This is a genomic window from Pontibacter ramchanderi (assembly GCF_002846395.1).
GTDB lineage: Bacteria > Bacteroidota > Bacteroidia > Cytophagales > Hymenobacteraceae > Pontibacter > Pontibacter ramchanderi.
The window spans coordinates 461,372-922,744 of sequence record NZ_PJMU01000001.1; the positions used below are offsets into that span (position 1 = coordinate 461,372).

General features: G+C 49.5%; 391 protein-coding genes and 4 tRNA genes (2 of these 395 only partly in view). 208 read left to right on the forward strand and 187 right to left on the reverse strand.

Features of this window, described 5'->3' with window-relative positions; genetic code table 11:
* The 10 genes from ccoN to BD749_RS02035 all read left to right on the forward strand — a co-directional run.
* Window positions 1-1,059: the 3' portion of a cytochrome-c oxidase, cbb3-type subunit I gene (gene ccoN, locus BD749_RS01985; protein WP_101442697.1), read on the forward strand. Its footprint begins 1,125 nt before the window's first position; only the last 1,059 of its 2,184 coding nucleotides appear in the window; its start codon lies off the left edge, out of view; the stop codon is at window positions 1,057-1,059.
* 299 nt (window positions 1,060-1,358) lie between these two features.
* The gene (locus BD749_RS01995) at window positions 1,359-2,543 is read left to right on the forward strand and encodes a c-type cytochrome (RefSeq protein ID WP_245868635.1); all 1,185 of its coding nucleotides are present in this window, start codon (window positions 1,359-1,361) and stop codon (window positions 2,541-2,543) included.
* Between the two features lie 220 nt (window positions 2,544-2,763).
* The gene (gene ccoG, locus BD749_RS02000; RefSeq protein ID WP_101442700.1) at window positions 2,764-4,170 is read left to right on the forward strand and encodes a cytochrome c oxidase accessory protein CcoG; all 1,407 of its coding nucleotides are present in this window, start codon (window positions 2,764-2,766) and stop codon (window positions 4,168-4,170) included.
* Between the two features lie 41 nt (window positions 4,171-4,211).
* Window positions 4,212-4,679 carry a FixH family protein gene (locus BD749_RS02005; RefSeq protein WP_101442701.1) on the forward strand — a complete coding sequence of 156 codons (468 nt, stop codon included), beginning with the start codon at window positions 4,212-4,214 and terminating at the stop codon, window positions 4,677-4,679.
* Between the two features lie 4 nt (window positions 4,680-4,683).
* Window positions 4,684-5,400, forward strand: coding sequence for a sulfite exporter TauE/SafE family protein (locus BD749_RS02010; RefSeq protein WP_101442702.1), 717 nt, complete (start codon window positions 4,684-4,686; stop codon window positions 5,398-5,400).
* A gap of 92 nt (window positions 5,401-5,492) precedes the next feature.
* Complete coding sequence (locus tag BD749_RS02015) at window positions 5,493-6,410, forward strand: universal stress protein (RefSeq protein ID WP_101442703.1); 918 nt, start codon at window positions 5,493-5,495, stop codon at window positions 6,408-6,410.
* A gap of 12 nt (window positions 6,411-6,422) precedes the next feature.
* Window positions 6,423-6,797 carry a Crp/Fnr family transcriptional regulator gene (locus tag BD749_RS02020; protein ID WP_101442704.1) on the forward strand — a complete coding sequence of 125 codons (375 nt, stop codon included), beginning with the start codon at window positions 6,423-6,425 and terminating at the stop codon, window positions 6,795-6,797.
* Window positions 6,798-6,905: 108 nt separating this feature from the next.
* Window positions 6,906-8,237: a DUF2254 domain-containing protein gene (locus tag BD749_RS02025; protein ID WP_101442705.1), complete on the forward strand. Its 1,332-nt coding sequence runs from the start codon at window positions 6,906-6,908 to the stop codon at window positions 8,235-8,237.
* Window positions 8,238-8,294: 57 nt separating this feature from the next.
* Window positions 8,295-9,683 (forward strand): TIGR00341 family protein, encoded by a 1,389-nt coding sequence (locus tag BD749_RS02030; protein WP_101442706.1) that lies wholly within the window; start codon window positions 8,295-8,297, stop codon window positions 9,681-9,683.
* 7 nt (window positions 9,684-9,690) lie between these two features.
* Complete coding sequence (locus tag BD749_RS02035) at window positions 9,691-10,545, forward strand: ion transporter (RefSeq protein WP_101442707.1); 855 nt, start codon at window positions 9,691-9,693, stop codon at window positions 10,543-10,545.
* Here BD749_RS02035 and alr read toward each other — a convergent pair.
* The 3 genes from alr to BD749_RS02050 form a co-directional block, all read right to left on the reverse strand.
* Entirely contained in the window at window positions 10,535-11,686 is a 1,152-nt protein-coding gene (gene alr, locus BD749_RS02040) for an alanine racemase (protein WP_101442708.1), read from the reverse strand. The two genes, BD749_RS02035 and alr, sit on opposite strands and share 11 nt — an antisense overlap.
* A gap of 7 nt (window positions 11,687-11,693) precedes the next feature.
* A complete protein-coding gene (locus tag BD749_RS02045; protein ID WP_101442709.1) occupies window positions 11,694-12,866 on the reverse strand; it encodes an amidohydrolase in 1,173 nt (390 codons plus the stop codon).
* Between the two features lie 122 nt (window positions 12,867-12,988).
* Window positions 12,989-16,951, reverse strand: a complete 3,963-nt coding sequence (locus BD749_RS02050) for a PAS domain S-box protein (RefSeq protein ID WP_101442710.1) — start codon at window positions 16,949-16,951, stop codon at window positions 12,989-12,991.
* Window positions 16,952-17,513: 562 nt separating this feature from the next.
* Between BD749_RS02050 and BD749_RS02055 the strand changes: the two genes are divergently transcribed.
* Window positions 17,514-18,617: a sensor histidine kinase gene (locus tag BD749_RS02055; RefSeq protein ID WP_101442711.1), complete on the forward strand. Its 1,104-nt coding sequence runs from the start codon at window positions 17,514-17,516 to the stop codon at window positions 18,615-18,617.
* 39 nt (window positions 18,618-18,656) lie between these two features.
* On the opposite strand, the gene BD749_RS02060 is transcribed toward BD749_RS02055, so the two are convergent.
* The 3 genes from BD749_RS02060 to BD749_RS02070 form a co-directional block, all read right to left on the reverse strand.
* Entirely contained in the window at window positions 18,657-20,015 is a 1,359-nt protein-coding gene (locus BD749_RS02060) for a sigma-54-dependent transcriptional regulator (protein ID WP_101443584.1), read from the reverse strand.
* Window positions 20,016-20,413: 398 nt separating this feature from the next.
* Window positions 20,414-21,259 (reverse strand): DUF1206 domain-containing protein, encoded by an 846-nt coding sequence (locus tag BD749_RS02065; RefSeq protein ID WP_101442712.1) that lies wholly within the window; start codon window positions 21,257-21,259, stop codon window positions 20,414-20,416.
* Window positions 21,260-21,318: 59 nt separating this feature from the next.
* Window positions 21,319-22,608: an acetyl-CoA hydrolase/transferase family protein gene (locus tag BD749_RS02070; RefSeq protein ID WP_101443585.1), complete on the reverse strand. Its 1,290-nt coding sequence runs from the start codon at window positions 22,606-22,608 to the stop codon at window positions 21,319-21,321.
* A gap of 228 nt (window positions 22,609-22,836) precedes the next feature.
* On the opposite strand from BD749_RS02070, the gene BD749_RS02075 reads away from it, so the two are divergent.
* Together BD749_RS02075 and BD749_RS02080 are read left to right on the forward strand one after the other, a co-directional pair.
* Complete coding sequence (locus BD749_RS02075; RefSeq protein WP_180336294.1) at window positions 22,837-23,436, forward strand: DUF4136 domain-containing protein; 600 nt, start codon at window positions 22,837-22,839, stop codon at window positions 23,434-23,436.
* A 127-nt stretch (window positions 23,437-23,563) separates the two neighbouring features.
* Window positions 23,564-24,358, forward strand: coding sequence for a thymidylate synthase (locus tag BD749_RS02080; RefSeq protein WP_101442714.1), 795 nt, complete (start codon window positions 23,564-23,566; stop codon window positions 24,356-24,358).
* Between the two features lie 62 nt (window positions 24,359-24,420).
* Here the strand turns inward: BD749_RS02080 and BD749_RS02085 are convergent, their stop codons facing one another.
* Together BD749_RS02085 and BD749_RS02090 are read right to left on the reverse strand one after the other, a co-directional pair.
* Window positions 24,421-25,137: a 3-ketoacyl-ACP reductase gene (locus BD749_RS02085; RefSeq protein WP_101442715.1), complete on the reverse strand. Its 717-nt coding sequence runs from the start codon at window positions 25,135-25,137 to the stop codon at window positions 24,421-24,423.
* A gap of 88 nt (window positions 25,138-25,225) precedes the next feature.
* The gene (locus tag BD749_RS02090; protein ID WP_101442716.1) at window positions 25,226-26,293 is read right to left on the reverse strand and encodes an oxidoreductase; all 1,068 of its coding nucleotides are present in this window, start codon (window positions 26,291-26,293) and stop codon (window positions 25,226-25,228) included.
* 391 nt (window positions 26,294-26,684) lie between these two features.
* Between BD749_RS02090 and BD749_RS02095 the strand changes: the two genes are divergently transcribed.
* Window positions 26,685-29,222 carry a SusC/RagA family TonB-linked outer membrane protein gene (locus BD749_RS02095; RefSeq protein WP_180336295.1) on the forward strand — a complete coding sequence of 846 codons (2,538 nt, stop codon included), beginning with the start codon at window positions 26,685-26,687 and terminating at the stop codon, window positions 29,220-29,222.
* A 59-nt stretch (window positions 29,223-29,281) separates the two neighbouring features.
* On the opposite strand, the gene BD749_RS02100 is transcribed toward BD749_RS02095, so the two are convergent.
* The 3 genes from BD749_RS02100 to BD749_RS02110 form a co-directional block, all read right to left on the reverse strand.
* Complete coding sequence (locus BD749_RS02100; RefSeq protein ID WP_101442718.1) at window positions 29,282-30,097, reverse strand: aminotransferase class IV; 816 nt, start codon at window positions 30,095-30,097, stop codon at window positions 29,282-29,284.
* Between the two features lie 153 nt (window positions 30,098-30,250).
* Complete coding sequence (gene dprA, locus BD749_RS02105; RefSeq protein WP_101442719.1) at window positions 30,251-31,372, reverse strand: DNA-processing protein DprA; 1,122 nt, start codon at window positions 31,370-31,372, stop codon at window positions 30,251-30,253.
* An 18-nt stretch (window positions 31,373-31,390) separates the two neighbouring features.
* Window positions 31,391-31,738, reverse strand: coding sequence for a MerR family transcriptional regulator (locus tag BD749_RS02110; protein WP_101442720.1), 348 nt, complete (start codon window positions 31,736-31,738; stop codon window positions 31,391-31,393).
* Window positions 31,739-31,941: 203 nt separating this feature from the next.
* Here BD749_RS02110 and alaS point away from each other — a divergent pair, with 203 nt between their 5' ends.
* The 3 genes from alaS (at window position 31,942) to BD749_RS02130 (ending at window position 37,677) form a co-directional block, all read left to right on the forward strand.
* Entirely contained in the window at window positions 31,942-34,575 is a 2,634-nt protein-coding gene (alaS, locus tag BD749_RS02115) for an alanine--tRNA ligase (RefSeq protein WP_101442721.1), read from the forward strand.
* Window positions 34,576-34,966: 391 nt separating this feature from the next.
* Window positions 34,967-36,424, forward strand: a complete 1,458-nt coding sequence (gene gatB / locus BD749_RS02125) for an Asp-tRNA(Asn)/Glu-tRNA(Gln) amidotransferase subunit GatB (protein ID WP_180336296.1) — start codon at window positions 34,967-34,969, stop codon at window positions 36,422-36,424.
* Window positions 36,425-36,567: 143 nt separating this feature from the next.
* Window positions 36,568-37,677, forward strand: a complete 1,110-nt coding sequence (locus BD749_RS02130; RefSeq protein ID WP_101442724.1) for a TlpA disulfide reductase family protein — start codon at window positions 36,568-36,570, stop codon at window positions 37,675-37,677.
* Between the two features lie 142 nt (window positions 37,678-37,819).
* On the opposite strand, the gene BD749_RS02135 is transcribed toward BD749_RS02130, so the two are convergent.
* The 3 genes from BD749_RS02135 to BD749_RS02145 form a co-directional block, all read right to left on the reverse strand.
* Complete coding sequence (locus BD749_RS02135; RefSeq protein WP_101442725.1) at window positions 37,820-38,464, reverse strand: hypothetical protein; 645 nt, start codon at window positions 38,462-38,464, stop codon at window positions 37,820-37,822.
* A 14-nt stretch (window positions 38,465-38,478) separates the two neighbouring features.
* Window positions 38,479-39,009 (reverse strand): acyl-CoA thioesterase, encoded by a 531-nt coding sequence (locus tag BD749_RS02140; protein WP_101442726.1) that lies wholly within the window; start codon window positions 39,007-39,009, stop codon window positions 38,479-38,481.
* Window positions 39,010-39,095: 86 nt separating this feature from the next.
* Entirely contained in the window at window positions 39,096-39,758 is a 663-nt protein-coding gene (locus BD749_RS02145) for a protein-L-isoaspartate(D-aspartate) O-methyltransferase (protein WP_101442727.1), read from the reverse strand.
* 229 nt (window positions 39,759-39,987) lie between these two features.
* Here BD749_RS02145 and BD749_RS02150 point away from each other — a divergent pair, with 229 nt between their 5' ends.
* Window positions 39,988-40,575 carry a riboflavin synthase gene (locus tag BD749_RS02150; RefSeq protein WP_101442728.1) on the forward strand — a complete coding sequence of 196 codons (588 nt, stop codon included), beginning with the start codon at window positions 39,988-39,990 and terminating at the stop codon, window positions 40,573-40,575.
* A 3-nt stretch (window positions 40,576-40,578) separates the two neighbouring features.
* Here the strand turns inward: BD749_RS02150 and BD749_RS02155 are convergent, their stop codons facing one another.
* From BD749_RS02155 to hemF, 4 genes are read right to left on the reverse strand one after another with little or no spacing between them, the layout of a single operon-like run.
* Window positions 40,579-41,511 (reverse strand): DUF4249 family protein, encoded by a 933-nt coding sequence (locus BD749_RS02155; RefSeq protein ID WP_101442729.1) that lies wholly within the window; start codon window positions 41,509-41,511, stop codon window positions 40,579-40,581.
* 4 nt (window positions 41,512-41,515) lie between these two features.
* Window positions 41,516-43,888 carry a TonB-dependent receptor gene (locus BD749_RS02160; protein ID WP_101442730.1) on the reverse strand — a complete coding sequence of 791 codons (2,373 nt, stop codon included), beginning with the start codon at window positions 43,886-43,888 and terminating at the stop codon, window positions 41,516-41,518.
* Between the two features lie 43 nt (window positions 43,889-43,931).
* Entirely contained in the window at window positions 43,932-44,519 is a 588-nt protein-coding gene (locus tag BD749_RS02165) for a phosphatase PAP2 family protein (protein ID WP_101442731.1), read from the reverse strand.
* 2 nt (window positions 44,520-44,521) lie between these two features.
* Window positions 44,522-45,421, reverse strand: coding sequence for an oxygen-dependent coproporphyrinogen oxidase (hemF, locus tag BD749_RS02170; protein WP_101442732.1), 900 nt, complete (start codon window positions 45,419-45,421; stop codon window positions 44,522-44,524).
* 360 nt (window positions 45,422-45,781) lie between these two features.
* Here hemF and BD749_RS02175 point away from each other — a divergent pair, with 360 nt between their 5' ends.
* Window positions 45,782-47,860, forward strand: a complete 2,079-nt coding sequence (locus BD749_RS02175; RefSeq protein ID WP_218972537.1) for an alpha-ketoacid dehydrogenase subunit alpha/beta — start codon at window positions 45,782-45,784, stop codon at window positions 47,858-47,860.
* A 73-nt stretch (window positions 47,861-47,933) separates the two neighbouring features.
* Here the strand turns inward: BD749_RS02175 and tamL are convergent, their stop codons facing one another.
* Window positions 47,934-50,423, reverse strand: coding sequence for a translocation and assembly module lipoprotein TamL (tamL, locus tag BD749_RS02180; RefSeq protein ID WP_449577688.1), 2,490 nt, complete (start codon window positions 50,421-50,423; stop codon window positions 47,934-47,936).
* On the opposite strand from tamL, the gene BD749_RS02185 reads away from it, so the two are divergent.
* A complete protein-coding gene (locus BD749_RS02185) occupies window positions 50,382-51,134 on the forward strand; it encodes a TrmH family RNA methyltransferase (protein WP_101442734.1) in 753 nt (250 codons plus the stop codon). The two genes, tamL and BD749_RS02185, sit on opposite strands and share 42 nt — an antisense overlap.
* A 60-nt stretch (window positions 51,135-51,194) precedes the next feature.
* On the opposite strand, the gene BD749_RS02190 is transcribed toward BD749_RS02185, so the two are convergent.
* The 7 genes from BD749_RS02190 to BD749_RS19730 form a co-directional block, all read right to left on the reverse strand.
* On the reverse strand, window positions 51,195-52,310 hold the full coding sequence (locus BD749_RS02190) for an outer membrane beta-barrel protein (RefSeq protein WP_101442735.1): 1,116 nt from the start codon (window positions 52,308-52,310) through the stop codon (window positions 51,195-51,197).
* Window positions 52,311-52,321: 11 nt separating this feature from the next.
* Complete coding sequence (locus BD749_RS02195; RefSeq protein ID WP_101442736.1) at window positions 52,322-53,191, reverse strand: hypothetical protein; 870 nt, start codon at window positions 53,189-53,191, stop codon at window positions 52,322-52,324.
* An 18-nt stretch (window positions 53,192-53,209) separates the two neighbouring features.
* The gene (locus BD749_RS02200; RefSeq protein WP_101442737.1) at window positions 53,210-53,743 is read right to left on the reverse strand and encodes an RNA polymerase sigma factor; all 534 of its coding nucleotides are present in this window, start codon (window positions 53,741-53,743) and stop codon (window positions 53,210-53,212) included.
* A 593-nt stretch (window positions 53,744-54,336) separates the two neighbouring features.
* On the reverse strand, window positions 54,337-55,728 hold the full coding sequence (locus BD749_RS02205; RefSeq protein ID WP_101442738.1) for an undecaprenyl-phosphate glucose phosphotransferase: 1,392 nt from the start codon (window positions 55,726-55,728) through the stop codon (window positions 54,337-54,339).
* Window positions 55,729-56,037: 309 nt separating this feature from the next.
* On the reverse strand, window positions 56,038-56,526 hold the full coding sequence (locus BD749_RS19725) for an XrtX-associated membrane protein (RefSeq protein WP_101442739.1): 489 nt from the start codon (window positions 56,524-56,526) through the stop codon (window positions 56,038-56,040).
* On the reverse strand, window positions 56,498-57,019 hold the full coding sequence (gene xrtX / locus BD749_RS02215; RefSeq protein WP_101442740.1) for an exosortase X: 522 nt from the start codon (window positions 57,017-57,019) through the stop codon (window positions 56,498-56,500). Before xrtX ends, BD749_RS19725 begins: the two co-directional genes overlap by 29 nt.
* 57 nt (window positions 57,020-57,076) lie before the next feature.
* Entirely contained in the window at window positions 57,077-57,322 is a 246-nt protein-coding gene (locus BD749_RS19730; RefSeq protein ID WP_101442741.1) for a PID-CTERM protein-sorting domain-containing protein, read from the reverse strand.
* 528 nt (window positions 57,323-57,850) lie between these two features.
* On the opposite strand from BD749_RS19730, the gene BD749_RS02225 reads away from it, so the two are divergent.
* The 33 genes from BD749_RS02225 (at window position 57,851) to BD749_RS02385 (ending at window position 109,505) form a co-directional block, all read left to right on the forward strand.
* Window positions 57,851-58,903: a Gfo/Idh/MocA family protein gene (locus tag BD749_RS02225; protein WP_101443587.1), complete on the forward strand. Its 1,053-nt coding sequence runs from the start codon at window positions 57,851-57,853 to the stop codon at window positions 58,901-58,903.
* Between the two features lie 8 nt (window positions 58,904-58,911).
* Entirely contained in the window at window positions 58,912-59,415 is a 504-nt protein-coding gene (locus tag BD749_RS02230) for an acyltransferase (RefSeq protein ID WP_101442742.1), read from the forward strand.
* Between the two features lies 1 nt (window position 59,416).
* Entirely contained in the window at window positions 59,417-60,541 is a 1,125-nt protein-coding gene (locus tag BD749_RS02235) for a DegT/DnrJ/EryC1/StrS family aminotransferase (RefSeq protein WP_180336297.1), read from the forward strand.
* Window positions 60,534-61,178, forward strand: a complete 645-nt coding sequence (locus tag BD749_RS02240; RefSeq protein ID WP_101442743.1) for a NeuD/PglB/VioB family sugar acetyltransferase — start codon at window positions 60,534-60,536, stop codon at window positions 61,176-61,178. The genes BD749_RS02235 and BD749_RS02240 overlap by 8 nt, the downstream gene beginning before the upstream one ends.
* 68 nt (window positions 61,179-61,246) lie before the next feature.
* Window positions 61,247-62,227: an NAD-dependent epimerase/dehydratase family protein gene (locus BD749_RS02245; protein WP_218972538.1), complete on the forward strand. Its 981-nt coding sequence runs from the start codon at window positions 61,247-61,249 to the stop codon at window positions 62,225-62,227.
* Window positions 62,224-63,369, forward strand: a complete 1,146-nt coding sequence (locus BD749_RS02250; protein WP_101442744.1) for a DegT/DnrJ/EryC1/StrS family aminotransferase — start codon at window positions 62,224-62,226, stop codon at window positions 63,367-63,369. Before BD749_RS02245 ends, BD749_RS02250 begins: the two co-directional genes overlap by 4 nt.
* A gap of 369 nt (window positions 63,370-63,738) precedes the next feature.
* Window positions 63,739-64,515 (forward strand): polysaccharide biosynthesis/export family protein, encoded by a 777-nt coding sequence (locus BD749_RS02255; protein WP_101442745.1) that lies wholly within the window; start codon window positions 63,739-63,741, stop codon window positions 64,513-64,515.
* Between the two features lie 9 nt (window positions 64,516-64,524).
* Window positions 64,525-66,873 carry a GumC family protein gene (locus BD749_RS02260; RefSeq protein ID WP_101442746.1) on the forward strand — a complete coding sequence of 783 codons (2,349 nt, stop codon included), beginning with the start codon at window positions 64,525-64,527 and terminating at the stop codon, window positions 66,871-66,873.
* A 43-nt stretch (window positions 66,874-66,916) separates the two neighbouring features.
* Window positions 66,917-68,395 carry an O-antigen translocase gene (locus tag BD749_RS02265; RefSeq protein ID WP_101442747.1) on the forward strand — a complete coding sequence of 493 codons (1,479 nt, stop codon included), beginning with the start codon at window positions 66,917-66,919 and terminating at the stop codon, window positions 68,393-68,395.
* A gap of 116 nt (window positions 68,396-68,511) precedes the next feature.
* On the forward strand, window positions 68,512-70,401 hold the full coding sequence (locus BD749_RS02270) for a glycosyltransferase (protein WP_101442748.1): 1,890 nt from the start codon (window positions 68,512-68,514) through the stop codon (window positions 70,399-70,401).
* A gap of 128 nt (window positions 70,402-70,529) precedes the next feature.
* Window positions 70,530-71,474, forward strand: coding sequence for a glycosyltransferase family 8 protein (locus BD749_RS02275; protein ID WP_101442749.1), 945 nt, complete (start codon window positions 70,530-70,532; stop codon window positions 71,472-71,474).
* Between the two features lie 369 nt (window positions 71,475-71,843).
* Window positions 71,844-72,917, forward strand: a complete 1,074-nt coding sequence (locus BD749_RS02280) for an NAD-dependent epimerase/dehydratase family protein (RefSeq protein WP_101442750.1) — start codon at window positions 71,844-71,846, stop codon at window positions 72,915-72,917.
* Window positions 72,918-73,045: 128 nt separating this feature from the next.
* Window positions 73,046-74,218, forward strand: coding sequence for a glycosyltransferase (locus BD749_RS02285; RefSeq protein WP_101442751.1), 1,173 nt, complete (start codon window positions 73,046-73,048; stop codon window positions 74,216-74,218).
* Window positions 74,219-74,321: 103 nt separating this feature from the next.
* Complete coding sequence (locus BD749_RS02290) at window positions 74,322-75,242, forward strand: glycosyltransferase (protein WP_101442752.1); 921 nt, start codon at window positions 74,322-74,324, stop codon at window positions 75,240-75,242.
* Between the two features lie 598 nt (window positions 75,243-75,840).
* Entirely contained in the window at window positions 75,841-77,019 is a 1,179-nt protein-coding gene (locus BD749_RS02295; protein ID WP_143741212.1) for a glycosyltransferase family protein, read from the forward strand.
* A gap of 72 nt (window positions 77,020-77,091) precedes the next feature.
* Window positions 77,092-78,129, forward strand: a complete 1,038-nt coding sequence (locus tag BD749_RS02300; RefSeq protein WP_101442754.1) for a glycosyltransferase family 4 protein — start codon at window positions 77,092-77,094, stop codon at window positions 78,127-78,129.
* A 97-nt stretch (window positions 78,130-78,226) separates the two neighbouring features.
* Window positions 78,227-79,390 (forward strand): glycosyltransferase family 4 protein, encoded by a 1,164-nt coding sequence (locus tag BD749_RS02305; protein WP_101442755.1) that lies wholly within the window; start codon window positions 78,227-78,229, stop codon window positions 79,388-79,390.
* An 11-nt stretch (window positions 79,391-79,401) separates the two neighbouring features.
* A complete protein-coding gene (locus BD749_RS02310) occupies window positions 79,402-80,799 on the forward strand; it encodes a hypothetical protein (protein WP_143741213.1) in 1,398 nt (465 codons plus the stop codon).
* Window positions 80,800-80,886: 87 nt separating this feature from the next.
* Window positions 80,887-82,059, forward strand: coding sequence for a glycosyltransferase family 4 protein (locus BD749_RS02315; protein ID WP_101442757.1), 1,173 nt, complete (start codon window positions 80,887-80,889; stop codon window positions 82,057-82,059).
* A 65-nt stretch (window positions 82,060-82,124) separates the two neighbouring features.
* Complete coding sequence (locus tag BD749_RS02320) at window positions 82,125-83,294, forward strand: glycosyltransferase (protein WP_101442758.1); 1,170 nt, start codon at window positions 82,125-82,127, stop codon at window positions 83,292-83,294.
* Window positions 83,295-83,919: 625 nt separating this feature from the next.
* The gene (asnB, locus tag BD749_RS02325; protein WP_143741214.1) at window positions 83,920-85,764 is read left to right on the forward strand and encodes an asparagine synthase (glutamine-hydrolyzing); all 1,845 of its coding nucleotides are present in this window, start codon (window positions 83,920-83,922) and stop codon (window positions 85,762-85,764) included.
* A gap of 43 nt (window positions 85,765-85,807) precedes the next feature.
* Window positions 85,808-87,085, forward strand: a complete 1,278-nt coding sequence (locus BD749_RS02330) for a glycosyltransferase (protein ID WP_101442760.1) — start codon at window positions 85,808-85,810, stop codon at window positions 87,083-87,085.
* Between the two features lie 57 nt (window positions 87,086-87,142).
* Window positions 87,143-88,255 (forward strand): glycosyltransferase family 4 protein, encoded by a 1,113-nt coding sequence (locus BD749_RS02335; protein ID WP_143741215.1) that lies wholly within the window; start codon window positions 87,143-87,145, stop codon window positions 88,253-88,255.
* 7 nt (window positions 88,256-88,262) lie between these two features.
* Window positions 88,263-88,814, forward strand: a complete 552-nt coding sequence (locus tag BD749_RS02340) for an LbetaH domain-containing protein (protein WP_101442762.1) — start codon at window positions 88,263-88,265, stop codon at window positions 88,812-88,814.
* A 56-nt stretch (window positions 88,815-88,870) separates the two neighbouring features.
* On the forward strand, window positions 88,871-89,731 hold the full coding sequence (locus tag BD749_RS02345; protein ID WP_101442763.1) for a glycosyltransferase family 2 protein: 861 nt from the start codon (window positions 88,871-88,873) through the stop codon (window positions 89,729-89,731).
* 452 nt (window positions 89,732-90,183) lie between these two features.
* The gene (locus BD749_RS02350) at window positions 90,184-91,467 is read left to right on the forward strand and encodes a WcaI family glycosyltransferase (protein WP_101442764.1); all 1,284 of its coding nucleotides are present in this window, start codon (window positions 90,184-90,186) and stop codon (window positions 91,465-91,467) included.
* A gap of 32 nt (window positions 91,468-91,499) precedes the next feature.
* Entirely contained in the window at window positions 91,500-92,192 is a 693-nt protein-coding gene (locus BD749_RS02355; RefSeq protein ID WP_101442765.1) for a porin family protein, read from the forward strand.
* A 2,299-nt stretch (window positions 92,193-94,491) separates the two neighbouring features.
* Window positions 94,492-98,790: a DUF4082 domain-containing protein gene (locus BD749_RS02360; RefSeq protein ID WP_143741216.1), complete on the forward strand. Its 4,299-nt coding sequence runs from the start codon at window positions 94,492-94,494 to the stop codon at window positions 98,788-98,790.
* Window positions 98,791-98,858: 68 nt separating this feature from the next.
* Entirely contained in the window at window positions 98,859-99,200 is a 342-nt protein-coding gene (locus tag BD749_RS02365) for a hypothetical protein (RefSeq protein WP_101442767.1), read from the forward strand.
* Between the two features lie 75 nt (window positions 99,201-99,275).
* Complete coding sequence (locus BD749_RS19300) at window positions 99,276-103,157, forward strand: N,N-dimethylformamidase beta subunit family domain-containing protein (protein ID WP_180336298.1); 3,882 nt, start codon at window positions 99,276-99,278, stop codon at window positions 103,155-103,157.
* Between the two features lie 346 nt (window positions 103,158-103,503).
* Window positions 103,504-103,827 (forward strand): DUF6660 family protein, encoded by a 324-nt coding sequence (locus BD749_RS19185; RefSeq protein ID WP_143741217.1) that lies wholly within the window; start codon window positions 103,504-103,506, stop codon window positions 103,825-103,827.
* 103 nt (window positions 103,828-103,930) lie between these two features.
* Window positions 103,931-108,328, forward strand: a complete 4,398-nt coding sequence (locus BD749_RS02380) for a CusA/CzcA family heavy metal efflux RND transporter (protein ID WP_101442769.1) — start codon at window positions 103,931-103,933, stop codon at window positions 108,326-108,328.
* Window position 108,329: 1 nt separating this feature from the next.
* Window positions 108,330-109,505 (forward strand): efflux RND transporter periplasmic adaptor subunit, encoded by a 1,176-nt coding sequence (locus tag BD749_RS02385; RefSeq protein ID WP_101442770.1) that lies wholly within the window; start codon window positions 108,330-108,332, stop codon window positions 109,503-109,505.
* A 203-nt stretch (window positions 109,506-109,708) separates the two neighbouring features.
* Here BD749_RS02385 and BD749_RS02390 read toward each other — a convergent pair whose 3' ends face one another.
* Window positions 109,709-110,428: an arylesterase gene (locus tag BD749_RS02390; protein WP_101442771.1), complete on the reverse strand. Its 720-nt coding sequence runs from the start codon at window positions 110,426-110,428 to the stop codon at window positions 109,709-109,711.
* A gap of 146 nt (window positions 110,429-110,574) precedes the next feature.
* Here BD749_RS02390 and BD749_RS02395 point away from each other — a divergent pair, with 146 nt between their 5' ends.
* Complete coding sequence (locus BD749_RS02395; RefSeq protein ID WP_101442772.1) at window positions 110,575-111,270, forward strand: ABC transporter ATP-binding protein; 696 nt, start codon at window positions 110,575-110,577, stop codon at window positions 111,268-111,270.
* Between the two features lie 133 nt (window positions 111,271-111,403).
* Window positions 111,404-113,914, forward strand: coding sequence for an ABC transporter permease (locus BD749_RS02400; protein WP_245868839.1), 2,511 nt, complete (start codon window positions 111,404-111,406; stop codon window positions 113,912-113,914).
* Window positions 113,915-114,054: 140 nt separating this feature from the next.
* Here BD749_RS02400 and BD749_RS02405 read toward each other — a convergent pair whose 3' ends face one another.
* The 3 genes from BD749_RS02405 to BD749_RS02415 form a co-directional block, all read right to left on the reverse strand.
* The gene (locus tag BD749_RS02405; protein WP_101442774.1) at window positions 114,055-114,417 is read right to left on the reverse strand and encodes a CoA-binding protein; all 363 of its coding nucleotides are present in this window, start codon (window positions 114,415-114,417) and stop codon (window positions 114,055-114,057) included.
* A 96-nt stretch (window positions 114,418-114,513) separates the two neighbouring features.
* A complete protein-coding gene (locus tag BD749_RS02410; protein WP_101442775.1) occupies window positions 114,514-116,085 on the reverse strand; it encodes an NAD(P)/FAD-dependent oxidoreductase in 1,572 nt (523 codons plus the stop codon).
* Between the two features lie 203 nt (window positions 116,086-116,288).
* Window positions 116,289-117,257 (reverse strand): tryptophan 2,3-dioxygenase family protein, encoded by a 969-nt coding sequence (locus BD749_RS02415; RefSeq protein WP_101442776.1) that lies wholly within the window; start codon window positions 117,255-117,257, stop codon window positions 116,289-116,291.
* Window positions 117,258-117,601: 344 nt separating this feature from the next.
* Here BD749_RS02415 and sdaAB point away from each other — a divergent pair, with 344 nt between their 5' ends.
* From sdaAB to BD749_RS02450, 7 genes are all read left to right on the forward strand, one after another.
* Window positions 117,602-118,279 carry an L-serine ammonia-lyase, iron-sulfur-dependent subunit beta gene (sdaAB, locus tag BD749_RS02420; protein ID WP_101442777.1) on the forward strand — a complete coding sequence of 226 codons (678 nt, stop codon included), beginning with the start codon at window positions 117,602-117,604 and terminating at the stop codon, window positions 118,277-118,279.
* A 14-nt stretch (window positions 118,280-118,293) separates the two neighbouring features.
* Window positions 118,294-119,772, forward strand: coding sequence for a TolC family protein (locus BD749_RS02425; protein WP_101442778.1), 1,479 nt, complete (start codon window positions 118,294-118,296; stop codon window positions 119,770-119,772).
* Between the two features lie 9 nt (window positions 119,773-119,781).
* Window positions 119,782-121,167 (forward strand): efflux RND transporter periplasmic adaptor subunit, encoded by a 1,386-nt coding sequence (locus BD749_RS02430; RefSeq protein WP_101442779.1) that lies wholly within the window; start codon window positions 119,782-119,784, stop codon window positions 121,165-121,167.
* A gap of 16 nt (window positions 121,168-121,183) precedes the next feature.
* Window positions 121,184-122,173, forward strand: coding sequence for an NAD(P)H-dependent glycerol-3-phosphate dehydrogenase (locus BD749_RS02435; protein WP_394341654.1), 990 nt, complete (start codon window positions 121,184-121,186; stop codon window positions 122,171-122,173).
* 85 nt (window positions 122,174-122,258) lie between these two features.
* The gene (locus tag BD749_RS02440) at window positions 122,259-123,248 is read left to right on the forward strand and encodes an acyltransferase family protein (protein ID WP_101442781.1); all 990 of its coding nucleotides are present in this window, start codon (window positions 122,259-122,261) and stop codon (window positions 123,246-123,248) included.
* Window positions 123,249-123,285: 37 nt separating this feature from the next.
* Window positions 123,286-123,696 (forward strand): (deoxy)nucleoside triphosphate pyrophosphohydrolase, encoded by a 411-nt coding sequence (locus BD749_RS02445; RefSeq protein WP_180336299.1) that lies wholly within the window; start codon window positions 123,286-123,288, stop codon window positions 123,694-123,696.
* Between the two features lie 42 nt (window positions 123,697-123,738).
* A complete protein-coding gene (locus tag BD749_RS02450; RefSeq protein ID WP_101442782.1) occupies window positions 123,739-125,130 on the forward strand; it encodes a methyltransferase RsmF C-terminal domain-like protein in 1,392 nt (463 codons plus the stop codon).
* A 178-nt stretch (window positions 125,131-125,308) separates the two neighbouring features.
* Here the strand turns inward: BD749_RS02450 and BD749_RS02455 are convergent, their stop codons facing one another.
* From BD749_RS02455 to pdxH, 4 genes are all read right to left on the reverse strand, one after another.
* Entirely contained in the window at window positions 125,309-126,496 is a 1,188-nt protein-coding gene (locus BD749_RS02455; RefSeq protein ID WP_101442783.1) for a class I SAM-dependent rRNA methyltransferase, read from the reverse strand.
* Window positions 126,497-126,666: 170 nt separating this feature from the next.
* Entirely contained in the window at window positions 126,667-127,248 is a 582-nt protein-coding gene (locus BD749_RS02460; RefSeq protein ID WP_101442784.1) for a Maf family nucleotide pyrophosphatase, read from the reverse strand.
* On the reverse strand, window positions 127,214-128,512 hold the full coding sequence (locus BD749_RS02465) for a DUF1015 domain-containing protein (RefSeq protein ID WP_101442785.1): 1,299 nt from the start codon (window positions 128,510-128,512) through the stop codon (window positions 127,214-127,216). The genes BD749_RS02460 and BD749_RS02465 overlap by 35 nt, the downstream gene beginning before the upstream one ends.
* 29 nt (window positions 128,513-128,541) lie before the next feature.
* Complete coding sequence (gene pdxH / locus BD749_RS02470) at window positions 128,542-129,192, reverse strand: pyridoxamine 5'-phosphate oxidase (RefSeq protein ID WP_101442786.1); 651 nt, start codon at window positions 129,190-129,192, stop codon at window positions 128,542-128,544.
* A 276-nt stretch (window positions 129,193-129,468) separates the two neighbouring features.
* Here pdxH and BD749_RS02475 point away from each other — a divergent pair, with 276 nt between their 5' ends.
* From BD749_RS02475 to BD749_RS02515, 10 genes are all read left to right on the forward strand, one after another.
* The gene (locus BD749_RS02475) at window positions 129,469-130,038 is read left to right on the forward strand and encodes a YqgE/AlgH family protein (protein WP_101442787.1); all 570 of its coding nucleotides are present in this window, start codon (window positions 129,469-129,471) and stop codon (window positions 130,036-130,038) included.
* A 26-nt stretch (window positions 130,039-130,064) separates the two neighbouring features.
* On the forward strand, window positions 130,065-132,215 hold the full coding sequence (locus BD749_RS02480; RefSeq protein ID WP_101442788.1) for a DUF349 domain-containing protein: 2,151 nt from the start codon (window positions 130,065-130,067) through the stop codon (window positions 132,213-132,215).
* A 130-nt stretch (window positions 132,216-132,345) separates the two neighbouring features.
* A tRNA-Thr gene (locus BD749_RS02485) sits at window positions 132,346-132,418 on the forward strand.
* Window positions 132,419-132,440: 22 nt separating this feature from the next.
* Window positions 132,441-132,513, forward strand: a tRNA-Thr gene (locus tag BD749_RS02490).
* Between the two features lie 162 nt (window positions 132,514-132,675).
* Window positions 132,676-133,842, forward strand: coding sequence for a hypothetical protein (locus tag BD749_RS02495; RefSeq protein ID WP_101442789.1), 1,167 nt, complete (start codon window positions 132,676-132,678; stop codon window positions 133,840-133,842).
* Window positions 133,843-133,850: 8 nt separating this feature from the next.
* A complete protein-coding gene (locus BD749_RS02500; RefSeq protein WP_101442790.1) occupies window positions 133,851-134,876 on the forward strand; it encodes a metal-dependent hydrolase in 1,026 nt (341 codons plus the stop codon).
* Window positions 134,877-134,886: 10 nt separating this feature from the next.
* On the forward strand, window positions 134,887-135,657 hold the full coding sequence (locus BD749_RS02505; RefSeq protein WP_101442791.1) for an SDR family oxidoreductase: 771 nt from the start codon (window positions 134,887-134,889) through the stop codon (window positions 135,655-135,657).
* A gap of 147 nt (window positions 135,658-135,804) precedes the next feature.
* Window positions 135,805-136,047 (forward strand): hypothetical protein, encoded by a 243-nt coding sequence (locus BD749_RS19190; RefSeq protein ID WP_143741218.1) that lies wholly within the window; start codon window positions 135,805-135,807, stop codon window positions 136,045-136,047.
* A gap of 67 nt (window positions 136,048-136,114) precedes the next feature.
* Entirely contained in the window at window positions 136,115-138,667 is a 2,553-nt protein-coding gene (gene gyrA, locus BD749_RS02510) for a DNA gyrase subunit A (protein ID WP_101442792.1), read from the forward strand.
* A gap of 69 nt (window positions 138,668-138,736) precedes the next feature.
* Window positions 138,737-139,870, forward strand: coding sequence for a tetratricopeptide repeat protein (locus tag BD749_RS02515; protein WP_101442793.1), 1,134 nt, complete (start codon window positions 138,737-138,739; stop codon window positions 139,868-139,870).
* A gap of 316 nt (window positions 139,871-140,186) precedes the next feature.
* Here BD749_RS02515 and BD749_RS02520 read toward each other — a convergent pair whose 3' ends face one another.
* From BD749_RS02520 to BD749_RS02545, 6 genes are all read right to left on the reverse strand, one after another.
* A complete protein-coding gene (locus BD749_RS02520) occupies window positions 140,187-141,575 on the reverse strand; it encodes a hypothetical protein (RefSeq protein WP_101442794.1) in 1,389 nt (462 codons plus the stop codon).
* A gap of 143 nt (window positions 141,576-141,718) precedes the next feature.
* Window positions 141,719-142,153, reverse strand: coding sequence for a phage holin family protein (locus BD749_RS02525; RefSeq protein ID WP_101442795.1), 435 nt, complete (start codon window positions 142,151-142,153; stop codon window positions 141,719-141,721).
* Window positions 142,154-142,243: 90 nt separating this feature from the next.
* A complete protein-coding gene (gene msrA / locus BD749_RS02530; protein WP_101442796.1) occupies window positions 142,244-142,927 on the reverse strand; it encodes a peptide-methionine (S)-S-oxide reductase MsrA in 684 nt (227 codons plus the stop codon).
* 91 nt (window positions 142,928-143,018) lie between these two features.
* A complete protein-coding gene (locus BD749_RS02535; protein ID WP_101442797.1) occupies window positions 143,019-144,032 on the reverse strand; it encodes a cation diffusion facilitator family transporter in 1,014 nt (337 codons plus the stop codon).
* Between the two features lie 116 nt (window positions 144,033-144,148).
* The gene (locus BD749_RS02540) at window positions 144,149-144,430 is read right to left on the reverse strand and encodes a GIY-YIG nuclease family protein (RefSeq protein WP_101442798.1); all 282 of its coding nucleotides are present in this window, start codon (window positions 144,428-144,430) and stop codon (window positions 144,149-144,151) included.
* A gap of 48 nt (window positions 144,431-144,478) precedes the next feature.
* Complete coding sequence (locus BD749_RS02545) at window positions 144,479-144,889, reverse strand: hypothetical protein (RefSeq protein ID WP_101442799.1); 411 nt, start codon at window positions 144,887-144,889, stop codon at window positions 144,479-144,481.
* A gap of 181 nt (window positions 144,890-145,070) precedes the next feature.
* Here BD749_RS02545 and BD749_RS02550 point away from each other — a divergent pair, with 181 nt between their 5' ends.
* Together BD749_RS02550 and BD749_RS02555 are read left to right on the forward strand one after the other, a co-directional pair.
* Window positions 145,071-145,493, forward strand: coding sequence for a hypothetical protein (locus tag BD749_RS02550; protein ID WP_101442800.1), 423 nt, complete (start codon window positions 145,071-145,073; stop codon window positions 145,491-145,493).
* 33 nt (window positions 145,494-145,526) lie between these two features.
* On the forward strand, window positions 145,527-145,790 hold the full coding sequence (locus BD749_RS02555; protein ID WP_101442801.1) for a hypothetical protein: 264 nt from the start codon (window positions 145,527-145,529) through the stop codon (window positions 145,788-145,790).
* A gap of 3 nt (window positions 145,791-145,793) precedes the next feature.
* On the opposite strand, the gene BD749_RS02560 is transcribed toward BD749_RS02555, so the two are convergent.
* Window positions 145,794-145,994 carry a hypothetical protein gene (locus BD749_RS02560; protein WP_101442802.1) on the reverse strand — a complete coding sequence of 67 codons (201 nt, stop codon included), beginning with the start codon at window positions 145,992-145,994 and terminating at the stop codon, window positions 145,794-145,796.
* Window positions 145,995-146,083: 89 nt separating this feature from the next.
* Here BD749_RS02560 and BD749_RS02565 point away from each other — a divergent pair, with 89 nt between their 5' ends.
* On the forward strand, window positions 146,084-146,833 hold the full coding sequence (locus tag BD749_RS02565) for a pseudouridine synthase (RefSeq protein WP_101442803.1): 750 nt from the start codon (window positions 146,084-146,086) through the stop codon (window positions 146,831-146,833).
* On the opposite strand, the gene BD749_RS02570 is transcribed toward BD749_RS02565, so the two are convergent.
* The 7 genes from BD749_RS02570 to BD749_RS02600 form a co-directional block, all read right to left on the reverse strand.
* Complete coding sequence (locus BD749_RS02570; RefSeq protein ID WP_245868643.1) at window positions 146,819-147,175, reverse strand: hypothetical protein; 357 nt, start codon at window positions 147,173-147,175, stop codon at window positions 146,819-146,821. The two genes, BD749_RS02565 and BD749_RS02570, sit on opposite strands and share 15 nt — an antisense overlap.
* 29 nt (window positions 147,176-147,204) lie before the next feature.
* Complete coding sequence (locus BD749_RS02575) at window positions 147,205-148,128, reverse strand: DnaJ C-terminal domain-containing protein (protein ID WP_101442805.1); 924 nt, start codon at window positions 148,126-148,128, stop codon at window positions 147,205-147,207.
* A 126-nt stretch (window positions 148,129-148,254) separates the two neighbouring features.
* Window positions 148,255-148,848, reverse strand: coding sequence for a YqaE/Pmp3 family membrane protein (locus BD749_RS19545; protein ID WP_245868647.1), 594 nt, complete (start codon window positions 148,846-148,848; stop codon window positions 148,255-148,257).
* 137 nt (window positions 148,849-148,985) lie between these two features.
* Window positions 148,986-149,711 (reverse strand): N-formylglutamate amidohydrolase, encoded by a 726-nt coding sequence (locus tag BD749_RS02585; RefSeq protein ID WP_101442806.1) that lies wholly within the window; start codon window positions 149,709-149,711, stop codon window positions 148,986-148,988.
* On the reverse strand, window positions 149,705-150,961 hold the full coding sequence (locus BD749_RS02590; protein WP_101442807.1) for a carboxylate-amine ligase: 1,257 nt from the start codon (window positions 150,959-150,961) through the stop codon (window positions 149,705-149,707). Before BD749_RS02590 ends, BD749_RS02585 begins: the two co-directional genes overlap by 7 nt.
* Window positions 150,951-152,426 (reverse strand): RimK family protein, encoded by a 1,476-nt coding sequence (locus tag BD749_RS02595; RefSeq protein WP_101442808.1) that lies wholly within the window; start codon window positions 152,424-152,426, stop codon window positions 150,951-150,953. The genes BD749_RS02590 and BD749_RS02595 overlap by 11 nt, the downstream gene beginning before the upstream one ends.
* Before the next feature lie 3 nt (window positions 152,427-152,429).
* Entirely contained in the window at window positions 152,430-153,152 is a 723-nt protein-coding gene (locus tag BD749_RS02600) for a C39 family peptidase (protein WP_101442809.1), read from the reverse strand.
* 197 nt (window positions 153,153-153,349) lie between these two features.
* On the opposite strand from BD749_RS02600, the gene BD749_RS02605 reads away from it, so the two are divergent.
* Entirely contained in the window at window positions 153,350-154,036 is a 687-nt protein-coding gene (locus BD749_RS02605) for an MCP four helix bundle domain-containing protein (RefSeq protein WP_101442810.1), read from the forward strand.
* Between the two features lie 193 nt (window positions 154,037-154,229).
* Here the strand turns inward: BD749_RS02605 and argH are convergent, their stop codons facing one another.
* From argH to BD749_RS02645, 8 genes are all read right to left on the reverse strand, one after another.
* A complete protein-coding gene (gene argH / locus BD749_RS02610; protein ID WP_101442811.1) occupies window positions 154,230-155,561 on the reverse strand; it encodes an argininosuccinate lyase in 1,332 nt (443 codons plus the stop codon).
* Window positions 155,562-155,713: 152 nt separating this feature from the next.
* A complete protein-coding gene (locus tag BD749_RS02615; RefSeq protein ID WP_101442812.1) occupies window positions 155,714-156,778 on the reverse strand; it encodes a M20 family metallo-hydrolase in 1,065 nt (354 codons plus the stop codon).
* Window positions 156,771-157,568, reverse strand: a complete 798-nt coding sequence (gene argB, locus BD749_RS02620) for an acetylglutamate kinase (protein ID WP_101442813.1) — start codon at window positions 157,566-157,568, stop codon at window positions 156,771-156,773. The genes BD749_RS02615 and argB overlap by 8 nt, the downstream gene beginning before the upstream one ends.
* 196 nt (window positions 157,569-157,764) lie before the next feature.
* Entirely contained in the window at window positions 157,765-158,715 is a 951-nt protein-coding gene (locus BD749_RS02625; RefSeq protein ID WP_101442814.1) for a Rossmann-fold NAD(P)-binding domain-containing protein, read from the reverse strand.
* Entirely contained in the window at window positions 158,712-159,863 is a 1,152-nt protein-coding gene (locus BD749_RS02630) for an aspartate aminotransferase family protein (protein ID WP_101442815.1), read from the reverse strand. The genes BD749_RS02625 and BD749_RS02630 overlap by 4 nt, the downstream gene beginning before the upstream one ends.
* Window positions 159,864-160,035: 172 nt before the next feature.
* Window positions 160,036-161,037 carry an N-acetyl-gamma-glutamyl-phosphate reductase gene (argC, locus tag BD749_RS02635; protein ID WP_101442816.1) on the reverse strand — a complete coding sequence of 334 codons (1,002 nt, stop codon included), beginning with the start codon at window positions 161,035-161,037 and terminating at the stop codon, window positions 160,036-160,038.
* A complete protein-coding gene (locus tag BD749_RS02640; protein ID WP_101442817.1) occupies window positions 161,037-162,233 on the reverse strand; it encodes an argininosuccinate synthase in 1,197 nt (398 codons plus the stop codon). Before BD749_RS02640 ends, argC begins: the two co-directional genes overlap by 1 nt.
* Before the next feature lie 7 nt (window positions 162,234-162,240).
* Window positions 162,241-162,909 (reverse strand): N-acetyltransferase, encoded by a 669-nt coding sequence (locus BD749_RS02645; protein ID WP_101442818.1) that lies wholly within the window; start codon window positions 162,907-162,909, stop codon window positions 162,241-162,243.
* 552 nt (window positions 162,910-163,461) lie between these two features.
* On the opposite strand from BD749_RS02645, the gene BD749_RS02650 reads away from it, so the two are divergent.
* Window positions 163,462-163,740, forward strand: a complete 279-nt coding sequence (locus BD749_RS02650; protein ID WP_101442819.1) for a hypothetical protein — start codon at window positions 163,462-163,464, stop codon at window positions 163,738-163,740.
* A gap of 1 nt (window position 163,741) precedes the next feature.
* Here the strand turns inward: BD749_RS02650 and BD749_RS02655 are convergent, their stop codons facing one another.
* The 5 genes from BD749_RS02655 to BD749_RS02675 all read right to left on the reverse strand — a co-directional run bounded on the left by BD749_RS02655 (window position 163,742) and on the right by BD749_RS02675 (window position 170,187).
* A complete protein-coding gene (locus BD749_RS02655; protein ID WP_101442820.1) occupies window positions 163,742-164,989 on the reverse strand; it encodes an aspartyl protease family protein in 1,248 nt (415 codons plus the stop codon).
* A 315-nt stretch (window positions 164,990-165,304) separates the two neighbouring features.
* Window positions 165,305-167,926, reverse strand: coding sequence for a DUF5686 and carboxypeptidase regulatory-like domain-containing protein (locus BD749_RS02660; RefSeq protein ID WP_101442821.1), 2,622 nt, complete (start codon window positions 167,924-167,926; stop codon window positions 165,305-165,307).
* 520 nt (window positions 167,927-168,446) lie between these two features.
* On the reverse strand, window positions 168,447-169,196 hold the full coding sequence (locus BD749_RS02665; protein WP_218972539.1) for an acetolactate decarboxylase: 750 nt from the start codon (window positions 169,194-169,196) through the stop codon (window positions 168,447-168,449).
* 39 nt (window positions 169,197-169,235) lie between these two features.
* Window positions 169,236-169,799 (reverse strand): DUF4256 domain-containing protein, encoded by a 564-nt coding sequence (locus BD749_RS02670; RefSeq protein WP_101442822.1) that lies wholly within the window; start codon window positions 169,797-169,799, stop codon window positions 169,236-169,238.
* Between the two features lie 28 nt (window positions 169,800-169,827).
* Complete coding sequence (locus tag BD749_RS02675) at window positions 169,828-170,187, reverse strand: DUF4180 domain-containing protein (RefSeq protein WP_101442823.1); 360 nt, start codon at window positions 170,185-170,187, stop codon at window positions 169,828-169,830.
* Between the two features lie 469 nt (window positions 170,188-170,656).
* Here BD749_RS02675 and BD749_RS02680 point away from each other — a divergent pair, with 469 nt between their 5' ends.
* The 4 genes from BD749_RS02680 (at window position 170,657) to BD749_RS02695 (ending at window position 175,206) form a co-directional block, all read left to right on the forward strand.
* Complete coding sequence (locus tag BD749_RS02680) at window positions 170,657-172,261, forward strand: sodium:solute symporter family protein (protein ID WP_101442824.1); 1,605 nt, start codon at window positions 170,657-170,659, stop codon at window positions 172,259-172,261.
* Complete coding sequence (locus BD749_RS02685; RefSeq protein WP_101442825.1) at window positions 172,201-172,653, forward strand: GNAT family N-acetyltransferase; 453 nt, start codon at window positions 172,201-172,203, stop codon at window positions 172,651-172,653. Before BD749_RS02680 ends, BD749_RS02685 begins: the two co-directional genes overlap by 61 nt.
* Window positions 172,654-172,656: 3 nt before the next feature.
* Entirely contained in the window at window positions 172,657-173,730 is a 1,074-nt protein-coding gene (locus BD749_RS02690) for an alanine racemase (RefSeq protein ID WP_101442826.1), read from the forward strand.
* A 129-nt stretch (window positions 173,731-173,859) separates the two neighbouring features.
* Window positions 173,860-175,206, forward strand: a complete 1,347-nt coding sequence (locus BD749_RS02695) for a Na+/H+ antiporter NhaA (RefSeq protein WP_245868650.1) — start codon at window positions 173,860-173,862, stop codon at window positions 175,204-175,206.
* A 72-nt stretch (window positions 175,207-175,278) separates the two neighbouring features.
* On the opposite strand, the gene BD749_RS02700 is transcribed toward BD749_RS02695, so the two are convergent.
* Window positions 175,279-176,202 carry a universal stress protein gene (locus tag BD749_RS02700; protein WP_101442828.1) on the reverse strand — a complete coding sequence of 308 codons (924 nt, stop codon included), beginning with the start codon at window positions 176,200-176,202 and terminating at the stop codon, window positions 175,279-175,281.
* Between the two features lie 161 nt (window positions 176,203-176,363).
* On the opposite strand from BD749_RS02700, the gene BD749_RS02705 reads away from it, so the two are divergent.
* Genes BD749_RS02705 through mnhG form a run of 7 tightly spaced genes read left to right on the forward strand, consistent with a single transcriptional unit; the run spans window position 176,364 to window position 182,273 of the window.
* Window positions 176,364-178,679, forward strand: a complete 2,316-nt coding sequence (locus BD749_RS02705) for a putative monovalent cation/H+ antiporter subunit A (RefSeq protein ID WP_101442829.1) — start codon at window positions 176,364-176,366, stop codon at window positions 178,677-178,679.
* A complete protein-coding gene (locus BD749_RS02710) occupies window positions 178,676-179,218 on the forward strand; it encodes an MnhB domain-containing protein (RefSeq protein WP_101442830.1) in 543 nt (180 codons plus the stop codon). The genes BD749_RS02705 and BD749_RS02710 overlap by 4 nt, the downstream gene beginning before the upstream one ends.
* Window positions 179,219-179,222: 4 nt before the next feature.
* Entirely contained in the window at window positions 179,223-179,585 is a 363-nt protein-coding gene (locus BD749_RS02715; protein ID WP_101442831.1) for a Na+/H+ antiporter subunit C, read from the forward strand.
* Between the two features lie 9 nt (window positions 179,586-179,594).
* On the forward strand, window positions 179,595-181,103 hold the full coding sequence (locus BD749_RS02720; RefSeq protein WP_101442832.1) for a proton-conducting transporter transmembrane domain-containing protein: 1,509 nt from the start codon (window positions 179,595-179,597) through the stop codon (window positions 181,101-181,103).
* Window position 181,104: 1 nt separating this feature from the next.
* Window positions 181,105-181,602: a Na+/H+ antiporter subunit E gene (locus BD749_RS02725; protein WP_101442833.1), complete on the forward strand. Its 498-nt coding sequence runs from the start codon at window positions 181,105-181,107 to the stop codon at window positions 181,600-181,602.
* Window positions 181,599-181,868 (forward strand): monovalent cation/H+ antiporter complex subunit F, encoded by a 270-nt coding sequence (locus BD749_RS02730; RefSeq protein ID WP_101442834.1) that lies wholly within the window; start codon window positions 181,599-181,601, stop codon window positions 181,866-181,868. Before BD749_RS02725 ends, BD749_RS02730 begins: the two co-directional genes overlap by 4 nt.
* A 3-nt stretch (window positions 181,869-181,871) precedes the next feature.
* Window positions 181,872-182,273: a monovalent cation/H(+) antiporter subunit G gene (gene mnhG / locus BD749_RS02735; protein ID WP_101442835.1), complete on the forward strand. Its 402-nt coding sequence runs from the start codon at window positions 181,872-181,874 to the stop codon at window positions 182,271-182,273.
* Between the two features lie 27 nt (window positions 182,274-182,300).
* On the opposite strand, the gene BD749_RS02740 is transcribed toward mnhG, so the two are convergent.
* Both BD749_RS02740 and BD749_RS02745 read right to left on the reverse strand, forming a co-directional pair.
* Window positions 182,301-183,107 carry a metallophosphoesterase gene (locus BD749_RS02740; protein ID WP_101442836.1) on the reverse strand — a complete coding sequence of 269 codons (807 nt, stop codon included), beginning with the start codon at window positions 183,105-183,107 and terminating at the stop codon, window positions 182,301-182,303.
* Between the two features lie 183 nt (window positions 183,108-183,290).
* On the reverse strand, window positions 183,291-184,994 hold the full coding sequence (locus tag BD749_RS02745) for a hypothetical protein (protein ID WP_143741219.1): 1,704 nt from the start codon (window positions 184,992-184,994) through the stop codon (window positions 183,291-183,293).
* Window positions 184,995-185,225: 231 nt separating this feature from the next.
* Between BD749_RS02745 and BD749_RS02750 the strand changes: the two genes are divergently transcribed.
* From BD749_RS02750 to BD749_RS02760, 3 genes are all read left to right on the forward strand, one after another.
* The gene (locus tag BD749_RS02750) at window positions 185,226-185,783 is read left to right on the forward strand and encodes a TetR/AcrR family transcriptional regulator (RefSeq protein WP_101442838.1); all 558 of its coding nucleotides are present in this window, start codon (window positions 185,226-185,228) and stop codon (window positions 185,781-185,783) included.
* A 13-nt stretch (window positions 185,784-185,796) separates the two neighbouring features.
* Window positions 185,797-186,654: an alpha/beta fold hydrolase gene (locus BD749_RS02755; RefSeq protein WP_101442839.1), complete on the forward strand. Its 858-nt coding sequence runs from the start codon at window positions 185,797-185,799 to the stop codon at window positions 186,652-186,654.
* Window positions 186,655-186,719: 65 nt separating this feature from the next.
* Window positions 186,720-187,316 carry a hypothetical protein gene (locus BD749_RS02760; RefSeq protein WP_101442840.1) on the forward strand — a complete coding sequence of 199 codons (597 nt, stop codon included), beginning with the start codon at window positions 186,720-186,722 and terminating at the stop codon, window positions 187,314-187,316.
* 52 nt (window positions 187,317-187,368) lie between these two features.
* On the opposite strand, the gene hisIE is transcribed toward BD749_RS02760, so the two are convergent.
* The 4 genes from hisIE to hisH form a co-directional block, all read right to left on the reverse strand.
* Window positions 187,369-187,956, reverse strand: a complete 588-nt coding sequence (hisIE, locus tag BD749_RS02765) for a bifunctional phosphoribosyl-AMP cyclohydrolase/phosphoribosyl-ATP diphosphatase HisIE (RefSeq protein WP_101442841.1) — start codon at window positions 187,954-187,956, stop codon at window positions 187,369-187,371.
* Window positions 187,957-188,191: 235 nt separating this feature from the next.
* Entirely contained in the window at window positions 188,192-188,950 is a 759-nt protein-coding gene (gene hisF / locus BD749_RS02770) for an imidazole glycerol phosphate synthase subunit HisF (RefSeq protein ID WP_101442842.1), read from the reverse strand.
* Window positions 188,944-189,666, reverse strand: a complete 723-nt coding sequence (gene hisA, locus BD749_RS02775) for a 1-(5-phosphoribosyl)-5-[(5-phosphoribosylamino)methylideneamino]imidazole-4-carboxamide isomerase (protein WP_101442843.1) — start codon at window positions 189,664-189,666, stop codon at window positions 188,944-188,946. The genes hisF and hisA overlap by 7 nt, the downstream gene beginning before the upstream one ends.
* Window positions 189,663-190,244, reverse strand: coding sequence for an imidazole glycerol phosphate synthase subunit HisH (gene hisH, locus BD749_RS02780; RefSeq protein WP_101442844.1), 582 nt, complete (start codon window positions 190,242-190,244; stop codon window positions 189,663-189,665). Before hisH ends, hisA begins: the two co-directional genes overlap by 4 nt.
* Before the next feature lie 333 nt (window positions 190,245-190,577).
* On the opposite strand from hisH, the gene BD749_RS02785 reads away from it, so the two are divergent.
* The gene (locus BD749_RS02785) at window positions 190,578-192,629 is read left to right on the forward strand and encodes a S9 family peptidase (protein ID WP_101442845.1); all 2,052 of its coding nucleotides are present in this window, start codon (window positions 190,578-190,580) and stop codon (window positions 192,627-192,629) included.
* A gap of 604 nt (window positions 192,630-193,233) precedes the next feature.
* On the opposite strand, the gene BD749_RS02790 is transcribed toward BD749_RS02785, so the two are convergent.
* From BD749_RS02790 to BD749_RS02825, 8 genes are all read right to left on the reverse strand, one after another.
* Window positions 193,234-194,244: a bifunctional 3-deoxy-7-phosphoheptulonate synthase/chorismate mutase gene (locus BD749_RS02790; protein WP_101442846.1), complete on the reverse strand. Its 1,011-nt coding sequence runs from the start codon at window positions 194,242-194,244 to the stop codon at window positions 193,234-193,236.
* Complete coding sequence (gene trpA, locus BD749_RS02795) at window positions 194,241-195,029, reverse strand: tryptophan synthase subunit alpha (protein ID WP_101442847.1); 789 nt, start codon at window positions 195,027-195,029, stop codon at window positions 194,241-194,243. Before trpA ends, BD749_RS02790 begins: the two co-directional genes overlap by 4 nt.
* Window positions 195,019-196,209 (reverse strand): tryptophan synthase subunit beta, encoded by a 1,191-nt coding sequence (trpB, locus tag BD749_RS02800; protein WP_101443593.1) that lies wholly within the window; start codon window positions 196,207-196,209, stop codon window positions 195,019-195,021. The genes trpA and trpB overlap by 11 nt, the downstream gene beginning before the upstream one ends.
* 100 nt (window positions 196,210-196,309) lie before the next feature.
* Window positions 196,310-196,951: a phosphoribosylanthranilate isomerase gene (locus tag BD749_RS02805; RefSeq protein WP_245868652.1), complete on the reverse strand. Its 642-nt coding sequence runs from the start codon at window positions 196,949-196,951 to the stop codon at window positions 196,310-196,312.
* A 30-nt stretch (window positions 196,952-196,981) separates the two neighbouring features.
* A complete protein-coding gene (gene trpC / locus BD749_RS02810; RefSeq protein WP_101442848.1) occupies window positions 196,982-197,818 on the reverse strand; it encodes an indole-3-glycerol phosphate synthase TrpC in 837 nt (278 codons plus the stop codon).
* Window positions 197,819-197,862: 44 nt separating this feature from the next.
* Window positions 197,863-198,873: an anthranilate phosphoribosyltransferase gene (gene trpD, locus BD749_RS02815; RefSeq protein ID WP_101442849.1), complete on the reverse strand. Its 1,011-nt coding sequence runs from the start codon at window positions 198,871-198,873 to the stop codon at window positions 197,863-197,865.
* 81 nt (window positions 198,874-198,954) lie between these two features.
* Window positions 198,955-199,518 carry an anthranilate synthase component II gene (locus tag BD749_RS02820; protein WP_101442850.1) on the reverse strand — a complete coding sequence of 188 codons (564 nt, stop codon included), beginning with the start codon at window positions 199,516-199,518 and terminating at the stop codon, window positions 198,955-198,957.
* A 1-nt stretch (window position 199,519) separates the two neighbouring features.
* Window positions 199,520-200,929, reverse strand: coding sequence for an anthranilate synthase component I family protein (locus BD749_RS02825; RefSeq protein ID WP_101442851.1), 1,410 nt, complete (start codon window positions 200,927-200,929; stop codon window positions 199,520-199,522).
* A gap of 565 nt (window positions 200,930-201,494) precedes the next feature.
* On the opposite strand from BD749_RS02825, the gene BD749_RS02830 reads away from it, so the two are divergent.
* The gene (locus BD749_RS02830; protein WP_101442852.1) at window positions 201,495-201,902 is read left to right on the forward strand and encodes a hypothetical protein; all 408 of its coding nucleotides are present in this window, start codon (window positions 201,495-201,497) and stop codon (window positions 201,900-201,902) included.
* Window positions 201,903-201,986: 84 nt separating this feature from the next.
* On the opposite strand, the gene hisB is transcribed toward BD749_RS02830, so the two are convergent.
* The 5 genes from hisB to BD749_RS02855 all read right to left on the reverse strand — a co-directional run bounded on the left by hisB (window position 201,987) and on the right by BD749_RS02855 (window position 211,097).
* Complete coding sequence (gene hisB / locus BD749_RS02835) at window positions 201,987-203,081, reverse strand: bifunctional histidinol-phosphatase/imidazoleglycerol-phosphate dehydratase HisB (protein WP_101442853.1); 1,095 nt, start codon at window positions 203,079-203,081, stop codon at window positions 201,987-201,989.
* A 67-nt stretch (window positions 203,082-203,148) separates the two neighbouring features.
* The gene (gene hisC / locus BD749_RS02840; protein WP_101442854.1) at window positions 203,149-204,195 is read right to left on the reverse strand and encodes a histidinol-phosphate transaminase; all 1,047 of its coding nucleotides are present in this window, start codon (window positions 204,193-204,195) and stop codon (window positions 203,149-203,151) included.
* On the reverse strand, window positions 204,188-205,477 hold the full coding sequence (hisD, locus tag BD749_RS02845; protein WP_101443595.1) for a histidinol dehydrogenase: 1,290 nt from the start codon (window positions 205,475-205,477) through the stop codon (window positions 204,188-204,190). The genes hisC and hisD overlap by 8 nt, the downstream gene beginning before the upstream one ends.
* On the reverse strand, window positions 205,477-206,328 hold the full coding sequence (gene hisG, locus BD749_RS02850; RefSeq protein ID WP_101443596.1) for an ATP phosphoribosyltransferase: 852 nt from the start codon (window positions 206,326-206,328) through the stop codon (window positions 205,477-205,479). The genes hisD and hisG overlap by 1 nt, the downstream gene beginning before the upstream one ends.
* A gap of 362 nt (window positions 206,329-206,690) precedes the next feature.
* Window positions 206,691-211,097, reverse strand: coding sequence for an MBG domain-containing protein (locus BD749_RS02855; protein ID WP_101442855.1), 4,407 nt, complete (start codon window positions 211,095-211,097; stop codon window positions 206,691-206,693).
* Window positions 211,098-211,596: 499 nt separating this feature from the next.
* Here BD749_RS02855 and BD749_RS02860 point away from each other — a divergent pair, with 499 nt between their 5' ends.
* Window positions 211,597-212,463: a DUF2911 domain-containing protein gene (locus tag BD749_RS02860; protein ID WP_101442856.1), complete on the forward strand. Its 867-nt coding sequence runs from the start codon at window positions 211,597-211,599 to the stop codon at window positions 212,461-212,463.
* A gap of 63 nt (window positions 212,464-212,526) precedes the next feature.
* Here the strand turns inward: BD749_RS02860 and BD749_RS02865 are convergent, their stop codons facing one another.
* The 5 genes from BD749_RS02865 to mnmA are packed head-to-tail and all read right to left on the reverse strand — an operon-like array spanning window position 212,527 to window position 219,189.
* Window positions 212,527-214,956: a TonB-dependent receptor gene (locus BD749_RS02865; RefSeq protein ID WP_101442857.1), complete on the reverse strand. Its 2,430-nt coding sequence runs from the start codon at window positions 214,954-214,956 to the stop codon at window positions 212,527-212,529.
* A gap of 21 nt (window positions 214,957-214,977) precedes the next feature.
* The gene (gene rpe, locus BD749_RS02870) at window positions 214,978-215,631 is read right to left on the reverse strand and encodes a ribulose-phosphate 3-epimerase (RefSeq protein WP_101442858.1); all 654 of its coding nucleotides are present in this window, start codon (window positions 215,629-215,631) and stop codon (window positions 214,978-214,980) included.
* 56 nt (window positions 215,632-215,687) lie between these two features.
* Entirely contained in the window at window positions 215,688-217,322 is a 1,635-nt protein-coding gene (locus tag BD749_RS02875; RefSeq protein ID WP_101442859.1) for a S8 family serine peptidase, read from the reverse strand.
* Between the two features lie 5 nt (window positions 217,323-217,327).
* Window positions 217,328-218,062: a hypothetical protein gene (locus BD749_RS02880; RefSeq protein WP_101442860.1), complete on the reverse strand. Its 735-nt coding sequence runs from the start codon at window positions 218,060-218,062 to the stop codon at window positions 217,328-217,330.
* Window positions 218,062-219,189: a tRNA 2-thiouridine(34) synthase MnmA gene (gene mnmA, locus BD749_RS02885; RefSeq protein WP_101442861.1), complete on the reverse strand. Its 1,128-nt coding sequence runs from the start codon at window positions 219,187-219,189 to the stop codon at window positions 218,062-218,064. The genes BD749_RS02880 and mnmA overlap by 1 nt, the downstream gene beginning before the upstream one ends.
* 229 nt (window positions 219,190-219,418) lie before the next feature.
* On the opposite strand from mnmA, the gene trpF reads away from it, so the two are divergent.
* Window positions 219,419-220,042 (forward strand): phosphoribosylanthranilate isomerase, encoded by a 624-nt coding sequence (trpF, locus tag BD749_RS02890; protein WP_101442862.1) that lies wholly within the window; start codon window positions 219,419-219,421, stop codon window positions 220,040-220,042.
* 258 nt (window positions 220,043-220,300) lie between these two features.
* On the opposite strand, the gene trmB is transcribed toward trpF, so the two are convergent.
* The 9 genes from trmB to holA all read right to left on the reverse strand — a co-directional run bounded on the left by trmB (window position 220,301) and on the right by holA (window position 231,476).
* A complete protein-coding gene (trmB, locus tag BD749_RS02895) occupies window positions 220,301-220,954 on the reverse strand; it encodes a tRNA (guanosine(46)-N7)-methyltransferase TrmB (protein ID WP_101442863.1) in 654 nt (217 codons plus the stop codon).
* A 3-nt stretch (window positions 220,955-220,957) separates the two neighbouring features.
* Entirely contained in the window at window positions 220,958-222,205 is a 1,248-nt protein-coding gene (locus tag BD749_RS02900) for a bifunctional folylpolyglutamate synthase/dihydrofolate synthase (protein ID WP_218972540.1), read from the reverse strand.
* A 59-nt stretch (window positions 222,206-222,264) separates the two neighbouring features.
* Complete coding sequence (locus BD749_RS02905; protein WP_101442865.1) at window positions 222,265-223,185, reverse strand: hypothetical protein; 921 nt, start codon at window positions 223,183-223,185, stop codon at window positions 222,265-222,267.
* A gap of 12 nt (window positions 223,186-223,197) precedes the next feature.
* Window positions 223,198-223,593 (reverse strand): ExbD/TolR family protein, encoded by a 396-nt coding sequence (locus BD749_RS02910; protein WP_101442866.1) that lies wholly within the window; start codon window positions 223,591-223,593, stop codon window positions 223,198-223,200.
* 2 nt (window positions 223,594-223,595) lie between these two features.
* On the reverse strand, window positions 223,596-224,249 hold the full coding sequence (locus tag BD749_RS02915) for a MotA/TolQ/ExbB proton channel family protein (protein ID WP_101442867.1): 654 nt from the start codon (window positions 224,247-224,249) through the stop codon (window positions 223,596-223,598).
* Window positions 224,250-224,301: 52 nt separating this feature from the next.
* Complete coding sequence (locus tag BD749_RS02920; protein ID WP_180336300.1) at window positions 224,302-225,423, reverse strand: HU domain-containing protein; 1,122 nt, start codon at window positions 225,421-225,423, stop codon at window positions 224,302-224,304.
* 6 nt (window positions 225,424-225,429) lie between these two features.
* Window positions 225,430-227,121, reverse strand: coding sequence for a TonB-dependent receptor (locus tag BD749_RS02925; RefSeq protein ID WP_245868655.1), 1,692 nt, complete (start codon window positions 227,119-227,121; stop codon window positions 225,430-225,432).
* Window positions 227,122-227,145: 24 nt separating this feature from the next.
* A complete protein-coding gene (locus BD749_RS02930) occupies window positions 227,146-230,196 on the reverse strand; it encodes a tetratricopeptide repeat protein (protein ID WP_101442870.1) in 3,051 nt (1,016 codons plus the stop codon).
* 230 nt (window positions 230,197-230,426) lie between these two features.
* Complete coding sequence (holA, locus tag BD749_RS02935; RefSeq protein ID WP_101442871.1) at window positions 230,427-231,476, reverse strand: DNA polymerase III subunit delta; 1,050 nt, start codon at window positions 231,474-231,476, stop codon at window positions 230,427-230,429.
* Between the two features lie 582 nt (window positions 231,477-232,058).
* Here holA and tyrS point away from each other — a divergent pair.
* Complete coding sequence (tyrS, locus tag BD749_RS02940) at window positions 232,059-233,363, forward strand: tyrosine--tRNA ligase (RefSeq protein ID WP_101442872.1); 1,305 nt, start codon at window positions 232,059-232,061, stop codon at window positions 233,361-233,363.
* 78 nt (window positions 233,364-233,441) lie between these two features.
* On the opposite strand, the gene BD749_RS02945 is transcribed toward tyrS, so the two are convergent.
* Window positions 233,442-233,633 (reverse strand): histone H1, encoded by a 192-nt coding sequence (locus BD749_RS02945; RefSeq protein ID WP_101442873.1) that lies wholly within the window; start codon window positions 233,631-233,633, stop codon window positions 233,442-233,444.
* Window positions 233,634-233,739: 106 nt separating this feature from the next.
* A complete protein-coding gene (locus BD749_RS02950) occupies window positions 233,740-234,978 on the reverse strand; it encodes an aminotransferase class I/II-fold pyridoxal phosphate-dependent enzyme (RefSeq protein WP_101442874.1) in 1,239 nt (412 codons plus the stop codon).
* Between the two features lie 208 nt (window positions 234,979-235,186).
* Here BD749_RS02950 and accC (BD749_RS02955) point away from each other — a divergent pair, with 208 nt between their 5' ends.
* A complete protein-coding gene (gene accC, locus BD749_RS02955; protein ID WP_101442875.1) occupies window positions 235,187-236,689 on the forward strand; it encodes an acetyl-CoA carboxylase biotin carboxylase subunit in 1,503 nt (500 codons plus the stop codon).
* Window positions 236,690-236,764: 75 nt separating this feature from the next.
* On the opposite strand, the gene bshB1 is transcribed toward accC (BD749_RS02955), so the two are convergent.
* The 8 genes from bshB1 to BD749_RS02995 all read right to left on the reverse strand — a co-directional run bounded on the left by bshB1 (window position 236,765) and on the right by BD749_RS02995 (window position 245,464).
* Complete coding sequence (gene bshB1 / locus BD749_RS02960) at window positions 236,765-237,487, reverse strand: bacillithiol biosynthesis deacetylase BshB1 (protein WP_101442876.1); 723 nt, start codon at window positions 237,485-237,487, stop codon at window positions 236,765-236,767.
* Between the two features lie 11 nt (window positions 237,488-237,498).
* Window positions 237,499-238,548 carry a M23 family metallopeptidase gene (locus BD749_RS02965; protein ID WP_245868658.1) on the reverse strand — a complete coding sequence of 350 codons (1,050 nt, stop codon included), beginning with the start codon at window positions 238,546-238,548 and terminating at the stop codon, window positions 237,499-237,501.
* A 135-nt stretch (window positions 238,549-238,683) separates the two neighbouring features.
* Window positions 238,684-239,622, reverse strand: a complete 939-nt coding sequence (gene trxB, locus BD749_RS02970) for a thioredoxin-disulfide reductase (RefSeq protein WP_101442877.1) — start codon at window positions 239,620-239,622, stop codon at window positions 238,684-238,686.
* Window positions 239,623-239,793: 171 nt separating this feature from the next.
* Window positions 239,794-240,657 carry a sigma-70 family RNA polymerase sigma factor gene (locus BD749_RS02975; RefSeq protein WP_007656436.1) on the reverse strand — a complete coding sequence of 288 codons (864 nt, stop codon included), beginning with the start codon at window positions 240,655-240,657 and terminating at the stop codon, window positions 239,794-239,796.
* Window positions 240,658-240,849: 192 nt separating this feature from the next.
* Entirely contained in the window at window positions 240,850-242,988 is a 2,139-nt protein-coding gene (gene pnp, locus BD749_RS02980; RefSeq protein WP_101442878.1) for a polyribonucleotide nucleotidyltransferase, read from the reverse strand.
* A 153-nt stretch (window positions 242,989-243,141) separates the two neighbouring features.
* A complete protein-coding gene (gene rpsO / locus BD749_RS02985) occupies window positions 243,142-243,417 on the reverse strand; it encodes a 30S ribosomal protein S15 (protein ID WP_101442879.1) in 276 nt (91 codons plus the stop codon).
* A 117-nt stretch (window positions 243,418-243,534) separates the two neighbouring features.
* Complete coding sequence (locus BD749_RS02990) at window positions 243,535-244,962, reverse strand: LptF/LptG family permease (protein ID WP_101442880.1); 1,428 nt, start codon at window positions 244,960-244,962, stop codon at window positions 243,535-243,537.
* A 100-nt stretch (window positions 244,963-245,062) separates the two neighbouring features.
* Window positions 245,063-245,464, reverse strand: coding sequence for an START-like domain-containing protein (locus BD749_RS02995; RefSeq protein WP_101442881.1), 402 nt, complete (start codon window positions 245,462-245,464; stop codon window positions 245,063-245,065).
* Between the two features lie 135 nt (window positions 245,465-245,599).
* On the opposite strand from BD749_RS02995, the gene BD749_RS03000 reads away from it, so the two are divergent.
* Window positions 245,600-245,673 (forward strand) — tRNA-Met (locus BD749_RS03000).
* Between the two features lie 44 nt (window positions 245,674-245,717).
* Here the strand turns inward: BD749_RS03000 and BD749_RS03005 are convergent.
* From BD749_RS03005 to BD749_RS03045, 9 genes are all read right to left on the reverse strand, one after another.
* Window positions 245,718-246,989: an alginate export family protein gene (locus BD749_RS03005; protein ID WP_101442882.1), complete on the reverse strand. Its 1,272-nt coding sequence runs from the start codon at window positions 246,987-246,989 to the stop codon at window positions 245,718-245,720.
* 225 nt (window positions 246,990-247,214) lie between these two features.
* The gene (gene rplT / locus BD749_RS03010; RefSeq protein ID WP_007656428.1) at window positions 247,215-247,559 is read right to left on the reverse strand and encodes a 50S ribosomal protein L20; all 345 of its coding nucleotides are present in this window, start codon (window positions 247,557-247,559) and stop codon (window positions 247,215-247,217) included.
* Window positions 247,560-247,656: 97 nt separating this feature from the next.
* A complete protein-coding gene (gene rpmI, locus BD749_RS03015; protein WP_018478083.1) occupies window positions 247,657-247,851 on the reverse strand; it encodes a 50S ribosomal protein L35 in 195 nt (64 codons plus the stop codon).
* A 23-nt stretch (window positions 247,852-247,874) separates the two neighbouring features.
* A complete protein-coding gene (infC, locus tag BD749_RS03020) occupies window positions 247,875-248,399 on the reverse strand; it encodes a translation initiation factor IF-3 (RefSeq protein WP_101442883.1) in 525 nt (174 codons plus the stop codon).
* A gap of 119 nt (window positions 248,400-248,518) precedes the next feature.
* Complete coding sequence (gene thrS, locus BD749_RS03025) at window positions 248,519-250,459, reverse strand: threonine--tRNA ligase (protein ID WP_101442884.1); 1,941 nt, start codon at window positions 250,457-250,459, stop codon at window positions 248,519-248,521.
* A gap of 21 nt (window positions 250,460-250,480) precedes the next feature.
* On the reverse strand, window positions 250,481-251,560 hold the full coding sequence (locus BD749_RS03030) for a tetratricopeptide repeat protein (RefSeq protein ID WP_101442885.1): 1,080 nt from the start codon (window positions 251,558-251,560) through the stop codon (window positions 250,481-250,483).
* A gap of 148 nt (window positions 251,561-251,708) precedes the next feature.
* On the reverse strand, window positions 251,709-252,461 hold the full coding sequence (locus BD749_RS03035; RefSeq protein WP_245868660.1) for a tetratricopeptide repeat protein: 753 nt from the start codon (window positions 252,459-252,461) through the stop codon (window positions 251,709-251,711).
* A gap of 100 nt (window positions 252,462-252,561) precedes the next feature.
* Complete coding sequence (locus BD749_RS03040) at window positions 252,562-255,309, reverse strand: DNA gyrase/topoisomerase IV subunit A (RefSeq protein WP_101442887.1); 2,748 nt, start codon at window positions 255,307-255,309, stop codon at window positions 252,562-252,564.
* Window positions 255,302-257,164, reverse strand: coding sequence for a DNA topoisomerase IV subunit B (locus tag BD749_RS03045; RefSeq protein WP_101442888.1), 1,863 nt, complete (start codon window positions 257,162-257,164; stop codon window positions 255,302-255,304). The genes BD749_RS03040 and BD749_RS03045 overlap by 8 nt, the downstream gene beginning before the upstream one ends.
* A gap of 349 nt (window positions 257,165-257,513) precedes the next feature.
* Between BD749_RS03045 and BD749_RS03050 the strand changes: the two genes are divergently transcribed.
* The 3 genes from BD749_RS03050 (at window position 257,514) to fbaA (ending at window position 261,388) form a co-directional block, all read left to right on the forward strand.
* Window positions 257,514-258,662: an AI-2E family transporter gene (locus BD749_RS03050; protein ID WP_101442889.1), complete on the forward strand. Its 1,149-nt coding sequence runs from the start codon at window positions 257,514-257,516 to the stop codon at window positions 258,660-258,662.
* A 139-nt stretch (window positions 258,663-258,801) separates the two neighbouring features.
* On the forward strand, window positions 258,802-260,211 hold the full coding sequence (locus tag BD749_RS03055) for an exonuclease domain-containing protein (protein WP_101442890.1): 1,410 nt from the start codon (window positions 258,802-258,804) through the stop codon (window positions 260,209-260,211).
* 106 nt (window positions 260,212-260,317) lie between these two features.
* The gene (gene fbaA, locus BD749_RS03060; RefSeq protein ID WP_101442891.1) at window positions 260,318-261,388 is read left to right on the forward strand and encodes a class II fructose-bisphosphate aldolase; all 1,071 of its coding nucleotides are present in this window, start codon (window positions 260,318-260,320) and stop codon (window positions 261,386-261,388) included.
* Window positions 261,389-261,445: 57 nt separating this feature from the next.
* On the opposite strand, the gene BD749_RS03065 is transcribed toward fbaA, so the two are convergent.
* The 5 genes from BD749_RS03065 to BD749_RS03085 all read right to left on the reverse strand — a co-directional run bounded on the left by BD749_RS03065 (window position 261,446) and on the right by BD749_RS03085 (window position 266,753).
* Entirely contained in the window at window positions 261,446-262,384 is a 939-nt protein-coding gene (locus tag BD749_RS03065) for a 1-phosphofructokinase family hexose kinase (protein ID WP_101442892.1), read from the reverse strand.
* A gap of 82 nt (window positions 262,385-262,466) precedes the next feature.
* Window positions 262,467-264,869: a glycoside hydrolase family 65 protein gene (locus tag BD749_RS03070; protein WP_101442893.1), complete on the reverse strand. Its 2,403-nt coding sequence runs from the start codon at window positions 264,867-264,869 to the stop codon at window positions 262,467-262,469.
* Window positions 264,862-265,683 carry a trehalose-phosphatase gene (otsB, locus tag BD749_RS03075; RefSeq protein WP_101442894.1) on the reverse strand — a complete coding sequence of 274 codons (822 nt, stop codon included), beginning with the start codon at window positions 265,681-265,683 and terminating at the stop codon, window positions 264,862-264,864. Before otsB ends, BD749_RS03070 begins: the two co-directional genes overlap by 8 nt.
* Window positions 265,684-265,719: 36 nt before the next feature.
* On the reverse strand, window positions 265,720-266,466 hold the full coding sequence (locus BD749_RS03080; protein WP_101442895.1) for an HAD family hydrolase: 747 nt from the start codon (window positions 266,464-266,466) through the stop codon (window positions 265,720-265,722).
* Between the two features lie 101 nt (window positions 266,467-266,567).
* Complete coding sequence (locus BD749_RS03085) at window positions 266,568-266,753, reverse strand: hypothetical protein (RefSeq protein ID WP_101442896.1); 186 nt, start codon at window positions 266,751-266,753, stop codon at window positions 266,568-266,570.
* A gap of 239 nt (window positions 266,754-266,992) precedes the next feature.
* On the opposite strand from BD749_RS03085, the gene pgi reads away from it, so the two are divergent.
* A complete protein-coding gene (pgi, locus tag BD749_RS03090; protein ID WP_101442897.1) occupies window positions 266,993-268,642 on the forward strand; it encodes a glucose-6-phosphate isomerase in 1,650 nt (549 codons plus the stop codon).
* 47 nt (window positions 268,643-268,689) lie between these two features.
* The gene (locus tag BD749_RS03095; protein WP_143741220.1) at window positions 268,690-270,288 is read left to right on the forward strand and encodes a hypothetical protein; all 1,599 of its coding nucleotides are present in this window, start codon (window positions 268,690-268,692) and stop codon (window positions 270,286-270,288) included.
* A gap of 17 nt (window positions 270,289-270,305) precedes the next feature.
* Here BD749_RS03095 and BD749_RS03100 read toward each other — a convergent pair whose 3' ends face one another.
* The gene (locus tag BD749_RS03100; RefSeq protein ID WP_101442899.1) at window positions 270,306-271,373 is read right to left on the reverse strand and encodes a DNA topoisomerase IB; all 1,068 of its coding nucleotides are present in this window, start codon (window positions 271,371-271,373) and stop codon (window positions 270,306-270,308) included.
* Between the two features lie 141 nt (window positions 271,374-271,514).
* Between BD749_RS03100 and BD749_RS03105 the strand changes: the two genes are divergently transcribed.
* The 4 genes from BD749_RS03105 (at window position 271,515) to BD749_RS03120 (ending at window position 277,120) form a co-directional block, all read left to right on the forward strand.
* Window positions 271,515-271,925 carry a hypothetical protein gene (locus tag BD749_RS03105; protein ID WP_101442900.1) on the forward strand — a complete coding sequence of 137 codons (411 nt, stop codon included), beginning with the start codon at window positions 271,515-271,517 and terminating at the stop codon, window positions 271,923-271,925.
* Between the two features lie 90 nt (window positions 271,926-272,015).
* Window positions 272,016-274,865 (forward strand): M16 family metallopeptidase, encoded by a 2,850-nt coding sequence (locus BD749_RS03110; protein ID WP_101442901.1) that lies wholly within the window; start codon window positions 272,016-272,018, stop codon window positions 274,863-274,865.
* A gap of 223 nt (window positions 274,866-275,088) precedes the next feature.
* Window positions 275,089-275,925, forward strand: a complete 837-nt coding sequence (locus BD749_RS03115) for a M48 family metalloprotease (protein WP_101442902.1) — start codon at window positions 275,089-275,091, stop codon at window positions 275,923-275,925.
* 55 nt (window positions 275,926-275,980) lie between these two features.
* Window positions 275,981-277,120: an App1 family protein gene (locus tag BD749_RS03120; RefSeq protein ID WP_101442903.1), complete on the forward strand. Its 1,140-nt coding sequence runs from the start codon at window positions 275,981-275,983 to the stop codon at window positions 277,118-277,120.
* A gap of 87 nt (window positions 277,121-277,207) precedes the next feature.
* Here BD749_RS03120 and BD749_RS03125 read toward each other — a convergent pair whose 3' ends face one another.
* Window positions 277,208-277,702 carry a YybH family protein gene (locus BD749_RS03125; RefSeq protein WP_101442904.1) on the reverse strand — a complete coding sequence of 165 codons (495 nt, stop codon included), beginning with the start codon at window positions 277,700-277,702 and terminating at the stop codon, window positions 277,208-277,210.
* Window positions 277,689-278,426, reverse strand: coding sequence for a monofunctional biosynthetic peptidoglycan transglycosylase (mtgA, locus tag BD749_RS03130; RefSeq protein WP_101442905.1), 738 nt, complete (start codon window positions 278,424-278,426; stop codon window positions 277,689-277,691). Before mtgA ends, BD749_RS03125 begins: the two co-directional genes overlap by 14 nt.
* Before the next feature lie 158 nt (window positions 278,427-278,584).
* Here mtgA and BD749_RS03135 point away from each other — a divergent pair, with 158 nt between their 5' ends.
* Both BD749_RS03135 and BD749_RS03140 read left to right on the forward strand, forming a co-directional pair.
* Entirely contained in the window at window positions 278,585-279,220 is a 636-nt protein-coding gene (locus BD749_RS03135; RefSeq protein ID WP_101442906.1) for an LON peptidase substrate-binding domain-containing protein, read from the forward strand.
* A complete protein-coding gene (locus BD749_RS03140) occupies window positions 279,220-280,449 on the forward strand; it encodes a metallophosphoesterase family protein (RefSeq protein ID WP_101442907.1) in 1,230 nt (409 codons plus the stop codon). Before BD749_RS03135 ends, BD749_RS03140 begins: the two co-directional genes overlap by 1 nt.
* Window positions 280,450-280,457: 8 nt before the next feature.
* On the opposite strand, the gene BD749_RS03145 is transcribed toward BD749_RS03140, so the two are convergent.
* Both BD749_RS03145 and BD749_RS03150 read right to left on the reverse strand, forming a co-directional pair.
* Window positions 280,458-281,357, reverse strand: coding sequence for a diacylglycerol/lipid kinase family protein (locus tag BD749_RS03145; RefSeq protein WP_101442908.1), 900 nt, complete (start codon window positions 281,355-281,357; stop codon window positions 280,458-280,460).
* Between the two features lie 37 nt (window positions 281,358-281,394).
* Window positions 281,395-282,204: a M48 family metalloprotease gene (locus tag BD749_RS03150; protein WP_101442909.1), complete on the reverse strand. Its 810-nt coding sequence runs from the start codon at window positions 282,202-282,204 to the stop codon at window positions 281,395-281,397.
* Between the two features lie 266 nt (window positions 282,205-282,470).
* On the opposite strand from BD749_RS03150, the gene BD749_RS03155 reads away from it, so the two are divergent.
* Window positions 282,471-282,662: a hypothetical protein gene (locus tag BD749_RS03155; RefSeq protein WP_245868665.1), complete on the forward strand. Its 192-nt coding sequence runs from the start codon at window positions 282,471-282,473 to the stop codon at window positions 282,660-282,662.
* A gap of 72 nt (window positions 282,663-282,734) precedes the next feature.
* Here the strand turns inward: BD749_RS03155 and BD749_RS03160 are convergent, their stop codons facing one another.
* Window positions 282,735-283,550 (reverse strand): murein L,D-transpeptidase catalytic domain family protein, encoded by an 816-nt coding sequence (locus BD749_RS03160; protein ID WP_101442911.1) that lies wholly within the window; start codon window positions 283,548-283,550, stop codon window positions 282,735-282,737.
* Between the two features lie 269 nt (window positions 283,551-283,819).
* On the opposite strand from BD749_RS03160, the gene BD749_RS03165 reads away from it, so the two are divergent.
* Window positions 283,820-284,209, forward strand: a complete 390-nt coding sequence (locus BD749_RS03165; RefSeq protein WP_101442912.1) for a hypothetical protein — start codon at window positions 283,820-283,822, stop codon at window positions 284,207-284,209.
* A 49-nt stretch (window positions 284,210-284,258) separates the two neighbouring features.
* On the opposite strand, the gene BD749_RS03170 is transcribed toward BD749_RS03165, so the two are convergent.
* Complete coding sequence (locus tag BD749_RS03170) at window positions 284,259-284,657, reverse strand: hypothetical protein (RefSeq protein WP_101442913.1); 399 nt, start codon at window positions 284,655-284,657, stop codon at window positions 284,259-284,261.
* Between the two features lie 314 nt (window positions 284,658-284,971).
* On the opposite strand from BD749_RS03170, the gene BD749_RS03175 reads away from it, so the two are divergent.
* On the forward strand, window positions 284,972-285,202 hold the full coding sequence (locus tag BD749_RS03175; protein WP_101443598.1) for a hypothetical protein: 231 nt from the start codon (window positions 284,972-284,974) through the stop codon (window positions 285,200-285,202).
* An 87-nt stretch (window positions 285,203-285,289) separates the two neighbouring features.
* Here the strand turns inward: BD749_RS03175 and BD749_RS03180 are convergent, their stop codons facing one another.
* Complete coding sequence (locus BD749_RS03180; protein WP_101442914.1) at window positions 285,290-285,748, reverse strand: DUF4199 domain-containing protein; 459 nt, start codon at window positions 285,746-285,748, stop codon at window positions 285,290-285,292.
* A 52-nt stretch (window positions 285,749-285,800) separates the two neighbouring features.
* Window positions 285,801-286,271: a DUF4199 domain-containing protein gene (locus BD749_RS03185; RefSeq protein WP_101442915.1), complete on the reverse strand. Its 471-nt coding sequence runs from the start codon at window positions 286,269-286,271 to the stop codon at window positions 285,801-285,803.
* 333 nt (window positions 286,272-286,604) lie between these two features.
* On the opposite strand from BD749_RS03185, the gene BD749_RS03190 reads away from it, so the two are divergent.
* On the forward strand, window positions 286,605-288,230 hold the full coding sequence (locus tag BD749_RS03190) for an ABC-F family ATP-binding cassette domain-containing protein (protein ID WP_101442916.1): 1,626 nt from the start codon (window positions 286,605-286,607) through the stop codon (window positions 288,228-288,230).
* A gap of 36 nt (window positions 288,231-288,266) precedes the next feature.
* A complete protein-coding gene (locus BD749_RS03195; protein ID WP_101442917.1) occupies window positions 288,267-288,953 on the forward strand; it encodes a hypothetical protein in 687 nt (228 codons plus the stop codon).
* A gap of 74 nt (window positions 288,954-289,027) precedes the next feature.
* On the opposite strand, the gene BD749_RS19195 is transcribed toward BD749_RS03195, so the two are convergent.
* Together BD749_RS19195 and BD749_RS19200 are read right to left on the reverse strand one after the other, a co-directional pair.
* Window positions 289,028-289,177: a lmo0937 family membrane protein gene (locus BD749_RS19195; protein ID WP_007660460.1), complete on the reverse strand. Its 150-nt coding sequence runs from the start codon at window positions 289,175-289,177 to the stop codon at window positions 289,028-289,030.
* 67 nt (window positions 289,178-289,244) lie between these two features.
* Window positions 289,245-289,397 carry a lmo0937 family membrane protein gene (locus BD749_RS19200; protein ID WP_007660459.1) on the reverse strand — a complete coding sequence of 51 codons (153 nt, stop codon included), beginning with the start codon at window positions 289,395-289,397 and terminating at the stop codon, window positions 289,245-289,247.
* A gap of 435 nt (window positions 289,398-289,832) precedes the next feature.
* On the opposite strand from BD749_RS19200, the gene BD749_RS03200 reads away from it, so the two are divergent.
* On the forward strand, window positions 289,833-290,738 hold the full coding sequence (locus BD749_RS03200; RefSeq protein WP_101442918.1) for a 3-hydroxybutyryl-CoA dehydrogenase: 906 nt from the start codon (window positions 289,833-289,835) through the stop codon (window positions 290,736-290,738).
* Between the two features lie 144 nt (window positions 290,739-290,882).
* Here BD749_RS03200 and BD749_RS03205 read toward each other — a convergent pair whose 3' ends face one another.
* Window positions 290,883-291,695, reverse strand: a complete 813-nt coding sequence (locus tag BD749_RS03205) for a 2,3,4,5-tetrahydropyridine-2,6-dicarboxylate N-succinyltransferase (protein WP_101442919.1) — start codon at window positions 291,693-291,695, stop codon at window positions 290,883-290,885.
* A 51-nt stretch (window positions 291,696-291,746) separates the two neighbouring features.
* On the opposite strand from BD749_RS03205, the gene BD749_RS03210 reads away from it, so the two are divergent.
* From BD749_RS03210 to BD749_RS03265, 12 genes are all read left to right on the forward strand, one after another.
* Window positions 291,747-292,886 (forward strand): glycosyltransferase, encoded by a 1,140-nt coding sequence (locus tag BD749_RS03210; RefSeq protein ID WP_101442920.1) that lies wholly within the window; start codon window positions 291,747-291,749, stop codon window positions 292,884-292,886.
* Window positions 292,887-292,962: 76 nt separating this feature from the next.
* Complete coding sequence (locus tag BD749_RS03215) at window positions 292,963-293,961, forward strand: 3-oxoacyl-ACP synthase III family protein (protein ID WP_101442921.1); 999 nt, start codon at window positions 292,963-292,965, stop codon at window positions 293,959-293,961.
* Window positions 293,962-294,114: 153 nt separating this feature from the next.
* Window positions 294,115-294,771 (forward strand): metal-dependent transcriptional regulator, encoded by a 657-nt coding sequence (locus tag BD749_RS03220; protein ID WP_101442922.1) that lies wholly within the window; start codon window positions 294,115-294,117, stop codon window positions 294,769-294,771.
* Window position 294,772: 1 nt separating this feature from the next.
* Window positions 294,773-295,702, forward strand: coding sequence for a metal ABC transporter solute-binding protein, Zn/Mn family (locus tag BD749_RS03225; protein ID WP_101442923.1), 930 nt, complete (start codon window positions 294,773-294,775; stop codon window positions 295,700-295,702).
* Window positions 295,703-295,714: 12 nt separating this feature from the next.
* Window positions 295,715-296,506 (forward strand): metal ABC transporter ATP-binding protein, encoded by a 792-nt coding sequence (locus BD749_RS03230; RefSeq protein WP_101442924.1) that lies wholly within the window; start codon window positions 295,715-295,717, stop codon window positions 296,504-296,506.
* A 294-nt stretch (window positions 296,507-296,800) separates the two neighbouring features.
* Complete coding sequence (locus BD749_RS03235) at window positions 296,801-298,084, forward strand: metal ABC transporter permease (protein WP_101442925.1); 1,284 nt, start codon at window positions 296,801-296,803, stop codon at window positions 298,082-298,084.
* A 265-nt stretch (window positions 298,085-298,349) separates the two neighbouring features.
* Complete coding sequence (locus tag BD749_RS03240) at window positions 298,350-299,228, forward strand: metal ABC transporter permease (RefSeq protein WP_101442926.1); 879 nt, start codon at window positions 298,350-298,352, stop codon at window positions 299,226-299,228.
* 75 nt (window positions 299,229-299,303) lie between these two features.
* Window positions 299,304-299,837, forward strand: a complete 534-nt coding sequence (locus BD749_RS03245) for a thioredoxin family protein (RefSeq protein WP_101442927.1) — start codon at window positions 299,304-299,306, stop codon at window positions 299,835-299,837.
* Between the two features lie 117 nt (window positions 299,838-299,954).
* Entirely contained in the window at window positions 299,955-301,334 is a 1,380-nt protein-coding gene (gene mnmE, locus BD749_RS03250; RefSeq protein WP_101442928.1) for a tRNA uridine-5-carboxymethylaminomethyl(34) synthesis GTPase MnmE, read from the forward strand.
* Window positions 301,335-301,382: 48 nt separating this feature from the next.
* The gene (locus BD749_RS03255; RefSeq protein ID WP_101442929.1) at window positions 301,383-301,904 is read left to right on the forward strand and encodes a hypothetical protein; all 522 of its coding nucleotides are present in this window, start codon (window positions 301,383-301,385) and stop codon (window positions 301,902-301,904) included.
* A complete protein-coding gene (locus BD749_RS19205; protein WP_143741221.1) occupies window positions 301,876-302,976 on the forward strand; it encodes a hypothetical protein in 1,101 nt (366 codons plus the stop codon). Before BD749_RS03255 ends, BD749_RS19205 begins: the two co-directional genes overlap by 29 nt.
* 549 nt (window positions 302,977-303,525) lie before the next feature.
* Entirely contained in the window at window positions 303,526-304,950 is a 1,425-nt protein-coding gene (locus BD749_RS03265; RefSeq protein WP_101442931.1) for a sugar MFS transporter, read from the forward strand.
* 576 nt (window positions 304,951-305,526) lie between these two features.
* Here the strand turns inward: BD749_RS03265 and BD749_RS03270 are convergent.
* Window positions 305,527-307,845, reverse strand: coding sequence for a GH92 family glycosyl hydrolase (locus tag BD749_RS03270; protein WP_101442932.1), 2,319 nt, complete (start codon window positions 307,843-307,845; stop codon window positions 305,527-305,529).
* 448 nt (window positions 307,846-308,293) lie between these two features.
* On the opposite strand from BD749_RS03270, the gene BD749_RS03275 reads away from it, so the two are divergent.
* A complete protein-coding gene (locus tag BD749_RS03275; protein WP_101442933.1) occupies window positions 308,294-308,848 on the forward strand; it encodes a 3'-5' exonuclease in 555 nt (184 codons plus the stop codon).
* A gap of 104 nt (window positions 308,849-308,952) precedes the next feature.
* On the opposite strand, the gene BD749_RS03280 is transcribed toward BD749_RS03275, so the two are convergent.
* Window positions 308,953-311,547, reverse strand: coding sequence for a phosphoenolpyruvate carboxylase (locus BD749_RS03280; protein ID WP_101442934.1), 2,595 nt, complete (start codon window positions 311,545-311,547; stop codon window positions 308,953-308,955).
* Between the two features lie 358 nt (window positions 311,548-311,905).
* Between BD749_RS03280 and BD749_RS19705 the strand changes: the two genes are divergently transcribed.
* The 11 genes from BD749_RS19705 to BD749_RS03335 all read left to right on the forward strand — a co-directional run bounded on the left by BD749_RS19705 (window position 311,906) and on the right by BD749_RS03335 (window position 325,565).
* Entirely contained in the window at window positions 311,906-312,793 is an 888-nt protein-coding gene (locus BD749_RS19705) for an SRPBCC family protein (protein WP_101442935.1), read from the forward strand.
* Window positions 312,794-312,817: 24 nt separating this feature from the next.
* Window positions 312,818-313,252: a VOC family protein gene (locus BD749_RS03290; RefSeq protein WP_101442936.1), complete on the forward strand. Its 435-nt coding sequence runs from the start codon at window positions 312,818-312,820 to the stop codon at window positions 313,250-313,252.
* A gap of 205 nt (window positions 313,253-313,457) precedes the next feature.
* Window positions 313,458-314,195, forward strand: a complete 738-nt coding sequence (locus BD749_RS03295; protein WP_101442937.1) for a phospholipase D family protein — start codon at window positions 313,458-313,460, stop codon at window positions 314,193-314,195.
* A 16-nt stretch (window positions 314,196-314,211) separates the two neighbouring features.
* The gene (locus tag BD749_RS03300; RefSeq protein WP_101442938.1) at window positions 314,212-316,125 is read left to right on the forward strand and encodes a 5-methylcytosine-specific restriction endonuclease subunit McrB; all 1,914 of its coding nucleotides are present in this window, start codon (window positions 314,212-314,214) and stop codon (window positions 316,123-316,125) included.
* 11 nt (window positions 316,126-316,136) lie between these two features.
* On the forward strand, window positions 316,137-318,407 hold the full coding sequence (locus tag BD749_RS03305; protein WP_101442939.1) for a DUF2357 domain-containing protein: 2,271 nt from the start codon (window positions 316,137-316,139) through the stop codon (window positions 318,405-318,407).
* Between the two features lie 58 nt (window positions 318,408-318,465).
* Window positions 318,466-318,813, forward strand: coding sequence for an NUDIX hydrolase (locus BD749_RS03310; RefSeq protein ID WP_245868846.1), 348 nt, complete (start codon window positions 318,466-318,468; stop codon window positions 318,811-318,813).
* Window positions 318,814-318,850: 37 nt separating this feature from the next.
* Window positions 318,851-321,076, forward strand: coding sequence for an FUSC family protein (locus BD749_RS03315; protein WP_101442941.1), 2,226 nt, complete (start codon window positions 318,851-318,853; stop codon window positions 321,074-321,076).
* Window positions 321,077-321,176: 100 nt separating this feature from the next.
* Window positions 321,177-321,500 (forward strand): hypothetical protein, encoded by a 324-nt coding sequence (locus BD749_RS03320; protein ID WP_245868668.1) that lies wholly within the window; start codon window positions 321,177-321,179, stop codon window positions 321,498-321,500.
* A 322-nt stretch (window positions 321,501-321,822) separates the two neighbouring features.
* Window positions 321,823-322,887, forward strand: coding sequence for a WG repeat-containing protein (locus BD749_RS03325; protein ID WP_101442943.1), 1,065 nt, complete (start codon window positions 321,823-321,825; stop codon window positions 322,885-322,887).
* A 143-nt stretch (window positions 322,888-323,030) separates the two neighbouring features.
* Window positions 323,031-324,824, forward strand: a complete 1,794-nt coding sequence (locus tag BD749_RS03330; protein ID WP_101442944.1) for a TolB-like translocation protein — start codon at window positions 323,031-323,033, stop codon at window positions 324,822-324,824.
* A gap of 9 nt (window positions 324,825-324,833) precedes the next feature.
* On the forward strand, window positions 324,834-325,565 hold the full coding sequence (locus tag BD749_RS03335; RefSeq protein ID WP_101442945.1) for a hypothetical protein: 732 nt from the start codon (window positions 324,834-324,836) through the stop codon (window positions 325,563-325,565).
* A 96-nt stretch (window positions 325,566-325,661) separates the two neighbouring features.
* Here BD749_RS03335 and BD749_RS03340 read toward each other — a convergent pair whose 3' ends face one another.
* On the reverse strand, window positions 325,662-326,558 hold the full coding sequence (locus tag BD749_RS03340; protein WP_101442946.1) for an aldo/keto reductase: 897 nt from the start codon (window positions 326,556-326,558) through the stop codon (window positions 325,662-325,664).
* Window positions 326,559-327,386: 828 nt separating this feature from the next.
* Here BD749_RS03340 and BD749_RS03350 point away from each other — a divergent pair.
* Both BD749_RS03350 and BD749_RS03355 read left to right on the forward strand, forming a co-directional pair.
* Window positions 327,387-327,854 carry a MaoC family dehydratase gene (locus BD749_RS03350; RefSeq protein WP_101442948.1) on the forward strand — a complete coding sequence of 156 codons (468 nt, stop codon included), beginning with the start codon at window positions 327,387-327,389 and terminating at the stop codon, window positions 327,852-327,854.
* 35 nt (window positions 327,855-327,889) lie between these two features.
* Window positions 327,890-329,131, forward strand: coding sequence for a cysteine desulfurase-like protein (locus BD749_RS03355; RefSeq protein ID WP_101442949.1), 1,242 nt, complete (start codon window positions 327,890-327,892; stop codon window positions 329,129-329,131).
* 21 nt (window positions 329,132-329,152) lie between these two features.
* On the opposite strand, the gene BD749_RS03360 is transcribed toward BD749_RS03355, so the two are convergent.
* From BD749_RS03360 to BD749_RS03370, 3 genes are all read right to left on the reverse strand, one after another.
* Window positions 329,153-330,667 (reverse strand): SpoVR family protein, encoded by a 1,515-nt coding sequence (locus BD749_RS03360; protein ID WP_101442950.1) that lies wholly within the window; start codon window positions 330,665-330,667, stop codon window positions 329,153-329,155.
* Between the two features lie 163 nt (window positions 330,668-330,830).
* Window positions 330,831-332,096: a YeaH/YhbH family protein gene (locus BD749_RS03365; RefSeq protein ID WP_101442951.1), complete on the reverse strand. Its 1,266-nt coding sequence runs from the start codon at window positions 332,094-332,096 to the stop codon at window positions 330,831-330,833.
* Window positions 332,097-332,105: 9 nt separating this feature from the next.
* Complete coding sequence (locus BD749_RS03370; protein ID WP_101442952.1) at window positions 332,106-334,034, reverse strand: PrkA family serine protein kinase; 1,929 nt, start codon at window positions 334,032-334,034, stop codon at window positions 332,106-332,108.
* A gap of 570 nt (window positions 334,035-334,604) precedes the next feature.
* Between BD749_RS03370 and BD749_RS03375 the strand changes: the two genes are divergently transcribed.
* Window positions 334,605-334,916, forward strand: a complete 312-nt coding sequence (locus tag BD749_RS03375) for a hypothetical protein (protein WP_101442953.1) — start codon at window positions 334,605-334,607, stop codon at window positions 334,914-334,916.
* Between the two features lie 281 nt (window positions 334,917-335,197).
* Window positions 335,198-336,484, forward strand: coding sequence for a citrate synthase (locus BD749_RS03380; RefSeq protein ID WP_101442954.1), 1,287 nt, complete (start codon window positions 335,198-335,200; stop codon window positions 336,482-336,484).
* A 459-nt stretch (window positions 336,485-336,943) separates the two neighbouring features.
* On the opposite strand, the gene BD749_RS19710 is transcribed toward BD749_RS03380, so the two are convergent.
* From BD749_RS19710 to lepA, 4 genes are all read right to left on the reverse strand, one after another.
* On the reverse strand, window positions 336,944-338,869 hold the full coding sequence (locus BD749_RS19710) for an OmpA family protein (protein WP_143741222.1): 1,926 nt from the start codon (window positions 338,867-338,869) through the stop codon (window positions 336,944-336,946).
* Window positions 338,870-338,875: 6 nt separating this feature from the next.
* Window positions 338,876-339,529 (reverse strand): 7-carboxy-7-deazaguanine synthase QueE, encoded by a 654-nt coding sequence (locus BD749_RS03390; protein ID WP_101442955.1) that lies wholly within the window; start codon window positions 339,527-339,529, stop codon window positions 338,876-338,878.
* 289 nt (window positions 339,530-339,818) lie between these two features.
* The gene (locus BD749_RS03395) at window positions 339,819-340,700 is read right to left on the reverse strand and encodes a bifunctional 5,10-methylenetetrahydrofolate dehydrogenase/5,10-methenyltetrahydrofolate cyclohydrolase (RefSeq protein WP_101442956.1); all 882 of its coding nucleotides are present in this window, start codon (window positions 340,698-340,700) and stop codon (window positions 339,819-339,821) included.
* 159 nt (window positions 340,701-340,859) lie between these two features.
* On the reverse strand, window positions 340,860-342,644 hold the full coding sequence (gene lepA, locus BD749_RS03400) for a translation elongation factor 4 (protein ID WP_101442957.1): 1,785 nt from the start codon (window positions 342,642-342,644) through the stop codon (window positions 340,860-340,862).
* Window positions 342,645-342,832: 188 nt separating this feature from the next.
* Here lepA and BD749_RS03405 point away from each other — a divergent pair, with 188 nt between their 5' ends.
* The 3 genes from BD749_RS03405 to BD749_RS19305 all read left to right on the forward strand — a co-directional run bounded on the left by BD749_RS03405 (window position 342,833) and on the right by BD749_RS19305 (window position 347,390).
* The gene (locus BD749_RS03405; RefSeq protein WP_101442958.1) at window positions 342,833-343,534 is read left to right on the forward strand and encodes a LuxR C-terminal-related transcriptional regulator; all 702 of its coding nucleotides are present in this window, start codon (window positions 342,833-342,835) and stop codon (window positions 343,532-343,534) included.
* Window positions 343,535-343,692: 158 nt separating this feature from the next.
* Window positions 343,693-347,079 (forward strand): methylmalonyl-CoA mutase family protein, encoded by a 3,387-nt coding sequence (locus BD749_RS03410; RefSeq protein WP_101442959.1) that lies wholly within the window; start codon window positions 343,693-343,695, stop codon window positions 347,077-347,079.
* A 155-nt stretch (window positions 347,080-347,234) separates the two neighbouring features.
* Entirely contained in the window at window positions 347,235-347,390 is a 156-nt protein-coding gene (locus BD749_RS19305; protein ID WP_180336301.1) for a hypothetical protein, read from the forward strand.
* A gap of 93 nt (window positions 347,391-347,483) precedes the next feature.
* On the opposite strand, the gene rnk is transcribed toward BD749_RS19305, so the two are convergent.
* Window positions 347,484-347,894, reverse strand: a complete 411-nt coding sequence (gene rnk, locus BD749_RS03415; RefSeq protein ID WP_101442960.1) for a nucleoside diphosphate kinase regulator — start codon at window positions 347,892-347,894, stop codon at window positions 347,484-347,486.
* A 1-nt stretch (window position 347,895) separates the two neighbouring features.
* Window positions 347,896-349,452, reverse strand: coding sequence for an FMN-binding glutamate synthase family protein (locus BD749_RS03420; protein ID WP_245868669.1), 1,557 nt, complete (start codon window positions 349,450-349,452; stop codon window positions 347,896-347,898).
* Window positions 349,453-350,197: 745 nt separating this feature from the next.
* Between BD749_RS03420 and BD749_RS03425 the strand changes: the two genes are divergently transcribed.
* Window positions 350,198-350,797, forward strand: coding sequence for an FKBP-type peptidyl-prolyl cis-trans isomerase (locus BD749_RS03425; protein WP_101442961.1), 600 nt, complete (start codon window positions 350,198-350,200; stop codon window positions 350,795-350,797).
* A gap of 81 nt (window positions 350,798-350,878) precedes the next feature.
* Here BD749_RS03425 and BD749_RS03430 read toward each other — a convergent pair whose 3' ends face one another.
* Window positions 350,879-351,370 (reverse strand): hypothetical protein, encoded by a 492-nt coding sequence (locus tag BD749_RS03430; RefSeq protein ID WP_101442962.1) that lies wholly within the window; start codon window positions 351,368-351,370, stop codon window positions 350,879-350,881.
* Between the two features lie 317 nt (window positions 351,371-351,687).
* On the opposite strand from BD749_RS03430, the gene BD749_RS03435 reads away from it, so the two are divergent.
* A complete protein-coding gene (locus BD749_RS03435; protein ID WP_101442963.1) occupies window positions 351,688-353,112 on the forward strand; it encodes a Glu/Leu/Phe/Val family dehydrogenase in 1,425 nt (474 codons plus the stop codon).
* Between the two features lie 28 nt (window positions 353,113-353,140).
* Here BD749_RS03435 and BD749_RS03440 read toward each other — a convergent pair whose 3' ends face one another.
* The 3 genes from BD749_RS03440 to BD749_RS03450 all read right to left on the reverse strand — a co-directional run bounded on the left by BD749_RS03440 (window position 353,141) and on the right by BD749_RS03450 (window position 356,241).
* Complete coding sequence (locus BD749_RS03440) at window positions 353,141-353,584, reverse strand: hypothetical protein (protein WP_101442964.1); 444 nt, start codon at window positions 353,582-353,584, stop codon at window positions 353,141-353,143.
* A 354-nt stretch (window positions 353,585-353,938) separates the two neighbouring features.
* Window positions 353,939-355,741, reverse strand: coding sequence for a M61 family metallopeptidase (locus tag BD749_RS03445; RefSeq protein WP_101442965.1), 1,803 nt, complete (start codon window positions 355,739-355,741; stop codon window positions 353,939-353,941).
* A gap of 86 nt (window positions 355,742-355,827) precedes the next feature.
* On the reverse strand, window positions 355,828-356,241 hold the full coding sequence (locus BD749_RS03450; RefSeq protein ID WP_101442966.1) for a hypothetical protein: 414 nt from the start codon (window positions 356,239-356,241) through the stop codon (window positions 355,828-355,830).
* Between the two features lie 257 nt (window positions 356,242-356,498).
* On the opposite strand from BD749_RS03450, the gene BD749_RS03455 reads away from it, so the two are divergent.
* The 3 genes from BD749_RS03455 to BD749_RS03465 all read left to right on the forward strand — a co-directional run bounded on the left by BD749_RS03455 (window position 356,499) and on the right by BD749_RS03465 (window position 358,654).
* Window positions 356,499-357,107, forward strand: a complete 609-nt coding sequence (locus BD749_RS03455) for a C40 family peptidase (RefSeq protein ID WP_101442967.1) — start codon at window positions 356,499-356,501, stop codon at window positions 357,105-357,107.
* A gap of 99 nt (window positions 357,108-357,206) precedes the next feature.
* A complete protein-coding gene (locus tag BD749_RS03460) occupies window positions 357,207-357,581 on the forward strand; it encodes a hypothetical protein (protein WP_245868671.1) in 375 nt (124 codons plus the stop codon).
* A 641-nt stretch (window positions 357,582-358,222) separates the two neighbouring features.
* Window positions 358,223-358,654, forward strand: coding sequence for a DUF2147 domain-containing protein (locus tag BD749_RS03465; RefSeq protein ID WP_245868673.1), 432 nt, complete (start codon window positions 358,223-358,225; stop codon window positions 358,652-358,654).
* A gap of 122 nt (window positions 358,655-358,776) precedes the next feature.
* Here BD749_RS03465 and BD749_RS03470 read toward each other — a convergent pair whose 3' ends face one another.
* A complete protein-coding gene (locus BD749_RS03470; protein ID WP_101442969.1) occupies window positions 358,777-359,244 on the reverse strand; it encodes a hypothetical protein in 468 nt (155 codons plus the stop codon).
* 297 nt (window positions 359,245-359,541) lie between these two features.
* On the opposite strand from BD749_RS03470, the gene BD749_RS03475 reads away from it, so the two are divergent.
* Window positions 359,542-361,731: a gliding motility-associated C-terminal domain-containing protein gene (locus tag BD749_RS03475; protein ID WP_101442970.1), complete on the forward strand. Its 2,190-nt coding sequence runs from the start codon at window positions 359,542-359,544 to the stop codon at window positions 361,729-361,731.
* Window positions 361,732-361,736: 5 nt separating this feature from the next.
* On the opposite strand, the gene BD749_RS03480 is transcribed toward BD749_RS03475, so the two are convergent.
* Window positions 361,737-362,363, reverse strand: coding sequence for a cytochrome c oxidase subunit 3 (locus BD749_RS03480; protein ID WP_101442971.1), 627 nt, complete (start codon window positions 362,361-362,363; stop codon window positions 361,737-361,739).
* A gap of 294 nt (window positions 362,364-362,657) precedes the next feature.
* On the opposite strand from BD749_RS03480, the gene BD749_RS03485 reads away from it, so the two are divergent.
* The 10 genes from BD749_RS03485 (at window position 362,658) to BD749_RS03530 (ending at window position 373,616) form a co-directional block, all read left to right on the forward strand.
* Window positions 362,658-363,224 (forward strand): hypothetical protein, encoded by a 567-nt coding sequence (locus tag BD749_RS03485; protein WP_101442972.1) that lies wholly within the window; start codon window positions 362,658-362,660, stop codon window positions 363,222-363,224.
* Window positions 363,225-363,234: 10 nt separating this feature from the next.
* On the forward strand, window positions 363,235-365,586 hold the full coding sequence (locus BD749_RS03490) for a patatin-like phospholipase family protein (protein WP_101442973.1): 2,352 nt from the start codon (window positions 363,235-363,237) through the stop codon (window positions 365,584-365,586).
* 112 nt (window positions 365,587-365,698) lie between these two features.
* On the forward strand, window positions 365,699-366,193 hold the full coding sequence (locus tag BD749_RS03495; protein WP_101442974.1) for a DUF4920 domain-containing protein: 495 nt from the start codon (window positions 365,699-365,701) through the stop codon (window positions 366,191-366,193).
* 179 nt (window positions 366,194-366,372) lie between these two features.
* Complete coding sequence (ligA, locus tag BD749_RS03500; RefSeq protein WP_101442975.1) at window positions 366,373-368,385, forward strand: NAD-dependent DNA ligase LigA; 2,013 nt, start codon at window positions 366,373-366,375, stop codon at window positions 368,383-368,385.
* A 397-nt stretch (window positions 368,386-368,782) separates the two neighbouring features.
* Entirely contained in the window at window positions 368,783-369,796 is a 1,014-nt protein-coding gene (locus tag BD749_RS03505; RefSeq protein ID WP_245868676.1) for a sensor histidine kinase, read from the forward strand.
* A gap of 4 nt (window positions 369,797-369,800) precedes the next feature.
* Complete coding sequence (locus BD749_RS03510) at window positions 369,801-370,535, forward strand: LytR/AlgR family response regulator transcription factor (RefSeq protein WP_101442976.1); 735 nt, start codon at window positions 369,801-369,803, stop codon at window positions 370,533-370,535.
* A 158-nt stretch (window positions 370,536-370,693) separates the two neighbouring features.
* Window positions 370,694-371,563: a 4-hydroxy-tetrahydrodipicolinate synthase gene (dapA, locus tag BD749_RS03515; RefSeq protein WP_101442977.1), complete on the forward strand. Its 870-nt coding sequence runs from the start codon at window positions 370,694-370,696 to the stop codon at window positions 371,561-371,563.
* Between the two features lie 127 nt (window positions 371,564-371,690).
* Window positions 371,691-372,584 carry a hypothetical protein gene (locus tag BD749_RS03520; protein ID WP_101442978.1) on the forward strand — a complete coding sequence of 298 codons (894 nt, stop codon included), beginning with the start codon at window positions 371,691-371,693 and terminating at the stop codon, window positions 372,582-372,584.
* Between the two features lie 48 nt (window positions 372,585-372,632).
* Complete coding sequence (locus BD749_RS03525; protein WP_101442979.1) at window positions 372,633-373,136, forward strand: hypothetical protein; 504 nt, start codon at window positions 372,633-372,635, stop codon at window positions 373,134-373,136.
* 9 nt (window positions 373,137-373,145) lie between these two features.
* Window positions 373,146-373,616, forward strand: a complete 471-nt coding sequence (locus BD749_RS03530) for a DUF421 domain-containing protein (RefSeq protein WP_101442980.1) — start codon at window positions 373,146-373,148, stop codon at window positions 373,614-373,616.
* A gap of 52 nt (window positions 373,617-373,668) precedes the next feature.
* On the opposite strand, the gene BD749_RS03535 is transcribed toward BD749_RS03530, so the two are convergent.
* From BD749_RS03535 to BD749_RS03545, 3 genes are all read right to left on the reverse strand, one after another.
* Complete coding sequence (locus BD749_RS03535; RefSeq protein ID WP_180336302.1) at window positions 373,669-374,175, reverse strand: SRPBCC family protein; 507 nt, start codon at window positions 374,173-374,175, stop codon at window positions 373,669-373,671.
* 240 nt (window positions 374,176-374,415) lie between these two features.
* Window positions 374,416-374,949 carry a hypothetical protein gene (locus BD749_RS03540; RefSeq protein ID WP_101442982.1) on the reverse strand — a complete coding sequence of 178 codons (534 nt, stop codon included), beginning with the start codon at window positions 374,947-374,949 and terminating at the stop codon, window positions 374,416-374,418.
* A 65-nt stretch (window positions 374,950-375,014) separates the two neighbouring features.
* On the reverse strand, window positions 375,015-375,689 hold the full coding sequence (locus BD749_RS03545; protein ID WP_101442983.1) for a hypothetical protein: 675 nt from the start codon (window positions 375,687-375,689) through the stop codon (window positions 375,015-375,017).
* Window positions 375,690-375,821: 132 nt separating this feature from the next.
* Here BD749_RS03545 and BD749_RS03550 point away from each other — a divergent pair, with 132 nt between their 5' ends.
* The 4 genes from BD749_RS03550 (at window position 375,822) to BD749_RS03565 (ending at window position 379,760) form a co-directional block, all read left to right on the forward strand.
* Entirely contained in the window at window positions 375,822-376,493 is a 672-nt protein-coding gene (locus BD749_RS03550; protein ID WP_101442984.1) for a hypothetical protein, read from the forward strand.
* Between the two features lie 91 nt (window positions 376,494-376,584).
* A complete protein-coding gene (locus BD749_RS03555) occupies window positions 376,585-376,830 on the forward strand; it encodes a hypothetical protein (RefSeq protein ID WP_101442985.1) in 246 nt (81 codons plus the stop codon).
* Window positions 376,831-377,010: 180 nt separating this feature from the next.
* Complete coding sequence (locus tag BD749_RS03560) at window positions 377,011-378,390, forward strand: NAD(P)/FAD-dependent oxidoreductase (RefSeq protein ID WP_101442986.1); 1,380 nt, start codon at window positions 377,011-377,013, stop codon at window positions 378,388-378,390.
* Window positions 378,391-378,404: 14 nt separating this feature from the next.
* The gene (locus tag BD749_RS03565; RefSeq protein WP_101443603.1) at window positions 378,405-379,760 is read left to right on the forward strand and encodes a 4Fe-4S binding protein; all 1,356 of its coding nucleotides are present in this window, start codon (window positions 378,405-378,407) and stop codon (window positions 379,758-379,760) included.
* A gap of 180 nt (window positions 379,761-379,940) precedes the next feature.
* On the opposite strand, the gene BD749_RS03570 is transcribed toward BD749_RS03565, so the two are convergent.
* Window positions 379,941-380,186 (reverse strand): hypothetical protein, encoded by a 246-nt coding sequence (locus tag BD749_RS03570; RefSeq protein WP_007652719.1) that lies wholly within the window; start codon window positions 380,184-380,186, stop codon window positions 379,941-379,943.
* An 848-nt stretch (window positions 380,187-381,034) separates the two neighbouring features.
* Between BD749_RS03570 and BD749_RS03575 the strand changes: the two genes are divergently transcribed.
* Window positions 381,035-381,394, forward strand: coding sequence for an STAS domain-containing protein (locus BD749_RS03575; protein ID WP_101442987.1), 360 nt, complete (start codon window positions 381,035-381,037; stop codon window positions 381,392-381,394).
* Between the two features lie 82 nt (window positions 381,395-381,476).
* On the opposite strand, the gene BD749_RS03580 is transcribed toward BD749_RS03575, so the two are convergent.
* The 5 genes from BD749_RS03580 to BD749_RS03600 all read right to left on the reverse strand — a co-directional run bounded on the left by BD749_RS03580 (window position 381,477) and on the right by BD749_RS03600 (window position 386,769).
* The gene (locus tag BD749_RS03580; protein ID WP_101442988.1) at window positions 381,477-382,634 is read right to left on the reverse strand and encodes an iron-containing alcohol dehydrogenase; all 1,158 of its coding nucleotides are present in this window, start codon (window positions 382,632-382,634) and stop codon (window positions 381,477-381,479) included.
* A 17-nt stretch (window positions 382,635-382,651) separates the two neighbouring features.
* A complete protein-coding gene (locus tag BD749_RS03585) occupies window positions 382,652-383,668 on the reverse strand; it encodes an NADP-dependent oxidoreductase (RefSeq protein ID WP_101442989.1) in 1,017 nt (338 codons plus the stop codon).
* 142 nt (window positions 383,669-383,810) lie between these two features.
* Window positions 383,811-384,488 (reverse strand): TetR/AcrR family transcriptional regulator, encoded by a 678-nt coding sequence (locus BD749_RS03590; protein ID WP_101442990.1) that lies wholly within the window; start codon window positions 384,486-384,488, stop codon window positions 383,811-383,813.
* Window positions 384,463-385,134, reverse strand: a complete 672-nt coding sequence (locus BD749_RS03595) for a carbonic anhydrase family protein (RefSeq protein ID WP_101442991.1) — start codon at window positions 385,132-385,134, stop codon at window positions 384,463-384,465. The genes BD749_RS03590 and BD749_RS03595 overlap by 26 nt, the downstream gene beginning before the upstream one ends.
* 69 nt (window positions 385,135-385,203) lie before the next feature.
* Complete coding sequence (locus tag BD749_RS03600) at window positions 385,204-386,769, reverse strand: SulP family inorganic anion transporter (protein WP_101442992.1); 1,566 nt, start codon at window positions 386,767-386,769, stop codon at window positions 385,204-385,206.
* 301 nt (window positions 386,770-387,070) lie between these two features.
* Here BD749_RS03600 and BD749_RS03605 point away from each other — a divergent pair, with 301 nt between their 5' ends.
* Entirely contained in the window at window positions 387,071-388,321 is a 1,251-nt protein-coding gene (locus BD749_RS03605; protein ID WP_101442993.1) for a pyridoxal phosphate-dependent decarboxylase family protein, read from the forward strand.
* 137 nt (window positions 388,322-388,458) lie between these two features.
* Here BD749_RS03605 and BD749_RS03610 read toward each other — a convergent pair whose 3' ends face one another.
* Entirely contained in the window at window positions 388,459-389,706 is a 1,248-nt protein-coding gene (locus BD749_RS03610) for a pyridoxal phosphate-dependent aminotransferase (RefSeq protein ID WP_101442994.1), read from the reverse strand.
* A gap of 185 nt (window positions 389,707-389,891) precedes the next feature.
* Window positions 389,892-390,680, reverse strand: coding sequence for a zinc metalloprotease (locus tag BD749_RS03615; protein ID WP_101442995.1), 789 nt, complete (start codon window positions 390,678-390,680; stop codon window positions 389,892-389,894).
* A 315-nt stretch (window positions 390,681-390,995) separates the two neighbouring features.
* On the opposite strand from BD749_RS03615, the gene BD749_RS03620 reads away from it, so the two are divergent.
* From BD749_RS03620 to BD749_RS03650, 7 genes are all read left to right on the forward strand, one after another.
* Window positions 390,996-391,466, forward strand: a complete 471-nt coding sequence (locus BD749_RS03620; protein ID WP_101442996.1) for a LexA family protein — start codon at window positions 390,996-390,998, stop codon at window positions 391,464-391,466.
* Window positions 391,459-392,760 (forward strand): Y-family DNA polymerase, encoded by a 1,302-nt coding sequence (locus BD749_RS03625; RefSeq protein WP_101442997.1) that lies wholly within the window; start codon window positions 391,459-391,461, stop codon window positions 392,758-392,760. The genes BD749_RS03620 and BD749_RS03625 overlap by 8 nt, the downstream gene beginning before the upstream one ends.
* A 507-nt stretch (window positions 392,761-393,267) precedes the next feature.
* On the forward strand, window positions 393,268-394,329 hold the full coding sequence (locus BD749_RS03630) for a PA0069 family radical SAM protein (RefSeq protein WP_101442998.1): 1,062 nt from the start codon (window positions 393,268-393,270) through the stop codon (window positions 394,327-394,329).
* A gap of 190 nt (window positions 394,330-394,519) precedes the next feature.
* Window positions 394,520-395,311: an FRG domain-containing protein gene (locus tag BD749_RS03635; RefSeq protein WP_101442999.1), complete on the forward strand. Its 792-nt coding sequence runs from the start codon at window positions 394,520-394,522 to the stop codon at window positions 395,309-395,311.
* A 93-nt stretch (window positions 395,312-395,404) separates the two neighbouring features.
* Window positions 395,405-396,520: a hypothetical protein gene (locus tag BD749_RS03640; RefSeq protein WP_101443000.1), complete on the forward strand. Its 1,116-nt coding sequence runs from the start codon at window positions 395,405-395,407 to the stop codon at window positions 396,518-396,520.
* A 453-nt stretch (window positions 396,521-396,973) separates the two neighbouring features.
* Window positions 396,974-397,870 (forward strand): transglutaminase domain-containing protein, encoded by an 897-nt coding sequence (locus BD749_RS03645; RefSeq protein ID WP_101443001.1) that lies wholly within the window; start codon window positions 396,974-396,976, stop codon window positions 397,868-397,870.
* 125 nt (window positions 397,871-397,995) lie between these two features.
* Entirely contained in the window at window positions 397,996-399,162 is a 1,167-nt protein-coding gene (locus BD749_RS03650) for a sigma-54-dependent transcriptional regulator (protein WP_101443002.1), read from the forward strand.
* 88 nt (window positions 399,163-399,250) lie between these two features.
* On the opposite strand, the gene BD749_RS03655 is transcribed toward BD749_RS03650, so the two are convergent.
* Entirely contained in the window at window positions 399,251-400,177 is a 927-nt protein-coding gene (locus BD749_RS03655; RefSeq protein WP_101443003.1) for a zinc-dependent peptidase, read from the reverse strand.
* Between the two features lie 34 nt (window positions 400,178-400,211).
* The gene (locus BD749_RS03660) at window positions 400,212-401,207 is read right to left on the reverse strand and encodes an acyl transferase (protein WP_101443004.1); all 996 of its coding nucleotides are present in this window, start codon (window positions 401,205-401,207) and stop codon (window positions 400,212-400,214) included.
* Window positions 401,208-401,281: 74 nt separating this feature from the next.
* Between BD749_RS03660 and BD749_RS03665 the strand changes: the two genes are divergently transcribed.
* Window positions 401,282-401,893: a hypothetical protein gene (locus BD749_RS03665; RefSeq protein ID WP_101443005.1), complete on the forward strand. Its 612-nt coding sequence runs from the start codon at window positions 401,282-401,284 to the stop codon at window positions 401,891-401,893.
* A 79-nt stretch (window positions 401,894-401,972) separates the two neighbouring features.
* Here the strand turns inward: BD749_RS03665 and BD749_RS03670 are convergent, their stop codons facing one another.
* Window positions 401,973-404,381: an alpha-ketoacid dehydrogenase subunit alpha/beta gene (locus BD749_RS03670; protein ID WP_101443006.1), complete on the reverse strand. Its 2,409-nt coding sequence runs from the start codon at window positions 404,379-404,381 to the stop codon at window positions 401,973-401,975.
* Window positions 404,382-404,573: 192 nt separating this feature from the next.
* Here BD749_RS03670 and BD749_RS03675 point away from each other — a divergent pair, with 192 nt between their 5' ends.
* From BD749_RS03675 to BD749_RS03685, 3 genes are all read left to right on the forward strand, one after another.
* On the forward strand, window positions 404,574-405,356 hold the full coding sequence (locus BD749_RS03675) for a DUF1573 domain-containing protein (RefSeq protein WP_101443007.1): 783 nt from the start codon (window positions 404,574-404,576) through the stop codon (window positions 405,354-405,356).
* A 321-nt stretch (window positions 405,357-405,677) separates the two neighbouring features.
* Window positions 405,678-406,790 (forward strand): alanine dehydrogenase, encoded by a 1,113-nt coding sequence (gene ald / locus BD749_RS03680; RefSeq protein ID WP_101443008.1) that lies wholly within the window; start codon window positions 405,678-405,680, stop codon window positions 406,788-406,790.
* Window positions 406,791-406,962: 172 nt separating this feature from the next.
* Window positions 406,963-408,840, forward strand: coding sequence for an LTA synthase family protein (locus tag BD749_RS03685; protein WP_101443009.1), 1,878 nt, complete (start codon window positions 406,963-406,965; stop codon window positions 408,838-408,840).
* A gap of 10 nt (window positions 408,841-408,850) precedes the next feature.
* On the opposite strand, the gene BD749_RS03690 is transcribed toward BD749_RS03685, so the two are convergent.
* On the reverse strand, window positions 408,851-409,243 hold the full coding sequence (locus tag BD749_RS03690) for a type I restriction enzyme HsdR N-terminal domain-containing protein (RefSeq protein WP_101443010.1): 393 nt from the start codon (window positions 409,241-409,243) through the stop codon (window positions 408,851-408,853).
* Window positions 409,244-409,390: 147 nt separating this feature from the next.
* On the opposite strand from BD749_RS03690, the gene BD749_RS03695 reads away from it, so the two are divergent.
* On the forward strand, window positions 409,391-410,164 hold the full coding sequence (locus tag BD749_RS03695; protein ID WP_076666480.1) for an AMP nucleosidase: 774 nt from the start codon (window positions 409,391-409,393) through the stop codon (window positions 410,162-410,164).
* Between the two features lie 8 nt (window positions 410,165-410,172).
* On the forward strand, window positions 410,173-411,834 hold the full coding sequence (locus BD749_RS03700; protein WP_101443011.1) for an amidohydrolase: 1,662 nt from the start codon (window positions 410,173-410,175) through the stop codon (window positions 411,832-411,834).
* A gap of 135 nt (window positions 411,835-411,969) precedes the next feature.
* Here BD749_RS03700 and BD749_RS03705 read toward each other — a convergent pair whose 3' ends face one another.
* Complete coding sequence (locus BD749_RS03705) at window positions 411,970-413,298, reverse strand: MFS transporter (protein WP_101443012.1); 1,329 nt, start codon at window positions 413,296-413,298, stop codon at window positions 411,970-411,972.
* Window positions 413,299-413,323: 25 nt separating this feature from the next.
* On the reverse strand, window positions 413,324-414,757 hold the full coding sequence (locus tag BD749_RS03710; RefSeq protein ID WP_245868679.1) for a hypothetical protein: 1,434 nt from the start codon (window positions 414,755-414,757) through the stop codon (window positions 413,324-413,326).
* Between the two features lie 379 nt (window positions 414,758-415,136).
* Here BD749_RS03710 and BD749_RS19310 point away from each other — a divergent pair, with 379 nt between their 5' ends.
* The 5 genes from BD749_RS19310 (at window position 415,137) to BD749_RS03730 (ending at window position 420,055) form a co-directional block, all read left to right on the forward strand.
* The gene (locus BD749_RS19310; RefSeq protein ID WP_180336304.1) at window positions 415,137-415,313 is read left to right on the forward strand and encodes a hypothetical protein; all 177 of its coding nucleotides are present in this window, start codon (window positions 415,137-415,139) and stop codon (window positions 415,311-415,313) included.
* An 80-nt stretch (window positions 415,314-415,393) separates the two neighbouring features.
* Entirely contained in the window at window positions 415,394-417,118 is a 1,725-nt protein-coding gene (locus tag BD749_RS03715; protein ID WP_101443014.1) for an ABC transporter substrate-binding protein, read from the forward strand.
* Between the two features lie 7 nt (window positions 417,119-417,125).
* A complete protein-coding gene (locus tag BD749_RS03720) occupies window positions 417,126-418,508 on the forward strand; it encodes an ABC transporter permease (RefSeq protein ID WP_101443015.1) in 1,383 nt (460 codons plus the stop codon).
* Window positions 418,505-419,590, forward strand: a complete 1,086-nt coding sequence (locus BD749_RS03725) for an ABC transporter permease (protein WP_101443016.1) — start codon at window positions 418,505-418,507, stop codon at window positions 419,588-419,590. Before BD749_RS03720 ends, BD749_RS03725 begins: the two co-directional genes overlap by 4 nt.
* A gap of 213 nt (window positions 419,591-419,803) precedes the next feature.
* Window positions 419,804-420,055 (forward strand): hypothetical protein, encoded by a 252-nt coding sequence (locus BD749_RS03730; RefSeq protein ID WP_101443017.1) that lies wholly within the window; start codon window positions 419,804-419,806, stop codon window positions 420,053-420,055.
* 157 nt (window positions 420,056-420,212) lie between these two features.
* Here BD749_RS03730 and BD749_RS03735 read toward each other — a convergent pair whose 3' ends face one another.
* On the reverse strand, window positions 420,213-420,449 hold the full coding sequence (locus BD749_RS03735; protein WP_101443018.1) for a hypothetical protein: 237 nt from the start codon (window positions 420,447-420,449) through the stop codon (window positions 420,213-420,215).
* Window positions 420,450-420,760: 311 nt separating this feature from the next.
* Between BD749_RS03735 and rlmH the strand changes: the two genes are divergently transcribed.
* On the forward strand, window positions 420,761-421,234 hold the full coding sequence (gene rlmH, locus BD749_RS03740) for a 23S rRNA (pseudouridine(1915)-N(3))-methyltransferase RlmH (protein WP_101443019.1): 474 nt from the start codon (window positions 420,761-420,763) through the stop codon (window positions 421,232-421,234).
* A gap of 114 nt (window positions 421,235-421,348) precedes the next feature.
* Here the strand turns inward: rlmH and BD749_RS19315 are convergent.
* The 9 genes from BD749_RS19315 to BD749_RS03780 form a co-directional block, all read right to left on the reverse strand.
* Window positions 421,349-421,436 (reverse strand) — tRNA-Ser (locus BD749_RS19315).
* Between the two features lie 80 nt (window positions 421,437-421,516).
* Entirely contained in the window at window positions 421,517-422,581 is a 1,065-nt protein-coding gene (locus BD749_RS03745; RefSeq protein ID WP_101443020.1) for an asparaginase, read from the reverse strand.
* A 3-nt stretch (window positions 422,582-422,584) separates the two neighbouring features.
* Window positions 422,585-423,352, reverse strand: a complete 768-nt coding sequence (locus tag BD749_RS03750) for a TatD family hydrolase (protein WP_101443021.1) — start codon at window positions 423,350-423,352, stop codon at window positions 422,585-422,587.
* Between the two features lie 142 nt (window positions 423,353-423,494).
* Window positions 423,495-424,586: a glycosyltransferase gene (locus BD749_RS03755; protein ID WP_101443022.1), complete on the reverse strand. Its 1,092-nt coding sequence runs from the start codon at window positions 424,584-424,586 to the stop codon at window positions 423,495-423,497.
* A complete protein-coding gene (locus BD749_RS03760) occupies window positions 424,583-425,218 on the reverse strand; it encodes a polysaccharide deacetylase family protein (RefSeq protein ID WP_101443023.1) in 636 nt (211 codons plus the stop codon). The genes BD749_RS03755 and BD749_RS03760 overlap by 4 nt, the downstream gene beginning before the upstream one ends.
* Before the next feature lie 185 nt (window positions 425,219-425,403).
* The gene (locus tag BD749_RS03765) at window positions 425,404-426,627 is read right to left on the reverse strand and encodes a GAF domain-containing SpoIIE family protein phosphatase (RefSeq protein ID WP_101443024.1); all 1,224 of its coding nucleotides are present in this window, start codon (window positions 426,625-426,627) and stop codon (window positions 425,404-425,406) included.
* A 217-nt stretch (window positions 426,628-426,844) separates the two neighbouring features.
* A complete protein-coding gene (locus tag BD749_RS03770) occupies window positions 426,845-427,102 on the reverse strand; it encodes a hypothetical protein (RefSeq protein WP_101443025.1) in 258 nt (85 codons plus the stop codon).
* A complete protein-coding gene (locus tag BD749_RS03775; RefSeq protein WP_101443026.1) occupies window positions 427,095-428,234 on the reverse strand; it encodes a glycosyltransferase in 1,140 nt (379 codons plus the stop codon). Before BD749_RS03775 ends, BD749_RS03770 begins: the two co-directional genes overlap by 8 nt.
* Window positions 428,234-429,223: a lysylphosphatidylglycerol synthase domain-containing protein gene (locus BD749_RS03780; protein ID WP_101443027.1), complete on the reverse strand. Its 990-nt coding sequence runs from the start codon at window positions 429,221-429,223 to the stop codon at window positions 428,234-428,236. Before BD749_RS03780 ends, BD749_RS03775 begins: the two co-directional genes overlap by 1 nt.
* A 25-nt stretch (window positions 429,224-429,248) precedes the next feature.
* Here BD749_RS03780 and ruvC point away from each other — a divergent pair, with 25 nt between their 5' ends.
* From ruvC to BD749_RS03800, 4 genes are all read left to right on the forward strand, one after another.
* Window positions 429,249-429,815, forward strand: a complete 567-nt coding sequence (gene ruvC, locus BD749_RS03785; RefSeq protein ID WP_101443028.1) for a crossover junction endodeoxyribonuclease RuvC — start codon at window positions 429,249-429,251, stop codon at window positions 429,813-429,815.
* A 449-nt stretch (window positions 429,816-430,264) separates the two neighbouring features.
* On the forward strand, window positions 430,265-431,083 hold the full coding sequence (locus BD749_RS03790) for an MlaE family ABC transporter permease (RefSeq protein WP_101443029.1): 819 nt from the start codon (window positions 430,265-430,267) through the stop codon (window positions 431,081-431,083).
* The gene (locus BD749_RS03795; protein ID WP_101443030.1) at window positions 431,083-431,862 is read left to right on the forward strand and encodes an ABC transporter ATP-binding protein; all 780 of its coding nucleotides are present in this window, start codon (window positions 431,083-431,085) and stop codon (window positions 431,860-431,862) included. The genes BD749_RS03790 and BD749_RS03795 overlap by 1 nt, the downstream gene beginning before the upstream one ends.
* The gene (locus BD749_RS03800; RefSeq protein ID WP_101443031.1) at window positions 431,863-432,915 is read left to right on the forward strand and encodes an MlaD family protein; all 1,053 of its coding nucleotides are present in this window, start codon (window positions 431,863-431,865) and stop codon (window positions 432,913-432,915) included. It begins immediately after the preceding gene.
* Between the two features lie 62 nt (window positions 432,916-432,977).
* Here the strand turns inward: BD749_RS03800 and BD749_RS03805 are convergent, their stop codons facing one another.
* From BD749_RS03805 to rsmA, 5 genes are all read right to left on the reverse strand, one after another.
* Window positions 432,978-433,379, reverse strand: coding sequence for an HIT family protein (locus BD749_RS03805; protein WP_101443032.1), 402 nt, complete (start codon window positions 433,377-433,379; stop codon window positions 432,978-432,980).
* A gap of 5 nt (window positions 433,380-433,384) precedes the next feature.
* On the reverse strand, window positions 433,385-433,858 hold the full coding sequence (gene greA, locus BD749_RS03810) for a transcription elongation factor GreA (protein ID WP_101443033.1): 474 nt from the start codon (window positions 433,856-433,858) through the stop codon (window positions 433,385-433,387).
* A 316-nt stretch (window positions 433,859-434,174) separates the two neighbouring features.
* Window positions 434,175-435,131 carry an NAD(P)-dependent oxidoreductase gene (locus BD749_RS03815; protein WP_101443034.1) on the reverse strand — a complete coding sequence of 319 codons (957 nt, stop codon included), beginning with the start codon at window positions 435,129-435,131 and terminating at the stop codon, window positions 434,175-434,177.
* Window positions 435,132-435,135: 4 nt separating this feature from the next.
* Window positions 435,136-436,488: a magnesium transporter gene (gene mgtE, locus BD749_RS03820; RefSeq protein WP_101443035.1), complete on the reverse strand. Its 1,353-nt coding sequence runs from the start codon at window positions 436,486-436,488 to the stop codon at window positions 435,136-435,138.
* Between the two features lie 4 nt (window positions 436,489-436,492).
* Window positions 436,493-437,272, reverse strand: coding sequence for a 16S rRNA (adenine(1518)-N(6)/adenine(1519)-N(6))-dimethyltransferase RsmA (gene rsmA, locus BD749_RS03825; RefSeq protein WP_101443036.1), 780 nt, complete (start codon window positions 437,270-437,272; stop codon window positions 436,493-436,495).
* 159 nt (window positions 437,273-437,431) lie between these two features.
* On the opposite strand from rsmA, the gene BD749_RS03830 reads away from it, so the two are divergent.
* The 6 genes from BD749_RS03830 to BD749_RS03855 all read left to right on the forward strand — a co-directional run bounded on the left by BD749_RS03830 (window position 437,432) and on the right by BD749_RS03855 (window position 442,890).
* Complete coding sequence (locus BD749_RS03830) at window positions 437,432-438,865, forward strand: leucyl aminopeptidase family protein (protein WP_180336305.1); 1,434 nt, start codon at window positions 437,432-437,434, stop codon at window positions 438,863-438,865.
* A gap of 6 nt (window positions 438,866-438,871) precedes the next feature.
* Window positions 438,872-439,894, forward strand: a complete 1,023-nt coding sequence (pdxA, locus tag BD749_RS03835; RefSeq protein WP_101443037.1) for a 4-hydroxythreonine-4-phosphate dehydrogenase PdxA — start codon at window positions 438,872-438,874, stop codon at window positions 439,892-439,894.
* A 66-nt stretch (window positions 439,895-439,960) separates the two neighbouring features.
* Entirely contained in the window at window positions 439,961-440,509 is a 549-nt protein-coding gene (locus tag BD749_RS03840; RefSeq protein WP_101443038.1) for a YceD family protein, read from the forward strand.
* A 54-nt stretch (window positions 440,510-440,563) separates the two neighbouring features.
* Complete coding sequence (gene rpmF, locus BD749_RS03845) at window positions 440,564-440,761, forward strand: 50S ribosomal protein L32 (RefSeq protein WP_007658910.1); 198 nt, start codon at window positions 440,564-440,566, stop codon at window positions 440,759-440,761.
* A gap of 51 nt (window positions 440,762-440,812) precedes the next feature.
* On the forward strand, window positions 440,813-441,757 hold the full coding sequence (plsX, locus tag BD749_RS03850) for a phosphate acyltransferase PlsX (protein WP_101443039.1): 945 nt from the start codon (window positions 440,813-440,815) through the stop codon (window positions 441,755-441,757).
* A 134-nt stretch (window positions 441,758-441,891) separates the two neighbouring features.
* Complete coding sequence (locus BD749_RS03855; protein ID WP_101443040.1) at window positions 441,892-442,890, forward strand: beta-ketoacyl-ACP synthase III; 999 nt, start codon at window positions 441,892-441,894, stop codon at window positions 442,888-442,890.
* 70 nt (window positions 442,891-442,960) lie between these two features.
* On the opposite strand, the gene BD749_RS03860 is transcribed toward BD749_RS03855, so the two are convergent.
* Entirely contained in the window at window positions 442,961-443,326 is a 366-nt protein-coding gene (locus tag BD749_RS03860) for a histidine kinase (protein WP_245868683.1), read from the reverse strand.
* A 23-nt stretch (window positions 443,327-443,349) separates the two neighbouring features.
* Complete coding sequence (locus tag BD749_RS03865) at window positions 443,350-444,612, reverse strand: PAS domain-containing protein (protein WP_101443041.1); 1,263 nt, start codon at window positions 444,610-444,612, stop codon at window positions 443,350-443,352.
* Between the two features lie 310 nt (window positions 444,613-444,922).
* Here BD749_RS03865 and efp point away from each other — a divergent pair, with 310 nt between their 5' ends.
* The 4 genes from efp to BD749_RS03885 all read left to right on the forward strand — a co-directional run bounded on the left by efp (window position 444,923) and on the right by BD749_RS03885 (window position 448,537).
* Window positions 444,923-445,486 (forward strand): elongation factor P, encoded by a 564-nt coding sequence (gene efp / locus BD749_RS03870; RefSeq protein ID WP_101443042.1) that lies wholly within the window; start codon window positions 444,923-444,925, stop codon window positions 445,484-445,486.
* A 4-nt stretch (window positions 445,487-445,490) separates the two neighbouring features.
* Window positions 445,491-445,988 carry an acetyl-CoA carboxylase biotin carboxyl carrier protein gene (gene accB, locus BD749_RS03875; RefSeq protein WP_101443043.1) on the forward strand — a complete coding sequence of 166 codons (498 nt, stop codon included), beginning with the start codon at window positions 445,491-445,493 and terminating at the stop codon, window positions 445,986-445,988.
* Between the two features lie 116 nt (window positions 445,989-446,104).
* Entirely contained in the window at window positions 446,105-447,448 is a 1,344-nt protein-coding gene (gene accC, locus BD749_RS03880) for an acetyl-CoA carboxylase biotin carboxylase subunit (RefSeq protein WP_101443044.1), read from the forward strand.
* A 132-nt stretch (window positions 447,449-447,580) separates the two neighbouring features.
* Complete coding sequence (locus tag BD749_RS03885; protein ID WP_101443045.1) at window positions 447,581-448,537, forward strand: DUF6340 family protein; 957 nt, start codon at window positions 447,581-447,583, stop codon at window positions 448,535-448,537.
* Window positions 448,538-448,609: 72 nt separating this feature from the next.
* On the opposite strand, the gene BD749_RS03890 is transcribed toward BD749_RS03885, so the two are convergent.
* Together BD749_RS03890 and BD749_RS03895 are read right to left on the reverse strand one after the other, a co-directional pair.
* Window positions 448,610-449,191, reverse strand: a complete 582-nt coding sequence (locus BD749_RS03890) for a DUF3109 family protein (RefSeq protein ID WP_101443046.1) — start codon at window positions 449,189-449,191, stop codon at window positions 448,610-448,612.
* A 78-nt stretch (window positions 449,192-449,269) separates the two neighbouring features.
* The gene (locus BD749_RS03895; RefSeq protein WP_245868685.1) at window positions 449,270-450,880 is read right to left on the reverse strand and encodes an ankyrin repeat domain-containing protein; all 1,611 of its coding nucleotides are present in this window, start codon (window positions 450,878-450,880) and stop codon (window positions 449,270-449,272) included.
* 250 nt (window positions 450,881-451,130) lie between these two features.
* On the opposite strand from BD749_RS03895, the gene BD749_RS03900 reads away from it, so the two are divergent.
* The 4 genes from BD749_RS03900 to BD749_RS03915 all read left to right on the forward strand — a co-directional run bounded on the left by BD749_RS03900 (window position 451,131) and on the right by BD749_RS03915 (window position 456,134).
* Entirely contained in the window at window positions 451,131-453,386 is a 2,256-nt protein-coding gene (locus tag BD749_RS03900; RefSeq protein ID WP_101443048.1) for an ATP-dependent helicase, read from the forward strand.
* A 181-nt stretch (window positions 453,387-453,567) separates the two neighbouring features.
* Window positions 453,568-454,236, forward strand: coding sequence for a DUF4290 domain-containing protein (locus BD749_RS03905; protein WP_101443049.1), 669 nt, complete (start codon window positions 453,568-453,570; stop codon window positions 454,234-454,236).
* Between the two features lie 6 nt (window positions 454,237-454,242).
* On the forward strand, window positions 454,243-455,547 hold the full coding sequence (murA, locus tag BD749_RS03910) for a UDP-N-acetylglucosamine 1-carboxyvinyltransferase (protein WP_101443050.1): 1,305 nt from the start codon (window positions 454,243-454,245) through the stop codon (window positions 455,545-455,547).
* Between the two features lie 194 nt (window positions 455,548-455,741).
* The gene (locus BD749_RS03915) at window positions 455,742-456,134 is read left to right on the forward strand and encodes a hypothetical protein (protein WP_143741223.1); all 393 of its coding nucleotides are present in this window, start codon (window positions 455,742-455,744) and stop codon (window positions 456,132-456,134) included.
* Window positions 456,135-456,201: 67 nt separating this feature from the next.
* Here BD749_RS03915 and BD749_RS03920 read toward each other — a convergent pair whose 3' ends face one another.
* Window positions 456,202-457,377: a THUMP domain-containing class I SAM-dependent RNA methyltransferase gene (locus BD749_RS03920; RefSeq protein ID WP_101443052.1), complete on the reverse strand. Its 1,176-nt coding sequence runs from the start codon at window positions 457,375-457,377 to the stop codon at window positions 456,202-456,204.
* A gap of 315 nt (window positions 457,378-457,692) precedes the next feature.
* On the opposite strand from BD749_RS03920, the gene murB reads away from it, so the two are divergent.
* The 3 genes from murB to BD749_RS03935 all read left to right on the forward strand — a co-directional run bounded on the left by murB (window position 457,693) and on the right by BD749_RS03935 (window position 459,787).
* Complete coding sequence (gene murB, locus BD749_RS03925) at window positions 457,693-458,709, forward strand: UDP-N-acetylmuramate dehydrogenase (RefSeq protein WP_101443053.1); 1,017 nt, start codon at window positions 457,693-457,695, stop codon at window positions 458,707-458,709.
* A 102-nt stretch (window positions 458,710-458,811) separates the two neighbouring features.
* Window positions 458,812-459,249, forward strand: coding sequence for a hypothetical protein (locus BD749_RS03930; RefSeq protein WP_101443054.1), 438 nt, complete (start codon window positions 458,812-458,814; stop codon window positions 459,247-459,249).
* Between the two features lie 160 nt (window positions 459,250-459,409).
* On the forward strand, window positions 459,410-459,787 hold the full coding sequence (locus BD749_RS03935) for a hypothetical protein (RefSeq protein WP_101443055.1): 378 nt from the start codon (window positions 459,410-459,412) through the stop codon (window positions 459,785-459,787).
* 31 nt (window positions 459,788-459,818) lie between these two features.
* Here BD749_RS03935 and BD749_RS03940 read toward each other — a convergent pair whose 3' ends face one another.
* Window positions 459,819-461,373, reverse strand: the 3' portion of a protein-coding gene (locus BD749_RS03940; RefSeq protein WP_101443056.1) for an endonuclease MutS2. 842 nt of this gene lie beyond the right edge of the window; the window shows 1,555 of its 2,397 coding nt (coding positions 843-2,397); its start codon lies off the right edge, out of view; its stop codon occupies window positions 459,819-459,821.

Genomic DNA, 461,373 nt, shown 5'->3' on the forward strand with positions numbered 1-461,373 from the left:
CTGACATTTGCCATGCTGTACTGGTTATTCCCACGCCTGTACAAGACGCAAGGTTTATACTCGAAAAAACTGGCGAACGCTCACTTCTGGCTGGGCACACTGGGTATCCTGTTCTATGCTATACCTATGTACTGGGCTGGTTTCACCCAAGGCTTGATGTGGAAACAGTTCACACCGGAGGGTACCCTGCAGTACTCTAACTTCCTGGAGACTGTAATCCAGATCATCCCGATGTACTACCTGCGTGGTATTGGCGGTGTGCTATACCTGAGCGGCGTGTTCCTGATGATCTTCAACCTCTATAAAACAGCCAAAATGGGCTCGCTGGTAGCGAACGAAGCCGCTGTGGCGCCTCCGGTTGTAAAAGAGCAGAGCCACAATGCCGGCCACTGGCACAGCTGGATCGAGAAGCGTCCTACCCAAATGGCTATCTGGGCAACGGTAGCGATCCTGATCGGTGGTCTGGTAGAGTTTATACCTGCCTTCGTGATCAAATCGAACGTACCAACCATCGCTAGTGTGAAGCCTTATACCTCGCTGGAGCTACAGGGACGTGACCTGTACATCAAAGAGGGTTGTGTGAACTGCCATACACAAATGGTTCGTCCGTTCCGCTCCGAGACAGAGCGTTATGGTGAGTACTCCAAGGCAGGCGAGTTCGTGTACGACCACAACTTCCTGTGGGGCTCCAAGCGTACCGGTCCGGATCTTCACAGAGTGGGCGGTAAGTACCCGCACAGCTGGCACTACCACCACATGCTCGACCCGACTTCCATGTCGCCTGGCTCTATCATGCCGGCTTACCCATGGTTGTTTGAGCAGGACGTGGACCTGACCACGACAGAGGCTAAACTGAAAGTTCTGAAGCAACTGGGAGTGCCTTACGAGGACGAATACATCGCCAACGCAAACCAGGAACTGATGAAGCAGGCCCGTGAGATCACCGCCGACCTAGCAAAAGAAGGACTCGAAGTGCGTCCTGAAAGCGAAATCGTAGCCATGATCGCCTACCTGCAGCGTCTGGGTACGGACATTAAAGTGAAGGAAACACAGGAGTAAACCTGACAAAGGACATGGTGACAAAAGACAAAGGAGAATTCGAATAAGAAAACCTGGTCTTTTGTCCTTTGTCTCAAAGTCACAAAGTCTAAGACAATGTACAAGAACGTGTTACAAGCCATAGAGGGCATCGAAATATATCCGCTCATTTCATTTACTATCTTCTTTGTGTTCTTCCTAGGGCTGTTAGTGTATGTGGCCCTGATGAAAAAGGAGTATGTGAGCAGCATGAGCAGCTTTGCCTGCACAGACGAGGATCAAGATCAAACAATAGGAGGGAACAGACAATGAAATCTCCCATGGAAAAACTGAGACAGCTGGCCCTGGCGGCTGGTTTTGTCCTGATGACGGGCGCCTCGGCATTCGCGCAGGATGCGGTGCAGGGTAAGAAAATATTTGAAGGCAACTGCGCCGCCTGCCACAGCATGGACGCTGATGTGGTAGGGCCCGCCCTGAAAAATGTGCACGAGCGCCGTGGAGATGAGTGGCTGCATAAGTTCATTAAAAACTCCCAGGAGCTGGTCGCCTCAGGTGATGCCGATGCGGTAGCCGTTTACGAGAAGTTCAACAAAATGCCAATGCCGGCTTTTGGTGGCTCTTTGAACGATGACGACATCAACCATGTGATCGCTTACATTAAAGAAGCCAGCGCCGCTGCACCTGTCGTAGCAGCAGAACCGGCAGCAACAACCACCGCTGAAGCTGCAGCACCGGCCGCTGCTCAGGAGGTAGCTTTCATGGACCTGCCACCAATCGTGCATTTCATCTATGGTTTGGTCGGCCTGATCATTCTGTTGATTATTGTGGTGCTGGTGATGCTCTTCCGTGTGATCGTGCCGATGATGGGCGATTCGCTGAAAGACGAGGAGTTCCAGACTACTTTCTCAGGTCGCGTGTATGCCTTGGTGAGTGGTGATGCCACCGTAATGACAGGTAAGGCCAAAGATGAGATTCACTCTAACCACGATTTCGACGGGATACAGGAGTACGACAACGACCTGCCACCCTGGTGGAAGTACATGTTCTACGTAACCATCGTGTTTGCTGTAGGCTACATGCTGCACTACCACGTGTTCCGCACAGGCGCCCTGCAGACAGAGGAGTATGAAATGGAAATGGCGCAGGCAGCCCTGATTGCAGCCCAGAACGTGGAAGACCCGAATGCCGTGACCGATTACGAAGTGCTGACAGACGCCGGAGCGCTAGAGTCTGGTAAGGCCATCTACCTGCAGAATTGCGCGGCCTGCCACGGCCAGGCCGGTGAAGGCACCGTGGGTCCGAACCTAACCGACGAATACTGGCTGCACGGTGGCGACGTGAATGACATCTTCAAGACGGTGAAGTTTGGTGTACCAAGCAAAGGCATGGTGCCTTGGCAGGGTAAGCTGACCAAAGACCAGATGCTGGAAGTGAGCAGCTATATCCTGTCGCTGCAGGGCTCCAACCCGCCCAACGCCAAGGAGGCGCAGGGCGAAAAACAGTAAACCAACCCTTTTTGATGAAAAGGCGGGCGCTCGAAAGGGTGCCTGCCTTTTTTCATTTGCGGTATTACTGACCACTATCACCTGGAAGAATGACATTGGTCATCTTTTAACAGACCGCAAATCAGGAATTTTGTATCAGCAAAGAGCAGCACCGAGCGGCTTCAGGCAACCAATTTATCTTTCAACCGGCAGGATTAATATCCGCACAAATTAAACTGCCATGGCAACAAAATTGCACACCGCCCCGGACGAATTCCGGGACCACATCTCGACTGTAGACGAGCATGGAAAAAGAGTATGGGTATACCCTAAAAAGCCCAAGGGCAAGCTCTATGACTACAGGAATTGGGTAAGCTATGGCTTACTTGCATTTTTATTTGTGGGGCCTTTCATCAAGATCAATGGATTGCCTCTGCTGATGCTCAACATCGTGGAGCGCAAGTTCGTGATCTTCGGCATCCTCTTCTGGCCGCAGGACTTTTTCATCCTGGTACTTGCCTTCCTGGCCATGGTGGTGTTCATTATACTGTTTACAGTGGTGTATGGCCGCTTGTTCTGTGGCTGGATCTGTCCGCAGACCATATTTCTGGAAATGGTGTTCAGGCGCATCGAATACCTGATAGAGGGGGACTACACCAAGCAGCGGGCACTGAACAAGATGCCCTGGAACACGGAGAAGGTCTTAAAGAAAGGGGCAAAGACACTTGTGTTCCTACTGATTTCCTTTGTGATAGCCAACGTGTTCCTGGCTTATGTGATCGGGATAGACGAACTGAAAAAAGTGATCTCGGAAGGCCCGATCAACCACATGGCGGGCTTTGGCTCACTGCTTGCTTTTACAGGCGTTTTCTATTGGGTGTTTGCCTATTTTCGTGAGCAGGTCTGTACCATTGTTTGTCCGTATGGCCGCCTGCAGGGCGTGATGCTTGACAAGAAAAGCCTGACAGTGGCCTACGATTATGGGCGTGGCGAGCCGCGTGGCAAGCTGCGCAAAGGCCAGGAGCGCACCGAAGGCGACTGTATTGACTGCCACCAGTGTGTGCAGGTATGCCCGACAGGTATAGACATCCGCAACGGAGCGCAGCAACTTGAATGCATCAACTGTACTGCCTGCATTGATGCCTGCAACGACATCATGCGCATGATCGATAAGCCGGAAGGCCTGATCCGCTACGATTCGGAAGAGGCCATCGCCGAGGGGCGCCAGTGGAAGCTGTTTACGCCGCGTGTAATGGGCTACAGTGCAGTACTGATGCTGCTCCTGGTGGCACTCACCACACTGCTCCTGACGCGCGACGATGCACAGGCCACCATTCTGCGCACACCGGGTCAGTTGTACCAGAAAACTGAGCAGGGCACCGTTAAGAACCTTTACAACATTTCTGTCATTAATAAAACCAATACAGAAATGCCATTGATTCTGAAATTGCACAACACCGACGGCACGATTAAAATGGTTGGCAGTGAGTTGGTGTTGCCAGCGCAGGGCAAGGCAGATGGTGTGTTCTTCGCTGAGATTCCACAAGAACAACTGACCGGCATGAACGCCAAGATTGAGATTGGGGTGTACCATGGCGACGAACTGATCACATCGCAGGACACCAAGTTTCTGGCTCCTGCCAAATAACAACAGCTTAGTTAGTAAGCAAACATTCAAGCGCATTCATCATGAAAACTGATAAAGATAAAAAATTCACTTTCTGGCCTTATGCTATCGTAATTGGGCTGCTGTCCTTTATGGGCTACATCATCTACTTTGTGATCCAGGCCATGAACCAGGACGTGGACCTGGTTAGCAAAGACTACTACGCTCAGGAGATCGCCTTCCAGGATCAAATTGACCGCGTGCGTCGTACCCAGGCCCTGGGCGATGTAATGCTGCAGTACAGCGAAGAATCCGGTAACATTCTGCTGCAACTTCCGGCCACTTACAAAGACAAAGACCTGAGCGGCACCATCACCCTGTTTCGTCCTTCCGACGACAAGCTCGACAAACAGCTGCCGATGCAGCTTGGCCGTGACCATAGCCAGTTGATTGAGGTAAGAGATCTTGAGAAAGGCCTCTGGAAAGTTCGTGTGAACTTCAGTGATGGTGAAGAAGCATATTATTCAGAGAAAACGATCCAAATAAAGTAAGGCCATGATCTGGGCAGGATTTCTATTTGGTTTATTAGGCAGTTTCCATTGTGTCGGGATGTGCGGCCCTATAGCAATGGCGCTACCATTTGTCGGGAGTTCCGGTTGGCGTTACTACGCTGGTCGGCTCCTGTACAATGGTGGTCGCATCGTAACGTACGCATCGTTGGGCGCGCTCGCAGGCGCCTTCGGTCAGTCTTTGGAAATGGCTGGCCTGCAACAGACTGTTTCCATCGTCTCGGGGGTGCTGATTCTGCTGCTGCTCGTTTTGCCGACCGCATTCAAGGGCAAAGCCTCCCATGTAATGGGAACAGATAAAATTATGGCCTGGGTTCGCCGTAAACTGGGTTACTATTTTCAGAAAAACTCCCTTGGGTCGCTTTTCATGGTGGGCATGCTCAACGGGCTCCTGCCATGCGGATTTGTGTACATCGCCCTGGCCGGTGCCATCAGCGCGCCAGGTATAGGAGGAGCCATGCTTTATATGGCGCTGTTCGGACTGGGCACTTTCCCGCTTATGTACATTGTCTCCCTATCAGGAAAACTCATCAGCCTGAAGGTGCGTGGCATGTTTAACCGGGCTGTGCCGTATGTGGGTATGGTGCTGGCTGTCCTGTTCATTGTGCGAGGCCTTGGCCTGGGAATCCCATACCTTAGCCCCAAAGTAGTGCAAACCGCGCAGTATACAACCGAAATGAGCTGCTGCTCAAAGCCAAAATAAACAGTAGGCTCAATAATGTTATAAATCACTTTTTGGGGTGATGCAGCTCACTGTGGCCGAACCGATCTACCTATACCTTTACTATACTAATCATGACGACTATGACAACGCTATCGGAGACGAAACGCATTCTGGTTCCGCTGGACCTCAATGAAACAGGGGAGGACCTGTTGTACTATGCCGGGCAACTGGCCCATACACTGGGCGCGGAGCTATACCTGTTTCATGCCTGCAAAACGAATGACCTGACGTTTACGCAGCAGAGCAACTGTATACAAAAGCTCCGCTCTTTCGCAGAACGCGTGTTCAGCCGTGAATTCAATGCCTCCAAAGTCGCCGCGCCTTTCGACTGTGTTGTGCGCCCGGGGCAAATAAGTGATAGCATACAGGCTGTTGTGCAGGATTACCAGATCGATCTGGTGCTGATGGATGCGGGGACACACGACAGCAAAGGTCTTACCGGCGAAGCAGCCGAGCGCACGGCAAAAATCATGGACCTGGTGTCGTGCCCGGTTATGGTGCTTCCAGCCGCCGTGCGATACAAAAAGCTCAAGAATCTGGTGTTCGCCACTGACTTTACAGATCAGGACCAGCGCGTGCTATTCCGTATTGCTGACTTCGCGCAGCAGCTTAAAGCACGGCTGACGCTGGTGCAGGTATACGGAGAGGAGGAGCGGTCCCAATTGTGTACCTACAAATCTGCCATGCTGGCTCTTGAGAAACAGCTGAAAGGCCGTGAAGTGATTTTTCGTCTGCTGGAAGAGGAAGACGTATTGGAAGGCATTAGCGAATTTTCAGAAGCGACAGCCACAGACCTGCTCATACTGGCCACACAGGACAATTACCTGATGGAACGCCTCTTCAGCACGAACTACATGAAGACCATGGCCTTCCACACACGCATACCGCTGGTCACCTATCGGCAGCATAAAAAGAAGCCCTGCTCTGGTTGCTGTATGAATTGCAAAAACAAGCAAGAACAGCCACAACCAGAGGCTACCATACAATAAAACCCCACCAGAATGTCAGTAAGGGATTTCATAGAGAGGGGCCTGCTGCAAGGGCAGACCGAAACGCTGGGGACCGGCAACTGTATTTTCAAACAAGGAGAAAAGATTTCCTTTCTATACCTGGTGACGCAGGGCAGTGTGACTCTGGCAGATAACAAAACAGGCATAGACGAGCAGGTTGTGGCCCCGCCCGACTTTTTGCTTGGCATCACCGACCTGCTACATGATACATACAGTTTCACAGCCCGCACCCTCGAGCCTACGGTTCTGATCAGGTTAAGCAAAGAGAGGGTGCAGCAGGCATTGCAGGAAAACCCGCTACTGCGGCTCTCGCTGCTTAAAATGATGAGCTGGGAGGCCGGCCGCACCCAGACGGCATTCGAATAAGTTACACATACACTGGTTAGGAGCCGGTAGCCCCAAGCTACCGGCTTTTTGCTTTACAACCTATACCTGTAGCTGACAGTAAACAGTAGAGGTCAACCCACCCCATATATGAAAAGATTCACAAGCAGGCTAAAGCTTGTTGCACAGTTCATCTATACCAGCATTGGCTTTTACCCTACTTTGGTCTCCCTGCTCTTTTTCGGAATAGCGGTCCTGATGATTTATTTCGAAACCCGCGGCATCAGCAAATCCCTCGAAGACGAACTTCCCTTTTTTATCATAACGCACGGCGAAACAGCCAACATGATCCTGAGTTCGATCGCAACGGGTATTTTCTCGCTAATCGTATTCGGCTTTACTATGGTCATGCTGGTGCTCAACCAGGCCAGCGCCAACTTCTCGCCCCGGGTTATTCCGGGGCTAATCACTTCCAAGTCGAACCAGAAAGTGCTCGGTTTATTCCTGGGAACACTGATCTATACCTTGGTGGTGATGGTGAACGTTCGCTCCGAACACTATGACACTGACCTGCCGGGTTTGGCCGTGTTCATGGCCATGTGCTTCACCATCTTATGCCTGGCCTTTTTTGTGTATTTTATTCACTCCATCTCCACTGCTATTCAAATCGGCAACATTCTCGAAGACATCTATAAACTGACGCTACAAAAGCTGCGCAAAGAACTTGAGCAGGATGAAGGGAAAGAGCTTCCCGCCATTTTTGAATCTGGCGACTGGCAACTACTCAACAGCAGCAAGAGCGGCTACTTGCAAAAAGTGGATAAGAGCGCTGTCATTGAGCTTTGCAGGAAACACAATGTGGTGCTGGAGTTTTTGCAGCCCCTTGGCCATTTCGTAATCAAAGGGCTGCCTTTTGCCAGGGTATCCGGTCAGTTAAAAGATAAAGAGGCATTTTGTGATGAGCTCCATACCCAGATGAGCTATTATCAGGAGGAGTTGGCGGATATCAATTACCTTTATGGATTCAAGCAAATCACCGAAAGTGCCGTTAAGGCGCTCAGCCCCAGCATAAACGACCCCGGCACTGCCATAAAAGCAATCGATTACCTTACCGATCTCTTCATCGTTCGGATGGGGCTCACCGATGAGAAGATATTTCATGACGAGGAAAATGTACTGCGCCTGCGGCTGGATGAGGTAAACTACCAGGAGCTTCTCAGCCTGTGCCTGGGCCCCATTCGCGTCTATGGCAGAGAAGACCCCGTCATTTTGCTGCGTTTGCTGAACCTGCTCAAGAATCTGTGTCTTGCGGCAAAATCGTATCCCAAAAGACTGAAAGCGATCACCGCGGAAGCACAGCTGATCGTGGCAGATGCAACCAATTTTGTCGAAAACAGGGGAGACCAGGAGAAGATAAATGAGATGATTGAAGCCCTGCAAAAGAACTGCGCACTGCTGCAAGACCTACCGAAGCTGAATTAATAATCGTAAACTTAAGCAGGAAAAGGTTATTTTTACAGCAACTGCTACTGCCTGTTTATGATTTTTAACTCGCTAAAGAAAGCACTGGACAGTGTGCTCAACATCATCCACGAGACTGATGAGCCCGGCACCATCCGCGAAATATACGATAAGATACCGGTACGCGGCAACAATACCTGGATGCTGATCTGCTCGGCCATGCTGGCCTCCATCGGTTTGGATACGGGCTCCGGAGCCGTTATCATCGGGGCCATGCTTATCTCGCCACTCATGTCGCCCATACTTGGGGTAGGATTGTCAGTCGGTATCAACGACCGCGAAATGTTGTGGGCCTCCGTCAAGAACCTGTCCATTGCAGCGGCCGCTGGCCTGATCGTGAGTACGTTTTACTTTATGATCACACCATTGGGTGAACCAACCAACGAACTACTGGCCCGCACAAAACCCACCCTGCTTGATGTAATGGTCGCCTTCTTTGGCGGTGTGGCCGGTATTGTCTCCATCTCAAGGTCCGATAAGTCAAACGCTATACCTGGTGTGGCTATCGCCACCGCGTTGATGCCACCGCTCTGCACAGCCGGATACGGACTCGCTCTGGGTCGCCTCGACTTTTTCTTCGGAGGGTTTTACCTTTTCTTTATCAATGCCGTTTTTATCAGCCTGGCCACTTTCCTGATCGTGAAGTATCTCAAATTCGACACGAAGCACTACGTGGACAAAGCCACGGAGCGCCGCGTAGCCCGCATTATGGCTGTGGTGCTTTTTGTAGTGGTTTCGCCGAGCGCCTATTTTCTTTACAACATCTACATGAGCGTGCAGACCAAGAAAAAGATTGAGAACCTGATCGTACGTGATTTTGCCAGCCGCAACAACGAGATCATCAAGTGGGAGGTAACCGATACGGATTCGCTGAATATCATCAAGATATATAGCGTCGGAAATCCAGTGCCAGACTCGCTCGTTGTCTACTACAACACCTTGCTGGCCAACAACTCCCTTTCGAAGCACCAGGTTAAACTGGTGCAGCTCGATGTGTCGGCAGAGGATGTGCGCCGCATGGCTTCTGATATAACCAATAACCTGACAAAAGACTTCCTGCGGACAATCGAGATCCAGAAGATGCAGAGCCAGCGAGCCGATAGCCTGATGCGCCTTGCTAATAGCTTTACACCGGTCAGTGCCAGTCGCGAGCTGAAACTCATTTTTCCGGAAATAGACAAGGTGGAAGTGGGAGAGATCGTGTCGGTAGCCGAAAACAAAGCCAGGCTCGACACAGTTATGTTAGTTATGATCGGGTGGAAAAAACCGCAGCCAGCCAATCCGGCGAAGAAAACAGCTGGCGTATTTGTAGACCCGGCCAAGGTAGCCGAATATGAGCAGCGTATACAACAATATATGGCCAGCCGTTTCCGCCGCGACTCAGTAAGAGTATCATCTTCCTTATAAAAAGTTTATGCCGAATCAGAAGAGAGACAGTCTAAAGCGAAGGCTATACAGCATCATATTTGAAGCAGAAACTCCGGCAGGCAGGGCTTTTGATGTTGTGCTGCTCATTTTGATCATGGCAAGTGTAGTGGTGGTGTCATTAGAGAGTGTAGTCAGTTTCAGGAGGAGTTACCTCCATGTTTTTCAAGCACTTGAATGGACTTTCACGATCTTATTCACAATCGAGTATCTGTTGCGCATTTACAGTTCAGCAAAACCTATCCGGTATATTTTCTCTTTCTTCGGCATCATTGATTTACTGGCTATCATTCCGACCTACCTGAGTTTGTTTGTGTTGGGTTCACAATACCTGTTGGTCATACGCGTGTTCCGTTTGCTCCGCATTGCCAGGGTATTCCGCCTGACGCGCTTTGTTAACGAGGGACAGGTACTGTCAAAGGCTTTGCGGGCCAGTTTAACCAAGATAACCGTTTTTCTGGGGGTGGTGCTGATGATGGTGATCGTAGTGGGCGCCCTTATGTATGTGATAGAAGGCCGGCAAAGCGGCTATACCAGTATCCCGATCAGCGTTTACTGGGCCATTGTTACGGTTACGACCGTTGGATTCGGGGATATAACGCCAGTAACGCCAATTGGCCAATTCCTGGCGAGCTGCTTGATGATCACAGGTTATGGCATCATTGCCGTGCCCACCGGCATCGTATCGGTTGAACTGGCCAATGCAGAACGCATGGATACGAACACCCGCGTTTGCCCGAATTGCCACAAAGAAGGCCACCCCAAAAGCGCTAACTTTTGTGACAATTGTGGCTATAAGCTTCACAGTGACCTGGAGCCAGTAGGTAATAGCGCTAATCTATGATCTTTCGGGGGATATTGAGGGGGAGCCTCGTTAGTAACTCGTAATTAAGCTGGGTGCTCAGTTCGGCAAAAGAAGCAACCGTGATGTGCTCATCCCCTTGTTTGCCGAGCAGTACCACTTCATCTTTGAGTGCCACATCCGGTATACCAGTCACGTCCACCATCAGCACATTCATATTCACAATGCCCACCACCGGTGCTCTATGCGCTCTGACCAGCACCTGGCCCTGGTTGCTCAGGCTGCGACTAAAGCCCCAGGAGTAGCCAACAGGTATAGCCGCGATGAGCATATCGCTGTCGGCCTGAAAGCTTTTCCCATAACCAATAAACTCCCCTGCCGGTACTGCCTTCAAACTCATGACATGGCTTTTCCAATTGATCAGGCGCCTCAAGGGGTCGGTGCGGTCGGTGCTTACCCCCATGTAGCGCTGGTAAATCTCCGGGCTCGGCCAGAAACCATACTGCATGATCCCCACCCGCACCATATCCAGGTGCGTTTCAGGGTATGCCATGGCTGCTGCTGAGCAAGCTGTGTGCAGTGTTTTTATTTTCAGACCCAACTGCTTCAGGGTTTGCACCGCCTGGTGGTAGCGGTTTAACTGGTTTGTCACACGGTCGTGGTTCTGGCTGCTTTCAGCTCCGGCAAAATGCGTCGAAACACCTACTACATCAAATGCACCTGGCTGCTTCAGAATAATGGCGGCGGCTTTTTCCAGCTCCCCGGTATCTAAGCCGATGCGATTCATCCCTGTTTCCAAATCCAGGTGGATGCGGGCTGGTTTCTGCAAACGCTGGGCGGCTATACCTGCTGCCTCTAGTCTGTCGAGCGAAAATACATAGAACTCAATATCGTGCGCGATGGCCCAATCCAGTTGTTCATCATCGATGTAACCCATAATGAGTATGGTGGCCTTTTGCGCCAGAACCTGGTATAATCGGTAGGCCTCATCTGCACTAAATACCGAAAAATGATCGACCCCGCAGGTATAGGCCAGCTCCCCGAACTCCTCTATACCATGGCCATAGGCATTGCCCTTGATCACAGAAGAAAAGCGGGTACCCGGTTTAAGCTGCGCCTTAAGAAAAGCCAGGTTATGCTTTAGGGCGGAGCGGCTTATTTCGATATAGGAGCTATGGAACATGAGCCACTTAAGGGTTTAGAACGCTTTCCGCGATTCTATAAAACAGGGAGGCTCCGGCAGGTATAAGCTCGTCCGGAAAATCATAATCGGCGTGGTGCAACTGAGGTTGGTCTATACCTGAGCCGAGTCCAAACAAGGCGCCGCTATACCTGTTCGTCAAATGGCCAAAATCTTCTGACCAACGCATTGGCTGCTGAGACCGCTGGAGTTCCATACCAAGTGATTGAGCAGCTTGCTCCACCGTGTTCACGGCTTCAGTATGGTTGCGCGTGGCAGGAAACTCTTCTACCCATTCCAGTTCGAACTTTAACCCATACTTCACACATATTGACTTAACAGATTCTGTTGCAATACTTTTCAGGTTATTTAGGTCTTCCTGCTCAAAAGCACGGAGAGTTGCCATAACAGTGGCAAAGCCGGGATTGGTACCAAAGGCCACTTCACCCAGCCGGGCATGTACCACTGTAAGCAAAGTGAGATCCTGGAAGTTTTGCTGGTCTCGCACCAGTCCGTTGAAAGTCTGGATCAGCTCACTCATAGCTTGTCCGGGGTTCAGCCCGTTTTCAGGCTCCGCCGCATGCGACTCCTTTCCAAAAAGGTTGACTTTAAGCCCTACCGATGCTGCTGCGAAAGTGTGGGGCTTTGTCAGTACCTGCCCCATGGGGAGGCCCGGTATATTATGCAGGGCAAAGACTAAATCTGGGTTCAGCTTCTGAAAAGCAGGTGATTGCAGCACGGCCCTGGCGCCTGCACCATTTTCCTCCGCTGGTTGAAAAAGTAACACAGCGCGTCCTTTCGCAAGTGGCTGGTGGTGCAGCATGCTGGCGAGTGCAACCAAGATAGCCATGTGCCCATCGTGACCGCATTTGTGACTCACGCCCTTGTGAATGGAGGTATAGGCGAGCTCGTTTTGCTCTATGATCGGGAGTGCATCCAGCTCAGCTCGGAACAGCACAGTCGGTCCGGCACTTGTTTCTTGGCCTTCAAACACAACCGCAAAACCTGTACCTCCCAGGTCTTGCAGCATGTCATGGGGTTTGTATTGTCGTAAAAATTTCTGCAGGGTATGGCTTGTCGCTTCCTCGAGTCCGGATAGCTCAGGGTGTTGGTGCAGGTGGTGGCGCAGCGCGACGATTGCTTTCAGGTCAGGTATGGCGATAGGGGCTAGGGTAGGGGGCATAGGTATAAATGGCATGGCTGTTTAAGGGCTTACGGAGGTTTTGCTCAAAGCTTTACAAAAAAACCTGTCCCGCAGCAGCAACATGCTCGCAGGACAGGCCAATTTTATACTTCTTTACGTGACTACGAGCTTATTTCAGCACAAATTTCGTCAACCACCAGCAGGAGTACCCGGCTTAGCTGGGCAACACCCTCACGCACCGCGGCCAGGTTGGTTTCCTGTTTGGCATTTGTCTCTACAAAACGAACGACCTCCTTCAACGACTCGATCTTCATGGTGTCAATCGTGGACTTCACTTTATGTGCCAGGGCGCTGACCGTTTTCCAGTCTTCCTGCTCCAGGGCCTTTTGCATATCGCGCACCGTTACAGGTATAGTATCAGCAAAAAGCTGGCGGGCACGGTTCATGAAAGCCTCGTTGTTGTGCGACATTTTCTGGATCACCTCCATGCTGTACAGCGGAGCAGCTGGCTCGGGAGCTTCAGGCATAGGATTGGCTGAACCTTTTCCGTGCGATTCACTGCTATTGCGCTTTTCCGGCACCAGACTGGCTATCTTAGCGTACAGCACCTCCGATTCAAATGGTTTGGAAAGGTAATCATTCATACCAGCACTCATGTATTTTTCGGCATCCCCTTTTAAGGCATTGGCAGTCAGGGCGATAATGGGAATGCCTGCTTTTCTCGGGTCAGGCATGGCCCGTATCTGCATGGTCGCGTCGATGCCGCTCAGCTCAGGCATCTGAATGTCCATCAGGATAACATCGTAGTCAGCCTGTTCTACCATCTCGATGGCTTCGAGCCCATTCATGGCCACATCCAGCTGAAAGCCCCATTCCTCCATAATCGCCTGAGCCAGGAAAATGTTCACTTCATTGTCCTCTGCCAGCAGTACTTTTAAAGCACCCAGACTGGAGTAGTCTATCTCAACCGTTTCACTTACGGGGAGCTGCTCCATTTCACTTTTGGGGTATGTGATCATAAAGCGGAAAATACTGCCCCCATCCGGGTTGTCCTCCGCCCAGATGTCACCGCCATGGCGCTCTACCAGGTTTTTGCAGATGCTCAGCCCCAGTCCGGTGCCGCCGTACTTGCGGGTGATGCTGGAGTACGCTTGCGTGAAGCCCTCAAAGATCAGGTCCTTCTTGTCGGCCGGCACACCTATACCTGTGTCGACCACCGCAAATTCAATGGTGAGGGTAGAAGGCGTTTCCTCCAATGTTTTGGCATGCAGGGTCACGCTGCCTTCCTCGGTAAACTTAATGGCATTGTTGAGTAGGTTGAGCAGGATCTGATTCAGGCGGTATGGGTCTCCCTGCAGCAGGGTATGCGGCAGGTCCAAAGTGCCAAGTTGCAGGGCAATATCCTTCTCTTCCGCCTTGTACTTCAAGGTTTGGTAAGCTGCCTGCACCGTCTCTTCAATCCTGAACGGGATCGACTCCAATTCCAGCTTGCCGGCTTCGATCTTGGCCACATCCAGAATATCGTTAATGACCACCAGCAGGTTATCAGCCGACTGGTTAATGATTTTAAGGTAGTTGAGTTGCGTTTCGTCCAGCTGGGTTTTGTGTAGCAGGCCACTCATACCCAATATACCATTCAGCGGCGTCCGGATCTCATGACTCATGTTGGCCAGGAAATTCTCTTTCACCCGGGCCGACTCTTCTGCAGCTTCCTTGGCTTTCTTGAGTTCTCGCTCAGTCTGAATGCGATCAGTTACATCCTGCGCAATACCGATCACGTAGGGTTCCTGCCCGTCTTCACTTACTTTATAGTTCTGATAGCTCAGGAAGCGTTCTTCTTTGTCCTTTCGAAGTACACAGAGGATGCCCTTTGCCACAGCTTTCTCCTCAAACTGCTTCAGGTAATCCGGGAAATACTGCCGGTGAAGCAGCGGGAAGAATTGTTTCAGCTCTTTGCCGATAATCTCTTCCTCGGCATAACCCAGCATTTCGACCAGGTAAGGGTTTACGGAGAGAATAACGCCCTGCATATCGTGCGTACACATATAAGCCTGGCTGTATTTGATCAGCTCGCGGTACTTCTTCTCGCTTTTCTTTAGTGCTTCCTCTGCCAAGCGGCGTTCTGTGATGTCGCGGGAAGAGGACTGAATTTTGACAACATGATTAGCGCTGTCTGTAATAGGTTTAATACTGGTTTCAACCCAAATGTAATAGCCATCGCGGTGCATTTTGCGGTGTTGCACGGTTGTGTTGTGCTTCTGCTCCAGGGCTACTTTGTGCCCCATGGTCTTCACCTTGTGCGCGTCATCCGGGTGAATGATCTCGTAAGCAGACACGCCGATCAGCTCTTCGGGCTTGTAACCGAGCATTTCTTCCACGGCATTGGATACGTACAGGTAGTTACCCTCCGCATCATGCAGGCACACCAGGTCGCGCGAGTTCTCCGAAAGCAATCGGTGTAGTTCCTCGCTCTCCTCCAGGCGCTTGTTGGCAGTGTACTGCTCCGTCACGTTGGTCGATATAGCAAGCACATGCACTTCGCCATCCTTGGTGATCAGGGGCTTTTTGATGGTGTTGAACCAGACCACCTGTCCGTCCGGTAAGGTATAGCTGTCTTGCGAGCGTAATTCCTGGCGCGTTTCGATTACTATTCGGTCGTTTTGGCTATCATGCTGCAGCTCCTGCGGCACATCATGCAGATCCGGTGCTGTTAGATGGAGTAAATCTTCCGGCTTTAAGCCGAACAATGCCGCACATTCCTGGTTGGCCAGCGTAAATCTGCCTTCACTGTCTTTCACATAAATGAGCGTAGGGCTTGTATCGAGCACCAATCTGATGAAGTCGTTCTTTTCTTTTACCTCAATGGCTGCCTTGCGCTCTTCGGTCACATCGCGCACAATGATGAGCACTTTCTCCTCATTATACTTCACAATGCGCCCCTCGTAGTAACGGTCGTGCAGCTCATAGTTGATGGATTGGAGTTGCCCTGTTGCGAGCACCTGCTGTATCAGCTCAAAGGCTTTATCACTCAGGGAGGCGGGGAGCATATCGAAAAGCGTTTTGCCAATGACTTCAGTTGCGTGCACCACATCAAACTGAGCGTGCTCGTTGTGCATCTCCAGGTATACGCCCTGCTTGTCAATGATAAACATCAGGTCAGGTATGGCATCCAGTATGGCGCGAATTTTTGCCTCACTGTTTCTGATCTCTTCCTGGGCCTTGTGCAGATCAGTGATGTTGAGCCCGTGCCCGATTACCAGCCTTACCTCGCCCTGCTCATCTAACACGGGGTTTAGCTTGCGGATATGGTAGCTCACATTACCCTGTTTATCGATGAGCTTTTCCTCAAACGATACCTGCCGGCGCTCTTTCAGGGATTTCTGCAACTGCTTGCCACGGTTTTCTATGCGGTGCAAGGGCACGTTGCGGTAGGCGCAGTACTCTTCGTTGGTTTTATTCAGAATCCATTCGCGCAGGTGAGGGTCCGACACGGCGGCAGGATTCACGAAAATGTAGCGCAGCTTGTTGTCGTAGACGGCTACATCGGAAGGAAGATTATTCAGGATTGCTTCGTAGAATTCCTTCTGCTCAGCCAATTGCTTGTTTTTAAGTCGCAGCTTGGTGGTATCTTCTGCCGAGCCAATGATTTGACTGACTTTGCCATCGGCATTGCGCTTGAAAATAGACTCACGGCAGCACAAAATCCGGCTGGAGCCATCGCTGGCCCGCACGCTATAGGTAATTTCCCGTACCTCGCCATCCTGTGCGCTTAGCATACCCGAAGAATGCTGCAACAGCAGGACCTTGTCTTCCTCTTGCACCACAGACATAAAGAAGTGACCAGCCATGGCGTCCAGGTCCTGCTGCGTATACCCCAGAATTGTTTTGATGCCGTTGTTGAGGTAAATGCTCTTGTTCTGGTCCAGGTCGTAGATGTACACAATCCCCGGCACCATGTTCATGACATTTTGCACAAGCTCGGCTGTGGTACCAGGCTGGGCTGTACGGAGTGATGCAAGCTCGCTGGCAAGTGAAGAAGCCTTTAACTCTGCTTCCTGCCGTGCTTTTTTTTCTTTTTCGAGCTCCTTTTGCAATACTTGCAGCTCGTGTGAAGTATCCATCATGCAATCAATAAAACCCGTGAAATACCAAGCGGATTTACTCGCAAATTATCGCTTTTCAGTGAGGTAACAATCAATTATAGAAGATAATTTAGGTTCAACACGAATATTTTTTGTATAAAAACCTTATACCTAATTCCAGGATTAAAAGAGAAATCTATTAATTCATAGGCACCTTGGGGTATGTTGCCTGCCAGAAATGGTATTTTATAAAGCCTGCAGCTTATGTTATAATTAAACATTTAAGCGACCTTTGCTAACCAAAACAATAAATCAAGGTATAGCTAACTTATTTGCACTAAATTCTTCGGCATTTCAAGGTATAGTTTATCTGTTAAGTAGATTGTGCAGTACTTCCGAATTTATACTAATCCAACAACGACTACCGCGTTAGCCTGATGCGCTCTATATAAGCCCGTTATGGGGCTCAGACTTCCGACTGGTGAAGAAAAGCTACCGTTTACGGAAAAACTGGAGCTTTAGACAGGAACTATAAGTCAATTCCGGTCTGAAGCCGTACATAATCATACGTCCTTATCCTACTTTTTCGATTATCCTTTATCTAATGGATATAAGCAAAGAACTAGAACTGTATCAGTTTGAAAAACTTAACGAGGCGCTTTTTCTACATCATCCGGATGCCATATTCCTGCTCGATCTTCAGGGCAAATTCCGGATGGTAAACGAGAAAGTGTGCGAGATTACCGGGTATACCCGCGGGCAGCTGATCGGCGCGAGCTTCGACCTGCTCATGGAGGCAAGCATGAAAGCCCATACCTGGGCACGCTTCCGAGAAACCACGCAGGATAAACCGCAGCGCTACGAAACAGCTGTTCTTACCAAGGAAGGTGTCCGGCACCTGGACGTTACCAATTTCCCGTTGAAAAACGATAGTCGCGTACTAGCCGTATTTGGCATCGCCAAAGACATTACAGCGAAAAAGCAAAAGGAGATGGAGCTCGAGCGGTATGCGACTTTACTAGAAAACCACAACGACGAGCTTGAAATATTCCGGAAGATTCTTGCCCATGACATGCGGAAGCCTGTCGCAAATGCGCTCGGCTTTGCAAGACTTTTGCAGGGCACACTAAACGAAAGCAAGGAAAAAGAGATCAAGCACTACCTGCTGCATACTGTGGAATTTGTCGATGTGATGCTGCGCGACCTCAATGAATTAATAGCGCTGCAGTCGGCTGGCCATATGAGCAAAGAGGTAGTCGACGTTGGCAAAGTCTTAAAGCGGACCGTCAACTTTTTCCAGGAAGAGATCAGGCAAACGGGGACTACCGTAGCGTGGCATGTTGCCGAAAATACCCGGATCTGTACCATTAAGGCATACCTCCAAAGTATCATCCGCAACCTGATCTCTAATGCATTGAAGTACAGAAGCACAGAACGGAAACCCACAATTGAAGTGGTAGCACAGTTGCAAAAGGACGTCCTGATCATTCAGGTTACAGACAATGGCATTGGTATGGACCTGCACGCCATGGGGCAGGAGTTGTTCCAGATGCATCGCCGTTTTGCCCCCAAAGCGGCAGAGGGCAATGGGCTTGGCCTCTACATCGTAAAGCAGCAAGTTAAATTGTTGGGCGGCCAGATCACCGTCAAGAGCGAAATAGACAAAGGCAGTACCTTCACCATTACACTCCCCGACAAGGAATCCTGACTAACTCCCGAGATACCGGAAAATAAAAACCTGATACTACTACTTTACTGTGAGTTCCTGACTCTGGATCATCCGGTAAATTGTCGATTTGCCAATGTCGAGTTTATCTGCCACGAGGAGCACATTGTAATCATACCGGTCCAGGAAGCGCTGAATTATGGCTGTGGTATACTCTTTCAGGCTGCGCTCTTCGGCCAGAAAATCTTTGTCGGTATGGCTGGCGGAGAAATTGATGTCCTGTTCCTGTATAGTGTCTTCATCGGCCAGCACCACGGCCAGCTCCACCAAGGCCTTCAACTCGCGCACGTTGCCCGGGAAAGCGTAGGAGAGGAGCTTTTGCTGCGCTGCAGGCGACAAATGCTTGCGGCCCAGTCCATTCTCTTTGGCAAATGCGTCGATAAAAAACTTGGCCAGCACCAGAATATCACTGCCTCTTTCGCGCAGCGGCGGCAATTGGATGGGCAGTCCCAGCAGGCGGTAGTACAGGTCTTCCCGAAAACGGCCCTTTTTCACTTCTTCTGCCAGGTTTTTGTGGGTAGCAACAATTATACGCACATCCACTGGCACTACCGAGTTGCCGCCCACTCGGGTGATCTCTTTTTCCTGGAGAACACGCAGCAGCTTGGATTGCAGACTAATGTCCAATTCACCAATTTCATCCAGAAAGAGGGTGCCTTTGTTGGCTTCCTCGAACTTTCCTAAACGACGGGACACGGCACCGGTAAAGGCGCCTTTTTCATGACCGAACAGTTCGCTTTCGATGAGTTCGCGCGGGATGGCTGCCACGTTCACAGCCACATAGGGCGCTTTCTTGCGGGGACTATTGTAGTGAATGGCCTTGGCAACAAGTTCCTTGCCCGTTCCTGTCTCGCCGTGTATCGATACCGTGATATTGGTTTTAGAAGCTTTGTCCATCAGGTTGAACACCTTTTTGATAGCGTCGCTGTTACCAATGATCACTTTGCCGAAGTCGTATTTCTGACCGATCTCTTCTTTCAGGTGGTCAATCTCCTCACGCAGCGACACATTCTCCCTTATCTTGTTGATCGTGTTCCAAAGCCGCTCCGGCGTGTCTTCGTCTTTAACTATGTAATCGTAAGCGCCTAGCTTGAGCAGGTCCACGGCTGTGGCTACATCTTCCTGACCAGAAATGACTACGACCTGAACATCCGGGCTCATTTCCTTGATGCGACGGAGCACTTCCGCCCCGTTTTTGTCTGGAAGGGAGTAATCCAGCGTTACGACATTGGGCCGCAGGTGCATGTTGGCCAGACAGTCATTGGCAGAGTGAAACTTTTTGATTTCATAGTCCGGGTTTAACGAGAGGTGGTACTCGAGCAGCTCGCTATACCATATATCGTCATCCAGGATAAATATTTTAAATGAACCGTTTGTCATCAGGCAGTCGGATAGTTCCAAAATTTGAGTCAAATATAACTGAAAAGTTATATCCTATTAACAGAATCCGGTTCAAATTTGGTTTAACCGTTTCGCTCAATTAACATTTCGAAATAATGTTATAATCTGCCACGGTTCAGTACTTACCACTTCGTAGATGTGCCTACTTATCCCTTATTTCCACGTCTAAAAAAGTTAATGCTGCATTTGGATCTGCTTCCCTTTTCAAGCCCTTTCCCAGTATGTTTAGATGATCATGACTTTTAGCGCAAACGTTCAGGTATAGCCAGGGCAGAAGTTTTAAAGATCAGGAAGCGATCAGGTGCCGCCAAAACAATAAGCTATTATAGCAGACGATATTTTAGACAAGTAGCCGAACATGCATAGACGAAACCAGGCTATACCTTGGCACTGATCACCTCGCATTTGGCTCTCACGAACATAAACACCCCATAACAGATCAGCCCTAAGGCCAGGATTCCCAGCAGGTAAGATCCGTAGGAGGCCTCTTCCAGAAACTGAAAAGCCTGTGAACTGCTGCCAGCTTCGCGGAAATTGGACTTCAGGGCGGCGCGTAAGAGCAGGAAACCGATGATCAGCCAGACTGTGCCCCTCGCGATATAACCTACTAACCCGGCACGAACCAAGGATTTCCTGATTTCAGGTTTCAGTTTCTGTGCCTGCACCTTCTTCATGTACTTACCCGAATAGGCCCGGTAGAACTGGTAAATTCCCATAATCATGGTCCCGATCGCCACTGCCCCCAGCAACCACTGCCCAAAAGGCTGCGACAGCAGCTCGCGGGCCAGCGTCTGACGGGAGTCTGTGCCACTTCCTCCGCCACCGTTGCCAAGCAGCAATTGGCCAGCCGTGAAAGCGAGTGCTCCGTAAACCGCACCGCTAAACGCATAGCCGATACGCTTGCCAATCCCTTTCGCGTCAGTGCCTTTTTCCTCGGTGTCGCCAAAGGCCTGAATAAAGCGCCATAAGGTATAGCACAGCATGCCGACGACCACAATGGCGAGGAGTACCTTGCCGTAAGGCTGCTCCAGTATAAATTGAAAAACACCGGTTTTACCGGCACCTTGCTCGGTCTGGCCACCCAGCTCGAAAGCCGCCATAAAGGCCAGCGCCCCAACCAGGCAATAAACTATTCCTTTAGCGATCAAGCCAACACGGGCGAAGCGCACCACCCATTCAGGACGGGGGGTAGGTATACGGGAAGGTGAGATAGAAATATCCATAAGACATATACTTAACCTTCCCATACACGCAAACCCGAAACGAAGGTTTAGTATCGAGCCTATAAGTTTTTGAACCGCTTATACGCTTCTTCTTCCAGCCGGTCGCGATGATCCGGGTGGGCGATCCCGATCAAGGCTTTGGCGCGCTGCCGCAGGTTTTTGCCATACAGGTAGGCCACGCCGTATTCCGTTACCACATAATGCACGTGGGCGCGGGTCGTCACAACACCTGCGCCCTGGTTAATATAAGGCGTGATGCGAGAAATCCCTTTGTTGGTGACCGAGGGCAGGGCAATAATCGGCTTGCCGCCTTTAGATAGCGCCGCGCCGCGGATAAAGTCCATCTGCCCACCTATACCTGAAAACTGGTAAGTGCCAATAGAGTCAGACACCACCTGGCCTGTCAGGTCGATCTCGATGGCACTGTTGATGGCGGTGACTTTCGGGTTGGAGCGGATCACGGTCACGTCGTTCACGTAATCAGAGCTCAGCATGGTGATGAGCGGGTTGTCATCCACAAAATCATAGAGCTCGCGGTTACCCACAATAAAGCCGGTTGCAATCCGGCCGGGGTGCTTCTTTTTAAATTCGTTTGTAATGACTCCTTGCTGCACCAGCGGCAATACCCCGTTCGAAAACATCTCGGTATGGATGCCCAGCCCTTTGTGATTGGTCAGGCTCTTGAGCGTAGCGTCAGGTATAGCACCAATACCCATCTGCAAAGTTGCGCCGTCTTCCACCAGCTCCGCAATATAGCGGCCGATCGTTTCCTCGGTACTTGTGATACGCGAACTGTAGTCTACTTCCGGCAGCGGTTCGTCCACAGCCACCAGTGCATCGAAACGGCGAATGTTGATGAGGGCATCGCCGTGGGTGCGCGGCATTTGGGGGTTTACCTGCGCGATAACGTGCTGCGCGCTGATAACGGCCTGGCGGGCAATGTCTACCGAAACACCGAGCGAGCAAAAACCGTGGCGGTCAGGCGGCGAAACGTGTACAATGGCTACGTTGAGCGGCATGATGCCGGAGCGGAACAGGTTAGGGATTTCGCTCAGGAAAATAGGCACATAGTCGCCACGTCCACTGTTGACAGCTTCGCGCACGTTCGCAGACACAAAGAGCGAATTGATATAAAAAGCATCGCTGCACCGTTCGTCGGCGCAAGGCATGTCTCCAAAAGTAGAAATACTCACCAGCTCCACATTCCGTAATTCGTCTGCCCGCTCGGCCAGTTTGTGCAGCAAATACTGTGGCGTGGCAGCGCTGCCATGTACAAACACGCGGTCGCCGGATTTGATCACGGAAAGCGCTTCTTCAGCAGAGGTGTACTTCAAAACAGGTTGATCCATGGTTTCTTTGTTTTTGAGTGTCATTTTTGGGCGTATCGCTTAACTTACGGCATGCCTGACGCTCGGTTTGAATTGCCTCCAAAATCGGGGACATGTTTATTTATTCGCAAAAGAATATATAATTTTGAAAGTAAGCTATGATTATTGTCATCCTTAAACCCAGGCACCCGTAAGGAGGGGAGAAAAGAAGCCCCTGCCAATTCACACCCAACATCATCTATGAAAAACATGAACCTGAAACTGTCATCGGCGCTATACTTCATGCTGGGCGCTATCCTTTTAAGCAGCTGTGTCGCCACTTCCGGCATTGACCACACCACAAGCATCAGTTCATCTGAAGGCGTATTGTCAAACAAAACAACCTACGCCTGGTACCAGCCTAAGCCGACAGCGACGGCCGCCTATGGTCCTGGTTTCGACAAAAGCCTGCACGAGCACCTTTTAAAAGCGGTAGAAGAAGAATTGCAGGCCAAGGGCTACACCAAGACTTCTGTAAACCCTGACATGCTAGTGGCTTACGATGTAAGTGTATCGGTGCCGGATGCCATGGACAAACCGGAGCTTTACGGACCCGGATTCGGGTATAGCTATGCCTACATGAGTGGCTACAGGTATAGCTATGGCAATGCTGCCCTGCCTGGCCACCGTGCCGTAGACCTTTTTAAGCAAGGAACACTTATATTGGATATAATCGAACCACGATCGAAGCAACTACTGTGGCGCGGCTGGACGGAAGGAGCCTTTAATAGTTTCGATGCAGGCTATGGCAAGGTCAAGAGCCAGGTCGAGCGAATCGTAAACCGCATGCCGAACGCCGCAAAGCCGTAGTCTACACTCGGATATTTAAGCCTGCTTGCGGTACAGCTGGACCGCAGCATTTAAAAGGAATAGCTTTTTTTCCTGACTAACTTTACCCTATATTTAATCCACTTAACAGAATAAAGCCCTATACCTCATGAAACAGTACCTAGACCTGATGCAGCATATCCTCGACAAAGGGGTGAAGAAAGAAGATAGAACCGGCACGGGCACACTGAGTGTATTTGGCTACCAGATGCGTTTCAACCTGGCAGATGGCTTTCCGTTGGTGACCACAAAAAAGGTGCACCTTAAGTCCATAATACACGAGCTGCTCTGGTTCCTGAAAGGGGAAACGAACATTGCCTACCTGAAGGAGAACGGGGTTACGATTTGGGATGAGTGGGCAGATGCAAACGGCGACCTGGGACCGGTGTACGGCTCGCAGTGGCGCAGCTGGCCAACGCCTGACGGCCGCCATATCGACCAGATCACGCAAGTATTGAACCAGCTGAAAAACAGCCCGGACTCGCGACGTATCATAGTAAGTGCCTGGAACGTAGCCGAGATCGAAAACATGAAACTACCGCCTTGCCATGCCTTCTACCAGTTTTATGTTGCTGAGGGCAAACTGAGTTGCCAACTATACCAGCGCTCCGCCGATGTATTTTTGGGCGTACCTTTCAATATTGCCTCATATGCGCTGCTGGTGCTGATGATGGCGCAAGTGACTGGGCTGGAGCCAGGGGAGTTCATCTGGACAGGAGGGGATACGCACTTGTATCTGAACCACCTGGAGCAGACGCAATTGCAGCTGACGCGTGAGCCGCACCAGCTGCCCACCATGCGCCTAAACCCGGACGTGCAGGATATCTTCGACTTCAAATTCGAGGACTTTCAACTGGAGAACTATGTATCGCACCCCAGCATAAAGGCACCTGTTGCGGTATAACCAGCTAAGGTATAGCCAGATAATACAAAAGGCCCGAAGTTAAACTTCGGGCCTTTTGTGTGTTACGGATTTGTAGACCAGATGCCGGCCTCTTTGATAAACACGCGGCGGTTGAGTTTCAGCTGCGCCACGATCAGTTCGGCAAAATCCTCTGGCTGCATAACGCGGTCCGGATTTCCGTCTGTTAGTTTCAGCTCGAGGGCCATGTCGGTAGCCACCGTGCTCGGTGTGAGAGTGGTCACGCGAATGTTGTGCTTGCGCACTTCTTGCATCAGCGATTCTGACAAACCGATCAATCCAAATTTTGATGCGCTGTAGGCACTGGTTAGCGGTGCTCCACGCTGACCGGCAGTAGAAGAAATGTTGATGATATCACCGGTCTGACGCTCGATCATTTCTGGCAGCACGGCACGGGTTACATAGTACACACCCATCAGGTTAACGCGGATGATGTTTTCCCAGTCTGTAGGCTCCAATTCCAGGAACTTGCCAAACTTAGCTATACCTGCGTTATTGATCAGAATATCGATCGGGCCAAGCTCAGCACCAAGCTGCTTTACCGCCTTGTTCACAGACTTCAAATCTGTTACATCAGCAGTAGCCACGGCCGCTTTAACACCCGCTTGACGAACTTCTGCTGCTACCTCTTCGAGTTGCGCCGTGGTGCGGGCCACCAGCCCTACGTTTACGCCTTCGTTGGCCAATGCTATGGCTATAGCACGACCTATACCTTTACCTGCGCCTGTGATCAGGGCAGTTTTTCCTTTTAGTGATTCCATAATGAAAGCTAATAATGTTTGTAGCTACAAATATACTACTGAAAGTGGTAAAGGTTGGTATACTATACCTGAAAGCACAATACGATTGTTACAGGTTGAAGGGAAGAACACGCTTCTCTTGGCTGCTTTGCATGGCCAGTTCAATTACCCGGATGGTATTTCGGGCCTGCTCCGGTTTTACTTCCAGCTCAGCTATACCTTTTATGGCATCGCGCACACTCTCATAAAAACCACGGTAGTCGCCGACCTCACTTTGAATCTTGCCCACCAGTCGCTGCCCCTGCACCTCAGTGTCCAGCTTCCCCCAGATTTCTTCCGGTTCAGTACCCCAATCAGCGGAGGCGGCAGGCGAGAGCCCCTGTTTAAGCGCGGCTTCCTGTACATCCAGGCCGTACTTTACAAAAGAGCCTTTGTCGCCTGAGAGGATAAAACGTGGTCCCGGTTGCCTCACCAGCATGCCTGCCTTTAAAATTGCTTTCAAGCCACTCTTATAATAGAGTGCCACATCGAAGCTGTCGATAATCTCACCGCCGCTACGCTGTGCGCGCAAATCTGCATAGATGGACTCCGGAGTTCCGAAAAGCACCAGAGCCTGATCGATCAGGTGAGAACCCAGGTCATACAGTATACCTGTGCCGGGCTGCGTTTCTTCTTTCCAGGTGCCAGTGGCAGGTATAGGACGGAACCGATCGAAATGGGCCTCATACTCGACCAGACGACCTAGTAGTTCGCTTTTGAGCAGTTTCTGAATGGTTCTAAAATCGCTGTCCCAGCGGCGGTTCTGGTAGGCAGTTAGCAGTTTTCCCTTCCCTTTGGCTAGATCTATCAGCTCGGTAGCCTGTCGGGAAGTGACGGTAAACGGCTTCTCCACCACCACATGCTTACCGGCCTGCAGAGCGGCTTTGGCTAGATCGTAATGTGTTTCGTTGGTGGTGGCTACGATAACCAGGTCGATGTCAGGGGCATGCAAGATGCTGGCAGTTTCTGAAACCACCTCTGTAGCAGGGTATAGCTCCCTGGCCAGCGAAACGCTTTCCGGTCTATTGGCTTTAATTTTGCTGAGTTTGAGGCCTTCAACGGCCGATAGGATCGGGGCATGAAACACCCTGCCCGCCATACCAAAACCCAATACTCCAACTGATAATTGTCTTTTCATGATGTTATGTTCAACTTAAACAACGCGACTATCTAGTAGAAGTTTGATGGACTGAACCTGAAAGATCCGTTAAACTTACTCCAGCTACAAAGTAGCCACTTGTACACTACCTCAAAGCCATACCTTTATCATAGATACTGCTCTCCGTCTATACCTTCTGAATGTTCAGGGGCATACCAGTCCTTCTAGAGCGTTATAGCTGATTCGGTTGTTAGATGCCTATTAATTTAAATAATGTGATTGATATCTAGAAAAAGCTATTTTAGTAAAATATTCGATACTTAAATCTAAATTCTTGAAACAACCTTTACTATCCTTTACCAAATTAATAAAGGTCGGGGGAACTGCGATAGCTACCTTATGGGCCGTAAGCTCCCATAGCCAGTCCGCTTTGCCGGACTCTGCTAATACAAGCCAAGAGACCAGAAGCTCGGCAATAGCACAACAGGTGCCGAAAGAACAGCTCAACAAGGGGTTGGTCTATAATACAGAGCAGTTGCTGATAGGGCAGTTTGCCGGGTTACGCCTTGTGCCTTCCGGAGGATCACCTGGTACGGGAGCGGAAATGGTAATGCGATCAGGCACTTCGCTGCTTGGCAACAATAGCCCTTTAGTTGTTATTGACGGTGTTTTACTGGATCCTTTTAGTCATTCGCTTCATGCAAGCAACCTGAGTTGGCTGAATGCCGAGGATATTGCTACTGTTTCGCTGTTGAAAGATGCCGCTGCGACAGCTCTTTACGGCGGAGCAGCCGCCAATGGTGTCCTGATAATCACGACAAAATCAGGGAGAACGAGTGATAAAATGCGGCTACTATACAACGCAACGGGTTCGGTGTCAAGCCTGCGTAAGAAAGCTGACATTTTTTCTGCGGCGGATTTCAGAGAACTGATTCGTGAGCGATACACGGACCAACAGCACCTGCTGGGCGATTATGACACAGACTGGCAGGACGAGATTTACCGGACTGGCTTCAGCATGATGCACAACCTGAACCTGAGCGGTGCCTTAGGCACCGTTCCGTATCGCATAGCAGCCGGTCAGGTAAACCAAAATGGTATTTTAAAGGCCACTCGGTATAAGCGCAACTCACTGGCAATCAATCTGCAGCCTAGCCTGTTACAGAAGCACCTGACCTTCAACCTTTCGTTGCACAGCTCCGGGCAGGCGTTACGTTTGGCAGATGAGCGGGCTATACCTGCAGCGATGGCTTTTGATCCCACTCAGCCCGTGTATGCTGATAACAATTTTGGGGGCTATTTTACGCACACCCGTCCGGATGGCTCTGCCATTGGCAGCCAGATCAACCCGGTAAGTTTGCTGGAGCAGAAGGAGAACAGGGAAGAAATTCAAACGCTCTATGGTCAGGCACATATGCAGTACCGCCTTCACTTCCTACCTGTATTAACAACCAATTACAGGTATGCTCACGTCAAATCAGCAGGTGATTACCGTAGCGAGGTCTATCCTGAAATGGCCTACCGTCAGAATAGTCCTATTGATCTAATTACGCATCGCCTTAAATCAGATGTTACTTATTATGAAACATTTGTCACCCTTGATCAGGCTATACCAGCTATAAGCAGCATGCTCGATTTGAAAGTTGGCCTATTAAAGACCAAGCGGGAGAATGAATCGAAATCTACAGAAGAAAACAAGAATGAATTAATTTATTCTCGTGGAAAGCGTATCACTACAAAGCAGGAAAACCTAAGTTATTATGGCAGCCTAGGCTATACCTTGCATAGCCGCTATACCTTAAAAGGTTCTTTCCGGAACCTGTCTGATGTAAATTATGACGAGGACATTCTTCGCCAACGGTCAATAGCGCTTGGTATTGACTGGGACATAAAGAAAGAGTCTTTTTTAGCGAGTACTGACGTCATTTCACTTCTCAAATTTAGATTGGACGTAGGTTGGTTCAGCAAAGTGGATGAACCCAATAGATTTAGAACTGCCTTATGGACGCCGGTGCAGGGCAACCCGATTGACTACGGATTTGCTGGTCCGCAAAGTTTGGTGGACACAGAAAGAACACGCCAAAAGAGCATAGGGCTTGACTTTGGTCTGATGGACAACAGGCTATCAGGTAACCTCGGTTATTTCCAAACTAAGTCGAGTGACCTTTTTATACCATTTAGATATTCAGTAGGCAGTGGCTACGGCTCCAGTTACCTGGCAGTTGGAGGCCTCAGCGTAAGCGTTTTAGAAACAGCTCTCCATTATCATGTTGTTCAGAAAGGCAGTGCCAACTTGAAGCTGGGGTTGCATACTACAGTTGCCAGAAACGAAGTGACCAGCATCGGGGATTTCGTGCATAAGTATACTTTCTCTGACAATGATTATGGCCTGGCACTTGTTAAGGGTGAGCCCGCCCAAGTGTTTGATTTGTATAGACACCTCTATGATAGCAATGGCAAACCCATACAGGGAGGCTATGACAGGAGCAAATATGGTTATGCTATAAAGTATCCAATGGGCTCGAGCCAACCTAAGCTATACTATGGCATTAGTTCCGAGGGCGCCTATGGAAGGTGGGATATGTCTTTGCTTTTGCGTGGTGCGGCTGGTAACCAGGTGCATAATCGCGCGAATGCCCAACGCAGTTGGCTATACGCCAACGATCAAATGGAGTACCTGTCCAATGCTAACAGAAGTTATCTGGCGACAGGTTTGATCAGTGCACATACTGAATCAAGCCATTTTCTTGAGAAAGCCTCTTTCCTTCGCATGGAATATTTGCAACTTGGATACAACGCTGGGAGAGTTCTAGGCAATAAAATGGAAATGCGGGTTAATGCCACGGCACAAAATGCCTTTGTACTGGCCAGGTATAGCGGGCAGGATCCGGAAGTCGCCAATGGCATCGACAGAGGTCACTATCCACAGCCCCGCACCTTTTCACTTGGCTTAAACCTAACACTTTAAGAGGTATAGATTAGTCTGCCGCTGTTCAGGGGCGGACTTTTTCTGATTTTATAAGTTGGCTATACCTGAAGTTCTGCTCTCATATTTTGCAGCCAGTCGTTGCAGCTTGGCAGTGTGTGTGTATCTATTTCCTTCATACTTCTTATACCTGTCACATTCGTACTAAATACCATATCGGCTTGCAATAACTCGTCAGGTGCTGCCAATACTTCTTGTACGGCTATACCTTTATTTTGGCACCAGCGCAAAATATTTCTCCTCAATATTCCATTCACGCAGCCAGTGTCTACTGTAGGTGTATAAAGTACACCATCCTTTAGCCAGAAAATATTAGAGGAGATTAACTCCGCTACATGGCCTTGTGCATTAAGTAAGAGTATGTCGTCTAAGTTCCTATTCTGCTTCTCTATTCCTGCCAGTACATAAAGTGGTGCATGAGGGCCTTTAAAATGGGAGAGGGGCGATAAACAGGTTCTTGCCATCTGGCTGATGCCTACTTTTATACTTGTGTAAGGTATAGGCTGGGTAGGCGCTGCAGTTGCCAGCCATTCGATATCATTTGTATGAGGGGTATACAAACCCTCACCCGCCCGCCATACCTTCAATTTCAGGCGACCAAAATTGGCTGCATTTCGCTGCCTGGCCAATTGCAACAAATTCTCTTCAAGCTCCTCGCCCCAAAAATAATCAGGTATAGCCAAGTAAAGAGCCGCCGCCGCTTCTCGTATGCGTGCTTTGTGGTCGTTCCAAAAACGCAGTTTGCCATCCACGACCATGATTGTTTCAAAAAAGCCATCATTGTACTGAAATGCCCGATTCGAGATAGGCAGCTGCAGATCTTGACGCGGCAGAAAATCATTGTTGAAGAGAAGCAAGGGAGTTTGGAAGTTTAGGAGTTAGAGAGTTTAAGAATTTGAGAGTTGTTAATCCATACTGTCATCTTGTAAAAAGCTTGGTGGCAAGTTGCAGTGGCTTTTGAAGCTGGCGACCAAGATTCCTACTGAATAACATAAGGTTAGAGCTTATTTCTATCGTATCAGGGCAAACCGTTTACCTGGCATGGCTTTTACCATCCCTTTAAATTCAAGTGACAGCAGCACGGAGGCCAGTTGACTTATAGGTACTTGTGATTTCCAGCCCAGGTTATCCATTTGCTCTTCACCGGACTGGATCAGCACTTGCAGCACCTGCATTTCCTCCGCTGTGAAGTCAGCCGGGTCGAGGGCAGGTATAGCAGCGGCTCGTTTAGAGGCCAGTTTATCTTCCACATCCCAGTTGAGCAACTCAATCAGGTCTTGTGTGGAGGTCAGCACAGCAGCTTTGTGGGACTTGATCAGCCAGTTGGTCCCCTCCGACATAGGGGAGTTGATGTTGCCGGGTACGGCCATTACTTCCTTGTCGTAGCTATGTGCGATGTCGGCGGTAATCAGGGTGCCACTTTTGAAAGCTGCCTCGATCACGATGGTGCAGTCCGACATGCCGGCGATAATGCGGTTGCGGGCCGGAAAGCGGGGTGCGTCGGGTTTAGTACCAAAGGTGTTTTCGGTGATCACACCGCCCTGCTCCAGCATCTTCTCTGCGTATTTCTTATGTACCCCAGGATAGATCGTGTCGGGCCCGGAGGCCATTACGCCAATGGTGGGTAATCCTGCCTGCAGTGCAGCCCGGTGAGCGGCAATGTCAATGCCGTAGGCCAGACCGCTTACGATCATGACATTGTAGGGCTTCAGGTCTTCGACAATTCGTTCGGTTATACCTTGCCCATAACTCGTTGGTTTACGGGTTCCTACAATGCTAATAATGCGGCGATGGTTTAAGTCGGAATTGCCCCGAAAGTAGAGGAGGGGCGGCGCGTCTGGTAATTGCTTTAGTCGATTTGGGTAATGCGGCGAGGTATAGAACAGTAATTTTACCTGCTTGTCTGAAGCTTTCTTCAGCACTTCATCCGCTTCCAGCAATGCCTGACGACCGTTATCCCGTATGCTCTTGGCCACTCGTTCACCCACACCCGGCACTTTCATCAGCTTCGGCACAGGCGTATCAAACACGGCCTTGGCCGAGCCGCAATAGCTCACCAGCACCTTCGTCAGCTGGTCACCGACGTAAGGCAAAAACGAAAGGGCAACTTCAAACTGGGCTTCGTGAGACATGCACCAAGGTACGCAGGCTTAGCTTTTGGTGTTCAGCTGTTCTTTTATACCTACCAGGAAAGAACGCACTTTTTCGAGCGAATTGATTATCTCGATCTTGTCCTTGGTCTGCACTGATTTGTTCTTCAGAACCTCCTTAGCGCCCTGTATTGTAAAACCACGCTCTTTTACCAGATGATAAACCGAACGCAGTTCTTCAATGTCCTTGGCCGTGTACTGGCGGTTGCCTTTTTTATTTTTCTTGGGCTTAAGTTGCTCAAACTCGGTTTCCCAGAAGCGGATCAGCGAGGGAGCAACGTCAAAGATGGCAGCTACTTCACCGATGGTGTAGTACTGTTTTTCGATTTCTTTCTCTTTATAAGGCATGGCGTCGGTTTCAAGGTATAGGGGCACAGCACTAATTTTCGGGTATAGCACGCACAATTACGGCTAAAATTGCTACTTTTGCCCTAATGCAGGCCCGCGTAAGCAATGCCCGAAGGGGCTGTTTCTGTAAGGCAAAAATTCTATATTTTTTGTTATTAAACAACAAGTATAGCAGATTGTATCTAAAGGCTTAATAATCATAGATGAACTCAGCTGAGATTAGACAAAAGTTTCTTGACTTCTTCGCGCAACGGCAGCACCAGATCGTGCCGTCGGCACCCCTTGTGGTAAAAGACGACCCCACCCTGATGTTTATCAACTCAGGTATGGCGCCCTTTAAAGACTACTTCCTGGGCAATAAACCAGCACCGTCCAAGCGCATTGCCGACACTCAGAAATGTCTGCGCGTATCGGGCAAGCACAACGACCTGGAGGAAGTAGGCTACGACACCTACCACCACACCATGTTCGAAATGCTGGGCAACTGGTCATTCGGCGACTATTTCAAGAAAGAAGCCTTGGCCTGGTCTTGGGAGCTGCTCACAGAGGTATACCAGCTGCCGAAAGACAGGCTGTATGTGTCGGTGTTTCAGGGCGACGATTCGGAGAACCTGCCGATGGACCAGGATGCCTATGACATCTGGAAGTCGATGATCGCGGAAGACCGCATCCTGATGGGCAACAAAAAGGACAACTTCTGGGAGATGGGCGATACAGGTCCCTGCGGTCCGTGCTCGGAGATTCACGTTGACTTGCGTACGGCCGAAGAGCGTGCGCAGGTAGACGGCAAAACACTCGTGAATGCTGATCATCCGCAGGTTGTCGAAATCTGGAACAACGTATTTATGGAGTTCAACCGTTTGGCGGATGGCTCGCTGGTGAAACTGCCTGCGCAGCACGTCGATACAGGTATGGGCTTCGAGCGTTTGTGCATGGCCATCCAGGGCAAGCGTTCCAACTACGACACCGATGTGTTCCAACCGCTGATCCAGTTCATCGCTAAAGAGGCGGGTGTGGTTTATGGCGAAAACGAAAAGACAGACATAGCCATTCGCGTAATGGCCGACCACATACGTGCCATTGCCTTTGCCATTTCGGACGGACAGTTGCCGTCCAACAACAAGGCAGGCTACGTGATTCGTCGTATCCTGCGCCGTGCGGTCAGGTATAGCTTCACTTTCCTGGACTTCAAGAAGCCTTTCCTGTACAAACTGGCTGCCGTGTTAGCGGACCAGATGGAGAATGTATTCCCAGAACTAAAGGCACAGTTGAGCTTTGTGCAGCGTGTGATTGAGGAGGAAGAAAATGCTTTCCTGCGTACGCTCGAGAACGGTTTGAAGCGCCTGGATGCTTTAGAAGCTAAATTCAGAGAGAACAATAACACCATCGATGGCAAAACTGCCTTCGAACTGTACGATACCTTCGGTTTCCCGCTGGACCTGACTGCCCTGATTGCCCGTGAAAAAGGCCTGAAGGTAGACGAAGCTGGTTTCGGGGTGGAAATGGAGCAGCAGAAGAACCGCTCCCGCAACGCTTCCGCGCAAGAGCAAAGCGACTGGGTGATCATTCAGCCGGACGTGGAAACAGAGTTCCTGGGTTACGAACATGACATAGCGGACTCGCATATTGTGCGCTACCGTCAGGTGAAAACTAAGAACAAGAGCGAGTACCACATCGTGCTGGATCGCACGCCTTTCTATGCCGAGAGCGGCGGACAGGTAGGAGACACAGGCTACCTGATTTCTGCGACCGAGCAGATCGAGGTACTGGACACCAAAAAGGAGAACGACCTGATCCTGCACATCACTTCTAAATTGCCACAACATGTGGAGGCTACTTTCAGAAGCGAAGTGGACTTTGAGCGCCGCAACCTGATTCGTAAGAACCACTCGGCTACACACTTATTGCACGCCGCTTTACGTAAAGTTTTAGGTGAGCACGTGCAGCAGAAAGGATCCCTGGTAAACGAAAAAGTACTGCGCTTCGACTTCTCACACTTCTCTAAAGTTACTGACGAGCAGCTGCGTGAAGTAGAAACGATCGTGAACCAGCGTGTGCGCCAGGCAATCCCTTTGGAAGAACAGCGGAACATTCCGATTGCCGAGGCCAAAGAGATGGGCGCCATGGCGCTCTTCGGTGAGAAGTATGGCGAGTTTGTACGTGTGATCGCTTTTGACCGTGACCACTCCGTAGAGCTTTGCGGCGGTACGCACGTGTACAATACCGGCGAGATTGGCTATTTCAAGATACTCTCTGAAAGCTCTGTAGCTGCAGGCGTGCGCCGTATTGAGGCTACCACAGCAGCATCGGCCGAGGAATACATGCAGCAACAGTTGAACGAGCTGAATGCGGTACGCGAAGTGCTGGGCACACACAGTAACATATCCGGTGCTGTGCAGAAGCTGCAGGAAGACAACAAAGCCCTGCAGAAGCAGCTCGAGCAATTTGAGCTGAAGCAACTGACTTCACTTAAAGAAAGTCTGGTGCAGAAAGCACAGTCCATCGACAGCGTGAACTTCGTGGCCGAGAAAGTAGATGTCAGCACAGCTGACTACCTGAAGAAATTGGCATTCGACATGCGTCAGGCAATAGAAAACCTGGTGCTGGTGCTGGCCGCTGAAATCGACGGTAAGCCACAGATTGCGGTGATGCTGTCAGACAACCTGGTGTCTGACCGTAAGCTGAACGCTAGCCAGATGGTGCGTGAACTCGCCAAGGAGATTAAAGGCGGCGGTGGCGGACAGCCGTTTTATGCTACGGCCGGTGGTAAGGAAGTTGCTGGCCTGCAGGCAGTCCCTACGAAGGCGCAGGAGCTCGTTAAAAGCTTGTTGGCATAACAGATAAAGCTTGGAAGCTCCTTATTTACATAAAGCAAAAGCACTATACAAGGTCATTTGGTATTCCTTTGGAGCGGCCGTCCTTATGTCTATAGCCTTAAGGGCCTTCGACTTGCAAGGGTATTACTTAATGGACTTACTAGTGGGAGTACCTGCTTTACTGGCGTTTGCCATTGCACCAGTAGGTTTGATTTATATTGTGAAGAGTTACCTTAAAAAGGAGAGTTATAAGAATCAGAAACTTTTATACCTGTTCGGTATGCTATTCTTTAATCTTATTGTTGTTGCAATGGTTTTCGTGATCATTTCAGACATAAGTAAGCTATTCTAATAGCAGTAGCAAAGATAAATAGTCATATTCATCAGGATAAGTATTCTTGCGATAAGCATCATGGATAAAGAGATAAGAGACAAATACCAGGCAATCATCGGTCTGGAAGTACACGCCCAGCTGTTGACGGAGAGCAAGGCCTATTCGTCGGACTCTACAGAGTATGGCGTGATGCCGAATACCAACCTAAGCGTGATCACACTGGGCCACCCGGGCACCTTGCCGCGCATCAACAAAAGCGTGGTGGAGATGGCCGTGAAAATGGGTTTGGCAACGAACTGCGAGATTACCCGCTACAACATCTACGCCCGCAAGAACTACTTTTACCCGGACCTTCCGAAGGGCTACCAGATCACGCAGGACAAAACACCTGTTTGTACGGCTGGTCACCTGGTGGTAAAAGACGCAGAAGGCAATGACAAGCGCATTGGCATCACACGCATCCACATGGAAGAAGACGCGGGTAAGTCCATGCACCTGGCAGGCGAGACGGAAACGCTCATCGACCTGAACCGTGCTGGTGTCCCTTTGATCGAGATCGTTTCGGAGCCGGACATCCGTGATTCGGAGGAAGCTTACAACTACCTGACGGAAATTCGCCGACTGGTGCGCTACCTCGAAATTTGCGACGGTAACATGGAAGAAGGCTCGCTGCGCTGTGACGCCAACATTTCGGTGATGCTGAAAGACTCTCCGCTTTGGGGTACCAAGGTGGAGGTGAAGAACATGAACTCGTTCCGCAACGTGCAGCGTGCCATCGAGCATGAAATAGAGCGCCAGATCATGGTGATCGAGAATGGCGGCAAGATCGATTCTGAGACACGCAACTTCGACGCGAATACAGGCACAACAACAGCCATGCGCTCTAAGGAGACGCTCAACGACTATCGTTACTTCCCCGAGCCAGACCTGCCGCCATTGGTAATTGAACAGGAGTGGTTGGAGCGTATCAAAGCCACCATGCCGAGCCTGCCACAGGAGCTATACAAGCGCTTTACGCAGGAGTTTGGCTTGTCAGAGTATGACGCAGGTGTATTGACCGACGCAAAAGAAATTGCGCTCTACTACGACGAGCTGTGTAAGCACACCAAGAATTATAAAGGTGCCGCCAACTGGGTAACGGGTCCTGTGAAGTCATACCTGAACGAACTGCAACTGCACATTAAGGACTTCCCGCTGCAGCCGCACGCCATTGCCGAGATCATCACGCTGGTGGACGAGAACAAGGTAAGCCACTCTGTAGCTGCCAAGAAGATCTTCCCATACATGCTGGAAAACCCTGGTATACCGGCACACCAGGTAGCGGAGGAGCAGAACCTGCTGCAGGAATCTGATTCTGATGCACTAAAAGCGATCGTAGCTGAAGTACTTGCTGCCAATCCTCAAAAAGTGGAAGAGTACAAGGCTGGAAAGCAGTCGCTTATTGGTATGTTCATGGGCGAGATCATGAAGAAAACCAAAGGCAAAGCCGACCCGAAAGCGGCAAACAATTTGTTGCAGGAAGGACTCAAAGCTTAACTAGTTCGGACACAAGATGTTTTGACAAAAGATGAAGGAGGCGCTTTCTTAAAGCTTCAACCAAAGATGTCAAAACACAGGGTTTTCAGATTTTAATAGAAAACCTGACTTGATCCTTTGTCAAACAGTCAATGAATAAACATATGAACCTAAAGAAGTATGTAGTACTGGCTTCAGCGGCTGCGCTTATGGCCAGTTGCCAGGGTAACAAATCCGCTACAAATGGCAGTGCTTATACCATTGAAGGAAGACTGCAGAACGCCACGCCAGGTCAGATTTTTCTGTTTGAACTAGGAGAGCAGCAGTTTATCGCCCGCGATACGGCTGATATTAGTCAGGATGGCACATTCACTTTTCAAGGGGAGGTTTCTGAACCTACTTTGTACCGACTTGGGCTTGACCAGCAGAATGCGATGATGATGGTTTTGGAGAATAAAGCTATTAAGGTGCAAGCCGATGCACGCGATCTGAACAGCACGGCTAAGTTCGAGAACTCAGAAGATTCAGAGCTTTTCCAGCAACTGAATAAAATGGTGACCGAGAACCGTCAGAAAGAAATGGCGCTGAGCGAGCAGTTTAACCGTGCCATGTCGGAAGGCAAAACCGAGGAAGCTGAAGGATATAGACAGCAGTATTTGAATCTGCAGAAAGATGTTAAGAGTTTTATCGCCAAACATCCAAACTCGATCGTTTCGGCTTTTGGTACGCTGAGCCTTGTCAACCCGCAGCTGGACTTTGCCTTTGCTGATAGCATGCTCACGCTTTATACCCAGCACATACCGGAGTCAAGGTATACGAAAACACTGACGGAACGCCTCAGTTCGCTGCGCACAACCGCTATCGGCTCTGTGGCACCTGACTTTAAGCTTCCAACGCCAGAAGGAGGCGAGATTGCACTCTCTTCGCTCAAAGGCAAGTATGTGCTGATCGACTTCTGGGCCAGTTGGTGCGCTCCCTGCCGCAAAGAAAATCCGAATGTTGTGAAGATGTACAACAAGTACAAGGATAAAGGCTTTGAGATTTTTGGGGTGTCGCTCGACCAGTCGCGTGAGAAGTGGTTGAAAGCAATTGCCGATGACAAACTGACCTGGCCGCAGGTATCCGATCTGAAAGGTTGGGAAAGCGCCGCCGCTCAACTGTATCAGGTTGATGCGATCCCGCAAACCATCCTACTCGACAAGGAAGGTAAAATAATCGCAAAAGGGCTGAGAGGAGAGGAGTTGGAAGCTAAAATTGCATCGCTCGTAAACTAAGGTTTATTTTAAGCAATTGAAATAAGAAAAGCCCCTCCTGATCGGAGGGGCTTTTCATTTATAGATCAACTCTGAATCAAAGATACTTTGTGCGGTACATACCTATAAAAACAAGGTACTTAGACATTAGGTATAGCACTTTCTATTTCTTAAATACACGCTGCAGGGCACCCCACAGCAATTTCTTCTGGTCCTTATCTCCGTCTAGCACGGCCAGAGACTGCGAGAAAACCACAGGCACATTACCCACCAGCACGGGATTGTAGAGCGTGAACTTTTCGTGTGGCAGCTCTGTGTCCAGTCGGCTGGCAAAACTCAGAATGTAGTTTGTGCGGTGTGTGGCGGAAAGTGTTTCAAACTTAGTAGTCGCACCCGAAACATTATTTACGAAGGCCACATCAGCAGGGCCAAAACCGATCGCAGCCAGAATCTTGATCAGGAATTCGGACTGAGGCAGCGCTTTGAACGCGGTGCCCGGTAAAGTAACCAGCACGACCAGGCCCTTGCGGTTCTCACCGATCACTTCAAATGTCTTCGGTTCCGCTACTTTTTCAACTTTCGGCAATTTAGGTATAGCGGCTGCAGTTGGGGCAGACCGGTTGTCAGCTACAACAGGCGTTTCATGCGTATCCGGAACAACAACAGGTATAGCAGTTTCTTCTGCCACCGGCGCAGGTATAGCAGCACTAACCTCACCGAAGTTTTCTTCGGGAATCAAGTAAAGCGTCTCCGGCAAAAAGTGGCGGAGAAAATCGCTGTTCAGTTCTTCTGGGGTCAGTGCTGTCATTCGTTTAGGTAAGCTTATTCCTGATCTTCCTTTAGATCAAAGATGGAGCGCAATTCATTGGCTTCACTCGGTTTCATACGTCCTGCCAACACCAAGCGCAACTGTCGGCGGCGCAGCGCACCATCGTACAACCTGATCTCCTCCTCTGTTTCCGGCACGGCCTCCGGCACATCAATCGCCTTGCCGGACTGGTCTACAGCTACAAACGTGAAGAAGGCTTGGTTCGACATGACTTTCTTACCGGATGGGATATCTTCGGCATACACCACAATGTGCACTTCCATAGAAGAAGAAAAGGCACGCGTAACTTTGGCCTCCAAGGTGACTACGTTTCCTAGCTTGATGCTCTCTGCGAACGAAACGTTGTCTACTGAAGCGGTTACCACAATGCGGTTGGAGTGCTTCTGAGCGGCGATGGCCGACACAATATCCATCCAGTGCATCATTTTGCCGCCCATCAGGTTGTGCAGGGTGTTGGTATCGTTCGGCAATACCAATTCGGTCATGATCACGTAGGATTCGCTTACTTTTTTCTGTTTACGCATGTGAGTTCTATAAATTCTGTCGCAAAGATAGGAGACAGGAGCGCAAACAAAAAGCTGCGTATCAATTTAGCTGGTTTTATGCTGTCTTATAATGAGGACTTGTCCCAACCTGATTTACCAAGCAGAGGCACAAACTTAAAGTCAGCGAACTCTTCCTGCGTGAACTCGCTTTCGGAGGTGCGGGTAATGCGCAACATTTTCTGACTCGATTCACCACCGACCGGAATTACCAGTATGCCACCGATGTTGAGTTGGCTCACAAGTGTTTTAGGTATACCGGGGGCACCGGCCGTCACGATGATCTTGTCAAAAGGCGCGTGTGCCGGCAGCCCTTGCGAGCCATCGCCATGGAAGGTGTGGGGAAATAACCCGTAGGTTCTGAAGAACTTCACGGCCTTGTCGTAAAGTGGCTTGTTGTATTCGATAGTATATACTTTAGGCGTGATCTGCAGCAATACGCAACACTGATAACCCGAGCCGGTGCCGATCTCCAGCACTTTGTCTGTGGGTTGCAGCCTCAATAATTCGGTTTGAAAGGCAACGGTGTAGGGTTGAGAAATGGTTTGTCCTTCACCGATTGGGAAGGCTTTGTCCTGGTAAGCCTGCTCCAGAAAGGCTTTCTCAAAAAAGAAGTGCCGGGGTACTGTTTCGATTGCCGCCAACACCCGTTCATCGCGTATACCTTTGTCTCTCAACTGTTTTACCAAGGCGCGGCGCATGCCTTTGTGTTTGTACAAATCTGTCTGCATTTCCCTTTGAGTCTGAATACTTTCAAATATTACACGAGCTGTTCTGATACAGGTTTAGGCCTACAGGGGGCCCATCGCAAAGCTCGTGTATGCGAAAATAAGCATACCTGCCCAGAGTTACCTAACCCGATCGCATAATAATCTCTTCCATCGTGCCGATTTCCCTCGGCGTGACCGTGTTTTTGAGCTAAATCGTAGCTAATTTTGTATACAAACAATTCCAGACGACATGTTTACAGGTATAATAGAAGGTATGGGCCAGGTACAGGCCATTTCGGAAGAGGGCACGAACAAGCATTTCACTTTGTCGGCCCCATTCACGCATGAGCTGCAGATCGACCAGAGCGTGGCCCACAACGGCATTTGCCTGACCGTCGTGAACATCGCTGAGAATTATTATACCGTAACAGCCATTGACGAAACACTTCAAAAAACTAACCTCAACAGCCTGCAAGTTGGGGACAAAGTGAACCTGGAGCGCTGCATGACGGCAAACGGACGTTTTGACGGGCACATTGTGCAAGGGCATGTGGATCAGGTGGCGGTTTGCGAGTCTGTAGAAGACCAAAATGGAAGTTGGCTCTTTACCTTCCGCTACGACCCGACTTTAGGAAATGTAACCGTGGAGAAGGGTTCTGTTACTGTCAATGGGATTAGCCTGACGGTTGTGAACTCCAAAGAGGATCGTTTTTCTGTAGCAATCATCCCGTACACTTATGAGCATACCAACCTGCACCAGGTGAAACCGGGTTCTACGGTCAACCTGGAGTTTGATATCATCGGGAAGTATGTTGCTAGGTTGCTTGGGAAAGCTTAACCGTTACTCCACTACAATCCGGTGATAGGTAACGCCGTAGCCGCCCCATATACCCAATCCGCCGTTAATATTTGACCGCGTCGTGTTGGGCGACCCGATTGGGGACCCGTTGTTGTTGCGCTCATTCTCCAGGGTATACCAAAAACGATAATGAGACAGATCGACCGCAGCCCAGCGCACCACGATCGTATCGCCTTTACCGAAATAGCTGTAGGTGTCCAGATCTACTTCTTGCCCGCGTGGTTCGCCCCGGTCCAGCGGGAAACTCAGGCTACGCACACCGTTAATCAATTCGTCGTTAAATACAGAGGTAAAGTAACCTGGGTAGAAAGGCTCACTGTTGCGCTTGGTGAAATAACGGATACTGTTACCCAATGTGTCGGGATCCTGGTAGCGATAAAAGAGTGTAAACAGACTGTCCTGCTTAGGGTCAGGATGTAGCTGCAGAAAGAGTTCTTGAAGCGGATTTAGTTGGGGAATTGTCGTGGAGGAGGTAAGCACTTTGCCTTCGTGGCTGATGCGCAACTGGTAACTTCTACCGACTTCGCCCTTCAACTCTTCGGAAGTATAGACATAAAAAACAAACTTACTGCCGCCAGTCAGTTGTGCCTCAGGTATAGCATACTGCTCCGACACCACCCGGCGCAGCTCAGGCCAGAAGGCAGCGGCAGGCAATTCTTTCAAGGTATAGCTTTTCCCACCTGAGCTCACCACTACCTGCGCGCCATGCACAAAACTACCTTCCAGATCAGCAGGCGAAAACCCCGCGAAAACAGGCATGCTGCGTGTGAGTACAACTACAGGAGGCGCATCTTGCTCTATATGCCCTTCTACCACCAGTTGCTCCTCGCCAGCAGGTATATCAAGGGTCAAATTCTCTTCGCAGGCGAGGAGGGAAGAAATGATCCATAACAGAAGCCAGATTCTGATTTTCATAAACTTACCATTTAAAGTTCCAAGTGACAGAGGGCAACGGGAAAGGGATCAGTGATACTTTTTTGGCCTGCACTTTTGTGTCATTACTGTAGGGCGTTCCCTCACTGTCGATGAAGTACAGAAATGGGTTGCGACGTCCATACACATTGTAAATCGCAAAGGTCCAGCTCGATTGCAGTCTCATGTATTGTTTTCCTTCCAGCGTAGCCGAAAGGTCGAGGCGGTGCAGGGGCTCCATCCGGAAGCTGTTGCGGTCGCCGTACTGGTAATTGACTGTTCCCTCTATCAGGTAGCGCCGTTCGGGCATGGTGGTCGCCTGCCCGGTGCCGTAGACAAAGCTGCCGCCAAAAGTCCAGCGGGGGCCTAAGGTATAGGTGGCCACCACCGACACATCGTGGCGGCGGTCGAAGCGGGCAGGAAAAGTGCGTCCCTGGTTGATGTCGGGGAAGGTTCGGTCGGTGCGCGATAAGGTATAGCCGACCCAACCCTGTAGCTCGCCGTAGTTCTTGCGCAGAAAAAACTCCGCCCCATACGATTCGCCACTGCCACGCACAAATTCATATTCCAGGTCACGGTTGCTAGGCCCGGCGACAAAGCCCTCGCGGTACTCCAGCTGGTTTTCCATGGTTTTGTAGTAAAGCTCCACCGACCCTTCGAACATATTCTGTTTAAAACTCTGGAAATACCCTACTGCGTACTGCGTCGCGCGTTGCGGTTCCACAAGGGCTGAACTCGGCACCCAAACATCCAGCGGCAGTGTGGTATAGGCATTGGAGACCAGGTGGAGGTACTGCGCCGAACGGGTATAACTGGCTTTGATAGACGAAGCCGCCGTTAAGGTATAGCGGGCCGAAAATCGTGGCTCCAGCGCCTGAAAAGTCTTCACACGCTCCCCAGAAGCATACTGCAGCGAATCTGTAGCCCGTTCATTCTCATCGAATTCATACAAGGTAAAAGGACCGATCTGCGCAAAATAACTGCCTCGTATACCTGCACTCAGCAAAAGCCGGTCGGTGATGTTCCAATCGTCAGACAGGTATAGGGCTGCCTGATGGGCCGATTTGGAAAGGATTCGGCCGGTGGAGAAAACATCGCCTTCGGCTGTCTCGGCACTGCCAGTGCGGGGGCGCAAGGTATGGTGGGTGTACTGCAAGCCATATTCAAGCTGGTGCCGTGCGGAAGGAGTGTACACAAAATCGACCTTGGCGGAATAGTCCCGCACGCCGGTTTCCAGACCGGTCGTGATATCAGCGAAATCCCAGGTAAAATCAAAGGCATAATCGCTCAGTATACCCGAAACCTCCATGGTGTGCCTGTCTGAGAACCGGTGCTGCCAGCGAACGGTGGCAGCAGCGTTTCCCCATTGGAAATCAGCCACAAAGCGTCCGGATGATAGTTTCAGCGAGCCCACGTCTTTCCCATAGTAGCCGCTCAGGTATAGCTTATCTTTAGGCGATAAGCTATAGGAAAGTTTTCCGTTGAAATCATAGAAATGATAGGGCACGCCACCCTGCTCTGTATTCCGCAGAAAAGGGCCGAACAAAACATCCACATAGGTGCGCCGGGCCGAGAAAATAAAGGCGGCCTTGTCTTTCACCAGCGGGCCCTGCAGCGTTAGGCGGGAGGCGATCAGCCCAATGCCGCCCTCTGCCTGCAAACTGTCCGGACTGCCTTCGCGCAGCTCCACATCCAGTACCGACGAGAGGCGCCCGCCATACCTGGCCGGCATATTGCCTTTGATCATGGTGGCGTTGCTGATGGCGTCGCTGTTGAAGACCGAGAAAAAGTTGAGCAAATGCCCCGGATTATACACCACCGCCTGATCAAGCTGAATCAGGTTCTGGTCGGATCCGCCGCCGCGCACATAAAACCCCGTGTTGCCTTCTCCGCCAGACTGCACGCCTGGCATCAGCTGCACGGTTTTCATAATGTCAGTCTCACCAAACAAAACCGGCAGGGTCTTGACTGCTTGCATTGGGATGTCGAGCTCGCCCATAGTGGCGGTTTGGGTGATGGGTTTAAAACGTGTGCCGATTACCTCCACTTCGCGGGTACTGTAGGTGGCAGGCTCCAGCAGCAGATCCAGCGTTTCGTTGCGGTAGAGTTGCAGCGACATTTCCTGGCTTTCGTAACCGATGTAGCGAATAATCAGGGTATAGCTGCCGGCCGGGGCCAATAGACTATACCTGCCATCGGGTTCCGACACTGTGCCAATGGCGGGTTGCTCTTTCAAGCTGATGAAGGCGCCGGCCAAGGGCTCTGTGGTGGCGGCATCGAGCACACGGCCACGCAGCACAAAGGTATCCTGCGCCCGTGCCGGCAGCACAGACAACAGGAAAAGTGGCAGAAACAGGTATAGAAAGTGTTGTAATTGCAAGTCCGGAAATCAGCTGTTCTAACAATACGACAGAAACAGCGGATTATGACAAAGGTTTGTGCTGAAAGCGGGTATATTTTTGAAGCCACAGCCGATAGCCAACCACCGCCAGCATAGCCGTGCCAGTACCAACCAAGGCGCCTCCTACCACATCGCCCGGATAATGCACGCCCAGGTATATGCGGCTATAGGATACCACCACGGCCCAAAGCACCAGTAATATTTTGAAAATGAAGTAGCGGTCGGAGAGGATCAGGTTGAAGAACACCGCCAGCGCAAAACCCGTGGAGGCGTGCGACGACAGAAAACCAAACTGACCACCACAACCCTGCACCAGATTCACCATGGCCGAGAGCTCCGGGTCGTGGCAAGGACGCAAACGGGCAAAATAAGGTTTGAAGATGCCCGAGGCCACATAATCGGCCAGCCCTATACCTACTACCGCCATCAGCAGCATCGGGATGCTCTGCAATTTGTAGCGCCAGACGATGTAACCGATCAGCAGCAGGTAAAAGGGAATCCAGAAATACTTATTTGAGACCGTTACCATGACCGTATCCCAGAACGGAGATTGTTGATCGTTCAGGTATAGGAACAGCTCCTGGTCGAGTTTCTCCAGTTGATCGAGCATGCTTACTTGATATTGATCCAGTCAATGTCCTTCTTCAGATAGCTGAGCGTCTTTTCTTCCGGTCCGCCCGGTTCCGGCTGGTGGTTGTATACCCAGGAAGCGTGCAGCGGCAGACTCATCAGGATGGACTCTATACGCCCATTGGTGGCCAGTCCGAATTTAGTGCCCCGGTCGTACACGAGGTTAAACTCCACATAGCGGCCCCTGCGGATGAGCTGCCATTGTTTCTCCCGCTCGGTATAAGGCAGGTTACGGTTCTCGTTAATGATCTTGGTATAGAAAGGCGCAAAAGCATAGGCCACATCGCGCACAAAGGCAAAACGCTGCTCCAGGCTGATCTCGTCGGTTGCCATCAGGCGGTCGAAGAAGATACCACCCACGCCTCGGGTTTCCTGGCGGTGCTCATTGTAGAAATAATCATCGGCCCACTTCTTGAACTCCGCATAATAGGAGGGGTGGTGCTTGTCGCACACGGCTTTCATGGCCTCATGAAATTCACGCGCCTGTTTCACATCCACGTAAATTGGGGTGAGGTCGATACCACCGCCAAACCAGGCCGTACCGTTGCCGGCCTCAAAGTAGCGCACGTTCATGTGCGTGATGGGCACCATCGGGCTGTGCGGATGCATCACCACCGAAACACCTGTCGCGAAGAACTTTGGATCGGGCATTTGCAGCATTTTCAGGAATTGCGGAGAGAGCTCGCCCTGCACTGCCGAGAAGTTGACACCGCCTTTCTCAAGCACGTTGCCGTTTTCAATGATACGGGAAATGCCGCCACCCCCTTGTTCGTGCTGCCACTCATCTTTCTGGAATGTGGCGCCGCCATCGCAGTGCTCTAGGTCGCGCACCAGATCCAGCTGGAACTGGCGCATAAAAGCTTCAACTTCTTCTCTGAACATTTTTCGCTGTAATTACTTTGACACATAGAAAGGACAATTTGGCGAAAGACTTGTTAACTTAATAAAACCGCCCTGAAGCTCTGTCGGACTTTTAATCTGAAAGTACTTTACCGGCAGATTAGTAATCCTCTTTAGAAAAGCTGATGCAACTAGCAAACTGACGGCTTATTAGCCCGCAAAACAGGTAGTTTCGGATTATCAATCCAGATCAGCAACAAGAAAGTCTTTTGTCCATTGTCAATAAATCCTTTGTCAAGGAAGCCCAAAATTACCAAATAAAGCCCGCTCTACCGAACATTCGTAAGGATTTCAGAAAAAGGTCTTTTTTCCTTAACTTCGTCCAATAACTACGCGCAACCTATGTCAAAAGAACTTATGGAGGCTTTTAAGATTGACACGAGCATTCTTAAGAAAGCCTACCGCCTGATGATAACTGCCAAAACAATGGCAGACACCTACGAGGAAAATAAAACAATCTGCAGTAAATACGTCCACAGCACCTCGCGCGGGCACGAAGCCATTCAGTTGGCGGCCGCCTTCCAGCTAAAGCCTTACGACTACGCCTCGCTCTACTACCGCGACGACTCTGTGTTGCTGGGCATCGGCATGCAGCCCTACGAGCTCATGCTACAGCTCATGGCAAAAGCCGACGATCCGTTCTCCGGCGGGCGAACCTACTACGGGCACCCCTCCCTGCGCCGCGAGGGCTTCCCGACCATACCACACCAAAGTTCTGCCACCGGTATGCAGGCTATACCTGCCACCGGCATGGCCCACGCCATTGCTTACCTGGAGTCGCAAGGGCTCACGAATACCGAGGAGAAGCCAGTGGTGCTTTGCTCACTGGGTGATGGCTCTGTAACAGAAGGTGAAGTGGCTGAGGCCTTTCAAATGGCGGTGCTCAAGAACCTGCCCATCGTATACCTGGTGCAGGACAACGACTGGGGCATTTCGGCCACAGGCAAAGAGATGCGCGCCATGGATGCCTACGAATACGCCGCTGGCTTTAAAGGAATGGAGCGCCTGCGTGTGAACGGCTCCGATTTTACTGAGTCTTATGAAGGCATGCGGGTAGCCTTTGAGTATGCCCGGGAGGTGCGCAAGCCGATCCTGGTGCACGCTAAAGTGCCGTTGCTGGGTCACCATACCTCAGGCGTGCGCCGTGAGTGGTACCGTGGCAAGAACCTGCAGGAGCACAGCGTCAACGACCCGATCCCGAAACTGCGCCAGGCTTTGCTAGAGGCTGATGTGACTTCTGAAGAAATACAGTGGCTTGAAAATGAAGCTCAGAAGGCTGTTGCGGCTGATTACCAGCGAGCACTAGATGCTCCGGTGCCCGATCCGGCTACCTTTAACCAGCACGAATTTGCCCCAACACCGGTAACTGAAGAAAAAGGCGAGCGCAGCCCGTCTGGTGCCGACAAAGCCATTATGGTAGACGCTGCCCTGCACGCCGTGGATGACATACTGCGCACTTACCCGGAAGCCTTGTTCTACGGACAGGACGTGGGTGGAGAGTTGGGCGGCGTGTTCCGCGAAGCTGCGCTGCTTGCCAAAAAATACGGTGATGCCCGCGTTTTCAATACCCCCATCCAGGAGGCTTACATTGTGGGCTCCACAGCAGGCATGTCGGCAGTGGGCGCCAAAGCAATCGTGGAGATTCAGTTTGCCGACTACATCTGGCCAGGTATGAACCAGTTAGTGGAAGAGCTTTCGAAGAGCTGCTACCTGTCGATGGGCAAATTCCCGATCCAGTCGCTGATCCGTGTGCCGATTGGCGCCTATGGCGGTGGAGGGCCGTACCATTCGGGCAGCATCGAGTCTAACTTGCTCACCATTCGGGGCATCAAAGTAGTATACCCAAGCAACGCCGCCGACATGAAAGGCCTTATGAAAGCCGCCTTCCTCGATCCAAACCCAGTGATCATGCTCGAGCATAAAGGCCTGTACTGGTCAAAGGTAGCCGGTACGGAAGACGCCAAAACGGTAGAACCGGATGAAAACTACATTCTGCCACTTGGTAAGGCCAACGTAGTGCAGTACGCCAGCAAAGAAGAGATACGCATGGGCAATTCCATGACCGTAATCACTTATGGCATGGGCGTGTACTGGGCCAAAACAGCCGCTAAAAACTTCCAGGGTAGCGTTGAAATCCTGGATCTGCGTACGCTCAACCCGCTTGATTTTGAGGCCGTGATTGCTTCGGTTCGCCGCCATGGCAAAGCGCTGGTGCTTACCGAAGAACCTTTGATGAACTCATTTGCCGAGTCTCTGGCCGGTCGTATCTCCAAAGATTGCTTTCAGCAGCTCGATGCGCCTGTCTATACCCTGGGGGCCGCCAACCTGCCGGCTATACCTTTGAATGTGGAGCTCGAAAAGATGATGCTGCCTAATCCTGATAAAGTAGCTGCTGCCATGGAAGAGTTACTCAACTACTAGTATTAAGTAAAAAGAGTAAAAAAGAGCCCCGCCAGTTGAAAGCGGGGCTCTTTTTTTGTTGCTGCTTCGGTTTCTAGAAAGGATAACCTATACCTATATTCAGGTTGGTGCGTCGCTGGGTAGGGACGCTTTGGCGGAAGAGATCAGAAAAACGGAAGTCGCGGATCACGAATTTATTGCCGTTGACATCTCCTGCCGGGTCGTATACCTGCGTGGCAAAGTCAAAACGCAGAATCACCACAGAGAAATTGAGGCGCAGACCAAAGCCGGTGCCAACAGCCAATTCCTTATAAAAACGGTTGAATTGAAAATCAGATCCTGGGCGGTTATCGGGTTTGAGCATCCACACGTTGCCAGCGTCCACAAACACAGCTCCGTTCAAAAAGCCCACCATATTGAAGCGGTACTCGGCGCTGGCTTCCAGTAACACCTCACCTGGCTGCTCTGGTAGCACTGGTACGCCTTCTGTATCAGATCGAAGCGTAGGATAGGAGCCAGGCCCTAAACGTCGGGCTGTCCAGGCGCGAACGCTTGAAGCGCCCCCAGCAAAAAAATACTTGTCGTAAGGCAGGGCGCTTGAGCCAAATAGCGGAGCACCCACCCCCGCATTGACTCTGTAGACAAAATAACGCTGCCCACCCAATGGGATGTAACGGCGATAGTCCGGGTTGATCCTGGCATATTGAAACTGACGCAAATTGCCCGTTTCAGGCATGATACCCAGTTTGGAAGTAATACCACCCACTTCGGTCAGCACGCGCAGGTACCGTGCATTGCGGGACTGAATAAAGTCATTGGTGTTGTAGATGAGGCTAAAGCTGACAAATGAAATAAAGCCGCTTCTAAAACTTTCGCTGAAGGACCGGATGCTTGGGTTCTGTAAGAATGTGCTGTCAAAAGCGGGGTTGATACGGCCCACCTGAATCACGTTCACGTTGACTGGAGAAAAGGTATACTGTACTGTTGGTGTCTGCAAAGGACGTGGGTACTTAAACCAGATGTAGTCAAGGGAGGCTTCGTAGATGGATCGGGAAAATTCGGAACGATTAACATTCGTATATCCAGTATAGATCCTGGTTCTGGGATTATAGTCTTCTAAAATATTCCTGCCGCCAAAAGGGAGTACAAAAGTTGGGAAGGTGAGGGCTGCATCACCACCAAACTCCCGGATCATAACTGTTTCACTTGGATCCGAAATGTTAATCTGTCCTTCCAGACCTCCACGTATGCCAAAATCCAGGTTCTCAGCGCCACCAAAAACATTGCGCACCTTTAGCCTGACACTGGAAAAAGGACCGGGGCGTCGCTCCGTAAAGTTCATACCCAGTTCGGTGGTTTCCTGAAATTTCTTCGAAGGAACCGCGTTGACAAAGGCATTGAGCTGATGACCGGCCAGCGTATCCGTCAGATCTGTGATCTTGCTATAGCTCACGTTGTTAAACTGGAACACGTCCATTTCGGCCAGTCGCCTCTGCGTGAGCGAGGTTCTGAACTGGCTATAGCGCTGGCCCGGGTATACCGACACCTTTTTGTCTAGGATGTTGGGTGAGAACTTCTGATCATAGGCCAGATACTGCACATTGTTGAACTCCAGGGTATCTCTTACCAGGCCGAAGCGGTCTGCATCTGTTTTAAAGTATACGTTCCGGATGGTATAGGCTTTGTGGGCGTCCTGGTCTTCCGGGTTCTGGATGATGGTGTTCACCCGCACCGTGTTACCGCTAAAGCTGGTATCAACCTCGAACTCGATGTAGGCGCGGGCAAAGTCAAAGTACCCATTATGGCGGATCATTTCATACAGTCGGTCACGTTCGGAACTGATCTGCTGTTCATCGTATACATCGCCCACCTTCAGCAGCGATCTGTCCTCGTAGCGCTTCACAACACGCAGCAGCGAGTCGTCGGGCACTGTATAGCTGAATTGGCTGTAGCGGTAGGGCTCGTTTTCGGTTATGTTGAGATTGATGTAGACTTTTTTGCCCTTTTCCAGCTTTTCGTAGCTCACTTCGTGGTTAAAAAAGCCTTTGGTATTCATGTAAACGCTTACCTGCTCCAACGTACGGTTCATCAAAAGGGAGTCGTAGATGGCTGGCGGTTCTCCGATCTGCATCAACAGATTGCCTTCTTCCTTCCGGTCTCGCTGACGGGCGATGCGACGGTCGAAGCGATCCTGGATCCGACGGGATTTGGTAGAATCGGCACCTACTTCGGCTATTTTGCTGGCGCGTTTCGCACGCAATTCCGCAATACGTTCATCTATGCGCGAAGGGCTGTAGAATCTTTTCCCGAAATTATAAATGGAAAGATAGGGAGTAGAGGCCAGGAAGGTACGGTTAGGTTGTTGCTGGTAGAGTCCTTCAATATCAGTCCGGCTAACATGCTTAATCCCCTTTGGTTCGATGCCCAACAAAAGTTGCTCGTTCTCGCCCAGACTTTTGGTCGGCACACAGGCGGCAAAACTAATAATTGTAATTACCAGCCCGAATATGTAACATCGTGTTCTCAAACGATTCTTCGCTCTATGTTGTCGAAAGCAATTATAAAGTACATTAACGCCCTGCAAGTAAAAAAATACCGCAACCAACACCAAGCCTTTGTAGTGGAGGGAGCAAAAAGCGTTTTGGAGCTGCTCCACTCAGACTTTGAGCTACAGCACCTGTTCATAACCGAGGAATTCCTGCAGGAGCATGGCAACAAACTAAACAAAGGTACACGATACGAACTTGTTACGGAACAGGATTTGACCAAGGCGGGCACTTTTTCAAGCAATAATGCCGGATTGGCAGTCGCCCGCATGCGCCAGCTTCCCAACCTGAACTTCAAACCAAGTGATTTCACCATTGCCCTGGACGACATACGTGATCCGGGAAACCTCGGTACTATCCTCCGCATTGCAGACTGGTATGGGATCAAAAGCATCGTCTGTTCCGAAACCTGTGCTGATTTTTACAACCCTAAGACCATCTCAGCCACCATGGGTTCTTTTACCCGTGTTAAAGCCTATTACCTTAACCTGGCCGAATGGTTGCATCAGTTGCCGAAAAGCATTGCGGTATACGGTGCTTCGCTGGAAGGGGAGAATCTGCATCGGATGACATTGCAGCCACAAGGTGTGGTCGTAATGGGGAACGAAGCCAATGGAATACGACCTGAGATTGCCCGCGAAGTGAACCGGTTGATTAAAATTCCTGGCTTTGGCGGAGCCGAGTCGCTGAACGTGGCCACCGCGACGGCTATCATCATCGATAATTTCATGCGCCACGCATCCTCCTAAAACACAAAGGCCCCAAATCGGGGCCTTTGCACTGATTAGTCTCACGCTATTAACTGCTCGCTAGTTAAGCAACCTCAGACCAAAACTGATCACGTTGGCATCCGGACCTCGGTTATCCTTGAACAGATCATTCATGTTGTATTTCACAAACAGGTCCAGGTTGCCGTAGCCGATGGTGCCTGTCACACCGTACTGGAAGTCACTCAGGTTGTAGCTACTGCGCACTTTTTCTTTCTGCGTACGACCTGCATCCTCGTACTTAAACTTCGAGTGAGCTCCCAAACGGTAGCCTAAAAACGGGCCGGCGCCTAATTTAAATCCTTCCTTGCCGTTACTTCGCTTGAACTTCAGCATGGGCATCAACGGCAGGTTAACCGATGAGTGCGTCAACTTTGACTTGTCGTAGTTGATCTCCATTTCGCGGCGGAAGAAGGTTACTTCGTTCACATCCTCTTCGATCACATAGTTACGGTCGAACATATAGTTGTTGAAGGCAAACTCCAGACCCGATACCAGGTAGAAAGGACTCTTGCGACCACCGATCTGCGAGTTCAGGTGCCAGTTAAGACTCACGTAGCGGGAGCCCAGCGGTTTCAGATCCGGCACTTCCTGGCTGTTTTGGTTCAGGAAGTTGTTCAGCCCCAGGTCAATGTCAAAATTTGAGCGGGTAGCCTTGTATGGTTTCTCCTTTTTCACATTCACAGAGTCATCGTCAGGAGTGGTTACGTTCACTTTGGTGTTGCCATCCTTTTCTTCAATCTCCACATCGATTTTGATGTTTTTGTTTATGCGGATTTCGTGCTTCTCTTTCGACACTTTGCCGTCCTGGCCGGTTTCCTGTACCGTAATGGTAACTGTTTCCGGGTCGTTGCCATCTTTACCAAATACCACTGTGGTTTCCTGGGATTTCAGTTCTTTATTGGCGCCGTCCATGCGGTCTACCTGGTCTACATATTTGTTCAGAACGCGCATCAGCGAGTCGAGGCTGTAGTTTTCGAAAGCTTTGAGCTGCTCTATGTTTTGCAGGTATAGCACCATTTTGGCGCCGTTGGCCATTTTCACAACGATCGTGTCTTGCTGTCCGAGTCGCTCGCCTATGGTTTGACCGCCTTTGGCAGACACACCGGTGGCTGCAGCCATGATGATGGCTGTAATGAGAAGTAGTACCTTTTTCATGGTTTTAAAGATTAGAGATTAATGACTTTTGATATTTTCTGTTTCCCGATTTGAGTTTCAAGTGCAATTCTGTCAGCATTGATACCGAGCTCCGACAGCTCAACCCGTTCCCCGTTAGAGAGGTTTCGCACCTGCTTAAAGATGTTTTTAGCGAGCTTTTGCTTCTTCTCGAAGCCATTTGGCTCCTCAATTTCTTCCGTATCCTGTACCGCCACAGCACGCTTTATTATAATTTCCACCGGCTGAGCGTTCATGTCCGCAGTGTTGGAGGCCAGCATCACGGGTGGGGTGGCTCCTGTGTTATCGACAGCCGGCTTTTCGATTGCTACAGGTATAGCCGGCTTTTCCACTTGGGCCACAAGCTGCTGCGCTGGCTTTGTATCTTTTGCACCGTTTTTTGGACTCGACATTCTTACAATAGCGCTTGGCTCAGCTTTGGCGATAAGTTGTCTTTCGCTTGCCTCAGGTTTTTGTGACTTTGTAGCAGGTATAGCCGGCGTGGTTTCAACTTCATCAGCTGCAGGTGCAGGTGTTGGCGCGGTTACTTGCGCCAGTTGCTCTTCGGCTTTGTCAGGTTCAGGTATAACAAGTGGTTGCTCTGGAATCAACACGTTGTTGTTTGCCAGATCGTCCCGGTTAACCGGTACGGAGCCGTTTTGCACGTTGAAGAACACAATGCCCACTGATAGTAGCAGCGTAATGGCCGCAGCGATCGAGTAGGAGAGCCACATAAAGCCTCTGGGTTTTGATTCGCCTTTGCTGGCTGCAGGCATCTCAGTTTCTATCCGATCCTGTAGCCTGTTCCAAAGGTCGGTGGGAGGAGTAGGGGCCGAGGAGCCCAAACGTTCCCTGAATAGTTTGTCTATGTCTTCTGGTTTCATGATCGAACCTCCTTTTTATCAGCTGGCGACTGCTTCTTTTCCGGTTAGCCTGCGTTGCAGCATGGCGCGGGCCTTGCTCAATTGCGATTTCGAGGTGCCTTCCGTAATGTTCAGCATGTCGGCTATCTCTTTGTGAGAATATCCTTCTATTGCATACAGGTTAAAAACTGCCCTGTAGCCGGCAGGTAAAGTGCGCAACAACTCCAAGAGCTCTCCCTCGGCCAGATCGTGATCGGCGCTTGGGCCACCCGCCACCTGTACATGGTCGTCTTCTATGGACAGGTATAGCGACTCCTTTTTTCTCAAAAACCCCAGCGCTTCATTCACCATGATGCGTCTTACCCATCCCTCGAAGCTGCCCTTGCCCTCAAACTTATCTATATTCTGGTATACCTTCATAAAACCGTTGAGCAAGGCATCCTCAGCATCCATCTGATTTTTGAGGTAACGCAGGCACACACCGTACATCGGCGAGGCAAAGCGCTCGTAAAGGCATTTCTGCGCTTTACTATCGGCCTTCTGGCAACCTGCTATTAACTCCTGTTCCGTCACGCTGGGTAAAATTTTATCAAATGATGTCGCTTATCTGGCCGCTTGTGAGCTGTTATGTTGCTCTTTACCTCCTAGATGTAGATAATGCCCCGGAGGTTGCCTAAGCAGAAATAAATTTCTGATAATTTTTTTGATCAGCGTATTCGTTGGCTATGAAATATCAGCTGTCAACTAAATTTTAAGAATTTGCCTGGAAAAAACTTAGTGAGGGAGCACATATAATTGTGCTTTTTAATAAATCAGGGAAAACAGAATACTAGCGGTTATGAGCTAAAACCCATACGACCTTAGTAATTAGGGAAATGAATATAGTTTATTACAAATACTTGATGGGTCCCTTAACGAAAACAAATTGAAATATACTATCTGTAAGATCTTGGCCTGAGAGAATTGAATAAGAGTTTTAATTATAATAATAAAAAAATCAGTGTTAAGATAATGAATGTGCACAGATGTAGGGTAAACCCCGTCAATTTGTTTTTATAGATATAAAATTTTGAAAGTGGTAGCTAGATTGTGGCTTGAATGTATACTTGTTTGATAATGTCATACAAACTAATCAATAGATCTCAGCTAGAATTGTTTCCAAGCCACTAATATACGTTATCATGCTTAGTAAGAATCTGACAAATAGTGAGGAAAATAATTTTAATATCAAGTAAAATAGACCAATGTTCTAAGTACCATAGATCTGCTTGAACTCTATTGAGCATGGATCGAGTTTCCTTTGTTTCACCTCTGAATCCATTAATTTGTGCCCAACCTGTAATGCCTGGCGTTAGAAAGTGCCGAACCATATAGTTATTAATAACTTGAGAATAATCAGTGGTATGTTTAAGCATATGAGGACGTGGTCCAACTACAGACATATCACCCACAAAAACATTAATAAACTGGGGAAGTTCGTCAATACTCGTTTTCCTGATGAATTTTCCAACTTTGGTGACACGAATATCTTCTTTACTAGCCTGTGTAACATCTGAGTAATTATTTATTGTCATACTTCTGAACTTAAGGCAATAGAAAGGCTTATTATTTTTTCCTGAACGAAGTTGCTTAAAAAATACTGGACCTTGAGAGTCTAATTTGATGATGATTGCCATTAACGGAATGAGCCAGCTCAGTAATAGTAGTATAACTAACATGGAGAAAAGTACATCAAAAGCTCGTTTGATTACTTCGTTAGCTTTGTTTTCTAAAGGCTCTTGCCGAGGTTTGAGAACCGGAAGATAGCCAAGCAAAGCTATTGAAAATTCACGCTGCATATTTCCCTTCATATCTGGGACTAGCCTGAGTCGTACCATTTTATGATCGGCTTCCTGTAATAGTGTTTCTATTTTGTCACTTTGACTATAGGGTAATGCGCAATAGAGTTCACTAATTTTATGATCGCTCGCATAACTGATACTATCATTTACACTCCCTAAATACTTTATGTAAGCCGGCACTCTACGACTATCATCATCAAAAATACCTGCTATTTGATAGTCTAACTGTGGGTTATCCTGTAAGTATTTGTATAGATTTATGCCTGTGAGGTCTGCTCCAATAATAGCTATACTATTAGATCCCAACCAAGAGCCTCTGCGATATTTTCTAAGCAAAAGGAATGAAAAGCGCCAAGTAAGTATTAAAGTTGGAAATAGGGCAAAATAGTAAATAAACGGTGTTGGGGGAATATAAAGATAAGGAAGCAAAAGCTTAATTAAAATTGCCATCACTGTGAACATACAAAGTGCTGCGAGGTTAGAAGTAATTACCGGAATTGATTCTCTACTAAGAATATTACTATATATATCAAAAATATGGGAGCAGTAGAACCAGCAGAAGTTAAGAAGGAGAATGGATATACGGTAGTCATACACATTCATCCACGCCAATTTGTAGTCTGACAGTAAAAAGCATAAGTATAAAGCGCCATTTAAAATGGCATAATCTAGCACGACATTTATCCATTTAAATATGGTAGCGTATTTATGTGCCATAGAATGTATTATTTACTACTATTACAATCTAACTTAACCTAAATTGAAGTCAGGGTGAGATGTAACAACGAAGGAACTAGTATTAAAAAATGGCATTGATCTATCCTTATAAAAAATATACTTAAATTTAGGATTAAGGATTGCTATATACATTAAACTTTAGTGAAAGGCTTAAAATATGATGTAAAGCTGTTATTTTTGAATTCTATAAATATTTAAAATATTTATAGAATTCTTTAATTTTCTATAACGGCTTGTGTATAAAGGGCTAATATCTACTTGAAAACATATTGTAATAAAATGTGATAATCACTTATTCTTTAATTTAACCTGCAAGTATATTGTAGGAATAAATAAAATGACGGGCATAGGTGAAACAAGCAATGTATCTATCCGAAACGCTACAGTATGGAGTTGATCTAATTGTAGCTGATCAGCCGCAAAGTATAAGCCTAACGTTAGACTTAGCAAGGCTATATAAAGCAAAAAGGCAAGTTTTGTTATTACTATTTTTCTATAATAAGTTTGAATAATTAAAAGGCAAATACTACAATAAAGCAGTCTGTAGAACATATTGACCACCCTAACTGTAAGAATTTCATAATCTATTAAAAGACCTTTTGCTTGAGCATTACGTGAAAGAAGTAGTAGAACTTTGCTACAGAAAAAATAAATTAAATCTTTAATATAAGCCTCATGATGCCCTACAATTATTATGACTACTATAAAAACGCTGACAATCGCCCAATTTCTTGCTAAGATTAGCTGCTTATATTTCAATATCTTGCGCGTCAACATGTCTGGTCATACCTGAAAACCTCTTGACCCAATACATCCATAGCATAAATATGGCAGCATATACTACTAATGTAAAAGTGTATTTGTGATTGAAATCGACAGTATGGCTGAAGTGGTGTGCATTAAGTGCGAGTGCAGTAACACGTAATATATTGAGCAGATTAATGAGAACTATTCCCAATGGAATATAAATGAGTTTCTTTGAAAGAGGACCCGGAAAAGCTATAATAAAACCAGCGAAAAGAGCCATTAGGACCATGCCATTACATGCATGATATACAAACACAACATCTACGCCATTTATCTGTATCATAATATCCCTAGCCGCTGCATTGTAGCCTAGCATATTAATCGTGTAAACAGTAGCATGAACTATTTGTAAAGTGAGCCAATTATCCAAGTCACTTAACCAGAAGTCATAAAGCAGAAACCAGCACAGGCAAAGGCCCAGGGCGTATAGCAGGAAACGTAAGACTTGCTTGTATTCTTGCATACTTAAAATTTCAAAGTGTAAATTAAATAGGTTCGAAGCTTGTCTGCAGTTGAAGATTTACTCTATCTCTTTTCTTTTCCTGCGAGAATCTATTAGTTTCTTTAGCCCATAGGCTGCTCCAGCAACAAGCAATGCACTAGCACCTCCATCAATTGGCACTCCTGCTGCACCCCTGTTTTGACTGGGGACTTCTCCGTTTCGACTCGGTCGTACTTGAGATCTGCCCTGAGCATTAAGTTCAGTAGATAAGTGTAGTGAAATTGCAATTAGAAAAATTATAAGTTTTATGATTTGAGTTCTCATAGCTATTGTAATAAGAAGTTCACTAAACTCTTATGTCCATCTTATCAGTTGACTAATAAGAAAGACATATACAATAGAGTTAGTTAAGAAAAAAATTACGATTCGGCTAAATGAAGATATATTATTTGTAACTCACATATTTAAAACATACGTATTTAATAGTACATAGTTGACATAATATTGTTTAAACTGATTATATCATCAAATTTCAACTTTGTTATATACAAAACAAATAATAGAAATATGCCCTAGTAACTTCTACCTGCAATTAATTATATCAGACTAAATTAATACTAGCTCCACACTTAATTAAAGGTCTTTTACACCTAAATAATATACATTTAACCAATATAATTATATTAATTATGAATATGTAAATATAATTTAATCTTTACCGTATAAGTATATCATCTATTAATGCAAATAATTAATGGTTTAGTTGATAAACTATCTTCTTATAAGCGTTTGTATAGTTATAGATTATATAGGATTGAGAAAATCAAAATTTATAGATTCACTATAAAAGCTATGATAAATGTAGGCATTATAGGCTATGGGTATTGGGGACCTAACCTGGTGAGGAATTTCTTTGCTGCGAATGACTGCCGTGTGATATCGGTGGCAGAAGCACGGCCGGAGCGCCTGAGGCTGCTGGAAAAAATCTTCCCTACAATTAAAGGCGTAAGCGACGCAGCAGAAATCATTTATGATCCTAAGATAGATGCGGTGGTTATCGCCACTCCGGTAGCCACGCATTTTACTCTGGCACATAAAGCTCTTGCAGAAGGTAAACACGTTTTGCTCGAGAAGCCAATGACTTCCTCTACTGAAGAAGCAGAGCTTCTTATCAACCTAGCTGAGCAGAAAAGGGTACTGTTGATGGTGGACCATACCTTCCTGTACACAGGAGCAGTGCAGAAAATGAGGGACCTCGTCGATAGTCGGGAACTGGGAAACATAAAATATCTGGATTCAACTCGAATTAACCTAGGCCTATTCCAGTCAGATGTTAATGTGCTTTGGGACCTGGCGCCTCACGATATCTCTATACTGAATTACATTGTTGATGAACGCCCGTACAGCGTAAATGCCACAGGTATAACCCATACCAACAATAACATCGAGAACATCGCCTACCTTACCGTAAACTACGCCTCAGGTTTTATCGCCCATTTTAACTGCTCCTGGACCAGCCCTGTAAAAGTGAGAATGATGCTGGTAGGAGGAGACCAGAAAATGATTCTGTACAACGATCTGGAGCCGACGGAAAAGATAAAGGTATACGACACAGGGTATAGCTACTCTAATGATGAAGAAAGGAAACGAGTATTGGTTGACTACAGAACAGGGGATATACATGTTCCAAAACTAACCACAACGGAGGCGCTTCTCGGAATGGCCAATGACTTTATTCATTGTATCCAGGAGAAGAAGCAACCTAAGTCATCCTGCCATCTGGGACTAGACGTGGTCCGGATTCTGGAGGCATCCAACAAATCAATCAAGCAAAACGGCCGGGAAGTCATACTGGAAAGTAACCTGGTGCCAACTATAACAAAAAGTAACGAAGTTTTAATCTGATACAGCGTATGGTGAAAGTTACAATTGATAATGACAAGCAGAGCCTGCATAATGTAAGACTCGGTAAGGACGTGAAGATTTTCAATTTCGTTAACGCCTATGGTTGCAGTATAGACGATGGTACCAAGGTGGGTACTTTTGTTGAGATCCAGAAAGGGGCTAGTATCGGCAAAAACTGCAAGATATCCAGTCACACGTTTATTTGTGAGGGGGTACACATCGCTGATAATGTCTTTGTTGGGCACAATGTCACGTTCATTAATGACAAGTTTCCGAGGGCAACTAATGAGGACGGCTCTATGCAATTAGAAGCGGATTGGAACTGCGTGGAAACCTTTGTAGAGGACGGCGCTTCAATAGGATCCAGTGCTACAATTCTCTGTGGCATTAGGATCGGTAGAAAGGCGATTATTGGTGCGGGCTCAGTAGTTACACGGGACGTGCCTGAAAATGCTGTTGTGGCGGGAAACCCGGCTAAAATAATCAAATACACACACGAAGTCCTTGTCTGATATGCCTACACTTGCTCTGCAGGAAAAAATTCCTTGCCTTGACCTGAAAGGTCAACACCAGCAGATTAAAGAGGAAATATTCGAGGCTTTTGAAAAGGTGTATAACGACACCGCTTTTTCAGGAGGTCCGTTTGTAGAAGAGTTTGAAAAAAACTTCGCCGCTTGCTGCAAGACAAACTATGCAGTAGGGGTGAACAATGGTACCTCCGCCTTACACCTGGCCATGCTGGCACTGGGCATTGGGGTAGGAGACGAGGTGATCGTACCGGCTAACACATTTATCGCAACCGCCTGGGGGGTGTCCTATACCGGAGCCACTCCAGTGTTTGTCGACTGCACTCCTGATACCTGGCAGATCGACGCTTCCAGAATCGAGGAGAAAATATCATCCCGGACAAAAGCTATTATAGGGGTACACCTTTATGGACAACCTTTTGATGTGGAGGCTTTGCAGGTGATCTGCCAGAAGTATGGCCTTTATCTGCTTGAAGATGCAGCTCAGGCCCAGGGAGCAACATATAATGGCATTCCAGTAGGTGGCTTTGGCGTAATGGCCTGCTTCAGCTTTTATCCCGGTAAGAACCTAGGCGCCTGTGGAGAGGCCGGAGGTATAACAACCAATCAGGAGCATTATTACAAGCACTTACTCAGCCTGCGCAACCACGGCTCTACCGTGCGGTATTATCACGATGAGATCGGGTTTAACATGCGTATGGGCGGATTGGAAGGAGCCTCTCTGAGTGTGAAGCTGAAATACCTTCCTTCCTGGAATAACCGCAGAAAGGAAATTGCCAAACGATACCAGCAGGAAATTACAAATGAGCAGCTGCAACTTCAGGCGAAACCTGATTGGGCTGAGTCTATTTATCACCTTTTCGTGGTCACCACTGCAGACAGGGAGGGACTTTTTAAATACCTGAACGAACACAATATCTTTCCGGGCCTGCACTATCCTGTGCCCTGCCATCTACAGAAGGCTTATTCCCATTTGGGATATCAGGAAGGGGACTGTCCGCATGCTGAGTATCTGGCGAGCCATTGTGTCTCCTTGCCTATGTATGCAGAACTGACAGATGAAGAGGTCGCCTATGTGATCGATGTTCTAAATGCCTATAGGAATGCCTAAAAAAAAACTCATCATTTTTCCCTTTAACGGTAACGGAATTGAGGCACTGGACTGCATCAATTTTGATGACTATGAGCTTGTTGGTTTTGTGGATGATGATCAGCAGAAGAGGGCGGATCTATACGAGATCTTCACCAGGGATATCTTGCAGCGATACAAAGAGCTTTTTGTGTTAGCCGTGCCAGGGAGCGCTACTTCTTTTCAGAGAAGGAAGGAAATAATTGCTTCCCTGGAACTCGACAGGAGCAGGTACATCACAGCCATACATCCGAAAGCTGCGGTTGGAAGAAACGTGAAAATAGGAGCCAATTGCCTGGTTATGGCAGGAGCAGTAATCACGAGCAACGCTTGTATTAAGGATCATGTCTGCATCCTGCCTAATTCGGTCATTCACCATGATGTGGTAGTGGAGGAATATACCCTGATCGGAAGTAATGTGGTAGTAGCAGGAGGGACCCTGATTGGAAAGAATTGCTATATCGGGAGTGGCTCCAATGTTATGAATGGTATCAGCATAGGTGATGGAGCGCTGATTGGCTTGGGAAGTAATGTGCTGAAGAGTGTCACAGGTAACGCAAAGATGGCGGGGAACCCTGCCAGGGATCTGAATGAACAGCTACTATCAACTTCAATATAAATGTCAATTTGATTAGTCTCCTCTCAGCATTAGCGGAATCGTTGTCCTTAGTTTAAATAATCAGGCTCATGCATAAAAAGATCCAGAATTCCAGAATACTAATCACAGGTGGTGCCGGCTTTATTGGCTCATACTTGGTGGAGGAGTTATTAAAAAGCAGCCCGGCAAAGATCATCATCCTTGATAACCTGGTGCGGGGCAGCTTTGAGAATATGAATTCTTTTATAGGTAACTCAACTGTTGAGTTTATTGAAGGAGATATAAGAGATGCCGCACTTCTGGAAAGGTGCATAGCCGATGCAGATTACGTGTTCCACATGGCTGCTTTACGTATAAATGCTTGTGCAGCAAACCCAAAAGAAGGATTTGAAGTGATGCTGCGGGCTACCTTTGAGTTGGCAGAACTCTGTGTGAAGTATAAAGTAAAGAAGCTGATCTATAGTTCGAGTGCATCAGTATACGGTCTTGCACAGCATTTCCCTACTCCTGAAACAGATAACCCTTATGATAACCAGACGTTTTATGGCGGCGCAAAACTATGGGGGGAACAGTTGTTCCGGAGCTACAAATTCATGTACGGGCTAGATTATGTGGCTTTGCGTTACTTCAATGTATATGGACCAAGGATGGATACCGACGGTAAGTATACCGAAGTGATGATTCGCTGGCTTGATTGTATACGTGACGGTAATTCTCCGCTTATCTACGGGGACGGCAGTACCAGCATGGACTTTGTTTATGTGCGGGATGTAGCAAAAGCAAATGTGGCTGCACTAGTCTCGGAGGTCACAGATCAAGCCTTTAATGTCGGTAATTGTGAAGAAACGAGTTTGAAGCAGTTACTGGAGGCACTATTAAAAGTGAACAAGTCTGCCCTTATACCTGCATACCGGGAAGAAAACACGGTGAATCCTGTAAGCAGAAGATTGGCTGACAACAGGAAGGCGAAAGAGCTACTTCATTTCGAGCCGACCTTCACCCTGGAAGAAGGTTTAAGCGAATTGAGCCAGTGGTATTTTGAAAAGAAAACTTCAGCATTGCCAATATGATACCGATTGCAAAACCCTACCTGACTGAGGACGAAGCACAGGCTGCTTACGACACGATACTGACGGGCTGGATCACCCAAGGCCCGAAGGTGCAAAAATTCGAAGAAAAATTCGCGGCCTATACAGGGGCAAAGTATGCTGTTGCAGTATCTAATTGTACCACTGCTTTACATCTATCCATGATTGTGGCAGGAATAGGGCCCGGTGACGAAGTCATTTGCCCTTCGATGAGCTATATTGCTACTGCAAATGCAATTCAATACGTTGGTGCTACACCCGTTTTTGCAGAGGTACAGCAAGCAACATGTAACCTCGACCCAATTGACGCAGAGAAGCGCATTACTAAAAATACCAAAGCCATACTGCTGGTGCATCAGATAGGCATGCCAGCAGATATTGAAGCATTTCAGGAGCTATGTGACAGGTATAATCTGAAGCTGATCGAGGACGCCGCCTGTGCTGCTGGCTCTGCTTACAAAGGCAGGAAGATCGGCTCACATTCCGAGCTTGTCTGCTTTTCTTTTCATCCCAGGAAGGTCATCTCTACAGGAGATGGAGGAATGATTACTACAAACAGGGAAGACTACTATAACAGGCTAAAACTCCTACGGCAACATGGGATGTCTGTCAACGACCGGGTGCGCCATGAAGCCAGCAGGATCATTTTTGAAGATCACGTGGAGGTGGGGTATAACTATCGCATGACCGATATACAAGCTGCAGTGGGTATCAAACAGCTGGAGAAGCTGGACTGGATTGTGGAGGAGCGGAGAAAGATTGCTTCTGCCTACCATGAGGCTTTCAAAGTCATTGATTTTATCGGGTTGCCTCCTGAGGAAGAAGGATACTTTAGCAACTATCAGTCTTATTGCATTTATCTGAAACCTTCAAGTCCGATAGACAGAAACACCCTGATGCAGGAATTATTAGACAGAGGTATAGCCAGTAGAAGGGGGATCATGAACTCACATAGGGAAACGGCCTACAGAGATTCCCATAGAAGTGTAGAATTGCCAATCTCGGAGGACTTGCAGGATCGCTCGATCATTTTGCCATTGTATGTGCCGATGAGGGAAGATGAAATAAGCCTTATAACCAATGCATTTAAAGATATTCTTATTAAAAAAACAATAGTTATATAAATTCTTTCTATACTTTAATTGTCACAAGTCAGATTTATCTATGTGAACAGACCGTAACACAGGGTGAACAAAACCAACGTTATATTCGAAAGCTTTTAGTGCGTTGATCACTTTTAATGTTAGGGAGTAAGCATTATTATAGTAAGGTAATATTATATATTACTTATCTAGCCTTAATGAAAATTCAACTTAGGCATAAGTGATTAGCATGAATTGAATAGCACTAGCACACAAGCATAACATAACTTAAAATACTTTTAATTATCCTATACCAATGATAAAAAGCGCCGTATAGGATAATAAAGTTTTTTCATTGCATGTAACCAATTGATCTTTTTCTTGCCACTATAGGGCTTTAATGTACACTCTATGAAAGCCATAACACTTTATGTTATATTTTTACTTAGCATAGCTTCTTGCTCTCCTAGGAACCTGACATATCTCAGCGATTTACATCAAGAAATTACATTATCTGAGGCAATAGTAAATGATGTAGATCCTAAAATACAGCCAAATGACTTGTTAAATATCACCATAACGAGCTTAAGTGCTGAGTCTAATATATTGTTCAACAGAGGCGTGATTCAAACAGGTAGCAGCGGGAGTTCTGAATCATCATTAAAAACAACAGGGTATTTAGTTGATAAAAGCGGTGATATCACGTTGCCAGTGCTGGGAAAAGTTAAATTAGCGGGTTTGACAAAAGATCAAGCTGCAGAAAAGCTAGTATTCGAGTTGGGAAAGTATGCAAGGGACCCGATCATTAATATCAACTTCCTCAATTTTAAAGTGACTGTAATTGGGGAAGTTAATAATCCATCCACATTCACTGTGCCTAGCGAAAGAATAAATGTATTTGAAGCTTTAGGCTTGGCCGGTGATATGACAGCTTATGGCAAAAGGGACAATGTGCTATTAATTAGGGAACAAGATGGAGAACGTACAACTACACGTATAAACCTGAACAATAAAGACGTGCTGCAATCCCCATACTTCTACCTGCAGCAGAATGATATAATATATGTTGAGCCAGATAGGGTGAGGGCTGTACAAGTGAGTTCAGGCCGAAGTAACATGCAGTATGGCCTATCAATTGGACTTGCGCTTGTATCTGTCGTGACACTATTGGTAACTCAGGTTTTTTAAAAGATATCTATGAAGAGTAGAGAGTTATTTCCCTTAAGATCTGAGCAGCCTGAGTCTAAAGATATTAGGGAGGTTGTTTCCAAGTATCTGCAATACTGGTATTTATTTATAATTGGTGGAGCTCTTAGTTTGGCTGCCGCTCATTTTTACTGCTCATATTATACTGTCCCACATTACAGTATCAGCAGCACTATTCTTCTTAAAGGCGGAGAAAATGACGCTGACGCAGGTGGTTTGGGAGAGATTGGTATGATAAAATCATCCAAAAACATCAATAATGAGATAGAAGTGCTTTCTTCGATAAGCTTGATGCAGCGCGTTGTCAGTGAATTAGGGCTTTCAACAAGTTTTTTTGTTGAAGGCCGCGTGAAAGACATAGAGATATATGGGAGGGAAGTTCCCATAAAGTTGATCGTTAGCCATTTTGACACAGCTGCTTACGGAAAAAGTATTACTGTTAATTTAAAATCTGCAACTGAGTATGAAATTGAGGAGGAGCCCGAAAAGTTATTGGTATATAGGTATGGACAACAAGTAACAAGGCCCTACGGAATATTCAAAATAGTGATAGCTCCAGGCATTGCTGCCAAGGATATACCTACAAACCAGAAAATTAAGGTGGTTTTTCAGAATATCAAAGCAGTAGCTAGGCACTACAACTACGCCTTAATGATTTATCCGAAAAGGGAGGAGGCTAGCGTACTGCAAATAAACTTAGTTGATCCTATACCTGAGAAGGGGAGAAATATTATTAACAAACTTGTTGAGGTCTATAGTAAAGAAGCCGTTGAGGATAAGAACCTAAAGGCAGCCAGTACTATAGAGTTTCTGGATGAACGATTAAAATATCTTACCAGTGAGCTTTCTGATGTTGAGAAAGATGTAGAACAGTATAAACGAAAAAACGAGCTCACAGATGTAGGTGCACAGGCTACCCAATATCTCGCGCAGGCAAGTGACTACAACAGCAAATTATCTGAATGGGCCATACAAATCGATATTTTAGAGTCGATCGAAGAGTATATGAGGAGTAGTAATAATCAATATAAAATGGTTCCGAGTACTCTAACCATTCAGGACCCAACTTTATCAGGCTTAATAGGAAAGTTCAATGAACTTCAATTGGAGCGTGAGCGAATTCTTCGCAATGCCTTCCCGGATAACCCCTTGGTGAAGAATATCGATGAGCAACTGAAGGATCTCAGAGCAAATATTATTGAGAACCTTCGCAATATAAAGAAGGGCTTAGTAATTACGAGTAACAATTTAAAAGCCAACTCAGGTCAGTACCAGACAAAGATAAGTAAGGTTCCTTCTATGGAACGGGAGTTATTAGAAATAAACCGTCAACAGGCCATAAAACAAAACTTGTATTTATACCTTCTTCAGAAACGGGAAGAGTCTGCCTTATCATTAGCTGCAAATATATCAAACTCCAGAATCATCGATCCTGCTATAGCAACAGATTACCCGGTTAGTCCTAACAAACAAACTATATACTTAATGTCTGTTTTGCTTGGACTGTCTATACCATTTGCTGGAATATTTGTAAAAGATTATCTGAACGATAAAGTGCAAACTCAGCGGGATGTAGAACAATTGACGGATACGCCAATTCTTGGCGATATCATGCACAATGATTTTGAAACGCTTGTGGTAACAACGGGTAAACGAACGCCCATTGTTGAAATGTTTCGGCTCATCCGAGCCAAACTTCAGTTTGCAGCGGTTGACAAAGAAAACAAAACGATGTTAGTCACATCTTGTATGAGTGGAGAGGGAAAAACCTTCTTCAGCATTAATATTGCTGCTACTTTGGCATTAACTGGAAAAAAAGTTGTAGTTCTGGAACTGGATCTTCGCAATCCTAATATATCAAAGGAACTGGGACTTACTAAAGGCCCTGGAATTTCCGATTACCTGATCTCAAATGAAATTTCGATAGCCGATATTATCAAGCCTTTGGAAGAACCTCCTGGCATGTCTATAATAAGTTCTGGCCCCATCCCTCCTGATCCGGCAGAATTGATGATGTCTTCCAAGTTAGCTGATTTAATAAATGACTTGAAGCATAGTTTTGATCACATAGTTATTGATACCGCGCCAGTAGGGCTGGTGGCAGATGCCTTTAGTCTTAGCCCAATTGTAGATTCAACGATCTATGTTGTGAGGTATAACTATACAAGTAAGAAGCATCTAAAAACAGTAGATGATATAAGGCGAAACAAAGAGTTAAAGTACCCCATGATCGTGATGAATGATGCAAAGAAAGGTAATGGTAGTTACTATGGATATGGGTACGGCTATGAAAATAAGAGCACAAAGAACAAGAAGTTCTGGAAGACAATAAATATATAAAGTTTCAAATTACTTCAACTATAGGTTTCTAAACAATAGAATAATGACAGTTAAACAAGCTTCCTATAGACAAATAATAAAGGCGACTTCCATATTCGGTGGAGTGCAGATTTTTAACATTATTATTTCCATTGTAAAAACTAAGTTTGTTGCCATTCTTCTTGGTCCAGCTGGTATGGGGATAGCCGGCTTATTAGTTTCAACAACTGCATTAATAGGAAGTTTAACAAACTTTGGTTTAGCAACTAGTGCCGTGAGAAATGTCTCTGCAGCAGCTGCTAGCGAGGAAAAAATAGGCTTGACAGTCTCTGTTCTGCGTCGATTAGTTTGGCTTACAGGTCTGCTAGGTGCATTGTTTACACTTTTCCTCTCCTCTTACCTTAGTAAAATAACTTTTGGCAATGAAGAGTATACTCAGGCGTTTATGCTAATTTCTATAACGCTGCTTTTATCTCAATTGGCAGCGGGGCAGCACGTAGTGTTGCAAGGTTTGCGTAAGCTCAAGTATTTAGCAAAGGCTGACATAGCGGGTATGCTTGTCGGGTTATTTGTTTCCGTACTTATTTATTATTGGTTAGGAGTACAAGGTATTGTGCCAGTAATTATAATAAGTTCTATTATATCATTTTGCTTCTCTTGGTTTTTCGCATCTAAAGTCCAAATCCCTAAAGTAAGAGCGAGTATATCTACCCTAAAGTCAGAGGGGGGAGGAATGCTAAAGATGGGATTTATGCTAACACTAAGTGGTCTGTTGCCAATAATTACTTCTTATTTCCTAAGGATCTTCATAAGTAGAACTGGTGGAGTAGAACAAGTAGGATTATACAGTGCAGGATTCGCAATGATCAATACCTATGTTGGAATGATTTTCACAGCAATGACGACAGATTATTACCCACGTTTAACCGAAGCATCCGTAGATAATGTGGCTACGAATAACGCTATCAATGAGCAGGCTGAGATTGCTATTCTTATCATTGCACCCATTCTGGTTGGTTTTATTGCTTTTGTAGATTGGGCAATTGTTCTTCTTTATTCTAAAGATTTTCTAAAGATAAATGGCATGTTACACTGGGCAGCCTTAGGTATGTTCTTCAAAACAGCCAGTTGGGCAATAGGATTTATTTTTTTAGCTAAGGGAGCTAATAGTGTTTTCTTCTGGAGTGAATTGGCTGCAAATCTTTATATAGTGTTGTTGAATGTCTTTGGGTATAAGCTTTTTGGCTTAGATGGACTAGGAGTGGCATTTTTCCTTGGGTACTTTATGTTGCTTCTGCAAAACTATGTTGTTTCTAAAAGACTGTATAAATTCAGATTTGTTAAAGATTTCTATACAATATTTCTAGTCCAGTTTGTAATTGGATTAGTGAGTTTTATAGTCTTCAAAAAGGTAATCTCACCCTATTCTTTGATCATTAATGGGGTACTTATCGGAATGTCAATGGTCTATTCTTATAAAGAGCTAAACAAAAGAATTGACATAAGACGATCACTAATAAAAATGACAGAGAAGGTTAGATAATGATCTCTTTTATCAAACTCTTCCGCATAACATAAAGATTGCTATTATATAAATTTTATCTGGGCTGACTACAAATGAGATTTAATAAAATAGTTGGTTTTAATACTAAATAAAAGATGTTGGAAAAATCTGCTAAGAAACCGAGACTAGTCTTTTTTCAGTGGAAGCATGATATGTTGCCTAATTTTTTGCAATCTCATATGCAGCTCCATGTTAAGTGTCTATCCGAGTTCTTTGATGTGATATTGATCAACAGAGACTGTGATTATCAACAAGTATGTGATATTTATGAACCTGACTTAACTCTTTTTGAAAGCGGTTTCCGTTCTACTTTATCAAAAAAAATAAAAATTTCTAACACTTTTAGCCATCCAACTATCCCAAAGTTAGGTTTACACAATGGAGACGCTTGGTGTGACTGTAGAGTCGGTTTTATTTCTGATATGGAAAAGTGGGGAATAGAAACTTTTTTCTCTATAAGCACTACTATGGCTGAACATACTCCAGAGATATCCTGTGATTTATTTATTTGGCCGAACTTCGTAGACAGAACTATATACAGGGACTACAAGCAAAGTAAAATTATACCATTTACTTTTAATGGTAATATCAATTCATTATATCCTTGGAGACAAGAAATCTTTCACATCATTACTAAACATTATCCATCCTTTATATTTCCACATCTAGGCTACGAAAGTTCTTCACCATTCATGATATGTGGTGAGCAATACGCTCGCACTATCAATGCTTCATATTTTGTGCCAGCATGTGGAACAGTAGCGAAAGAAGTGGTACGAAAACATTTTGAGATACCAGGGGCAAAAGCCTGTCTCATAACAGAAAAATCCCCAATGCTTGAGGCTGCAGGTTTTGTCGACATGCACAATTGTGTATTCGCAGATGGTAATACTGTACTTGATAAGCTAAGCTATTTATTTAAAAACCTTCAAGAACTGAAGGATATAACAGATAGAGGTTACAAGTTGGTGCATTCTCACCATACGCTTCAGCAAAGAAATCAAATTTTACAGTGGTTCAATCTTAATAAAGAGCTTAAGTCCAATGAGAAAATTGTTCAGACAAACCCTTTTGAGGAACTAAGGATAGTAAATAAGTCAACTAAAGTTAGCACTATAAAGTGTGATGGGTTGCATTTAATACTCTTGCAGAATGGAGACAAAAAATTGTGGGATGGTGAGTTTGATGAAGCTGAACAACTTTATTTAAAATGCCTAGAGTATGTATCTTGGATGAGCGAGCCTAAACTAAAGCTTGCGATCTGTAATCTTTATAAGGGTGATGCAGAAAAAGCACTTTTCTGGATTATGGCGCCGATACAGCATAGCTTAGGTTCATATGGTGCACCAGATCCAGACCCAATAGAATGGTCTTATTTTATTATTTCTCTGCTCTGCACTGGAAGGTTGAAAGAGGCAATCATTCGAGCTAATCAATATCCATCACTGTACCATCCTGAATTGCATCGTACGCGCTTTGTTGTCAGTTACTTTCAAAATATGGGAAAGAACATTCCTGAATTAAATTATTTTGAATTAAAACAGCGCCGAAGTGTTCATCAACTTCCACAGCTAAGCTTTTCTGTCTGGATTGAAAATCTCTGTTGCATTTTCAGGGCTTGTCATAAACTTGAGTATGTTGAAGTAATAAAAGAGATGAATTATTTAGATAATGAAGCTTCTGAAAAAGGAAAATTATACTTAATAAATAGAGAGAAGTTCTTTAGTAGTTCATTATTAATGTTATACATAAGTTATTTGGAAAAGATAAACTCATTATTTGAAGAGCTAAATGTGCCAAAGTCAAGAAAAGCTTTGCCTTCTATCGATGTATACGATATGATATTTCGTTTAGCTAAATGGGGAAAGATAGGATTAGCCAAAACCTTTAAAAGGTGTCTTTTCTATTTAGAAAGTAAGTTTAGATCTTTTAATCTTTTCAAGATAAAAAAGAAAAAGAATTACTCTAGGTTATTCAAGACTTAGTTCGATTTCACAATGTCAACCAAGGATTTTGCCGATACAGCTAATGAGGACTTTGTATATATTTTGACGCTCTATTTGTTAAAATAAGACTAACAGTATCCATAAATGTTTGACTTAATATCAAACTAATGTGTGAATATAAGAACAAGATTGATGTTGTCTTTGCAGTAGATGAAAATTATATCCAACATTTTTGTGTTGCTGTAACTTCACTTCTGGAAAATAATTGTGATAGAATCAATAATGTGTATCTTCTGCATGATATTCAAGAGAGTCAATTGTTAAAAAGTGTGATTTCTTTTTTGTTCAGAAGATACAAAAAAGAGTTAATAAGTCTGTATGTCAATGATTCTATTTTTAGTCGCTTTTATATTAGTGGTTATATATCTAGAGCTTCGTACTATCGCCTTATTCTTTCAGAAGTATTGCCGGATAGCATTGAAAAAGTCTTGTATTTAGATTGTGACTTAATTGTAACTTCAGGTTTAGACTCACTTGTTGAGTTAGAATTTTGGAAAAGCAGCAGCTATCAAGTTAACGGGAGTGAAATTGGTAAAAACGAAAACACAGAACTGTTTTTGTATGCAGTAAACGAAGTGAAATGGCACAATATAGGTAGATTAAGAAGCCTTGGACTTACTGGAGAAAAATATTTTAATGCAGGTGTTTTACTTATAAATTTGAAAAGGTGGAGGTCTGAAAACATTTCAAAAAAATTTTTTTCGATAGCATTAAAATTTAATAATGAGTTGATGTTTCATGATCAAGATATTTTAAATATAGTTTTTGAAAATAGTTGGGGTGAGTTGAATGAAAAATTTAATTTACTAAATACTTGGTTTAAGCAGGATTTGCGTAACAGGCAATATATTATAATTCACTATACGGGTAGTTCTAAACCATGGCACTTCAATGATAGTCACCCCTTGAAAAGTGCTTACTGGTACTATTTATTTAAAACTCCTTTTAAATTTTATATTCCTTATGACTTTAATTTTAAAAATCTCCTTTTAAAAATTCTAAAGTTGTTTTACTCTTTTGGAAAAGAAATTTTTATACGACAAACCGCATAATCAATCCTGAATAAATCTGACCCCTGTAAAACGGTGTTGGTTACTAATTTTCGACTTAGCATTCTGTAGAAAATTATTTTCAAATATTGCAAAAGTAACGCTCTTAGAGGCTCCTCTTTCATAATGGATTAAGTGAGGAGAGTTTTTGAAAGTATTTAGAAACTTTTCGTTGATCTACAAGCCAATCCACTTGTTTAATCTTATATGTAGGAGTATTCAATTTCTTGGCTACTTACTTATAACTTAGTTCACTACACTCACAAGCATATTCTCTTTTATGGTTATGAAATCTTTGGTGGAGGTACTTATGGGCTAAGAGATTTAGCACCACTTATAAAATAGATTTTCAACTGGTTTAACATTAATAGTATGAAAAAGATTTTTGTAACAGGATCTTCAGGATTAATAGGATCAGAAGTTGTTGTATTCTTTGCTGAACTTGGATGGAAAGTTCATGGCTTGGATAATAATCAGAGAGCAGTTTTCTTTGGTTCTAGTGGGGATACAAGATGGAATCAGTATCGACTCATAGACGAGCTCGGTGGTTCGTTTCAACATCATGAACTCGATATTCGCGACAGGCAAGGTCTATTGGATCTACTCAAAGAAATAAAGCCGGATGCCATCGTACATACAGCCGCACAGCCCTCGCATGACCTCGCTGCTACTATTACGTTCGATGATTTTGATACAAATGCAGTAGGAACATTCAATCTTTTAGAGGCTGCACGTAGATCTTGTCCTGAGGCTCCTTTTATTCATATGTCTACTAATAAAGTTTATGGGGACCTCCCAAACTCTATTTCACTTATAGAACTTGATACTCGTTGGGATTATGTTGATCAGCAATACAGAAATGGTATAGCAGAGGACTTTTCTATTGATCAATCAAAGCACTCCCTCTTTGGAGCATCTAAATTGGCAGCTGATATAATGGTTCAAGAGTATGGGCGCTATTTTGGTATGCCTACATGTTGTTTAAGAGGAGGATGTCTTACTGGGCCAAATCATTCTGGAGTAGAACTTCATGGTTTTTTAAGTTATTTGGTACAGTGCAATTTAGAGGGGCGGGAATATAAAATTTTTGGATACCGTGGAAAACAAGTACGTGATAATATACACGCTTATGATGTAGCAAGATTTATTAAAGAGTTTATTCTTTCTCCTAGAGTGGCAGAAGTTTATAATATTGGAGGGGGAAGGGCTAATTCCTGTTCAATTCTTGAAGCATTTAAATATGTGGAAAAATATTCTGGAAAAGCACAAAATTACATTTACAAAGATGAACCTCGGGTAGGAGATCATATTTGCTACATATCAAATCTTGAAAAAATGCGTAAACATTATCCATCTTGGGATATTACCATTTCTCTCGAAGAGACTATTCAACAAATTGTAGAAACACATACAATAAAGAGAAAACATAATGTTGTTTCTATGTGATACTGCCTTAAGTACCATTTAACGGTATTATGAACTATGTTATAAAATTATAATAGTTCTGTTTGTGTTCTATGTGGTAGGGGAGTGTACTTAGGGACTAGTGGTGGTTCGAATGAAAAGCACTTTTAATGATCTCCACCTTCATAAGGAAGGTGGAGCTACAACGGTTAATTACTAAAAATTTTTCATCAAAAATGAAACTTCTTTCTTATCAGCCCTTTTCACTTTATTCCAATAGTGGTGGTAGCAGAATCCTGCGCCGACTTTACCAAGGATATGAATCTCAAGTAAACTCTTTAGTGTTGGAAGCAAATTACTGGACAGCTCCAAAAGGACTAATTCTGGAACGAACCGTTGCCGCATCTCCCCAAGGACACAAGTATTATAGATGGTATGTACGAACTTGTGTTACTTGGTTAAGGGAAAAGAAATTCAGGTTACGTAATATCAATCGCGTTCAAAAGGAGGCTGCTAATATTGAACACGATATTATTCATGTAATCAATCACGGCCCTTTTTCAGGTGCACTTTGTAAATCTAGGATTAGGCTTAAAAAGCAATTGTGGGTCTCTTTTCACGATCACTTCTCTACAACAGGTAGCACACAAGATGATGCTAGAGAATTATGGAAACAGGCAGATAGGCGACTAGTTATTTCTAACGCATTAGGTGTTGAGTATTCCCGTCTATTTGGATATAGGAATTTTGAAATCATTACGGATGGTGTAAAGAAGGAAGAATTAAGTATAGTTAATCCTGAGTTAAATGATGAGTTAGTTATATATTTTGCTGGATTACTTCATTTGGAGTATTTGCCACTTTTTAAAGCTTTGGCTGAAGCTTTAGATTTACTGGTTCGCCAGGGCTTGAAAATAAAATTGGTTTTAAGAGGAACTCAACAGGTGAGTTTCTTAAAAAACAGATTGTTTGCAGTTGAGTACAAAAGTGTCTCATTCGATGAAAAAGAACTAAAGGAGGAGCTTGACGCTGCCGCAATCCTGTACCTTCCCATCAAATTTTCTCCTTCTGAATTCTCACTATACAGTTTATCAACTAAAATGGTTGGTTATTTAAGCAGCTCTGGTGCTATTCTCTATCATGGACCGGAAAACGGTGCTGCCTGCCTTTTACTGCAGGAAACAGGTTCTGCTGAGTGTTGCACATCGTTAAATGTACAAGATCTTACCAAGGCAATTCTGTCGTTAATTAACCACCGGCAAGTACTTTCAGAAAATGCCAAACATCTGGCAGAACGGCAATTTAATATTTTAGACATACAAAAGCGCTTTTGGCTAGCATAAAGCACACTTAATTTTTAAGCTTGACGATGTTGAAAGTAAGGAAATTTTAAAAAAATAGTAGTGAGAAATTTAATAGTTTTAATTTGCCTTATTGTAACAGTATATGGAAACTGCAATTTTTAAAGAAGCTGTAGTTACTTTATTTGAGAAAGACTATCATAAGGGGGTGGCTTCACTAATAAATTCGTTACATAAGAGCGAATTTGAAGGATTAGTTTATGTGGGCTACAGAGGAGCATTGCCAGAATGGGTATCTCAACTAGAACCATTAAATAATGGCTATTACAAATTACAAAATATACATACTAAATTTGTGCAGCTTGAATGTAAGATGCATTTTGGATACTATAAGCCTACAATATTAAGAAGCGTATTGAATGAGTTTCCTTCTGTTGAAAAAGTTTATTACTTTGATCCGGATATTGTTGTTAATGCTCCATGGAGTTATTTCACTAAATGGGTAGACAGTGGCATAGGGCTTTGTCTTGATAACTGCTTTCCTTTCGTTCACCACAATCATCCTTGGAGAAAGGAGTGGAAAAGGTTGAGTAATTCTAATCTTGTAAATCACAATAATTTTTATGTTAATAGTGGGTTTGTTGGCATTGAAAGATCCAACAGAGTATTATTAGATCGTTGGGTAGATTTAACTCAAGAATTCAGTTTAACTGGCGGCAATACTTCATCATTCGAAAAAGATGGGTTTAGGGCAATCAAAGGTGATCAGGATATACTCAATGCAGTTATAGCTGTTTCGCCTGATTTAAGCTTTAGTATTATTGGTCAAGAAGGCATGGGTTTCACACAACCTGCTTATTTGATGTCTCATGCTGTAAATGGTATTAAACCATGGAATAAAAGTTATCTTGCTTTTTTGTTTAAAAGAGGCAGGCGGCCTGATTTTAGCGATAAGGATTATATAAAATATGCAAACTCACCAATTCAAGTTTTTAGTGGCAGATCATTTAAGTTTAGGAAACTGGACCTAAAGATAGCTTCGATATTGGGTAGGTTGATTGGTTGATAAAAGTTTATTATTATTATTATTATTATTATTATTATTATTATTATTATGCTTCTGTATAATAATGGCCCCTTTTATAAATGGACGACTTCCTATTATGTACTTAGAGTTAGGTGTATCTTGATCAGAACTACTAGTATTACCTGCCTATTTGGTCCTTGTTTAGACAGGAAGCATAGTTGAGAAAATTTAGTTTTCACCTTAGCATCATTAACTAAGTATGACCCGAATATTGGCAGGAAGTGCTAAAAGCTATAAACATCATACGGATTGTTTTTTTGTGTAGTTCTCTAGAACCCGGACATGATAGTGTAGGGGATTATGTAAGGTGATTAGCAGTGGAACTAACTCAACAAATCATCAAACCTTGCTTATCCCATTGAATAAAGCCTTGCAGACAGGAAAACTGAGCTTCAAGAGAAAATTAAGTATTTAAAAATATCTTTTTTTACAAAGACTCCTAATCGCAAGTGAGTAAATCAACTCTTGTAACTGCTTTATTAATATTATAAATATGGTTGGTTATAATGTGTTTTGCAGAATACTCAATTGGGTAATAGTTTGTGTACTGATATTTGATGTGTCTAAAATCTAATCTATGGAAGTAACAGGGCTTAATATAATTTTTTTTTGTGGATCACTAGAACCTAGATGTGATGGTGTGGGAGATTATATAAGACGATTAGCTGGAGAGTTAGTGCAGCAAGGCCATAGTGCGACACTTATTTCTTTAAATGATTCTTTTGTTAAGAGAGAAATAGTTGGTAAACAATGTGTTGGTAAAATTGAGTTGACCGTTGTGCGTATCCCATCGGTAATGCCTAATGTAAAGAAAGTTCGATGTATTAAAAATTGGGTTGAAAAACTACATCCAGATTGGTTGAGTCTACAATTTGTTCCCTTTGCGTATCATTCCAAGGGCTTGCCTTTCACCTTATGCTTTTTTCTTATGAAGGTTGGAAAGGGTCGCAAATGGCACATAATGTTTCATGAATTATGGGTTGGCATGGAAATAAACTCAAGTTTAAAAGCTATTGTATGGGGTACTCTTCAACAAGTAGTAATTAAACTTTTGCAAGTAAATCTAAGGCCTCTCGTTTACCATACCCAAAGTAGCCTTTACCAACTACAACTTGCAAAACTTGGTATAGAGTCTAAGTGTCTCCCTCTGTTTTCTAATATTCCAATAGCCAATAACGTAGTTATTCGTCAGGAAAATTCAACACTTTTATATAATGAAGGAAAAAAAATTTTTTTCGTACTATTTGGAGGTATACACCCTGGTGCACCAATAGAAGAATTTACAGAGGAGGCAGCTTTATTTGCTTTAGAAAACAATGTGCAGCTGGTTTTAAGAATTGTTGGACGTTGTGGTCCTGAACAAGAGAACTGGGTAAAAACCTGGAGGGCTAAAGGATTGGATTTTGAATTGTGCGGTGAACAACCGGCTAAAGGTGTTTCTGAGCTGTTAGCAAATGCTTCTATAGGACTTACTACCACTCCAATTGCACTAGTAGAAAAAAGTGGTACTGTTGCAGCAATGAGGGAACATGGACTTCCGGTTTTCTGTATCAGAAATACTTGGAAGGCCAGAGGAGTTAAAGAGTTTAGTGTTCCCGCTGGTATTTATCAATACCAACCAGGCAATTTTAAAGACCTATTTATGCATAAAGGAGAAGTAGACTGTATCTCTACAGTTTCATCAGTGTGTAAAACATTCATTGATGATATTTCAAACGCTTCTTGCAACTGTAAAAGCAATCATCAAGACATATAAATGCAAAGTGATTGAAGTGAACATACGCTGTCTTTTGTAGAGTAACAAACAGTTAAATAAACAGCAAATAGAATGGCTTTAAAAATTCTTCTAATCTCGCATAGGTTCTATCCAGATATAGGTGGTATCGAGACGATAACTGAAATTTTAGCTTATTCTTTTTTTAAAGAAGAATACGATGTTCATGTATTGACATGGTCCGCCGATTCAACAGGCAAAGCTTTTCCTTATAAAGTTATCAGAAAACCAAACCTTCTTACTCTCTTTCAAGAGAATGCTTGGGCAGATGTAGTCTTTGAAAATAATCCGTGTATGCGTCTTTCGTGGCCAAATATAATCTATAATCGTCCTTCTTTTACTGTTTTGCAAACTTGGCTTACTGTTGATAGTAAATTTAGCCTATCAAGTAGAGTTAAAACCTGGGACTTAGGCCGTAAAAAAAAGGTTGTAGCGATAAGTGATGCAGTCAGAAGAAAATGCTGGAAAGAAGCTATTGTTATAGGGAATACCTACGATACAAGTATTTTTAAGAATTTACCTAATATTCAACGCTCAGAAGACTTTGTGTTTGTAGGTCGACTGGTTTCTGATAAAGGAGCAATTTTGGCAGTTAAAGCAGTACATGCATTAAACGTACAGTCCACTAGAAATGGGAAAACATCTAAACGATTTTCTTTGACTATAGTAGGAGATGGACCTGAGCGAGCATATATAGAAGGTATAGTAGCTAATTTACGATTACAAGGGCTTGTAAATTTTACAGGAGCTCTCTGTGGGGACGAACTTGCTAAATGCCTTAATCAACATAAATACCTGCTTGTCCCTTCGATATGGGAGGAGCCATTTGGAATCGTTGCTCTAGAAGGTATGGCCTGTGGATGCTTGCCTATAGTATCAGATGGAGGAGGGTTGCCTGATGCAGTTGGTAACGCAGGCCTAACGTTTAGCAGAGGTAATGTAAATGCTATGGTGTCCTGTATTCAGAAGCTACAAGATGATGCTGAATTAGAAGAGCAACTTCGTAATGCCGCTAAGTTACATTTAGAGGCTCACCACCCAAATAAGATTTCCCAGAAGTTGCTCAATTTAATTCAAGAGGCTTTAGAATAAACAGATGTAGGTTGCTGATAAATTGACCTTGCGTTACTATGTATTTTCTGACTAACCTTGAATTAAGGTTGGTAACAAGTAGAATTGATTTATAAAAATGAAAATAGTTTATACAGCGCCTAACAGGGGGCATCACTATTTATACGCTGGTGCATTAAACACAGCAGGCAACCTACACGCTTTCATCAGCGGTTTTCCACGTATAAGTCCCAGAGCAAAAGCACCAGACTTGATGGGAAAGCTTTTTAGTGCTGATATTCTACAAACACTGTACGTTTTAAGTTTAAAGATGAAGTTGCCTGATAGGATTTGTACTTTCCTTGCTTTTCTGTCAAAGATTGAACAAGACTTAGCATGCCGAAAATTTGTTAAGAACTGTGATGTATTTCTATATTATAGTGGGAGTGGGCTGTTTAGCAGCAGATATGGTAAAAAGAGAAGCGTAATCAATATTGTTGAAGCTGTGAATAGCCATGTCGAATATCAGGAAGAACTTTTAGAGAATGAATTTTTAAAATTAAAATTGCCATGGAAGCCTTTCTTGAGTATTGAAAAAAAAAGGCGCTTACAGGAATATAAAGAAGCTGATTATATTTTGCTGCCTTCAGAGTTTGTAAAAAGAAGCTTTATTGAGAAAGGCTTTCCTGCTGAAAAGTTAATTAAAATCCCATATGGATTTAATAAACTAGATAACTCAAGAAGTAAAAGGGATGCGAGGAGTGAGAGTTTTACCGTCCTGTACGTCGGCACCATATCTGTAAGAAAAGGGGTTCGATACCTTATAGAGGCATTTAAACAGTTGAACTGTCCTCAAAAACAATTAATTATAGTTGGGCCAGATGCTAATGACGGGGCAATAAATGGACTTGATCTTACTCCAAATATTGTTTTTACAGGTGTGTTGAAGGGGGAAAAGTTAAAAGACGCTTATAGATCCGCAGATGTTTTTTGCCTGCCCTCAATTGAGGAGGGGCTAGCCTTAGTATTAGGGGAGGCTCTTTCGTATGGTTTGCCTGTGATAGCTACATGTAATACAGGAGCTGAAGATGTTATAGTTGATGGGAATGAAGGCTATATCGTTCCTATAAGGGATAGTGAGGTAATAAGAGAAAAGCTGCAGATGTTGATTGACAATAGAGAACTACTAAATAATTTACGCACAAATACAATTGCAAGATTGGAGAATTTGAATGGATGGGAAGAGGCTGGTAAAGAACTTATAAGTAACTTATATCAGGTCTTTTGCAGAAATAATAGATAACAATTATTCAGGTGAAATCTACAAATAACAGAAGTACAGTATCTGATAAATGTGAGCTAATTATTTATAGCTTAGTTCTTTTATTGGTTTTTGAAGGTATTATTCGTAAAGCTTTACCTTCACTAGCAACTCCTGTTTTCTTCCTGAAGGATCTTCTATGTGTCGTTGGCATTTTCACGCTTAAAGGCCGAGAACTACCAGACATTATCTTTAAATTAAATTTGAAACGGATAACTCTGTTCATTCTGTTTCTGCCACTTCTGTATTTTACTGGGTTTAAGGATCCCTTACTGGCTATTTTTGCCGCTAAGCAGTATCTTCTCTATACAGTAGTTGGGGTACTTGTATCTGTTGCTTTTCCACCCCCACAAGAGGAAAAATTTAAAAAGTTTATTTTTTTCACCTCTTTACTTCTTGTTCCGACCTCCCTTGTTGCGATTATGCAAAATGCTCTTCCAGCATCACACTGGCTCAATTTAAGTGTAGGTGGAGAATCATTAGAAGCATTTTCTGCTGCCGGATATTTAAGAGTATCATCTACTTTTTCTTTTACAGGACAATATTCATGGTTTCTTGCGGCTGAATCTTTTTTTCTTGCAATTAGCTTTTTCTTACAACCAAAAACTATATTAGCCTTAGGGGTACGAATAAGGTATAATATTTATGTTGTTTTGTTAATACTATTAATTATAAGCGCATTTATAACTGGCGGTAGAACTGCTGTGTTAGGTTGTGGAGCAACCTTCATTTTAGGCTTATTTTTAATAGGATGTAAAAGGCCCGGCTGGTTCCTTTCTAGAGGAATCCCTATTATTTGTATTTGTTTAGTGAGTTTATCGGTATTGAAGGCAGTAAAACCTCAATACTTTGCTGCTTACAGCGCAAGGTCTTCTGGTTATAACCATATGTCACATAATGAAGAAATAACAGGTCGAGTGCTACACGGTTTCACTGGGTGGTCAGATTGGTTTTGGGAACAGGATTTAACTTCGGTATTGCTGGGAAATGGTTTAGGAGTGATGAGCAATGGATCTAGTCAAGTAAGTTCCTATGCAGCGAAAATTAGAGCAAACGGTTTCTGGACAGAAGGTGACATGCCAACAACATTTTGGGAAGGAGGGATGTATCTTATTATAGTATGGTATGGGTTTAGGTTATCATTAATTATTTGGTGCTACTATCTATGGCGAGCTATGAGGACACAAGCTTTAGCGTCTGCTACCTCTTTTCTTCTTGCATATGTAGTTATTAGTGGTCTGATATCTCAACTTGGAATGCAGCCTCCGCTAGCAATATGGTGGTGGTTGGCCATTGGAATGATTATATTGTTGCATAGGCTTGAGAAACACGAACTTTCCACTGTTATAGAAGGTCTTTCTTTAAAAGAAGTTAAAGGAAGTTTAGTATAGTGATAATACTCGTCGAGAGTCATTAGGCAACTGTTCTCAAGAATTAAGTTTTTTCTAATTCTATATTACTAATTATGCTTTCAACATATGGTCGACTCATTACTTATTTTCGATACTCATCCTGTTCAATATAGGGTCCCTGTTTGGCAAGCTATAGAGGCTCTTAAACCTGGTCGTATTCGTGTAATTTATGCTAGTGATTGTTCAGTACGGGGTTATAGAGATAATGAGTTTGGAGAAAGAGTTGTTTGGGACGAACCATTACTAGAAGGCTATTCTTTTTCTATCTTGAATTGTGTAAATGGAGAGCCTTTAACCGGCTGGAATTCATTAACAGGAGAAGGGGTAAGAGAAGAAATAGATAAGTTTTCTCCTTCTGCTATTCTATTAACTGGTTTTAACTATAAGTATGATTTTATTGCTTATAAGGAGGCCCTACTGCGTAAAATACCTATATGGATAAGATGTGAATGTCAAGATGAAGCTTTTGTTCGTTCTAATATTAAATCATTTATAAGATTTGGTTTCTATAGCCTTCTGTACTCTCCTATAAAAAAGTTCTTTTATATAGGAGAATTAAATCGACTGCATTACATAAAGCACGGAGCTTATCCCCAAAAGCTAAGAGCTGCTTCTTATTGTACAGTGGATAAGTTTAAAGCATTGGACCATAATTCTAAAAGCCGATTAAGATCACAAGCTAGATCTAAAGCTGGAATTAAGGAATCTGATTTAGTGATCGGGTTTTCAGGAAAATTTATAACAAAAAAAAATCCATGCATCCTCTACAAGATGCTTAATAATATGCCATCTTCTATTTTACAAAGGTTGGCCTTTTATTTCATTGGTAGCGGAGAACTAGAGGGAAAATTAAAAAGTTTAGGCCAAAACACTTTAAAAGAATTCGGGATAAAAAGTCACTTCACAGGCTTCGTTAACCAATCTCAATTAACTCAACATTACCTAGCTATTGATATATTAGTTTTACCATCGCAACGCATGGGGGAGACTTGGGGACTAGTGGCTAACGAAGCACTACAAGCTGGCTGCGGAGTTATAGTAAGTGATGCTGTTGGGTGTAGTGTTGATTTCGGAAGTTGGGATAGAGTAAAGGTTTTTAAAGAAAATAATGCAGATGAATTAGCCAAATGTATTGTTGAGCTTTCACATTATTCCAGAGACTTCGATTGGGCAAAAGAAAGGATAGGTAACTACTCTGTAGATGCCGTTGCTGTATCGATAGCAAATGAACTTGCTTAAAGCACATAAAAGATTAGCCGTGATGATATATCAAACTATACCGTGATGCTATATCAAAGTATATAATGAATTTAGTTTTTTTTTCGCATCCCTCTTTTCTTGGCTCACAAAGCATGCCTCGCTTTACAAACTTGCTGGCAACTGGAATGCAACAGCGGGGACATACTATAGAGATATGGAGCCCTCAACCTTTATTTCATAAGCTTCCTATACCTGCTTCCAAGCGTAAATGGCTTGGATATGCTGATCAGTATCTTATGTTCCCTCATCAGGTGCGCACTAGACTTGCAGCTATCCCAAGGGATACACTTTTTGTCTTTACAGACCAAGCGCTAGGTCCATGGGTGCCACTAGTTTCCAATAGACCACATGTGATACACTGTCATGATTTCTTAGCTCAAAAGTCTGCACTTGATCAATACCCTGAAAATAAAATCTCATGGTCTGGTCGTTATTATCAAAAGTTTATAAGACGGGGATATACCTGTGGAAAGAACTTCATTTCGGTTTCTCAAAAAACTCAATTAGATCTGCATAGCTTTTTAGAGAAAGAGCCACTACTATCAGAAGTAATTTATAATGGCTTAAACAACAACTTTGCTCCCTACAATCCCGAAAAATCAAGAGAATTCTTTAGCAGCGCAACAAGTCTTGATTTACAAAATGGATACATACTGCATGTCGGTGGAAATGATTGGTACAAGAATAGACGAGGAGTTATTGAGATTTATGAAGTTTTGCGATTAAAGTACCAATTTGATTTACCTCTTATAATGATAGGCTCTAAACCATCACCATACTTATTAGAGCTACATGCCCAATCTTCCTACAGACATGATATGCATTGGCTGAGTAATATAAGTGACGATATTTTAAGATTTGCTTATGCTGGAGCCACAGTACTTTTATACCCTTCACTGGCTGAAGGGTTTGGTTGGCCAATTGCCGAAGCCATGGCCTGTGGTTGTCCAGTAATTACTACAGATGAAGCCCCCATGAATGAAGTTGCGGGGAGTAGGGGGTTTTACATTCCGCGCCGACCAAATAATAACTCTCTTGTAGTAGAATGGGCTGAAAAAGCTGCTGAAGTGGTTATGGAAGTTTGTTCTTTATCATTAAATAGGCGAGCTGAAGTCGTTTCTGCTGGACTATTAGAAGCAGAAAGGTTCTGTATAAAAGATTATCTTCTTCTAATAGAGCAGCACTATTATAAAATTTTAGAGGCGAGTAAATAGGTATACTTGAAATTGTTGGACGCCATGTTAGCATAACAGTTAAGCTGTATTTAGAAACGTAAAAAATTTTTTCCCCCATTTACAAAATCTATTCACGAATTATTTAAATTATTTTTAGTTGAATAATTCTTTTTTTACGTATTATTAATATTTAATCTTGTTTTGTTTATCAATAAATACTCAAACTTACAAAGCCTTATCTATTTGATCTAAGTTTAGAATGATTGAAAGCAAAAACTATACATTATATGCTTCCAATTACATTAATGAAGGATTCTGGTGATTATTAGGAATTCACAAATCTAGAAGCTAGCGAAGCACTCAAAACAAATGCATATTTTGTCAGCTATTCAAAGCGGATTGAAGAGTATCTAACTTACTGACAAAGAAGTAAGGCATTTAAGAGCAGGTATTCTGCAATTGTTAAGAAATAGACAGATAAAATTGTCATCTATATCGCCTGTGGACCTAGAAATTTTTATGTTCCGCTTTAGGGTAGTCCTAATTTTTGATCATGGTGGGTTTTGATACGTTGAACGTGGCCATTTAACACTCCGGGGATATTGCCACTGTTTTATGTTAGCAGGTATATAAAACTTACTAGATTGAACAATGTTAAAGCGTCTTGAAATTGGATACTTTTATGTGTGGAATAATAGGAAAAATAGCTTTCAGTAAGAGTATTCTACCGCTCCCGCAAATTGATTTGATACGTCATAGAGGGCCAGACGGGAAAGGTGAATGGATTAACTGTGAAGGTAATATTTACTTTGGTCACACAAGATTGGCCATTCTTGAGCCAACTCAAGCAGGATATCAGCCAATGCAGAGCTCATCTAAGCGTTTCACAATAATATTTAATGGTGAAATATATAATCACCTGAACTTACGTTCTTTAATTCCTTTCAACTCTTGGCATGGCACTTCTGACACAGAAACTCTTATCGAGTTACTTGAATTCATGGGAACTAAAGCGCTTTCCCTACTGAAAGGTATGTTTGCTTTTGCTCTTCATGATTCAGTAGATAATTCTGTTTTGTTAGTTAGAGATAGACTAGGAATAAAACCTTTGTGGGTTCGGTTTGATGCAGCTGCGTGTACTTTTGCCTCAGAAATTAAGCCTCTTCTGAATCCCGATGATAAATTACCCTCCAGTCAAGCAATAAGTGAGTTTGTTGCTTTTGGGCGTATGACTGGAGTAGATGAAATATTTAGTGGAGTTAATGCCGTTTCTCCAGGAAGTCTGATAAAGTTGAATAATAAAGGAGAAATAAAAACAGAGAATTGGTGGACACCTGAATCGGCTCCATTAGCTAAACTTATACCTTATAATCAAAATTATTATGTTCAGAAAGTTAATAAGCTTGTAAAAAGTTCTGTAACTGAACATCTGATTTCCGATGTGGGTGTGGGGGCATTTTTAAGTGGGGGGATTGATTCTAGTATTATAGTGCTTGTAGCAGGTAAAGAACTGGGGAAAAATCTTAAAACTTTCACGGTTGGCTTTCATGAAAAGGCCTTTGATGAGCGGAAAGTTGCCAGAAAAGTAGCTCAAAAAGCTGGATCCGAACATTTTGAAATAGAAGTGAGTGAAGAGAGTTGTGTTTCTTGGGTAAAAGAAGCTGTGTATAACCTAGATCTTCCTTCTGTTGATGCCATTAATACTTACATTGTGTCTAAAGTGGTTAGAGAACAGGGGATGAAAGTTGCACTCTCTGGTCTTGGTGGAGATGAATTATTCGGAGGATATCCAAGCTTCAAAAACGTTCCGCTTCTCACCTGGCTGAGCGCTTTACCAAAGAGGTATAGTGAGCAACTGGTTAAGCTAATGCCAAAACAACTGAAGCAAAAACTTTCTGGGCTTAACGGCTTTTCTGCGGCTGAGTTGACTGTGTCAAGAAGAAGATTTACATCCGTTTCAGAACTATGCAAAATGGGTTTAAGTACAGGGCACTCGTATGTCCCTCCTCCTCCAGAAGGTGTTGATAAAATGGCAATTATTTCTTGGGCTGAAATTTATGGCTACATGATACCCTTGCTTCTACGCGATAGCGATCAAATGAGCATGGCTTTAGGGCTAGAAATCCGTGTTCCCTTCCTAGATCATCATTTAGTTGAAGAAGTTTTAAAAATACCACAAAGCTATAAGAAAGGTTATGGTGTAAAACCGCTTCTTATAGATGCTTTTCGTTCGGACTTACCTAGAGAGGTTTATAACCGGCCAAAACAGGGCTTTGTTTTACCTATGGAAAATTGGATGAGGGGGCATTTAGCAGAATTTACAGAGGAGGGCATATATGCCGCTGCAGATTTGCTTGGTCTTTCTGAGCCTCTACGACAAAGAGAAATCTTTATGAAAGGGCAATCTCATTGGACCCGTTTGTGGTTGTGGAGCGTACTGGGGCATTGGCTTTTAAATCATAAGGCTATACCAGTAGAAACATCGACTTCTAATATTGGAATAAGTTAATCTCTAAAGGTGAGCATTGTTCACTCTTTTACTAGTTGTTTTTATGAGAATACTTCGTGTGATAGGTAGTATGAACCCAACTTCTGGAGGGCCATGCGAGGGTATAAGAAATTCAGTTCTTGAATTATCGAAATTAAATGTGCTTAATGAAGTGGCTTGTTTAGATGCTCCGGATGCACAGTATTTAGGAGGAGATTCTTTCCCTATTCATATGCTTGGGCCTGGTAAAGGACCGTGGTGCTATTCCTCTAAGCTTTTACCTTGGCTTGTTGATCATCTGCCCAACTTTGATGCTGTGATAGTGCATGGGGTGTGGCTGTATCATAGCTTTGCTGTTCATCGGGCAATCAAGCTACTTAAGCAAAAATATAAGCATTCTCAACAATTGAGAGAAAAGCTTCCTAAAGTATTTATTATGCCACATGGTATGCTTGACCCGTACTTTCAAACAGCGCCAAGTAGAAAGCTTAAAGCAATACGAAATACGGTATACTGGAAACTTATTGAAAGCAGAGTAGTCAGACAAGCAACGGGGCTACTTTTTACCTGTGAAAGTGAGCTTAAACTTGCTCGAGTTCCTTTTCGTCCTTATAAACCTAAGTACGAGATTAATGTTGGATATGGTATTACTGCCCCTCCAGCATATTTAAAAAAAATGGAAGAGGCATTCAAAGATAGGTGTCCTCAGATTCAGAACGAACCTTACTTTCTCTTCTTAGGTCGGATCCACGAAAAGAAAGGAGTGGACCTGCTTTTGAAAGCATATGCGAAGTTGATAAAAACATTAACTGAGGTACAGTATGAACAACGGGAAATAAAGAATTTCCAATGGAATTCCAACATTGAATCATCTGACCACGCCCCACTACCAAAGTTAGTTATAGCAGGTCCTGGAATTGAAACACCGTTCGGTCAGGAAATGCAAAAGTATGTCCGGAGTAGTAAAGAGATTAGAGATATGGTCTACTTCCCTGGTATGCTTGCTGGCGATGCCAAGTGGGGTGCCTTCTATGGATGTGAAACCTTTGTGTTACCCAGCCATCAGGAGAACTTTGGTATAGCAGTAGTGGAGGCATTAGCATGTTGTAAACCTGTATTGCTTACAAATAAAATTAACATATGGCAAGAGATAGCTGACACAGGAGCTGGTTTAGTAGCAGATGACACAGTAGAGGGGGTGCTCTCAATGTTAAATAGCTGGCTTAATTTACGAGAAGTTGAAAAGCAGAGCTATGGTGAAAAGGCAGGAGCAGTATATCTAAATCACTTTGCTGTTATGCCTGCTGTAATTAAGCTAGTAGATGTTATTAAACATAATTGATTTTTAAAGGCTTAGTGCTCGTTATTTGACATAAAAGATTGTTTATAATTAAGTATTTTGAAAATAACAATAATACAAGGAGCCTTTCTGCCTGTTCCTGCTATACAAGGTGGAGCAGTAGAAAAGATATGGCATAGAATGGGACAGGAGTTTGCAGCCTTGGGACATGAGGTTGTACATATAAGTCGCTCCATTTCTAATCTTCCAGTTAGAGAAAAGTTAAATGGAGTAGAATACATAAGAGTGAAGGGGTATAATACTCCATCCTCGCTAATTAAACTGAAGTGGCTTGATTTACTTTATTCCCTCCGGGCAATTAAAATGATTCCTGAAGATTCTGACATTATAGTTACGAACACATTTTGGTCTCCAATGCTAATTCATAAAAATTTAAGCAGAAAGGTTTATGTAAGTGTTGAGCGCTTCCCAAGAGGGCAAATGAAATTTTATAAAGCTGTTGGCAGACTTAGAGGGTGTTCACCAGTAATTTGCGAAGCAATTAAAAGCGAAGTTCCCTCCATACATCAAAATCTCATATCTTATATCCCTAATCCTGTTCCTTTTGATATAGTGCCTGTACATATTAAACGTACAAAAACCATACTTTTTGTTGGGAGGCTTCATCCTGAAAAAGGAGTTCACATCTTACTTAAATCTTTCAAACTATTAGAAAAAGAAGTCGGTAAAGACTGGAAGTTGATTATTATTGGGCCATCTAATGTACAAGATGGTGGTGGAGGGGACGCTTATTGTAAAGCTCTGAATGACCTTTCAAGCGATCTCAACGTTGAGTTTACGGGCCCTATATATAATGAAAAAGACCTGATAAGCTTTTATGCGAGTTCAACCATATTTTGTTATCCAGTACAACAGGGAAGTGGCGATGCAGCACCAGTGGCTCCAAGGGAAGCAATGGCTTATGGATGTGTGCCAGTTGTTTCTGAGTTAGCGTGTTTCAATGATTTTATTCAAAATAACATAAATGGTTTGACATTTAATCAAAATGCAGCAGATCAGGAGTTTGTATTAGCGCAGACTCTAATTAAGTTAATACGAGATGAAAAAGGTCTAAAAGCGATGTCTGAAGCAGCCAAACTTATTGTAAAAAGATACTCTCCTCAAACTGTAGCAAAGTTGTTTGTTCAAGATTTTAAGAGTTTAAAAACTTAATGAAACTATGGAAGATAGCGCTATTCATATTCATCAGCAACTGTCTGCTTATGATAGTCCTTGGAGTAAGGGGCAGCGTATAAAGATGTTACTCTGGGAGTATGTGTGGCGGTTGCTATGCTCTTGGACTCCAAAACCAGCGAATAATTGGCGACTCTTCTGGCTAAAAGCGTTTGGTGCACAAGTTTTTGGAAAACCGTTTGTACATCAAAGGGCTAGAATACAGATTCCATGGAATTTAACACTACATGATCGTGCAGCACTAGGTGACAGAGCTAATGCCTACTCATTAGGGAAGATTGAAGTTCATGCCCATGCAACAGTTGCACAGGAGGCCTACTTAAATACCGGAACACATGCTTTCGAACAGCCTGCAAAAAATCTGGTCACGGCTCCGATTATCATTAGAACACATGCCTTCATAGGAGCAAGAGCTTTTATAATGCCAGGTATTACTATTGGAGAATATGCTATTGTTGGAGCATGTAGTGTGGTTACTAAATCAGTTTTACCTCGAACTACAGTAATGGGGAATCCTGCCAGAACAAAGCGACTGTAGGTTACTAAAAATAGGCTTGGATAAGCAATAAGTTAGGATGGTTGATAAAAATAACTATGATCACTCCATTAGATTTGACAATTTCGATTCCGGTTAGAAATGAAGAAAAAAACCTATCGGGGTGCCTTGAAGCAATAGGACATGATTTTGCCCGTCACATAGTAGTGATAGATTCTAGCAGCACAGACAGTACATGTGAACAAGCCATTGAATTTGGTGCAGAGGTAGTAGATTTCGCATGGGATGGGAAATTTCCAAAGAAACGTAACTGGTATTTAAGAAACCATACACCTAACACAAAATGGATTCTCTTTCTGGACGCAGATGAATACCTGACAGAAGACTTTAAAAATGAGGTTAGAAAGGCACTTCGAAAAGATGACAAAGCAGGCTACTGGCTGAATTACACTGTTTACTTTCTAGGAAAACAGCTTAGGGGAGGGTATCCAATGCGTAAACTGGCTCTGTTCCGTGTGGGCTCTGGGGAATATGAGCAAATAGAGGAAGACAAGTGGAGCCAACTCGATATGGAAGTGCATGAACACCCCGTTATTCGCGGAGAAATAGGAATCATCAAAAGCAAGATAGACCACAAAGACCTTAGGGGTATATCCCACTATGTGTTAAAACACTGTGAGTATGCAGCTTGGGAAGCAGCAAGACTCTTAAAGTCAACTGACGATTCTGAATCATCTGCTCATTGGACGTGGAGACAGCGTTTAAAATATTCACTCATGAGGAGTGTCTTGATTGGGCCTGCATTTTTTATCGGGAGCTACATTATTTATGGAGGATTTAGGGATGGGGCCAGAGGTCTGGCAGTAGCCATTCTTAAAATGTCGTATTTCACCCAGGTATATTGTAAAATCAGGGAGAGCAGGAGTTTGGCTCAAAATATTGCAAAACAGCCGCTGTAAGGTTTAAAGTAACATAAGTCTGTAACACCATTCATGTTATAGTCAGCATAGATTAAATTATATCCTACGTCATTACATATTAACGCGTTTTTCAGCTAGACAGTACTGTTTACCGATAGTGCCTGTTATAAAACTCTTAAGTGAAAAGTACTTCTTTTCACAATGCTCCATCCCAAGCTTTCAAAACTTTAGTATCTCTTCACTCTTATGAGGGCTATGTAAATTTTTTAACATAGAACAATAGCATGTTAAAATGATTTTATTATCCATTCACATCTTAGAAAGTAACATTCATACATAAAATTAATATACTAATAATTACAAAATTTATCATTCCGTATAATATTATGTAAGGCTACTTATTATTAATTGTAAGTAACCAGTTTTACTCTAGCATTATTAAGACTTTTTCTCTGACTCTAAGCCTCTTTGTGCTCTAAAAATAAAATTGTATGAAAAGAAGGGTCCTTTTAATCGGGTATAATTTTTATCCTGAGCCTACGGGTATAGGCAAGTATAGTGGGGAGATGATTGCCTGGCTTGCACAAAATGGATATGACTGTGAAGTAGTTACATCTTATCCCTACTATCCAGAATGGAAGGTGCAGGATGAGTACTCAAATAAGAAGCATTGGTATAGTACAGAATTTCAGAATTTTGGTGAAAGCAAAATCAAAGTGAACAGATGCCCGATGTATGTCCCATCAGTGCCTTCAGGCTTTAAACGCATTCTGCTTGATCTGACTTTTCTTATATCCGCTTGCCTTATGCTCTTAACCTTGCTATTTCAGCGAAAATTCGACTATGTTATTACTGTTGTCCCATGTTTTCAATTCGGCTTGTTAGGGGTATTGTATAAAAAATTACGTAAAACCACGCTTCTTTATCACATACAAGATTTGCAGATTGAAGCTGCCAGAGACCTTAACATGATCACTTCTCCTGTCTTGATCAATACTCTATTTAAGCTAGAGAAGTATATTCTCAACGAATCAGATGTCATAAGCAGCATATCTGAAGGGATGGTGCGAAAAATAAAAATCAAGGCCAAGAAAGACGTCTACCTTTTTGCCAACTGGACAGATTGCAAAGCCTTCTTCCCAATAAATGGCCGCTCGGATCTTAAGGAGGAATTTGGCTTTAAGCGATCTGATAAGATCATCCTGTATTCAGGTGCGATTGGAGAGAAACAAGGTTTAGAGGCCATTCTCTACGCTGCCAAAGCGATGGAAAAACAGCGAAGCTTTAAATTTGTTATCTGTGGATCAGGTCCCTATAAGGAAAAGCTTAGCTCTCTTTCCCAAAACTTAGGGCTTAATAATTTGATTATCTTCTCACTGCAGCCTGCAGAATGTTTTAATAAGTTTCTGAACATGGCAGATGTACATCTGGTAATCCAAAAGGCCACTGCAGGTGACCTTGTGATGCCCTCAAAACTAACCACCGTCCTAGGAGTGGGGGGACTGGCATTGATAACAGCAAAACAAGGCACCGGTCTGCACTCATTGATTAGTCAGCATAATATCGGGATTTTAGTCAACCCTGAAGACCAGCTAGCTTTAAATGAGGGAATCTGGAACGCTGTGATGGGGGATTATGATAATGTCAGATTAAATGCAAGGATGTACGCAGAGGAAAATCTTTCAGTAGATAAAATCATGGGTAGATATAAGCATGATGTACTAGAGCCAAGTTTGGTTGTAAAGAAGTTACCTGTGGAGCAAGTGCCTGCCTAATTCAGATATTTATATAATTTTATTTTTTACCAATGAATAAATGTCTTCCTGCAATTTTTATATTAACATTGATCTGCTCAGGTGTAAAAGCAGGTAAGATAAATGATAAGTCTATAACAAACAAATCTATAGAAAGTGATTTTTATGATGGAACTGTGGGTTTGTCTGATATGGAAGGCAGTAAAAAGCTTCATTTACGTGCAGGATTTAAGTTTGCTCTGAATCTCTCCAACACAAATTTTAATAAAGGTTTTCCTAAACCTAATATACCTGTAGAGACTGTATGGAAAACAGGCTTTAGCAGTGGAGCATTCCTGGAATTTCCAATAATCAGCAATGTGACTCTCCAGCAAGAGTATTTATATACTTACCTGCGGAGTGAGTTGTTAACCGAAGAAACAGAGTATCACTTGAGTTATATTTCGTTGCCCTTACTTCTTAAGCTAGAAGTTAAGTCGAAGTTTACTGTTATGGCAGGTCCTCAGGTAGATGTGTTAACTCATGCGAAAGAACAACACAACGGGCAATATTTAAATATTACACATGAGGTAGAGGAGCGTCAAATTGGTGCTGTAGTTGGAGTAGCATACAAATTATCTAAAATATTCGGTTTTGAGGCCAAGTTCATCCACGGAATAAACCATGTTGGAATGCGGCAAGCAGGATATACGAGGGAATTCAAATTGGAACAAATTCAAGTTGGTGCAATTGTTACTCCATTTTAATTTATTTCTTTAAAATATATAAGGGCTCTAAGAATTTTCTACCCATAATAATGACATGTTCACAATCAACACTCTCTATTTTACCATATTTTTTGTTTATTTATTATAATAAAATAATTTTAAGTTGCACATTCTTAGAACTCAACCGTACAATGTTTTATACTTTGCTAATTATTTTTATAAATATATTATTAAGGCAGTATACTACGCAATACAATAATGTTTGAAATGAATTTTTGAATTAAAATATCCTAAGGACGCTGTCTTCTTCTGTAAATTCATCTCCTCTACATTCATGCATATTTTAATTTATTAAAACTACAATAACTCTATAGGGAAGAGTGAGCTTCAGAATTTACATAATGAAGTGGCCTATCACAGAAGTATAAGATATTTAAACAGTAACATGCGTATGCATATGAAATTTACAGTTTTTGATAGCTATTGGAAAATGTTACTGTTGTCCATAGCCGCCCTGTCTTTTATTATTTTTTCCACCCAACTGCTTGAAAGTAAGCCAATTCCTATCGCTACTTCGTTTGGCAATTCAATTACTGAAGATAACTCAACTTTTCGCAAGGAGACTGCTAGCGACTATTCAGTTGCACATCATGCGGCAACTGACAATGCCAGTTCTGCCCTTAGGAGCAGCGTTGATGCGGCCAGTAATAAAGAGTATAAAATAAAGGCAGACGGATCAGTAGCTGATTTTGCTGTAAATGCAGGTTCTGGCAATTCAATTTTAGTGATCAGTAGCACCTCTAATAAATTTAGCCTGTACACTACTGAAATTTTAACAGCGGAAGGACTAAATGGCTTTAGCTCCTTAGATATATTAGGAGTAAACTCTTCTGTTCTTGAAGCCTATGACGTGGTGATTATAGGTAATATCCCGCTTACAGATGCCCAGGTTAGCATGCTCAGCACCTGGACAAATGCGGGGGGTACACTGATTGCGTTAAAGCCTGATACTAAATTATCCCAGCTACTAGGTATAGCGCCTGCTGGCGGTACGCTAGCCAATAAATATCTTCTGGTAAATACCGCAACAGGACCAGGCAAAGGTATAGTGAATCAAACCATACAGTACCAGGGAGTAGCAGATCTTTACACATTAAATGGGGCAACCTCTATAGCCAGGCTCTATTCCGGTGCAAGCACCTCCACGAACTATCCTGCCGTGACAATGCATAAAGTTGGGGGGCACGGAGGAACAGCAGTGGCATTTACTTTTGATCTTGCACGATCGATCGTCTATACGCGGCAGGGTAACCCACAGTGGGCAGGGCAGAAAAGGGATGGGCAAGCCGGTCCTATACGTTCGGATGATCAGTTCTACCCGGATTGGGTAGATCTAAATAAGGTAATGATACCGCAAGCAGATGAGCAGCAGCGACTTTTAGCTAACATAATCACATTAAAAGCGCGAAAGCCTGTGCCACGCTTTTGGTATTTCCCCCGAGGGTTAAAAGCAGCTGTAGTTATGACAGGTGATGATCATGGTAATGGAGGGACTAAGGCTCGGTTTAATCAATACCTCCAGATGAGTACTGACAACAGTGCAGAAGCAGTTGCTGATTGGCGTGCCATAAGAGGGACTTCTTACATTTACCCAAATACTCCTCTTACAGACACAGAAGCAAGAGCCTTTGAACAGCAGGGTTTTGAAATAGCACTGCACCTGACCACTAACTGCACTAACTTTACTCCAACTTCATTAGAGCGAGATCTCAACAATCAGCTGGCTGATTTCAAGACACGCTACCCAAGTGTCGCTCCTCCTTCAACTAACAGGACGCACTGTATAGCCTGGAGTGATTGGCACACACAGCCGAAACTGGAAGCTCCAAAAGGTATAAGACTCGATGCCAACTATTATTACTGGCCAAGTCCGTGGGTACAGAACAGGCCCGGTATGTTTACAGGGTCTGGTATACCTATGAGGTTTACAGATCTGGATGGTGAGCTAATAGACTGTTATCAACTGACCACCCAGATGACGGATGAGTCAGATCAGGCGTTTCCATACACAATTGATCAGCTATTGAATAAGGCCTTAGGTTCGGAAGGGTACTATGGTGTCTTCTGCGCCAATATGCATACCGATGCGCCATACTCTGATGGGTCTGATAAGATTATTGCTTCAGCAAAAGCCCGAAACGTGCCTGTTATTTCCTCAAAACAGCTTCTTACATGGCTGGATGGACGTAATGGCTCTACATTCGGCTCGATGAGCTGGAGTGAAAGTGAGCTAAGTTTTAAAGTGAATGTGGCAAGTGGAGCGAGAAACCTAGAGGGCATGCTGCCGATAACGGAAGCCACAGGTCGGTTGGTAAAGCTGACCCGGAATGGTGTAATTGTGCCGATCATCAAAACAGAATACATCAAAGGCGTTGAATATGCATTTTTCCCTGCTTCATCTGGTGATTATGTTGCTAGTTATGATAAAGAAGCATCGGTCAATCAACCGCCTGTCGTTGATATTACCACTCCGGCTAACAATGCCACTTTTACAGCGCCTGCCTCCATCACCATTACAGCCAATGCTTCAGACGCAGATGGTGTTGTGAGTAAAGTTGAATTCTATAACGGAGATCAGAAAATAGGAGAAGACGTTGAAGGTGGTAACGGATGGAGCTACACCTGGAACAATGTTACAGCCAATACCTATACGCTAACTGCTAATGCATTTGATAATAGCGGCGATTCGTCTTCATCGGCTCAGGTGAAAATAGAAGTCACAGCGGTTTGCCCTTGTACAGTATTTGCCCCTTCGTTAGCACCGTCGAGCAGCCTGCAAAACGACGAGCAGGCAATCCAAGTGGGGATGAAGTTCCGCGCCTCCTCTAACGGCTACGTGACGGGGGTGCGCTTCTACAAGCAAAGCGGCAACACGGGCACGCACACCGGCCAGCTCTACAGCAGTAGTGGTGCCCTCTTGGCCTCTGTCGTGTTCAGCAACGAGACGGCCTCAGGTTGGCAGCAGGCGCTCTTCTCCTCGCCGGTGGCCATCACGGCAGGTACCACCTACGTCATCTCCTATCACAGTAGCGCGGGAAACTATACCTCCGATTATTCTTATTTCAACCAGGCCTACATCAGTGAGCCACTACGTGCACTGGCAGATGGTGAAGACGGCCCTAATGGGTTATACCGTTACACCAGTTCTCCTGCATTCCCGGCCAGCAACTACCAGGCCAGCAACTATTGGGTGGACGTGGTGTTCAGTCCGGATGATACGCCGGCCAACCAGCCGCCGATGGTCAGCATGACCGCACCGGCCAACAATGCCACTTTTACGGCTCCCGCAACCATCACACTGACGGCAGACGCTTCTGATACAGACGGCACGGTCAGCAAGGTGGAGTTCTTCAACGGCACGAACAAGCTGGGCGAGGACACTGACGGCGGCAACGGGTGGAGCTTTGACTGGGATGAGGTGCCGGCGGGAAGCTATACCTTAACGGCCCGCACTACCGATGATCAAGATGCGGTGACAACGTCTTCGGCAGTAACTATCACGGTGACTGGAGGGACACTCTCATGTCCATGTACAGTGTTTAAACCAACAGATGCACCAGCAAACGCCTTGTACAATGACGGACAGGCAATCCAGGTAGGGATGAAGTTCCGCGCTTCCTCTAACGGCTACGTGACGGGGGTGCGCTTCTACAAGCAAAGCGGCAACACCGGCACCCACACCGGCCAGCTCTACAGCAGCAGCGGCACGCTGCTGGCCTCTGTTGAGTTCACGGGCGAGACGGCCTCGGGCTGGCAACAGGCAGCTTTCTCCTCGCCGGTGGCCATCACGGCAGGTACCACCTACGTCATCTCCTATCACAGTAGCGCGGGAAACTATACCTCCGATTATTCTTATTTCAACCAGGCCTACATCAGTGAGCCACTACGTGCACTGGCAGATGGTGAAGACGGCCCTAATGGGTTATACCGTTACACCAGTTCTCCTGCATTCCCGGCCAGCAACTACCAGGCCAGCAACTATTGGGTGGACGTGGTGTTCAGTCCGGATGATACGCCGGCCAACCAGCCGCCGATGGTCAGCATGACCGCACCGGCCAACAATGCCACTTTTACGGCTCCCGCAACCATCACACTGACGGCAGACGCTTCTGATACAGACGGCACGGTCAGCAAGGTGGAGTTCTTCAACGGCACGAACAAGCTGGGCGAGGACACTGACGGCGGCAACGGGTGGAGCTTTGACTGGGATGAGGTGCCGGCGGGAAGCTATACCTTAACGGCCCGCACTACCGATGATCAAGATGCGGTGACAACGTCTTCGGCAGTAACTATCACGGTCAACCCTCCGACCAACCAGCCTCCTGTTGTTGCTATAACCTCTCCAAAAGAAGGGGCTAGCTTTACAGCTCCTGCCAGCATCACCATAGTTGCCGCAGCCTCGGATGCTGATGGTTCAGTGAGTAAGGTCGAGTTTTTTAACGGGGAAACGAAATTAGGAGAAGCTACTGCAAGTCCATATGAATACTCCTGGACCAGTGTTGGTGCAGGCACATACCAGCTTATGGCTAGGGCAACAGACAATTCCGGAGCAGTGACCAATTCAGATGTAGTGAATATTTCAATAACGGCCCCGGAGAACCGGCCTCCAGTTGTAGCTAATCCTATCGCAGATCAGGCAGCAGTTGTAGGTGTCGCCTTTAGCTTTACTTTTAGCCTCAATACATTTGCCGATCCGGACGAAGATCCATTGATCTATACTTCAAGCCTGACAGATGGGGCAACACTGCCTGCCTGGCTGACATTCAACGGGGCCACCCGCACCTTTAGCGGCACTCCACCTGCCGGAAGCCAGGGGCAACTCAGTATCCGTGTGATTGCCAATGATGGAAGGGGAGGTACGGCAAATGATGATTTTAGCCTAACTATTGTTCAGCCTGATAACCAGGCTCCAGTACTGGCAAGTATCGGAAACAAAACTGTGAACGAGCTGAGTCAGCTAAGCTTCATAGCAAGTGCTACCGATGATGGCTTGCCGAATAACTCATTGATCTACTCTATGGTCAGCCCCGTCGCAGAGGCAAGTATAAATCCATCAACAGGAGCCTTCTCCTGGACCCCGACAGAAGCCCAGGGACCTGGATCCTATACCTTTACTATAAGAGTATCAGATGGGGAACTATCTGATGAAGAATTAATCACCGTCCAGGTGGCCGAAGTTAACCAGGCACCGGTACTGGCAACTGTGGGTAATAAGGAGATCGGCTTAGGCCAGACACTGATGTTCACCCTGCAGAGTTCTGACGTAGACATACCAGCTCAGACGCTTACTTATTCAGCCAACAAGTTGCCTGCAGGAGCCACACTCAATGCCAATACCGGAGAGTTCTCCTGGGCACCGACTTCTAGACAGGTAGGGAGCCATAAGATTATCTTCAGGGTGTCTGACGGAATCGCCCAGGTTAATGAAAGTATAACCATTACGGTAAAATCTACTCCGGTAGCTTCTGCTCCTGTCATTGCTTCGTTTAGCCCAACGAGCGGTAAAGTAGGTGACCAGGTTGTTATCAGTGGCAGCAACTTAACTGGTGCCAGTGCTGTGGCGTTTAACGGTGTGCTGGCTCTCATTCGTGAAAATAGTGCCTCTTCCATTACTGTCGATGTGCCTGCGGGTGCCACCACAGGCAAGATTAGTGTTTCCACTCCTGGTGGAACAGTATCCAGTGAAGCAAGTTTTACTGTAACAGGAGAAACATCAGGTATATTACCTTATGTGAGTATCACTTCTCCAGCTAACAGCTCGAGCTATACTGCTCCTGCTTCAGTTACCATCTCAGCCACTGCCTCAGATCCGGATGGTACTGTTGTCAGGGTGGAATTTTTTCAGGGAAATACGAAGCTGGGGGAAGGCACAAATGGTGCAGATGGCTGGAGCCTGGTTTGGAATAACGTGGCAGCAGGTAGTTATGCTTTAACAGCCAGAGCAACAGACAATACCGGTCTATCCGCCACGTCTGAACCGATCAATATATCAGTGACTTCCATAAGCACCAGTCCTCCACTGGTTACAAGCTTTAGCCCTCCGAGTGGGCCTGTAGGAGAGAGTGTGCTAATCAGCGGAAATAATTTATCCACTACCAACAAGATTACGTTCGGCCCCTCCAATGCTGAATTTACAGTTGATGGAAACGGTAATCTGATAGCTAAAGTGCCTGCTGTCAACGGCAAACTTCCTTCCAGTGTTAAAATTACTGTGACTACTCCGTCCGGAAATAACACAACAAGTGACAAGTTTACTATTACATCCGGAATGGCAGCCAGTGTAGTAAGCTCCTTACAAAAGGCTGATGTGGAAGAGAGTGAAGGGCTTACTGTATATCCGAACCCATTCTCAGATAAAGCAACAATCAGTTTCACACTTCAGGAGGACAGCGATTATTATGTGAGGTTGTATGACAATAAGGGGGCTCTGGTTGCTTTCTTGAAGCATGGTTACGCTAAAGCCGGTGAACAGTATAATGTTGAAGTGGATGGCAGCAAACAGGCCAGGGGCTTATACCTTGTGAGACTACAAACTGACGCAGGTTCCAAAACTGTGAAGCTGATACTGGATAGATAAATGCAGCGGTTGTAATCATTTTGAAGGTGTAAGTACTTCTGTTAAACGCTATAAATAAGATGCGAACAATGAAATTACTATTCATAATGCTGATGGTGGTTTTACCAACTGCCGCCTTTTCCCAGGAATTCAGAATAAAGATTAATGGAGCAGAGTTTCCGACTGATAAGATACCTGAGCATGTCACCTTTCCTCAGCGTGTAGCCAAAATATTGATTAAAAAGGAAAAGCCGGACCCTACACCAAGAACTTTCATTGTCCAGATTGGGGAAGAAGAGCATAGCTTTAAAACTGATGGTACATACCAAGAGGTAGAGTTCTCACATGATGTAAGAGATCTGGTTATATACATACTAGGCGAAAAGCGTGAAAACCAAGGAAAGCCATTTATCCTGAATAAACCACGTTGATGGTTGAAGTATTATTACTAATTGTATTGAGGATGTACTTGTTTTAAGATTTTTATTTGGTGGCAAATGAATAGTATGAATTACAGTCATGAGCAGACAGTACGTGCAAGCGCACTTCACCTGATAAGGCCATTGTTGGCTTTTAACATCCTGTCGCGTCTTAAAATTTTCTTCTATACATGCTTGTATGTTCAAAAGAAAATGATGCTGATGGCGCTGTTTTCTTGTATGTATTTACCCCAAGTGCTTGCTCAAAACGCCATCGTTATTGAAAATGCAAAAACAGGTAATCCGGCTTCAGAATGGCAGATTAGCGGAGCAGGAGATCTCTCCATCCAGGGATTTGCCACTGACATAAGCTATAACAAAGGGGAGACGGCCCGGTTTAAGATCAAAACAAGTGCTAGGGCCTATACCATCGCAATTTACCGGCTTGGATTTTACCAGGGGAATGGTGCCAGGCTACAGGGTACAGGAACAGTAACGGCCACACTGCCACAATCTCAACCAAACTGCCTTACGAATTCCAGTACCGGCCTTATTGACTGCGGAAACTGGGCTGTCTCTGCGACATGGGCCATACCTAGCACAGCTGTGTCAGGCGTATACCTGGCGAAGCTGACCCGCACCGACACGGGCGGTTCCAGCCACATTGTATTTATTGTGCGTGATGATGCCAGTACCTCAGATTTATTCTTTCAGACTTCGGATGCCACCTGGCAGGCTTATAACATCTATGGCGACAACAACAATGGCAAAAGCCTTTATACCGGTTCCGGTGGCAAGGCAGTGAAAGTGAGTTATAACCGGCCTTTCCTGACCCGTAACGGCGGTGGGGGGGGAGGCCCTTCAGAAGACTGGCTGTTCAATGCGGAATACCCGATGATCCGTTGGATAGAATCGAACGGGTATGATGTAACTTATACTACAAATGTAGACAGTGACCGGCGCGGTGCCCTTATTAAGAACCATAAAGTATTTTTATCGGTAGGGCATGATGAGTATTGGTCCGGTGCTCATCGAGCTCACGTAACTGCCGCCCGTGATGCAGGCACTAGTTTAGCTTTTTTTAGTGGGAATGAGGTATACTGGAAAACCCGTTGGGAGAGTAGCATAGATGCCAGTGGTACACCTTATAGAACGCTGGTATGCTACAAGGAGGGCGGAGCTGGCGAGAACACATGTAGCGGTAAGTGCGATCCTAGCCCAGAATGGACAGGCCTGTGGCGCAGTGGCTGTGAGTACAGAACCGGAGATCCTCTGGTCGATGGATGTCAGCCCGAAAATGCCCTGACCGGCCAGATTAGCTGGGAAGAAAACACTGCATCCCTGCAGGTACCAGGTGCTTACAGCAGATTAAGATTTTGGCGCAATACGAGCGTAGCTTCTCTAAGCAGCGGGCAAACCGCTACGTTTACTTTTGGTACCATTGGCTATGAATGGAACGCTGAGCTGGAGGCATATAGGTCCCATTACCCAAGTGGCCGGATCATCTTATCTAGAACAGTGATCAATGGTAAAGTACACCATCTTTCTCTCTACAAGCATACCAGTGGGGCATTAGTCTTTGGAGCCGGGACCGTACAATACTCCTGGGGGCTTGACAGCAATCACGATCGGGGAAATGCAGCACCAAGCCTGGCTATGCAACAGGCGACGGTCAATCTATTTGCGGACATGGGAGCACAACCAAGAAGCCTGCGATCTAACTTAATTGCTGCTACTGCTACCACGGATACACAAGCTCCTGTCACTACTATAACGTCTCCTTCAGAAGGTGCTTATCTGCCAGTTGGTGCAGCTGTCACGATTAATGGCACGGCCTCTGACGCCAATGTGATTGCCGGAGTAGAGGTATCGATAGATGGCGGCAATACGTGGCGCCTGGCAAATGGAACCACTAGCTGGACATTCTCCTGGACACCAACAATCCAAGGAGCGGCCTCTATCAGAGCACGTGCATTTGATGATTCTGGGAACATGAGTGTGCCTGTAACTGTCAATGTAACCGTAGGCGGAACAGCTACACCTGTTTGTCCTTGTACTGTGTTTCAACCTTCCGCAACACCTTTAAGTAACGTGAAGAATGATGGCCAAGCTTTGCAAATAGGGATGAAGTTCCGCGCCTCCTCCAACGGTTACGTGACGGGAGTGCGCTTCTATAAGCATTCTGGTAACACGGGCACGAACACCGGCCAGCTCTACAGCAGTAGCGGCACATTGCTGGCCTCGGTCGTGTTCAGCAACGAGACTGCTTCAGGCTGGCAGCAAGCGCTCTTCTCCTCACCGGTGGCCATCACAGCCGGTACCACCTACGTCATCTCCTACCACAGCAGTGCGGGAAACTACACATCCGACTACCCCTATTTCAATCAAGCAGTGGTAAATGGGCCTCTGAGAGCACTTGCTGATGGAGAGGATGGGCCGAACGGTGTCTACCGCTACACCGCCTCGCCCGCCTTCCCAACCAGCAACTACCAAGCCAGCAACTACTGGGTGGACGTAGTATTCAGCCCGGATAACACGCCGGCCAACCAGCCGCCGGTGGTTTCCATAACGGCACCGGCCAACAACGCCACCTTCACGGCACCGGCCTCAGTCAACATTGCTGCTACGGCCTCTGATACAGACGGCACGGTGAGCAAAGTGGAGTTCTTCAACGGCAGCACGAAGCTAGGAGAGGACCTGACCAGTCCCTATACCTTTACCTGGAGCAATGTGGCCGCGGGTAGCTATACCCTGACGGCCAGGGCTACCGATAATGCTGGAGCGGTGACCACATCTTCTGCTATCAACATTACAGTGAACGCTCCTGCTAATCAAGCCCCAGAAGTTGCAATTACCTCCCCGGCAAATGGTGCCGCTTTCATATCGCCGGCTAGTTTTACTATTCAAGCCTCAGCTTCCGATGCAGATGGCACTGTCACTAAGGTAGAATTCTTTCAGGGTACAACAAAGCTCGGAGAGGACATTAACGGCGGGGACGGTTGGAGTTTCGCGTGGAGCAACGTGTCGGCAGGGAATTACATTCTAACAGCCAGGGCCACCGATGATCAGGGTACGACCAGTACCTCAACAGGAGCAGGGATAACGGTGAATGATCCTGCTAATAATGCACCATCTGTGACTATCATCGACCCAGCTAATAATTCCAGCTTTACAGCGCCTGCTACCATTATACTAACTGCTGACGCTTCTGACACAGATGGCACAATTGCTAAAGTAGAATTCTTCAGCGGCGGCACCAAGCTGGGTGAAGACTTAACCAGTCCCTATAGCTATACCTGGGGCAATGTGCCGGCTGGAAGTTATGTTATCACAGCCAGGGCTACCGATAATGCCGGGGCAGTAACTACTTCCTCTACGGTAAGCATTAACGTGACAGCTGCCGCAGTACCTATCATAACGGCCTTCAGTCCCGGCTCAGGACCTGTAGGCACCATTGTGACGATTGCCGGTTCTAATCTGGCTGGTGCCTCAAGAGTAGCATTTGGACCTTCAACTGCAGAGATTGTTACTAATACAAACACTGAGATCAAAGCTGTGGTACCCTCTGTCAACGGTAAATTGCCAAAGAGCGTCAACATCTCTGTTTCTACTTCGGGTGGTTCTGTCACTGTAAAAGATAAGTTCACGGTTACCTCGGGCATAGCGGCCAGGACGGCCAGCACCTTTTTAGAGAGTGAATCTGAGGAAAATGAACACCTTATCATCCATCCAAATCCATTCTCAGACAGAACTTCGGTTAGCTTTAAAATAAAAACAGGTGGGGAATTTACATTAGAGCTTTATAACTATAATGGAGCCTTAATCACTGTATTAAATAAAGGCAATGCAAATCCAGGAATTATTTATAGAACAGAAATAAATGGAAAAGACTTTGCTAAAGGGTGGTACATAGTCAAACTAAAAAATAAAGATAGTGTTCACAGCACTAAATTATTGCATATAAAATAATATCGATGTGTGAAATGTAATTCAACTTTACAGATTATCTAAATTTACTAATAAAGGGAAAACTTAACAAAAATTGTATTTCAACTATACACCAAGCTCTGAATCAATTATTCAAATTAAGAGATTCAGAGCTTGGTGTATTTATCAATAGCCCTGAATAAGTTGCCTATTATAAAATCTAGTATACTTTCTTCAATAAACTACCTAAATCTGTTTTTCAAAAATCAAGAATCACCTATAACAAATATTTGAGCCTCAACCAGATTTTCTTTCAGTTTTTTTAAGAATAATTCTGAATTAACGTCAGGGGAACCTGTTTACATCAGAATGGCTTATATTTGTAGACATGAAATTCTTGGCCATCATTTTTCCCCTGTTCCTGCTTTGGACGGCTTGTTTGCCGTGCACGGACAAGATTATGGAGAGCCATGAACATCACCCTAACCTGACAGATGTAGCGGACACCACTGGCGAGTCGCCTTTCCACGAAGACACCTGCCCTTTGTTTTGCAGTTGCGGCTGTTGCGCCACTTTTACCGTGACAGTGGAGCCGGCGCATATTGTATTTCGCATACCTGTCATACCTCAGACCAAGCCTCTTATTTACCCGGAGATGAGCGAGATCAAGATCGCTTCTACCTGGTGGCATCCTCCACGGCTGCTAGCCTGATTTTTATCCTGTAATCGTGCAGCTTTAAGCCGGACCACAAGCCATAAACAGCGCTTGCGGCTTTGCTGCATACCTATTTTATTGATTCAAAATCAAGCATACCATGTTTAATAAAATCATCGATTTTTCGATACACAATAAACTGGTGATCGGTCTGATGGTGCTGGCGTTGATCGTGTGGGGAACATACTCCCTGACGCAATTGCCCGTAGACGCCGTGCCCGACATCACTAACAACCAGGTGCAGGTAGTCACCTCTTCGCCTACGCTGGCCGCTCAGGAAGTGGAGCGTTTTATTACCACCCCCATTGAAATGGCACTTGCAAACGTGCCGGATGTAATTGAAATGCGATCTGTATCGCGTTTCGGACTCTCCGTGATCACGGTCGTGTTCAAAGACGAGGTAGATCAGTACCTGGCCAGGCAGATGATCACCGAACGCCTGGGCGATGCTGCCCGTCAGATTCCTGAGCAAATGGGTACGCCGGAACTAGCCCCTGTTACAACCGGTCTGGGAGAGATCTACCAGTACGTGCTGGTGACAGATCCGGAAAGCGGCAAGAAGTACAGCCCCACCGAATTGCGCACAATCCAGGACTGGATCGTGCGTCGGCAGCTACTCGGCACGCCTGGCGTAGCCGACGTAAGCAGCTTCGGCGGCTTCTTAAAAGAGTATGAAGTAGCCGTGAATCCGGCAAGCCTACGCAGCATGAACCTGACCGTGACCGACGTAATCAAGGTGCTGGAGCAGAACAACGAAAACACCGGTGCCGCCTATATCGAGAAAAATCAGAATGCCTTCTTTATCCGGGGGCTTGGTTTGGTGAGCACGTTAGAAGATATCGAGAAGATCGTAGTTTCTAACCGCAATGGTCTGCCGGTGCTGGTACAGGATGTGGCCAAGGTACAGTACGGCCACCCGGTGCGATACGGTGCCCTCACCCGCAATACCGAAGGCGAGGTAGTTGGCGGCATTGTGCTGATGCTGAAAGGCGCCAGTTCGTCTGAAGTAATCAAAAATGTACAAGATAAAGTAGCCAGCATACAGTCGTCGCTGCCAGAAGGCATTGTGATCGAAGCATACCTGGATCGAAGCGAACTGGTAAGCAAAGCCATCAACACAGTGGCCACCAACCTGATCGAGGGCGGCTTGATCGTGATCTTTGTGCTGGTGCTCTTACTGGGTAACCTGAGGGCGGGCCTAGTAGTGGCCTCTGTTATCCCGTTGTCGATGCTTTTTGCGCTGGGCATGATGAATGTGTTCGGTGTATCGGGTAACCTGATGAGCCTGGGCGCTATTGACTTCGGCCTGATCGTAGATGGTGCCGTGATCATTGTGGAAGGTGTGCTGCACTTTATCGTCGTGAAGAATAAAGACCTGCCACTCCGCCGCCTGACACAGCGCGAAATGGACCTGGAAGTAAAAAGTGCCGCCTCCAATATCATGAACTCCGCCGCATTCGGTATGCTCATCATCCTGATCGTATACCTGCCGATCATGGCCCTGGTAGGTATAGAAGGCAAGATGTTTAAGCCAATGGCACAAACTGTGAGCTTTGCGATCATGGGTGCTTTCATTCTTTCGCTCACCTACGTGCCTATGATTTCAACGCTCATGCTGAGCAAGAACACCAAGCACAAGCCCAATATCTCTGATCGGCTGATGGCTTTTCTGGAGCATGCTTATCGGCCGGTCATCACGTTTGCGCTGCGAAGCAAAGCACTGGTCATCGGTATCGCGCTTATTCTTTTTGCTTTCAGTTTGTTTGTTTTCAGCAGAATGGGTGGGGAGTTCTTGCCTGACCTGGAGGAAGGGGACTTTGCCATGGACCTACGCCTGGTACCGGGCGCTTCGCTCAGCCAGACCATCGAAACGACAACCAAAGCAAGTGAAATTCTCCTGACCCAATTCCCGGAAGTGACCGAGGTGATCGGTAAGATCGGTACGGCAGAAATCCCCACCGACCCGATGCCGATTGAGGCCGCCGACGTTATGATCCTGCTCAAAGACAAGGACGAATGGACAAGCGCCAGTAACCGCCAGGAGCTGGCCGCCAAAATGAACGAGGCCCTAAAAGTGCTGCCGGGCGTGAACTACGGCTTCCAGCAACCAATTCAGCTGCGTTTCAACGAACTGATGACAGGTGCCAGACAGGATGTGGCGATCAAAATATTTGGCGAGGACCTCGACCAGCTTTCTGAACTGGCAGACCAGGTGGACAAACTCATCGCCCCGGTGGCCGGTGTGCAGGATATTTATGTAGAGGAAGTAACGGGCCTGCCGCAGATTGTGGTGAACTACAACCGGGCGCGTATGTCGCAGTACGGGCTGCAGGTGGCCGACGTGAACGCCGTGTTGCGCACTGCCTTTGCAGGCCAGACAGCAGGGGCTATTTACGAGGGTGACCGCCGTTTCGACCTGGTGGTGCGAATGGAAGGAGGTGCCCGCAACGACCTGAACGATATCGAAGATCTATTCGTGTCGCTGCCACAGGGAGGCCAGATTCCGCTGCAGCAAGTGGCTGACATCCGTTTTGAAGAAGGCCCGATGCAGATATCGAGAGAAGAAGGGCGCCGCCGCATTGTTGTGGGCTTTAACGTGCGTGAGCGCGATGTGGAGTCGATCGTATCGGAGATACAGGAAAAACTGGAGCGTGAGCTGCCACTTCCGGCTGGTTATTTTATCACGTACGGCGGACAATTTGAGAACCTGGTACATGCCAAGCAGCGACTGTCTGTAGCCGTTCCGGCCGCGCTGTTCCTCATTCTGTTGCTCTTATACTTTGCATTTAAGTCTGTTAAGCAAAGCCTGCTCATCTTCACGGCTATACCTTTGTCAGCAATTGGCGGCATCTTTGCCCTTTGGCTACGCGACATGCCTTTCAGTATCTCGGCGGGTGTGGGCTTTATTGCCTTGTTTGGGGTGGCGGTGCTCAACGGCATTGTGCTGATCGGTTACTTTAACCAGCTGCGGAGGGAAGGTATGACGGATGTGTATGAGCGCGTGTTGCTTGGCACGAGTGTAAGACTTCGCCCGGTGCTGATGACGGCTTCTGTGGCCGCACTTGGCTTCCTGCCAATGGCACTTTCCGGATCAGAAGGAGCTGAGGTGCAGCGGCCACTGGCAACGGTGGTGATCGGCGGTCTGTTCACCTCCACCTTACTGACGCTGGTGGTACTGCCGGTGCTTTACTATATTTTCTCTTCCAACGAAAAACCGACAGAAGAAGAGGTGGAACGCAAACCTATACCTGCTCACCTGATTACCTTACTCTTGATTACGGGCAGCTTATTGTTTGCAGGTAAAGGTATGGCGCAGTCAGTTCAGGGGCCGCTTACGCTGGAGCAGAGCATTCAGTACGCCCGGGAGCAAAATCTGGGCCTGAAAAGCGCGGCTTATAGCGTGGAGCGCGAACGAGCCTTGCGCGGTGCCGCCACCGACTTGCCAAAGACAAACCTATCTTACAGCCGAGGTCAAATCAGCACGATCAACAAAGACGAGTATATCTCCGCCTCGCAGCAATTTGCCTTCCCAACAGTCTACCGAGATCAGGCCCGCCTGGCAGATGCGACCATTCAGCAGGCGGAAGCACAAAAGCAGATCGTGGAACGCGAGCTGATACGCGATGTGAAGTTGGCCTGGTACCAGTTGCAGTACCATAACGAGCGCCTTCGACTGCTGCAACAGCAGGACAGCCTGTATGGCCGCTTTACCAGGGCAGCTACCGTTCGTTTCCAGACAGGGGAGACGGGTTACCTGGAGCAGGCCACTGCCGAGACACGCAGCTTAGGTATAAAAACGGAATTGCAACAGGCCACAGCAGATCAGCAAATTGCCGAACGCAGGCTTCGCCAGCTTTTGCAGCTGCAGGAGCCGGTTGAGTTTGCGGAGGAACAGCTGCGCAAGCGGGAATTGGTCTTACAGGCAGACAGCACGGCACTGGCATCAAACCCCTATCTGGCATTCTTGCAAAGTGCCACCCAGGTGGCTTCGCAGCAGAAGCAGCTGGAGCAGTCGCGTATGCTTCCGGATTTTACGGTCGGTTATTTCAACCAAACCTTTATAGGTGAGGCGCCCCGCGACAATCCAAATCGGGTGTATAGCTCCGGCGACCGTTTTACTGGGTATGAAGTAGGTATAGCCGTTCCGCTTTGGTTCGGGGCGCAGCGTTCGCGCATCAAGGCAGCCAAAATGAACGAAGAAGTTGTAAAGAGTCAGGTGCACTACCAACAGCAAATCCTCCTGACTGAGCTACAAAACCTAGCCCAGGAGCTGCAAAAGCACAGCAACACACTGGCCTTCTTTGAGCAGGGCGCACTGCGGCAGGCCGAGCAAATGAACAAGGCAGCTGAGCTCAGCTTCCGCACCGGCGACATCGACTACGTGGAGTACGTGCAGGCGCTTGACCAGGCTTACCAAATGCGCAGCAACTACCTGAACGCGCTTCGCGACTATAATCAAACCATCATCAGCTTAGAATTTACTGCAGGAATCGAATAACATGACAGCATATAAAATCAAAATAATCACGCTTTGCGGACTTATCAGTCTGGCGGCCTGTTCCAAACAAACACCCGCCGAAGAACCGGAAACCGCCGCAACAGAAGCAGCTGCATCTACCACATCACCATTTGTTGTCACTTTCTCTGAGGAACAGCAGAAAGTAGGCAGCATTGAGCTGGGGAGCATCGAAAACAAGCCGCTCTCAGCCCGTGTGGCAGCTAACGGACAGCTTCAAATCCCACCACAGAACAAAGCCAGTATCAACCCATTAATGGGTGGTGTGGTGCGCTCTATACCTGTAAAGGAGGGGGAGTATGTGCAGAAAGGGAAAGTGCTGGCCACGATCCAGAATCCGGAACTGATCAAGCTGCAGGAGGAGTACCTGACAACCCGCAACCAATTGCGTTTTGCCGAGCAGGACTACGAACGTCAGCGCACGCTGAGCGACGAACAGGTGGGCTCGCGCAAGCGCTTCGAACAGGCCGAGTCGGATGTGCAGGTACAGCGCGCTCGACTCAAGGCGCTTGCCATGCATTTGGCAGCCATGGGTATAGCTCCTAAAAACGTGGAAGCCGGGCAGATTACGTCCACCATGGCCATCACGGCACCGATCAGCGGATATGTCAGAGTGATCGATGTGAACATGGGCTCCTATGCACAGCCCGGCCAGCAGATGTTCGAAATCGTAGACAACCACCACCTGCACTTGGAGCTAAGCGTGTTTGAGCGAGACTTCAGTAAAATGAAAGAGGGGCAGAAGGTGTTGTTTACTTTGCCGAATGTAGCAGGCGAACCGCTGGAGGCTGAGATATTTGCACTAGGCAGAGCCTTTGAGGGCGACTCGCGCATGGTAACCGTTCATGCCGAACTCGAAAACAATAAAAACGCCAACCTGCTGCCAGGTATGTATGTGAACGCGCAGATTCTGGCAGGCAAGCAGGAACTACCGGTGTTACCCGAGGAGTCGGTGGTGCGCTACAAAGGCAAGCATTATGTGTTTGTAAAGGAAGGACCGAGCACGTTCCGCATGCAGGAAGTGGAAACAGGTATAGCAGAAAACGGATTCACTGAAATCCATCCCTTGAAAGAACTGCCTGCCCAGGCGCAGGTAGTCACGAAAGGGGCTTACTATGTGTTGGCCGAGAAAATGAAATCGGAAGTGGCCGAAGACTAACAGGTATAGCAACTGCCTGCAGGTATAGCAACAGCCTGAAAAAAATACAGCGCTGGCTCCAATGAAGGGACCAGCGCTGTTATTTTTTGAAAGGATTAATGTTTAATTAAACTTTCAACTTTTAGCCATGCTTTTATACGTGGCAAGGGTTATGTTTGGTTACAAATCTTCGAAAAATATTTAATTTATTTTCAAAATGTGCCTCAGGATGCTCTATTGGCCACTAAAATCGGCTCCAGCACTTCCCACACATTATCAGCCAGAATACGTTGGCCTTCAATAGTCGGGTGAATACCGTCGCCCTGGTTCAAGGCCCGGTCACCTGCCACCCCCTCTAACAGGAAAGGTATAAGCGCCACATCTTTGTCATTTGACAGGCGTGTGTATACCTGCTCAAACTCCTTTGTAAAACGCTGGCCCATGCTCGGGGGCATTTGCATACCTGCCAGAATAATTACCGCCTCCGGGTTTTGCGCTCTCACTTTGTCGATGATCGTAGCCAGGTTATCGTAAGTAGAGGCAGGATCTATGCCTCGCAAGCCATCGTTAGCGCCAAGTTCCAGCACAAATACATCGATCGGCTGTTTCAGGAGCCAGTCGATGCGGCTTTTGCCACCAGCAGATGTTTCGCCGCTCAGCCCTGCATTCACAGCTTTGTAAGGCAGCCCCAGCGAGTCGATGCGCTCCTGCAATAGGGCAGGGAAGGCTTGATCCGGCTCCAGGCCATACCCGGCGGTCAGACTATTGCCGAAAAAGACGATGGTTTTGGTACGCTCATTTTTTGGGGCTTCGGCGGTAGTAGTTGTGTCGTTATGGACTTGTTGTTCCGTAACCACCTGATCGTTCGTGCTGGCTTGGTCACAGCCCCAAAAGGAGAGTGAAAGGGCTATCGTAAGAGAGATATAATGACGCTTCTTGTTCATGTAGCTGATTTTTTCCTAAATTTAGTTTTATCAATCTTAAAACCTATAACGACCACTTGAAGTTATTAGGTTCGGGATTGGACCAGCGTATAGCTATACCTGCTGGGCTATTCCAACCATTTATTGTCTCCTAAAACACAAGCTACGTGTCTACTATACTGGAAATCAACAACCTGAAGAAAACTTACAACAGTGGCGACCGCCACCTGACCGTGCTCGAAGGCATCAATATTACCCTGCAAGCCGGCGATACCTGTGCCATTGTGGGCCCTTCGGGTAGCGGGAAAACCACTTTGCTGGGCCTTTGCGCCGGCCTGGACCGGGCCAGCAGTGGCTCCGTTGTGCTCAACGGTGTGCAGCTGGACAACTTAAGCGAGGATGCACGGGCACAGGTACGCAACCAATACGTGGGTTTTATCTTTCAGAACTTTCAGCTTATACCTACACTCACGGCACTGGAGAATGTGATGGTTCCGCTGGAGCTGCGTGGCGAACGCAACGTGCAGGGGCAGGCCATGGAGCTGCTGGCACGTGTGGGACTGGCAGAACGCCACGATCACTATCCGACCCAACTTTCCGGCGGTGAACAGCAAAGGGTGTCGTTGGCAAGGGCTTTTTCTAACCGCCCCACCATACTATTTGCAGACGAACCAACAGGTAACCTGGACGAGGAAACCGGCGAAAAGGTGGAAAAACTTTTGTTTGAACTGAACCGCGAGGCCGGCACAACCCTTGTGCTAGTGACGCACGACCTGGAACTGGCTGAGAAAACGCAGCGCATCATCCGCATCAAGGGTGGACATGTGGTTTCTGACACCAAAACTGCCGAAAGTGTTCATTAATTCGAACAGGGAACTTATACCTAAAGCATAGCCCATTCGCTTATAGTCATTTAGCTAAACTAACATCAAGTATACCTTGTCTGACAAATTGAACCCGGATAAACCAAAGCTGAACATACCTTGGCTGCTCAAAATGGCCTGGCGCGATACCCGTCGCAGCCGGGGCCGTTTGCTTTTGTTCCTTTCCTCCATAGTGCTGGGTATAGCGGCCCTGGTGGCCATTAACTCATTCCGAGACAGCCTGCAGTTAGCCATCGATGAGAAAGCCCGTAGTCTAATTGGGGCGGATCTGGTGATGGGGATGAACAAAGAGCCGGACTCACTTTCGCTGGCCATTATTGACTCGGTGAGCACCTTGGGTAAGCGCTCGGATGAGAACCGGATGATGTCGATGGTATACTTTGTGAAAAGCAACGAAACCCGCCTGGTGCAGGTACGGGCGCTGGAGGGCGAGTTTCCCTACTTTGGAGCCATCGAGACAAAACCGGAAGAAGCCAGTCGCTCTTTCCGGCAGGACAAACGCGCACTTGTTGACCATAACCTTATGCTGCAATACGAGGCCCAGATCGGTGATTCGATTCGGGTTGGCGCTTTAACGTTTGCCATTGAAGGCGCTCTGCACCGCATACCTGGCCAGACCGCCATGACGGCTGCCGTAGCCCCCGTGGTGTACATTCCGCGCCAATACTTGCCCGAAACAGGCTTGATCCAGCGAGGCAGCCGGGTTTCCTACTACTATTATTACGACCTAAACGAAGCCGTACAGCCGGACACCCTGGCAAATAAACTGGACCCACGCTTCGAAGAATACGGCATGTTCTACGACACAGTAGAGACCCGGAAAGCCAGCATGGGCCGTTCTTATGACGAATTAGCCCGCTTTCTGGCGCTTGTGGGTTTTGTGGCTTTGCTGCTGGGCTGCGTAGGTGTGGCCAGCGCGGTGCATGTGTACATGCGCGACAAACTGGCCACCATCGGAATTTTGCGCTGCCTGGGCATGAGCGGTAAACAGGCCTTCCTGGTATACCTGTTCCAGGTGATGGGCATGGGCCTGATAGGCGGTATAGCGGGTGCGGCATTGGGCAGTGTGGTGCAGCTGATTCTGCCGGAGCTCTTCAAAACATTTCTGCCTGTATCAGTGGATGCCTACTTTTCGGTTACGGCTACCACGCAGGGAGTGCTTTTGGGCGTGATCGTTTCTGTTTTATTTGCGCTGTTACCGCTTCTCAGTATACGCCAGGTATCACCGCTGATTACCCTTCGCGCAACGGTTGAGCATCTAACCAGCCAGAAAGACCCGCTCCGCTGGGCAGTGTATATTTTGCTGCTCGGTTTTATCATTGTATTCTCGCGCTGGCAATTGGGTACCTGGTGGCAGGCGCTTTACTTCACAGGTGGTGTCATTGCGGCATTTCTGGTATTGGCACTGCTGGCCAAGGCCCTGTCCTGGACTGTTAAACGCTTCTTCCCAACGCATTGGGGCTATGTATGGCGGCAGGGGCTGGCTAACCTGTACCGACCCAGAAACCAAACCTTGCTGCTCATGGTATCTATCGGACTGGGTACGGCGCTTATCGGGACGCTCTTCATGGTGCAGCGCACTCTCTTGAGCGAAGTGTCACTTTCAGGCACCGAAAACCAGCCCAACCTGGTCCTCTTCGATATCCAGAACAGCCAGCGTGACCAGGTAGCCGACCTGACAAAGCAAGAGGGGCTGCCGATTCTGTATTTCGACCCGATCGTGACGGTGCGCCTGGAGCAGATCAACAACCTGACGCTGGCCGATGTGCGTAAAGACACCACGCTGGAGATCAGACCAAGAAACTTCACCCGGGAGTACCGTGTAACGTACCGCGATCATTTAAGCGACTCGGAGAAATCGGAAGCCGGTGAATGGAGCGAGGGACAGTACAAAGGAACGGGCAGAGTACCCGTGTCGCTGGAAGAAGGGTATGCCGAGCGCATCAAGGTAAAAGTAGGCGACTCGCTCATTTACAACGTACAGGGCGCGACCATACCTGCCCGCGTTGCACACCTGCGCCGTGTGGACTGGAATCGGGTGCAGACCAATTTTCAGGTACTATTCCCGAAAGGCGTGCTCGAAGAAGCACCCCAGTTCCATGTGCTAATGACGCGCAGCAACAACGAGCAGCAGGCCGCGCAGTTTCAACGCCGCATGGTAGAGGCTTTTCCAAACGTTTCGGCTATCGGGCTAGACCTGATCCTGCGCACGCTGGAAGAAGTTGTTAGTCAGATCTCCTTTGTGATTCAGTTTATGGCGCTCTTCAGCATTTTCACCGGCTTGCTGGTACTGGTAGGCTCTGTGAATGTGAGCAAATACCAGCGAGTACAGGAAAGCGTACTGTTACGCACCCTGGGGGCCAACAAAAAACAAATTCTAGGTATAACCCTGATGGAGTACATGATGCTTGGTATACTGGCGGCGGCAGTGGGCTGCGTCATTGCTTTTGGGGCTGCCTGGGCTTTGGCTGTCTTCAGCTTCGAAATGGAATTCGTGCCGGTGCTATGGCCTTTACTGATCATTTTTATGCTCGTAACCTTGCTGACGGTGGCAGTGGGCTTGCTTAACAGCCGCGGCGTTTTGAACCGACCACCGTTGGAGGTGTTGCGACGGGAAGCGTAAAAACAAAAAAGGGATCTCTTGAAAGATCCCTTTTTCTAAAATTCGCATAGACAACAAATGCCATCTGCAAACTTTGATTATAGTGGTTTATACGCCCTGATAAAGGGTAGGTTACAGCATCTCTGCTATTTTTAAAAAATTTAATAGGTGCTCGACGCCAGCATCACCAGCGTGCAATGATGCATGGTTTCTATACCTGCGTCCTCAGCCAGTTGCTCCAACTCGCGGTTCTCAGTACCCGGGTTAAAAATGATACGTTTTGGCTGGAGCGAGATGATATAGTCGTACCAGGTTGGCTGGTTCTGCGGGCCTACATACAAGGTCACAGTATCAACCCCATCTATCTTCTGTGTCTTATCGGTAATAATGGGCTGCCCACCGACTTCACCCTTACGAATGCCAACCGGCACCACTTCATGGCCGTGCTGCTGCAGGCGGTGTATGGCCTTATAGGCAAATCGGGAAGGATTATCGGTAGCACCCAATACAAGTGTCTTTTTCATGTCTCAGCAAATTTGATCTTTCTATTTAACCCCGATTGAGCCGGAAACGTTACAGGGCAATCAGGTATAAACCGAATCCAAAACCGCCGGCGAAACTTACCGCAGCACTTTAGCAGCAATTTTCTCAGCACAACGCTCCCCATCCATGGCCGCCGACACGATGCCACCAGCATACCCGGCCCCTTCGGCACAAGGGTACAGGTTTTTGATCTGAACGTGTTCCAATGTCTCCCGGTCGCGAGGTATGCGTACGGGAGAGGAGGTACGGCTTTCTACCCCGATGATCTGGGCATCATTGCTCAGGTAACCCCGCATTTTATTACCGAACGCCTTAAAGCCTTCGCGCAGACGATACGCCATGGCAGGTGAGAACAACTGATTCATGTCCACAGGGGTGAGGCCGGGCTGATAAGATGTTTCCAGTAAAGCGCCGCCTGTTTTCTGGCGGGTAAAATCGAGCAGGAGCTGGGCAGGGGCTTTTTGTGTGCCACCGGCCATTTCGCAGGCCTTACGCTCCAGGGCTTCCTGCATACGCAAACCGGCCAGTGGTCCGTACTTGTCCAGTTCCATGTCCTCTAACTCTATTGCCACTACTATACCTGAGTTCGCAAACCTGGAGTCACGGCGGCTCGGAGACATACCGTTTACCACCACTTCGCCAGGAGCGGTGGCAGAAGGTACAATAAAGCCGCCTGGGCACATGCAAAATGAGAAAATGCCACGCTGCTTGTTATCATACACGGTTTGGTGCACGAGCGCATACGAAGAGGCCGGCAACCAGCAACCGCGGTCTTCGCACTTATACTGTATGCTGTCAATGAGTTTCTGCTGGTGCTCGACCCGCACGCCCATGGCGAAAGGCTTGGCTTCGATGGTGATGCCCTTGGCGTGTAGCAACTCAAAAATATCCCGGGCGCTATGGCCTGTAGCCAGAATCACGGACTCGCCCAGGTATTCCTCACCATTTTGCGTCACGACGCCTTTCATTTCGTCGCCTTGCAATATGAAATCCGTTACGCGCTTGTCGAACAGCACTTCGCCACCGGCCGCTTCTATTGTCTCGCGGATGGCAGAGATGATGCGGGGTAATTTGTTGGTGCCGATATGCGGGTGCGCATCGAACAGAATATCGCGGGTGGCGCCATGTTGCACGAATATTTCGAGGATGCGCTGCAGGTCGCCACGTTTTTTGGAGCGGGTGTAGAGTTTGCCGTCTGAGTAGGTGCCTGCGCCCCCTTCGCCGAAACAGTAGTTCGAATCCGGGTTTACAATATGCTCTTTATTGATGGCCGCCAGATCACGGCGGCGCGAACGAACATCCTTGCCACGTTCCAGCACAATTGGCTTAAGACCAAGCTCAATGCAACGCAAGGCGGCAAACAAACCCGCAGGACCAGCCCCTACAATGACTACTTGTTTGGCTCTGTTTACATCGGGGTAGTTATACCTGGGAGAAATAACGTCAGCAGGAGGGGTGTACAGATATAGATCGGCGCGTACACGCAACAGCACCTGTCGTCCGCGGGCATCGATAGAGCGTTTGATGCGGTGAATATGTTTTACTTCTTCCGGCTTAAGGCCAGCACTTAATATGAGCTCACGCTCCAGCAGTTCGTCGTTGTACGCCACTTCAGGCGACAACACGACTTCAACTTCTTTCTTCTTCATTTACAGTTTGTAAGGTATTTATCCTTAAATTTATTATTGAGTGGTTGAGTGAGTTAGCAAATGAGTGATTTCTATTATTGATTGAGTAATTTACTGAGGGAAGACTGACACTCTACATTGACAAGTAAAAAGTAAATACAAACTGGCCAGCAATCAACCCATTAAACGGTTCAACCATTTTTAAATCACTCAATCAATAACTCCTAAACATCCCCATTCAGCACTTTTTCGACCCAGCCTTTTCCCCAGTTCTCGAGCTCTTCCTCGGTCCAGAGTTCCGGGTAGAAGATGCGTTTCTGGAACTTCGGAGGCAGGTACTTTTGCCAGTTGGTGCCCCCGGTGGCGGCAATCACTTCCGGATCGCGCTGCAGGTAACGTACCGCCGACTTGTAATGCATCAGGGGCCAGTTAACATTCACATTACTGTCCAGTTCTCGCAGCTGACGTATCAGGCGCGGGTTCTGCTGCTCTTCCTCAGACAAACGCTTATAGGCCGACCAAACGTTCATATGTTCGTACTGCTTGGCAAACTGAATCAACTGCTGGGTATACTTTTCTTCGAACCGGATCAAGGTAAGGGTTTTGGACCCAGATGACACCTCCGTGGCGCCCTCTTTCCAATAGATGCAGCCAATCAGCTCCTCGTGCGTACTCTGCAGTCCGAGTGCTTTGCGTTTCTCCTTATCGGTGAGGTTGCGCAACTCTGTAGAGGCAATCTCGATCATGCGGTACTGCGCTGATTGGAAGCCACTGGCCGGCATCAGTGCCATGCGGAACTGCAGGAACTGCTTTGGGTCCATGCCGTCCACCATCACATCAAATGAATCGATCAGGTTTTCAAAATACCGGTTGATACGCTTCAAGCGTTTCAGGAGCATATCGCCAGTAAGTCCCTTGTCTTCACCAATTTGTCGGTACTCCTCCAGGCAAAGCTTAAAGTACAGTTCCGTAATCTGATGATACATGATAAAGATCTTTTCATCAGGTATGGTCGTGCGCGGATTTTGCAGACTCAACAGGGTGTCCAGGTGAATATAGTCCCAGTAGTTGAGGTAGTCGGTATAGTAAAGCCCCTCCAGATAGGCTGCCAGATCTTGCCCGAGCGGCACGTATTTGGCTTCCAGTCTTCTGAGTTGCTCCAGCACTTCCGGCTTAAAAGGTTTTTGCTCCATGATATACAGATGGCTTTGTTGAGGCGGCATTTCGCTACAAATAAAGCAAAACAATCGCACAGATTAGGCAGCAAGCCCATATTTATCGCACTACAAATAGAAAACAACAAACAGACAAATAAAATCCATAACCGGCAGGCAACCATTACCGGGCATTTCACATCCTAAGTATACTTATCCAGCTGCATGAGCGCATCATGCACTCAGTTGATAGGCCGAACAGCGATTTTAATAGAGTAAAATGGCCCGTTGGTAGAAATCCGGAGAATATAACGCCGAAAAAATGTTATAATAAGCCTTAATTGTTAAATTTGGGTTTTACGATATTTACCCGCTCTTTACCCATGGCAGAAAAAAGCAGTGTCTTCGATATGATAGGCCCGATTATGATAGGCCCTTCAAGCTCCCATACCGCTGGTGTTGTGCGCATTGCGCGTGCTGCCATCCGCGTACTGGGTACCGCACCCGAAGAGGCGATTATTACATTCTATAACTCATTTGCCCAGACCTATGAAGGCCATGGCTCTGACCGTGCCATCGTTGCCGGCCTGCTCGACTTCAAAACAGATGACAAACGCATCAAGGAAGCTTTCGACCATGCGAAGGAACGCGGCCTGAAGTATACGTTCCGTTCAGTTGGCAATGCCTCAACCATGCACCCCAATACGATCAAGCTTATCCTGAAAGCAGGCGACCGACAGGTAGAAGTGATTGGGCAGAGCCGCGGAGGTGGTGTCATCAATATTGTGGAAGTGGACGGGTTTACAGCCAACTTTTCAGCTAACCTCCATACCCTGATCATTGACGCGGATGATGTGAAAGGCAGTATTGCCTTTATCGCAACCGTGATCGCACACGATGATTGTAACATTGCGACCATGAATGTGTCGCGTAAGGGGAGAAACGAAATGGCCCGACAGTTTATCGAAATGGACTCAGGCATTAAACCAATCACGCTCGAGTACCTGAAGCAGTTAAGCTGGGTGAAGCATGTGATCTACATCCCAAATATCGATCTTTAAGAAGACATACAACTATGAAAAAAATGTCAAACAAGGTGCTTTTGCTGGCTCTTGGGTTAACAATGGGCGGGCTTGGCACTGCCATGGCACAGCAGCAGGGAGCAGGCGGTGATGGAATCTGGTCGCTGCAGGAGGCTGTGGAGTATGCCAAATCAAACAACCTGAACGTGCGCCAAAATGGTATTAACCGCGATTTAAGCAGGGCTGAACTGAATCAGTCACGTGCAAACCGCCTGCCGAGCATCAACGCCAACGGAAACTACAGCTTCAACACGGGTTCTTTTCAGGATCCGGTAACATTCAGCCTGCTGACACAGAACGCGCGTACATCCAATGTGTCGATCAATGCATCGTTACCGTTATTTGCGGGATTCCAGCAGGTAAATCAGATCAAGCAAAACAGCCTGAACCTCGAAGCGACCGAGCAGGAGTATCTTTCTGCTCAGAATGATATCACAATCCAGATCGTGACAGCATATTTAAACATCCTGTTTGCCAACGAGCAAATGAATGTATCGGATATGCAGCGCAGCCTGACCAAACAGCAATTGAGTCGCACACAAGCCCTGTTCAAGGCGGGCAGTGTAGCCGAAAACTCTGTACTGGATCTGGAGTCGCAACTCGCTACCGATGAACTTAACTACATCACAGCGCAGAATCAGCGTGATATTTCCAGACTGACATTGATGCAGTTGCTCAACATACCAACTTCAGAGGAGTTTCAGGTGGAGATACCTAATATACCTGAACCTGACGAGAATCCGGTGATTGTAGATGGCAGTCAGGTATACGATGTGGCACTACAAACACTTCCCGCCATTCGCGCGACTGACCTGCGTTTGCGTAGCGCTGAAACAGGTATAAGCGTAGCAAGAGGAGCTTATTATCCTCGCCTGAGCCTATTTGCCGGTGCCGGTAGCCGATATGCAAGCACCAGCCGCCGCCTGGTGGATATTGAGCGTGTGGTCAATGGCCGTGTTCCTCAAATCGTATACCTAAATGAAACAGGACCTGCCTCTCAGACACTTTGGTTCGATAATGTGGAGACACGACGTATAGATGAGTACTATGGCATGTTTCGCCAGTGGGATGACAACCTGAACACCCAGGTGGGCTTATCGCTTCAGGTTCCCATACTCAACGGTTTTCAAGTGCGCACCAACGTGCAGCGTGCCAGGTTACAGCAACAAAATGCCCAACTGAACGCCGACATTGCACGCAACAATCTGCGCCAGACAATTGAGCAGGCGCACGTAGACGCTGTGGCGGCCCAGCGCCGTTACGAAGCGGCACGCCAGCAGGTGAACGCTTCTGAGAAAAACTTCCGCAATGCTGAACTAAGACTTCAGGGTGGTGTGATCAACACCGTAGATTTCAACGTGGTAGCAAACACATACCGCTCTGCCCAGTCCAGCCTGGTGCAGGCGAAATACGAATATACCTTTAAACTAAAAGTCTTGGACTTCTATCAAGGCAAAGATCTCTCTTTCTAATATAAAATCATGGCTGCAAAAAAATCGAATAAGCTTATCTACACCCTGGTAGGCGCACTGGTTCTGCTTCTCGTTCTGGCACTTGTGGCCAAAAAGGCAGGTTGGATCGGCAAAGAAGATGGTACAGAAGTGGTACTCGCTGATGTAAAGCGCACCGAAATAGTTGAGAAAGTAAGCGCCTCAGGTAAGGTACAACCCGAAACCGAAGTAAAGATCAGCCCGGACGTATCGGGTGAGATCATTGAACTGACTGTGCAGGAAGGTGACTCTGTTGTAAAAGGTCAGCTACTGGTGCGCATTCGCCCGGATAACTACAAGTCGCTCGTCGACATGCAGACGGCAGGCGTGAACCAGGCTCGGGCTAATCTGGCGCAGTCCAAGGCACGTCTGGCACAAACCCGCGCCAACTTTGCCCAGATCGAGCAAAACTACCAGCGAAACAAAAGCCTTTATGACCAAAAAGTGATCTCCGAAGCTGAATACCAGCAGATAAAAGCGCAGTATGAAGCAGGCAAGCAGGAAATAGAGTCGCTGGCCCAGAGTGTTCGTGCCGCCGAGTTCAGCATTCAGAATGCGCAAGCCTCGCTGAATGATGCTCGCGAAAACCTGAACAAGACCACCATCTATGCGCCGGTAAGCGGCACCGTTTCTAAACTGAATGTAGAAAGAGGAGAGCGCGTGGTAGGTACTTCACAAATGGCAGGTACGGAAATCATGCGCATTGCCAACCTCAACAACATGGAAGTACGCGTGAACGTGAACGAGAACGACATCATCCGGGTAGGCATGGGCGACTCCGTAATCGTAGAAGTTGATTCATACACAAGCCGCGACGAGAAGTTCAAAGGCATTGTGACCTCTATTGCCAACACAGCCAAAGACGCAGCTTCGCTGGAGGCCGTGACTGAATTTGAAGTACGTATCCGCCTGCTGAACGAATCCTACAGTCACTTGGCAGACAAAAACGCACGCCCTTTCCGTCCAGGCATGACGGCATCGGTTGACATCATTACAGCGCGCAAAAGCAATGTTTTATCTGTACCTTTGTCTGCAGTGACAACTCGTTCGAACAAGCCAGCCAAGGCAGCAGGTGAAGACGGCGAAGAAAAGGAGGCTGATAAAAACGCGGAGGAAGCTCCGGTAGCGCCTGCCGGACCTGTCGAAGAAGTGGTGTTTGTGCATGAGACAAACAACACGGTAAAAGCTGTAAAGGTAAAAACCGGCATCAGCGACTTTGACAACATCGAAATTCTGAGCGGCCTGGAAGAAGGTCAGAAAGTAGTTTCCGGTCCATTCAGAGCTGTGTCGAAAACGTTGAAAGACGGCGCCAAAGTGGCTGTAAAAGACGAGAAGTCACTCAACAAATCAGCGATAGCTGAGGCGAATGGTGAATAAAATAGAAAGATCCGTTTTGGAAAAAATTGCAGTAATAGGAGGGGGAAGCTGGGCTTCGGCGCTGGTAAAAATTCTCTCGGAAAATAAATCACAAGTACACTGGTGGATGCGCAACGAAAACGATGTGCAGCACCTGACCAATTATCGCCATAACCCGCGCTACCTGAGTGGCGTGACCTACGACCTCAACTATGTAAAGCCTTCGACGGATTTGCGCACTGCTGTTGAAGTGGCAGATTGGGTCATTCTGGCGGTTCCGGCTGCTTTTATACAAGAAGCGCTCAGTGGGTTGGAAAAGGACGCCTTAAATGGCAAGGTGCTTATCTCTGCTATCAAAGGCATGATCCCGAAGCAGAACATCCTGATCACCGATTACCTGGGTCAGCAATACGGTGTGCCGAACAGTCATCAGCTGGTGGTTGCCGGACCTTGCCATGCTGAGGAAGTGGCCATGGAAAAGCAATCATACCTGACCATCGGTTCCTATGACCTGGCAACAGCAGAGCGATTCTGCGAGTTGCTGCGCAACCGCTACGTAAAAGCCAACCCGCTAGAAGATTTGGACGGCGTAGAGTATTGCGCCGTGATTAAGAATATTATTGCCCTGGCCTGCGGTATAGCCCGCGGCCTGAACTACGGTGACAACTTCCAGGCCGTGCTGGTATCCAATGCCATGCAGGAGATCGAGCGATTTCTGCATGCCGCCATGCCGATCCACCGCGACCTGAACGGCTCTGCCTACCTGGGAGACTTGCTGGTGACCGCATATTCGCAGTTTAGCCGCAACCGTACATTCGGTAACATGATCGGGCACGGATACACCGTAAAATCAGCTCAGATTGAGATGAACATGGTGGCGGAGGGCTACTATGCGGTGCAGAGTATTTACGAGCTAAACAAGAAATTAAAGGTGAATATGCCGATTACCACGGCCGTATACCTGATTCTGTATGAGCGTATAGCACCTGCCGTAGAGTTTGAGATATTGAAAGAAAAACTCACTTAGTCTGACACGGATCACAATGCGAAAGGCATACCTTGTGGTGTGCCTTTCGCGTTTAAAGCGCACCCAGTTTGGCCGTACCCAACGCATGAAACAACATTTCCAGCAAATCGACATTCTGAAAGGGCTGGCCATCATTGCCGTGTTGCTGCTGCACTCACTTACGCGCGAGCAGTTGCTGAAAGGCTATGCGGTTTACCATATCTGGCAGGCGGTGCCGGTTTTCATGGTGTTGATGGGTGTGAACCTGGGAATGTCCTATGGCAGTAAAACGCTTCATTTCAACCAGTTGTATACCCCGCATTACTGGCAGAAAAAAGCACTTCGCATTATCTTCCCGCTATTACTGATCTACATCATCGCCTTGGTGGCAGGGTATGTAAGTGAACAGGTATACCAACACGAGGTGTATACTTTAGGTTGGAAAAATCTGATCGGTGTGCTTCCTGTATCCGGCAAAGGCAATTACTTTATCACACTGCTTCTGCAGACCCTGATCGTGTTTCCCATAATGGGCTATACCTTCAACCGTTGGCCAAAAATTACCACACTCGTGCTGGTACTTCTAGAAGTCGCGTTTCAATTGATGGCTTATCGCATCAGCTATTTTGAGCAGGACCGCTACCTGTACGATGCCGCCTTGTTCCGGTACTTTTCAGCCATTGCCCTAGGTATGTGGCTATCCCGCTTGGTAACTGCACCTGAGCGAAAACTTGGCTGGTTCGTGTTGATTGGCGGCTTAGGCAGTGCCCTATACCTGTACGCTCACCAATACCAGGGAGTCGAATTGCCCTATATCATACCCGAGTGGCAGGCGCAGCTGGTGCTCACATTCCCTTACGCTGCGCTGCTCATCTACCTGAGTATGCTGGTTTTTCCGCTACAATCAGATCAGCCGGTGCTACAATTACTGGCCAGCGTGGGGAAGGCATCTTACCATGTGTTCTTGGTGCAGGTGCTATATTTCGGACTGGTTCAGGATGATTCAGATATTGCGCTAAACCTGGCGATCTGTCTACTGGCCGGACAAACCTTCTTTTGGCTGGACACATACCTGATCAAGAAAATATCAAATTAAAAAGTACACTTATCACGCCACTAAACTATCTAAATCTATGATGACAAAAGTGACCTGCGCCCTGATCGAACAATATGGCCGTGTGCTGATTACGCAGCGAAGTGAAGCGATGCCACTGGCCTTGCTTTGGGAATTTCCGGGAGGAAAAGTAGAGGAGGGGGAAACTGAGGAGGCCTGCCTGGTACGTGAAATTCAGGAAGAACTGAATCTGAACATTACCCCCACAAAGCGCCTGACACCGGTGGTGCAAACATACGGCGATAAGACCATCGAACTTATACCTTTCTTATGCCAGTACAACGGGGGAACAATCAGTCTTGCCGAACACAGATCTTATCAGTGGGTATTTCCGCAGGACTTGCCCCATTTCGACTGGTGTCCGGCCGATATTCCCATTATGCAGGAGTTCATCGCTCTGATGGGCGGGCGAACCTCTCAAACTCCTTAACACCCTTTTTCCTAAACGACCAAATTGCCGTACCTTTAGGGTATGGAATTACCACATTCATTTGTAGCGCGCATGAAAGGGCAGCTGGGAGCGGATTATACCCGTTTCGAAGCGGCCCTGCAGCAGCCTGCGCCTGTCAGTATCCGGTTAAACAGAACGAAACTGCAGGGTAAACCTGACCTGCCACGAGTACCCTGGACGGAAACCGGTTTTTACCTGCCGGAGCGGCCGCAGTTCACGCTGGATCCCAGACTGCATGCCGGCGCTTACTATGTGCAGGAAGCCAGCTCTATGTTCCTGGAGCAGGCCCTGCGTCAGCACGCAGACCTGAGCCAGTCCCTTCGTGTCCTCGACCTGTGCGGAGCGCCCGGTGGTAAATCCACTCACATCGCCAGCCTTATCTCACCTGACAGCCTGTTGGTGGCCAACGAAGTGATCCGCAGCAGGGCTGGAATCCTGGCCGAAAACATTACCAAATGGGGGAGCGGCAATGCGGTAGTGACCAACAACGACCCGCGTGACTTTGGAAGGCTTCCTGAGTTTTTTGACGTAATGGTGGTAGACGCCCCTTGCAGTGGCGAAGGGATGTTCCGCAAAGACCCACAGGCGGTGCAGGAATGGTCAGATGAAAACGTGAACCTTTGCGCCCAGCGCCAACAGCGTATCCTGATGGACGTGTGGGATGCCTTAAAACCCGGGGGGCTCTTGATCTACAGCACCTGTACCTGGAATCTGGCTGAAAATGAACAAAACATAGCCTGGCTTGCTGAGCAGGAAAACGCACAGCCGCTTGCGCTCACTTTGGATCCGGACTGGGGTGTAGAGAACACTACATTAGGTAGCGTTTCCGGCTACCGTTTCTACCCGCACCAGGTGCAGGGCGAGGGCTTCTTCTTATCCGTTATCCGCAAGGCCGGAGAATATGAAGAACCGCAGCGATCCTCTAAAAAGAAAAAACACAAGCTCACACATGCTGGCAAAAAGGAGCAGGCTCTGGTAAACAACTGGCTACTGGAACCGGACCGCTTTGCGTGGGTACAGTACGGCGAGGTGATTTCGGCTATACCTGAAAACCTTTTCGAGGAAGTGGACCAGCTTTATCAGAACCTCTATGTAATTTATGCTGGCACCGAAATAGCCGAAGTGAATGGCAAAAAACTAAAGCCGCTTCAACCATTGGCCCTGTCGCGGTACCTCAACAAAGAAGCTTTCCGGACTGAAGACCTCGATCTGGAGTCTGCACTGCGCTATCTCCGCAAAGAGGACATCGGCGTAAGCGGCAATAGCAACGACTGGATGTTACTGCAGTTCAACGATCTGCCCCTTGGCTGGGCCAAGCAAGTAGGAAATCGGCTAAACAATTACTACCCCAAAGAGTGGCGCATCCGGATGGAACTGCCCCAAGTGTTGGAATTTGAGAGTTGGGAAGTTTAGAATTTTAAGAGTTTAAGTGTTCGAGAGGTAAGCTCTTCTAAAGACATAAACTTAAGAATTAAAAAGGCCTACCATCACTGGTAGGCCTTTTTAATTCTTCGGGTACAGAGAATATAAAATTGTAACTCAGAATTTATTGATTCTTTAACTCCTAAACTCTCAAACTCCTCAACACCAATTACTCTACAAACAACACCAGCCCCTTTAAGTACTCTCCTTCGGGGTGGAAGATCGAGATCGGGTGATCGGCGGGTTGGGAGAGATGGTGCATGATCTTGATGTTACGGCCGGCCTCGATGGCAGCTGCCATTACCGTGTTGTTGAACAGGTATTTGTCTACCACCTGCGAGCACGAAAAAGTGAACAGGATACCACCCGGCTTGATGCGTTTCATGGCCTCAGCATTGAGGCGCTTATAGCCCATTACCGCATTGTGGCGCACTTTTTGGCTTTTGGCAAAAGCAGGCGGATCCAGAATGATCACATCATAGCGATCTTCCTTGCCTTTCAAAAACTCAAAGGTGTCTTCTGCATACGCTTCGTGGCGCTCTGACGCCTGACTCAGTTCGCCGTTTTTGATTGTCAGTTCGATCGCTTTTTTAGATACATCGACCGAGTGCACCTCTTTCGCACCGGCATTTAGGGCATATACCGAGAAGCCACCGGTATAGCAAAAAGTGTTCAGTACAGACTTGTCTTTCACGTAGCGGGCTAGGAGTGCACGGTTCTCGCGCTGGTCAATAAAGAAGCCTGTCTTCTGGCCGCCTTCCCAGTCGATAAAGAACTGATTCTCATTCTCAGTTACCACCACACCGCCACTGGTCTCGCCAAACAAATAGCCGTTCGCAGCCTGAACCGGCGACTTGGCCGGCAGCGACTCCGCACTTTTATCGTACACCGCTTTCAGTTGTGGTCCGTAAATTTCCTGCAGGGCTTTGGCGACATGCTCTCGCACCAGGTACATCCCCACGGAGTGCGTCTGTATGACAGCAGTATCTTTGTACATGTCCACGATCAGGCCAGGCACGCCGTCGCCCTCTGCGTATACCAGTCGGTAAACATCAGTATGCGGATTGTCAATCAGGCCGAGGCGGCTGCGGTAATCATAGGCCTGCTGAACTTTGCCTTTCCAGAAGGCATAGTCCGGCTCGACTTGCTCAAAAGAAAAAACGCGCACGGCAATAGAACCTGGTGCCCAGTGTCCCATGCCCAGAAATTCGCGTTGGTTGGAGTATACCTCTACCGTATCGCCCTCTTCAGGCTCCGTTCCTTCAATTCTTTTAATGGCGCCAGAGAAAACCCAGGGATGAAACCGCTTCAGGGAATGCTCTTTTCCTTTGGCCAGGTATAGTTTGGTAAATGACATCTAAGTTAATGTGCTAATTATATAATGGAATAATGTGCTGATTTGGCAATGTATTATGGCGCTAACCCAGTTGATACTGATTAAGCTGTAATTGGATAAGATCGTTCCGTACGGAGCAACATTTAATCTTTGCTATACCTGTCTCTCGACGGAAATATGTGAAATTTGGCCTATAAGGAAATTACCTGCAGATCCCTTAGGTAGGTATAGAGCTTCTGCACAGGAAGACCGACCACGTTAAAGTAGGACCCTTCAATCTTTTCGATCCCGATCTTGCCTATCCATTCCTGTATACCATAAGCGCCTGCCTTATCGAAGGGCTTGAAGTGGGTGATGTAGTAATGAATTTCATCGTCGCGCAAGTCCTTGAAGTATACCTTGGTCACATCATGAAAAATGGTCTTGGAGTTTTTGGTCAGGATGCATACACCCGTTATCACTTCGTGGTGCGTACCAGACAGAGCACGCAGCATTTCAAAGGCCTCTGCTGCATCAGCCGGCTTGTTCAGGATGCGCTCCCCGAGGCACACAATGGTATCTGCCGTGATCAGCACTTCATTTTGCAAATCCTCTGTATAGGCATCGGCTTTGTGAGAGGCCAGAAACTCGGCAACCTGTTCGCGTTGCAAGTGATCTGGGAAATCCTCGTGCACTTCCTTCACACGCACTTCAAATTGCAGTCCGAGACCGGCCAGAAGTTCTTTGCGACGCGGGGAGTTAGAGGCAAGCAGTATCGGACGAGATAAATTCATTTTCTTTGATTGAGCTGAATAAAAAGCCACAGATGGTTTTCGGGTAAAAGAAGGTGGACTTCTGTGGCATGATGGCACCACTGTGGCATACCCGTTTCACTTGTTCCATCGATACATCGTTGGTAATCAAAGCCAGTCGTGATTTACCGGAGTCTACCTGACTTACACAGGCGGTAAAGTTGCGCACATAACTTAAGCCCGGATAATCGCGCTGTGTCTCCCGGTCTATGCCCAGCACCTTTTCGAATACGAAGTAGTGCATCACGGTCAGGTCGAGGTCTTTCACTTCCTGGGGCACCGGCCAGTCAATCAGGTGGTGCACTTCCGGCTTCAGGCGCAGTTTGTAGGCGTTGCCGGACAGGTATAGCCCGAATGCCCAGTTTTTTCCTACGATCACCTCGTTGAGTTCATAGGCATCCTCCTTCGGCGTAACCACAAAGTATGCACGCAGGCGCTCCAGAAACTCCTCATCCGTCAGGTCTATTTTCTCCAGCACCCGGTGCGTCGGCAGGATGCGCAGGTCGTCGGCCTCGGTGTTGGTCAGGTACATCAGGTGGTAGTTGTAAGCCTCCATACCGGTGTGGTTCGGGTTGTCGGCCATGCGTTTCTTTCGGTACTCCAGCGAGCCTTCGTAGCGGTGGTGTCCGTCGGCCAGCAACACCTGGCGCGACTCTAGCACCTCCAAAAAATGCCTGATCACTTCCCGGTCGTGGATCACGGCCAGCACGTCGCGCACGCCCTGGTAATCCTCAGTCACGTAGAGCGGCGATTGAATGCTCTCGTCCATGTAGCGCTCCAGCACAAAATCCGGGTCGGTGTAGAGCCCGTGGGTAGCGCTGGTGTTCAACAGTGTTTTGTCGAGCAGATCGATGCGGTCGTTCACAGCGCTCGGAATCGTATTTTCGTGTCGCAGCAGCACCCCTTCGTTCCAGTCGTAGGCTTTTATGTGGCATATAAAACCTTTCCGGCAATATTCGCGGTCGCTGCCAGGCAGCCTGAAATATTGGTAATACACGTAAATACCAGGCAAGGGGTCCTGCACAAGCGTACCGGAAGCCTTCCATTCCTGCAGCAGGTCGGCAGCGGTATCGGCAGGCCTGTCGCCGCGCGGCACCGAGAGGTGTATGCTGTTGATCGGGTTCTGGTACAGCGCTTCCCGCTGCTTAGCCGACACGACATCAAAAAGGGGAGAGGTCAGTTCTTCAATCGACTGGCTCAGTTCTTCTTTGTAGCGCCATGCCTTTATAGGTAATATTTCAGCCATCAGGTATGCTTACAGGTATAGGTATAAAATCAGGGAGCTAGTCTTTTTCGGGTCCACTGCTTGTCGGCTTGCTCAAACACAATGCGGTCGTGCAGGCGGTTCGGGCGGCCCTGCCAGAACTCGATACGCTCCGGCTTAAGTACGTAACCGCCCCAGTGTGCCGGTCGGGGCACAACATCCAGGCTGGCAAAGTCTTGCTCATATTTTGCCTCTGTCTGCTCCAACACTTCGCGGCTTCCGATCTCCTGACTCTGAGGCGAAGCCCAAGCCCCAATCTGACTGCCACGTGGCCGGCTGTGGAAATACACATCCGACACCTCGCCAGAAACCCGTTCTATAGTGCCTTCAATACGCACTTGCCGCTCCAGTTCCGCCCAGAAAAAGGTCATGGAAGCGAAAGGCTGCTCTGCCAGTTCCCGCCCCTTGCGGCTTTCGTAATTGGTGAAAAAAACAAAACCGTCGGAGGAGACTTCCTTTAAAAGCACCACACGCGCAGATGGCCGACCGCTTGCCGCCACGGTAGACAGCACAAGTGCCGTCGGCTCCAGCACTTCGGATAAGATGGCCTCGTTCAGCCATACCTTAAACTGGTCGAGTGGGTCGTTGGAAACAGATTCTTCCGTGAGTGCCTGCCGGGAGTAGTTCTTCCGGATAGAGGCAATGTCATGTTGAAGCGACATAGCAGTTTTGATGTTTTGCCCAAAATTATAAAATAATCGGCTGTGGCTTAAATTTTAATTAATATTGCAATAATTTAAAAATATTTTATAAAATTAGAAGACATAATCTGAGCATAAACAGGTATTGCAACCAAAAGCCTTATTATAAAACTAGATCGCCCCAATACCGGGTTTGTACCTGAATGTATTGTTTCCGTAAGAAGGAATAAACAGCGATTGCCAGGCCTGCGAGGCCCTCAATTTTAGTAAGGTATAGCAATTAAACCCTGGAAAACAATGGAGGAAGAAAACGAAAATAAGCCTCAGAACGGCAGCATACTCATATCGGAGCCATACCTGGGCGACCCTAACTTCGAGCGCACGGTGGTCCTGATCTGCAGTCACGTGGAGGACGAGGGTACGTTTGGGTTGGTGCTGAACCGGTTATCAAACCTAAAGCTGTCTGATGTGGTTGATATTTATAATGATACTTTTGAAGCGGAGCTGGGTATAGGTGGCCCCGTGCAGTACAACACGCTGCACTATGTACACCAGATTGAAAGTCTGCCCCAGGCAGTGCAGCTGAACGACAACCTGTATTGGGGAGGTGACTTTGAAACGCTGCGCTCCATGATCGGAACCGGGGAGGTGACTCCAACCGACATTAAGTTTTTTCTTGGCTACTCCGGCTGGACGCCCGGCCAGTTGCAGGAAGAGATCGACAAAAATGTTTGGATCGTGAACAACAATGCTGCAAATAAATTATTTAATTTGGAAGCAGATACGCTTTGGCGTAATATACTGCGCCAAATGGGTGGGAAATACAAGGTACTTTCGAACTATCCCGTAGACCCCCGCCTGAACTGACAAAACGTGGACTAAAAACTGAAGTCATGACAACTGATCAACAGCACACCGACGCAAACGGAGCTGAGGCAAACAAGCCCCGGCCGCAGGACGAAGCACAGGCCAATGGGCAGCAAGCCTCGTCGCCGATGGATATAGTAGAACAGCGCCTAGCTGAAATAAACGCGCAAAAAGAAGCTGCGCAAAACAACCCATCGGATGCAGGTGTGCCCAAAGAAGACCAGCCTGAGATTAATCCGGAACTGGCTTCTGCGGCCGAAACATCAGAAACGGAGAAGATAACAGAGACATTTGCCGACGCCAACCTGCCTGAGGCAGAAGCCTCTCAGACAGAACCAGCTGCTCAGGCTGAGTCAGTTGCTATACCTGAAACTCCGGAGTTAACCAACAATACACTGGAACAGCAGGCAGCTGCCACGACTTCGGAAGAGCACCACGACGAAGACGAGGTGGAAGAAGACGACCACACCGACTATAGCACCATGTCGCTGGAAAAGCTGCGCCATCACCTGACCCAGCTGCTTAAAGCACCTGATGCGAAACGGAAATACAAAAAAATACAGGAGATCCATCGGCAGTACGAGGAAAAGTTTCAGGTAGAAAAAGGCCAGGCGCTCGACCGCTTCCGACAGGAAGGCGGCACCGAGGAGGACTTTGACTACCACGCACCAATGGACCATACCGAACTGGAGCAGCTTTATGCGGCTTACCGCGAGGCCCGTTACCAGGAGCGCCAGCACAGCGAAGAACAACGCGGCCGTAACCTGGAGCGCAAACGCGAGCTGCTGCAGCAACTGCGCACGCTGGTGGAGTCCGCTGAAACCAAAAACAGCAGCGATGAGCTGAAGAAACTGCAAGCGGAGTGGAAGAGTATCGGTCCGGTACCACCGGGAGAGGCCCAGGAGTTGTGGGATTCTTACCACGCCCTGCTCGATATCTTCTATAACAACCGCAGCATGTTCTTCGAGATGAAGGAGTTGGACCGGCGCCGTAACCTGGATGCCAAAGTACAGCTGATAGAACGCGCCGAAGCCCTTCAGAACGAGTCCTCCATTAACAAAGCACTGCAGGAGTTGCGCCACCTGCACGAAGAGTGGAAGAACATTGGTCCTGTACCGAACGAACAGCGCGATGCCATTTGGGAACGCTTTATTCAGGCCTCCGAGAAAGTGCACGAGCAGCGCCGGTCGTACATGGAGGAGCGTAAGACCATTGAGATGGCCAACCTGGAGAAAAAGCGAGCGCTTTTAGCCCGACTGCAGGAATTCCAAAGCTTCAACACCGACCGCATCAACGAATGGCGTGACAAGACAGACGAGATCCAGAAGCTAAAAGAGGAGTGGGACAGCGCCGGTTTGGTGCCTAAAGAGTATGCCGAGGAGGTAAACAAGAACTTCTGGGGTAACTATAAAGCGTTCTTCCAGCACAAAAACCAGTTCTTTAAAGGCCTGGACGAGCAGAAAACACAAAACCTGCGCCTGAAAACAGAGCTGTGCGAACAGGCCGAGAGCTTGAAAGATAGCACCGACTGGAACGCCACCAAGGAGAAAATGATCCAGCTTCAAAAGAAGTGGAAGACCATTGGGCGCGTGCCTGACAAGCACTCAGACAAGATCTGGCAACGCTTCAGAGCTGCCTGCAACGAATTTTTCGACCGCAAGCAGGCACAGGAACAGCAGAAGGGAGCGGAGATGGAAAAACTGTCATCAGAGAAGCTGGCGCTTTGCGACCGTTTGACCGACGAACTGGCACAGCCTAACACAACAACCTCATTGGACGATTACAACAGGGTAATAGCTGAATGGGAGACCTTGGACGTAGGAAATAAGCGCGTTAATACACGTGTGGAGGAGCGATTCCTGGCGCTGATGGAGCGTTACCTGGAGCGTGTGCCGGACCTGCACTACGATGACCGTGCCACCATGCTGGCGCAGTTGCAGGTGGACCGGCTGAAAAACAGCCCGGATGCTTCGCAGAAACTGCACCAGAAGGAGCAGACACTGCGCCGTGAGATCGCGCAACTGCAGAACGACATCCAAACGCTGCGTACAAACCTCGACTTTTTCGCCCGTTCCAAGAACGCCGATAAACTTCGGGAGGAGTATGAAGGACGTATAGAAGACACGCAGAAACGCATCGATATCCTGCAGCGGCAGCTGGCCGCTTTCAGAAGATAAAAATTTCTGTTTGATACTCAAAACCTTATCCGAGAATCGTAAAAAATCCTGCAACTGGTATTTGTATATTAAAAACTATATTATACCTTTGCAACGCTTTAGAACGATAGGGCAACACAAATAAAGTATCGCCTCCTTAGCTCAGCTGGTAGAGCAACTGACTTGTAATCAGTAGGTCGCTGGTTCGATCCCGGCAGGGGGCTCAACTTTATTTGTTCTTTTTACGCCTCCATAGCTCAGCTGGTAGAGCAACTGACTTGTAATCAGTAGGTCGTTGGTTCGATTCCGACTGGGGGCTCTTAAAAGGCTTCAGAGAAATCTGAAGCCTTTTTTGTTTTATACCTCCCCGGTACAGCGGCAACATCCGTCCCGTGTTTTTGAGGCAGTAGCAAGGGCAATATATGGTTTTCCAAGTTTTATGACTTATTTTGGGGAATCATCCAAGCACAGAACACAACGCATGCAACTCATAGAAGTAAACACCCCTGAATTGGCGGAAGAGTTTATCAAAATGCAGGTAAGGCTTTACCGCAAAGACCCGAACTATATCCGCCCGCTTGACAAGGACATTCATCAGGTGTTCGACCCGAAGAAAAACAAACTGCTGCGCGACGGGGAGGCAATCCGTTGGATACTGAAGGACGAGGAGGGAGAAACTATAGGCAGGGTAGCCGCTTTTATCAATAAAAAAACGGCCAGATCGTTTGAGCAGCCCACAGGCGGCATGGGGTTCTTTGATTGCATCAACGACCAAGCCGCAGCCAATATCCTGTTTGACGCCTGCCGTAACTGGCTGCAGGAGCGGGGTATGGAGGCCATGGACGGCCCGATCAATTTTGGGGAGCGTGACAAGTGGTGGGGGCTGCTGGTAGACGGCTTCTACGAGCCTACCTATTGTATGAACTACAACCACGCCTATTATAAGCAGTTGTTTGAAAATTACGGCTTCCAGCTTTACTTCAACCAGTATGTATACTACCGCACCGTAAATGATCCTTTTCCGCCGGAATATTACGAAAAGGCGCAACGCGTGCTGGCAGACCCGGATTACGAGTTCCGCCATCTCGACAAAAACAACCTGGACAAGTATGCCGAGGACTTCAGAATTATCTATAACAAAGGCTGGGTAAAGCACGAAGGCGTAAAAGCCATGGGAGAGGCGCAGGCCAAAAGCATTATGAAATCTCTGAAGCCTGTCCTGGACGAGAAGATCATCTGGTTTACCTACTACAAAGGGGAGCCGGCTGGTTTCTTTATCGCTATACCTGAGTTGAACCAGCTCTTTAAGCACGTAAACGGCAAGCTCGATTTGTGGGGGAAGATCAAATTCATCTACCACCGCTGGAGAGGCTCCTGCAAGACCATGTATGGCATAGTGTTCGGTATCATACCTGAGTGCCAGGGCAAAGGCGTAGAGGCCGCCATGGTGGTAGCAGCCAGCAAAGTGGTACAGGGGAATCCCAACATACCGTACTACGATTTGCAAATGAACTGGATCGGCGACTTCAACCCGAAAATGATGAAGGTGGTGGAGCAGATCGGAGGACGCATTCACAAGACATACGCTACTTACCGCTACCTCTTCGATCGCGAGAAAGAGTTCAAGCGCGCTACGATTATCAAGTAAGGTATAGCATGGATTCGCTGACTCAGATCGTTTTAGGAGCCGCCGTAGGGGAGGCTGTGGCCGGCCGCAAGCTAGGCAACAAGGCCTTGCTCTGGGGTGCCATAGCGGGAACCATACCTGACCTGGACGTGCTGGCAAATCCTCTGTTGGACATGGTGGGCAGGTTGAGCTTTCACCGCTCTGTCACGCACTCGTTTCTCTTTGCACTCATTACCGCACCGCTGTTTGGCTGGGCACTTTGGCGACTCTACAAAAACGAACACGCCACCTTTCGGGATTGGACGCTGCTCTTTTTCCTGGGTTTCACGACCCATGCCATTCTCGACAGTTTTACGACCTGGGGCACGCAGCTTTTCTGGCCTTTCACCAATTACGGGGTAGCGTTTTATAACATTTTCGTGATTGATCCCCTTTATACCATCCCTTTTCTGGTATGTGTGATAGCCGTGCTGTTTTATGACCGGCGCAACCCCAAACGACGCCGGTGGAACAATGCCGGGCTGATCATCAGCTCGCTATATCTACTGTTCTCGTTCGCGGCGCAAGCCTACGCGAAGCGTGTGTTTGAGGAGAGTCTGCAGGCGCAAGGTATAGGCTATAAATCCTATATCGTGAAGGCCACGCCGATGAATACATTGTTCTGGTCGGTAACGGCAGCAACCGAGAACGGTTTCTACAACGGTTTCTACTCCTTGCTAGACGAGGATAAGCAAATCAGGTATAGCTTTGAACCCAAGCAAGAGCATTTACTGGAAGCTTATCGCGGCGGTCCGAAAATGGAGCGCCTGCTCCAGATTACGAACGGCTACCACGCCATAGAGAAAGCTTCATCCGGGTCCGGTATCTACATCAAAGACCTGCGCTTTGGCCAGTTCGATGGCTGGCAGGAGGGCAAGGGGCAGTATGTGTTTGTTTACCATGCCTGGCGTGAGAACGACGGTTCCCTTCACTTCGAAGAGATCAACAACAGGCCGAAAATAGATGGTAATTACTTAAAGGCTTATTTGCATCGTATTCTCGGAAATAAAGATTAAACCCAAGCGTATGACATCAGCTAGATGGTTGCTCACCGGCAGGAAAGCCGTTGTGACAGGAGGTTCCAAAGGTATAGGCGCCGCTATAGTCGAAGATTTTATCGGATTAGGGGCTGAGGTGCTGGCAGTGGCCCGCAAGGAGGAAGATCTGCTGCAACTGCAGGCAAAATTCCCGGAGCGACTACATGTTATGGTGGCCGATGTCAGCACGGCAGAAGGACGCCAAAAGCTGCTCGACACCGTGCAGATGCGCTGGGGAGCGCTGGACATGCTGGTCAATAACGTCGGCACCAACATACGCAAACCAGTAACAGACTATACCCCGGAAGAGTACGATTTTGTCATGAGCACGAACCTGCGCTCCGCCTTCGAGCTGAGCCGTGCTTTTTACCCACTTCTCAAAGCCTCTGAGCAGGGTAATATCATTCAGGTGACTTCGGTAGCCGGGCTCACGCATGTCCGTACCGGGGCTATTTATGGCATGACAAAGGCGGCTCTGGTACAACTTACCCGCAACCTGGCAGCAGAGTGGGCAGCAGATGGTATACGCGTCAATGCGGTGGCTCCCTGGTACATCAGCACACCGCTGGCCCAAACTGTGCTTCAGAACGAAGCTTACCTGCATGAAGTATTGGTCAGAACACCCATGCGAGCGATCGGTAAACCAGAAGATGTGGCGGGTGCCGTTTCCTTTTTGTGCATGCCGGCGGCAGCCTATATTACAGGCCAGACCCTGGCAGTGGACGGCGGCTTTACCATCAACGGTTTTCACCCTGCCTGAGCCACAAAACAGGTATAAACAGGGCTCCTCAAACGGCTAAACTATCCCCCGAAACGCTGGTTTATTAATCCAAAATTTACTACTTTTGTATGATTAGGCTGCAAGAGCGAAACACCTGTTTCCGACGCTCTTCATAACCCGACATGCATGGCAAAAATCCGACTGCTTTTACTCTTCAGCGCTGCTCCGCTGCTCCTGACTGTTTCATCCTGCAAACCGATGTGTCCGATCACTTCCTGCCAAGTGCGCATGGAGCACTTGCATGGTGAGCAGGAGTTTCGTGGGCAGCCCATTTACAAAAAGCAAAACCCTAAAATAGGCGAGAAGCTGCCGAAGCAGACAGGGGAGGTGCACAAGCGCACGAACGATAAAAGCCAGCGCAAAAACTAATGAATGTGACAGGCTTGGGCCTGCTAAGTATACAATCCAACACAAAACTATTATTTAGACCTTGAACATGAACGAAGGCGAACGAATAATACCGATCAACATTGAAGACGAGATGCGTGGCGCATACATCGACTACTCAATGTCTGTTATCATTTCCAGAGCCTTACCTGACGTGAGAGACGGCCTGAAGCCAGTACACCGCCGTGTGCTGTACGGTATGTCCGAACTGGGGGTATCTTATAACAAAGCCTATAAGAAGTCTGCCCGTATCGTAGGAGAGGTGCTGGGTAAGTACCACCCGCACGGCGACTCCTCTGTGTATGAAACCATGGTGCGCATGGCCCAGGAGTGGTCGCTGCGCTACCCGCTGGTAGACGGACAGGGTAACTACGGCTCTATTGACGGTGACTCACCGGCCGCGATGCGTTATACAGAGGCCCGTCTCAAGCGTATTGCCGACGAGTTGCTGGCCGACTTGGAGAAAAACACGGTGGACTTTGTGCCAAACTTCGACGACTCCCTGAAAGAGCCGTCTGTAATGCCGGCTAAATTTCCGAACCTGCTCGTGAACGGTACGTCCGGTATTGCGGTGGGTATGGCCACGAACATGGCGCCGCACAACCTCACAGAGGTGATCAACGGCACAATCGCTTATATCGACAACAGAGACATCACTGTTGCTGAGTTAATGCATTATGTAACGGCTCCTGACTTCCCAACAGGTGGTATTATTTACGGTTACGATGGCGTGAAGGCTGCCTTTGAGACCGGCCGCGGACGCGTGCTGATGCGTGGTCGTGCCAATTTCGATACAACTTCTACAGGCAAAGAGCAGATCATCGTAACGGAAATTCCTTACATGGTGAACAAGGCTTCTCTGATTGAGAAAACCGCTGCCTTGATCAACGAAAAGAAAATTGAAGGTATAGCCGACCTGCGAGACGAGTCGGACCGAGACGGTTTACGTATCGTGTACGACTTGAAGCGCGACGCTATACCTAACGTAGTGCTCAATAACTTATACAAATACACGGCGCTGCAATCTTCGTTTGGCGTGAACAACGTGGCCCTGGTAAAAGGCCGCCCAATGACGCTGAACCTGAAAGAGCTGATCCATTACTTTGTGGAGCACAGACACGAGGTTGTTATCCGCAGAACGCAGTTTGAGCTGGACGAAGCCAGGAAGCGTGCCCACATTCTGGAAGGCTTGCTGATCGCCCTCGATAACCTGGACGAAGTAATCAACCTGATCCGCTCTTCGCGTGACCCTGAGATTGCGCGCAATGGTTTGATGGAGCGCTTTGCCCTAACGGAGATTCAGGCACGTGCTATCCTCGACATGCGTCTGCAGCGCCTGACCGGTCTGGAGCGCGATAAGATTCAGGCTGAGTACGCCGAGATCATGAAACTGATCGATTACCTGACTTCTGTGCTGAACGACGAAGGCCTGCGCATGCAGATCATCAAGGACGAGCTGAATGAAATAAAGGAGCGCTACGGTGACGAGCGCCGTACCAGTATCGAGGCTTCTACGGGCGATATCTCTTACGAAGACATGATCCCGGAGGAGAACATGGTGATCACTATTTCGCACGAAGGCTATATCAAACGTACTTCGCTGAGCGAGTACCGTAGCCAGAGCCGTGGTGGCGTGGGATCACGTGGGGTTGCCGCTTCCAAGGAGAGCGACTTTACGGAGCACCTTTTTATTGCCAGCACACATCACCACATGCTGTTCTTCACGGAGTTTGGCCGCGTGTTCTGGATGAAGGTATACGAGATTCCGGAAGGAGGGAAGACCACCAAAGGACGCGCCATCCAGAACCTGATCAACATCGAAAAAGAAGACAAGATCCGGGCGGTTATCAATGTGCGCGATCTGAAAAACCAGGATTTTGTGCTGAATCATAACCTGGTGTTCTGTACGGAAAAAGGGACCATCAAGAAGACCGTTCTGGAGGCTTACTCAAGACCGCGCACCAATGGTATCAACGCGATTTCGATCAACGAAGGAGACCGACTGCTGGACGTACAGCTGACAACCGGTAACAGTGAGATCATCATTGCACTGGAGTCAGGCCGTGCCATTCGTTTCAACGAGCAACAGGTTAGACCGATGGGACGTAACGCTGCCGGTGTGCGCGCCGTAACACTAGCCGGACCTGATGATAAGGTAGTTGGTATGGTTTGTGTAGAAAACGAGAGCACAGAACTGCTGGTGGTGTCCGAAAATGGGTTTGGCAAGCGTTCATTACTCGAAGAGTACCGTATAACGAACCGTGGCGGCAAAGGCGTTAAAACCCTGAACGTGACCGAGAAAACCGGTAAGCTGGTGGCTATTAAAGGCGTAGTGGATACAGATGATCTCATGATCATTAACCGCTCCGGCATTACGATCCGACTCCGTGTAGCGGACATACGCGTTATTGGTAGAGCCACACAAGGCGTTCGACTGATCAAACTGACGGAAGGCGACCAGATTTCTTCGGTAGCGAAAGTGGAGATGGAGAACGAAGAAGAAGTGACGGAAGCTTTGATGGAGCAGTCAGAACTGAAGCCGGAGGACTCACTGCAACCTGATACTCAGATAGATCCGGAAGTAGCTGAGGATGAAGTTTAATCTGAAAATGGAATTTTATTTTATTTAATAATCGTTTATCAAACAAACAAAAACCAATCTCTGAAAAGTATGAAAAAAATACTGATGACAGCCATGGCAGCCGTAAGCGTTCAGGTTGCTGTCGCTCAGAATTCAGCCGTGAATAGCGCTGTGCTTAACCACAAGAACGGCACGCTGGACAAAGCGCTGGCTGACATTAACAAGGCTACTGAGCACCAGAAAACAAAAGACAAGGCCAAAACATGGTTCTACCATGGCGTAATTAACCAGGACCTGATCGGACATCCTATCTATGGTAAGTTAGCTACAGAAAAAACTCCTGAAACAGCTTTGGCTTCATTCAAAAAGACAATTGAACTGGACGGTGAAGGCGGGCAGTTTGGTAAAATGGTGCCAGAGCGTATGGAAATCCTTTATGGTCAGGTGCTGAACCAGGCGGTGGAATTCCACAACAGCCAGGACTGGGATAACGCTATTGCCAAGTATGACATGGCTTCTCAGATCAACCCAACAGACACAACAGCTGTGCTTTACGCTGCTTATGCGTCAACTGCCAAGCAGGATTATGCCTCAGCGGTTAAATATTATGATAAGTTGATCAGTATTGGACATACCACAGAGGATGTTTACAAAAACAAGATCCAGTTGCAGCAGGCAATTGAGGCTAGCGATGAGGAAGTAATGGCTTCTATTGCAGCTGGCTTGGAGAAACACCCGAACAGCGTATACCTGATGCAGGAAGAGCTGCGCTATTACCTGAAAAACGATCGTGCGGAAGAGGCAATGGCTAAGCTTGACAAAGCCATTGAAGCTGATCCGAAGAATGCAAGCCTTTATGCCGTTCGTGGTAACTTGCAGGAGCGCAAAGGAAACATCGATGCTGCTTACAGCAACTACAAAAAAGCAGTAGAAGTAGATCCAAATAACTTCGATGGTTTCTTTAACCTGGGTGTACTGGAATACAACAAAGGCAGTGAGTACAACAACAAAGCGGCTAAAATGGACTATGCAACTTATAAGAAGCAGGGTCCGGCATTAGAGAAGCAAGCTCAGAAGCACTACGAGGCATCACTGCCATACTTCGAGAAAGCGCTTGAGATCCAGCCAGAAGACCAGGCAACATTAGCTAACCTGCAGCGTGTCTATACGCGTTTGAAGCGTACAGCTGATGCGGAGAGAATTGGTAAGAAGTTAAAGAACTAGTCTAACTAAACCATACAAAAAAAGGAGCCTCAATGGGTTCCTTTTTTTGTTTATACCTATACCTGCAAATACATCAATGTATTCATTCGATTTTACTTGGATCAGCTGTAAAAGGGTATGGGCAAGAGGAAAACAGGTATAGTATCAAAGCCAAGAACTGGTGACTATAGCAATTATAGGTATACAGCTAAAGTTTACTTAACATAATATAAATTATAAGACTGATTATATACGAGTCTTTAAACTCTATAATAAGTGTCACTGATAATATACTTTATGTTAAGTAGGTATAATTAAGAACTATACCTCAAACAGATTACAATTTTCTCAATTTCATTTTCTGTAGTGCTTCCTGCAGCCAGCTTGTTTCTGATTTGGTTTGCTTTGAAAGTTTGATGGCTTGCTGCATTGCAGACTCAACTCCCTTGTAATCTTCCAATCTGTAAAGCAAGTGTGCGTAGGTATGGTAATAGGCAACTGTCGGGTCTAGGTCAATGGTACGTTTGCTCCAGTTTAAGGCTTGATTTAACGCCGCTTTGTTCCGTGTGCCGGTTTGGTACATATGATATGCCGCATTGTTCAGTTCCATGGTATACGAGCTCACAACAGCCTCAAACCTTGTCTCTGTTCTCGTTTCTTGCTGCGTCCCAACTGCCTTCATTTTCTCTGACATTGCTGCACCAGAGGCCATTCGGGACTGCTGCAGACGCTTTTCTGTGGCCACTAAAGTTGCTGCAGAATCCTGCGAGATAGCCATAAAATACCGGTTGTAATATTGAACAGCGCTTGGTATGTAGTTGGCAGTGTCGCTGGTGCCTCTGTAGAAACTTAGCATGTTACTTAAGTAAGTACGATGCCCGCGGACTTTATCATTGCTCCAGGTATGGCGTGCAAAGCCCGCTCCTTGCTCTGCAATCCTTCTATCATTGGTTGTAATCGCCTCCCGCATCGTATTCATAATGATCTTATTATTGATATCGACTCTCTTGGCAAGCGGTAAGGATTTGTACAGACTATCCACCAGACGTTGATCCTGCCGGGCAAACTTAAAAGCCTCGCCTCCCACAAGCGGACCAAATTCATGGATAAAGATTACCTCTGAAAACGAGCGTATACCTGCCGCAGATAAGCTGCCGGCATAAGCATCCAGCAATGCTGCTGTCGGCTCCACTCCCATTTCTTTGTGCAACTGCAGGTACTGCCTTAAAAAATCGGCATCCCTCCGCCCCTTCTGGTATTCCTGCCCAAAATGGTCCAGGTTGTACGTACTGTTCAGCCTTTCCTCAAACGACCTGATATCGTCGAGGTATCGTTTTGGGCTTGAATAGTTTCCGTGATTGCGGTGTATCAGCACACCCTCGGGGCTCAGGTATAGGAATGTTGGAAATGCCCGAATACTAAATTTTAAGCTTAAACGGTTACCAACAGCCGATCTGTAGGGTGCTTTGAAGTTAATAAACTGCGTGTTATAGGCTTCTGTCACCTCGGCGTGGTCGAACCCAGAACCTGCCATTTGCTCACGCATCTGCTTCGGAACATGGTTGGGTATCTCTGGCCCGGAAACGAATATAAAAATGGGTTTTTGAAATTGCCGGGCTTTCGCTATGACTGCCTCCAAAGAATCCTGTTCAAAGTGGATGCGTTGGCTATAACCGTAATGGCAAGCAAAGATCAATAAGAAGACAGTAACCAGGTTTGCTTTCATATGAGGAAAGAATGAGGTTTTCTTCCATAAATATAGTTAAAACAATATAATGCAGGGGTTTTAAGCAGTCCTTTATTATTTAACATAAAAAAAGGCAGCCAGTTGATTCATCTGGCTGCCTTTTCTGTGCCTGTTGCTAGTATTTAGGCAATGCGGTATGTCGTAACATCTAGCATTTCGGTTTGTGCAAAATACTGCTCCAGCTTTGGCTTCGATTCCAGCCTGGCATATTCTTCATCGCCACCACGAGCCCAGCCTACCAGAGCCAGCGCGATAGCTGTGGCAATGGCAATGGCAAAAGCAGGCCACCAGCCATCAACCTTAAAATTGCCCACCAGCTTGTCCACCACCTTGATCATGACAGCCGTCACGATCAGGCTGACAATGGCTTCGAGCAGAAAGAAAGAAACCAGATTAAGGACACCACGCAGCAACCAGCCAATGGTGGCATTGAAAAGACCGATAAGAAAGGCTACCCAAAGGGCTGTCAGAAAGCTTTTAACATGCACCTGCGGCATAGCGTAGGCCAGCAACACAATCACGCCGGCACTTACCAATAAGTTGAGTATAAATTCCATAGTTTGTAGTGATTAATTGACATTTTCTGTCCTAATACGGATTCAATCACTTATAGATATACGAAGGTATATTTTTATGGAAAAGAGATGCTATTGGCTTTTGGAATAAGTTTCTTTTAGTTTACTGCGGAAGGCGTCTTCGAACTTCAACACCTTTGGCCGGGCAACCGTTACCACATAGGGATCGTCTGGGTTATGGCGGTAATAATCCTGATGATAGTCTTCTGCTACCCAGAATTTACCAGCCGGCTTGAGCTCTGTCACGATCCTGTTTCTAAACGTACCGGCATCTTCCAGCGCGCGCATGTAGTTACGGGCCTGGCTTCGTTGCTGCTCATCGTGAAAGTAGATCGCTGACCGGTATTGTTTGCCTACATCCGGGCCCTGCCGGTTAAGGGTTGTGGGATCGTGGGTGGCGAAAAACACTTCGAGTAACTCCCGGTAAGTAATGACATTAGGCCTGTACCAAATGCGAACGGCTTCGGCATGACTTGTTCTGCCATTGCTCACCTGTTTGTAGGTAGGCCGCTCCTCGCTCCCACCGGTATAGCCAGACTCCACACGGTCTACTCCTTTAAGCCTTTCGAAATAAGCTTCAGTACACCAGAAACAGCCTCCTGCAAAAGTTGCCTTGCTGAGTCCCAAAGTGTCCGGACTGTCGCCATAGAGATAGGCACTCTGCTGCAGTACAGTTCGCTGCTCTCCTCCGGACTCCGTGCACCTCCAAAGCAGCAGTAAAAATGGGAATAAAAGAAAGGTATATTTTCGAATCATACGCCACAAGCCTTATTATTGGCTACGCTATTTTAACCGGCGGGTATAACTTTTTGTTAAAAAATTCGCGTCTACTTTTTGCCGCCTTCTATTACTCCCCTTCATGAGCTTGTATCACATGCTTTTTATCGGCAATCACCTTATCCAGGTCCCACTCCACACGCTTCCTGAGTGGCGCCCGGCGCACCTGGCAATCTGATTTAGTGCAAATAGGGCAAGACACCTCAATACAGGGGTCAGTATGGATGAAAAGCTCAATGTCCGGGTCAATCTGTTCGCGCACCAGTGCACCAACCGCTTCGACTTCTTCGTGCGCTTCCAACACCGTCAGGTACCAGGGCACTGTCAGATGGCAGTCGATGTGCAGCGTGTTGCCGTATTTGATGACGCGGAGGTTATGAATATCGATCCAGTTTTCGCGGCGGTTATCGTTGAGGACCTTTACGATGCGCTTCAGCAACTCGTAGTCGGCTTCGTCCATGATGCCTGCCAACGACACCCGCAAAATACGGTAGCCTGTGTAACAGATAAAGGCACCGAATAGAATGGCCACTGCACTGTCGAGCCATACCTGACCGGTCAGGTAGAGCAGCAGCAGACCGCTCAGTATACCTGCCGTTGAGTAGGCATCTGTTTTGAGGTGCTTGCCCCCGGCCACCAGCACCATCGAATTGGCTTTGTTACCCTGACGCTCCGTTAGGTAGCCTACTATATAATTGATAATGCCGGAGATGGCGATCAGGTATATACCGGTGTCGAGGCGGGAGATGACCTGCGGCTCAAAGAGGTTGTAAAACGATTTCAGAATAATAGCTCCCCCCGCCACCAGGATCAGCGAGCCCTCGAGGGTAGCTGCCACAAACTCGATCTTGCCATGTCCGTAAGGGTGGTTCAGGTCTTTAGGTCTGGCGGACAGCACCAGGCTGTAAAGGGAAAAACCACCAGCCACCACGTTGATGATAGATTCCAGTGCATCCGTCAGAATGGCATTGGAATTGGTGAGGTAAAAAGCCAAAAACTTAGCTCCCAGGAGCAGTAAACCCACCAGCAGTACCAGCATTTGCATGCGTACGTTCTCGTTTTGCTGCTTGAGTATTTTCTTCATTGGTGAGGCTCCGGGGGCAGGCGCATAAGACGCAAGCCTATACCTGACAAGGTACAAGGTACAGTGGCTGTATACAAATATAATCTAAAATTATGGCTGATGAAGGTACTACTACCTTAGGTGAGGGTGTCGGTCAGGTCGAGCCAGTTCGGGTTCATGGACTCTACCAGCCGTAGGTGATCTTCGGGCGCTCCGGACTTGATGCGCTGTTCACGCACACGGGCAACTTCCTCCAGTTCGTAGTGTTCGTAATAAACCAGTTTGGTTGGTGTGGAGTGCCCGGCATGGCCATCCATTTGCTGGAGCAGGTTTTCAGAAACGCCAATACTCAACTGCGGCTGGGTCTGATCGCCCATGATGTAAACAAAGAAGTGGTTTGCGTGCTGATTTGGCTGCATAAGATAGGTGAGTTTGTTACCAAGGTATACGCAAGCCGCATTTCGTGGTTAGAAAACCTGCAGCCATTGGCGGGCATCCTCGGGTAGCAAAAAAGTACGCATGGTTATACCTGTGCTATTGTCTACCGTGTTGTCAATCTCGAGTTGGGTAAAGAATTCATAAGAATACACCCAGGCAAAATACTCCACTCCGGCCTCTAGCAAACTGGGTATCCATACCCTGTTCATCCATTTGGTATCGCCTGAGTGGCCTGTCACTTTCGAGTTGTCGTTTAGTATTTTGGTGATCCTGTACGCTTTCACCGTTTCCACTATTTTCAGACAACCTGTGTGTCCTTTTGTTGTGTCTAGCCACCCCTGCCAGTTAGAGCGGAGCATCTTATCTTCTGCATTCACCATAATGTCCAGGTAGTCGCTTGTATGCACCAATTGCTCCCTGTTCTCATGTACGTATGGCATAAACTCTAACAATTTACCTGGTTCTTGTATTTTTTACCGATCCACGGGTTAATCTGTTACCTGACCCGAATAAATCATTGAACTATCCAAATAATAATCCCTTTAATGTAAAGCTATTGAACTATAGTACCTCCGGAAACCCTTATATATTAACTGGCTACTTATATCTCTAAAGATCTAAATGAAGCAATATAAAGACAATTATTGTCAGATCAGCTACAACCACAGCTCGAATCAGGTATACCTGAAGTGGTTAATCCCACCCGATGAGGCTGCCCTGCTCAACACGTACAACAAGGCGCTTGACATGGCTATTTACAATAAAGCGGAAAGCTGGATTGCCGATAACTCCATAGGATTTCATCTGAACGTGTCCATGCAGCGCTCGCTGGCTACGCTGGCTGCTGGCCGGCTGCCGCACACTACCCTAAAGCGGTTTGCACGTGTAACACCCGTTGACGTGTTTCAGGAATTAATAACGCACAAGGTTTTCAGCCAAATTGGTGAGTTAACCGTTAATAGCCTGGAGTTCGAGGTTTTTCATCGCCATACTGATGCGAAAGCCTGGTGTATGCAAGTAACCGGCCAGCTATCGGTTAACTAATCTCTGAAACAATCATTAAACGGAAATTCAAACATGGCACTAGGCCCGAAGCTTATCGAGAAGCTAGAGAAATTGTACGCGCCCGACAGTAAGCTTGACCAGCATTATAATGGCAAAGACCTCACCTTCATCACTAACGAAAACGGGGAGCCAATTACCTTATTTATAGGTAAACGGCTGGAGGACGGAGCGATTTCAGGAGAGCGGTATGTCCGCAAGATCGTGCGTGACAGCAAAACTGGAAAAATGGTGCGCAGCCACTGGGACCTGAAAGGTAAAGTCACCAGAGGCACTTAAGTACTACAATTCCTGCATGTCAAAGTCTTTGCCACGGCCGTAGCGCATCAGGTCCTGTAGCATGAACACTTCCAGCGTATGCAGGTCTTTCACCAGGTGGCTTCCCTCGTCGGGCATATCCAGCACCTGAAACTCAAAGCGCTCCCCGTAATTCTCCATCACATACTTCTTCCCTTTTCTCAGGTTGTCAAACGATATGGCCATGCTGTCTTCTCTTCAAGATTTAAGGCAAGTATAGGCAGCTTTGCGTTTAATTCTTAGTATCTGGCTATCTTTACCGAAAATAAATTGACGTGTTAGAGTTACTATACGAGGACGAGAGCTACGTAGCGGTCAACAAACCCAATGGGCTTCTCGTGCACCGCACCCGCATTGCCGAAGAGAAAAAGGAATTTGCACTTCAGATGCTGCGCGACCAGTTGGGCCATGCAGTATACGCCGCTCACCGCCTGGACCGTGGCACCTCGGGCGTGCTGCTGTTTGCCAAAACTCCCGAAGCGGTTGCTCCCATTGTGAAGGCCTTTGAAGAAAAACAGGTTGACAAAGCCTACTACGCCATTGTGCGCGGCTATACCCCAGAGACAGGTATAATCGACAGCCCGATTCGGCCGGACAAAGACCACAAGCACAAAATGCCGCAGGATGCCCTGACAAATTACGAGCGGCTTGGCACTGTGGAGCTTCCTATACCTGTCGGCCGTTACAGCACGGCCCGCTACTCACTCGTAAAGGTGCAACCTGAAACAGGTCGCATGCACCAGATCCGGAAACATTTTGCGCACATCAGGCACTACATTGTGGGCGATAAACGACATGGTGACTGGCGGCATAACCAGATGTTCCGCGAGCAACTTGAGTGTCCTGTTATGCTTTTGCACTCCGCTACGCTTGGTTTCATACATCCTGAAACAGGGAGCCCGGTTAAACTGACGGCACCCTTACCTTTCCATTTTCACCGACTGTGTGTGCAGTTTGGCTGGGAAGGAGCATTGCAGCGAGAAGGGCTTGGGCAGTTAGCTACACTCGGCTCAGGTATGGCGTAGCATCTGCTTCACCATCTCAACCTGCAGTTGCGCCACAAAGTTACTACGGGAGTCTGCATTAAGGGCTGTGAGCAGGTAAGCCATGCGCGACAGGCGCCAATCCTGCACCACTTCGCCATTTCGGGAGCGGTATACCACCTTAAAGTTTTCCTGAAGGGGCACATGCATGCTGTTGCAAACTTCCGTGGCCCTCTTCACCGCCTCACACAGTTCCTGTAAGTTGTGGCAGCCCTTTTGCTCCAGCAGGTCGCTGGCATAGCAGGTCAGGTTACTGTCGGTAAGGCTGTCTACAAAGCTATCGATTGGGCTATGCATACTAATGTGGTCAAGGGTCATTAACATGGCAGTGAGTTTAATCCTGTGCTACTAAGTTATACGCTGGCTGTTTTGCGATGGTGCAGTTCCCGGAGCCGTTCCATCAGGCCCCTCTCCTCTTCGGTAAGATGTACTGGCAGCTGCACTTCTATCTTTACGTACAAATCGCCGTGCTGGTCTGTTTTGCCGTAAACGGGCATTCCTTTTCCGCGTAGTCGCAGTGTTTTGCCGTTTTGTGTGCCAGCGGGAATCTTGAGTTTGAGCTTGCCGGTTAAGGTAGACACCTGCACCTCACCCCCCAGTATGGCAGTATACATGTCGAGGTTCAGCCTGGTGTGCAGATCATCCCCCTGCCGCTCAAAACCCGGCAGCGGCTGCACCTGCACCCGAATGTACAGGTCTCCGGCCGTTCCTCCGGCCAAAGCGGGTCCGCCCTTTCCTTTGATCTTGAGCACCTGCCCATCAGACACACCCGGCTTGGTAGTAATACGTAGCTGCTGGCCATTTACGGTGAGTAAACGCGATGTACCGCTGTAGGCCTCCTGCATGGTAATGAGCATCTCAGCTTCATAGTCCTGCCCCTTGGCACCTCCCCTGCCTGCCCGAAAACCGCCACCCTGCTGCGAGAATCCGCCTCCGAAAAACTGCTCGAAGAAATCAGAGAAGCCGCTGCCCCCTCCAAACATATCGCCCAAGTCGCCTTCGTAATAGGTGCCGCCGCGACCGCCCTGGTATGGGCCGCCTTGCTGCTGAAAATGCCGCCAGTTAGCGCCCAGTTCATCGTACTGTTTACGCTTTTGTTCATCTCCCAGCACTTCGTAGGCTTCGCTGATGTCCTTGAACTTCTCTTCGGCAGCTTTGTCGCCTTTCGTTTTATCCGGGTGATATTTTTTGGCCAAAGCACGGTAGGCCTTTTTGATATCAGCCTGCGATGCAGACTTCTCTACACCCAGTATCTTGTAATAGTCCTTGTATTCCATGCCAGTAAGGTATAACACTCAGCTACAGGTATAAAACGCAAACCTGCACCAGGGGTTAAGCAGGTATAAAACAAAAAGCACCACCCCTGTGGGCAGTGCTTTTATTGAATGTGCAACTGGATAGGCTTAGATCGTGTCTGTCACTACTAACAGCGCATAAATCACACCCGGAATCCAGAAGAGCAGCGTGAGGATAAGGCTGATCCAGAACTGCGTGCCTATACCTACGTGCAGAAACACGGCCAGAGGAGGAAGCAATACCGCCAAAATAATTTTGATGATGCTCAGTTCGCCGCTACGACGATCCTGTTTCAAGGCCTCGCGCACTTCTTTCTTAAACTCTTTCTTCTCCGCTTTTGTCATACTCGCCAGTCGCTCTTTAGCCATTGCCAGGGCCTCTGCTTCAGTAACCGTTACCTCCTCAACAGCTGCCGGGGCAATAGGTGCCATTTTAGGAGCAGGTGCGGCTGGGGCTGCAGGTATAGCGGCGCTTGCTTCCAATACTGGTTCAGCTTTTGACTTCTCCTCGGCGGCTGCCAGAGCAACTTCACTCAGCGAAATCTCAGGGGCTACCTCCTGCGTATTGGCAGGCTTCTTCATGTCGTGGTAAGGTGCCTGTTTGTGGCCGGCAAACTCATAGTACTTGGCAGAGCTACAGGCAAACAGCAATTGAGCGGCCACCAGAACAAATACCAGATTAAGTAAACTTTTGATCTTCATAGTTTTAGGTTTTAAAATAATAAAATAAAAAGATGGAACCCTGAAAGGGTGTATACCGCTAAAGAGATAGCGTTTTATTTATATGCAAATCTCTTCATATATAAAATACAGTACTGCATAACCTGTTATTTTGTTCTCTAAATAGCGTTTTTGGATGGTAGCGCCTTCTCGTGCATGGTCACTTGCTCCAGCGTATCCGCCAAAAGTGATCTTATATGCTGCCACCTGTCTCCACCTTCCTGTGCAAACTTCTGGTTTACTTCCAGTTCAATGCCTATGTATTCATCCGCCTTAAACTTACGGCGCAGGTACGTCGGGAAACCGTCTGCTATACCCAGGTAGGGATAGTTGAAGCGAACCAGCAGGTCCTTATCCGCTTTGTTGAGGGCGGCTTTCCATTTTCGGCTGTAGGCTTGCTCGTGTTTCCGCTTCGGGTTATAGAGTAGACCGATGTCCGCCTTACGTTCCTCGCCATCCAATACTGGGGTGAAGGTATGGACGGCAACATGCAGCACGCGCCTTCCAGCCGACACGAAGTCAGACACCATTTGCTCCACTTGCTCGCGATATGGTTTGTAATGTTTATCTAGCAGCCTTTCCTTTTCGGCTGGCGGCAACACTTGTGTGTACGCCGAGAAAAGGCGCGCATGGTGCAGCGAGCGATTCAGTTCTACCAACAGCCTACTCGTCTCTGAATAAAAGCCCACATCGGCCAAAGGCCGCAGAGTATGGTAGAGGTCGAGTGCACCAATGTCGTAGCCCTGGTGCGTATTCAGTATTTCCCCGTGCCCTTGAAAGAGTGGTGCATAGGCAGCGGGTATCAGGTTTCCACCGTGTTCACAGGTAAGTAAGAGTCTCAGCATGGTTTTTCAGGTATAAATACGCCGCCGTTTTGCAGGCAGCGTGACAGGCTCAGGTATACCCGCCGGATGTCGTGCTCGGTCGGGTTTTTGCCCAGTGCTTCTACCAGGCGCTTGGATAAACTGCCGCGGGACAAGATCACATTCAGGGCGTGGGCCACATGGGGCTGCTCCTCCAGATTGAGCGTTTCGGCCACCAAGTGTTTCCACAGTTCACCCACTGTGCAATTCTCTTTGCAGTCGAAACCGAAGCAATCGATAAAATCGCGGTCGTTGATCACGACTTCCTGTCCGCTGCGCACCACCTGCAGGAAAAGTTCAGCCAAACGGTTTTCGTCCCATAGTTTCAGCTTGTCTATACCTACCCAGCGCTCAGCCACCAGCGCCTGAACGGCGGCCACCACAGCCTGCAGCACAGCCAGGTCAGCCACCGGACTTTCCTGTATGTCAATGATGCGGATCTCGATGGCATTTCGGTCGAAACGGGCAATGGCACCGCGCGAGTTCAGGAATTCCTCCTGCAGCACACCTTCCGGGTCAAACGGAGCCACGGCATCATACATACGCCGCAGGATCTGTTTTTCGTAATCTTTTTGCGTGAAAACGGCTTCGGGAACCACCTTGCCGGCAATAGCAGAAATCTTGTCCTGGTTGTGGCGGTATACCTCCAGGCGGGTGTCCAGCAGGCCAGACAGCTTTCCATCCAGCACAGGTGACGAGGCCGCCAGCGCAGGTATAAGCGGCAGCACCATTCGGATGGCAGCATGCAGCTTACCGAACTCCTCGTCATTGCCAAAGGGCAGGTTCAGGTGTGTGCTCTGCAGATTGGCCCAGCCATGCCCACGGCAATCGAAAATACGGTTATAGGCCTCGTATACTGCGTTGTGCTCGTGCGGCCACAGTTTAGTTTCTTTGAATGGATCCATCAGCGGGTGGGCGCCGGTCGGCAGCAGCATGGCGTTGTGCTTCTCGAGTAACTGGTTGATCTTCCGGACATGCTCCTGAAAATCGTTTTCCAAACCATCCAGGGTATGGACAGGAGATTGCGTTTTAAGCTCCACCACGTGCAGCACCAGTTCATTGGACCAAGCCATTTTGCCAAACTCTACATCCGACACGTAGGCCCCTACCTCATCGTAGATCAACTGGTCCGTGATGGGCCGCACCTGCAGCGTGTTACGGTCCACGATCATGTATTCCATCTCCACACCATAGCCTTCAAACAGGTGTAGCGTAGCGGGTTTAGTACTCATCTGTTCTAACGTTCTTGTTGTCATCTATGCGTTTCTTTATGGATTTAAGGATAGCGGTATAAAGTTCTTTTTTTAGGATCTGATCCTCGCAGCCGGCGTCGATGCTCGGGTTATCATTTACTTCGATCACATAGGCTTTCCCGTCTATCTCCTTAATATCCACGCCATACAACCCATTGCCAATCAGGTTTGCCGCCTTGATGGCTGTGTGCAATACCACGAAAGGCACCTCTTCGAAAGGCACTGTTTCATGATCGCCTTCGGTGTCGTTCTTCTTGCCGTTCCAGTTGTAGATCTGCCAGTGCCCCTTGGCCATGAAGTACTTGCAGGCATAGAGCGGCTGCTTGTCCATGATGCCGATGCGCCAGTCAAAATCTGTGGGCGTGAACTCCTGCCCGATGATCAGTTCAGAATCGGCCAGCATGTCGTCCAGTTCGCGCTGCAGGCCTTCGCTGTCTTTGGCCTTTACGACGCCCTGTGAAAAAGAGCTGTCCGGTTTTTTGAGCACACAAGGTATACCGAGCTCCTGCTCCACCAGGTCCCGGTTATCTTTGTGAATGATCATGGTCTTGGGTATAGGCACCTTGGCTTTGGTGAGCAGCTCGGCAAGGTATACCTTGTTGGTGCAGCGCAGAATAGAGATCGGATCGTCGATCACCACCAATCCGTCGGCGTAGGCTTTGCGAGCGAACTTATAGGTATGGTGGTTTACCGAGGTGGTCTCCCGGATGAAAAGCGCATCAAACTCGGGCAGGCGCCGGTAATCGTCTTTCGTGATCATCTCGACGTAGAAGCCCATGCTCTCACCGGCCTCCACAAAGTGCTGCAGGGCCTTTTTGTTCGAGGGCGGCTCTTTTTCATCCGGATCCACCAAGATGGCCAGGTCATAAATCTTGTTGCGCCCGATCTTGGCGCCCGAAAAGCGGTGCCTTGCAAAGTAGGACTTCGCGAACCGCAGCAAATAGCGCCAGTGGTGCTCCGGCACGTCGTTAATAGGTATAGCGGATATGCTCTGCAGCACCCACTCGTCCTTGTACACAAACTGCGCCCGGAGCAAAGGGGCCTGAAACAGGTCGTGGAGTTGCTTGCAAAGCTTTTCGTACTTTTGCGCCACATTCTGCCCAAAGTAAATGCTCAGGGTGAAGGACTTGGAGCGCAGACTGCCCAGCGTTTTCTGAATCAGGTCGTTGAGTTCTACTGTAATGGCACGCACAATGGTGGGGCTTTTCAGGTCCTGCATGGTGGCCACACTGGGTATAGGCTTGTGCCCGCGCGCCTCGGCCAGCAGCGACACATAGTACCCGGCACTCTGGTATTTGTAAGAACGGCACAGGTTAAAAATGCGGGCATTCTTGATGTCGGTATAGGCCGTATCGGTGAGGTATGTCTGTACATCCACTACTTCGACGTCTTCAATCGCCACATCCCAATCTTTGGGATAATCTACTACTACTATCTTTCGCATGTTTTATTCGTCGATGGGTTCTGAGTCCACTGGTTTAATGGCCAGCAGGTTAGCATCGTAGGTAGCCATACCCAACATAATGGAGTTGAGCAGGTGCGATGCTTTTACCTCATAGTAATTGTTTTGAAAAAAAGGGTTCTCCTGGTAAGGGTCGGCCACTACAATCTGTTTCTGGTCGTCGGCAAAGCCGCACAATACCACAAAATGCCCCATCGGGTAGCCGCGCACGTCGTCGTAAATGGAATTGCCGGCCTCATCGCTAAACTCCCTGGCGCTTTGGTACAGGTAGGTAGCGCTTAGGCCCGTTAGCAGCGGAATGCCTTTTTCAAAGTACTCACGCAGCAGCCCTTTGGTCAGGTCGGTGCAACGCAGCTCGCCGCCTCGTTGCAAAAAATCGATGTACGCCAGGGTTGCCCTTTTGAATTTGGATCCTTTCTTGTAGTCCAGCTGCTCCTCCAGTTTTACAATGATCTCCTCGTTGCTGAGCTGAAACCAGGTAGGGTCGAAGATGTGCAGGTTGTAGGTATAGATGCGGGCCTTGTAGCCCCGTTTAAGCGCATGGCAAGCCAGCAATACCTCCAGCGTACCACCTTCATCGAGGTAAGGCACCTCCTTGATGACCTCGCTGAGCGAAATGGGATCTTTGAAATAACGGTACACCGCATGCAAACTAGTAGGTCCGCAAGTGGAGTCGTCAGGTTGTGTATGGATCTTGATCGGAATCACAGGCAGTTAATTTGTGTTGCACTTATGAGCAGTGTGCCTGTTATACGCGGACTGGAAAAGAAGTTATCTGTATTTTAAAAAGAAGAAGTAACAATTTGCCACAGCTCCAGCATCCATTTTACCTGTAAGAATAGGGGTAAAAATTGTGTTATACAGGCCAAAAACGTATATTGTCTTTCAATTAAATCTTATTTCGTATGAACTGGGCCTATCGAATTACAAAACGTGATAAAGTGGCATTTGCGCTGGGTTCAGTGTTTGCTATTATCATTTTGGCCAACTGGTTTGCCAGCTACAGCATTGGGCGGGTGAGCAACCAGTTTAGCGAGGTATACCACGACCGGCTGGTACCATCCCTGGTAATTTCGGATGTGATGGAACGCTACTACCAGAACCGCCTGACACTTGAAGACCACATCCTGTCGGCCTCAGCCTCGAAACAGGACAGCCTGCAACAGCTTGTGGCAGCTAACACGCAGGAGATAGAAACGCTGATCAATCAGTTCGAGAAAACATACTTGATCGAGCGCGAAAGCGCCGGTCTGGCCACATACAAGAAGGAATTTGAAAAGCTTGTGGCCGTGCAGGACCGTATTCTGCAGCTAAGCAGCGAAGGAGAAAAAGCGGAAGCGGAGAGCCTGTACCGTACGGAGGGTCATCAGGCATTTCTGCACTTGTTGGAGCCACTTCACGAGTTAATCAAACTCCAGGGCGAAGTAGGAAAGGAATTGTACCAATCGGCCGACAGGCAGGTAAAAACCTTGAAGGTGCTCTCATACCTGGTCATTGGCATGTCGGTGTTCATCGCGCTGCTGGTTGCCACACTGCTGCAAGCCACCCGCAAACTGAAAAACATCAAACCACAGAACTACCATTTGAACTGAGGGAGTTTGAGAGTTAATGAGTTTATGAGTTTAAGAAATTAGAGTTTAGTCCATGCTAAACACATCAATGGCCTGCATAGTAGCAGGCCTTTGATGTGTTCAAGGTATAGGAATATGAATAAGCAGAGTGCCAGCCTTCCAAAGGTTTCCTAATTCATCATTCCTCAACAATCAAACTCCTCAACTCTTAAACTTATTTCACCAACTCCTCTAGTGCCTTTTCGGCTCTATCGAATTGGAAACCGGCAATCGCCTGTTCCATCAGGGCAGCGATTTCCTGGGTGCAAAGATTGCCGATACTGCCTTCGTGGGTATGGGTCATCTGTTCTGGCGCGGCAAAGGTACCTGCCTCAATGCGCTCGCCTACTACTTTGTAAGCATCCCGGAATGGCATACCCGCCAGTACCTCGGCGTTTACTGCATCCACACTAAAGGCATACTTGTATTTTTCCTCCTCCATGATCTGATCGCGCACCTGTAGCTGCGGCAGCATAAAGGCCATCATTTGCAGGCAATCTTTGAGCTCGGTTATGGCCAGGAAAAGTGATTCCTTGAGCAGTTGCAACTCCCGATGATAGCCGGATGGCAGGTTGATAAGCAGCATCGAGATTTCGGTTGGCAGTGACTGCAGTTTGTTGCATTTGCCCCGCATGATCTCAAACACATCCGGGTTCTTTTTGTGCGGCATGATGCTGGAACCGGTCGTCAGGTTATCCGGCAGACTCACAAAGGCAAAGTTCTGGCTCATGTACAGACACAGGTCCATGGCCATGCGCGCCAGTGTGGCAGCCACCGACGCCATGGCTGTGCTCACTACACGCTCCGTCTTACCGCGCCCCATCTGGGCGTATACTACATTATAGTTCAGGGTGCCAAAGCCAAGCAGCTCTGTCGTAAGCTGGCGGTTGAGCGGGAACGAAGAACCGTAACCCGCTGCTGATCCCAGGGGGTTTTTATCTGTCACCTTATAAGCCGCCTGCAGCAGCAGCACGTCGTCCACCAGGCTTTCGGCGTAGGCGCCAAACCACAAACCAAAAGACGAAGGCATGGCCACCTGCAAATGGGTATAGCCCGGAAGCAGTTTGTCCTTGTGCCGCTCGCTCTGCTCCTGCAGTACGTTAAACAAGGCCTTCACCTCATAAACCAGTTGCTGCAGCTCATGGCGCAGGTATAGCTTCAGGTCCACCAGCACCTGGTCGTTGCGCGATCGGCCACTGTGAATTTTCTTCCCGGCTTCGCCCAGTTTGCGTGTCAGTTCCAGCTCCACCTGCGAGTGGATGTCCTCCACTCCTGGCTCAATTTCAAAATCACCCGCCACAATACGATGGTAAATGGCTTTCATCTCCAGCTGCAGTGCCTCCAGGTCTTCTTTTTCCAGCAAACCCACCTGCTGCAGCATGCGTGTATGCGCCAGCGAACCCAGCACATCGAAGGCAGCCAGTTTCATGTCAAATTCCGGGTCGCGGCCAACGGTAAACTGCTCGATCTCTTTTCTGACGTCGCTGTTTTTTTGCCAGAGTTTCATAATTCAGTTTTGATTGAGTGAATGAGTGATTTTTCTTTCTGTCATTTCGGACGCTGGTTAAGAACCTGAATCCAAGTTTCACATCCGGGCATCTCGCTCTGCTCGAGATGCCATTTTAGGTAAGTTCGTTTCCCGCTCCTGGTATTAATTTATTATCTGATAACCTGCTCCAATATGTCGATGTACAGACCGATCCCCTCTTCGATTTCGTGCAGGTAGATGAATTCATCGGCCATGTGCGAGCGGGCGGAGTCACCGGGCCCCAGCTTGAGCGAAGGTATGGAGAGCAGCGCCTGATCGGAAGTAGTAGGTGAGCCATAAGTATGGCGGCCCAAAGCTATACCTGCTTTCACCAGCGGGTGCTCCATCGGTATAGATGAGGGCTTGAGGCGCATAGATCGTGGCGTCACCGTTGCCTTGACGTGTTGGCGAATCACCCCCAGCACTTCTTCCATGCTATAAGCATCCGTTAGGCGAACATCGACGGTAAACTGGCACTGATCGGGCACCACGTTGTGTTGTGTACCTGCCTGCACCATGGTTACCGACATTTTCAACGGCCCCAGATGCTCTGATACTTTCGGGAAACGGTAGGTCTGAAACCAGGTAATATCCGGCAGTGCTTCGTAGATCGCATTCAGCCCTTCTTCGCGGGCGGCATGACCGGAGTGGCCTTTGGCCACACAGTCCAGCACCAGCAAACCTTTCTCGGCCACGGCCAGTTGCATGAGCGTGGGCTCGCCCACAATGGCTGCTTCCAGTTCGCCTAGTTCAGGCAGGATCACTTCGAGTCCGTCTTTCCCTGAAATTTCCTCTTCAGCGGTTGCCGCGAATATCAGGTTATAGCGGAGATCAGAACGATCATAGAAGTACAGAAAAGTCATCAGAAGCGATACCAGGCAACCACCGGCGTCGTTGCTTCCCAGGCCATACAGTTTTCGATCCGTTACGCTAGCGGTAAAGGGATCGCGGGTATAGCCGGTATTGGGCTTCACGGTGTCGTGGTGTGAGTTGAGCAACAAGGTAGGCAAGGCAGGGTTATAGTGCCTGTTAAAAGCCCACACATTGTTTAGTTTGCGCTCTATAGCCACTCCTTTTGATTGAAGAAAACCAGCGATTATCTCAGCAGTTTGGTCTTCCTCTTTGCTGAATGAAGGTATAGCGATGAGTTGCTGCAGCAGTTCTACTGCCTCCGGGTAAAGGCTCTCTTTATGCATGGCTGAGTGTGATTGAAGTGCCTGAAAAAGTACCTGAACCGGCCAAGGAAGCAAGTCCCTCCGCCTCCCCGATCAGCACGGCTTTTACGCCTTGTCGAAGCGCAGCGAAAGCATTGTCCAGTTTCGGGATCATACCATCTGTTACAATGCCTTTTTCCTTCAGCTCTTTATACCTGTTTTCATCGATATGAGAAATTACAGAGTTATCGTCGGAAGCATCGGCCAGTACGCCTTTCTTTTCGAAGCAGTACACCAGTTGCACATTATAATGCGGTGCCAAGGCCGTAGCCAGTACCGAGGCAATTGTATCGGCATTGGTGTTCAGCATGTTTCCATGGCCATCGTGCGTGAGCGGTGCAAACACAGGCGTCAGTCCGGCGCTTAGCAGTGCTCGTATGGCCGTAGCATTGATTGTTTCCGGACCTGCTATATCGCCGGCATACCCATAGTCCACCGTTTTCACGGGGCGCTTTGTGGCAGGTATAGCATTGGCATCGGCGCCTGTCATGCCGATGGCGTTGCAACCCAGGGCCTGTAGTTGCGCCACCACATTCTTATTGATCAGCCCGCCATAAACCATGGTCACCACCTGTAGCGTTTCGGCGTCCGTCAGGCGACGACCCTCTACGTAAGCCGGTGCTATACCTAGGCGCAGCCCGATAGTAGATGCGATTTTACCCCCACCATGCACCAGCAGTTTAAGTCCGGACAGTTGCGCGAAATCAATCAAAAAACGCTGCAACCGCTCCGGCTTATCTAAAACATTGCCCCCTATCTTTATAATGTACATCTTTTATATTGAGTAAATGACTGCGTTAGCGCATGAGTGATTTAAATAGAGCGCTAAGGAGTGATCGGTAAATTAGTATTTTAGTTGATCGATATAGATGATTTTGTAGAGAGACAGGTCGCGACCTGTCTCTCTACAACTATAACTGGAACATCTCTAAATATACAAATCACTAAATCACTCAACTGCTCAATCACTAATTGGCCTCCAACATCCGTTTCAGAACCGCCTGTGCAGCATACAAACGGTTATTTGCCTGCTCTATCACCAGTGAATTTGGCCCATCGAGCACTTCGTGGCTTAGCTCCAGGCCGCGGCGCACCGGCAGGCAGTGCATAACTTTCGCGTTATTTGTCAGGGCCAGCTTTTCGTTCGTGATCATCCAGCCTTCGCCGTTTGTCAGCACTTTGCCATACTGCTCGTAGCTCGACCAGTTTTTCACATACACAAAGTCAGCACCTTGCAAGGCCTCGTCTTGGTTGTGCAGTACCTGAGCACCTTGGGTAAATTCATCCGCCAGGTCATACCCTTTCGGATTGGTGATCACCAGCTCTACGTCCGCCTGCTGCATCCACTCGGCAAACGAGTTAGCCACACAGTGCGGTATTGGTTTGATATGCGGTGCCCAACTCAGCACCACTTTAGGCCGCTTCCCTGCCGCCGTCTGCTCTTTAATCGTAATCAGGTCGGCCAGGCTCTGCAGCGGATGGCGCGTGGCCGACTCCAGGCTCACAACCGGAACACCAGTCAGCTCAATGAATTTACGCAGCAGGTCTTCACTGTAGTCTTCCTCTCTGTCCTGCAGTTTCGGGAAAGAGCGGATACCGATAATGTCGCAGTACTGCCCCATCACCGCCGCTGCCTCGCGAATGTGCTCTACTGTGCTGCCGTCCATGATCACGCCATCCTGGGTTTCGAGTGCCCAGCCTTCTTTGTCTAAGTTCATCACCATCACGTTCATGCCCAGGTTTAGGCCGGCTTTCTGAGTGCTCAGGCGCGTGCGCAAGCTGGGGTTCATGAAAATAAGGCCAAGCGTTTTATCCTGCCCCAGTGCCTTGTGCGCGTACGGCGATTGCTTAAGTTCGAGTGCTTCGTTTACCAGGGCGGCTATGTCCTGCACATCGTGTACGGAAGTGAATTGCTTCATTTGGCGGTTACTTTTTTGGTAAGGATGGAAGAAAATGCTTTTAGGAATAGATCGGCTTCTGCTTTGCTGATCGTGAGGGCAGGCAGCAGGCGGAGCGTGTTCTTGTTGGAAGAACTGCCCGTAAAAATGCCAAACTGGCTCAGCAACTCTTTGCGGATGCCAGCGCAGGGCTCGTTCAGTTCGATGCCGATCATCAGACCCTGGCCACGCACCTCTTTCACACCCGGCATGCCTTCGAGTTGCTCTTTTAGGTAATGCCCCATGATCGTGGCATTCTCCAGAAGTTCCTCTTTCTCGATAACCTCCAGCACTGCCAGTGATGCTGCACAGGCCAGGTAATTGCCTCCAAAGGTGGTGCCCAGCATGCCATGCCGTGCCTCAATTTCCGGACTGATCAGCACACCGCCCACCGGGAAGCCATTGCCCATGCCTTTGGCCACCGTGATCAAATCAGGCTGAATGCCTGCATGTTGATGCGCGAAAAATTTGCCCGAACGGCCATAGCCGGACTGCACTTCATCCAAAATCAGGAGCGCACCTACTTTTTTGCAGCCCGCTTCGAGTGCTTTCAGAAAGTTTACTGTCGGTATGTTTACCCCACCTACACCCTGTATACCTTCCACAATCACAGCCGCCAGTTCCTGCCCGTGCTTTTGCAGGGCTTCCTCGAAAGCCGCCACATCATTGAAAGGCATAAAAATGATATTGTCTGTCTGGTTGATCGGCGCCACGATGCTCGTGTCGTCGGTAGCGGCCACAGCGGCAGAGGTACGGCCATGAAAAGAGGCTGAAAAGGAAATGACCTTCTTGCGACCGGTCTGGAATGAAGCCAGTTTCAGGGCATTTTCGTTTGCCTCAGCACCGGAGTTGCACAGAAAAAAGCTATAGGCATCATAACCGCTCAGTTTGCCTAGTTTTACAGCCAGTTCCTGCTGCATCGGCATTTGCACGGCGTTAGAGTAGAAGCCGATATCGTATAGTTGGCGCGCAATGCGCTTCACATAGTGTGGGTGAGAATGACCGATGGAAATAACGGCGTGGCCACCGTAGAGGTCCAGGTACTTGCGGCCTTCTTTGTCCCAAACAGACAGACCGGCGGCTCTTACAGGTTCGATATCGAAGAGCGGGTAAACATCAAAGAGGTTCATGGCTAGGGAATTAGATGTAAGAGGTTAGAAAATAGATGTAGAACAGTGTTCTTGGGTACTGTAGCATGATTTCAGTTATTAATTAGCAATTAACAGTAAACAGCAAAAGACTAATGGTTAAGCATGATCAGTTAACAGTAAATGTTTAATGCTTACTGTTAATTGATCCCTGTTAAAAAGAAGTCGCTTTCAGCTTTAAGCCGGTTGTCTCTTCCAGACCGAAAACCAGGTTCATGTTCTGCACGGCTTGGCCGGCGGCACCTTTTAGCAAGTTATCGATCAGGCTGGTGATGACGAGCATGTTACCATGCTTCTGCAGGTGCAGCACGCACTTGTTGGTGTTCACCACCTGCTTTAGGTCCGGGTTCTGGTCAGTCACAATCGTGAACGGATGCCCTGCGTAGTAGTTTCCATACAGGGCTTGCGCCTCTTCCAGCGAGATAGCTGTTTGCAGGTAGGCAGTAATGAAGATGCCTCTGGCAAAAGGGCCTCGGTAAGGTATAAAATGGATATTGGACTGGTCTTCGGGCTGCAGGTATAGCAGGCTTCTATTGATCTCGCGAAGGTGCTGGTGCTCCATTACTTTGTAAGTCGAGATGTTTTCGGTGCGCCAGCTGAAATGCGATGTGGCGCTCAAACTCTGGCCTGCACCCGTCGAGCCTGTGATACCGCTCACGTGCACATCGCTTTGCAGCATATTCTGCTTGGCGAGCGGCAATAAGGCTAGCTGTATACCTGTGGCAAAGCAACCCGGATTGGCGATGTGCTTTGCCTGCCGTATCTGCTCGCGCTGTAGTTCCGGCAATCCGTACACAAAGCTTCGCTCACCGGCTTCCACCACATCGCATATCGTTTTTTCATTCCAACGGAAGTCCTGGCTCAGATCGATGATCTTTGTTTCAGCAGGCACTTCATTTTCTGCCAGGAACCTGGCCGCCTCGCCATGTCCGGCACATAGAAACAGCACCTCCACAGGTATAGCGGCATCGGCAGAAAAGCTGATATCCGTTTCGCCCAGCAAATCGGGGTGAGCGGTATGCACCGGCTTGCCGGCCTGGCTGCGGCTCTGTACGAAAGCAAGTTCCACGTTAGGGTGCAGCAGCAATAGGCGGAGCAATTCGCCACCGGCATACCCCGCACCACCTACTATACCTGCTTTTATCTTCATTGCCATTATAGCTCCGTGTTGTTGATCTTGTGGTACATCATGGCCTGGTTGCCGAAAATCTTCGAGAAGCCTTTTACGTCCTCACCCGACCAGGCATTGTTCATCTCTCCGTAGCTACCGAACTTCGACGACATCAGGTCATGCTCCGATTCAATGCCTTCTACCTGGAAACGGTAAGGCGCAAGCAGCACGTGTACCTTGCCTGTTACGTTCTCCTGGGTTTCCTGCAGGAAGGTCTCGATGTTACGCATGGTCGGGTCGATGAACTGCCCTTCGTGTAGCCAGTTGCCATACCAGGTGGCCAGTTGGTCTTTCCAGTACAGCTGCCACTTGGTGAGCACGTGCTTCTCCAGCGTATGGTGCGCCTTGATGATCACCATCGGGGCAGCTGCCTCAAAACCCACACGGCCTTTGATGCCGATGATCGTGTCGCCCACGTGGATGTCGCGGCCGATGGCAAAAGGTCCCGCTATACCTTGCAGCGCCTGAATAGCCTGTACCGGGCTGTCATAAAAGGTGTCGTTTATACCTGTCAGCTCGCCTTTTTCAAAATGCAGGGTCACGCGCTCCGGCTGCTCTTTGGTGAGCTGCGTCGGGTAGGCCGATTCCGGTAGTGGCAGGTTTGAAGTCAGTGTTTCCTTGCCGCCAACGGAGGTGCCCCAAATGCCTTTGTTAATCGAGTATTGCGCTTTCACGAAGTCATACTCCACGCCGTGCTTTTTCAGGTACTCGATCTCCTCTTCACGCGAAAGTTTCATATCACGGATCGGGGTAATGATCTCAATATTTGGGATCATCACATGAAAGATCATGTCGAAGCGCACCTGGTCGTTGCCGGCGCCGGTACTGCCGTGGGCCACATAATCGGCTCCAAGCGCTTTGGCGTGGCGGGCTATGGCCATGGCCTGCGTCACGCGTTCGGCACTAACCGAAAGCGGATAAGTGTTGTTCTTAAGCACGTTCCCGAAAATCAGGTACTTGATGCAGCTCTGGTAGTAGTACTCCATTTCGTCCAGGTTGGTGTGCTTGGCTACGCCCAGATCGTAGGCGCGCTGCTCGGTCTGCAGCAGTTCCTCCTCAGTAAAGCCGCCGGTGTTCACTAAAACGGAGTGCACTTCCAGGTCTTTTTCTGCTTTCAGGTATTTTACACAGTAAGAGGTGTCAAGACCGCCGCTGAAGGCTAAAACAACTTTCTTCTTCATGCTATTCTTAGATGTTGGTCGGGTTAATATTTGAGTTGGTGTTTCCCTGCGCAAAGGTGCCGTAGCCTACCGGTACAGCAGGCTCGTCGAGCGGCGTCAGGATTTGCAGTTGCTCCCTGGCGATCGGTTTTTGCTCGCGCGCCGGATCGTAAAGCATGGCGGTGCACAGACAGTTGCTACGGTTCTTCATCATCAGAATCTCGTAGTTGATGCAGCTTTTGCAGCCATTCCAGAAAGCATCATCGTCGGTCAGCTCAGAATAGGTTACCGGTCGGTAGCCCAGGTCAGAGTTGATCTTCATCACGGCCAGCCCTGTGGTCAGGCCAAAGATTTTGGCGTCTGGGTACTTACTGCGCGAGAGCTCGAATATCTTGTTTTTGATCAGTTTGGCCAGTCCGCTTTTGCGCAGCTCCGGCGACACGATCAGGCCGGAGTTGGCCACATACTTGCCGTGGCTCCATGTTTCGATGTAGCAGAAACCCGCCCAAACGCCGTTCATGTCCAGCGCAATAACGGCCTTGCCCTCCAGCATTTTCTGGGCAATGTACTCCGGCGTACGCTTGGCTATACCTGTACCTCTGGCTTTGGCAGACGATTCCATTTCATCGCAGATCTGCTGCGCGTAGCTGGTGTGTTGCACATCGGCAACCGTGATGATAAAAGGAGATGGATTCATTTTGGAAAATATATACCCGGGCCGTGCCTGTGCAGGGCCAGATGCTATAGCTTAAAAAATGGTAAAAAGCAGCAGCGAACCGGTTATGCTTTACAGCATAGCCCAATCGGGAGCTTAAACACTGATCAGAAAAAAAATTGGAAGGATGACCACTGCGTAGGTGGTCAGGAAGCACGTCGGCCTAGGGCCTGTAGCGGACCACGGCATTAATAGCCCTCAAAACTACCCTGGCAGACAGGATAGAAAAAGTCGCACCTTCCAGAGAAAGGTGATTTACCATCGCAGATGATAAAGTCGGCTTTTTTTTCATTTCAATTTGTCGGTTCAAATTTAAAGAAACAGGTCAATCCCTGTTTCAGGAAGCAAAGATTTGCAATTAATATCGGTATATACAACAAATGGTTGTAAATTATGATAAAAATTACACCTTACTACAAAATGTTACAACATTTAGTTTAATTCCGCCTTCATTTGTTTGGGTATTTTCAAAGCGCTCCTGGGACCAGCAATAACTGGCCAAAATTTTAAGGGCTTTGCGTATCTTGCAGCGCAATGAAAAATTTATCTCTTAGCGTCTTCATCGGGCTGCTGTTTTCGGCCATCGGCACGGCTTCGCTTTTTATGACACGCGATCCGCTGATGGCTGCCATCTGGCTCAGCTTTGGAAATGGCCTGATCCTGTCTAACCTGCGCTTTAGCAAACCCGATGCGGCGGGCAACCTGGTGGCCGCCCCTATACCTAAAGTCAGATTTTATGTTGGCATCGGCCTGATTATAATGGCGGTGGTACTACTGGGCGTGCAGGTATACACCGATATGCAGCAGGTATAGCTCAGATCCTGCTCTGCAGCACCATCTCAACATTTACCAGCTTAGAGTCACGCTTGAGCTTCAGCTTGACTTTGCGGCCTGGTTTACTGTCGAAAAGCTCCAGCAGTTCGTCCAGGGCCAATTGTTTGCAGTCGCGTCCGTTGATGTTGATGAGTTGGTCGCCGGGCAGGAGTCCGCTGGCCTTGGCCGGGGAGTCGTCGATTACGTGTGACACGACGTAGAAATTAGCTCCTGGCAACGGGGTACTGATCTCAAAACCAGTCATGTTGTAATAAAACGGCTCTCTGTATTTGCTGTTGGGCATCAGCATCATGCGCTGGTGCGGGTAGTCAAATATTACCGTGAATCGCTTCAGAATATCAGACCCCAGGTTACCGTTACGATTCGCCAGGTTAAGCGCCGCCTTAATGGATTCCTCATCTGGATAGGACGCCGGCAGATTCTGCAACTCATACCTACCGAGCGAAAAGCTGTTGATACGCCCGATCTTTCCATTGATGTCTCCACTTAGTCCACGCCCCAGGTAAGCTTCCATCACTTTAGGAGGCAGTTGCAGGCGCTCGTCGGTGGGCAGGTAGAGCGATATAGAGTGGCTCGCCCCTGTATCGATCACTAATTTCACTTTAATTGAATCCCCGTTGTGCTGCCTCACACCGGCCTCCACATAAGCCTTCGTATTCTCAATATGCAGCGGGTATACTTCGGCCTTTTTGGGAACTTTCAGCTCGATGTCAGGGCGGTAGAGAGTCAGGGTCTTGCTGCTGTAATTTATCTTCACAATAAAATTCCGGAAGATATCGTACCCGATGATGCCGTGGATGGGCATGCCCATGCGGGTCGACAGATTAAAGACATCCTCCAGCAGCACATACACCTCATGGTTCACCCCTTCGATGCCCGGCATGCGCATGAAATTACCTTTAGAGTAGATCGCCTCGAGTTCGTGCCCCGTGCCCAAGCCTTGTATGGTGATCCGTCCTGCCTCGTTCAGACTCAGCGAATCGGAATAATGCAGGCGCGTGATGAGCGTGTTTTTCACACCCGAGTCCAGGATAAAGTTTAGCTCATTGGAGTTGTTGATCTGGATGGGTATGATGATCAGGTTATGAACCAGTTTAAACGGTATGGTAACGCTTTTTCGTTTCGTGCTGAAGAAGACTGTATCGTTGGCAAATGCCTGCCCTACTGCTTCGGATAAGAACAGACAGCAGCAAAGACAAAGCAGTAGAAAGGGAGAGAACCTTGCCATGGGAAAACCTACATAAGACTCAGGTAATCAGTCTTATCTGTATACGTAGATTTTAAGGCAAATAGGTATGGATGATTAAATTTATTGTTTTAGTGCTATACCTTTTGAATTAAAAATCCTGGAAAATACAACGTGTGCGTGATCAAAACACCGTCTGAGTGCTGTTATGGCCGGTAACGCTCTGCTGTTGACTCGCCGGATAACGGCAGTGTATCAGCTCAAATGCAAAACTAACCCGTACTCAAAATGGATTCGCAGAGGCTATTTCCTTCCTTCTGTTATCGGACTTAAAAAGAAAAGCCTCTGCTAAACCTGTTAATTCTGATTAAACTTCAGCAGCGTTGCTATACCTATCCGGAAGCCCATTTCCTGAAACTTCCTATCATTAAACGAAGCGGCCGTCTCAATGCGGAAGATGCGGAACACGTTGTCGAGCGAGTAACCTACTTCGTAGTAATGCGGTGAGTGCTCGGTTTTGAGGTAGTTGAAGAAAACGTTTTCCTTTATACCTGTGAAGCGCACCTCCGGAATCTGGGTGAGCAGGAACTTGCGGAACTGGTAGTGGGTGTGCGCCGAAAAGTAAGCTCCGTTTGTGCTATACTGGTAATAGTCGAGCAGGCGGAACGAGCCGGCCGGCTTGAGGCTGCTCAGGATGGTGCGGTTGCCGTCGAAGTGGTTGTAGTCCATAAAGTGCATGCTCTTGCTGTTGAGGTAGGTACCCCCGCGCAGCTCAAACTCCAGCTTGCCCCGTACCCCAAAAGCCAGCGCATGGTTAATGCCGAGCTGTACCTGGTCGAAGTTCACGTCGCTGCCCAACACACCTGCTATACCTTTGCGGTACATTAAGAGCAGTTCCGGCGAGCGCTCCATGATCGGAATTTTGCGGCCGTTATACATCCGGTAGCGCTGCACCGGGCGGTAACTCAGGTTGGCCTGCAACACCAGTGCCTCGTGCTTCGGAAACTCCGTGCTCTCCAGCTCCACATTGTCCGGTGTGCTGGGGGTAAAGGCCCTGTCTTCGTCGTTGTAAAAGAAACTGCGGTCGGTGTTGTTGTAGAGTTGGTTGCGCTGCGACCACTCCAGGTTGCCGTTCACCTTCAGCCACACCGAGGGCTTGTACTCGAAGCCTGTCTCTACAAAGTTCTTTTCATAGATCTTCATGTAGTTGCGGCGGAAGAGCAGTGTGCTGAGCGTGTTGATGTGCGGGTGGATCGGGTTGTCGCTGTTGAACTGTTCCACAAACTGGCCGCCCTCCAGGTATAGCAAATGCGACTTGCCCTTGCTCCGGACAGTATGCGATACCCGGGCCTTCGCATAGAAATCCTCGCTGTCGAAGCCATACCGGAACGTAGGCGCCACTTCGAATGTGCGGCGCAGACTGTCGTACTGATGGCGCAGCTTGCCGCTCAGGTTCACGTTCCAACCCTCCACGGTGTTGTAATAAACATTGGCAAAGGTTGGATCGATGTTGATGCGCGTTTTAGGCGAAAGTCTGTAGCTGCCGCCCGTGGCCAGGTCCTGGGGCTTGAATTTCTTCTTCTTGATCACCTTGGTCGAGTCCTTGCCTGTGAGCTCGGCCGACTTAATTTGCGCCAGCGAATCGTCGCGCTGATAGCCTCTGATTTCCTTATCGCTCAGTGGAACCGGGCGTATAGACTCCCAGTAAGCCGAGTCGCGCTTGGTGGCCAGTTTGTCGACGGTGTAGCTGCGCTCCGATATCACTTCCGGGTCTTTTCTTTCCTTCAGCGACTCCTTTTCCTGCTCCAGGATCAGCTGCCGGAACTGCTTGCGCGTCAGTTTGTCCTGGTTGGCCAGCGCCTTCAGGTTGGGGTTCTTGTTGCTCGACTTGATGGCGGCAATCGCCTCGGGCACCTCTTCCACCTTCTCGTCGATGATCTCTTTTGGCGCCACCAGTTTTTTGTTCAGCACCACCTTGAAATCAGAGCTGGAGGCCAGGTAGCGGAACTCGCCACCAAAACCCATCACCTTGCCCGAGAAATGAAACTGGTGTGTTGTCGGCATCCAGACAGTCGGGGCCACTTCGGCATAGTTCTGTTTCACCCGGATCGGGAAGCCCATCATGCTGGTTTTGAGGTCGAGGCTGTGAATGGCCCAATAGCCTTCGATGATGTAGATGTAGCCCTCAAACACATTGTCGCCGCGCGAGCGTGGAGTCACCTTGATCTTGTTCACATCGATGTTTCCTTCCTGAAAGCTACCCTCGTACTGGAACTTGTAGTAGGCGAAGGCCGAGCGCGAAAGCGGCGATACCATCTCCGCCACTTTGTCGTTGTAGAAACTCGCACTGACAAACATCATCGGGGAAATCGAGCCTTTGTTGTCGCCGGACGTGCGGATGGAGATGACCTTTTCCTCAAATTTGTTCGGTTGCGAAAATTTGATCTCACTCACCGACTCCACGGTATAGGCTTCGTTCAACTTCACGCCTTCCTCTTTGAGTTTGTTTTTGAGGAAGAAGGGCGCATTGGTCAGCTCGCCGGTACCCTTCACGTATACCTTCATCTGGTAGCTGTCGTACTGCAGCAGGTGGTATTTCTTTTTGGCGATGGCCTTGCGCATGATGGTATAGGCCGGGTCCTCCCCTTTTCCCTTCACCTGCACTTCTTTCAGAGCAAATGATTGCTCGCCCAGTTTAAAATCGCGCTGCACCCACTTGTCTGTGATCTCTACCTCCACTAGCTGCGCTTCGTATCCGATGTATTTTACCACCACCGTGTGCTTACCTGCTGGCAACTTGATCTCATACTCGCCGTTTGCGTTGCTCGACGAGCCGTTGTTGAGGTTGGTGATGTAGACCGAGGCAAAGGGCAGTGCCTCGCCTTTCTGGTTCTTGATGCTGCCTCGTATACCTTGGGCAGAAAGTGTAAGCTGTGACAGAACCAGCAGAAGGGTAAGAACAAAGGCTAAAAAACGCATCGTAAGGAAGGTATAGAAAGCTAAAAAGATAAGTTAAAAGGGCCTAGCGAGTAAAAAGGGGCAAGTTCTACCGAAAACTATCCCCTTGAGAGAGTATAGGGGTGTCAATTAGTTGCTGGAAAGCCGATAGTTGACTAATTCATCATTCAACTGCAATTGTAAACACCCCTCTGAAAGCTACGCTCGCAAGCTTTGAACTCCCGTACTCACTTGTCCTCAAGGGGAGAATTCATTTGAACTTAACGGTCCTACCTAGTAAGTAGGCCATATCATACGTAAGCAGATCGGGGAAGGCGGGTGCTTGAAACACCGGGGTAGCAAGGTGTTAGTTTTCATAAATAGGTATAAGAGGTAAATAAGCACAATGATATTCTTACTGCAATATATAGTTAAGATACAATTTAACCTCAAACGGTTGCACGCATTTTTGATTTTTTTGCAAAAAGGAATAGCTGCTATACCTGGCAAATTGTTTCAGGTATAGCAGCTGTTAGGAAGCTCTGTAAATGACGGCTGTGCCCTACTCTTTCGGCAGGTATAGCGTCAGGCTACCGGGCTTAAATACGACCTTATCCAGATGGCCCATTTTGGAGCGGTCTTTCGTGATCAGGTGCAGGTGCAGGAAGGTGTCGTGATGCGTGAAGACGGCTTTGTGCTCCGTGGAGAAGAAACCTGCTACCTCCACCTCTTCAGGTCCTAGCTCATAATCAACTTGCCCTTGGTGTGCTTCGTCGGGGTTGCTGACGGTAGAGCCTGCCGGCAGGTTCACGATGTGAATAGTGGCCTGCTCTATTTCGCCGCTCAGCTTAAAGGGGAAGGGCCTTTTGTTGTTTTTGGTCTCCCCATCCAGGTATAGCTCCAATTGTTGCAGAGTCTGGATGGAGTCCGGCACAGCGCGCTCCTGCCACTCGGATACCCGCGCATAAACGAAAAAGGGCGCTTTGGCTGCAAAGGTCTCCTCCACCCGCATGGTCGAGTCGCTGGTCACTACAGCTTTGAAGCTCTTGCCATCCACGATCAAGAGTTCACCGGCCAGGTACTCTACAGGCCCCAATCCGATCAGGTTCTTTTTAGCAGAAAGCGTATCCAGGTCGATGGTGCCCGCCAGTTCGCCATTCCACATCACGTTGCGCATCGCACCTACCACCTGCACGTCATGGTTTCGGATTGTATCCTCCTGTGCTTGTTCAGGCGATCCGCAGCTCGTAAGCGCACAAATTCCTATTCCAAGTATAGTGCAGGCAATAGCATTCTTTTCCCTAATGTTCATTCTTCATTATAGATTGATTTCTTGCTTTTTAGGTATAAGCTATACCTGTAGCATTCCCCTAAAACCTCTCGCAGCATAGTAAGATTGCGCACCGTTGTGGTACATAAACACCTGGTTGTAGCGGCGGTCGCAGAACAGCGCACCTCCCAGTTTTCTGATCTCGGCCGGTGTCTGGATCCAGCTGGATGTTTTGAGGTCGAACTCGCCCAATTGCTGCAGTTCCCGGTATTGTTCTTCCGTCAATAACTCAATACCCATGGCTGTGGCCATATCGACGGCACTGTTCTCAGGTCGGTGCTCTTTCCGTGACTCGAGTCCTTCGCGGTCGTAACAAACACTCCTGCGGCCCTTTGGACTCTCGGCAGCGCAATCGAAGAAGCTGATGTCGTCTGTCATAGGGTCCCGCCCCACCACATCCGGCTCCCCTCCCGTTCGCTCCATTTCGTGCAGTGACCAGAGCTTGGTTGGGTTCGCCTCCAGCCTAGCCAATACATTCGCCCAGGCTATACCCGCGTGGCGGTGCATGTTCTTCTCAAAGCGGGTTTTTAAAGTGTGGAGAAGTTCCTCGGCTTGTGCCGGAGAAAGTTCGTTCGTTTTTTTCATTGGAGGATGCTTATTTGGGCCGTATAAATTATTGGGAGAGTCTGTTTAATGCTTCTGCAACGGAGCTCACAAAATTGACCTGCCTGCCTTTGTTGCTTTCATAGATAAAGTCCTGAACGCTCTGACGGGTGTATTTTGAGAAGTCGCCTACGATAGCTAACCTAACACGATAGTTGGAGAACTTTTGAAGTATTTCGCCTGCCATGCCGTTTTTCAGATCAAAGAAATCAGGCGTGATGTTCTGCTCATAGAGGATGACCCGATCAAAGTCCAGATAATAAATGTTTCCTAACAGGTCCAAGCCATCATCTACACCACGGATGACCCTATTTGCAGAAACCACTTCGGCTATTCTGGTACCGTTTATGGTATGGGTTTCAATTGTCAACTGTCTTTTATTTTAGAGAAGGTTTCCCAATTCAAGCAATCTCTCCGTTGCTAAAAGCACATGCTGCACCTTTGCCAGCTAAACTTACCTGAATACCCCAAGTGTTCTCGCTCTATATAGCAACCATCCAATATAGGTAATTATCTAATGTTTCGAACCTGGAGTGCTAATAATTTTCACATCCAGATTTCGCTTTTCTCATGGGCTTTTACCAAGCTCAGCCAGGCATTTGTGATGTTATTCTAAATGTTATTATCCTAACAAAACTACACTCCCCCTGCCGTTTTTAAATGACAAATCACTTTATCCCACATTTTCAGATATTGCATAAAAACCACACCCCATTTTAATGCATTGTACCATCTAAAGCCACTTTCTAATCAAAAAACGTGCTTTTAAGCAAATTTTTGAGTATATTCAAAAATAGCGATACTGATAACATTAACACGAACTTATACTATTCCAATACATGCATTTTTTTGACCTCACTATTTTCGTGCTCTACATGCTGGCCATGCTGGGCGTTGGTTTTTACTTTCTGAAAAAGAACCAGGGCGCAGACGACTACTATGTGGGAGGACGAAACATGGGTAGTGGGCATATCGGTCTGTCGGTAGTGGCAACAGATGTGGGCGGCGGCTTCTCGATAGGTCTGGGCGGTCTTGGCTTTGTGATGGGACTCTCCGGGGCCTGGATGCTGTTCACCGGCCTGCTGGGCGCCTGGCTGGCGGCTGTTTTTCTTATACCTAAAGTCAAGCGCAATCCGGCTTTCGATACGTTTCTCACCTTTCCCCAGATCTTCGGCCACTATTTTAATGCCCGTGTGGCACTGCTGGCTGGTATCATTTCGGCCATCGGCTACACCGGCTTTACCAGCTCTCAGATTCTGGCAGGTGCTAAACTGGCCAGTGGCACCTTCACCAACCTCGACCTGAACATGGCTCTTATCATCATGGGTGTCATCGCGGTGGTCTATACTGTGATGGGCGGCATGAAAGCGGTGATCTACACCGACACCGTGCAGTGGGCCATCCTGATGGGCGGTCTGATCTTCATCGGTATACCTGTATCCTTTCTGGCTGTGGGGGGCGGCGTGGAGCAGATCAGCTTCAGTCAGCTTACCAACATGGCCTGGCTGATTGAGCAATCCGGTCGCAGCATGGAAGCCATTCGGAGCACTCTGCCCGCTGAGTTTCTGACACTGACCAATATCACCTGGCCACAGATCGTGAACTGGGCCATTACGATCATACCGATCTGGTTTGTGGGCATGACGCTCTACCAGCGCATCTACGCCTGCCGCGACGAGAAAACGGCTAAACGTGCCTGGTACCTGGCCGGTCTGTTTGAGTGGCCGATCATGGCGTTTATGGGGGTGAGCTTAGGTATACTGGCCCGCGTGGCCGCTGAACAAGGTATGTTTGAGGCATTGGGTATTGGTACGGAGATTGATCCGGAGTCGGGTCTTCCGCTGCTACTGCGCTCGGTGCTGCCTGTTGGCTTGATGGGGCTGATGCTCTCGGCTTATTTTTCGGCCATTCTCTCCACAGCCGACAGCTGCCTGATGGCTTCCTCGGGCAATATCGTCACCGACGTCATCGGGCATTTCACCAAGTCCGACCCTGAATCACCAAGGATGTTGCGCCTATCGCAGTTGACTACCCTGCTTGTCGGAGCCTTCGCGCTTTGGCTGGCAACTACCATGACCAACGTGCTCAACCTGATGCTTTACTCCTACGCTTTTATGGTGTCGGGCTTGTTTGTGCCGATCATCGGGGCGTTGTTCTGGAAGCGCCGCAGCAATGTGGCTGCTTTCTGTGCGATGCTTGTCGGTGGCACCACCACTATTCTGCTGCAGGTAACCATGAACGCCGAGGGCTTCGTACAAATCCCATTCCTTGGGCTTAGCTTCGGGTTGCCTTACGGTCTCGACCCTAATTTATTTGGCCTCACAGCTGCCCTGGTGCTCTACATTACGTTAACTATTCTATACCCCAACAAAACGCATAAGAAATGGCAGAACACAACTCCGTCCACTACGAAATCTATACCCCAACCAATCACCAGCAGTTAAACCGCGACGAAGTGCTCGACTTCCTGTTCCATCACCTGGACCAGTACGGTGACGCCCGCGCCGACATTGCCAAGTGCATGGACTATGCGTTGTCGGAGGCAGCGGGAAAAGGCGGCTCGGTGATCGTGGCCCGTGAAGACGGCAAGGTGGTAGGTGCGTTGATCCTGAACAATACAGGTATGAGCGGGTATATACCGGAGAACATACTCGTATACGTGGCCGTGCATGGCAACCAGCGTGGCAAAGGCGTTGGTAAAAAGCTGGTGCAACTGGCCACTGAGACAAGTGAGGGCAGCATTGCGCTGCACGTGGAGCCCGACAATCCGGCCCGCCACCTCTACGAAAAAATGGGCTTCACCAATAAATACTTAGAATACAGACTTATCCGATAAAGCATGGCCGTATTAAAACTGTGCCGCTCTAAACTCAGACACAACTATAACCACATCGACCGGGTGCTCCGCGAAAAAGGTATTGATTGGGGCGTCGTCACCAAACTGCTCTGCGGCGAAGAGACCTTTTTGAAGGAGGTGCTCGATCTGGGCGTGAAAGAGGTGCACGATTCGCGCGTATCGAACCTGGTTGCCATCAAGAAAATGGCCCCCGATGTGCAAACAGTCTACATCAAACCCGCTCCAAAACAGAGTATACCCGACATCATCAAATACGCCGATGTAAGCTTCGAAACGGAGCTCGACATCATCCGGCTATTGTCGGAGGAGGCCGTCAGACAAAACAGAACCCACAAGATCATCATTATGATCGAGATGGGTGACCTGCGGGAAGGCGTGATGGGCGACGATCTGGTAGACTTCTATGCCCAGATCTTCAAGTTGCCGGGCATTTCCGTGATCGGGCTCGGGGCTAACTTCAACTGCCTGCACGGCGTGATGCCTACGCAAGACAAACTGATCCAGCTCAGCCTTTACAAACAGATCATCGATGCAAAGTTCAACATCGAGATTCCCTGGGTTTCGGGGGGCACCTCGGTCACGATACCGCTGCTTTTTAACCACCAGATGCCCCGGGGCGTCAATCATTTCCGTATTGGCGAGGCGCTTTATTTTGGGCTTAACCTGTTCACCGGTGAGACCTTTGAGGGCATGCACGACGATGTGTTCGAGTTTTGCGCTGAGATCATCGAGCTCAACGAAAAGCCCATGATCCCGATTGGGATGCTGGCCGAGAACCCCAGTGGTGAAAGTTTTGAGATAGACGAGAGCCTGTACGGCAAAACCTCCCACCGCGCCATTCTGGATGTAGGCCTGCTCGATATCAACCCAAAATACCTGATCCCGAAAGACAAAGAGCTGAGTGTGGTAGGCGCCAGCTCCGATATGCTGGTGGTAGAACTAGGCGAGAACAAGCAGCATTACAAAGTGGGCGACGTGCTCAGTTTCAACCTCCGGTACATGGGCGCACTTAGCATCATGAACTCCCGGTATATTGCCAAGGAGGTGGTGGATTGAATTGTTTAGGTCACGATTAAGTCGCCGTGTCCCGGTTACTATTTTAGCTACAAGGCAAAGCCAGGTCAAAACTTTTCAGGACTTGCTACGTCTCTAAGGTAAATCTGAATATGGCTATTCTTTTATACCTTGGCAGCTAAACCCCTTTTGATCAAACGCATTGTCTATACCTTCGAGCGTTTCGAGCAGGTACTGGTGCGTGGCGGCACTTTAACGATCGTAGTCGCATTGCTGGCCCTTACCTGGCTGAACTCTCCCTGGGGCCACTCCTGGCTATACCTGTGGGAGAACCCCTTAACGATCACTTTTGGCAAATACAGCTTCGCGCAGCCGCTTGGTTTCTGGGTGCAGCAGGTGCTGCTGACGCTGCTATACCTGGTATTAGGCTTGGAACTGAAACGAGTGCTGCGGGTGGGCGAACTAAAGGAAAAGCCTGATCTGATCTTTACGGTGGCTGCCTCCCTGGGTGGCATGGTGCTTCCGGTGGCATTTTACCTTTATCTGGCGCCTGCTGGCGCTGCGTCGGGGTGGCCGGTCGTGGCCACGGCCGATGCGGCAACGGTACTGGCCTTGCTCGCGCTGGCCAGCAACTCGCTACCTCTCTCGCTGCGGGTGTACGTATCCACGGCATCCATCATGCAAGGTATAGCTAGTTTGCTGCTCAGCGTTCTTCTCTACACCTCCGTCCAAAATATGCTCGTCTTATCCATCGCCACCGGTCTGTTCGGGCTGCTCGTGGTGTTACGGGCACTACGCAACCGCACCATGTGGCTATACCTGATGCTGAGTCTGGGTATGCTGATAAGCCTGCTACTGGCGGGTGTGCAGGGCGCAGTGGCCGGTGTATTGCTGGCCTTGGTTATTCCGGTGCACTCCAGAGTACGCGAAGAGGATTTCGTGACCTCCACCGATACCATTATGGGCCAACTCCATGCCCTGCGCATGATGAAGCGCCCGGAGCCGGATGAAGAAATTGAGGAGGATTTTCAGGCGGCTGTGCATACGCTCCGGGTGAACAGCACACGCGCGCTCTCCCCGCTTCGGCGGCTGCAACAAAGGCTTTTGCCCTGGGCGGCCTACCTGGCGCTGCCGCTTTTCGTGCTGGCTTTTGTGCCCTTCGCCTACAACAGTTTTGCCTGGCGCGATTTACTGGGTCCTGTTCCGCTGGGAGTGTGCCTGGGGTTGGTGCTGGGCAAGCCGCTTGGCATGTTGCTTTTTGGCTGGATGGCTTCGCTTTCAGGTATAGCGCGTATACCTGCCGCCGTACATTGGGGGCAATTGATTGGTGCAAGCATGCTGACAGGCGCCGGTTTTGTGTTCTCGCTGTTTCAGGCCTTGCAGACCTTTGCAGATGCTGAGCAACTCACACTCGTGCGGATAAGCATTTACGCCACTTCTGCGCTGGCCGGGCTGCTGGGTATACTGGTGCTGGCAGTGGCCGGCAAAACAAAAGACCTGCCACACACACAGGTATAGCAGGTCTTTTTAACGGGTAATGGCTAATGAATAATTACTCGTGAATAGTAATTACTCATTAATCATTAGTCACTAATCATTGCTCAGCAGGGCGTCCAGGAATCCGATCTCCTCTTTCTCTTTCTTGTACACGATCATGGGGATGTCGTCGTTGTAGCGCAGGATTTTCTCAGTTACACTACCCAGCACAAACAGTGCCGCGGCCGATTTACCCTTGGCCCCGATCACGAGCATGTCGGCCTTGGCGCGCTTGGCCTCTACCATGATCAACTCGCCCACGTCATCCTCATTTTCCTGCTTTACAAGTCGCAGCGTTGCCCTGTCTCTCAGCTCAGGGAAACGATCGAGCACTTGCTCGAACTTATTGCGGGCAAAGCCTTTCATGCGCTCATCAAAGTCTTCGTAGCTCATGCCCAAAGTGATGTAGCCGCTTGGCACCTGGTACACATGCAGGCAGGTGATGCGCACTTCGGGTCTGGGCAGCGCTGAACTCAGCATACGCTCAAGGGCCATAAGCGAGTATTCCGAGAAATCAACGCTCACCATGATGTGGCTTAAAACGCTATCCTCGTTCTCTGGCACAAACAGCACGCTCACACGGCCAGTGCGCAGTATTTTCTGAGCCAGCACACCGCTTCCGCGCATGTGGAATTTGCGGCCCACTACTACCAGGTCGATCTGCTTCACCTTCGACCAGTGCAGCAGTTCTTTCAGAGGAGAACCTTCCACTACCTGCACCTCAACCTGCACACGGCTGTCGGGCCCGAAATAACGGTCTACTCGCTCGATCAGGGATGTGCGCAGTTTCTCATCGGCAGGCATGCCATTTGGCATGCTATCATACACTTCGTCAGGTATGTCCAGACTCTTCTCGGCGTGAATGAAGTAAACTCTTTCTATTTCGGAGATGGAGCAAAGGAAGGCGGTGTAGCGGATCAGGGTTTCGTCCATCTCCGATAGGTCGAGCCCCACCATAATACGTTTCAGCGAGTTCATGATAATGTTTTGGTTTATGGGTTAACGTTTGCTGCGCTTGTCTTTTTCGTTCTCCCCCTCTCAATTTCGCCCCTGACGTAACATAAAACGCGCAGATTGGTACTAAGTGTTAAATCAGCTACGAAATTAACAAGGATACATTTACAAACTAAGCATTTTTGATGTTTTTAGCTATACTCGCAGGTTTCCTGTTGGCATTTGCCGCGCCTATGCTCTACCGCTGGCTCGGTAAATGGGTATTCGTGCCGATGGCGCTGCTGCCGTTCTCCATTTTTGTGTACCTGCTCACACTGGCTCCTGCCGTACTCAACGGCCAGAACCTGGGTGAACTGCAGGCCTGGGCTCCCTCGCTCAACATCAACCTGCACTTCTTTCTCGACGGACTCAGTCTGCTCTTCGCCTTGCTGATCACAGGCTTCGGCACCCTTATCATGCTATACGCGGGCGGCTACCTAAAGGGACATCCTTTGCTGGGGCGTTTCTACCTATACCTCGCGCTGTTCATGACGGCTATGCTCGGACTCGTGCTGGCCGGCAACATTATTTCTGTGTTTGTGTTCTGGGAGCTCACCAGCATCAGCTCATACCTGCTCATCGGTTTCGGGCACGACAAGGAGAGCTCTCGGAGTTCGGCGCTGCAAGCCCTGCTGGTAACGGGCCTTGGCGGACTTGCCCTGATGGGCGGGATGATATTGCTGGGTCTGGCAGGCGAAAGCTATACCTTGAGCGAGCTGCTGGAACGTGGCGACCTGGTCAGAAACCATGCCCTCTACCTGCCGGCTCTGGTGCTGCTGCTGCTGGGAGCCTTCACTAAATCCGCGCAATTTCCCTTTCACTTCTGGCTTCCCAACGCCATGGCCGCGCCCACGCCCGTTAGTGCCTACCTGCACTCGGCCACCATGGTGAAGGCGGGCGTATACCTGCTGGCCCGGCTCACCCCCGTGATGGGCGGCACCGACGAGTGGCAGTATACCCTGATGCTGGTGGGCGGCGTCACCACAGTGCTAGGTGCCTTGCTGGCCACGCAACACACCGATCTCAAGGCCATTCTGGCCTACACCACCATCAGCGCGCTGGGACTACTGGTGACCATGACAGGTATAGGAACGGCGCCCGCCCTGGAGGCCATGGTCGTATTTCTGCTCGCGCATGCGCTCTACAAGGGCACCTTTTTCCTGGTGGCCGGCAACGTAGACCACGCAACCGGCACCCGCGACCTGACGCAGCTCAGTGGTCTGTCCGGCACCATGCGCTACACGGCTACCGCGGCGCTGCTGGCAGGTATGTCCATGGCGGGTTTGCTGCCTTTCTTTGGCTTTATCGGCAAGGAACTGCTGTATGAGGCCACATTGCAGGAGAGTCCATTCCGGTGGCTGCTCTTTGCTGTAAGCTTCTTTTCGGGCATGGTGTTCGTGGCAGTGGCCATTGCGCTGGGATTTGGTATCTTCTGGCAACGCAGCACGAGGCCCACGCCACTTCAGCACCCCGACAAGCCGCTGCTATACCTGCCCCCGGTTATACTGGCCTGCACTGGCCTGGTCTTTGGGCTGCTGCCCGGCTTTTTCGTGACGCCGCTCCTACGCCGTGCCGCCGAGGCCATGCTGGGTGTGGAGCAGGTGTTTGAGCTGGCCCTGTGGCATGGCTTCAACCTGGTGCTGGGCCTGAGTCTACTCACCGTACTGCTGGGCTATGTGGTATACCGGTACTCAAATAAATTGCTGAGCTACGCCAGCCGCTTTAACGGACTTTACCGGCTGGGCCCGGCCAATTTATACCAACTGGGACTCAATGGCTTCCTGACCGGGGCCACCAAAATTACAGCGACAATCCAGAACGGGTATCTGCGCAGCTATATTGCAGCCATCATCACAGCTTTTATCGCCCTGGTGGTGCTCTCGCTCTCGCGGGGCGGGCCGCGGCTGGAGCTGGCAAACAGACTCCCCGAACTCACGCAGTTGCGCCTGTATGAAGTGGTGCTCCTGATGATGATCATACCGGCGCTTATCTTTCTCTTCAAGTCACGCTCCCGCCTCACGTCCATCGCCATCATGGGCATTATCGGCTACTCAGTGGCGCTGTTCTACATTCTTTTCGGGGCGCCGGATGTGGCCGCTACCCAGCTGCTCATCGAGACCCTGACGGTCGTGATTTTTGTGCTCATACTTCACAAGCTTCCGGCCTTCACCTATCTGTCGCATGCCTCGGAGCGCTACAAATATGTGCTGCTCTCCCTGGCTTTCGGCGCCGTGATGACCTATGTGATCCTGATCGTAAAGCAGTATCCGCTCGACTCGCAGTTGAAAGCCTACTACGGCCAAAGCAGTTACCTGCTCGGGCAGGGGCGCAACATCGTAAACGTGATTCTGGTAGATTTCAGGGCACTTGACACACTTGGAGAGATTGTGGTGCTGGCCGTGGCCGCCATCGGTATTATGGCCATGCTGAAACTACGTATGCAGAAAGGAGACAAACCATGAAAACCGTCATACTTGCGACCGCCATTCGCATCCTCATCCCCATCTTCATCATCTTCTCCGTCTATACCTTGTTTCGGGGGCATAACCACCCGGGCGGGGGCTTTATTGGGGGGTTGATCGGAGCCATCGCCTTTGTGTTCCATACCATGACGCACGGGCCGCAGCACACCGTGGACACCTTCCTGAAGGTGAACCTCTACGGATACCCGCGCCAGCCTAACCAGAGCCGCTCGCTTTACCTCATGCGCATGATGCGGGTGAATGTGTGGCGGCGCAGAAAAATGGCCCGGCACCCGGAAGTCAAACACCGCATGATCCGCATCGAGTCTGTCTACATCATCGCTACGGGCCTGCTATTGGCCGTTACCAGCGGTGTGTTTGGCCTGTTGTCAGGGCAGCCCTTCATGCACGCGTACTGGACCGATTTTTACATCCCGATACTGGGCAAACCGGGTACACCAATCCTCTTCGACCTGGGTGTATACCTGCTGGTGATTGGGGTGGTGCTCAAAATAACTTTTGTGATGTCAGAAGAATAAGAACATGGAACTTATACTGCCTTTTTTGATCGGAATTCTCTTTTCGGCGAGTCTATACCTGATCCTGCACCGGCATTTTTTTAAACTCATACTAGGGCTTATTCTTTTTGGACTGGCCACCAACCTGTTTCTGTTCGTTATCGGCCGTCTGACCCGCGGCGGATCGGCCATTATCGGGCCGGAAGAAAAGGTAGCCACAGAGCCATTTGCCGACCCCGTGCCGCAGGCACTTCTGCTCACCGCCATCGTGATCGGCTTTGGCATTCAGGCTTTTGCCATTGTACTCATCAAAAGGGTATACCAGTCGTTCGGTACCAACGACCTCGACGACATGAATACTACCGACCAGATAGAAGAAAAACACTAAGCACCCCTTATGAACCACCTGCTCATCGTGTTGCCAATGCTCATTCCGCTGTACGGGGCCATCCTCAGCCTCTTCTCATGGCGGTATGTACGGGCGCAACAGATTATCGGCATCCTGGCGCAAGCCTGTATGCTGATTGCTTCGTTTATGCTGCTCTTTGATGTGAATGAACATGGTATTCGCACTACCCAGATTGGTAGTTGGCCTGCCCCCTTTGGCATTACGCTGGTGGCCGACCTGTTTAGCTCCATGATGGTCATCACCAGCGCCATTACAGGCATGGCCATTTACCTCTTCTCCATCAAAGGACTCGACAAGGCACGTCAGAGCTTTGGCTACTACCCGGTACTCATGATATTGCAATTGGGCGTGTCCGGCGCCTGCCTGACGGGGGATCTTTTCAACCTGTTCGTGTGGTTTGAAGTGCTGCTCATCTGCTGCTTCGTGCTGATTGCGCTGGGGGGCACCAAACCGCAATTGGAGGGGGCTATTAAGTACGTGACCATCAACTTTCTGGCTACCGGCTTTCTGCTGACAGGTATAGGGGTGGTATACGGCATACTGGGCTCGCTCAACCTGGCGGAGCTGGCCGTGCTGGTGCGCACGCCGGTGTCGCACCCGGCCCTAATTACCATGGCAGGTATGTTTTTCCTGATTGCTTTCGGTATCAAGGCGGCCATTTTTCCGCTTTTTTTCTGGTTGCCGGCTTCCTACCATACCCCACCCATTGCCATATCAGCCTTTATTGCGGGCATGCTCACCAAGGTAGGTATGTATGCGTTCATCCGGCTTTTTACGCTTGTGTTCGTCACGGACCAAGAGTTGACGATACCGCTGTTAACCGTGCTGGCTGGATTTACGATGGTGCTCGGGGTGTTTGGGGCGGCTTCTCAGAATGACTTCCGTAAGATCCTTTCCTTTCACATCGTAAGTCAGATCGGGTATATGCTGATGGGACTGGCGCTGTATACGCCGCTGGCCATAGCAGGCAGTATTTACTTTATCCTGCACAACATCCTGGTCAAAACAAATTTATTTCTGATAAGTGGCGTAGTGGCGCACCGCCATGGCACCTTTGCGCTCAAGAAGCTAGGCGGCATATACCTGCAGCAGCCTTTTCTGTCGGTGCTGTTTTTTATATCGGCTTTCTCGCTGGCTGGTATACCGCCTTTCTCGGGGTTCTGGGGCAAGTTCATGCTGGCCAAGGCCGGCTTCGAAATCGATAGTTTTGTGATCGTGCTCGTGTCACTTGCCGTCAGCCTGATCACCATCTTCTCCATGACCAAGATCTGGAACGAGGTGTTCTGGAAAAACAAGCCCGAGTCTGATCCGCTTCTCAACGTTATGACTGAACGTGAGAAACATAACAACCGACTGCTGCACCTGCCGGTGGCTTTTCTGGCAGTGTTCATTCTTTTTATCGGTCTCTATGCCGAACCCGTGGTGGCCATGGCGCAGCTGGCGGCCGAACAACTCCTGAACAGCGAACTATACATCAATGCCGTATTAAAGAGATAACATGAAAACATTTATCATACACTTCCTCATTGCTTTTATCGGCAGTTACCTTTATTTCAAGTACGGGGACCCTATGCTGCCCTACAATGCGTTCTGGGCCGTTGTGGTGGCTGTTTTCATCATGTTTGTGTTGTGGCTCACCACTCCCTTCTACCATCGTACCTATTTTCATAAACTGCCCAGGGCCCTCAACTTTATCGCCTACTTTTTAAAAGAACTCGTGGTGGCCAACCTGCGTGTGGCCTACGACATCCTCACGCCCAACTACCGTATGAAGCCCGCAGTCGTGGCTGTTCCGCTTTCCGTTACAACCGACCTGGAGATCACGTTGCTGGCAAACATCATCACTTTAACGCCTGGCTCGCTTATGATTGACATCAGCGCGGACCGAAAACTTCTATACATGCACACGCTCTATGTGAAAGACAACGATTTGGAATCTGTAAAGTATCACATCAAACACGGTTTTGAGCGCCGTTTAATGCAACTGACCAGATGAGTTTATTTTCCTTCACACTGATATTCGCCATGGCCTCCCTCAGCCTCTGCCTCGTCATGACGGGCATTCGCTTTGCCATTGGACCCACGCTACCTGATCGCATCACCGCCTTTGACCTTTTTGTGGCCAATATCATTGGCATGGTAGCCATCTATACCGAATTCACCGGCAATGAAGACTTTATTGACGTGGGCATCATCCTCTCACTGTTCGGTTTTCTTGGCTCTATTTCGTTTGCGTATTACCTTATGAAGTCAACCCGATAGCTTATGCTCGATAACATCAATTTCCTGCTTATCCGCGAGATCGTCAGTTCGGTGCTCATCATCATCGGCGTCGTTTTCATGACGATTTCTACCATCGGGCTTTTGCGCTTCCCCGACTTTTACATCCGCATGTCAGCCATTACGAAAGGCGCCACGCTGGGGCTGGGACTTATTCTGACAGGTATGGGGATCTACTTCAACGAGCCCGATATGTTCCTGAAAGTGATGCTGATCATAGGCTTTACGTTCCTTACTTCGCCGGTGGCAGCGCACGTGATCGGACGAACCGCAGTGCGCAACAAAATCCCTTTCTGGGAGCGCACTAACCTGGAGGAGTTCAAAGACTATCTTCACAAAGAGCACAGTGCCCACCGCGACCACGAGCGGGACAACAAGCAGGTATAGCCCTTAGCAGGTATAAGTATGGTATTCTTAGTGGGTTGGATGATGTAAGAATGGCCGGATGGACTCGGCGTATGTATCGAAGGCTTCGACAGTGGTAAGGATATGATCAGGGTAAGTAAGCGCGGTGAGTTTGCCTCCAAAGACACAGCCCGTGTCAATGTTGATGGTGTTGTTTTTCCAGCGGGGTTCCCGAACAGGCGTATGGCCGTATACCACAACCGCCACCCCCGAGTAGTCTGCCGCCCAATCGAGGCGAACCGGTAGGCCGAAGGCATCTACCTCTCCGGTGGTGGGCCCATACAAACAAAGGTCACGCACCGATTTGCTGTGTCGCCCATGCAGGCGCTCCTCCAGACCGGCATGCGCCACTACCAAACGGCCCTCATCCAGGATAATGTGGTGCGGCAGCTGCCCCAGGAAATCACGTACCCGTGTAATAAAAGCCTTGTCATAATTTTCGAGCTGCGCCATGGTAAGTTCCAGGCCGTGCCTTACCTGCACGTTGCGCCCCATGAGCTTGCGGTATAGCTTATCGTCGTGGTTGCCGCTCACGCACAGCGCCACACCCTGCTCTACCATGTCCATCACCAGGCGCAGGACCTCCGGTGAGTTAGGTCCACGGTCCACCAGGTCGCCTACAAACACGGCCATACAGCCCGCCGGCGCTGACACACGGTAATGACCCGCCGCCTTGTCATTGTTTATTTCGTAGTCCAGTTTTTTCAGCAGTGCCACTAATTCATCAAAACAGCCGTGTACATCTCCAATAACATGGAAATGGCCGTGTAACTCTTTCAATATCAGGTTTCCGCTTTTATCCGCCTCGTAGTGCATAGGGTATAATTGTACTGTTTCGTTTTTGCGTTAGCCAATATAATAACTACGAAACAGCCTCACAGGTTAGTTTTGCTGTGTTATTTTTTTGTAGCAGATGTAAAAAATTATCCTGCTGCAGTGCGATATCTTTCGGTAAAACGCTGAAAATATTTTTCCCCAGATACCGGACTGTCATGTTGCTTATCTGTTGGGGTCCTGCAGGTTGGCGCCGATACCCTCTATACCTGCAGCCGTACGAAAACCGCTCACCAGGCAATCTTTCCAATAATTGAAGACAGAGCGGTTCCGGGCACGCACCACCTCAATTGTTCCGGCCCGCAATTCCTCACCTTCGCCTGGGTTATCTGACTTGATCACTACTTTGTTGGCCACTTTTGAAAGTATCTTTTTGCCGAGTGACTGCCGCTTGTCTTCATCCTTGGTCAGCACATCAACTTTAAAATTCTGATAGCGCACGTTCAGGTTTCCACTTGCATTGTTTCGGTAGAGTTCCATTTTGAAATCGCTCTTCTGCAGGCTGCCCTCCTTCACACTAATGAAGGTTGTGGGTTCCAGAATCGGGTTCAGAATGGCAGGATTAGTAGGACCGGTTGTGCCCTGTATGGTATGGTAGCCGCTCGGGTCTAGTAGGTCCAACCTGATGGTGACCGCTATAGGCGCCTTTCCGTATACCTGCGTTTTCGCCTCCACTATGGCAGGCCTTTGGGCTGAGATGCGGTTTTTGTCGTTGGTAACGTTCGTGATGGTAGCGTAAAGATTTTCGAAGGTGATCAGGCCTTTTTCGGTCGCTTCTTCAGCAAGCTCTTCGTAGCGGATGTGCATACCTTGTACCTCTATTTTATTTAGCGTGAGTCCGGTTTTTAAATCCCGGATGATATCGTGCGGCAAGGGCTTGTTTCCCTTAACCGCGAAGTTTTTGCGATCCATGAAAGCACTCAGAGACGGGTTTTTGATTACCACATGAGACGCCACAAGGTTATTATACCTGGAGTGCACCTTATAATTCACGCCACTTGCATTTATTTCCGGCACGTCGAGTCGAATGGTCGAAACAGCTTTCCCTTTCTGCCGAGCCAGCGCCGCATTGTCCAGCAATGGGACCAATTTGAACTGGCCAATGTTGAGAGTACCGTCTTCGGTATCGGCTTTAAGTGCTGAAGCCTGTAACTTATAGGTGCCATCAGGAAGCATAAACGCTGCTTCTCCTGACTCCAATGCGATGCGCCGCGCATAATAAGCACGCTCTTTATTTTGAAATGAAGCGCTGTCCAATTCAAAATTCTTCACCAGAATCGTCAGGTCCTCCAATGAGATCCTGTTTGCCTTGGCTTTCTGCCCTTCCCTGATGCGAAGAGTTGCCTTATCTACTTCGATCTGCCCGACCCGGAGTCCTTTAAGTATCCCATCCACCGCTTCATGCAATGGTTCATGGCTTTGTGAGGTGTCCTGTCGCATTTCTGTGATCAGGATGGTGGGCTGCTGAAGGCGCAGTTTGCTCAGATCAAGTGGTTTTCCGCGCAGGATGCCGACGAAATTAATGCCGGCCAATGCCAGATCTTTTGTCTTCAGATCCAGCAGGGTTCGGGGTATGTTTACGGGGGCAGTATCTTGTTGGGCACTTACCTGGCGCTCATCCCATACTTCAAAGCTAGGCACTAAGTGGATCGAGTCAGCCGTTATATTTCCATTCAGCAGCGAGGAATCCAGGCCATGCAGTTGTAAGGTATAGAGCCCCTTAGATTCTTCCTGTACCCGTGACTCTAATTCATCTTTTAGCCAGGGAGTAAGGAATTGCGACGTCAGCAAGCCAACGATGATCAACAATAGCGCAAGGACGAGCAGTAGCCATACCCACCACGTACGAAGGAGCGATTTATAGTTCACGTATTCTGTTTGTTTCAGTTGAGTACGAGCCTTGGCTCTATGTGTTTATAACCTTGCAAAACTATTGTTGTTTAAAAATACCGCTCTCTATGCATTGCCAGGTATAGCTGGTGAGTTCCTGGTTCTGTTTATTCATAAACTGTATCAAGGAGCACAAAATGGGGCGAAATGCAACCAATATTATGAACGAACGTTCAATCATAGTATATTTGGACAAAAGTTCATGATTCAATGTCCCGATTTCAGGAAAAAAGAGAACAGAGTATTAATAAGTTGGTGGAAGTAGCGCTCAGGCTTTTTGCATTGAAAGGTTACGAAGCCACATCGATCCGCGCCATTGCACAGGAAGCAGGTATATCGCTCGGGCTGCTTTACAACTACTTTAAAAGTAAAGACGAGTTGCTGGAGGAGATTTTTCGCCGCAGCGTGGAAGACGTGCACGCCTCCTTTGCACTCCATCCCGAACAAGGAGGCACAGGTATAGAACAGCACATCCGGCAGACGGTGAAGCTGTTGAAAGAAAAGAAGAGCTTCTGGAAGTTGCTGCACGGAATACGTCTGCAGTCTGAGGTTGTAAGGCAACTGATGACTGAAATGCAGCAGCAGACCGCCTACATTGAAGATCGCATAAAACAGAACCTGGTCGAGGCAGGCATTCCCTTCCCTGACCTGGAGGCCAAACTGCTTTTCGCCACCATCGACGGCATGGCAGGCCATTTCCTGCTCTACGACAATTACCCCATCGATGACGTGGCTTCTCTCCTGATCATGAAATACAAAAAGACTTAATCGTTTTATTAAAATGAAATCACCTCGATGGCTTGACCGCATTCTATACCCATTTGCGCACCAGGTGGTGCAGCTGCAAACCGGTAGCATGCACTACGTAGACGAAGGACAGGGAGAGCCCATTGTATTTGTGCACGGCACGCCCACCTGGTCTTTTGTCTGGCGGCAACAGATTAAGGCACTTAGCCGCACTCACCGTTGTATAGCACCTGATCACCTGGGCTTCGGCCTCTCAGACAAGCCGCTAAATTTTGCTTATACCCCTGAGGCACACGCGCATAACCTGGAGCAGTTCATCGAACACCTTCAGCTAAAAGACATCACGCTGGTCGTGCATGATTTTGGCGGGCCCATTGGATTGAACTATGCCCTGAAGCACCCGGAAAATATCAAGCGACTCATTATTTTAAATACCTGGATGTGGTCGCTCGAAGACGAATCTCAAATGATGAAAATCAGTGGTTTTCTGAACAGCATTGTTGGTCGTTTTCTATACCTGAACCTGGGTTTCTCCGCTCGCCTGCTATTGCCCAAAGGCTACCACCAAAAACGCCACCTCAGCAAAGACGTGCACCAACATTACCTGAAGCCGCTCAATAACAGCAGAAGCCGCATCGGGACCTGGCGTTTTGCCATTGCCTTAAAGGAATCCGGCCCTTGGTTTGCCAGCCTCTGGAACCAGCGCGAAAATTTACGCGCTATACCTAAGCTGATCCTCTGGGGCGAAAAGGACAAACTGCTCCCCTCCCACCTGCTAGAACGATGGGTACAAGCTTTTCCAGAGGCCCAGGTAAAGCGTTTTGATGCGGGTCATTTTGTGCAGGAAGAGAAAGGAGGCGAAGTAGCGGACGCGATCAAAGAATTTATATAAAGAATTTTTAATATTTATTGCGGCTAAAGTAATCTTTTTCATACCTTTATAGTCAAATTAAAACTATGAAAAAGATCATACCTTTTGCGTGGCTTTTAGCTCTTCCACTTTTCCTTGCTTCATGTGATAAACAGGACGACGAAAGCACTACGATTGTGCCGAAAGTGGAGGCGACAATGGAAAGGTCTTTTCTTTACTTTGAATCAGAAGAAGAGGACAGGGCCGTATACAGCCTTAGCCAGCGGGAAATGCAGCTCGCCTCGGACGAAGAAAAACTACAGATAGACTTTGAGCCATCCCGCCCAACTGCAAACGACGCATTGGTATTTACTATAAAACAAAGCGACCTTCTGCAAGGCTTTGTCGGCACGTATGCTATCCGATCTCTTTCCAACAACAAAAAGGGACGAGCTGACATTACTTATTATCATTACTACAACAAGACGAGCAAAAGCGCGCTCTTCAGTAGCGGTAACCGCATGGAGGGACAGCTTGAAATAAACACGTACAATGCCGCGACGGGCCTTGCCAGTGGCAGTTTTGAGGTGACGATTAGCAGTGTAACTGATCCTGCATCCTACGAGAGTAACCCGAGCAAGCCCCGTAAGTGCAACATCGTGTTGAAAGGCAGCTTCAACAATCTCAAACTTACGAGCAACTAGGCATATAAACCAACTCATTAGAATAAAAGCCAGCCGCTTCCGCGGCTGGCTTTTATTTTTTATGACGCTCTTCCAGCACCTCCACCACATCGGCTAATTCCAGGCCAGTAGCAGCCAGCAGCACCAACAGGTGGTATAGCAGGTCGGCTGCCTCTCCCTTCATGGTATCCAGTTTGCCGGCCACCGCGTCTATCACTGTTTCCACGGCCTCCTCGCCTACTTTTTGAGCGATCTTGTTCACACCTTTGTCGAACAGAAAATTAGTATAGGACGCTTCGGTCGGATTGGCTCTGCGCTGTTGTATCACCTCTTCCAGTTTGGCTAGGAACTGAATAGCCGCCATGCGCTTCGCTCCTGCATCCTCTCCGAAACAACTGGTATCGCCGGTGTGGCAAGTGGGGCCGCTAGGATTTACTTTGATCAGAAGTGAGTCGTTGTCGCAGTCCTCGGCTATGCTCACCACCTGCAAGGTATGGCCGGAAGTTTCACCTTTGGTCCAGAGGCGGTTTTTGGAACGGGAGAAAAAAGTCACCAGCCCTTCTTTATGTGTCTTGTCAAAGGCCTCCTGGTTCATGTAACCCAGCATCAGCACCTGACTTGTGGCAGCATCCTGTATCACAGCAGGCACCAGCCCACCCATTTTATCGAAATCTAGCACAGTTTATAATTTGAAAGTTTAAAATAGGCTAATGGTTAAATTGTTGAAAGGTTAAACTGTTTATTGTCCTTAACCGATTCGGCCAAGTAAACTTCTGTCCGATCATGCTCTGGCAATGAATCCGCAACTTCTGCCTAATCGTCGCGCACAACAATTTAACCATTCAGCCATCTAACAATTCACTACATCACAAAATCACTCAATCACTAAATTAGAATCACACCCGAACCGCTATACCTTCTGCTTTCAGGAACCGCTTCAGGTCCGGAATATCCAGTTCGCGGAAGTGAAAGAGGCTGGCGGCCAGAGCGGCGTCGGCATGGGCTACCTGAAAAGCATCGGCGAAGTGCTGCATGGTGCCCGCACCTCCTGAAGCAACGACCGGAACAGAAACAGCTTCCGAAACCGCCTGGGTAATGTCCAGCGCAAATCCAGCTTTGGTGCCGTCGTTGTTCATGCTGGTCAGCAGGATCTCACCAGCACCCAGATCCACTACTCTCTTCGCCCAGTCTACGGTGGCATGCTCGGTCTCAACGGTTCCGGCGCGGGCGTATACCTTCCAACCCGCCGCTTCGGTATGCTTGGTGTCGATGGCTACCGTCACACATTGACTGCCGAAGCGACGGGCCAGGTCATCTACCAAATGCGGGTTCCGAATGGCGGCCGAATTGACCGATACCTTATCGGCGCCAGCCATCAAAAGCACCTCCACGTCGGCCACGGCACTGATGCCGCCTCCTACTGTGAATGGTATGTCGATGTGACGGGCAATGTCGCGTACTAGCTCGGCAAAGGTTTTGCGCTCTTCGTTAGTAGCGGTGATATCCAGAAACACTAGTTCGTCGGCACCTTGTTCGGCATACCAATTGGCCAGTTCCACCGGGTCACCGGCATCGCGGATGTTCTCAAAACGGATGCCCTTTACGGTGCGCCCGTTCTTTATGTCCAGACAAGGTATGATGCGTTTAGTTAACATAAAAATCGCGCTAAATCCTTTAATGTGATGGTCCCTTCGTAGATCGCCTTCCCGATGATGGCACCGGTTACGCCGATCTCCTGCAGTTCCTTCAAATCCTGTACGGTTGTGACGCCGCCACTGGCAATTATTTGAGCATCAGGCAAGGTGAGTTTCAGGTGACGGTAGGTGTTGGTGGAAGGTCCCTGCAGCTTGCCGTCTTTGCTAACATCGGTGCAGATGAAAAGTTTGGCCCCCGTCTTCAGATAACCTGACATAAAATCCTGCAGCGGGTATTTACTCTCTTCGGTCCAGGCGCTGATGGCGATGTTAGTGCCTTTGAAATCGGCTCCGATGATGATCTTATCGGAACCGTATTGCAAGAGCCAGTTCTTTACCTTCTCCGGTTCACGCACCGCGATACTACCTGCTGTAATCTGTGCTGCACCCGCATCAAAAGCCAGTTTAACGGCTTCGTCTGACTGCAGACCACCGCCAAAGTCGATTGTCAGGTTGGTGTTGGCGGCAATGCGCTCGAGTACGTTCAGGTTCACCGGTTTGCGGGCGCGGGCGCCGTCGAGGTCCACCAGGTGCAGCCGTTTGATGCCGTTGGCTTCGAAGCGTTTGGCCACTTCCAACGGATTGTTGTCGTAGGTGGTTTGCTGAGCGAAGTCGCCCTCGGTGAGGCGCACGCACTGGCCACCGATCAGGTCAATGGCAGGGATAATTTCCATCATAAGGCAAGGAAGTTTTTAAGGATCTGTGAACCGGCAGGACCGCTTTTTTCGGGGTGATACTGCGCAGCGTAGAAGTTTTTATACTGTAGGGCAGCTGAAAAGGGCTCCGGATAGGAAGTTTGCGCAATCGTGTACTCGCTTAGCGGCACATAATAGCTATGTACGTAGTAGGCGAATTCCCCCTCGGCTATACCTTCAAACAAGGGCGATTGCAAGTTCTCCAGCTGATTCCATCCCATGTGCGGCACTTTCAGGTCCGTCTCGAAGCGCTTCACTGGCAAAGGGATGATGCCCAGCAAATCGGTATCACCTTCTTCGGAGTGCTCGCAAAGCAGCTGCATTCCCAAACACACGCCAAAAAAAGGCTGCTCGAGCGTTGGCAACAACTTGTCGAGGTTGCGGGCCCGCAACTGTGCCATGGCCGACGAGGCCTCCCCCACGCCCGGAAATATTACCTTATCCGCCGCCTTGATCGTCTCAAAATCGCAGCTCAGCGTAGCCTGTACGCCCAACCGCTCCAGCGCAAACTGCACCGACTGCACATTACCCGCTTTGTAATCAACTATAACTAAATCCATTATATATAATGTGTAATGAATAGTGAAGAATGATTAATAAATCCTGTAAATCCTTGAATCCTGTAAATCCTGATTCAGACAACAAAAAAAGCCTGACTCTGTTCGGAGTCAGGCTTTAGGAAAATATATTTTAGTAATACTAAATCAAATCCATAGGCAGACGGCTCCGAAACTTGTGCTTCGTGCATGATGATGGTGCAGATGTGCCATTGTGCCTTTCATTGTTGCAAATATAGGTCGCGGCCTTCGTATTACCATGCTTATACCTGATTCTTTTTAATCTAGCATACGATTGTCGTTTCAGAATGTCGGGTTTTCGGCTATTTTTGGAGCATGAAAAAGATAATGATACTGGCTGGTGTGTTTGCCGCAACCATGGCACAGGCCCAGCAGCAGCGCATGACCCCGGAGCTTCTCTGGAAACTGGGCCGGGTTTCTGCCGAGACCATCACACCCGACGGAAAATCCGTGATTTACGGCGTGAGTTACCCCAATGTGGAAGAGAATAGCAGCGAACGCAACCTATACGCTATACCTGTAACAGGTGGACAAGCTACGCAACTGACATCTACCAAAGGTGGTGAAAGTTTGGTGCACATCGACAAGGCCACGGGCAACATGGTATACCTGCACAAGGGACAACTGTGGCAGCTGACTGGTGGCAAAGGCGAGCCAAAGCAACTGACTAACGTGGAGGGAGGCCTGAGCAATGTGCGTTTTTCTCCGGACGGAAAACATTTGCTGTTCTCTCGTGAGATAGAAGTGAAAAAGATGCATAGCACAGACCTGTACCCGGAGCTGAAGAAATCAAACGCTTACGTATACGACGACCTGAACTACCGCCATTGGGATACTTGGGAAGACGGTAAATTTCAGCACATCTTCTACGCTAGCTACAACAACGGGCAACTCGGCACGCCGGTCGACCTGATGAAAGGCGAGCCCTTCGATGCGCCGCAAATGCCTTTCGGTGGCAAGGAAGACGCCATCTGGAGCCCCGACAGTAAAGCTATTCTGTACGTGAGTAAAAAGAAGTTCGGCAAGGACTATGCCATGAGCACCAACACCGACATCTACCGCTACGACATCGCCAGTGGCAAAACCACCAACCTCACCGAAGGCAACCTCGGCTACGACACCCACCCAACCTACAGTGCCGACGGCTCCAAACTGGCCTGGCTTGCCATGGATGAAGACGGCAATGAAGCTGACCAGAATGAACTGATCGTGCTGGATACTAAATCCGGCAAGAAATACAACCTGACCAAAGACTGGGATGAGACTATTAACGGCTTTGATTGGAGCAACGATGGCAGCAAGATCTGGTTTGTGGCCCCTACCAAAGGCACGATCCAGGTATACGAGATCGCGCTTCCGAAAAACCTCGACAAGTTTACTGCCAAAGGTATACGTCAGGTAACCAAAGGCCAGTTCGATGTGAACGGCATCGTGGGTCAGGCTGGCAATCACCTGATCGTGTCGCGTAACGATATGAACCACGCGCCGGAGCTGTACCGTCTGGATACAAAATCGGGTCAGCTGGCGCAGCTTACAAAAGTAAACGACGAGGTATACAGCAAACTGGCCAAGAGCAAAGTAGAGCCGCGCACGACCAAAGCCAGCGATGGCAAAGACCTGTTCTCTTGGGTAGTATACCCTCCGGATTTCGACCCGAACAAGAAATACCCGACGCTGCTTTACTGCCAGGGTGGCCCGCAATCGGCCCTAACCCAGTTCTACTCCTACCGCTGGAACCTGCAACTGATCGCGGCACAGGGTTACATTGTAGTGGCACCCAACCGTAGAGGCATGCCAGGCCATGGCGAAGAATGGAACCGCCAGATCAGCGGTGACTGGGGCGGTCAGCCAATACGCGACTACCTGTCAGCCATTGATGATGTAGCCAAAGAAGCCTATGTAGACAAAGACCGACTGGGCGCCGTTGGTGCCAGTTATGGCGGCTACTCTGTGTTCATGCTGGCTGGTGTGCACGAAGGCCGATTCAAAACCTTTATCGCTCACGATGGTCTGTTTGACATGCGCAGCTGGTATGGCACCACTGAGGAGATGTTCTTTGCCAACAACGAACTGAAGGGTCCTTACTGGGAAACAAAATCACCGCAGAGCTATAAAGAGTACAACCCAATTGAGCTTGCCAACAAGTGGGACACGCCCATCCTGATCGTACAGGGCGGGCAGGACTTCCGGGTAGGTATAGAGCAAGGTCTGCAGGCCTTCCAAGTTGCCCAACTCAAAGGCATCAAGAGCCGCCTGCTATACCTGCCAGACGAGAACCACTGGGTACTACAGCCGCAGAATGCCATGGTATGGCAGCGTGAGTTTTTCAAATGGCTGGATGAAACGCTGGATAAAAAAGCAAATTAAAACAGAAAGGCCGGTACTGAATGGTACCGGCCTTTTTTGTCTGGATCTTGATATAGGGCCCCTGCCCAAAGGATTTACAGGATTTTCGCATATGTCAGTGGAAGATGCCCTGACCTCGCAGCGTCTTTCAGCCCTGAGAGCGTCTTGAGAGTGCTTCGCAGGTATAGATTGTCAGAATCAAGATTTTCAGAATTTAAAGATTTTCAGGATTCCCGTGCATGATTGCCCCCCCTGCCCCCTTCAAAGGGGGACTTTAGCCATTGCTGGTGTCAGGTATAACCCTGTCGTGTCTGTTACGCACCACTGACAGGTATAGCAAGAGTAACTTGCCCCAAAAGCTATGAAATAAATAGTCTTAGCCAGGTGCACTTTATGGCGCTCTACTGTTGGGGGTGAAGGGGTCCCCCTGTCAAGAGCGTTCAGCGAGTGGGGGTAGGGGCCCTCTTTCTTTTTATCAAGAAAAAAAGTAGGGCCCGCCCGGCCAGGGCAAAAGCCAGCTATGCAATAGCACACTTGCTATACCTATACCTATACCTGTGCCAAAAGCCCCACCACAGCAGTCACAAGCATGGGCGCTCACACCATATTACCGCATAACATGCTACTAAAAAGATTCCCTCAACTCAAACGCCTGCCGCATCCGTCTGATCAAACGCTCTGACTCCTGAAAATTCACCGTCTGCTGTCCATCCGAGAAAGCCTCTTCTGGTTTCTGATGCGTTTCGTAGATCACACCGTCGGCACCCGCCATCACAGCAGCCAGCGACATGGGCTCTACGTGGTCGCGCAAACCAATACCGTGCGACGGGTCCACGATCACGGGCAGGTGGGTTTTGGCTTTGAGCACCGGCACAGCGTTCAGGTCGAGTACGTTACGGTAGGCATTTTCGTAGGAGCGGATACCGCGCTCGCAAAGCATGATCTTTTCGTTGCCGTTAGAGAAGATATACTCCGCCGCCTGCAGCAGCTCTTCCAGCGTACCGGAGATGCCCCGCTTCAGCAGCACAGGCTTTTGCGCCTCGCCCAAAGCGTCCAGCAAATTGAAGTTCTGGCTGTTACGGGCCCCTACCTGAAACACATCTACATAGTCCACCATGTCCTCGATCTGCGACACCTGCATCACCTCTGTGATAATCTTGATACCATTCTCGCGACAGATGCGGTGAAACATCTTCAGACCGTCTATACCTAAGCCCCGAAAAGCATAAGGCGAACTGCGCGGCTTAAACACACCACCCCGCATCACCTTCACCTCGTTGGCTTTCAGGTGCTCCACTACCAGCTCGATCTGCCGCTCACTTTCGATAGAGCAGGGACCAGCCATGATGCTGAAGTTGCCCTCTCCGATCACGACGCCATCGCCCAAGTCGATCAGCGTGGGATTCACGCGCCACTTGCGGGAGATCAGCTTGTACTCGTCTGACACGCGGTGGATGTCTGCCACGCCCGGCAACTGACCAAGCGTGCGGATATCAAAGTCTTTCTTGCCAATGCCGACGATGTAGTGTGCTTCCTGCGTTTTTACTTCGTTGGCTTTAAAGCCTATACCCTTTACTTCCTGCAGTATAACTTCCAGTAGTTGGTCAGGTATACCTTGTTGCAATTGTATGATCATACGATTTCGTTCTGTCTGATGCTTTGAATAAATGTGCTGATGTTCTCGGTCAGGTTGCCCTCTTTGGCCAGTGCCTTGATAAAAGCACTGCCAATGATCGCGCCGCTGGCATGGTTGCAGGCCTGCGTAAAAGTCTCGCTGTTATGGATGCCAAAACCGATGATGCCCGGATTGCGCAGTCCCATTCCGTTTACCCGCTCAAAATAAGCCGTATTGCTTACAGACTGCTCTGTAGTGCTGCCTGTTACCGAAGCTGAGGACACCATGTAGATGAAGCCGTTGGTATGCGTGTCGATCTCGCGGATGCGCTGTTCCGGCGTCTGCGGTGTGACCAGGAATATATTGCTGAGTCCGTTTTGCTCGAACAAGGCCTTATACTCCCGCACATAATCTGACAATGGCAGGTCCGGCAGAATCAAGCCATCTATACCTAGTTCACTGGCTTTCTGCAGAAAACGCTCTACACCGTACTGCATCACCGGGTTCAGGTAGCCCATCAGCACCAGCGGAATCTGGGTATGCTGGCGGATGTCTTTTAACTGTTCGAACAGCTTGGGTATGGTCATACTGTTGCGGATCGCGACTTCGGAGCTTTGCTGAATGGTCGGACCGTCAGCCAGAGGGTCAGAGAAAGGCATGCCGATTTCGATCAGGTCCACGCCGTTCTTCTCCAGTTCCAATATGATCGGCACCGTGTCCTCTAAACTCGGGAAGCCGGCCGTGAAGTAAACCGAAAGCAAGCCCTTTGGCTTTTGGGCGAATAGTTGCTGAATTCTATTTTCCATCAAAGTTGAATCTGTCTAAGTAAGTTGCCAAATCTTTGTCACCACGCCCGGAAAGGTTGATCACTACCACTTCATCCGGCTTCGCGCCTAGTCTGCCGATTGCGGCCAGGGCATGGGCTGTTTCAAGTGCAGGAATAATGCCTTCTAGTCTCGTTAGCTCCAGTACCGCCTGCAGAGCCTCCTCGTCGGTGATGCTCTCAAAAATAGCCCGGCCCGACTGGTGCAGATGCGCGTGCAATGGCCCTACGCCCGGATAATCGAGACCGGCAGAGATAGAGTACGGCTCAGTTACCTGCCCGTCTTCGGTCTGCATGAGCAAAGTGCGACTGCCATGGATGATGCCCTCTTTGCCCAGCACTGAGGTAGCGGCCGACTCACCGGAGTCTATACCTAGACCGGCGGCTTCCGCAGCCACCAGTTTCACCTCTGGCGTGTCTAGGTAATGGTAAAAGGCACCCGCCGCATTGCTGCCGCCGCCTACACAAGCCACGATATAATCCGGGTTTTCGCTGCCGGTTTTCTCCAGCAACTGCGACTTCATTTCCTCTGAGATCACCGCCTGAAAGCGGGCCACCATGTCTGGGTATGGGTGAGGACCAACCACCGAACCAATAATATAGTAAGTGTCTTCCGGATTGTTGATCCAGTCGCGGATGGCTTCGTTGGTCGCGTCTTTCAGCGTTTTGCTGCCGCTTGTTGCGGGCACTACCGTAGCGCCTAACATCTTCATGCGGGCTACATTAGGCGCCTGCCGTTCAACATCTACTTCACCCATGTACACAATACACTCTAGGTTCATCAGCGCACACACTGTAGCCGTGGCCACGCCATGCTGACCAGCACCCGTCTCGGCAATGATGCGGGTTTTGCCCAGTCGCTTGGCCAGCAGAATCTGCCCGATGGTGTTGTTGATCTTATGCGCTCCGGTATGGTTCAGGTCCTCCCGCTTGAGGTAGATGTTGGTGTTATACTTTTCGGACAGGCGCTTTGCAAAGTATAGCGGCGTCGGCCGTCCTACATAATCCTTAAGCAAGGCCTGCAGCTCCTCCTGAAAATCCGGCTCCGCCATGATGGTCAGGTAATTCTGCCGCAATTCCTCCACATTAGGGTACAGCATTTCGGGAACATAGGCCCCACCGAAGCGGCCGTAGAACCCATTATCGTCAACCTGGTAGTTCATATTTTTATTGATGAAAGACTGCTTAACAAAAGACAAAGGACTTTCTTAGTTAAATAGTCTTTTGTCAAAGTGTCCATTGTCTAATTGTCTAAATAATTTATTAACTCTTAACTAGCGCCATTAGACGCTTCAGCTTCTCCACATCCTTCAGCCCCGGTTCTATTTCAAAGCCGCTGTTTACGTCCAGGGCAAATGGCTTCGGACGGAGCTTTTCGAATTCCTTGCTCTGCAGGTTGTCCAGATTGAGGCCGCCACTCAGAAAATAAGGTATAGGCGAGAAATTTCCTTTCAGTATTTCCCAGTCGAAGGCAGTGCCATTGCCACCGTAGTTGTTTCCGCGGGTATCGAAGAGAAAGTAGTCGCAATAGCGCTCGTAAAGCAAGGTGTTCTCAAAGGAAAAGCGGTCATCCACCGAAAAAGCTTTGATCAGTTTGATACCTGCTTCTTTAAGCTCCCGGCACTGACCCGGTGTTTCGCGCCCGTGTAACTGCACCAGATCCAAGTCATACCTCTCCACCGTTGCCCGAATAACTTCAGTCGCTTCATTCACGAAAACTCCTACCTTTTGTATACCTGACGGTAGTTCCGCTAATAGCTCCGGTGTGATGTAGCCCTCACAGTAGCGCTTGGAGCCTTCATAAAAAATAAAGCCCATGTAATCTGGTTGCAGCGCAGCCACCTGCCGGATGTTTTCAGGGTCGCGCATGCCGCATACTTTAATTTTCAAGTCTTTCATCTCCATGGATTATGTGGTTTTTACTTACGACAGCCATTAGACTTGTGACGGAGCTTGTGACGGAGCCAGCGAAAGACCATGCTGCAATTGGCGTAGTTCCCGGATGAATTCTGCGGCGGCACGCTCCGGTCTGCTATTGTTCATGAAAGTCTCCCCGATCAGGAAACCGTTGTAACCTGCCTGCTGCAACTCAATCAATGTTTTAGGTGATTTTAAACCGCTCTCGGATACCTTGGTCATACCTGCCGGGATGTGCTGCGCCAATTCTAAAGACAAAGTCACATCCGTTTTAAAAGTCTGGAGATTGCGATTATTCACTCCGACAATCGTCACATCTTCACTTAACGAAGCTTCCAGTTCTTGCTGAGAATGCACTTCCAGCAATACTTCCAGTCCAAAAGAGCGGGCAAAAGCAGCCAGTTGCTTCAGTCTTGTCGGCTCCAGTGCGGCAGCGATCAGCAAAATGGCATCGGCACCGATTGACTTGGCCTCCACGATCTGGTATTCGTCTACCGTAAAGTCTTTGCGCAGGATCGGACAATAGTTGTACTTGCGGGCGACCATCAGGTCTTCGTTCTTGCCTCCGAAGTAATTTGTGTCTGTCAGGATAGAAAGTGCCGAAGCACCCGCTTGCATGTAGCCAATCGAAGTGCGCTCCACCGATACATAAGGGTTGATGTCGCCTTTGGACGGAGACTTGCGCTTGATCTCGGCAATAATACCGCTTTTATCCGGTCGCAAAAGATAGCGCTCCAGCGAAAGACAAGGTGTTTCGAAGTAAAGGCTTTTCTCCAGCAGTTTCACCGGGTATAGCGCTTTTCGCTCTTCTACTTCCTTGTATTTATGGGCGATGATCTCGTCGAGTATATTCATGTTATTAGATTTGAAAATTTGGAGATTTGATGATTTGAAAACGATTAGGCTGTTACCAGCTTGTTGTCATTTATCAGTTTGTTAAATAAGGTATAAGCTCTGCCTGATTGAAGTGTCTCTTTAGCCAAAGCTACGGCTTCAGGTATAGCGGTTTCAGGGCGGGCGCAGTGGATGGCCATGCCGGCATTGGCAGCAACAACATCCGTCTGGGCGTCGGTGCCTTCCCCTTTGATCACCTTCAGAAAAATCTCAACCGACTCGGCTATACCTTCCCCGCCCTTGATCTGGCTGTGTTCCAGACGTCCAAGGCCCAGGTCACTGGCGTCGAGTAGTTGCTCTTTGCTGTCGGCAATCACCTTAAAGGGACTGGTGAGGGAGATTTCGTCATAACCGTCCAGGGTATGGAGGATGCTATACCTTATGTCAGGCTGCTGCTGGTAGAGGTAGCCATACATGCGGGCCAGTTCCAGACTGAAAACTCCCACCAGCTGTTTCTTCGGAAAGGCCGGATTCACCATGGGCCCTAGCATGTTGAAGAAGGTCTTCACGCCAAGGTCCTTTCGGATCGGCCCGACACTTTTCATGGCCGGGTGAAAAAGTGGGGCATGCAGAAAACAAATGTTATACTCGGCAATGCTGCGCTCCAACTTGTCTTTGTCAGTGGTGAACTGTATACCCAGCGCCTCCAGCACATTAGACGATCCGCAGGAGGAGGACACACCGTAGTTGCCGTGCTTGGCCACCGCAATTCCATTAGCCGCTACAACAAAAGAAGATAGCGTTGAGATGTTAAAGGTATTCCTACCATCGCCGCCTGTGCCACAGAGGTCTATCGGATCGTATGCGTCGAGTTCTACGCGGTGGCACAGCTCAAGCAAGGCATTCCGGAAACCTTCCAGCTCTTCCACAGTAATGCTGCGCATCATATAGACCGTCAGGAAGCTCGATATCTGGCTTTGGTTATACCTGCCGGCTGCAATGTTCTTCAGCACTTCCCGCGCCTGCTCCCGACTCAGCGTTTTATGTTCAAATAAGTGGTTCAGTATTTCTTTCATTTTTTCTCTTGACAAATGATCTTTTGACAATAGACAAAGGACTTTATTTTCTCAATTGTCCTTTGCCACACAGTCCTCTGTCTAATTTTCCAACCAGTTCTGAATCATCTCTCGTCCATGCTCCGTCAGCACAGACTCCGGGTGGAACTGCACACCACGCACATCATAGTCACGGTGGCGCAGCGCCATGATGTTTCCGGATGCATCCACAGCCGTTGGCACCAGACAACCCGGCAAGTTTTGCTCTACCAGCCAGGAGTGGTAGCGACCCGTATTGAATTGCTGCGGGAGGTTTCGGAAGAGGACTTCTTCTTCGCATTTCACTTCAACAGGGGTAGTAATGCCGTGCCATACCTCGTTGCTGTTAAACAGTTTACCTCCGTATACCTCACCTATTGCCTGATGTCCGAGACATACCCCGAACAGACTTTTAGTTGCTCCAAACTCACGGATAATCTCCTTCAGCATTCCCGCTTCGTCCGGTATACCGGGTCCCGGAGACAGCATGATCTTGTCAAATTGTGACACTTCTTCTAAGCTTGTCTTATCGTTTCGTCGCACGGTCACTTCAGCACCCAGCTCCTGCAGCAAGTGCACTAGGTTGTAGGTGAACGAATCGTAATTGTCGATTACCAGAACTTTCATGTTAATTGATCTCCTGTGCTAAGGTGAGGGCTTTGCGCAAAGCCATAAGTTTATTGTCCACTTCCTGCAGTTCGCTGTTTTCGTCAGAGGCAGCTACTATACCTGCACCGGCTTGGTAGAAGAGTTTGTAGTCTTTACTCAGGAAGGAGCGGATCATGATGGCGCTGTTGAAATTGCCGTTGAAGTCCATGAAGCCGATGCAGCCTCCGTAGAATGCGCGGTTGGTGGTTTCGTACTGATCGATCAGCTGCATAGCCTTGTATTTGGGAGCGCCTGAAAGCGTGCCAGCTGGGAAGGTACTGGCCACCATTTGCAGCGAATCCTCCTGCTGGTGGAGCTTTCCGGACACTTTGGATACCAGGTGAATCACGTGGGAGTAAAACTGTATTTCACGGAACGTTTCGACCTCCACGCTGTGGCCGTTGCGGCTCAGGTCGTTGCGGGCCAGATCCACCAACATCACGTGCTCGGCGTTCTCCTTCGGATCGGCCAGAAGCTTTTCAGCCAAAGCGGCATCGGCCGCATCATCACCTGTTCTTCGGAAGGTACCCGCAATCGGAAAAATGCTCGCCTTGCCGTCTTTGATCACCAACTGCGCCTCGGGCGAGGAGCCAAAGATCTTGAAGTTGCCGTAATCGAAGTAGAAGAGGTATGGCGAGGGATTGACAGAACGTAGCGCACGGTACACGTTAAAGTCATCGCCCTGAAAAGCTTGCTCAAAACGGCGTGAGAGCACCAACTGAAACACATCGCCTCGGAAGCAGTGCTCCCTTGCCTTCTTTATATTCTGCAGAAAAGCCTCTCTGCCAATGTTGCAAGCCTCCTCGCCTACTGACTTAAATGTATAGCTCGGAATGTTGCGGCTGTTGAGCAGAGCCTCCAGTTGTGAAATCCCGTCACTTTCTGCTTCACCACAGGTATGTGAGAAAATATAAGCCTCATTGGTGAAGTGGTTGATCGCGATAATGTAGCGGTACACGGCATAATAAAGATCCGGCATCTGTTGGCGGTCGCTGCGCAACTCCAAGTCAATGTCCTCGAAATAGCGCACGGCATCATAGTTCATGTAGCCAAACAAACCATTGCTGATAAAGTTGAAGCTATTCTGCTCTGGCTCAAACCGACCGGCGAAAGAAGATAGGCGGGCAGGCACATCACTATCAGCCGCAATCGGCGTTTCAGAGATGCTGCCATCCGGGTATACTTCTGTCAGCACTTCATTTTCCGCCTTGATACTAGCCATCGGACTGCAGCAAATGTAGGAGAAGCTGTTCTCGGCGCCGTGGTAGTCAGAGCTCTCCAACAAAATGCTGTTCGGAAAGCGGTCGCGCAGCTTCAGGTATACACTCACGGGGGTGAGTGTGTCGGCGAGGAGGCGTTTATACTTTGTCGTGATCTTATATTTTGTCATCGTTGAAATAGGGTTAAAACAAAAAAAGCCTGCTGTTCAGGTGAACAGCAGGCTTTTATACCTTTGGCTATAGACTGTATTAGCTTCTTAAATACAACATAGCGGGTCTGTTCACGATACTTTGCGTAACGTGCCACCACCATGCAGTATGAAGAAGATTTTGGATCATGTTCTTTCTAAAATGGGTCGAAACAGTACAACCCGATGTTGCAAAGGTAAAGGCTAAACCGAGGATTGCAAATTCTTTTGAAATTTATTTTTGATCAAGAACAAACAACCGTGCTCTTTGTTTTCATAAACAGAAAAGTGCATCTGCACTAAGATATAACTGCTAATTTGGGAGAGCAAATTCCACATTTGGGAAATCCCATCAAAGCAAATGGGGCACTCGCTTGCAATTAACCTTTGTTTGACAGGCATTTAGGCTTCCTTTCCCACAAAATCGTGATTAGGTCTGGTTTTTGTGAAGCATCATGTACACCAGCATTTATTTACCAGTTACTTATGCTCAGTCAAACGGGTATGTGTAGGATGGAGTAAAGTTGAACGTATTTGAGATGGTTATATGAAATTGGTTCGCAACGAGATTTTACATAGACAAAGCAACATCCTGATAGAATTTAACCATGCCGAAGGATGGATCTATGTGAATTGGCGGGGCTACCAAAATTACGATACGGTGGTAAAGGGCTGTGAGAAAATCCTCGAGCTCCTGCTTGAGACCAATTGTACCAAAGTGCTCAACGATAATACCAATGTGGAGGGTATCTGGTCAGGTGCCTCTAAATGGGTAGGCCAGGACTGGTTTCCACGCATGCAGGCGGCTGGTCTGGAGTGTTTTGCCTGGGTATATTCTCCGAGTGCTTTTAGCAGGCTATCGGCCGAAAAATCTTTGCAACACACAGAAGATATGAGCTTTATCAAAACATTTAACGATATAGAGGCGGCTAGCGACTGGTTGCGTGCCTGCTGAACAACAACCAACCGCTTAATCAACCAGATAAAAAGGCTGACCGCTACCAAGCAGTCAGCCCTTTTTATTTACACCTACTCCTTACTACAGGGTTCCCTTTGTGCTAGGTATAGAGTTGTCCTCCGGATTCCGTTTCACGGCCATCTGAATGGCTTTGGCAAATCCCTTGAAGATCGCTTCGATCTTATGATGCTCGTTCTGCCCTTCCGCTTTGATATTGAGGTTGCACTTAGAGGTATCGCTAAAGGACTTGAAAAAGTGAAAGAACATTTCGGTGGGCATGTCTCCTACTTTCTCGCGCTTGAAGTCAGCCTCCCAAACCGTCCAGGGTCTACCGCTGAAATCAATAGCCACTTGTGCCAACACATCGTCCATTGGCAGCAGAAAACCATAGCGGCTGATTCCCTTTTTATCACCTAACGCTGCCAAAAAGGCCTCGCCCAAAGCCAGACCGGTGTCTTCAATGGTGTGGTGCTCATCGATGTGCAGGTCGCCTTTTACCCGTAGGTTCAGGTCCAGTTTGCCGTGCTTGGCCAGTTGCTCAAGCATGTGGTCGAAAAAGCCCAGGCCGGTGTGGATGTTCATCTGCCCGGTTCCGTCCAGATTCAGGTCGATGGCAATGTCGGTTTCGTTGGTCTGTCGTCTGATGCTGGCTTTGCGGGCCGGGAGCTTCAGGAAGGTATAGATCTCGTCCCAGTCACTGGTGCTCAAAGCGGCCTCTTCTACTTGCTCATCGCCAATGAAAATAGCCTGAGCTCCCAGGTTTTTGGCCAGTTTCACATCTGTTAGTCGATCACCTATGACATAAGAGTTCGCCAGGTCATACTCCCCGGAAAGATACTTTTTCATCATGCCTATACCTGGTTTGCGGGTTTCCAGGCCCTCGTGCTCAAAACTGCGGTCGATCAGGATATCGGCGAACTCAATGCCCTCTCCTTTCAGAATATCGAGCATTTTGTTCTGATAGGGCCAGAAGGTATGCTCCGGGTATGAATCAGTGCCGAGTCCATCCTGGTTGGTGACCATCACCAATTCATAGTCCAGCTCGGTATAGATTTTGTAAAGGTTGCGAATCACTTTCGGCAGAAACTCAAACTTTTCGAAAGAGTCTACCTGAAAATCCGTTTTCGGCTCTACCAGAATAGTGCCGTCACGGTCTATAAATAATGCTTTTTTCATTTTATTAATGTATCTCCTAGCGTGTATCAGGTTAAATGGAAAACTGTCCTTTAACCCGACTTATCGCTTATTTAAAATTAGAAATAGCCTGAAACAGCTGCTGGTTTTCGTCGACGGTACCAATTGAAATACGCAGGCACCCTTCGCAGCCTGGTAAGCTGGAACGGTTGCGCACCACAATCCCCTGTTCCAGCAGATAGGTATACAAACGATTGGCTTCCTTCACTTTCACCAACAGAAAATTGGCGTCTGATGGGTATACCTTTTCAACGGCATCCAGCGTCGGGAGTGCCTGCACCAGCATTTCCCTCTCCTGCACGATCTCCTCAATCATGTAAGTGAGTTGCTCTTCCTGCTCCAGTGCTTTCAGAGCCAGCTCCTGCGTAGCTTCGTTGATGTTGTAAGGCGGCTTGATCTTGTCGAGCAGCGCAATGATCTCCTCCGAGGCGAAGGCCATACCTAGCCGCAGACCGGCCATACCCCAGGCTTTGGAGAAAGTTTGCAGTACCACCAGGTTCGGATACTCCGCCAGGCGGGTAGTCCAGCTTGGTTCATCGGCAAAATCAATATAGGCTTCATCGACTATTACCAATCCATCAAAATTATCCAGCAGAGTCTCGATGCTCTCCGCCTCGATCAGGTTACCGGTCGGGTTGTTGGGCGAGCAGACAAAGATCAATTTCGTCGTGTCTTTCACATTTCGTAATACCTCCAGCACCGGGATCTGGAACTCAGGTGTCAACTGCACAGCGTCCAGTTGCACCTCGTTCAGGTTGGCCGACACTTCATACATACCGTAGGTTGGTGGCAGGTGCAGCATGCTGTCCTGCCCCGGTCGACACACCATGCGGAATAACAGGTCGATGGCCTCGTCGGAGCCGTTGCCAAGGAATACTTGGGAAGGTTTCACCCCTTTTATTTCGGCGATCTTCTTCTTCAGCTTTTTCTGGTGCGGGTCTGGGTAGCGGTTATACCTTTCGCCAGCCAGACTGCCCAGGTTATTTTCATTCGCATCAATAAAGACACTGGCTGCCCCTTTGAACTCATCGCGGGCTGATGAGTAGGCTTTCATCTTCAGTACGTTCGGGCGTACGATATTTTCCAGGTTAAACATGTTGCACCTCCTTCAATCTGATACTCACAGCGTTTTTATGTGCCTCCAATCCCTCAGCGGCCGCCATCACCTCAATGGTTTTTCCGATGTTCTGCAAGCCTGCCGGCGTAATGTGCTGGAACGTGATCTTCTTGACAAAGCTATCGAGCGACACGCCACTGTAGGCACGGGCATAGGCATTGGTAGGCAAGGTATGGTTTGTGCCGGAGGCATAATCACCGGCAGACTCCGGGCTATAGTTACCCAGGAAGACCGAACCGGCATTGGTGATTTCATCCAGCACCTCTTCAAAATTACTGATCGAAAGAATCAGGTGCTCCGGTGCGTACAGGTTCGAGAAAGCCAGCATTTCATCAACGTTGCTGAGCAATATACCCAGGCTGTTTTCCAACGCTTTGGCGGCAAACTCCCGGCGAGGCAGCACCGCAAGCTGCGCCTGCAACTCCTGCTCCACCCGGCTCAGCATGTCGGCTGAATTGCTGAGTAACACCACCTGCGAGTCTGCCCCGTGCTCGGCCTGTGACAAGAGGTCGGCCGCCACAAAAGCCGCGTCAGCTGACTCATCGGCAATGACCAGCACTTCGGATGGGCCTGCCGGCAGGTCGATAGCCACACCGGTTTTACTGAGCATCTGCTTGGCCACGGTTACGTACTGGTTTCCCGGACCAAAGATCTTGTTCACGGCAGGTATAGAGTCCGTGCCAAACGCCATGGCAGCTATTGCCTGCGCTCCACCTACTTTGGCGATCTTATCTATACCTAAGAGGGAAGCCGTATAGCGAATGGCCGGATGTATCGATCCGCCTTTGCCGGGTGGTGTGCACAGTATTATTTCTTTGCATCCTGCCAATCGGGCCGGCACTCCTAACATCAGCAAGGTCGAAAACAAGGGGGCCGTACCTCCCGGAATGTAAAGGCCTACCCGGTCGATGGGCACGCTTTTTCGCCAGCATGTCACACCTGGCATTGTCTCCACCTGTTTCGGTTGCTCCGCCTGCTGGGCATGGAAAAGCTGTATATTACTGAATGCCTGCAAAATGGCAGCTTTTAACTCTTCAGACAGCTCAGCTTCAGCGGCGGCTATCTCATCTGCAGCAGCATAGAGCGCGTTCAATTGCACGCCATCATATTGCTGGGTCAAAGTACGCAGGGCATCGTCTCCCTGCTCCTGCACCAGCCGAAAAGTCTGGGCTATACCTGCCTCCAGGTCTTCAAAATGCTGTGTAGGCCGCTTAACCAGTTCCTGCCAGTCTGCTTTGGCTGGGTATTTAATTCTGCGCATCATATGATCATTTTTTCGATTGGAACTACCAGTATACCTTGGGCACCGGCTTCCTTCAACTTTTCAATAATCTCCCAAAAATCATCTTCGTTGACTACGGAGTGCAGCGAACTCCAGCCCTTCTCGGCCAATGGAAGTATAGACGGCGACTTGGCGCCGGGCAACAGTTGACTGATCTCCTCTATTTTTTCGTTCGGGGCGTTGAGCAAAATATACTTCGCTTTCTGGGCACGCTGCACGGCGTGTATGCGGAAGAGCAACTTATTCAAAATCTCCTGTTTCTCTGCATCAAGACCGCCATTGGCGATCAGTACCGCCTGTGACTTAAACACCCGCTCCACTTCACGCAAGCCATTGCTGATAAGGGTACTACCTGAGCTCACAATATCGCAAATGGCGTCGGCCAGACCGATGCTGGGGGCAATCTCTACCGAACCGCTGATTGTATGTATGTTGGCCTGCACGCCATTTTCGGTAAGGTAAGTCTGCAGAATTTTAGGGTAGGATGTTGCGATGCTCTTGCCTTGCAGATCACTGATACTGCTGTAGCTGTCACTTTTCGGAACAGCCAGTGACAAGCGGCATTTGGAGAAGCCGAGCTGTTCGACTGCCAGGTGTTGCATTCCTTCTTCTACCAGCACATTTTCTCCTACTATGCCAATATCAGCAACGCCATCTGCCACATAGCCAGGAATGTCATCATCGCGCAGGTATAGGATCTCCAATGGGAAATTCGTTGATTCGGTTTTGAGTTTAAGCGAGCTGTTGATGAACGAAATGCCGCACTCACGAATGAGTTTTAGCGAGTCTTCACTCAGCCTGCCGGATTTTTGAATTGCTAAACGTAGCATATAAATTTTATGGATTAAGTAGGTACAAATAAGAAAGTCCTTGCCTGTGGCAAAGTACAGAAAGGGTATCAATACCCTTCAGGGGGCTATATGGTGTTATGATTCCTCTTACGAGGAATGATGGAAATGATGATGCGCAGCAGTACCACAGGCAACAGGCGCTGCCGTAGAAGTGAAAGAAATGATATGTAGCGTGGTTTTGCTCATACTGCTGGGGCAAAGGTAAGCTGGTTTTTGGTTTATACAAAAAACTACCGATAATGTTTTCGACAGGTTTAATTTGGCCCTTAAATAAAAAGGCACCCGTCAGTTACGACAAGTGCCTTTTTATTTAAGGGCCATAAAACCCTGCTGGTGTCAGCTTACTTTTTGAGGATCATCTTGATGGACTGTGCTTTAGTACCAGTGATCAGACGGGCAAAGTATACACCTTCAGCCAGATTGCGGGCATCCAGTTCATACTCGTATACCTGTCCGGCCTCAGCCTTACCAGTCGCCACCTTCTTGATCAAGGAACCTCTCACATCGTACACTTCCAGCGCAAACTGCTCTTCTGTGTCGAAAGCGAAACGAATCGTGGTTCTATCAGAGAACGCGTTCGGATAGTTGTCGAAGCGAGCGGAAGACAGGCCTTCCAGTTGGTCAGCAGTTTCGAGTTTTTTGCCACCTGGGGTGGCAGCAATTTCTTTCGCTTCATGAATCACGATAGAACCGCCGCCTGTACCGTGGTTGCCTAGAAGGGTAGCTTCGTCCCCGTTTTCAGCTGAGCCAAGTCCGTTATCATACACTACCTGGTTTTTGCTGTCAACGATTTTGATTCTAAACTTATCAGCGTTAGGCGTACCTTTCGTGTCGCCGTCGATGGCAACGATAGTGAATTTAAAGCCTGTCTGACCATTTACAGTACCAGTACCACGGTAGGTTGCCTTACCACCAGCTATTACAAGCGATCCGGACTCGTGCATCGTACTCTTGAAATTTAGGTTGCCTGCGCTGAACTGAAACTCTGTGTTACCGTCGACCTGGCTGCTGCCTTTCTTGTATTTCGACACGAATCCAAAATTCGCTTTGCCAACTACTGTTCTATCAGCTGCAAGTGCTCCTTCTGGAGAATTAATCCAGCCGCCACCTGTAACGAAGCTACCGCTTGCATCAAACACAGGAATATAAGCTTCTGAAATAGCGCAGTCAGAGCCAACCTGAGCTACCACCCTATAAACACCCAGAGTTAATCCTGAAACACTTGTAGTAGCTATACCCGCTGTGTTCGTTGGAACAGTTTTTCTAAACATCTCACCATTACCTTCATCAGTTACGATGAAAGTTACTTCAACATCTTTCACATTAGGTGATATAACTGCGTAAAGATTAGCAGGTTGTCCAAATGCAACAGGTGAGCTGCTAGCGCTGGCATCGATTGTTACTCCAGCGAATGTAAGTTTCCCTGGAACATAATCAATGTTATAATTTGAAAGCCCTGTACCAACAGCATTATTAATATTTATTGAATAACCATTAACAGCATTTGGAGATGAAGCAGCCGCACCATTGCTGGAAATCGAAGCTGAATTAACAGCATCGTTTGCTACAAGTGAACCATTCGTGATACTAAACTCAGTACCATTAAAAGTAATCCCTTCACCACAATATTTTTCTCTGTTGTTAGCGGTAATGGTTAATGGTCGCTTACCGATGGTGATTGCAACTTCACCCTGGTCGTCGTTGTAGTTACCAGTCACATCAGTGAACCTCCAAGAAGCAGTGCCGCCCGGAGCGTTGGTGAAAGTTGTGCCTAGGTCAAGACCGGCAAGCTCCTCGCCTTTCACACCTTTGGCAGTTCCGGATGCACCGTGAGCATTGCCATCATAAGTAGCTGTTGAGCCTTGCACAGCGATAGTAGCACTAGCCTTACCGATGCCAAAAGTTTTACTGTCGGAAGAACTATAGTAGTTGTTGTTACCAGCGTAGCTGTAGCTAGCTGTGGCAATACCAGCATTCACGTTGTTGGTGTACTCAGCAATTGGGGTCAGGTTTAAGCCGCCTGCACCTGTCACACTTACTGTCGCCGGCGTGATAGCAGAGCCAGTGTAGGTAAAAGGTGCACCTGTGACAGTAACAATTGTGGTAGTAGGAGCCTTGTTAATTACGATATCGGCGGTTCCGTTAGCAGCTTTGTGGTTGGCGTCACCTGCGAATGTCCAAGAAGCGGTGCCTCCAGGAACATTCGTGAAGCTCTCACCAAAGTTCAGTTGATTCGACAGATTTTCGCCTCTAGCACCAGTTGCTGTGCCAGTGGCACTGTAAGAATTACCATCGTAGGTAACAGTTTTTCCAATAACTGCGATAATGGCATCGGCCTTATCAACAGAAATGGTTACAATTTTAGTGGCTGCATTGTAATTATTGGTTGCAGTGGCAGTTACGCTCAGAGTCTGGTTTGCACCTGCATTCAGATAAGTGCCAGCGCCTGGGGTATAAATCAGGGTGCCGTCACCATTCGTAACAGAAGCGTTTAATTCTGTCTCGCCAAGGGCAGTGCCGTAAACGATCTTCCCGGGAGCAGTCCAGGAAATAACCTGATCAGCTTTGTTGATGCTAATCTCAACGCTACCGTTGGCTTGGTTGTAATTATTATTGCCAGTGAATGACCAGTTAGCAGTACCGCCAGGCACGTTTGTGAAGCTTTCGCCAAGGTTGAGCAGACTAGTAAGGTCTTCATTCTTTACTCCAGAGGCCGTGCCAGAAGCGGCGTGTGCAGCGCCGTTATATGTAACGGTCTGACCTTTAACTACAATAGTGGCATTGGCCTTACCAATTACGAAGTTCTTACTATCTGAAGAAGGAAGGTAGTTGGTACCACCTAAATAATAAAAACTGGCGGTAGCAGTACCTGCATCCACGTTGTTTACATATTCCGGAGTTGGAGTCAGGTTCAGACCAGGGCCTGTTACTGTTACAGACGCAGGTGTGATGGCAGAGCCAGTATAGGTAAATGGACCATCAGCCACTGTTACAATTGTCGTAGTGGCTGCTCTTTCAATTTTAAGCGTTCCGTTTACAGGGGAGGCTTCATAGTTCGGGTTATTCAAGCTAGCAACAACTGTGTAGTCGCCTGCGTTGGTGCCCTTACCACTGACAACTACTCCCTCAACAACAGGTGTGGCAATAGCTGTAGCGGCCTTCTCTGTACCGTCATAAGTATGGGTCAAGTTGTCAAGAGCAAGTGTAACAGTCGCCTTTTTAATGGTAAAAGTCTTGCTATCTGATGAGCCAAGATGGTTAACGCCTCCAGAGTAAGTAGCAGTTGCAGTGTAAGTACCTGCATTGGTAGGTGCTATAGTTGAGGAAGCATATACAGTTGGTGCTATACCTACATAGAAAACAGTTACCGCCTCATCTAGTTCACCGGCTCCTGTCACCCTTGCAGACCCACCATGCGCTGAAGCATTATAAGTCCCATCATTAATATTAACCACAGTTGCGGTTGGAGCTTTTGAGATAGTCAACTCTCCATATACTGGCTTGAAACTATAGTTAACTGCGCTCAGTCCTTCCACTACAGGAGTAACAGCATAAGCCACAGCACGATAATCCGTTGCGGTAGTAGCCTCTCCTGAATAAGTAACAGAACCGCTTATTACACTTGAAGTTTCATTATTGACGAAACCTGTAATGGTGGAAGTAAAAGCAGAGAAAGTATTACCGTCATAAGTCTTGCTTTTCGAATCAGCTGTTACTGTAAGTTCCTTCTTGTTTACAGTTATTGAATTCGTTTCACTAGCTCCTAAATACTGTGATGCATCACTAGGTGTGAAAGTAACTGACAAAGGATAAGCTGATGATGAAAATGGAAGTATAGTAGAATGAGTTACTACCGTTGTTCCTTGTTTATATTCATACGTGCCTGCTACTTCAGCACCATTGAACCTTGCTACAGCATTCAACTTCCCTTGTAAACTAGTACCGTAAGTTACAGTTCCAGCTGTTGCCCAATCTATAGAAGGCTGTAGTTGATTTTGAACTACAACCTTTTTGTAGAGAGCTGCATCTCTTGTAGTTTCAGAATAAGTTATAACTCCTTTGTTATTTGTTTCTTTCTTTACTGCTAAGATGTAATACTCTCCATTTGGAACAAACTGTCCATTGCTTGCTCCACTTTGATTGTTTTTACCATCCCAACTTACTTCAAGCTCACCATTCACTTGTCCAGTGCTTGAAACTCGGGTGAAGTCTGTTTCCCAAACTAGTTCACCTTGAATGCTTCCTTTTTTAATCCTAATGCCCATATCAATAGGGCCAGCACCAAAGTTTACACCAGTTATAGCTAAACTTTGGTTTAAGACGGGTGAGAAAGTTGATTTATCAACGCTCTTGATTTGCGCTTCACCATCTGTAAAATAAGTTACTGCTTGGTATCCAGATTGTTTACCGTCAACAACAACTTTAAAAGCTACACCTAAGTGACGTTCTTCAATTTGATAACTAATCGTCCATGTGCCGTCTTTATTCACCTTAGTATCATGATAACCATGATGATGAGTATGAGCCGGAGTCTCTTCTAAGTGAATGTCTACTAAGCTATCCTGCATCCAGCCATAGCCAGTAATAATAGCAACTTCCCCTGGTGAATAATCATCCTTATCGGACATCACAGTAGGTGCATAAGTATCAAAGGCACTCACGCCTGCAAATGAGAGGGTTGCAAGCATCGTGACCACATAAAGCAGCCGCCACTTTAAAATGTGTTTTAGTAAAAGTTTACCATTCATAATTGTTTGTGTAAAGGGTTAAGGGTTAAAAGCTTTCAAATAATCTCACCTTTTGAACTTTTAGGTGCACCAGTTAATAATCGATCGTTTATATTTAAGTCTGTGCCAAATAAAAAAGAACATAGCTTTCCTGATCAATGCTGAGCATCATCCTGAAAACTTGTTCCTTGCAAATAAAGTCAAAGCTTATATTATTTAAATTTATCAGTAGTTCTATACAAAAATACTCGGAAAAGGTTATACTGATCAAATAAATTTTATAGTTATTTTTATAGAATTATAAAATTTATATATCTTGCATCCAATGTTATCATGACTACAATCCAATGAATTGCCATGTACAATCGTTAGTACAATGTTATGGTTATAACTGTTATGAAAAGCAGTGCTATTTTAAGTTAACTTTGTATCAGAATCTTGATAAATGTTTTTTGACGTTCTGGCATAATTTTTTCGGTTACCTCAACACTATCAAAGACGCGCTTTACGTATTTATATCATGAAAAAGTATCTGCTCAGTATTTTTGCGGTGTTGTTTTGCCTTGCTTTAATGGAGCAGGCAAGTGCACAAATTAAACTGCCACAGGCTAGCCCTGCGGCTATGGTGAAACAAACCATCGGATTGACAGATATAACGGTGCGCTATCATGCACCCGGTGTTAAAGGACGACAGATCTTTGGCTCACTCGTACCCTATGGCAAGCTCTGGCGAGCAGGTGCCAACGAAGCGACCCTGATTTCGTTCGAAGATGATCTTTTCCTGAACCACGAGCGCGTACCGGCTGGCACTTACTCTTTCTTTATCCTGCCTGAAAATGAAACAGAGTGGAACATTGTACTGAACAAAGACACGACGCTTTGGGGTTTGGAGGGCTATAGCGAGTTGAATGATGTGGCTTATCTGCGGGTGACTCCTAAGAAAATACCTTTTCAGGAAACGCTGCAGTTTGCTTTTAGCGATATCAGCACCAATACAGGCACGCTAAACCTGACTTGGGAGAACTCGCAGGTATCGATCCGCATTGAAACAGAAATCGAGAAAAAGGCATTGGCTAATATCAACAAGGCGCTCAAAGCAGCTGCTCCGGACGACTGGTATACCTGGGCACAAGCCGCCGATTACCTGATTTCCAGAAAAGACCAGCACGAGAAAGCACTGGAGTATGTGAACAAATCGATTGCCATCAAAGAGAACTTCTACAACAACTGGGTGAAAGCGAGACTTTACGCCCTGAACCGCGAATACCAGGTGGCGGCTAACCTGAGTGCAAAGGCCATGCAGTTAGGCCCTAACGAACCGGAATCGTACCAGACCTATGCACGGGAAATTGAATCATCCTATAACGAGTGGAAAAAGCGCAGGTAATCGCCTCTATACCTAATATGAATGAGCGGAGCTATGAAATTCGTGGCTCCGCTTTTTTATACCTTAAAAACGGGCTATAAAACGAAGGTTGAGGCGACGGCCCGTCAGGAAATTAGGTATAGCATAAGTCAGGTTGTTCACGTCAGTCACGTAGCTGTAAGAGATGCGGTTCTGTGCATCGATGATGTTGAGCACCTCCAAACCAATCCACATACTTTCCAGCGACACTTTCTTACGTTCTGTCAGCTCATCCCCTAAGGCGATCAGCTTCGAAAAACCAATGTCTACCCTCTTGTAAGACTTGCCGGAGAAAGCGTTACGGAACTCTGGACGGTTAGGGGGTCCGAAAGGCAGGCCGCTGCCATACACGGCGTTCAGGTACATCCGGATGGTAGGATTGTCGGGCAGGTGATCCTGAAAGAAAACGCCGATATTCACTAGTTGGTCGGTTGGCCTTCGCAAATAGCCACGGTCTCTGCTCCCGATGATCTCGCCTGTACTACTGTAAACCAGGCTGGAGTCCCCCTGCACGTTTTCCCGCGTTTGCATCAGTCCCAGACTCAGCCACGATTCGGCTCCAGGTATAAACTCTCCGTTCACCCGCACGTCTATACCTGCCGCATAGGCTTTGGCGTTGTTCTGGCCGTAGTAGCGTAGTCGCACATTGTCCAGGTCATAAGGCACTACGTTGGTCATGTGTTTGTAATAGGCTTCCGTCGTCAGTTTAAAATCGCGGTCCCATGCTTTGAACAGGTAATCGCTACCAATAACGGCGTGTAAAGAGCGCTGGGCTTTTAGCTTAGGATTAAGTTCCCCCTGAAAATTGCGCAACTCCCGGTAAAAGGGGGGCTGGTAATAGAGTCCGACAGCGGCTTTAAAGGAGAGATCTGGATTATGGCGGGTAATGAAGGAGTACTGCACCCGGGGTGTGACCGTCAAATCGTTGTTATAGCTCCAGTAACTGGCCCGGATGCCATAGGTGATCGTCTTGAGTGAATCCAGTTCATAGGTATGCTGCACATAGCCGTTGTAGCGTTGCGTACGCAGGTTGAGCTCAGAGTCGAGACTGTAAGCCATGTTCACGAAGTCAGAGGAGTCGACGAAGCCGTACTCGGACAGCCGATCGTTTATCCGCTCCAGGCTGGCCTTGGCCCCTGCCAGCAAAGTGCTGCGGGAATTTAACCGCCAGGTGTTACGGCTCTCAGCAGCAAGTACCATGGCCTTTAGCGTATTCCGGGCGTGGTCAAACTGACTGCCAATACCCCGGTCGCGCAGGCATTCCCCCATATCGTTGCGACCCAGCGTGTTCACATCGCATAGGCGATACGCAGCCTCTATGTCCCGAAACTCCCGCTCCAGTGATTGCACACCTGACACGATAAACTCTGTGAGTAAATTGTCTGATACCTGGTGACTGAGATTGGTACCAACCTGGTAGGTATCATATTCCATGTTTTCCTGTCCATCGTAGGCAACAAGTAGTCGCAGCGGCGCCTGACGGGTACCGAATGTGGTGGTGCGGGTCTCAGGCTTCACCCGGTAATTGTTGCGGGCATAGCTGCCAAGCAGTCCTAGCGTTGTGCGCTCCGGCTGCTTGCCCAGGTCAAAGCTCAGGTATACCTGCCCGTCCGTAAAAACCGGCCTGTACTGCCCGTCCACCTGCAGCCCTTGCAGCATATATTGGCTGTTCTTGTGTCGCAGGCCCATCAGGTATGAAACACGCTTGTTTTTGGATGCTTCCTCCAGGTGAATAGCCCCACCGGTCAGACTGCCGGTAACAGAACCGGCAAAAGCAGTTGGCCGCTTATACTGGATATTTAGCACCGAGGATAGCTTGTCGCCATACTTGGGTTGCCAGCCTCCGGAGGAAAACTCGACACTGGCGACCAGATCCGGGTTGACAAAACTCAAGCCCTCCTGCTGCGCCGCCGAGATGAGAAAAGGCCGGTAAATCTCAATGCCGTTGACATAAACCAAGTTCTCGTCGTAGTTACCGCCGCGCACCGAGTAGGTGGAGGAGAGTTCGTTGTTGCTGGTAACACCGGGCAGCGTGGCCAGGATCATGTTGAAATCACCGAAAGCAGACGGAAGGGTTTTGGTGAGCGTAGGGTCAAGGCGGGTAACACTAACCTGCTCTCGCGTATCGTCTTCGCGCTTGCCACGCACATCCACCTGCCGCAGTTTCTGCGGGTCGGCTTCCAGCACAAAATCAAGGATTAGCTCCTGCCCTGCCTCCAAGCGGACACTTCTCTCCTGCTGTTTATACCCCAGGTAGCGCACCACCAGTACCAGCTCCTCAGCTGTGGGAACCATTAGACTATACCTGCCCTGTGGATCCGTCTGAACGCCAAGGGTACGGCCCTGTACTCCTATCGTTGCCCTCTCAAGTGGCTGGCGACCGGAGTCCAGAACCGTACCCTTTATAAGTCCCTGCTGTGCATAGACACCTGCTGGCAGCAGCATTAAAAGCCATACCGCAAGAAATCGGTGCATAGAAGGGGTTTAGGTTATAAATTAAGCCTGGTTTTTCAGATTGGCAATGGTCTGCAACGGGTCAGCAGAGTTGAACACAAAGCTACCAGCCACCAGTGCATCGGCACCTTTCTCGAGCAACAATGGCGCATTCTGCTGGTTTACGCCCCCGTCAATCTCGATCAATGCGTTGGAGTTGCGGGAAATGATCAGGTTCTTTAGCGCTTCGATCTTGCGGTAGGTGTTTTCAATGAACTTCTGTCCGCCGAAGCCCGGGTTTACCGACATCACACATACCAGGTCCACGTCTGCAATTACATCGTCGAGCAGTTGTACGGAAGTATGCGGATTGATAGCTATACCTGCCTTGGCTCCTGTTGCTTTAATCTGCTGTATGGTGCGGTGCAGGTGGTTGCAAGCCTCCAGGTGTACTGAAATGATCTCCGCTCCCGCATCTCTGAACTGCTCAATGTACAGCTCCGGCTCCACGATCATCAGGTGCACGTCGAGCGGCTTTTTGGCGTGACGCTGAATGGCCTGCAGCACCGGAAAACCGAAGGAGATGTTCGGCACGAAGCGGCCGTCCATGATGTCGATGTGCAGCCAGTCGGCCTGGCTTTCGTTTAGCATTTCTACTTCTGATTGCAGATTGGCAAAATCAGAGGCAAGTACAGAGGGGGCGATAATTGGTTTCATGAAACAAATATAGAAATTAAGATAGAATCCTTACTGCAAAAATCATCCCTGCGGGGTTACAGCCTGATAAAACGTAAGGTGACAGTCTTGCTATTCGTGCTCACCTGGCAAAGGTAGAGCCCCTTCTTGAGTCGGGAAGGTTTGATGCCGAGCGTGTGAACAGCCTGTTGCGCAGCCAGTTGTTGGGAGTGCAAAAGCTTGCCTGAAGCGTCGTATAATTTTACCAAAGCAGGCTCCTGCTGCCACTTCCCGTCCATCCTGATCACAATAGGCGCTGTGGCTACCGGATTGGTGATGCTGATGCCCGCAGCCATTTCTTCTTCCAGCCCGGTGACAAGTCGGGTATAACTTGGGATGCCGTAGCCAATGGTGTTATTCGGGTTATGGTAGTTGCTGCCCAACTGGCGCACCAGTTCAAGTAATTGCATATTAGTCAGCTTGGGGCGGGCCTGCCAGACACAGGCCACCATACCCGCCATGATTGGCCCCGAAAAGGAGGTGCCACTGGAACGACCAAGGGCCCCGGAAGAAGACAGCACGTATACCTGCTGCCCCATGGCCACCACATCGGGTTTCAACCTTTGGTCGGCGGTAGGACCCACTGAACTGAAAAGCGCAGGGACTGCCAGCGAGTCTACAGCCCCAACAGTGAGCACTGAGTCGGCGTCGGCGGGCGCTGAAATGTAGCGCCAGGCCTTGTTGCCTTCGTTACCGGCACTCGTCACAACCAGCATGCCGGTGGCCGCGGCCAGGTCGGCAGCGCGGGTGATGATTGTGGTGTTGCCGTTGAGTTCGCTGTAGGTATAGCTATAGGAAGGCGCATCGAACAAGGTATAGCCAAGCGAAGAGTTGATCACGTCCACGCCTGCACTGTCGGCATACTCAGCGGCCAGCAGCCAGTTTACCTCTTCTATGTTGTGCTCTGTGGCGGCATCTTCGGTGCGGAAGAGGTAATAATTTGCCTTAGGTGCCGTTCCCACAATGCGACCTGGTTCATAGGCAGCCATCGTAGATAGCACGGAGGTGCCGTGCTGGCTGTGGCCGTATACACTGGCTTTGTTCCCCACAAAATCGTATGTGCCTTTCAGCAGACCATTCTGGTATAAATGCGAGAAAGCCGAAATACTGTTCACTCCCGGAAAACCTGCATCGAACACGGCAATTGTTATGCCCTCTCCCTGAAAGCCAGCCGCATGCAACTCAGGTATACCCAGCATGTTACTCTGGTGAAAAGAAGGCCCGAAGTAAGAAGCGTCGAACGTAACAGAACCCAGCTTCAAGCTATCGATTGACTGCGTTCCTTTTTTTGTATTGGCTGGCAGACGATTCAATTGCTGTGATCCCTTCACAAAGGCAAGGGCTTGCAACTCAACTAGCTTCTCGGGTAAACATTGCACGACTGCCGCATTGAACCAGCGCGAGGTATAGAGCACGTTGACTCCAGCCGCTTTCAGCCCACTTACGTAGGCCGGGTTAACCGGAAGGTCACGAACAGAAAGCGCTATACCTTGCTTGCTGCGGCGTTCGAGGGCCTTAGCAGAAAGGTATAGCGCTGGCTGCTCCAAGGTATAAGGAGAGTCGTTCTTATCAGTGAAGTAAATCAGGTGCTTCTGTACCGCCGCCGTGCTCCCCTGCGCCTTTGTGTAAAGGGCCGACAGTAGGAACCAGATAAGCAGCGTCAGAAATCGCATAGGTGCTAGAGTTTGCCGTGTTCGATTAAGGTTTCCTCGCGTTCGTGTCCGTGGTCAATCTTAAAATCATCCACACAACCTGGCCCGCCCTGGCAGGACACATAATTGACGCGGTCCCACACCCGGTATACCAGGCCTATCCCTTCCGCATAAACTTCGAAGCGATTGTCGTAGATGGTGCTTACGGATCTGAAGTTGTGGACCACGGTGGCGGTAACAGGGTATGTCTGTCCGCTCACCTCGTAGCTTTCTCCAACAGCTTGGTAGGTATAGACCTCTTTGTTGTCTCTTATCTTGCTACCCGCTCCGTCCGTCACCTGTCTTGTATTATACAGATCACCCACGAACTCTAAACCGGTTTTCACAGGAAAAACTAACTTTACGTACTTCGTATTGTCTTTCGTAAGCATGACCATGGTCGGGCTTTTAGCCACCGTCATCACGGAGTCATCCAGCCAGTCTGCATTTGCATCTGGTCGTTTGGACCGGATAATCTTATACACAAGCTGCCCGGTCTGATCGACAAAGCTTGTGTCTACCCGTTCGCGCAACTGGTAATTAAGCCTGGATGGTGTCCCTTCAAAATACCGGGTCTCCTTCACATTGTAAACCCGGTATTGTCCGATCTCCAGCGGATAATAGTCGTAGCCCATCGCCTGCGGGTCGGGGTCCTTGTATTTACTTTCGCAGCCAGCAACAAAAGCGGACAGCACAACCAGAAGCAAAAGGGCTCTTCTCATTATTGCAACACGTTCAGGTTATATTCTGAGTTATAATTTGACTCTATCCAGCCGCCGCCTACTACATCGTTGCCTTCGTAGAACACGGCAGCCTGACCAGGCGCGATCGCATGCACACCGCGCAGGAAATGTACCTTCATTTTGTCACCCTCCTGTTCGATAATGGCCTCTGTGCCCGGGTCGTTATACCTTACTTTGGTAATAGTAGGTATAGGCTGCCCGATCAGGTTCTCATACTTCACCATGTTTAACTTACCAACGGTCATGGCATTTTTGGCCAGGTCTTCGTAGTTGCCGAGCACCACACGGTTCAAGTCCTTCTCTATACGGGTCACGTAGGCCGGGAAACCAAGCGCTATGCCCAGCCCCTTACGCTGCCCGATAGTGTAGAACGGATACCCTTCGTGCTTGCCTACCACAGTACCGTCTTCGAGCACAAACTCGCCTCCGGCCACCTGCTCCTCCAGTCCTTCTACCCGACGCTTCAGGAAACCGCGGTAGTCGTTGTCAGGAATAAAGCAGATCTCGTAAGACTCCGGTTTGTTCACCAATTCGGTAAAACCACGGTCCATCGCCATCTGACGGATCTCGGTCTTGCGCAAACTTCCAAGCGGAAAAATAGTGCGCGCCAAACTTTTCTGAGAAATCCCCCACAAGGCGTAAGACTGGTCTTTGCTTTCATCCAGGCCTTTCGAGATCACATAGCGCCCGTTTTCTTCGCGCACATTGGCGTAGTGCCCGGTCGCTATAAAATCGCAACCCAACTGGTCAGCGCGACGCAGCAGGGCATCCCACTTAATGTGTGTGTTGCAGAGCACGCACGGGTTCGGTGTACGGCCCGCAATGTACTCGTCGGTAAAGTGGTTGATCACAAAATCACCGAACTCTTCGCGAATATCAATGATATAATGCGGGAAACCCAGCTGCACGGCAATGTTTCGGGCATCGTTGATGGAGTCGAGGCTGCAGCAGCCGGTCTCCTTCTTGCTGGCGCCGCTCGAAGCGTAGTCCCATGTCTTCATGGTCATCCCCACTACTTCGTAGCCTTGCTCGTGCAACATCACTGCCGCCACAGAGCTGTCTATGCCGCCGCTCATGGCTACCAATACCCTTCCTAACTTACTCATTTATCTTCAGTATTGTAATTCGAAATGCTATAATTTTTCTACAAAGATAGTAACATCGGGGCACTAATAAAGATTCAGCGGGGCAAATATTGTAGCAACAACTGTTTTGGGAGGCTACAGACCGCTAAAAAAATTATTAAAAAAAATGGCATTGTACCCGTTTAGGAACTTACTTTGGTATTCAATAAAGATGAACTGAATCCGTTGGATTCTTAAAACATAGATTGCTATGGGCTTACGTACCTCTGTAATAGTAAATGGTATCAACAATTTGAGCGACGCACGTTACTGCGCCGGCATGGGTGTTGATGTGATTAGCTTTAACCTGAAACTGGACGACAAAACGCGCATGTCTTCGGACACACTGAAAGAGATCGTCGGCTGGGTATCGGGAGTGAAACTGGCGGGCGAGTTTGAACGCGCCAAGCCTGATGTCATCAACCAGTATGCAGATGATTTCGGTCTCGATTACATTCAGCTAGACACACCCTATCTCATAGACGAGATTGAGGAGATCAACCGTCCGGTTATCCAGAAGGTGTTTATCAATAAAGACACCGTGGAAAGCGAACTGCTGGAAATGATGGAACTGTATGGCCCCTCTGTTGATAGTTTCCTGATCTATTCCTCAGACTTTGAAGAGATTGACGCCACTAATATAAAGTTCTTAAAGAACCTGGCCAAACGCTTTCATATCTACCTGGGTTTCGGCGTGCACCGACACAACATCAATACCGTGCTAAAAGAGATCAAGCCTGCCGGCATTGGACTGCGCGGTGGTCATGAGATCAAGCCTGGCCTGAAAGATTTTGACGAGCTTCAGGAGATATTCGAGGAAATTGAGGAAAATTAGGAAGTTTAAGAATTAAGGAATCAGAGAGTTTAGGAGTTAAAATGCTACGATGTTACATTCTAACCTCGTAGCATTGCCGTTTCCCGATGAGAAAGTTCGCAACCTGCACAAATCTTGCCCCAAACTACGTAGGTAACCTTTTATACCGGACTATCTATACCTTGAACTAAAAACGGGTATCCAGTAAATACAAGAAGGTCCGCTATACCTAGGTATGGCGGACCTTTATGGTTTAATATAATAACACTATGGCATAAGCTATACCTTGAACTGAAGGTATTTTATAGCTATACCTTCGGCCAGGTATCGTTTTTCATAAGTTGTGTAGATACCCATGGTGTGCTCCTGAAGATCAGATTGGTAAAGATCATGTGTGTACAGCAACTCTTTAGGCTGTCTCTCCTGCAAAACTTCCAGGGTATAATCAAAGAGCATCTGGTTATCCGTCTTCAGGTGCAAAATACCGCCTGGCTTCAGCACTTTGGCATAGAGATCCAGAAAACGTGGCGATGTGAGGCGGCGCTTGATATCACGGTCTTTCGGACGTGGATCAGGGAAAGTCACCCAAATTTCATCAACTTCGCCTGCAGCAAAGTTATCTTCCAGGTTTTCGATAAAGGTGCGCAGAAAGGCCACATTATGCAGATCTTCCTCCTCTGCCAAAGAACTACCTTTCCATATACGTGCTCCCTTGATGTCCAGCCCCAGGAAGTTTTTGTCAGGATACAGACGGGCCATCCCCACGGTGTACTCCCCGCGTCCGCAGCCAATCTCCAGGATCAGGGGATTGGCATTCTCGAAAAACTCATCCCGCCACTTACCTTTCAACTGACCATAGAGTTCTCCTTCTGGTTCTATCACATTCTCACGCTCCGCTATGGCGGCAAACTTTGCTAATTTACTTCTTCCCATTTCTTATAGTTCGTCAATCTCTGCGACCACAAAGGTACTACCTCCGATAAATATTACCTCATCCGGTTGCGCATTTCCCCTGGCCGCGTCAATGGCATCACGCACTGTAGAGTAGGAATCCCCTTTCAATCCAACCTGGTCGGCTTTTTCCTTCAGCTCTGCTACAGGCAATGCGCGCGGAATCTGTGCCTGGCAAAAGTAATAGGTATAACCCTTGGGCAGAAGCTGCAGGATTGTGGTCACATCTTTGTCATTCACGGCCCCAAACACCAAGTGTACCTGCTTCGGCTTCAAGGCGCTCAATTGAGCAAGTATCTGTTTAATACCATCTACATTATGACCTGTATCACAAATAGTTAAAGGCTTATAACCTAACACCTGCCAACGCCCTTTCAGGCCGGTGATTGTTTTAGCGTGTGCTATGCCTTGGCGTATGGCTTCATCTGTTATAAGAAACCCTCGCTCACGCAGTAAGAGCAACGATTGCAGCACACCGGGCAGATTATACTGCTGGTATATCCCAGCCAGATCGCCTTGCAGGGATTGAAGCCAAATGTATCCCTCCCGGTACACATCGTATACCTGTCCCTCTAAGTTCTGTTCGAGGACTTGCATGCGTATATGATCGGTGGCAAAGTGCAGTGGAGCCTGTTCAAGTGCGGCCTTCTGCTCGAAAACATGCACGATTTCGGCCTGCTTGGTGCTGACCACCGCTGGTGTATGGGCTTTGATGATACCCGCCTTCTCGCCTGCAATCTCGGCCAGCGTATTCCCCAGGAGTGCCTGGTGGTCAAATCCTATGTTGGTGATCAGCGACAGTTCAGGCTTAATGATGTTCGTGGAATCAAGTCTGCCTCCCAGGCCCACTTCAATAACGGCAACTTCTACCCCCTCATCAGCAAAGTACTGAAAGGCGAGTGCCACGGTCATCTCAAAAAAGGAAGGCTTCACCTGCTCAAAAAGGTCCTTGTTTTGTTCAACAAAGTGAATCAGGTAGTCCTGGGGAAGTTCTACGCCATTTATGCGCACCCTTTCGGTAAAAGACTTGAGATGCGGGGAGGTATAAAGACCTGTTTTATAGCCGGCGCTTTGCAGTACGGCAGCCAGCATATGGGAACTACTCCCCTTGCCATTGGTGCCGGCCACATGAACTGTTTTAAACTTGGTCTGTGGCTGACCAAGTGCATCACAAAGGGCTACAATGTTGTCCAGGCTCTTCTTAAAAGCAGCATTGCCGATGCGTTGAAACATCGGCAATTGCTGGTATAGGTAATCAAGACACTCTTGATAAGTCATGAAATCAATACGAATTAGCGTGATCTGATCACAAACGTTACGGTACCGGTGGCGCCTGTTGTGCTTCGACCTCCGCCCGTGCGGCTGAAGGTTGTTTTTTGAAGCTGCTCGCGGTACCATTTCTCCACGTGTGGCGACACGGTGCTCTCCAGTCGGTCAATGCCGATCAGGTTGCCGTCAGCGTCGATACGGATGCGGAATTTTACGAAGCCGGTCTCGTTCTCGTAAGGGTCACGCTTGGGAGAAATATCGTAGCGCCAACCCGCCATATCGAGGCCATCGCCTCCACCGCCGCCACCAGGGGTACCTTCATAATTCTTGGCAGTCATCTGGCCACGTGGGTCGCCTTTGTCACCTACTTTGTTCGCATCGTTGCCGTTGTTGTTACCTGTCGCCTCATTTGAGGTACCGGCTTTACCTGTTCCAGTGCTTTCCGTTGGCTTACCAGGGTATAGCGTGCGTGGCTTCTCAGGTTCTGGCTTCTTCACCTCCTCCTTCGGCTGCTCCACTGGCTTTTTCACTTCTTCTACCTTCGGCTGTGGTTTTGGCTGAGGCTTTACCTCCTCTTTCACCGACACCGGGGATTCCACAGGGGCCGTTACCACTTTTGGTGTTTCAACCGGAGTGGGCGGTGTAGGTGTGGCGGCAGCAACTGGCTTAGGCTCCGGAAGCGGATCTGGCTGTGTTGGAGCAGGCTTGCTGTCCTGCACGTTCTTCGACTCGTTTGGAGTAGCAGTTGACTGCACGTCTCCGCTGCCCACAGCATCTGTGCCGTAGTTAATCTCTATACCGATCTCCTCGTCTGGTTTGCCGGGGGCGCCATTCCAGGCCAGCAGGAAAAAGAGCAGCAACAGAATAATGATGTGCAGGGTAATGCTAATGCCTGCAGCAATCTTCTTATTCTTTTCCTCCTCCTGTGATAGTGCTATCTCCATGTGTAATCAGTGCTACTTAGTAGGCTCAGTGGCCAGAGTTACTTTCGCTCTCAAGCTGGCGGCTATACCTGCCACCTTGGCCAGGTACTCCACTGGCACGGTCTTGTCAACGTTCAACACCACCACACCTTCTTCTGTTCCCTGCAAAAGTGCTGCCAACTGCGTTTCCAGCTGCGCCTCGTCTATTTGCTTACCATTCAGAAAATACTGCAGGTCTTTCGTAATGGTGATATTCACCTTCTCCATCACAATGTTAGACACCTTGCTGGACGGCAAACTAACTGGTAGCCCTGTAGGAGTAACAAAGTTTGAGGTAAGCATGAAGAAAATAAGCAACAGGAAGATAATGTCCGTCATAGAGGACATGTTGAAATCGGGGTTGATCCTGTTTTTGGAGCGTAAATTCATGCTTAAAGTTGTGGTTCTTGTAACAGATCAATGAATTCAATCGAAGAGTACTCCATGGCGTGTACGATGTTATCGATCTTAGACACCAGGTAGTTGTACCCTACGTAAGCTGGCAGACCGATCATCAGACCGGTAGCTGTTGTTACCATCGCCTGGTAGATACCAGCTGACAGCAATTGCGGGCTTACGGAACCCTCTGCCTGCGCAATGGCGATAAAGGCCTGGATCATACCCGTTACCGTACCCAGGAAGCCCAGCATCGGGGCAGCACCTGCAATCGTGGCCAAAGCAGCCAGATTACGCTCCAGTCGGCTGATCTCGATCTTGCCCACGTTCTCAATTGATGTCTCGATGTTCTTAAGTGGGTTACCGATGCGGCTCACCCCTTTGCCTAGCATTCTGGCTACTGGTGTGTTTGTCTGAGCGCATAACATACGGGCCCCGTTTATGTCGCCGGCCAATACCATGCTCTTGATGCGGTCGCTGAAGCCATCCGGATTTTTAGAGGCTTTTTTTAGGGTCAGGTAACGTTCGAAGAAAATGTAGACAGCCGCCAGCGACAGAAGCAGCAGTGGGATCATGGCCCAACCACCTGCCATTGCCAGGTCCAGCAAGGAAACGGAGCTTTCTGCTGTTTCTGCTCCATCAACCAGCATTGAAGTTGTATCGGCAGGAGCCGTTGTAATTTGTAAGAAGAGAGATGTCATGTTAATTATTATAAACCCAAATATTTTCTCCGAATGATTTTCTGTAAGTGTTCATGGCTGCCTGCGCTTCTTCTGCCGTGGCGAAATCGGCTACAGACACCTTAAATAAGCGGCTCCCTTTACCGGGCTCCAGCACTTTGGCCTCGTGGCCGAACTCCGCTATTTCCTGACGATTGAACTCAGCGTTGAGCATGCGGGCATAACCCCCTGTAATAATGTAAAAACGGCCGTCTTTGCCGCTCACTGTCGTCGTAACCGGAGCCGGCACCGCTATCTCCTCAACCGGCTCTTCATTATCACTAACGAATTCGTTAGCAGCATATTGAGTAGTCTGATCAGAAGTACTGGTAGAAGCAGCATCCCAGTTAGCAGCGTCTTCGGCTATACCTGTCTCAGGTGCCTCGAGAGCGTCCATTGCGGTCGATTGATCGAACGTGGCTTCCTGCTGCGTAATTGATGCAATGGCAGTATTTTCATCGGCTGTCTGCTTGTCGCCGCTTATTAGCGAGATCGGGTTAAGGCTGCTCAGGTTATAATCCGTTTGCAGAGACACCATATACAGCGCCGCTCCAACCAAGCCTGTCAGTGCCAATCCTGCTGCCACGTGGTAGGCGCGCTTCAGGCGGACTTTGAATGGTTTATTTGCAGGCGTAGGCTCCGTCGGCTGGCGTTCTTTAATCAGGGTGCGCAGTACCGCCGGCTCCTCCGGACGAACTGGTCTGGCCACAATCTCCGGCAGACCAAAGCTGGACTCGAGCAAATTATCGCCTTCGGTATATTCAAAAACCAGCTTCTGTTCATGGTTGTACTTGAACACACCAATGTCGGTCAGCTCAAAGCGCTGCTCTTTCTCCAATCGGCTTCGTACCTCATGCACGAAGGACAAAACCAGTTGTCTGGCTTCTTCCTTAGAGGTATTGTTTGCATAGGCAATGGTGCTGATGAGCAGGCCATCGTTGAGCACCAGCTTTTCGTTGAAAGCAATTTTCTTGGACGGCGGCACCAGCGTATGCTTTACCGGATTGATCCGGGCAGGCACATACCTTGTGATCAACCCGCCAAAATCAGGTATGATCACACAGTCGTGATTATAGAGCAGGTGCTTGATGTGCTTTTCTACCATAGGCACTTAGAAAGAATAAGAGACGCCTCCTATCAGGTTAATACTTTTGTTGGGGTAATTTACAAACCTTTCGTATTTCTGCGCAAACAAATTATTCACCATCAGGAAAGTCGTGAACCGGTTGGAGAAGCGGTAGTCCGCCTTTAGGTTCAGGTCCACGATCGTATCCGTTTCCCGCAACACAAAAGTGCCGTCAGGACGGGTAATGCGCCCGAAAGAACTCCCAATATAGTAAAGTTCTGAATTAAAGAGAATCTTGTCGTAGAAGTTGTAGGTGGCAAAAACGCTCGCCAACAACTCCGGACGGTGAAACGGCTGCTCTAAGGTAGCTGTGCTATACTTGTTATAATCAGCCTTTAAACCAATGCGAAGTTCGTCAGAATAATTGAAAGTAGCCTCTCCATAAATATTCAAAACATTTGTCACACCGTCGTCATACACCAGGTCAAACTTGGCTGAGTCAAGCGCCGAGTTGTTGTAGAAGTACATGTTGCGGAAGTTCTGATAAGCCACACGCCCTGTCAGGTGCACAAAGTTGGCAATGTTAGCCTGCATACCGCCGTATACCTCCAAGCCTTTGTTCTGATCGGCCACTCTTACATTCGGTGCCAGGAATGGGTTCTCCTGTGTCAGCTGGTATAAAGTAACTCTTTGTAAGTCACCCCCTATACCTGCGTAAATCAAGAGGTTATCTTTAATTGGCTCAACACCTACACGCACCGTTGGGTATACGTTGAACTTGCGGGCATCATTCACAGTATCACCTGTGTAGGCAATGTTAGCGCCAATGGCCAGACGAATAGCGTTCAGCTGACGCTCATACTGCGGATGCACTTTAAAGAGAGTGCGGTTAACCGAAGCAGAGTCTTTGTGCGACACCAGCGAGAGATCCGCGTCCACTTTGAAAGCGGAAACATCATCCAGGCCATACTCCGTATTCAACTTCGCAGCAATGTTCGTCTCCCGCATGTCATAGCGGTCGTTCAGATAATTCACGTTCAAGCCTGCTCTGAAAAGGAGCGGCATACCGGCACCATGGTTGTGCATATACCCTTCGGCATTCACACGGTTGAACACCTGGCTGATGGTATCTTTGTCGACTGTGGTTTCCTGCGTTGGGCTATACCCGTAAAAATGGTATTTGTCACGGCCGTAGCCCAGTTTACCACCCAGTGTAAGGCCTTGCATATACGCTTCACCATTTAAGTTGATGGCCGAGTTGGTTACAGCGGAATTCTTACCGTCTACTGGGCCTCTGGCGGAGGTGATGTGGCTGACATCCGCACCGTAGGAGGCCACGTTGCTGCGTTTGTTGTGAAAGTAGCCTTTCAGGTATAGCGTACCATAGTTACCTATACCGGCCTTAATGTAGTTGCCATAGAGCTTAGACAATTCATCCTGCTTAATGGTGAGGACCCGCATCTGCAGGTCTACATCCTGGTCTTCAAGTCGGTAATCATTGAAGCGGTAACGAACGTTGCGCTCGCCCGGCTCAGGAGCCACCACCGCAAATTTTTGGTAGTTGCGCGATGCCCGGGGCAATTCGAGCTTGCGGTCCTTCTCCACCACTACCTCCGAGTCCTGCAGTTTAGCGCCTTCGCCCCAACCAGTGGTTTGCGCCTGGGCACTGTTTAGAAAGCTATACCCGGCACACAATACAATCGCTGCAATGGAAGCCTTTTTCAATCTATTCTTCATGTTGCTATTTCTCTTCATGATGCATTATCTTCTTCTTCCTTTCACGGAGTCTGCTGGGGCTGTGCTCGGAGCGCCTCCCAATTTGGCCAGCTTCTGTTTTGCATCAGCCACGATCTCCGGCACCGGTGAGTGCTCGATGATGGAGTTAAGGGTTGAAGTCGCCTGGAAGGTCTCGTTCTGTGCCACGTAGTTATCCGCTATGATCAGGAAGGACTTGCCCAGCCAGAAGTCGTAGTTTGAGAACTTCGAGTTAAAGTCAAATGCAACATCAATTGACTCGGCATATTTTTTCTGCTTGTACAGTATCTCCGCTACCAGGTAGTGCGCTTCAGCTCCGTTTTCATCTGTCGCAGATGAAGCTGCTTCTCGCAGCTCTTTCAGCGCTTGGTCCAGGTTGCCTTCGGCATAGGTTGCCTTGCCCTTGTAGAGTTGTGCCGTGTTAAACACATAGAGGGCAGAGTTCCCCTGGCTGATCAGCTCGTTGGCAATACGCTTCGAGGCCGCATAATCATTCGAGAGGAAGTGACTCTTCATCAGGCCGGTCAGAGCTGTCTGCTGCTCACGACGGTTAGTGGCTGTGTCACGCAGGCGACTGTAGTACTTAATTGCCTCAGCGTAGTTCTTGTTCTCAAACTCAGCGTCTGCCACCTTCTGGATTGCACGGTTTACATACTCACTCTTATTTTCCGCCACAACAGCCTTCATCAGCTTCAAACCTTGCTCCGTTTGGTTAATGCGCAAATAAGAATCTGCCAGGAAGTAATTCGCATCGCTCACATATGGGCTGTTCGGATAAGTTTTCAGGTAATTCTCGAGTTTGGTGACAGCCTGGTCGTACTTTTCGTTGAAGTACAAGGTCTTAGAAGCTTCGAACTCAATACTTTCCAGTGCATTACTCTCTGGGTTGGCCGTTCTGAATTTTTCTGCATACACATCAAATTCAGCGCTTCTGTTCTGAGTGGCCAGTACTTCCTGCAAGCTGTAAAGCGAACCGCTTGCTGAACGGGAGTTCGGGAATTCGTCGAGTACACGCTTGTAGTCTGCGGCAGCCTCGGCATTACGGCCCAGGTTAGCGTAGGCTATACCTCTTTTCTCCAGGGCATTAGGCACCAGGCGGCTTTGAGGCCGTCCTTGTATGAGCGCCGTAAAGCCAGAAACAGCTGACTGGTAGTTACCCGATTCAAAATCGATGATGGCACGCTGGTACATGGCCGGCTCCACGTAGCGCGATTTCTGGTATTGGCTGTAAACGGTCTGCAGGTTCTGCTTGGCTGCTTCTTTGTTACCCATTAAGCTAAGCACAATTCCTTTCTGGAAGTACACATAGTCTTTGTCATTGGAATTAGAAGCCAAAACTTTATCGTAGAGCGACAAGGCAGGGGCATACTGCTTGTTCACATAATGCAGGTCGGCCAGTCGCATCATGGCATCGTAATGGTTCGGGTCGCTCGGGCTGGTGCCATCTACATACGCCTTGAAGTGCGGCATCGCCTTGTCATACTCCTTGTTATTATAGTAGGCGTAGCCAATGCCGTAGCGGGACTTCATGTAATACTCCGACTTGCGGGCTTCGCTGTTACGGAATACAGCCGCATAACTGTTGATGGCATCCACGTAGCGCTGCCCCATAGAGTAAGCCTCTCCTTTCACAAAGTGGCTGGCCGCCGTGATCTCCTTGTCATAAGGATACTGCAGCGACTTGTCCAGCAACGAAACGGCGGTCGGGAACTTGCCTTCGTTGTAAAGATTGACGCCATACAAATGCGTAACACGCTGGTAAGTTTCCAGCATTTTGTAGCTCTTGTTCGGCATGCTCTCAATGTGTCTGATCGCCTCCGAATAGTTGTTCGAATTAAAGTAAGCCTCGGTGAGCAGGTTATCTACGTCAGCGGCATGCTCTGATTTGGGGAACTCCTGGTTGAAGTTCTGGAGAGAATTGAAAACATCGCGGAAATTGCCCAGCTCATAGCTTACCTGCGCAAACTTTACGGTTGCCGCTTCGGTAATCGTCCTGTCCTGGTCGTTTTTGCGCGCCTGGTCAAAAGCAGTGAGGGCATACTGTTTGTTATCCTCGCGCAAATAGCTCATGCCCAGATAATAAGCTGCATTTTGTCCCAGCGCGTCTTTCTTACTTGCTACTTCCTTAAAGTTGGCAATGGCATTTTTGAAGTTGCCATTCTTATAGTCCGTATAAGCGATCTTATATTGGATCACCGGTTCAAGCTTCCGTTTGCCCTGCGCATACTGGCTGAAGTACTTCTCAGCTGATTTGTAATCGGCGCGCTGGTAATAGGCATCACCCACCAAAAGCGCAATTTCTTCGGCCTGCTGCACTTTGGGAGTTTTGGCCAAGGCCGCCTCTCCGTAGCGGATCACTTCGTAAATATCCTGTTCCTTATAAAGGATCTCCGTGATCATGTAAGGCACGATCTGCGCATACGCCTCATTCTTTTCAGCGATCAACAGGTCAGCCTTGGCGGCGTCATAATCCCCCTCTCGGTAGGAAATATAGCCGGCGTAGTAGTTGGAGGCATAGGCAAAACGATGCTCGTCTTCTCTGAAACCGGTCGTTTTGTTTTTATCGAACCAGATCTTGGCGTTCTTGAAGTCCTTGTTTGCGAAATAAGAATAACCGAGCTTAAACTCCAGCTCTTTGTTTTGCTTGATACTGAGCAGATGAGTCGGTGCGCTTTCGAGTTTCTCTACCGCCTTTTTGTAGTCCTTGTTCTCAAAGTAATACAGACCCAGCTCGTAATTGGCCAGCGCCGTTTTCGGGTGGGTCGGGAATTTGCGTGTAAAGTTCAGGATCAGCTGTTCAGCATCGGGGTGCAGCAGGTATAGTCCACTTAAGGCATAGTAGTACTGCGCGTCCGCGGTCTTGGCATCGTCACCAATCAGGTTAATGTACTTACGGAAAGCTTCCTGCGCCGCACCGTACTTGGCCCGGTCAAAGAGCTCTACGCCTTCGTGGTAATGCTTGTCTTTTGCGTTAAACACCTGGGTGTGCTGGGCTACCGCTACATGACTGCCTCCAGCCAAAACCGATGCCAGCGCTACTTTATAGGCTATCTTCATATGTATCTTGCTGCTCGCTCTCGAGCTATTCTTATGGCTAAATCTTAGAACTATTGGCTACAGCACCCGCTAGCGCCGTGCCTTACAGGCAAATTCAAAATTAATCAAAAATAGATAACCGTGCGAACCATCTGCAATAAACATCCGACCCTGGGCACTTGGATAAACCTTATACCTCTATACAATGCCGCAGCAGCAGCAAATATTGTGCTGTACGCATGAAATTGTACCTAATGACTTGCCAAAGTTCTGGGAACCGGATGTAAGATCTTGAAAACGAGTTCCTTTAAAATTTCAGATTCACTCATATCGCCACCGCTGATGCCCTTTACCTGCAAGTCGGCCACCCGGATATGATGAATAACGGCGACTACGCGCACTAGCGGAAAAACCCGGAGCGCCTGCATGTACTCTTTTGCCAGAAAGCCCCGGTTACCCAGACTCTTCCTGATCCCCGCCTCAGACTTATCAGCCGACTGGTGCAAAGTTAAAAGCTTGGTGAAAAACGTAAAGAGCAGGCTCAGGTTAGGTATAAGCGGATTATTTTTTGGATTCGCCTCAAAGTACTGAACAATCCGGTTGGCCTTCAGCGCATCCTGTGCGATAAGCGCAGACTGCAGCTCGAAGATATTGTACTCTTTGCTGATGCCGACGTTCTCCTGCACTACCCGCTCGTCTATCATTTGCCCCGGCTGCAGGTTGATTAACAGTTTGTCGATCTCATTGGCCTGGCGGGACAGGTCGGCACCGATATACTCGCTCAGTAACAGCACAGCCTTCGGGCTGATCTGCAAACCTTTGCTTTTGACATAGCCCGTTATCCAGGCAGGAATCTGGTTGTCGTAGAGCTTTTTAGTGGTGAGCAGGACCGCATGCTTTTGCACCACCTTGCCCAGGGACTTGCGGCCATCCAGGGACTTATGCTTGTGGCATAGCACCAGTATTGTGGAGGGCAAGGGGTTTTGCAGGTAAGCCTCCAGCTGTTTCATACCCTCTTCCCGCTCCAGGTCCACTATACTTTGGGCCTCCTTAACGATCACAACCTGCCGCTCGGCCATCATCGGGAAACGTTTGGCCTGCAGCAAGACGGTAGCCACATCCACATCTTTGCCATAGATCACGACCTGGTTGAAGCCCTTTTCGTGCTCCTGCAAGGCATTTGCCTCAATAAAGTCGGCAATTTGGTCGATATAAAAAGGCTCCTCTCCCTGCAGAAAATACACGGGGGCAAACTGCCTTTTCTTCAATTGCTCCAAGATGCCCTCAGGGGTATGCGACATGGCGTCAGAAAAATCTAATAGGGTGAATGTTCAGGTATACAGCCATCAAATATACAGGTATATGTGCTGCAAATAAAGGCAGAATTGTCAAAAATAAATTAACATACCACCGGCCCGGCATGCTTGCATCTTATACAAGCCAGATAAAGCCTTAACCAAGGCAACGCGTGGATATCAAGTTTCTGCATAAGCTATACCTGCGATGACAGCAAGTTTATGAAAACGGTTATGAGGTTGTTTCAAGCGAGTGATTTTTTAAAAAGTATATTCACCCGATACTTAAAGTGTTAAAAGGTTAAATATTGCATGTGAGCACTTTAAAACAAGAAACAAAACTTAACGCTCTACCTAATTATCTTCCGCAACTGCTAACTACTAATAAAAGCCGGGCGTAATATCCCTCTTGCTTCTAAGCAGTCAGTCAGTGGTCATGTGCTTTGCAGACCATGAGGTATACCTCCTTCCAAAGTAGCAATAACCGGGATAAAGACTAAGTCCGGATCAGGCCACTAGCGTGAACAGACCATGAATCTGCTAACTCTTTTATATCTTTGCCCTGAACAGACGATTATAAAGGCTTACATGAATCTGATAGAAGAATTAAGATGGAGAGGCATGCTCCACGATTTCATGCCGGGTACAGAAGAACAACTCGCTTCGGGCATGACCACCGGCTATATCGGCTTCGACCCGACGGCATCCTCCTTGCACATAGGTAACCTGGCGACGATCATGCTGCTGGTTCACTTGCAGCGGGCTGGCCATAAGCCGATCGCGCTTGTAGGCGGTGCCACCGGTATGATCGGCGACCCTTCAGGCAAATCAGCGGAGCGCAACCTGTTGGATGAAGCCACGCTACAGGCTAACCAGGCAGGTATACGCAAGCAGTTGGAGAAGTTCCTCGACTTTAACTGCGGCGAAAATTCAGCTGAGATCGTGAACAACTACGATTGGTTCAAAGAGTTCAGCTTTCTGGGCTTCCTGCGTGAAGTGGGCAAACACCTCACCGTTAATTATATGATGGCAAAGGACTCTGTGAAAAAGCGCATCAGCGCCGACGAAGAGGGCAACCGTGCCGAGGGCCTCTCCTATACCGAGTTCACCTACCAACTGATACAGGGTTACGATTTCTACCATCTTTACAAGAACAAAAACGTGCGCCTGCAGATGGGTGCATCGGATCAGTGGGGCAACATCACGACTGGTACCGAACTCATTCGCCGTATCGACGATGGCAAAGCCTATGCCTTGGTGGGCAAATTGGTGACAAAAGCGGATGGTACTAAATTTGGCAAGTCTGAAGGGGGCAACGTATGGCTCGACCCAGCCTTTACCTCACCTTACAAGTTCTACCAGTTCTGGCTCAACCTCTCAGACGAAGAAGCTGAGAAATTGATCAAGGTATACACGCTGTTGCCACAGGACGAGATCGAGCGCATAATTGAAGAGCACAAGCAAGCCCCTCACCTGCGTGTGCTTCAGAAAGCGCTGGCTAAAGATGTTACAATTCGCGTGCATTCCGAAGATGATTATAAATCGGCGGTGGATGCCTCTGAAATTTTATTTGGAAAAGGCGATTTAGAGACGCTGAAAGGCCTAAAAGAGGATGTTTTGCTGTCTGCTTTTGAAGGCTTGCCGCAAATAGAAGTGAGCCGTGGCAGCTACGAAACAGCCGCCACTGTGAGCGACCTGCTTTCTGAGGTGACAGGAGGCCAGATTTTTGAATCGAAGGGTGAAGCGAAGCGCATGATCAAAAACGGCGGCGTAAGCATCAACCGTCAGAAGATTCAGGGCACAGAAGAACCGGTTAACTACGAGTTGCTACAGGAGAAATACCTGGTAGTGCAGAAAGGAAAGAAAAACTACTACCTTGTTGCCGTTAACTAACTGATTTACAAGTAGTTTAAACTAAAAAAGGTGGTCTTTGCAGACCACCTTTTTTAGTTGTTAAGTGCTTAAAGAAGCTTATTTCTTCTCAGTTGCGCTGTTTTTCATGTCCTGAACTTCCTTACGGATGTCCTGTGCCATGTTTTTCAGGTCTTGCATACCTTTACGTACACGCGTACCAGCAGCTGCATTGTTCTTGTCGTAGAATTTCTCGAAGTCAGCTTCAAGTGACATTACAAGGTCCTTGAGTTTGCTAAAGTTGTTGTTCATTTGAGGTGTTAATTATAGTGAAACATTTGTTTTTACTGCTCCAATATACACATTAAATGATAACATGCAAAGATTAGCAAACTTTAATATATGCCTTTACAGCAAATTAAACGGACACTGTCGACTTAGAGTATAGACCTTTGTCTAGCTTTTGTGCAATCTTCTCAAATGCGTCAATTGTCTCCTTCACATCTTCCAGGGTATGGACAGCAGTAGGGATCAGGCGCAGCATGATCACATCTTTCGGTACAACCGGGTACACCACAATCGAGCAGAAGATGTTGTAGTTCTCGCGCAGGTCGAGCGTAAGCTGCGTAGCGTCCGGAATCTGACCGTTCAGGAACACAGGCGTAACAGGCGATTCTGTTGTACCGATATTGAATCCTTTTTCGCGCAAACCAGTCTGCAGGGCGTTTACCACCTCCCAAAGTTTGTCTTTCAGCTCTGGCTTGGTGCGCAACAGCTCCAGACGCTTAATAGCACCTACTGTTAGCGGCATAGGCAGTGACTTGGCAAAGATCTGGGAGCGCATATTGTAGCGCAAGTACTCTACTACCTGCTCATCAGCAGCCACAAAGGCACCGATGCTCGCCATAGACTTGGCGAAAGTAGAGAAGTAAACGTCAATACCATCCTGCACACCCAGGTGCTCACCAGTACCGGCACCAGTCTTACCCATGGTACCGAAACCATGCGCGTCGTCAACCAACAAACGGAACTGGAATTTCTTCTTCAGGTCAACCACTTCCTTTAGTTTGCCCAGGTTACCGGACATACCGAATACACCTTCTGTGATCACCAGAATGGCACCGCCTGTGTTTTCAGCCCAACGTGTAGCACGCTCCAGCTGCTTTTCGAGGCTGGCCATATCGTTGTGCGCATACACAAAGCGCTTCCCCTGGTGCAGGCGCACACCGTCAATAATACAAGCGTGAGACTCCGCATCGTAGACGATTACATCGTGGCGATCTACCAGCGCATCGATGATCGACACGACACCCTGATAACCGAAGTTCAGCAACAAAGCATCAGGCTTCTGCACAAATTCCGCCAGATCCGATTCCAACTTCTCATGCAGGTTTGAGTTACCGGACATGATACGCGCACCCATTGGGTAAGCCATACCCCATTCAGCAGCGGCTTCGGCATCTGCCTTGCGCACTTCCGGATGATTAGCCAGACCCAGGTAGTTGTTAAGGCTCCAGGTAAGTACTTCCTTGCCCCTAAACTTCATGCGCGGAGCGATCTCCCCTTCAAGCTTTGGAAACGTGAAATAGCCATGCGCATAATGTGAGTGGCTGCCTAAAGGACCTCTGTTGGTCAACAACTTTTCAAATAAATCCACCTTGTGTTTAATTAAGTTTTGGGATAATTTAAGGTTCTGATATAGTCAGTTATACTATGTTTTCAGTTCTGAGTATAATGCCTGCAAATTTATGATTTTATAGATTCATAAACAATTTCTAATACTCCTGCTGCTCCTTTTTCAGTGGCTCATTTTTAAGTTTGCCCGTTATACCGTTTCTTTGAAGAAAATAAAGCTTTGCTCTTGCATGAGAAAAATCAAGAAGATACTAGTAGCCAACCGTGGTGAAATAGCCCTGCGCGTGATGCGCTCTGCGAAAGAAATGGGTATCAGCACGGTGGCTGTCTACAGCGAGGCCGACCGCAACGCCCTGCACGTGCGCTACGCTGACGAGGCTGTTTGCGTTGGTGGCCCTAAGTCAAATGAATCCTACCTGCGTGGTGATGTGATCATCGATGTCTGCAAACGCTTGCAGGTAGATGCCATACACCCAGGCTATGGTTTTCTCTCCGAAAACGCCAACTTTGCCCGGCAAGTGCAGGAAGCCGGTTTGATCTTCATCGGGCCTTCTCCGGAAGCCATCGAACTGATGGGTAGCAAACTGGCCGCTAAGGCTGCTGTTGCCAAGTATAAGATCCCTATGGTACCAGGTACGGAAGAAGCCATCACCGATGTGGAAGAAGCCAAAGCGATCGCCTCTCAGGTTGGTTTCCCGATCCTGATCAAGGCAAGTGCTGGCGGCGGCGGTAAAGGTATGCGTGTAGTGGAGAGCGTGGAGGTGTTCGAGGAGCAAATGAAACTGGCGGTTAGCGAGGCGACCTCTGCATTTGGCGACGGCTCGGTTTTTATCGAGAAATACATCGGATCTCCGCGTCACATCGAAATTCAGGTATTAGGCGATACGCATGGCAACATTGTGCATTTGTTTGAGCGCGAGTGCTCTATTCAACGCCGCCACCAGAAGGTGATTGAAGAGGCTCCTTCTGCTGTCCTGACATCGGAACTCCGGGATGAGATGGGCCGCTGCGCTGTAGACGTAGCCAAAGCCTGCGACTATGTTGGAGCTGGCACCGTAGAGTTTCTGGTGGACGAGAACCTGAACTTCTATTTCCTGGAAATGAATACCCGCCTTCAGGTAGAGCATCCGGTAACAGAACAGATCACGGGGCTTGACCTGGTGAAAGAGCAGATCCTGATCGCAGAGGGCAACCCGCTCCACTTTCGTCAGGAGGATTTGCAAATTAACGGACATGCGCTCGAGCTGCGTGTGTATGCTGAAGATCCGGCCAATAACTTCCTGCCTGACATCGGTCGCCTGGAAACCTATGTGCGTCCGCAAGGCCTCGGCGTGCGAGTGGACGACGGCTTTGAGCAAGGCATGGATATTCCGATCTACTACGACCCGATGATCGCCAAGCTGGTGACGTTCGGCAAAGACCGCGAGGAGGCGATCGAGAAGATGCTGCGTGCTATCGACGAGTATAAGATTACAGGTATAGAAACGACACTGCCATTTGGCAAGTTTGTTCTGCAGCATGAGGCCTTTGTTTCCGGGAATTTCGACACCAAATTCATCGAGCGTTACTTTACGCCGAGTGTATTGGAGACAGAACTGACTGATGATGCAGAAGAAATTTCAGCTGTGCTGGCGGCAATTCTGCTAAGCAACAACAAGCTCAAAGTTCGTGCAACTACTACAGGCTCGCAAAACGGGCCTGCTTCCAACTGGCGCAAAAACAGAGTCAAGTAAGGTATAGCCTTCCCCATACATAACAAAAGCGGGCCGGTCATTAGACCGGCCCGCTTTTGTTATGTATGGACCAAATTATATCAGATCAAAAAGATTGCGGACTCCAACCTGTTTGGCTGAGGTAAAGCCCTCCCCAAATGTCACTCCTATCGCATGCCCATATTCGCGGGCTCTGGCTTCAATGAAATCCAGAAACTCCGGTGAAGAGATATACGTGTTGGGTGAGCTATCATCCGGGTTGTAAAACTGTGTTTTGAAAGCCCGGATTGTTTCAAGTTTTTTCTCCCAGAAAGGCGTTACATCCATCACAATATCAGGTTTGATATAACGGTCCTGAATAAAATTGTAAGTTGCCTTTGGTCTCCAGGCCTGCTGCTCTAAGCCATCCTCACCAATAGTTTTGATCATCTTAAGGCCAGCCAGGAAACAAGCCTCTGCCACAACAGCAGCACCACGTCCATGGTCAGGGTGCCGGTCGTGCACGGCATTCATCAGCACAATGTCCGGCTGATACTGACGTACCTTGCGTACGATCTGTAACTGATGTTCTCTGTCGTTGGAGAAAAATCCGTCGGCAAAGCCCAGGTTGTCTCGCACCGTAAGGCCCATAATGCTGGCAGCCTCTTCTGCCTCGGCCAAACGTTCCTCAGGGGTGCCGCGTGTTCCTAACTCACCTCGTGTCAGGTCTACAACTCCGGCTTTCTTACCTGCTGCAATGTGGGCTATCAGTGTACCGGCGCAGCCAAGCTCTACGTCATCCGGGTGCGAGGCAAAGGCAAGTATATCTAACTTTGTCATTAGTTGCTTCTTTATCTGATTCGGAGCGAACGTCCGACTTTCAGGGTAGTACGCGAGCTGATTCCGTTCAGTTTAGTGATCTGGCTAACGGGAACACCGTAACGCTTCGCTATACCTGACAGAGTGTCGCCGCTTCTCACTTTGTGATAAGTTGACTTTCGGGAACCACTGCTGCTGCTACCCTTAGACTTGTTATAATAGTTGAAAAGTGCTGAAGTTATGACGAAACTCTGCCCTTTGAGCAGGTAATCAGGAAAATCGTACATCAATTCCGGATCCAGCGGGTTGCCCTGGTAACGCACTTCGTAATGCAGGTGCGGCCCAGAGCTACGGCCGGTACTTCCACCCAATCCAATCACTTCTCCGGCCTTCACAAACTGACCTGTCTCCGCGATGGTACGGCTCATGTGCCCGTAAAGCGTCTCTAACCCGTTGTAATGGCGCAATACAATATAGTTACCGTATCCACCGCCATCCCATTTGTTTATGCGCACCACACCGTCAAAAGCAGCGTAGATAGAGTCGCCGGTATTGAGGTCAATGTCGGTGCCATAATGCCAGCGGTACCCCCTATGCCCGAAACGGCTCGTCACAGGGGTCTTCTCCAATGGCATCTTGTAGTCGCGTTTTACTTTAGGATCATACAGCGTAATGTCCACTGTATCTTTCAATTGCCGGCCGTCCATACGGTACGGATTGATGTTCCGAGTATCCCAAATGGCATAGTATCCCGCAATTTTGATCCAGGTAGAGTCGATCAGGACTTCCTCCGATACCTCCACAATATGCTGCTCTCCCAAGTCGAGCTCTGAAGTGTCTTCGCTTACAATGGAGAGTTCTTTCTTCGGGTTGAAGAAGATGGACTTGCCAGCGTCCGAATCATCCTCCGGAAACTCCTCGTATTTGATCAGGATGGTGGTATCAGGCCGTACGTAATCAATTTTAGGTGACTTTACCTTAAACAGATCTTTGACCTTTCCCTGTGCAAAGGCACTGCCCGACCCAATAAGCAGGAAGAGCAAAAAAAGTGCAATCGAAAGGGGTGCTTTATACTTTAGCATTCTATTGAATATTAGGCGGGCTGCTACTATTAAGCTTAATGTCGCAAAACTAACTACAGCAACGCCATTTTATTGTGGTTATCGGCTGTCTGCCCAAAACAAATTATGGCTGACAGGTATATCACCTTGCAAATTTTAGTGCAATTCCTGTGCAGACAAATAACGCTCGGCATCCAGCGCAGCCATACAACCTGAGCCTGCTGCTGTCACTGCCTGCCGGTAGGTATAATCCTGCACATCGCCACAGGCAAAAACCCCATCGATGTTGGTTTTGCTTGTTCCCGGAATCGTACGGATATAACCATTCTCGTCCAGATTCAGATAATCCGCAAAAATGCCAGAGTTCGGTTGGTGCCCGATTGCCACGAAAAAACCACTCACAGGGATCTCACGCAGTTCGTCGGTGAGCACATTGCGCACACGCACGCCCTCCACTACTTCACCTCCCAGAATCTCGTCCGTTACTGTATTCCAAAGTATCTCAATGTTCTTTGTCTTCTTCACCCGCTCCTGCATGATGGTAGAGGCGCGCATCTCGTCACGGCGAACGATCATGTATACCTTGTTGCAAATGTTGGCCAGGTAGGTAGCTTCTTCAGCAGCCGTATCGCCAGCACCTACAATCGCAACATCCTGACCACGGTAGAAGAAACCATCGCAAACGGCACAAGCACTCACGCCATTCCCGTTCAGGCGGGCCTCCGACTCCATACCCAGCCATTTGGCAGATGCGCCAGTGGAGATGATCACGGTATGAGCTTCGATCACCTTCTGGTCATCGATTGTCACCTTGTGTGGCTGCGAAGAAAAATCAACGGCAGTAGCGATGCCATAGCGCACATCAGTTCCAAAACGTTCAGCTTGGCGTTTGAAATCCTCCATCATCTGAGGACCGTTGATCCCATCCGGGTAGCCTGGATAATTCTCTACATCATTGGTAATAGTAAGCTGGCCTCCCGGCTGCAAGCCCTGGTAAAGTACAGGGTTTAGTCCGGCACGGGAAGCATAAATAGCTGCTGTATACCCAGCGGGACCTGATCCGATGATCAGGCATTTTACTTTCTCTATTTCCATTCTTAAGTGAAGCTTAATCGAAATTGGTTGCAAGTATACAAAAAATATGATGCTCTGCCTGCATACTTCCTATGTTAATTAGCATAAACCCGGCGGACAGCCTCATTGTTCACTGCAAATGCAAAGAGCCCTGACCTTACGGGCAGGGCTCTTCTTGTTGTGCTTATCAGTCTATCCTAAGTAAGGCTTCAGCGCTTTGCTTCGGGATGTGTGACGCAGTCTGCGGATAGCTTTCTCCTTGATCTGGCGAACACGCTCGCGGGTCAGGTTAAACTTCTCTCCGATCTCCTCCAGCGTCAGCGAATGCTCGCCGTTCAGTCCAAAGTATAAGGTGATTACATCAGCCTCACGTTTGGTAAGGGTAGACAGGGCGCGCTGCACTTCCTTTCGGAGCGAGTCGTTCATCAAACCTGTGTCAGGCGATTCCTCGTCTTCGTTTTCCAGCACGTCGAGCAGGCGGTTTTCCTCACCTTGCACAAACGGAGCGTCCACAGAAACGTGGCGGCCCGAGATCTTGAGCGTGTCCACTACCTCGGCAGTAGTCAACTCAAGCACTTCCGCGATCTCCTCAGGAGAAGGCTCGCGCTCGAATTTCTGCTCCAGTTCAGAGAACGATTTAGAGATTTTGTTTAGAGAACCAACACGGTTCAGCGGCAAACGCACAATACGAGACTGCTCGGCCAGCGCCTGCAGAATTGACTGACGGATCCACCAAACTGCATAGGAGATGAACTTGAAACCTCTTGTTTCATCAAAACGCTTGGCGGCTTTGATCAGACCCAGGTTACCCTCATTGATCAGATCACCAAGGGAAAGGCCCTGGTTCTGGTACTGCTTGGCCACCGATACAACGAAACGAAGGTTGGCTTTCGTCAACTTCTCAAGTGCAAACTGATCTCCCTCTTTGATTCTCTGAGCAAGCGATACCTCCTCATCTGGCGTAAGCAAATCGACTTTACCAATCTCCTGAAGGTACTTGTCCAGCGACTGGCTTTCGCGGTTGGTGATCTGTTTGCTTATCTTGAGTTGTCTCATCAGAGTATATTGTTATTACAAAAAATGTGAAAATCTTAATTCCGGGCTCGTTGGGGTAACAACAGAAAATTGCGCAAAGTTCTTACTTTTTAAGAATAAAATCAAGACACCTCTGCGCGACGGCAAAACATAATACTCCTGACGCCACTCCGCCTTATACGGAACGGGCATCAGGAGTATTTAAATTTAAAATTATTGCTGTGGTTCGGCGCCTGGCTTAGGAAGAATAGCCTTGCGAGACAGCTTAAATTTGCCGGTTTTCTTGTCCACGTCAATCAGCTTCACCTTCACTTCTTCACCAATCTCGAGTACGCCATCCATCGTCTCAAGACGCTCGTGCTTGATTTCAGAAATGTGCAGCAAACCATCTTTTCCTGCCATGAACTCCACGAAGGCTCCGTAAGGCTGGATTGATTTCACTTTGCCAATGTATACCTCGCCTATCTCCGGCTGCGCCACGATCGCTTTGATCTTGCTCACAGCGTTGTTCATAGACTCCTGGTTGCTGGCGAAGATGTTTACATGGCCTTTCTCGTTCTTCTCTTCGATGATGATTGTGGCACCTGTATCTTTTTGGATCTGCTGGATTACTTTACCACCTGGCCCAATTACAGCACCAATGAACTCCTTGTCAATCACGATGTTGAACGAACGCGGCGTATGCGGCTTGTAATCTGCAGCCGGAGCCGAAATTGTCTTGTTCATCTCTCCCAGGATATGCAGACGACCATTTCTGGCCTGCGCAAGCGCCTGGCTCAATACTTCGTGAGACAAGCCCTGCACTTTGATGTCCATCTGGCAAGCTGTAATACCTTTGCTGGTACCCGCTACTTTAAAGTCCATGTCGCCCAGGTGGTCTTCATCACCCAGAATGTCAGAAAGAACGGCAAATTTACCTGTCTGCTTATCCGTGATCAAGCCCATGGCTATACCTGAAACGGCATCCTTAACAGGAACACCTGCATCCATCAGGGCCAGCGAGCCGGCGCATACAGTTGCCATGGAAGAAGAACCGTTAGACTCCAGAATATCGGAAACGATTCGGATCGTGTACGGGTTCTCAGCGTCAGCTGGAAGCACTTTCTTAAGCGCACGCAACGCCAGGTTACCGTGACCAATTTCACGACGCCCAGGGCCTCTGTTTGGCTTCACTTCGCCAGTAGAAAAAGCCGGGAAGTTATAGTGCAGCAAGAATTTATTTGAACCGGAAACCATCGCACTGTCGATCATCTGCTCGTCCAGTTTAGTACCCAGTGTTACCGTCGTCAAAGATTGTGTTTCGCCACGTGTAAATACGGCAGAACCATGTGTAGCAGGCAGGTAATTCACCTCAGACCAGATCGGACGGATTTCGTCGAGCTGGCGACCGTCCAGACGTACGCGGTCATTCAGAATCATATTGCGTACGGCTTCCTTCTCCACATCATGGTAGTAGGTTTTGATAAGCGTCATGTCATACCCGTGCTCTTCGCCCAATGACTCAACGAATTCGTTCAGAACAGCGGCGAAGCCTTCTTTACGCTCGGCTTTGTTGGCACGGCCACGCTTTGCTACTTCGTATGCTTTCTCGTATGTGGCAGCGTATACCTTCTGGCGCAGATCGTCGTCGTGTGTTTCATGCGAGTACTCACGCTTCTGTAGTTTGCCTACCATTTCGGCAAGCTCCAGCTGGGCTTGGCACTGTACTTTGATCGCTTCGTGTGCGAAGGCGATCGCCTCGAGCATCTCTTCTTCAGAAACCTCGTTCATCTCACCTTCCACCATCGCAACGCTGTCCATAGAAGCACCAACGATCATGTCGATGTCGGCACGCTGCAGGTCAGAGGCAGATGGGTTGATTACCAATTGACCGTCGATGCGGGCAACACGCACCTCTGAGATCGGTCCGTTGAAAGGTATATCAGAAACAGCCAGTGCGGCAGAGGCAGCCAGGGCAGCCAGCGCATCAGGCAGGATCTCTGTGTCGGCAGAGATCATGTGTATAGTCATTTGCGTTTCGGCATGATAGTCATCCGGGAACATAGGTCGCAGGATGCGGTCCACCAAACGCGAAATCAGGATTTCGTAGTCAGAAAGGCGTGCCTCTCTCTTCAGGAAGCCTCCAGGGATCTTTCCGGAAGAAGCGAACTTCTCCTGGTAGTCAACTGAAAGCGGCAGAAAATCAACTCCCTCGCGGGCTTCTTTGTTAGAAACAACAGCTGCCAGTAGCATGGTGTTACCCATTTTAACTACAACAGATCCGTCGGCCTGCTTGGCTAATTTACCAGTTTCGATAATAATCTCCCGGCCATCCGGAAGAATGATTGTTTTAGTGATCGCGTTTTGTGACATCTTCAATTATTATTTTTTAGCATCAAATAGAACAGGGCTACCGTTTGCAGCCGCTGCTGGGGTACTGGCAAAGAGGAAGAGGGGAATACAAAATGGGTAAGAAAAAATTAGGGAATCCCTGTTAGAAATTCCCTAATTTTCTATTCTATAAGCTTATTTACGGATACCAAGCTCTGCGATGATGGCTCTGTATCTTTCAATGTCATTTTTCTGCAGGTAGTTCAGAAGTCTTCTTCTTTTACCTACCAGCTTAAGAAGACCAAGACGAGTGCCGAAGTCTTTCTTGTGAACCTTCAGGTGCTCTGTCAGATCAGCAATGCGCATAGTGAACAGCGCGATCTGGCCTTCTGCAGAACCAGTGTCAGTCTTAGACTTGCTCAGGCTGTGCTTTTCAAAAATTTCTTGTTTCGCTTCAGTAGTTAATTTCATTGCGTATAAAAAATATCAATCTGTTATATTCAGTGGATAGTTTCTCGTATAAGCCGCAAAGTTAAATAAAATATCTATATTAAAAAACTATTTGCGGCGAGTTATTTTGGTGCTGCGCTATATTTTGCTGCGCTTTAAACGGGTCATTAGCTTGCGCCAAAAGTCTACTTCCAGCAGGCTGGAATCGTTCTGCGCCTGGTAAAGGAAAAACAAACCGATTGGCAGCAGGATGGCATTCGCCCCCCACATCCCCATCTCCACAGAGATCAAGCCTTCACGTGCCCACTTCTCCCCTAATATGCCCAACACGTACATCACGATGAAAAACATGATCGAAATGATCACGGGCACTCCTAGACCTCCTTTTTTGATGATCGCTCCCAAAGGCGCCCCGATCAGAAACATGATCAGGATGGCAACTGATTGGGTGTATTTGCGCCATATCTCGATTTCATAGTTGTTGGCATCCCGGCTCAGGGTCGTGACGCGCTCCCTGTAGCTCCCGGTAAAGCTCTTCACATTCCGGGCCTTGTTGGAAGCCGCTAAAAGGACATCGGCCGTGACAGGTGCCAGCGTTTTTTTCTCGTGCACAGAGTCAGGCAATGTCTTGGTAAGCGGTAGGCCGTTTTTAACTTGTCCTGTGTCTGCTTTAAAATACATGTAGAACGGGTCTACATTAGGGGCATACATCCGGCGTTCGCGCATACCTGAGCGACGCAAGGAGTCCGTCACCGCTGTCAGTTGCCCAATGTTCTTCATCATTTTGTTGTCTGAGAAGAGCTCTTCGCGGGTGCGGCCCAACTCAAACGACGCCAGGCTGAACACGATCTTGGTGGCGTCGAACTTTTCGCGCACGAACTGTTCCGATGAATTCCGGAAGCCCCCGTTGTTCTGATCGACGTAGGTGTTGCCACGGAACAGCTCCAAAATCAGATAGTTGTCGTTGTACTCGGTATACATCTGGCCCGAATCGGCCAAAATCACGGTGGTATTATTACCTCCCTTTGAGTGATCGTAGATCATGATGTCGCGCAATGAGCGGCCATCGTTCAGTTTCTCATTTATCTTGATGCTATACCCAGGCAGGCCGTTGTAAAAGGCTCCCTCCTTGAAGTTCATAGCGGGTTTTTTCTGCCTGATGTCCCAAAGAAGACTATATGCCTTCAGGTTAGCCTTGGGCACGACATAGTTGTTGAAGAAAAAAGCGCCGATCGAAAGTGCAATCACAAAGAAAGCCACTGGCCGCAGAATGCGCGGTAATGCTATACCTGAGGTTTTGATTGCTGTCAGTTCGTGGTGCTCCCCCAGTGTGCCAAAGGTCATCAGCGCGGAGAGCAGCACCGCCAGGGGCAAGGCCACAGGCGCCATGTTAATGCTGAAATAAAACAGCAGCTCAGCGAAAACATCGTAACCAAGGTCCTTCCCTACCAGTTCATCCAGGTATTTGAGCATGTACTGCGTGAGCAGTATGAACTCCACGATGGCAAACGTGAGCAGGAAAGGGCCGGCAAATGATTTAAGTATTAGCTTATCTAGTTTCTTCATGTGGGCCAATGGGCAAGCGGGCGTCAGAAAACCCGGTTATTTTCTCTAACACCGGACTTTCAAAAATCGTGCAAAGATAAGCCTTTGAAGGTAAGATGCGCTACCCTCCCACTATTTCACGAAGTTTCTGCATCAAGTGCTCCCAAAGCTCCTCCAATTCCTCTTCGTCCTCCTCGCCTGAATAGTCTATCACTTTCAGGTACTGCTCCTGCGTCAGCTCACTCGTTTCGATCGAAAAGTCGATATAGGACGGGTCAGATATATGGGATTTGTCCTCGCTGAGAAAGAGGAAACGCACAGAGCGATTGATACGGTGGCTCGTCATTTCGGCATAGTGGTTGCGGCCGTCCCAGTAAAAATTGAAAACTTTATCCTCATCAATGGAAACGTCGTCACAAAACCACTGCGAAAGACCACTCGGGGTGCTCAGGTATGGGTATAGTAAGCGGGCAGATGCATTTATAGGATACTCACGCACAAATTTCGTCTTGGTAGCTTTCATTATCTGTTGTTGTAAGTGACTGAGTAAGTATAGTATTAATTTCTGATTTGCTAAATATACAGAAAATAAAATATTTTTTTGTACACCAATTGTTGCTTTTTTAAAAACTTACCCCTTATATTTGCACCACAATTCGGCGGGGTAGCTCAGATGGTTAGAGCGCAGGATTCATAACCCTGAGGTCGGCAGTTCGATTCTGCTCCCCGCTACAAAGCCCTGGATGCAAATCCAGGGCTTTTTTTATGTACCACACCTACTCCTTGTCGAACGCCTTTAACAGTATGCGCGGCTGAATATTCACCATTACCCATCCCCAATCGGCATAGGCCGATGCATTACCGGGCTTGATTGCCCCCATGGATTGGCCCGCGAACAGGCTGCTGTACCCCACAAAAAACTGAATCTGGTCAGAGTGCTTGTATTGGAGCACTGCGTCAATCTCTGACCCCAGGTAGCGTTTGTCTGTAGCAGGGAGCGTTTCGGTTGCGTTCAGATTGCTGGCCAGCGCAAAGTAGTGGTAGTCCAGTGAAAGGCTATACCTGGAGACTGGGTTAAAACTGGCCTTCAGGTACGTGTTGTGCAATCCCCCCTGCCGTGTGTCAGTTGGAACGTTAATAAAGTAATCCATGAGACCATAGAACTTATGGTTTGTGGCGTACAGTGTGTTAAAGGAACGCACCTTGCGCTCGTTGCCAGCCATACCGGAGAGATAGGTTGTTCCTATCGTAAACCGAAACGGCTGCATTGCATAGGCCACTTCTGCCACCGCCAGGTATGCGTCAATCCTTTTCCCGCTGCCATGCTCACCCGACTGCCTGTAGAGCGAACCGTTAAACTGTACCTGCTCCTGACGGTAGCTCAGGTCCAGACCGTAGGTATGCCTGAAGTAAACCCCTCCTACCGTATCAGGTCTTTGAAAACCATCGCTGATGTGCAGCGCTGAAACTGTCAAACGATCGCCCAACTGCTTTTGGGCCCATAAAAACCCAAGGGCTTTGTAGTTATTCATGCCATAGCGCGTGTCGAAAAGCGCCTCCTTCTCCTGATTAAAAGCACCGCCGGCATCCAGGCTTAGGCCCTGCCACCTGGCTTTGAGCAGCACGCCGTCGTGGCTACGTGCCTGCTGCACCCAATCGACGTTGCCCAGCAGACGATCGTTGTTGTAAACCAATTCCTGCCGTCCGAGCCTGATCGCGAGTTTGTCGGATAATGCAACTTCCCCCCACGCCTCATGTATGGCAGTAGAAGGTATGTCTTTCAGGTGCGGCTCGTCTCCCCACACCCGAACATCCTGCAAGCTGAAGCGCGTCTGCATGTTATCCTGCTTGTAGTCGAGCGTGAGCCTGGAGCGCTGGTTTACAAAGAAAGCACCCCGATCCCCGGTTGGTAGTGTTTGGTAGCCATTGCGCCACTCGGCTCTGGGTCTGACCTGCGGTGTCAGGTATAGCTGCGCCCTGGCCGCCTCAATTGGCAGCCATAGTAATACTGACAGGAGCAGCATTTTCTGAGTAAAACTTATTTTCATGATCGCATCGTTATGAAGGTGAGGATTAATGGCGGTTGCCTACCTGGCTGTTAAAATTTGCAGGTAAGCAAGGAGCCGCAACGATGCGAAATAGCGCAACTTACCTGCCCTAAGCGATGACAGCTGTCATGCTCAAAGATGACATTGGTTAGTTTGCGGTAAGATATAAAAGCAAAAAGGGCCTGACTTACGCCAGGCCCTTTTCAGTAATATTATGAAAGCGAATTACTTCACTTTATCAACGATGCTTTTGAAAGCTTCCGGATGGTTCATCGCCAGGTCAGCAAGTACTTTGCGGTTCAGGTCGATGTTTGCCTTCTTCAGGGCGCCCATTAGTTGAGAGTAAGACATGCCATGCTCACGTGCACCTGCGTTAATACGCTGGATCCAAAGGGCGCGGAAATCTCTCTTTTTCGCTTTTCTGTCGCGGTAAGCATAAAGCAAACCTTTTTCAATTGCGTTTTTCGCAACTGTCCAGACATTCTTGCGACGGCCAAAGTAACCCTTGGCCATTTTCATCATTTTCTTTCTTCTGTGTCGCGCTGCGACAACGTTTACCGATCTAGGCATTTTGTAAAAAGTTTTGGCGGCTGGTGATCCGTTTTGATCTTCAGTAAACCAGGCACCGGGTTCGTACTAAAAAATTAACCGTTCTAACTCCGGGGAATTAGATTTGAAGCATCAGCTTCACTCTGTCCATATCAGCTGTACTAACAAGGCCAGCGTGTGTCAGGTTACGCTTCTGCTTCGTCGTTTTCTTGGTCAGGATGTGGCTTTTGTAAGCGTGCTTACGCTTAATCTTGCCAGTACCTGTCAAAGAAAAACGCTTCTTTGCACCAGATTTTGTTTTAACTTTTGGCATGTGTATATAATTAATGAAACAAATTACTTTTTAACAGCAGGCGCGGCTTTCGGCGAAAGGATCAGAAACATGCGTTTTCCTTCCAGCTTAGGCAGCTGCTCTACTTTTGCGATGTCCTCCAGTGCCTGTGCAAATTTCAGCAACAGGATCTCGCCTCTTTCCTTGAACACGATCGTACGTCCAACAAAATGCACGTAAGACTTGATCTTGAAACCACTTTCGAGGAAAGACTTGGCATGCTTCAACTTAAACTCAAAGTCGTGGTCATCTGTGTTGGGGCCGAAACGGATCTCCTTGATGACTACCTTCTGAGCTTTGGCTTTCATCTCACGTGTTTTCTTCTTCTGCTCGTACTTGAATTTCGAGTAGTCGATGATGCGGCATACCGGTGGATTAGCAGTTGGCGAAATCTCAACCAGGTCAAGATTCTGCTCGTTCGCTATTTTCTGAGCATCTCTTGTTGAGTATACCCCCTGCTCTACATTGTCACCAACTAACCGGACTTCTCTGGCAGTTATCTTATCATTGACTTTGTATGGCTCCTCCACTTTTCCGCGTGGGATGTAGCGCTTGTTTGGCGTAGCTATAGTTTTACCTCCTTAAATTTAGTTTCTACAATCAGGGTGCGAATATCGCACATTTTATATCAAGAAAAAAATATCTCCTGCTAATTGTTCAGTATCTCAGCGATTTTTGACTCAAAACTGGCGATAAAATCCGTCACTGGCATCGTACCCAGATCGCCTTCCCCGTGTCTGCGGACCGATACCGCTCCGTTTTCCTGCTCCTTCTCCCCTACAATCAGCATATAAGGCACTTTGCGTACTTCCGCATCGCGTATCTTACGACCAATCTTCTCGTCGCGGTTATCTACAAAACCACGAATATCGTGCTGTTGCAGCTGGTCGTACAATTGCTGCGCAAAGTCATGGTATTTCTCCGAGATAGGCAGAATAGCAAATTGCTCAGGGCTTAGCCACAGCGGGAAGTTACCGCCACAGTGCTCGATCAGTACAGCCACGAAACGCTCCAACGAGCCGAATGGCGCGCGGTGGATCATAACAGGGCGGTGCTTCTGGTTATCTGCGCCGATGTATTCGAGCTGGAACCTTTCTGGTAAGTTATAATCGACCTGAATAGTTCCCAACTGCCATTTACGGCCCAACGCATCACGCACCATAAAGTCTAGCTTCGGTCCATAAAACGCAGCCTCCCCTAACTCAGTTACAGTCGGCAAGCCTTTCTCGGCGGCAGCCTCGATGATCGCATTCTCGGCTTTCTCCCACAGTTCATCAGCACCGATGTACTTGGCCTTGTTTTCCGGGTCGCGCAACGAGATCTGGGCTGTATAGTCTTCGAAACCCAGGGCGCTGAAAACATACAGTACCAGGTCGATCACTTTCTTAAACTCATCCTTCACCTGGTCCGGACGGCAGAAAATATGGGCGTCGTCTTGCGTAAAGCCGCGAACGCGGGTCAGACCGTGCAGCTCGCCGCTTTGCTCGTAGCGGTATACGGTGCCAAACTCCGCCAGACGCACCGGTAATTCCTTATAAGAGCGCGGACGGGTCTTGTAAATTTCGCAGTGGTGCGGGCAGTTCATCGGCTTCAGAAAGAACTCCTCGCCCTCGTTTGGCGTCTTGATCGGCTGAAACGAGTCTGCACCGTACTTATCGTAGTGCCCTGAGGTTACATACAGTTCTTTGCTGCCAATGTGTGGCGTCACAACCGGCTGATAACCTGCTTTTACCTGTGCTTTGCGCATGAACTGCTCCAGGCGCTCACGCAGCAGCGTACCTTTTGGCAACCAAAGTGGCAAGCCCATTCCTACTTTCTCTGAAAAAGCAAAAAGCTCCAGCTCCTTGCCCAACTTGCGGTGGTCGCGTTTCTTGGCCTCTTCCAGGCGCTCCAGGTACTCTGCCAGCTCTTTTTGTTTCGGGAAGGTAATGCCATAGATGCGTGTCAGCTGCTTGCTTTTCTCGTCACCTCTCCAGTAAGCACCGGCTACGTTCATCAGCTTGGCCGCTTTAATGAAGCCAGTATTCGGGATGTGCGGTCCACGGCAGAGGTCTACAAAGTTGCCTTGGGTATAGAACGTGATAGAGCCGTCCTCCAGGTCCTTGATCAGGTCAAGCTTATACTCATCGCCCTTTTCAGTGAAGTACTTGATGGCATCCGCTTTCGAAACTTCCTGGCGTTTGTACTCATTTTTGGCACGCGCCAGTTCCAGCATTTTTTGCTCTACCTGGGCGAAGTCGTCCTGCGAAAAGGTTTTACCCTCGCCCAGGTCCACGTCATAGTAAAAGCCGTTTTCAACCGGCGGTCCAATACCGAATTTTATGCCTGGGTACAAGGCCTCCAGCGCTTCAGCCAACAAGTGAGCCGAAGAGTGCCAGAAGGTGTTTTTGCCCAGATCGTCGTTCCAGGTGAGGAGTTGCACACTAGCATCTTCGTCAATGGGGCGAGACAGATCCCAAACGGAACCGTTCACCTTTACGGCCAGCACGTTTCGGGCAAGGCCTTCGCTAATGCTGGTAGCGATCTCGAGGCCTGTTACGCCCTTATCATACTGACGTACAGAGCCATCTGGCAAAGTGATGTTGATCATGTTTTTTTCTTAGGTATCGTGTTAAAAGCCCCGCTGCCTGACAGCCATACTGTCAAGCTGGGGTCTGGGTCTTTCTAATTTATATCGGAGCCGGGCAACGCTTTGCCTGGCATAGCTATGCTTGGGCTCTATTATGAGCATGCGCTCGTAAGTGCGCAGTGCTGCCAGGTTCTCCCCTAAGCGCTCCAGGCTGCTTGCCTTTATTGAAAGCGCTTTGAGCGTACTGCTATACCTTGGCGACTTTTCTAAGTGCTGCAAGGCCATTTCAAGCTCACCTAGTCCATGCCGCAGCTGCGCCACCTGGAAGTGAGTCGCCTGCATGGTATCCGATAAGGCGAGCGCTCTTTCAAAACTAACCAGGGCACTATCCTTTCGGGTGGCCTGCAGCTGCAGCATACCTTTATAATGCCATAGCTCCGGATCCTTTGGGGCTAAACGCAGTCCGTGCTCGGTATGCTCACGTGCCTGGGCCATGTTCAGTTGAGCCAGGTATAAGCCGGCTATGGAACGATGCGTTTCCGCAAAGTCAGGATTGAGCTCCAGCGCCTGCCGGTAGTGCCTGATAGCAACCACCGTATCACCAGTCATTTCCGACACCCTGCCTTTAAAATAGATCGCATGCGGATCGTCGGGTGACAGCTCAAGCGCTTGCCGTGCAAACTGAGCCGCCTTTGCATACTCCTTCCGGTCCAGGTATAGCTCCGTTAAAAGCACATAGAGTGAGGAACTCTCGTAGGAATTCCGTTCAGCCTGCAATGCCAGGGGAAGTGCTTCGTCGTGGCGCCCCTTCAGGTATAGCACCTGCGCTTTTACAAAGAAGTTGGCAGGCTCTCTCGAGAGCTTAATTGCTTCGTTTACATCGCTTAGCGCTTTGTCAAGTTCGCCCTGCCGCAACAGCACCATCGCTCTTCTTGCGTACAGGCTGCCATCGCGTTTAGACCGCTCGATGGCATCACTGAGACTCACGAGTTGCTTTGCTGGATCCTCCACCGCCACTGCTTGCAGGTCCACCATCTGCTCACGGGCTCCTTCTTCTTTGATGCAGCCTGACAGAGTCAAAACCAACAACACTACCCAACTTAAGGACCAACGAGACATCATGTGCGGTCTTTTCTTATACTCTAGATTGGCGCTAAATTATAGATAATTTGCCTAAATACCGACAAACAATAGCCCTTATAGTTTAAGAGTAAAGCAAAGGGCCTACTACCAAACGGAAGCAGGCCCTTTGCTTTAGCAGTATACCTTGTTACTTCTGAAAGGCTTGCAGCATGATTTTACAACGCCTGCTTAACTCCAACTCTTCTTTCGTCTGCAGATTTATATTCTGGGCCATAGCACGCTGTAGTGTATACACGCAGGCTTCTTTATTTTTCATTTCCTGATAGATATTGGCCAGGTCGAAGTAATAACGCAGGTTATTTGGGTTATGCAAAATGGCCATTTCCATAGCATAGATAGCATCCTTGTTTGTGGCGGTCTTCTCTGTCATTCCGCCCAGCATAACTTTATAGGTTGTGATCTCTGCGAAATTGAGATTTGCCATTTTAAAGTACCAGCGACCAAGCAGATGCCAGGCATCCGCGTAGGTCTCGTCTGCCGCAAGGGCTCCATCCAGGTATGATTTCGTTTCACCGATCAGGGCCAGCCGCTGTTTCGGGCCAGACACCATGGCCAAGGAAGCTAGTGATAGCGCCATTGCATAGTTGGAACGGGCACCTGTAGAATCTAACAAGAAAGCGCGGTGCGCATACGTCCTGGCCGTGCTGAAATGATTGAGTTTGCGGGTGTCGTCCGAGAAACGGTTTCCCATCAGGCTATGTAAAAGGCTGGCCTGGCAAAGCGCCTCCAGATTTGATTCGTCAGCCGCGATAATCTGCTCATATACAGCCAGGGCCTCCGTTTCCTTATACTGCTCTTTCAGCTCGTATGCCTTCTTTAAAAGCACATCATGCCCGGAATCTCCTAACGCGTCCAGCGGACGAACCAGGAATCCGAGCATGATGATAAGAATAGGTACAGCTTTGAAAAACACTCGCATAATCTGTAATAAGCAACCTAATATATTGCTTTAAAACGACTTATGCAAAAAAGGATTTAATTTAGAACAAATCCAGTTGTTTCTTTTTCTTCAAAGCCTTGTTTGCACTGTCGCCATCTGATAGTTCTTCTACGGCTTCTAGCACAACAGGTTGGGCACCACTGGCTTTGGCAGCTTCTTCGGCCAGCTCCTTCAGCTCTGAAGGCAGTGTTACCGCCTCGCGCTTTGTAGTAACTTTCTTAGCTTTAGGTTTCTCTTCCTGCTCCACTTCGTCCATTTTCGGGACTTTCACGTCGAAGATCTTGAAGTAACTGAGCTTATTACCCATGGCCTTCCACCCCTTCACGTCGATGAACTCGCTAAGCAACAGTTTCTCCGTCTCTTTCTCGCCCCGCAGCGAACGCTTGAAGCTGATGGTAGCCATCGGAACAGAGTGGGTAGACACGGCTTCCAGCCTGGAATTCTTGGTCTCAGGTATAAAGCTGAATTTTTTCCCTACTGTAGAAGTTTCGATACGGAAACGCTTTACATAATAGGTCTTATTATCTCCTTCATAATAAATAGCTGACACTACCAGCTCCGGATCGAACTTCTGCAGCACCTTGATCTTTTCTACTGTGTAATGGTTGGCCAGATCGAATGTTGTCTGCTCATAAGTACCGTCTTCGTAAACCACCAGAATCGTGTCATCAGTGTTGAACGAGCCCAGATAACGACCACGGCCCTCGGTGTTCAGTCGGCCGATTACCTCGTCGTAGAAGATCTCGCGTCCGCCCAGGGTCGACTCGCCCAGACTCTTCTGCACCACTTTCTTGATCGGGTACTTCGTCACGATATTACCGTTTGATCCTTTGCCTTTTATCATCAGTTCGGCAAAGTCGTAGTCGAAGGATTTAATTCGTGCTGAAGCATTTGGAGAAAGGGTTATACTTACCACCTCCGACTCCGAATTCGGGTTAGCAGTCAGGTAATGTACCTTAGAGCCTTTCTCTCCTTTCGTCAGATCATATTCCTTATCACGGGTGATCGATTTCACAGAGAAACGCTTCGCATAGGACACACCGGACTTGCCGTCCACATAGATCATGTTGTAGACCATGTGCTCGTCGTTCTTGTTGTACACGCCGGCCATGATGATGTCTTTTCCTACGAAAGTCTTCTCGGCTACCTTGGTCACCGTGAACTTGCCATCCTTGCGGAACACGATGATATCGTCCATATCAGAGCAGTCGCACACGAACTCGTCCTTACGCAAACCGGTGCCGATGAAGCCGTCTTTGGCGTTCATGTAAAGCTTCTGGTTAGCGATCGCAACTTTCTGTGCTGTAATCACATCAAAGGTTTTCACCTGTGTCTTGCGGTCGCGTCCCTGACCATACTTTTTCAGCAAGCCTTCGAAGTATGCGATCGCATAACGGATCAGGTTGGCCAAGTTATCATCCACCTCTGCCATCTCCTCTTCCAGCTTCTTGATGTATTCGTCAGCTTTAAAGGAGTCGTACTTGGAAATACGCTTGATCTTGATCTCAGTCAGGCGAATAATGTCCTCTTCCGTTACCTCGCGGCGGAGAAGTTTTTTGAACGGATCCAGACCTTTGTCAATGGCCTCCAGCACGGCTTCCCAGGTTTCACACTCCTCGATGTCGCGGTAAATGCGGTTCTCGATGAAGATCTTCTCAAGTGAAGAGTAATGCCACTTGTCTTCCAGTTCACCTTTGCGGATCTCGAGCTCACGCTTGAGCAGGTCCACTGTCTTGAATGTGGAAATGCGCAGCAACTCGTCCACACTCAAAAAGTGCGGCTTCTCGTCGATGATCACACAGGTGTTTGGCGAGATAGACACTTCACAGTCCGTGAACGCATAGAGCGCGTCCATGGTCAGGTCCGGCGATACACCTGGAGGCAGTTGAATCTGTATTTCCACATCAGCAGCCGTGTTGTCGACTACCTTCTTAATTTTGATCTTGTTGTTCTCGCTTGCCTTTACGATCGACTCCATCAGGCCTGTAGTGGTAATACCATAAGGCACGTCACGGATGATCAGCATGGTTTTGTCAACCTTCTCAATCGTGGCACGCACCCGGATCTTACCGCCGCGCATACCTGAGTTGTAGTTGGTCACGTCGACCAAACCGCCATTCGGGAAGTCCGGCAGCAAGGTTGTACTGCGACCTTTCAGCACATCAATCGAGCCTTTGATCAGCTCCTTGAAGTTGTGCGGCATGATCTTGGTCGAGAGACCAACGGCTATACCTTCCACACCCTGCGCAAGCAGCAGCGGGAACTTCACTGGCAAAGTCACCGGCTCGTTTTTACGGCCGTCGTAACTCAACTGCCAGAGCGTGGTCTGCGGATTGAACACCACATCCAGCGCAAACTTCGATAGGCGGGCCTCGATGTAACGTGGCGCCGCCGCGCTGTCACCCGTGCGCACGTCGCCCCAGTTACCCTGCGTCTCGATCAACAGATCTTTCTGACCCAGGTTCACCATGGCGTCGCCGATAGAAGCATCGCCGTGCGGGTGGTACTGCATGGTCTGACCGATCACGTTGGCCACTTTGTTGAAGCGCCCGTCGTCCATCTCTTTCATCGCATGCAGGATGCGGCGCTGTACGGGCTTCAAACCGTCCTCGATGGCAGGAACGGCACGCTCCAGAATTACATAAGAAGCATAGTCGAGGAACCAGTTTTCGTACAGACCGGATACCGGCGTCACGTTATGGATCACTTCTTCGTCACCGTCTGTAAATGCAACCTCTAGCTCGTCTTCTCTTTCTATACCTTCGTTGTTCAGTTCGTCGTTATGCATATACTTCCTCAACTATGTCTTTCTCAATCTTCAGGTTCTCAATAATAAATTGCTGACGCTCCGGCGTGTTCTTGCCCATGTAGTAGCTCAGCATTTTCTGTATCGTTGTATCCTTCTGCAGGAACACCGGCTTCAGCTTGATGTTATCGCCGATAAACTTGCCGAACTCGTCTGGCGAGATCTCACCCAGCCCCTTGAAACGGGTGATCTCCGGACGTTTGCCCAGCTTCTCAATGGCCGCCTGTTTCTCGGTTTCGTTGTAGCAATAGATCGTCTCTTTCTTGTTGCGTACCCTAAAGAGCGGCGTCTCCAGAATGTACACGTGGCCGTTTTTCACCAGATCCGGGAAGAACTGCAGGAAGAACGTGAGCAGCAGCAGACGGATGTGCATACCGTCCACGTCAGCGTCCGTTGCGATCACCACACGGTTGTAGCGTAAGCCATCCAATCCCTCTTCAATGTTCAGTGCATGCTGCAGCAGGTTGAACTCTTCGTTCTCGTACACTACCTTTTTCTTCAGGCCATAGCAGTTCAGCGGCTTACCGCGCAAACTAAATACCGCCTCGGTGTCTACGTTGCGGGATTTGGTGATGGAACCACTCGCCGAGTCACCCTCCGTGATAAATAAGGTGGAAAGCAGTGAATTCTCGTGCTTGTCTTCGTTGAAGTGCAGGCGGCAGTCGCGCAGCTTGCGGTTGTGCAGGTTAGCTTTCTTGGCACGCTGGTTGGCCAGCTTCTTCACGCCCGCCATGTCCTTACGCTCCCGCTCACTTTGCTCGATACGCTTCTTCAGTGCCTCGGCCGTAGTCGGGTTCTTGTGCAGGTAGTTATCCAGCGCCTCTTTTACGAACTCGTTGATATAAGCCCGCACAGCCGGACCGTCTGGCCCCATTTCAATAGAGCCCAACTTGGTCTTGGTCTGCGATTCGAAAACCGGCTCCTGCACACGCAACGAGATGGCACCAATGATAGAGCCACGGATATCAGCCGCATCGTAGTCTTTCTTATAGAAGTCGCGCACGGTTTTTACCACCGCCTCACGGAAAGCCGCCAGGTGCGTACCCCCCATAGTGGTATATTGACCGTTCACAAACGAATAGTATTCCTCGCCATAGTCGTTACCATGCGTCAGCGCAAGCTCAATATCATTGCCTTTCAGGTGGATGATCGGGTAGCGCACGCTCTCCTCGTCGGCTTTGTTTCTGAGCAAGTCCAAAAGGCCGTTCTCAGAGTAGAATTTCTTGCCGTTGAAGTTAATCGTCAGGCCGGCGTTCAGGTATACGTAGTTCCAGATCTGGTTTTCCAGGTAATCCGGGTTGAACTGGTAGTTCTTGAAAATAGTATCGTCTGGCGTAAACGTCGTCAGCGTACCGTTGCGCTGCGAAGTTGCCTCCAGCGGCATGTCGTTGGTCAGCACGCCACGCTCAAACTCGGCGGCCTTCATCTGCCCGTCGCGCACGGACTGTATGCGGAAGTGGCTCGACAGAGCGTTTACCGCCTTGGTACCCACCCCGTTCAGACCAACTGACTTCTGGAAGGCTTTGCTGTCGTACTTACCACCGGTATTGATCTTGCTCACACAGTCGATCACCTTGCCCAGCGGAATGCCGCGGCCATAGTCACGCACCTGCACCTTGTGGTCCGATATCTTGATATCAATGGTCTTGCCGAAACCCATCACGTGTTCGTCGATGGAGTTGTCGATCACCTCTTTCACCAAAATGTAAATACCATCATCAGCCGAAGAACCGTCTCCCAGCTTGCCGATGTACATACCGGGACGTAGCCTGATGTGTTCGCGGGGCTCCAGCGAGCGAATGCTGTCTTCGTTGTAATTATGCTCTAACTCTGCCATTCTGTAAGCGTAAGTGTATTTGATTTAGTGGAATCACTCGGAAATATAGAAAAATAAAAGAAATCAGACGCCACAAATAGTTCTGGCGCTGGTCAGCTTCAATTTTAAGCGTAGGTTATTGCTAATATTTTTAGTCAACAAATATAGCCAAAATAGTTAAATACATCAACTACTTCTATACAACCAATGCAGATTGCTTACAGTTCACAAAACGTAAATAAAAACTGTAGCATAATTTAGCTAAATTTATTAGCATAAAAATATTTAGATTTAACTATACTTAAGCACTACTTTTGCTGGCATCAATGCGGTTAAACACAGGCCGTATACCTTAATACTTGCGCACCCTATGGAGATCAAATTACCCCGTTATTTTAAGTTCGTCATCGTATTGCTGGGGCTCTTCCTGTTAATATGGATACTGCAAAGTTTTAAATCCATCCTGATGCCGCTGGCCTTTGCCCTGCTGTTTGCCCTTCTATTGTTGCCGCTCACACGTGACCTGGAGAAGTTCCGCTTTCCGAGGGCGCTGGCCATTCTGATTAGCATCGTACTGGTCGTGATCGTGCTGGCGCTTGTCATCTGGTTCTTGTCGATGCAGGTTATCAGTCTTACCTCGGAGCTGGACACCATCGGCAAAAACTTCGATGCCTTGCTCATGAAAGTGCAGGAATACCTTTACCACAATTTTGGCATCCAACCGGCCAACAAGAGCGAACTGTTCCGAAACCTGGTGGGCGGACTTCAGGAAATTTCGACCACTTTTGTCGGGAGCACGATTTCCCTGACCACAGGCGCCCTGACCATGATTACCATCGTGCCCATCTTCGTGTTCTGTTTTCTGTATTACCGCAATCACCTGGAGCAGTTCATGTACAAGTTTGTGTCGAAAGAGCGGCGCGGCAGCCTGAACCATACCGTGGAAAACATACAGGTTGTGGCACAGAGCTACATTTCTGGTCTGATGATCGTGATTGTGATCGTAGCTTTGCTCAACTCGGCGGGTCTGCTTATGCTGGGGGTCAAGTATGCCATCTTCTTCGGCGTGTTCGCCTCCATCCTCACCATCATACCTTACATTGGTATATTGATCGGGGCCCTGCTTCCGGCCCTGTTTACGCTGGCCACTACGGGCCAACTGTTCGACGCTGTGCTGGTAGTGCTGGTGTTTATGTTCGTGCAGTTTCTGGAGGGTAACTTCATTACGCCCTACATCGTCGGCTCAAAAGTAAGTATCAATCCGTTCTCGGCTATTGTGGCCTTGCTGATCGGTGGCGAAATCTGGGGGGCGGCGGGTATGATCATCTCCATACCTATGATCGCGATCCTCAAAGTGCTGTTCGACGCCTACGAGCCACTGCGGCCCTTCGGATTCCTGTTGGCTGACATCGACGAGGTGAAAGACCAGAAGGCAGGGCGCTTCCGGAAGATGTTTGACAAGCTCCGTGAAAAGGCAAAAAGAGAACGCTACGAGGATGATCAAGAAGCCGGGAGATAGGGCTGCTTTGCTAAAGTTATTTGCATGAAGGTGTGCTTGCATACGATTTGAAACGTATTGCTAAAAATATTGGTTTACAGTGTAGCCCCGCAGGTATAGCACTGCGGGCAGCAGCTTGAAGCCTTAAAAGAGAACCAGCTTGTACGCCATCATAGACATTGAGACAACGGGTAGCCAACCCACCCAGGACAAGATCACCGAGATAGCCATCTTCATTCACGATGGCAAGGAGATTGTGGACCAGTATAGCACCCTGGTTAATCCGCAGCGCCCTATACCTCACTATATCTCCCAGCTGACAGGCATTACCGACGACATGGTGCAGGATGCGCCCAAGTTCTATGAGGTGGCCAAAGAGATTGTGCAGTTCACGGAGGGTATGGTATTCGTAGCCCACAACGTGCGCTTCGACTATTCTTTCATTAAAAAGGAGTTCGCCGACCTGGGGTTTACTTTTCAGCGCAAGACACTTTGTACCGTGCGACTGAGCCGCTCGCTTATACCTGGCCTCCCTTCTTACTCGCTGGGTAAGCTGTGCAAGAGTATCGATATTCCGCTGCAGATGCGTCACCGCGCCATCGGCGATGCCGAGGCTACCGCTAAACTGTTCGACAAGCTGATCAAGATCAACCGTCCGGTGATTGACGGAGCGCAGCATATGGCGGACCCGGCCGAGCAGCTCAAAAACGAAATCAAAGCCTCACTCCTGCCACCTGCCATCAGCAAAGAGCAAGTGGATGCCCTGCCGACGGTGCCGGGCGTGTACTACTTTTACAACGAAGCGGGCGAGGTGATCTATGTGGGCAAGAGCATCAACATCAAAAAGCGCATCATCCAGCACTTCAACATCGACTACAAGAGCCGCAAGTCCATCGAGTTCAAGAACCAGATAGCCGACATCACTTACGAGCTGATGGGCAACGAACTGGTGGCCTTATTGTTTGAGTCGGCAGAGATTAAGCGCATGAAGCCGCACTACAACCGCCAGCAGCGGCGCAGTGTGTTCAACACGGGCATCTTCACCTACGAAGACGAGAACGGGTATAAGCGCCTGACCTTTGGCAGCGTGAACAAAGCCGACAATGTGAACATGACGCCTATCATCGCGCTCTCCAATCATTTTAAGGCCAAGGGTTTCCTATTCCATAAGGTATCTAAGTACAACCTTTGTCAGAAGCTGTGCGACCTCTACAAAACACCAGGTGCCTGCTTCGACTACCAGGTGCACATCTGCAAGGGGGCCTGTATTGGACAGGAAAGCCCTGAGGAGTACAACGCCCGTGTGGACGCCGCGATTGAGTCGTTTACCTATGAGCACAACAGCTTTGTGATTGTGGGCAAGGGGCGTGAGCTGGGCGAAAAATCAGTTGTGGTGGTGGAGCATGGCACTTACCTGGGATTCGGTTTCGTAGACGAATATTTCTCGGCCAGTTCGCTCAGCGATTTTAAGGCGGAGATCACGCGTTACAACGATAACAAAGACGTGCAGCAGATCATACGCGGTTACATGCGCGGCAAGCACAAAGACAAAGTGCTGGTTTTCGACTAGGCTATTCCTCCAGGTATAGACCTGCTTTTCTAAAGCCCTTGCCATCTATTTTCGGTTTAGAAATTATTTATCCTTAATTTCAAATCGAAATAAAACTTAAACATTCATGGAAAAACGTTTCAGATCAGGGGTATTGTTCGGCGATGAGGTTACAGAGCTGTTCAAGTATGCCAATGAGAATAACTTTGCGCTGCCAGCCGTTAACGTGATTGGCACAAACTCTATCAACGCAGTGCTGGAAACAGCCAAGTCGCTTAACTCACCTGTTATCATTCAGTTTTCGCACGGCGGTGCCACGTTCTTTGCTGGTAAGGGCCTTGACAATGCGGACCAGAAAGCCGCTATTGCAGGTGCCGTATCCGGTGCCCAGCATGTGCACCTGATGGCCGAGGCTTACGGGGTACCTGTAGTACTTCACACCGACCACGCTGCCAAGAAATTGCTTCCTTGGATCGACGGTTTATTGGACGCCGGTGAGAAATACTACGAGCAGCACGGCAAGCCGCTTTATAGCTCGCACATGCTAGACCTGTCGGAGGAAGAGATCAAAGAGAACATCGAGACCTGCGCCAGCTACTTCAAGCGCATGAACAAGATCGGTATGACCGTGGAGATCGAACTCGGCGTGACCGGTGGCGAGGAAGACGGCGTGGACAATACGGGCGTGGACAGCTCCCGCCTATATACCCAGCCTGATGAGGTGGCTTATGCCTACGAAGAATTGAAGAAAGTAAGCGACCGCTTTACCATTGCAGCGGCTTTCGGTAACGTGCACGGCGTATACAAACCAGGCAACGTAGAGCTTCGCCCGGAGATCCTGAAGAACTCACAGGACTTCATCAAAGAGAAATTCGGAACAGGTGATAACCCTGTCAACTTCGTCTTCCATGGTGGCTCTGGTTCTGAGAAAGCCAAAATTACGGAAGCGATCGGTTACGGTGCCATCAAAATGAACATCGACACCGACATGCAGTGGGCGTTCTGGGACGGCGTGAAGAACTACTACGAGTCGAAGCGTGACTACCTGCAAGGCCAGCTCGGCAACCCGGAAGGCGCTGACTCACCGAACAAAAAATACTATGACCCGCGTGTATGGCTGCGCAAAGGCGAAGAGAATTTCATCGCCAGACTGAAAGAGGCGTTTGAGGACCTGAATTGCGTGAACCGCAATGCTTAGGGTATAGCATTAAGCTTTTAGTAAGGGTGAGGCAAAAGCTTCACCTTTTTTTATGTTCTACTTATGGTCTGACAACCACTGATAAATCTCCTCGGTATCCTCTTTGCGGCAGAGCTCAGAGCCCGGTGTCATCGTGGCAGCAGTACCCGCTGCTACACCATAGCGTACTACCTCTTCCAACGGACAGCCTTTGAGCAAACTCAGCACAATACCGGCCACCATGCTATCACCGGCGCCAACGGCACTTTGTTGCTTCACGGTTGGCGGTACCACATAATGTATACCCGACTCCTTTGATGCCAGCATGGCGCCGCGCGGGCCAAGCGAAACGACCAGTACTTTACACTTACCTTCGTTCAGCACCTGCATGGCAAACTCCTCCTGCTCCATAGCAGAGATATGCTCTTTGCCAGCCAGTTTGGCCAGTTCGCCCAAATTGGGTTTGATCAGGTATAGGCCCTCACCTGCAGCTTTCACCAGCGCTTCACCGGATGTATCGACGATCAACTTAAAATTACGCTTGTGAGCAATCACCGCCATTTGATAATAGAAGTCATCCGGCACGCCTGGGGCAAGGCTACCGCTGGCAACAACGTACTCGGGCACCTGCTCCAGGCTCTCCAATTTTTCCAGTACCTGTTTCCACTCGCCCTCCTCTATATGCGGACCCGGCATACCAAAGCGGAATTGGTCGCCGGTGCTGTCTTCCATCACCATCAGGTTTTCGCGGGTCCAGCTTTTGGTCTGGCCCAACCAGTAGTCAACCCCTTCTTCTTTGAGCAGGTCACAGAGCTTCTCTCCGGCCGGACCACCGGCTAGCAACCAGGCAGAGGAGTCGCCGCCCAGTTTGCGAATGGCCCTGGAAACGTTTATGCCTCCCCCTCCCGGTTCATAAACAGGTTCTTCACAGCGAAGCTTCTTCTCGGGGAGTACTCGTTTCACATGCGTGCTTTTGTCCAGAGCAGGATTGATGGTGATGGTTATAATTCTATGCATGCTTCTTCAGGTTTCGTAAAAGCAATTTTGGTCGCAGATATAGGTATAGGCATGGAAGATTAACGAAAGCCCTACTTGTGTCTTAGCGCCGAATGTCGAATTCTTTTTGGTCACCGGTTTTGAAGGTATGCACCTGGCCGCGAACACCAATTTTCACCTCCTTAGACCAACCCCTGTCAAAGGTGATGATCATCTTGTTGGCTGTGAAGTTCACTTTTATCCAGTGGCCCCTATAGCGAAGTTGCAGGTCCAGGCAGGGCATTTCGTCCGGGAGCACCGGGTTAAGCCACAGCACATCATCACGTATCTCCAGACCGGTATAAGCGCGTTGCATCAGGTCCACTGTGCCAGCCATGGCACCCAGGTGTATACCTTCTGAAGTAGTTCCGCCCTGTATGTCTTCCAGATCACTCATCAACGCGATCTCGAAATTTTTCCAGGACCGCTTCCGGTCCGAACGGGCCAGCACCCAGGCGTGCACAATCTTACTCAGCGTGGAGCCGTGTGAGGTGCGTTGCTCGTAATAAGCAATGTTCTCCGGTATACTTTGCGGCTTGAAATCGTAGTTTAGTTGTTCGAAAACAGACAGAAGTTCGTCGGAGGAAAAAAGGTAGAAAAGCATCAGCACATCTGCCTGTTTGCTTGCTTTATACCTGTTCACATTGTCGCCTTCGCTTTCCAGAATGCGGTCGAGGCGCATGGCCTCTCCATGCACTGCCCTGTATTTCTCCCAGTCGAACTCCTCTAGTTTATCATACCCATCGAACTGCGCAATAATCCGGGTGTCTTCCAGGAAAGGCACGTACATGCGCTTGCTGATATCTTCCCAGCGTGTCAGGTCATCTGGCGTGATGTGCCGCTTGGTGAGCAACTCATCATACCGGGAGTCGTCGATCACGTTTTTGAGTTGCAGGGCCTTCTGTATTACCCAAACCGCCATTACATTGGTATAGGCATTGTTATTCAAACCGACTTCCGTTGAATCAGGGTACTCGGTGTGGTACTCGTCGGGCCCCACCACGTGCAGTATTTCATAACGGCCGGTTTCATGGTTCAGCGTCGCAATGGTTGACCAGAATTGGGCGATATCCAGCAGCATCTCGGCACCATGGTAACTGAGGAAGTCCATGTCTTCGGTGGCCTGGTAGTAGTGCCACACGTTGTAGGCCACCGCCGAACTGATGTGCCGTTGCAGGTAGGTGTTGTCGGGCAGCCAACGACCGGACTGGGGATTGAGGTGGATCACCTGGCTTTCTTCACGCCCGTTGCTGCCACTTTGCCAGGGAAACATCGCACCCTTATACCCTGCCTCTTTGGCGGCACTGCGGGCTTCGTTCAGGCGACGATAACGGTACATGAGCAACTCTCGCGTAATGGCGGGCAGGTGCAGGTTCAGGAAAGGAAAGATAAACAGCTCATCCCAGAAAATATGGCCCCGGTACGCCTCCCCGTGCCACCCACGGGCAGGAACGCCCACATCGAGGTCGACGGTATGGCCTGAAACGGTTTGCAGTAGATGGAAAACATGCAGTCGCAGAACAGACTGCACTTTAGTATTGCAGGCCGTGTAAAGGTCGCAGCGGTTCCAGAGTCGTTGCCATGCGCGTTTGTGCTCGTCCAGCGATTCCCCGAACGTACCTTGTCGGCTCATATTCTGACAGGCGTCCAGCAATGGCTCAGAGATGGCCCAGTCGCGTGAGGTATAGAGAAGCACAGCCTTTTCGAGACGAAGCGGCTGCGCTTGGTTTAGTTGCACCGTGAAATGGTGCGCTACATAACTTTGCTCGACCCTTGTTTGAGGTATAAGGCCACTGGCCTTGCCGCCCAGGTATAGCCTTGTGCGGGCTACCTGTGCCATGCGTGTCTTCGATTGCACGGTCTGCACCACCAGGTACATGCTCTCTTCGTCGTGCTGCCCCTGCTCCAATGTTATGAGGTGCTGACTGGCCAGGGCGCGGTAACGGGCTATGCCACTGTTGGTCACGCGCCCGTCCAGCGCGGCACGAAGTTCTATCTCGCCGGACCAGTTGACAGGGGTGAGCTGCCATTGCAAAGCTGCCAGGTGCGGATTAGCCATACTGACGATGCGGCGGGTATTGAGCTTTGTTTCGCGTCCTTTGCTGTCGCGGAAGTGCACATAGCGGCACAGCAGGCCATGTCGCAAATCGAGCTCCTGTTTGAAATCGAGCACTTCGACATTACTCAGGTGAAACCACTCTTCGCCCTGCTGTCGGAAAGAAACAGGCAGCCAGTTGGGCCAGTTCACTAAGTCCTCGTTCTCAATTTCCTTGCCTGCTACCTCCGAAGTGAGTCGGTTATACCCACCGGCCAGGTAGGTTCCCGGGTAGTTTAATTCCGGCTCTGCCTTGGCTTCCTCAAATGCTCCGCGGGTGGCAATGTAGCCGTTGCCCAGGGTGCAGAGCGCCTCACGCAAGGTTTGCTCTTTCGGCACCCATTTGTCATAGGTGATGCTCCATTCAGCCATGGCCTTGTGCTTTGATCGTGTCTGTCAGGCTATTCAGAAAAATGAGCACGTCATCCACGCTTTCCAGCCGATAGGTAGCGGCTGTTTTGTCGTCATGTTCCCCAACGAGTATGCCGATGCCTTGCTCCTGCAGGGCTGCAAAGGCATCTTCGTCTGTTATGTCATCGCCGATGTAGAGTGGCAGGTAGTTGGCATTGTTCAACCCCAGTTCCTCCATCAGCCATAGCACCGCCTTGCCCTTGTGCCAGTCCATGTTCGGTTTGAGTTCGTAGATTTTTTTGCCGTGTCCGATCTTCAGTTCAGGCATGCTGCTGAGCACTTCGTCCACAACTTTGCGTACCTGCTCAACCTGGTCATCGGCTACGTTGCGGAAATGCACGGCAATCGCGTAGCGCTTCCGCTCCACCAGACTCCCGGCTATTTCTTTCAGCTTTTCCTGTAGCACCAAATCGGCTTTGTCCAGCGCGGGCAGTGCAGCTTTAGCGCCACCCGGTTCCGAAGCCATAGCTCCCGGGCCAGTGATGTCAAATCCATGTGAGCCGGCATAATACAGGTTGTCGAGTTTGACAAGTTCTGCCACGTTCTGCCGGTCGCGCCCGCTCACCACGGCTACTTTTGTAACAGATGCCAGCTTGTGCAAGGCCTCTCGCATTTCGTCGGATAAGATGGCCATTTCAGGGCGCTGCACAATCGGCGTCAGGCAACCGTCGTAGTCGAGAAAGACGGCGGGGATTTTGTTGTTGAAATGCGCTTTGAGTTCGTTGAACTGTTTGAGAGCCGATGGCAGTTCGTGAGCCTCACGTTTCTGTATCATAAATGTCGGGGTTGGTTAAATGCAGACTTATTCAGACTAAACGGGTGGAAACTGTTGGATCACCAGATCGGCACCGCCTTCAATGAGGGCGGCTTCGTCGTGGGTACGGTCTATACCTACCACCAGGCCAAAGCCGCCTGCTTTGCCGGCCTGCACACCCTTGCGGGCATCTTCAAACACGGCGGCCTCCTGCGGCGCTATACCTAAGCGGCGTACTGCTTCCAGAAAAATATCCGGGGCGGGCTTGCCTTTCAGTCCCAACTGAGCCGATTGCAGTCCATCTACGTGCTCTTCAAACAAGTGCTCTATACCAGCAGCATGCAACACCTCCACGCAGTTCTTACTCGCCGATATAATGGCAGTGCGCATCCCCTTCTGCTTTTGGTGTCTGATCCAGGCAATGGTATCGTCATACACATCCACGCCTTCCTGTTTGAGCAGTTCCTGAAAGTACATGTTTTTCAGATTCCCGAGTCCACCGACTGTCTCCTGCCCTTCTTCATCCTCCGGGGCGCCCTCGGGCAGATTGATGCCGCGGGAAGCGAGGAAATTGCGCACGCCATCGTAGCGCGGGATACCATCAATATGCTCTCGGTAATCGGTGTCAATGTCGAGCGCCTCGTAATGCTTCCCCTCTTTCTCGCCACGCTGCTGCAGGTATGCGTCAAACATGCGTTTCCAGGCCTGCGCGTGCACCCGTGCCGTTTGCGTCACAACTCCGTCGAGATCGAAAATGAGGGCCTTGATGTTGTTATCCTGTAGTTTTTGCTGAAGGCTATTCATGTCGTCAATTCGTTAAAGAAAGCAGGATGACCAGGCTTCGACGAGCCGTTCAAACCTGCAGAGGCTAAACGTATGCGTAAGCGCAAGATAAGGTTGAACGCTTAAGGTATACCTTCTGTACGTTCATGGGGCGGTACGTCAGGCCCCTGCTCGGGTCGGTTAGCTGGATTAGTGCCGCCGGTGATATAGCCTGTATGGGCAGGAGGCGTGCGCTTGCCATCGTCTTCGCGAAGAATACCTGCTTTTGGTTTCGTTTTGTTTTCCGGCTCTTTTCTATCTTCTTTCATGCTTCCTGATTTGAAGTTAATCTTTTCTTTACCTTACATACGCAACTAAGCGACGCTTTGAATAGAAATATCTGGTTTATGACCTACGCAGGTAGCCGGTAAATGATACCTTTACGGACAGGCTTCTGAAAATACCTTAACTTTACGGCCTGCCGAAGGCAATACGTTTACTTAATATCAATAACCTGAAATATGCTTTCAGAGTAATTGGAGCCATAGACATTTTCACAAAATAAAACATGCTACACACCAACAACCCGACGACAACCAATGCCTGGAAAAAACTGGAAACACACTACGCCGAGCTGAAGCATCAGCACCTGCGTGACCTGTTTAAAGCCGACCCAAAACGCTTTGAGAAATTCTCGTACGAGGTGGACGGCACACTCTATGACTTCTCTAAAAACCGCATTACCGAAGAAACGCTGAACCTACTGACCGAACTGGCTGAGGAAATGCAGGTACCTGCTGCCATTGAAAGCATGCTGCGCGGTGACAAGATCAATGCTACCGAAGGCCGTGCTGTGCTGCATACCGCCCTGCGCAGTTTCACCGATCAGGAGCTGCTGGTAGAGGGCGAGAATGTGCTGGAAGAGGTACGCGACGTGCAACGCCAGATGAAGGCTTTCTGCGATCGCCTGCACAGCGGTGAATGGACGGGATACACCGGCAAAAAAGTGCGGCATGTGGTAAACATAGGTATAGGCGGCTCGCACCTGGGGCCGCAGATGGTGACGGAGGCACTCAAGAAATACCAGAAGCCAGATATTGAGGTACACTTCATCTCGAACGTGGACGGTACGGATGCAGCTGAGGTACTGCGCAAAGTCGATCCGGAGACAACCCTTTTCATCATCGCTTCCAAGACCTTCACAACAAAAGAAACCATCGCGAACGCTCACACGGCCCGCAGTTGGTTTCTTGAAACCGCCAAAGATGAAGCGCATGTAAGCAAGCATTTCGTAGCCCTTTCCACCAATACCGAGGCAGTTTCTAAGTTTGGCATTGCGCCGGAAAATACCTTCCGCTTCTGGGATTGGGTAGGCGGTCGTTTCTCGCTTTGGTCAGCCATTGGGTTATCGGTAGCATGTGCCCTGGGGTACGACAAATTTGAGGAACTGCTGCGCGGCGCCGAAGCCATGGACAAGCACCTGAAAAACACGCCGATGAGACAGAATATACCGGTGCTAATGGCTTTGCTGAGCGTGTGGTACACCAACTTTTTTGAGGCGCAGTCACACGCTGTGCTGCCTTACGACCAGTACCTGCGCCTGTTGCCGGAGTACTTGCAGCAGTTACAGATGGAGAGCAACGGCAAAACCGCTATGCGTAACGGTGAGTTTGTCAATTTTCAGACACAACCGGTGATCTGGGGCGCCGCCGGTACCAACGGGCAGCATTCCTTCTTCCAGTTGATTCACCAGGGTTCGGTGCTGATCCCTTCCGATTTTTTGGCCCCAGTGAACAGCCACAACCCGATCGGCGAGCACCACCCGATGCTTCTTTCTAACTTCTTTGCCCAGACCGAGGCGCTGATGAAAGGCAAGACCGAAGATGAAGTGCGTGACGAGTTGGAGAAAAAAGGAATGACTGGCGAAGAACTGGAGCAACTCGTTCCGCATAAAGTGTTCGAAGGCAACAAGCCATCCACTTCGATCATGTTTGATCTGCTCACGCCATTCGCTTTGGGCAGCCTGATCGCCATGTATGAGCACAAGACTTTTGTGCAGGGTGTGATCTGGAACGTGTACAGCTTCGACCAGTGGGGCGTGGAATTGGGTAAGCAACTGGCTGGTGCCATCGAAGAGGAATTGCTGCACAACAAAGAAGCCCAGCACGACAGCTCTACCTCCGGGTTGATCAACTTTTACAGACAAAAACGCAAATAGCGAAAACCTTGCAGGCTGTGTGCGTTTAAGGAGTGAATTCACACCTTATGCAGCACCTATACCTGAGATCGGCCTTACTACTCGCCCTTATATTGGCGCTGGGTAGTTGCGCCGACGATAATTTTTACCAGCAAGACGCTTTGGTGCAGCCGGGGGAGTATGACCTGCCCCCAGCTGGCACCGACAGCGTATGGATTGTGGCAGGCCGCCATTATGAGCGCAGCTGGTTCCATTACCTCTTCTGGGGCAAGCACCACCGCGACAGCTGGACCACACCGGTTATATTGCCTGTGTTTGAACTAGCGCGTGTACACGGGGGCATGCAGGTAGTCAAAAAAGGCGGCGGCTTCCAGACCAGCAGTTTCCAATTGCAAGACAGCCTCGGCCGCATCTACGCATTCCGCTCCATCGACAAAGACCCGGTGCTGGTGCTGGCCAAGTTCTGGCGCCCTACCTTCGTCACCAATATCCTGCGCGACCAGACTTCCTCGGCCAGCCCATACGGCGCCATGGTTATACCTGCTTTAGCCCGTGCTGCAGGTGTTTTCCATACCTCCCCCACGCTGTATTATGTTCCCAAAAACGACACATCGTTTGGAGAATATGCAGAGGCAGTGCAGGGCAAGGTATACATGCTGGAAGAGAAATTCGAGAGTATGGCTGACACGCTCCGGATGTTTGGTAATGTGGCCGGCTTTGTAAATTCAGATGAGGCGCTGCGCCTGCGCTACGAAACCAACACCCATCACTTTGACCAGAGAGCCTTCGCCCGTGCCCGCCTGTTGGATGTGCTCGTTGGAGACTGGGACCGCCACAAGGGCCAATGGGACTGGGCTGTTTATGCAGATAGTACTGACACCCTGTATCAACCCATACCCAAAGACCGCGATCAGGTTTTCCTTAAAATGGACGATGGTGCTATCCCCTTTATCGCGACCAGAAAACTGATGGCCCGCAAATTCAACTCTTTTGGCTCCAAGATCAAAGACGTGAAAGCGCTGATGATCAATGCCCGGTTCATTGACGAGCGCCTGCTGCATGAACTGACCCGTGAGGATTGGAAAGCGATTGCAAACGACCTGAAAAACAGGCTGACAGACGAGGTGATCGAGAAAGCAGTCCAAAACCTCCCTCCTTCTATCTATGCTTTCAATGGGGAGAGCGCCACTCAAAGTCTGAAAAACCGGCGCGACCAATTGCCAGACGTAGCAGTGGAGATGTATGAGCTGTTGGCAGGCCATGTGACGGTAGCCGGTACCGATCAGCCTGATTTGTTTCGGGTAAGGAGGCTCGATGATGATCGCACCGAAGTTACCCTTTCACGTCCCGCCCAAAACGCTATACCTGAAAAAGTGCTGTACCGCAGAATATTCCATACGAATGAAACCGAAAAGATCACATTGCACGGTCTCAGCGGCGATGACCAGTTTTTGATTGAAGGAGATGTTGCCGAAGGTATACTGGTTGAGGTGTACGGCGGCCTGGGCGAGGATGAAATCGTGGATCGATCTTCTGTAAAGGGATGGCGCAAAATGACTCATATCTACGACACTGAGCGTGGCAACAAAATCGACTTCGGTACCGAAGCCAAAGACTTCACCACCCGAGATGTCAGAGTCCACGCCTATGACCGCGAAGGAAACTGATCTAACTTTCTAACTTTCTAACTTCTAAGGCTTTTCTCCAGCATTTTCAGCACAAACGATTCCATACTCGAAAGTTGTTCGGTTTTGGACCTGGTGGGATCATGCTTTTTGAGGTAGTTCAGCAGTTTGTCTTCCCGAAAGAGGTTCACTACTTCGGGGTGAATGTAATATTTGCTGCACACTGTTGGGGTATTGCCCAAGCCTTTTGCTACTTCTTTTACCGCCTCTTTTATACCTTTCTCCTTGTCTATTTCCGGGTTCTCATCGATGACGCGCTCCAAACACTCTACCATCCGCACGGTACCGCCCCAGGTTCTGAAATCCTTTGCTGTGAAGTCATGGGCTGTCACTTCACGCAGGTACTCGTTTACGTCGCCCGACTCCAGGGTCTGCCTTTCTCCATCTTCGTCATAATACTGAAACAGATCGTAACCAGGTATGTCTTTGCACTTCTTCACAAGCTGCGCCAGGCGCCGGTCCTTCAGGTCGATCTTCTGTTCCACTCCTTTTTTGCCCACAAACGAAAAGGTGACGGTGCTACCATTAAAAGTCACATGCCGGTCACGCAGCGTGGTGAGCCCGTAGGACTTGTTTGACTTAGCGTAGGCGCGGTTGCCGATCCGGATCAGTGCGTTGTCGAGGATGGAGAGCACCAGTGCCGTCACTTTGCGCTTGTCGAGCTTGCGTGACTGGATGTCTTTCTGAATATGCTCCCGCAAGGCTGGCAGGGACTTACCGAAGGCGATCATGCGGCCGAACTTAGTCAGGTTACGGGCATTCTGCCACTCGGGGTGGTAGATGTACTGCTTACGCCCTTTGTCGTCGCGACCGGTGGCCTGCAGGTGTCCGCGAGGCGTGTTCGATATCCAGACTTCGGTCCAGGCGGGCGGTATCACCAGCTTTTTGATGCGCTCGAGCGTTTTTTCATCGCTCACTTTTTCGCCTTTGCTGTTGAGATAGTAAAACCCGTTGCCGGCTTTTTTACGTGTGAGCCCCGGCTTTTCGTCGGAGGTATAGCGCAGGCCGGCCCACTCTGCCGAAAGTGCCGGATCCTTATGTAAATTATGCAGTTCTTCTTTTGTCATTTGTTGAGGCATTAGGCACCTCCTGCCCATAATACTTCAATACCCAGTAAAAGTTATTCGACCGCAGGGCAGGTATGGGCATCGGGTTATACCTGCTCAACAATTACCGCTATATTTGCTTCCGTAAAAAAAGACAAGCACATGACCATTCATAAACAAATTTCCTACCTCTACGCCTTCTTTGGCGTGTTCATGCTGGGCTGTGGCGCCGTAGCCGTTGACGTAGCCGGCGAACAGGCTCGTACCGCTCTCATAACAGGTATAGCCGGAGGCCTGCTTGCCCTGATTGCCGGACACTTTCTGAACCGCCGCAAACGCTGGGGCTTCCTGCTGGGCACAGCAGAGGCGGGGCTCCTCACCTTGCTATTAGGATGGCGCTCCGGCACCTACTTTATCCGTCTCCTCGAAATGGTGCAGCAAGCTCCTGAACCGAACTCGACCCAGACGGCAGGTATGGCTTTCCTGCTCACCACGGCTATGCTGGTGGTTGCACTTTTGACGCTGGCCGTGTCCGTGATGTTCGCCAAACAAGTGTTCGCCGAGACAAAATAGGCGTTCGTCTATATTTCCTCATAGCATTAAACCTTTATATGTTATATTGGTCCTAACATAAGACCAATCGTTCACCTAAAACAAGTATTTATGCTTCAGAAAATCGGTTTGAGCATCGTGCTAACGGCCAGTGTGGTCAGTGCAGCAGAGGCGCAGACAAAACTCGTGGAAAAGGTAACCAAGAAAGGCGATGAGCTGGTTATACCTTACGAAAAATACAAGCTGGCCAATGGCCTCACCCTGATTGTGCACGAAGATCACTCCGATCCGGTTGTGCATGTGGACGTGACCTACCACGTGGGCTCGGCTCGCGAAGAAGTGGGCAAGTCCGGCTTCGCGCACTTCTTTGAGCACATGATGTTCCAGGGCTCCGACAACGTGGCCGACGAAGAGCACTTCAAGATCGTGTCGGATGCAGGAGGAACGCTGAATGGCACGACCAACCGTGACCGCACCAACTACTTCGAAACCGTGCCAAGCAACCAACTCGAAACAGCCCTTTGGCTGGAGGCGGACCGCATGGGCTTCCTGCTCGACGCCGTTACCCAGAAGAAATTCGAGGTGCAGCGCGAGACGGTGAAGAACGAGCGTGGCCAGAACTACGACAACCGTCCTTACGGGCTGGTGTACGAGAAGACTTCCCAGAATCTTTACCCCTACGGCCACCCGTACTCCTGGACCACGATTGGTTATATTGAGGACCTGAACCGCGTGAACGTAGACGACCTGAAGAACTTCTTCCTGCGCTGGTACGGCCCGAACAACGCCACTGTGACAGTAGGTGGTGATGTGAACCCGGCTGATGTAGTGAAGCTGGTGGAGAAATATTTCGGTTCTATACCTGTTGGTCCTGCCGTGCAGGACATGAAACCAATGGTCGCTTCCCTAACTGCGGACCGTTACGTTTCTTACGAAGACAATATCCGCTTCCCGATGCTACGCGTAACGTATCCAGTGCCTGAGGCTGGTCACAAAGACGAGCACGCGCTGGACGTACTGGCCGAGATCCTGGGACAGGGACGTAACTCCATCTTCTATAAAAACTTCGTGAAAGAGCAGAAAGCCCTGCAGGCTTCTGCCATGAACTCTACCTCTGAATTGGCCGGCGAGTTCGGTATCTCCATCATGGCCTTCCCGAACAGCACCCTGGCGCAAATGGAGGAACTGATGCGCAAGTCGATTGCTGAGTTTGAAACACGCGGTGTGACCGACGAGGACCTGCAGCGTTATAAAGCCTCTGCTGAGTCGAGCCTGATCAACCGCATGGCGAGCGTGAGCGGAAAAGTGTCGCAACTGGCAGCGTACGAGACCTTCCGCAACAACCCGAACTACCTGCAAGAGGAAATCCGCCGTATCAACGCCCTCACAAAAGACGACGTCGTGCGTGTGTACAACCAGTACATCAAGGGCAAGCCTGCCGTTATCCTGAGTGTAGTGCCAAAAGGCAAGCCTGAGGTGGTAGCCAAAGCCGACAACTACACCGTTGACACCAAGGTATCGGTAGCTGAGCCTCAGGACTACAGTGGCCTGAGCTATACCAAGGCAGTTGACTCCTTTGACCGCAGCAAGCGCCCGGTGGCAGGCCAAGCCAAAGCAGTGAGCGTACCAAACTTCTATACGGCCAAGTTCAAGAACGGCATGAAGGTGATCGGCACCAAGTCCGACGAGATCCCAACCGTCACGATTCAGCTTTCTATACCTGGCGGACACCGTTTGCTGGCCAACAACCCAGGCAAAGCGGGTATTGCTTCGCTCACAGCCTCTTTGATGAACGAAGACACGGAGAACTATACCTCGGAAGCCTTCACAAGCGAGCTCGACAAATTGGGCAGCTCTATCCGCATCTTCTCTGGTGCAGAAGAGACCTATGTAACAGTGCAAGCGCTAAAGAAGAACCTGGACAAAACTCTGGTACTGCTTGAGGAGCGTCTGTTCCGTCCAAAATTCGCGCAGGACGACTTTGAACGTCTGAAAAAGCAGCAATTGGAAGGTATAGCCAACCAGAGCACTCAGCCGACGGCCATTGCCAGCAGCGTATACAACAAACTGCTTTATGGCGACAGCCACATCATGGCTATACCTACTTCAGGTACAGCCGAGTCAGTTACCAGCATCACGCTGGACGATGTGAAGCAGTTCTATACAACTAATTTCACCCCTACCGGCGCTGAGTTGGTAGTAGTAGGCGACATCAACGAAAAAGAGATCATCGGCAAACTCGGCTTCCTGAAAAACTGGAAGAAGAAAAACGTAACGATGCCAGCCGACGTGAAAGCCCCTGCCATCGCTTCGACTAAAATCTACTTCGTTGACAAGCCGGACGCTGCGCAGTCCGAGATCAGAATCGGTTACGTGGCCCTTCCTTACGATGCGACCGGCGAGTACTATAAAACTTCGCTGATGAACTTCGTGCTGGGTGGTGCCTTCAACAGCCGCATCAACCTGAATCTGCGCGAGGACAAAGGCTATACCTATGGTGCCCGTTCAGGCTTCGGTGGCAGCCGCTTTGCTGGCCCATACACGGCTTCTGCCGGTGTTCGCGCCGATGCTACAGCCGCTTCTGTTGTGGAGTTCATGAAAGAGATCAACGACTTCAGAACCAAAGGCATCACCGAAGACGAGTTGCAGTTCATGAAAAACTCGATCGGTCAGTCTGATGCCCGTCAGTACGAGACGCCTGCACAAAAGGCGAACTTCCTGGGCCGCATCCTGCGCTACGACCTGAAAAAGGACTACGTAAGCAAGCAGACGCAGATCCTCAACAACATGACCAAACAGGAGATCGATGCGCTGGCAGCCAAGCACCTGCCATCTGACAAAATGCACATTGTGGTAGTGGGCGACAAGAAAACCGTGTTGCCAGAACTGCAGAAACTGAGTTACGAAGTGGTGGAGCTGGATACGAACGGGAACCCTGTGGGTACCTCATCCGTAAAATAGACCATACTACACTTGAAAAAAAGCCCCTGAAATTCAGGGGCTTTTTTATTTGCACATTCTTTTGTCAGCATCTCCCGACACACTCTTTCAAACAAGGCTAATTTTATTCCGTAAGCGCATACTAAAATCTATTAGCGCAAGTTTTAAGCAGGCTGCGGGGTAATGGTGAAACAAACGTTTTACCTCCGCACAGCTCAGAACTAAATTTATCACTCTTACTTAAATGATGAAGATTTTCAATCGTACTGCACCCTGGCTGTTTGCTTGTGCCAGTGTGTTTTTAATGAGCAGTTGTAAAGACAATGAAGGCGTCATCTTCTCTACGCAGGATGACATCCGTTTAGGACAGCAGGTATCGCAGCAGGTAGACTCTACCTTTCGGGCGCAGGGCAAGTTACTGGAGCGCAACTCTTCCAATGCCAATGTACAAAAAGCCTATACCCACCTCGACCGCATCGTGAACCGCGTGCTCAATTCCGGGGAGATCAAGTACCGGAATGAGTTTGCCTGGACCGTGAAGATTATCGACGATCGCGAAACACTGAATGCCTTTGCCGCACCAGGCGGGTATATTTATGTTTATACCGGCCTGATGAAATTTCTGGACGACGAAGACCACTTTGCCGGGGTACTGGCCCACGAAATAGCCCATGCCGATAAAAGACACAGCGTGCAGCAATTGCAGCGTGACTATGGTATTGCCCTGCTACTCTCGGTTGCGCTGGGTAACAATGCCGGCACGCTGCAACAGATAGCCGCCCAGTTGGCCGGTACGCTGGCTGGTTTGCGCTTTAGCCGCGGTGCTGAAACGGAAGCCGACAATGCCTCGGTGGTATACCTGGACGGCACTGACTACTATGCCTGCGACGGCGCGGCTGGTTTCTTCGTGAAGCTCAATTCCCAGGCACAGAGCAGCAATCCGCCAGAGTTCCTGAGTACGCACCCCAACCCGGAAAACCGCGTGGAGAACATTCAGCAACAGGCACGGCAGCGCAACTGCTCCACCACCGGAGCTGCTGACACGGATTTTAACGAGCTGAAGAAAAGCCTGAACCTATAACCAGAAAAGGTCTGCCCAAAGCAGGCCTTTCTGTTTAACCCTATACCTGCAGACTATGAAAAAAATAAAGACCACCGCCGCAAAAGCCGTTTTGAAAGCCGAAGAAAAGTTTGATACCCTGACCTTTAACTTGCGTCGCAAGCTGAACATGTTCGGTCCGCTGCACATCATGGCCTACCGCAGCTATGGCACCCCTACCCGCCTCTATGTCAAAGGTCGCGTTTTGGTCGACAAAGGCATCACGGTGTCGGAGGAAAACGATTCGCTGTGGGAGAACATCCTGAACATGTATAAACGGTTCAATAGCCGCGAGATACCGGGAGCCCGTGTGGAGCTATGCCTCGGTGACCAGAAGCACGAGATCACCACTGATGTAGAAGGATACTTTGTGCTGAACCTCGCCCCTGAAAAGCCCTTGGTGCTCGACGATATCTGGCACACAATCGATATCACGCTCTCAGAAGCTCCGGTCGACTTTGAAGGTCCGGTTAAAGCGCAGGCGCATGTGCTGGTGCCGCCACCCGATGCTGAGTACGGCATCATTAGCGACATCGACGACACCATTGTGCGAACGGGCGCTACCAGTCTGATGCAGACCGGCCGAAACGTGTTGCTCAACAATGCACACTCCCGCATCCCTTTCCACGGGGTGTCCTCCTTCTACAAGTCGCTGCAACTAGGCCGGAACGGCAAGCGCAACAACCCCTTTTTCTATGTTTCGAGCAGTCCCTGGAACACCTACGATTTACTCTATCATTTTCTGGAACTGAACGAGATTCCGCAAGGGCCGCTCCTGCTTCGCGATTTTGGAATAGACGAGAGCAAGCTCGGTGCCTCCGACCACATGAGCCACAAGTACAAGGAGATCGAGAACATTCTGATCACTTACCCGGAGCTGAAGTTTATCCTGATCGGAGACAGCGGCCAGCAGGATGCCGAGATATATGCCGAAGTGGTACGAAAACACCCCGGCCGCGTACTGGCCATCTATATCCGGGACGTCAACATCGCAAAGCATACCACCAAGGTGGTGAAGATCTTCGACGAATTTAAGGATAGCAAAGAAGTGGAAATGGTACTGGTGAAGGAAACTCTGGAGGCCGCCGAACACGCTGCGGGTTGTGGTTACATCTTCACGGAGGAACTGCCGGAAATTGCCAAAGAAACCGAAGTGGATGCCGCGGGAGATGAATAGAAGTTGGGAAGTTAAAAAAGTAGAAAGTTAGAAAGTGACGCCTTGAGACAACCAACTTTCTAACTTTTGACTTCTCACCTTTCTAACTCAACTAGAATGGTCTGCTACAATTTTCCAGCCTTCCGGGAAGCGCTTGAGGATGATGGAGAAGTGGCCCTGGAGATCACCTAGTTGGGCTTCCCGCTGCAAGTGCCATTTCCCTACCACCAGCATGTGGTCGGCGGCCAAGTGGCGCATCTCTTTCAGGTCGAATGTCAATCGGCCCATCGCTGCCGGGTCGGGGTAGCTTTTGCGGTAATTGTCGAGGGTCTTCTGCCAGCCATAGGTCAGGCCACTCTTTCCCACAAACAACAGCGAATCCGACTTCCAGTAGTCCTGCATGAAGCAGTCGAGGTTGCCCTGGCTCCAGCAGGCTGATTGCGAGGCCAGCATATCGCGTACCTGTGCTTCTGCAGTGGCTGCATCGTGCTGGGCTGGAGCGTTTGCGTTGCGCGTTAGCTGCCTTTCTTCCTGCTGCTTGCAGCCTGCGAAGGTAATCCCTATACCTAGTAATAGGGTGATTATCAACTTATTTCTTTTCATCTTTCTCAGGAAGTATGGTTTTGATGTATGTAGTGCCACCTAGTCGGCCCATAGCGCGGGCGATGCGGTACTGCCGCCCCATTACATAAGCCGAAGGCCGACCGGCATTGTAGCGGATTGGGTTTGGAAGAACCGCCGCCAAACGGGCTGCCTCTTGTCGCCCAACCTTAGCGGCCGGTTTTTTAAAATATTTCTGGGAAGCCGCCTCTACACCAAACACCCCATCTCCCATTTCGGCAATATTCAGGTATACCTCCAGTATACGCTGTTTGCCCCAAAGCACCTCGATCAGAAAAGTAAAGTAGGCTTCTACCGCCTTGCGCAGGTAACTGCGGCCGTGCCACAGAAAAACGTTCTTGGCCACCTGCTGGCTAATGGTGCTGCCCCCCCTGATGTTCTTCCCTTTCTGATTGCGCTTAAACGCATCGGCGATGGCATCAAAGTCGAAGCCGCTGTGCTCCAGGAAGAGCTGGTCCTCGGACGCCACAACGGCCAGCGGCAACTGCTCCGACATCTCCTCTAACGGAACGTAGGTATACCTGATCGCGGCTTCCGACCGCTGCGCGGTCCCGGCCTCCGCACGGCGTTTCACCATATGCAAGGTTACAGGCGGTGCCACCCAACGGTATACCAACACCCACAGCACACTCAGGAGCACGAGGCTCAGCAAAAGCTTTGTGACGATAAGCCTGATCTCACGAAAGCCCAGCCGTTTTTTCTTCATTTTAAGCGCTTGAAAATAAGTGCGCAAAGCTAAGTGTTTTGGCTCATAATGCAACAAAAGCAGCCTACCTGAATTGTAATCCTTAACATGGCTCTGAACATACCCGTATTGCGTATACAAAACCGCTACTTGCCTGTTATACTACTAAAGAACAAACCATGCAAAAGTATTTACCTTTGTTTCCTCTGAATATTGTGGTCTTCCCGGGCGAGAAACTGAACCTGCACATCTTCGAACCCCGCTACAAGCAACTGGTCTACGATTGCATTGAAAGTGGTGGCACCTTTGGTATACCTACCTACATTAACAACGGCGTGGGCATGTATGGTACCGAGATCAAGTTGCTGCAGGTCGAGAAAAAATACGAAACTGGCGAAATGGACATACGCACACAGGGCATCGGCATTTTTAAAATACTGGAGTTCGATCGGCAGGCACCTGGCAGGCTGTATGCCGGCGGTCAGGTGGAGGAAGTTGAAAACCTGGCCGACGAGGACATTGTCACCAAAGAGCAAATACGCGAGAAATTGCAAGAACTGTATACAGCCCTGGGTATAAGCAGCATCCTGATGGACCTACCTGATAACTTCTCCTCCTACGACATTGCCCACCACCTGGGCCTTAACACAGAGCAGGAGTATACCTTGCTGCAATGCAACAGCGAAGCCCTACGACAGGAAATGATCCTGCAGCACCTGCTCCAGGTGCTGCCTATTGTAACCGAGACGGAGCGACTGAAGGAGCGCGTAAAGCTCAACGGCCATTTTAAAAACCTTACACCACCCAACTTCTAATGCTGCTATACTTTCTGATCATACCAACTGTGCTGTTTTTAGTTTTTGGGCTGTTCAGTTATTGGCAGGAGCTCAAGTACCGCAATAAGCCTTTCTACAGACTATCGGATGTGGGTTGGCGCAAATGCCTGCCGAAGCCAGAGGCCAAACTAGTACACAGCATCGCTTTTATGGGCGACATCGGCTACGTGGCCATTGATGGTACAGACCCTGTTATGCGGCTTCTGGAGGAATGGCAGCAGAATACGGGCCCCGATGGTAGCGTCCTGTTTCTGGGTGATAACCTATACCCTGTCGGGCTACCCGCCGAAACGCACCGCCACTACCCGGCCGCCAAGGCGCGACTCGATTTTCTACTGCAGCAGATGGGGGCTTACGCAGGTCGTAAGATTTTTCTGAGCGGTAACCACGACTGGAACAAGGGCCGCCACAACGGACTGGAGTATGTGCTGCGGCAGGAGCAATACGTTGTCGAAACCCTTCAGGACGAGAACAGTTACCTGCCCCGCCACGGCTGCCCTGGTCCGGAAGCCATCCAGTTGGCCGAAGGACTGCTCCTGGTCATCATCAATACGCAATGGTGGGTACAGCGGGGCGAAAAGCCGATAGGCAGAGCGCAGGGCTGCCCCTATGATGACATCGAAGAATTTTTTCTGCGCCTGAACAAAATCCTGCGCCGAAATAAACACCAGCGCGTTGTAGTGGCCGCACATCACCCGCTTTACAGCAATGCCCTGCACGGTGGCAAGTTCACAATCAAACAGCACATATTTCCGCTCACGGCTGCTCATAAGCGTTTCTACATCCCCTTGCCAATTTTCGGTTCACTATACCCGTTTTACCGTAAACTCTTCGGCGCTTACGAAGACATGTCGCACCGAAAATACCGCAAGATGCGCAAACGCCTGCTCCGTATCTTTCACCAGTATAGCAACATTGTGTATGTGGCTGGCCACGACCATAACCTGCAGCATTTCGAGGTGCGTGACAACCACTACATCGTGAGCGGCTCCGGCAGCAAAACCTCATTCGTAAAAAAGGGTGGTAAAGCAACTTTCACGCTGGAGCAACGGGGCTTCTTTGTACTTAACTATTACGACACAGGTGAGGTATGGATAGAGGCGCTGGCTGTTCCGGAAGGAGAAACTGCTTCAATGCCCGGCACGGTCGTCTTCAGAAAAGAACTCGCTTCCGTTCCTCTTCCAAAGGAACAGACGCAGCAGGTATAGCCTCTAGATTATTCAGGTATAGGCAGAATCACTTTCAGGCTCTTGGCGTGCATCGTTACTTTAATCTCCTCTCCCAACTCAGCCGGCTCCCCATCAATATGCACTACCTCATGGTCTACATTGTAAACAGTGGCCCGCCGACAACTGATGCGCCGCGTGTAGATAGAGCCGTCAATGTTGTCGGTGTACATGCGGTATAGCAAAACCGGCGCAGCAGCTTTGGGGAAGGGCTCTATCAGGCAGATCTCGAATCGGCCGTCGTTCAGGATACCGCTGGGGTTAATGGCGGCATTGCTGCCAAAGGCATTGGCATTGGCGATCGTTACCATAAAGGCCTCCCCCTCAAAATTCTCGGTATCGGTTTCTATGCGGTAAAACTTTGGTTCGTACTGAATGTATTCCTGAAGGGCAATCCAGGCGTAGGCGCCCGGCCCGCGCTTATCCCCTTCACAAAAACGCTTTACGACCAGCGCATTGAAACCCAGATCGCTTAGATGAATAGATGGATGCCCGTTCAGATCGATGGTATCGATGTTGCGCACCACATGCTCGTGTAGCAGCTGCAGGGCTTCTTCAGTATCCTGTGGTATACCTAAGTCTTTTGAGAGTCCGTTGCCGGAGCCAAGCGGTATTATTCCCAAAGGAGTTTGCGTGCCGATCAGCAAAGCCCCGACCAGGCTAACTGTACCATCTCCACCTACTGCAAATACGGCGTCGTAATTGTCCTGCTCAATGCGCTTCTTTATCTCACCTGCATCATTTTTTCCTGTGGTGCGGTAAAGGGTGCAGTTAAGCTGATGCTCAGCACATGTAGTCTTTATTTCGTCTTCCAGTTCTTCCTTATCTATATCTCCTGCAATGGGGTTCACCACAAAAAGCAGGTTGCGGAGTTTCTTTTCTTCTTTCATGTAATTGAGTTAGTCTCAGAATGAAGGTGGGTATAGCTTATTGTACTAAACCTGCTGGCAGGCCGTTTGGGTATTCCTGCTGAATGGCACGCTCTATTTCGGCAATCCGGTTGCCTGGGTTAGGGTGAGTCTGTGTAAACTCGGGACCGCGGGCACCACCGCTGGCCTCTTCCAATATGCGCATTACCTCTATCATCGCGCGCGGGTCGTAACCGGCCTCGCCTGTAAGGCGCACCGCCAGCTTGTCCGATTCCAACTCGTCTTCACGGCCATAGCGCATGTTCATCAGCTTACCGATCATGGCGGCGGCAATGGCACCGGTCTGGGAGGCAGGGTTGTCCGGGTCGTAGGTTGCAATGGCAGCCGCACCGGTCAGGCCCTGGGTTAGTTTCGCCTTGGCCAATTGCTGTGCAGAGTGCCGCCCCACCACATGCCCGATTTCATGCCCCAGCACCCCGGCCAGTTGCGCCTCCGAACTCAGCCGGCGGAGCAGGCCCGCCGTGATAAAGATCTGCCCGCCAGGCAAGGCAAAGGCATTAACAGTCTCTTCATCGGCCAGCAAATGAAAATCGAACTTGTAGGGTGTTTCGCTCACGCGGGTGCTCTGCACAAGGCGCTGCCCAATTGCATTTACTTCGGCCCTTGCCTGCTCGTCTGGATGAAGTCCTCCGTATTGGGAGGCCATTTGTGGGGCAGCCTGCAGGCCCAAGGCTATCTCCTGCTCCACCGTCATATCGACGTGCTGCATCTGGCCGGTAAACTCATTCTCCTGCCTGTTGCACCAGTATGTAACCAGCGACACGGCCGCGATCAGGATGGCGATGATAAATTTTACGATTCCTCTCATTCTATTTCTATAACTACATGTCTCTTTAATTAAACGCTGCGCAACGTCATATCCACAGCCAGTCACTTATCATCGTGACGGTATGATTCGCACCTTCATATACTTTCAACGCCGTAAAAAGTATACGCAGATATCCTTAAAATATAAGAGCGCACAACAAAGGAAGCGTTATAGAACATATAAATAGTCACCCTATTTTATATGATTTTCGTAATACACTAAAATCGCTGGAAAAGCAGCTTCAATTAAAACTGAAAATTATGAATATGAAAAGAACATTCGGTGCCATTCTGACCATATTAGGTATAGTGGGCATCATCTGGGGGGCTTATGCTTTCGTGATGGGAGGCGACGGAGCCGCTATCGGCCAGTACACTGCCGTTGTGCCTTTTATTGTTGGCCTTATCTTCTTCTTTGCAGGCATCAACCTGGTAAAAACAACAAAGGACCAGACTTAAAAACAGATCCCGCTTAAAGCAAAAAAGCCACGCCTTTACCAGGCGTGGCTTTTTTGCTTTATTTTTGACTGCCTATCCGTTCAGGGGCAAAGTCTCCTGAAGCGAGGCAAAACCTTCGACCGCTCTCTCTGTGTTCAGGTAGTCAGAAGTATAGTTCTTGTCTGCGCTGTGGATGTATAGCACCGTGTTATTCTTGATCAGTTCAATCACATCGCCGGAAATGGCACGCGGCACGGCAGGGCAACCCAAGCTACGACCCAGGCGGCCGTACTGCTTCACAAAATCCTCGCTCACATAGTCTGCCCCATGCAACACGATGGCGCGCTCCATGGCTTTGGAGTTGAACTGCTCGTCCATACCTGCCAGACGCAAGGAAAGGCCATGTTTGCCATAATAGGTTTTATCTGTCAGGTAAAAGCCCATGCTGCTCATGTTGGAATTGGGCTCATTCGAAAATTTCTCTGCTTTTACATTACCAGTATTGCGACCGTGCGCCACCAGATTGTTGTAAACCACTTTGCCGGCATCGAGATCAATGATCCACATGCGCTTCAGGTTGCTAGGCTTCGTAAAGTCTACTACTGTCAGAATCTGCTTGTCGGCTGCTGTTAAGGCATCCTGCTTGAAATTGTGGTAACCAGTATAAGCACGCTCAAATACGTTGTATGAGAGTCCGGCCTTTTTTAAGCCAGCTCTGTTGTACACCTCCAGCACATGTTCATCAAAAGCGATCTTCTTCTCTGCGAAAGAAAGGTTGGCAAGCGAAGCAGGGTTTAGAACAGAAGCAGCAGTGCGTGCCATCGGATCTGATTCGTCGTGTCGCGCCCCACCAGGAGTGGCGACCAGCATGAAACTAAGGGCAAAAGAGGTGACAATGGCTCTTATCATAGGGTTAGTATTCTTATCAGATTTTACGCAATTACTGTACTAACAGGGAAAAACACAACAATTGTTCCCCCAAACGATGTTAATGTCCTATTTTTAGGCCCTCATACCGCCTATCGGCCATACTTATTAGCTAAACGTTTGTATACCTGACACTTAGTATACATAGCCATCACAAAATTTTTCCAGAACCAGTAAACCGATTTATAAATTGCCTCTTTTGCTTGTATGCCTGAGCCGGAAGCTGCAATTTTGAGGTAAGAGAACAGCACATGAAATCGTATACCTTCTATACCTTATTTCTAATCATGCTGATGGGTTGCGCAGACCCGGCCAGCATCCCCGGCTTCGACAGCGCTACGTGGCAACAAGACAAGAAAGGCTGCCAGGGCAAGCGCAGCAACATGGTGCGAAACTTTGATGAAATACGCCGCGATCTGTATGGTCTTCCGGAAGAGGATGTGAAGGATATACTGGGCAAACCTGACGCGGAACAACTGATGCGTCGGGGCCAACGAGTCTTCATATATTATCTGGAGCCCGGCTCGCACTGCAACGAACGCAACAAACTGTCGGAAGCTAACCGGGCCGAAGTGCGCTTCAACGCCCTGCACAAGGTAAGTGAGATCACTTACTTGCGTCCACTTCCTGTATCCAATTAAAGCAAAAAGCCCGCTATTCAGCGGGCTTCAAGTTTAGAGGGGTTATTTACTATTCCTCTTCATTTCCTGTGAGCAGGTTAACATACTGGCGACCTTCCAACTCCAAAAAGTGCTTTAGCTGCTTCTCGTTCAGAATGCCCGCCATTACTTTGTCAAGCTCAGTCTGAATGTCGCGGTAAGCGCGTTGCAACTCAATTGGGTCGGTAAGTTTTGTCTGCGCTTCTGCCATGCGCTGGTATCGTTTGTCGTGTAACTGCTCTACCTGCAATAGTTGTTCCTCACTCAGATTCAATTCGCGTTTCATTTCCATAAGTGCCATTTGAGGACCGCTCAAGTCCATGGCGAGTACTTTTTTATCCAGCAGATCGTCCGTTTCCGTTAATCGCTGCGCTTCTGTGGTAGGTATGGTTAGTCCCAGTATGATGAGTAGGGGTATAATTCTTTTCATGATATTCCGGTATTATGCCAACCGATGGCTATGCTAATGTTATTTAGTGTTATGAACGGAATTATATTACTTTGGTTCTGCTGTAAAACGCACATTATTTATATTTTTCCAATAACACCCAATGGACCAACGCCTCATATAATAGAAACATTGCTACATATATTTAAACAATAAAAATAACTTGTATTCAAAAGTAACTATATCGTAACTATGCCCCTGCAGAGCAGTATACAAACTAAACGCTCAAAATAGTATTTTTAACAGTGGCTCCAGGTTTCGCGACAGCGGTTCCCTCCATACAAAGTGAAAAAATCATGAAGACAAAATATTATAATCCCAGTTTGCTAGAGGTTAACTTTGCAAAAGCTTTTCAGGCCTTGGCACAGCAGCTGGAAGACAAGCTAGACTCAGGTAAGGTGATCAATATCACGCCTATACATGATGCTGACAACCCAATGGTAATTTACAAATTAAAAGATGAGGAAGGCGATTTACATGAAGTAGTTGTACAAATCATACAGCGGCCAGATAATCTGGTAAACTAAACGGCAGTAAAATCTAAAAAGAGAGGCGGCCTGGTAATAACCAGGCCGCCTCTCTTTTTAGATTCTTAAGTAGATTTTATATTTCGATCAAGGGCTACCAGGCACTTTATGGTCGCGTCGCTTGAACCATTGCATGGCAATAAACGAAACCATGAAGCCAGATATTACACCTTCCAGCATCAATACCATAAAAATAACTATACCGGGTGTAATAGCGATTCGGTCGCCAAAAAACTGCTCACCTGCCAGCACACTCAGCAAACGGTCGTCAAAGGTTTTGATGTATACCACCATGAACACCGCAAACAGAACGGTTGCCAGGGCCGATGTGATGATGCCCGCACCAAGCCCCTCAAAATAGCCGATATTCCCTTGTCGCATCTTCTTGAAAGCCCGAATGGCCAGCGTAACGCCAGCAGCCATGATCAGCCCATTCAGAAAACGTAACTCGATGACCTGCTCCAGGCCAACGAGCTTCATAAGTAAAAAATAGGCGATAAGTGCTAGTGCCGTGAAGAGGCCGTATTTGAGGCCAATCTTTTCCATAGTTGGTGCTTGGGTGTGGATTGTTGTTTTCAGTTAAGTTGGAGTGCGACTATTAGATGCGCTCCGGAATCGCGTGGTCTGCCCGCTTAAACCATTGCATAGCCACAAAGGCAATCAGAAAGCCTGGAATTGTGCCGTAGATGATCGTTAAAACAAAGAGTGACAGCACGGACAGGCTAACCGGGAACAGCGAGCTCGACTGCAGGTCGGCCAGGTATGCGGTGTCGAGGGTGGTGACATAGAAGACCAGGAAAAGCGCCAGAATGGTTGAAGAAACCACGCCGGTTGTTGCACCTATCGCCAGCCCCTGGAAGTAATTGATGTTCCCTCCTTTTGCTTTCTTAAATTGCGAGATAGCGACTGTTATACCAATAATCAGGAAGAGCGAACTCAGAAACGAGATTTCCACCCTATCCTGCAGATTGAGCAGTCGCATAATCAGGAAAAAAATGACGTGCGCTATACCTACGAAAATACCATATTTCAACGATACCTTTTGATATGTGATTTTTGAAAGTGCCATATGAATACTGTTTTAAAAGAAATCCTTAGTTTTTAAAAATGAACAGATTAGTTGCACGGTTGGTTATAAAAAAGAGCTTGTCTTTTACAAAGCTCCTCGGTGCAGGTGCAATCTGCCGTATATAATTAAATCAATATACTAGAGAAAGTGCCGTGGCGTTGTGATTTGGGCCATAAATTTTTCGGAATACCCTTCGAAGCGCTTCATTTAAAAGCAATTAACGCAAGCAATACAAAGCCTTAGCCTATTGGTTTACAGCAATTTGAAAAAAAGACGGTTTTTATTTCGTAATTTTGCACCGCAATCGTTTCATATACTCATTTTTAGCTCTCTATGATCAGCACCAACAATGTAAGCCTGTCTTATGGCAAGCGTACCCTGTTTGACGAAGTCACCATTAAATTTTTGCCCGGCAACTGCTACGGCCTTATCGGAGCCAACGGTGCAGGCAAATCCACTTTCCTGAAGATCCTTTCCGGCGAAATTGACCCTAACACCGGCACCGTAGATATTCCGGCCAACGCCCGCCTGGCCGTACTAAAGCAGAACCACTTCGTGTACGACGAATTCCCTGTGCTGCAGACTGTCATCATGGGTCACAAACGCCTTTTCGACATAATGCAGGAGAAGGATGCGATCTACGCCAAAGCGGACTTTACTGAGGCCGATGGAGAGCGCGCAGCTGAGCTGGAGGGCGAGTTTGCTGATTTGGAAGGCTGGAACGCAGAGTATGAAGCGGCAGAGCTCCTGAGCGGACTTGGCATTAGCGAAGACCTGCACTATGCTTTAATGAAGGACCTGAGCGGTAGCGAAAAAGTACGTGTGCTTTTGGCACAGGCGCTTTTTGGCAATCCCGATATCCTGCTGCTCGACGAACCGACCAACCACCTGGATGCCGAGTCGATCATGTGGTTGGAGAACTTCCTGGACAACTTCCAAAACACCGTGATTGTAGTGTCGCACGACCGCCACTTCCTCGACGCGGTTTGTACGCACGTAGCCGACATTGACTTTGGCAAGATCAAGATGTTTGCCGGTAACTACAGCTTCTGGTACCAGTCGAGCCAGCTGGCTTTGAAACAGCGCGCTGATGCCAATAAAAAGACCGAAGACAAGCGCAAAGAACTTGAAGAATTCATCCGTCGCTTCAGCGCCAACGCTTCCAAGTCGAAGCAGGCCACTTCGCGAGCCAAGTTGCTTGAGAAACTGACCGTGGAGGATATCCAGCCATCTTCACGCAAGTACCCTTACATTGCTTTCAAACCAGAGCGTGAAGCCGGTAACCAGATCCTGAACGTGGAGAACCTGAGCAAGTCAGTTGACGGGCAGCCACTTTTCACCGACATTTCGTTTATGGTGGACAAAGGTGATAAGATCGCTGTAATAGGCCGCAATGATATCTCCGCCTCTACTTTCTTCAAGATCCTCTTCAACGAGGAACAGGCTGATTCTGGTGAGTTCAAGTGGGGCACTACCATTACAGCTTCCTTCTTCCCGAAAGATAACCAGGAGTTTTTTGATACAGAACTGAATCTCGTGGATTGGTTGCGCCAGTACTCCACAGAAAAAGATGAGAGTTTTATCCGGGGTTTCCTGGGCCGCATGCTGTTCTCAGGCGAAGAGTCGCTCAAGAAAGCTAACGTGCTGTCGGGTGGCGAAAAAGTACGCTGCATGTTCTCCCGCATGATGCTCCAATCCGGCAACGTGCTCGTGTTCGACGAACCAACCAACCACCTGGACCTGGAATCGATCACGGCTTTGAACAACTCGCTGCGCGACTTTGACGGCACCATCCTGTTCTCTTCGCATGACTTGCAGTTTGTGGACACGATCGCCAACCGCATCATCGAATTGACGCCTGGTGGCATCATCGACAAGCGCATGGGTTACGAAGAGTATCTATCAGATGAAAATATCAAGGAGCTTCGCAAAAAAATGTATGCTACAGCCAAGGTATAGCGTTTATACCTGCGACAACCTGTAACCAACCAAGACATGCCGCTACGCTATCGCTACAAATTGCTGTTACTGACCCTGTGCTGCCTGTTGGGCGGCACAGGGGCCAAGGCCCAGACAGAGCCCGACACGGTACGCCGCAAACGCGAGCTGCCCACAGGACCCATTGTGGAGCCGCAGCAGCAACGGCAGCCCCGCGTTACGCAGCCTCAACCCCAGCCAGAGGTAATTCGTCCGCAGGTGGTGCGCCCCGGTGAGGAAGCACCGCAAGCGCTGATCGACCGTATGTTTTGGGGTGGTAGTTTTGGATTACAATTCGGCACTTTCACTAATGTGTCCCTGTTGCCAGTGCTGGGCTATCGGGCGACCGAAACGTTTTGGCTAGGTATAGGCGGGGTCTACCACTACAGAAGATTCAGAGGAGAAAGTGTGCACAACTACGGTGGGCGCGTTTTCGCCCAGCAACAGATTTTCGAAAACTTCCTGATCCATGGTGAGTTTGAGCAACTGAACGTGGAGCTCCCCTTGATGAACTACAATACAGGTGTGTACGAATTCAGCCGGCGCTTCATCGGCATACCCATGGCCGGATTAGGCTACAGGCAGCGTATAGGCGAGCGCGGCGCTGCCGACATCCTGTTGCTTTACAATTTCAATGATTCTTTTGCCTCCCCCTATTCCAATCCTGTGATCAGGGCAGGCTTTAGCTTTCCATTCAGAAGATAAAGCGGAGCTGAAGGCATAAAAACAGAAAAGGCTGCAAATTACTTTGCAGCCTTTTCTGTTTCAGTGTCAGGTGATTATCCCCGTATGAGTCGTAACAGTACCACGATCACAGCGATCACCAATAAGATGTGAATCAATCCACCAACGGCATCAGGAAACCCAAGGAACCCGATCAGCCAAAAGATAACTAGCACAACGGCTATGATATACAATAAATTTCCCATAGTTGTAAGTATTTTAATTTCGAAAATATAGTCTGATATCCTATCTAACGTAGTTCCGCTATATAGGTTAAGCACCTCTGATTAATCGCAGCAGCACCGCGATAACAGCCAGCACTAAAAGTACGTGGATGATTCCACCAACGGCATCAGGAAACCCAAGGAACCCGATCAGCCAAAAGATAACTAGCACAACGGCTATGATATACAGTAAATTTCCCATAGTTATAAAGTTTTAATTTCTCCTATTCAATGCATTGAAAGCAAAACCGTCTGCTTTGTTTTCAAAACTGACTCAGTGGACAGCTTTGCATTTTTTTGTTTTAAGCTTTTTACGAGGCCTATAATTTAAAGGATGTATATAATCGCATTTTTTTGTATACATATCCTAAATATTACAGAAAACAGGTATAGCATCAGGTATAGATTTCAAGCATATCCCTTTGATTTACAGTCATAACACAAGTTTATAGGCTAAACTAAATTGACTTACATAATTTTGAATAGAATATTAGCTATACCTGGTATCATCTGAGCAACCCAAGGCTGCTGTGGAACCCTTAAAATAAGAGTATTCCAAGAGAAATGTTTTTAAAACCTATGTTTGACTGTTTTCTGTTAGCTTTGTAATGGATTTTTAACCATACGCATTTATCCTATGAAAAAAATAGCAGTCATTGGTTCGGGCACCATGGGCAACGGTATAGCCCACGTTTTTGCACAGAACGGTTTCGCGGTCTCACTGGTTGATATATCAGAGGAGGCACTCAATAAGGCGCTCGCCACTATCACGAAAAACCTGGATCGTATTATAGCCAAAGGCAACCTGACGGAAGAGCAAAAAAGCCAGACCCTGGGACGCATCACAACCTATACCAATATGCAGCAGGGTGTGCAGGAGGCTGATCTGATCGTAGAGGCGGCCACCGAAAACGTAGACCTGAAGCTGAAAATATTCAAAGACCTGGACAGCTTTGCCAAGCCTGAGGCAATCCTGGCCAGCAATACCTCCTCTATCTCCATCACCAAGATTGCATCTGTCACCAACCGCCCGGATAAGGTGATCGGCATGCACTTCATGAATCCGGTCCCAGTTATGAAACTGGTTGAGATCATCAGGGGCTACTCTACATCGGATGAGGTGACCAGCCAGGTAATGGATATGTCGCTGCAGCTGGGCAAGGTGCCGACAGAGTGTAACGACTACCCGGGTTTTGTGGCAAACCGCATCCTGATGCCGATGATCAACGAAGCGATCTACTCTTTATATGAAGGTGTAGCGGGTGTGGAGGAGATCGACACGATCATGAAGCTGGGTATGGCGCATCCAATGGGGCCATTGCAACTGGCAGACTTTATCGGTCTTGACGTTTGCCTCTCGATCCTGAACGTGCTACACGATGGCTTCGGCAACCCGAAATACGCTCCCTGCCCACTATTGGTGAACATGGTCCAGGCTGGCCACAAAGGCGTGAAGTCAGGTCAGGGTTTCTACTCCTGGACGCACGGCTCAAAAGAACTCATCGTGGCAGACCGCTTTAAAAAGAAACAACAGTTTCAGTAAACAGAAAACAGTTAGCAGTAATCAATTATCAGTTAACGCCAAAATGACGAAGCGCCGGCTCTTAAGAACCGGCGCTTCGTTTTACTAATGTACCTATTATCTATTATAGTTACTGTTTACTGCTAACTGTTTACTGCTAACTGTCTAGACTGCTACTGCATTTTCGCGGAGCGCGTCGTTGAGAGATGTCTTCAGGTCGGTGCTTTCTTTACGCTGACCAATGATCAGAGCGCACGGAACCTGGAAGTCACCGGCAGGGAACTTTTTGGTGTATGAACCAGGAATTACCACGGCGCGCGGCGGCACATAGCCTTTGTATTCTTTCGGTTCGCTGCCTGTCACGTCGATGATCTTGGAGCTGCCTGTAATGGTCACACCTGCACCAATAACCGCCTCTTTGCCAATGCGGCAGCCTTCCACCAGAATGCTTCTGGAACCGATAAAGGCACCGTCTTCGATGATCACCGGAGCAGCCTGCACTGGCTCCAGCACTCCGCCTAGGCCAACGCCACCGCTCAGGTGCACGTGCTTGCCCACCTGTGCACAGCTTCCCACGGTTGCCCAAGTGTCCACCATCGTTCCTTCTTCCACATAAGCGCCAATGTTCACGTATGAGGGCATCATGATCACACCTTTGGAGAGGTAGGCACCGTAACGGGCCACGGCATGTGGCACCACACGCACCCCAAGCTCAGCGTAGTTTTTCTTCAGAGCGATTTTGTCATGAAACTCAAAGGGGCCCACTTCTATTGTCTTCATGGCCTGAATCGGGAAGTACATTAAGACTGCCTTCTTCACCCACTCATTTACCTTCCAGTCGTCGCCAACAGGCTCTGCCACGCGTAAACGGCCTTTGTCAAGCTCTTCAATCACGGCACGAACCGCTTCAATGGTATTTTGTTCTTTCAGCAAGTCACGGTTTTCCCAAGCCTGCTCTATTATCTGCTGTAATGCCATGCTATTTTTCGTTTTTAGAAAATCAATGCGTAAAAGTATTAAATTTAGGCGATGTCTGAAAAGAGAATCCTATTGGCCTCGCTGCTTAAGCCCATCAATGATACCCGACTTTATGAAAAACTGGGATTATCATTGAGCAAAATCCCGGGAGCAAGCATTCATATAGTTGCTTACGAAGCGCTTATACCTAACGAAGCGCCGTCCAACGTATTTTTTTACCCCATTTTCCGTTTCAAAAGGCTGAGCGCTGACCGCATAACTGCCCAATATAAGTTCTATCGAACATTACAGCGAATCAAGCCGCAACTCATCGTTGTCAGTACGCATGAGTTGCTACTACCTTCTATGCTCTACAAGGCCAAACACAATAAGGTGCGAATTGTGTATGACATAAGGGAAAACTACAGTCTCAATTTAACTGCTCAGCAGAACTATACCTGGCCGCTGAAGCACTTGCTGGCTTTGGCAGTGCGAGGTGTCGAAAGCATGACCACTAGCTACGTGGATCATTTTTTGCTGGCCGAACGCAGCTACGCTCAGGAGCTGCCCTTTTTGCGCGATCGCTATACCTTTATAGAGAACAAGTACAAAGCCAAACAAAAGCAGTCTCAGCCTAACGCACCTGTTAACTTACCGGCTATTGGTACATTGCGGTTGTTGTATAGCGGCACCATTGCAGAAGAGTACGGTGTTTGGGAAGCGATCGAGTTGGCTAAACAAATGACGACTATACGGCCGGAGCTTAGGCTGACTATTATTGGGTATTGCGCCAACCGCCATACCTTGGCCCGGCTACAAGAAACCTGCCGTATGCTCCCGTTTGTAGAACTGATCGGAGGCGACAAACTAGTGCCGCACCGGGACATTGTACAGCAAATACAGATGAGCCATGTTGGTTTGCTGCCCTACCGGCCTAACCCGAGTACGTTCCGCTGCATCCCGACAAAACTTTACGAGTACATGGCCCACGCACTGCCTATCCTGATACAGCAAAACCCTTTGTGGGCAGGTATAGTAGAGGGAAACGATGCCGGACTATCAATCGACTTTAGCAGGATTGACGTGAAAGAACTATGCAACGAGTTGGCATACAGGAATTTTTATCGGCACGGTATACCTGCCTCCTTTTACTGGGAAAGCGAAGAAACAAAGTTGATACCACTGGTTACAGCTCTCCTATCCCAGGTATAGCCTCTATAAAAATTTATTTTTAGACGAATCTAAATCAGATCAGAATCAGTATATTTGTAAAGCTAAACCTTATATTATGCGAAACTCAAAAATAGCAGGCGTTGGCCACTACGTGCCTGAAAAGGTGGTTACCAATTTTGACCTGGAGAAAATGATGGAGACCTCGGACGAGTGGATCCGGGAGCGGACAGGTATACAGGAGCGTCGTTATTTCCAGGAGGGAGTAGATACTACCTCTAACATGGGGGCCAAAGCTTCTTTGAAAGCGCTCGAAATGGCTGGCCTCCAGCCTTCGGATGTGGATATGATCGTGTTTGCGACCCTTAGTCCCGACTATGTTTTCCCGGGCTCCGGTGTGTTGATGCAACGTGAAATGGGCCTGAAGGAAATTCCTGCACTAGACGTACGCAACCAGTGCTCCGGCTTCGTTTACGCCCTCTCAGTTGCTGACCAGTTCATCAAAACCGGTATGTACAACAATATATTAGTGGTAGGCTCTGAGATTCATTCCAATGGTCTTGACTTTTCTACACGCGGACGCAATGTATCGGTAATTTTTGGTGACGGCGCAGGTGCTGTGGTGCTCACTCCTTCTGAGAGCACTGAGCGCGGTATCCTGTCCACGCACCTGCACGCCGACGGCGAGTTTGCCGAAGAGCTGGCAGTGATCGATCCGGGCAGCACTAAAAAAGAACGACTGACGCACGCGATGATCGACGAGGGAACGGTATATCCTTACATGAACGGTAACCAGGTATTTAAACATGCTGTAACGCGATTCCCGGAGGTGATTGAAGAAGCACTTAACAAGAATGGGTATAAGCCATCTGATATAGACATGCTTATACCCCACCAGGCTAACCTGCGCATAACGTCTTACATTCAGCAGAAAATGGGGCTCCCGGTTGAAAAAGTGATGAGCAATATCCATAAGTATGGCAACACCACTGCAGCCTCTGTGCCAATCGCTTTGAGCGAAGCCGTGCAGGAAGGACGCATAAAGGAAGGTGACTTGGTGTGTATGGCAGCCTTCGGTTCCGGTTTCACCTGGGCCTCTGCGCTGATCAGATGGTAATTATATATTGAGTGATTGAGTGAGTTGGTGAATGAATGAGTGATTGATTTATTTTTGGTTGCGTGATGCCTCATGAACGAATCATAAATTATCATTCTGAACAATTTAACAATACACTCAATCACTCATTCACTAACTCACTCAATTAAAACAGTGCACAGTTTTACTGAAGAGAACTACATCAAGGCTATTTACAAACTTTCGGATGGCGGCAGCCGGGAAGTGAACACCAATGCCATTGCTGAAGCCCTGGACACCAAGGCCGCCTCGGTTACAGACATGTTGCGCAAGCTGGGCGCCAAAGGTTTAGCCGACTACGTAAAGTACCGCGGTGTTACCCTGACAGAGAAGGGCGAACGGGTCGCATTGCAGATCATCCGCAAACGTCGGCTGTGGGAGGTTTTCCTGGTCGAGAAGCTGAAGTTCAACTGGGATGAAGTACACGAGGTAGCCGAAGAACTGGAACATATCAACTCCGACCTGCTCATCAGGCGGCTCGATGAGTTCCTGGGCTATCCTAAGTTTGACCCGCACGGCGACCCCATCCCGACGGAAGACGGCGAGATGAACACCAAGCAGCAGCGCCTGCTGGCAGAACTGGAAGTGAACAGCGCTGGCACCGTGGTGGGCGTAAATGACTCGCAACCGCTCTTCCTGCAGTACCTCGATAAGATGGGGATATTCCTGGGAGCCAGGATTAAAGTAATAGACAAGATCCCTTACGACAACTCATTAGAAATCAACCTGGAAAACAAAAAGAACTTGGTGATTTCTGGCGAGGTGGCTCGTAATATTTTCCTGTCTGCCTGATATGAAAGCCTGCGCTATTATCCTCGGCTTACTTAGCCTGCTCCTTTCTGCTGCCTGCACCCAGGTAGACTCCCGGGGCGAAATGCCCGTTGGGAAGCGCATGCGCATAGTCACCACCACAGGTATGCTGAAAGATGCGGTGGCAAACATAGTAGGTGATGCTGCCGATGTGGAGGCTATTATGGGCAGCGGTGTGGATCCGCACTTATACAAAGCCACGCAAGGCGATCTGAACAAGCTAACCGAAGCGGATGTCATCATTTACAACGGGCTGCACCTGGAGGGCAAAATGGGTGAAGTGCTGGAGAAGCTAAGTCGGTACAAGACCGTACTAGCCGCCACAGCAGGTATACCCGAAAACGATTTACTGAACTCTGCTGAGTACAGCGATAGCTTTGACCCCCATGTATGGTTCGACGTCTCGCTCTGGATGAAAGTGGTCCTCTATGTAAGCTCGGAGCTGCAGAAGAAGGATCCACAACATGCCGCGCTGTACCAGGAACAAACCGATGCCTACATGCGCGATCTGTCGGCACTGCACAACGAAACCAAAGCCGCCATTGCTTCTATACCTGAGCAGCAGCGCATCCTGATCACAGCGCACGATGCCTTCGGGTATTACGGCCAGGCCTATGCGATCGAGGTTCGGGGTTTGCAGGGTATCTCGACCTTATCTGAATTTGGACTGCAAGACGTGTCTTCGCTAGTCAAATTTATCGTGGCGAACAAGATTAAGGCTGTTTTTGTGGAGTCTTCGGTATCGCCTAAAGCTATTGAAGCCGTGGTGGAAGGTTGTCGAAAACGCGGCCATACCGTGCGCATCGGCGGTACGCTGTTTTCTGATGCCATGGGCGAGGCTGGCACTCCGGAGGGAACTTATACCGGCATGGTGCGACACAACACGAACACAATTGTAACTTCTTTAAAATAAGAAGGCTAACTCATGATACTTCAAGTAGAAAATCCAGTAGTAGAAGTACACGACCTGACGGTGAGCTACGAACGCAAACCGGTGCTGTGGGGCATAGACCTGACGTTGCCGGCCGGTGCACTGGTGGGGGTGATCGGTCCGAACGGTGCGGGAAAGTCTACCTTGATCAAGGCGATGATGGACCTGTTACCCGTCAGCAGTGGCTATGTGCGTATTTTCGACCAGCCCCTCAAACAGGTATACAGCCGCATCAGTTATGTGCCGCAGCGTGAGTCGGTGGACTGGGATTTTCCGGCCTCTGTATTTGATGTGGTGCTTATGGGCAGGTACGGCCAATTGGGTTTGTTCAAGCGTCCGCGCAAAGCCGATAAAGACGCCGCCATGGAAGCACTTGAAAAGGTAGGTATGCAAAGCTTTGCCAACCGCCAGATTTCCCAGCTTTCCGGTGGACAGCAGCAGCGGGTGTTCCTGGCAAGAGCGTTGGCCCAAAATGCTGATGTCTACTTTATGGATGAACCCTTTGCCGGCGTCGACATTGCAACCGAAACCGCTATCATCCAATTGCTGCGCCAGATGCGTGACCAAGGCAAAACCGTGATCGTGGTACACCACGACCTGCAATCCGCCTCCGAGTACTTTGACTGGGTGGTGTTGCTCAACATGCGCCTGGTAGCCTCTGGCCCCACCGAGCAGGTACTCAACCAGGAGCTACTGGAGCAAACCTATGGCGGCAAACTGACCCTGCTCTCCAAAGTTGGCGACCTGCTGCGTAAGCAGGAGTTTCCGGCGAGGGAGAAGAGTTGAATTGTTGATTGTTTGAATGGTTAAATTGTTAGATGGTTAAATTGTTGTATGCACAATTACGCCCCCCATACCCTCCTTGTCTGGGCCCCCATATCCCCAAGAGGACATGCTGCTCGGCAATTCCCCTCCTAGGAGGAGCAGGGTTGGGTTAATCATGCACCAAACACGAATGAAAAAAGCGTACCCAACAACTAACAATCAGCAATAAACAATTCATTTACTTCACCTCACATCAATAGAACAGACATCTAACAGCTCAACAATTTAACCACAAGTAATTTAACCATTAAAAAAATGCAGGACTTCCTGGAATTTTTCTCCTTCACAGATGCCAATATCAGGTATGTGACACTGGGCTCAATGCTGTTGGCAGCGAGTTCGGCGGTGGTGGGTTGCTTTACACTATTGCGTAAGCGAGCGCTCGTGGGGGATGCCGTGGCACATGCTGTGTTGCCGGGGGTCTGTCTGGCTTTCCTACTGTCAGGCACTAAAAATCCTTTCATATTGCTGCTTGGTGCTTTCGTTACAGGCTGGCTTTCGCTGGTGGTAATTGATTACATTACGTCCCGGTCCCGCATTAAAGAAGACACAGCCATCGGACTGGTTCTTTCCGTCTTTTTTGGCATCGGTATACTGCTGCTTACCGCCATCCAGCAGACCGGAAACGCAGCGCAAAGCGGGCTTGACAAGTTTCTCTTTGGAAGTGCCGCCTCGCTGATCGGGGAAGACCTGATCGCTTTTGGTGTAGTGGCTGTTTTGCTGTTAGTGGCGGTGGTGCTGTTTTACAAAGAACTGACCCTGCTGTGTTTTGATCAGGCCTATGCCCGTACAATTGGTTTCCCGGTACGCGGACTGGAACTGCTGCTAACAACCCTTACCGTATTTGCGGTAGTGGTTGGTATACAGGCGGTAGGCGTGGTTCTGATGGCGGCCATGCTGATCACGCCCGCCGCAGCGGCCCGTTTCTGGACCGAAAATCTGAAAGTGATGCTCGTGCTTGCCGCGTTGATGGGTGCTTTCTCAGGTATAGCAGGCGCTTTCGTTTCTTACACCGCGCCTTCTATGCCGACCGGCCCCTGGATTGTGCTGATCGTTTCCATGATTGCCATACTCTCCTTTGCCCTGGCACCCGGTCGTGGCTGGATTGCCCGCATCTTACGCCAGCAGCGCAACAAAACACGCATCCTGGAAGAAAACCTGCTTAAGTTACTCTACCAATTAGGCGAACTCCGGCAGGACTATGGCAGTGCCCGCAGCCTGGAAGATTTGCTGGAGCGCCGCAACATACCTAAAAAAGAAGCCTTGAGCGGATTGCAAAAGTTGAAGCGGCAGGGTTATCTAAGAAAAGAAGACGACCGCTGGGTGATGACCCCGGAAGGCGAGAAACGTGGCCGGCGGGTAGTGCGTTTGCACCGCCTTTGGGAACTATACCTGACTCAGTACCTCAACCTGGCCTCCGACCACGTGCATGAAGACGCCGAAACCATCGAGCACATCATCACACCGGAGCTGGAACAGCGACTGATCGAAGAACTGAACTACCCAGACCTGGACCCACACAGTGCACGGATACCGTGAGGGAGTTAGCGAAGGAGCGATTGAGTGGTTGAGTGATTGTGTGAGTAAAGTTTAGATATGGAGGTAAGCACTAATAATCTTATACTTAATAGGCTATATGGTAGGCAGAAGGCTGCATGTAGGTATAAAAGAATATCATTCTAGGGACAGGTCGCGACCAGTCCCTACAGATAGTTTTGTCGCATTTTCAAATCCTTGAATCTCCAAATCCTTAATTTCAAAATCACTCATTCACTCAACCACTCAATCACTAACTCAAAGAAACATGAACGCATTCTGGATCATATTGACGGGGAGTTTGGTGGCGACTTGCTGCAGTCTGCTGGGTTGTTTCCTGATTTTGCGGCGCATGGCCATGGTAGGCGACGCGATTTCGCACGCTGTGCTGCCAGGCATCGTGATCGCCTTTCTATTCACGGGAGCTCGCGATACCGTTCCGATGCTGATCGGCGCCGGACTGTTGGGGGTACTCACCACTTTTCTCATTGAGTTTTTCCATCGCTTCGCCCGGGTGCAGGCTGATGCCGCCATTGGGGTGACCTTTACCTGGCTCTTCGCCATTGGCATCATCCTGATTTCCGTGTTTGCCGGACAAGTCGATCTGGACCAGGACTGCGTGCTCTACGGTGAAATAGCCTACGTCCCGCTTGACCTGATCATCACCGAAGGCGGCCTGAGCTTGGGGCCCCGCACAGTTTGGATGCTGGTTGTGGTAACCTTTCTGATCGGGCTGTTCATCGTATTGGGCTACAAAGAGCTTTTTCTGACCACCTTCGACCCGGCCTTCGCCGCAGCCATCGGCATCTCCACTACCCTTTGGTATTACCTGCTCATGGGTGCTGTGTCGCTTACTACGGTGGCATCTTTCGAATCGGTGGGTGCTATTCTGGTAGTGGCCTTTCTGGTAGCCCCTCCTGCCACAGCCTACCTGCTTACCGACGACTTCAAGACGATGCTGGGCATCTCCGTATTGCTGGGAATCATCGCTTCCTTTGCAGGCTATTACCTGGCCGTATGGCTCGACGGCTCGATCGCGGGTGCCATCGCTACCGTAACAGGTATAGAGTTTCTGCTGGCTTTCCTTTTCTCACCGTCGCAAGGCAGGCTACGCAGGCAGAAAAGGGTGCAGACGGTTGGTCATTAGACTAAAAAACAAGATAAAAGCCCATAAATATTGATAGCTTCGCTTCAAGCGTTTAAAATCAAGGAACAATCCCATATGTTACAGCAAATCTTCGTACTACCCTTGCTCGTGCTCACGCTCCTGGCCTCTGGCTATACCTACCGCACGGAGCCTGCTAACCAGAAGGGAGCCAAAATAAACTGGATCAGTATGGAAGAAGCAGCCGAGAAGATTAAAAAGCATCCCCGGAAAGTTGTGATCGATGTGTACACAGACTGGTGTGGCTGGTGCAAGAAAATGGACAAGTCCACCTTTACTGACCCTGCCGTGGTGGCTTACATTAACAAAAACTACTATGCCGTGAAGCTGGATGCAGAGGGCAAAAAACCGATCACGCTCAACGGCCATACTTATACCTTTAAAGAGCAGTACCGGGCGCACGAACTGGCTGTTGCGCTGCTGCAGGGCCAGATGAGCTACCCCACCACTGTATACCTGGACGAGAAATTCAACATGCTTACCCCTGTCCCGGGCTATCTTGATGCCTCTACTTTCCACAAAATCCTGACTTACTTTGGGGATAACCACCACAAGACCAAAACCTGGGAAGAGTACGGGAAAAGGAATTAATAATTATTAATGCGTAATGATTAATTATAATAAGTAATTATGTAGAGCGATTTTTAATTAGTCATTCATTAATCAGTATTAATCACTAACTATAATTCATTAATCATCCATATTACCTTGATCAATCAATTTCTACATAACGATACCATTGCGGCAGTTGCCACGGCTGCCGGCACGGGCGCCATCGCCGTGATTCGCCTTTCCGGGCCGGAAGCCATCAGCATTACCAACTCCGTTTTCAAAGGCAAAGACTTAACCCAACAGGCCAGCCATACCATCCATTTCGGGACGCTACGCGACGGCGATAAGATCATTGATGAAGTATTGATTTCACTTTTTGTGGCGCCCCACTCCTATACCAAAGAAAACGTGGTGGAGATTTCCTGCCACGGATCCGACTTCATTGTGCAGCAAATCATGCAGCTGCTTCTGAAGAAAGGTGCCCGCCTGGCCAATGCCGGTGAATTTACGAAGCGCGCTTTCTTGAACGGACAATTTGACCTGGCTCAGGCTGAGGCCGTGGCCGACTTGATCGCCTCTGACTCTGCTTTATCGCATGAAGTGGCCATGAAGCAGATGCGCGGTGGCTTTTCGCAGGAGATCAAGCGGCTGCGGGCTGAACTTGTCCATTTTGCCTCTATGATCGAGCTTGAACTGGATTTTGGCGAAGAGGACGTGGAGTTTGCCGACCGCGACCAGCTACGCAGTCTTATCCTGAACATTCAGCAGATTATTCGTGAGCTACTCAAGTCCTTTGAGTTGGGCAACGTGATCAAGAATGGCGTTCCGACCGTGATCGTGGGCAAACCAAATGCGGGCAAGTCAACGCTGCTCAACAAATTGCTTAACGAAGAGAAAGCCATTGTGTCGGATGTACCGGGCACCACCCGCGATTTCATTGAAGACGAGATCAACATCGGCGGCATCACGTTCCGTTTTATCGACACGGCCGGCTTGCGCGAAACCACCGACAAGGTAGAGGCCATCGGCGTGGAGCGTACCATGCAGAAGCTGAGCCAGTCGTCCCTGATCATCTACCTCTTCGACATCACAGGCACTACGCCGGAGGAATTAGAAGCCGAACTGGAAAAACTGAATCCAAAGAAGCTGCCTTTCCTGCCAGTTGCCAACAAAATAGACCAGGCCACACCGGATCAACTGGCCGCTTTTGCAGGTATGGCAGGGCTTGTTCAAATTTCAGCTGCAGAAGGTGCGCGCTTAGAGGAACTAAAGCAAGCGCTAGTAAATAAGGTGAACCTCGGCAAACTCAACACCCAGCAGCAGACCATCGTGACTAACCTTCGCCATGTCGACAGCCTGAACAAAACCTACGAAGCGCTGGATGATGTGCTAAACGGCCTCGGCTTAGGTATGAGCGGTGACTTGGTGGCAGCAGATATCCGTCGGGCACTTTATAGTCTGGGCATGATCACAGGCGAAATCACGACGGACGACTTGCTGGATAATATTTTCACCAAATTCTGCATCGGAAAGTAAAACTTTATTAAGATTACCAATTAATTCAATTATAAGAAACTATTAGCTATGTTTTCACTTAGAGTAACGTTGGTGCTGATAGTTATACTTATCATTCCGTATGCTATTAAATCTTTTTTTAGCATCGAGCCCTTTCCTGCAGTCATCCTCCCTAGCGGTCCAGGTAAGAGCTTAGTTAATAAATCTCAATTTGAAGTTACTACGGTTTCTTATCTTGGTAAATCAGGGGATGGTAGATGGCGGCAAGTAAATGCACAAAGGTTATTACATCCTTTACACTATCCTCTTCAACGTTATATACTATCAAGGGAATTTATGATAGGGGACAGCTCAAACATTAATTATATAAACTATCCTACCAATATTTTAAAAAGCAAATTATCACGGAATAGGAATAACTATCAAGCAAGATCTGATTTAAAAGAATTATTAAAACATAGGCTTTATTCTCAAGGGTTTAAAAGTTCTAGCCTTAAAATCCTGAAATATAAAGTTATTATTTCCATTCCTGGTGGCGATACAATAAACTCTATCCTCATTAATGAAAGCATACTATACTTGGATAGATAATCTTAACACTCTATTCTGGACAAGAGTCATTTCCTCGACAACGGTAGATGTAAAATCATTATGTGCATTCAGAATTGTTTTGGGAGCCACCTTACTAACCCTCTATTTTCCAAGCTTTACGTGGATTGCTGAAGTCCCTAAAGCGCTCTTTAATCCACCAATTTTTAGTATTGCCAATGCTTTTGACGAGTTACCAGGTATAGTATTCTTCATGACTTTGGACTGTATGATATTATTAAGTCTCAGCTGTTTAACCCTGGGAATAAAAACAAGGATATCAACACTAATATTCGCTGTTTTATGTATTATTGGATTGAGTTTTAACTATTCCTTTGGTAAAATAGACCATGGTTACACATTGTTTTATTTTACCTTACTATGTATGTCATTCTCTGGTTGGGGGACACAATTAGCGCTCTACCCTGACAAATTGACTAAATATGATTCTACGATAAAAAGCCTTTCTCTTCTTGCAGTTATAATAGCTTTTGGTATGTTCACTGCGGGGTTTTCAAAAGCCCTGCATTGGATAGACTTTGATATGACTTGGAATGGTTTTCTTCGTTGGTATATTGACAGCTATTATGGTTCTGGGAAAAAGTTATATCTAGCATCGATAGTTGAATTATTACCTCCTTTAGTTCTAGAAATATTTGATTATACTGCAGTTTTAGTTGAGCTTAGTCCTATATTTTTTCTCCTCCATTCTGGTAAAGCGTGGAGAGTATGGCTTATGCTTATCTGTATTTTACATTTAGCAATTGTATTGTTTTTAAATATTTCCTTCAACTTAAATTTCTTTGCTTACCTGATATTCATTGACTTCAGCTGGCTATATAACAAATTAATAAATATATCTAAGTTAGTGTTAAACACCTTATTAGCTTTTTTTAGTTTATATTTTCTAGTTAGACTTTATCTAATATTTAGTCAACAGCAAATGGTCACTTTCTTTCCGGGACTAAGGCCAAAATTTGATCTATACTTTGACATAATAATTTGGTTAGTTGCCATTTACTTAATTATAAACCACCTTTTGGTTTCCAAGCAAAATAGGTTAAAAGAAGCCTGAACAATATTTTCGGAGCGCGGGAATGTGTGCTCAATAATATAGGCTTTGGTATAAGCGATGGTTTGTACATAACCTTGGGCAGAAATAACACAATATTTCCCAAACATCCTTCGAGCTTTTCTCCATCCAGCTTTTGCAAATAGATGGAGAGCGCAGGCCCGCAGGTATACCAGCCCAAAAACGGAATACTGCTTTTCTGCTCACTTCCCATCGGTCTCGCTGTTTTATTCAGGTATTTTAGTATATTCGAAACCCTTGTAGCTTTTTGAGGAGTTAGATTTAGAAGTAGGTATATGCTAATAGTTAGCCGAGGGAGAGGAAAATCGTTACACCTAATTGAAAAAATATTAACCTTAGGCTATTCTGACAGCTCTAATACTGAGGAGTCGCTTCTTGCTGGTGAATAAAAACACAGTAGAAAAGGGAGAAGCCACTTATATGATGTTAGCAAATGGGCCAGAGCGAAACCCAATGGCTGGCGTGGTTAACCAGCTGAAAAGGTGCGAACACACACTGAACAAAACCTTATAAACACTAAACAATACCCCGATGCCATCCATCACACCGATCAAGACTGACGAAGCCGCTTCGCAGTCGAAAGAAACTCTGCGGGACTATAAGAACTATACCTCCCCACTCATCGTCGTGACGCTCCTCTTCTTCATGTGGGGCTTCATCACCTGTATGAACGATATCCTGATCCCAAAACTGCAGGAGGTGTTTACACTGCAACTCTGGCAGGCCATGCTCATCCAGACGGCCTTCTTTGGGGCGTATTTCATTGTGTCGTTTTTCTATTTCATGCTTTCCATCACAAAAGGCGACCCTATCCAGAAGATCGGCTATAAGAATGGCATCATCATCGGTTTGATCGTGGCCGCGCTGGGTTGTGTGTTATTCTACCCGGCGGCTGTATTCCACAGCTATGGCTTCTTCCTGATGGCCTTGTTCATCCTGGCCTCCGGTATTACGGTGCTGCAGATTACGGCTAACCCCTACGTAGCCATCCTCGGACCACCAGAAACCTCGTCCAGCCGCATGAACCTATCGCAGGCGCTGAACTCTTTCGGTACTACTATCGCTCCCATCATCGGCGGTTACCTCATATTCGACCAAGTGGCATCTGCCGAGATTGATACAGCTGATTCTGTAAAACTCCCTTACCTGGGGCTTGCAGCCTTGCTACTCTTGCTGGCTTTGCTGATTAAAGTAGCCAAACTGCCACGACTGGAAGGCAGCGGAAAAATTGAAACCGGTGCCGTGGCTGTCAAGCACCCGCACCTGGTGTTGGGTATCATCTGTATCTTTATGTACGTGGGGGGCGAGGTGAGCATTGGCAGTGCCCTGATCAATTACATCAAACTTCCGCAGATCACCGGTCTGACCGAATCGGAGGCGAAACACTACCTAGCCTTCTATTGGGGTGGTGCCATGATCGGTCGTTTCTTCGGGGCCGTGGCCTTGAGCACTCTGAAGCGCAGCGGTAAGTTTATGGTGATCGCCCTGATCGCTCTGGTTACTTTCCTGACAGTTTATGCGCTTTATGACCTGAACGAAGCCCTGATCATTCTGGGCCTGATTGCGCTGAACGTGGTGGTACTGCTGCTGGCGCGCTTTATACCTAACCGCACCGTAGGTCTGTTTGCCATGGCCGTGATCGGTCTGCTGCTGATCGGCGTTGTGGCGGAAGGTACGCTAGCCATGTGGGCGATCATTGCCATCGGCCTGTTCAACTCCATCATGTTCCCAACCATTTTCGACCTGGCCATCAAAGGGCTCGGCCGCCATACCAGCCAGGGCTCTTCGCTGCTAGTTATGGCGATTGTAGGCGGCGCCATCGTACCGCCGCTTCAAGGCCTGTTCGCTGACCTCACCGGCGACTTGCAACTTTCCTTCATCATCCCGATGATCTGCTACGCTTACATCGTGTATTATGGCTTTGTGGGGTATAAAGTGAAGGAGGCTCAGGTATAGCAGAGACTCTGAATTTAAAATAAAAAGAGACCGTGGGATTACCCTGCGGTCTTTTTTTGTATGGATCTTTATACAGGGCTCCTACCCCAAGAGGGGAATTACCTCTCCTAACCCCTCCTAAAAACAGGAGGGGGGAATACGTGCACGATTAACACATCCCTGCCCCTCTCTTTAAAGAGGGACTTTTCTGTAGCTGCCATTCGTCAGGTATAAGCTTCGCAGTGAGCATTTGGCTGTACCGGGTCCAACCACCCCTACCCCTCCTTGTCTAAGGAGGGGAGTCGGTAGCTAACTGTTCGCAGATATAAGCCCTGTTGTTTCCGGTATTTTCACACATCCTTGTCAGGTATAGCAAGAGTGACTTGCCCCGGAGGCGATGAAACAAATCACACTGGCCATGTGCACTTTTGACGATTTTGTGTTTGAGCGGTCAGCGAGTTTAAAATCGTCTTGACTTTTTTGCCTACTTTTTTTGTCAAGAAAAAAAGTAGGTGCCCGCCGCACAGGCGAAGCTATAAAATAATACAGCTTGCTATACCTGCAGCAGCAGTTGCCACAATGCAAGCTATACCTAACTCACGGCGCTATAGCAAAAAGCTTTTTATTCGGCTTACTTCCCATATAAAACGTAATCTTCCCACCCTTTATGATCTCATCATGCGTCAGGTAAGTGCGATTCACAGGCTTCCCGTTTAACTCCATTTTCTGCACATAAACATTCTTATCGCTCTGATTCTTTGCTTCTATGCTAAAAGTCTTGCCGTTCTCCAGGTTGATCGTGGCCGATCGGATGGCGGGACTCGTGATGGCATATTGGTCTGATCCAGGAGCTACCGGGTAAAAGCCGAGGGCGCTGAAAATGTACCAGGCGCTCATTTGGCCGAAGTCGTCGTTACCGCCCAGGCCGTCTACTGTCGGTTTGTACATGGCCTTGAGTACCATGCGGGTGCGCTCCTGTGTTTTCCAGGGCTGATCAGTCCAGTTGTAAAGGAAAGGCATGTGGTGCGAGGGTTCGTTGCCGTGCACGTAGTTGCCGATGATGCCTTCGCGCGAAATGTCTTCAGTGTTCTCGAAATACTTATCCGGCAGTTCCATGGTGAAGAGTGAGTCCAGGTGCTGGGCGAAGCGGGTCTTGCCGCCCATCATGGCGATCATCTGGGCTGGGTCGTGCGGCACATACAGACTGTAGTTCCAGGAGTTGCCCTCAATGAAGCCCTGCCCGTGCGTGTCCAGCGGGTCGAACTCCTGCTTCCAGGTGCCGTCGCTGAGTTTCGGGCGCATAAAGCCGGATTTGGCATCGTACACATTCTTGTAACTTTCGGCACGCTTGCTGAATTCCTCGTAGATATCGGGCCGGTTCAACTTCCCGGCCATCTGTGCAATGCACCAATCGTCGTAAGCATACTCCAGCGTTTTCGATACCGAAGAGCCATTCTTATCCTCCGGCACATAGCCCATGTCCATATAGTACTCCAGCCCATCGTAGTAGCGGGTGCGGGCGGTCTGTACGCAGGCATCCAGGGCGCGGTTGGCATCAAAATTACCGTTGCCTTTCATCACCGCATCGGCAATCACGGGCACGGAATGGTAACCGATCATGCACCAGTTCTCGTTGGCGTAGTGCGACCACACGGGCAGCATTTTGTGCACGCTCTGGTCGTAGTGAGCCAGCATCGATTTGATCATGTCGTTGTTGCGGGCGGGCTGCAGGATGTTGAACAGCGGATGCAACGCCCGGTAAGTATCCCAGAGCGAGAAGCTGGTGTAGTTGGTAAAGCCATCTGCCTGGTGCACGTTCATGTCGAGGCCCCTATACCTACCGTCTACATCCATGTAGGTGGTCGGGCCCAGGAAAGCGTGGTACATGGCGGTGTAGAAATTCACGAGATCGTCCTTGCCGGCATCGACCACCACTTTGCTGAGCTCTTTGTTCCAGGCAGCCTGGCCTTCGCGCTTCACCTGCTCAAAGTCCCAGTGCGGAATCTCGGCTTTCATGTTGGCCAGGGCTCCCTCGGTGCTTACCGGTGAGAGGGCAAATTTGATCTTGATCTTCTCTCCTTCTTCGGTTTTAAAATCGAAGTAGGCTCTCAATTTCTTGCCCGCGAACTCAGGGAAGTTTTTGGTCTGGTCGAACTTGCGCCAGAAGCCTTTGTATACCTGCGCCTCCGAGTAATCTTTGTTGCCATACTGGTGGAAAGGTTTGCTGAAGGCCATGGCAAAGTATACGGTGCGGGTGCGAGCCCAGCCGTTGGTCTGGCGGTAACCGGTGATCAGCGTGTCGTTCTCCACGCGCACAAAGGTCCAGGTGGTTTTGCCGTCGTAGTTGTAGATGCCCGACATCAGGTCCAGGATGATGTGCGCCTCGTCCGACTTGGGGAAGGTATACTGGTGCATGCCCACCCGGTTACTAGCCGTAAGTTCTGCCAGAATGTTGTGGTCGTCGAGCTTTACCTTGTAGTAGGCCGGTTCCGCCGCCTCGTTCTTATGCGAGAAAGCTGAGCGATAGCCGCTTTCCGGCTTGTCGGCCGTGCCTGGGTTGAGTTGCAGTTTGCCGGTGGTCGGTGCGATCAGGAAGTCGCCCAGGTCAGAGTGGCCGGTGCCGCTGAAGTGGGTGTGGCTGAATCCGACGATCGTGTTGTCGTCGTACTGGTAGCCGGCGCAGTACTTGTACACGTCCTTGTTGTACTTGCCGTTCACCTCGTAAGGGATGGTGTCGGTATCCGGACTCAGCTGCACCATGCCAAAAGGCACGGTAGCACCCGGGTAGGTATGGCCCATTTTGGCGGTACCGATCATGGGGTTGACGTACCTGACCAGGTCAGGGGTTGAGGATTTCTTTTGCGCAAAGGTGAGGCAAGGTATAAGCAGCAGAACGGTTAGGGTAAAAACTCTCATAGTTTGTTGTTTAGGTTTAGCATCCGGTTAGGTATAGCTCTTAAAGTTAAAGTTTATTTTTAAAATTTAGCCCCCTCCTATGCTTGGCAAAGGGAATGATAAAATGAGTGTTTCTAATTGCAGGACTATCGCTACTCGGATTTGCGTGGATCAGGTATAGGAACCAAACTCTCCCCTTGAGGGGAGTTGGAGGGGTGTTTACAACTGCGTAAAAATTGTATGGCGGTCTAATACTAGCAGTTTAACTCCGAACATGACACTCCTATTGACCTATGGTCGCAAGTTTCGAACTCCCGTTCTCACTTGTCCTCACGGGGATAGTTTTCGGAATCCATCATCTCTGTTGTTTTACCTAGTGTTCAAAGGTTGCTCTTAAGCATCGTACCGGCAAATTGACTAAATTGCGCCTTCGCATTTCAATACCCCTGCATTTTAACTTCGCCGCCTGATGGATTTTATTGCACTCGATTTCGAAACGGCCACGCCCCAGCGTGACAGCCCCTGTGAGATAGGTATCACCGTGGTGCGCAACAGGCGGATCGTCGAAACGCGGTCCTGGCTGATCAAGCCCTTGTATTACCCTAACTTCAATTCCTTTAACATTGCCGTGCACGGCATCCGGCCCGCTGACGTGAAGGACCAGCCTGATTTTGCAGAGCTCTGGCCGCAGCTGAAACCCTACCTCGAAAACCAGTTGCTGATTGCCCACAATGCAAGCTTCGACATGAGCGTGCTGCGCAAAACGCTCACCACCTATGGCATTCCGCTGCCGGAGGCGCGCTATACCTGCAGCCTCAAATTTTCGAAGAACATCTGGAAAGGCATGCACAAGTACGACCTCAAAACGCTCTGCAATATGCACCGCATCGATTTCCTACATCACCGCGCCGCTTCCGATGCCGACGCCTGCGCCCGGCTCTCACTCAAGGCCCTTGACCTAACGGGAACCAGCTCGGAAGCGGAGTTTGATGTGCGCATGGGGAGCAAGATCAGCCGTGTCTGATCACTAATGTGAAGTCCCCGGCGTCAGTATTCCATCTAAAAGGGAAAAGTCCCGTGCTCCCCTCTTTTCGTGGCGGCCGGCACTAGGCGTCCATCCAGGTATCATCAGGCCGAATTACGCTCGGCGTTGATAATACCAAATGAGCAGCGCATCACCAACTTCTCGTATACCTGCTTTTCTTGCGGCGTTGCCCCTTGTTCTTCCAGACTCCGGATGCGGGCCAGGGCGTACTGCTGAATCGTGATGAGCGGTAACTCGATGCGTTGCCGTAGCCGGATCGAGAGCTCATCCATGGGTTTGTCGGCCATCAGCGTGTCGGCCCCCGCCAGCAGGAGCACGTATTTTTTCGTCCGCTCAAACTCCTCGTATATCTGCTGCCAGAGCGGACCGTACGTGGGATGCTCCGCCAGGTAGGCCGTCACCGGAAAAAAGCACTTCTTCATGGCCATCTCGGAGTTGTCGAGCAGGGTTTTGAAGAACAGCGAGTGTTTGTAGAGCTGCTGCAGTTTGGGCCAGTATCCTTTCGCATGTAGCGCCTCCAGTGCCCTGCCCACGCCGTAGTAACCCGGCAGGTTCTGTTTCAGCTGACTCCAGGCGCCCACATAGGGCACGGCGCGCAGATCATCCAGGTTGAGCTTGCCGGCTTTGCGCTTCGAGGGGCGACTGCCGATGTTGGCCTCACCGTAGTAGCGCAGCGGACTCACATAGGTGAGGTACTCCAGGAAAACCGGATTGTTCTTCAGCTCGACATAAGCATCGTAGCTCACTTCGGCGAGTTCCTGAAGCAGCTGGTCTTCGTCGGGGCTGAGGGTGGGCTTTTTGCGGTTGAACAGACTGTTGCTGATGCCGGCGTGCAGGAGTTGCTCCAGGTTGAAGCGGGCCGCATCCACGGAGCCAAAGTTGGAACTCACCGTCTGGCCCTGAATGGTGAGCTGAATCTCTTTGTTGGCGATGTTGTTGCCCATGGAGGCGTAAAACTGCTGCGTTTTGCCGCCGCCCCGTGCCGGAGGCCCTCCCCGGCCGTCGAAGAAAATCACCTCCACGTCATACTCCCGGCTCACCTGCGTGAGCGCCTCCTTGGCTTTGTAGATGCTCCAGTTGGCCATCAGGTATCCGCCGTCTTTGGTGCCGTCAGAGAAGCCGAGCATGATGGTCTGGGTGTTGCTCCGCCGCTGCAGGTGCTCCCGGTATACCTGATGCTCGTAGAGCTGCCTCATCACAGATGCCGCCTGCCGCAGGTCCGTAATCGTTTCGAAGAGCGGCACGATGTCTACGGTGAGGGCTTCGGCTTGCCAGCCTTGCAGGCGGAACAAGGTATAGACCTCCAGCACATTAAGAGCGCTGGTGCAGTGGCTGATGATGTAGCGGTGGCATCCCTCCTCCCCGTTGCGCTCCTGTATGGTCCGGATAGCGGTTACAGTTTGCAGCGTGTCCTGCAGCAGCTCATCGTCTGAGAACAGATCGAGGTCTTGCAGACTATCTGCTATACCTGTCAGGGCAGCAATTTTCTCCCCATCAGGCAGCTGCGCATAGTCTTTTGGCAGCAGGTCGGTGCGCTGCGAAAGCTCCTCAAACAGGTGGCTGTGCACAGAGGAATCCTGGCGGATGTCGAGCGTGGCGAAGAACAGGCCGAAGAGCTCCACTTTGGTGATCAGTGCCTCCACTTGTTTTAAAAACAAACTGTTATGCTCCTCCAGTAGCAGCCTGCCTATCTCCCGCAGTGAAGTGAGAATATCCTCCTGCTTCAGATCCAGGGTATAGCCGGGCACAAACAGGTGGTTGTAGAGTTTGGCCTCCAACTCCTTCAGCAGATCTTCCACGCCCCTGAAAGTCAGGCGGCGCCTGAGCAGGCGTATGTCTGCATAGTAAGCCCTGATAGCCGCAACCCGCAGCGCATCGGCCACCTGCAGCGTAGTGTCTGCTTTCACAAAAGGATTGCCGTCGCGGTCCCCTCCCGGCCAGAAGCCCATCCGGATCAGTTTAAAGCCCGGCCGGATTACCCCCGGAAACTGTGCCTCCAGGTAAGAAATAATGTCGCCGGAAGCACGGTAAAAAACATTCTCCAGAAACCAGATCAGGCTGACGGCCTCCTCATAGGGAGTGGGTTTCTCTTTCTTGAAGAAAGGCGTTTTGCCCAGCTGCCGCAGGTATGAGTGCGCCTGCGAGGTATTGTCAGTCGCAAGTGCCTGCGACAGGTCGTTGATGATGCCCAGTACATTGCTCGGGTAAAACTGCGTAGGGTGGGCCGTGAGGACCATGCGCACCGCAAACTCCTGCAGCTTGCGGGCCAAATGCTCCTGTGCCTGCTCGTGCAGCACCGCAATGCTCAGCTGGTTCAGGGTGCCTGCGCCGTGCATGTCGTGGGTGTCGCGGAAGGCCGCCTCTTCCAGGGCATCGAACAGCACCACCCGCCGTTCTGCATACTGCACAAAACGGAAGAGCAGGTCGTGCTGCTCCTGCTCGGTGCGGTAGTTGGTGTACTGCGCAAAGAAGCTTTGGATGATCTCCTGCGGACTCTGCTGTCGCTGGTAGCCGTCCTCACAATGCAGTACCAGCAGCGAGAGCAGCACGCCTGTTTTTTCCACCCGGTGGAAAGGCAGCGACGAAAACAGACTGTTATACATTTCATAGCGCGTGCCAACCAGGGTGGAGAAGGCTTCCAGGTTGGTGTCGGCGCGCAGGGTACTTTGTGTGTTCATAGTTTCAGGGGATCAGTCGTAAAATTTTCTTAAGATAAGAAATTTTGATTGGAGGGTACAGGTATGCAGCTTATAACCTTTGGCAAGTGCCTGCATCAGGGCCTAAACCGGGCTTCGCTTTATTGTCGCAAATTGCCCTTCATTTGTCTGTTTACACCCCCTTCTTCCAGCCCTGTCAGTTTATTATTGTACTAGTCAGAGCAGGGCAGACGAGCGGCCTGGGCTATTAGGTTCTGGCGCAGCAGCAACATGAATTCAATTGCTTCTTCCTGTATTCCATTTGAATTTATATGTACATTCATGCTGCACTTTGTCAATCCTGATCACTAGTTAATCATTTCAAAATAAGCTAAATACTATGGAAAACACTTCAAAAACCACGTCCGTAACCATCAGCGCAAACGTGCAGGCTCCGGTTGCGAAAGTCTGGCAATACTGGACTGAGCCGCAGCACATCACCAGATGGAATAATGCCTCCGATGACTGGCATACCCCACGCGCAGAAAACGACCTGCAGGTGGGTGGCACGTTCCTCTCCAGAATGGAGGCCAAAGACGGCAGCATGGGCTTTGACTTCAACGGCACTTACACCGATGTGCAGAAACACAAGCGCATTGCCTACGCCCTGGAGGACGGCCGAAAAGTAGAGATCAAGTTTGAGCCGGCTGGCAATGAAACCCGTGTCACGGAAATCTTTGATGCAGACCCAAGCCATTCGGTGGAGATGCAACAGGCGGGCTGGCAGGCCATTCTGGATAACTTTAAAAACTACGTAGAAGCTGCTGCCAAGCCCCGCACGCTGCACTACGAGATCAGCATACAGGCGCCCGCCGAAAAGGTATACCGCACCATGCTCGACCCGGAGCAGTACAGGGCCTGGACCGCCGTGTTTCACCCGACCTCGCATTACAAGGGCTCCTGGGAGAAAGGCGCTAAAATACAGTTCCTGGGTCTGGACGAAAAGGGTGTTGCCGGCGGCATGGTCAGCCGGATAAAAGAGAATATTCCGAACAAGTTTATCAGCATCGAGCACCTGGGCCTGGTGCAGGACGGCAATGAGATCACGAGCGGACCGGAAGTAGCCGAATGGGCGGGTGCGCTGGAGAACTACACCTTTACCGAAAAGCAGGGCGAAACGGTACTGGCCGTTGACGTGGACACGAACCAGGAGTATGAAGCCCACTTTTCTGAAACCTGGCCTAAGGCGCTGCAGAAGATAAAGGCCCTATGTGAAACCGGATCCTAAACCTTTAACTCACAAAATAGAACGATGGCAACAGTAAGCACCTACCTCAATTTCACGAACCAGACCGAGGAAGCCTTCCATTTCTACAAATCCGTTTTCGGGACCGAGTTTATAGGCAGCATCTCCCGCTTTGGCGACATCCCTCCTTCCGAAGACATGCCGCCTATATCGGATGCCGACAAAAACCTGATCATGAACATCGGTTTGCCGATTTTGGGCGGGCACCTGCTCATGGGAACGGACGCGCCTGAGTCGATGGGCTTCCGGCTAACGAAGGGCAACAATGTGTACATTACCCTGCACCCTGACTCCCGCGAAGAAACGGAGCGCTTGTTCAAAGCGCTTTCGGAAGGCGGCAAAGTAGAGCAGGAACTGCAGGATATGTTCTGGGGCGACTACTACGGCAGTTGCGAAGACAAATTCGGCGTCCACTGGATGTTCAACTGCGATCAGAAGTAAACAGAAATCATAAAAGCAAAAGAGCCGCTCTTTCAATCATGGAAGGCGGCTCTTTTGCTTTTTGGTCCTGTTTGTACTTAAATACGTTTTTTTTCACAAATGATGCAATGAACAAACTAAATACAATTATATTAGCACTACTATATATGTCGAAACATCATATTTTTACTACTCTTAAATTGTAATTAACAAACTTAAAATTTCAATGGCTAAATTTCTTGATACTACTGGCGTATCTTACCATCTCCAACAGTTGATTAATAAATCTAATGAAAGATTAGTGCTTATTAGTCCTTATCTTAAAATCAATGAGAGAATTAAACAATCCTTAGAAGATAAGGACAGGCTTAAAATAGATATTAGAGTTATCTATGGTAAAAATGAGCTACAACCTGAAGAAAATAACTGGTTGAAATCAATGACGAGCATTCGTTCTAGTTTTTGCAAAGATTTACATGCAAAATGCTATTTAAACGAGAATGAAGCGATTATTACTTCGATGAATTTATACGAATTCTCCCAAGTAAATAATAATGAGATGGGTATTTATGTTGTGAAAGATTCAGACCCAGAGTTGTATAATGACATTTATAAAGAAGTACAGAGGCTAATTAGAATTAGTGACGAAATTATAGTCTCAATTGAAAAAGCTCCCAAGGAAAATATTTTAGCAACAGACATTCCTAAATCTAAGGTCGATATTAAAACTGGTAAACCAAATGACAAACCAACAGGTTTTTGCATTAGAACAGGAGTGAAAATTTCTTTTAATCCGGAGCGGCCACTTAGCTATGATGCATTTCAGGTTTGGAATCAATTTGGTGATATTGACTATCCTGAACGTTTCTGTCATTTTTCAGGTGAACCATCTAACGGTGAGACAAGTGTTCGACGTCCAATATTGTGGAAAAATTGGAAAAAGGCGAAAGAGTATATAGGCTAAAATTTAGATAATTGTTATGTCTCTCCCTTCTAATATCACTAAGGAACATCTACTTAAAGCTATAAAAAAGATAGACATAGAGGGTATTCCAACAAAAGCACATTCTTCAACATATGACGTCGTATTTGGTGGAAAAAAGTATCCTCCAAAATTAGTATTATCTTATGCTAACATTTTTGCAAACAATAAGGAACTCGATAGAAATACCTTTGAGGGTGGACTGGACACTCAATGCTTTAATATTATTGAAAATAATGGATTTAAAATAGAAATGAAAGATGCTAATTTCTTTCCTTCATTGATTAAGTATTTATCACAGGCTCAAACACCAGATCAAAAAACAAAATCCTATATAAAATCTTTTAAAGACCTCAGGGTTGAAGTAAGTTTCGGTCAAGGAAATAAAACATGGGTTCCTTGGTTAGCTTTTTTAAGGGAAGGACATGCTGTATCAAATGGTATTTACCCTGTTTTTCTAAATTACCTTAAATATGATGTTCTAATTTTAGCTTTTGGGCTTAGCGATACAAACAAACCTCAAAACAGCTGGCCTCTATCTCCCTCTGTAAAAACTATCAATCAATTTTTTTTAGAAAAGTTTAATCATAAACCTCCAAAGTATGGAGATTCATTCGTCTACAAATATTATTTTTTAGATAAAAACAAGAACACATTCAGTCTGAATGAAAACGAGGTGGAAGAAGATATTTCAAATATAATCAGTATCTATAAGAACCTTAATCTAAACGGTACAACAAGTATCAGCTCTAATCAACAGATAGTTTTCCCTGAAAGAAATGAACAGATTTTGAAGAGTAAAATCTTCAATTACGTTTCATTAGCACTCGATTTAAGAAATGCTGGCCTAGCTTTCTCAGAGCATCTCATCCTACGCTTTGCAGCTTCTCTAATTACTAAGCCTTTTGTTATACTTACAGGTCTATCTGGGTCAGGTAAAACAAAGCTTGTGCAAGCCTTTGCAAGATGGATTACGGAAAAAGATAATCAGTTATGCATTGTCCCAATAGGTGCTGACTGGACCAATCGAGAACCTTTGTTAGGCTTCCCAAATGCATTAGACCCAACAAAGTATTCTATCCCAGAAAATGGAGCTTTACAGCTTCTTATTAGTGCGAACGAAAATCCTGATAAGCCCTATTTTCTTATCTTGGATGAGATGAACCTTAGCCATGTAGAACGTTATTTCGCGGACTTTCTTAGCGCTATGGAATCACATGAACCTATACCTCTCCATGCTGAATCAGGTATAGTTGATGTTCCAACCAATATTAAGTTACCTAAAAACCTTTTCATAATTGGTACGGTCAACATTGACGAAACAACTTATATGTTTAGTCCGAAGGTGTTAGACAGAGCAAATGCCATTGAATTCAGAGTAACTGAATCTGAAATGGATAATTACCTAAAAAATGCAGCTAAGCTAGACCTTGATAAGTTGAAAGCTAGAGGTGCTGATATGGCATCAGACTTTGTTCTTAAAGCTAAGACTGAAGTTGAAGGATTTAGTGATTATGAAAATTTGAATTCAGCCCTGTTACTGTTCTTTAGTGAGCTCAAAAAGGTGGGTGCAGAGTTTGGCTACAGAACAGCCTCAGAAATTAAAAGATTTTCAGAAGTGATTCATTCACTTGACGCGGGCTGGGATACAAATCATATTATTGATGCAGCAATTATTCAGAAGCTGCTTCCTAAACTACATGGTTCACGGCGTAAAATAGAACCTAGTCTAAGGGCACTTGCCAGCCTTTGCCTTGTTCAGCAAGACGATGCCACCAAGCTTTTAAACACACCTGAAACTATTGATTTTAAGGATGTCGAAAAAGTAAGATTCCCAATATCGCTCGAGAAAATAACCAGAATGCATAAAGCTGTGGTGCAGGATGGATTTACCAGCTTTGCGGAAGCTTAATAAGCTGAAATATGGCAAATCCCACCCAATCTGTAGCAGTTGCTCTGACAGATGGCAGCTTCGTAACACTTACCATATTTTCTGAATCTGATGTAGATGCCTCGCTACAACTAATAGATGCTGCAGAAGCTGCAGAGAATGGCGAAGCTCCATTACAACTCATGGAAGGCTTTTCCTATGAGTACCAGATAGAGGGCAACTATAGGCTGCAGGAAGTGCCAAAGATTGTTACACCTTCACGTGCCAATATATCATCAGGCCGCATCACTCCTAATATCTATGTAGGTTCTCTTATACTAGATGTTCTCGATAAGGACACCTCCGTAAACAAGGGATCTATTACGATAGAGGTCAGGTCTATAAAGACTTCTTACCGGCAGGATTATAGATTTATGCTGGAAGACATTACGGAGAAATGTACTGATTTGCTAATGCAGTATACCTCACCAGTATCACAGCATTTTACAGTAGATTTCAATCGAGATCCCCAAACACTGTATCAGCGGTTTGCTTTCGTAAAATCTTTGATAGAATCTTCAGATTTCAAGGAAGCTGTACATCGTATTGTATCCTCTCCTGTAACATCCTGGGCTGAGAAAGAAGAAGAGGGAGACATTAGAAGAGCCAGACGTATAAATAACGCCACAATGCGTCAATTTATAACCAGCTCAAGCAGATTAGAATTACCGGCTACTCATCCACTTCATTGTCGTCTAGCTTCAGTTCCTGCTAAACTGAGAATTAGAAGCAAGCACGAAACGGTAGATACACCGGAGAATAGATTTATAAAACATGCACTAACTAGTTTCACTCAGTTCTGTACCGAAATTCGGATACAGTTTTCAGAAGATAGTCGCGCCTATCAGGAAGTTGTACACCTTGAAGAAGTTCTGGAAAACTTTTTAAGCCATTCTGTCTTAAAAGATGTATCCCCTCCAGTTTCTTTAAATTTAAATAGCCCTGTTCTTCAAAGAAAAGAAGGGTACAGAGAAGTACTGCGTGCCTGGCTCATGTTTGACATGGCCGCTAAACTAATCTGGAAAGGTGGCGATGATGTGTACAGTGCAGGTAAACGTGATGTAGCTACACTTTATGAGTACTGGCTCTTCTTTACTCTACTGGATACTTTTAAAGAGCTATTTAAAGTAGAGCCATCTACTTTAGAAAAACTAATAAAACCTACAGCGGACGGTCTTGGACTTCAACTTAAAGCTGGCAAGTTTATTCCTTTCCAAGGGATATTCGATGCTGGAGGACGAAAATTAAGGGTACAGTTCAGCTATAACCGTACTTTCAGGGGAGATCAACCCTACCCTTCTGGTGGAAGCTGGACAAAAGCTATGCGTCCTGACTATACATTGAGCATCTGGCCGGAAGGCATAAAGCGCAACGATGCAGAAGAACAGGAGCTAATTACACATGTGCATTTTGATGCAAAGTACAAGGTGTCACACCTTACAGAAATAATAGGTGATAACAACCTAGATCTGAGTAAGGAAAAAGAGGAACAAAGAAAAGGGAATTACAAGAGAGAAGACCTTTTAAAAATGCATGCTTATCGGGATGCAATCAGAAGAACCGGAGGCGCTTATATTCTATATCCGGGCTCCCAGCTTTTTAATAAATCTGGTTTTCATGAAATCATACCCGGCCTTGGAGCATTCCCTGTCAGCCCCTCCAGAGATAAGAATGGAATCTCTGAATTAAAAGCTTTTATTTCAGAGATTATAAACCAGATTCTAAACAGAGCTTCTCAGAAAGAGCAGCTATCGTATAGAACCTATAACATTCACAAAGACGGACCGTCTGATATTTTACAGGAATCTATACCTGAAAGATATGGTAATGAAAGAACACCACCTCCGAATGATGTACATGTTCTTGTAGGTTACTTCAAGGATGCTAATCATCTTAATTGGATTAACCAACAACAACTCTATAATGCAAGAATAGACAGCGATAGAGGTTCTTTGCATCTCGGCCCATCAGAGGCCGGAGCCAGGTATTTACTTTTACATACAAAGGCTCAACTCACAACAGGAGAGATCTGGCGAATTAAAGAGAATGGACCACGTGTTTTTTCAAAGGAAGCTATGATTAAAAGGAATTACCCTAATCCTTCACAGCACTTTTACCTGGTTTATGAAATAGAGAAGGTAAGCGCTATAGAATTTGAGAATATGAAATGGGATATCAGGCTTTTAAAAAAACATAACAAAGGAAGAGGGTCAGCCCTACCATTTGCTGTTTCTTTAACCGAGCTAATGAAAGCAAAAGTATAATACCTCCCATGCAAATCATCGACAAACTGCCTGGATCGAAATCCGGGACGGCAAAATACTGAGCACCCGCAGCAAGGGAAGAACCAAATACTATTTCCCCGGCGGAAAACGCGAAGCAGGTGAGAGCGATTTCGAGGCGCTGTCGCGGGAAATAAACGAAGAACTCAGCATTGCCCTGATCGAGGACAGCACCCGGTTTCTGGGTATATTTCAGGCGCAGGCCGATAGCCATCCGGATGGGGTGCAGGTGCAGATGACCTGCTATACCGGTCCCTATACCGGCACGATCGCCGCTGCCAGTGAAATAGAAGAAGTGGTGTGGCTTACCTATCAGGACAGAGAGGCCGTGTCGCCCGTTGACCAGATCATCTTTGACTGGCTGAAAGAGCAGAAGCTTCTCCAGTAACCTAGATTGATTTCTGTACTTCCCGTACATTTGCGGTATGCTGCAGGAGCTGAGACATTTTATCAGAAGTACCGACTTTGTAAAGGCGTTGGTGATCACCTTTGGTGCCGCTGTGCCTGTATCGCTGGGGCTATGGCTTGAGCAGGTGCCCTACTTTCTGAGCGTCGCCATGGGCGTGGTGCTGGCTTCGGGAAGCGATGTACCGGGCAGCCGGAAGCATAAGACCGTTGGCATTCTCGTATCGGCCACCATTGCCATGCTGGCCAGTACTGCCATCGATCTGGCAGCAGGGAGTATATTCCTGCTGCTACCGGTGCTGGCTGTGCTGGTGTTCGCCATCTCCTTCATTTCCGTGTATGGTTTCCGGGCTTCGCTGGTGTCTTTCGCCGGCCTGATGGCCATTGTGCTGAGCTTTGTACACGCGCACACGGGCGCCGATATTTTTATACACGGTCTGCTGATGGGCGCGGGTGGCTTGTGGGCACTGCTGCTGTCGCTTGTTTTCCATTCGCTGCTGCAAAGGCGGCAAACCGAGACGCTGCTCATTAACTGTCTGCGGCAGACGGCCCGCTACATACAGCTGCGCGGTAAGCTGGCCACAGAAGAGCAAAACCCGGAAGGGCTGCAAAAAGAGTTTTACAACTTACAAGTGAAACTAAACGAAACGCACGAGGCCCTGCGCGAGGTGCTGCTGCACGAGAGGCAGAGCTCAGGCTCTTCCAACTACCACCGCAAGCAGCTCCTGATCTTTATCGACCTGATCGACATCTTGGAATTATCGCTGGCCAACCCGGCCAACTACGAACGTGCAAGGGAGCTGTTTGGCCACTCCGTGCGGGTGCTACTTCCTTTTATTAAACTGGTTTTTGAACTGTCGGCCAAGCTCGAACACCTGGCGGACAGCATGCAGCTGCGGCGTGGCCTGCCGGAAGAAAATGACCTGGAGCCCTTGCTGGAAAAGTGCCGCGACAGCATCCGGCAGTACGTGGAAGAACTGAAATTGCCACAGGCTCGCGAGGGTGCGCTGCTGCTCCACAACCTGCTGGACTACGAAGAAAAACTGCTGCAAAAGATCACCTCCATCGAGCGGGTATTCCTGAACCTGGAGGAGCAGCAAGGCATCGGCATGCAGAGCCGGGAAAGCCGGCAGTTCATCACCCAGCAGGACTATGATGTGCGCATCCTGCGGGACAACCTCTCCCTGCAATCGCCGATCTTTAAACACGCCGGCCGGCTGACGATTGCGATGCTGCTGGGCTACGGGTTGGGCATTCTCTTCCCGATCCAGAACGCCTATTGGATCCTGCTCACGATTGTGGTCATCCTGAGGCCCGGCTATAGCCTGACCAAGGAGCGCTCGAAGCACCGGCTCTACGGCACCTTGCTGGGTGCGGTGATTGCGGGGCTGATTGTGCTGCTGGTGCAGAACGTATACCTGTATGGTGTGTTGGCCCTGGTTTCGCTTGTCCTCTCCTTCGCCTTCATCCAGCGCAACTACCGCACCTCCTCTATTTTTGTAACCACCGGCGTTATCTTCATTTACGCCCTCATCACCCCGGATGCCTTCGACGCGATCCAGTTCCGGGTAATTGATACCCTGACGGGCGCTGTTATTTCCGTAGCGGCTATCACCTTTTTGTGGCCTTCCTGGGAGTCGCAGAGCATCAAAAGCAGCATTGTGAAGGCGCTGCACGCCAACCGCCTCTACCTGGCCGAGATTGACCGATATAGCCAGCACAGGTCGCAGAACACCACCGACTACAAACTTGCCCGGAAAGAGGCTTTTTTGCAAATGGGCAACCTGAACGCGGCCTTCCAGCGCATGAGCCAGGAGCCGAAGTCGGCACAGCAGCAACTGATGGAGTTCTACGAGATCGTCGGGTTAAACCACACCTTTCTGGCGGCTGCGGCGGCGCTGGGCACTTTTATCCGGGATACAAAGACAGATGCAGCCTCGGAAGACCTGCACCTGATCATCAAATCAATAGACGCCAACCTGGTGCAGGCCCTTCAGACCCTGCAGGAGGAGGCCGTGGCCGAAGATGTGGCCAGGGAGGAACTGATAGAGGCCTACGACCACTTGGAGGGCAGGTATAACGAACTGGTGGCCATCCGCACGCGCGAGCTGGCCGGCGCTACGTACAAGCCCATCGCCCCCGACTTCCTCAAAAACCTGAAAGAGGCCCGCCTGATCTCGGATCAGCTGAAGTGGCTGCATAGCATTTCCGGAAACCTGAAACAGGCGGTGAAAGAACTAGCCTGAATCCGTGAACGCCAGGGAGTCCTTAGGTATACAAAGGCATCCTATAAGGCGTATTTCTCTTATCTTGCGTTAAAATCTGCATTGACTTCACCTATTCCCTATGACGCATCAACCCCACTACTCTCCTATGGCCCGGCAGCTGTTCGGCCAGTTCCTGGACCAGGAAATAGACCGCGACACCCTGATAGGGCGTTTGCAGGAAATGGAATTGCAGTTGCAGGCTGATGCCGATGACGAGAGCGAAGACGACAACCTGGATACAAGGACATTGCGCATCCGCGTTTTCGGGGGCGATACGCTGGGCATGAGCATCCGGGAGATCGGGCAGGATCTGGAGGACCTCACTCACCCCAACGCCCAGATCCTGTTACGGGGCATTGCATTCGGGCTGGCAGAAGATGAACTGGAGGTGCACTTCGAATAGAAATATTCCGTACCTTTCGCTATACCTTAAAACTTAACGCTATGGCAAAGTCACAAGACGCGAAAAAAGAGGCCAAGAAAAAGCCAGCCAAAACCCCGAAAGAAAAGCAGGCGGCCAAACTCGAGAAGAAAAAGAAAAGCTACGATTAGCGTCCAATCCTGCACGGCAGGTATACCTACTCTATCAAAAAAGCAGCAAACCGAACCGTTCGCTGCTTTTTTGTTTTCAGCGAAGGCCCGGCGCTCTAACTCAAATTGCAAGACTTGTTTATATAGCGTATCTTTAATATTCAGACCCTGTACCGTTTACTAACAAACTACATATGAAGCAACGTCTACTTCTCCTCATTTTCCTATTTCTCCCTTTGGTAACCGCTTTAGCGCAGGTAATAGAAGAACTGGAAGAAATGCCGCCGCAGCAGCTACAGCTGGAGGTATACTACAAGTTGATCGAAAAAAATGGGAAATTTGGCCTGGCTGATGACGAAGGAAAGGTCGTGGTACCGGCCAAGTATAACACTGTGGAATACAAAAAATTTGAGCCATACATAAGAGTAGAGCTGGACGGCAAATTCGGGCTGATGGACGCGGAACAGCATCTCCTTCTCCCAATCCGGTACAGCAAACTGGAAGTGTTCTACAAGCGCACCGATGTGTTTTATGCCGAGTACCAGGAAGAAGGGAAACGCAAAACGGACATCATCTCCGAAACTGGCAGGAGCATATTGCCCGCAGGTGCCATACTACGGGGTTACCATGGCCCTGAGATCATGATCACGGTAAACGGCAAAGAAGCCCTGATAGATGGTGAAAGCGGAACCTACCTGCTCGAACCCATTTATGACAGTGTATACAGCGAGGGAAACCGCTACCGTGTTTGCCTGAACGGCAAGTGTGGTTACATCGACAAAAAGACACACCAAGTACTGGTGCCGCTGATCTATGACGATGCGTATAGCTATTTCAGAAATGGCCTGGTCATATTGGTTTTGAAAGGCAAGGCCGGCGTGTTGGACGAGCAGGGCAATACCGTGATCCCGTTTGCGTATGAGAAGATCAGTTCAGGAAGTGACAATAAGACCTTTAATGTAACGAACACAGCTAAGAAGGAAGCACTTTTTTCGGCAGAGGGAAAACAGTTTACAGCCTGGTACGACTACATTACGAGCGATGATTCTGATCATTTCTATTACTACCGCCAGGATCCCGCTTCCGGCGACGCTTACAAGTTCGGGTACGTAGATAAGTCCGGCAAAGACCTGACGGGTCCGGTATTCGACAAAGCCGTAAAGTTCTACCGCTCAGATGATTGCATCGAACTGCTGAAAGATGGCAAGACGGTGTACCTGAATAGAGCAGGCAAGGTAGTGACCAGGAACTGCAGATAGTCCCGATCAACTTTCCGCTATACCTCGAAATTGCACCAAAAGGCAGGTATAATTACCCATTTTTGCATGAGCATGATTGTAAATATCAGACAATCTGTATATTTGCCCGCTTTTTGCGCCGTGTTAATTATACACATTTGCCTATGCAGCAATTTTTACGCTTTATTTACGGAGTTCTTCCGCTTTTCCTGTTTTCCTGCGACTTCAGCCCATCCGGTAGCCACTACCGCGAGCTGGACCCCACCCCTCGTGCCGATTATAAGCTCAACCTAAACGAGCAAGGCGATACGCTGTATGCCCGCGGCTCCGTTACCTACGAGTTTAATGTACAGACGGGCGGAAAGAAGGTATACGGCGTTGAGTTATGGCTTGGCGAGCGAAGGGTGTACCAGAACCTGAACCGCACCGGCACTGTCAAGATCAATACCGCCGAATTTGCCGATGGGCACCATAACCTCAAAATGATGGTGAGAGCGAGCACCGGCACCGGCAGTCTGTCGGACCACCTCGGCTCCGAACAGTTGGAAGTATACCGGCAGTGGGTAATGGTGATTGAAAACGCTGGCCCCACACCTACCCGGCTGCTTAGCATAAAGGCTATGGAGGGCACCCTGGAGTTGAACTGGGAACCATATGCCCGGCGCTATATCAAAAACTACATTGTGTATAGGTATAACGAACGTGGGCAGCTGTCCCAGAAACTGACACTGAGCCCCAACATTACGACCTGGCAGGATGTGCACTATGTGGGGGGCGATATGTACTACAGCATTGGGGTGGAAGACCTCGATGGGCGCATTGCTGAGAGCGAACGCGTTTTCTTTACTTCTCCTATTCCCCGCCTGCTCAGTTATGAGTACATCGGCGAGTCAGACATGAAGGTAACCTTTAGCAGCTCCAGGTTCCAACGCAATTTCGGATACTACCGGTTCCTGATGACCTACGGCTATAACAATGGCTACGCAGACCACGAGATCACAAACGTGAATGACACCGTGCTCACGATAAAGAACGTCCCTTTCGGCATCAGGCCACAGTACAGCCTTACCTCCTACCCGGAGAAATTCACTACATCCAGCATCCATACCTCCGACTACAACACGCTGCCGGGTATGGGTGAGGAAAACGCTTTTACTCCCTTCGTGCGGTCCCATTATGCGGTAGAGGCCGACCTATTTTACGACTTCTCGCAATCGGAGCTGAAAGTGATCGATGGCCAGAGCCTGGCACTCCTCCGCTCCAAAAATTACACCAGCACCACGGTGGCCATGTCCGCCGACAGCCGCCTGCTATACCTGTATACATCGTCGGGCCTGCTGCGGCTCGACCCGCTTACGCTGGAGGTAGCAGGCACCTGGCAGTTAGCCGACCTGGTGCCTTTGGTAGCTTATAACTCCATGAGTCTGCACGTCAGCAACACCAACCGGTTATTGATCTACCTGCGCAACACAAACGGAATCGACCGGTTTTATGTGGTGAACATGGATACCGGGGCATTGGAGCTGAACGAGGCGCAGAACTACTCAGTCAAAACAGCCACCATCAGTCCGGACGGGCAGATGGTCGCGGCCCCCAACCTCATCTACCTGAAGCAGAGCAATGGCACCTGGTTAAAAGAGAGCAAGACCGGTTTCCATCCGGATGCCGTGCTATACCACCCCAAAGAGCCGCTTTATATTGAAAGGCGCGCAGCAGCTCCCACTTTTTTCAGTACCCGCACCAATACGCCTGTCAGATCGATCCAGCTGCAGGGTGAACAGGTTATCTCGACCATAGACAAGGCAACCGGCTACCTTGTGGTTTATGACTACCAGTATGTTTACATCTATAATTCGGAGGGGAACCAGGTGCTGAAGAAGATCAACGCGATTGGGTCGGCCTCTTTCGTGAAAAACCGCCTTTATGCCAAGGACTATTACTTACCTCTTACTTTTTAGCGCCACATCATGCGAGCTGTTTTCTTTCTTTTTGTACTAATGCTCTCAGGACAGGCTTTTGCCCAACTGCAGGTGACTGTGGAGCCCCGCTTGGGTTACGGCACTTATGCCATGGGCGACATGAAACTGGTACAGTCCGATTACAGGCGAAATGTGGGGGTATGGGCCAAAGCCACTGATGAATTTCCGGCCTATTTTCAGCGGGGCCTGCTGGTGTCGCTGCACCTGACGGAGCAAAACAGGATCAGTCTGTTGTTTGAACAGGGCTCCACCGGTGGCCGGCTTGCTTACGAAGATTACTCCGGCAGTTTGCGTTTGGACCAGCTGCTACGCTATACCTCCTTTGGCGGCATTCTGGGTCGCGAACACAGGCTAAACGGAATAAGCCTGATGTATGGTCTGGAGAGCACCGTGATCCTGAGCAGCTTCCGAATGGAATTGAGCATGCAGGTAGACGGCGATAGCTATACCAACAGCGAGGATTTTAAGGCAGTGGGCCTGGGTGCCAAACCGATGTTGGCCATCGGCTACCACTACAAGCGATTTCTGCCCCGCCTTTCAATCGGCTACCTCATCAACCACAGCCAAAAGCCTTTTCATTTAAAAAACGATGAACTGAGTGTGCTCATGCTGCAAAACCAGGAGCTCGCCCCGGACTGGAGCGGCCTCAGACTGACCCTTTCGCTCGGTTACACAATTGGCGGAAAGCGAGAAGAGCAAGTGCTGCCTGCAGCAAACTAAAGACTCAACAACTCCGACAAAAAGCTGAAGCCGGACTGGAACGGACTGCGACTGAATCTGACCTATTACGTTCCACTCACAAAGTAAAGCACAGTGCTAACGATGATCGCTATACCTGTTGGCCGGCAGCGTCTGTCTTAATATTTCGATTTCATTCAGCCTGAGCTTCGGAGAACTTGCTGCCTGAAGTGCCTCGTCCAACTGCTCACGGGTGCGGATGCCCAGAACGGCAGCCGTAACAGCCGGGTGGTGCAAGGTATAGTGAAGCGCTACGGCAGCTGGGTGCCGCACTGATTGGGCCACCGTATTGACAGCTTCGATCGCCTGATCCACCTCCTCCGAGGTATAGCCCAGGTAGGCTTTGGCGGGTTTACCGGCCAGCAGCCCTTGTGCCAGACTGCCCCGTGCCAGCACCCCAATGCCCTCTTTCTGCAGCAGGTCCAGTACAGCTTCTTCCGGGCGCCGGTCCAGCAGGCTGTACTGCAGCATCACGCTGGCGATGTTGGAGCGCTTCACATATTCACGGATCACGTTGGGGCGGATGGACGAGATACCATAATGCCTGATTTTGCCCTGTTGCTTGAGTAATTCAAAGGCTTCGATGGTTTCGTCGATCGGGTCGTCGATGGTGCCACCGTGGAGTTGGTAGAGGTCGATGTAGTCGGTTTGCAGTCGTTTCAGGCTCTCCTCCACTGCCTTCAGGATGTACGTTTTCGAGGGGTTCCAATCCCAGCCGTTTCTATCGGGCCGCCACTGGTTGCCCACCTTCGTCGCGATGATCACGTTGTCGCGCATACCTGCCAATGCCTTCCCCACTGTTTCTTCGTTCGCCCCTTTCTCGTACAGATCGGCCGTATCAAAAAAGTTAATCCCTTGTTCCAGCGCCTTGTGCAGCAGCTTCACATCAGCCGCCTGGTCACGCCCCAGCGACATACACCCGAATGCGATTTCACTGATGCGTAAGTCTGATTTCCCCAATTGTTTGTAGTTCATGGTAGTCGGGTTGTGTCGAGTATTTTCTATAGCGTGCATTAGATAAGAAGGTTGGATGCTGGGGTGAGTTTCCACTCAGGAGGCAAAACCGTGTGAGAATACAATAACTCTTTGTATAACTGTATCTGTCATTTTTTGCAGAGGGCCCATATATCACAGTATAATTCCTGCTGCTGCCAATCTATGGATTTAATTGCTTTTACTTTTGTATACTTGTGCACGAGTGATATCCCCCTACCCCCTTCGAAGGGGGACTTTTCGGCCAATAACGGTTTACAGGTATAAGTTCATTGTCTGTGCTATTTGGGATGCTAGCTGACTGAACACACCCCTACCCCTCTCTAGTGGGGATTTCTGCTATTGTCAGTTTGTAGGTGTAGGCTCTGGAGCACGAACCACTGGCAGGTATAGCACGACTAACTTGCCCCGCTGGCAATGAAACAGATCACCTCAGCCAGGTGCACCATCGACGATTTTTTGTTTGAGCGGTCAGCGAGTGGGGGTAGGGGCCCTCTATTCAAAATCGTCTTGATTTTTTTGCTTACTGGGGGTAGGGGCCCTCTTTCTTTATCGAGGGCCCCTACCCCCATCAAGGAAAAAAGGAAGTGCCCGCCGCACAGGCGAAGCAATGAAACAAAAAAGATTGAGGTATAGAAAAGCAGCAGCTACGCCAGGTATAGGTATAACAATGCTGGGGCAGCCTCTCCTAGATACCTGTAACAACCGAAGACGTTCGCGCTATAAAAACCCTTCTTAAGTATAGGAATTAACTAATTTTACAGAATAAAACGTAAGTTTATACCGCTAACACAAACACACAAACTGATCATGAGCCAAATCACCATCAACAGCCTGGAGGAACTGGAATCCTATCAGGGGAAAGAACTGGGCGTTTCCGAGTACCATACCATCACACAGGAGCAAATCAAAAACTTCGCAGACGCCACCCTCGACCACCAGTGGATTCATCTGGATGAAAACCGCGCGACCATCGAAACGCCCTTCCGCTCAACCATCGCACACGGCTACCTCACTGTGTCGCTACTGCCTTACCTGTGGGCGCAGATCGTGAAGATCGGAAATGTGAAGATGCAGGTGAATTATGAGATCGAAAGTCTGCGGTTCAACCAGGCTGTTACTGTAAACAGCCGTGTGCGACTGCGCGCCAAAATGCTTTCTGTTAAAAACCTGCGCGGCATTGCCAAAACACAGATCGAGGTTACCCTGGAAATCGAAAACAGCCGTAAACCAGCGTATACTGGCGTGGTGACTTTCCTGTATCACTTCAACGACTAAACGGACTTACGACAGGTCAACCGTATAAACAGCCTATGAGCACTTTAGCAGTAGCAGATCTTCGCGCATGTTTTCCGGCCCTGCAGGAGAAAGGCGGCAAGAAACCATACATCTACTTTGATGGCCCCGGTGGCACCCAAATGGCACAGCAGGCTATAGACGGCATGCTGGCTTACATTACGGGTGGTATGGCCAACCTGCACGGCGCCTTCCCGACCAGCGTAGGCACCGATAACCTGCTATTGGAAGGCCGAAAGGCAGTAGCGGACCTGCTGCACTGTGCTCCCGAGGAAGTAGCATTCGGGCAAAACATGACAACGCTGGCGTTTAGTGTCGCCCGTAGCCTCGGTGGTTTTATAAAAGCTGGCGACGAAGTGGTGGTAACCGAAATGGACCATCGCGCCAATGTAGACCCTTGGGTGACACTTGCCAAGGACAAAGGTGCCCACGTCCGTTTCATTGAGTTGAATCCCGAGACCTATACCTTGAAGCTTGACTATTTGGAGGAACTGATCACCGAGAAGACAAAACTGGTAGCGGTAGGTATGTCGTCGAACGTGACAGGCACGGTGAATGATGTACGCAAGGTAATAGCGCGGGCCAAGGCGGTGAATGCGATCGTGGTATTAGATGCCGTGCATGCCGTGCCGCACCTGCCCATCGATTTTCAAGAGCTAGGGTGCGATATCCTGTTTTGCTCGGCTTATAAATTTTTTGGTCCGCACATCGGTATCGCTGTTATTGCAGCTACGCTGTTTGAGAAACTTCAGGTATACAAGCTGGCTCCAGCCCCACAACAGATACCTGACAAGCTGGAAACCGGCACGCAAAACCATGAAGCCATTGCCGGCCTGATCGGTGCGATCACCTTTATTGAACGATGGGGCGAGGGCGCTTCCCGGAGAGAGCGGCTCACATCTGCCATGCAGCGAATCGAGCGGCACGAGCAGCAACTGACCACCCGACTGGATAATTTTCTACGCCAGATTCCGGAACTGAAATTCTACCGCGCTTCAGAAGCTACATACAAAACGCCCACCTTCGCTTTCACTATTCCAGGTATAAAAGCCCGTGAAGTAACGAGCTGGTTTGCCGAAAACTACAACATGTGCATCGCCGATGGCCACTTCTACGCCTCCACCATGGCCGATAAACTAGGCGTAAACCCGATGGGCGGCTGGGTACGCGTCGGTCTGGCGCCTTATAACACCATGGAGGAAGTAACACGCTTTGAGCAGGGGCTGCAGGAGTTTATCCGAACGAAAGTAAGGCCATAAGGCCTTGCTACTCCCCTGCTGCTACTTCACTTCAAAAGAACTCTCGTTGATGCCTAGTTTATTTTTAGAATGCAACTCCACCGGGAAACCCCAGAGGTAGCGAAGATGCGCCAAAGTCTGTCGTGCACTCTTGCTCTCAAGCTTCCGATCCTTCTGCATGTAATGCGTCAGGTATAGCTTGCTGGTCTGGTGCCGGTCAACGCGAGTTACCTGTATGTTCGGAATGTAATTGGAGCGGTCGTACTGACTAGCCAGTTGCTCCCGCACCCTGCGGTAACCGCGCTCGTTATGGATCGCCCCAATCTGGAACTCAGACTCCCCTTCGTTGTCGATGATCGTGAAGAGCTTCATGTCGCGGATCACCTTGGGAGAAAGGTACTGCAGGATAAAACTGTCGTCGCGGAAGTTCTCCATCACGTACAGCACCTGATCCAGCCAATTTTTGCCGATCAGGTCCGGGAACCAAGCCTTATCCTCTTCAGTCGGCTCCTGGCAGATGCGCTTGATGTCCATGAATATATTGAAGCCCAGGGTATAGGGATTGAGGCCGGAGTAAAATTTGCTGTTATACTCGGGTTGAAAGAGCACACTGCTGTGGCTCTTTATAAACTCGAGCATGAAGCCGTCGTTGAGATAACCTTCCTCGAACATCTTGTTGATGATATGGTAGTGCACAAAAGTGGCGAAACCCTCATTCATGACCTTGGTTGCCCCCTGCGGGTAAAAGTATTGCGCCACTTTACGGACAATGCGCACGATCTCCCGCTTCCATTGCGGCATAGCAGGCGCATACTTCTCAATAAAGTATAGAATGTTCTCTTCCGGCTCTTTCGGGAAACGGCCTTCGTCTAGTACTGCCACATCCAGCTCGGCCACCGCCTGTGGTAGCGTGCGCCAGATCTCGTTGTAATTCTCGTGCCGGATGGCGGTGAGTTTTTTCAGGCGTTCGTTTTCTTCCTTCGCCGACAGCTTAGAAGGCTTCTTGTATTTGTCTACGCCATAGTTCATCAGCGCATGGGCGGCATCGAGCACTCGCTCCACCTCCTCTTCACCGTGCTCCTCCTCGCATTTTAAAATATACTCCCGCGCAAAGGCCATGTAGTCGACAATCGAGTCGGCAGAGGTCCAGTCGAGGAACATGTAGTTGTTGGCGAAAAACGCATTGTGTCCCTGGCAGGCATGGGCGATCACGAGCAGCATCATGCAGGTGGAGTTGTTTTCCATGTTGTAGCTGATGCAGGGGTTGGAGTTAATCACCAGTTCGTACGAGAGCCCCATACGACCCTTGGTGTAGTTGTTCTGGTTGAGTACAAAATCTTTCCCAAACTTCCAGTGCGGGTACGAGGTAGGCAGGCCGGTGAGCGCATACGCATCCAGCATCTGTTCAGACGTCACCACTTCGATCTGGTTCGGGTATATTTTCAGCTTGAGGTACTCCTTCCCTATCCGGCTTATCACCTCATCGGCTGCCTGCAGCGTTTCGTAATCCCAATTCGGATCACAGAACATCGCCCGGTATTTTTCTTTGTCTGTCATGGATCAGGATTTACAGGATTTTAGGATTTTCAGGATTAAGTATTCTTAACCTTTAATTGATTTTTTATATCATTTCGACCTTAGGGAGAAAACTGGGAATGTACAGGTTCAAGGATAACGCAGGGGTAGCAATCGTGTACAGGAAAATCCTGTAAACCCTGATTCAGACGGTGCTCCTCTTCCTGAACAGCCCCTGGAAGACCGGCCAGATCTCGAAGGGCTCGTATACCTGCCGGATCGAAAATGAGTCGTCGTCGCTGATGCGGCTGTAGGCCTGCCACAGGTCGCTCTCGCGCGGGTTGTTGCTGATCTCGATGTAGGCCATGTATTGGATCGTAGGCAGGATATCCTCCAGCAAAAGCTGCTTGCACTCGGTAGCGTCCTGCTTCGACCACACGTCGCCGTCGGAGGCCTGGCAGCAGTACACGTTCCAGCTATCGTCGTAGCGGGTACGCCTGATCTGCTCCATCAGTTTGAGCGATGGCGCCACCACCGTGCCCCCGCTCTCGCGTGAGTTGAAGAACTCGTCTTCGCTCACTTCCTTGGCTTCGGTATGGTGCCGGATGAAGACCAACTCCACATTTTTGTACTGCCGTGTCAGGAAAATGTAAAGCAGCGTGAAAAAGCGTTTGGCAATATCCTTTTCGTGCTGCCCCATCGAGGCCGACACGTCCATGATGCAGAACATCACCGCCGAGGTGACAGGTATGGGCACCCGCTCAAAGTTGTTGTAGCGCAGGTCGATGTCTTCAAAAAAAGGCAGGGTGTTGGCCTGTCGCCGCACCTTCTCCACCTCCTCTGCCAATACTACTTTTTGCTCCGGGTCGGTCGCCAGCGACAGCTGCTCCTCCAACAACGCCAACTTTTTGTCCAGCACGCCCTTCAGGGCCAGTCGACGCCCAAGCGACTGTTGGTAGCTGGTCTTGATGTTGAGTCGCGAAGGAACGCTGTCGCGGGTATAACCGGCACGTCGCATCTCAAAATTCTCGGTGCTGTCCATCAGTTTTTTCACCATGTTGGGCAGCGCCAGGTCATCAAAAAAATACTTCAGAAACTCCTCCCGCGAGAGCACCACGGTAAACTCATCCTCAGTCACCTCCGGACTGTTAGAGCCCTTGCCGCGGCCACTGCCTGCCCCTGCACCCCCTCCTTTCGGTTTAGGTACACGGTCGCCTTCGCTATACTTATCGTTGCCAGGGCGCACGGTCTGCTTTTTACCGGTCTTGGGATCGTGGTGAAAGGTCGGCTCCTCGAGGCCGCGCACAGGCACCTTCACACTACCACCGGTACTGCTGTCCTTGATGCTCTCCTGCGAGATGATGTCAGGTATAGCCTTCTTGATCTGGTTCTCCACCCGCTTCAAAAACTTCTGCCGGTTGCCAGTAGACTTCCCCTTGTCGTTCTTTCGTCTGTCGATGATGTGGCTCATACTCCCCTCCTATGCCATTGTCTTACGCACGCGCATGAACCAGTCTACCAGGATGCGGATTTGCTTGTCGGTGTAGCCGCGTTCGCGCATGCGGCGTGTGAAGTCGCGGTGTTTCTTCTCGTCTTCCTCGTTCGTCTTGACGTTGAAGGAAACGACTGGTAGCAGGTCTTCGGTGTTGGTGAAGATCTTCTTCTCGATCACGGATTTGATCTTCTCGTAGGAATCCCAGCGCGGGCTCTTGCCGCCGTGGTTGGCCTTGTGGCGCAAAAAGAAGTTCGTCACCTCAGAGCGGAAGTCTTTCGGGTTGGCGATGCCTGCCGGCTTCTCGATCTTCTCCAGTTCATCGTTCAGAATGCTTCGGTCGAAGATCTCACCTGAGTCCGGATCGCGGTAGTCGTTGTTCTGCATCCAGTGGTCGGCATACACCACATACTTCTCAAAGATGTTCTGGCCATAGGAGCTATAGGATTCGATGTAAGCTTTCTGGATCTCGTCGGAGATAAACTCGGCATACTTGCTGGCCAGCACCGATTTGATGAGGTGCAAATACTTGCTCTCCGTTTCGGGCGGCAGCATCATTTTAATCACCTCCTGTTCCAGCACATAAAGCAAATGCACAGGGTTGGCCGCAATCTCTTCGCTGTCGAAGTTGAAGACTTTGGAAAGGATCTTGAAAGCGAAGCGGGTCGAGATGCCCTGCATCCCCTCGTTGATACCGGCATCGTCGCGGTACTCCTGTATGGACTTGGCATTCGGGTCTGTTTCGCGCAGCGTCTCACCATTGTATACCCGCATCTTGGAGTAGATACTGGAATTTTCAGGCTCTTTTAGGCGCGACATAACCGAAAACTCGGCCAGCAGCTCAATGGTCTTTGGAGCGCAGGGAGAATCTTTGAGGGAGCTCTCGCGGATCAGTTTTTCATAGATCTTGATTTCCTCGCTCACGCGCAGGCAATAAGGTACCTGCACTTTGTAGATGCGGTCGAGGAAAGCTTCGTTCTTTTTATCGTTAAGGAATTTGGCCCATTCTGACTCATTAGAGTGCGCCAGAATAATACCGTCGAAAGGTATAGCGCCGATGGGTTCGGTACCTTTGTAGTTTTTCTCCTGGGTGGCGGTGAGCAGTGGATTGAGCACTTTGATCGGGGCTTTGAACATCTCCACAAACTCAAGCAAACCCTGGTTAGCCAGACACAGACCACCGGTATAGGAATAAGCGTCCGGGTCGCTCTGCTGGTACTCGGCCAGCTTGCGGATGTCGACTTTGCCTACCAATGTAGAAATATCCTGGTTGTTTTCGTCACCGGGCTCCGTCTTGGAGATGGCGATCTGCTCCTGTATGGAGGGAAAAAGACGGATCACTTTAAAGCGGTTCACGTCGCCGTCGAACTCGCGCAGGCGTTTGGCAGCCCAGGGGCTCATACAGCCCGGTATGTAGCGGGTCGGTATACCGTATTCGTCCTCCAACTCCTCGGCGTAGTCTGCAAACAGCCCCAGCGGACTCTCAAACACCGGACTGATCTGTTCGCCGGCCTTGAGCACGTAGATGGGATTTTGCTGCATAAGGTGCTTCAGTTTTTCGGCCAGGGAGCTTTTGCCTCCACCCACGGGTCCCATCAGGTATAGGATCTGCTTTTTCTCTTCCAGCCCCTGCGCCGAGTGCCGGAAGTACGACACGATCTGCTCGATGGTATTTTCCATGCCATAGAAGTCGCGGAAGGCCGGGTAGATCTTTATTTTCTTGTTGGAGAAAATACGGCTCAGTTTAGGGTCCTGGCGCGTATCGAGCATCTCGGGCTCGCCTATGGCGTCGAGTATACGCTCAGCGGGCTTAGCGTACATTTTGGGGTCTTTCCGGCACTCCTCGAGGTAGGCAGCTACTGTCATCTCGTTTAGGGAGGCACTGTAATTGGTCTTGATCTTTTCTAAAATGTTCATAGGGCGTATTTTTAGAGAATCATTTTATATCTGAGAGCAATAAGCAGTGGCCCGAAAAGAAGAGCCCGTTTACTGCCTGTCAGCTGAATGTCGTCATCATCTTGCGTTATATATTTGGTCTGCACGCCTTCATTCAAAGGAATGCCGCTTTGCATGTTTGTCTGGCACCTGCGCTGTGGCCAGGCCTTTGGTAAATGCTGAGGCTGTGTGCTCACGCACAGGTCTGCGGACAGGAAATGTGTACGCGTACACATGAAGCAGGGCGCTGCTTTCCATTGCCCGGAACAGGGGAAGAGTGGCTCGGCGACAATATGGGCTGTCCCCTGTGCCCTATGTTATGCTATACGTAGAATTTTATCGCTTAGTGGTCAGGTGCGGCCTCTCTTTATTTGCAGAACAGCACACCTGGCTTTTAGATTCAAAATCGGTAATATTTTATAACTTCACATCTATACGTATTTTGTACAAATCCGGCTATACCTATACCTGTTGTTGCTGCCAGAGCCAACGCACCGGGTTGTAGCCTATATCCGACAAACAAAGTACCTATAGAAATCAAACACTAAGCTTATGCAGCAGACAGAACATTGGGATGAAGACAGGTACCAGGAACTCAACACCTATTTCAAGGTGAAAATCCAACACATGCTGGATTCCGACCCTTACATTCGCGACTTGCAGGGCCAGAAAAACGGCTTGCAGCTAAGCGACCTGATTGATAGGATGTCGGAGCGCGAGCAGGAGTTGTGGAGCGAGTTTATCCGGCTGGACCGTATCAAGCTGCACCGCGATATGCAGAATCACCTGGAAGGTAAGGGCACACCTTACAGTCCGCAAAAAGGCTTTGGCGGTAGTACAGATGATGGACCGTCGCTTTGGTAACTTTTACTATAAAAAAGCTTTCAGCAAGAGGTATGAAGAGCGAAGGGAAATTAAGAAATACGCTTTTCATTCACCTGCATTGCTCACATCTTTTTAAAAGCAAGACCTGTTTTCAGAAACTTTTTGCCGTGCTGACGTTTATACAATTGTCATGAAGGGAAAGCCAGGTTAAAATATTATTAACTTAAGATATTCATGCTTCCCTAATTTCATTTTAAACACATTTTTCCATAATTTCGCTTCGTTAAGAGACTATTCACGGACATATAAAAAATAAAGGCATGTCAGAACACGCTGAAATAATTTTAGAGGGGAAGTCCTATAAGTTCCCGGTTGTAACTGGTACTGAGAATGAGAAAGCAATCGATATAGCAGCTTTGCGCTCGGAGTCTGGTTACATCACCCTGGACTCAGGTTATAAAAATACGGGTGCCACCAAAAGTGCGATCACTTTCCTGGACGGAGAGCAAGGAATCCTGCACTACAGAGGCTATCCGATAGAACAACTGGCTGAAAAGTCGAATTTTATTGAAGTAGCCTACCTGCTGATCTACGGCGCTCTGCCAACTAAGCAGGAATTGGATGACTTCAGTGGCAAGATCAAAATGCACACGCTCGTAAACGAGGACATGCGCAAAATTTTGGACGGTTTCCCATCAACGGCACACCCAATGGGTATTCTTTCCGCCATGATCAGCTCACTTACGGCTTTTTATCCGGAGTCGCTTAACCCAAATCAGACGAAAGAAGAAATGGACCTGTCGATCATTCGATTGATGGCTAAAATTTCTACCATTGCTGCCTGGTCTTACAAAAACTCAGTTGGGCATCCGGTAAATTACCCTAAAAACAAGCTGGACTATTGCTCTAACTTCCTCCACATGATGTTCGCCTTCCCAACGGAAGATTACGAAATCAACCCAGTGGTAGTAGACGCTATCAACAAGCTGCTTATCCTGCACGCCGACCATGAGCAAAACTGCTCTACCTCTACTGTGCGTCTGGTAGGTTCTGCCAACGCCAGCCTTTACTCTTCTGTTTCTGCCGGTATAAGCGCCCTGTGGGGTCCGCTGCACGGTGGTGCCAACCAGGCCGTGATCGAGATGCTAGAGGCTATCAAAGCAGACGGTGGCGACTCGAAGAAATACATTGCTAAAGCGAAAGACAAAGACGATCCGTTCCGTTTGATGGGCTTCGGTCACCGCGTGTACAAAAACTTCGACCCGCGCGCGAAGATCATCAAAAAGGCTGCGGACGAGGTATTGACTGCCCTTGGCATCAACGACCCTATCCTGACCATTGCCATGGAACTGGAGGAAGCGGCCCTGAACGATCCGTATTTTGTAGAGCGCAAGCTGTACCCGAACGTAGACTTCTATTCAGGTATTATCTACCGTGCCCTCGGTATCCCTACCGATATGTTCACGGTGATGTTCGCCCTGGGCCGTCTCCCAGGCTGGATTGCACAGTGGAAAGAAATGCGCGAGCAGAAAGAGCCAATCGGCCGTCCGCGTCAGATCTACACTGGCGAAACAGAGCGCAACTACGTGGATATCGAAAAACGATAAGTTTGTAGTGTAACATAATGGAACGGCCCGCTGCTGAATAGTAGCGGGCCGTTTTGTTTTGAAGTGTTTGCTCTTTGCGCAAGGTATGGCGCGGGGGGCCTCGCTTGTGACGGGTATAGTGGGGCCTCTAGCCGAGTGGTGCCTGAGGTATACCTATACCCATGGACCCTCTTAAATGGTACGTGAGAAACTTAAGCCACACAACTATACCTATACCTGAAAAACAGTAGTGGCTGAAAAAATCCACTTCGGGAGGATGCAATCGGCCGAACGGATACAGTATGTGCTTATGACATTCAATGCCAATGGAAAATGTTCCTTTCTCCAGAAGGAAAAGTAACCTCAATTGAGCATTAGTATACCCAAACAAAGGCTTTTCATCTTCCAAATAACGGAGTCAGAAGCTGATAGGAACTAATGCACTTTCCTTCGTAAGTGATAGGAGCTCTATTCCCCTCCTTATAACACCCTCATTTCGATGCGGCGGTTCTGGCTGCGGTTTTCGTCGGAGGTGTTGGGTTTTACGGGCTTGCTTTCGCCATGGCCCACCGAGGTGATGCGGTCTTTGGGTACCTTGTTGCTGCGTAAGTAGTCTGCTACGGAACGGGCGCGGCGCTCTGAAAGGATTTTGTTATCGGCATCGGAGCCAATGTCATCGGTGTGGCCGGAAATCTCGATCCTGATCGATGGGTTTTGCTGCATGAAGGTGATGAGCTTATCGAGCTCGGTTTTCGACTCGCGCTCCAGCTTGTATTGCCCCGTGTCGAAGAAGAGGTTGTTGAGCACAATGGCCGCGCCCGCTTTGATCGGCTTCAGGTATACGTCAAGCGCAACCGGGTCCAGCGACTTGCGCGAGATATAATCAAAGTGCAGGCTGTTCATCAGAAAACCCGGCGCAGACACGTAGAGGCCATACTGCCGTCCTTCGGAGAGCACGATCGTGTACTCACCCGATACCTTATCAGAGTTCACCTGCTGCACCAGCGAGTCGGCATTCACGTCGTAAAGTTGCACCACGGCAGCGATCGGCTTTTTGGTATCAGCATGGTATACGCGGCCCTGGGCATAGGTGCTTTTTACTTTGCTGCGCCAGTTCTCAGGCACATCCAGTTCGTAAAGCTGTATCGTAGAGGCGCCGGCCTCTGTCATCTCCTGGCGGGAGTAATAGCCTTTTTTGTTATCGGCCGTGATGAAGAGCGAGCCTTCGTCGGCATGCGTGTTCAGTGGGTAGCCCATGTTTTCAGGTGCGCTCCATTTGCTTTTGTTATCCTGTGTGGTCATAAACACGTCAAGACCGCCCATGCCCAGGTGCCCATCGCTTACAAAATAAAGTGTACTTCCGCTCACATGAATAAAGGGCGCCATATCGCGGCCTTTCGAGTTCACGGGTTCTCCCATGTTCTCGGGTTTTTGCCAGGAGCCGTCTTCATTCAGGCGGGTTACCCAGATGTCTTCCTTGCCTATACCTCCCGGGCGTGTGGAGGTGAAGTATAAAGTTCGGCCGTCGGCAGAGAGGCTGGGCTGGGAATCCCAAGCTTTGGAATTTACGACGGAGCCCATGTTTTTGGGCTTGCTCCACTCGTCTCCGCTCCTAAAGGAAATATACAGGTCGCAATCGCCCTGGCTGTCGGAGCGGTTGCAGGAAGTGAACACAATGGTTTTGCCATCACCGGAAATGGTGGCAGCTCCCTCGTTGGCTGTGGTATTGATGGCAGGCGAGATAGAACTGGGTGGGCTCCACTGGTTATCGCGAAACTGACTGACAAAAATATTCTCGTCCTGATCCGGCCGGTGGCCTGCGCGTGCGGTAAAGATCAGGTGGCGCTGGTCGGCTGTGGTGGAGGGAAAGTACTGCAGTTCGAAGCGATTGACATTGTTGGGTAGCCTGACCGGGTTAAAGTTGACGGGCTTTTTCATCGCTTCCGCGGCAAAATCCGCAGACTGTATCTGCTGGCGGGCGAAGTCGGTCATGCGGCCGTTGCGTGGCTTGCCCCGCAGGAAATACTCAAAATTTTTACGCGCGTTCTCGTAATCGCCCCGTTCGAAGTATAGGTCCGCCAGGTCAAAGTAACTGTTCATCAGCCCTGCATTAAAAGGCTTCAGCGACAGGCCTTTCTGGAGATTTTCAAACACCTCAGGCTTGTTTCCCATAGCCCGGTGCAGGTGCGCTATCTTCAGATAGGCATCCGCGTACTTCGGGTCGCGTTCAATGGCCTCATCAAGGTAGGCGAGCGCTTTGTTAAAGTCGCGGGCCTGTGCTGCTTCTTCTGCTTTGTAATAAAGCGTGATTGCTTTTCTGGAGTTAGATGCCGACTTACCCTGCGCCAGGCAGGAGGTTGCTATACCAAAAGTGAGCAGAGTCAGAAGAAGCAGTGGCTTAAGCATAGCTTTTTAAGGGATGTCCATGTACTTGTGGGTCTGCAAAGACACACGCCATTGGGGGTTGTTTTTAACGTACTCGACAATAAGCGGCATTAGTTGCGTGGCCTTGCTCCACTCTGGCTGCAGGTATAGTTTGCAGTTGGCTCCTACCCTGGCTGCATGCTCCTCCGCCCACGCAAAATCCGATTTGTTAAATATAATGACTTTTAGCTCATCTGCAAAAGGATAAACAGAAGCATCGGGTGCCTTGAACTTTTTAGGAGACAGGCACACCCAATCCCAGTGACCAATCAGCGGGTAAGCTCCGGAAGTTTCGATCATAGTCCGTATACCTTCCTCCTGCAGTCCGGCTGTGAGCGGGCCTAAATTGTAGAGTAAAGGTTCGCCTCCCGTCACTACGACGGTTTTGCCCGGAAAGGTTTTGGCAGTAGCCACAATGTCAGGTATAGGCGTGAGCGGATGCTGCTCTGCGTCCCAACTCTCTTTCACATCGCACCAGTGACAGCCCACATCACAGCCACCCAGCCTGATAAAATATGCCGCCGTACCGGTGTTGCCACCCTCGCCTTGTATCGTATAGAATGCCTCCATCAAGGGAAGTTCACTGCCGTCTTTCGGCACTGTATGAATAGAGGCAGTTTTGTATGCTTTTGTCGTTTCCAATTTTGTATTCCATCGGCTATACCTCAACCTACAGGTATAGACCTTCCTTAAATGATAATCCGGTAGCGGCCTAACCAGGTATAGCCGCAACGAACTTGCAAAGTTAATTAAAAAAGCAACAAGGTATGGCGCTACTTATGTTCCGTTATCAGTGCCCAGGTCGTAATTTCAAACTCATTTGAATCATCAGGTATAAGTATATGACCCAGTAAGCAGAAAATCTAAGAGCAAAGAAGCCCCTCCCGTTTCTCAGGAGGGGCTTTCTAAAAATTTAAATTTTGAAAAATGCCTAAGCGTATACCTCTTTACGGGCTGCCCTCAGGGTGTTTTTCAGCAGCATGGCAATGGTCAGTGGACCAACACCGCCTGGCACTGGCGTGATGTAGCTGCACTTTGGTGCTACATTGTCGAAGTCCACATCGCCGCGCAGCCTGTAGCCCGACTTGCGGGTAGCATCCGGCACGCGGGTCGTGCCTACGTCGATTACCACGGCGCCTTCTTTTACCATGTCGGCAGTGATAAGGCCAGGTATACCTACAGCGGCGATGATGATATCCGCCTGACGGGTATGATAGGCCAGGTCAACGGTGTTACGGTGGCAGAGCGTCACAGTGGCATTACCCGGATAAGCGGCTTTGGCCATCAGGATGCTCATCGGGGAGCCCACAATATTGCTTCGCCCGATAACGACGCAATGCTTACCGTTGGTCTCGATGCCGTAACGCTCGATCAGTTGCAGGATGCCATAGGGAGTAGCAGGCAGGAAGGAGGTCAGACCGGCTACCATGCGGCCCACGTTTGCTGGGTGGAACCCGTCTACGTCTTTTTTCGGGTCAACTGCCTCCAGTACCTTTTGGGTATTGATGTGCTTTGGCAGCGGCAACTGTACGATAAAGCCGTCCACTACCTCGCTCTCGTTCAGTTCCTTAATCTTGGCAAGCAGCTCTTCCTCGGTCACATCATCTTCATAGCGTATCAGGCTTGAGCCAAAGCCCACGCGCTCGCAGGCCAGTACCTTGTTTGTTACGTACGTGACAGACCCTCCGTCATTGCCTACCAGTATGGCAGCCAGGTGAGGCACCTTGCCCCCATTGGCTTTAATTTCGGCAACTTCATCGGCAATCTCTTGCTGAATGGCTTCGGATGTTTTTTTACCGTCGAGCAGAATCATGTTATTTATTAAAATTATAAGTTAAGGGTTCTGTATTGAAAAATTGACAAAAGACTTTGTGACAATAGATAAAGAAAACCATCTACACTTGGCCTCGGTAGTCAAAAGCATAAAAGCGACAAGCCCCGGCGCGCAGGGGCACGTCGGGGCTTGGTTGTATTAGTCGAGTTTAAGCACGGCTAAGAAGGCTTCTTGCGGGATTTCCACGTTGCCAACCTGGCGCATGCGTTTCTTACCTTTCTTTTGTTTCTCGAGGAGCTTGCGCTTACGCGAAATGTCACCGCCGTAGCACTTGGCCAATACGTTCTTGCGCAGGGCCTTCACTGTTTCGCGGGCGATGATCTTCTGCCCAATGGCTGCCTGAATGGCGATCTCGAACATCTGGCGCGGAAGCAGCTCGCGGAGCTTTTCGCACAGGCGCTTGCCCCACTCGTAGGCTTTTTCGCGGTGCACAATAGCGCTCAGGGCATCCACTTTCTCGCCGTTCAGCATCACGTCCAGCTTCACCATGTTCGACTGACGGAAACCGATCAGCTCGTAGTCAAGCGAGGCGTAGCCTCTGGAAATAGTCTTTAGTTTATCAAAAAAGTCGAACACGATCTCGGCCAGTGGCATTTCAAAAGAAAGCTCCACACGGTCGCTGGTCAGGTAGGTCTGGTTCTTCAGAATACCGCGCTTCTCCATACACAGCGTAATGATCGGCCCTACATATTCAGCTTTTGAAATGATCTGCGCTTTGATGAAGGGCTCCTCGATGTGGTCGATATAGTTCGGCTCCGGCATTTCGGAAGGAGCGTTCACCTTCACCATTTCGTTTTTGGTGGTGTAGGCATGGAACTGCACCGACGGCACCGTGGTGATCACCGTCATGTCGAACTCACGCTCCAGACGCTCCTGCACAATTTCCATGTGCAGCATACCCAGGAAACCGCAACGGAAACCAAATCCAAGAGCAGCTGAGGTTTCCGGTTCCCACACCAGCGAGGCGTCGTTCAGCTGCAGTTTCTCCATAGAGGCCCGCAGTTCTTCGTACTCGCTAGTTTCTACCGGGTAGATACCTGCGAATACCATCGGCTTCACATCTTCGAAGCCCTGTATACCTGTTGCAGGACGGTCCACATGTGTGATGGTATCGCCTACTTTTACTTCTTTCGCGTTTTTTATACCTGAAATCAGGTAACCCACGTTACCGGCAGCCATTTCCTGGCGCGGCTCCTGGTTCAGTTTCAGTACCCCAATCTCGTCGGCCTCGTAGGTTTTGCCCGTGTTAATGAACTTCACCTTCTCCCCTTTCTTCAGGGTGCCATTGTAAATACGAAAATATACTTCAATGCCTCTGTAGGAGTTAAACACTGAGTCAAAGATCAATGCCTGAAGCGGTGCAGCCGGGTCGCCTTTGGGGGCCGGTATGCGATCGCAAATGGCATTCAGAATCTCCTCTATACCGATGCCGGACTTGCCGGAAGCATGGATGATGTCTTCTCTGTCGCAGCCGATCAGATCGATGATCTGGTCGCTCACCTCCTCCGGCATGGCGTGCGGAAGGTCAATTTTGTTCAGTACAGGTATAATTTCCAGGTCGGAACCAATGGCCAGGTACAGGTTTGAGATCGTCTGGGCCTCTATACCTTGCGAAGAGTCCACAATCAGCAATGCACCCTCGCAGGCAGCAATGGAGCGGGACACTTCATAGGAAAAGTCAACGTGGCCCGGCGTGTCGATCAGGTTTAGTATATAGTCTTCTCCTTTGTAGCGGTAGTTCATCTGGATGGCGTGGCTCTTGATGGTAATGCCGCGCTCACGCTCCAGATCCATGTTGTCGAGCAACTGGTTTTGCATTTCACGCTCCGCCACCGTCGAGGTAAACTCCAGCAGGCGGTCGGCCAGGGTGCTTTTACCGTGGTCGATGTGAGCGATGATGCAGAAATTGCGAATGTTCTTCATAAATAGTTATTACGAAAAACAAAGTTAAGAAGAAAGTGGGTTTGTTGCTGTATTTCGGCTAAAATGATTTTTATATCAACGGTTTTGCTCTTCAACCATACCTAAATTAAGGTATAGCGGGCGTAAAATTTTCTACAGGATTTTTATTATTTTAGCCTCTTATCTCATAACCGCACAACCTCTATATTATGCCTGAACAGTCCTCTGAAACTGACAAGATTGCCGCCTTGGAAAGCGAGATCCGGAATCTGCGTGAAAAATGTGCTTTCCTGGAAAAGGTGGTGCACGAGGTGCCGGCCAATATTTACATCTCCAACCTGCAGGAAGGGGTGATCTGGTGTAACCGGACCAACGAAGAAACCCTCGGCTATACCTTGGAGGAGATCAATGAAATGGGCGGCATGGCTTACCTGCAGGCCATTGTGCACCCCGACGACCTGCATATACCGGAAGACAGCATTACCCATTACCAGCACTTTGATGGCGCTGAGTTCGGTGGCCTGTTCCGGGCAAAACACAAGCATGAGAGCCAGTATAAATGGTTTCTGGGTTGGGCCAAGGCCTTTAACAAAAGCCCGAAGGGAGAGGTGAAGGAAATTATATGCGTCGACGTGGATATGAGTCCGCGCATGAACACAGAAGAGCAACTGACACAGGCGCTGCGCGAGAACCTGAAGCAGAAGAACAGGATTTTGTTGAGAAGCCTGCGAAAACGCGAAATCGAGATTCTGGAACTGATCTGCAAAGGCTGTAGCACCAGGGAAATCGCCGAGCGGCTCTTCATCAGCCCGAACACAGTGAGCACGCACCGCAAAAGCATACAGCGCAAACTGGGTACCAGCAACGTGGCCGACCTCGTATCACTCGGGAAAGAGGCAGGCATAGGGTAAGATGTTTGAACGAAATTAGGTATAGCCCGATGTTTCGCAGCATTGGGCTATGTTTTTTGAAGCTGCTGTGCCAAAGGCCAGGTACCGCCTGCGCTGTCAATCCTGCGTAAAATTGACTATATTCGCATCAAATTTGAAAAAATCCTTGTTAGTAAAATATGCAAGTTACTAAAGTAGAGCCATATAAGCCCGTCAACCACATCCGTATCGTGACGGCAGCCTCGCTGTTCGACGGGCACGATGCTTCCATTAACATCATGCGCCGCATCATTCAGGCCTCCGGAGCCGAAGTGATTCACCTGGGCCACAACCGCTCGGTGCAGGAAATTGTGGATTGTGCTGTGCAGGAAGATGCGCAGGCCATTGCCATTACCTCCTACCAGGGTGGTCACCTGGAGTATTTCAAATACATGTACGACCTGCTGAACGAGCGCGGCTGCGGCCATATCCGCATCTTTGGTGGCGGTGGCGGTGTGATCCTGCCTACCGAAATCGAGGAGCTGCACGAATACGGTGTTGCCCGCATCTACTCACCGGACGACGGACGTGCTATGGGCTTGCAAGGTATGATCAACGACATGCTGGAAAAATGCGATTTCCCGACAGGCAAAGACCTGAACGGTGAAGCCAAGCATTTAAGAGACAAGGATCCGAAAGCAATTGCCCGCCTGATCTCTGCCGCTGAAAACTTCCCGGAAGAGGCTCGCGGCATCCTGAACGAGGTAAGAGAGCAGGCCAAAGAAGTAAAAACCCCGGTGCTGGGTATAACCGGTACAGGTGGAGCCGGTAAATCGTCGCTGGTAGACGAGCTGGTACGCCGCTTTTTGCTGGACTTCCCGACTAAGAAGATCGCCATTATTTCCGTAGACCCATCGAAGCGCAAAACCGGTGGTGCCTTGTTAGGTGACCGTATCCGCATGAATTCGATCTCGAATGAGCGGGTATACATGCGCTCTTTGGCCACACGCCAAAGCAACCTCGCCCTGAGCAAGTATGTGCAGGACGCGGTGGACATTGTAAAGGCTGCTGACTTTGACATGATCATCCTCGAGACCTCCGGCATAGGCCAGTCTGACACCGAGATCATTGAGCACTCGGACATGAGCCTGTATGTGATGACGCCGGAATACGGAGCCGCTACGCAGCTCGAGAAGATCGACATGCTCGACTTTGCCGACGTGATCGCCCTGAACAAATTCGACAAACGCGGTGCCCTCGACGCCCTGCGGGATGTGAAAAAGCAATACAAGCGCAACCACCAGTTGTGGGATGTGAGCGATGAGGAAATTCCGGTATTCGGCACGATCGCGTCGCAGTTTAACGACCCCGGCATGAACCAGCTTTACCGTGCGGTGATGGCGAAGCTATCGGAGAAAACAGGTATAGCATTCGACTCCAACCTGCAGACTTCGAAAGAAATGTCGGAGAAGGTATACATCATCCCTCCTGCCCGAACCCGTTACCTGTCTGAGATTTCCGAAACAATCCGCAACTACGACAAGTGGACGAAAGACCAGGCGGAAGTTGCACAGAAACTCTACGGCATCAAGAAGTCGATTGAGGCTGTGCAAGGGATTGAGGTGGAAGACAAAGACCGTCTGGTAAAGCAGCTTGAGCAGGCTTATGCCGAGGTAGAGCTGAGCCTGGACGGACAGAACAAAAAGATCCTGGAGAATTGGAAAGAGAAAGTTCAGGCTTACAAGAATGAGTTCTACGTGTTTAAGGTGCGCGACAAGGAGCTGAAAATTAAGACGCATACCGAGTCACTATCACACCTGCAAATTCCAAAGGTTTCTACGCCACGTTATGAAGCGTGGGGCGATTTGCTGAAATGGAACTTGCAGGAAAACGTGCCGGGCGAGTTCCCTTACACAGCGGGTGTGTTCCCGTTCAAGCGCGAAGGCGAAGACCCTACTCGTATGTTTGCGGGCGAGGGCGGACCGGAGCGCACCAACCGTCGCTTCCACTACGTGAGCTTAGGTATGCCAGCCAAGCGTCTGTCCACGGCCTTCGACTCGGTGACGCTGTACGGCGAAGACCCGGATTTTCGTCCGGACATTTACGGCAAGATTGGTAACTCCGGTGTGAGCATTTGCTGCCTGGACGATGCCAAGAAACTATACTCCGGCTTTAACCTGGCTGACCCGATGACGTCGGTTTCGATGACCATCAACGGTCCGGCGGCCATCCTGACCGGCTTCTTCATGAATGCCGCCATCGATCAGCAGTGCGAACTGTATATTAAGGAGCAAGGTCTGGAAGAGGAAATCAACCAGAAAATTGACGCTATTTACAAAGAGAAAGGTATAGCACGCCCGCAGTACCAAGGCGAATTGCCGCAGGGCAACGATGGCCTGGGCCTGATGCTGCTCGGCGTAACCGGCGACCAGGTGCTGCCGGCCGAGGTATACGAGCCGATCAAAACCCGCACGCTGGCAGCTGTGCGCGGCACGGTGCAGGCCGATATCCTGAAAGAAGACCAGGCGCAGAACACCTGTATCTTCTCGACGGAGTTTTCCCTGCGCCTCATGGGCGACGTGCAGGCTTACTTCATCGACAAGAACGTGCGCAACTTCTACTCGGTGTCCATTTCCGGCTACCACATTGCGGAGGCCGGAGCCAACCCGATCTCGCAGCTGGCCTTTACACTGGCCAATGGTTTTACTTTTGTTGAGTACTATGTGAGCCGCGGTATGGATATCAACAAGTTTGCTCCGAACCTGAGTTTCTTCTTCTCCAACGGCATCGATCCGGAGTATGCGGTGATCGGCCGTGTGGCTCGCCGTATCTGGGCGAAGGCAATGAAGCACAAGTATAACGCAGATGCCCGTTCGCAGATGCTGAAGTACCACATCCAAACGTCCGGCCGTTCGCTGCACGCCCAGGAAATTGACTTCAACGACATCCGCACGACGCTGCAGGCCCTGTACGCGATCTACGACAACTGTAACTCACTGCACACAAACGCTTACGACGAGGCCATCACAACACCGACAGAGGCTTCTGTTCGTCGCGCCATGGCAATTCAGCTGATCATCAACCGGGAGTTGGGTCTGGCCAAAAACGAGAACCCGCTGCAAGGCTCTTTCATCATCGAAGAGCTGACGGACCTGGTGGAAGAGGCTGTACTAGCTGAGTTCGACCGCATCACGGAGCGTGGCGGTGTGCTGGGTGCGATGGAGACGATGTACCAGCGCGGCAAAATACAGGAGGAAAGCCTGTACTATGAAACGCTGAAGCACACCGGCGAGTACCCGATCATCGGCGTAAACACGTTCCTGTCGTCGCAGGGCTCTCCTACTGTTATTCCGCAGGAGGTTATTCGTGCAACGGAGGAAGAGAAGCAGTACCAGATCTCGATGCTGCAGGGACTTCACGAGCGTAACGCTAATAAGTCTGCCGAAATGCTGAAACGCATCCAGCAGGTGGCGATCAACAACGGGAACATCTTCGAAGAGATGATGGAAACCGTGAAGTATTGCTCACTAGGTCAGATCACCAACGCCTTGTTTGAAGTTGGCGGTCAGTACCGCAGAAATATGTAACCCCCAACATACTATAGCAACACTACATGTCGTTATTAGAGTCAAAGGCCGGGACCAAAGTCCGGCCTTTTTCTATTATACCCTGCTGTTGGTCAGCTACTTGAAAACATTAAGCTGCTTAGTAAGGTATAAATCATCAATAAATTTCAGCAACTATGAAAACTAAAAAGAAAGAGGATTTCCCTTTTGTACTTGTTGGATCTGCTTTGCTCTTTCTGGGTCTTGCAGCTTACGTATACCTGAGCACCAGAATAGAAGAAGAGGATATCGATTTTGACCTGTGGGACGAAAATGTCAGCGACTACGCCTGAACCTCCTCCTAAGATAATCGCCAAACACAAAGCCCGTTCGCTATACCTGAGTGTAGGTATAGCGAACGGGCTTTTGCGTTGAAAAACCTATTATTAAAGCGCGAAGTTGCCGGATGCCTCCGGTTGGAAAGTTACTTTCTCTATCTTGTAATTGATGGTGCCGGATGGTACGGGCCATTCCACCTCGTCCCCTTCTCTGCAGCCAATGATGGCCGTGCCTACGGGGGCCAGAATCGAAATCCTGCGCGCATTGACATCGGCATCCTTTGGGTAAACCAGCGTTATCTCCATTTCCTTACCGCTCTTCATATCGCGCAGCAGTACGCTGGAGTTCATGGTAACTACCTCGGCGGGGATCTCTTCTGAAGCGACTCTTTTTGCCCGCTTCAGCTCCTCACCCAGTTTAGCAATGTTTGACTGCATGCCTGGCCCTTGCCTTTGCTGCTGCACCAGTTCAATGAGCCGTTTATAATCCTGCTCCGTCAGATAGATCACATTTTCCATATCAGTTAAGTACGTAATTTTTGCTGATAGGACTGGGTGAAGCCTTTCTTGGAAAGTAAATGTCCCGGAAACTCTTCGTTTGCCCCTGCTCCACGCGTCTGAAAATCTTGTCTGGTGTAATGTCATCAAGCGAGCCAAAGCCGCAGGCTTCCATCACTTCTATGGTCGATTTGATGGTGTTGCCGTGAAAGTTCGCCACGCGCACGCGCTTGTCTGCTACATCCAGCCCCTGATACAAGTTTTTGTCCTGGGTGGCTATACCTACCGGGCAACGGCCCGAGTCGCATTGCAGGGCTTGGATACAACCCAACGCGAACATCATTCCACGCGCGCTGTAGCATATGTCGGCACCCAACGAGATGGCTTTGATGATGTCCACACCCGTGATGATCTTCCCTGCCGCAATCAACTTAATCTCGTCGCGCAGTCCGTACTGCTCCAGCATGTGCTGCACATAAGCCAGCGCATCGTAAAGCGGCATACCCAAACTATCGGTAAATTCCAATGGCGCAGCGCCGGTACCGCCTTCAGCCCCATCGATCGTAATGAAGTCCGGGTAGATGCGGTTGTGCTTCATTTCCTTGCACAGCAGCTCAAACTCCTGCTTATTGCCAACACAAAGCTTTATACCGATCGGCTTGCCCTCTGACAATACGCGCAGTTTCTCAATAAAGAGCAGCATCGTGAACTGGTCATTGAAGGCCGAGTGCGCTGGCGGAGAGGCCACGGTGGTATAAGGCTCCACTTTGCGGATGGCCGCAATCTCTGGCGTGTTCTTGGCTGCTGGCAGTATGCCACCGTGCCCCGGCTTGGCACCCTGCGACAACTTAATCTCCACCATTTTGATATGCGGATGCGCCACTTGCTCTTTGAACAGGTATTCCGAGAAGTTTCCGTTCTTGTCACGGCAGCCAAAGTAGCCTGTGCCAATTTGCCAGATCAAATCACCGCCGCCCTGAACGTGGAAGGGGCTCACACCGCCCTCACCGGTGTTGTGCGCAAAGCCACCCAGTTTAGCACCTGCGCTAAGGGCAGTAACAGCAGTTTTGCTCAGGGAGCCGTAGCTCATGGCCGAAATATTATAGATGGAGGCACTGTACGGCTGCTTGCAGCGGCTGCCTCCTACGGTTACACGCAAATCCTTGGTTTGCACATGGGCAGGGAACATGGTATGCGCGATCCACTCAAAACCGGCCTCCTGGCTGTTGGTCTGCATACCAAAAGGCACCGTTTCGCGCACGTTTTTAGCACGCTGGTACACAATTGAGCGCTGGCGGCGGCTAAAGGGCTTGCCATCCAGGTCGGACTCGAAGAAGTATTGACGGAGTTCGGGTCGAATACTCTCGAAAAAATAACGCAGGTAGCCTACAAGCGGGTAGTTGCGCAGTATAGAATGTTTGCCCTGCCGGATGTTGCGCAGGTAAAGTAGGTGGAGCGGCACAATTGCTACCAATAGCCAGAGGTACTGTCGCTCAAACACCGATAAAAACAAGGTAACCAGATAAGCTGATAAAAAGGCATATCCCATGGATCGCCTCACACTGACCTTACTTGCCATGATGAAAAATCAATGAAAATAAATTAGATAAGTAAAATTTAAAAACCGGAGATCAAGGTTAGCCGGTTCTGCTTGTGGGGTGCCAGAGCTGCGAGCTCCGGCTTACTTGTTAAAGGCCTTCGGAGAGGAAAAAAAGTTAAGGCAATAGCCATTCAGTCCATCACACATTACCACATGATGGGAAGCCGCTACAAGCCCTGCAGCAGGTGTAGCAAGCCTAAATGAAATGTATTTGCCTGTTGGCCTCATAATCTTTCAGATTAATGGTGCAAAGTTAGTAGAAAGAAAAGGAGAAAACACAAAAAACGACCACTAATAATTATAAATAGCCCTTTAAACTCCTTTTCACAGCACAGAGAGTGCCAACTTTCGTATTTCTAACTAAAATACAATAAATGAAGTAGCCATCACTACAACCTTAATCCCTATATAGCGTTAAGAAGCTTAAGTTTAACTCTTCAGGCTAATAATCATGATGCGCTTTACGACTATATCCTCTCTCCTGCTTATTGGTACTACATTTGGCTATTTTATGAAAGGCTGGATGTCGCCTGAGCAACTGCAAATGGACCTCCACGAAGAAGACATACATCTGTATCTCTAAACTTGCGACTGTTATACCGGTAATTTATAAAGCAGGTTTCTGACCTGCTTTTTTTCTATTCATACCTCCTCCTTAGGTTAATCGCTGCCGAGGCAGTACCTTTACAGAACTTAAATTCATCTATCACCAACACAAGTATACATGACATTACAGGAAAAAATAAGCTACATCATTGGCCGAGACATGGCCTCTAACCTCAAAAAACAAGGTATCGACATCGAAGCAGAGTCTTTCCTGAAAGGTTTAAAAGAAGTTATCGCTGGCAAACCGTCTGAATTGTCGGAGCAGGAAGTTCAGATGGCCATGATGGCCCTGCAGCAGGAAATGCAGCAGAAACAAGGTGCCAAAGGCGGTGAGAACCAAAAAGCTGGCGAGGCTTTCCTGGCTGAAAACAAAAACAAAGAAGGCATTAAGACATTGCCAAGCGGCTTGCAATACCAGGTGCTGCAGGAAGGCACTGGAAAGTCGCCGAAGGCTTCAGACAAAGTAACTACGCACTACCATGGCACTTTGATCGACGGTACGGTATTCGACTCGAGCTACGAGCGCGGCCAACCGGCCACTTTCCCGGTGAACGGAGTAATCGCGGGCTGGACTGAAGCACTGCAACTGATGAAAGAAGGCGCTAAATGGAGACTGTTCATCCCTTCTAACCTGGCCTATGGATCTCAGGGCGCAGGTGACGTGATCGGGCCGAACACTACCCTGATTTTTGATGTGGAGCTGATCTCAGTTCACTAAGTAATACCTGTATAAATAGCAAGAGGTCCGGCCACGTGGTGAACACGCCAGGCCGGACCTCTTTTTTTATTGGCGTCGAGCCTAGGCTATCTTCAGGTCGGTTTCAGCCATTTCGCGCAGCCATCGGCGGCTTTCCTCCTGGTACAGGAAGTGATGGATAATCATGAGGTTATCCCCATCAATCAATTCATCACCGTCAATTTCATTTACCAGGCTATTATAGGCAAACACAGGCATCACAATCGCTACGAACACATTTTTATTCACGGCACGCAACACCTCCGGAAAAATATACTTAAACACCCATTGCTGGTCTTCCTTTTCTATGGTGTGCCTGTTTTGCAGATCCATGATCCATTTCTGTGGCTTATAAGTGAAGACCATGTTCATGATGTGCGCGTAGCCCTGGCGCAACTCACTCGAGCTTACTTCTCCATCCCATTTAATATAGAGAGTTTGCTCTTCGTGAATATACTTAAGAGAAAGCTGCTCGTGCAACACACTCCGGTGCCTGTCTTTTACCGAGAAATGTTTGCCCAATACACTGGCACCCATTGAAATATCTGTAAACATGGTTTTAGCAAATTAGGAATTACGAGGCCAACAAAATATCAAAGAAGTAAGAAATTATTAAACAGAAAGGCGACATTTTTATTTAAATCATAAACAAAGATGTAATATTTATATATTAATAACAAAAAATAATCAAATATTTTATTGGTTTCATATACTTAATTTATCTAACTGTCTTACTGACAACTTGCTAGCGTGTTGAATCATAAGCTCAATAACGGACCCTATATCTGAAACAAAAGCCCCTGAGCAAACAAATTAACCCCGCTGACGTTGTAAACTCAATTAATGCATTCACCAAAAAAAGATTTACTCGTATGGCAAACACCGAAAATGAGGGCAAAAAATTTCTGGAAAGCGTGCACCAGTTTTTTGACCACGCAGCCAGTTTCTCTAAGCTTGACCCTGGTATTCTGGCACAGATCAAAACCTGCAACAGTGTTTACAAAGTATCCTTCCCGGTTGAGATAGACGGTCGCGTAGAAGTGGTCGAAGGCATCAGAGTACAGCACAGCCACCATAAACTACCGTCCAAGGGAGGTATCCGCTTTAGTATGCAAGTAGATGAGGATGAGGTGAAGGCACTTGCCACGCTGATGACCTTTAAGTGCGCCGTGGTCGATGTTCCCTTTGGCGGGGCAAAGGGTGGCGTGAAGATCAACCCGCGCACCAGCTCTGTGAAGACACTCGAGAAGGTAACCCGACGGTATGCAGCCGAGTTGATCAAGAAGAACCTGATCGGACCAGGTATGGACGTGCCCGCTCCGGATTACGGAACCGGCAGCCGGGAAATGGCCTGGATCGCCGACACCTACCAGGCGCTTAAATACGGTGAAACCAACGCGCTGGGATGTGTAACCGGCAAGCCTGTTGGCCAGGGAGGTATACGGGGCCGCGCGGAAGCGACTGGTCTGGGCATTTTCTATGGCATTCGCGAAGCCTTGGGCGATACAGAGCTCATGAAAAAAGCAGGTATAGCAGGCAACACCATGGAAGGCAAGCGGATTATTGTGCAAGGCTTGGGCAACGTGGGCTATAACGCAGCGCACTTCTGCCAGCAGGACGGGGCCGTTATCATTGGTATAGCTGAGCGCGAGGGTGGTATCTACAACGCAAACGGCATCGATGTGGCGGAGGCCTTTAAGCATCGTAGCGAGACAGGATCCATTCTGAATTTTGGACAGTGTAAAAACTTCGAGAACTCCGCTGAGCTTCTGGAAGAAGAATGCGATGTATTGCTTCCTGCCGCACTAGAAAACCAGATACACGCCGGCAATGCGGCGCGCATCAAAGCCAAAATAATTGCAGAGGGCGCCAATGGACCCGTAACGCGCGAAGCGGAGAAAATACTGCTCGGAAATGGCATTATTATTATACCTGACCTTTACATCAATGCGGGTGGTGTAACGGTGTCATACTTTGAATGGCTCAAAAATCTTTCAAACGTGCGTTTTGGGCGAATGGGCAAGCGGGCCGAAGAAGCCAGTCACCGCCGACTTGTGAACGCCATTGAGAGTGCCTCGGGCAAGAGCATGACCACGCACGAGCGCAACCTGCTTATACAGGGCTCCGACGAAATCAGCCTGGTACGATCCGGTTTAGAGGACACTATGATCAACGCCTATCATGAGATCAGGGGTGTGATGAACAGAAAGAATATTGAGGATATGCGAACATCTGCCTTCCTTTCGGCTATCGAAAAAATAGGAGTTAGCTACGAGGCACTGGGCATTTTCCCTTGATCCGTTGCTTTGTTAACTAAACCAGAGGTCAGGATTTAGCTAAAATGGCGAGGTCCTGACCTTTTTGCATGTACTGAAGCCAGTCCATGGCCTCTTCCTTGTCTGTGAAATAGTTGAAATGAATGAATTCGTGGAGGGGAAGCCGGTGGGTAGCCATGTAGTTATTCACAAGCGCATTGAAATGGCCCTCTGAGAAAATAACCGCAGCGTAAATGTCCTGTCCAATGGTTTCGGCTACCTGAGGGTAATACTCACGGCTCAACCAGGCCTCCTGATCTGTATCAAATGGCCCGATGCGTGAAATGTCCGTGCTGTAATACCGAATTTTGGGATTGGTCTTTACGAATTGCAGCGCCTGCCAGTAAAGATTCCTGAACTGCTCGGTACTAGGCTTCAATTTCCAGCCAATGCACAGCACACCCACTTCCTTTAAATAATTAACGAAAGCATAAGACGAATCACATATGACCATAAGGTAAACCGCTTGGTTTCTGGTGTATATATTCGAAATATAATATTCTTTTCAATTGCCTGCAAACACTGTCCTGAAAAAATCACAAAATCAGTACAATTCGCATTTTGCACCAAAACTACCGCGACACCAACAAAGGATTCAAGTAAGGCATTCCGCTAAACTACCCGAACATGGAAGTGTTGTTACCAATGGAGCATGGATCGAAGATTCATCTTAGCTTTTACCAGCTATCCAGGTTTTAAGGTCAATGGCAGCATATGACAGGTATAGCTGAGGGCTGCCCTGGATAAATAAAAAGGCGACACAGGTATAGTGCGTCGCCTTTCTGAGCTTGTAAGTGTTATAAACAGCTTAGCGCTGCTTCAGCCATGTGTTGTAGATCTTCTTTTGCACAGCCGTTGGGTTTTCCACTAGCTCAAATTTATAGCGTACACTTTTATCTGCCACAATCGGAATCTGTAATTTCAGCAACTTACCGTCGCGTGCAACTGTTACACTCACTTTCTCGCCAATGGAACGGCCACTGATCAAAGGCGCAATGTCACTTTCTACTCTGTAACCGTCAATGGCGATGAGCTCGTCATTCACATTCAGACCTCCCTCCCAGGTGCTGCTGCCACGGGCTACAGTTTTCACGATGGTACGGCCGTTTTCGACTGCCGTGCCAGCCCCCCAATTGAGGTTAAGCACGCCTTCGTTCTGATTGACAAGGCGCAGGCCAGCGGCCTCGAAGTAGCGGCTGTAGTCGGGTGTCTCGGTACCGTGCACATACTTTTGGAAGAAGGAGTCCAGTTTCTGACCGGCAAATCGCTCCAGCCCCTCTTTGAACTCCTGTTCTGTAAAGCCACGGTTGAGTTTGGTATAGTAACGGTCATACATATAACGCATCACATCATCGAGGCTCTTCTCTCCCTTCGTGTTCTTCATGATCTCCATGTTGAGCAAGTGGCCCAGCACGCCACCTTTTGTATAATAAGACACCTCTGCGTTGTTTGAGTTCTCGTTGCGACGGTAGTACTTGATCCAGGCATCGAAGCTGGACTCGGCTACAGTCTGTACCTGGTTGCCCGGTGTGTTCTCAACTGAGTTGATGCTGCCCGCCACCACATCCAGGTAGCGTTGCGCGGTCATAAGCCCGGCCCGCTGGGTGAGCAGGTCATCGTAATAGCTGGTGATGCCCTCCGATACCCAAAGCAGGCGCGTGTAATTCTCTTTGTCATAATCAAAAGGTCCGAGCGGTGCAGGGCGCAGTCGCTTAACATTCCAGAGGTGGAAATATTCGTGCGCTACCAATGCCATAAAGCCACTATAGCCTTGCTCCGTGCCATAATTCCAGCGGCTGGTCTGCAGCGTTGTCGAGTTCAGGTGCTCGAGTCCGCCGCCGCCGCGGTGCAGGTTGTGTACGATGAACACATATCGGTCAACGGGTAGCTTGCCCATCAGGCTGATGCATTCCTCCACTACCTTTTTCATATCCGCCACAAGTCGCGCAGGCTCATAGTTACCTTCGCCGTACATGGCCACTTCGTGGGGTACGCCACCCGCCTCAAAACGCAGCACCTCATGGTTGCCGATCTCCAGCGGGGAGTCAGCCAACACGTCGTAATCCGGGAAGGTATAGGTATAGTTTCCTGTGCTTTTCAGGCCGGTAGAAACAGTTTTCCAGTCCTGGAAGGGTTTTACGGTAAGGGTACCCGATTGCTTTTGATAGCCCTCCGGATACATGAACATGCTGGTGCCATTCACATATCCATGGGAGGCGTCCAGGAAGCTGGTGCGCACGCTCATCTCGTAGGCGTATACCTTGTAGCGCACGCGCACAGCATCTGCTTTGTTGCTGTATACGCGCCACGTGTTTTTGCTAATCTTCTCGTAACGCAGGGCCTTGCCCGTTTTGTCGGTGGCACTGAAGCCTTCCACGTTCTTGGAGAACTCACGCACCAGGTATGAGCCGGGAGCCCATACCGGCATTTTATAATCGATGAAGTTTTGCCGGGCGCCGTTCAATTCAACTTCCACCTCAAAATAGTGGGTATGCGGCTCTGGCATCGACAAGGTATAGCGCAGGTCGGCGGCTATAGCCTGAAGCACTGTGAGGAAAAAGAAACAACAGGAAAAGAGTAGGTATAGGGTAAGTTGCCTAAGGTGAAACATGCGGTTTGGATGGATTAAAAATTAAAAGCAGGCATTTTACGATAAAATGCCTGCTTTTCCAAAACACATGCAGTTAACGAAGCAGCTTAGGCACATTCCGACTGGCGATGATCGAGCCAATCTATAGCATGCTGCAGGTCGCAGAAGGTGTTGATGATGATAAACGAATTATAACTCTTAAGGCCCAGCAGGCCAGACTCCTTGATCATATCATCGTAGCAACGCTCATCCACCACGAGGGCTACATGATTGCCTGTACCCAGGTACATCATGATCTGCGGAAAAATCTGCACTTGCAACCAGGTCTCTTCTTCATCGCTCAGTCTACCTATGTTACGCAGATCGAACAGCCATAATTTGATCTGATGCTCCCGCGCCCTCTCAAGGGCCTTAAGCAGGCCACCCCTAAAATCTTCTGATCGCAGATTGCGGTTGTATCGTAACTCCAGCCGATCCGCCACAAAGCCCACTTCACAGGTTTCTGACTTGTAAAACTCCATTCTATAAAAATTAGATCATGTGCAAAATTATTAATTTTGTAATAATATTTAACATTATTATACCATAAAAATCTTAAGTAAAGCAATTTTTATACGAACGGCTCTATATTTATGCTTAACGGTCGATTTATACCTGTAAAAGTCAACTCGCTTCATTTCAATTTGAAACGACGAGCGCAATGCCTTTTATACCTTAAGAACGGGAAAACTGGCACGATATTTCCATAGTTAGTGTTACTAAACATAAACCTAGCACTATGAAAAAGATATTTGCCCTCATGCTTACCCCTGTTGTCTTGCTCTTCGTTTTCATGACAGCCGGCAACGACCAACCGGATTCTGCATCGATGGAAAATGCACCGGTGCAATTTGCGAGTATGCACTCAGCCAATGAAGCCCCTAAAATGCAGGCTGCCAACACAAACAAGCTTAGCAGAACGGCAGTTGCAGATACAAGATGGGTGAGAGCCAATGACTCTGAAGCAACCGAGTCGCTCATCGCCTATGCATTAACCCTGATGGGAACACCCTACCAGTACGGCGGCACCACCAGCAACGGCTTTGACTGCTCTGGTTTCACGTCACATGTGTTTCAGGAGTTTGGTGTGCCTGTGACGCGCTCTTCTGCCACACAGGCAGCAGATGGAGTATCAGTGGAACGCGATGAAGCCAGACCAGGTGACCTCGTTATTTTTACGGGCACAAATCCACAGGTACGGGAGCCGGGGCATGTTGGCATCGTTATCTCAGAACCTGGCGATACAATTAGCTTTGTGCACTCCTCTTCCAATGGTGGGGTAAAGATCAGTCAGGTGGAAGGGACAGGTTACGAGACCCGTTTTCTGGATATCAGACGTGTGCTCTAAGGTATGAGCAAACATTCATTCCGGTTATTTACGTAAGACACCCTATATAGCCCGGTTGGCATTTGCCGGCCGGGCCAATTTCAGTTAAACGCAATAGACATGGTGCATCCTTACGTAGCGAATACCATCAACGCCCTGGTTCTGATTCTGGCCGGCTTAGCAGCTTATTTCCTATCTCCCTCCAGACCGCTCTTAGCCCTGCTGGCACCCACATTTGGGCTGTTATTACTTGCAACCAATTATCACTTAAAGCGGCACAACCGTTTCGTCTTTCACACTGTTACGGCGCTCACGTTGCTGGCGGGGTTCCTGTTGATTCTGCGCATCAATCCGGATGATTTTGTCTGGGATGGCAGCCATGTGCTTATACTGGTGATGGGTATTAGCTGCTTTTTAGCAGTTTTGTCTTTTGTGGCTTCTTTTCTGAAGGAGCGCAGAATGCGAAATAACGCCATCTACAAAGACGATCTCTAGCGTTTGCGCTAGTACGTACCAGCATTCGATAGGGTGTAAAAAGAAAAACACCTGATGCAGCCCGTCAAGGTACACCAGGTGCTTTATGAATCCTTCAAATCTTAACAAGCGGCGCTCTGTTTTGCAGCAGCACCATCACTCAAGACCAAAGGTAATATTTACTGCGCAAGCAGTAGATACTCACTGCTTACTAAGCCAGCTCACCGTTGAGGTGAACACTATTACCAAGGCTTACTAAGACGACTGATGGATTAGACATAGCACCTCCTTTCTCTTTAGTCCGACATAAACCATGCGCCGCTGCCCGAGGCAGTCATACGCAAAGCCGCAGCACTCGCCGCTTTCACTGAATGTATAAAGTTAAAATAACGCCGATAAGTTCACAAAGTTCTGCACTTATTTTATCAACTTTCTTTTGCAATCCAGCTTTAGTGGCCTCAAAATTGCATGCCCTATACCTAAGTAGCTCTATATAAAGCATGTGCAAAATCAGATTAGCTACACGCTTGCTCATGTTTAGACCGCAAAAATATTTAAGGTATGGGGTCAGCCTAATAGTTCGACCGGATATCTATTTTAGTTGAAAAATGAATTATTTTCCCTATATTTCGTTGCTAATCTTATCAAACATAAACTAAATCATGAAAAAACACCTGCTAACCCTTGTAGCGCTTATGCTCTTTTCCACTGTGGCATGGGCACAAAAACTTTCTCCTGTTGGCATCTGGACCAATGAAGAGGGAAAAGCTCGTTTCGAGATTTACCAGTCAGGCGATAAACTGTATGGTAAGATCGTGCAATTGAAAGAGCCGCTTAGAAATGGAAAACCCAAGTTGGATGAAAACAACCCCGACAAGAAGCTGCGTAACCGACCGCTGCAGGGCCTGGTTTTCATGAAGGACTTTAAACATGACAGTGGCAACAAGTGGGATGATGGCACTATTTACGACCCTGAGAGTGGCAAGACCTATTCCTGCTACATGAAAATGACGGGCAAAGACAAAATGGAAGTGAAAGGTTACATCGGTATTTCTCTGATCGGCAGAACACAAAACTGGACGCGTGTAGAGTAATCCTGATACTGCCTATAAAGCAAAAGAGGTTGGCCCTAAAGCCAACCTCTTTCGTTTTCAACCCTTTACTGCTTTATTAAACTATTTTTTGCGCAAAAGGTTTACTATACGCATGGTTAGTACTAAAATACCTGCAGCACTTTGTAGGTTTTGTCTCTGAAAACAAAGCTCTCACCGCTCGTTTTACCCTCCATGGCCTTGTAAAGCGGCGATAAACCCGAGATGGCATAGAATGACTCCCCGTCCACTTTGATCTCACCCAGGCTGACGCCAATGAAATAGTTTTGGAGCTCTGTCATCACCACGGCTCCAAACGAAACCTCCTTGTTCTCTTTTGTGGAGTTGACTCTTTTCAGCACCCCCATGGTGGTAATCAGCTCGTCGAGCTGCCGCGCATACATGTCGCGCTGTATCTGGCAGGCTTCTCTAAAGGATTCAAATTTGTCTTCTATAGCGCCATGGTGTTCGTTAGCGCTTTCCTGTGCCTCATCCATGGCCTCTTTTGCAGCCTGAATTTGCGTGTTTAACAGCTTGGTTGATTCCTGTAGCAGTTTTTTCTTCAGTTCAAGTTCTTGTGTCAGCGTCATCATGGTATGTACATTATCCGGTAAACGATCAATTTAGGAGGGTGCCAAAATTCCGTGTCTGCTTATAACTCCCGTTATCGTAGATTGTTTTGGCTACGTATAAACAGTAATATTTTTACTCAATATTGCAATATCAAGCTGATTCCCAGATGCCATATAACGGAAAACTTTACCTAATGTTGGATAGATACGACATAAAGTTTCAGACTATATAGCAACGTATCGGTATTTCATGTAACTTATACCCACTACAAGTGCCATACAACAGGAATCCGAAGTAAATCTAAACTGCTGCCTTACATGAAACACGCTTTACTTCTTTTGATTTGTCTCCTGCTGGCTTGCCTGCAGGTCAGGGCCACGCACATTGTCGGGGGTGAGTTAGAGATAGAGCATCGCTCAGGCTATACCTACCGCATCACCATGAACCTCTACTTTGATGACGTGAATGGAACGCCAGGCGCTCGGGATCCTTTCGCCAATATCCGTATTTTCGATAAGCAGACCAACCTTTTTAAGATGGACGTACAGCTGCCGCTCCGCAGCGACACTTTTGTGAACTACACTGACATTGCCTGCACCATCGGGGAGCTGCGGACACGACGCATTGTGTACTCACAGGATGTGATCTTGTCTCCTAACATGTTTAACAACCAGCAGGGCTATTACATGGCTTGGGAGCGCTGCTGCCGCAACCGCACCATCAACAACATCATCATGCCAGATGCCTCTGGACAGGTCTTTTACATGGAGTTTCCGCCGGTTACCCGTAACGGATCCCCTTTTGTTAACTCTTCCCCCCGTCTTTTCCCGCCCCTTAGCGACTATGCCTGCGCCAACGAGCTGTTTTATTACGACTTCAGTGGAACAGATGCCGACGGTGACTCGCTGGTGTACGACATGGTGACACCACTCAATGGCTATGCCTCTGCAGACCCAACCAATGCGGCTCCCATTGCGAGGCCTGCCCCCTACCCCGAAGTACGTTGGCTACCAGGCTACAACCGCGACAACCAGATACAGGGCGCACCTCCCATAATCATTGAGAAGCAGACCGGGCGCTTAACCGTTCGGCCAGATCGTGTTGGCCTTTTTGTGTTTGCGGTGCGCGTGCAGGAGTACCGCAACGGTGTGAAGATCGGGGAAGTGCGTCGCGACTTTCAGTTGCTCGTAAAAGACTGTCCGCGCAACGAAAGCCCCGTGGTACGGGCCAGGGTGAACGGCCAAACCACCAACTACAAACGTGGCGATGTCATCCGGATCAGCCCAACAGACGCACGCTGCCTGAACGTGGAGTTCACCGATCCGGACCCTAACTCCAGCCTGACACTTTATGCTCGCCCCGTGAACTTCAGCAGCGACAGCTATACCTTCAGCGGCACGACAACGGGGGTGGTGAACGGCCCCGGCGGACAGGAAGCACTGAAAGCCAGCGTATGCTTTGATGAATGCTTTGACACGCAAGGGCAGGTCTACAAGCTCAACCTGATCGTGAAAGACAATGGCTGCAGCTTGCCCCGGCAGGATACGCTGCAGGTGAGTTTCGTGATTGACCCGATCCCCAATGAACCGCCCTCCATACAACTTTCAAAGCCAGACCGTTTGTTTACTGTGATGGAAGGCGATGTGATCGACTTCAATGTGCTGGGCTTCGATGCAGACAACGACGAGGTAACCATTTCCGCGAAAGGGCTTAATTTCGACATCAACAGTGTACCGATCTCCTTTCAGAACAGTAGCGGCATCGGACAGGTGCAGTCCCCCTTCAGGTGGCTGATCGATTGCGAAACGCTCCGGCAGGCCTCCTATCAGATCGAGTTTACGGCGACCTCTATGGTTTGCGGAAAAGAATTGACCAGGACAGAGGTGATCGAAGTCAGAACGGACTACCCGAACCAGCCTCCGGTGCTGACAACCGATAAGCAGGTGCTGGTGTTTGAGCTTGATCTGAACGAGCCGTTCGAGGCCAACTTTGCAGGCACAGACCTCGACGGGCACCAGCTGAGTATGCAGGCGCGTGGCCAGAACTTTGACCTGGCCAGTATGGGCATGACCTTTTCTTCAACAGGAGGTACCGGTGCTGCGGCAGGCAAGTTCAATTGGGCAGCAAATTGCGAGGCCTTTCAACAAGGTGTGCTGCGGGTAGATTTCCAGCTTCTGGAGGATGCGTGTGCCCCCTCCCCGATGCAGCAGATCACGATGGAGTTTAAGGTGAAGGTACCCGACTACCGGGATTTTACCCCGCCCAATATTTTTACGCCCAACGCCGATGGCCTGAACGATTATTTCGAAATACCGGGCATGCCGGCAGATGTTTGCACGAGTGCCTTTCAGCACATCCGTATTTACAACCGCTGGGGCAAAGAGGTTTTCTCCAGCACGGCGCACAACTTTAAGTGGGATGGCAAAGACGTAAACGATGGGGTGTATTACTATGTGATCGATTATGGCGCCGACAAATACAGAGGCTCTGTAACCTTGGTGCGCTAGCGCGCTTAAGACATAAAGAGAATGACCAGGTATAGCGTGAGCCAAAGGGCTCCCAGAAAATGCCAATAGGTGTTAAGCATCGAGAGTTGCAGCCTGCGGTAGGGATCGCGGATAAAAATGAGGCTGCGCACTCCATCGTTGGCCATGTGTGCCGTTTTGATCAGCAGGAAAGCGAGAAAGATCATGCCACCCAACAGGTGTAGCAAATGCAGCGCCGTGATCAGGTATAGGTAACTACCCGAGGCTTTGCCGGTAAAGTAAGCCCCTGACTCTGTCAACTCCCGCCAACCCAGGATCTGGGCGCCGATAAAAGCCACCCCCAGCATAAACGTAAAGGCCAGATAGCGGGTCATTTTGCGGAGCTTGTCCTTTTTGTAAATGCGCGGCACCTTGCTGATGGTATAGCTGCTGAAAAGCAGAATAAGCGTACTGACACTGAAAAACCTGGGCAGCGAAAACTGCTCGCTGCCAAAACCTCCCGTGCGCACAAAGGCCACCACCAGCACAAAAAACAGGATGCCTATGCCTACCATGCTCAGGTATAGCAGCATCCGGATCGGATGCAGATGCTCTATCTTGCCAAACCCTGAGCCCTGGCGTGCGTCTACCTTATTCTTTCTGTCCTGGTTCATGTCGAGTTGTCTCCCCGAGCATTCCCGGCTTATGGCTGCGGGCCTCCTCTGTTCAATTTGGATTACAGGTAATTTATCTCTTTCTATATACCAACGAGAGGGGGTTATAGTTTTGAATATGCGCCACAAAAAATGAGATTTTGCTGTCTAATTGAAGCTTCGGAATAAGTTAAACCGGCACAATGCACAACACAGTCTGTCTTCCGGAAAATACAGGCGATAAAACCACGTGTGCCGCTTCACCTTTCACCCCTGATTTGCGTTTCAGGAGTATACGCTACTACATGCCCTGCTATGATAAAAATTCTACTACATGTTCTCCTCTGTTTCCTGGTTGCCCTGCCTTTGCAAGCGCAGCAGTACCGCATACCCTATACCGCCAACAACAGCGTGCAGATCAGCCTGGAGGGGGAACGCAGCACCTACGACTTCCAATCTACCAGAATGCTGATGCGCTACGACCAGAACACGCGCAAACTTGAGTGCCTGCTGCCCATTGATCACTTGCTGCCCGCCAACGACTCCAGCCCGGTGGCCATGGTGCAGGACATCTTTTTTGCTTCTCGTTATCCGGAGTTGTATATTGAGATCGAAGCCCCGGTGGAGCAGATCAATGCCGGAAACAGAAACCGCCAAACACTGAATAGCAGGGTCTTCATCAACATACAAGGTATCATTAAAGAAATGGTTGTGCCGGTTACGTTCACGCCAGATCGCAATACGATCACCTTCAGCACGAGCTTCGAACTGATGCTGCAGGATATGCGCCTGCGCGTACCTGCCCGCTATACCTCCAGGCTGACGGGGCGTATGCTGTTTACGATACACAGCGCGCGCTGGGCCGACCTGAGAAACCGTTAAAACACAAGCTATGCGCCTAGTGCAGGCTGCCCGCCATATTTTACCGGTGCAGGTATACAGAAGCGCCCTTCTATACCTGCTGTTACCCGTTCTGCTGCTAAGCGGAGCCCAGCCAAGCCATGCCCAGAAAGTAGCGCTCGTGCTCAGCGGCGGCGGGGCCAAAGGAATTGCGCACGTGGGTGTGCTGAAGGCGCTTGAGGAAAACAATATCCCCATCGACTACATTGTGGGCACCTCCATGGGAGGCATTGTGGGGGCGCTCTATGCGGCGGGCTACTCACCTGCCGAGATCGAGTACCTGATCCATACGGAGGCGTTTCAGGCGTGGGCAACCGGAAAACCAGAGCAGAACTATACCTACAACTTTGCCTCGCCCGACCCAAATCCTGCCCTGCTCAAGCTGCACGTGGCCCTCGACTCGGCTTTCCAGGCCAAACTGACCTCCAATCTGGTAAATGATGCTTCGCTTAATTTTGCATTGGCCCAGCTCCTCTCCCAGCCCGCTGCCCGCGCCGGTTACGACTTCGATAAGCTTATGGTGCCCTACCGCTGCGTAGCCGCCGATATCTTCACACAGCAACAGGTCATTCTCCGAAAAGGGCAGCTGGCCGATGCCGTGCGGGCCACGCTTACCGTGCCGCTTTTTTACAAACCTATCCGGATCGAGAAACGGTTACTTTTTGACGGCGGCCTTTACAACAATTTTCCTGTGGACGTGGCCCGCAGGGACTTTAATCCGGACATCATCATTGGGGTGAACGTGTCGTCAAAGACCTACAGTGAGTACCCTTATGACAAAGATGACTTTGACCTGGCCTATACCTTGCTATATGCCATGATGTCGAACTCTGACTCCACGGCGCTCTCCGAAAAAGACATCTACCTGCAGCCTGAACTGGGCAACCTTAATTCGCTCGATTTTAAAAACGTGGAGGACTTTTTTGCGGCGGGCTACAAGGAGGCAAGTGACAACATGGACCAGATGCTGCAGAAAATAAAGCGTCGGGTGAGCGCCGAGGAGCTGGGAACGAAGCGGGAAAAATTCAGGGCCGGATTTGAGCCGCACACCTTCCGGAATGTGGAGATACAGGGACTCAAACGGAATCAGCAGGAGTTTGTGGAGCGCTTTTTCCGAAGCTCGCAGGAAGACGGCTATACCATGCAGGATGTGAAGACGGGCTATTACCGACTGTCCGCCATTGACAATTTCCGAAACCTGTACCCGACTATGCGCTATAATACTCAGGCAAAGGCATATGACCTGCTGCTGAATGTAAAGAAGGAGGACGGCATTAAAATCGCGCTGGGCGGTGTGATCGCTTCCCGGCCTATCGATAATATCTACGCCGGTCTGGAGTACAGTGTGTTAGGCCGGCAGCTCCATACTTTTGCGGGCAGTTTTCAGACAGGCCGTTTTTACCAGGGGGCCCAGCTGCGCACGCGCATCGACGTGCCGGCCAGCCTGCCATACTACATAGAACCAGCTTTTACCTACAATCACTGGAATTTCCTTTCGACCACCGGGCTGCTGTTGGAGCGGAATAACCTGCCGCTACTGGAGCAGACCGACCGGAACTTTGCCCTTAACCTGGGCTTTACCAATACCTACAAGGGCAAGTTGGTGCTGAGCACGGCCTATGCGCAGCACATAGACAGGTATAGCAACCGCCTGGAGATTCAACGTTCCGACACCCTCGACCGCACCTCCGCAAGCGGCCTGACGGTGAGCGCCATTTTCAGGCGAGGGGGCCTTAACCGCAAGCAGTACGCCTCGGGCGGCCGTATGTTCACTGCTACGGGCCGCATGGTAAATACCAGTGAGCGGTATACGCCCGGTTCAACGGCGAACCAATCGCAGCACCTCTCTGAGCACCACAGTTGGTTTTATGGTCGGCTGCTGTATGAAAATTATGTTGGCAATGGCAGCCACCGCTTCGGATACCGATTGGAAGGCGTGATTTCGACGCAGCCATTTTTCAGCAACTACCGCTCTACCCTCACCATAGCGCCGGCCTTTCACCCGCTTCCGGATAGCCGCACGCTGTTTCTGGATCGCTTCCGGGCACACGAATTTGTGGCGGGAGGTGTGCAGTATGTCTACCTGCTCACACCCCGGCTGGAGGCACGCACCGAAGGCTACGTCTTTCAGCCTTACCGACCGATCCTGCAAAATGAAAACCAACAGGCCTACTATGGCAAAAAGCTATCGGGCACTGGGCTAGCCGCCACAGCAGCTGTTGTCTACCACGGCATCTTGGGCCCGGCCGCCCTGAGTCTCAACTACTACAACGACAAGTCAAAGGAATGGGGACTGTTGTTTCACATCGGATTTTTGCTATTCCAGAACAGGGCGCTGGAGTAGTTCGGTGCTGGAATTATACCTGTTTATAGGTGTATACCTGGTTTTCATCCTGGCACTTTTGCACTTACCTAATATTCTCTATATTTGGCCAATACAACCAACCTATACCTGTATGAAAAAACTATTTGCCTTGCTTTTCGTCGCTGCTGCGCTGCAGAGCTGCTCACAGAATAATGACACCACTGAAGCTCAGGAAAACACTGAAGCTGTGGCTGAAGCCGATGTATACGGTGCTTCCTTTGAAGAGCAGAACGTGTTGACTGCTAGCCAGCTGCAGGAGGCCGTAAAAGGAAACGACTCCATTGAGGCTACCGTTGCCGCTGAGATCGCACAGAGCTGCCAGTCAAAAGGATGCTGGATGGACGTGAAACTGGAGGATGGCAGCACCATGAAAGTAACCTTCCGTGACTATGGCTTCTTCTTGCCAGTGGAAGACCTTTCGGGCAAGACGGCGGTGTTTACAGGTATAGCCAGGCACGAGGTGATTTCGGTGGATGACCAACGCCACTTTGCCGAAGATGCAGGCAAGTCGGCCGAGGAGATTGCCGCTATTACAGAGCCCAAAGAAGAGCTGCGCTTTGTGGCCGACGGCGTGAAGCTGAAATAAGTATTGACACTATACCTATACCGAAGCGGCTGTTCCCAAAGGAGCAGCCGTTTTTTTATACCTGGCCGTATACGTTGTACCCTGCCGATTGCGCTTGTCAGGTAAGAGATTTTAAAGCCCACAGCACTTGGCGGCCTGCGCCTGGTTCTCTATTTTTACAGACCAAACAGAAATACCCTATGGCCACAGCACACGACCCGGCTTCTGAGATTCAGGAGCTCACCCAACGTATCAACTACCTCAATTACCAATATTACCAGAACAGCGTTTCGGAAGTAACAGACTACGAGTTCGACATGATGCTGGAGCGGCTTCAGCAACTGGAGCAGCAGCACCCGGAACTGCGCCAGCCAAACTCCCCTACCCAACGCGTGGGCGGCACCATCACCAAGAGTTTTAAGACGGTATACCATAAATACCCCATGCTTTCGCTGAGCAACACCTACTCCGAAGAAGACCTGCGCGAGTTTGACAAGCGTGTTCGCAAAGTGGTGGGCGATGAAGTAGAGTATGTATGCGAGCAGAAGTTCGACGGCGTGGCCATTAGCCTGACATACGAGAACGGTGAGTTTGTACAGGGCGCTACCCGTGGTGACGGCACGCGCGGCGACGACATTACAGCCAACGTGCGCACCATTCGCGACATTCCGCTGCAAGTACACGGCAATGACTTTCCGGCGAATTTTGAGGTGCGAGGGGAAGTTTTTCTGCCCTTGCAGGTATTTGAGCAACTTAACGCCGACCGCGAAGAGGCGGGCGAGCAGCTGCTGGCCAATCCCCGTAACGCCGCTTCGGGCACGCTCAAGCAGCAGGACTCAGCCATTGTGGCCAGCCGCAAACTGGGCTGCTTTTCCTACGGTTTCATGAGTTCGTCCAGTCCGTTCGACACGCACTCCGAGAGCCTGCAGGCCATCCAGAAATGGGGCTTTAAAGTTTCGGATACCTGGCGCAAGTGCAGCTCCATCGACTCGGTGCTAGACTACATCAACGAGTGGGAGCAAAAACGCCACGAACTGCCGATCGCAACCGACGGCGTGGTGGTGAAAGTGAACAGCTACGCCCTGCAGGAAGAACTGGGCTATACCGCCAAGAGTCCACGCTGGGCGATTGCGTACAAGTACCCGGCCATGAGCGCCATGAGCCGCCTGCTTGACATTCAGTACCAAATTGGACGGACCGGTGCGGTAACGCCTGTGGCCATTATGGAGCCGGTGCTGCTGGCTGGTACCGTGGTAAAGCGTGCCTCGGTGCACAACGCCAACGAGATTCAGCGCCTGGACCTGCGCTTAGGCGATGTTGTTTATGTGGAGAAAGGTGGCGAAATTATACCGAAGATCACGGGTGTGGACTTCAGCAAGCGCCCAGCCGACTCCATGCCGATCATTTACCCGACGCATTGCCCAGCCTGTGGCTCCGAGCTGGTGCGCAGCGAAGGCGAGGCGAACTTTTACTGCCCGAACGAGGAAGGCTGCGCTCCGCAGATACAGGCCAAGCTGGAGCACTTCATCTCCCGCAAAGCCATGAACATTGACGAGCTCGGCCCAAAAACCATCGAGCAGCTTTATAAGGCCGGATTTGTGCGTAATGTGGCCGACCTGTATGACATTAGCTTTGAGCAACTGGTGAACCTGGAGCGCATGGGCGAGAAGTCGGCCAATAACATCCTTAACAGCCTGGAAAAGTCGAAGCAGACGCCTTACGACCGTGTGCTGTTTGCGCTGGGTATACGCTACGTGGGTAGCACCGTAGCCAAAAAACTGGCTGAGCAGTTCTCCGATATCGAGGCGCTGCGTGGGGCTATGTATGAGGAGTTGATCGCTGTGAACGAGATTGGCGACCGCATCGCACAGTCCATTATCCAATACTTCAGCAGACCTGAGCACCAGGAACTGGTGGAGCGGCTCAAGGCAGCTGGTCTGCAGTTCAAGTCCGAAAACACTGCACCCGAGATGGAAAGCGATAAGCTGGAAGGAAAGACATTTGTGATCTCAGGCGTATTCGAGAGCGTGAGCCGCGACGAATTGCAGCGTATCATTGTCAGCCACGGTGGCAAGGTGGTCAGCTCCATTTCCGCTAAGCTCTCATACCTGGTGGCCGGCGATAAAATGGGTCCTTCGAAGCTTGAGAAAGCCACCAAACTTGGTATTACCATACTCTCTGAGGACGAGTTCCTGGGTATGGTGAGTCACTAAAAAATAAGCGCCGGACTGCAAAAGGCCGGCGCTTATCGATTTACAAACAAACAATAAAAACAATTAAACTCAGCGACAGGCCGCAAGGCCCATTAGCCCGGCACAGCTAAAGCGCCAGGCTGATGCTACAAATGGAGGCATTAAAACAGAGAAATAAAAATGAAATAGACGAACTGCTGAAAAGGATATACAAACAACCGTTTCGCTCCTTTTTTGGTTTGATCTTTTAAAATCCTGAATTAGTAGGGCTTGTTTGCCCTTCTGTATAGTATTGGCTTGTGTTCGCATGGAAGCGCCATAATATTGCGTAACTTCAGCAACAGACTTACGTCTTTTTTTGCTTTCATCACCTTTTACAAACACAGCTTTGAACTTAATCGCCCTACCACCCTATACCATGAAAAAGCGGTACAAATTAGCCATACATGTGGCAGCCTGGGTATTTTTCGGAGCTTGGATCTTCTACATTCAGTTTCAGCGCGGCCTTACCTTTAACAAGGCGGTTGACTCGTTGGTGGGATTAAGCTTTGCCATGATGATCTTTTACCTTAACTGGTATGTGCTTATACCCAGCTACCTAGCCAAGAACCGCATTTTTGCTTATCTGGGTGTCGTGCTCCTCACCCTTACAGCCGTGGCCCTGGTACGTTCCCCGCTCGACTTTTACGTGTTCCGGGAGTTCAACCCGGGTATGACCGTGCTCTACTCATCCGACCGCATACTCAATTATGTGCTGGCCGGTCTGATCGTGGTCTTCATCAGCTCGGCGCTGAAGGTAACGGGCAATTACATCCGGAATGAGCGAAGAAACAAGGAACTTGAAAACCAGAAACTGGCCGCTGAACTTAACTTCCTGAAGTCGCAGGTAAACCCGCATTTCCTCTTCAACACGCTCAACAACATTTACTCGCTCGCCTACAAGCAGTCCCCCGAAACGCCCGATGCCATTATGAAGCTCTCGCTTTTGATGCGCTACATGCTCTACGAGAGCAACGACACGCTGGTGAGTCTGGAAAAGGAAGTGGAGCACATCCAAAACTTTATTGACCTGCAGAAGCTGCGCCTGCGCGAGCAAACCAGCATCCGCCTGCACGTGGAAGGCGACCTGACCGGAAAGCAGATTGCCCCGATGCTACTGATGACACTCGTCGAAAACGCCTTTAAGCACGGACTGGTGAGCCGCAATGAGGTGGGTATTACGCTAAACCTGGTCGTGACGGACGATTGGCTGCAGTTTTCGACAGTGAACAACAGCAGCAGCCACAAAAAAAAGGACTTTGGCGGCATTGGTTTGCAAAATCTAAAGCAACGCCTTAACTTGCTCTACCCACAACGCCACGAACTGTATTTAGAAGAAAAAGAGGATACATTCTTTGCTTCGCTGAAACTGTACTTCCAACCAAAAAAATAAACCTATGACCATCCGCTGCCTTGCCGTTGACGACGAGCCACTTGCCCTCGATATTATTGAGAGTTACGTGAGCAAACTGCCTTTCCTGACACTCGTGAAAACGTGCTCCAGCGCCACGGAGGCCATGCAGGTCCTGCAGACAGAACAGGTGGATCTGATGTTTCTGGACATTGAAATGCCGGAGCTCACCGGAATACAGTTCCTGAATATTCTCAAGCACCAGCCGCTGATCATTTTCACAACGGCCTACCCGAACTATGCACTGGAAGGCTTCAACCACGACGCCGTGGACTACCTCCTAAAACCCATCCCCTTCGACCGTTTCCTGAAAGCTGTCACTAAGGCACAGGAGCGTTTGCAACGTAGTCATAAGCCACAGGAGGCGCCGGTTGCCGCCCCAGCCCCAGCAGCACCCGAGCTGGATTTCATGTTCGTGAAGGCTGACTACAAAACTGTGCGCGTCGACTTTGCCGACATCCTCTGGATCGAGGGTTTAAAGGATTACATCATCATCCAGACGAAAGACCAGAAGATCATCACGCTCCTGAGCATGAACAAAGCGATGGAAAAATTGCCTGAGTCGAGGTTCATGCGCGTACACCGCTCTTTTATCGTGGCTCTGCATAAGATCGACAGCATCGAGAAAGGCCGCATTCGCATCGGCAACAAGGAAATTCCCATCGGCGAGGTATACAAAGACCATTTTCTGCATTGGGTGGAGGAGAACAATATACAGTAGCCAGTTAACAGTGAGCAGTTATCAGTGACTTTTGGTTATTCTTCATTCATCTGTTATAACAATTGTTTACTGATCACTGATTATTGCTCACTGTTAACTGGCTTCCGTTTGCAGATTCCGCCGGATAATTCGAACTTCGCGCAATAGAAAAACAGCGCATGATACAAGATAGCTTAAAAGGAACGGGTGTTGCTCTGGTAACCCCTTTTGCCAGCAACCTGACCGTGGATTACGACGGCCTGCGTCAGTTGCTTGACTTTACCATAGAAGGTGGGGTGGAGTACCTGGTCGTGAACGGCACTACCGGCGAATCGGTGACGACTACTACGGAGGAGAAAGCCGAGATTCTGGCTTTCGTGAAGAAGCATGTGAACGGCCGCGTACCCTTGGTGTATGGCCTGGGCGGCAACAACACACAGCAAGTGCTCGACACATTACAGAAAACAGATCTGGAAGGTATAGCCGCGGTGCTTTCGGTGAGTCCTTACTATAATAAGCCTTCGCAACAGGGCATCATCCAGCACTATACTCTGATAGCCGACGCCTGCCCGGTGCCCGTGATCCTTTACAACGTGCCTGGCCGCACAGGCAGCAACATCGCCCCTGAAACTACGGTGCGTCTGGCTGCCCATCAAAACATCATCGGCATCAAAGAAGCCTCTGGCAACCTGGAGCAGTGCATGTACATTGCCAAGCACAAACCTGCCGACTTCCTGCTGATCAGCGGTGATGATATGCTGACACTGCCCATGATTACTTTCGGCGCTGTTGGGGTGATCTCGGTGCTGGCCAACGCTTTCCCGGAGAAGTTCAGCAACATGATCCGCCTGGGCTTGTCCAATCAGTTTAAAGAAGCGTCCGATCTGTTGTTTGATTTCGTGGACATCAACGCTATGATGTATGAAGAAGGCAATCCGGTGGGTGTGAAAGTACTTCTGGAGCGATTTGGCGTGTGTGGCGGCGCTGTTCGTCTTCCTTTGGTGGAGGCCTCTGCCGGACTTAAAGACAGAATTTTCAAGCAGCTCTAATTACCTGTTGTCAGGTATAGCAGCGGAAACAGGAAGGTTGGCAGGGGTCGACCTTCCTGTTTTTATTTGCTCTCCTGAAAGATATTTTCGCTATATTCGTTTTCCTTTATACTAATACCTTTGCACCATGCGTATACCTGCCCTCCTGTTTTTAGCCCTCTGCATGGCGGCCTGCAACAATTCCCCGGACCAGTCGCAAGCCAGCAAAACGGATCACGCGCATCTGGTTGAAACCGACACCAGTCTGGTGCACCATGCAGACTCGGCGGCCCTGCCCCCGGAGGACGAGTCGCAGCACTACGCTCCCGACACCACCGGCCTGAGCCCGGAGCCCGGCACCCCTGCTAAAATCATGATCGAGGGACGTTTTCACAAGCATGAGGTATGGCAGGGCGCGGAGCAAAAACCCTGGCTGGCCTTGGTTCAGGACGATAGCGTGTTCAGGCTAAAACCCAGCAGAATGCAGGTTACCACTTTTTTTGATCCGGTGTTTGACAAAGGTCGCCAGGTTCGCTCGGGCCGTGAAGTGCGGGGCGAGCACCCGCGTACGCTGCTCTTCACGACAGGTATAACCAGGCTGCAGGAAAGCGAAGTAGATACAGTCGGTTACCCCAACCAGGTAATTCTCCCCAATACTTCCATCGATCTCAAGTTCAAAGGCAAAACCTATACCCTGGCGGCAAGTGGCGACAGCATCCAACAGGAGGGCTCCGATTCCTACTCGGTACAGAACTACAAATGGACGGTGACAGGTATAAAAAACGGGCGCAAAGTGAGCCAGGAATTGGCCTCCGACGAAAATTTTGAGAGCGCCATCTACGTGCTCCTGTGGGCCGGCGACCTCGACCGCGACGGTATACCTGACCTGCTGGCCGATCTATCCAACCATTTCAACACATCCAACGTCACGCTTTTCCTTTCCTCGCTAGCCGACAAAGGCAAGCTCTATAAGAAAGTGGCCGCTTTTAAGACAGAAGCTTATCCCGCTGTGGTCACTCCCGACAGCCTGGCAAAACCATAAAATTGCCTGAGCGTTAAATACCTGCGAAAGCAAACGCAAGGTATAGCCGTGAAAAAACACAGGGGCGAACTCGAGATAGATGAGGACATTCAGTTAGAGAGCACCAACTGGAAGGTGCAGCGGGTAGCATGGGTGCTGATGTCGCTTTTTGTTTTGGCTGCATTGCTGGGCTTTACCGGCGACGGGGGCATTGGCAACTTCCAGAGCATAAAGGCTGGCGACAGCGCCGATGGACTTGAAGTGGAGTATGAGCGCTTTTTGAGGCGCAGCGCGCCCGCCGAAATAAAAGTCAGCCTGCAAGCCGCTCCCAGCGATACCCTCACGGATCTGCGCATCAGCAAAAATTTCTATGAGAAAATAAAAGTGGACCAGGTTGTGCCTGAGCCCGCTGAGGTCTATACCTCTGAAGAAGGCATTACCTACAGCTTTACAACTGACAAACAACCTTTTACCGTCACCTTCTACCTGACGCCCAAAGGCATGGGCTCCCTGCCTTTGCTCTTCTCGTCTTCCGAAAAGCAAGTTGCCATCACCCCTTTCATTTACCCCTAAGTATACGCTATGGAAACCGTAATCAGAGGATTGGTCCTGTATGTGTTCCTGATGATCATTTTCAGGATCAGTGGGAAAAGAACCCTGTATGAGGCCACCGTGTTCGACTTCGTGCTACTTCTCATCATTGCCGAAACGGCAGAACAGGCGCTTGTGGGCGATGACCACTCCATGATCAACAGCTTTGTGCTCATCATCACGCTGCTGCTGGCCGACATCAGCCTGTCGCTCCTGAAGCAGAAGTATAAAGCGTTCGGAAAGGTGCTGGATGGGGTGCCGGTGATCATTCTCGACGATGGCAAGGTGCTGCACGACCGGCTGAAAAAAGTGCGGGTAGACGAGGCAGATATCCTGGAGTCGGCGAGGGCGCTGCGAGGGCTCGAGCGACTGGACCAGATCAAGTACGCCATTCTGGAAAAAGACGGAAAGATTACCATTGTACCGAAAGAACCGGAACAACAGCCAATAGAAAAGGTATAGCTTCTGCGGCTATACCTTCAGGGGCAATTCTAATGGCAATGGGTCAAGGAACTTAGTTGTCCGTGAGTACATTTTTAGACTCCACTTCCTTTTTGATATTCGCGAGTCCGTCCTCAAACTCCTCTCCTACGGTACTGTCGATGAGCAAACCGGAGAATTTCCGGATCGGGTTGTCGCCCATGTATTTTTCTAAATGCCAGGTAAGCTTGGTCCCCTCCTCGGTCTCCTCCAGTGTAAAAGTGCTGTGCGCCTTGTCGCTTTTCTCAAACTCCAGGTCAGTTACCAGCTTTCTGGGAGGCTCCGCCGAAACGATCGTCACCGTTCCCTGCCCTACACTACGCCGCTGGCTGGTCCAGTTCAGGCTGGCTCCCACCGAAGGCCCTGCATAGCTCACTAGTTTACTTGCGTTGGAATGGCGGCCCGGGAGCCACTTTGGCCAGTTCCGCAAATCACTCAACTGCTCGTAGGTATCTTCCAAGGAGGCATTTACAATAATATGGCGCTGAATATGGATCTGGCGCGGCAGGCTAATGGAGATAATCCCTAGGATTGCTGCCAAGGTCACGAGACCTAATAAAATAGACCTGAATGGGCTCATGTACTATCGTTCGAACGTAAAATTTTATCAAATAGAATAAGGTCAATACAATTTTTAACTTCTCATCAAAAATGAAAAAAACCACAGCTGTTACGCTGTGGCCTTTCTCAGATGGAAATTCAATACTAATGTATAGTCCCTTATACGCAACCTTATAAAAAAGTATACAAGGGTTTAACATCATTTTTTGCGCCATTTTGGCTAGTATCTGCCGCTCTTGTCGCGCGAGCCGTAGTGGTCGTCGCCAAAGTCACGGAACTCGTCGGCATTGCCGTAGGACGCGTCGTGGCGATATCCGTGGTTGCCCCTGCTATCGAAGTTGCGGTACAGGTCGCCCTCCTCCGGATTGTCATAGTTCGGGTTGTAGCCGGTGCTGTAACGGTAGCGGGTTCGCTCGAAGCGGTCGGGGTTGTAAAACCGCGGATTGCCACGACTCACGCTACCCAGGTCGTTTTCGGTGCCGTGCGGCAGGCCGTATTCGTCGTGCCGCGGCACTCCGCTGTAGTTGTTGGTTTCGTAGGTCGTGTTGTAGAAGTCCTCCATGGTTCCGCGGTAGTCGCTCTCAGGCATGCGGCGCGATTCCTCATACCTTGCCCGGTACTGCCTTCCCGCCTCTTCATCTTCAGGTCGCCGGTTCCAGTCGGGGCGCTCGTTGCGATAGTATTGTTGGCGTGGCCATTCCTGTTCGTTGTGGCGGTTGTAGTCGCCTTCATCATAATCTCTGTAATCTCTCATTGTTCTATTCATTTGAAAAGGCAGCCGCGGAAGTGCTTTCTCCCGCGGCTGCCTGGTTATACATCTTAGTGTCGGTTGTGGCGGTCTTCGGAGCGCCGCTGCGGTCGCTTCTCCTGCCCCCAACGGTTGAGGTTGCTGTAGTAGCTGTCCTCGCCAAAGTGCTCACGCCCCTCGGTATGGTTTCGGCCGGCAAAGCCACCGCTGTAGTCGTTGTCATACATGCGGTTGCCCATTTCGTAGCGTCGGTAAGATTCGTAGTCGCCAATAGAGGAATGTCCCTGGAAATCGCGGTTGCCCCGACCTATCGTATGCCCAAAGCGCTCGTCCGCCATACCTGTGCGGGTCCAGGCATTGCCCGTGCGACGCATGTCTTCATAGTCACGGTTGCTGTAATCGGCCTGTGGGTCGTAGTGCCGGCCGGAGTTGTGTCCGTCATTCGGCACGTAGCTCATGCCATAGGGGTTGTCCTGCCCGCCGCTTCTGCGCGAAGCGAAATCTTCGCCGCTGTATTGTGCCCCACCGGGCTGAAAGCGCCCCTGCCGGGAGCCGTACGCGTGGTCTATGTTGGTATTGAAGGTTCTGGTGTCATAGTAATCGTCTTCCTGCCCGCCGTAGCCACTGTTAAAGCGCGAATCGACGGTGTAGTTGCCGCGGTCCGAGTTTTCGCCGTGGTGATGGCCATGCGCCCAGCGCGGCTCCATGTTACGATTCTCCCGGTTTTCTTCTCTGTTGTTTCTCATAGCGTTAAGTTTTATTTCCTACATAATCCAGCTACTGTTTACGGGCATGCGCTTGCTTAGGGTTAAGGAGAGCGCGTAAACTCACTGCCCGTTTGTTCGTTTATAGAGGATATACCAATTCAAGATAAAACTATGGACAGCTATAATAACAGGAACAACTGGCGCGATGATCGAGACGAACGCAGAGGCGAGGGTCGCCGCCTGGACGAATCGCAGTACCGTGGCGCCTACCGCCTGGATGAAGACGGAAGGTATAGCACCTATAACCGATCCCGCAAGGGCGACATGGCCAACGCAGGCCGCGACCGCCAGAATGAAAGCCAGGGAGGCGACTACGTATACCGCCGCAGCCGTAACCTACAGGACAACGACGGTTATACCGAGCGCCAGTACCAGCAAAGCTACCGCGGTGAGCAATCCCGACAGGAGGACTACAGCAATTTCGGAGGCCGCTACGGAGGAAGTGCAGGTATGCGCGATCAGCGCTCCGACTACAACGAGCGCGGTATGAGAGGCGGCAGGCAGTTTGGCGATACTTACGGCCGCCGAACCTCGGGCAACTTCGACGGCGATTACCACCCGGACAACTACCCGCAACGCCGTGGCGAAAACTACGGCAACATGGCCGGCTCTCTCAGCTATGGCTATGACGGCGATCGCAATTCCGATCCGGATTATAACCGGCGTTACAACCCACTGACAGGTGAGTTGCGCCAGCGACAAGGCAATTACGAGCAAGGTCAGTCGCGCCGCTACGGTCCACCGGACCGCACGGCTTCAAACCCGGATTACGACCGCTACTAAGGTATAGCGCACTTTCACCTCATCAGGAGCAGGTGCGCTATACCTTAGGTTAAATCAATACAGTTAAAACCAGAACTAAAACAGATTGAAAATGAACACAGATAAGAATAGAGACCAGAACAAAGATCAAAGTAAAAGCAATGTGAACGAGGGCAACAAAGTGCCTAACATTCACCCGACTGCCAGCAAAAATCCGTCGGAGCAGGTTGCACGCTCCGAAGAAAACGAACAGGCAGGCCGCAGCACGGGCAACGAGCCCCGCAGCGGAGGACGCCAGGGTGGCAAGAGCGTAGAAGACGGCGGGCAGGATGTCGGCAGCAGTGCCGGAAGCCGTTAATTTCTTTTTATACTTATACCAAGGAAGGCTGGGTATCTCCCGGCCTTCCTTTTTTCATGCTTACCCTATTATCCGTATCTTTGGCTATACCTGTCCTGCTGCTGCAATTCGAAATAACAGCTATAACAGAGGCAAGCAGGTATAGCGGCGAACTGAAAAAGGAACAAGCGGGGATCTTTAATGGATAAAATCAGCGAGAACGAGCACCTGGTCATCATCGGCAACGGCATTGCGGGCGTTACCCTGGCGCAGCGTGTGCGGCAGCAGAGCGATTGCCGCATCACGTTGGTGTCCGCCGAGTCGCGGCTGCACTTTTCCCGCACAGCCCTGATGTACGTGTACATGGGCCACATGCGCTTTCAGGACATTGTGCCCTACGCAGACTGGTATTGGCAGGAAAAGAAAATTGAGCTGGTGCATGACTACGTGGAGCGGGTAAAGACTTCCGAAAAACGGCTTGTTCTTCGCGACGGCGGCCCTTTGCCGTATGATAAACTGGTGCTGGCCACTGGCTCCCGCGCCTCCTACTATGACTGGCCCGGCCAAACCCTAAAGGGCGTGCAGGGACTTGTGTCGCTGCAGGATCTGGAGCTGATGGAAGCAAACACCGCATGTACACAGCAGGCTGTAATTGTAGGAGGAGGCCTGATCGGTGTGGAGATGGCCGAAATGCTCCGTAGCCGTGGCATTGCCGTAACCATGCTGATTCGCGATAAACTGTACTGGCACAATGTGCTGCCCGCCGAAGAGGCACAGCTTGTAACCAACCACATCCGGCAGCACGGCATTGAACTGTTGCTACAAGAAGAGCTGCAGGAGATTCTGGCCGATGACTCGGGTCGGGTGCGTGCCATCCGCACGCGCCGTGGGCAGGAGCTGACCTGCCAGTTTGTGGGCATCACCACAGGCGTGAAGCCCAATGTGGATTTTCTGAAAGACGCAGGTATAGCAATTGACCGGGGCATACTGGTAAACGAGTTTTTCGAGACCAGCCAGACGGATGTATATGCCATTAGCGACTGCGCCCAATTCCGTAATTCGGCGCCAGGTCAGCCGATGATGGAACAGCTCTGGTATACCGGCCGCCTGCATGCCGAGGCGCTGGCCGCTACCCTCCTCGGCAACCGGAAGCCTTACCAGCGTGGGCCCTGGTTCAACTCGGCCAAGTTCTTCGACATCGAGTACCAGACCTATGGCACTGTGCCTGCTCAATTCACGGAGCAGCACGCATCGCTTTACTGGCAGAACGAAGCGGCGACAAAGGCCATTCGCCTGCTCTATGACAAAGAGACGGCCAAGCTCTTAGGTATAAACCTGCTGGGCATCCGCTACCGCCACGACCTGTGCCACCACTGGCTGCAACAGGGCTATACCTTGCACCGGGTGGTGCAGGAGCTGCCGGCCGTTAACTTCGACCCGGAGTTTTTCCAGCGCTACGAAGAAGAACTTCTGCGCCAGTACTATACCCGTTTCCCGGAACAGCAACCACCTGTCAAGCACAGCAGTTGGTGGGATCTGCGTAAACAATTCGGTTTGTTCTCCAACTCTACTTCTTGCTAATTGCCAATTTTCAGATGCCTACTACCGTCATTTCACACCAAGCCGAAGCTCCTGTTAAAGAATCCCACCATGCCCTGAAGGTGGCAGGTCTGCTTCTGATCAGTATCGGGCTGCTAGGTATACTGGTGGCGAGTGTCGGCGCTGATTACATCTCTCCTGTGCTCACAGGTTTGGGCGGCACACTTGTACTGACAATGGGTGCCCTGCTCTACATCTGGCAAAGCCGCCAGTATAAATCTCCGGCTGAGCAGAACCAGGGGATGTGGCAACGTCAGGCTACTTCGCGCGGGGCGTCCGCCTGGGTCATTGGCTTCGTGCTTACAGGGTTTTATGTGCTGCTTTACTGGTTTCCGGACACGCTGCAGGGACTCATACAAGCCATGGAGCCCCTGAGCCAGTGGCTGCGCAACCGCCCGAGCGATCAGTGGTTTCTGTACGGCACCTTTTATACCCTGGCCGTGCTGGTCATGGGAGTTTATGCCTTGCTCAAGTACCGCACCAGCCGCTACCACATCATCCGGACCCTCTCAGTGATGTTCTTCCAATTGGGTTTTGCCTTTCTATTGCCAGGTTTGCTTTTGCTGTTCAATAAGCCGGAGTATTACTTCAGCTATTTCTGGCCGCTCAAATACGATTACCTTTTCCCGGGCACGGTGGATTACCTGATCCGCGACGGTGCTGCCTTGGGCGTGTTCATGGTGTTCTGGGGGGCGGTGTTTTCATTTCTGGCCACGCCGGTGCTCACCTACTTCTATGGCAAGCGCTGGTACTGCTCGTGGGTGTGCGGCTGCGGTGGGCTGGCCGAAACTGCCGGCGACCCCTACCGGCACCTCTCCGACAAAAGTCGCAAAGCCTGGCGCTGGGAAGTAGCCATCATCTACCCGATTCTGGGCTTTGTCATCCTCACAACGCTTTTTCTGTGGATCAACTCATGGAGCGAAGGGCGCTTGCTGGGTAACTTGTCGGGCGGCTTTGCCCAAACCTATGGCTTCTTTATCGGGGCGATGTTTTCAGGTGTGATCGGTGTGGGCTTTTATCCACTGATGGGAAACAGGGTGTGGTGCCGCTTTGGTTGCCCCATGGCTGCTTACCTGGGCCTTTTGCAAAAGTATTTCTCCCGCTTCCGCATTACAACCAACGGCGGACAGTGCATCTCCTGCGGCAACTGCTCTACTTACTGCGAAATGGGCATTGATGTGCGCTGGTATGCGCAGCAAGGCAAGCCGATCATCCGTGCATCGTGTGTGGGCTGCGGGATTTGTGCGCACGTTTGTCCGCGCGGTGTACTGAAATTGGAAAACGGCCCACAGGAAAACCGCTATGCTGGTTCCCCGCTCATCAGGCGAGACGATCTTCGGATCCTGAGCTAGTATTTATAAGCGGGGCGCTTGCTCTACCTCCTTCCTCACCTTGCGTAACAGCCCTGCCAACCATGGGGGATGCGTGAGTCTGCTTCAGTTAGGTATAAACGCATCGCGGGCACCTGCTTTTGACAAGTGCCCGCGATGCGTTTTAAGGTGACAGGTAAGCCAGGGCTATACCTGTAGGTACTACTGCAATTCTTCCTGCTCCATGTATTCCCACATGGCATCTTCGCTGGCACCGATCTTAGCCGCATAAAGCAGCATGGTGGTATACACAGCGATCAACAGAAAGCTAAGTGGAATAGAGAATACAAAAGACACAACGAGCGTCTTCACCGGATCAGGTTTCGTTTTCATTTTGGTAGATGCATACCAGAAGAAACAGATGTTAAAGATGCCGGCGAGCGCAATAAAATTGATAATATCTAACATTGGCTAAAAGTTAAATGTTGGTTTTGATTCTTCCCAAGAAGTGTAGCATTCGGTATATAAAGCCGATAAGCATACATTTTAGTTCAAATCAGGTTTGTGTTTTTGTTGTTAGGTATGAATTGCATATGCGTTTATAGTTAAACAGCATAGTGCAATTTAGGAGACATAAACTTAATTCACAATAATTGTTGTAAAAAATTTTAACAATATAATAATACTGCCCCAAAATGCCCTTTAAACAGCCTAAACGCAGCTAACCACCTGTTCAAATAACTCATAATTAATCACTTACCTTTCACACTCTGCTAACTTGATCAGTTCGAATCCAGAAAAAAATCAAGCGCATGCAGCGTATTTCCTTTGCTATTGGATTCTCACGCGCTTCAACCCCTCCCGACCATAAAACACCGGAAAGTACATGAGCTCGGCCCTGGCTGGGTGCACTGTGTTCTATGCTTCAATTACCAGTTGGCCTAAGCTTTTGTATCAAGCAAGTAATCAAAGCAGTCACCAAATCACCTACCGCTGTGCCTTTGCCAGCAACCAACTCTAATATGTCGCTATTCAACGAATACTTAAGTATATTACAAAAAATATTTATAAGATAAATCCAAATTTAAACCACTTAATCCACACGTAAACAAATGCCACCTTTTCTTAAAAGAACAGTCAATTAAACCATTAACTAAATTTATTGAAAACTAAATAACTATATACCAATCACACCGTACTTTAAAAATACAATACAAACACAATAGCTTGAACACAAATTTATAGTATTTAATAAAGGATTCCCCTGCTGTCACAGCACCCTCCTTTATATGTTAAATCTTTTAAGGGATGTCGCCATGGAAATTACCAACCACACCACGCACCAGAATCGCCATATCTTCTTTGTTAAGGGTCTTGTGAAACAGCAGGCACTCGATAGAATCCTTCAGGAAATTAGAGAAGCCCCCACAGGCAGCGCCAAAGAACTTTGGATCGACTGCTCGCACGTAGACCGCCTGCACCTGACCAATAGCAGCATCTGTTCTTTTGTGAGCGAGTTGCTCAAAATCCGCAAACAGGACGTGAAAGTTGTGCTCTGTGATATGAATGCCACCACCGAGCGCCTATTCCGCCTCCTGCGCCTCGATTCGCTTTTTGAAAAAGCCAATTCGTTTGAGGAAGCCCGGTTGGAGAAAAAAGCGCAAGCCGTGGCTTAAGCTTTGGTTTCTATACTTTTATAAACAAAAAAAGGCACGTATGATGCATACGTGCCCTTTTCTATACCTGCTTATACCTGCGCTACAGGCTCATGCGGAGGATCTGTTCCACATCCGCCACCTGTATGTCGGCCCGTTCGCCCAGGTTCTTCACACCGCGCTCCTCAAAGCGCCTCACAATTTCCTTTATGGTAGACTGGTTCACCTCGTAGTCTTTCAGTCTGGTGCGGATATCCAGCGATTCAAAGAAATTGACAGTGGCCTGCACAGTGGTTTCGATGCGCTCCTCTTCACTGCCTTCTGTCACGCCCCATACCCGCTCACCGTATTGTAGCAGCTTCTCCTTTTTAGTGTCGCGCTTGTAGCGCAGCAGCGAGGGCAGCACAATGGCCAGGGTGCGCGCATGGTCAATGCCATGCAGGGCGGTTAGTTCGTGGCCGATCATGTGGGTGGCCCAGTCGGTTGGCACCCCTACCCGGATTACACCATTCAGGGCCATGGTGGCGCACCACATAATATTGGCAGCCGTGTCGTAGTCGGTCGGGTTTTGCAAAGCTTTCGGCCCCTCCTCTTTTAGCGTAATCAGGATCGACTCGGCCAGGCGGTCCTGCAACGGTGCGTTCACCGGGTAGGTCAGGTACTGCTCCAGCACATGCGTAAAGGCGTCGACGATGCCGTTGCTGAGCTGGCGCAAAGGAAGCGAGAAGGTCGTCTCCGGATCGAGGATAGAGAACTTCGGAAACGTAAGCGGCGAACCAAACGACAGCTTTTGTTTCGTTTCTTCCCGCGTGATCACCGAGCCAGAGTTCATCTCAGAACCCGTCGCCGGTAGCGTCAGCACCGCCCCGAACGGGATGGCCTTGGTCACAGGCGCCTTTTCCGAGCAGATTTTCCAGGGATCGCCACCCTCGAAAGGTATAGCTGCCGCAATGAACTTAACGCCGTCGATGACAGAGCCGCCGCCTACGGCCAGAATGTAGTCTACCTGCTCTTGCTTCGACAGTTCCACGGCATGCATCAGCGTCTCGTAGCGCGGATTCGGCTCAATGCCCCCAAATTCTACTACTTTGTGGTTCTTCAGGGCGTCCAGCACCTGCTCGTATACCCCGTTCTTTTTGATGCTTCCGCCACCATAGGCCATCAGCACGCGCGCATCGGCTGGTACTTCGGTAGCAAGCGCAGCGATCTGCCCTTTGCCGAACAGGATTTTGACCGGGTTATAGAAAGTGAAATTGTTCATAAAAGTAAATGTGCTAATTAATGGGTGTTAATATCTGCCACTTTCACAAGCAGCTTGCCCGTGTTTTCACCTTTGAACAAGCCGAAGAAGGCCTGTGGCAGTTGATCGAAGCCCTCTACAATATGCTCTTCGTACTGCAATTTACCAGCTTTTAGCCAGCTTACCATCTCATTGGCCGCCTCCGGGAAGCGTGAGGCATAGTCGCTCACGATAAACCCTTTCATCAAAGCGCTCTTTTTCAGCAGGATGGGCTCTACCCGCGGACCGGTCGGAACAGTTGTGGCATTGTAAAGCGCGATCTGTCCACAAACCGCAATGCGGGCGAATTTGTTTAGCAGGCTGTACACGGCATCCGATATCCCGCCGCCCACATTGTCGAAGTAAATATCCACTCCGTTGGGGCAGGCAGCTGCTAAAGCCTTCCGCATATCAGAAGCAGTCTTATAGTTGATGGCCTCATCGAAACCTAGTTCGTTCATCAGATAGGCTGTTTTGTCTTCGGAGCCGGCTATACCTACCACACGGCAGCCTTTCAGTTTTGCGATCTGCCCCACTACGGTGCCCACCGCACCGGCCGCACCGGACACGACGACTGTTTCGCCTTCTTTGGGCTCACCAATATACAGTAAACCGCAGTAGGCCGTCATGCCTGGCATACCCAGTATACCCAGGTGATAGCTCAGCGGCGCCAGCTCCGTATCCAGCGGACGAAGGCCTTTGCCATCGGAGATGCTGTAGGTCTGCCACGGCAGGTTACCCAGCACCACGTCACCAGCCTTGAACTTGTCGTGGCGACTCTCCACTACCTCTGCCACCACGCCTCCTGCAATCGGCTCGTTCAGGTTATAGGGTGCCACATAGGATTTGGCGTCGCTCATGCGGCCGCGCATGTACGGGTCTACCGACACGTAGAGCGATTTCAGCAGGAGCTGCCCCTCCTGCAGGCCGGAAAGCTCTTCTTCGCTAAACTCAAAATTCTCTTCCGTAGGCATGCCCTGCGGACGGCTCTTCAATAAAATACTTCTGGTTTTCATAGGCTCTGTTTGTTATACCAATTTAGTGTATGCAAAACAGGGCCTACGGGTTATAGATAAATTGGCGACAGGCCCCAAACGAAAAAAGGATGGCAAGGCGCGATCGCCTGTGCCATCCTTTAAAGCAGTTGACCGCATCGGTCTATTTTTCGATCGATTTGAATACCATGTGTGTCAGGAAATCTTCCAGTGCGCTGCCATCCTGGTTGATGTTGGTGAGCGAAGGCAGGTGCAGGGCAAAAAACTTCTGGTAGTGCGCGCTCTCGGCAACGGTAGAGACCAGTGTGGCCGGATACTTATAGTCCGGGTTGATCTCGTGCACGATATCGGCTATGCGTTTGCACAGGCGCTTGTAGCTCAAAAAGAAACCCTCCTTGTTGTTAGCATCCACCGACTTGGTGAGGTAGGCTTTGGCCGACTCGGCCACCACAATACGCTGCAGCGTTGTCTCGTCGATGTGCTCAAAGTCCATGTCGTTCTCAATCCGGCCAGACAAGATGGCGATTGCAATGCGCAGGCGTTCCTCAGGCGAGTCGATGTTGTTGATGGCAAAGACCAGCCTGTACTCCAGCCAGTTCCAGTACCACGAGATCAGGTACGAGAGCAGCATGTGCTTGCTGTCGAAGTACCTGTAGATCGTGGCTTCGGTGCTGTTGATGCGTTCGGCCAGTTTTTTGAAGGTGAAGGCCTCCAGCCCCAGTTCATCGATCAGCAGGATGCCATACTTGATAATATCGCGTCCTTTCTCCGAAGCCTCCGGGTCTTTGAGGTATACCTTCTCCTCTACTTTGATCTTAATATTTGCCAGCAAGTTCTTCATGCAGTGCTTCAGTCATGTTTTCAACGTCGTCGTAGAAGGTGACGATACCGGTTTCCACATCGTACATACCGCCTACAATGCCAATTTCGCCTTTTTCTATCATTTCGCGAAGAATCAGGCTGTTTTTCTTAATTTCACCTACTGCCCATACCACGTTGGTCTCGGCCACCTTTTCCACAAACTCGCTGTTCTTGGAGTTTCGCTCGCCATCATAATCCACTGCATTAACAGCAGGCTCAATTTTATGCAGCAAGGTGCTCAGATTGCCCATCTCTACGTGGTCGCAGGCTCCTTTTATGGCGCCGCATCTGCTGTGGCCCAACACCACGATCAGCTTAGAGCCAGCCACTTTGCAGGCGAACTCCATGCTACCCAGTATGTCCTCGTTCACAACGTTGCCGGCCACGCGGGTGCTGAAGATGTCACCCAACCCCTGGTCGAAGATCAGCTCAGCCGAGGTGCGGGAGTCGATGCAGCTCAACACAATGGCAAACGGAAACTGGTCCGCCGACGTTTCGTTGACCTGCTGCAACAGGTTGCGGTTTACTTTCAGGTTGCTTACAAAGCGCTTGTTGCCTTCCAATAGGATCTCTTTTGCACGCTGTGGGGTTAGTTGTGCCTGCGTTTCTTTGTTTTGTGTTCTCATGGGTTTAAATGTTTTTTGAATCATGTGGTAATGTGTTCGAGCAACGTGCTCAGCAAAGGTCGGATGTTTTTAGAACTTCGCGCCTTCGTATTGCAGCTTTTCGTCTTCTGCGGTTTTCTTGATGTGCAGGTCGATGCCTTTGCTCTGGGCCGTGTCTTTGTAGTTTTCGATCAGTTCGAGCACGTCGGGGTCCACCACAGCCGAGCGCGACATGTCGATTTCCAGCTCCGTGTTTTTAGGCACCTTGCGCAGCGCCTCCATGATGTTGCCTTTGTTGAGGAACGTTACTTCCTCGGCCAATACGATGCGGTACTTCTCCTTTCCGGTCGTTGTTTTTTCTGTCTGCAGTTTATGCGAAACCTGGTAGCTGCTCTTCAGGATGAAGAAGATGCCCACCACCATACCGATGGCTATACCTGTGAGCAGGTCGGTGAACACAATGGCCAGCACGGTCACGACAAAAGGCAGGAACTGGTTCCAGCCGCCACGGTACATGGCTTTGAACAGGGCAGGCTTGGCCAGCTTATAACCCACCACAAACAGAATGGCAGCCAGCGAGGCCAACGGGATCAGGTTGAGCAAGCCAGGTATAGCAATGACACTGGCCAGGATAAGCACGCCGTGAATAAGCGCCGAGAGCTTGGTGCGGCCGCCTGACTGTATATTGGCCGAGCTTCGCACGATCACCTGGGTAATAGGCAGGCCACCGATCAACCCCGACACAATGTTGCCTACCCCCTGCGCCTTCAGTTCGCGGTTAGCCGGGCTGATGCGTTTCTGCGGGTCCAGTTTATCGGTCGCCTCCAGACAGAGCAGGGTTTCAAGGCTGGCCACCACCGCCAGCGTACCCGCCAGCATCAGCACCTCGTAGGTTAAAATGCGGCTAAAGTCAGGCGCAGTGAACTGCTGGAAAAAGCCCCCTACACTACTGGCCACCGGCAATTCCACCAAGTGATTGGCCCGTAGCGCCATTTCCGGGAACATGTTCAGAAACACCAGGTTCAGCACAATACCCAGCACAACCACAACAAGCGGACCCTGCACGATCTGAAAAATCTTCCCTTTTTTGGACAGCACCGTATCCCAGAAAATCAGCACCAGCAGGGAAAGCACACTGATAATAACCGCCGCCGGCGATACATAGCGCAGCGAGTCCAGGATCAGCGAAAAGGTAGTTTCGCCGCTAGGCTCCATAAAGTGCACACTACCCTCGTAGCTCTCGTCGTAGCCAAAGGCATGCGGAATCTGCTTCAGAATAATGATCACCCCTATACCCGAGAGCATGCCCTTGATAACCGAGGAAGGAAAGTAGTAGCCGATGCTTCCTGCTTTCAGAAACCCAAGCGCCAGTTGCATGACACCGGCCAGCACCACAGCAGACAGAAACACCTCGAAGCTGCCCAGGCCCTCGATGGCATGCAGCACAATAACGGCCAGGCCTGCCGCCGGTCCGCTCACCCCTAACTGTGACCCACTTATAAGCGTGACGACGATACCCCCTACAAAACCGGCGATGATGCCTGAAAACAAAGGGGCACCGGAAGCCATGGCAATGCCAAGGCAAAGGGGCACTGCGACCAGGAATACCACAATACCTGCCGGCAGATCGTTCTTTAATTCTTTAAAGGTAACCATAGCGCATCTTCATTAAGGTATAGGAACAGGACTCAATATAATAGCTTTACTTTAACATCACAAAGTAAAACACTATTTTGTTCAGTTCCCAACATTTTTTCAGCAATATCCTCTGACTTCTATATGATTTATGTCATTGTTTTCAGGTGCCTGCTTTCGTAAATCGCAGTCTCAAAAGAGAGCGGTCGGTGCTGCTCCGCAGAGGGCATGTCTGCCGGATGTCGTATATTTGCATGCCATTTAACAGCGCGGCGCCACACCGGCAAGGCCCGCCATTTACTATTCAATCCTGTTTACGAGTATGCAACAGTGGACCAAACTGAATAAAGAGACGATCAGGACCATCGTGTTCAACGCCCTGGAGGAAAATGTGAATTTCTACGACGAGAACATACTGGGCATCCCGGGCTCCCACCTCGACAACAAGGTGTTTTACCAGGATGCTCCCTTTCTGAAAGACGCCCCTTTCCTGACGGCACTGATCCACAACCCCAATCACATTGGCTGCCATACCTTGGGTCAGTCCGAGTCCTTTTTCAGGGGTACGCACCAGATCGAGCGCGAGTTGATCGGGCTGTGCGCAGAGCAGATTCTGAAAGCTGAGCCAGGCAGCTGCGACGGTTATGTGGCGGCCGGCGGCACCGAGGCCAACCTGCAGGCCATCTGGATCTACCGCAACTACTTCCGCAACCGCGATGGCGTGCGCAACGACAGCATTTGCATTCTGTGCTCCCGCGACAGCCACTACTCCATGAGCAAGGCTGCCAATGTGTTCGACCTCGACATCGCCATGGTACAGGTAAATGACAACACGCGCGCTATCGACGAAGAGCACCTGCAGGAGATGATCGCAGCGCAGAAAGCGAAAGGAAAAAGCCACTTTATTGTGGTCACCAACATGATGACAACGATGTTTGGATCAGTGGATAACGCCGAGGTATATGCAGCAGCACTTGAAGCCAATAACTGCCAGTTCATGATCCATGTGGATGCCGCTTTCGGTGGCTTTATCTACCCGTTCACCAACCCCGACAACACGCTCAATTTCCAGAACAAATACGTTACTTCCGTCACGCTGGACGCGCACAAGATGGTGCAGGCTCCCTATGGCACAGGCATCTTTCTGATCCGGAAAGGCTTTATGCAACACGCTAACACCAAGGAGGCCAGCTACGTGGAGGGAGAAGATTTCACGCTGATCGGCAGTCGCTCCGGCGCCAACGCCATTGCCGTCTGGATGATTCTGATGACTTACGGACGCTACGGCTGGGAGGAGAAGACCACCACCCTGCTCAACCGCGCCGCCTGGCTGGCCGCTGAGCTCGACAAGGCAGGTATAGCCTATTACCGCAACCCCTATTCCAACATCATCACGATCCGCAGCGAGCACCTCAACAAGGGCATCGCCAGCCAGTATGGCCTCGTGCCGGACAATCACCACGACGCCAACTGGTACAAAGTGGTGGTCATGGACCACGTAACCATTGATCGCCTGATCCCGCTCCTCGCAGATTTGAAAGCCTACCAGCAGGAAGCCTGCCTGGCAGAATAAGCTATACCTGACAAGCTCCCGCCGTGCTATACCTTGCTATACCTGCAGCGTGACCGCTATACCTGACAGGCAATCTCATAAATCAGAAAAGGCTCCTTTAGCGGGAGCCTTTTCTGATTTATATCAATTGGGCATACCTACAGCGACTCTGCTAGCTGTTGCTGCGGCACTATACCTGTTCCCCGGTAGGTTTGCAGGAAAAAGGCCAGTTTGTCCATGGTCCGGCTCAGTTCGTCCAGCTCCGGCAGGTATACGATGCGGAAATGGTCGGGCTGCTGCCAGTTAAAACCGCTCCCCTGCACCAGCAACACATGCTGCTCCCGCAGAAAGTCCAGCACAAAAGCCTGGTCATCGGCAATGGCATACTTCTTCACATCGATCTTCGGGAACAGGTAAAAAGCGCCTTTGGGCTTCACGCAGGTAATGCCAGGTATAGCGGTCAGCTTCTCGTAGCAGAGGTCGCGCTGTTGGCGGAGCCTGCCTGTGGGTAGCACCAGACCCTGCATGTGCTGTGGCCCCTCCAGGGCGGCGGCTATGGCAAACTGCGCCGGCACGTTGCTGCACACCCGCAGGCTGGCCATGGTGTTCAGGCCATCAATGTAGCTCCCGGCTTTGGCTTTGTTGCCGCTCACCAGCATCCAGCCCGCCCGGAAACCAGCGGCCAGGTAGTTTTTGGATAAGCCGCTGAAAGTCACCGTCAGCACCTCGTCCGAAAAGGTGGCCGTGGATCGGTACTCCACCTCATCGTAGAGGATCTTGTCGTAGATCTCGTCCGAGAAAAGCACCAGGTTGTGCGCGGCCGCCAGTTCTACCAGCTCCTGCAACAGCTCCGGAGCGTATACCGCACCGGTCGGGTTGTTGGGGTTGATGATGACGATGGCCCTGGTGCGGCTACTGATCTTACTTTTGATATCAGCCAGGTCGGGGTTCCAGTCGAAGGCTTCGTCGCAGAGGTAGTGCACGGCTTTGCCGCCCGAAAAGCGCACGGCCGCCGTCCACAGCGGATAGTCCGGCGAGGGCACCAGCACCTCGTCGCCGTTGTTGAGGAGTGCCTGCACCGCCTGCAGGATCAACTCGCTCACACCGTTTCCAATCGTGATATCATCGGTATGAATGCCGGCTATCCCTTTGGCTGTGTAGTAGTTCCGGATGGCCTCACGGGCCTGCAAAATGCCTTTGTGGTCGGAATAGCCCTGGGCATGGCGCAGGTTGTCTACGATGCTTCGGGTGACCGCCTCGGGGGCGTCAAAGCCAAAGGGAGCCGGGTTGCCGATGTTCAGTTTGGTGATATGATGGCCAGCCTGCTCCAGCTCCTTTGCCTTCTCGTATATAGGCCCGCACAGTTCGTAGTGAACCGCATCGAGCCGTGTGCTGCGTTGTATCATATGGCATTGCGTTTCCTCAAAAATAAGGCTTTACCGCGCAATTTCCGCCAAGACCTGTTGCTAAAAACACTGGTCCCTCTGGCAACCGAACAATAGACGACAGGCAGGGCACCACACCTCTGAAAACGAGTGCGGCTCCTGTGCATAAGTCAGGAGCCGCATCTTAATGTAAAACTTCAATTAAATCACTTCCCACCGTTGGCTTTCAGATCGTTGATACAGTTTTGATCCAGCACCGGGGTATAGCCGCCCAACAGGTTCTGCACCACACTACCCGTCTCCACAGTATAGTGCATCAGGCATTTGCTGTTGTCGCAGTGGCGGCCGTGCGGCGCATCCTGGTGGTTCTGCTGCATGGGCGTGCCGGCATTTACCAATCCCAGGATATGCCCCAGTTCATGCTGCATCACAATGCTCTCCAGCTTTGTTCTGTCTGGCTGCCCGATGCCCCCTGACATACCGCGAATTGTATGCTCAAACAAGGCCATGGACGTATTGCGGTAAGCCACTCCCAGCACCTTGCTGTTGTCGGTGTCCTCTGCATACCTGCTGTCGGCAAAGAAGAAATAGACCGCGATCGTATCAGGCCGAGTGTACTCCGTGCGGTACTTTTCCTCGATGCCTGCCAGGTCCTGGGCAGTATAGGAGCTTTTGCCGGGCGCCGGGATGGCGGCCTGTTTCAGGATGATGCCGCCGGGCTTGTTCAGGTATTTCTCCATCCAAGTGCGCAGGTTGCTGACAGCGGCTGCAGTAGGCTCAAATCCCTGCGCATACTGCAGCTCCACTATGACCTTGCCGTATTTCTCAGCAGAGAGCAGATCACGGGCGCTCTCTCCCACTGCTTTCCGGTTGAGCGCAAGGCTGGGGTTGGCGTCATCCTCTTTGTCCTTGTCACAGGCGGTTAGTGCCAGCGCGGGCACGAGCACCAGCAACAGGTATACACGCTTCGTTTTTTCTAAAAGGGTCTTAAACATATAAGGTGAATGATTAAAAGTACGCTGCACTTAAACGCATAAATAGCACAACAGCTATACGTCGGCAACATTTTCTCAACAGAGCGCAACACTTTACCCGAATTCTACAACACAGGACGCATTCCATCAGCTGACACCGCACTTTTCACTGCGTGGACATTGGCCAACTTCGGCACTTTCACCGGCACCTGCTCCGGGCATTAGACTCAACACACAACCAAATGCTAAAAATTTTAGTACAAATGATAATTATATTAGCAAATACTATATATATTTGAGCGATATTCTACAAGAGAAACTGAACGAGACAGCACTATGGAAAAAGCCTATACTATGAACACCCTGCCCGACCACCTGGAGATTGTACCGCTGGACTTACCCGACCTGCTCGAACTCCCGATCAGCCAAAGCTACGTGGCAGCAGGTTTCCCCTCACCGGCTGAGGATTACCTGGAAGATAAAATCAACCTGCAGCAAGTACTCATCCGAAACCCGACCGCCACTTACCTGGTGCGGGTGCGGGGCGAGTCGATGCGCGACGCCCGCCTGCACGACGGCGACATTCTGGTGGTGGACCGCTCCCTTAAGCCCAGCCACGGGCACATCATCATTGGGGTGGTGGATGGCGAGTTTACCGTAAAGCGGCTCCTGCAGAAAGGCCCGCGGCTATACCTGCAGCCTGCCAACGAGCTATACCCGCCGGTGGAGATCACCGAGGAGATGGATTTTAAACCCTGGGGCGTGGTGGTGTGGTCGCTTCACAAAGTGAACGGCAGCCATGACTAGCCTTTTCGCCCTCGTGGACTGCAACAACTTCTATGCGTCCTGCGAGCGGGTATTCGACCCCAAGCTAGAGGGCAAGCCCATCGTGGTGCTCTCCAACAACGACGGCTGCATCATTGCGCGGTCCAACGAGGCCAAGGCGCTGGGCATACAGATGGGTGAGCCTGCCTTTAAAGCAAAGGATATCATAGAGCAACACAACGTACAGGTTTTCAGCAGTAACTATACCTTGTATGGCGACATGTCGGCGCGGGTGATGCAGACGCTGGGGCAGTTCACGCCTAACCTCGAGGTATACTCCATCGACGAGGCCTTTCTGGACCTGGGCAACTTCTACGGCCGCGACCTGAACGAGTATGCACGGGAGATGCGGAGCACGACAAAGGCCTGGACAGGTATACCGGTGTCGGTGGGCGTAGCACCCACCAAGACGCTGGCCAAGCTGGCCAACCGGCTTTCCAAGAAATCGAAGAAGGCGGACGGGGTGCTGGTGCTGACCGACGAGCGGCATATACAGGAAGCGCTGCGCCGAACAGAGGTGGGCGACGTGTGGGGCATCGGGCGGCGCTATGCCCGCAAGTTGGCAGGCTTCGGCATCCACACCGCCCTGGACCTGCGCAACGTGACCGAGGCCTTTGCCAAAAAGCACCTGACCGTCGTGGGCCTCCGCACCGTGCGGGAGCTGCGCGGCGAGCCCTGCCAGGACCTGGAGCTAGTGGCCCCCAACAAGCAGCACATCTGCACGTCGCGTTCCTTTGGAGGCCCTGTTACCAGCCTGTCGCAGTTGGAGGAGGCCACGGCCAACTACGCCTCCCGCTGCGCCGCCAAGCTACGCCGCCAGGGAAGCTGCGCGGGCGCCATTACCGTGTTCCTAGAGACCAACCGCTTTCGGGAGGCGGACGCCCAGTACTTCAACAGCAAGACCATTGCCCTGCCCACTGCTACCAACAGCACCCTGGAGCTGCTGCATTACGCCAAACTGGCCCTGCAGGCGCTTTACCGCGAGGGCTACCGTTACAAAAAGAGCGGTGTGATTGTGTCGGAACTGCGGCCCCAGAACCAGGTGCAGACCAGCCTGCTCGACACCGTGGATCGCGACAAGCACCAGCGCCTGATGCAGACGCTCGACAAACTCAACAGCGCCTGGGGCCGCGATACGGTCACGAGCGCCGCCCAGGGCACCACCCGCCCCTGGCAGCTCAAGTGCGAAAAGAAGTCGCCTTGCTACACCACCAGGCTTAAGGACCTGCTGTGCATTGGGGAGGGCCTGTTATACCAGAGTGCGGCTTTTTGGTGAAAGGAATCAGGCATAGCTTGTCTGAATCAGGATTTCGGGGATTAGAAAGGATTTACAGGACTTTAGCAAGCGATTGGCACACCCCTGCCCCTCCCTTTATAGAGGGTCCCTACCCCCAGAGGGGAATCCTGATACTGCTAACTTCAAAGTATAACTTAGTAGCTTTTTTCCTTGCCATACCTGGTCCAACCACCCCTAACCCCTCCTTGTCCAAGGCGGGGAACCAATTGTTGCTCGTTCACAGGTATGAGCCCTGTAGCACAGACCACTGGCACGCATTGCCAAGTAACTTGCACTGAAACTATGAAACAAATAGCTGTGCCAGGTGCACCCTTGACGATTTTTTGTTTGAGCGGTCAGCGAGTTCAAAATCGTCTTGACTTTTTTGCCTACTTTTTTTGTCAAGAAAAAAAGTAGGTGCCCGCCGCACAGGCGAAACAACAGCCCCGCTGGCTAAGCGAAAGCTATGCAACAAGAAAGTAGCTATACCTTAAATAAAAACCCACTATGAAAGCAGAAGAATTCCTGAAAGGCCGCGGTGCACAGTACAACCCCGCTAACCCCTACCTGAAACACGAATACGTCGCCGCGCATATCGAGGGACTGGACGAGGCCATGCTCTCCAACAGCAAAACCGAGTTCTTTGCCGAGCACCCCAAGAAAATTGTGAACAAGATCGATAGTCCGGATCTGGGCCTGTCCTACTCCATGAACCCCTACCAGGGCTGCGAGCACGGCTGTGTGTACTGCTACGCCCGCAACACGCACCAGTACTGGGGCTACGGAGCGGGACTGGACTTCGAGCGCAAAATCATCGTGAAAGAGAACGCCCCTGAGGTGTTGGCCAAACAGCTGGAGAATAAGAACTGGCAGGTAATGCCCATCATGCTGGCAGGCAATACCGACTGCTACCAGCCCATTGAGGCCAGGAAGCAACTCACCCGCCGCATGCTGGAGGTGCTGCTCGAGTACCGCCACCCGGTCAGCATCATTACCAAAAACGCACTCATCCTCCGCGACCTCGACCTGCTGCAAAAACTCAACAGCCTGGATTTGGTGCACGTGAACATCAGCATTACGACACTGGACGAAAAGCTGCGCCAAAAACTGGAGCCCCGCACCGCCACAGGGGCCAGGCGCCTGCAGGTAGTGCAACAGCTGGCAGCAGTCGGTATACCTGTGAATGTGATGGTGGCGCCCATTATACCGGGCCTTAACGACTCCGAGATACCCGCCATTATCAAAAGTGCTGCGGAGGCGGGCGCCAGCAGCGCCGCTTATACCATTGTGCGGCTCAACGGCAGCATCGGCCCCATCTTCGAAGACTGGATAAGGGAGGCCTTCCCTGACCGCGCTGACAAAGTGCTGAGTCAGATCGCCGACTGCCACGGCGGGCAGCTCAACGACAGCCGCTTCGGTACCCGCATGCGCGGCGAGGGTAAATTTGCAGAGACTATCAGTAAGCTTTTTCGGATGAGCCTGAAAAAATATATGGCAAATCGCAGCATGAAACCCTACAATTATAACCACTTCTGTACCAGAGCAGGTATACAGATGAACCTCTTTTAAAAGTTAAATATAACAACATACGTAACCCGTTAAATAGAGCAGATAACTACACAGCTGCGATAGTATAGTCCGGCCTGCTTGTAATTGAAGCGTAACCTCGCTATTATTGGCAGGGACAACATTTAATCCGCTACTCAGGTATACGCTTATGCCCCCGCCACCTGCTATTTCTAGACAGCAAAACAATTGCATGGAACACGGAAACGAGATTATTGTAAATAGCTGGGCTGAGGTACAGTCGGCCCTTTTTGACCATAGCTGGAACGAGCACATCAAACGCTTCCGTTCCTCCTACGTGTACCGCGGCAGTTGGAGCAAAGGCTATGACCTAAGCACCAGCCTGACCCGACTCGGGAGCCGCTACCACGAACTGGAGCCCCATATCCTGCGCAACTTCCGGAAGTACGCCCATAGCAACGCCGCACCGGGTGACTCGGTCTGGAACTGGCTGGCCGTAGCGCAGCACCATGGCCTCCCGACCCGCCTGCTCGACTGGACATACTCGCCCTACGTAGCACTGCACTTTGCCACCGAAAACCTCGACAGCTACCACGAAGACGGCGCCATCTGGTGCGTGGATTACGTAAAGGCCAACGATTTCCTGCCGCTCAAGCTTCAGACTGCCATTAAAGAAGAAGGCTCCAACGTGTTCACGCCCGAGATCCTGCAACCCGTCTGCTCATCCCTCAAGGAGCTCTCCCTGCTGCAGCCCGAGGAGTTTGTGGTGTTCCTGGAGCCGCCGTCGTTGGACGAACGCATTGTGCACCAGTACGCCTTATTCTCGCTTATGTCGAATGCGCGGGCCAACATGAGCCAGTGGTTGGAGCAGCACCCGGAATTGTATTTCAAAGTTATCATACCGGCTGGGCTCAAGTGGGAGATCCGTGACAAGCTGGACCAGGCCAACATAACCGAGCGGGTGCTCTTTCCGGGTTTGCAGGGTCTGAGCCAGTGGCTGAAGCGGCACTATACCCACGAATAAATAATTCACTAAAAAAGGGGGCTCAGGTGTGGTATTCTCACAAAATAGCTATACTTTAATAAAAGATTAACCCCCTAATACCATACCTGAGCCATGAATTCCTTTTTACCCCTTACACATGAAGCCATCAAGCGCTTCATGTTGAGCCACTTGCCCCCCTATTCCCTAAGAAAACGCCTGAAACCTGCCACTGCCGTACTGGTGGCTGCCCTGCTGTTGAGCTCCTCCTCCTGCACCCAGGACAAGGAAGCGCACTCCGCCTCGCTGCCAGCCACCACAGAAAAATATGAACTTCCGGCAAAGGCAACCGATGGCACCGCCACCGCCTCAGCCGACACACTGGCTCCGCAGTCTCCAACGGTAGCCTCGACACCTGCAGCCGCACCAGAAGCACCCACCGTATACCCTGGGCCTGAACCGCTGCCGGGGGCTATTTTGCCACATAAGCGCATTCTGGCCTACTATGGTAACCCGTTGTCAAAGCGCATGGGTATACTGGGTGAGTACCCGGTAGAGGAAATGCTCAACCGCCTGGACGAAGAAGTAGCAAACTGGACCAAAGCCGACTCGCTGACGCCGGTGCAACCTGCCCTGCACGCTATTGTGGTAACGGCGCAGGGCCACCCCGGCCGTGGCGACAAGTACCGCCTGCGCATGACCGACAAAATGATCGAAGATGTGCTGGAGATGGCCAGGCAGCGCGATGCCATTGTATTTCTGGATGTGCAGGTGGGCCGCAGCACACTGCCCGAGGAACTCCCCCGTCTCACCCAGTTTCTGAAGCTGCCAAACGTACATTTAGGTATAGACGCAGAGTTTGCCATGAAGGAGGGCGAAGTACCTGGCAAGAAGATTGGAAGCTTCGACGCAGAGGACATCAACTACGCCACCGGCCTGCTGGCTGATATTACAAAGGAGTACAACCTGCCGCCTAAATTGCTGATCGTGCACCGCTTCACGCAGCGTATGATCCAGAACTATCAGGATATTAAACTGAGACCAGAGGTGCAGGTCGTGATGCACATGGACGGTTGGGGGCCACCGGCACTCAAGAAAGACACCTACCGCCGCTTTATCGCCAAAGAGCCGGTGCAGTTTACGGGTTTTAAGGTATTTTACAAGAACGACACCCGCAACAACTCCCGCCTGATGACGCCGGAGGAGATTCTCAAACTAAACCCGAAACCCCTTTACATCCAGTATCAGTAGAGACAAAGAGAGCGCAGCCCAACAGCTACGCTCTCTTTGTTTATCAGCCATCCGGATTTTGCTAAACAGGCTATTTGCGTTGCCATACCTACGCCGATCACCTTTCACCTCGATTCGTCTTTTCCTGTTATACCTTGTCTGGCCACGGCAACCAGGCTTTGGGCTGTATAGCAGGAAAGTAGATTTAACGAAGAGGGGCTATACCTGCAGGAAAGGGCGAGCCCACCTATCCGACCAAAATTTAATCTTTTGCCTAAAAAGGCTTTTAGATTATGGAAAATATTGCCGAAATTATCAGCATACTGCCACGCAGGTAAATAATTTAAAATTTTCGGGATTTGCAGTGAGTAAAAAGGCCCGGATTTTGCGTTACAGGTATAAGATCAAAGAAAAACAATGCACTTATAAAGCCAGAAGGGCTATAGGCGCCAGAAACCACAAAAGCCGGGAATCATGACGCAATTGTTCAAGCTCTCTAATCTGACTACGTTTCTAGTTCGGTTCATCCAGATCATCATCGTGTTCCCGATGGCGGTCTTGATCAGTTTCTACCTTCCTCCCATCAGCTTCATCGACTACGAGCTGAACTTCCTGCTGTGTGTCATGCTGGCGGCGATCATCTCCGTGGTGGTCACCAGTATCAACAAAAAACTTATCCTGCTGGCTTTTGTGGGCATCATGGGGGCCATGTTCTTCAACAGCACTTTCGACGACTATACCGTAGAGAACCTGTACGCCGACTACAACGCCATGCTAGTGAACATGACCAGCAACTCCAGCAAGGTATCGTACTTCAAACCTGTTAAAGGCACTTACTTCCAGGAGCGGCGCGTGAAAAGCGCCATGCAGCCTACCCACCCGGCGGTGCGGTCCTTTGCCGTGGAGCACTCTACCCGCTATTTTCATGATGAGTATTACCGCAAGTATGGCAAGATGGTGCGCTACTTTTCGCTCTTCAAGCATGTGCGCAACAGCTGGCGCTACGTCAACGACCCGCTTGGCCTCGACTACTATTCCCCGCCTACCGAGAGCATCAAGCTACTGGCCGGCGACTGCGACGACTATGCCATCCTGATGGCCTCATCCATTATGGCCATTGGTGGTGAGGCCCGGATCGTGATCTCGCCCAACCACATGTACACCGAGGTGAAAATGGGCACGGTGGAGGACCTGGACAAAGTAAGCTATGCCGTGCGCTCGCTTTTCCCTGACGAGGTGACGGGCGGCAAGATCCACTTTCACGAAACAAACGGCGAGCTTTGGATCAACTTCGACTACACGGCCGGTTATCCGGGCGGCCCGTTTCTGGAGCCGGAACTCTACAGCGTGATCAACTTCACTAACTCCTAAGGCCAGCTTATACCTGACCACACAGCTAATTTTTTGTATTTATCGTACAAATGCTGCAGCCGCTTGATTAGCGGCTGTTTATTTTCTATACTTACCGCTTACAGCATAAAACGAACGAAAAAAACATGCCCAAAATCCTGATTATAGATGACGAACGGGCCATTCGCAGCACCCTGAAAGAGATCCTGGAGTTTGAGAACTACACCGTAGACGAAGCCGAGGATGGTCAGAAAGGATTGCAGCACATCGGCAAAACGAAGTACGATGTAGTGCTCTGCGACATCAAAATGCCAGGTATGGATGGTATAGAAGTGCTGGAAAAAGCCATGGAAATGGCACCAGACACTCCTTTTATCATGATATCGGCGCACGGCACCATCGACACGGCTGTGGAGGCGACCAAAAAAGGCGCCTACGACTTCCTGCAAAAGCCACCGGATCTGAACCGACTACTGGTGTCGGTACGAAATGCGCTGGACAAATCGAACCTGGTAACCGAAACCAAGATCCTGAAAAAGAAAATATCGAAAACCTACGAGATGGTAGGCGCTTCGGAAGCACTTGGCCGCGTGAAGCAGGCCATCGAGAAGGTAGCCCCTACCGATGCCCGCGTACTGATAACAGGTCCCAACGGCTCGGGTAAGGAGCTCGTGGCCCGTGCCATACACGAGCACAGCAACCGCGCCAATGGTCCCCTCATCGAAGTAAACTGTGCCGCTATACCTAGCGAACTGATCGAGAGTGAACTGTTCGGCCACGAGAAAGGCTCCTTTACCTCGGCCGTAAAGCAGCGCATCGGTAAGTTTGAGCAGGCCAATGGCGGCACCTTGTTCTTGGACGAGGTGGGCGATATGAGCCTCTCGGCACAGGCCAAAGTGCTGCGCGCCCTGCAGGAGCATAAGATCACCCGCGTGGGCGGCGACAAAGACATACAGGTGGATGTGCGCGTGCTGGCTGCCACCAATAAGAACCTGCTCGAGGAGATCGAAGCCAAGACCTTCCGCGAAGACTTGTACCATCGCCTGGGTGTGATCCTGATCCATGTACCGCCGCTGAATGAGCGCCGCGAAGACATACCTGACCTGGTGCAGAAGTTCCTGCAGGACATCGCCAACGACTATGGCAACAAACCCAAAGGTATCACAAACGATGCACTGGAATACCTGAAGCAGCTTGACTGGCGTGGCAATGTGCGTGAGCTACGCAACGTAGTAGAGCGACTCGTGATCATGAGTGGCCAGGATATCTCACTGGAGGACGCCAAGGCCTATGCCCGCCCGGCTATCGCTTAATTTTTATACCTTGCATTATTATACCTTACCCTGTTCTCACTAAAACGAGGCGCCCCGACCAGTTGGCCGGGGCGCTTTGCTTTATACCTTAGGCGGCTATTTTATGCTGCTTCAGCAAACAACACTGCTTATACTTAAGCCCACTGCCGCAAGGGCAAGGCTCATTGCGGCCCAAACGCTTGCCATAAGGGTTGAGCAACTCTCGGAAGTTGATGCGGAAGCGCCTTTTCGGGTTCTGCTTGAAAACCCTGGCAAGCATTTCGTAAAGACGCGGGTGTTTTTCGGCCAACTGGTCGGGCTTCTCAAAGAAATACTCTGTCACCACGGCAAAAAACTCAGCCTCACTGGTCGCGCCATAATCGTCAATGTCGGATTTGCCTTTTTCGATCTGGCTGATCTTGCGGTACATCAGATCCTCCCAGGGCTGCAGCAATTCGTCTGGCAGATAGGCTTTCGGTATCCCGTCGATCTCACCATCGGCCTGGTCAAGCATGTGCGCAAACTCGTGTATACCTACATTCTTGCGATCAGCCATGTCATTGAAGCCCTGCTCCAGCGCCGGTTTCGATAAAGTGACGTAATGGTCGTTCTGAAAAGGGTTCACGCGGCCCAGCACCTCCGATACAGCTTCGTTTTTCTCGTTCTTATACCTGTGGATGCTCCCCGGAAAAACCAGCACTTCACCCAAATTATGGTATTCCCAATCCTTGAAGCCGAAGATCGGGATAATCGCACTGGCCCCAACCAGTACTTTGGTCGTGTCGTCTACTGCTGTGTCTATACCTGTAATGCGCTTCTCGGACACAAAAAGCAGGAGTTTCCGCTCAAAGCGAGCCTTTTCTTCGTCGGTCTTGAGCGTATGGTAGAAGCCTACCCTATCCTGCAGGATCTTGCGCCACTCAGCCGGAAAACCTTTCTCCAGAATTTGTTTGCGGTAGCGCTCCTTGCGGGTGGCCCACCTATAAAAGAGCAGCAGCATACCTGCCACCAGTGCGATAAAAAATATGTAACCCATGGCAAGCTTAAACGGGAGATGGATGTTTTAGATGTTAGGCGATCAACAAATTGCAACCCCGGATGTCGGAATTGTCGAAGCGGCCCAGTACTTCAAAAGTGCCGTCTGGCTTTAACCTGCCTATGTCTTTGGTTTCGATAAAGGCGCAGGAGTCCACATTGGCCAGGTCGATGACATTGATGCCACCCGAGCGCATGTCCGGTCGGATGTCGAAGGGATCATTGAGGTCGCGGAGAAGCACCTGCAAGGTATAGCCGGGGTGGAAAAAGCCGTCGCCCAGCGAATAGGCCTGTGATAGCAGTTCCGTCATGCCATACTCCGAGTGGATCGCCTCTACGCCAAACCCCCTTTTCAGGTAAGTGTGCAGTTCTTCGCGAATTATCTCCCGGCGCCGACCCTTCATGCCACCGGTTTCCATAATGGTCACATGGCTAAAGTCCTCCTTACCCTGCAGCTCATCGGCCCAGTCAAGCAAAGCATAGGACACCCCGATCAGCAGTACTTTTTTTCCTTTTTGCTGCGCCGTTTTTACGGTTTGCAGCAGCTGGTCGTGGTTGCGCAGGTAAAAACCCTCCTCCTGCTGCCCCGACTGCTTTACAAAATAATCGACCATAGCCACGAGCGACGAGCCACCCTGCTCCAGGTACGAGGGCAGCAAGGCCAGTACCACATAGTCCGTCAGAGGACCGTAAAAATTTTCGAAAATGTGCTGCGTCGTGCGCAGGTATAGGTCCAGGCTGGCAACCTGGTGCCGGCTGCGGGTCATTTGGGTGGTGCCGCTGCTGTAAAAGGTCACCTCCGGCTCAAATGTTCCAGTCTTCACTTCGTGGGTTTTGAAGAACTCGATGGGTAGGTATGGGATGTCTTCCAGCCTTGTCACCGTCTTCGGATCACGGCCTAAATGTAGCAGATAGTCACGGTAAACCGGGTTATATGCAGCTTGGTACCTGAAAAGCGCGAGGGCTGTTTCCTTGAAATCGAAGGGCTGATCAGCCGATAAAAGCTGGAGGTGTCGGGCTTTGAAGTCCATCCAAATTATTTATAACAATTCCTGTATCTGTTCGTTTGATTTAGTAAATTTAGCTTCATTTTCTGAGATCCCACATGAGATACATGCTAAAGTATGCTCCGGCCGGCCTGTTATTGCTGCTTGCCCTTAGCTCCTGCCGCAAAGAACCTGTCTATGACGCCGTGCCTGAGATTGAATTCAGACGCGTGGAGCAGTACCATTTTGTGGATACCCCCTTCCCTCAGAGACCAGATATTACCTCTTTACGCGACTCCCTGGTGTTGGTGATTGGCTTCAAAGACGGCGACGGCAACCTGGGCCTCTCCAGCAGCCGCGATTCCGAAGACTTTCAGCCTCCTTTCAACGAGGGCTCGCAGTACGAGCAGAATTTCCATACGGTGATGTACATCAAGGTAGAGGACCCGAATAACCCGGGTAACTCCCGATTCGAGCCTTACCCTTTCCCGGTTCCCGGCTTCCAGTTCTCAGGCCGTTTCCAGCGCCTGTCTGCCGACGATCGCCCGGAGCCGCTCGAGGGCGAGATCAAATACAGTATCAATGAGATCAACGCATCCGAATTCCCATTGCTCCGGCCCGGCACGGTCATCAAATTCGATATTTACATCTACGACCGCACCAAGCCGGTGCCCAATCGCAGCAATATTGTGACGACAGATGAGATCACCTTGTTCCAGTCTGGTGGTTGATCGGTTCACGATGCTATAAAAAGTGTGAGGCCCTGTATCGTTTGGTACAGGGCCTCACTCTTTTTATAGCATCCTACGCTTAGTAGATCGTCGGATAAGCTTTTGGATCGGCCTCGTGCATGATCTCGTAAACCGCCTCAAATACGTCCTCCGGGTTTGGCTTAGAGAAGTAATCGCCATCAGAAGAGTATGGCGGTCGGTGCGCGTGCGCGGACAGGCACTGTGGCTTGGAGTCAAGGTAACGCCAGGCACCCTGCTCATCCACTACCTGCTGCATCATAAAGGCTGTTGCTCCACCCGGTACGTCTTCGTCAGCAAACAGCACACGGTTGGTCTTGCGGATCGAGTCGGTGATCATGTGCTCCAGGTCAAACGGCAACAGCGACTGCACATCAATTACCTCGGCAGAAATACCAAACTCCTCCAATTGGCGGGCAGCTTCCATCACGATGCGGCACATAGAGCCGTAGGTCACGATCGTAATATCAGTACCTTCCTTCAGCACTTCCGGCTTGCCCAGTGGCACTGTAAATTCCCCTACGTTGCTCGGTATACGCTCCTTCAGGCGATAGCCGTTTAAGCATTCGATCACAAGCGCCGGCTCGTCAGACTTGAGCAGGGTATTGTAGAAACCTGCGGCCTGTGTCATGTCACGCGGCACCAGCACGTGCATCCCACGGATGCTGTGCAGGATCATGCCGATCGGAGAACCAGAGTGCCAGATACCTTCCAGACGGTGACCGCGGGTACGCACGATCAACGGGGCCTTCTGGCCTCCTTTGGTGCGGTACTGCAAGCAGGCCACGTCATCAGACAAGATCTGGATGGCATATAATAAGTAGTCGAGGTACTGGATTTCGGTGATCGGACGCAGGCCACGCAGGGCAGCGCCTATACCTTGGCCGATGATCGTGCACTCGCGTATACCTGTGTCGGTTACGCGCAGCTCGCCGTGTCTCTCCTGCAAGCCGGCAAAGGCCTGGTTCACATCCCCGATGCGGCCTACGTCTTCACCGATGGCGAACACACGCGGGTCGCGGGCCAGCATGGCATCGAAGCAGGCCTGCAACACCTCACGGCCGTCCACAATAGGGGCGTCCTCGGCAAATTCAGGCTTGATCTCCTCTACCAGCAAAGCCGCCTCTTCAGATTGGCTGTATAAATAAGAGTTGAAGCGATCCGTATTCTCACCCATGGCCTGTTCGAGCCAACCTACCAGCTCACGCTTGGCCTGGTTGTTTTCGTCGCGCACATAGCGTAACACCTTGCGTACCGCCCTTACTGCATCGCTACGGATTGGCGTTGAGGTTTTGCGAAGTTCTTCGGTGATGGTGGCAATTTCGGTGATGTGCTCGCTGGCAGCCGCCAGGTTGTCCATCAGTTTCAGCGCTTCCTCGTGGTCAGCCTTGATGCTGTCGGCAAAAGCGGCCCAGGCGGCAGAGCGAGCCTGACGCACGGCTTCCTTCGCTTCGTTTTCGATCTGATCGAGTTGCTCTGCAGTACCTACCCCATTGTGGAGCATCCACTCACGCATCTTCAGCAGACAGTCGTATTCTGCTTCCCAGGCCAGGCGGTCTTTAGACTTGTAGCGCTCGTGCGAGCCAGAGGTAGAGTGCCCCTGTGGTTGGGTCACCTCCTCAACGTGTATCAATACCGGCACATGCTCTTCGCGGCATACCTTCACGGCTGCTTCGTATGTTTCGCACAGGGCGGCGTAGTCCCATCCTTTCACTTTAAATATCTCGTAGCCCTGCTCCTCGCGGCTGTTGCGCTGGAAACCGGCCAGAATCTCAGATATGCTGCCTTTGGTGGTCTGGTACTCGGCTGGCACTGAAATACCGTAGCCATCGTCCCACACCGACACCAACATCGGCACCTGCAGCACACCGGCCGCATTGATGGCCTCGAAGAACATACCTTCTGAGGTAGAAGCGTTGCCGATCGTACCGAAAGCCACTTCGTTGCCATGCACCGAAAACTGCTGCATATTGTGCAGGTCAGGGTTTTGGCGGTAGAGTTTCGAGGCATAGGCAAGGCCTACTAAGCGCGGCATCTGCGATGCGGTTGGCGAAATGTCAGAGCTGGAGTTTTTCTGCTCCATCAGGTTCTTCCAGTTGCCCTCCTCGTCGAGCAGGCGGGTGCCGAAGTGTCCGTTCATGGCGCGGCCGGCTGTAGATGGCTCGGCCTCTACGTCGGTATGGGCATATAACTGTGCAAAGTATTGCTGTAGCGTTAGTTCGCCAATGGCAAACATAAAGGTCTGGTCGCGGTAATAGCCCGAGCGAAAATCGCCATTCTGGAAAAACTTGGCCATGGCCAGTTGCGCTACTTCCTTGCCGTCGCCGAATATACCAAACTTGGCTTTGCCCATGAACACCTCCTTGCGGCCGGCAAGGCTGGCATGGCGGCTTTCCCACGCAATGCGGTAATCGTTAAGTATTTCCTGGGTGCTTAGTCGTTGAGTAATAGATGCTTCAGCAGTTTGCATGTTTTGTCTGTAAAAGCTTATTATGGAATTTCTCTTCAAAAGTACAGATTATTAGCCTAAAATCAAATCCGGTGCGCCGGGCTAATGGGCAGGCACCAAGGGGCGAGCTTGTCTTTTTGTCAATATTTTTTATATCTTTGTTTGTTTGCATATCCCCTTTTTATAAGTCGCAAAATTTCTTTAATTCGCAGTATGAACAGAAAATTTTACTTACTCACGGTACTTAGCCTGCTTTTGGCCGGTTTTACAGCCCAGGCGCAGGGCGAGCTCAAATTTGAAAAAGAGACACATGATTTTGGTACGTTTGCCGAAGGTGTGATCGCTTCCTATGAATTTGTAGTGAAGAACGTAGGCGACAAGCCTGTGGTTATTGCGCAGGTACAGCCATCTTGCGGATGCACCACGCCGGAGTGGACCAAAGACCCGATCATGCCGGGCAAAACAGGCGTGATTAAGGCCATGTACAACAGCAATGGCCGTCCGGGACCGTTCCACAAGTCTATTTCCGTAGTGTCTAATGCTGCCACGCCACACGCCGTAATCTTCATTAAAGGCGAGGTGGGACCAAAAGATTTAAAAACTGAGTACACGCCGGAACAAAAAGCAAATTCGCCGCGTTTGGCTGTTGGAACTACTTCACACAGCTTCGGCAAACTTGAAAAAGGACAAAAAGCAGTGGCTAAGTTCACAATCAAAAACACAGGTCGGCAGGACCTGGTGGTGCAGGGTGTGAAGGCAAACTGCAACTGCGTAAGCTACAAAGTTTCGCAGCCAGCATTAAAACCAGGACAGCAGGCAACTTTGGAACTAACCTATATTCCTACAATGTTAAAGGAGCAAAATGAGGTAGTAACCATCGTTTCGAATGATATCGTTATGCCAGACCTGAAGCTCACGCTGAAGGCAACTGTAGTAGAGAGTCTGGCTCAAAAGAATATGTTAAGGGAGGGCAGTCAGCCGGTACCTTTCAGATAGTTTTTTTCATAGTTTTATTTTGTACTAATGGCAGTGATTCTATCACTGCCTTTTTTCATTTTATACCTGGCTGCCAAAACCTCGCAGCGTAGCAGGGTCCAATTTGCAGGTATACCGCTGGTGAAGTGCCTGCCCCAGACGGCACTACACCAGTTCCCAATTATCCGTCGGCCTTTACCCCTCCTCAAAGCCCTCAAGATCAGACAGCTGCAAATGTTCTCACATTGTTGCAGCAGGTTTTGTGTTTAGCCTTTTATTTCAAGATAGTTATGGTATATTTGCGCAGCTTTTCCAATAACTAATACTATAAGAAATAACGACATGATTATTGGTGTTCCAAAGGAAATCAAGAATAACGAAAACCGCGTAGGCGTAACTCCTGCCGGCGTGGTGGAACTGGTGCGCAATGGCCACACCGTGTATGTACAGGCTACCGCCGGCGAAGGCAGCGGTTTCCCGGATGAAATGTATACGCAGGCCGGCGCTACGATCCTGCCAAGCATTGAGGAGGTATACGGCATTGCGGAGATGATCATCAAAGTGAAAGAGCCGATCGAGTCAGAGTACAACCTGATCAAAGAAGACCAGCTGCTGTTCACTTACTTCCACTTTGCCTCTCATGAGCCCCTTACCAATGCCATGATAGAGCGCAAGGCGGTTTGCCTTTCTTACGAAACGGTGGAGCGCGCTGACAGAAGCTTGCCACTGCTGGTGCCTATGTCAGAAGTAGCTGGTCGTATGTCTATTCAGGAAGGTGCCAAATACCTGGAAAAACCACTGAAAGGCCGTGGCATTCTGCTGGGTGGCGTACCGGGTGTGCGTCCTGCCAAAGTAATGATCCTGGGTGGTGGTATAGTAGGTACCAACGCAGCCAAAATGGCCGCAGGTATGGGTGCCGACGTAACAATCCTGGACACGAACCTGGCCCGTCTGCGTTACCTGGATGATATCATGCCTGCCAACGTGAACACGTTCATGTCGAACGAGTACAATATCCGTGAACTGCTTCCTACCCATGACCTGATCATCGGTGCCGTGCTGATCCCGGGTGCGAAAGCCCCTCGCCTGATCACGCGCGACATGCTGAAAGATATGCGTCCGGGTACAGTAGTGGTTGACGTTGCCGTTGACCAGGGTGGTTGCATTGAGACCTGCAAGCCGACTACACACGAGAACCCAACTTACATTATCGACGATGTGGTGCACTACTGCGTGGCCAACATGCCAGGTGCCGTGCCTTATACTTCTACACTGGCGCTTACCAACGCAACACTGCCTTATGCGATACAGATCGCGAACAAAGGCTGGAAGAAAGCTTGCGCTGACAGCGAGGAGTTGAAAAAAGGTCTGAACGTAGTACACGGCAAAGTGGTTTACAAAGGTGTGGCAGAGGCCTTCAACCTGGAGTATACCCCGGTTGATTCTATCCTCTAATCAAGGTATAAACCTGCTGGTCTAAACGGAGCGCCTTCCTGATCTGATCGGGAAGGCGCTCTTGTTTTGGCCATTTACCAAAAGCGCACCAATTTCAGTATCTTTGTGTTTTAATCCTGGTCTGCTCCATCCAAAGCGGCCGCCTCATTACCAAGACTCTGTAATCTGACTGATGTTCGACAGTTCCTTTCAACTGCTGCTGCGCCGCTTAGGGCTTGTATTTCTGCTCTATACCTTGTTGCGCGCTGTTTTCTTCATCTTCAACTTTAACCACTTTGCCGAGGCCTCAGCCGGTCAGGTAGCCCTGGCCTTCGTGCATGGGCTCCGCTTCGATGTAGCGGCGCTGGTGGCCATCAACTCGCTTTTTATCCTGCTGTCGCTGCTGCCGCACGGCAACCTGCAGCACCCGAAATACCAACGAACGCTCCAGTGGCTCTTTGTGCTTACCAACGCGCCTTTCATTGCGCTGGCGCTGGTGGATGTGGAGTTTTTCAAGTTTATTGGCCGCCGTTCCGGCAACGAGGTGCTCACCATAACAGGCGATGTGCTGGGGCAGTTGGGCCAGTTGGCCAGCTATTACTGGTATATGGGCATCGGGTTTTTGGGGCTGATGATCTCGATCGCGAAGCTATACCCGAAGTCAGTTGCTATACCTGAAAAGACACCTGTGCTCTGGCAGCGCTACCTGCGCCTGGTGCTGGTTGCCGGCTTTGTGGTGCTGGGCATACGGGGCGGCATACAGCTCAAGCCGCTGCGGCCGGCACACGCCTTTGTGCATGAGCATGCCACATTGGGCCACCTTTCGCTCAATACCCCTTTTACCTTTATCAAGAGCATCGGCAAGACGAGTTTAGATGAAAAGCACTTTTTTGCTTCAGACGAAGAGCTGCTCGCCAACCTGCCCGTTAAACCGGACCAATACGCTATACCTGCCGGAGAGGCGCTGCAGGAGAATGTGGTGCTGATCATCCTTGAGAGTTTTGCCTCGGAGTATGTAGGCGCACTGAACAAGGGCGAAGGGTATACCCCTTTTCTGGATTCGCTGGCGAACGAAGGTGTATTGTTTCAAAACAGTTTTGCCAATGGTCGCAAGTCCATCGAGGCACTGCCTTCCATCTTATCGGGGCTTCCCTCGCTCCTGCCCGACCCTTACATCACCTCACCCTATCAGTCCAACACGGTTTACAGTGCCGGGCACTTACTGCGGGGCGCTGGCTATACTACGGCTTTCTTTCACGGCGCCACCAACGGCACAATGGGCTTTAACCAGTATACCCAGATGGCAGGTATACAGCACTACTTTGGGCTGGACGAGTACCCTTCGGAGTTGCGAGCACAGCATTTCGACGGCAACTGGGGCATTTTTGATGAGCCATACCTGCAGTACACGGTTCAGGAAATGAGTAAGTTCCGGCAGCCTTTCTTCAGCACCATCTTCACGCTTAGCTCGCACCAGCCTTACACGGTACCAGCCCAGTACAAAGGCAAATTCCCGAAAGGCGAGCTGGAAATCCATGAGTCTATTGGCTACGCCGATTATGCGCTCAGGGAGTTTTTCAAGACAGCCTCCCGACAACCATGGTACGAGAACACCTTGTTCATATTGGTGGCAGACCATACCCAGAAAAGCATCCGGCCGGAGTACCAGAACGAACTGGGGCATTATCGTGTACCCCTTTTGCTGTTCCATCCCGCCAAAAAACTGAAGGCAGACGCGCAAAAGGTAACACAGCACGCCGACATCCTGCCCACGATGATGGATTACCTGAAACTGCCAACCAATAAGCTCACGGTCTTCGGCCAGTCGGTGCTTGACAGCACCGCTACCGGCCATGCCTTGCTCTACAATGGTGTATCATACTACATGGTGCAGCAGCATGGTGTAGCCGAACTGACGCCGGCCGATGAGCTTCGTTTTCATTCCTTCCCGGAAATGACACCCGCTGCGCCGGAAAACAAAAATCAGGGAGTGCAGTTGAAAGCCTATGTGCAGTACTTCAAAAACAAAATGGTCTCCAACGACCTGTACTTCTGGCAGCGTCGGAACTAGGCATTAAACGCTAAACCTCCGCCTCAAAAGCAGGTATACCTTGTTGAGGCTTAAACTGGCGGGTACTGAAATCGACTTCCCAGCAATAGTGCTCCATGCCGTTGGTGATCACCACATAGCGGGCCTGCAGCACCTGGTTGTAGACCGATACCTGCTTCACCACTTCCTGCGTAATAGGTACATGCGCGGCTTTGCACTCCACCAGCAGGAAAGGTTTGCCTGATTGGTCGTACACACACATATCGGTGCGTTTCTGCAACTTGTTGTAGGTAGTGCCCCGTTCTATACTGATGAGACTTTTAGGGTAGCGATGGGTACCGATCAGGAAATGTACGAAATGCTGACGCACCCACTCTTCCGGCGTCAACAGCACATATTTGCGGCGCAACGCATCAAAAATCATGACATTAGCGCCAGAATGCTTAATTTTGTAATTAAACGACGGTAAGTTCAGCATTTCCATACGGCAATTTACCATTTTATAGCCTCCGCCCCAGCAAACTCCCTTGCCAAGGCGGCTTTTTTATACCTAATTACTTATATTTAAAACATGAAGACCAAAGAAGAAATTGTAGGCGACTGGTTACCAAGGTATACCGGTGTACCTTTGGACGAATTTGGCGAGTATATCCTGCTCACTAACTTTATCAATTACGTGCGTATGTTTGCCGACCGTTTTGGCGTGGAGATAAAGGGCCTGGACAAACCGATGCAAACGGCCACGGCCAATAACATCACCATCATCAACTTCGGTATGGGAAGCGCCATGGCTGCCACGGTAATGGACCTGCTCTCTGCCATCAAGCCAAAAGCAGCCCTTTTCCTGGGTAAGTGCGGCGGCCTAAAGCGCAAAACAGCCATCGGGGACCTGATCCTGCCGATCGCAGCCATCCGTGGCGAAGGTACATCGGATGACTACCTGCCACCGGAAATCCCGGCCCTGCCATCGTTCCGACTGCAGCGAGCCGTTTCGTCCATGATCAAGAAGCACGAGATGGACTACTGGACCGGCACTGTGTATACAACCAACCGCCGCGTTTGGGAGCACGACGAAGACTTCAAAGAATACCTGCGCCAGATCCGTGCCATGGGCATTGATATGGAAACCGCTACCATTTTCACTGTGGGCTTTATCAACGAGATCCCGCATGGCGCCCTGCTGCTCGTGTCGGACAACCCGATGATTCCGGAAGGGGTGAAAACTTCGGAAAGCGATAAGCTGGTGACCACCAATTATGTAGAAAAACACCTCAGTATAGGTATAGACTCCCTGATCGAGCTAATTAACTCAGGTGAGTCGGTGAAACACATGCGTTTCGAATAAGCAGATACATGAAAAAAACACTACGCACCTTTGCAGCCGCCGCCCTGCTGGGCCTCACTCTCCTGAGCAGCTGCAATACTACCAACACCGGCAGTGAGTCGGTAGACCTGATCGTATACAACGGCAATGTGTACACCGTGAACGTTACCTTCGACCAGGCTGAGGCCTTTGCCGTGAAAGATGGTAAGATCGTGGCTGTTGGTACGACAGCCGACATCCGGGCCAGGTATAGCGCCACGGAAGAGCTCGACGCCGAAGGGAAAACCATTTATCCCGGCCTGATTGACGGTCACGCTCACTTCTACCGCTATGGTTTGGCACTGCAATCGGCGGACCTGGTAGGCACAGCTTCTTTTAAGGAAGTGGTGCAGAAAGTAGTGGCCCAACAAAAGGCCTACCCGGAGGCAGACTGGATCACCGGCCGAGGCTGGGACCAGAACGACTGGCCAGTCAAAGAATTCCCGACCAAGGATACCCTGGACCTGCTCTTCCCGGATACGCCAATTATTCTGACCCGCATTGATGGCCATGCCGCACTCGTGAACCAGAAAGCCCTGGACCTGGCAGGTATAACACCTGCGACTAAAATGGTGGGCGGCCTGGTGGAAGTGGAAGGCGGCAAAATGACCGGCATCCTGATCGACAACGCCATTGACCTGGTGAGCTCTAAAATACCGGAAGCCGACGAGCAGGAACAGCGTCAGGCGCTGATCAATGCCGAGAAAAACTGCTTTGCCGTGGGCCTCACCTCCGTAGCCGACGCCGGCCTGGACAAGTCGACCGTTGACCTGATGGACGCCATGCACAAAAGCGGTGAACTGAAGATGCGTGTATACGCCATGATGAATCCGGGAAAGGTGAACCAGGACCACTACTTTGCGAACGGACCTTACAAAACTGACCGCCTGAATGTACGCTCTTTTAAGGTATATTCTGATGGCGCCCTGGGTTCCCGTGGTGCTAACCTTCTCAAACCTTACAGTGACAAGCATGGCCATTATGGTTTCCTACTGGCTTCTGAACAGGAGTTTCGCGATCTGGCCGCGCTGATGAACAAGCATGGTTTTCAAATGAATACCCACGCCATTGGCGACTCAGCCAATCGGCTGCTCCTCAACATTTACGGCGAAGTGCTGGGCGGTAAGAACGACAAGCGCTGGCGCATTGAGCACTCCCAGATCATTAACCCGGCCGATATGGACAAGTTTGGCAGGTATAGCGTGCTGCCTTCTGTGCAGCCTACCCATGCCACGTCGGATATGTACTGGGCTGGTGACCGCTTGGGCAAGGAACGCATCGCGCATGCCTACCCTTTCAAGCAACTGTTAGATCAGAACGGCTATATCCCGCTTGGCAGTGATTTCCCGGTTGAGGATATCAACCCGATTTATGGATTCCATGCCGCTGTGGCACGACAGGATGGTGAAAACTGGCCGGAAGGTGGTTTCCAGATGGAAAACGCCCTGAGTCGCGAAGAAGCGCTGCGTGGCATGACGATTTGGGCCGCAAAAGCTGCTTTTGAGGAAAAGGAAAAAGGCAGCATCGAACCTGGTAAGTTCGCCGATTTCATTATCGTAGACCGCGACCTGATGAAAGTGCCTAATGACCAAATGCGTGGCCTACAGGTGCTCCACACGTATGTAAATGGTGTGCAGGTGTACAAGAAGTAAACTTGTAGATTGCAAGTAGAATTTTGTAGGTACTTTTCGTACCCAGAATGCTAACAGCTAACACAAAAAAACGGCAGCCCGGTCGGGCTGCCGTTTTTTTGTTCCTAAAGCTTTGGCCCGGGCAGGCAGCTATACCTACATAGCCACTGCTTCGGCTTCGCCCCGAGGCTCCAGCGACTTTTTCCCTTTAATAAGCGAGAGAAAGATCAGGCCAAGCGCAAAGAAAATAATAAGGGCCAGTATGCTGTAGCGCATAGAGCCTGTTACCTGGGCTATGGCACCGTAGGCCAGCGTACCGAGCATAATCGAAACCTTCTCCGTGATATCGTAGAAACTGAAATAGGAAGCATGGTCTTTGGTGGTGGCAGGTATAAGCTTAGAGTAGGTGGAACGGGAGAGCGACTGTATACCCCCCATAACAGAACCCACAACAGCGGCCAATACATAAAACTCGAATACGGTGGTCGTAAAATAAGCAGCGACGCAAATGCCGATCCAGATTATGACCGCGACCATCAAAGCTCTGATGTTGCCATACCTGCCCGAAAGTGCCGCAAAGCCATAAGCACCTGCAATAGCCACCAGTTGAATGATCAGGATGGTGATGATCAGGTTATCGCTTGGCAATCGGAGTTCCTCAATCCCGAAAATGGTAGCCACATACATCACCGTCTGTACGCCCATGTTAAAGAAGAAGTAAGCCAACAGATAGCGTTTGAGCAGGCGCAGTTCTTTTACCTGCTGCAGCACTTTCTTCAGTTCATTCACGCCATTCAAAATCCAGCTGCCTTGCGGTTCTTTTTGATAAACATTGGCCGGCAGGTGGTAGAAGGTATACTGAGCGAATCCGAACCACCAGATACCAGTCGTCAGGAAAGCGATGCGTGGCGCCAGACTGGTATTATCTGAGGCGATGCCAAACCAGGCGGGCTGCAAAATCATGGCCAGGTTGAAAAGAAGCAAAAGTACACTGCCGATATACCCCATGGCGAACCCGCGGGCACTTAGGCGATCGTACTGGTCTTCGGTAGCGATCTCAGGCAGGTATGAGTTGTAAAACACGATACTACCCGTAAACCCAATGGAGGCCAGCATGAACAATACAACCGAAACAGAAAAGGTATCTCTGGTAAAAAAGAACAGACTGGCACAGGAGATAGAGCCCACATAGCAGAACAGTTGCATGAACAACTTTTTCCGTCCGCTATAATCAGCGATGGCGGTGAGGAAGGGGTTCATGAGCACGATCAGCAGGAAAGAACCCGACACCGCGTAGGAAAAGAGCACAGAACTTTGCAGCTCAAGGCCAAAAAAATCGACCAGCGTTGACCCTGTTTCAGGATGCTTGGATACCGCACTGTAATAGATCGGAAAGATGGTGGAGATGATGACCAGCGAATAGACCGAGTTAGCCCAATCGTACACGCACCAGGCCCTGGTGATGGTGGGGTTATTTTTTTGCATACCTGAAATATAGAGAAATATTTATTTAGCGTTGATGTACTTTCACCTCGGCTTTTGTCAGAATCTGCAGGATCAGGTCCCATAAATGCTCATAAGGAACAATCTCAATTTCAGCATAGGCATCGCCTGGCGCAGGTGTATCCATCAGCTTTTTATATAGCGGCTCCCCTTTTGACTGACACGCTACCGCATCATAGTCTTCTGTTACGGTGAGTACCAGCAATTTCAAAAACAGCTTACTACGTAAACTGAAGGCGTCCTTCAAGTGAGTCGACACATACTTTTTGATGCTCTCGATGCGGTAAAGCAGAGCTTCTGTTTCGCCTCGCTCAAGCAGATAAATGAACTGAAGTGTCAGGATGGCCACGTTAAAGCCTAATTTATCCTTACTATACTCCGGTAGCGACAGCAGGTATGGGTTGTTGGCCTCCCCTTCGGGCACCGTCGACTGCGGGTACACCAGCCTGAAATAGGACCGGTATAACATCCAGCGTTCTTTGGCAATAGTTGGGATTTTTTGAAAGCCGCCATTGTCAAATACCTGTAGCAGTAAAATATCGGCCAGGTCATACCTGCGGGCGTGCACTGCTAACAAGAAATAGTTCTCCATGTAGGCGAACCAGTTACGGGTGGAGGGCTGGTAGAGCCCCAGATTCTCCTGGGCATACATCAGGCCATCATTAAGCTGTTTTGCCCTGAGGTGGGCATAAACCATGATGAAGTTATTGTACGTGAGGTCGAAACGGTGCGCGTTGATCTTATTCTGCTCAATCAGCCTGAGTGCATCAACGGTTATCGCTATAATATCTTTAAAATTGCCCTCCAACTCATGATACCAGATATAGGTTCTGTAATAGGCATAATATGTGCTAAATGTGCCTGATTCCTCCCAAAGGGCTTCCAACTGCTTTACAAGATGGGGCAGCTGCGGTAAAAACTCCTTTCGGGTTTTAGTAGACTTGCGAAGCTGCATATTTATATTTTGAAATAGTGATACTGCCTCACGTTCTTTTACAAAACGTTGCATCGTTTGCTTTAGGTCGTCTTGCGCTGTTCTAAACTTCTTAACCAATCCCTGATCCGAATAGCCTAGACATAAAAGCTCAAGAGCTGATACTTTTAAATCAACGAAATCGAACTCCTGGGCTACTGCAAGTGCCTTATTCGCCAGATTGATAACAAGATCAAACTCGTAACGGGCCCGTACAATATTTGCCTGGTAGATGAAGCTATTGCACTGGATTTCCTTTTGCCGTACAAAGTTTGAAGTTACTTTCTCTGGAATGACGTAGTTCAGCTCGTTGAAAAGCTTTTTTTTGATCCGATGCTTCAGCATCTTATACCGCACATCGTTTGGGTTGGAATTGTAAAGGTCTCTTGCCGCCTGCTCGTCTGATGTGTAACGCCCTGATTCTACTCCTTGCAGAAACTTTTTCTCCTTAATACTTTGCTTGGGCATATTAAGAATGGCCGTTTCTGCTTGGCTGCAGGCAAGAACGATTTCAATCAGTTTTTTAACTTCCTTCATGCAAAAGATCAAATAAAAGTTCTATATATTTATAGGAATATAATTCTGATAAACGTTTAAGGAAAGCGAAATGCTGCTATTTCCTTATGATTTTAGCTGTAAACCGACAAGCACTTGTTACCTTTTGCAGCTTATCAGATAGAAATATATGAATATTAATCATATAATCAATAGTTTTATATTAATTATAATTTTATTTATAATTAAAATTAATATGTTGATAGTTACCTTTTTGCAAAAAGATTCTTTTCTTTTCACTTCAACAGTGTGAATCTTTGTTACACTATAAACCGATTTAACCCTAGAAATCATGGCAACTATCATCATCACCATCGTTCTGAATGTACTGCTTGGCAACCCTGTTGACACTACAAAAGATCAGCAGACAACTACTTCTACTAACACTACTACTACAACAACACAGCTGCCGGGTGACACCATGAATGCTATGGGTGGCTCTGGTACTTGGACAACTATCGAGAAATAGGTAACAGAACGGTTCTTGAGAATTGCTTCATTTTCCCTATATTGCCAATGCCTGATTTTGGTCAAGGGGCACTATGAATAATGCGGAAAACTCAAGCATTTCTATTTACCTTACTTTTATTACTACTCAATTTTTGCGGTCAGCCGGCCAGGCAGCCCGATGAGGTACGTCTGCGTCTTGCGATAGATCCTGGAAGCCTTAGCCCCATCAATTACAGCTCGCAGGAAGCACTGCAGATCATCAATCTGCTTTACCAAAGCCTGCTGACCGTAGATCTTGAAGACAATACACTGAAGCCAGGCCTTGCCTCCTCTTTTCCGGAAGTGGAGCGCAAGGACTCGCTTACTTTCTTTCATTACCAACTGCGCCCCGAAGCCGAATGGCCCGACGGAAGCCCTGTAACTGCACAGGACGTGGCCTTCACCCTGAAGGTACTAAAGTCCCCCTTCATCCGAAATGAGTACCTCCGCGCGCAGATCGAGTTCATTCAAGACATACAGCTCGATTCTTCCAACCCCAGCAAGTTCACATTGGTATGCCAGGGCTATACGCCTGAAATGCAGCTCCTTACCGGCGATTTCTTTATACTTCCCTCCTATTTACTTGATCCTCAGCAGGTATACCTTACAATTCCGTTACTGACTTTGTCTACAGCCGATAGCAGCCAGTATAACACAGACCGCACCCGGGCAGTGGCGGCGCGCTGCAACAAACTGGGCTCACCGGAAAGTAAAGAAATTTTACAAGGAAGCGCGGGCTATCAGTTGGCTGAATGGGCAAGTGGCCAGCATGTGGTGCTAAAAAGAAAGGAAAACTGGTGGGGGAAAAACACGGGCGATGCTAAAAGCTACCTAACCGCAAATCCGGCGCAGATCAACTTCCAGATAATTCCGGATAATACGACCGCGCATCTGGCGCTTAAAAATGCGCAACTGGATGTATTGGACAACATTCCTGTTAACGAGTTTGAGCAACTCCGGCAGGATGACAACTTCCTGAAAAATTACGGCCTTCATACCCCGCAGGGTTATGACCTGATCTATGCTGCCATCAACACACGCAAGCCAAAGTTCAGCGACAGGCGTACAAGACAGGCCATAGCACATCTCATGGATGTACCTGGCATGATCCGGGTGAGCCAGCAATCCTATGCGACGCCAACGGTGGGGCCTGTACCTCCTGACCGCAAAGACCTATACCATGCACAACTACCCATGCGTAGCTACAGCCCGGAGAAAGCCATTGCCCTGCTGAAAGCGGCCGGCTGGATTCAGGAGCAACAGGGGTGGTACCGTATCCTGAACGGCCAACGGGAAGAGCTGCGCATTGAATTACTCTACAGAGCCGGCAACACCATGTATGAGCAGATGGCACTGATCTTTCAGCAACACGCCATGAAGACAGGTATACCGGTTACCCTCTTGCCGCTTGAGGGAAATGTTTACAGCCAGAAGATAGACCAGCGTGACTACGACATGCACTTCCGTGGTCTCTCGGGCAACCCTTTTGTTTTCAATTTCAAGCCGCTTTTCCATACCAGTTTTGCCGGACCGGGCGGGCTCAACTCAACAGGCTTTGGCACACCGGAAAGCGACCAGATTCTGAACCAGATAAACGAAACGGAGAGCGAAGTCGCGAAAGCCCGCCTATTGCACAGACTACAGGAAATCATTCAGGAGGAAGCTGCTTTTGTGCCACTCTACTTCCGCAAAGAACGCATTGCGATTCATAGCAGATTCTCCAATACCAAGGTGTCGGGCGTGCGTCCCTACTACGACCTGAGTTCGTTTATGCTTAAGCCTTGATCGTGTCATGGCCAATTTTGTATTCAGGCGGCTACTCATCGCCATCCCTACACTTTGGCTCATAGCTTCTGTCATTTTTTTATTGAGTAAACTAATGCCCGGCGCATTTGGGAGCGCACACCTGGCAGAGCAGGAAGCAGGCTATTATAGCCGGGGCGACGCGGCCTCACGCGACCGCAACTACCGTCAGTTTTTGGAGACCACAGGGCAAGACCGGCCCTTGTTCTACTTTAGTATAACCTCGGCGGCCTTACCCGATTCACTACACCGGGTTTTTCCGGAGCGGGACCGGGATTTTCTTAGCAGAATTTCCTGGCAATATGGCAATCCTGAGGCAGCTGCCGTATTCTTTCGGAGCTTAAAATTATGGGAAGCAAGCCTGACCGAGTCGGAACTGCAACAGGTACAGAAATACTTGTTTGCCATTTACAGCCACCAAAGCCCTGCCCAACTGCAGCAGGCAATAGCAGGTATGGCAAGGCAATTACCGTCGAATACGGGGTTGTGGAATGACATTATAGAAAGCAGCGAACACCTAATCGTAAACTCTTCCGGTTATACCTATCTATTCCCTTCGGCGCAATGGCATGGCACTCAGAACCAGTATCACCGTTGGTTATCTGATTTGATACAGGGCAGCCTGGGTAACTCGCTGCGAGATGGGCGCCCAGTGACGATGGTTTTGAGCGAGGCGATCGGTAACACATGGTGGCTGTTGCTCGCAAGCATAGTAATTGCTACCCTGCTTGCCATGGAGCTGGCTATCCTGATGGTAAGGCGGTCGGGCCGTGTCTGGCGCAGCACGCTGCTTCCTTCCCTTTTTCTGCTGGATAGCGTGCCTCTTTTTGTGCTGGCTATGGTTTTGCTAGTACTACTGGCAAATCCGGCCTTTCTGCAGCTTTTCCCAGTGTACGGCATGGGCTACTACAATACCTACGACGCAAGCTGGCTACAGCAAGTCAGTCAGTGGCTCCAGTTTATGACACTTCCTATGATCTGCTTGGTATTGGCAAATCTTTCATACCTCACCAATCAGTTCTACCAGGCTGTAGCAGCAGTTGCAGGACAGGACTTCATCCGCACGGCAAGGGCTAAAGGACTTTCAGAGCAGGTTGTCATACGGCGACACATGCTGCGCAACGCGCTACTTCCGGTTATTACCCTGCTATCCGATTTTCTTCCCGCTCTGGTGGCGGGAGCCGTTGTCATCGAAACTGTTTTCGCTATACCTGGAGTGGGGCGTCTGCTGATCGATGCGGTGCTGTCGCGTGACTATCCGGTGATTGTGGGTATTGTGGTGGTGGTGGCTGTTTTTAGACTGCTGTCGCATCTGCTCTCCGACTTGCTCTATTCCATGGCAGACCCTCGTGTTCGTTCGCAAGCATCATGAAAAACCTGTGGCACATACTGCAGTTGCAGTGGCAGTCGGCTCCGGCCTTTCGGTTGTCCTTGCTGTACCTTACCTTATTGACGGTGCTTGCCTTGGCACTTCCCTGGTTACCGCTCGCCTACGGACCAAACGACCTGGACCTGGACCAGATCTACCAGGCACCTTTTGGGTGGAAGGCCGAAGCGGATAAGCCACGGCACTGGCTTGGAACTGATGGACTGGGGCGGGATGTACTGGCAAATATACTTTATGGCGCCCGCACGGCATTTGCAATCAGTCTGCCCGTTATGGCAATGGCCAGCCTGATCGGATTGCTGCTTGGAGCAATGGCAGGCCTTTTCGGCAACCAACGCCTGCAAATGAGCCGGGCCTTTTTGATTGCGCTGCTCATCAGCCTGGTACCTCTATCCTACTACGGCATTTACCTACCGATTCAGCTGTCTAATTACGGGGCTAATACTGTTGAATTCATCTTGACAGGTATGCTGGCAATTGGGCTGAGTTTGCTTCTGGTCCTTGTTTTAAGAGTGTTTTTGAGGCAATTCCCTGTTTTAAAAGAAAAGTCCGCGCTCCCGGCAGACGAATTGCTGCTCAGGCTGATCGAGGTACAAACTAGTATACCAAGGCTGGTACTGATCCTGGTCTTGGCGGCCGTTGCTCCTCCCACGCTGCTGGCTTTAACTGTGTTGCTTACACTTACCTTCTGGACAGGAACGGCACGACTGGCAAGGGCAGAAATGATGCGCATCAGGGAGCTTCCCTTTTTTGAGGCGGCCATCAGTCTGGGGTATACGCCAAAACGCCTTTTAATGCGACATGCGGTCCCGCACTTAATGGGGCCGGTGTTAGTTGCATTTTCGTTTGGCCTGGCAGGCCTGTTGATGCTGGAATCAACCTTATCATTTCTGAACATTGGTGTGAGCACGGACCTGGTAAGCTGGGGAAGAATGATAGCCGGCATTCGCGCTAACACGGCTGCCTGGTGGTTAGTGGCTATACCTGGCGTCGTATTGTCATTGACTGTGCTGGCCTTGCAGACTTTTAGCTATTATGTTCTGCAATTTCTTCAGAATAAAAAATAACCACTCCATGTTACCTTTTAGAGCATTTTTTCACAAATAAGCCCTCTCAAACTACATAAAATACACTAATCAGTTTTAATAGTGCTTTCAGTTACACTTCTCTCAATTACAACTTCATAAAATACAAGTTACCTTTTTAAATTATCTTTCCTGTGTTAGGAGCAGGTTGCGCTGTATCATTGTATCATACTAAACCAACCAACAGCCTGTCATATGAAAACTTATGAAAACACTGCGGTAAAGCCGATAAACAGCTCTGGCAGCCGTAACCACTTAAAATCATTGAAACCTGCCACCCAGAATGAGGACTCACTTGAGTACTCAACGATTGATGGAGAGGTAATAAATTCGACTTTAGGGTCGGATGCGGTGAAAAAAGGAACGGGCCTTTTTATAGGTGATTATTTTGTAGGAATACTTGATTCGCTCTCAGGAGTGGGCAATGTACCCTACCTGCGCTACTAATACCAGTAAGCAAGGCAAGCTACACCTTGTGAATAGAATAGAATAGAATAGACTTAGATTGATTAGATAATATTAGTGTTGGTTGTTTGTGTTTAGATTAGGCATTTGCCCTGCAGTCCACTGCAGGGCATTTGTTTTTAAAGCCTAACCAGTGGGGTTATACCCAGCCTTTACGCTCACTGAAATGATTGCAGCCAAACTGTGCGCCCGTGATCATCTCAAATCTTTTTGGCTTCATATCCTGCGGCCCTTCGTGTACCAGCGGCAACACATAGGCAGGCTCCAGGGCGTGCTGACCAGTCAGTTCGTCGCACACGCCAAATTCCTTGCTCTGAAGTTGTACCTTGTTCTGGTCTTGCTCCCAGTGGTTACAGTTATTGCATATCGCTTCCATATCTAAAAAAATTTTAAGTCAAACATTGTTTTCCTATCCCTTTTTACCTGACTTTGCTGCTCGTGGGTTTCGTATAACCCCTGTTATTCAGTAATTTAGAATTAAGCTAAACAATGGAGAAATGGCCTTTATACTTTTGAGCTATTGTTAGCGAAGGCATAAAGTATGAAAGCAAGTTGATAGTGAACGCATATGAAGAGCTTAACAAATAACGAGGTATACTTCCATAGTCGCCTTGCTAAAGCTGTCTATAAAACAATGCAGTTTGCAAAACAGCGCATTTAACTCGAAATTGGCGGGAAAAGCGCTACATGAAGATTAAGCTCATCGCGATAGGCAAAACGGACGAAACTTTTCTGGAGGAAGGTATACAGAAATACATGAAGCGGCTGAAGCATTATCATCCGTTCGAGTTTACGATCATACCTGACGTGAAGCAGGGGGGCAAATTCACAGCGGAAAATTTAAAGGAAGCCGAGGGCAAACTGCTGCTCCAAAAGATTCAGGACGGTGACCACGTGGTACTACTCGACGAAAAGGGCAAAACCTTCACCTCCACGGAGTATGCCCACTTTCTGCAAAAGAAACTTAACGCCGTCACCACTAACCTGGTTTTCATTATCGGAGGCGCTTACGGTTTCTCCCCGGCCATTTACGAGCGTGCCAACGATAAGATATCCCTTTCCAAGATGACTTTCTCACATCAAATGGTTCGCCTGTTTTTTGTAGAGCAGCTATACCGAGGCTTCACGATTTTGAGAGGTGAGAAATACCACCATGATTGATGAAAGTGTAGCTCACTTACAGCTACAAGTGAAAAAACCGATGAAATGAAGGTATGGCCGGAAAACAAAAGAGCCTGTAAACGCTTTGCTTACAGGCTCTTTCGGGTTATGCAGCAGAGAGCAAGGGATTCGAACCCTTGATACCCTTTTGGGGTATACACACTTTCCAGGCGTGCTCCTTCGACCACTCGGACAGCTCTCTATTATGGGTGCAAATATACGCCAATAACTTACACTATCGCAAATTTTTGCCTCCTATACCTTATAAATAATCGTGCAGGGCTAGATCGTAATCTCACCGCGCAGGTTACTGGCAAGCAACTCACGGGTTTGCGTGGCGGGCAGGTCAAGCCCCAGCACAAACATCAGTTTGGTAATGGCGGCCTCTGTCGTGATGTCATCCCCTCCAATCACACCCATGTTGAGCAAGAACTTACTTGTTTCGTAGCGTCCCTGGTCTACCCTTCCTTCATCGCACTGCGACACGTTCAGGATGTAGATTCCTCTGGATATGGCATCTTCCAGGAGCTCTAGCAGCCAACCCGCCGTAGGAGCATTGCCGGCCCCGAAAGTTTCGAGTACCACGCCGCGCAGTCCTGGTGTCTCCAGCACACTGCGCATCACTTGCGGGGTTATTCCCGGGAAGAGCTTAAGGATAGCCACATTATCATTCAGGTGCTGGTGCACATGCAGTGATTTTTCGGGATGCGGCAGAATAGCGTTTTCATAGAAGTCGATGCTGATGCCTGCTTTGGCCAGCAGGGGATAGTTCTCTGACTTAAAGGCATTGAAATGGCGGCTTTCCACTTTTTTGGCGCGGTTCCCTCTGATGAGCAGGTTGTGAAAATAGATGCAAACCTCGGGCACCACGCTCTTGCCATTCACTTTGGTGGCCGCAATCTGCAAAGCCGAAATCAGGTTGGCGCGTGCGTCGGTGCGTGTGCGGCCTATGGGTACCTGGGCTCCCGTAAAGATCACGGGTTTTTCCAGGTTCTCGAGCAGGTAGCTAAGGGCCGAGGCGCTATAGGCCATTGTATCGGTGCCGTGCAGCACCACAAAGCCGTCGTAATCTGCGTAGTTCTCCCGAATCAGGTTCGCCAGCATCAGCCAGTCCGAGGGGGCCACGTTCGACGAGTCGATGGCCGGCTCAATGCTCAACACTGTCAGCAGGTACTTAAAATTGCTCAGCTCAGGCACTTTCTCCAGGATCTGGCTGAAGTTGAATGGCACCAGGCTATGCTTCTCGTCGTACACCATGCCGACGGTGCCTCCGGTGTAAATGATCAGGATGGAGGCATCGGAGTGGGCAGGCGCGGCTGTATCGATATGGGTTTTAACTACGTTCATCGTTTAGAGTTTGAAGAGGTTAAGGGCATTTCGGGTAGTAATTTCAGCTACTTCCTCTACCGGTTTCTGTAGGAGTTCGGCAACCCTGCGGGCTACCAAAGGCAGGTATACGGGTTCGTTGCGCTTGCCACGGTGCGGCACCGGCGCCAGGTATGGACAATCGGTTTCGAGCACCAGGTCATCCAGGCTAACGTGCGGAAGCACCTTGTCCAGCCCACCATTTTTAAAAGTGGCCACGCCACCAATCCCCATTAAAAAACCAAGCTGCTTCACTTTCGCAGCCTGCTCCACGGTACCCGAAAAGCAGTGGAATACACCTTTCAGGCTACCATCCTGCGCAGCGGAGATAATCTCGTAGGTTTCGTCAAAAGAGTCGCGGGTATGGAGCACAATGGGTAGTTGGTGCTTTCTGGCCAGTTCAACCTGCACTTTCAGGGCTTCCTGTTGTTGGGGCAGGAATGTTTTATCCCAGTACAGGTCGATGCCACACTCACCCACGGCCGCGAACTTCCGCTTGCCAAGCCACTCCTCCACCAGGTATAGTTCCTTCTCGAAGTCCTTGTTTACCGAAGTCGGGTGCAGGCCCATCATGGCGATGCACTGATTCGGATGCCTCGCCTCAGTCTCAAGCATCACCTCGATGGAGGTATGGTCGATGTTGGGCATGTAAATTTTCTCCACTCCCTCCCCCATTGCCCGGGCCAGCGCCTCGTCGCGGTCCTGCTTAAACTGTTCTGAATAGATATGTGCGTGCGAATCAATAAAAGTCATGTGCGTGGTTTTGGATCAAAATATCTCGGTGCAAAGGTCCGAACTAATGGCTAAGGCTGCAAGGTTCTTTTTTAGGTACAACGACGCACGTAGCACAACTCTTTTGATGATTTACTTTAAACCTTCCAAACGTTCTTACTACTCAATACCTTCTTCCCTTCCACTTCACTTTGGTGGGCACAAAGAAGTAAAGGATCAGGATGAAGGTGGTCACTAACAGGTATAGCTCGAAGATTACGTACTGCCACCAGGGAGCTTTGTGATGCAGACGCTCCAGGCAGATGTGCATGAACACGCTTTGGAGCAGGAGTTTGACAAGTGCAATGCTCAGTGCTACACCCAGCGAGGCCTTGAAAAAGAAAGGAATCAATACAGGATAGTAGGCCGAGTGCAGCACGAAAAGCGCGAACATGTACTGGGGCATGTACACCGAGCCACGCATCCAGCGCTTGCGTTGTTCCAGCAGAGCACCATAGCTGGGGGCGGGCGCCGACCAGGCAAGCACCTTGCTGTCGTACAGGTTCCGAAAACCGTAGCCGCGCTTCAGTATTTGATTGAAAATGGCAATGTCCTCCGTAACCGAAAAAGGAATGCTTTCGAAACCGCCCACTGCTTCGTAAGCCTCGCGGGTGAGCAGCATGTTGTTGCCCATAGTGGTTACGGGCATGTTCAGGTCGCTGAACACCTGCATCAGCCCGATCGAGAACAGCCAGTCCATGCGCTGCATTTTATCGAACAGCCGGTTGCCTTTCACGGTGGTCAGCCCGGTTACAACGCCTACATTTTCACCCAAACCCGACAACATGGCCTTTGCCCAGGAGGGTGGCACTTCAATGTCGGCATCGGTAAAAAGGAAGATGTCGGAGGTGGCTTTTCGTGCCAGATGCGCCAGCACATTGGCTTTGCCCTTTGCCTGACCAAGCATATTAGTTATAGGCACGCAGGTATAGCCGGACCGTTCCCGGATAAATTCATTTACAATCGCTTTGGTGCGGTCGGTGGAGGCATCGTCCCCGATCAGCACTTCTATTTTGTCAGTTGGGTAATCGAGTGCGGCGATGGACTGAAGACACGTTAAGATGTTGTGCTCCTCGTTACGGGCAGCGATCAGGATACTGATGCGGGGTAGATTTTGGGTATGAGAGGTATAGCGCCTGCGGTTGAGGAGCAGCAATAGAAGAAGCGCCGCAAATACAAGAAAGTAAAGTATAAAATAGGCGGCGGATACCATCATAGGGTCAGGAAGGTATAGCCCTGTGCGGTAAAATGATCGAGAAAACGAGGTAGGGCGTATTGCATGTTTCGCTGGGCCTTCAGGCTGTCGTGGAATACGATGATGCTGCCGCTTTGGGTACAGCGAATGGCTTCCTTCAGGCACTTTTCGGGGCTGAGCGAGCGATCATAGTCATTGGTGAGGACATCCCACATCACCAGTTCATAGTCGGGTCGCAAGGCCGCCGCCTGTTTTAGGGTAATGCGGCCGTAAGGCGGACGAAACAATTTAGGCTTTGCTGCATCAGGATAAAGCTGCTCCAGTTCCTGCTGACACTGCTGCACATTTGCGAGGTAGCCCTCCAGCGACGTTTCCCAACCGCGAAGGTGGTTGTGGGTATGATTGGCAAGCCGGTGCCCCTGCTCCAGGATCTGCTCCGCTATACCTCTGTGCCTTACCAAATTGTCGCCCACGGCAAAGAAAGTCGCTTTGGCATCGTGCTGGGCCAGCTGGTCCAGCACCCAGGGAGTAACGTCAGGTATAGGTCCGTCGTCAAAAGTAAGGTATAGCACCTTGTCCTGCGCTTCACGCAGCCAGGTATAGCCCGGCAAAAGGCGGCGTAGCAAGGCGGGTGTCTTGTAGAGGCGGAGCAAGTTGAATTGTTAAATTGTTGATGGTTGAATTGTTAGATGGTTAACCGGCATTTTAAGAAACCGTTCAACTTAAGATCAATCTGGCGTTCAGACCACTCTGATCTTATTCTAAAAGCGCCCTCCTCCATCCGAAAAAACAATTTAACAATATAGCAATTTAACCATCAATAATTTAACCCTTAATCCTACTTAAACCTGCACGACAGCAGCGTGATATCGTCGCTGAAGGTGGACTCCTCGTTGTAAAGATTAATGGCGTTAAGCAGTTGCAGGTGCAGCATTTTAGAGCTCAGGAAACGGTTTTTCTGCAGAAAATCGATAGTGCCTTCTATGCCGAACTCCGACTCGTCTTCGTCAAACACCTCGGTAAGGCCGTCGGTGTAGCAGAGCAGAATGGCGTCGTGTGGCACATGGATCTTGCCTACGTTCATAAAAGGCAACACATCAAACACGCCCAACATGGTACAACCGTCGTTCAGCAGGTCGTGGGTGTTGTTGTCGTAAAGCAGGATCGGGGCATTGTGGCCGGCGTTTACATAACTCAGCTCGCGTGTGCTGCGGTTAAAAATGGCGACAAAGGTCGTGATGAATTTCTCGGCAATCGCGTTGCGGTAGATCAGGTGGTTTAGTTCCGACACAACTGTATTGAGGTCTGAAGTTTGGCGCAGAATGGTACGCAAACCCGCCTGAAAATTCGACATCAGCAGAGAGGCTGGTACGCCCTTGCCCGACACGTCGGCCACGCAGAAGAGAAACTGGTCTTTGTCGATCTCAATAAAATCGTAGTAATCGCCGCCGATAGACGAATGCGGAATGTAGCTGGCGTGAATAGCCACGTCTTTGTCGTTAGGCAGCTTTTTCGGGAAAAGCATAGACTGCACTTCGCGGGCAATCTCGATCTCCTTCCGGATGGACTCCTGTGCCAGTCGCTGGCGGGCCATACGGTGGTTTTCGATGGCCACAAGCATGATGTTACTCACCGTCTGCACAAAGTTCAGTGCCTCGATGTTGGTATAATAAGGCTGAATCTTTCCGATCATTACAAAGGCGAGCACTTTGCCGTTGTGCAGAATCGGGATCACGATCTCGAAATTGCGCCACTTCTTGTCCACGCTCAGCTTCGAAATGCGCGTGATCTCCTTTAGTTCGAGGATCGCTTCGGGAAGGTGTTGCTTGGCGGGCTCCAGGTCGGTACCGAAGCTTACTTTGCAGTCCCACTTCTCGTCGTGCACAAAAAGGGCCAGCCGGTTGATCTGCAGCTGGGCCAGCAGTGTGAAGCGGTATATTTTATAAAGCGCCTCTTCAGGCAGGTTGTCGTTAATCGCCTGGGTGATTTCCAACAAGGCCGATAACTCCAGCTTTTTGAGGTTTAACTCCTGCTGTATGTTCGGAGCAACTATATCAGGCATTCGGTTTCATAGTTTAGGTTGGCTTATGGCCCGCACATGGGGGTTTCTCTCGCCTTTACACCTGTCACGCAGGCGTATACTGCGTAAATTTACAAAAAATCAGCCGCATTCCGTGCCAGCCCCTCAAATCCTTTGAAATAATCCGTATTCTCCACAGGCCTTTACTTGCAACTACGTAACATGGCAACTTGTTCGCGCCGGCTGCAGAAAAATTCCCTTAAATAGAATTATGTACCACCAGTCCGGCTTTGGTGGCCAGGTAAAAGTACTGTTGGCAGTGCATGCCAAAAGTAGCTTCGTCGTAGGCATGTTCGGTGTCCGGGTCAGGGTACAGTATCCGGATGTAGCCTTTGATGATCAGGTCGCGCAGGGCGGCGCAGAGCTCCGAGTCGCTTAGGGCACTGGTGCTTTTCAGGTCAGGGTAGGACGTCACAAAATAGAGCTCGTCCAAAATGGCAAATTCATTCTCAGTCATGGTTACGGATAGTTCGGCCTTTCCAGGTATAGCGCCCTGAAAGACCCTTGATGGCGGTATATAGTACGTAAGGAATGTAAACTAGCTGCAGCGGAAGCATAAAAATAAGATAATTCCGGCGTTGCATAAAAGCCAGGATGCGGGACAAGAACAGGAAATCGATCAGAAACTTGGCTGCATAGGCGGTCACAAATGTCCAGAAGCTCAACCACTGCAGCAGCAGGGCGGGTATAGCCAGGAAAAGCAGCAAGTTAACAGCGAACACACTCAGGGCCACCAGCTTAACCGGCAGGCTTTGGTAGCTCCGCCACTTGCTTGCCCAGCGCACCCGCTGCGCTACAAAGCTGCGCACCGTCTGGCGCGCCTCCGTGTACACCATGGCAGCCGGATGCTTGAGAAAAGCGATGCGCTCGGGGTATAGCATGCTTACCTTGTGCAGCAAAAACTCGTCGTCGCCGCTGGCTATACCTTCATTTCCGGTAAAGCCACCTGCTTCTTCAAACACTTGCCGGGTATAGGCCAGGTTGGCGCCGTTGCACATATTCGGCTGGCGCAGGCCAATGGAGGCCCCTCCCACCCCAATGAGGGAGGCAAATTCGACTAGCTGCATGCGCTCCAGCAAGGTATGGGTATTTTGAAAACAAACCGGCCCTGATATGAAAACTGCCCGCTGCGACTCGTAGGTATAGGCCAGGTGCAGAAGCCATTCCGGCTGCACACGGCAGTCGCCATCGGTGAAGACCAGCAACTCACCACCTGCCTCTGCTATACCTTGTTTTATAGCAGCTTTCTTGCCCATAGCCTCCGTTTTCTCCGAAAGCCGGATCAGGCGCAGCGTAAGGCTGGTAACAGGCATAAACTCCCGGACCAACTCCACGGTGTTGTCCTCTGAATGATCATCCGCGATGAGCACCTCCCACAATGCAGCAGGGTAATTCTGCGCCTCCAGATCCCGGAGCAAATCCTGTATCTGCTTCGCTTCGTTTCGGACAGGTATAATAACCGAGAGTTTGGTAACAGGAACGTACCCGAAAGGTATGGCAGGTATAGGCAGGCGCTTCCAGGCGAACAGACAACGCAGGATGACCCAGCCATACCCCAGCAGGGCAAGCAAAAGGAACAGTGTGAACATCAGGCGCCCCCTCCTCTCCGGTTTAATTTCAGCCGCACCACAAACAGCAAACCGACCGCGCTTGGCACCACAATGTTGAGCAGCCAAAGACTCAGGCTGGCGCTCAGCACCTGCAGCCGCTCCTGGCCCAGCAAACCGAACACGTACATGGCCGATAGCTCCCGCACACCCAGGTCCGAGAGCAGTGACACCGAGGGCACCACCGACTTCAGAAAAAAAGCTGTCGACACGCCGCTTATGTACTCTACCGGGTTTAGCCTCACCTCAAACAGAATGAGCAGCAGCACAAACTGCAACAGAAAAACAAAGTAGCGCAGCAACGAAAGCACTAGCACCCGGTTCATTTCCCCGAAGGTATAGCGCCCCATAATGGCCAGGTATTTTGTGAACCTACGGAGTGGGCCGACCGCCGCCACCAGCGCAACCATTGCCCGGGCGTTGAAAAGTAGCAGCAACATGGCTGCATTGAGCACGAGCAACAGAAAAAACACACTCAGGCAAATAGCAGGGTAATTCTCCCAGTAAAGCAGCACAGCGAAGTAAAGCAACCCCAGCGAGCCAACCAGCACCGTAGCCACCAACTGACAGAACCTGCCCATAAAGACAGCACCTATACCTTCCAGACGTTCTTTGCTCTTGAGCTCGAGCAGGCGGCCAGCGTAGTCGCCGAGGCGGTTGGGGGTGATGAAGCCGAGCGTGAGCCCCACCATAACGGAGCGAAAGGCCCGCAGGTATGAGATGCGCTCCAGCTTCTGCCCCAGCACTTGCCACTTCCAGGCTTCCAGGCCCCAGTTGGCAGGTATAAGCAGCGCACTTAAAATAAGCATAAAGGTATAGTCACTTTGGCGAGCCGACTGCAGGATACGCCGCCAGGTGAGTAGCGTATCGGGAGCCGTGAAAATGGCCAGGTACAGGAAGTAAAGGGTGAGCAGCACCACGACAATTTTGCCGGTAGTCAAAAGGAACCTTCTGTTGCGGGTAATGTTCAAGATATTGTCTTAAATTGCGGCTCTTATGGTTTACTCTGCTACCCTCCCACCCAACAAATTAATTCTTGGCATCGACCCCGGCACGCAAGTCATGGGCTATGGCCTAATTGAAGTAACCGGATCGAAGGTAAAGGTAGTGCAGTACGGCGTGATTCACCTCAAAAGCTACAGCAACCACGCCATCAAGTTAAAGAAAATTTTTGACCGCATGATACAGCTCATCGACGAATACCTGCCCGACGAGCTGGCCATCGAGTCGCCTTTCTTTGGTGTGAACGTGCAGAGTATGCTTAAACTGGGTCGTGCCCAGGGAGTTGCCATCGCAGCTGCCCTCTCCCGCGACATCCCCTACGTGGAGTATGCCCCCAAAAAAGTAAAGCAGTCCGTTACCGGAAACGGCAACGCCTCCAAAGAGCAGGTGGCCGCCATGCTGGTGCAGATCCTCAAAATACAGCCCGACCCTAAAATGTTCGACGCCACCGATGCCCTGTCCGTGGCCCTTTGCCACCATTACCAGAAAGGCAATAACGCCAAAAAAGGGGCTAACTCCTGGAAAGCCTTCCTGACCGAGAACCCTGAAAGAAAGGTATAAGCAGGTAAAGTATAGGAGTGCTTCAGGATCGCTATATTAGTATAGAAAGGCATCAGTTGACGGCCTGTTCTGTTGGCTTTATCCTGTCGCCAAACGGCAAGGTTATACCTACAAGCCATTCGCTTCAGACGCAATTCCACTATTTCTGATACCCGCCGGCAGCAACGCCCGCCAATTATCCGTCTCTCAAGTATAAGCTTTTGAAAATATTTCGCAGTTTTGTAAAAAATCGCATCTAACTTTCGTAAGGCTTATAGGTCTGCCCGATTTCTTTCGAATCTGTTTAAAATCAGCATATGCCCTAGTATAGGCTATACCTGTAAAACAAAGTTTAAACATGTTTTTGCAGATGCGGTTAAGCATAGCGTCAGGCTTATTCTTAAAAATTAAGTTAATTTTGCCGCTGCCTTTTCGAAGGCAGGTGTATAGGTGAATCCTAAACAGCATAAATGGATTTAGATAAAAATAAACCGGGAACCGCTTCCTCCCGGCGCAGGTATGTAACAACACGCAGGCTCGACAGGATATTTGTGGAGTTGGCGAATGTATACCGTTTCAATGCGCGGTTTTTCAAGGAAGTGTGGTTGCCTCCCTACGAGTTCAAGGAAATTATCAGGCAGTGCTACGAAATCGGGGTGCGCTCCTTGCCACTGATCTCCCTTACTGGCTTCATCATCGGTATCGTGTTCACCAACCAGTCACGCCCTTCCCTGGCTGATTTTGGCGCTACCTCGCTCCTGCCCGCCCTGATCTCCGTTGCCATTATCCGGGCGATTGGTCCACTGGTAACGGCCCTCATTGCTGCGGGCCGCGTAGGTTCTGCCATAGGTGCTGAGTTGGGCTCCATGCGCGTAACCGAGCAGATCGATGCCATGGAGGTATCGGCCACCAACCCGTTTAAGTTTCTGGTTGTAAGCCGTGTGCTGGCCACTACCCTGATGATTCCGGCGCTCACGATGTTTACCACGCTCGTTTCGCTGCTGGGCGGTTACCTGAACGTGCACCAGAACGAACTGACCTCGCTCAGCGTCTTCTTCTACCAGGTGTTTGATGCCATCACGTTTCTGGATATCATCGCCTCGTCGGTTAAATCTGTGATCTTTGGCTATACCATCGGGATGGTGGGCTGCTACAAAGGCTATAACTCATCGAAAGGCACTGAGGGCGTTGGCAAGGCGGCTAACTCATCGGTGGTAACGGCCATGTTCCTTATCTTTATAGAGGAGCTCCTGATCATGCAGGTTATCAACACAATTAGAGCTTTTTAATGGAGGCAAAAGAAATAAACCCTAACATCGATAGAAACGAGAAAGTGATTTCTATCCGGGGCCTCAAAAAAGCATTCGACGATTTTGAGGTACTCAAAGGCGTAGACCTGGACTTGTTTAAAGGCGAAAACCTGGTGGTGCTCGGCCGCTCCGGCACAGGTAAGTCTGTGCTGATCAAGATCATCTCCGGCCTGCTGCAGGCCGATGAAGGTTCGGTGAACGTGCTGGGCCGCGAGGTGGGCGCGCTGAAACCACGTGAGTTGGATGCGCTGCGGCTCAAGATCGGCTTCTCGTTCCAGAACAGCGCCTTGTACGACAGTATGACCGTGCGCGAGAACCTGGAGTTTCCGCTGATCAGACACGCCAAACACATGACCGAAGCCGAGCGAGAAGACACCATTCAATATGTATTGGAGGCCGTTGGGCTGTTGCAGGCAATCAACCAGATGCCGTCCGAGCTGTCTGGTGGCCAGCGCAAGCGCATTGGCATTGCCCGCACCCTGATCCTGAAGCCGGACATCATGCTGTACGATGAACCCACCGCCGGCCTCGACCCGATCACGTGTATCGAGATCAACAGCCTGATCAATGAAGTACAGGAGAAATTCAACACCTCCTCTATCATCATCACCCATGACCTTACCTGTGCCCGCGCCGTAGGAGACAGGATAGTGATGCTGCTCGATGGACAATTTCAGCGCGAAGGCACGTTTGATGAGGTGTTCGAAAGCAATGACGAGCGCGTACAATCTTTTTATAACTACAACTTTATAGACTAGATGAGTTCTGCAGATAATAAACGTACTGTTATAGTTGGCATCTTCACGTTCCTGGCGATCGTGATCCTGGTAGCCGGTATTTTCATGCTGGCCGGCCAGCAAAAGCGCCTGATCAGCACAGTGACGCTCACCGCCATTTTTGATGATGTGGCGGGCCTGCGCACCGGCAACAATGTCTGGTTCTCGGGAGTGAAGATCGGCACGATCAAATCCATTAACCTGTATGGCGACTCACAAGTGGAGGTGGTGATGAACATTGAGGAGAAGGTACAGCAGTACATCCGCAAAAATGCCACGGCCCGCATCAGCTCCGAGAGCTTCATCGGCAACAAGAACATTGTGATTGACGGTGGCACCCAGTCGGCTGCCCCCATTGAGGATGGCGACCGGATTACGGCTGTGAGCCCGCTTAACACCGACGACCTGATGGAGAAGCTGCAGCAAAACAATGAGAACCTGGTAGCCATTACCGGCGACTTTAAGCAGCTGACTTCCCGCCTGGTGAAAGGCGAGGGAACGGTTGGGGCCTTGCTCACCGACACGACCATGGCTCAGGATTTCCGCAATGTGGTAGCCAACCTGCAGCGCACGACGCAAAGCACCGTAACGGCCTCCAACTCGCTGTCGGCCTTCACGAGCAAACTTAACTCGCCGGGCGGCCTGGCTAACCAACTGGCCACCGACAAAGAGGTATTTCAGCAGCTGAAAAATTCGATGACGCAACTGGAGGAAGCCACAGCTTCTACCTCGGAGATTACCGAGAACCTGCGCACCGCCAGCAGCCGACTCAACAACAGCAACAATGCGGTGGGTGTACTCCTCAACGATCCGAAATTTGCCCGCCAGTTGCAAAGCACCATGCAGAACCTGGAGACCGGCACTGAAAAGCTGGACCAGAACATGGAGGCCCTGCAGAGCAACTTCCTTTTGAGGGGTTTTTTCAGAAAGCAGGCAAAGGAGCAGGCCAGGCAGCAGCAAAACCAGCCGGCGCAGCAGCCTGTACAGCCTACAGACACCATACAATTCAAACCTTCGATCCTTCAGAAGAACTAAAACAAAAAGGGCGCATCTAAATGATGCGCCCTTTTTGCTACCCTTGTAGGTATAGCTATACCTTACAACGTGGCATATACCTGCCGGATCTGCTCGGCCACTTCCTCAAACTCCTCCTGGCTGAACTTTTGCTTGTTAGCAAAGTTCATATCGGCCATTTTATTCAACGGAATCAGGTGCACGTGTGCATGGGGCACCTCCAGCCCAACAACTGCCACGCCGATGCGCTTGCAGGGCACCGTCTTCTCTACAGCTGCGGCTACTTTTTTAGCAAAAGCCATCAGGCCCAGGTATAGATCGTCATCCAAGTCGAACAGGTAGTCGATTTGCTGCTTGGGTATGACCAAGGTATGGCCTTTGGTGGTCGGAAACACATCCAGAAAGGCCAGGTAGCGATCATCCTCAGCTATTTTGTAAGCGGGGATCTCGCCATTTACAATTTTGGTGAAGATAGATGGCTCCATTTGGCTTAACGGCTAATTTCCAGAATCTCGAACTCAATCTTTCCGGCCGGCACCGTGATCTCGGCCTTCTCGCCTACCGACTTGCCCAGCAGGCCCTTTCCGATCGGCGACTTTACCGATATTTTGCCGGAGGCCAGGTCTGCTTCTTCTTCGGCCACCAGGGTGTAGTCCATCACCATGTTGTTTTTCAGGTTCTTGATCTTCACTCTGGAAAGGATCAGCGCCTTGCTTGTATCCAGGTTAGACTCGTCTATCAGACGGGCGTTGCCTACCACTTCTTCCAGTTTGGCGATCTTCAGCTCCAGGTGCCCCTGCGCGTCTTTGGCGGCGTCGTACTCGGCGTTCTCGCTCAGGTCGCCCTTATCGCGCGCCTCTGCCAGTTGACGGGCCACTTCCGCGCGACCTCTGGTCTTCAAATCGTGTAGCTCTTCCTTTAGCTTCTGTAAACCTTCAGCGGTGTAATAAGAAATGTTGCTCATAATACTGTCTTCACGTTTTAAAACACAAAAACAAAAAGAACGGCTATGTCAAACATAACCGTTCTTTTTGCCTGATATGTAATTGATTAATTCTTCTTTTTCAGCCTGGCTGCACTAAAGCAAGCCGGGAATGCTAGATGTGGCACCTGCGCACGGGCATCTCCCGATGGCACTGTGTTGAGCAAATATACAAATTTATTTTAATTCAATATTTTTCAGCTATACTTATTTATCTGTCTCCACAACATGCTTTTAGGGGCATCTCCATACTTGCTATACGCAATTGGAGCCGCTCAGTATAGGCGCGCAGGCCAGATTATGCCGAAAGCCTGCCAGAGGCCTGCAGGGCCTGTATTTTCTGCACCAGCACCTCGTTTATCCTGACATAGGACTCGTGCGTCCAGCCAGCAATATGAGGAGTCAGCACCACTAGCTCTGCGGATTTGAGATAATTGAAATTGCGGCGCTGATCTTCTGTCAGGCTTTGAAGTTTCTCGTTTTCGAGCACATCCAGGGCAGCTCCCTTCAGGTTGCCGGCTTGCAGGTGCTGCACCAACGCGGTCTGGTCTACCACCTCGCCACGTGAGGTGTTCATGAACCAGATCGGCTTTTTGAAAGCGCTGAAAAAAGATGCATCCGCAAACGCCCAATTTTCAGGGATGTAAGGTATATGCAGGCTCACAATATCGGCTTCCTGCTGCAGGTTCTCCAGCGAGGCCGCTTCGGCAGGTGCCGTGATCTTTTCGGGAGCGTAACGGTCGTAGGCCAGGATGCGGCAACCAAAACCACGCAACACACGCGCAAAGCTTTGCCCCATGTGGCCATAGCCAATAATACCGACGGTCTTGCCGCTGATCTCCTCTCCCCTGTTTTCCTCGCGCAGCCATACCTGGTTACGTACCTGCCGATCGCCCCGAGCAATGTTGCGCATCAGACTCAGCAGCATACCCAACGCGTGCTCTCCCACCGCCTGCTGGTTTCCTTCATTGGCTCCCAATAAGGCTATACCGCGCTCCTGCAGTGCCTCCGCATCAATGTTATCCAGCCCCGCGCCGGCCCGCGCCACAAACCTGAGCTGTCCCGCCAGTTTGATGGTATCGGCGGTGATGCGCATCTTACTACGCACGATCAGCCCTTGGAACCCAACCAGCGCCTCGCATACCTCTATCGGTTTGATATCCGGACGATAATCATAGGCCACACCTATCTCTTCCAGCATAGGAAACAGACTGGGATGCACTTCGTCGATGATCAGGATGCGTGGTTTTGTCATGAGGCTAGAGTTCATACAGCATATGCGCGACACCAAAATAAATCGCCAACCCAAGCAAGTCATTCGCTGTCGTAATGAACGGACCAGCCGCGACAGCAGGATTCACCCCCATTTTATCGAGCAGCATAGGCGTGAGCGTGCCCATAAGCGAGGCCAGCATCACAACCGAGAAGAGAGCCACTGAAACCACCATGGAGAGTTTAAGGTCCTGCCGGAACAGATATGAGAAACCGAAAACGAGCGCGGAAATAATCAGCGCGTTCAACAAGGCTACCATGATGAGCTTGAAAAGACGCTGGGCGAAGTTCTCGAAGATTACGGCGTTGGAAGAAAGCGTCTGGATGATGATGGACGAGGACTGTATACCTACGTTACCACCCGTTGCCGTAATAAGCGGCACGAACAGCGCCAGGGCAGGCAGCATGGCGATATCGGCCTCGAAGAAGCCCATGAAGTGCGCAGCCAGCAAACCACCCACCATCCCGATCACGAGCCAGGGGATACGGGAGCGCGAAATGCGGAACACGCTGTCGTCTTCCTCCACGTTCTCCGAAATACCGGTCATGAGCTGACGACTGAGTTCGGCCTGCTCCTGCATTACGTCGATCACGTCGTCGATGGTGATACGGCCGAGTAGCTTGCCCTGGATGTTCACCACAGGTATAGCCTCCAGGTCGTACTTCTGCATCACGCTTACCACTTCGTTCTCGTCCCGGAACGACTCGATCGAGATCACATCTTCGCTGTAAATATCCTTTACCAGCTTGTCGTCTTTTGACAGCAGCAGCGCTTTAATACTGAGTCGCCCGAGCAGAATATCGCGATTATCCACCACATATACCGTATAGATCCGCTCCACGTCTTCTGCCTGCCGCCTGATCTCCTCAATGCACTGCCGCACACGCCAGTTGATGTTTACCTTGATCAGCTCTTTCGCCATCAGACCGCCTGCGCAGTCCTCTTCGTAGTGCAGCAGATCCAGAATGTCGTCCGCCTTCTCTTCGTTTTCGATCAGGGCGATCACCTCCTCGCGACGCTGCACATTCATCTCGTTCAGAATGTCCACCGCGTCGTCCGAGTCCATCAGGTTGACGTAACGGGCAATCTCCTGGCTGGTGAAATAGGCCAGAAAATCAGTTCGGATATCATAGTCAAGATCACTCAGAATCTGGGAGCCGATCTCGGGAGGCAGAAGGTCCAGCACGTACTTCGACTCATTGGTGTCCAGCTCGTAGAGCACCGTCGTGATATCGGCCGGGTACATGTCGGACATGGTTTCGAGGATGAAACTCTTGTCGTCGCGCGCGATCGCCTCTTCAACCTGTTCTATGTATTCACGTGTGATCTCTGCCTGCATGGTATTAAATGTTCTGCTCTACGAGCTGGGTCAATGCTATAAAATCCTCGACTGACAACTGCTCTGCCCGCTGATCGAAAACAGGCTGTGATGTCACTTCCGGTGGAAGGTTAAATGTTTTGAGGCAGTTACGCAGGGTTTTGCGCCTTGTTCCAAAACTGTTCTTCACAACAGAGAAAAATAACTTTTCGTCGCAAGGCAAACTCTGGCGGTCGTTGCGCACCACACTGATCACGCCTGACTTCACTTTGGGCGGCGGGTGGAACACGTTTTCGTGTACCGTGAATTTATACTCGATGGTATAGAATGCCTGCAAAAGCACGCTCAAAATGCCGTAGGCCTTGTTGCCTGGAGGCGAGGCCAGTCGCTCGGCCACTTCTTTCTGAATCATGCAAACCACCTCGGGCACTACATCGCGGTGCTCCAGCACTTTAAAAAATATCTGGCTCGAGATGTTGTAAGGGAAATTGCCAATGATGGAGAACTTGCCCGGAAACAGCTTGCTCAGATCGGTTTTCAGGAAGTCAGCGGAGATGATGCGGTCGCCCAATTGCGGAAAATGCTGCTGCAGGTAAGCGATGGACTCCTTGTCGATGTCCAGCACCGTGGTGCGGTACTCCTTGTGCTCGAGCATGTACTGCGTGAGCACGCCCATGCCCGGGCCGATCTCCAGCACATCGGCCACCCCACCGGGCAAGGTCAGTTGCTCCACTATTTTGCGGGCGATGTTCTGGTCGACCAGGAAGTGCTGGCCCAGGTGTTTCTTCGGACTTACTTTGCTCACTTGCTTTGCGTTATGGGCCGTGCGCCGTCAAGACGATTTTGCACAAACCTCGTTATACCTATTTAATATACGCCAGAGCCGCCAGCTATACCTGGCAAGGGCTTTTTCGCATTACACTATATACTTACTATATTGCGTGCTCAAAGATACGAATGACAAATGCCAACACAACTCAAATACAGTACATCGGTAGGTAAAAATACAGACGTAGCCCTGATTGTGCGGGCTGACCAGGCTGATTCACTCACCGAACTGAGCGCCGAAGAGGCCGCCTATGTAAAACAGCAACTGGAAGCCGAGGCGAAAATCGTGTCGCTCAACCGCTATACGCAGCGCCTATACCTGGTGGTATACACAGAGGGCAAAACCCAGAACGCCACCAGAGAATCGCTCCGCCAGGCAGGATATACCTTGATCATGCAGCTTAAAGCCGACAAGGTGCAGGAACTGGCCATCGCCGACAAGTCAGGTGCAGAGGCGAGCCCCTACCTGGCTGAGGGCCTATACCTGAGCAATTACCAGTTTCAGAAATACAAGACCAAGAACAACAAGCCAAGCTCTTTACAAACCATCGTGCTGACCGACGAGAACCTGTCGGAGTTTGACACGATGGAGCTGCAAAACGTGCTCGACGCCGTGACTGTGACCCGCGACCTGGTGAACGAGCCAAACAGTCACCAGAGCGCCACCCAGTTCAGCGAGCAGTTGGTGGCCTTGGGCGAAGAGGCTGGTTTCTCAGTACAGGTGTTCGATGAGTTGCAGATACAGTCCTTGAAAATGGGCGGTTTGCTGGCCGTGAACCAGGGCAGTGAAGAGCCACCGACCTTTAACATACTGGAGTGGAAACCGGAAGGCGCCACCAACAGCAAACCGTACGTGCTGGTAGGCAAAGGCGTGGTATACGACACTGGGGGCCTCAGCCTGAAGCCAACGCCGCAGTCCATGGACTACATGAAGTCGGACATGGCGGGTGCCGCTGCTGTAAGTGGGGTGATGTATGCTCTGGCTAAAAACAACATCCAGCTGCACGTCATCGCACTTATACCTGCCACCGACAACCGTCCGGGCGGTAAGGCCTATGCGCCAGGCGACGTGCTCACCATGCACAACGGCATGACCGTGGAGGTGCTCAATACCGATGCCGAAGGGCGCCTGATCCTGGCAGATGCCCTGAGCTTTGCCCAGAAATACAAGCCGGAATTGGTGATCGACATGGCTACCCTGACCGGAGCCGCGGCCCGTGCCATTGGCAAGGAAGGACTGGTAGCAATGAGTAACGCTGGTGATGAAGTGATGAACGCACTGAAGCGAGCCGGAGAGGCGGAACACGAGCGCATTGTGGAGTTCCCGCTGTGGGACGAGTACAAGAAGCATATCGAGTCTGACATAGCCGACATCAAGAACCTGGGCGGGGCCGAGGCAGGCGCCATTTCGGCTGGTGTGTTCCTGGAATATTTCACCGATTACCCTTGGGTGCACTTTGATATTGCTGGCACAGCCTACCTGCTCGGCGAAGACTCTTACCGTGGCAAACTAGCCACCGGATCAGGCGTGCGCCTGGTTTACAATTACCTTAGCTCTTTGGCTAACTAAGAAAAGATGGACAACAGACATAAAGCAAAAATAGGCATCAGCATCGGCGACACGAACGGCATCGGCCCGGAGATCATCGTCAAAACGCTTTCAGATCAGCGCATCCTTAACTTCTGCACGCCTGTTATCTACGGCTCAGCCGGTGTGATGGGCAAAGTGCGCAAGGCCCTGAGCGCCGAGCATTTTCATTACCAGCAAGTGGGTTCCGCGCAGGAGCTTATATCGAAAAAGATTAACCTGATCAATTGCTGGGAAGAAGATATCGCCGTGGAGCCGGGTACGCCGAAACCGGAGTCTGGCAAGGCCTCCCTCGACTCGCTGATGGCTGCCGCGCGCGATCTTAAAGCCGGCTTGCTGGACGGTCTGGTGACCGCTCCGATTGACAAAGACAACATACAGTCCGAAGAGTTCAAGTTCCCGGGCCACACCGAGTTCCTGACCTCTTATTTTGATGCCGCGGACAGCCTGATGCTGCTCGTAAGCGACGACCTGCGGGTGGCAACCGTAACAGGTCATATACCTGTGAAGGACGTAGCCAGCAAACTCAACTTCGACCTGATCATCCGCAAAATCACCATCCTGCAGGAGTCGCTGCGCCGCGATTTCGGCATTTTGAAGCCACGCATTGCCGTGCTGGGTCTAAACCCGCACGCTGGCGAGAAAGGCCTGCTGGGCACCGAAGAAACGGACATTATCCGTCCGGCAGTGTTGCACCTGAAAGACAAAGGGCACCTGGTGTTTGGCCCCTACCCTGCCGACGGCTTCTTTGGCATGCGCATGTACAAGCAGTTCGACGCGGTGCTGAGCATGTACCACGACCAGGGGCTTATCCCTTTCAAGACGCTCGCCATGGAAACAGGGGTTAACTACACGGCCGGTCTGCCGATCGTGCGTACCTCCCCCGACCACGGCACGGCCTACGACATTGCCGGCAAACATACAGCCGATGAAACCTCTTTCAGAGAAGCGTTGTTCCTTGCCTGCGACATCATAAAAAAGCGCCAGACAGAGCAAATGCACGCTTTATAAATCGGGCTGCTATTTTATTTGTCAAATTAATGTTCTAATTTTGCGTCTTGCAATAAAAACACGGTAGTGAAAAAGCTTAGAGACTACGAAATCGGCATTGCCAAACTCGCGAATAAGAAGCACTCTTATGAGTTTGAGATGGACGATTCATTCTTCTCTTTGTTTGAGCAGGAGATCATACTGGGGGGAAAACTACTGGCAAAAGTAGAGCTCGATAAGACCGAGTCGCTGCTGACACTGCATTTTGACATTAAGGGACACGTACGCCTCACCTGCGACCGCAGCCTGGAGGAGTTCGACCAGCCGGTGGACATTGAAGAGACACTGCTGATCAAGTTCGGAGATGTAAATGCTGAGTTGGATGAGGATTTGTGGCAGATTACGCCCGAAACCCAGACCATTAACGTGGCACAGCACCTGTATGATTACATTGGACTATCGCTGCCCATGAAAAAGCTTCACCCACGCTTTGTGGAGGAGCTGGACGAAGATGATGAACAGGACATCCTGATTTACTCTTCGGGCAAGGCAGGCGATAGTGAGGGCGACGGGAACGATGACGACAACGACGATGATGTTGACCCACGCTGGGATGCCCTGAAAAACCTGAACTAACAAGCAGTAGAATAATAAAGTATTAAATAACAGCAAGTAAATTTATAACTAAAAATGGCACATCCTAAACGCAAGATTTCGAAGACCAGAAGAGATAAGAGAAGAACTCACCAGAAGCTCTCTGAGAAAGCGATTGCAATCTGCCCAACTACAGACACTCCTCACTTGTTTCACCATGCTTACGTGGTAGAAGGTGACCTGTACCACAAAGGCAAACTGGCGATCAAAAATTATACAACAAACGCTCAGTAATTCCAGCCTGTACCCCGTTTCAGTTCTGTATAATTTAACGTCATCCAGTACATGAGAATCGCCCTGGACGCTATGGGCGGCGACTTTGCGCCTGAAGCAAACGTGAAAGGTGCCATGTTGGCCGCAGAACAGCTTGAAGAAGATTACGAGATCCTGCTCATTGGCAAGGAAGACATTCTGACTCAGCTGCTGAAAGAATATGGATACACTGGCTCTGTTATAAAGGTGGTGAACGCCACCCAAGTGATTGAAATGGGAGAACACCCCACGAAAGCACTTACCCAGAAGCCAGACTCCAGTATTGCTGTAGGTTTTGGAATGCTTAAGGCTGGAAAGGCGCATGCTTTTTGTAGCACAGGCAATACTGGAGCAATGCTGGTGGGTGCCATGTTCAGCGTAAAAGCCGTAGAAGGCATTTTAAGGCCATCTATTGGTGGTTTGGTACCAAAGCTCAGTGGTGGCTTTGGTATTATACTGGATGTTGGAGCCAACGCCGACTGCAAACCAGAAGTACTGGAGCAGTTTGGTGAAATCGGCTCTATCTACGCCAAGTACGTACTGGAGATCGAAAATCCGAAGGTAGGCTTGATGAACCTTGGGGAAGAGGAAGGCAAAGGCACTGTGAATACACAGGCTGCACACCAACGCCTCAAAGTTAACCCGAACATCAATTTCATTGGCAATATCGAGGGACGCGACATGTTCAACGACAAAGCCGACGTGATTGTATGTGACGGGTATACCGGCAACATCATCCTGAAGATGGCAGAGTCTGTTTACGACATCCTCAACGAGAAGAACATGCACGATCCGTTTTTCGACAAGTTCAACTATGAGGCAGTAGGCGGTAGCCCGATCCTGGGTATAAACGGAAATGCTGTCATCGGACACGGTGTGTCAACTCCCCTGGCGGTTTGCAACATGATCCTGCAGGCCCAGAAGATGGTAGCCACCAACCTCTCAGAGCGATTTAAAAAGCACACAGGCGCCCAGTAACGGGCGCTGGCCTCGGCCAAACATATTTCCTGGCACAAACTGTCTCACTACACTTTTTGCGTAATGACGGTTTGTGCCACGTTTTTTTTATTATATTGCCGTCTTAAACTTCCAACACTTATACCTTTCACAACATGAGTAAAATTACTGCCGCGATCACAGGTGTGGCTGGCTATGTTCCGGACTACGTGCTTACGAACAAGGAACTGGAAACAATGGTTGACACAAATGATGAATGGATCCTTTCACGCACCGGAATTAAGGAAAGGCGCATTCTGAAGGGCGAAGGCAAGGGCACGTCGCATATCGCAGTACCGGCAGTACTTGAGTTACTTAAAAAAACTAATACAAAAGCAGAAGAAGTAGAGCTGCTCATCTGCGCCACGACCACGCCCGACATGGTTTTCCCGGCTACTGCCAATCTAATTACCGCTGAAGTGGGTGCCGTAAACGCTTTTGGTTATGACCTGCAAGCCGCCTGCTCCGGTTTCCTTTATGCGTTGGCAACCGCCTCAAAGTTCATTGAATCAGGACAGTACAAAAAAGTGATCGTAGTGGGAGCCGATAAGATGTCTTCGATCATTGATTATACCGACCGTGCCACTTGCATCATCTTTGGTGATGGAGGCGGTGCTGTTATGTTGGAGCCAAACACAGAAGGCTATGGCATACTGGACTCCGTATTGAAGTCGGATGGAACAGGCGCGCAGTTCCTGCACATGAAGGCAGGTGGCAGTCGCAAACCAGCCAGCATCGAAACGGTACAGGCACGGGAGCACTTCGCTTACCAGGAAGGTCAGCAGGTATTCAAATTCGCTGTGAAAGGTATGGCGGATGTATCGGCTGAAGTGATGGAGCGTAACCACCTCACGGCGGAGGATGTAGCCTGGCTGGTACCGCATCAGGCCAACAAGCGCATCATCGACGCAACAGCTAACCGAATGGGCGTAGGAAGCGACAAAGTTATGCTAAACATCGAGCGCTATGGCAACACCACAAGCGGCACTATTCCCCTTTGTCTTTGGGAGTATGAGAAGCAACTCAAGAAAGGTGATAACCTGATTCTGGCAGCTTTTGGCGGTGGCTTTACTTGGGGCGCCATCTATGTGAAGTGGGCATACGATCCGAAATAACTCTTTTAATTATAAACAGAAAAAGCGGCTTGCGGGCCGCTTTTTCTGTTTATAGTCGTTACCAAAAGGCTTAAATCGTATCGGCGCGCAAGGCAAGTCGCTTTTCCATTTGTGTGAGCAGTTCCTGAAAGCGGTCCGACAATTTCTCGATATCCTTCATACCTGCATGGGCCTGGTCGATACTGCCGTTCCGGTAAAGACTGAACAGCTGATTGGCGTTTGAAAGCAGGTCGCTGTGTGTTTTCTGAAGGCTATACAGCTCCGGCTCATTCCCGTACTTCACTTTCCCTACCTGCAAAAACCAATGGCTGATCGGACCAGCATCCGAAAAGAACACACTATCCAGCGCCCCACCGTACAGCACAGAGCGTACCTTGGACTTAAACAGAATATGTTTAATCCGGATCTGCTGAAAATCTACCTGCGCTGAATTCACCTGCTTCTTACTAAAAAGTAATATTATAATTCATCTAACGTGACGCCCAAATCCTGCAGCTTCTTCTTCAGCAGATATTTGTCGGTCACATTGAAACCGGCGATCAGTATACCGGTTACCTGGTTGAGCTCGTCGAAAAGCGGTTGAAAAATAAAGGTCAGGTAATTGTCCTCCAGTTTCCCTTCCGCGTTGGCGAGCTTCACAAGGATCTCTTTTGCCTCAAACGTTTCACCTGTCCTATACACATTGTTCAGCACATCGATATAACCTTGATCGGCAATCTCGGGCAACGCTTCGGCCACCGTTTTGCCAATAAGGCAAACATGCGGGAACAGGTCCTGATACTTCGTGTTAACAAGCTCATAACGATGGTCCGCACCTTTCAGAATGGCAAAGAAGCTAGGTGCCTGCATGATCAGGCGCTCCAGCGTCATCCGCTCGCTTTCTGCCTTACGGAATGCCAACTGCACCTGATCCGACAGCTCCGACATTTGCTCGTTGCTCGTGAGGAGCTCCTGCACGAGGTTCTTCATATCGTGTATGTCGCTGCAGCTGCCCAACCACAACCGGATCGTGCCATCTTCATTCCGCATGGGTAGGTAGCGGCTCAGGTACCAGCGATAATCTCCATCCTTGTCACGGATGCGGATCTCTACCTGGCTGGGCTCTCCCTTCTCCAGCGACTGTTGCCAGGCCTTGGCAGCGCCCGGCAGGTCTTCCGGATGAATTGCTGTTTTCCAACCGCCAGCCATCAACTCCTCCGTAGGTATACCTGTGTAGTTCTCCCATTGCTTGTTGAAGTACGTGGAATTGCCGGCAGCGTCATCGGCATCAATCAATTGAGGCATTGAGTCAGCCATAAACCGGAACTTCTGCTCAATATCCTCCAGGGCCTTTTTGGTATTCTCACGTTCTGTCACATCTTTCGTCTCCTGCAGGACATACACCAACTTTCCCTGCTTATCGTAGATGGGGGTATGTGAGGCTTCCCAGCAGCGCTCGTCATAGCCAGTTCCGTCGGGTCGGGCAATGGCGTAGCGGATGACGTCCAGGTATACCTTCTTGCCCTTCTGGATTGCCTCTTCAATGGATAGGCGCACCGGGTTCTCTTCATAAGGCACAGTGGGCTCCGGAAATGCTTCTAACAGAAAATGCTTGCCTACAATATCGTTCAGTTGCCGCATCGTGACTTCCAGATAGCGCTTGTTGGCTCCCAGAACAATGAAGTCAGGGTCAATCAGCACGATGGCTTCAGGGGTGTTATCAAAGATGAGCTTATAATCCATAGTTGATTTTTACTTTATAAGAGCGCACTAACCAGATGCAAGCGGCACAAAAACATACGCGAGAATGCGAAAAGTGCCTATGAGGTGATGGGTTCTTTTTAAAATAATGGCTAAATTATATAAAATAAATGACTCGCCCCCTACCGGTTGCACCTTTATTACGTGCAAGCTGTCTGAAGGGCCTGCCTGTAGCAATGCCCCAAGCTTTTTGATCAATATTTAAGTATAATAGCTAATTTTGTTTGCAAGACAGCGATTTGCGCTATACTTTTATCGTTTCATTCAATTTCAAGCGTAACAACAGCATACTATGGCAACCACAGCTGACATCAGAAATGGTCTGTGCATGGAATTCAACAATGACCTTTATGTAGTTGTTGAATTTCAACATGTTAAACCAGGCAAAGGGCCGGCCTTCGTGAGAACGAAGCTTCGCAATATCAAAACCGGAAAAATATTAGACAACACTTTCTCGGCTGGTCATAAAATTACGACTGCCCGCGTAGAGCAGCGTCCGCACCAGTTTATCTACAAAGACGACATGGGGTATAACTTCATGGACATGAGTACATTTGAGCAGGTGGCGCTTGAAGAGAAGATGGTTCCCTTTGCCGATCTGATGAAAGAAGGACAGGAAGTGACCATCCTGTTCCATGCTGAAACGGAAACGCCGCTTACCTGCGAAATCCCTCCTTTTGTAGAGCTGACCATTACTTACACTGAGCCAGGTCTGAAAGGCGATACCGCTACCAACGCATCAAAACCAGCCATTGTGGAAACGGGCGCCACTATCCAGGTACCGTTGTTCATTGGGCAGGACGAAAAAATAAAAGTAGATACACGAACTTATTCTTACGCAGAACGAGTAAAATAACAACATGAAAGCTAAAGAAATCCAGGACCTAATTGACTTTATCGCCAAGTCTGGTTTGAATAAAGTAAACATTGAGACAGAAGAATTCAAGATCTCGGTGAAGCGCGACCCAGACCAGAAGGTGAGCTATGTGAAAGAAGCGCCAGCTGCTGCGCATCATGTGCCAGCTCCTGCGGCCGCTCCTGCTGCTGCACCTCAGGCGTCTGCTGCCCCTGCCGCTCCGGCAGCCCCAGCTGCTGCGCCAGCCAGCGACGAGAGCAAATACATCGCCATCAAAGCCCCTATGATCGGTACCTTCTACCGCTCGTCAAGCCCAGACAAGCCAGCGTTTGTGAACGTAGGTGACGAGGTAAAAAAGGGTCAGGTAATCTGCATCATCGAAGCGATGAAGCTTTTCAATGAAATAGAGTCAGAGGTATCGGGCAAGATCGTGAAAGTGCTGGTGGACAATGCCAACCCGGTAGAGTACGATCAGCCGTTGTTCCTGGTAGATCCTAGCTAATTCATTTCAATTTGAAAATTTGAAATTGAGAAAATTTGAAGATGGAGATGGTCTAATAAACGTCTCCATTTTCATTCTTCACAAATTCGAATCTCCAAATCACCAAATCCGATATTATGTTTAAAAAGATACTAATCGCTAACAGAGGCGAGATTGCCCTGCGCATCATCCGTACCTGTAAGGAGATGGGCATCAAGACGGTAGCCGTATACTCCACAGCTGACAAGGAAAGCCTGCACGTGCGCTTTGCTGACGAGGCTGTTTGTATTGGTCCGCCGCCAAGTGCCCAGTCTTACCTGAACATGCCTAACCTGATCTCGGCTGCCGAGATCACCAACGCCGACGCGATCCACCCGGGTTACGGCTTCCTGTCTGAAAACGCTGAGTTCTCCCGCATCTGCGCTGAGCACAACATCAAGTTTATCGGTGCTTCTCCGGACATGATCAACGCCATGGGTGACAAGGCTTCAGCCAAGGACACCATGAAAAAGGCAGGTGTACCGACTATACCTGGCTCCGATGGTTTGCTGAAATCTGCTGAGGAAGGAAAGAAACTGGCCAAGAAAATCAAATATCCGGTGATCATCAAGGCGACTGCCGGTGGTGGTGGTCGCGGTATGCGTATTATCAAGAGCGAGGAAGAATTTGATAAAGCCTGGAATGATGCCCGCACCGAATCCAAAGCGGCTTTCGGAAACGACGGCATTTACCTGGAGAAGTACATCGAGGAGCCGCGTCACATCGAGATTCAGCTGATCGGTGACCAGCACGGTAACGTAGCCCACCTTTCGGAGCGCGACTGCTCCATCCAGCGCCGTCACCAGAAACTGGTGGAGGAAACACCTTCTCCGTTCATCACCGACGACCTGCGCGACCGCATGGGCAAGGCCGCCATCAAGGGCGCCAAGGCCATCAACTACGAAGGCGTGGGCACGATCGAATTCCTGGTGGACAAGCACCGCGAGTTCTACTTCATGGAGATGAACACCCGTATCCAGGTAGAGCATCCGATCACAGAAGAAGTGATTGACTATGACCTGATCAAAGAGCAAATCAAAGTGGCGGCTGGCGAGAAGATCACGGGTAAGAACTACTATCCGAAGATGCACGCCATTGAGTGCCGTATCAACGCCGAGGACCCAAAGAACGGCTTCCGTCCTTCTCCGGGCAAGATCACAAACCTGCACGTACCCGGCGGACACGGTGTGCGTGTAGACTCTCACGTTTACTCCGGCTATACCATCCCGTCGAACTACGACTCTATGATCGCGAAGCTGATCGTGAGTGCGCAGACACGCGAGGAGGCTCTGGTGAAAATGAAGCGTGCACTGAGTGAATTTATAATTGAAGGTATAAAGACGACGGTTCCTTTCCACCTGAAACTGATGGATGACCCTGGCTTCAAGGAAGGAAACTTTACAACCGCCTACCTGGAAAATTTCGACTTTAGTGCACTGTAAATTATGCACTTCTTAAAAAAACCGGCTCAGCAATGGGCCGGTTTTTTTATTTGGCCCGATATATGTGGTTTTAAAATATAGTCTGCTTCCCATATTTGCTTTAATTTAGTCGCGCATCTGAAAAGAAACCTCATGAAACCAAGCAAGCTTTTCGCTTCCCTGATTGTAATTGTATTGGCCCTCCAAATGAGCAGCTGCGTGTCTGTTGTGATGATGGAAACGGTGCGTCCAGCTGTGGTGCGGGTAAGCCCTGACCAGTGGAAAGTTTTGGTTGTGAACCGGTACGACCCTTCTGTTCAGGCCTCGAATAAAAACAGCAATGTAGCGGAAGTACTAAGAGAAGGAGCTTACCAGGCGGCCGGTGGCGTGATGGGTGCCGTCTACAACGACTCCACTTTCGTACTTATCAACTCAGAACAGGCTGTTACCCTTGCTCCTTCTTCCTCCCAGTTAAGCAAATCAGAAGTTCAGGACTTGTACATACAATACCGCCCTCACCTGATTCTGTCGCTCGACAAGTTTGACACTCGGTTTGGAAAGCAGGTGGATACTTATGAGGATGAAGATGGCTACAAAACCAAGACGGCCAATTTTGATCTGGTGGTGGCGAGCACCTGGTCACTCTACGACAGCACAGGTGTAGTTCTGGATCAGGCAACGATTGAAAAAACCGAATACTATGACTCCAGGACGGTGGTGAGCGGTTTGCTGGCTATAGGCCCTGCCATGGGCAAAGCAGGTCCGGTTGTCAATCAGCTGGCCGTAGAAACTGGCTATAGTTATTGGGACCGCTTTTACCCGCAGCCACTATTGTTGGTCAGACAGATCTATACCGGAAAACCATTCCAAGACCTCAACCTGATGCTCCTGATGGGAGAATTCCAGCAGGCAATCAACAAACTTCAGCCCCTTGCGCAGGATTTGTCCACAAAAACAGGTATACGGGCTGCTCACAACCTGGCCATTGCCTACGAAGCGGCTGGAGACTATGAACAAGCCACATATTGGGCGCGCCAGGCACAGGGAAAAGGCGATAAGCTCTCAAATAACCTGCTTCAGCTTTGGGCCACGGCCGGCCTGATCAAATAAAGGAACTTACACAAAGCAAGAAAGCCCGATCGTAATGGTCAGGCTTTCTTGTTTATCAGGTATAGCTATACCTTAGGTAGTCGCTGTTTGCTCTTCTTTCTCGATCAGTTCGGTCAGTTCGCCGTACCAGGCCTCCCCATACTTACGGATGAGTGGCTCCTTCAGGAACTGGTATACCTTCACACCCAGGTCGGCTCCAAAATTGCAGGCAGCGGCACAGATGCTCCAACGGTCATAGTTCAGCGCCTCAAAGTCATCGTACTTGGTAATCCGGATCGGGTATAGGTGGCAGGAGATCGGTTTTTTCCAGCTGATTTTGCCGTCATAGTAGGCCTGCTCGATGGCGCATTTGAGGATTCCCTGGTCATCATACAGTGCATAAGCACACTCGCGGTTTTCGATGGTCGGGGTGGAGTAGTCGCCTTCAAAATCCTGGATGTAAAGGCCCTGCTCCTCCACGGCCAGCTTGCCGGCTCCGGTCATGTACGGTTTGATGTGCTCGTAGCTATCGGCCAATATAGCCAGTTCCTCCTCCTCCAGCGGTGCGCCCAGGTCACCTTCTACGCAGCAGGCCCCTTTGCACTGCTCAAGATTGCAGACAAAGAAATTATCGCGGATGTCGTCGCTGATGATGGTATTCTGAAGAACGATCATGTAATGTAGGCGGTAAAATTAGTTCTATCCGGTTGCGCCGGCATTGAACAGACAAAATTAAGGAGAAATAAGTTTAGACTAACGCTTGGGAGCTCTTGCCCCTGCGGCCACCAGAATATTCTGCACGCTTTCACGCTTCGCATAATCCATGGCTGTTTTACCGCTGTAGTCGCGCAGACTTGGGTCGGCGCCGGCATTGATCAACATCACGATCACCTCGTTGCCACCGTCCAGCTGACAGGCCAGCATCAGTGGCGTCAGGCCTTCCAGGTTCTGAATGTTGGGGTTGGCACCGCCTTGCAGCAAGCGGCTCATCTCCATCATGTGTGTACCGTTGGCAAATCGCACAGCATAGTAGAGTGGTGTGTTGCCCTTGTTATCCACGATGTTCGGGTTTGCTTTGTACTTAAACAGCGTGTCCAGCAGTTGTGCCTGCTCAATCTCAAAACCCTCGGTATTAATGCGGGCTCCGGACATGGCATAGTGTAAGGCCGTTTTACCGTCCTGATCCGTTGCATTGACATCGGCTCCCTTTTGCAGCAGCATACTTGCCACCTCCAGGCGTACATCCGGCTGGTAGATGACACCATAGTCTTCAAGTAACAACGGAATAAAAACACCATGCATTAACGGCGTACGCAACCTGAAGTCAAAATCATAGCCGTTCGGCACCGATACGGTGTTAACGTAGGCGCCATTTTCCAGCGATCGCTTCACGATTTCAGGGTTACGCTCAATGGCTGCCAGCACTAGTTTTTGGTCAGACGACTGGTTGAGATACTTGAGCTGCTCAAAGGCATTGGAACTACCTTGCGAGATGGCCTGATGGTAGAGTTGGCGTGCTTTCTCCGGCTCCACTTTTCCCAGGTTCCCCTCTTCGTAGAGAAGGCCCAAAGTATATAGGGCTTCTTTTTCTCCGGCGGCGGCACCTTTCTCGAGCCAGTACTTGGCCTGCGCCACGTTCTCTTTCACGCCCTCCCCTCTCAGGTATAGGTTAGCCAATGAGGTATAGGCCGCTATGTCGTTAAGCTCAGCGGCCCGCTTGATATAGGTATAGGCATACTCCTTATCCTCTATTTCGCCGTAGCCGGTATAGTACATACTGCCCAGGATGCGGTTACTGAAGGCGTCGCCTGCAATGGCCATATCCCGAATGTCGAGGGCGGCACTGCGCATGAGGCGGGTAAAGCGCTGCTTGTCTTCGTCATTGCGCAAGGTCATCAGCTCTGCCAAACCCAGGTTGCCGTACAGGCTGCTGCCTTCCAGCGCTTTTTCAAACAGAATGCGGGCCGTATCAGGATCTGCTTTGTAGAATTTTTCGGGGTTGCGCACATAGGCGACCGAGTCAGACGTGATGATCGTGTTGATCGCTAATCCGTCTTCACGAAGCTCCCCATACTGGTGCATACGCCCCATAAAGTAGTAAGCAGCCGCTTCATCACGGGCGGCTGCCTGTCGGAACTTGGCGTACGCTTCGTTGAATTGCAATCCAATGTACAAGTCCATGGCTTCCTGCATTTCCGGTGTACGCCATACCTGTTTGGCAGCGCGTTTCACCTTTACATCTTTCAGGGAGTCCGGTATAACCTTGATGGCCTGGGTAGTATCAGCTTGCGCCACAGCCAGATGCCCGGCTGGGAGCACTGCGAGAAGCAGAAGGAGCTTTTTCATGCGTCGTAGTGGGATCATATATTTTCAGGTATAGCGCAGGTATAAGACCCGCCCCAACCATCTTAATTTTACAAAGATACAGATAATGCGGCGTTTCTCTAAAAAGCCCTGCCCGAAGACACGCAAAAGAGAGGCCAAAAACGCATTACTTTATAAGAAACCAAAAGCAATGCCGGTCTAGTTCTCTAAATGTGCAAACGCCGTTCCTAAAACGGATAGGAATGTGTAAATTGCATGGATTATTAAAGACGCACGCGGAAGAAAGCAAATGGATTATATTAGTTTACTGAACGAGTCGCAGCGCAAGGCCGTGCTCCACACCGAGGGGCCAGCCATGATCATTGCGGGTGCCGGCTCAGGCAAAACAAGAGTACTGACTTACCGGATCGCCTACCTGATCAGCCAGGGGGTGGATCCGTTCAACATATTGGCCCTGACCTTTACCAACAAGGCGGCCAAAGAAATGCGCCACCGTATCGAGAAAGTGATCGGCAACGAGGCCAAAAACATCTGGATGGGTACCTTCCACTCCGTTTTCTCGCGCATTTTGCGTGCCGAGGCGGACAAGATCGGCTATCCGAAAAGCTTCACCATCTACGACACCGACGACTCCAAAACACTCATTCGCAACATAGTGAAGGAGATGAACCTGGATGATAAGCTCTATAAGCCCAACGTGGTGCTGGGCCGTATTTCTTCAGCCAAGAACAAGCTGATCTCGGTCAAGCAGTACCTCAACGACCCCGTAATACAGGCCGACGACGAAGCCGCCATGCGCCCGAAGATCGGCAAGATATACGAGCAGTACGCCAACCGCTGCTTCAAGGCCGGTGCCATGGACTTCGACGACCTGCTGTTCCAGACCAATGTGCTGTTCCGAGACCATCCGGATGCACTGAACAAGTACCAGCACATTTTCAAGTTCGTGATGGTGGACGAGTATCAGGATACGAACTACTCCCAGTACCTGATCACGCGCAAACTGGCTGCCCAGAACCGCAACATCGTAGTGGTGGGCGACGATGCGCAGTCTATCTATGCGTTCCGTGGGGCCGATATACAGAACATCCTCAACTTCGAGCGTGACTATCCGGAGCTGGAGGTGTTTAAGCTGGAGCAAAACTACCGCTCTACCAAGAACATCGTGAACGCGGCTAACTCCGTGATCCGAAACAACTCGGCGCAGCTGAAGAAGGATGTATTCACAGACAACGAGCAGGGACCGCTGATCGAGGTGATCAAGGCCAATTCCGACAACGAGGAAGGCAAACTGGTGGCGACCACCATCTTCGAGGAGAAGATGAGCAACCACCTATCCTACGACGACTTTGCCATCCTGTACCGTACCAATGCGCAGTCCAGGGCCATGGAAGAGGCCTTGCGCCGCATGAACATAAGGTATAAGATTGTGGGCGGTCTGTCGTTCTACCAACGCAAGGAAATAAAGGATCTGATCGCCTACCTGCGCTTGGTGGTGAATCCGAACGATGAGCAGGCGCTGCGCCGCGTGATCAACTATCCGAAACGAGGTATAGGGGAAACCACTGAGCAGAAACTCTTTGTGACGGCTGACGAAACCAACCACAGCGTATGGGAAGTGATTCAGAATGCCGGTCAATTTCTGGGCAACCGGGTGGGTACAGCTATTGAGAACTTCTCGATCATGATCAAAGACTTCGCCCGCATTGCCGATAACACCGATGCCTTTGAGGTAGCCAAGCATGTGGCGAAGCATTCCGGCATCGTAGATGACCTGTACCAGGATAAAACCGTAGAGGGCCTTGCCCGTTACGAGAACATTCAGGAGCTGCTCAACGGTATAAAAGAGTATGTGGACGATCCGGAGAAGGAAGACAAGAGCCTGTCGGCATTCCTGCAGGACATCGCCCTGATCACCGACGCCGATACCAAAGCCGACATGGACGGCGAATTTGTCACGCTCATGACAATTCACTCTGCAAAAGGTCTGGAGTTTAAGAATGTATTTATCGTAGGTATGGAAGAGAACCTTTTCCCGAGCCAGATGATGCTCAACTCGCGCGCTGACCTGGAAGAGGAAAGACGCCTTTTCTACGTGGCCATCACCCGTGCCGAGAAAAAGCTATACCTGACCTACGCCACTAGCCGTTACCAGTGGGGCAACCTGCGTGCGTGTGAGAAGAGCCGCTTCCTCGACGAGATCGATCCGAAGTACCTCAACTTTAAGTACGGCGAACAGAACGCAGCCAGCGGAGGCGGCAACGTGTTCGACCGTGTGCTGCAGCGCAAGAGCAGCATCAGCAGTCTGGTGCAGCCGCCGGCACGCAAGCAGGCCGCCACCGCCTATACCCCACCCGCCGACTTTAAACCCAGCGACACGACGAATCTGGCGGCTGGCATGAAGGTAGAGCACCCTAAATTCGGTTTCGGCGTAGTAACCAAGATGGACACGCAGGGCAACAGCACCAAGGCCATCATCAACTTCGACGAAGTAGGCGAGAAAACCCTGCTGCTAAGCTTTGCCAAGCTGAGGATTCATAATTGATTTAGTGAATGAGTGATTGAGTGGATGAGTGATTGTTTTTTTGATGGATTAATTTTTCATTCATTAAATTTTTATAAATCATTCACTCAATCACTAACCCACTAAATAAAACTCACTCATTCACTAAATCGCTAAATCAAAAATAATTTACTCCTACATTTGAGATTCATAAATTGACATAATGGAAGCAAGTACCACTTTTAAGCAGGAGCTGTTGCTGCGCGAATACGGCAGAAACGTGCAGGATCTGGTAAATCATATCCTGACCATTGAAGACCGTTCGGAGCGCACGCGCCTCTCTTACCTGCTCATCAACCTGATGGCCAAGCTCAATCCGCAATTACGCGATACGCAGGACTATCAGCAAAAACTATGGAACCACCTCTTTGTGATGTCAGGCTCCAAACTTGACGTGGACGCTCCTTACCCGCTCAGCGCCATGGAATACCTCAACGATAAGCCACAGACAATGGACTATCCGCTGAGCACACCCAGGTACAAGCACTACGGCCAGAACGTGGAGCTGCTGATACAGCGTGCCACAGAACTTGAGGATGATAAAGAACGTGAAGCGGCTACGATCTCGATCGGAAAGCTGATGAAGACCCTCTACCGCTCTTACAACAAAGACAGCATCACGGACGATGTGATCCTGAACGATATTCAGCAGATCTCCAAAGGTAAACTGAACCTGGACCTGGCGACTGTAGAGGCAAACAACCTGTTCGAATCGGTAAGCAGCAAGTCGCAGGACAGCGGCAGCAACCGTCCGCAGCAGCAGCAAAACCGCGGCGGCGACAACCGTGGCCGAAAAAACACCAGAACAACTTCCAACCAACGAAATAAATAGTATTAAATGGCTTCATTTGAAGTAAAAGGCGGTGCAAAGCTGCGCGGAGAGATCATTCCGCAGGGTGCCAAAAACGAGGCGCTGCAGATCCTGTGCGCCGTGTTGCTTACCCCGGAAAAAGTAACAATTTCCAACATCCCGGATATTCGCGATGTCAATAAATTGATTGAACTGCTGCGTTCGCTGGGTGTGAAAACGGAGCGCCTGGCACCGGATACTTATACCTTCCAGGCCGATGACATCGACATCGATTTCCTGGATTCCGAGCGTTTTGTAGAACTTGGTCGCGCCATCAGAGGCTCGGTGATGATCGTAGGCCCGATGCTGGCCCGATTCGGAAAAGCGAAGATGCCAAAGCCGGGTGGTGACAAGATCGGCCGTCGCAGACTGGACACGCACTTTACAGGTTTCGAAAAACTAAGTGCTTCCTTTCAGTACAGCGCGGAGGATGATTTCTATACCGTGACTTCGTCTGGCTTGAAGGGTTCCTACATGCTCCTCGACGAGGCCTCTGTAACAGGTACAGCCAATATTCTGATGGCGGCTGTGCTGGCCGAGGGCACTACCACAATTTACAACGCAGCCTGCGAGCCTTACGTGCAGCAGCTGTGCCGCATGCTCAACCGCATGGGCTCCAAGATCAGTGGCATCGGTTCTAACCTGCTCGTGATTGAAGGCGTGAAAGAATTGGGAGGTACCGAGCACCGCATGCTGCCCGATATGATCGAGATCGGCTCGTTTATTGGCCTTGCTGCCATGACCGGATCGGAGATCACCATCAAAGACTGCCAGATTCCGGAGCTAGGACTTATACCGGATACCTTCCAGCGCCTGGGCATCAAAATGGAATTCCGTGGCGACGACATTTTTATACCGGAGCAGGACCGCTACGAAGTGGACACCTACATTGATGGCAGCATCCTGAACATTGCCGACCATACCTGGCCGGGCCTGACGCCTGACCTGCTGAGCGTCGCCCTTGTGGTGGCTACGCAGGCGAAGGGTACCGTGCTGGTGCATCAGAAAATGTTCGAGAGCCGCCTGTTCTTCGTGGACAAGCTCATCGACATGGGTGCGCAAATCATCCTCTGCGACCCGCACCGTGCCACCGTCATCGGTCAGAACAAGCAGATCCCGCTGCGTGGCATCCGCATGACCTCGCCTGACATACGTGCCGGTGTGGCCCTGCTTATCGCAGCGCTTTCCGCCGAAGGCACCAGCATCATCGACAACGTAGAGCAGATCGACCGTGGCTATCAGAACATCGACGGCCGTTTGAATGCGCTGGGCGCACAGATCAGAAGATTGTAGCATCTTGGTTAAGATTTAAATAAAAAGAGCGCTCAGAAATGGGCGCTCTTTTTATTTTGGCTGGTATGAAAAGTAAAGATGAATCTTGCTTATATTAGGTATAAGATCGGTAATTAAACAAAACGCATCTTTACATATATTGCAGATAGCGGGAGTCGGTACTCCTGCTACTCTAGTTCTCAGTAATTGTAAGTATGAATTTCGAACCTCCAATATCAGAAAGAAACACAGACGAGCTAATTCAAATAGCTAATTTTCCAGATGATTGGAACCCCATGGCTGTTGAACAAGCAAAAAATGAACTAATGGTTAGAAACGTTTCACTTGAATATCAGAACAAGAAAGTGTCTGTTTGGAAGCGGTACAAGGAGAAGAAGAAAGTAGTCACAAACAAGACAAAGGCGAACGAAAGATATCATTGGGTAGATTTCATAATCCGATTAGATGAAGTGATTGTAGAAATGCTGTTCGACTGGGACATGAAGAAGGACGGATATGCAAGAAAACATCAGCAAAGAAAATATACGTTTGCAGTCATAGGTATTTTAGTTGTCGTTGGATATTTACTTCTAAAACTGAAAGAATAACTTCTTAGAACACGGCACAGGCTCCATACTCGGCTTTGCCTCATTCGCAGTCTGTACTAACCGTTACCTATTCCTTCTCCCCTCTCCTGCTTCCTTGATACAGTTCATACTTCAACAACCTACAATCGATAGCGCCATTGTACAGCGGTGTGCGGCGGGAGGCACGCAGACCGATGCTTTTGGCGGCATCCAGGTTGCCAGTGAACACAAAGGCATCGAAGCCCTGGTAATTGTTCTTGAGCGTGTCGCCGATCTGCTTGTAGAGTTGGTGAATGTCGTCGGACAGGATGCGTTCGTTATAAGGCGGATTCATGATCAGAACTCCCTCCTCTGCCGGAGCCTGGGTCTTGAAAAAGTCAGCCATTTCCACTTTGATCACGTGCTCCAACCCGGCATTCTCGATGTTCTTGCGGGCGGCCATCACATAGTCCGGGTCAATGTCGTAGCCAATGATCTGGGCCTGCGGCTCGCGCTTTTCTTTGGCTTCAGCCGTTTTCCATACCATCTCAAACAGCTCTTCGTTGTAGTCTTTCCAGCTCTCAAAACCATAGGGGTCGCGGCGGAAGATGCCTGGAGCAATGTTCTGGGCCATGAGGGCAGCTTCGATCAGGAAAGTGCCGGAACCGGCCATTGGGTCGATAAAGGTTGATTTCTTGTCCCAGCCGGACAAGGCAATGATGCCGGCGGCCAGCACCTCGTTGAGCGGGGCCACATTGGTTTGAAGGCGGTAACCGCGGCGATGCAGTGAGTCGCCAGAAGAGTCGAGCGAAAGGGTGACCATGTTCTCGTGCATGTGCAGGTTCAGGCGCACGTCCGGCCGGATGCGGTCCACGGAAGGGCGCTCGCCGGTGGCTTTGCGAAACTGGTCCACGATGGCGTCTTTGGTAAGCTGGGCCACAAAAAGCGAGTGCTCAAAAGTAGAGTGGCTCACCACGGCATCAATGGCAAAAGTCTGGTCCAGGTCCATGATCTCGGCCCAGTTGGTTTTCTGCACCTGCTCGTACAGGTCGCGCTCGTTGCGGGCTTTGAACGTACGGATCGGCCGGAGAATACGAATGGCTGTACGGCACCACAGGTTGGCTTCGTAGAGCTGGCGCAGGTTACCCGAGAACGAAACAGCCCGGTTGCCTACCTTGATGTACTCAACCTCCAGCGCTTCGAGTTCCTGTGCCAACACCTCTTCCAGACCACTGAGCGTTGTGGCAATCATGTTGAAATTATCGCTCTGCTTTTGCTTCGCCATTTGCTATACCTGTTTGAACTGCAAAAATAGGGTTTTAAGTTGGGAAGTTAGAAAGGTAAAAAGTTAGAAAGTTATACTTACCGATTATGGTGCGTCTAAAGCGCTTATTAACACGTTCTGTCTGACCGTGATTTACCTTATTGTTCACTTTACAATACCTGCCAATTTATATGGATTAAGCTGGCCCATTTTATAATGAATTTTGATTTTTGTCCTGATTCAGTCTGATGATTCCCCAACAGTTACACTTTCTACCTTTCTAACTTTTTAATTTTCTAACTAAAATAGCCTTATTTTTACGGCAAATACCCGCTTATGAAATTCGAGAAAGACTTTTCCCTGAAACCTTACAATACGTTTGGCATCGATGTGAGGACCAGGCATTTTGCCCGCTTCGACAGTGTACAGGAACTGCAGGAGCTACTGCAGCGGCCTGAGGTGAAGGAAGAGCCGAAGCTTATACTGGGCGGGGGAAGTAATTTGCTTTTCACAAAAGATTTCGACGGCATTGTGCTGCTCAACGGCATCAAAGGTATGGAAGTACTGCGCGAAGCAGATGGCTATACCTACGTGCGAGCCGGAGGAGGCGAAAAGTGGCATGACCTGGTGCTCTTCTGCCTCGAGCATGACCTGGGTGGCATCGAGAACATGTCGCTTATACCTGGCACTGTGGGAGCCGCTCCCCTGCAGAACATTGGGGCCTATGGCGTAGAGCTGAAAGATGTGTTCGTGGAACTGGAAGCTGTGCAGTTGGAGACCGGCCAAGTCCATACCTTCGACAAGGAGGCCTGCCAGTTCGGTTATCGCGAGAGTGTGTTCAAACACAGCCTGAAGGGACAGTATGTAGTAACTGCCGTGACCCTGCGTCTGCGCAAAGAGCCGCAGCTGAACACCTCTTACGGCGCCATTCAAACCACCCTGCAGGACATGCAGGTACAGCAGCCTACCATCCACGACGTGAGCGCCGCCGTGTGCCACATCCGCCGCAGCAAACTACCCGACCCGGCGCAGATTGGTAATGCAGGCAGCTTCTTTAAAAATCCCGAGATCCCGGTGCTGCTTTTTGATGTGCTTAAAGAGAAATACCCTGACATGCCCGCCTACCCCGTGTCCGATATGAGCGTGAAGGTGCCGGCGGGCTGGTTGATCGAACAGTGCGGCTGGAAAGGCAAAGTGATTGATAACTACGGTGTGCACAAAAACCAGGCGCTGGTACTGGTGAATTACGGCGGTGCCAAGGGCGAAAACCTCCTACAATTGGCCCAGGATATTATTCAATCGGTGCAGGAAAAATTTGGCATTGCGCTGCAGCCGGAGGTCAACATCATCTAAGCGTCAACGCCAACGTTAGGGTCTCAAATTTTTAGCGGAACTTTCCTAACTTATTTATACACGTTGCGATATATAGGGTATACTTTAACCGTTTACAACCCTATGAAAATTTATATACTCCGCTTCCTTTTTTTATTTCTGGCCTTGCCTTTCGTACTGGTCTCTTGTGATGATGATGACCCTGAGCCTACCAAAACTGACCTGATCGTAGCGCACGAGTGGCAGGGAGATCGCGTGCTGGTGAATGGCTTCGATGTGTCAGACCGCCCCGAGATCAAAGACATGCTGCTCGATATCAAAAGTACTCGCCTGACATTGCGCCGCGATGGCACCTACACAGCCGTGTATGAGCAGGCTGGTTCTACCCAAACCACTACCGGCACCTGGCAATTTAAGGAAAATGAAACGATCATCTACTTCGACCTGCTCGGCGACTTACAGATAGAAAACCTGACCACCACCAACATGGACCTCATCGCCACGGTGAACCGTAACAACACGACCTTTGATGCCAAGGTGCAGTTTGTGAAGAAAAACTAAATTGAGTAAGTTAGGAGCGGCGATTGCCCTACGTGCATCCTTATAACCCCAGCACTTACGCAGAACAGGATTCAGGTAATCTTTCCATTCACTATAAAACGGTTTCATAAAATTTCAAAAACTACTTACCTTCCTGTTTGCTCTGCTCCTGCTAACCAGCATGACCTCGTGCGACAAAGACGACGATAAAGAGCCTTCTCAAAGGGATTTGCTCACATCCAGCGCCTGGAAAGGCGAAGCTATAATGGCTAATGGCCGTGATATTTCAGATATCTACTACGAGGAAATCGGCTATGATATCAAAAAGAACACTGTCAAGTATGACAAGGCCGGTACCTACGTTGATTCTTATGAAAGAATGTCATTGAGCGGCACCTGGGAATTTGCCAACAACGATAAGTCCATTATTTTCGATAAAGGCACAGAAGACGAATACACAGCAAAGGTCTTGAAGCTCACGAACAGTGAACTGCAGCTGGAAAACGCCTTCGAAATTGACGGAGACACTTACTACATTGAGGTCTGGTACAACCGCTAAGCAAAAAAGGCTCCCTTACAGGAGCCTTTTTTTATTTCAGTACAGCCAGGGTGGCACCGTCGCCACCCCTTTCCTCGGCCTCGCTGGCCAGGCTGACCACTTCCGGCACCGAGTAAAGGTAGTCGCGCACCACTTGCCGCAACACGCCGTTGCCCCGCCCGTGCACGATCTTGATCTCCGGTATACCGAGCATAATGGCCTCATCGGTGAAGTTCATCACTTTGTTCAAGGCGTCTTCGGCATATTCGCCCCGGATATCGATGGTAGAGCCAAAGTCGGCCATGCGCTGTGTGATGTTCATGCCGCGGGTATAGCCCTCTGCTGTTTCGGCTTTCTTCTGCTTTTTGGTCTGCGCCTCGGCGCGCTCCAGGTTGTCCACCTTCACAATCGTTTTCAAACCGCCGAACAGTACCTCCGCCGTTTTGCCTTTGATGCTGACGATCTCGCCTACTGAGTCCTGCCCGATGAGTGACACCGTATCGCCGGCTTTGAGCGGTCCGCCGTTGCTGGAAATCCGTTTGTGGGCAGGCCGTGGCTCCTCTTTGCGCACTTTTTCGGTGGCAAACTCCTCGAGTTCGCGGCGTGCCTGCTTGGTCTGCTCTTTCTCGGCCTGGCTCTGCTTGATCTGCTGAATCGTGGCCTCAATTTTCTGGTTGGCATCCTTAAGCAGGAGTTTGGCCTTGCCTTTGGCTTCGCGCATCACGTCCTGCTTGCTCTCCTCCAGGAAGTTCTTCAGGTCGGTATACTCCTTCACGTTGCGCTTCAGCTTCAGCTCCAGCGCGGTGGCCTCTTTCAGCTTCTTCTCCAGTTCCTGCTTTTCGGTTTCCAGTTCCTCCAGCAAGCGGTCGTAACGTATCTTGTCCTTGCCCACAAGGCTACTGGCCTTGTCCACGATATGCTTCGGCAGACCTATCTTGCGGGCAATCTCAATGGCAAAGGAAGAACCCGGCTTTCCGATCTCCAGTTGATAGAGCGGCTGCAGGTTTTTGTGGTCGTAGCGCATGGCCCCGTTCACGATGCCCGGCGTGCGCTCGGCAAAGTTCTTCAGGTTGGTATAGTGTGTCGTAATTACCCCGAAAACCTTGCTGTCGTTCAGGTTTTGCAGCACGGCCTCGGCAATGGCGCCGCCCAGCACCGGCTCCGTACCGGTACCAAACTCGTCAATCAGCACCAAACTCTTGTTGTCGGCCACCGTCACAAACTTTTTCATGTTGGTGAGGTGCGAGCTATAGGTACTCAGGTCGTTTTCGATGGACTGCTCATCCCCGATGTCGATGAAGATGTCGTGGAAAATGCCTGCTTCCGAATTGTCTGCCACAGGTATAAGCATGCCCGTCTGCAGCATGTACTGCACCAGCCCCACAGTCTTCAAACTCACCGACTTACCACCGGCGTTCGGACCCGAAATCAGCAGGATGCGCTGGTCACGGGTCAACTCCAGGGCCATGGGCACGGTTGGTTTACCCAATGTCCGGTGCGACAGGTATAGCAGCGGGTGAATGGCCTCTTTCCAGGCGATGTGCGGGTACTTGTGCAATTTCGGCATGGTGGCCTCTACCCTTCTGGCAAACACCGCCTTGGCCCGG

Coding starts and splice junctions, on each gene's coding strand:
- BD749_RS01995 (WP_245868635.1), top strand. CDS start 1,359: ATGGAAAAACTGAGACAGCTGGCCCTGGCGGCTGGTTTTGTCCTGATG.
- ccoG (WP_101442700.1), top strand. CDS start 2,764: ATGGCAACAAAATTGCACACCGCCCCGGACGAATTCCGGGACCACATC.
- BD749_RS02005 (WP_101442701.1), top strand. CDS start 4,212: ATGAAAACTGATAAAGATAAAAAATTCACTTTCTGGCCTTATGCTATC.
- BD749_RS02010 (WP_101442702.1), top strand. CDS start 4,684: ATGATCTGGGCAGGATTTCTATTTGGTTTATTAGGCAGTTTCCATTGT.
- BD749_RS02015 (WP_101442703.1), top strand. CDS start 5,493: ATGACGACTATGACAACGCTATCGGAGACGAAACGCATTCTGGTTCCG.
- BD749_RS02020 (WP_101442704.1), top strand. CDS start 6,423: ATGTCAGTAAGGGATTTCATAGAGAGGGGCCTGCTGCAAGGGCAGACC.
- BD749_RS02025 (WP_101442705.1), top strand. CDS start 6,906: ATGAAAAGATTCACAAGCAGGCTAAAGCTTGTTGCACAGTTCATCTAT.
- BD749_RS02030 (WP_101442706.1), top strand. CDS start 8,295: ATGATTTTTAACTCGCTAAAGAAAGCACTGGACAGTGTGCTCAACATC.
- BD749_RS02035 (WP_101442707.1), top strand. CDS start 9,691: ATGCCGAATCAGAAGAGAGACAGTCTAAAGCGAAGGCTATACAGCATC.
- alr (WP_101442708.1), bottom strand. CDS start 11,686: ATGTTCCATAGCTCCTATATCGAAATAAGCCGCTCCGCCCTAAAGCAT.
- BD749_RS02045 (WP_101442709.1), bottom strand. CDS start 12,866: ATGCCCCCTACCCTAGCCCCTATCGCCATACCTGACCTGAAAGCAATC.
- BD749_RS02050 (WP_101442710.1), bottom strand. CDS start 16,951: ATGATGGATACTTCACACGAGCTGCAAGTATTGCAAAAGGAGCTCGAA.
- BD749_RS02055 (WP_101442711.1), top strand. CDS start 17,514: ATGGATATAAGCAAAGAACTAGAACTGTATCAGTTTGAAAAACTTAAC.
- BD749_RS02060 (WP_101443584.1), bottom strand. CDS start 20,015: ATGACAAACGGTTCATTTAAAATATTTATCCTGGATGACGATATATGG.
- BD749_RS02065 (WP_101442712.1), bottom strand. CDS start 21,259: ATGGATATTTCTATCTCACCTTCCCGTATACCTACCCCCCGTCCTGAA.
- BD749_RS02070 (WP_101443585.1), bottom strand. CDS start 22,608: ATGGATCAACCTGTTTTGAAGTACACCTCTGCTGAAGAAGCGCTTTCC.
- BD749_RS02075 (WP_180336294.1), top strand. CDS start 22,837: ATGAACCTGAAACTGTCATCGGCGCTATACTTCATGCTGGGCGCTATC.
- BD749_RS02080 (WP_101442714.1), top strand. CDS start 23,564: ATGAAACAGTACCTAGACCTGATGCAGCATATCCTCGACAAAGGGGTG.
- BD749_RS02085 (WP_101442715.1), bottom strand. CDS start 25,137: ATGGAATCACTAAAAGGAAAAACTGCCCTGATCACAGGCGCAGGTAAA.
- BD749_RS02090 (WP_101442716.1), bottom strand. CDS start 26,293: ATGAAAAGACAATTATCAGTTGGAGTATTGGGTTTTGGTATGGCGGGC.
- dprA (WP_101442719.1), bottom strand. CDS start 31,372: ATGTCTCACGAAGCCCAGTTTGAAGTTGCCCTTTCGTTTTTGCCTTAC.
- BD749_RS02110 (WP_101442720.1), bottom strand. CDS start 31,738: ATGCCTTATAAAGAGAAAGAAATCGAAAAACAGTACTACACCATCGGT.
- alaS (WP_101442721.1), top strand. CDS start 31,942: ATGAACTCAGCTGAGATTAGACAAAAGTTTCTTGACTTCTTCGCGCAA.
- gatB (WP_180336296.1), top strand. CDS start 34,967: ATGGATAAAGAGATAAGAGACAAATACCAGGCAATCATCGGTCTGGAA.
- BD749_RS02130 (WP_101442724.1), top strand. CDS start 36,568: ATGAACCTAAAGAAGTATGTAGTACTGGCTTCAGCGGCTGCGCTTATG.
- BD749_RS02135 (WP_101442725.1), bottom strand. CDS start 38,464: ATGACAGCACTGACCCCAGAAGAACTGAACAGCGATTTTCTCCGCCAC.
- BD749_RS02140 (WP_101442726.1), bottom strand. CDS start 39,009: ATGCGTAAACAGAAAAAAGTAAGCGAATCCTACGTGATCATGACCGAA.
- BD749_RS02145 (WP_101442727.1), bottom strand. CDS start 39,758: ATGCAGACAGATTTGTACAAACACAAAGGCATGCGCCGCGCCTTGGTA.
- BD749_RS02150 (WP_101442728.1), top strand. CDS start 39,988: ATGTTTACAGGTATAATAGAAGGTATGGGCCAGGTACAGGCCATTTCG.
- BD749_RS02155 (WP_101442729.1), bottom strand. CDS start 41,511: ATGAAAATCAGAATCTGGCTTCTGTTATGGATCATTTCTTCCCTCCTC.
- BD749_RS02165 (WP_101442731.1), bottom strand. CDS start 44,519: ATGCTCGATCAACTGGAGAAACTCGACCAGGAGCTGTTCCTATACCTG.
- hemF (WP_101442732.1), bottom strand. CDS start 45,421: ATGTTCAGAGAAGAAGTTGAAGCTTTTATGCGCCAGTTCCAGCTGGAT.
- BD749_RS02175 (WP_218972537.1), top strand. CDS start 45,782: ATGTCAAAAGAACTTATGGAGGCTTTTAAGATTGACACGAGCATTCTT.
- BD749_RS02185 (WP_101442734.1), top strand. CDS start 50,382: ATGTTGTCGAAAGCAATTATAAAGTACATTAACGCCCTGCAAGTAAAA.
- BD749_RS02190 (WP_101442735.1), bottom strand. CDS start 52,310: ATGAAAAAGGTACTACTTCTCATTACAGCCATCATCATGGCTGCAGCC.
- BD749_RS02195 (WP_101442736.1), bottom strand. CDS start 53,191: ATGAAACCAGAAGACATAGACAAACTATTCAGGGAACGTTTGGGCTCC.
- BD749_RS02205 (WP_101442738.1), bottom strand. CDS start 55,728: ATGGCACATAAATACGCTACCATATTTAAATGGATAAATGTCGTGCTA.
- BD749_RS19725 (WP_101442739.1), bottom strand. CDS start 56,526: ATGTTGACGCGCAAGATATTGAAATATAAGCAGCTAATCTTAGCAAGA.
- xrtX (WP_101442740.1), bottom strand. CDS start 57,019: ATGCAAGAATACAAGCAAGTCTTACGTTTCCTGCTATACGCCCTGGGC.
- BD749_RS19730 (WP_101442741.1), bottom strand. CDS start 57,322: ATGAGAACTCAAATCATAAAACTTATAATTTTTCTAATTGCAATTTCA.
- BD749_RS02225 (WP_101443587.1), top strand. CDS start 57,851: ATGATAAATGTAGGCATTATAGGCTATGGGTATTGGGGACCTAACCTG.
- BD749_RS02230 (WP_101442742.1), top strand. CDS start 58,912: ATGGTGAAAGTTACAATTGATAATGACAAGCAGAGCCTGCATAATGTA.
- BD749_RS02235 (WP_180336297.1), top strand. CDS start 59,417: ATGCCTACACTTGCTCTGCAGGAAAAAATTCCTTGCCTTGACCTGAAA.
- BD749_RS02240 (WP_101442743.1), top strand. CDS start 60,534: ATGCCTAAAAAAAAACTCATCATTTTTCCCTTTAACGGTAACGGAATT.
- BD749_RS02245 (WP_218972538.1), top strand. CDS start 61,247: ATGCATAAAAAGATCCAGAATTCCAGAATACTAATCACAGGTGGTGCC.
- BD749_RS02250 (WP_101442744.1), top strand. CDS start 62,224: ATGATACCGATTGCAAAACCCTACCTGACTGAGGACGAAGCACAGGCT.
- BD749_RS02255 (WP_101442745.1), top strand. CDS start 63,739: ATGAAAGCCATAACACTTTATGTTATATTTTTACTTAGCATAGCTTCT.
- BD749_RS02260 (WP_101442746.1), top strand. CDS start 64,525: ATGAAGAGTAGAGAGTTATTTCCCTTAAGATCTGAGCAGCCTGAGTCT.
- BD749_RS02265 (WP_101442747.1), top strand. CDS start 66,917: ATGACAGTTAAACAAGCTTCCTATAGACAAATAATAAAGGCGACTTCC.
- BD749_RS02270 (WP_101442748.1), top strand. CDS start 68,512: ATGTTGGAAAAATCTGCTAAGAAACCGAGACTAGTCTTTTTTCAGTGG.
- BD749_RS02275 (WP_101442749.1), top strand. CDS start 70,530: ATGTGTGAATATAAGAACAAGATTGATGTTGTCTTTGCAGTAGATGAA.
- BD749_RS02280 (WP_101442750.1), top strand. CDS start 71,844: ATGAAAAAGATTTTTGTAACAGGATCTTCAGGATTAATAGGATCAGAA.
- BD749_RS02285 (WP_101442751.1), top strand. CDS start 73,046: ATGATCTCCACCTTCATAAGGAAGGTGGAGCTACAACGGTTAATTACT.
- BD749_RS02290 (WP_101442752.1), top strand. CDS start 74,322: ATGGAAACTGCAATTTTTAAAGAAGCTGTAGTTACTTTATTTGAGAAA.
- BD749_RS02295 (WP_143741212.1), top strand. CDS start 75,841: ATGGAAGTAACAGGGCTTAATATAATTTTTTTTTGTGGATCACTAGAA.
- BD749_RS02300 (WP_101442754.1), top strand. CDS start 77,092: ATGGCTTTAAAAATTCTTCTAATCTCGCATAGGTTCTATCCAGATATA.
- BD749_RS02305 (WP_101442755.1), top strand. CDS start 78,227: ATGAAAATAGTTTATACAGCGCCTAACAGGGGGCATCACTATTTATAC.
- BD749_RS02315 (WP_101442757.1), top strand. CDS start 80,887: ATGGTCGACTCATTACTTATTTTCGATACTCATCCTGTTCAATATAGG.
- BD749_RS02320 (WP_101442758.1), top strand. CDS start 82,125: ATGAATTTAGTTTTTTTTTCGCATCCCTCTTTTCTTGGCTCACAAAGC.
- BD749_RS02330 (WP_101442760.1), top strand. CDS start 85,808: ATGAGAATACTTCGTGTGATAGGTAGTATGAACCCAACTTCTGGAGGG.
- BD749_RS02340 (WP_101442762.1), top strand. CDS start 88,263: ATGGAAGATAGCGCTATTCATATTCATCAGCAACTGTCTGCTTATGAT.
- BD749_RS02345 (WP_101442763.1), top strand. CDS start 88,871: ATGATCACTCCATTAGATTTGACAATTTCGATTCCGGTTAGAAATGAA.
- BD749_RS02350 (WP_101442764.1), top strand. CDS start 90,184: ATGAAAAGAAGGGTCCTTTTAATCGGGTATAATTTTTATCCTGAGCCT.
- BD749_RS02355 (WP_101442765.1), top strand. CDS start 91,500: ATGAATAAATGTCTTCCTGCAATTTTTATATTAACATTGATCTGCTCA.
- BD749_RS02360 (WP_143741216.1), top strand. CDS start 94,492: ATGCTGCCGATAACGGAAGCCACAGGTCGGTTGGTAAAGCTGACCCGG.
- BD749_RS02365 (WP_101442767.1), top strand. CDS start 98,859: ATGAAATTACTATTCATAATGCTGATGGTGGTTTTACCAACTGCCGCC.
- BD749_RS19300 (WP_180336298.1), top strand. CDS start 99,276: ATGAATTACAGTCATGAGCAGACAGTACGTGCAAGCGCACTTCACCTG.
- BD749_RS19185 (WP_143741217.1), top strand. CDS start 103,504: ATGAAATTCTTGGCCATCATTTTTCCCCTGTTCCTGCTTTGGACGGCT.
- BD749_RS02380 (WP_101442769.1), top strand. CDS start 103,931: ATGTTTAATAAAATCATCGATTTTTCGATACACAATAAACTGGTGATC.
- BD749_RS02385 (WP_101442770.1), top strand. CDS start 108,330: ATGACAGCATATAAAATCAAAATAATCACGCTTTGCGGACTTATCAGT.
- BD749_RS02390 (WP_101442771.1), bottom strand. CDS start 110,428: ATGAACAAGAAGCGTCATTATATCTCTCTTACGATAGCCCTTTCACTC.
- BD749_RS02400 (WP_245868839.1), top strand. CDS start 111,404: ATGGCCTGGCGCGATACCCGTCGCAGCCGGGGCCGTTTGCTTTTGTTC.
- BD749_RS02405 (WP_101442774.1), bottom strand. CDS start 114,417: ATGAAAAAGACACTTGTATTGGGTGCTACCGATAATCCTTCCCGATTT.
- BD749_RS02410 (WP_101442775.1), bottom strand. CDS start 116,085: ATGAAGAAGAAAGAAGTTGAAGTCGTGTTGTCGCCTGAAGTGGCGTAC.
- BD749_RS02415 (WP_101442776.1), bottom strand. CDS start 117,257: ATGGAGCAAAAACCTTTTAAGCCGGAAGTGCTGGAGCAACTCAGAAGA.
- sdaAB (WP_101442777.1), top strand. CDS start 117,602: ATGGCAGAAAAAAGCAGTGTCTTCGATATGATAGGCCCGATTATGATA.
- BD749_RS02425 (WP_101442778.1), top strand. CDS start 118,294: ATGAAAAAAATGTCAAACAAGGTGCTTTTGCTGGCTCTTGGGTTAACA.
- BD749_RS02430 (WP_101442779.1), top strand. CDS start 119,782: ATGGCTGCAAAAAAATCGAATAAGCTTATCTACACCCTGGTAGGCGCA.
- BD749_RS02440 (WP_101442781.1), top strand. CDS start 122,259: ATGAAACAACATTTCCAGCAAATCGACATTCTGAAAGGGCTGGCCATC.
- BD749_RS02445 (WP_180336299.1), top strand. CDS start 123,286: ATGATGACAAAAGTGACCTGCGCCCTGATCGAACAATATGGCCGTGTG.
- BD749_RS02450 (WP_101442782.1), top strand. CDS start 123,739: ATGGAATTACCACATTCATTTGTAGCGCGCATGAAAGGGCAGCTGGGA.
- BD749_RS02455 (WP_101442783.1), bottom strand. CDS start 126,496: ATGTCATTTACCAAACTATACCTGGCCAAAGGAAAAGAGCATTCCCTG.
- BD749_RS02460 (WP_101442784.1), bottom strand. CDS start 127,248: ATGAATTTATCTCGTCCGATACTGCTTGCCTCTAACTCCCCGCGTCGC.
- BD749_RS02465 (WP_101442785.1), bottom strand. CDS start 128,512: ATGGCTGAAATATTACCTATAAAGGCATGGCGCTACAAAGAAGAACTG.
- pdxH (WP_101442786.1), bottom strand. CDS start 129,192: ATGTCGCTTCAACATGACATTGCCTCTATCCGGAAGAACTACTCCCGG.
- BD749_RS02475 (WP_101442787.1), top strand. CDS start 129,469: ATGGAGGAAGAAAACGAAAATAAGCCTCAGAACGGCAGCATACTCATA.
- BD749_RS02480 (WP_101442788.1), top strand. CDS start 130,065: ATGACAACTGATCAACAGCACACCGACGCAAACGGAGCTGAGGCAAAC.
- BD749_RS02495 (WP_101442789.1), top strand. CDS start 132,676: ATGCAACTCATAGAAGTAAACACCCCTGAATTGGCGGAAGAGTTTATC.
- BD749_RS02500 (WP_101442790.1), top strand. CDS start 133,851: ATGGATTCGCTGACTCAGATCGTTTTAGGAGCCGCCGTAGGGGAGGCT.
- BD749_RS02505 (WP_101442791.1), top strand. CDS start 134,887: ATGACATCAGCTAGATGGTTGCTCACCGGCAGGAAAGCCGTTGTGACA.
- BD749_RS19190 (WP_143741218.1), top strand. CDS start 135,805: ATGGCAAAAATCCGACTGCTTTTACTCTTCAGCGCTGCTCCGCTGCTC.
- gyrA (WP_101442792.1), top strand. CDS start 136,115: ATGAACGAAGGCGAACGAATAATACCGATCAACATTGAAGACGAGATG.
- BD749_RS02515 (WP_101442793.1), top strand. CDS start 138,737: ATGAAAAAAATACTGATGACAGCCATGGCAGCCGTAAGCGTTCAGGTT.
- BD749_RS02520 (WP_101442794.1), bottom strand. CDS start 141,575: ATGAAAGCAAACCTGGTTACTGTCTTCTTATTGATCTTTGCTTGCCAT.
- BD749_RS02525 (WP_101442795.1), bottom strand. CDS start 142,153: ATGGAATTTATACTCAACTTATTGGTAAGTGCCGGCGTGATTGTGTTG.
- msrA (WP_101442796.1), bottom strand. CDS start 142,927: ATGATTCGAAAATATACCTTTCTTTTATTCCCATTTTTACTGCTGCTT.
- BD749_RS02535 (WP_101442797.1), bottom strand. CDS start 144,032: ATGAAGAAAATACTCAAGCAGCAAAACGAGAACGTACGCATGCAAATG.
- BD749_RS02540 (WP_101442798.1), bottom strand. CDS start 144,430: ATGCAGCCAAATCAGCACGCAAACCACTTCTTTGTTTACATCATGGGC.
- BD749_RS02545 (WP_101442799.1), bottom strand. CDS start 144,889: ATGCCATACGTACATGAGAACAGGGAGCAATTGGTGCATACAAGCGAC.
- BD749_RS02550 (WP_101442800.1), top strand. CDS start 145,071: ATGAAGCAATATAAAGACAATTATTGTCAGATCAGCTACAACCACAGC.
- BD749_RS02555 (WP_101442801.1), top strand. CDS start 145,527: ATGGCACTAGGCCCGAAGCTTATCGAGAAGCTAGAGAAATTGTACGCG.
- BD749_RS02560 (WP_101442802.1), bottom strand. CDS start 145,994: ATGGCCATATCGTTTGACAACCTGAGAAAAGGGAAGAAGTATGTGATG.
- BD749_RS02570 (WP_245868643.1), bottom strand. CDS start 147,175: ATGTTAATGACCCTTGACCACATTAGTATGCATAGCCCAATCGATAGC.
- BD749_RS02575 (WP_101442805.1), bottom strand. CDS start 148,128: ATGGAATACAAGGACTATTACAAGATACTGGGTGTAGAGAAGTCTGCA.
- BD749_RS19545 (WP_245868647.1), bottom strand. CDS start 148,848: ATGAAGATCAAAAGTTTACTTAATCTGGTATTTGTTCTGGTGGCCGCT.
- BD749_RS02585 (WP_101442806.1), bottom strand. CDS start 149,711: ATGCTGAGACTCTTACTTACCTGTGAACACGGTGGAAACCTGATACCC.
- BD749_RS02590 (WP_101442807.1), bottom strand. CDS start 150,961: ATGAGTACTAAACCCGCTACGCTACACCTGTTTGAAGGCTATGGTGTG.
- BD749_RS02595 (WP_101442808.1), bottom strand. CDS start 152,426: ATGCGAAAGATAGTAGTAGTAGATTATCCCAAAGATTGGGATGTGGCG.
- BD749_RS02605 (WP_101442810.1), top strand. CDS start 153,350: ATGAACTGGGCCTATCGAATTACAAAACGTGATAAAGTGGCATTTGCG.
- argH (WP_101442811.1), bottom strand. CDS start 155,561: ATGAAACTCTGGCAAAAAAACAGCGACGTCAGAAAAGAGATCGAGCAG.
- BD749_RS02615 (WP_101442812.1), bottom strand. CDS start 156,778: ATGCATAAAGAGAGCCTTTACCCGGAGGCAGTAGAACTGCTGCAGCAA.
- argB (WP_101442813.1), bottom strand. CDS start 157,568: ATGTACATTATAAAGATAGGGGGCAATGTTTTAGATAAGCCGGAGCGG.
- BD749_RS02625 (WP_101442814.1), bottom strand. CDS start 158,715: ATGAAGCAATTCACTTCCGTACACGATGTGCAGGACATAGCCGCCCTG.
- BD749_RS02630 (WP_101442815.1), bottom strand. CDS start 159,863: ATGAACCTCTTTGATGTTTACCCGCTCTTCGATATCGAACCTGTAAGA.
- argC (WP_101442816.1), bottom strand. CDS start 161,037: ATGGCAATGAAGATAAAAGCAGGTATAGTAGGTGGTGCGGGGTATGCC.
- BD749_RS02640 (WP_101442817.1), bottom strand. CDS start 162,233: ATGAAGAAGAAAGTTGTTTTAGCCTTCAGCGGCGGTCTTGACACCTCT.
- BD749_RS02645 (WP_101442818.1), bottom strand. CDS start 162,909: ATGAATCCATCTCCTTTTATCATCACGGTTGCCGATGTGCAACACACC.
- BD749_RS02650 (WP_101442819.1), top strand. CDS start 163,462: ATGAAAAATTTATCTCTTAGCGTCTTCATCGGGCTGCTGTTTTCGGCC.
- BD749_RS02655 (WP_101442820.1), bottom strand. CDS start 164,989: ATGGCAAGGTTCTCTCCCTTTCTACTGCTTTGTCTTTGCTGCTGTCTG.
- BD749_RS02660 (WP_101442821.1), bottom strand. CDS start 167,926: ATGCGTTTTTTAGCCTTTGTTCTTACCCTTCTGCTGGTTCTGTCACAG.
- BD749_RS02665 (WP_218972539.1), bottom strand. CDS start 169,196: ATGAACATTAGGGAAAAGAATGCTATTGCCTGCACTATACTTGGAATA.
- BD749_RS02670 (WP_101442822.1), bottom strand. CDS start 169,799: ATGAAAAAAACGAACGAACTTTCTCCGGCACAAGCCGAGGAACTTCTC.
- BD749_RS02680 (WP_101442824.1), top strand. CDS start 170,657: ATGCATTTTTTTGACCTCACTATTTTCGTGCTCTACATGCTGGCCATG.
- BD749_RS02685 (WP_101442825.1), top strand. CDS start 172,201: ATGGCAGAACACAACTCCGTCCACTACGAAATCTATACCCCAACCAAT.
- BD749_RS02690 (WP_101442826.1), top strand. CDS start 172,657: ATGGCCGTATTAAAACTGTGCCGCTCTAAACTCAGACACAACTATAAC.
- BD749_RS02700 (WP_101442828.1), bottom strand. CDS start 176,202: ATGAACTCGCTGAAACGTATTATGGTGGGGCTCGACCTATCGGAGATG.
- BD749_RS02705 (WP_101442829.1), top strand. CDS start 176,364: ATGTTTTTAGCTATACTCGCAGGTTTCCTGTTGGCATTTGCCGCGCCT.
- BD749_RS02710 (WP_101442830.1), top strand. CDS start 178,676: ATGAAAACCGTCATACTTGCGACCGCCATTCGCATCCTCATCCCCATC.
- BD749_RS02715 (WP_101442831.1), top strand. CDS start 179,223: ATGGAACTTATACTGCCTTTTTTGATCGGAATTCTCTTTTCGGCGAGT.
- BD749_RS02720 (WP_101442832.1), top strand. CDS start 179,595: ATGAACCACCTGCTCATCGTGTTGCCAATGCTCATTCCGCTGTACGGG.
- BD749_RS02725 (WP_101442833.1), top strand. CDS start 181,105: ATGAAAACATTTATCATACACTTCCTCATTGCTTTTATCGGCAGTTAC.
- BD749_RS02730 (WP_101442834.1), top strand. CDS start 181,599: ATGAGTTTATTTTCCTTCACACTGATATTCGCCATGGCCTCCCTCAGC.
- mnhG (WP_101442835.1), top strand. CDS start 181,872: ATGCTCGATAACATCAATTTCCTGCTTATCCGCGAGATCGTCAGTTCG.
- BD749_RS02740 (WP_101442836.1), bottom strand. CDS start 183,107: ATGCACTACGAGGCGGATAAAAGCGGAAACCTGATATTGAAAGAGTTA.
- BD749_RS02750 (WP_101442838.1), top strand. CDS start 185,226: ATGTCCCGATTTCAGGAAAAAAGAGAACAGAGTATTAATAAGTTGGTG.
- BD749_RS02755 (WP_101442839.1), top strand. CDS start 185,797: ATGAAATCACCTCGATGGCTTGACCGCATTCTATACCCATTTGCGCAC.
- BD749_RS02760 (WP_101442840.1), top strand. CDS start 186,720: ATGAAAAAGATCATACCTTTTGCGTGGCTTTTAGCTCTTCCACTTTTC.
- hisIE (WP_101442841.1), bottom strand. CDS start 187,956: ATGGGTGGGCTGGTGCCTGCTGTGATACAGGATGCTGCCACAAGTCAG.
- hisF (WP_101442842.1), bottom strand. CDS start 188,950: ATGTTAACTAAACGCATCATACCTTGTCTGGACATAAAGAACGGGCGC.
- hisA (WP_101442843.1), bottom strand. CDS start 189,666: ATGATGGAAATTATCCCTGCCATTGACCTGATCGGTGGCCAGTGCGTG.
- hisH (WP_101442844.1), bottom strand. CDS start 190,244: ATGGATTTAGTTATAGTTGATTACAAAGCGGGTAATGTGCAGTCGGTG.
- BD749_RS02785 (WP_101442845.1), top strand. CDS start 190,578: ATGAAAAAGATAATGATACTGGCTGGTGTGTTTGCCGCAACCATGGCA.
- BD749_RS02790 (WP_101442846.1), bottom strand. CDS start 194,244: ATGATCATACAATTGCAACAAGGTATACCTGACCAACTACTGGAAGTT.
- trpA (WP_101442847.1), bottom strand. CDS start 195,029: ATGGAAAATAGAATTCAGCAACTATTCGCCCAAAAGCCAAAGGGCTTG.
- trpB (WP_101443593.1), bottom strand. CDS start 196,209: ATGAACTACCAGGTTGACGATAATGGGTTCTACGGCCGCTTCGGTGGG.
- BD749_RS02805 (WP_245868652.1), bottom strand. CDS start 196,951: ATGGAGATGAAAGACTTGAAAATTAAAGTATGCGGCATGCGCGACCCT.
- trpC (WP_101442848.1), bottom strand. CDS start 197,818: ATGAATATACTCGACGAGATCATCGCCCATAAATACAAGGAAGTAGAA.
- trpD (WP_101442849.1), bottom strand. CDS start 198,873: ATGAAAGAAATACTGAACCACTTATTTGAACATAAAACGCTGAGTCGG.
- BD749_RS02820 (WP_101442850.1), bottom strand. CDS start 199,518: ATGAAAGTTCTGGTAATCGACAATTACGATTCGTTCACCTACAACCTA.
- BD749_RS02825 (WP_101442851.1), bottom strand. CDS start 200,929: ATGACAAAATATAAGATCACGACAAAGTATAAACGCCTCCTCGCCGAC.
- BD749_RS02830 (WP_101442852.1), top strand. CDS start 201,495: ATGAAATTGGTTCGCAACGAGATTTTACATAGACAAAGCAACATCCTG.
- hisB (WP_101442853.1), bottom strand. CDS start 203,081: ATGAAAAAAGCATTATTTATAGACCGTGACGGCACTATTCTGGTAGAG.
- hisC (WP_101442854.1), bottom strand. CDS start 204,195: ATGTTTAACCTGGAAAATATCGTACGCCCGAACGTACTGAAGATGAAA.
- hisD (WP_101443595.1), bottom strand. CDS start 205,477: ATGCGCAGAATTAAATACCCAGCCAAAGCAGACTGGCAGGAACTGGTT.
- hisG (WP_101443596.1), bottom strand. CDS start 206,328: ATGCTACGTTTAGCAATTCAAAAATCCGGCAGGCTGAGTGAAGACTCG.
- BD749_RS02855 (WP_101442855.1), bottom strand. CDS start 211,097: ATGAATGGTAAACTTTTACTAAAACACATTTTAAAGTGGCGGCTGCTT.
- BD749_RS02860 (WP_101442856.1), top strand. CDS start 211,597: ATGAAAAAGTATCTGCTCAGTATTTTTGCGGTGTTGTTTTGCCTTGCT.
- BD749_RS02865 (WP_101442857.1), bottom strand. CDS start 214,956: ATGCACCGATTTCTTGCGGTATGGCTTTTAATGCTGCTGCCAGCAGGT.
- rpe (WP_101442858.1), bottom strand. CDS start 215,631: ATGAAACCAATTATCGCCCCCTCTGTACTTGCCTCTGATTTTGCCAAT.
- BD749_RS02875 (WP_101442859.1), bottom strand. CDS start 217,322: ATGCGATTTCTGACGCTGCTTATCTGGTTCCTACTGTCGGCCCTTTAC.
- BD749_RS02880 (WP_101442860.1), bottom strand. CDS start 218,062: ATGAGAAGAGCCCTTTTGCTTCTGGTTGTGCTGTCCGCTTTTGTTGCT.
- mnmA (WP_101442861.1), bottom strand. CDS start 219,189: ATGAGTAAGTTAGGAAGGGTATTGGTAGCCATGAGCGGCGGCATAGAC.
- trpF (WP_101442862.1), top strand. CDS start 219,419: ATGGGCTTACGTACCTCTGTAATAGTAAATGGTATCAACAATTTGAGC.
- trmB (WP_101442863.1), bottom strand. CDS start 220,954: ATGGGAAGAAGTAAATTAGCAAAGTTTGCCGCCATAGCGGAGCGTGAG.
- BD749_RS02900 (WP_218972540.1), bottom strand. CDS start 222,205: ATGTTTCAACGCATCGGCAATGCTGCTTTTAAGAAGAGCCTGGACAAC.
- BD749_RS02905 (WP_101442865.1), bottom strand. CDS start 223,185: ATGGAGATAGCACTATCACAGGAGGAGGAAAAGAATAAGAAGATTGCT.
- BD749_RS02910 (WP_101442866.1), bottom strand. CDS start 223,593: ATGAATTTACGCTCCAAAAACAGGATCAACCCCGATTTCAACATGTCC.
- BD749_RS02915 (WP_101442867.1), bottom strand. CDS start 224,249: ATGCTGGTTGATGGAGCAGAAACAGCAGAAAGCTCCGTTTCCTTGCTG.
- BD749_RS02920 (WP_180336300.1), bottom strand. CDS start 225,423: ATGGTAGAAAAGCACATCAAGCACCTGCTCTATAATCACGACTGTGTG.
- BD749_RS02925 (WP_245868655.1), bottom strand. CDS start 227,121: ATGAAGAATAGATTGAAAAAGGCTTCCATTGCAGCGATTGTATTGTGT.
- BD749_RS02930 (WP_101442870.1), bottom strand. CDS start 230,196: ATGAAGATAGCCTATAAAGTAGCGCTGGCATCGGTTTTGGCTGGAGGC.
- holA (WP_101442871.1), bottom strand. CDS start 231,476: ATGTCGCATACCCCTGAGGGCATCTTGGAGCAATTGAAGAAAAGGCAG.
- tyrS (WP_101442872.1), top strand. CDS start 232,059: ATGAATCTGATAGAAGAATTAAGATGGAGAGGCATGCTCCACGATTTC.
- BD749_RS02945 (WP_101442873.1), bottom strand. CDS start 233,633: ATGAACAACAACTTTAGCAAACTCAAGGACCTTGTAATGTCACTTGAA.
- accC (WP_101442875.1), top strand. CDS start 235,187: ATGAGAAAAATCAAGAAGATACTAGTAGCCAACCGTGGTGAAATAGCC.
- bshB1 (WP_101442876.1), bottom strand. CDS start 237,487: ATGACAAAGTTAGATATACTTGCCTTTGCCTCGCACCCGGATGACGTA.
- BD749_RS02965 (WP_245868658.1), bottom strand. CDS start 238,548: ATGCTAAAGTATAAAGCACCCCTTTCGATTGCACTTTTTTTGCTCTTC.
- trxB (WP_101442877.1), bottom strand. CDS start 239,622: ATGGAAATAGAGAAAGTAAAATGCCTGATCATCGGATCAGGTCCCGCT.
- BD749_RS02975 (WP_007656436.1), bottom strand. CDS start 240,657: ATGAGACAACTCAAGATAAGCAAACAGATCACCAACCGCGAAAGCCAG.
- pnp (WP_101442878.1), bottom strand. CDS start 242,988: ATGTCACAAAACGCGATCACTAAAACAATCATTCTTCCGGATGGCCGG.
- rpsO (WP_101442879.1), bottom strand. CDS start 243,417: ATGAAATTAACTACTGAAGCGAAACAAGAAATTTTTGAAAAGCACAGC.
- BD749_RS02990 (WP_101442880.1), bottom strand. CDS start 244,962: ATGAAGAAACTAGATAAGCTAATACTTAAATCATTTGCCGGCCCTTTC.
- BD749_RS02995 (WP_101442881.1), bottom strand. CDS start 245,464: ATGAAAGCTACCAAGACGAAATTTGTGCGTGAGTATCCTATAAATGCA.
- BD749_RS03005 (WP_101442882.1), bottom strand. CDS start 246,989: ATGAAAATAAGTTTTACTCAGAAAATGCTGCTCCTGTCAGTATTACTA.
- rplT (WP_007656428.1), bottom strand. CDS start 247,559: ATGCCTAGATCGGTAAACGTTGTCGCAGCGCGACACAGAAGAAAGAAA.
- rpmI (WP_018478083.1), bottom strand. CDS start 247,851: ATGCCAAAAGTTAAAACAAAATCTGGTGCAAAGAAGCGTTTTTCTTTG.
- thrS (WP_101442884.1), bottom strand. CDS start 250,459: ATGATCAACATCACTTTGCCAGATGGCTCTGTACGTCAGTATGATAAG.
- BD749_RS03030 (WP_101442885.1), bottom strand. CDS start 251,560: ATGATGTCTCGTTGGTCCTTAAGTTGGGTAGTGTTGTTGGTTTTGACT.
- BD749_RS03035 (WP_245868660.1), bottom strand. CDS start 252,461: ATGCTCGGATTCCTGGTTCGTCCGCTGGACGCGTTAGGAGATTCCGGG.
- BD749_RS03040 (WP_101442887.1), bottom strand. CDS start 255,309: ATGCATAACGACGAACTGAACAACGAAGGTATAGAAAGAGAAGACGAG.
- BD749_RS03045 (WP_101442888.1), bottom strand. CDS start 257,164: ATGGCAGAGTTAGAGCATAATTACAACGAAGACAGCATTCGCTCGCTG.
- BD749_RS03050 (WP_101442889.1), top strand. CDS start 257,514: ATGGAGATCAAATTACCCCGTTATTTTAAGTTCGTCATCGTATTGCTG.
- fbaA (WP_101442891.1), top strand. CDS start 260,318: ATGGAAAAACGTTTCAGATCAGGGGTATTGTTCGGCGATGAGGTTACA.
- BD749_RS03065 (WP_101442892.1), bottom strand. CDS start 262,384: ATGCATAGAATTATAACCATCACCATCAATCCTGCTCTGGACAAAAGC.
- BD749_RS03070 (WP_101442893.1), bottom strand. CDS start 264,869: ATGGCTGAATGGAGCATCACCTATGACAAATGGGTGCCGAAAGAGCAA.
- otsB (WP_101442894.1), bottom strand. CDS start 265,683: ATGATACAGAAACGTGAGGCTCACGAACTGCCATCGGCTCTCAAACAG.
- BD749_RS03080 (WP_101442895.1), bottom strand. CDS start 266,466: ATGAATAGCCTTCAGCAAAAACTACAGGATAACAACATCAAGGCCCTC.
- BD749_RS03085 (WP_101442896.1), bottom strand. CDS start 266,753: ATGAAAGAAGATAGAAAAGAGCCGGAAAACAAAACGAAACCAAAAGCA.
- pgi (WP_101442897.1), top strand. CDS start 266,993: ATGCTACACACCAACAACCCGACGACAACCAATGCCTGGAAAAAACTG.
- BD749_RS03095 (WP_143741220.1), top strand. CDS start 268,690: ATGCAGCACCTATACCTGAGATCGGCCTTACTACTCGCCCTTATATTG.
- BD749_RS03100 (WP_101442899.1), bottom strand. CDS start 271,373: ATGACAAAAGAAGAACTGCATAATTTACATAAGGATCCGGCACTTTCG.
- BD749_RS03105 (WP_101442900.1), top strand. CDS start 271,515: ATGACCATTCATAAACAAATTTCCTACCTCTACGCCTTCTTTGGCGTG.
- BD749_RS03110 (WP_101442901.1), top strand. CDS start 272,016: ATGCTTCAGAAAATCGGTTTGAGCATCGTGCTAACGGCCAGTGTGGTC.
- BD749_RS03115 (WP_101442902.1), top strand. CDS start 275,089: ATGATGAAGATTTTCAATCGTACTGCACCCTGGCTGTTTGCTTGTGCC.
- BD749_RS03120 (WP_101442903.1), top strand. CDS start 275,981: ATGAAAAAAATAAAGACCACCGCCGCAAAAGCCGTTTTGAAAGCCGAA.
- BD749_RS03125 (WP_101442904.1), bottom strand. CDS start 277,702: ATGAAAAGAAATAAGTTGATAATCACCCTATTACTAGGTATAGGGATT.
- mtgA (WP_101442905.1), bottom strand. CDS start 278,426: ATGAAGAAAAAACGGCTGGGCTTTCGTGAGATCAGGCTTATCGTCACA.
- BD749_RS03135 (WP_101442906.1), top strand. CDS start 278,585: ATGCAAAAGTATTTACCTTTGTTTCCTCTGAATATTGTGGTCTTCCCG.
- BD749_RS03140 (WP_101442907.1), top strand. CDS start 279,220: ATGCTGCTATACTTTCTGATCATACCAACTGTGCTGTTTTTAGTTTTT.
- BD749_RS03145 (WP_101442908.1), bottom strand. CDS start 281,357: ATGAAAGAAGAAAAGAAACTCCGCAACCTGCTTTTTGTGGTGAACCCC.
- BD749_RS03150 (WP_101442909.1), bottom strand. CDS start 282,204: ATGAGAGGAATCGTAAAATTTATCATCGCCATCCTGATCGCGGCCGTG.
- BD749_RS03155 (WP_245868665.1), top strand. CDS start 282,471: ATGAAAAGAACATTCGGTGCCATTCTGACCATATTAGGTATAGTGGGC.
- BD749_RS03160 (WP_101442911.1), bottom strand. CDS start 283,550: ATGATAAGAGCCATTGTCACCTCTTTTGCCCTTAGTTTCATGCTGGTC.
- BD749_RS03165 (WP_101442912.1), top strand. CDS start 283,820: ATGAAATCGTATACCTTCTATACCTTATTTCTAATCATGCTGATGGGT.
- BD749_RS03170 (WP_101442913.1), bottom strand. CDS start 284,657: ATGAAAAGAATTATACCCCTACTCATCATACTGGGACTAACCATACCT.
- BD749_RS03175 (WP_101443598.1), top strand. CDS start 284,972: ATGAAGACAAAATATTATAATCCCAGTTTGCTAGAGGTTAACTTTGCA.
- BD749_RS03180 (WP_101442914.1), bottom strand. CDS start 285,748: ATGGAAAAGATTGGCCTCAAATACGGCCTCTTCACGGCACTAGCACTT.
- BD749_RS03185 (WP_101442915.1), bottom strand. CDS start 286,271: ATGGCACTTTCAAAAATCACATATCAAAAGGTATCGTTGAAATATGGT.
- BD749_RS03190 (WP_101442916.1), top strand. CDS start 286,605: ATGATCAGCACCAACAATGTAAGCCTGTCTTATGGCAAGCGTACCCTG.
- BD749_RS03195 (WP_101442917.1), top strand. CDS start 288,267: ATGCCGCTACGCTATCGCTACAAATTGCTGTTACTGACCCTGTGCTGC.
- BD749_RS19195 (WP_007660460.1), bottom strand. CDS start 289,177: ATGGGAAATTTATTGTATATCATAGCCGTTGTGCTAGTTATCTTTTGG.
- BD749_RS19200 (WP_007660459.1), bottom strand. CDS start 289,397: ATGGGAAATTTACTGTATATCATAGCCGTTGTGCTAGTTATCTTTTGG.
- BD749_RS03200 (WP_101442918.1), top strand. CDS start 289,833: ATGAAAAAAATAGCAGTCATTGGTTCGGGCACCATGGGCAACGGTATA.
- BD749_RS03205 (WP_101442919.1), bottom strand. CDS start 291,695: ATGGCATTACAGCAGATAATAGAGCAGGCTTGGGAAAACCGTGACTTG.
- BD749_RS03210 (WP_101442920.1), top strand. CDS start 291,747: ATGTCTGAAAAGAGAATCCTATTGGCCTCGCTGCTTAAGCCCATCAAT.
- BD749_RS03215 (WP_101442921.1), top strand. CDS start 292,963: ATGCGAAACTCAAAAATAGCAGGCGTTGGCCACTACGTGCCTGAAAAG.
- BD749_RS03225 (WP_101442923.1), top strand. CDS start 294,773: ATGAAAGCCTGCGCTATTATCCTCGGCTTACTTAGCCTGCTCCTTTCT.
- BD749_RS03230 (WP_101442924.1), top strand. CDS start 295,715: ATGATACTTCAAGTAGAAAATCCAGTAGTAGAAGTACACGACCTGACG.
- BD749_RS03235 (WP_101442925.1), top strand. CDS start 296,801: ATGCAGGACTTCCTGGAATTTTTCTCCTTCACAGATGCCAATATCAGG.
- BD749_RS03240 (WP_101442926.1), top strand. CDS start 298,350: ATGAACGCATTCTGGATCATATTGACGGGGAGTTTGGTGGCGACTTGC.
- BD749_RS03245 (WP_101442927.1), top strand. CDS start 299,304: ATGTTACAGCAAATCTTCGTACTACCCTTGCTCGTGCTCACGCTCCTG.
- BD749_RS03255 (WP_101442929.1), top strand. CDS start 301,383: ATGTTTTCACTTAGAGTAACGTTGGTGCTGATAGTTATACTTATCATT.
- BD749_RS19205 (WP_143741221.1), top strand. CDS start 301,876: ATGAAAGCATACTATACTTGGATAGATAATCTTAACACTCTATTCTGG.
- BD749_RS03265 (WP_101442931.1), top strand. CDS start 303,526: ATGCCATCCATCACACCGATCAAGACTGACGAAGCCGCTTCGCAGTCG.
- BD749_RS03270 (WP_101442932.1), bottom strand. CDS start 307,845: ATGAGAGTTTTTACCCTAACCGTTCTGCTGCTTATACCTTGCCTCACC.
- BD749_RS03275 (WP_101442933.1), top strand. CDS start 308,294: ATGGATTTTATTGCACTCGATTTCGAAACGGCCACGCCCCAGCGTGAC.
- BD749_RS03280 (WP_101442934.1), bottom strand. CDS start 311,547: ATGAACACACAAAGTACCCTGCGCGCCGACACCAACCTGGAAGCCTTC.
- BD749_RS19705 (WP_101442935.1), top strand. CDS start 311,906: ATGGAAAACACTTCAAAAACCACGTCCGTAACCATCAGCGCAAACGTG.
- BD749_RS03290 (WP_101442936.1), top strand. CDS start 312,818: ATGGCAACAGTAAGCACCTACCTCAATTTCACGAACCAGACCGAGGAA.
- BD749_RS03295 (WP_101442937.1), top strand. CDS start 313,458: ATGGCTAAATTTCTTGATACTACTGGCGTATCTTACCATCTCCAACAG.
- BD749_RS03300 (WP_101442938.1), top strand. CDS start 314,212: ATGTCTCTCCCTTCTAATATCACTAAGGAACATCTACTTAAAGCTATA.
- BD749_RS03305 (WP_101442939.1), top strand. CDS start 316,137: ATGGCAAATCCCACCCAATCTGTAGCAGTTGCTCTGACAGATGGCAGC.
- BD749_RS03315 (WP_101442941.1), top strand. CDS start 318,851: ATGCTGCAGGAGCTGAGACATTTTATCAGAAGTACCGACTTTGTAAAG.
- BD749_RS03320 (WP_245868668.1), top strand. CDS start 321,177: ATGACGCATCAACCCCACTACTCTCCTATGGCCCGGCAGCTGTTCGGC.
- BD749_RS03325 (WP_101442943.1), top strand. CDS start 321,823: ATGAAGCAACGTCTACTTCTCCTCATTTTCCTATTTCTCCCTTTGGTA.
- BD749_RS03330 (WP_101442944.1), top strand. CDS start 323,031: ATGCAGCAATTTTTACGCTTTATTTACGGAGTTCTTCCGCTTTTCCTG.
- BD749_RS03335 (WP_101442945.1), top strand. CDS start 324,834: ATGCGAGCTGTTTTCTTTCTTTTTGTACTAATGCTCTCAGGACAGGCT.
- BD749_RS03340 (WP_101442946.1), bottom strand. CDS start 326,558: ATGAACTACAAACAATTGGGGAAATCAGACTTACGCATCAGTGAAATC.
- BD749_RS03350 (WP_101442948.1), top strand. CDS start 327,387: ATGAGCCAAATCACCATCAACAGCCTGGAGGAACTGGAATCCTATCAG.
- BD749_RS03355 (WP_101442949.1), top strand. CDS start 327,890: ATGAGCACTTTAGCAGTAGCAGATCTTCGCGCATGTTTTCCGGCCCTG.
- BD749_RS03360 (WP_101442950.1), bottom strand. CDS start 330,667: ATGACAGACAAAGAAAAATACCGGGCGATGTTCTGTGATCCGAATTGG.
- BD749_RS03365 (WP_101442951.1), bottom strand. CDS start 332,096: ATGAGCCACATCATCGACAGACGAAAGAACGACAAGGGGAAGTCTACT.
- BD749_RS03370 (WP_101442952.1), bottom strand. CDS start 334,034: ATGAACATTTTAGAAAAGATCAAGACCAATTACAGTGCCTCCCTAAAC.
- BD749_RS03375 (WP_101442953.1), top strand. CDS start 334,605: ATGCAGCAGACAGAACATTGGGATGAAGACAGGTACCAGGAACTCAAC.
- BD749_RS03380 (WP_101442954.1), top strand. CDS start 335,198: ATGTCAGAACACGCTGAAATAATTTTAGAGGGGAAGTCCTATAAGTTC.
- BD749_RS19710 (WP_143741222.1), bottom strand. CDS start 338,869: ATGCTTAAGCCACTGCTTCTTCTGACTCTGCTCACTTTTGGTATAGCA.
- BD749_RS03395 (WP_101442956.1), bottom strand. CDS start 340,700: ATGATTCTGCTCGACGGTAAAAAAACATCCGAAGCCATTCAGCAAGAG.
- lepA (WP_101442957.1), bottom strand. CDS start 342,644: ATGAAGAACATTCGCAATTTCTGCATCATCGCTCACATCGACCACGGT.
- BD749_RS03405 (WP_101442958.1), top strand. CDS start 342,833: ATGCCTGAACAGTCCTCTGAAACTGACAAGATTGCCGCCTTGGAAAGC.
- BD749_RS03410 (WP_101442959.1), top strand. CDS start 343,693: ATGCAAGTTACTAAAGTAGAGCCATATAAGCCCGTCAACCACATCCGT.
- BD749_RS19305 (WP_180336301.1), top strand. CDS start 347,235: ATGAAAACTAAAAAGAAAGAGGATTTCCCTTTTGTACTTGTTGGATCT.
- rnk (WP_101442960.1), bottom strand. CDS start 347,894: ATGGAAAATGTGATCTATCTGACGGAGCAGGATTATAAACGGCTCATT.
- BD749_RS03420 (WP_245868669.1), bottom strand. CDS start 349,452: ATGGCAAGTAAGGTCAGTGTGAGGCGATCCATGGGATATGCCTTTTTA.
- BD749_RS03425 (WP_101442961.1), top strand. CDS start 350,198: ATGACATTACAGGAAAAAATAAGCTACATCATTGGCCGAGACATGGCC.
- BD749_RS03430 (WP_101442962.1), bottom strand. CDS start 351,370: ATGTTTACAGATATTTCAATGGGTGCCAGTGTATTGGGCAAACATTTC.
- BD749_RS03435 (WP_101442963.1), top strand. CDS start 351,688: ATGGCAAACACCGAAAATGAGGGCAAAAAATTTCTGGAAAGCGTGCAC.
- BD749_RS03440 (WP_101442964.1), bottom strand. CDS start 353,584: ATGGTCATATGTGATTCGTCTTATGCTTTCGTTAATTATTTAAAGGAA.
- BD749_RS03445 (WP_101442965.1), bottom strand. CDS start 355,741: ATGTTTCACCTTAGGCAACTTACCCTATACCTACTCTTTTCCTGTTGT.
- BD749_RS03450 (WP_101442966.1), bottom strand. CDS start 356,241: ATGGAGTTTTACAAGTCAGAAACCTGTGAAGTGGGCTTTGTGGCGGAT.
- BD749_RS03455 (WP_101442967.1), top strand. CDS start 356,499: ATGAAAAAGATATTTGCCCTCATGCTTACCCCTGTTGTCTTGCTCTTC.
- BD749_RS03460 (WP_245868671.1), top strand. CDS start 357,207: ATGGTGCATCCTTACGTAGCGAATACCATCAACGCCCTGGTTCTGATT.
- BD749_RS03465 (WP_245868673.1), top strand. CDS start 358,223: ATGAAAAAACACCTGCTAACCCTTGTAGCGCTTATGCTCTTTTCCACT.
- BD749_RS03470 (WP_101442969.1), bottom strand. CDS start 359,244: ATGATGACGCTGACACAAGAACTTGAACTGAAGAAAAAACTGCTACAG.
- BD749_RS03475 (WP_101442970.1), top strand. CDS start 359,542: ATGAAACACGCTTTACTTCTTTTGATTTGTCTCCTGCTGGCTTGCCTG.
- BD749_RS03480 (WP_101442971.1), bottom strand. CDS start 362,363: ATGAACCAGGACAGAAAGAATAAGGTAGACGCACGCCAGGGCTCAGGG.
- BD749_RS03485 (WP_101442972.1), top strand. CDS start 362,658: ATGATAAAAATTCTACTACATGTTCTCCTCTGTTTCCTGGTTGCCCTG.
- BD749_RS03490 (WP_101442973.1), top strand. CDS start 363,235: ATGCGCCTAGTGCAGGCTGCCCGCCATATTTTACCGGTGCAGGTATAC.
- BD749_RS03495 (WP_101442974.1), top strand. CDS start 365,699: ATGAAAAAACTATTTGCCTTGCTTTTCGTCGCTGCTGCGCTGCAGAGC.
- ligA (WP_101442975.1), top strand. CDS start 366,373: ATGGCCACAGCACACGACCCGGCTTCTGAGATTCAGGAGCTCACCCAA.
- BD749_RS03505 (WP_245868676.1), top strand. CDS start 368,783: ATGAAAAAGCGGTACAAATTAGCCATACATGTGGCAGCCTGGGTATTT.
- BD749_RS03510 (WP_101442976.1), top strand. CDS start 369,801: ATGACCATCCGCTGCCTTGCCGTTGACGACGAGCCACTTGCCCTCGAT.
- dapA (WP_101442977.1), top strand. CDS start 370,694: ATGATACAAGATAGCTTAAAAGGAACGGGTGTTGCTCTGGTAACCCCT.
- BD749_RS03520 (WP_101442978.1), top strand. CDS start 371,691: ATGCGTATACCTGCCCTCCTGTTTTTAGCCCTCTGCATGGCGGCCTGC.
- BD749_RS03530 (WP_101442980.1), top strand. CDS start 373,146: ATGGAAACCGTAATCAGAGGATTGGTCCTGTATGTGTTCCTGATGATC.
- BD749_RS03540 (WP_101442982.1), bottom strand. CDS start 374,949: ATGAGAGATTACAGAGATTATGATGAAGGCGACTACAACCGCCACAAC.
- BD749_RS03545 (WP_101442983.1), bottom strand. CDS start 375,689: ATGAGAAACAACAGAGAAGAAAACCGGGAGAATCGTAACATGGAGCCG.
- BD749_RS03550 (WP_101442984.1), top strand. CDS start 375,822: ATGGACAGCTATAATAACAGGAACAACTGGCGCGATGATCGAGACGAA.
- BD749_RS03555 (WP_101442985.1), top strand. CDS start 376,585: ATGAACACAGATAAGAATAGAGACCAGAACAAAGATCAAAGTAAAAGC.
- BD749_RS03560 (WP_101442986.1), top strand. CDS start 377,011: ATGGATAAAATCAGCGAGAACGAGCACCTGGTCATCATCGGCAACGGC.
- BD749_RS03565 (WP_101443603.1), top strand. CDS start 378,405: ATGCCTACTACCGTCATTTCACACCAAGCCGAAGCTCCTGTTAAAGAA.
- BD749_RS03570 (WP_007652719.1), bottom strand. CDS start 380,186: ATGTTAGATATTATCAATTTTATTGCGCTCGCCGGCATCTTTAACATC.
- BD749_RS03575 (WP_101442987.1), top strand. CDS start 381,035: ATGGAAATTACCAACCACACCACGCACCAGAATCGCCATATCTTCTTT.
- BD749_RS03580 (WP_101442988.1), bottom strand. CDS start 382,634: ATGAACAATTTCACTTTCTATAACCCGGTCAAAATCCTGTTCGGCAAA.
- BD749_RS03585 (WP_101442989.1), bottom strand. CDS start 383,668: ATGAAAACCAGAAGTATTTTATTGAAGAGCCGTCCGCAGGGCATGCCT.
- BD749_RS03590 (WP_101442990.1), bottom strand. CDS start 384,488: ATGAAGAACTTGCTGGCAAATATTAAGATCAAAGTAGAGGAGAAGGTA.
- BD749_RS03595 (WP_101442991.1), bottom strand. CDS start 385,134: ATGAGAACACAAAACAAAGAAACGCAGGCACAACTAACCCCACAGCGT.
- BD749_RS03600 (WP_101442992.1), bottom strand. CDS start 386,769: ATGGTTACCTTTAAAGAATTAAAGAACGATCTGCCGGCAGGTATTGTG.
- BD749_RS03605 (WP_101442993.1), top strand. CDS start 387,071: ATGCAACAGTGGACCAAACTGAATAAAGAGACGATCAGGACCATCGTG.
- BD749_RS03610 (WP_101442994.1), bottom strand. CDS start 389,706: ATGATACAACGCAGCACACGGCTCGATGCGGTTCACTACGAACTGTGC.
- BD749_RS03615 (WP_101442995.1), bottom strand. CDS start 390,680: ATGTTTAAGACCCTTTTAGAAAAAACGAAGCGTGTATACCTGTTGCTG.
- BD749_RS03620 (WP_101442996.1), top strand. CDS start 390,996: ATGGAAAAAGCCTATACTATGAACACCCTGCCCGACCACCTGGAGATT.
- BD749_RS03625 (WP_101442997.1), top strand. CDS start 391,459: ATGACTAGCCTTTTCGCCCTCGTGGACTGCAACAACTTCTATGCGTCC.
- BD749_RS03630 (WP_101442998.1), top strand. CDS start 393,268: ATGAAAGCAGAAGAATTCCTGAAAGGCCGCGGTGCACAGTACAACCCC.
- BD749_RS03635 (WP_101442999.1), top strand. CDS start 394,520: ATGGAACACGGAAACGAGATTATTGTAAATAGCTGGGCTGAGGTACAG.
- BD749_RS03640 (WP_101443000.1), top strand. CDS start 395,405: ATGAATTCCTTTTTACCCCTTACACATGAAGCCATCAAGCGCTTCATG.
- BD749_RS03645 (WP_101443001.1), top strand. CDS start 396,974: ATGACGCAATTGTTCAAGCTCTCTAATCTGACTACGTTTCTAGTTCGG.
- BD749_RS03650 (WP_101443002.1), top strand. CDS start 397,996: ATGCCCAAAATCCTGATTATAGATGACGAACGGGCCATTCGCAGCACC.
- BD749_RS03655 (WP_101443003.1), bottom strand. CDS start 400,177: ATGGGTTACATATTTTTTATCGCACTGGTGGCAGGTATGCTGCTGCTC.
- BD749_RS03660 (WP_101443004.1), bottom strand. CDS start 401,207: ATGGACTTCAAAGCCCGACACCTCCAGCTTTTATCGGCTGATCAGCCC.
- BD749_RS03665 (WP_101443005.1), top strand. CDS start 401,282: ATGAGATACATGCTAAAGTATGCTCCGGCCGGCCTGTTATTGCTGCTT.
- BD749_RS03670 (WP_101443006.1), bottom strand. CDS start 404,381: ATGCAAACTGCTGAAGCATCTATTACTCAACGACTAAGCACCCAGGAA.
- BD749_RS03675 (WP_101443007.1), top strand. CDS start 404,574: ATGAACAGAAAATTTTACTTACTCACGGTACTTAGCCTGCTTTTGGCC.
- ald (WP_101443008.1), top strand. CDS start 405,678: ATGATTATTGGTGTTCCAAAGGAAATCAAGAATAACGAAAACCGCGTA.
- BD749_RS03685 (WP_101443009.1), top strand. CDS start 406,963: ATGTTCGACAGTTCCTTTCAACTGCTGCTGCGCCGCTTAGGGCTTGTA.
- BD749_RS03690 (WP_101443010.1), bottom strand. CDS start 409,243: ATGATTTTTGATGCGTTGCGCCGCAAATATGTGCTGTTGACGCCGGAA.
- BD749_RS03695 (WP_076666480.1), top strand. CDS start 409,391: ATGAAGACCAAAGAAGAAATTGTAGGCGACTGGTTACCAAGGTATACC.
- BD749_RS03700 (WP_101443011.1), top strand. CDS start 410,173: ATGAAAAAAACACTACGCACCTTTGCAGCCGCCGCCCTGCTGGGCCTC.
- BD749_RS03705 (WP_101443012.1), bottom strand. CDS start 413,298: ATGCAAAAAAATAACCCCACCATCACCAGGGCCTGGTGCGTGTACGAT.
- BD749_RS03710 (WP_245868679.1), bottom strand. CDS start 414,757: ATGCCCAAGCAAAGTATTAAGGAGAAAAAGTTTCTGCAAGGAGTAGAA.
- BD749_RS19310 (WP_180336304.1), top strand. CDS start 415,137: ATGGCAACTATCATCATCACCATCGTTCTGAATGTACTGCTTGGCAAC.
- BD749_RS03715 (WP_101443014.1), top strand. CDS start 415,394: ATGCGGAAAACTCAAGCATTTCTATTTACCTTACTTTTATTACTACTC.
- BD749_RS03720 (WP_101443015.1), top strand. CDS start 417,126: ATGGCCAATTTTGTATTCAGGCGGCTACTCATCGCCATCCCTACACTT.
- BD749_RS03725 (WP_101443016.1), top strand. CDS start 418,505: ATGAAAAACCTGTGGCACATACTGCAGTTGCAGTGGCAGTCGGCTCCG.
- BD749_RS03730 (WP_101443017.1), top strand. CDS start 419,804: ATGAAAACTTATGAAAACACTGCGGTAAAGCCGATAAACAGCTCTGGC.
- BD749_RS03735 (WP_101443018.1), bottom strand. CDS start 420,449: ATGGAAGCGATATGCAATAACTGTAACCACTGGGAGCAAGACCAGAAC.
- rlmH (WP_101443019.1), top strand. CDS start 420,761: ATGAAGATTAAGCTCATCGCGATAGGCAAAACGGACGAAACTTTTCTG.
- BD749_RS03745 (WP_101443020.1), bottom strand. CDS start 422,581: ATGAACGTAGTTAAAACCCATATCGATACAGCCGCGCCTGCCCACTCC.
- BD749_RS03750 (WP_101443021.1), bottom strand. CDS start 423,352: ATGACTTTTATTGATTCGCACGCACATATCTATTCAGAACAGTTTAAG.
- BD749_RS03755 (WP_101443022.1), bottom strand. CDS start 424,586: ATGATGGTATCCGCCGCCTATTTTATACTTTACTTTCTTGTATTTGCG.
- BD749_RS03765 (WP_101443024.1), bottom strand. CDS start 426,627: ATGCCTGATATAGTTGCTCCGAACATACAGCAGGAGTTAAACCTCAAA.
- BD749_RS03770 (WP_101443025.1), bottom strand. CDS start 427,102: ATGACTGAGAATGAATTTGCCATTTTGGACGAGCTCTATTTTGTGACG.
- BD749_RS03775 (WP_101443026.1), bottom strand. CDS start 428,234: ATGTTCACACTGTTCCTTTTGCTTGCCCTGCTGGGGTATGGCTGGGTC.
- ruvC (WP_101443028.1), top strand. CDS start 429,249: ATGGTTTACTCTGCTACCCTCCCACCCAACAAATTAATTCTTGGCATC.
- BD749_RS03790 (WP_101443029.1), top strand. CDS start 430,265: ATGGATTTAGATAAAAATAAACCGGGAACCGCTTCCTCCCGGCGCAGG.
- BD749_RS03795 (WP_101443030.1), top strand. CDS start 431,083: ATGGAGGCAAAAGAAATAAACCCTAACATCGATAGAAACGAGAAAGTG.
- BD749_RS03800 (WP_101443031.1), top strand. CDS start 431,863: ATGAGTTCTGCAGATAATAAACGTACTGTTATAGTTGGCATCTTCACG.
- BD749_RS03805 (WP_101443032.1), bottom strand. CDS start 433,379: ATGGAGCCATCTATCTTCACCAAAATTGTAAATGGCGAGATCCCCGCT.
- greA (WP_101443033.1), bottom strand. CDS start 433,858: ATGAGCAACATTTCTTATTACACCGCTGAAGGTTTACAGAAGCTAAAG.
- BD749_RS03815 (WP_101443034.1), bottom strand. CDS start 435,131: ATGACAAAACCACGCATCCTGATCATCGACGAAGTGCATCCCAGTCTG.
- mgtE (WP_101443035.1), bottom strand. CDS start 436,488: ATGCAGGCAGAGATCACACGTGAATACATAGAACAGGTTGAAGAGGCG.
- BD749_RS03830 (WP_180336305.1), top strand. CDS start 437,432: ATGCCAACACAACTCAAATACAGTACATCGGTAGGTAAAAATACAGAC.
- pdxA (WP_101443037.1), top strand. CDS start 438,872: ATGGACAACAGACATAAAGCAAAAATAGGCATCAGCATCGGCGACACG.
- rpmF (WP_007658910.1), top strand. CDS start 440,564: ATGGCACATCCTAAACGCAAGATTTCGAAGACCAGAAGAGATAAGAGA.
- plsX (WP_101443039.1), top strand. CDS start 440,813: ATGAGAATCGCCCTGGACGCTATGGGCGGCGACTTTGCGCCTGAAGCA.
- BD749_RS03855 (WP_101443040.1), top strand. CDS start 441,892: ATGAGTAAAATTACTGCCGCGATCACAGGTGTGGCTGGCTATGTTCCG.
- BD749_RS03865 (WP_101443041.1), bottom strand. CDS start 444,612: ATGGATTATAAGCTCATCTTTGATAACACCCCTGAAGCCATCGTGCTG.
- efp (WP_101443042.1), top strand. CDS start 444,923: ATGGCAACCACAGCTGACATCAGAAATGGTCTGTGCATGGAATTCAAC.
- accB (WP_101443043.1), top strand. CDS start 445,491: ATGAAAGCTAAAGAAATCCAGGACCTAATTGACTTTATCGCCAAGTCT.
- accC (WP_101443044.1), top strand. CDS start 446,105: ATGTTTAAAAAGATACTAATCGCTAACAGAGGCGAGATTGCCCTGCGC.
- BD749_RS03885 (WP_101443045.1), top strand. CDS start 447,581: ATGAAACCAAGCAAGCTTTTCGCTTCCCTGATTGTAATTGTATTGGCC.
- BD749_RS03890 (WP_101443046.1), bottom strand. CDS start 449,191: ATGATCGTTCTTCAGAATACCATCATCAGCGACGACATCCGCGATAAT.
- BD749_RS03895 (WP_245868685.1), bottom strand. CDS start 450,880: ATGATCCCACTACGACGCATGAAAAAGCTCCTTCTGCTTCTCGCAGTG.
- BD749_RS03900 (WP_101443048.1), top strand. CDS start 451,131: ATGGATTATATTAGTTTACTGAACGAGTCGCAGCGCAAGGCCGTGCTC.
- BD749_RS03905 (WP_101443049.1), top strand. CDS start 453,568: ATGGAAGCAAGTACCACTTTTAAGCAGGAGCTGTTGCTGCGCGAATAC.
- murA (WP_101443050.1), top strand. CDS start 454,243: ATGGCTTCATTTGAAGTAAAAGGCGGTGCAAAGCTGCGCGGAGAGATC.
- BD749_RS03915 (WP_143741223.1), top strand. CDS start 455,742: ATGAATTTCGAACCTCCAATATCAGAAAGAAACACAGACGAGCTAATT.
- BD749_RS03920 (WP_101443052.1), bottom strand. CDS start 457,377: ATGGCGAAGCAAAAGCAGAGCGATAATTTCAACATGATTGCCACAACG.
- murB (WP_101443053.1), top strand. CDS start 457,693: ATGAAATTCGAGAAAGACTTTTCCCTGAAACCTTACAATACGTTTGGC.
- BD749_RS03930 (WP_101443054.1), top strand. CDS start 458,812: ATGAAAATTTATATACTCCGCTTCCTTTTTTTATTTCTGGCCTTGCCT.
- BD749_RS03935 (WP_101443055.1), top strand. CDS start 459,410: ATGACCTCGTGCGACAAAGACGACGATAAAGAGCCTTCTCAAAGGGAT.